The sequence below is a fragment of the Kitasatospora sp. MMS16-BH015 genome (assembly GCF_002943525.1).
Taxonomy (GTDB): domain Bacteria; phylum Actinomycetota; class Actinomycetes; order Streptomycetales; family Streptomycetaceae; genus Kitasatospora.
Window position 1 is genome coordinate 1,204,312 of the sequence record NZ_CP025394.1, and the last position, 461,373, is coordinate 1,665,684.

The 461,373-nt window shown below is 71.9% G+C and carries 370 protein-coding genes, 10 tRNA genes and 9 pseudogenes (2 of these 389 cut by a window edge); 163 read left to right on the forward strand and 226 right to left on the reverse strand.

Going from position 1 to position 461,373, the window contains the following annotated elements; translation table 11 throughout:
- A protein-coding gene (locus CFP65_RS05195; protein ID WP_371682364.1) for a transposase crosses the window boundary here: on the forward strand, positions 1-240 show its 3' portion. It extends 138 nt beyond the left edge of the window; only the last 240 of its 378 coding nucleotides appear in the window; its start codon lies off the left edge, out of view; the stop codon is at positions 238-240.
- 153 nt (positions 241-393) lie between these two features.
- Here CFP65_RS05195 and CFP65_RS05200 read toward each other — a convergent pair whose 3' ends face one another.
- Entirely contained in the window at positions 394-888 is a 495-nt protein-coding gene (locus tag CFP65_RS05200; protein ID WP_104814971.1) for a hypothetical protein, read from the reverse strand.
- Positions 889-1,409: 521 nt separating this feature from the next.
- Between CFP65_RS05200 and CFP65_RS05210 the strand changes: the two are divergent.
- A pseudogene (locus tag CFP65_RS05210) lies at positions 1,410-2,169 on the forward strand (tyrosine-type recombinase/integrase); the annotation flags it as partial.
- 212 nt (positions 2,170-2,381) lie between these two features.
- On the opposite strand, the gene CFP65_RS05215 reads toward CFP65_RS05210, so the two are convergent.
- Together CFP65_RS05215 and CFP65_RS05220 are read right to left on the reverse strand one after the other, a co-directional pair.
- Positions 2,382-2,822 (reverse strand): hypothetical protein, encoded by a 441-nt coding sequence (locus CFP65_RS05215; protein WP_254552241.1) that lies wholly within the window; start codon positions 2,820-2,822, stop codon positions 2,382-2,384.
- A 122-nt stretch (positions 2,823-2,944) separates the two neighbouring features.
- A complete protein-coding gene (locus tag CFP65_RS05220; protein WP_158702044.1) occupies positions 2,945-9,772 on the reverse strand; it encodes a polymorphic toxin-type HINT domain-containing protein in 6,828 nt (2,275 codons plus the stop codon).
- 788 nt (positions 9,773-10,560) lie between these two features.
- Between CFP65_RS05220 and CFP65_RS05225 the strand changes: the two genes are divergently transcribed.
- Entirely contained in the window at positions 10,561-14,667 is a 4,107-nt protein-coding gene (locus CFP65_RS05225) for a LamG-like jellyroll fold domain-containing protein (RefSeq protein ID WP_158702045.1), read from the forward strand.
- A gap of 113 nt (positions 14,668-14,780) precedes the next feature.
- Here the strand turns inward: CFP65_RS05225 and CFP65_RS05230 are convergent, their stop codons facing one another.
- The 3 genes from CFP65_RS05230 to CFP65_RS05240 form a co-directional block, all read right to left on the reverse strand.
- Positions 14,781-15,257, reverse strand: coding sequence for a MarR family winged helix-turn-helix transcriptional regulator (locus CFP65_RS05230; protein ID WP_254552242.1), 477 nt, complete (start codon positions 15,255-15,257; stop codon positions 14,781-14,783).
- Positions 15,254-16,699, reverse strand: a complete 1,446-nt coding sequence (locus CFP65_RS05235; protein ID WP_104814975.1) for an MFS transporter — start codon at positions 16,697-16,699, stop codon at positions 15,254-15,256. Before CFP65_RS05235 ends, CFP65_RS05230 begins: the two co-directional genes overlap by 4 nt.
- A gap of 63 nt (positions 16,700-16,762) precedes the next feature.
- The gene (locus CFP65_RS05240; RefSeq protein ID WP_104814976.1) at positions 16,763-18,964 is read right to left on the reverse strand and encodes an MMPL family transporter; all 2,202 of its coding nucleotides are present in this window, start codon (positions 18,962-18,964) and stop codon (positions 16,763-16,765) included.
- A gap of 266 nt (positions 18,965-19,230) precedes the next feature.
- Here CFP65_RS05240 and CFP65_RS05245 point away from each other — a divergent pair, with 266 nt between their 5' ends.
- Positions 19,231-20,373 carry a sensor histidine kinase gene (locus CFP65_RS05245; protein ID WP_104814977.1) on the forward strand — a complete coding sequence of 381 codons (1,143 nt, stop codon included), beginning with the start codon at positions 19,231-19,233 and terminating at the stop codon, positions 20,371-20,373.
- A gap of 17 nt (positions 20,374-20,390) precedes the next feature.
- Entirely contained in the window at positions 20,391-21,080 is a 690-nt protein-coding gene (locus CFP65_RS05250; protein WP_104814978.1) for a response regulator transcription factor, read from the forward strand.
- On the opposite strand, the gene CFP65_RS05255 is transcribed toward CFP65_RS05250, so the two are convergent.
- The 12 genes from CFP65_RS05255 to CFP65_RS05310 all read right to left on the reverse strand — a co-directional run bounded on the left by CFP65_RS05255 (position 21,077) and on the right by CFP65_RS05310 (position 34,019).
- Positions 21,077-21,925 (reverse strand): AAA family ATPase, encoded by an 849-nt coding sequence (locus CFP65_RS05255; protein ID WP_104814979.1) that lies wholly within the window; start codon positions 21,923-21,925, stop codon positions 21,077-21,079. The genes CFP65_RS05250 and CFP65_RS05255 overlap by 4 nt on opposite strands.
- A gap of 161 nt (positions 21,926-22,086) precedes the next feature.
- Positions 22,087-22,530, reverse strand: a complete 444-nt coding sequence (gene aroQ / locus CFP65_RS05260; protein WP_104814980.1) for a type II 3-dehydroquinate dehydratase — start codon at positions 22,528-22,530, stop codon at positions 22,087-22,089.
- The gene (gene aroB / locus CFP65_RS05265; protein ID WP_104814981.1) at positions 22,527-23,615 is read right to left on the reverse strand and encodes a 3-dehydroquinate synthase; all 1,089 of its coding nucleotides are present in this window, start codon (positions 23,613-23,615) and stop codon (positions 22,527-22,529) included. The genes aroQ and aroB overlap by 4 nt, the downstream gene beginning before the upstream one ends.
- Positions 23,615-24,124: a shikimate kinase gene (locus CFP65_RS05270; protein WP_104814982.1), complete on the reverse strand. Its 510-nt coding sequence runs from the start codon at positions 24,122-24,124 to the stop codon at positions 23,615-23,617. Before CFP65_RS05270 ends, aroB begins: the two co-directional genes overlap by 1 nt.
- On the reverse strand, positions 24,121-25,305 hold the full coding sequence (gene aroC / locus CFP65_RS05275; RefSeq protein WP_104814983.1) for a chorismate synthase: 1,185 nt from the start codon (positions 25,303-25,305) through the stop codon (positions 24,121-24,123). The genes CFP65_RS05270 and aroC overlap by 4 nt, the downstream gene beginning before the upstream one ends.
- 306 nt (positions 25,306-25,611) lie before the next feature.
- Positions 25,612-26,442 carry a shikimate dehydrogenase gene (locus CFP65_RS05280; protein ID WP_104814984.1) on the reverse strand — a complete coding sequence of 277 codons (831 nt, stop codon included), beginning with the start codon at positions 26,440-26,442 and terminating at the stop codon, positions 25,612-25,614.
- 48 nt (positions 26,443-26,490) lie between these two features.
- Positions 26,491-28,563 (reverse strand): endolytic transglycosylase MltG, encoded by a 2,073-nt coding sequence (gene mltG, locus CFP65_RS05285; protein ID WP_104814985.1) that lies wholly within the window; start codon positions 28,561-28,563, stop codon positions 26,491-26,493.
- A gap of 112 nt (positions 28,564-28,675) precedes the next feature.
- On the reverse strand, positions 28,676-29,857 hold the full coding sequence (gene mltG / locus CFP65_RS05290) for an endolytic transglycosylase MltG (RefSeq protein ID WP_254552243.1): 1,182 nt from the start codon (positions 29,855-29,857) through the stop codon (positions 28,676-28,678).
- Between the two features lie 116 nt (positions 29,858-29,973).
- On the reverse strand, positions 29,974-30,465 hold the full coding sequence (gene ruvX / locus CFP65_RS05295) for a Holliday junction resolvase RuvX (RefSeq protein ID WP_104814986.1): 492 nt from the start codon (positions 30,463-30,465) through the stop codon (positions 29,974-29,976).
- The gene (gene alaS, locus CFP65_RS05300) at positions 30,465-33,134 is read right to left on the reverse strand and encodes an alanine--tRNA ligase (RefSeq protein WP_104814987.1); all 2,670 of its coding nucleotides are present in this window, start codon (positions 33,132-33,134) and stop codon (positions 30,465-30,467) included. Before alaS ends, ruvX begins: the two co-directional genes overlap by 1 nt.
- Positions 33,134-33,541, reverse strand: a complete 408-nt coding sequence (locus CFP65_RS05305; protein ID WP_104814988.1) for a DUF6167 family protein — start codon at positions 33,539-33,541, stop codon at positions 33,134-33,136. The genes alaS and CFP65_RS05305 overlap by 1 nt, the downstream gene beginning before the upstream one ends.
- Position 33,542: 1 nt before the next feature.
- On the reverse strand, positions 33,543-34,019 hold the full coding sequence (locus tag CFP65_RS05310) for a DUF948 domain-containing protein (protein ID WP_104814989.1): 477 nt from the start codon (positions 34,017-34,019) through the stop codon (positions 33,543-33,545).
- Between the two features lie 186 nt (positions 34,020-34,205).
- Between CFP65_RS05310 and CFP65_RS38715 the strand changes: the two genes are divergently transcribed.
- Positions 34,206-36,371, forward strand: coding sequence for an AAA family ATPase (locus CFP65_RS38715; RefSeq protein WP_158702046.1), 2,166 nt, complete (start codon positions 34,206-34,208; stop codon positions 36,369-36,371).
- A gap of 78 nt (positions 36,372-36,449) precedes the next feature.
- On the opposite strand, the gene rpsD is transcribed toward CFP65_RS38715, so the two are convergent.
- Both rpsD and CFP65_RS05325 read right to left on the reverse strand, forming a co-directional pair.
- On the reverse strand, positions 36,450-37,064 hold the full coding sequence (gene rpsD / locus CFP65_RS05320) for a 30S ribosomal protein S4 (protein ID WP_104814990.1): 615 nt from the start codon (positions 37,062-37,064) through the stop codon (positions 36,450-36,452).
- Positions 37,065-37,374: 310 nt separating this feature from the next.
- Entirely contained in the window at positions 37,375-38,721 is a 1,347-nt protein-coding gene (locus CFP65_RS05325; RefSeq protein WP_104814991.1) for a replication-associated recombination protein A, read from the reverse strand.
- Between the two features lie 148 nt (positions 38,722-38,869).
- Between CFP65_RS05325 and CFP65_RS05330 the strand changes: the two genes are divergently transcribed.
- Complete coding sequence (locus tag CFP65_RS05330) at positions 38,870-39,370, forward strand: VOC family protein (protein ID WP_104814992.1); 501 nt, start codon at positions 38,870-38,872, stop codon at positions 39,368-39,370.
- Positions 39,371-39,380: 10 nt separating this feature from the next.
- Here the strand turns inward: CFP65_RS05330 and CFP65_RS05335 are convergent, their stop codons facing one another.
- The 6 genes from CFP65_RS05335 to CFP65_RS05360 form a co-directional block, all read right to left on the reverse strand.
- Entirely contained in the window at positions 39,381-39,983 is a 603-nt protein-coding gene (locus tag CFP65_RS05335; protein WP_104814993.1) for an antibiotic biosynthesis monooxygenase, read from the reverse strand.
- Positions 39,984-40,042: 59 nt separating this feature from the next.
- Entirely contained in the window at positions 40,043-40,843 is an 801-nt protein-coding gene (ppk2, locus tag CFP65_RS05340; protein ID WP_104814994.1) for a polyphosphate kinase 2, read from the reverse strand.
- Positions 40,844-40,907: 64 nt separating this feature from the next.
- A complete protein-coding gene (locus CFP65_RS05345; RefSeq protein WP_104814995.1) occupies positions 40,908-41,405 on the reverse strand; it encodes a GNAT family N-acetyltransferase in 498 nt (165 codons plus the stop codon).
- 92 nt (positions 41,406-41,497) lie between these two features.
- The gene (aspS, locus tag CFP65_RS05350; RefSeq protein ID WP_104814996.1) at positions 41,498-43,306 is read right to left on the reverse strand and encodes an aspartate--tRNA ligase; all 1,809 of its coding nucleotides are present in this window, start codon (positions 43,304-43,306) and stop codon (positions 41,498-41,500) included.
- Positions 43,303-44,565, reverse strand: coding sequence for a histidine--tRNA ligase (gene hisS / locus CFP65_RS05355; protein WP_104814997.1), 1,263 nt, complete (start codon positions 44,563-44,565; stop codon positions 43,303-43,305). Before hisS ends, aspS begins: the two co-directional genes overlap by 4 nt.
- 11 nt (positions 44,566-44,576) lie before the next feature.
- Positions 44,577-45,284, reverse strand: coding sequence for an MBL fold metallo-hydrolase (locus CFP65_RS05360; RefSeq protein ID WP_104814998.1), 708 nt, complete (start codon positions 45,282-45,284; stop codon positions 44,577-44,579).
- A gap of 244 nt (positions 45,285-45,528) precedes the next feature.
- Here CFP65_RS05360 and CFP65_RS05365 point away from each other — a divergent pair, with 244 nt between their 5' ends.
- Both CFP65_RS05365 and CFP65_RS05370 read left to right on the forward strand, forming a co-directional pair.
- A complete protein-coding gene (locus CFP65_RS05365; RefSeq protein ID WP_104814999.1) occupies positions 45,529-46,335 on the forward strand; it encodes a peptidylprolyl isomerase in 807 nt (268 codons plus the stop codon).
- A gap of 252 nt (positions 46,336-46,587) precedes the next feature.
- Entirely contained in the window at positions 46,588-47,817 is a 1,230-nt protein-coding gene (locus CFP65_RS05370) for a DUF349 domain-containing protein (protein ID WP_104815000.1), read from the forward strand.
- A gap of 62 nt (positions 47,818-47,879) precedes the next feature.
- Here the strand turns inward: CFP65_RS05370 and CFP65_RS05375 are convergent, their stop codons facing one another.
- The 18 genes and pseudogenes from CFP65_RS05375 to pgsA all read right to left on the reverse strand — a co-directional run bounded on the left by CFP65_RS05375 (position 47,880) and on the right by pgsA (position 65,729).
- Positions 47,880-48,740, reverse strand: coding sequence for a geranyl diphosphate 2-C-methyltransferase (locus tag CFP65_RS05375; protein WP_254552244.1), 861 nt, complete (start codon positions 48,738-48,740; stop codon positions 47,880-47,882).
- 113 nt (positions 48,741-48,853) lie between these two features.
- Positions 48,854-50,266: a family 2B encapsulin nanocompartment shell protein gene (locus tag CFP65_RS05380; protein WP_104815001.1), complete on the reverse strand. Its 1,413-nt coding sequence runs from the start codon at positions 50,264-50,266 to the stop codon at positions 48,854-48,856.
- Positions 50,267-50,508: 242 nt separating this feature from the next.
- A pseudogene (locus tag CFP65_RS05385) lies at positions 50,509-52,809 on the reverse strand (bifunctional (p)ppGpp synthetase/guanosine-3',5'-bis(diphosphate) 3'-pyrophosphohydrolase); the annotation flags it as partial.
- Between the two features lie 127 nt (positions 52,810-52,936).
- On the reverse strand, positions 52,937-53,488 hold the full coding sequence (locus CFP65_RS05390) for an adenine phosphoribosyltransferase (RefSeq protein ID WP_104815003.1): 552 nt from the start codon (positions 53,486-53,488) through the stop codon (positions 52,937-52,939).
- A gap of 20 nt (positions 53,489-53,508) precedes the next feature.
- The gene (gene secF / locus CFP65_RS05395) at positions 53,509-54,534 is read right to left on the reverse strand and encodes a protein translocase subunit SecF (RefSeq protein ID WP_104815004.1); all 1,026 of its coding nucleotides are present in this window, start codon (positions 54,532-54,534) and stop codon (positions 53,509-53,511) included.
- A 4-nt stretch (positions 54,535-54,538) separates the two neighbouring features.
- Positions 54,539-56,332: a protein translocase subunit SecD gene (gene secD, locus CFP65_RS05400; RefSeq protein WP_371682365.1), complete on the reverse strand. Its 1,794-nt coding sequence runs from the start codon at positions 56,330-56,332 to the stop codon at positions 54,539-54,541.
- 149 nt (positions 56,333-56,481) lie between these two features.
- Entirely contained in the window at positions 56,482-56,886 is a 405-nt protein-coding gene (gene yajC / locus CFP65_RS05405) for a preprotein translocase subunit YajC (RefSeq protein WP_104815005.1), read from the reverse strand.
- Positions 56,887-57,008: 122 nt separating this feature from the next.
- Positions 57,009-58,120 (reverse strand): annotated as a pseudogene (ruvB, locus tag CFP65_RS05410) (Holliday junction branch migration DNA helicase RuvB).
- Between the two features lie 26 nt (positions 58,121-58,146).
- Positions 58,147-58,758, reverse strand: coding sequence for a Holliday junction branch migration protein RuvA (gene ruvA, locus CFP65_RS05415; protein WP_104815007.1), 612 nt, complete (start codon positions 58,756-58,758; stop codon positions 58,147-58,149).
- On the reverse strand, positions 58,755-59,312 hold the full coding sequence (gene ruvC, locus CFP65_RS05420) for a crossover junction endodeoxyribonuclease RuvC (protein WP_104815008.1): 558 nt from the start codon (positions 59,310-59,312) through the stop codon (positions 58,755-58,757). Before ruvC ends, ruvA begins: the two co-directional genes overlap by 4 nt.
- Before the next feature lie 166 nt (positions 59,313-59,478).
- Positions 59,479-60,237, reverse strand: coding sequence for a YebC/PmpR family DNA-binding transcriptional regulator (locus CFP65_RS05425; protein WP_104815009.1), 759 nt, complete (start codon positions 60,235-60,237; stop codon positions 59,479-59,481).
- A gap of 85 nt (positions 60,238-60,322) precedes the next feature.
- On the reverse strand, positions 60,323-60,934 hold the full coding sequence (gene pdxT / locus CFP65_RS05430) for a pyridoxal 5'-phosphate synthase glutaminase subunit PdxT (protein WP_104815010.1): 612 nt from the start codon (positions 60,932-60,934) through the stop codon (positions 60,323-60,325).
- A gap of 93 nt (positions 60,935-61,027) precedes the next feature.
- Positions 61,028-61,939 carry a pyridoxal 5'-phosphate synthase lyase subunit PdxS gene (gene pdxS / locus CFP65_RS05435; RefSeq protein ID WP_104815011.1) on the reverse strand — a complete coding sequence of 304 codons (912 nt, stop codon included), beginning with the start codon at positions 61,937-61,939 and terminating at the stop codon, positions 61,028-61,030.
- A gap of 131 nt (positions 61,940-62,070) precedes the next feature.
- Positions 62,071-62,616, reverse strand: a complete 546-nt coding sequence (locus CFP65_RS05440) for a hypothetical protein (protein WP_104815012.1) — start codon at positions 62,614-62,616, stop codon at positions 62,071-62,073.
- A 6-nt stretch (positions 62,617-62,622) separates the two neighbouring features.
- Complete coding sequence (locus CFP65_RS05445; protein WP_104815013.1) at positions 62,623-62,973, reverse strand: 5-carboxymethyl-2-hydroxymuconate Delta-isomerase; 351 nt, start codon at positions 62,971-62,973, stop codon at positions 62,623-62,625.
- Between the two features lie 19 nt (positions 62,974-62,992).
- A complete protein-coding gene (locus CFP65_RS05450) occupies positions 62,993-64,174 on the reverse strand; it encodes a glycosyltransferase family 4 protein (RefSeq protein ID WP_104815014.1) in 1,182 nt (393 codons plus the stop codon).
- Positions 64,171-65,079: a phosphatidylinositol mannoside acyltransferase gene (locus CFP65_RS05455; RefSeq protein WP_104820670.1), complete on the reverse strand. Its 909-nt coding sequence runs from the start codon at positions 65,077-65,079 to the stop codon at positions 64,171-64,173. The genes CFP65_RS05450 and CFP65_RS05455 overlap by 4 nt, the downstream gene beginning before the upstream one ends.
- A gap of 8 nt (positions 65,080-65,087) precedes the next feature.
- On the reverse strand, positions 65,088-65,729 hold the full coding sequence (gene pgsA / locus CFP65_RS05460; protein ID WP_104815015.1) for a phosphatidylinositol phosphate synthase: 642 nt from the start codon (positions 65,727-65,729) through the stop codon (positions 65,088-65,090).
- 255 nt (positions 65,730-65,984) lie between these two features.
- On the opposite strand from pgsA, the gene CFP65_RS05465 reads away from it, so the two are divergent.
- Positions 65,985-67,997: an elongation factor G gene (locus CFP65_RS05465; protein WP_104815016.1), complete on the forward strand. Its 2,013-nt coding sequence runs from the start codon at positions 65,985-65,987 to the stop codon at positions 67,995-67,997.
- On the opposite strand, the gene CFP65_RS05470 is transcribed toward CFP65_RS05465, so the two are convergent.
- Entirely contained in the window at positions 67,936-68,262 is a 327-nt protein-coding gene (locus tag CFP65_RS05470) for a DUF393 domain-containing protein (protein WP_104815017.1), read from the reverse strand. The genes CFP65_RS05465 and CFP65_RS05470 overlap by 62 nt on opposite strands.
- A gap of 175 nt (positions 68,263-68,437) precedes the next feature.
- Here CFP65_RS05470 and CFP65_RS05475 point away from each other — a divergent pair, with 175 nt between their 5' ends.
- Positions 68,438-70,081, forward strand: a complete 1,644-nt coding sequence (locus tag CFP65_RS05475; RefSeq protein ID WP_104815018.1) for a hypothetical protein — start codon at positions 68,438-68,440, stop codon at positions 70,079-70,081.
- 55 nt (positions 70,082-70,136) lie between these two features.
- On the opposite strand, the gene CFP65_RS05480 is transcribed toward CFP65_RS05475, so the two are convergent.
- Both CFP65_RS05480 and thrS read right to left on the reverse strand, forming a co-directional pair.
- The gene (locus CFP65_RS05480; protein WP_104815019.1) at positions 70,137-70,697 is read right to left on the reverse strand and encodes an HIT domain-containing protein; all 561 of its coding nucleotides are present in this window, start codon (positions 70,695-70,697) and stop codon (positions 70,137-70,139) included.
- A gap of 73 nt (positions 70,698-70,770) precedes the next feature.
- Positions 70,771-72,747, reverse strand: coding sequence for a threonine--tRNA ligase (gene thrS / locus CFP65_RS05485; protein WP_104815020.1), 1,977 nt, complete (start codon positions 72,745-72,747; stop codon positions 70,771-70,773).
- Between the two features lie 267 nt (positions 72,748-73,014).
- On the opposite strand from thrS, the gene CFP65_RS05490 reads away from it, so the two are divergent.
- Positions 73,015-73,755, forward strand: coding sequence for an exonuclease domain-containing protein (locus CFP65_RS05490; protein ID WP_104815021.1), 741 nt, complete (start codon positions 73,015-73,017; stop codon positions 73,753-73,755).
- A gap of 64 nt (positions 73,756-73,819) precedes the next feature.
- Here the strand turns inward: CFP65_RS05490 and CFP65_RS05495 are convergent.
- Positions 73,820-73,891, reverse strand: a tRNA-Val gene (locus CFP65_RS05495).
- A 205-nt stretch (positions 73,892-74,096) separates the two neighbouring features.
- A tRNA-Val gene (locus tag CFP65_RS05500) sits at positions 74,097-74,168 on the reverse strand.
- Between the two features lie 348 nt (positions 74,169-74,516).
- Between CFP65_RS05500 and CFP65_RS05505 the strand changes: the two genes are divergently transcribed.
- The 3 genes from CFP65_RS05505 (at position 74,517) to CFP65_RS05515 (ending at position 76,326) form a co-directional block, all read left to right on the forward strand.
- Positions 74,517-74,930 (forward strand): SsgA family sporulation/cell division regulator, encoded by a 414-nt coding sequence (locus tag CFP65_RS05505; protein ID WP_030056266.1) that lies wholly within the window; start codon positions 74,517-74,519, stop codon positions 74,928-74,930.
- A 240-nt stretch (positions 74,931-75,170) separates the two neighbouring features.
- Positions 75,171-75,785, forward strand: a complete 615-nt coding sequence (locus tag CFP65_RS05510; RefSeq protein ID WP_104815022.1) for a CGNR zinc finger domain-containing protein — start codon at positions 75,171-75,173, stop codon at positions 75,783-75,785.
- Positions 75,786-75,840: 55 nt separating this feature from the next.
- Positions 75,841-76,326, forward strand: coding sequence for a DsbA family protein (locus CFP65_RS05515; RefSeq protein WP_104815023.1), 486 nt, complete (start codon positions 75,841-75,843; stop codon positions 76,324-76,326).
- Positions 76,327-76,391: 65 nt separating this feature from the next.
- Here CFP65_RS05515 and CFP65_RS05520 read toward each other — a convergent pair whose 3' ends face one another.
- The 3 genes from CFP65_RS05520 to CFP65_RS05530 form a co-directional block, all read right to left on the reverse strand.
- Positions 76,392-77,231 (reverse strand): GNAT family N-acetyltransferase, encoded by an 840-nt coding sequence (locus tag CFP65_RS05520; protein ID WP_104815024.1) that lies wholly within the window; start codon positions 77,229-77,231, stop codon positions 76,392-76,394.
- 63 nt (positions 77,232-77,294) lie between these two features.
- Positions 77,295-78,110 (reverse strand): aminotransferase class IV, encoded by an 816-nt coding sequence (locus tag CFP65_RS05525; protein WP_104815025.1) that lies wholly within the window; start codon positions 78,108-78,110, stop codon positions 77,295-77,297.
- Between the two features lie 18 nt (positions 78,111-78,128).
- The gene (locus tag CFP65_RS05530; RefSeq protein ID WP_104815026.1) at positions 78,129-79,196 is read right to left on the reverse strand and encodes a chorismate-binding protein; all 1,068 of its coding nucleotides are present in this window, start codon (positions 79,194-79,196) and stop codon (positions 78,129-78,131) included.
- A gap of 344 nt (positions 79,197-79,540) precedes the next feature.
- On the opposite strand from CFP65_RS05530, the gene CFP65_RS05535 reads away from it, so the two are divergent.
- The 6 genes from CFP65_RS05535 (at position 79,541) to CFP65_RS05560 (ending at position 80,185) form a co-directional block, all read left to right on the forward strand.
- Positions 79,541-79,613 (forward strand) — tRNA-Gly (locus CFP65_RS05535).
- A gap of 42 nt (positions 79,614-79,655) precedes the next feature.
- Positions 79,656-79,729, forward strand: a tRNA-Cys gene (locus CFP65_RS05540).
- Between the two features lie 33 nt (positions 79,730-79,762).
- Positions 79,763-79,834, forward strand: a tRNA-Val gene (locus tag CFP65_RS05545).
- A 53-nt stretch (positions 79,835-79,887) separates the two neighbouring features.
- Positions 79,888-79,959 (forward strand) — tRNA-Val (locus CFP65_RS05550).
- A 41-nt stretch (positions 79,960-80,000) separates the two neighbouring features.
- A tRNA-Val gene (locus CFP65_RS05555) sits at positions 80,001-80,072 on the forward strand.
- 41 nt (positions 80,073-80,113) lie between these two features.
- A tRNA-Val gene (locus tag CFP65_RS05560) sits at positions 80,114-80,185 on the forward strand.
- 277 nt (positions 80,186-80,462) lie between these two features.
- Here CFP65_RS05560 and CFP65_RS05565 read toward each other — a convergent pair.
- On the reverse strand, positions 80,463-80,663 hold the full coding sequence (locus CFP65_RS05565; RefSeq protein WP_104815027.1) for a hypothetical protein: 201 nt from the start codon (positions 80,661-80,663) through the stop codon (positions 80,463-80,465).
- A gap of 543 nt (positions 80,664-81,206) precedes the next feature.
- On the opposite strand from CFP65_RS05565, the gene CFP65_RS42410 reads away from it, so the two are divergent.
- Complete coding sequence (locus tag CFP65_RS42410) at positions 81,207-83,393, forward strand: serine/threonine-protein kinase (protein WP_371682366.1); 2,187 nt, start codon at positions 81,207-81,209, stop codon at positions 83,391-83,393.
- 34 nt (positions 83,394-83,427) lie between these two features.
- On the opposite strand, the gene CFP65_RS05575 is transcribed toward CFP65_RS42410, so the two are convergent.
- From CFP65_RS05575 to argC, 23 genes are all read right to left on the reverse strand, one after another.
- Entirely contained in the window at positions 83,428-84,045 is a 618-nt protein-coding gene (locus tag CFP65_RS05575; RefSeq protein ID WP_104815028.1) for a hypothetical protein, read from the reverse strand.
- 479 nt (positions 84,046-84,524) lie between these two features.
- Complete coding sequence (locus CFP65_RS42415) at positions 84,525-85,640, reverse strand: GNAT family N-acetyltransferase (RefSeq protein ID WP_104815029.1); 1,116 nt, start codon at positions 85,638-85,640, stop codon at positions 84,525-84,527.
- A 62-nt stretch (positions 85,641-85,702) separates the two neighbouring features.
- Positions 85,703-86,500 (reverse strand): RNA methyltransferase, encoded by a 798-nt coding sequence (locus tag CFP65_RS05585; protein ID WP_174805503.1) that lies wholly within the window; start codon positions 86,498-86,500, stop codon positions 85,703-85,705.
- 35 nt (positions 86,501-86,535) lie between these two features.
- Positions 86,536-87,015 carry a nuclear transport factor 2 family protein gene (locus CFP65_RS05590; RefSeq protein WP_104815030.1) on the reverse strand — a complete coding sequence of 160 codons (480 nt, stop codon included), beginning with the start codon at positions 87,013-87,015 and terminating at the stop codon, positions 86,536-86,538.
- A gap of 5 nt (positions 87,016-87,020) precedes the next feature.
- Positions 87,021-87,761, reverse strand: coding sequence for a hypothetical protein (locus CFP65_RS05595; protein WP_158702047.1), 741 nt, complete (start codon positions 87,759-87,761; stop codon positions 87,021-87,023).
- Positions 87,695-88,384, reverse strand: coding sequence for an NAD(P)/FAD-dependent oxidoreductase (locus CFP65_RS05600; protein WP_104815032.1), 690 nt, complete (start codon positions 88,382-88,384; stop codon positions 87,695-87,697). Before CFP65_RS05600 ends, CFP65_RS05595 begins: the two co-directional genes overlap by 67 nt.
- A 232-nt stretch (positions 88,385-88,616) precedes the next feature.
- A complete protein-coding gene (gene cobA / locus CFP65_RS05605; protein ID WP_104815033.1) occupies positions 88,617-89,849 on the reverse strand; it encodes a uroporphyrinogen-III C-methyltransferase in 1,233 nt (410 codons plus the stop codon).
- Positions 89,850-89,945: 96 nt separating this feature from the next.
- Complete coding sequence (cobT, locus tag CFP65_RS05610; RefSeq protein WP_104815034.1) at positions 89,946-93,986, reverse strand: nicotinate-nucleotide--dimethylbenzimidazole phosphoribosyltransferase; 4,041 nt, start codon at positions 93,984-93,986, stop codon at positions 89,946-89,948.
- Positions 93,987-94,472: 486 nt separating this feature from the next.
- Positions 94,473-95,723: a precorrin-6y C5,15-methyltransferase (decarboxylating) subunit CbiE gene (cbiE, locus tag CFP65_RS05615; RefSeq protein ID WP_104815035.1), complete on the reverse strand. Its 1,251-nt coding sequence runs from the start codon at positions 95,721-95,723 to the stop codon at positions 94,473-94,475.
- A 142-nt stretch (positions 95,724-95,865) separates the two neighbouring features.
- Positions 95,866-96,474, reverse strand: a complete 609-nt coding sequence (locus CFP65_RS05620; protein ID WP_104815036.1) for a GNAT family N-acetyltransferase — start codon at positions 96,472-96,474, stop codon at positions 95,866-95,868.
- Between the two features lie 126 nt (positions 96,475-96,600).
- The gene (locus CFP65_RS05625; protein WP_104815037.1) at positions 96,601-97,431 is read right to left on the reverse strand and encodes a MetQ/NlpA family ABC transporter substrate-binding protein; all 831 of its coding nucleotides are present in this window, start codon (positions 97,429-97,431) and stop codon (positions 96,601-96,603) included.
- 60 nt (positions 97,432-97,491) lie between these two features.
- Positions 97,492-98,208, reverse strand: a complete 717-nt coding sequence (locus CFP65_RS05630) for a methionine ABC transporter permease (RefSeq protein ID WP_104815038.1) — start codon at positions 98,206-98,208, stop codon at positions 97,492-97,494.
- On the reverse strand, positions 98,205-99,227 hold the full coding sequence (locus CFP65_RS05635; protein ID WP_104815039.1) for a methionine ABC transporter ATP-binding protein: 1,023 nt from the start codon (positions 99,225-99,227) through the stop codon (positions 98,205-98,207). The genes CFP65_RS05630 and CFP65_RS05635 overlap by 4 nt, the downstream gene beginning before the upstream one ends.
- 474 nt (positions 99,228-99,701) lie before the next feature.
- Positions 99,702-100,196, reverse strand: coding sequence for a GNAT family N-acetyltransferase (locus CFP65_RS05640; RefSeq protein ID WP_104815040.1), 495 nt, complete (start codon positions 100,194-100,196; stop codon positions 99,702-99,704).
- A gap of 186 nt (positions 100,197-100,382) precedes the next feature.
- The gene (locus CFP65_RS05645; RefSeq protein WP_104815041.1) at positions 100,383-100,628 is read right to left on the reverse strand and encodes an RNA polymerase sigma factor; all 246 of its coding nucleotides are present in this window, start codon (positions 100,626-100,628) and stop codon (positions 100,383-100,385) included.
- Between the two features lie 93 nt (positions 100,629-100,721).
- Positions 100,722-102,140 (reverse strand): argininosuccinate lyase, encoded by a 1,419-nt coding sequence (argH, locus tag CFP65_RS05650; RefSeq protein ID WP_104815042.1) that lies wholly within the window; start codon positions 102,138-102,140, stop codon positions 100,722-100,724.
- Between the two features lie 45 nt (positions 102,141-102,185).
- A complete protein-coding gene (locus CFP65_RS05655) occupies positions 102,186-103,379 on the reverse strand; it encodes an argininosuccinate synthase (protein WP_104815043.1) in 1,194 nt (397 codons plus the stop codon).
- 162 nt (positions 103,380-103,541) lie between these two features.
- Positions 103,542-104,987, reverse strand: a complete 1,446-nt coding sequence (locus CFP65_RS05660; protein ID WP_371682519.1) for an MFS transporter — start codon at positions 104,985-104,987, stop codon at positions 103,542-103,544.
- 72 nt (positions 104,988-105,059) lie between these two features.
- Positions 105,060-105,623, reverse strand: a complete 564-nt coding sequence (locus tag CFP65_RS05665; protein WP_254552245.1) for an arginine repressor — start codon at positions 105,621-105,623, stop codon at positions 105,060-105,062.
- An 18-nt stretch (positions 105,624-105,641) separates the two neighbouring features.
- Positions 105,642-106,850 carry an acetylornithine transaminase gene (locus CFP65_RS05670; protein ID WP_104815044.1) on the reverse strand — a complete coding sequence of 403 codons (1,209 nt, stop codon included), beginning with the start codon at positions 106,848-106,850 and terminating at the stop codon, positions 105,642-105,644.
- On the reverse strand, positions 106,847-107,722 hold the full coding sequence (gene argB, locus CFP65_RS05675) for an acetylglutamate kinase (RefSeq protein ID WP_104820674.1): 876 nt from the start codon (positions 107,720-107,722) through the stop codon (positions 106,847-106,849). Before argB ends, CFP65_RS05670 begins: the two co-directional genes overlap by 4 nt.
- A 78-nt stretch (positions 107,723-107,800) precedes the next feature.
- Positions 107,801-108,979 carry a bifunctional glutamate N-acetyltransferase/amino-acid acetyltransferase ArgJ gene (gene argJ, locus CFP65_RS05680; RefSeq protein WP_104815045.1) on the reverse strand — a complete coding sequence of 393 codons (1,179 nt, stop codon included), beginning with the start codon at positions 108,977-108,979 and terminating at the stop codon, positions 107,801-107,803.
- On the reverse strand, positions 108,976-110,004 hold the full coding sequence (gene argC, locus CFP65_RS05685; RefSeq protein ID WP_104815046.1) for an N-acetyl-gamma-glutamyl-phosphate reductase: 1,029 nt from the start codon (positions 110,002-110,004) through the stop codon (positions 108,976-108,978). The genes argJ and argC overlap by 4 nt, the downstream gene beginning before the upstream one ends.
- A 378-nt stretch (positions 110,005-110,382) precedes the next feature.
- Here argC and CFP65_RS05690 point away from each other — a divergent pair, with 378 nt between their 5' ends.
- The 4 genes from CFP65_RS05690 (at position 110,383) to CFP65_RS05705 (ending at position 115,115) form a co-directional block, all read left to right on the forward strand.
- The gene (locus CFP65_RS05690; protein ID WP_256387299.1) at positions 110,383-110,721 is read left to right on the forward strand and encodes an MFS transporter; all 339 of its coding nucleotides are present in this window, start codon (positions 110,383-110,385) and stop codon (positions 110,719-110,721) included.
- Between the two features lie 321 nt (positions 110,722-111,042).
- A complete protein-coding gene (locus tag CFP65_RS05695; RefSeq protein WP_104815048.1) occupies positions 111,043-111,243 on the forward strand; it encodes a hypothetical protein in 201 nt (66 codons plus the stop codon).
- Positions 111,244-111,638: 395 nt separating this feature from the next.
- On the forward strand, positions 111,639-112,436 hold the full coding sequence (locus tag CFP65_RS05700) for a maleylpyruvate isomerase family mycothiol-dependent enzyme (RefSeq protein WP_104815049.1): 798 nt from the start codon (positions 111,639-111,641) through the stop codon (positions 112,434-112,436).
- Positions 112,437-113,291: 855 nt separating this feature from the next.
- Positions 113,292-115,115, forward strand: a complete 1,824-nt coding sequence (locus CFP65_RS05705) for a transposase (protein ID WP_104815050.1) — start codon at positions 113,292-113,294, stop codon at positions 115,113-115,115.
- Positions 115,116-115,306: 191 nt separating this feature from the next.
- Here CFP65_RS05705 and CFP65_RS05710 read toward each other — a convergent pair whose 3' ends face one another.
- Entirely contained in the window at positions 115,307-116,227 is a 921-nt protein-coding gene (locus CFP65_RS05710) for an AraC family transcriptional regulator (protein WP_104820675.1), read from the reverse strand.
- Positions 116,228-116,345: 118 nt separating this feature from the next.
- Between CFP65_RS05710 and CFP65_RS05715 the strand changes: the two genes are divergently transcribed.
- From CFP65_RS05715 to CFP65_RS05725, 3 genes are all read left to right on the forward strand, one after another.
- Complete coding sequence (locus tag CFP65_RS05715) at positions 116,346-117,830, forward strand: NAD(P)/FAD-dependent oxidoreductase (protein WP_104815051.1); 1,485 nt, start codon at positions 116,346-116,348, stop codon at positions 117,828-117,830.
- A 157-nt stretch (positions 117,831-117,987) separates the two neighbouring features.
- A complete protein-coding gene (locus tag CFP65_RS05720; RefSeq protein ID WP_158702049.1) occupies positions 117,988-119,721 on the forward strand; it encodes an AMP-binding protein in 1,734 nt (577 codons plus the stop codon).
- A 68-nt stretch (positions 119,722-119,789) separates the two neighbouring features.
- Entirely contained in the window at positions 119,790-120,332 is a 543-nt protein-coding gene (locus CFP65_RS05725; RefSeq protein ID WP_104820676.1) for a GNAT family N-acetyltransferase, read from the forward strand.
- Between the two features lie 153 nt (positions 120,333-120,485).
- Here CFP65_RS05725 and CFP65_RS05730 read toward each other — a convergent pair whose 3' ends face one another.
- On the reverse strand, positions 120,486-121,400 hold the full coding sequence (locus CFP65_RS05730; RefSeq protein ID WP_254552246.1) for a C1 family peptidase: 915 nt from the start codon (positions 121,398-121,400) through the stop codon (positions 120,486-120,488).
- Positions 121,401-121,846: 446 nt separating this feature from the next.
- Between CFP65_RS05730 and CFP65_RS05735 the strand changes: the two genes are divergently transcribed.
- From CFP65_RS05735 to CFP65_RS05745, 3 genes are all read left to right on the forward strand, one after another.
- On the forward strand, positions 121,847-122,428 hold the full coding sequence (locus CFP65_RS05735; RefSeq protein ID WP_104815053.1) for a MarR family winged helix-turn-helix transcriptional regulator: 582 nt from the start codon (positions 121,847-121,849) through the stop codon (positions 122,426-122,428).
- Entirely contained in the window at positions 122,425-122,796 is a 372-nt protein-coding gene (locus CFP65_RS05740) for a hypothetical protein (RefSeq protein ID WP_104815054.1), read from the forward strand. Before CFP65_RS05735 ends, CFP65_RS05740 begins: the two co-directional genes overlap by 4 nt.
- A gap of 206 nt (positions 122,797-123,002) precedes the next feature.
- The gene (locus CFP65_RS05745; protein ID WP_254552247.1) at positions 123,003-124,235 is read left to right on the forward strand and encodes a beta-ketoacyl synthase; all 1,233 of its coding nucleotides are present in this window, start codon (positions 123,003-123,005) and stop codon (positions 124,233-124,235) included.
- A 4-nt stretch (positions 124,236-124,239) separates the two neighbouring features.
- Here the strand turns inward: CFP65_RS05745 and CFP65_RS05750 are convergent, their stop codons facing one another.
- Entirely contained in the window at positions 124,240-124,830 is a 591-nt protein-coding gene (locus CFP65_RS05750; protein WP_104815055.1) for a GNAT family N-acetyltransferase, read from the reverse strand.
- Positions 124,831-124,983: 153 nt separating this feature from the next.
- Between CFP65_RS05750 and CFP65_RS05755 the strand changes: the two genes are divergently transcribed.
- The 3 genes from CFP65_RS05755 to CFP65_RS05765 all read left to right on the forward strand — a co-directional run bounded on the left by CFP65_RS05755 (position 124,984) and on the right by CFP65_RS05765 (position 128,149).
- Positions 124,984-125,607, forward strand: coding sequence for an HAD family hydrolase (locus tag CFP65_RS05755; RefSeq protein WP_371682367.1), 624 nt, complete (start codon positions 124,984-124,986; stop codon positions 125,605-125,607).
- A 215-nt stretch (positions 125,608-125,822) separates the two neighbouring features.
- Entirely contained in the window at positions 125,823-127,508 is a 1,686-nt protein-coding gene (locus CFP65_RS05760; RefSeq protein ID WP_254552248.1) for a sensor histidine kinase, read from the forward strand.
- Positions 127,499-128,149, forward strand: coding sequence for a response regulator transcription factor (locus tag CFP65_RS05765; protein WP_104815057.1), 651 nt, complete (start codon positions 127,499-127,501; stop codon positions 128,147-128,149). Before CFP65_RS05760 ends, CFP65_RS05765 begins: the two co-directional genes overlap by 10 nt.
- A 24-nt stretch (positions 128,150-128,173) precedes the next feature.
- On the opposite strand, the gene CFP65_RS05770 is transcribed toward CFP65_RS05765, so the two are convergent.
- On the reverse strand, positions 128,174-129,319 hold the full coding sequence (locus CFP65_RS05770) for a methyltransferase (RefSeq protein ID WP_104815058.1): 1,146 nt from the start codon (positions 129,317-129,319) through the stop codon (positions 128,174-128,176).
- Positions 129,320-129,527: 208 nt separating this feature from the next.
- On the opposite strand from CFP65_RS05770, the gene CFP65_RS05775 reads away from it, so the two are divergent.
- From CFP65_RS05775 to CFP65_RS05785, 3 genes are all read left to right on the forward strand, one after another.
- Entirely contained in the window at positions 129,528-129,989 is a 462-nt protein-coding gene (locus CFP65_RS05775) for a hypothetical protein (RefSeq protein ID WP_104815059.1), read from the forward strand.
- Between the two features lie 113 nt (positions 129,990-130,102).
- The gene (locus CFP65_RS05780) at positions 130,103-130,387 is read left to right on the forward strand and encodes a hypothetical protein (protein WP_104815060.1); all 285 of its coding nucleotides are present in this window, start codon (positions 130,103-130,105) and stop codon (positions 130,385-130,387) included.
- Positions 130,369-130,782, forward strand: coding sequence for a PIN domain-containing protein (locus CFP65_RS05785; RefSeq protein WP_104815061.1), 414 nt, complete (start codon positions 130,369-130,371; stop codon positions 130,780-130,782). Before CFP65_RS05780 ends, CFP65_RS05785 begins: the two co-directional genes overlap by 19 nt.
- Positions 130,783-130,840: 58 nt before the next feature.
- Here CFP65_RS05785 and CFP65_RS05790 read toward each other — a convergent pair whose 3' ends face one another.
- Positions 130,841-131,452 (reverse strand): LysE/ArgO family amino acid transporter, encoded by a 612-nt coding sequence (locus CFP65_RS05790; RefSeq protein ID WP_104815062.1) that lies wholly within the window; start codon positions 131,450-131,452, stop codon positions 130,841-130,843.
- Positions 131,453-131,519: 67 nt separating this feature from the next.
- Between CFP65_RS05790 and CFP65_RS05795 the strand changes: the two genes are divergently transcribed.
- Positions 131,520-132,431, forward strand: coding sequence for a LysR family transcriptional regulator ArgP (locus CFP65_RS05795; protein WP_104815063.1), 912 nt, complete (start codon positions 131,520-131,522; stop codon positions 132,429-132,431).
- Here CFP65_RS05795 and CFP65_RS05800 read toward each other — a convergent pair.
- Together CFP65_RS05800 and CFP65_RS05805 are read right to left on the reverse strand one after the other, a co-directional pair.
- Positions 132,428-133,657 carry an APC family permease gene (locus CFP65_RS05800; protein ID WP_371682368.1) on the reverse strand — a complete coding sequence of 410 codons (1,230 nt, stop codon included), beginning with the start codon at positions 133,655-133,657 and terminating at the stop codon, positions 132,428-132,430. The two genes, CFP65_RS05795 and CFP65_RS05800, sit on opposite strands and share 4 nt — an antisense overlap.
- Positions 133,658-133,800: 143 nt before the next feature.
- Positions 133,801-134,646 carry a class I SAM-dependent methyltransferase gene (locus CFP65_RS05805; RefSeq protein ID WP_104815064.1) on the reverse strand — a complete coding sequence of 282 codons (846 nt, stop codon included), beginning with the start codon at positions 134,644-134,646 and terminating at the stop codon, positions 133,801-133,803.
- Between the two features lie 169 nt (positions 134,647-134,815).
- Here CFP65_RS05805 and CFP65_RS05810 point away from each other — a divergent pair, with 169 nt between their 5' ends.
- A complete protein-coding gene (locus tag CFP65_RS05810; protein ID WP_104815065.1) occupies positions 134,816-135,328 on the forward strand; it encodes a GNAT family N-acetyltransferase in 513 nt (170 codons plus the stop codon).
- Here the strand turns inward: CFP65_RS05810 and CFP65_RS05815 are convergent.
- On the reverse strand, positions 135,321-135,899 hold the full coding sequence (locus CFP65_RS05815) for a chloramphenicol phosphotransferase CPT family protein (protein WP_104815066.1): 579 nt from the start codon (positions 135,897-135,899) through the stop codon (positions 135,321-135,323). The genes CFP65_RS05810 and CFP65_RS05815 overlap by 8 nt on opposite strands.
- Before the next feature lie 138 nt (positions 135,900-136,037).
- Between CFP65_RS05815 and CFP65_RS05820 the strand changes: the two genes are divergently transcribed.
- From CFP65_RS05820 to CFP65_RS05830, 3 genes are all read left to right on the forward strand, one after another.
- Complete coding sequence (locus CFP65_RS05820; RefSeq protein WP_104815067.1) at positions 136,038-136,940, forward strand: arylamine N-acetyltransferase; 903 nt, start codon at positions 136,038-136,040, stop codon at positions 136,938-136,940.
- 64 nt (positions 136,941-137,004) lie between these two features.
- Entirely contained in the window at positions 137,005-137,865 is an 861-nt protein-coding gene (locus tag CFP65_RS05825) for a polysaccharide deacetylase family protein (protein ID WP_104815068.1), read from the forward strand.
- Positions 137,866-137,916: 51 nt separating this feature from the next.
- The gene (locus CFP65_RS05830; protein WP_104815069.1) at positions 137,917-138,912 is read left to right on the forward strand and encodes a ketopantoate reductase family protein; all 996 of its coding nucleotides are present in this window, start codon (positions 137,917-137,919) and stop codon (positions 138,910-138,912) included.
- 8 nt (positions 138,913-138,920) lie between these two features.
- On the opposite strand, the gene CFP65_RS05835 is transcribed toward CFP65_RS05830, so the two are convergent.
- Entirely contained in the window at positions 138,921-139,739 is an 819-nt protein-coding gene (locus tag CFP65_RS05835) for an SDR family NAD(P)-dependent oxidoreductase (protein WP_104815070.1), read from the reverse strand.
- A 257-nt stretch (positions 139,740-139,996) separates the two neighbouring features.
- Here CFP65_RS05835 and CFP65_RS05840 point away from each other — a divergent pair, with 257 nt between their 5' ends.
- From CFP65_RS05840 to CFP65_RS05860, 5 genes are all read left to right on the forward strand, one after another.
- The gene (locus CFP65_RS05840; protein WP_104815071.1) at positions 139,997-140,866 is read left to right on the forward strand and encodes a 3-hydroxybutyryl-CoA dehydrogenase; all 870 of its coding nucleotides are present in this window, start codon (positions 139,997-139,999) and stop codon (positions 140,864-140,866) included.
- Between the two features lie 11 nt (positions 140,867-140,877).
- Positions 140,878-141,459, forward strand: a complete 582-nt coding sequence (locus CFP65_RS05845; protein ID WP_104815072.1) for a flavodoxin family protein — start codon at positions 140,878-140,880, stop codon at positions 141,457-141,459.
- A gap of 184 nt (positions 141,460-141,643) precedes the next feature.
- On the forward strand, positions 141,644-142,636 hold the full coding sequence (locus CFP65_RS05850) for a phosphatidylserine/phosphatidylglycerophosphate/cardiolipin synthase family protein (RefSeq protein WP_104815073.1): 993 nt from the start codon (positions 141,644-141,646) through the stop codon (positions 142,634-142,636).
- A gap of 75 nt (positions 142,637-142,711) precedes the next feature.
- A complete protein-coding gene (locus tag CFP65_RS05855) occupies positions 142,712-143,254 on the forward strand; it encodes a hypothetical protein (protein WP_158702050.1) in 543 nt (180 codons plus the stop codon).
- Positions 143,255-143,315: 61 nt separating this feature from the next.
- The gene (locus CFP65_RS05860; RefSeq protein ID WP_104815075.1) at positions 143,316-143,861 is read left to right on the forward strand and encodes a hypothetical protein; all 546 of its coding nucleotides are present in this window, start codon (positions 143,316-143,318) and stop codon (positions 143,859-143,861) included.
- A gap of 6 nt (positions 143,862-143,867) precedes the next feature.
- Here the strand turns inward: CFP65_RS05860 and CFP65_RS05865 are convergent, their stop codons facing one another.
- Positions 143,868-145,190, reverse strand: coding sequence for a DUF4419 domain-containing protein (locus tag CFP65_RS05865; protein ID WP_104815076.1), 1,323 nt, complete (start codon positions 145,188-145,190; stop codon positions 143,868-143,870).
- 45 nt (positions 145,191-145,235) lie between these two features.
- Positions 145,236-146,720, reverse strand: coding sequence for an MFS transporter (locus CFP65_RS05870; protein WP_104815077.1), 1,485 nt, complete (start codon positions 146,718-146,720; stop codon positions 145,236-145,238).
- Positions 146,721-146,819: 99 nt separating this feature from the next.
- Between CFP65_RS05870 and CFP65_RS05875 the strand changes: the two genes are divergently transcribed.
- Complete coding sequence (locus tag CFP65_RS05875; protein WP_174805504.1) at positions 146,820-147,653, forward strand: TetR/AcrR family transcriptional regulator; 834 nt, start codon at positions 146,820-146,822, stop codon at positions 147,651-147,653.
- On the opposite strand, the gene CFP65_RS05880 is transcribed toward CFP65_RS05875, so the two are convergent.
- From CFP65_RS05880 to infC, 9 genes and pseudogenes are all read right to left on the reverse strand, one after another.
- Positions 147,647-148,264, reverse strand: a complete 618-nt coding sequence (locus CFP65_RS05880) for a DUF5701 family protein (RefSeq protein ID WP_104820682.1) — start codon at positions 148,262-148,264, stop codon at positions 147,647-147,649. The genes CFP65_RS05875 and CFP65_RS05880 overlap by 7 nt on opposite strands.
- 276 nt (positions 148,265-148,540) lie before the next feature.
- Entirely contained in the window at positions 148,541-149,383 is an 843-nt protein-coding gene (locus CFP65_RS05885; protein ID WP_104815078.1) for a chitosanase, read from the reverse strand.
- Between the two features lie 236 nt (positions 149,384-149,619).
- Positions 149,620-152,133 (reverse strand): phenylalanine--tRNA ligase subunit beta, encoded by a 2,514-nt coding sequence (gene pheT, locus CFP65_RS05890; protein ID WP_104815079.1) that lies wholly within the window; start codon positions 152,131-152,133, stop codon positions 149,620-149,622.
- Entirely contained in the window at positions 152,133-153,254 is a 1,122-nt protein-coding gene (pheS, locus tag CFP65_RS05895; RefSeq protein ID WP_104815080.1) for a phenylalanine--tRNA ligase subunit alpha, read from the reverse strand. The genes pheT and pheS overlap by 1 nt, the downstream gene beginning before the upstream one ends.
- A gap of 163 nt (positions 153,255-153,417) precedes the next feature.
- Positions 153,418-154,520: pseudogene (locus CFP65_RS05900) on the reverse strand (ATP-binding protein).
- A gap of 95 nt (positions 154,521-154,615) precedes the next feature.
- Positions 154,616-155,476, reverse strand: coding sequence for an RNA methyltransferase (locus tag CFP65_RS05905; RefSeq protein WP_104815081.1), 861 nt, complete (start codon positions 155,474-155,476; stop codon positions 154,616-154,618).
- Positions 155,477-155,639: 163 nt separating this feature from the next.
- Positions 155,640-156,032 carry a 50S ribosomal protein L20 gene (gene rplT / locus CFP65_RS05910; RefSeq protein WP_104815082.1) on the reverse strand — a complete coding sequence of 131 codons (393 nt, stop codon included), beginning with the start codon at positions 156,030-156,032 and terminating at the stop codon, positions 155,640-155,642.
- A 109-nt stretch (positions 156,033-156,141) separates the two neighbouring features.
- Positions 156,142-156,336, reverse strand: coding sequence for a 50S ribosomal protein L35 (gene rpmI, locus CFP65_RS05915; protein ID WP_104815083.1), 195 nt, complete (start codon positions 156,334-156,336; stop codon positions 156,142-156,144).
- A 140-nt stretch (positions 156,337-156,476) separates the two neighbouring features.
- Positions 156,477-157,238 carry a translation initiation factor IF-3 gene (infC, locus tag CFP65_RS05920; protein WP_104815084.1) on the reverse strand — a complete coding sequence of 254 codons (762 nt, stop codon included), beginning with the start codon at positions 157,236-157,238 and terminating at the stop codon, positions 156,477-156,479.
- 445 nt (positions 157,239-157,683) lie between these two features.
- Here infC and CFP65_RS05925 point away from each other — a divergent pair, with 445 nt between their 5' ends.
- Entirely contained in the window at positions 157,684-158,061 is a 378-nt protein-coding gene (locus tag CFP65_RS05925) for a DUF1844 domain-containing protein (protein ID WP_174805505.1), read from the forward strand.
- A 116-nt stretch (positions 158,062-158,177) separates the two neighbouring features.
- Here CFP65_RS05925 and CFP65_RS05930 read toward each other — a convergent pair whose 3' ends face one another.
- Positions 158,178-158,891, reverse strand: coding sequence for an SseB family protein (locus CFP65_RS05930; RefSeq protein ID WP_104815085.1), 714 nt, complete (start codon positions 158,889-158,891; stop codon positions 158,178-158,180).
- Positions 158,892-158,992: 101 nt separating this feature from the next.
- On the opposite strand from CFP65_RS05930, the gene CFP65_RS05935 reads away from it, so the two are divergent.
- Both CFP65_RS05935 and CFP65_RS05940 read left to right on the forward strand, forming a co-directional pair.
- Positions 158,993-160,186, forward strand: coding sequence for an amino acid deaminase/aldolase (locus CFP65_RS05935; RefSeq protein WP_104820684.1), 1,194 nt, complete (start codon positions 158,993-158,995; stop codon positions 160,184-160,186).
- A gap of 67 nt (positions 160,187-160,253) precedes the next feature.
- A complete protein-coding gene (locus CFP65_RS05940) occupies positions 160,254-160,628 on the forward strand; it encodes a hypothetical protein (protein WP_104815086.1) in 375 nt (124 codons plus the stop codon).
- Between the two features lie 56 nt (positions 160,629-160,684).
- On the opposite strand, the gene CFP65_RS05945 is transcribed toward CFP65_RS05940, so the two are convergent.
- Entirely contained in the window at positions 160,685-161,854 is a 1,170-nt protein-coding gene (locus CFP65_RS05945) for a DUF2510 domain-containing protein (RefSeq protein WP_104815087.1), read from the reverse strand.
- A 100-nt stretch (positions 161,855-161,954) separates the two neighbouring features.
- Positions 161,955-162,500: an SDR family NAD(P)-dependent oxidoreductase gene (locus CFP65_RS05950; RefSeq protein WP_158702051.1), complete on the reverse strand. Its 546-nt coding sequence runs from the start codon at positions 162,498-162,500 to the stop codon at positions 161,955-161,957.
- Positions 162,501-162,634: 134 nt separating this feature from the next.
- On the opposite strand from CFP65_RS05950, the gene CFP65_RS05955 reads away from it, so the two are divergent.
- The 4 genes from CFP65_RS05955 (at position 162,635) to CFP65_RS05970 (ending at position 166,727) form a co-directional block, all read left to right on the forward strand.
- A complete protein-coding gene (locus tag CFP65_RS05955) occupies positions 162,635-163,432 on the forward strand; it encodes a gamma-glutamyl-gamma-aminobutyrate hydrolase family protein (RefSeq protein ID WP_104815089.1) in 798 nt (265 codons plus the stop codon).
- Positions 163,433-163,457: 25 nt separating this feature from the next.
- Positions 163,458-164,558 (forward strand): cation diffusion facilitator family transporter, encoded by a 1,101-nt coding sequence (locus CFP65_RS05960; protein WP_104815090.1) that lies wholly within the window; start codon positions 163,458-163,460, stop codon positions 164,556-164,558.
- Between the two features lie 89 nt (positions 164,559-164,647).
- A complete protein-coding gene (locus CFP65_RS05965; protein ID WP_104820685.1) occupies positions 164,648-165,619 on the forward strand; it encodes a 5'-3' exonuclease in 972 nt (323 codons plus the stop codon).
- Positions 165,620-165,935: 316 nt separating this feature from the next.
- Positions 165,936-166,727 carry an IS5 family transposase gene (locus CFP65_RS05970; protein WP_104820582.1) on the forward strand — a complete coding sequence of 264 codons (792 nt, stop codon included), beginning with the start codon at positions 165,936-165,938 and terminating at the stop codon, positions 166,725-166,727.
- On the opposite strand, the gene CFP65_RS05975 is transcribed toward CFP65_RS05970, so the two are convergent.
- Positions 166,684-167,229 carry a hypothetical protein gene (locus tag CFP65_RS05975; protein WP_104814471.1) on the reverse strand — a complete coding sequence of 182 codons (546 nt, stop codon included), beginning with the start codon at positions 167,227-167,229 and terminating at the stop codon, positions 166,684-166,686. The genes CFP65_RS05970 and CFP65_RS05975 overlap by 44 nt on opposite strands.
- A gap of 143 nt (positions 167,230-167,372) precedes the next feature.
- On the opposite strand from CFP65_RS05975, the gene CFP65_RS05980 reads away from it, so the two are divergent.
- On the forward strand, positions 167,373-172,484 hold the full coding sequence (locus tag CFP65_RS05980; protein ID WP_104815091.1) for an ATP-binding protein: 5,112 nt from the start codon (positions 167,373-167,375) through the stop codon (positions 172,482-172,484).
- Between the two features lie 259 nt (positions 172,485-172,743).
- Positions 172,744-173,989 (forward strand): annotated as a pseudogene (locus CFP65_RS05985) (IS3 family transposase).
- Positions 173,990-174,257: 268 nt separating this feature from the next.
- Here CFP65_RS05985 and CFP65_RS05990 read toward each other — a convergent pair.
- From CFP65_RS05990 to CFP65_RS39625, 7 genes and pseudogenes are all read right to left on the reverse strand, one after another.
- Positions 174,258-174,989, reverse strand: coding sequence for an IS3 family transposase (locus CFP65_RS05990; RefSeq protein ID WP_158702052.1), 732 nt, complete (start codon positions 174,987-174,989; stop codon positions 174,258-174,260).
- Positions 174,990-175,092: 103 nt separating this feature from the next.
- On the reverse strand, positions 175,093-175,266 hold the full coding sequence (locus CFP65_RS42420; protein ID WP_104815093.1) for a transposase: 174 nt from the start codon (positions 175,264-175,266) through the stop codon (positions 175,093-175,095).
- A gap of 219 nt (positions 175,267-175,485) precedes the next feature.
- A pseudogene (locus CFP65_RS06000) lies at positions 175,486-176,489 on the reverse strand (IS5 family transposase).
- A complete protein-coding gene (locus CFP65_RS06005; protein ID WP_104815094.1) occupies positions 176,486-178,414 on the reverse strand; it encodes a hypothetical protein in 1,929 nt (642 codons plus the stop codon). The pseudogene CFP65_RS06000 and the gene CFP65_RS06005 overlap by 4 nt, the downstream one beginning before the upstream one ends.
- Positions 178,411-178,896: a hypothetical protein gene (locus CFP65_RS06010; protein WP_104815095.1), complete on the reverse strand. Its 486-nt coding sequence runs from the start codon at positions 178,894-178,896 to the stop codon at positions 178,411-178,413. The genes CFP65_RS06005 and CFP65_RS06010 overlap by 4 nt, the downstream gene beginning before the upstream one ends.
- Positions 178,897-178,930: 34 nt before the next feature.
- Positions 178,931-180,109, reverse strand: coding sequence for a dsDNA nuclease domain-containing protein (locus CFP65_RS06015; RefSeq protein WP_104815096.1), 1,179 nt, complete (start codon positions 180,107-180,109; stop codon positions 178,931-178,933).
- Positions 180,110-180,144: 35 nt separating this feature from the next.
- Positions 180,145-180,450 (reverse strand): hypothetical protein, encoded by a 306-nt coding sequence (locus CFP65_RS39625; protein WP_168219558.1) that lies wholly within the window; start codon positions 180,448-180,450, stop codon positions 180,145-180,147.
- A gap of 10 nt (positions 180,451-180,460) precedes the next feature.
- On the opposite strand from CFP65_RS39625, the pseudogene CFP65_RS06020 reads away from it, so the two are divergent.
- The 10 genes and pseudogenes from CFP65_RS06020 to CFP65_RS06065 form a co-directional block, all read left to right on the forward strand.
- Positions 180,461-180,610 (forward strand): annotated as a pseudogene (locus CFP65_RS06020) (transposase); the annotation flags it as partial.
- 124 nt (positions 180,611-180,734) lie between these two features.
- A complete protein-coding gene (locus tag CFP65_RS06025; RefSeq protein ID WP_104815097.1) occupies positions 180,735-183,785 on the forward strand; it encodes a DEAD/DEAH box helicase family protein in 3,051 nt (1,016 codons plus the stop codon).
- Entirely contained in the window at positions 183,782-185,134 is a 1,353-nt protein-coding gene (locus CFP65_RS06030; RefSeq protein ID WP_104815098.1) for a hypothetical protein, read from the forward strand. Before CFP65_RS06025 ends, CFP65_RS06030 begins: the two co-directional genes overlap by 4 nt.
- The gene (locus CFP65_RS06035) at positions 185,131-186,630 is read left to right on the forward strand and encodes a class I SAM-dependent DNA methyltransferase (protein ID WP_104815099.1); all 1,500 of its coding nucleotides are present in this window, start codon (positions 185,131-185,133) and stop codon (positions 186,628-186,630) included. The genes CFP65_RS06030 and CFP65_RS06035 overlap by 4 nt, the downstream gene beginning before the upstream one ends.
- 34 nt (positions 186,631-186,664) lie before the next feature.
- Positions 186,665-188,305: an AAA family ATPase gene (locus CFP65_RS06040; RefSeq protein WP_158702053.1), complete on the forward strand. Its 1,641-nt coding sequence runs from the start codon at positions 186,665-186,667 to the stop codon at positions 188,303-188,305.
- A gap of 20 nt (positions 188,306-188,325) precedes the next feature.
- Positions 188,326-189,435, forward strand: coding sequence for an HNH endonuclease (locus tag CFP65_RS06045; RefSeq protein ID WP_254552249.1), 1,110 nt, complete (start codon positions 188,326-188,328; stop codon positions 189,433-189,435).
- A 136-nt stretch (positions 189,436-189,571) separates the two neighbouring features.
- On the forward strand, positions 189,572-190,042 hold the full coding sequence (locus tag CFP65_RS42425; protein ID WP_371682520.1) for a transposase: 471 nt from the start codon (positions 189,572-189,574) through the stop codon (positions 190,040-190,042).
- A complete protein-coding gene (locus tag CFP65_RS06055) occupies positions 189,982-191,004 on the forward strand; it encodes an IS30 family transposase (protein ID WP_371682521.1) in 1,023 nt (340 codons plus the stop codon). Before CFP65_RS42425 ends, CFP65_RS06055 begins: the two co-directional genes overlap by 61 nt.
- A gap of 4 nt (positions 191,005-191,008) precedes the next feature.
- Entirely contained in the window at positions 191,009-191,986 is a 978-nt protein-coding gene (locus tag CFP65_RS06060) for an IS3 family transposase (RefSeq protein ID WP_158702054.1), read from the forward strand.
- Positions 191,987-192,209: 223 nt separating this feature from the next.
- Complete coding sequence (locus CFP65_RS06065; RefSeq protein ID WP_104815103.1) at positions 192,210-193,049, forward strand: hypothetical protein; 840 nt, start codon at positions 192,210-192,212, stop codon at positions 193,047-193,049.
- Positions 193,050-193,162: 113 nt separating this feature from the next.
- Here CFP65_RS06065 and CFP65_RS06070 read toward each other — a convergent pair whose 3' ends face one another.
- Positions 193,163-193,603 carry a DUF2335 domain-containing protein gene (locus CFP65_RS06070; RefSeq protein WP_158702055.1) on the reverse strand — a complete coding sequence of 147 codons (441 nt, stop codon included), beginning with the start codon at positions 193,601-193,603 and terminating at the stop codon, positions 193,163-193,165.
- Between the two features lie 551 nt (positions 193,604-194,154).
- A complete protein-coding gene (gene mobF / locus CFP65_RS42010) occupies positions 194,155-199,179 on the reverse strand; it encodes a MobF family relaxase (RefSeq protein WP_104815105.1) in 5,025 nt (1,674 codons plus the stop codon).
- Positions 199,180-199,623: 444 nt separating this feature from the next.
- On the opposite strand from mobF, the gene CFP65_RS06080 reads away from it, so the two are divergent.
- Complete coding sequence (locus CFP65_RS06080; protein ID WP_158702056.1) at positions 199,624-200,379, forward strand: hypothetical protein; 756 nt, start codon at positions 199,624-199,626, stop codon at positions 200,377-200,379.
- A gap of 98 nt (positions 200,380-200,477) precedes the next feature.
- Here the strand turns inward: CFP65_RS06080 and CFP65_RS06085 are convergent, their stop codons facing one another.
- Genes CFP65_RS06085 through CFP65_RS06100 form a run of 4 tightly spaced genes read right to left on the reverse strand, consistent with a single transcriptional unit; the run spans position 200,478 to position 203,382 of the window.
- Positions 200,478-200,882 (reverse strand): NUDIX hydrolase, encoded by a 405-nt coding sequence (locus CFP65_RS06085; protein WP_104815107.1) that lies wholly within the window; start codon positions 200,880-200,882, stop codon positions 200,478-200,480.
- Entirely contained in the window at positions 200,875-201,525 is a 651-nt protein-coding gene (locus CFP65_RS06090) for an NUDIX hydrolase (RefSeq protein WP_104815108.1), read from the reverse strand. Before CFP65_RS06090 ends, CFP65_RS06085 begins: the two co-directional genes overlap by 8 nt.
- Before the next feature lie 37 nt (positions 201,526-201,562).
- Positions 201,563-202,105 carry a flavoprotein gene (locus CFP65_RS06095; protein WP_104815109.1) on the reverse strand — a complete coding sequence of 181 codons (543 nt, stop codon included), beginning with the start codon at positions 202,103-202,105 and terminating at the stop codon, positions 201,563-201,565.
- Positions 202,102-203,382, reverse strand: a complete 1,281-nt coding sequence (locus CFP65_RS06100) for a helix-turn-helix domain-containing protein (RefSeq protein WP_104815110.1) — start codon at positions 203,380-203,382, stop codon at positions 202,102-202,104. The genes CFP65_RS06095 and CFP65_RS06100 overlap by 4 nt, the downstream gene beginning before the upstream one ends.
- 506 nt (positions 203,383-203,888) lie before the next feature.
- Between CFP65_RS06100 and CFP65_RS06105 the strand changes: the two genes are divergently transcribed.
- From CFP65_RS06105 to CFP65_RS06135, 7 genes are all read left to right on the forward strand, one after another.
- Positions 203,889-204,398: a nucleoside-diphosphate kinase gene (locus tag CFP65_RS06105; protein WP_104815111.1), complete on the forward strand. Its 510-nt coding sequence runs from the start codon at positions 203,889-203,891 to the stop codon at positions 204,396-204,398.
- 87 nt (positions 204,399-204,485) lie between these two features.
- The gene (locus tag CFP65_RS06110; RefSeq protein WP_104815112.1) at positions 204,486-204,785 is read left to right on the forward strand and encodes a hypothetical protein; all 300 of its coding nucleotides are present in this window, start codon (positions 204,486-204,488) and stop codon (positions 204,783-204,785) included.
- 151 nt (positions 204,786-204,936) lie between these two features.
- Complete coding sequence (locus CFP65_RS06115) at positions 204,937-205,518, forward strand: hypothetical protein (RefSeq protein ID WP_104815113.1); 582 nt, start codon at positions 204,937-204,939, stop codon at positions 205,516-205,518.
- A gap of 41 nt (positions 205,519-205,559) precedes the next feature.
- Positions 205,560-206,321, forward strand: a complete 762-nt coding sequence (locus tag CFP65_RS06120) for a hypothetical protein (RefSeq protein ID WP_104820688.1) — start codon at positions 205,560-205,562, stop codon at positions 206,319-206,321.
- A 2-nt stretch (positions 206,322-206,323) separates the two neighbouring features.
- Complete coding sequence (locus CFP65_RS06125) at positions 206,324-207,706, forward strand: hypothetical protein (protein WP_104815114.1); 1,383 nt, start codon at positions 206,324-206,326, stop codon at positions 207,704-207,706.
- A gap of 72 nt (positions 207,707-207,778) precedes the next feature.
- Positions 207,779-208,519 (forward strand): methyltransferase domain-containing protein, encoded by a 741-nt coding sequence (locus tag CFP65_RS06130; protein ID WP_104815115.1) that lies wholly within the window; start codon positions 207,779-207,781, stop codon positions 208,517-208,519.
- 68 nt (positions 208,520-208,587) lie between these two features.
- Entirely contained in the window at positions 208,588-209,178 is a 591-nt protein-coding gene (locus CFP65_RS06135) for an ATP-binding protein (RefSeq protein ID WP_104815116.1), read from the forward strand.
- Positions 209,179-209,399: 221 nt separating this feature from the next.
- Here the strand turns inward: CFP65_RS06135 and CFP65_RS06140 are convergent, their stop codons facing one another.
- Positions 209,400-210,998, reverse strand: a complete 1,599-nt coding sequence (locus tag CFP65_RS06140) for a recombinase family protein (RefSeq protein WP_104815117.1) — start codon at positions 210,996-210,998, stop codon at positions 209,400-209,402.
- 49 nt (positions 210,999-211,047) lie between these two features.
- On the opposite strand from CFP65_RS06140, the pseudogene CFP65_RS06145 reads away from it, so the two are divergent.
- A pseudogene (locus tag CFP65_RS06145) lies at positions 211,048-211,554 on the forward strand (5'-3' exonuclease H3TH domain-containing protein); the annotation flags it as partial.
- Between the two features lie 635 nt (positions 211,555-212,189).
- Here the strand turns inward: CFP65_RS06145 and CFP65_RS06155 are convergent.
- The 18 genes from CFP65_RS06155 to CFP65_RS06240 form a co-directional block, all read right to left on the reverse strand.
- The gene (locus CFP65_RS06155) at positions 212,190-212,438 is read right to left on the reverse strand and encodes a transposase (RefSeq protein ID WP_104815119.1); all 249 of its coding nucleotides are present in this window, start codon (positions 212,436-212,438) and stop codon (positions 212,190-212,192) included.
- A gap of 116 nt (positions 212,439-212,554) precedes the next feature.
- Positions 212,555-213,748: a hypothetical protein gene (locus CFP65_RS06160; protein WP_104815120.1), complete on the reverse strand. Its 1,194-nt coding sequence runs from the start codon at positions 213,746-213,748 to the stop codon at positions 212,555-212,557.
- Positions 213,749-213,806: 58 nt separating this feature from the next.
- Complete coding sequence (locus CFP65_RS06165) at positions 213,807-214,985, reverse strand: PLP-dependent aspartate aminotransferase family protein (RefSeq protein ID WP_254552251.1); 1,179 nt, start codon at positions 214,983-214,985, stop codon at positions 213,807-213,809.
- Positions 214,986-215,120: 135 nt separating this feature from the next.
- Complete coding sequence (locus CFP65_RS06170) at positions 215,121-216,494, reverse strand: MFS transporter (protein ID WP_104815122.1); 1,374 nt, start codon at positions 216,492-216,494, stop codon at positions 215,121-215,123.
- Positions 216,491-217,588 carry a SagB family peptide dehydrogenase gene (locus CFP65_RS06175; protein WP_158702058.1) on the reverse strand — a complete coding sequence of 366 codons (1,098 nt, stop codon included), beginning with the start codon at positions 217,586-217,588 and terminating at the stop codon, positions 216,491-216,493. The genes CFP65_RS06170 and CFP65_RS06175 overlap by 4 nt, the downstream gene beginning before the upstream one ends.
- Before the next feature lie 149 nt (positions 217,589-217,737).
- Entirely contained in the window at positions 217,738-218,847 is a 1,110-nt protein-coding gene (locus tag CFP65_RS06180) for an alpha-hydroxy acid oxidase (protein WP_174805506.1), read from the reverse strand.
- The gene (locus tag CFP65_RS06185; protein ID WP_158702059.1) at positions 218,844-219,806 is read right to left on the reverse strand and encodes an alanine racemase; all 963 of its coding nucleotides are present in this window, start codon (positions 219,804-219,806) and stop codon (positions 218,844-218,846) included. Before CFP65_RS06185 ends, CFP65_RS06180 begins: the two co-directional genes overlap by 4 nt.
- Entirely contained in the window at positions 219,803-220,885 is a 1,083-nt protein-coding gene (locus CFP65_RS06190) for a histidinol-phosphate transaminase (protein ID WP_104815125.1), read from the reverse strand. Before CFP65_RS06190 ends, CFP65_RS06185 begins: the two co-directional genes overlap by 4 nt.
- Before the next feature lie 33 nt (positions 220,886-220,918).
- Positions 220,919-222,019, reverse strand: a complete 1,101-nt coding sequence (hppD, locus tag CFP65_RS06195) for a 4-hydroxyphenylpyruvate dioxygenase (RefSeq protein WP_104815126.1) — start codon at positions 222,017-222,019, stop codon at positions 220,919-220,921.
- Positions 222,020-222,080: 61 nt separating this feature from the next.
- Positions 222,081-222,308 carry an MbtH family protein gene (locus tag CFP65_RS06200; protein WP_104815127.1) on the reverse strand — a complete coding sequence of 76 codons (228 nt, stop codon included), beginning with the start codon at positions 222,306-222,308 and terminating at the stop codon, positions 222,081-222,083.
- Positions 222,309-222,334: 26 nt separating this feature from the next.
- Positions 222,335-223,147: a thioesterase domain-containing protein gene (locus tag CFP65_RS06205; protein WP_104815128.1), complete on the reverse strand. Its 813-nt coding sequence runs from the start codon at positions 223,145-223,147 to the stop codon at positions 222,335-222,337.
- A 33-nt stretch (positions 223,148-223,180) separates the two neighbouring features.
- Entirely contained in the window at positions 223,181-224,392 is a 1,212-nt protein-coding gene (locus tag CFP65_RS06210) for a cytochrome P450 (protein WP_254552252.1), read from the reverse strand.
- Positions 224,389-225,561, reverse strand: a complete 1,173-nt coding sequence (gene vioD, locus CFP65_RS06215; protein WP_104815130.1) for a capreomycidine synthase — start codon at positions 225,559-225,561, stop codon at positions 224,389-224,391. The genes CFP65_RS06210 and vioD overlap by 4 nt, the downstream gene beginning before the upstream one ends.
- Positions 225,558-226,580, reverse strand: coding sequence for a TauD/TfdA family dioxygenase (locus CFP65_RS06220; RefSeq protein WP_158702060.1), 1,023 nt, complete (start codon positions 226,578-226,580; stop codon positions 225,558-225,560). Before CFP65_RS06220 ends, vioD begins: the two co-directional genes overlap by 4 nt.
- Before the next feature lie 95 nt (positions 226,581-226,675).
- Positions 226,676-227,806, reverse strand: coding sequence for an aromatic ring-hydroxylating dioxygenase subunit alpha (locus tag CFP65_RS06225; RefSeq protein ID WP_104815132.1), 1,131 nt, complete (start codon positions 227,804-227,806; stop codon positions 226,676-226,678).
- Positions 227,807-227,813: 7 nt separating this feature from the next.
- Positions 227,814-234,185, reverse strand: coding sequence for a non-ribosomal peptide synthetase (locus CFP65_RS06230; RefSeq protein ID WP_104815133.1), 6,372 nt, complete (start codon positions 234,183-234,185; stop codon positions 227,814-227,816).
- 8 nt (positions 234,186-234,193) lie between these two features.
- Positions 234,194-240,616: a non-ribosomal peptide synthetase gene (locus CFP65_RS06235; protein ID WP_158702061.1), complete on the reverse strand. Its 6,423-nt coding sequence runs from the start codon at positions 240,614-240,616 to the stop codon at positions 234,194-234,196.
- A gap of 242 nt (positions 240,617-240,858) precedes the next feature.
- Positions 240,859-241,800: an amidohydrolase family protein gene (locus CFP65_RS06240; RefSeq protein WP_104815135.1), complete on the reverse strand. Its 942-nt coding sequence runs from the start codon at positions 241,798-241,800 to the stop codon at positions 240,859-240,861.
- 215 nt (positions 241,801-242,015) lie between these two features.
- Here CFP65_RS06240 and CFP65_RS06245 point away from each other — a divergent pair, with 215 nt between their 5' ends.
- The 9 genes from CFP65_RS06245 (at position 242,016) to CFP65_RS06285 (ending at position 254,061) form a co-directional block, all read left to right on the forward strand.
- On the forward strand, positions 242,016-242,342 hold the full coding sequence (locus tag CFP65_RS06245) for a 2Fe-2S iron-sulfur cluster-binding protein (protein ID WP_104815136.1): 327 nt from the start codon (positions 242,016-242,018) through the stop codon (positions 242,340-242,342).
- A 64-nt stretch (positions 242,343-242,406) separates the two neighbouring features.
- Entirely contained in the window at positions 242,407-243,318 is a 912-nt protein-coding gene (locus CFP65_RS06250; protein WP_104815137.1) for a catechol 2,3-dioxygenase, read from the forward strand.
- Positions 243,319-243,358: 40 nt separating this feature from the next.
- Positions 243,359-248,722: a type I polyketide synthase gene (locus CFP65_RS06255; RefSeq protein WP_254552253.1), complete on the forward strand. Its 5,364-nt coding sequence runs from the start codon at positions 243,359-243,361 to the stop codon at positions 248,720-248,722.
- Complete coding sequence (locus CFP65_RS06260; protein WP_104815138.1) at positions 248,719-249,210, forward strand: flavin reductase family protein; 492 nt, start codon at positions 248,719-248,721, stop codon at positions 249,208-249,210. The genes CFP65_RS06255 and CFP65_RS06260 overlap by 4 nt, the downstream gene beginning before the upstream one ends.
- Positions 249,211-249,260: 50 nt before the next feature.
- On the forward strand, positions 249,261-250,838 hold the full coding sequence (locus CFP65_RS06265) for a 4-hydroxyphenylacetate 3-hydroxylase family protein (protein WP_104815139.1): 1,578 nt from the start codon (positions 249,261-249,263) through the stop codon (positions 250,836-250,838).
- 67 nt (positions 250,839-250,905) lie between these two features.
- Complete coding sequence (locus CFP65_RS06270) at positions 250,906-251,673, forward strand: fumarylacetoacetate hydrolase family protein (RefSeq protein WP_104820691.1); 768 nt, start codon at positions 250,906-250,908, stop codon at positions 251,671-251,673.
- 1 nt (position 251,674) lies between these two features.
- On the forward strand, positions 251,675-251,908 hold the full coding sequence (locus CFP65_RS06275) for a tautomerase family protein (protein WP_104815140.1): 234 nt from the start codon (positions 251,675-251,677) through the stop codon (positions 251,906-251,908).
- Positions 251,908-253,344: an aldehyde dehydrogenase gene (locus CFP65_RS06280; protein WP_104815141.1), complete on the forward strand. Its 1,437-nt coding sequence runs from the start codon at positions 251,908-251,910 to the stop codon at positions 253,342-253,344. Before CFP65_RS06275 ends, CFP65_RS06280 begins: the two co-directional genes overlap by 1 nt.
- A 126-nt stretch (positions 253,345-253,470) precedes the next feature.
- Positions 253,471-254,061: a helix-turn-helix domain-containing protein gene (locus CFP65_RS06285; RefSeq protein ID WP_217368141.1), complete on the forward strand. Its 591-nt coding sequence runs from the start codon at positions 253,471-253,473 to the stop codon at positions 254,059-254,061.
- A 33-nt stretch (positions 254,062-254,094) separates the two neighbouring features.
- On the opposite strand, the gene CFP65_RS06290 is transcribed toward CFP65_RS06285, so the two are convergent.
- Positions 254,095-257,958 carry an amino acid adenylation domain-containing protein gene (locus tag CFP65_RS06290; protein ID WP_104815143.1) on the reverse strand — a complete coding sequence of 1,288 codons (3,864 nt, stop codon included), beginning with the start codon at positions 257,956-257,958 and terminating at the stop codon, positions 254,095-254,097.
- Positions 257,959-258,391: 433 nt separating this feature from the next.
- On the opposite strand from CFP65_RS06290, the gene CFP65_RS06295 reads away from it, so the two are divergent.
- From CFP65_RS06295 to CFP65_RS06315, 5 genes are all read left to right on the forward strand, one after another.
- On the forward strand, positions 258,392-259,042 hold the full coding sequence (locus tag CFP65_RS06295) for an O-methyltransferase (RefSeq protein ID WP_104815144.1): 651 nt from the start codon (positions 258,392-258,394) through the stop codon (positions 259,040-259,042).
- Between the two features lie 10 nt (positions 259,043-259,052).
- Complete coding sequence (locus CFP65_RS06300; protein WP_104815145.1) at positions 259,053-260,369, forward strand: PLP-dependent aminotransferase family protein; 1,317 nt, start codon at positions 259,053-259,055, stop codon at positions 260,367-260,369.
- A gap of 7 nt (positions 260,370-260,376) precedes the next feature.
- Positions 260,377-261,921, forward strand: coding sequence for a 4-hydroxyphenylacetate 3-hydroxylase N-terminal domain-containing protein (locus CFP65_RS06305; RefSeq protein WP_104815146.1), 1,545 nt, complete (start codon positions 260,377-260,379; stop codon positions 261,919-261,921).
- A gap of 131 nt (positions 261,922-262,052) precedes the next feature.
- Positions 262,053-262,985, forward strand: a complete 933-nt coding sequence (locus CFP65_RS06310) for a MarR family winged helix-turn-helix transcriptional regulator (protein ID WP_158702062.1) — start codon at positions 262,053-262,055, stop codon at positions 262,983-262,985.
- A gap of 129 nt (positions 262,986-263,114) precedes the next feature.
- Positions 263,115-264,410 carry an MFS transporter gene (locus CFP65_RS06315; RefSeq protein ID WP_104815148.1) on the forward strand — a complete coding sequence of 432 codons (1,296 nt, stop codon included), beginning with the start codon at positions 263,115-263,117 and terminating at the stop codon, positions 264,408-264,410.
- 778 nt (positions 264,411-265,188) lie between these two features.
- Here CFP65_RS06315 and CFP65_RS06325 read toward each other — a convergent pair.
- From CFP65_RS06325 to CFP65_RS06335, 3 genes are read right to left on the reverse strand one after another with little or no spacing between them, the layout of a single operon-like run.
- The gene (locus tag CFP65_RS06325; RefSeq protein WP_104815149.1) at positions 265,189-266,535 is read right to left on the reverse strand and encodes an ABC transporter permease; all 1,347 of its coding nucleotides are present in this window, start codon (positions 266,533-266,535) and stop codon (positions 265,189-265,191) included.
- Positions 266,532-267,551 (reverse strand): ABC transporter ATP-binding protein, encoded by a 1,020-nt coding sequence (locus CFP65_RS06330; RefSeq protein ID WP_104815150.1) that lies wholly within the window; start codon positions 267,549-267,551, stop codon positions 266,532-266,534. The genes CFP65_RS06325 and CFP65_RS06330 overlap by 4 nt, the downstream gene beginning before the upstream one ends.
- Positions 267,552-267,584: 33 nt before the next feature.
- Positions 267,585-270,338 (reverse strand): PKD domain-containing protein, encoded by a 2,754-nt coding sequence (locus CFP65_RS06335; protein ID WP_104815151.1) that lies wholly within the window; start codon positions 270,336-270,338, stop codon positions 267,585-267,587.
- Positions 270,339-270,901: 563 nt separating this feature from the next.
- Between CFP65_RS06335 and CFP65_RS06340 the strand changes: the two genes are divergently transcribed.
- The gene (locus tag CFP65_RS06340; protein ID WP_254552255.1) at positions 270,902-271,927 is read left to right on the forward strand and encodes a sphingomyelin phosphodiesterase; all 1,026 of its coding nucleotides are present in this window, start codon (positions 270,902-270,904) and stop codon (positions 271,925-271,927) included.
- A gap of 12 nt (positions 271,928-271,939) precedes the next feature.
- On the opposite strand, the gene CFP65_RS06345 is transcribed toward CFP65_RS06340, so the two are convergent.
- The 7 genes from CFP65_RS06345 to CFP65_RS06375 all read right to left on the reverse strand — a co-directional run bounded on the left by CFP65_RS06345 (position 271,940) and on the right by CFP65_RS06375 (position 280,654).
- Positions 271,940-273,139 carry a HAMP domain-containing sensor histidine kinase gene (locus tag CFP65_RS06345; protein ID WP_254552256.1) on the reverse strand — a complete coding sequence of 400 codons (1,200 nt, stop codon included), beginning with the start codon at positions 273,137-273,139 and terminating at the stop codon, positions 271,940-271,942.
- Positions 273,136-273,861 (reverse strand): two-component system response regulator CseB, encoded by a 726-nt coding sequence (gene cseB / locus CFP65_RS06350; RefSeq protein ID WP_104815153.1) that lies wholly within the window; start codon positions 273,859-273,861, stop codon positions 273,136-273,138. Before cseB ends, CFP65_RS06345 begins: the two co-directional genes overlap by 4 nt.
- Positions 273,858-274,649: a hypothetical protein gene (locus tag CFP65_RS06355; protein WP_104815154.1), complete on the reverse strand. Its 792-nt coding sequence runs from the start codon at positions 274,647-274,649 to the stop codon at positions 273,858-273,860. Before CFP65_RS06355 ends, cseB begins: the two co-directional genes overlap by 4 nt.
- 151 nt (positions 274,650-274,800) lie before the next feature.
- Positions 274,801-275,472: a class F sortase gene (locus CFP65_RS06360; protein WP_104815155.1), complete on the reverse strand. Its 672-nt coding sequence runs from the start codon at positions 275,470-275,472 to the stop codon at positions 274,801-274,803.
- 140 nt (positions 275,473-275,612) lie between these two features.
- Positions 275,613-275,990 carry a Tat pathway signal sequence domain protein gene (locus CFP65_RS06365; RefSeq protein ID WP_104815156.1) on the reverse strand — a complete coding sequence of 126 codons (378 nt, stop codon included), beginning with the start codon at positions 275,988-275,990 and terminating at the stop codon, positions 275,613-275,615.
- A 315-nt stretch (positions 275,991-276,305) separates the two neighbouring features.
- Entirely contained in the window at positions 276,306-277,637 is a 1,332-nt protein-coding gene (locus CFP65_RS06370; protein ID WP_254552257.1) for a histidine-type phosphatase, read from the reverse strand.
- 164 nt (positions 277,638-277,801) lie between these two features.
- On the reverse strand, positions 277,802-280,654 hold the full coding sequence (locus CFP65_RS06375; protein WP_104815158.1) for an RNA helicase: 2,853 nt from the start codon (positions 280,652-280,654) through the stop codon (positions 277,802-277,804).
- A 378-nt stretch (positions 280,655-281,032) separates the two neighbouring features.
- On the opposite strand from CFP65_RS06375, the gene CFP65_RS06380 reads away from it, so the two are divergent.
- Positions 281,033-281,407, forward strand: a complete 375-nt coding sequence (locus CFP65_RS06380) for a hypothetical protein (RefSeq protein WP_104815159.1) — start codon at positions 281,033-281,035, stop codon at positions 281,405-281,407.
- 42 nt (positions 281,408-281,449) lie between these two features.
- Positions 281,450-281,764 (forward strand): annotated as a pseudogene (locus tag CFP65_RS39925) (ArsR/SmtB family transcription factor); the annotation flags it as partial.
- Positions 281,765-281,882: 118 nt separating this feature from the next.
- Here the strand turns inward: CFP65_RS39925 and CFP65_RS06390 are convergent.
- Positions 281,883-283,049 carry an aminotransferase class V-fold PLP-dependent enzyme gene (locus tag CFP65_RS06390; protein ID WP_104815160.1) on the reverse strand — a complete coding sequence of 389 codons (1,167 nt, stop codon included), beginning with the start codon at positions 283,047-283,049 and terminating at the stop codon, positions 281,883-281,885.
- Positions 283,050-283,196: 147 nt separating this feature from the next.
- Here CFP65_RS06390 and CFP65_RS06395 point away from each other — a divergent pair, with 147 nt between their 5' ends.
- Complete coding sequence (locus tag CFP65_RS06395; protein WP_104815161.1) at positions 283,197-285,281, forward strand: prolyl oligopeptidase family serine peptidase; 2,085 nt, start codon at positions 283,197-283,199, stop codon at positions 285,279-285,281.
- Between the two features lie 75 nt (positions 285,282-285,356).
- A complete protein-coding gene (locus CFP65_RS06400; protein ID WP_254552258.1) occupies positions 285,357-287,738 on the forward strand; it encodes an immune inhibitor A domain-containing protein in 2,382 nt (793 codons plus the stop codon).
- Positions 287,739-287,801: 63 nt separating this feature from the next.
- Here CFP65_RS06400 and CFP65_RS06405 read toward each other — a convergent pair whose 3' ends face one another.
- Genes CFP65_RS06405 through CFP65_RS06420 form a run of 4 tightly spaced genes read right to left on the reverse strand, consistent with a single transcriptional unit; the run spans position 287,802 to position 289,946 of the window.
- On the reverse strand, positions 287,802-288,416 hold the full coding sequence (locus tag CFP65_RS06405) for an MBL fold metallo-hydrolase (protein ID WP_104815163.1): 615 nt from the start codon (positions 288,414-288,416) through the stop codon (positions 287,802-287,804).
- 43 nt (positions 288,417-288,459) lie between these two features.
- A complete protein-coding gene (locus CFP65_RS06410) occupies positions 288,460-289,149 on the reverse strand; it encodes a glyoxalase (RefSeq protein WP_254552259.1) in 690 nt (229 codons plus the stop codon).
- A 10-nt stretch (positions 289,150-289,159) separates the two neighbouring features.
- Positions 289,160-289,489, reverse strand: coding sequence for an AraC family transcriptional regulator (locus CFP65_RS06415; protein WP_371682369.1), 330 nt, complete (start codon positions 289,487-289,489; stop codon positions 289,160-289,162).
- Positions 289,490-289,535: 46 nt separating this feature from the next.
- Positions 289,536-289,946: a VOC family protein gene (locus tag CFP65_RS06420; RefSeq protein ID WP_104815164.1), complete on the reverse strand. Its 411-nt coding sequence runs from the start codon at positions 289,944-289,946 to the stop codon at positions 289,536-289,538.
- Between the two features lie 211 nt (positions 289,947-290,157).
- Between CFP65_RS06420 and CFP65_RS06425 the strand changes: the two genes are divergently transcribed.
- The 3 genes from CFP65_RS06425 (at position 290,158) to CFP65_RS06435 (ending at position 292,859) form a co-directional block, all read left to right on the forward strand.
- On the forward strand, positions 290,158-291,216 hold the full coding sequence (locus CFP65_RS06425; RefSeq protein ID WP_174805507.1) for a hypothetical protein: 1,059 nt from the start codon (positions 290,158-290,160) through the stop codon (positions 291,214-291,216).
- Positions 291,217-291,300: 84 nt separating this feature from the next.
- The gene (locus CFP65_RS06430; protein WP_104815165.1) at positions 291,301-292,500 is read left to right on the forward strand and encodes an MFS transporter; all 1,200 of its coding nucleotides are present in this window, start codon (positions 291,301-291,303) and stop codon (positions 292,498-292,500) included.
- Between the two features lie 161 nt (positions 292,501-292,661).
- Positions 292,662-292,859 carry a hypothetical protein gene (locus CFP65_RS06435; RefSeq protein WP_104815166.1) on the forward strand — a complete coding sequence of 66 codons (198 nt, stop codon included), beginning with the start codon at positions 292,662-292,664 and terminating at the stop codon, positions 292,857-292,859.
- Between the two features lie 23 nt (positions 292,860-292,882).
- Here the strand turns inward: CFP65_RS06435 and CFP65_RS06440 are convergent, their stop codons facing one another.
- A complete protein-coding gene (locus CFP65_RS06440) occupies positions 292,883-293,434 on the reverse strand; it encodes a putative immunity protein (RefSeq protein ID WP_104815167.1) in 552 nt (183 codons plus the stop codon).
- Positions 293,435-293,463: 29 nt separating this feature from the next.
- On the reverse strand, positions 293,464-294,699 hold the full coding sequence (locus CFP65_RS06445; protein WP_104815168.1) for a serine hydrolase: 1,236 nt from the start codon (positions 294,697-294,699) through the stop codon (positions 293,464-293,466).
- A gap of 488 nt (positions 294,700-295,187) precedes the next feature.
- On the opposite strand from CFP65_RS06445, the gene CFP65_RS06455 reads away from it, so the two are divergent.
- Positions 295,188-297,065 (forward strand): helix-turn-helix domain-containing protein, encoded by a 1,878-nt coding sequence (locus CFP65_RS06455; protein WP_104815170.1) that lies wholly within the window; start codon positions 295,188-295,190, stop codon positions 297,063-297,065.
- Between the two features lie 215 nt (positions 297,066-297,280).
- Here the strand turns inward: CFP65_RS06455 and CFP65_RS06460 are convergent, their stop codons facing one another.
- The 7 genes from CFP65_RS06460 to CFP65_RS06490 form a co-directional block, all read right to left on the reverse strand.
- Positions 297,281-299,086 (reverse strand): glycoside hydrolase family 36 protein, encoded by a 1,806-nt coding sequence (locus CFP65_RS06460; RefSeq protein WP_104815171.1) that lies wholly within the window; start codon positions 299,084-299,086, stop codon positions 297,281-297,283.
- A 209-nt stretch (positions 299,087-299,295) separates the two neighbouring features.
- Positions 299,296-301,653, reverse strand: coding sequence for a collagenase (locus tag CFP65_RS06465; RefSeq protein ID WP_104815172.1), 2,358 nt, complete (start codon positions 301,651-301,653; stop codon positions 299,296-299,298).
- Positions 301,654-301,829: 176 nt separating this feature from the next.
- Complete coding sequence (locus CFP65_RS06470) at positions 301,830-302,804, reverse strand: ABC transporter ATP-binding protein (RefSeq protein ID WP_104815173.1); 975 nt, start codon at positions 302,802-302,804, stop codon at positions 301,830-301,832.
- Positions 302,801-303,787 carry an ABC transporter ATP-binding protein gene (locus CFP65_RS06475; RefSeq protein ID WP_104815174.1) on the reverse strand — a complete coding sequence of 329 codons (987 nt, stop codon included), beginning with the start codon at positions 303,785-303,787 and terminating at the stop codon, positions 302,801-302,803. The genes CFP65_RS06470 and CFP65_RS06475 overlap by 4 nt, the downstream gene beginning before the upstream one ends.
- On the reverse strand, positions 303,784-304,773 hold the full coding sequence (locus tag CFP65_RS06480; protein WP_104815175.1) for an ABC transporter permease: 990 nt from the start codon (positions 304,771-304,773) through the stop codon (positions 303,784-303,786). Before CFP65_RS06480 ends, CFP65_RS06475 begins: the two co-directional genes overlap by 4 nt.
- A complete protein-coding gene (locus CFP65_RS06485; protein ID WP_104815176.1) occupies positions 304,770-305,771 on the reverse strand; it encodes an ABC transporter permease in 1,002 nt (333 codons plus the stop codon). The genes CFP65_RS06480 and CFP65_RS06485 overlap by 4 nt, the downstream gene beginning before the upstream one ends.
- Before the next feature lie 94 nt (positions 305,772-305,865).
- Entirely contained in the window at positions 305,866-307,599 is a 1,734-nt protein-coding gene (locus CFP65_RS06490; protein ID WP_104815177.1) for an ABC transporter substrate-binding protein, read from the reverse strand.
- Between the two features lie 317 nt (positions 307,600-307,916).
- Here CFP65_RS06490 and CFP65_RS06495 point away from each other — a divergent pair, with 317 nt between their 5' ends.
- Entirely contained in the window at positions 307,917-309,383 is a 1,467-nt protein-coding gene (locus tag CFP65_RS06495) for an aminopeptidase P family protein (protein ID WP_254552260.1), read from the forward strand.
- Between the two features lie 100 nt (positions 309,384-309,483).
- Here the strand turns inward: CFP65_RS06495 and CFP65_RS06500 are convergent, their stop codons facing one another.
- Entirely contained in the window at positions 309,484-310,503 is a 1,020-nt protein-coding gene (locus CFP65_RS06500) for a nitronate monooxygenase (RefSeq protein ID WP_104815178.1), read from the reverse strand.
- Positions 310,504-310,758: 255 nt separating this feature from the next.
- On the opposite strand from CFP65_RS06500, the gene CFP65_RS06505 reads away from it, so the two are divergent.
- From CFP65_RS06505 to CFP65_RS06525, 6 genes are all read left to right on the forward strand, one after another.
- A complete protein-coding gene (locus CFP65_RS06505) occupies positions 310,759-311,676 on the forward strand; it encodes a hypothetical protein (RefSeq protein ID WP_104815179.1) in 918 nt (305 codons plus the stop codon).
- Between the two features lie 140 nt (positions 311,677-311,816).
- A complete protein-coding gene (locus tag CFP65_RS06510) occupies positions 311,817-312,281 on the forward strand; it encodes a hypothetical protein (RefSeq protein WP_104815180.1) in 465 nt (154 codons plus the stop codon).
- A 167-nt stretch (positions 312,282-312,448) separates the two neighbouring features.
- The gene (locus CFP65_RS40575) at positions 312,449-314,779 is read left to right on the forward strand and encodes a caspase family protein (protein ID WP_371682370.1); all 2,331 of its coding nucleotides are present in this window, start codon (positions 312,449-312,451) and stop codon (positions 314,777-314,779) included.
- The gene (locus CFP65_RS40580; protein ID WP_254552262.1) at positions 314,776-317,592 is read left to right on the forward strand and encodes a WD40 repeat domain-containing protein; all 2,817 of its coding nucleotides are present in this window, start codon (positions 314,776-314,778) and stop codon (positions 317,590-317,592) included. The genes CFP65_RS40575 and CFP65_RS40580 overlap by 4 nt, the downstream gene beginning before the upstream one ends.
- Before the next feature lie 34 nt (positions 317,593-317,626).
- Positions 317,627-317,878, forward strand: coding sequence for a hypothetical protein (locus tag CFP65_RS06520; RefSeq protein WP_104815181.1), 252 nt, complete (start codon positions 317,627-317,629; stop codon positions 317,876-317,878).
- Entirely contained in the window at positions 317,878-318,270 is a 393-nt protein-coding gene (locus tag CFP65_RS06525) for a type II toxin-antitoxin system VapC family toxin (RefSeq protein ID WP_104815182.1), read from the forward strand. Before CFP65_RS06520 ends, CFP65_RS06525 begins: the two co-directional genes overlap by 1 nt.
- On the opposite strand, the gene CFP65_RS06530 is transcribed toward CFP65_RS06525, so the two are convergent.
- Complete coding sequence (locus tag CFP65_RS06530) at positions 318,247-318,783, reverse strand: ATP-binding protein (RefSeq protein WP_104815183.1); 537 nt, start codon at positions 318,781-318,783, stop codon at positions 318,247-318,249. The two genes, CFP65_RS06525 and CFP65_RS06530, sit on opposite strands and share 24 nt — an antisense overlap.
- 97 nt (positions 318,784-318,880) lie before the next feature.
- On the opposite strand from CFP65_RS06530, the gene CFP65_RS38725 reads away from it, so the two are divergent.
- Complete coding sequence (locus CFP65_RS38725) at positions 318,881-320,686, forward strand: HEAT repeat domain-containing protein (RefSeq protein WP_158702064.1); 1,806 nt, start codon at positions 318,881-318,883, stop codon at positions 320,684-320,686.
- Positions 320,687-320,737: 51 nt separating this feature from the next.
- Here CFP65_RS38725 and CFP65_RS06540 read toward each other — a convergent pair whose 3' ends face one another.
- From CFP65_RS06540 to CFP65_RS06550, 3 genes are all read right to left on the reverse strand, one after another.
- On the reverse strand, positions 320,738-320,920 hold the full coding sequence (locus tag CFP65_RS06540; protein WP_104815184.1) for a hypothetical protein: 183 nt from the start codon (positions 320,918-320,920) through the stop codon (positions 320,738-320,740).
- A gap of 78 nt (positions 320,921-320,998) precedes the next feature.
- On the reverse strand, positions 320,999-321,634 hold the full coding sequence (locus CFP65_RS06545; RefSeq protein ID WP_104815185.1) for a response regulator transcription factor: 636 nt from the start codon (positions 321,632-321,634) through the stop codon (positions 320,999-321,001).
- Positions 321,631-322,818 carry a sensor histidine kinase gene (locus CFP65_RS06550; protein WP_254552263.1) on the reverse strand — a complete coding sequence of 396 codons (1,188 nt, stop codon included), beginning with the start codon at positions 322,816-322,818 and terminating at the stop codon, positions 321,631-321,633. Before CFP65_RS06550 ends, CFP65_RS06545 begins: the two co-directional genes overlap by 4 nt.
- Positions 322,819-322,994: 176 nt before the next feature.
- Here CFP65_RS06550 and CFP65_RS06555 point away from each other — a divergent pair, with 176 nt between their 5' ends.
- Together CFP65_RS06555 and CFP65_RS06560 are read left to right on the forward strand one after the other, a co-directional pair.
- Complete coding sequence (locus CFP65_RS06555) at positions 322,995-324,068, forward strand: FtsX-like permease family protein (RefSeq protein WP_104815186.1); 1,074 nt, start codon at positions 322,995-322,997, stop codon at positions 324,066-324,068.
- Complete coding sequence (locus CFP65_RS06560) at positions 324,065-324,766, forward strand: ABC transporter ATP-binding protein (RefSeq protein WP_104815187.1); 702 nt, start codon at positions 324,065-324,067, stop codon at positions 324,764-324,766. Before CFP65_RS06555 ends, CFP65_RS06560 begins: the two co-directional genes overlap by 4 nt.
- Positions 324,767-324,777: 11 nt before the next feature.
- Here CFP65_RS06560 and CFP65_RS40585 read toward each other — a convergent pair whose 3' ends face one another.
- From CFP65_RS40585 to arc, 25 genes are all read right to left on the reverse strand, one after another.
- The gene (locus tag CFP65_RS40585) at positions 324,778-325,302 is read right to left on the reverse strand and encodes a DUF3761 domain-containing protein (RefSeq protein WP_158702065.1); all 525 of its coding nucleotides are present in this window, start codon (positions 325,300-325,302) and stop codon (positions 324,778-324,780) included.
- Between the two features lie 66 nt (positions 325,303-325,368).
- Positions 325,369-326,079 carry a GntR family transcriptional regulator gene (locus CFP65_RS06570; protein WP_104815189.1) on the reverse strand — a complete coding sequence of 237 codons (711 nt, stop codon included), beginning with the start codon at positions 326,077-326,079 and terminating at the stop codon, positions 325,369-325,371.
- Positions 326,080-326,132: 53 nt separating this feature from the next.
- On the reverse strand, positions 326,133-327,059 hold the full coding sequence (locus tag CFP65_RS06575; RefSeq protein WP_104815190.1) for an ornithine cyclodeaminase family protein: 927 nt from the start codon (positions 327,057-327,059) through the stop codon (positions 326,133-326,135).
- On the reverse strand, positions 327,059-328,084 hold the full coding sequence (locus CFP65_RS06580) for a proline racemase family protein (RefSeq protein WP_104815191.1): 1,026 nt from the start codon (positions 328,082-328,084) through the stop codon (positions 327,059-327,061). Before CFP65_RS06580 ends, CFP65_RS06575 begins: the two co-directional genes overlap by 1 nt.
- Positions 328,081-329,460 (reverse strand): aldehyde dehydrogenase, encoded by a 1,380-nt coding sequence (locus CFP65_RS06585; RefSeq protein ID WP_104815192.1) that lies wholly within the window; start codon positions 329,458-329,460, stop codon positions 328,081-328,083. The genes CFP65_RS06580 and CFP65_RS06585 overlap by 4 nt, the downstream gene beginning before the upstream one ends.
- A gap of 130 nt (positions 329,461-329,590) precedes the next feature.
- Positions 329,591-330,595 (reverse strand): proline racemase family protein, encoded by a 1,005-nt coding sequence (locus CFP65_RS06590; protein ID WP_104815193.1) that lies wholly within the window; start codon positions 330,593-330,595, stop codon positions 329,591-329,593.
- 73 nt (positions 330,596-330,668) lie between these two features.
- Positions 330,669-331,532: a dihydrodipicolinate synthase family protein gene (locus tag CFP65_RS06595; RefSeq protein WP_104815194.1), complete on the reverse strand. Its 864-nt coding sequence runs from the start codon at positions 331,530-331,532 to the stop codon at positions 330,669-330,671.
- Positions 331,533-331,665: 133 nt separating this feature from the next.
- Complete coding sequence (locus tag CFP65_RS42015) at positions 331,666-333,081, reverse strand: NAD(P)/FAD-dependent oxidoreductase (protein WP_104815195.1); 1,416 nt, start codon at positions 333,079-333,081, stop codon at positions 331,666-331,668.
- Positions 333,062-333,385 carry a (2Fe-2S)-binding protein gene (locus CFP65_RS06605; protein ID WP_104815196.1) on the reverse strand — a complete coding sequence of 108 codons (324 nt, stop codon included), beginning with the start codon at positions 333,383-333,385 and terminating at the stop codon, positions 333,062-333,064. Before CFP65_RS06605 ends, CFP65_RS42015 begins: the two co-directional genes overlap by 20 nt.
- Positions 333,382-334,542, reverse strand: a complete 1,161-nt coding sequence (locus CFP65_RS06610; protein WP_104815197.1) for an FAD-binding oxidoreductase — start codon at positions 334,540-334,542, stop codon at positions 333,382-333,384. The genes CFP65_RS06605 and CFP65_RS06610 overlap by 4 nt, the downstream gene beginning before the upstream one ends.
- Before the next feature lie 123 nt (positions 334,543-334,665).
- Positions 334,666-335,598 carry a twin-arginine translocase subunit TatC gene (gene tatC, locus CFP65_RS06615; protein WP_254552264.1) on the reverse strand — a complete coding sequence of 311 codons (933 nt, stop codon included), beginning with the start codon at positions 335,596-335,598 and terminating at the stop codon, positions 334,666-334,668.
- A gap of 57 nt (positions 335,599-335,655) precedes the next feature.
- Positions 335,656-335,922 (reverse strand): Sec-independent protein translocase subunit TatA, encoded by a 267-nt coding sequence (gene tatA / locus CFP65_RS06620; RefSeq protein WP_104815199.1) that lies wholly within the window; start codon positions 335,920-335,922, stop codon positions 335,656-335,658.
- Between the two features lie 121 nt (positions 335,923-336,043).
- Complete coding sequence (locus CFP65_RS38730; protein WP_158702066.1) at positions 336,044-336,211, reverse strand: hypothetical protein; 168 nt, start codon at positions 336,209-336,211, stop codon at positions 336,044-336,046.
- Positions 336,212-336,218: 7 nt separating this feature from the next.
- Positions 336,219-336,449: a hypothetical protein gene (locus CFP65_RS06625; RefSeq protein ID WP_104815200.1), complete on the reverse strand. Its 231-nt coding sequence runs from the start codon at positions 336,447-336,449 to the stop codon at positions 336,219-336,221.
- The gene (locus CFP65_RS06630; protein ID WP_104815201.1) at positions 336,446-337,399 is read right to left on the reverse strand and encodes a YafY family protein; all 954 of its coding nucleotides are present in this window, start codon (positions 337,397-337,399) and stop codon (positions 336,446-336,448) included. Before CFP65_RS06630 ends, CFP65_RS06625 begins: the two co-directional genes overlap by 4 nt.
- 2 nt (positions 337,400-337,401) lie before the next feature.
- Positions 337,402-338,373 (reverse strand): YafY family protein, encoded by a 972-nt coding sequence (locus CFP65_RS06635; RefSeq protein ID WP_104815202.1) that lies wholly within the window; start codon positions 338,371-338,373, stop codon positions 337,402-337,404.
- A 205-nt stretch (positions 338,374-338,578) separates the two neighbouring features.
- Positions 338,579-338,953: an FKBP-type peptidyl-prolyl cis-trans isomerase gene (locus CFP65_RS06640; RefSeq protein WP_104815203.1), complete on the reverse strand. Its 375-nt coding sequence runs from the start codon at positions 338,951-338,953 to the stop codon at positions 338,579-338,581.
- Positions 338,954-339,018: 65 nt separating this feature from the next.
- Positions 339,019-340,308: an FKBP-type peptidyl-prolyl cis-trans isomerase gene (locus CFP65_RS06645; RefSeq protein ID WP_104815204.1), complete on the reverse strand. Its 1,290-nt coding sequence runs from the start codon at positions 340,306-340,308 to the stop codon at positions 339,019-339,021.
- 116 nt (positions 340,309-340,424) lie between these two features.
- The gene (locus CFP65_RS06650; RefSeq protein ID WP_104815205.1) at positions 340,425-341,417 is read right to left on the reverse strand and encodes an FKBP-type peptidyl-prolyl cis-trans isomerase; all 993 of its coding nucleotides are present in this window, start codon (positions 341,415-341,417) and stop codon (positions 340,425-340,427) included.
- A 125-nt stretch (positions 341,418-341,542) separates the two neighbouring features.
- On the reverse strand, positions 341,543-342,904 hold the full coding sequence (pafA, locus tag CFP65_RS06655) for a Pup--protein ligase (protein WP_104815206.1): 1,362 nt from the start codon (positions 342,902-342,904) through the stop codon (positions 341,543-341,545).
- A 79-nt stretch (positions 342,905-342,983) separates the two neighbouring features.
- Positions 342,984-343,736 carry a proteasome subunit alpha gene (prcA, locus tag CFP65_RS06660; RefSeq protein ID WP_104815207.1) on the reverse strand — a complete coding sequence of 251 codons (753 nt, stop codon included), beginning with the start codon at positions 343,734-343,736 and terminating at the stop codon, positions 342,984-342,986.
- 37 nt (positions 343,737-343,773) lie between these two features.
- The gene (prcB, locus tag CFP65_RS06665) at positions 343,774-344,616 is read right to left on the reverse strand and encodes a proteasome subunit beta (RefSeq protein ID WP_104815208.1); all 843 of its coding nucleotides are present in this window, start codon (positions 344,614-344,616) and stop codon (positions 343,774-343,776) included.
- Between the two features lie 182 nt (positions 344,617-344,798).
- Positions 344,799-345,017, reverse strand: a complete 219-nt coding sequence (locus CFP65_RS06670; protein ID WP_104815209.1) for a ubiquitin-like protein Pup — start codon at positions 345,015-345,017, stop codon at positions 344,799-344,801.
- A 156-nt stretch (positions 345,018-345,173) separates the two neighbouring features.
- Positions 345,174-346,688, reverse strand: a complete 1,515-nt coding sequence (gene dop, locus CFP65_RS06675; protein ID WP_104815210.1) for a depupylase/deamidase Dop — start codon at positions 346,686-346,688, stop codon at positions 345,174-345,176.
- A 158-nt stretch (positions 346,689-346,846) separates the two neighbouring features.
- Positions 346,847-348,613, reverse strand: a complete 1,767-nt coding sequence (arc, locus tag CFP65_RS06680; protein ID WP_104815211.1) for a proteasome ATPase — start codon at positions 348,611-348,613, stop codon at positions 346,847-346,849.
- 221 nt (positions 348,614-348,834) lie between these two features.
- Here arc and CFP65_RS06685 point away from each other — a divergent pair, with 221 nt between their 5' ends.
- Positions 348,835-349,116, forward strand: coding sequence for a ferredoxin (locus CFP65_RS06685; protein ID WP_104815212.1), 282 nt, complete (start codon positions 348,835-348,837; stop codon positions 349,114-349,116).
- Position 349,117: 1 nt separating this feature from the next.
- Here CFP65_RS06685 and CFP65_RS38735 read toward each other — a convergent pair whose 3' ends face one another.
- The 3 genes from CFP65_RS38735 to CFP65_RS06705 all read right to left on the reverse strand — a co-directional run bounded on the left by CFP65_RS38735 (position 349,118) and on the right by CFP65_RS06705 (position 352,049).
- The gene (locus CFP65_RS38735) at positions 349,118-349,666 is read right to left on the reverse strand and encodes a hypothetical protein (RefSeq protein WP_158702067.1); all 549 of its coding nucleotides are present in this window, start codon (positions 349,664-349,666) and stop codon (positions 349,118-349,120) included.
- Positions 349,667-349,811: 145 nt separating this feature from the next.
- Positions 349,812-350,762, reverse strand: coding sequence for a tRNA (adenine-N1)-methyltransferase (locus CFP65_RS06700; RefSeq protein ID WP_104815215.1), 951 nt, complete (start codon positions 350,760-350,762; stop codon positions 349,812-349,814).
- Between the two features lie 45 nt (positions 350,763-350,807).
- Positions 350,808-352,049, reverse strand: coding sequence for a site-2 protease family protein (locus CFP65_RS06705; RefSeq protein WP_104815216.1), 1,242 nt, complete (start codon positions 352,047-352,049; stop codon positions 350,808-350,810).
- A gap of 182 nt (positions 352,050-352,231) precedes the next feature.
- Between CFP65_RS06705 and CFP65_RS06710 the strand changes: the two genes are divergently transcribed.
- On the forward strand, positions 352,232-353,116 hold the full coding sequence (locus CFP65_RS06710; protein WP_104815217.1) for a RecB family exonuclease: 885 nt from the start codon (positions 352,232-352,234) through the stop codon (positions 353,114-353,116).
- Positions 353,113-353,784, forward strand: a complete 672-nt coding sequence (locus tag CFP65_RS06715; protein WP_104815218.1) for a response regulator transcription factor — start codon at positions 353,113-353,115, stop codon at positions 353,782-353,784. The genes CFP65_RS06710 and CFP65_RS06715 overlap by 4 nt, the downstream gene beginning before the upstream one ends.
- Before the next feature lie 69 nt (positions 353,785-353,853).
- Here the strand turns inward: CFP65_RS06715 and CFP65_RS06720 are convergent, their stop codons facing one another.
- The 5 genes from CFP65_RS06720 to CFP65_RS06740 all read right to left on the reverse strand — a co-directional run bounded on the left by CFP65_RS06720 (position 353,854) and on the right by CFP65_RS06740 (position 364,004).
- Positions 353,854-355,464 carry an ABC transporter substrate-binding protein gene (locus tag CFP65_RS06720; protein WP_104815219.1) on the reverse strand — a complete coding sequence of 537 codons (1,611 nt, stop codon included), beginning with the start codon at positions 355,462-355,464 and terminating at the stop codon, positions 353,854-353,856.
- A 285-nt stretch (positions 355,465-355,749) separates the two neighbouring features.
- Positions 355,750-356,454 (reverse strand): HAD family phosphatase, encoded by a 705-nt coding sequence (locus tag CFP65_RS06725; protein WP_104815220.1) that lies wholly within the window; start codon positions 356,452-356,454, stop codon positions 355,750-355,752.
- Positions 356,455-356,592: 138 nt separating this feature from the next.
- A complete protein-coding gene (gene metH / locus CFP65_RS06730; RefSeq protein WP_104815221.1) occupies positions 356,593-360,102 on the reverse strand; it encodes a methionine synthase in 3,510 nt (1,169 codons plus the stop codon).
- 513 nt (positions 360,103-360,615) lie between these two features.
- Positions 360,616-361,152: a hypothetical protein gene (locus CFP65_RS06735; RefSeq protein ID WP_104815222.1), complete on the reverse strand. Its 537-nt coding sequence runs from the start codon at positions 361,150-361,152 to the stop codon at positions 360,616-360,618.
- 80 nt (positions 361,153-361,232) lie between these two features.
- Positions 361,233-364,004: a PKD domain-containing protein gene (locus CFP65_RS06740; RefSeq protein WP_158702068.1), complete on the reverse strand. Its 2,772-nt coding sequence runs from the start codon at positions 364,002-364,004 to the stop codon at positions 361,233-361,235.
- Between the two features lie 173 nt (positions 364,005-364,177).
- On the opposite strand from CFP65_RS06740, the gene pip reads away from it, so the two are divergent.
- The gene (pip, locus tag CFP65_RS06745; RefSeq protein ID WP_104815224.1) at positions 364,178-365,140 is read left to right on the forward strand and encodes a prolyl aminopeptidase; all 963 of its coding nucleotides are present in this window, start codon (positions 364,178-364,180) and stop codon (positions 365,138-365,140) included.
- Positions 365,141-365,146: 6 nt separating this feature from the next.
- Here pip and CFP65_RS06750 read toward each other — a convergent pair whose 3' ends face one another.
- Positions 365,147-367,312, reverse strand: coding sequence for a carbohydrate-binding module family 20 domain-containing protein (locus tag CFP65_RS06750; protein ID WP_104815225.1), 2,166 nt, complete (start codon positions 367,310-367,312; stop codon positions 365,147-365,149).
- Positions 367,313-367,528: 216 nt separating this feature from the next.
- On the opposite strand from CFP65_RS06750, the gene CFP65_RS06755 reads away from it, so the two are divergent.
- The gene (locus CFP65_RS06755; protein WP_104815226.1) at positions 367,529-368,320 is read left to right on the forward strand and encodes an SGNH/GDSL hydrolase family protein; all 792 of its coding nucleotides are present in this window, start codon (positions 367,529-367,531) and stop codon (positions 368,318-368,320) included.
- Positions 368,321-368,442: 122 nt separating this feature from the next.
- Positions 368,443-369,435, forward strand: a complete 993-nt coding sequence (locus tag CFP65_RS06760) for a PAC2 family protein (protein ID WP_104815227.1) — start codon at positions 368,443-368,445, stop codon at positions 369,433-369,435.
- Between the two features lie 92 nt (positions 369,436-369,527).
- On the opposite strand, the gene gap is transcribed toward CFP65_RS06760, so the two are convergent.
- Together gap and CFP65_RS06770 are read right to left on the reverse strand one after the other, a co-directional pair.
- On the reverse strand, positions 369,528-370,532 hold the full coding sequence (gap, locus tag CFP65_RS06765) for a type I glyceraldehyde-3-phosphate dehydrogenase (protein ID WP_104815228.1): 1,005 nt from the start codon (positions 370,530-370,532) through the stop codon (positions 369,528-369,530).
- Positions 370,533-370,578: 46 nt separating this feature from the next.
- Positions 370,579-371,436: a DMT family transporter gene (locus CFP65_RS06770; RefSeq protein WP_104815229.1), complete on the reverse strand. Its 858-nt coding sequence runs from the start codon at positions 371,434-371,436 to the stop codon at positions 370,579-370,581.
- Between the two features lie 204 nt (positions 371,437-371,640).
- Between CFP65_RS06770 and CFP65_RS06775 the strand changes: the two genes are divergently transcribed.
- Positions 371,641-372,252: an ABATE domain-containing protein gene (locus CFP65_RS06775; RefSeq protein ID WP_104815230.1), complete on the forward strand. Its 612-nt coding sequence runs from the start codon at positions 371,641-371,643 to the stop codon at positions 372,250-372,252.
- Position 372,253: 1 nt separating this feature from the next.
- Here the strand turns inward: CFP65_RS06775 and CFP65_RS06780 are convergent, their stop codons facing one another.
- The 5 genes from CFP65_RS06780 to CFP65_RS06800 form a co-directional block, all read right to left on the reverse strand.
- Complete coding sequence (locus CFP65_RS06780; RefSeq protein ID WP_104815231.1) at positions 372,254-372,643, reverse strand: cupin domain-containing protein; 390 nt, start codon at positions 372,641-372,643, stop codon at positions 372,254-372,256.
- A 272-nt stretch (positions 372,644-372,915) separates the two neighbouring features.
- Positions 372,916-374,145 carry a cysteine--1-D-myo-inosityl 2-amino-2-deoxy-alpha-D-glucopyranoside ligase gene (gene mshC / locus CFP65_RS06785; protein WP_104815232.1) on the reverse strand — a complete coding sequence of 410 codons (1,230 nt, stop codon included), beginning with the start codon at positions 374,143-374,145 and terminating at the stop codon, positions 372,916-372,918.
- A gap of 129 nt (positions 374,146-374,274) precedes the next feature.
- Positions 374,275-375,120: an SCO1664 family protein gene (locus tag CFP65_RS06790; RefSeq protein WP_104815233.1), complete on the reverse strand. Its 846-nt coding sequence runs from the start codon at positions 375,118-375,120 to the stop codon at positions 374,275-374,277.
- Positions 375,120-375,692, reverse strand: coding sequence for a DUF3090 domain-containing protein (locus CFP65_RS06795; protein WP_104815234.1), 573 nt, complete (start codon positions 375,690-375,692; stop codon positions 375,120-375,122). The genes CFP65_RS06790 and CFP65_RS06795 overlap by 1 nt, the downstream gene beginning before the upstream one ends.
- Before the next feature lie 201 nt (positions 375,693-375,893).
- Positions 375,894-376,589, reverse strand: coding sequence for a histidine phosphatase family protein (locus tag CFP65_RS06800; RefSeq protein WP_104815235.1), 696 nt, complete (start codon positions 376,587-376,589; stop codon positions 375,894-375,896).
- A gap of 84 nt (positions 376,590-376,673) precedes the next feature.
- Between CFP65_RS06800 and corA the strand changes: the two genes are divergently transcribed.
- Both corA and CFP65_RS06810 read left to right on the forward strand, forming a co-directional pair.
- Positions 376,674-377,654 (forward strand): magnesium/cobalt transporter CorA, encoded by a 981-nt coding sequence (gene corA / locus CFP65_RS06805; RefSeq protein WP_371682372.1) that lies wholly within the window; start codon positions 376,674-376,676, stop codon positions 377,652-377,654.
- Between the two features lie 200 nt (positions 377,655-377,854).
- Positions 377,855-379,645 (forward strand): hypothetical protein, encoded by a 1,791-nt coding sequence (locus CFP65_RS06810; protein ID WP_104815237.1) that lies wholly within the window; start codon positions 377,855-377,857, stop codon positions 379,643-379,645.
- A 54-nt stretch (positions 379,646-379,699) separates the two neighbouring features.
- Here the strand turns inward: CFP65_RS06810 and CFP65_RS06815 are convergent, their stop codons facing one another.
- Positions 379,700-380,641 carry an alpha/beta hydrolase gene (locus CFP65_RS06815; RefSeq protein WP_104815238.1) on the reverse strand — a complete coding sequence of 314 codons (942 nt, stop codon included), beginning with the start codon at positions 380,639-380,641 and terminating at the stop codon, positions 379,700-379,702.
- A gap of 42 nt (positions 380,642-380,683) precedes the next feature.
- Here CFP65_RS06815 and CFP65_RS06820 point away from each other — a divergent pair, with 42 nt between their 5' ends.
- Positions 380,684-381,187, forward strand: a complete 504-nt coding sequence (locus CFP65_RS06820; protein ID WP_371682373.1) for a MarR family winged helix-turn-helix transcriptional regulator — start codon at positions 380,684-380,686, stop codon at positions 381,185-381,187.
- A 253-nt stretch (positions 381,188-381,440) separates the two neighbouring features.
- On the opposite strand, the gene CFP65_RS06825 is transcribed toward CFP65_RS06820, so the two are convergent.
- Together CFP65_RS06825 and CFP65_RS42430 are read right to left on the reverse strand one after the other, a co-directional pair.
- A complete protein-coding gene (locus tag CFP65_RS06825; protein ID WP_104815240.1) occupies positions 381,441-383,075 on the reverse strand; it encodes a histidine phosphatase family protein in 1,635 nt (544 codons plus the stop codon).
- Positions 383,076-383,304: 229 nt separating this feature from the next.
- Entirely contained in the window at positions 383,305-383,571 is a 267-nt protein-coding gene (locus CFP65_RS42430; RefSeq protein ID WP_371682374.1) for a hypothetical protein, read from the reverse strand.
- Positions 383,572-383,623: 52 nt separating this feature from the next.
- On the opposite strand from CFP65_RS42430, the gene CFP65_RS42435 reads away from it, so the two are divergent.
- Positions 383,624-383,842 carry a Rieske (2Fe-2S) protein gene (locus tag CFP65_RS42435; RefSeq protein WP_371682375.1) on the forward strand — a complete coding sequence of 73 codons (219 nt, stop codon included), beginning with the start codon at positions 383,624-383,626 and terminating at the stop codon, positions 383,840-383,842.
- A 137-nt stretch (positions 383,843-383,979) separates the two neighbouring features.
- Here CFP65_RS42435 and CFP65_RS39930 read toward each other — a convergent pair whose 3' ends face one another.
- From CFP65_RS39930 to CFP65_RS06845, 3 genes are all read right to left on the reverse strand, one after another.
- Positions 383,980-384,705, reverse strand: a complete 726-nt coding sequence (locus tag CFP65_RS39930; RefSeq protein ID WP_174805509.1) for a toxin-antitoxin system YwqK family antitoxin — start codon at positions 384,703-384,705, stop codon at positions 383,980-383,982.
- Positions 384,706-384,885: 180 nt separating this feature from the next.
- A complete protein-coding gene (locus tag CFP65_RS06840; protein ID WP_104815242.1) occupies positions 384,886-385,833 on the reverse strand; it encodes an aminoglycoside phosphotransferase family protein in 948 nt (315 codons plus the stop codon).
- Between the two features lie 112 nt (positions 385,834-385,945).
- Complete coding sequence (locus tag CFP65_RS06845; protein ID WP_104815243.1) at positions 385,946-386,992, reverse strand: LLM class F420-dependent oxidoreductase; 1,047 nt, start codon at positions 386,990-386,992, stop codon at positions 385,946-385,948.
- A 236-nt stretch (positions 386,993-387,228) separates the two neighbouring features.
- On the opposite strand from CFP65_RS06845, the gene CFP65_RS06850 reads away from it, so the two are divergent.
- Entirely contained in the window at positions 387,229-388,209 is a 981-nt protein-coding gene (locus tag CFP65_RS06850) for an aldo/keto reductase (RefSeq protein ID WP_104815244.1), read from the forward strand.
- 19 nt (positions 388,210-388,228) lie between these two features.
- Positions 388,229-390,571 carry an ATP-binding domain-containing protein gene (locus CFP65_RS06855; RefSeq protein WP_104815245.1) on the forward strand — a complete coding sequence of 781 codons (2,343 nt, stop codon included), beginning with the start codon at positions 388,229-388,231 and terminating at the stop codon, positions 390,569-390,571.
- A gap of 127 nt (positions 390,572-390,698) precedes the next feature.
- Here CFP65_RS06855 and CFP65_RS06860 read toward each other — a convergent pair whose 3' ends face one another.
- Entirely contained in the window at positions 390,699-391,298 is a 600-nt protein-coding gene (locus CFP65_RS06860) for a hypothetical protein (RefSeq protein WP_104815246.1), read from the reverse strand.
- 384 nt (positions 391,299-391,682) lie between these two features.
- On the opposite strand from CFP65_RS06860, the gene CFP65_RS06865 reads away from it, so the two are divergent.
- Positions 391,683-391,892: a DUF5703 family protein gene (locus CFP65_RS06865; RefSeq protein WP_104815247.1), complete on the forward strand. Its 210-nt coding sequence runs from the start codon at positions 391,683-391,685 to the stop codon at positions 391,890-391,892.
- 57 nt (positions 391,893-391,949) lie between these two features.
- Here CFP65_RS06865 and CFP65_RS42020 read toward each other — a convergent pair whose 3' ends face one another.
- From CFP65_RS42020 to CFP65_RS06880, 3 genes are all read right to left on the reverse strand, one after another.
- Positions 391,950-393,032, reverse strand: coding sequence for a chaplin (locus CFP65_RS42020; protein ID WP_104815248.1), 1,083 nt, complete (start codon positions 393,030-393,032; stop codon positions 391,950-391,952).
- A gap of 257 nt (positions 393,033-393,289) precedes the next feature.
- On the reverse strand, positions 393,290-393,529 hold the full coding sequence (locus CFP65_RS06875) for a chaplin (protein ID WP_174805510.1): 240 nt from the start codon (positions 393,527-393,529) through the stop codon (positions 393,290-393,292).
- Between the two features lie 192 nt (positions 393,530-393,721).
- Positions 393,722-395,059: a M20/M25/M40 family metallo-hydrolase gene (locus CFP65_RS06880; RefSeq protein ID WP_104815249.1), complete on the reverse strand. Its 1,338-nt coding sequence runs from the start codon at positions 395,057-395,059 to the stop codon at positions 393,722-393,724.
- Positions 395,060-395,302: 243 nt separating this feature from the next.
- On the opposite strand from CFP65_RS06880, the gene CFP65_RS06885 reads away from it, so the two are divergent.
- Positions 395,303-395,387 (forward strand) — tRNA-Leu (locus tag CFP65_RS06885).
- 148 nt (positions 395,388-395,535) lie between these two features.
- Positions 395,536-395,622: transfer RNA gene (locus CFP65_RS06890), tRNA-Leu, on the forward strand.
- 64 nt (positions 395,623-395,686) lie between these two features.
- Here the strand turns inward: CFP65_RS06890 and CFP65_RS06895 are convergent.
- The 6 genes from CFP65_RS06895 to CFP65_RS06925 all read right to left on the reverse strand — a co-directional run bounded on the left by CFP65_RS06895 (position 395,687) and on the right by CFP65_RS06925 (position 403,692).
- Positions 395,687-398,530 (reverse strand): bifunctional YncE family protein/alkaline phosphatase family protein, encoded by a 2,844-nt coding sequence (locus tag CFP65_RS06895; protein WP_104815250.1) that lies wholly within the window; start codon positions 398,528-398,530, stop codon positions 395,687-395,689.
- An 89-nt stretch (positions 398,531-398,619) separates the two neighbouring features.
- Positions 398,620-400,035 (reverse strand): ABC transporter permease, encoded by a 1,416-nt coding sequence (locus CFP65_RS06900; protein ID WP_254552266.1) that lies wholly within the window; start codon positions 400,033-400,035, stop codon positions 398,620-398,622.
- Positions 400,032-400,997 (reverse strand): ABC transporter ATP-binding protein, encoded by a 966-nt coding sequence (locus CFP65_RS06910; protein WP_217368143.1) that lies wholly within the window; start codon positions 400,995-400,997, stop codon positions 400,032-400,034. The genes CFP65_RS06900 and CFP65_RS06910 overlap by 4 nt, the downstream gene beginning before the upstream one ends.
- A gap of 98 nt (positions 400,998-401,095) precedes the next feature.
- Positions 401,096-401,395, reverse strand: coding sequence for a hypothetical protein (locus tag CFP65_RS06915; RefSeq protein ID WP_104815252.1), 300 nt, complete (start codon positions 401,393-401,395; stop codon positions 401,096-401,098).
- 47 nt (positions 401,396-401,442) lie between these two features.
- Positions 401,443-403,062 carry an amidohydrolase gene (locus CFP65_RS06920; RefSeq protein WP_217368144.1) on the reverse strand — a complete coding sequence of 540 codons (1,620 nt, stop codon included), beginning with the start codon at positions 403,060-403,062 and terminating at the stop codon, positions 401,443-401,445.
- Positions 403,063-403,257: 195 nt separating this feature from the next.
- Positions 403,258-403,692 (reverse strand): RidA family protein, encoded by a 435-nt coding sequence (locus tag CFP65_RS06925; protein ID WP_104815253.1) that lies wholly within the window; start codon positions 403,690-403,692, stop codon positions 403,258-403,260.
- A gap of 125 nt (positions 403,693-403,817) precedes the next feature.
- Between CFP65_RS06925 and CFP65_RS06930 the strand changes: the two genes are divergently transcribed.
- The 6 genes from CFP65_RS06930 (at position 403,818) to CFP65_RS06955 (ending at position 410,972) form a co-directional block, all read left to right on the forward strand.
- A complete protein-coding gene (locus CFP65_RS06930; RefSeq protein WP_104815254.1) occupies positions 403,818-404,624 on the forward strand; it encodes a fumarylacetoacetate hydrolase family protein in 807 nt (268 codons plus the stop codon).
- A gap of 71 nt (positions 404,625-404,695) precedes the next feature.
- Positions 404,696-405,181, forward strand: a complete 486-nt coding sequence (locus CFP65_RS06935; protein ID WP_104815255.1) for a cupin domain-containing protein — start codon at positions 404,696-404,698, stop codon at positions 405,179-405,181.
- Positions 405,181-406,104: an acyl-CoA thioesterase II gene (locus CFP65_RS06940; protein ID WP_104815256.1), complete on the forward strand. Its 924-nt coding sequence runs from the start codon at positions 405,181-405,183 to the stop codon at positions 406,102-406,104. Before CFP65_RS06935 ends, CFP65_RS06940 begins: the two co-directional genes overlap by 1 nt.
- A complete protein-coding gene (locus tag CFP65_RS06945) occupies positions 406,101-407,747 on the forward strand; it encodes an AMP-binding protein (RefSeq protein ID WP_104815257.1) in 1,647 nt (548 codons plus the stop codon). The genes CFP65_RS06940 and CFP65_RS06945 overlap by 4 nt, the downstream gene beginning before the upstream one ends.
- The gene (locus CFP65_RS06950) at positions 407,744-410,134 is read left to right on the forward strand and encodes a bifunctional salicylyl-CoA 5-hydroxylase/oxidoreductase (protein WP_104815258.1); all 2,391 of its coding nucleotides are present in this window, start codon (positions 407,744-407,746) and stop codon (positions 410,132-410,134) included. The genes CFP65_RS06945 and CFP65_RS06950 overlap by 4 nt, the downstream gene beginning before the upstream one ends.
- 4 nt (positions 410,135-410,138) lie before the next feature.
- The gene (locus CFP65_RS06955) at positions 410,139-410,972 is read left to right on the forward strand and encodes a PaaX family transcriptional regulator C-terminal domain-containing protein (protein WP_254552267.1); all 834 of its coding nucleotides are present in this window, start codon (positions 410,139-410,141) and stop codon (positions 410,970-410,972) included.
- Between the two features lie 9 nt (positions 410,973-410,981).
- Here CFP65_RS06955 and CFP65_RS06960 read toward each other — a convergent pair whose 3' ends face one another.
- From CFP65_RS06960 to CFP65_RS06970, 3 genes are all read right to left on the reverse strand, one after another.
- Positions 410,982-411,347, reverse strand: a complete 366-nt coding sequence (locus CFP65_RS06960; protein ID WP_158702069.1) for a hypothetical protein — start codon at positions 411,345-411,347, stop codon at positions 410,982-410,984.
- Between the two features lie 102 nt (positions 411,348-411,449).
- Positions 411,450-412,646 (reverse strand): DUF6745 domain-containing protein, encoded by a 1,197-nt coding sequence (locus tag CFP65_RS06965; protein WP_371682376.1) that lies wholly within the window; start codon positions 412,644-412,646, stop codon positions 411,450-411,452.
- A 62-nt stretch (positions 412,647-412,708) separates the two neighbouring features.
- Positions 412,709-413,035 (reverse strand): hypothetical protein, encoded by a 327-nt coding sequence (locus CFP65_RS06970; RefSeq protein WP_104815260.1) that lies wholly within the window; start codon positions 413,033-413,035, stop codon positions 412,709-412,711.
- Positions 413,036-413,173: 138 nt separating this feature from the next.
- On the opposite strand from CFP65_RS06970, the gene CFP65_RS06975 reads away from it, so the two are divergent.
- From CFP65_RS06975 to CFP65_RS07000, 6 genes are all read left to right on the forward strand, one after another.
- Complete coding sequence (locus CFP65_RS06975) at positions 413,174-414,139, forward strand: STM4015 family protein (RefSeq protein WP_104815261.1); 966 nt, start codon at positions 413,174-413,176, stop codon at positions 414,137-414,139.
- Between the two features lie 130 nt (positions 414,140-414,269).
- Positions 414,270-415,223, forward strand: coding sequence for an STM4015 family protein (locus CFP65_RS06980; protein WP_104815262.1), 954 nt, complete (start codon positions 414,270-414,272; stop codon positions 415,221-415,223).
- Between the two features lie 13 nt (positions 415,224-415,236).
- Entirely contained in the window at positions 415,237-416,367 is a 1,131-nt protein-coding gene (locus CFP65_RS06985) for an STM4014 family protein (RefSeq protein ID WP_104815263.1), read from the forward strand.
- A gap of 35 nt (positions 416,368-416,402) precedes the next feature.
- Positions 416,403-417,257 (forward strand): STM4013/SEN3800 family hydrolase, encoded by an 855-nt coding sequence (locus tag CFP65_RS06990; RefSeq protein WP_104820700.1) that lies wholly within the window; start codon positions 416,403-416,405, stop codon positions 417,255-417,257.
- Positions 417,254-418,597: an STM4012 family radical SAM protein gene (locus tag CFP65_RS06995; protein ID WP_104815264.1), complete on the forward strand. Its 1,344-nt coding sequence runs from the start codon at positions 417,254-417,256 to the stop codon at positions 418,595-418,597. Before CFP65_RS06990 ends, CFP65_RS06995 begins: the two co-directional genes overlap by 4 nt.
- 7 nt (positions 418,598-418,604) lie before the next feature.
- Positions 418,605-419,528 carry an STM4011 family radical SAM protein gene (locus CFP65_RS07000; protein WP_104815265.1) on the forward strand — a complete coding sequence of 308 codons (924 nt, stop codon included), beginning with the start codon at positions 418,605-418,607 and terminating at the stop codon, positions 419,526-419,528.
- Here CFP65_RS07000 and CFP65_RS07005 read toward each other — a convergent pair.
- Positions 419,518-422,211, reverse strand: coding sequence for a hypothetical protein (locus CFP65_RS07005; RefSeq protein ID WP_104815266.1), 2,694 nt, complete (start codon positions 422,209-422,211; stop codon positions 419,518-419,520). The genes CFP65_RS07000 and CFP65_RS07005 overlap by 11 nt on opposite strands.
- 62 nt (positions 422,212-422,273) lie before the next feature.
- On the opposite strand from CFP65_RS07005, the gene CFP65_RS07010 reads away from it, so the two are divergent.
- Entirely contained in the window at positions 422,274-422,732 is a 459-nt protein-coding gene (locus CFP65_RS07010; RefSeq protein WP_104815267.1) for a hypothetical protein, read from the forward strand.
- 13 nt (positions 422,733-422,745) lie between these two features.
- Here the strand turns inward: CFP65_RS07010 and CFP65_RS07015 are convergent, their stop codons facing one another.
- A complete protein-coding gene (locus CFP65_RS07015; RefSeq protein ID WP_104815268.1) occupies positions 422,746-423,435 on the reverse strand; it encodes a Crp/Fnr family transcriptional regulator in 690 nt (229 codons plus the stop codon).
- 245 nt (positions 423,436-423,680) lie between these two features.
- On the opposite strand from CFP65_RS07015, the gene CFP65_RS07020 reads away from it, so the two are divergent.
- The 8 genes from CFP65_RS07020 (at position 423,681) to CFP65_RS07055 (ending at position 434,905) form a co-directional block, all read left to right on the forward strand.
- Positions 423,681-424,535 (forward strand): hypothetical protein, encoded by an 855-nt coding sequence (locus CFP65_RS07020; protein ID WP_104815269.1) that lies wholly within the window; start codon positions 423,681-423,683, stop codon positions 424,533-424,535.
- Positions 424,536-424,809: 274 nt separating this feature from the next.
- The gene (locus tag CFP65_RS07025; RefSeq protein WP_104815270.1) at positions 424,810-425,592 is read left to right on the forward strand and encodes a hypothetical protein; all 783 of its coding nucleotides are present in this window, start codon (positions 424,810-424,812) and stop codon (positions 425,590-425,592) included.
- Positions 425,589-425,909, forward strand: a complete 321-nt coding sequence (locus CFP65_RS07030) for a helix-turn-helix domain-containing protein (RefSeq protein WP_104815271.1) — start codon at positions 425,589-425,591, stop codon at positions 425,907-425,909. The genes CFP65_RS07025 and CFP65_RS07030 overlap by 4 nt, the downstream gene beginning before the upstream one ends.
- Positions 425,906-426,976, forward strand: a complete 1,071-nt coding sequence (locus tag CFP65_RS07035) for a hypothetical protein (RefSeq protein ID WP_104815272.1) — start codon at positions 425,906-425,908, stop codon at positions 426,974-426,976. Before CFP65_RS07030 ends, CFP65_RS07035 begins: the two co-directional genes overlap by 4 nt.
- Before the next feature lie 17 nt (positions 426,977-426,993).
- Positions 426,994-428,499, forward strand: coding sequence for a hypothetical protein (locus tag CFP65_RS07040; RefSeq protein WP_104815273.1), 1,506 nt, complete (start codon positions 426,994-426,996; stop codon positions 428,497-428,499).
- Positions 428,496-429,332, forward strand: coding sequence for a hypothetical protein (locus tag CFP65_RS07045; RefSeq protein WP_254552268.1), 837 nt, complete (start codon positions 428,496-428,498; stop codon positions 429,330-429,332). Before CFP65_RS07040 ends, CFP65_RS07045 begins: the two co-directional genes overlap by 4 nt.
- Complete coding sequence (locus CFP65_RS07050; RefSeq protein ID WP_104815274.1) at positions 429,325-433,773, forward strand: hypothetical protein; 4,449 nt, start codon at positions 429,325-429,327, stop codon at positions 433,771-433,773. Before CFP65_RS07045 ends, CFP65_RS07050 begins: the two co-directional genes overlap by 8 nt.
- Positions 433,760-434,905, forward strand: a complete 1,146-nt coding sequence (locus CFP65_RS07055) for a hypothetical protein (protein ID WP_104815275.1) — start codon at positions 433,760-433,762, stop codon at positions 434,903-434,905. The genes CFP65_RS07050 and CFP65_RS07055 overlap by 14 nt, the downstream gene beginning before the upstream one ends.
- A gap of 66 nt (positions 434,906-434,971) precedes the next feature.
- Here CFP65_RS07055 and CFP65_RS07060 read toward each other — a convergent pair whose 3' ends face one another.
- Positions 434,972-436,687: a DUF885 domain-containing protein gene (locus CFP65_RS07060; RefSeq protein ID WP_104815276.1), complete on the reverse strand. Its 1,716-nt coding sequence runs from the start codon at positions 436,685-436,687 to the stop codon at positions 434,972-434,974.
- A 273-nt stretch (positions 436,688-436,960) separates the two neighbouring features.
- Here CFP65_RS07060 and CFP65_RS07065 point away from each other — a divergent pair, with 273 nt between their 5' ends.
- Entirely contained in the window at positions 436,961-437,482 is a 522-nt protein-coding gene (locus CFP65_RS07065; protein ID WP_158702070.1) for a hypothetical protein, read from the forward strand.
- Positions 437,483-437,486: 4 nt separating this feature from the next.
- Here the strand turns inward: CFP65_RS07065 and CFP65_RS38740 are convergent, their stop codons facing one another.
- Complete coding sequence (locus CFP65_RS38740; protein WP_254552269.1) at positions 437,487-438,953, reverse strand: glycoside hydrolase family 16 protein; 1,467 nt, start codon at positions 438,951-438,953, stop codon at positions 437,487-437,489.
- A gap of 313 nt (positions 438,954-439,266) precedes the next feature.
- On the opposite strand from CFP65_RS38740, the gene CFP65_RS07075 reads away from it, so the two are divergent.
- The 15 genes from CFP65_RS07075 to CFP65_RS07145 all read left to right on the forward strand — a co-directional run.
- On the forward strand, positions 439,267-441,981 hold the full coding sequence (locus CFP65_RS07075) for an AAA family ATPase (RefSeq protein ID WP_104815278.1): 2,715 nt from the start codon (positions 439,267-439,269) through the stop codon (positions 441,979-441,981).
- A 29-nt stretch (positions 441,982-442,010) separates the two neighbouring features.
- Entirely contained in the window at positions 442,011-442,376 is a 366-nt protein-coding gene (locus CFP65_RS07080) for a 6-carboxytetrahydropterin synthase (protein WP_104820703.1), read from the forward strand.
- 202 nt (positions 442,377-442,578) lie between these two features.
- On the forward strand, positions 442,579-446,091 hold the full coding sequence (locus CFP65_RS07085) for a CHAT domain-containing protein (protein WP_104815279.1): 3,513 nt from the start codon (positions 442,579-442,581) through the stop codon (positions 446,089-446,091).
- Positions 446,088-446,792 (forward strand): hypothetical protein, encoded by a 705-nt coding sequence (locus tag CFP65_RS07090; RefSeq protein WP_104815280.1) that lies wholly within the window; start codon positions 446,088-446,090, stop codon positions 446,790-446,792. The genes CFP65_RS07085 and CFP65_RS07090 overlap by 4 nt, the downstream gene beginning before the upstream one ends.
- A gap of 53 nt (positions 446,793-446,845) precedes the next feature.
- The gene (locus tag CFP65_RS07095; RefSeq protein WP_254552270.1) at positions 446,846-447,478 is read left to right on the forward strand and encodes an RES family NAD+ phosphorylase; all 633 of its coding nucleotides are present in this window, start codon (positions 446,846-446,848) and stop codon (positions 447,476-447,478) included.
- A 52-nt stretch (positions 447,479-447,530) separates the two neighbouring features.
- Positions 447,531-448,349 (forward strand): VWA domain-containing protein, encoded by an 819-nt coding sequence (locus CFP65_RS07100; RefSeq protein ID WP_104815282.1) that lies wholly within the window; start codon positions 447,531-447,533, stop codon positions 448,347-448,349.
- Complete coding sequence (locus tag CFP65_RS07105; RefSeq protein ID WP_168219575.1) at positions 448,346-449,257, forward strand: protein phosphatase 2C domain-containing protein; 912 nt, start codon at positions 448,346-448,348, stop codon at positions 449,255-449,257. Before CFP65_RS07100 ends, CFP65_RS07105 begins: the two co-directional genes overlap by 4 nt.
- Positions 449,254-450,387, forward strand: coding sequence for a hypothetical protein (locus tag CFP65_RS07110; protein ID WP_104815283.1), 1,134 nt, complete (start codon positions 449,254-449,256; stop codon positions 450,385-450,387). The genes CFP65_RS07105 and CFP65_RS07110 overlap by 4 nt, the downstream gene beginning before the upstream one ends.
- A complete protein-coding gene (locus CFP65_RS07115; protein ID WP_104815284.1) occupies positions 450,384-451,070 on the forward strand; it encodes a 4Fe-4S single cluster domain-containing protein in 687 nt (228 codons plus the stop codon). The genes CFP65_RS07110 and CFP65_RS07115 overlap by 4 nt, the downstream gene beginning before the upstream one ends.
- On the forward strand, positions 451,067-452,725 hold the full coding sequence (locus tag CFP65_RS38745) for a hypothetical protein (RefSeq protein ID WP_158702071.1): 1,659 nt from the start codon (positions 451,067-451,069) through the stop codon (positions 452,723-452,725). The genes CFP65_RS07115 and CFP65_RS38745 overlap by 4 nt, the downstream gene beginning before the upstream one ends.
- Complete coding sequence (locus tag CFP65_RS42025; RefSeq protein WP_104820705.1) at positions 452,722-454,752, forward strand: AAA family ATPase; 2,031 nt, start codon at positions 452,722-452,724, stop codon at positions 454,750-454,752. Before CFP65_RS38745 ends, CFP65_RS42025 begins: the two co-directional genes overlap by 4 nt.
- Positions 454,752-456,728, forward strand: a complete 1,977-nt coding sequence (locus tag CFP65_RS42030; RefSeq protein ID WP_104815285.1) for a hypothetical protein — start codon at positions 454,752-454,754, stop codon at positions 456,726-456,728. The genes CFP65_RS42025 and CFP65_RS42030 overlap by 1 nt, the downstream gene beginning before the upstream one ends.
- Entirely contained in the window at positions 456,729-457,952 is a 1,224-nt protein-coding gene (locus CFP65_RS07135) for a hypothetical protein (protein WP_104815286.1), read from the forward strand.
- 1 nt (position 457,953) lies between these two features.
- The gene (locus CFP65_RS07140) at positions 457,954-460,377 is read left to right on the forward strand and encodes a GTPase-associated protein 1-related protein (protein ID WP_104815287.1); all 2,424 of its coding nucleotides are present in this window, start codon (positions 457,954-457,956) and stop codon (positions 460,375-460,377) included.
- Positions 460,378-460,381: 4 nt separating this feature from the next.
- On the forward strand, positions 460,382-461,373 hold the 5' portion of the coding sequence (locus CFP65_RS07145) for a hypothetical protein (RefSeq protein WP_104815288.1). The gene runs 691 nt beyond the window's last position; the window shows 992 of its 1,683 coding nt (coding positions 1-992); it begins with the start codon at positions 460,382-460,384; the stop codon falls past the right edge of the window.

The window sequence follows — 461,373 nt, forward strand, 5'->3', positions numbered from 1 at the left end:
TCGGTCCGCGAGTACCGGGGCCGCGAGGGCGAGCCGAAGGGCATCGGCTGGCGCGACCTGCGTGACCTGCTGGTCAGGACGCACATGCAGCTCGGCGGCCCGATCGTGCTGGTATGGGACAACCTGCGTATGCACCTGGTCGAACCGATGCGCGAGTTCATCGCCGACCACGCCCACTGGCTCAGTGTCTTCCAACTTCCGAGCTATCCGCCGGACTTGAACCTACAAGAGGGGTTCTGATCGCTGGTCAAGCGCGACATCGGCAATCTCGCCGCAGCCGACCTCGGTCAGATCACCCGCGCCGTCAAGCGCAGGCTCAAGCAGATCCAGTACCGCTCGGAGTTGGTCGACGGCTACCTCGCCGGCACCGGCCTGTCCCTCGCGACGCAGTCGTCAGAAGCTGCCGAAGAAGCGATGCCACCAGCTGGGCCGCTGGACGTGCCCAGGCAAGCGGCTCGGTCCGTCGTAGTCGCACTCCAGTAGTTCTTCGGGAACGATCGCGTACCCGAGGTGTGCCAACGCCCGGTTCACCCTGCCCAGATCCGCGGCGTCCAGCTCGCCCTCGGCCTGCGCCTCCCCGGCGCCTATGAAGGCACCGGGGTTATCCGCGCAGACCAGGGCCAGCGACCCGAACTTGCTCACGCAGACGACGATCCGAGTCCCGCACACGGTCGCATCTGCCGGTACGGTGACACGCCCGTACTCACTGGAGTCCTGGGTGTCTCGCTCGGTCGCACATCGCGTGGCGAAGTCGTCCTCGAGCCGCGACACCAGGTCTCCGAACAGCGCGCCGGCCGCGCCGCGGTTGTAGTCACGGGGCCACTTCAGCCACTCGGGATCATCGAGCTCGCGCAACAAGGCCACCAGATCCGCTTCACGCTTCGTCACACGCACATCTCAGCGAATTAGCAGCCGACCTCGCCAGCCCGACAACACTCATTCAAGTTCAGTACTGCCGTCAAGACCTCAAAGAGCCCCGCCGGAGCAATCACGGCGGGGCTCTCTCCGTCTACCGAATGATCCTTACACAGTCTGCTTGGTGCTAAATCGCCAACTTGTCGATTACTAGATCACCAGATCCAGTCTCAAGTTCGACCGAGTCCGTTAGATGGATATGACTCCCGGCTGGAACCGCATCCTGCGCAAGCGCAAGACAATGCCTCGCGAGCGAAATTAGGCCAGCGGAATTTGCCCTGATGGTGACTTCGGACCCCGTTCGGTCTACAAGGATTTGAAAACCGTCATCCCACGAGAAGATCAGATGATGATCTGGACCATATGGTGGCACATCAAGGCTTACCTCGGCCATCAGCACGTGCCTCCCTGAAAATAGACGTGGTCATTCTGAACAACCTTCATTCGCCCGGTCTTGGGATTTACTTCCATGCGCTCGAAATTAGTGTGCGGCAAAGTCGGCCCTGGAGCACGCCGTCCGGGAGGAAGAGATCCCGCGCAACGTCGCCCGCAACGTCCGCACCGGCACACCACGACCCCGCCGCTTCGAACCCCTCACCGCCGACGAAGCCCGCACCCTCCTCACCGCCGCCCAGAGCCACCGCCTCCACGCGCTGTTCGAGCTCGCCCTCCGCACCGGACTGCGCAAGGGCGAACTCCTCGGACTGCGCTGGGAAGACCTCGACCACGGCATCGGCACGGCTAGTATCCGCCGCACCCTCCAGCGCACACGCAGCGGCGACCTGACCACCCTCCCCACCAAGACGGTCAGCTCGCCCTCCCGGCCCCCTGCCTGCTTTCACTCCGTGCCCACCGCAAGCAGCAGGCCCAGGAGAAGGAGAAGGCCGGCGCGGGTTGGGTGGACAGCAGCCACGTCTTCACCCGGCCCGACGGCCACCCCATCGAGCCTGCCACGCTCACCCGACACTTCAAGGCACTCCTCCGCCGAGCGGGACTCCTTCAGATCCGATTCCACGACCTCCGCCACTCGACCGCGACGCTCCTCCTGGAACAAGCGTCGAACTCGTCGTCATCAAGGAACTCCTCGGCCACGCCCACATAGGCGTCACCGCCACCGTCTACGCACACGTCCGCCTCCGCCTCCAGCGCGACGCCATCGACCTCCTCGGCCGCACCCTCGGCAGGGCCTCCAGGACCGCCACCAGCCCAGAGGACGGCGACGACCCACCGCTTTGTGCAGTATCTGTCCGCTGACGTTGCCGTCAACCATTGCCGTCAGACCAGACTGAAGCCCCACCAGGCGCCGCCTGGTGGGGCTTCAGATTTGCACACGTAGATTCATGCCTGGTGACGCTTGCGGGGGTACTCTCTCGGATGCGTCACGACGCATCTCGGGCTAGCTTGTCAATCTCCTAGATTCCTAAATCCTGTCTCAAGCTTTGCTCGCACGGGCCGATGGTCCATCCCTACGCAGGACGGAGAACAGGATCAATATCGGCCAAAAGGCCAATCAGCCCACGCGCCCCCAGAGACACGTTCTCGTCAGAATCCCGCGTCAGACCTTCGCATATCTGCATCGCTTCATCTCGGTCGCTGGAAAATACGCCAAAGACATTGACGATTGCGGTATAAATCCACTCGGCATGATCAGCATCAGCAACTGCCAATGCGGAAGCGACTATCGCTAGCCCAATCCGGTCCTTTCGCCGAAGCACAGATTCCACGGTTACCAGGGTGACAAAGGTGTCGCCGGCATCGAGCATGAGATCTAGCAGTATCCCAACAGACTCGTCCAGCTCGGCAAATCCAGCCAGCCCGCGACCTGCATCCGCCCTGTCCCGGTAGTCGTCACTGCGCCCAAGCTCACTGAGCGCCACGATAGAAGCGCGTCGAAGGGCATTGTTCACTGCCCGCTCGTCCCTTCCGTGATCTTTATCTATAGAAGTGTTGATATTCCACTCCGCAGGAGCAGGTACAGATCAATCATACAATGCGGGCTCCACCGTGGCCGTTTCGTCTCCATGTGCCCTTAGAACGGGCACCCGACAGGCGGACCCCCAGCCGGACCAGTCCCAGGAAAGGCGTCAGGGGTCTTATTGACGTACACCTTCCCATTGGGTGCGACATTGGTCTTGTATGGCTGCCAGTGAGGGGTTTCGACACCCTTATGTGCCGCACCAAAAAGATCAACGCGGTATGTTAGATTTCCACTTTCGTCATACACTCCCCAGCCGGTGAGTGCACCACCCGCATCTGGGTATCTTTTGTACAGAATTCCGTTTTTAGGCCCTCCAGTCTCGGGAAGATGCCCCTTCTCCCATTCGATCGCATTATCCCAGGGGTTCTGGTCGGAGTTGTGGACGAGAACCGGAGTCTCACCGGCGAGCACATAGTACGTGTGGACGTCGGCCACCGTGAGGTTGTATGCAACCATCGTCCAGTCATGGTGGACAAGGCTGATCACCTCTGCCGTTGCACCACTGCTAGCCCGAAGTCGCTCCCCCGCCCTTAGGCTGGCCGCGTCGAGCCACATGTGCCGCGTTTCCGACCAGAAGGGGTGGTGGTCGGTCGACGTGAGGGTCTGGTCGGCTCCGTCGAGACCGCGGATGGTCAGAGTGGTGAACCCCTTGTCGTCTGGGGTGCGGATCGTTGCGGTGACCTCGTGGCCGCGGGTGTCCCCTGTCTGAGGGTCGGTCGCCAGGACGACGTCACCGTCCTTCAGGTTCTCAATGGACTTGTAGGTTCCATCGGCAAGAAGTACCTGCGTTCCGGCGGGGAAACTGTTTCTGCATGCTCCTCCCCTGACTGGCATTGAGCCCATTCCAGGCACGCCAGCCAGCTTGCCTTCCGGCGCGCCGGCGCTGAGACGCCCGCGCATCCCGACGGGGCCCTCATTCCCGACGAGCATCCCGTCTGCGAGACCGGCCAGGACCAGAGAGCTGAGGTTGAAGACGTCGCTGGGACAGTTGTCCTTGCCGATGTCGTCGCACGCGCCCATGACGGTGATCTGAAGCGAGTAGCCCTGGACCGGATAGTCCGGGTTTGTATAGGGGCAGCTCTTCTTTCCCCAGTCGCCCTTACAGAAGTCCTGCATTCGGGAGTAGAGGGCGTCGGTGAAATCCGCGCCCTTGTCCCAGTTCTCGGGGATGGCAACGCCGGGGTAAACGAGGACTTTCTGGATACGGCAGCACGTACCGTCACTGCGAGTCCCGCGCGCCTGGTGGCCGGTGCCGTCGGCGTCATGACCGTTGGTGGCCGTCGCGGTGGTCGACAGTCCTTCCCTCGACGGTGTGTTCATTCCGAGCTGGGTACCACCGTCACATTCATCGGACGAGCGGCAGCCCATCAGGCCACTGGGGTCGCTGAGGTTGACCGGGTCGTTGCTGCTGTAGGCGTAGCCGTTCCACTGCTGCGGATCCGCCGTGTCGAGCAGCGGGTCGGGGCTGATGAACCGGCCGTGGATGGTGTCGTAGGCGCGGGCGCCGAGGTTGGTGTAGCCGGCAGTGTCGTCCTTGGTGCCGCCGACGAAGCCCTTGTCACCCGACCAAGTGCCCTGGGCGGGTTGGGTGCCTCGGGGGTTGCCGAACGGGTCGACCGGGCGGCGGGTCTTGGTGTTGGTGCTCAGGTCGATGGAGAGGGTGCCGGTGCCGTGGTGATCGGCGATCTGCGCGACCAGGTCGCCGCCGTCGACGCGGACATCGGTGATGCCGTTGGGCATCGGGTAGTAGCGGGTGGCGGTGATGCCCTTCGGTTTGACGTTGTTGTCGACGGTGATCTCGTCGGCACCGAAGAAGTAGGTGCTCTTGCCGGCGTAGCGGCGGATGAGTTGGGTGCCGTCGGCGTCGTAGACGTAGTGGGTGTTGCCGGGTTGGGTGCGCTTGTCGACGGTTTCGAGCTTGTTCTCGCGGTCCCAGAGAAGGGTGGTGAACTCGCCGGGGTCGGTGACGAAGGCAGTGTTGCCGGCGGTGTCGTACTGGGACTTGCTGACAGCGGGGGTGCCGCTGCCGGTCTGGACGGAGGAGGTGAGGAGGGCGTGCGGTCCTCCGGTGCCGCTGTCCGGGTTGGGACTGCTGGTCTTGGTGTTGGGGCCTTGGCCGAAGGTCTGGGTGGTGGTGATGTCCTTGGTGGTGTCACCGGCCGGGTCGTGCTGGATGAGGGTGGTGCGGTTGCCGGTCAGGTCGTAGCGGTACTCCTGCCAGTAGGGGTTCCCGCCCTTGCTGACGGTGGTCTTGGCGGGCGGGACGGCGCCGCTGGTGGGCGTCGCGTTGGCGCAGGCGCCCTGGGAGAGGACGGAGAACGGGATGGCGGGTGGGTGGGTGATGTCGCCGGTGTCGGTCCAGGCGGTGGTGAGGCGGCCGAGGCGGTCGTAGGTGAAGCACTCCCGGTCGCGGGCGGAGGGTGTGTTGTCGGGGGTGGTGGAGATGGAGGTGATCTGCCCGGCGGTGTTGTAGGTATACCCGGTGATCTGGGTCTGGCCTTGCTGGTTGGTCTGCTGGTCGACGTAGTCGCGCAGGACCTGGCCGGTGTTCTGGTCGTAGTCGGTGCTGACAACGACCTGGGTACCCCACGGGTTCAGCGTCGTGCGGTCCGGGCGGCCGTAGGCGTCGTAGTCCGTGTTGAGGTCGTAGGTGACGACGCCCTTGTAGTCGGTGAGCAGGCCGTAGGAACCGTACTTGTAGCTGAGGGGTTCGTACGGGAGTCCGCCGACGGCGGGCATGATCGTGTAGTTGAGGTTGCCGGTGACCGGATCGAAGCCACTGGTGGTGGAGTAGGTGTACGGGTCGGTCTGGCCGAACTCGCTGCCGGGGAGGGTGTACTTGGTGCCGGTGGCGCGGTAGGCGTCGTCGTAGCCGGTGACGGCCTTGGTGTAGGCCGGGCCGGATGCTCCGGCGGTGTAGCGGGTAGAGCTGGTGGGCTTGCCCTTGGCGATGTCGTCGTAGGTCCAGCCGGCGAGCTGGTTGCCGGCGCTGATGCTGCCGTTGTACTCGCCTGTCTTGCGGCCGAGGAGGTCGTAGGTGTAGGCGAGGGTCTGGTTGCGGGCGTCGGTGGTGGTGGTGACGCGTCCTGCCGCGTCGTAGGTCTGGGTGGTGGTGCCGGTGTCGGGGTCGGTGGAGCTGATCTGGTGGCCGAGTTGGTCGTAGCCGTAGGACCAGGTGTTGCCGGCCGCGTCGGTGCGGGTGGCGGGCTTGCCGTCCGAACGGTAGGTGTAGCGGGTGACGGTCGCGTCGCCCGCGTTCCCGGTCGGGGTCGGCGTGTTGTACTGCCACAGCTCCGTGGTGCGCCCCCGAGCGTCGGTGAACGTGCTGCTGGGGGCTGTGCCGCCCGGCCGGGTGACGTCGGTGCGGTCCACGCCCGGGTAAGCGGTGGTGGTGGTCCACTGGATGCTGTTCTTGGCGCGGAAGCTGGTGGAGACGGTGCGGCCGAGGCCGTCGAAGGTCTTCAGTGTCTGCCCTGGGACCGTCGCGTCGCCTTCCACTGGAGTGGTCTTCGGCACCACCAGGGTTCCGCTCGGGTGGATGAGGTCGTTGTACCAGGGCGTGTTGGTCTTGTAGGCCCGGCCCTGGGAGTCGTAGTAGGTATCGGAGATCAGCCGACCCGTGTAGCCGGAAGCCGACGGGTCGCTCTGTGTCTGCCGAGCCCGCCCGAGACCGTCGTTGATCTGGACGCTCGTCACGTATGTCGGCGCCGAGGAGTCCATCGTGAGGGTCTTCGTCGTGACGTACGGCGGCAGCGCATGGTTGGGGTCGAGTGTGTAGGTGAACGTCTGGTTGGCGTTCGCGCTGGCGGTCCGGCCGGCGGACCAGAGGGCGACGGTGCGACCAAGGGAGTCGGTGACCTGCTTGACGGTCTTGCCGTTCGGATCGGTGCTCGTCAGCATGTCACCGCGCCGCACGTCGAACGTCGTGGTGGTATCCCACGTACCGCTGGACGCCCCGGGGATCGGGGCGGACATCGTCACCGTCGCGGGCTGCTCACCTGTGGCGGCCGGGGTGTAGGTGGTCGTGGCGGTCGCGCCTCCCGGGTGCTGAGAATCGGTGCTGGTCAGCGCAGTTGCGGTGACCGTGCGGCCGTAGCGGTCGAACGTGGTACCCGTCTGCGGCGTGAAGTGGGGGTTGCCCGAGCTGTCGTATGAATCGAGGATCTGGGTGCTGGTGGGGTTCGCCGTCGCTGCGGCTTTCCCGAACGCCAGCCCGTCGAAGAGGATCTTGCTGTCGGAGACAGTATTCGATGCTGCAGGTGTCGCGCTGCAGGCGCCCTGGCCGCTGATGGTGGTTACACGGTCGGTCAGGTCCACGCGCTGCGTGTCGGGTCCGGTGGCGTAGTCAGTACGGGTGCACAGGTCCGGCAGGCCGTCGGCCTGATCGAGGACGGTCTTGGCCCGGTTGCCGTGGGACGGGTCCAAGGTGCTGGTCTTGGTGTTGGTGCGCCAGGTGCCGTCGGTCTTCAGGGCGAGCGCCGTGGCGACCATGGTCGTCCCGGTGTAGCGCGCGACCTGGGGGACGTCGAGGGCGGTGCTGCCGGTTTTGGCGTGTGTTCCGGTGGTGTAGGGGTTGAGGGTGCGGTTGACGGTACTGGCGACGATCTTGAGATCCGTCGGCTTGGCTTCGTCCTGGGCGTAGGTGTCGGTCTGGAGCACCTGGCCGGCTAGCCAGTCGTCGTCGGTGACCTTCTCCTTGAGCGCGTCGGTCAGCTGGACGGACCGGGGTGCCCCCTTGGTCTTGTCCCCGTCGAGACCTTGGAGGTAGGTGGTGGTGGTACGGCCCTTCGGGCCGTCGTTGCCGTTCCCCGTGATGGTGGTGACGGTGCCGTAGCCGCGGAAGTCGCCCCACGTGCGGGCGTTGGTCTCGGTGAACTCGCTGTCGTCACGGTGCCAGCCCGGCTTGCCGTAGCTGTACGCCGTCTTCGACGCCGTGTACTCACCGTCGTTGGCACTGGTGGTGGGGTCGTCGGTGGTGAGCGCGCTGACGGTGTAGTGGTTGAACCAGTCCAGGATCGGATCGGTGCCGGCGACGGCACCAGGCGGTGTCCACTTCACCGGGAAGCAGGACATCGAGTTGTCGTCCTCGCTCGTTGGCATCACATGGTTGAGGCGTGAGCAGCCAGGGAGGTTGTAGTCGACGAGTAGGACGGCGCCGGTTTCGGTCTGGATCTGCTGGATCCGGGGGCGTCTGATGTCGGGGAAGGCTGCGCCGTTGGCGGCGGTGGCGATGCCGTCGACGCGGTTGGGCAGCATCACCGGGGTGAAGTTGATCGACGGGAGGGAGATGTCGGGGCCGGTGGTGTTGCCTTCGCGCTGGATGGAGTTGAGCCAGAGGGTGCGCTGGCTGGTGGTGTCGAGTGGGTCGGGGAAGGTCTGGGTGAGGGTCCAGGTGTCGATGATCCACCAGACGTTGTTCTTGCGGACCTGGGTGGCGATGCTGGCCAGGCGCTTGGTGGTGAAGAACGTCGGGCTGTAGTGCGTGCAGGTGCCGCTGGCCTGGCATTCCTGGTCGACGGGGGTGTCGTACCAGCGGTCCGCGTTGGCCGCGGTGCGCAGGCTCGGGTCGCAGGTGAAACCGGAGTCGGGGAGGCAGCGCTCGGTGTCGGCACGGAAGAGAACGCGGGCGGCGGGCTGCAGGCTGTCGCCGGCGGCGAGTTGCTCGTCCTGGCGCTGGTTGTAGGAGATCTGCGAGAGCAGGTTGGCGCGGGTGTAGGCGGTGGTGGTGCCGTTGCCGTTGTTCTGGCCACCGCCGCGCGCGTAGTAGCCGGTCTCCGGCTTGTACGTGTAGGTGATCAGGTTGCCGTGGGGGTCGATGACGAAGTCGAGCGCCCAGCGGTAGGCCATCTGGCACCAGGACGCCGCCCCCTGGCTGGAGTTGTAGCAGGGGTCGGTGCTGCTCGGCGAGTAGACCGGCACGGTGGAGACGGAGTTGCTGGCCGCCCCCATGGTCTGCATGCCGCCGTCAGCCTTGGGCAGGTAGTTGGCACCGAAGTAGTAGACGGTGCCGGAGGTGTCGGTGAGCTTGACGTAATCACCGTTGTTCGCACCGTTGTTGGCACCGGAGAGGAACTCGACCTTGGTACCGTCGTCGTTCTTGAGGCGCCAGACCCCAGAACTGTCGTCGTGCACCAGCGGGCCCGAGTGGGAGCCGAAGGAGAGCGTGGCGTTGTTGCCGGCCCAGCACTCGTCACCGGATCCGGTGATGCCGTGCTTGTCGCAGGCCCGGTAGGTCCGCTCGATGAAGCCGGGCGTGTAGTCCCAGCCGTCACCGATCCACGAGGACTGCGAGTTGGTCGCAGACGTCTTGCCGTCCACGGAGGAGGAGTTGTACGACAGTGCGACCGATGGGGCTGCGCCGCCGAGCGGTGCGGGCACCTGGATGCCGTAGTTGTAGGTGAGTCCGCCGTTGGAGTTGCCGGCCGCCCAGCCGGCCGACGGGGCGAGGCTGGAGGCCTTGTAGTCGCCGCCACCGCCCGATGCCGTGTTGGTCGCGGCGACGATCATGGGGGCGGACGCCGCGTTGAGCGCCTGCGGCGACGCCATGGCGGAACGCCCCGCAGCAGCGGCGACGGACTTCGCTCCGCTGGGCAGGGTGACGTCGGCGACGACGCGCTTGGTCGCGGCGTCGACGTGGGTGGCGAGCGGGGTCTGCACGGTGCAGGCCGGGACCTGCGGGGTCGTCAGCGCGCAGGCGGGCAGGGTGACGAGTCGGCCGCGCTGGGCGAACGCTCCACCGGCCGCCGCGTCCAGCGCAGCCTGGTCGAGCGTGACCTGGGCGGGGCCGCCGACCGTGGCGGAATCGGGCACCAGCTGAAGGAGGACACCGTCGATGCCGGCAGCCTGCGCTGCCTTGGAATCAGCCTGATGAATCGTCAATCGACCTGCCAGGGATGTCTTTTCTGGGCCGGTCTTTGACGTTTTGGAAATCCATATCGGAAGGCTTCCGGCCCGTGCCGGAGAATCCGTTCCGGCTGCCGACAGGTCGACGGCCCCGGATGCTACGGCGGCCGGCTTACGCGGGGTCGCCGGTGCGGTCGGGGGGACCGGGTAGTGCGGTTTGACGGCGGCGCCGTGGGCCGCGTTGACGACCGCTATGGATGGCGTTTTCGGTAGCGGCGTGTCGGGGGGCGACCAGAGCTTGGGCGGGTGCGTGGCGGCGGCCGCGAACCCGATCGGGCCCACCAGGCTGACGAGTACGGCGAACGCGCTGACGATCGCGGTGCGTGAGCGGGTACTTCGTCGGTGGAATGTGGGATTTGTGCGGAATGTACGCACAGTCAACTCAACCCCCCTGGAGTGAGGAAACGACAGAAACCCGCCGGGCGAAGGCCGGGCGGGCTGCTGGGACTCTAGGCGCCTACGACCCATGCGAAGCAGTTCTTGACCCAGTCTTTACGAGTGACGGGAATCACATCGTGGCCAAAGGATTGGCAACATGAACAACTCGGACATGCCGTCAAGATCGAATTTTCGGGCTGTCCGAGGGTGCTGCCAGCATGCGGCTGATCTCTGTACTCAGGACCGTTCAGTGCCGCGCATCGGAGGAGTCGTTCCGGAGTGCCGTGCCGTCAGGATCGGCCCGCGAAGAAGAAGGCAAGGAAGACATGTCCAGGCGATCCCGCCCGCCCCGTCACCGTCCCCCGCAAGCCCCGCCCCGTCTCGCCTTGGCTGTTGCCGCTCTCAGCCTGGCCACGTCACTGGGCGCGCCTGCGGCTCACGCCGATGACGACGGCCTGCCGAGTGCGGCCGCGATCGCCGCGCTGGACGCCACGCACCTGGGCGAGCGCCCGCCAGGCACCGTGGTGGACGCCGCGCTCGCCCAGGCCAAGGCCGACGGGAAGGACGTCCCGGTCCTCTCGCTCACCACGGAGTACTCGGAGACCGTCGCCACGCCCGACGGGCACCTGCGCGAGAGCCGCCAGGTCGAACCCCAGCGCATGAAGCGCGACGGCACCTGGATACCGCTCGACGCGACCCTCACGGCTGGCCCCGACGGCACCCTGTCACCCACGGCGTCCTCCTCCGTTCTCACCCTCTCCGGTGGCGGAGCCGGCCCGCTGGCCGTGATGACGAACGCCGGCGGCCAGCAGCTCTCCATCACCGCCCCGTTCGCACTGCCCGCGCCGACCACCACCGGTGACAGCGCGCTCTACCCGAACGTCGCGCCCGACACCGACCTCAAGGTCACCGTGACGAAGGAGGGCGGCTTCTCCACCGTCCTCATCGTCAAGACCCCGGCCGCAGCCGCCAATCCGGCGCTCAGGAAGCTCAGTTGGCCCACCGCGGCCAAGGGCGTCAAGGTCAGCGCCGACAGCTCCGGCAATATCAGCGCCCTCGACGACACCACGGGCAAGCCCGTCTTCACCGCCCCGACCCCGATCATGTGGGACTCGCGCACCACCACCGGCAACTCGCCCTCGACCGGCACCGGCGCAAAGGCCATGGCCAGGTCCTTCAAGGCCGCAGCCGCTCCCAGCGATTCCGCGCCGGCTCCCGTGAACCCGGTCACGCCGCCCCCGGGCGCCCCGGCCACCAGCAGCGCCTCGGGCCCGGGTGCCGGCGCTGCCGTGGCCGCGATGCCGGTCGCCGCGAGCAACGGCACGGTCGACCTGACGCCGAGCCAGGACCTCCTGACGGACCCGGGTACCCGGTTCCCGGTGTACATCGACCCGAGCTGGTCCAACAGAGACGCGAACTTCCAGGCCTGGGCCTGGACCGAGAGCGCCGACCCGACCCGGGTCTCGAACGGCAGCACGCCGGGTGTCGACACCAACCACCTCGGCGTCGGCCAGTGCGGCACCCGTTACCCCAACGGCGATCCCTGTACCACCACCACCTACGAGCGCAGCTACTACCAGTTCGACGTCCGGGGATGGCACAACGCCCTCGTCAACAGCGCCACCCTCAAGATCAACGAGTACTCCTCGGCCGACCACAGCTGCACCCAGACCTACCCGGTCAGCGCCTACGCGACCACCGCGATCGACGGCAACACCAGCTGGTCGAACAAGCCCGCTGACGGCACCCTCCAAGAGACCCGGGACGTCGGGGGCTCCGGCGGCGACGGCTGCTACGGCAACGTGCCCGTCTACTTCAACGTCACCCCCGCGATGAGCGACGCCGCGAAGAACTCCCGGGACCTGCTGACCTTCGGCATCTACGGCGACCAGGACAACCCCTTCGCCCTCAAGTACTTCAACGCCAGCCCCGCCCTGACCGTCGTCTACGACCTCTACCCCAACATCCCCACCAACCTGCACACCGCACCCTCCCCGCCCAGGATCTTCGGCACCGGTATCGGCGGCGTCGGCCTGACCACCACCGACGTCGAATCCTGCGCCGATGTCCCCGCCTCCAGCTACGGCTGGATCAACACCGACACCACCGCCCTCCAGTCGACGGTCTCCACCCCGACCCAGCCGGCACCCCTGCTGAACGAGTGGGCGCACATCTGGGACAACACCGTCCCCACCGACCTCAACAACAACGGCTGGGGCAACCCCGTCCCCAACGGCGGCACCACGAGCTACCAACTACCCGCCAACTCCCTCAAGGACGGCCACTACTACGGCTGGTACGCCTTCACCAACGACGGCATCGCCTACAGCCCCACCGCACCCGTCTGCCACTTCGCCGTCGACCTGACGCCGCCGACCCTTACTCTCCCCTCCGAGAACGACTTGGTCGACACCGGCAAGCTGCAGCTCCCCCCGTCCGGCAACGGACAGGACAGCCCCATACACACCGGTGAGACCGGCTACATCAAGTTCCAGGCCAACGACGCCCCCGATCCCCATGGAAACGGAAAGGTTGCCTCCGGTATCGCTGCGCTGCGCTGGAGCTACGACCCGGCCCCCGCTCCGAACTGGGGCTGGGTCTCCCCCACCTGGGTCCCCGGCGGCGCGTCGGCGGGGATCAACGCCACCGGCCTGCCGGTCCGGGCCACGCACTGGGGCACCAACGTCATCTACGTGCAGGTGATGGACAGGGCCGGCAACATCAGCGCGTCCACCGCGTTCTCGTTCTACGTGCCCTGGTCCCCCGTCCCCCTCGCTTACGGGGACTTCTCCGGCGACGCACGCCCCGACGTCCTGGCCCCAGCCCCCAACGGTGACCTCCTCGACTACAGCCAGGCCCTCACCTTCAGCGCCCCCGCCACCGTCCCCGGCATCAGCGGGTTTCCCAACGCGCCAGGGGTGGTCGCCACCAAGGACCAGGCACCCCCCGTCAGCAACACCCCGGACAGTCGCATCGGCTGGAACAAGTTCCGTATCAGCCACCGCGGTTCGAAGGACAACTCGCGGAACGTGGACGATGTCTTCGCCCACCAGGACCCCAACAACGCCAACATGGACAACGGCGGCCCGGATCTCACTTACCTGAAGAACAGCCACACGCTCAACGGAACCTTCACCAAGGACCCCACCACGCTCAACCGCCCACTCTGCCAGACGTCCCAGGCAGTCCAGCCCACTCAGCCGATCCCCGCGCCCAACTGCGGCCCAGACGACTACGGACCCGCCACGAGCTGGGCCACCGTCAGCCAGATCACCCCGATCGGCTCGCCCACCACCACCCTCACCCCGGACGGCAAGTTCACCAACGCGACCGGCCTCCTCGTCATCGAGAAGGGAAACCTCTGGTACTACCCCGCCGGGATCGGCCAGGTGACCAGTCCGACCACGATCGCCGACTTCGCCAGTCCCATCCAGCTCACCACAGACCGGAGCTGGGGCAACTACGACCTCATCGTTCCCGGGGACGCACTGGACACCAAGTCCCCCGCCACGCCGACCCTGTGGGTCCGCGCCCGCAGTGACGCCGGCACCGTCCACGCCGGCGACATTTACCAGTACGCGCTGGAGTTCGGCACCGCCACCGACAAGGCGAACCCCACCGGCTACACCATCGTCACCAAGATCGACCAATACCCCGCCACACCCATCGGCACCGGAGTGACTGTCCAGGACTGGCCCGTCGTCGGCGCCGCGAGCCTCACCAGCGACGACGTCCCCGACCTCTGGGCCCGGGGCAGCACGACCAACCAGATCACCACCTGGGCAGGCGTCACCGACCCGAGCAAGCCCGGCGCCCCGGTCGTCGCCTTCACCCGCCGCGACGACCAGTGGACCCTCTCCCAGACCAGGACCGACGCCAACAACTTCAACAACCTCACCGTCACCGACCCGGTGTCCTGGGGCACGCCGCTGCCGTCCATGCCCGGCTCCACCGGCTCCCTGCGGCTCGACGGCGGAATGGCAACAGCGGCAGGCACCGCCGTCGACACCAAGAGCGCCTACACGGTCAGCGCCTGGGTCAAGCTCGACAACGTCGCCAGTTACCAGACCTTCGTCTCCCAGGCGGGCACGAACACGAGCGCCTTCTACCTCCAGTACAACAAGGCCCTCAACGCCTGGACCTTCCTGACCACGTCCACCGACTCATCCGGAGCTACGCAGTACATCGCCCACAGCAACCCGCAGGCCGTCTCGGGAAACTGGACTCACCTCGTCGGCACCTACACCCCCGGCGACACCAAGGGTCCTGACGGCTCGCTCACGCTCTACGTCAACGGCGAGTACGCCGGCTCCGCCGGCGTCCCCAACACTGACCAGAACTCCTGGTCCGCCTCCGGCCCCCTGACCATCGGCGGCGTCAAGCTCACCGGCGGCGCCACCAGCAACCAGGTGCACGGCAACATCGCCGACGTCCGCACCTACCCCTACGTCCTCACCAAGGAGCAGGTCAAGACCATCTACAACAACCAGTGACCTGACTGCCCCGCACTAAAGGGTGGCTCATCCCTCACCGCACAGAGAGGGATGAGCCACCCTCGTTGTGTCACAGGCACCGCACGGCTGGCCCCGCCGACGGGCACCCGGCCTCAGTCCTCGCCCTCGCGCAGGACCGTCAGCAGGCGTTCCAGGGTGGCCAGGTCCGCCGGGGGGAGGGTCAGCATGGCGGCCGGGGGGCGGGCGAGGATCCGGTCGGCCCGGGCTGCGGCGGCTCGGCCGGGGGCGGTGAGGGTGACCAGTTTGCAGCGGCGGTCCTCGGGGTGGACGGTGCGCTCGACCAGGCCGCGCTCCTCCAGGTCGTCGACGATCAGCGTGGTGTACGCCTTGTCGCTGGTGAGCTTGGCGCCTAGCTCGCGCATGGTCAACGGGCCGGGGACGAGGCGGCGCAGCGCCTTGGCGCGGGCGAAGCTCAGGCCGAGGGCGTCGCTGACCTGCTTGCGGCGGTCGCCGTGCTCCAACACCAGGCCGGACATCGCGGCCCAGATCCGGGTGGCCGCCTGCACCGTGGGGTCCTCGGCCTCAGCCGAGGGCGGGCGAGTCTCGTCGGCCGGGATGTTCACGTTCACGAGGTGGTGACCGCCGTTCTGGTCCGCTCGGGGCTGAGGCCGGCGGCGGTGCGCTCGGCGGTCCGCTGGGCCCACCGGCCGGTGGTGAGGATACCGAGCAGGAAGACCGCCGCCCCGCAACCGGTGGTGATCCACCAGCCGGCGTGACTGGCGGCGGTGAAGCCGGTGCTCAGCGGGCCGTGCACGGCGGAGGTGACCACCGAGCCGACCACGGCCACCCCGAGCGACTGCCCCACCTGGCGGCTGGTGGAGGCCACCGCCGCGGCCACCCCGGCCCGGCTGCGCGGCATCCCCGACACCGCCGTGTTGGTGATCGGCGAGTTCAGCATGCCGAACCCGAGGCCGAACACGGTGTAGGCGGTGAGCAGTCGCCAGGTCGGCGTACCGACGGTGAGCCCGGTCAGCAGGAACCCGCCGCAGGCCATCGAGACCCCGGCCACCAGAAGCGGGAGGCGCGGGCCGCGGCTGCCGACGATCCGGCCGGAGAGCGGCGCGAACGCGACCGTCATCAGGGCCATCGGCAGGGTGTACACCCCGGCGCGCAGCGCGCTGAAGCCGCGGACGTCCTGCAGGTAGAGGATGTTGAGGAAGAGGAAGCCGGCCAGCGAGGCGAAGCCGGAGACCGCGATCACCGTGGCGCCGGAGAACGGCGCGCTGCGGAAGAACTTCAGCTCGATCAGCGGCTCCTCCCGGCGCGACTCGTAGCCCAGCAGGGCGAGCAGCGCGATCAGGGCCAGGCCGAAGCAGGCGAGGGTGCGGGCCGAGGTCCAGCCGGCCTCGGGGGCCTCGATGATCCCGTAGGTGAGCGAGGCGAGCAGCAGGATGACCAGCAGCTGCCCGACCGGGTCGACCCGGCGGGCCCGCTCAGCCCGCGACTCGGGCACGAACCGCCCGGCCAGCACCAGCGCCGCGAGCCCGACCGGGATGTTCACCCAGAAGATCGCCTGCCACCCGAACCACCCGGTCAGCAGCCCGCCGACCACCGGCCCGAGCGCCATGCTCACCCCCACCGTCGCGCCCCAGACCCCGATCGCCCGGGCCCGCTCCCGCGGCTCGGTGAAGGTGTTGGTGATGATCCCCATCGCCACCGGGTTGAGCATCGAGCCGCCGACGGCCTGCACGGTACGGGCCGCCACCAGCCAGCCGAGCCCCGGCGCCAGGCTGCACAGCAGCGAGCCGAGGGTGAAGAGCACCAGACCGGCCCGGAAGGTCCGGCGGCGGCCGATCCGGTCTCCAGTGGAGCCGGACAGCATCAGCAGGCTCGCGAGCACCAGCGTGTACGCGTCGATGGTCCACTGCAGACCGGAGACGGAGGCGTGCAGCTCCCGCTGGATCGACGGCAGCGCCACGTTCACGATCGTGTTGTCCAACCCGACGATGAACAGGCTCATGCAGCAGATGGCCAGCACGGCCGCCCGCCGCCGAGAGCTGAGCTCGACCATGGCACACCCCCAATGGTTGTACTCCTGCAACTGTTGCAAGAGTACAACCATTCCTACCCGGGTTCAGTACCGCGCCGCGTGGGCCGGCTCGCGGGGAGGGGCGGCCGGCTCCGGGGTGGAGCGGGGGCGCAGCGGCCACCAGATGCTGCGGCCCAGCAGGGTGGCCACGGCGGGTACCAGCACCATGGACAGCAGGAAGGCGGAGAGCAGGATGCCCAGGGCGGTGGCGAACCCGACCTGGCGGCTGGCCGGGGTGGCACCGAGGGCGGCGAAGGAACCGGCCAGGACGAGGGCGGCGGTGGCGATGGCCGGGGCGGTGTGGCGCAGGGCGCGGGCCACGGCGGAGCGGGCGGAGCCGGGCCGGGCCATCTCCTCGCGGATCCGGTCGGTGATCAGGATGTTGTAGTCGGTGCCGAGGGCGACGACGAAGAGGAAGAGCACCAGGGGCAGGGTGAAGGCCACCCCGGGGTTGCCGGCGGCATGCTGGAAGACCAGGGTCGAGGCGCCGAGGGTGGCGGCGAAGCAGAGGCCGACCGAGATCAGCAGGACGGCCGGGGCGAGCAGGCTCCGCAGCAGCATGAAGAGGATCAGCGCGATCAGGGCGGCGGCCACCGGGAAGACGATCCGCAGGTCGTGGTCGACGACGGTGGCCACGTCCGTGAAGATCGCGGCCGTGCCGCCCAGGTGGGCGGTGAGCCCGGCCGGGGTGTGGGCCGCGACGGCGGCGCGCAACGGACCGGCCACCAGGTCGCGGGCCTGCTGGGACTGCTGATCGGCCGTCAGGTAGAGGTCGATCCTGGCCGCCCGGTGATCCGGGGAGAGCGTGGTGGCGCCGACCTTGCCGACCCCGGGCACCGCACCGAGCGCCCGCTCCAGCCCGTCGAGCCCGGCCGGCCCGTCGAGGGGCCGCGCGGAGTCCTTGGCCGTCACGTAGACCGTGGTGGGATCGGAGACGCCGGCCGGGAGGGCACGGGAGATCTCGGCGGCGGTCGCGGTGGCGGCGGTCTTCGGGCCGTCCGAACCGAAGCCGTAGTCCATCCGGATGCCGATCACGCCGGCGGCCAGCGCCGCGAGCAGGGCGAGCGAGCCCAGGGCGGCGAGCACGGGACGACGGGTGACCAGGTCGGCGAGGCGGGCGGCCACGCCCGGACGGGGTTCGAGCATCAGAGCCCGCGAGGGCCAGAACATCTTCCGGCCGCAGACGGCCAGCAGGGCCGGCATCAGGGTCAGGCTGCCGAGCAGCATCACCAGGACGGAGACGGCGATCGCCGGGCCGAGCACCCGGAACTGGCCGAAGCTGGCCACCCCGAGGGTGGCGAAGGCGGCGACGATGGTGAGGGCGGCCGAGGTGATCGCGGTGCCGACCCGGCCGGCCGTCTCGCCGGCGAGCTCCTTGCGGTCGGCCTCGGGCCGGGCCCGCAGGCGCTCGCGGAAGCGGAACAGCAGGAAGATCAGGTAGTCGACGCCGATGCCGATCAGCACCACCTGGATGAGCATGGGCGTGCCCGGGTCGAGCTTGACCCCGGTGAGCATCGCGATGCCGATCACCGCCCCGCTGGCGGCGCCACCGATCAGGGTGACGGCGATCAGCGGCAGGATCGCGGCCAGCACGCCCCGGAAGACCAGCACGTTGAGCAGCACGATCAGCGCCATCACCAGCGCCCCCGTGATCTTCCCGGCGACCTCGTCCGCGTCCGCGGCGTCCACCGAGTCGGCGAGCCCGCCGGTGAAGCCGGTGCGCAGGCCCTGGGCGGCGAACTCGGCCCGGGCCGAGTCGCGGAAGGCCTTGAAGGTGCGCTGCAGGGCCGGGTCGAGGGAGTTGCCGACCAGGCCGGCCGAGAGCAGCTGGAACCGGCCGTCGGGGGCGAGCATCAGCGACTGCACCGAGGGCGTCTGCGAGTAGTCCTCGCCCAGGAAGGCCGGGGCGTCGTCCTTCAGCTTCGGGGTGACCACCCGCTGGTGGGCGAGCTTCTCGGCCGAGGCCGCGATCTTGCGCTGGTCGGCCTCGCCGAGCTTGGCGCCGTCGGTGCGGGCGACCAGCACGGTGACGGCGTTCGCGTCGGGCTTGACGCCGAACCGCTCCTCGGCGATCCGCAGCGCGGCGGCCGAGTCGTAGCCGCGGGGCAGGAAGTCGCCGGTCTGGGTCTGCGTGACGCGGTACATCAGCGTCCCGCTCACGCCGGTCAGGGTGATGCCCAGCAGGACCCAGATGAGGATGACCTTCCAGGGGTTCCTGGTCGAGTACCCGGTGAGGGCGCGGATCACGGTGGTTCTCCCATGGCAGGGGGTACGGCGCCGGGTGCTCCCGGGCCTCTTCAAGACCATCAGCCGGGCACCCCCGATCGCGTCCTGGCCAGGGAGGATCCGCCGCCGGGCCCCGGGCACCGGGTCCGGGCCCCGGACCAGGACCGGAGTACTGGTCCAAGGCCCTCCTCACGTCCCGGTCGGGGCCGCCCCGGCCCTGGGAGACTGGACCGACAGCGGAACACGCAGGCCAGAGCGCACGCAGGCCAGAGGGACAGAGGGAACACGTGGACAAGGCACCGTGGACGCGGTCCGACGCCTTGGTGGCCGTCGGCGCTGCGGCGGTCGACCTGCTGGGGTACACCCTCGGCAACTCCGGCGAGGGCCTGCCGGTCAGCGTGCCGGGCTGCCTGCTGCTGGTGCTGGCGGCCCTACCGCTGCTGGTGCGGGGCCGGTGGCCGGCCCCGGTGCTCGGGGCGGTGCTGGCGATCGGGGCGGCCTTCAACCTCTCGGAGCCACAGCTGACCCACTTCGGGGCGGCGCCGGCCGTGGCGCTCTACACCGCCGTCCGGTTCTGCCGCCCGGCCCTCGGGGCGGCGGCCACCGTCGGGGCGGCGCTGGTCGTCCTGCTGACCCAGACCCACGATCGGGCGCTGACCTGGTCGGACGCGCTCAGCAGCACGGTGGCGGCGGCCATGGTGGCCGTCACCGCGGTGGCGGTGCGCCGCTGGCAGCAGCAGGTGTCGGACAACCGCCGGCTTCTCGCCGAGCGCGCGGTGGCCGAGGAGCGGCGCCGGATCGCCCGTGAGCTGCACGACATCGTCGCCCACCACATCACCACCATGCAGCTGATGGCGGGCGGCGCCCGGGCCAACCTCGGCCGCGACCCCGAGGTGGTGCGGGAGGCCCTGGTCACCCTGGAGTCCTCCGGCCGGCTGGCCCTGCGCGAGATGCGCCAGCTGCTCGACGTGCTGCGGGCGGGAGACGAGGCGGGGCCCGGCCGGACGGCTCCCGACGCCCCGCAGCCCGGGGTGGACGAGCTCGGCAAGCTGATCGAGGACTCCGTCCGGGCCGGGCTGCCGACCGAGCTGCGGGTGGTCGGCGAGGCCCGGCCGCTGGAGCCGACCCTGGGTCTGACGGTGTACCGGATCGTCCAGGAGGCCCTGACCAACACCCGCAAGCACGCGGGCCGGGCCCGGGCCGTGGTCGAGCTCACCTACCGGCCGGAGGAGCTGCTGGTGGAGGTCCGGGACGACGGCGCGGGCGGCCCACCCGCTGAACCGACGTCCGGGCGCGCCGGGTACGGTCTGGTCGGGATGAAAGAACGCGTGGCCCTGCACGGCGGCAGCCTGACGGCCGGTCCGCCGGCCGAGGGCGGCTACCTGGTCCTCGGCCGGTTCCCCCTCGCCCCGACCGCAGCCGCCACCTGAACCGGAAGGAACCGGGTATGACCGAGCGGGCGGCCGAGCGGATCACCGTGCTGATCGCGGACGACCAGCCGCTGGTCCGGCGCGGTCTCGCGCTGATCCTTACTCCCGACCCCGGCTTCGCGGTGGTCGGCGAGGCGGAGAACGGCGAGCGGGCCGTCGCGCTGGCGCACGAGCTGCGGCCGGACGTGGTGGTGATGGACATCCGGATGCCGGTCATGGACGGGGTGGCGGCCACCGCCCGGCTGGCCGAGGAGCTGCCGGGCTGCCGGGTGCTCGCGCTCAGCACCTTCGACCTGGACGAGTACGTGGTGGCCGCGCTGCGGGCCGGCGCCTCGGGCTTCCTGCCCAAGGACGTCTCGCCCGAGGAGCTGACGGCCGCGATCCGCACCGTCCACGCGGGCGAGGCTGCCGTCGCCCCGCGGCTGCTCACCGGCCTGATCGCCGCGTACGTGCGGGCCCCGCAGCCCGCCCGGACGGGCGCCCCCACCGCCACCGCCGAGGGCCTGACCCCCCGTGAGCTGGAGATCTGGCGGCTGATCGCCGCCGGCCTGGACAACGCCGCGATCGCCGTCGAGCTGGCGCTGAGCGTCTCCACCGTGAAGAACCACATCACCGCGCTGTTCGCCAAGCTCGGGGTCCGCGACCGCGCCCAGGCGGTGATCGCGGCCTACGAGACCGGCCTGGTCACCGCCCGCAGCACCGACTAACGGGCCGTCAGGCGGGCGGCGATCGCCTGGTCGAGGGCGGCGGCGGTGGTGGGGATGTCCATCGAGGAGTTGTCGATGATCGGCAGCCCGGAGTTGTACCAGCCGGCCATCCGGCCGTGGATCCGGGCCACCTCCTCGTCGCGCAGGCGGCGGTTGCCGGAGCGGCGGGCGTTGCGGGCCAGCACGGCGTCCAGGCCCGGGAGCAGCACCACCGGGATCATGCCGGGGCCGATGTGGCGGTGCCAGCCGCCGAGGCCGACGGCCGGGCGGTCGGGGAAGACGGCGTCGTCGATGATGCAGGAGATGCCGTTGGCCAGGTAGTTGCGGCAGGCGAAGCCGCAGGTGCGGCGGGCCAGCCGGTACTGCGCCTCGGAGGCGTCGTTCCACCCGGACTGCGGGTCGGCGAAGCCGGCCTGCACCCACTCGCGGACGTCGTCCAGGCTCACGTGCGCCGTCGCGGTGGGCTGCCGCTCGGCCCAGTACCGGGCCACGCTGGTCTTGCCCGCCCCGGCGGGCCCGATCAGCAGCACGGCCAGCGGCCCGGCGGCCGAGGGGTACACGGGGTGGGCGGGCGGCATCGGGAAGTGCCCGGTGCCCGGCACCGCACCGGTGGCCGGCCCGGCACCGGCAGTCGGCCCGGCACCCGCGGCCTGGGCCGGCCCCGGCGCCTGCGGGCCACCAGCCGACGGAGCGACCGGCGCAGCGGGCACACCCGGTGCGAGGGCCGACCCGGCGACCGGCGCAGCCGGTCCGGCGGCGGGCACCGGCACGGGCGCGGCGGCCTGGTACGGCGGCGGCGCGAGCGGGCGCGGCGGCAGGTGGCCGCCCTCCGTGTACTGCGTCACTTCACCTCCCGGCGGGCTCGGACGTGCTCCCGATCGGGACACTACACGTCAGCCCGGTGGCGGGCACAGTCCGCCACCGGGCTGACACAGTCGTACCGGCGGCTGGTCACCCTCGCTGACCTGCTGTCAGGCCAACGCGCGCCGCCGCCGACGCGTTCCCCCTACTTCGTCGCCAGCTGCTCCGCGATGGCCCGGAGGGCCAGTTCGTAGCTGCCCAGGCCGAAGCCCGCGATGGTGCCGGAGGCGACGGCGGCGATCACCGAGGTGTGCCGGAATGCCTCCCGGGCGTAGGGGTTGGAGATGTGCACCTCGATCAGCGGGGCGGTCCGCTGGGCGGCGGCGTCCCGCATCGCGTACGAGTAGTGCGTGAACGCGCCCGGGTTGATCACCACGGGGGTGCGCTCGTCGGCCGCGCGGTGCAGCCACTCGACCATCTCCTGCTCGGAGTTGGTCTCGCGGACCTCCACCTCGAAGCCGAACTCCTTGCCGAGCGCGGTGCAGCGCTCGACCAGGCCGGCGTAGGAGGTGGCGCCGTACACGTCGGGCTCCCGGCTGCCGAGGCGGCCGAGGTTGGGCCCGTTCAGCACCACGACGCGAGTGGTCACGCGGAGACCTCCGCGTAGGCGCCGACCAGCAGCGTCGGGTCCGGGCCCTCCAGGACGGAGGTCTTGCCCAGGCCGTCGAGCACGATGAAGCGCAGCAGGTCGCCGCGCGACTTCTTGTCGATCTTCATGGCATCGAGCAGCTTCGGCCAGGCGTCCGCCCGGTAGGTGAGCGGCAGGCCGACCGAGGCGAGCACGGAGCGGTGCCGGTCGGCCGTCTCGTCGTCCAACCGCCCGGCCAGCCGGCCGAGTTCGGCCGCGAAGACCATGCCGATCGAGATCGCCGCGCCGTGCCGCCACTTGTAGCGCTCGTTGCGCTCGATCGCGTGGCCCAGGGTGTGGCCGTAGTTGAGGATCTCCCGGCGGCCGGCCTCCTTGAGGTCGCCCGAGACCACGTCGGCCTTGACCTGGATGGCCCGGCGGATGAGCTCCACCGTGTGCGGGCCGGCCGGGGTCTTGGCGCCCTCCGGGTCGGCCTCGATCAGGTCGAGGATGGCCGGGTCGGCGATGAAGCCGCACTTGATGACCTCGGCCAGGCCGGAGACGTAGTCGTGCTTGGGCACGGTCTCCAGGGTGGCCAGGTCGGCCAGCACGCCCACCGGCGGGTGGAAGGCGCCGACCATGTTCTTGCCCTCGGCGATGTTGATGCCGGTCTTGCCGCCCACGGCGGCGTCGACCATGCCGAGCAGGGTGGTGGGCATCGAGACCCAGCGCACCCCGCGCAGCCAGGTGGCCGCGACGAAGCCCGCGAGGTCGGTGGTGGCGCCGCCGCCGAGGCCGACGATCACGTCGGAGCGGGTGAAGCCGGTCTGCCCGAGCACCGACCAGCAGTAGGCCGCGACCTCGGCGCTCTTGGCCTCCTCGGCGTTCGGCACCTGCAGCAGGATCGCCTCGTAGCCCTCGCCCGCGAGGTCCTCACGGATGGCTTCGGCGGTGGCCTCCAGGGCCTCCGGGTGCACGATCGCCACCCGGCGGGCCTGGGTGCCGATCAGGCCGCCCAGCTCGCCGAGCAGCTGGTGGCCCACCAGCACGTCGTACGGGTCGTGGCCGGCGCTGCCACCGACGTGGATGGTGACGGTGTCAGTCATCAGTTCCTCAAATCCAGTGCGTCCAGGGCGGCCTCGGCCACCTGCTCCGGCTCCCGTCCCTGGGTGTCCACCACCGCGGTGGCGACCTCCAGGTAGAGCGGGCGCCGGGCCTCCATCAGCTCGCGCCAGCGAGCGCGCGGGTTGACGGCGAGCAGCGGGCGCGGCGCGTCCAGGCCGACCCGCTTCACGGCGTCCGCGAGCGCCACCTCAAGGTAGACCACCCGGCAGTCGGCCAGCAGCTTGCGGGTGGCCTCGGCCATCACCGCGCCGCCGCCCAGCGCCAGCACGCCCTCGTGGGTCTCCACGGCCTCGCGGACGGCCCGCACCTCCAGCTCGCGGAAGTACGGCTCGCCCTCGTCGACGAAGATCTCCGCGATCGGCTTCCCGGCGAGCGCCTCGATGTCGGCGTCGGTGTCCCGGAAGCCGACCCCGAGGCGCTCGGCCAGGACCCGCCCGACAGTGGACTTGCCACTGCCGGGCGGGCCGACGAGCACCAGCACGGGGCTCATCGGACGATCAGGTTCTCGAGGTAGCCCTGCACGTTGCGGCGGGTCTCGGAGACGTTGTCGCCGCCGAACTTCTCGCTCACCGCGTCGGCCAGCACCAGCGCGACCATCGCCTCGGCCACGATGCCGGCGGCCGGCACGGCGCAGACGTCGGAGCGCTGGTGGTGCGCGGCGGCGGGCTCGCCGGTGCGGGTGTCGATGGTGCGCAGCGCACGCGGCACGGTGGCGATCGGCTTCATCGCGGCGCGCACCCGCAGCAGCTCACCGGTGGAGAGGCCGCCCTCGGTGCCGCCGGAGCGGCCGGAGGTGCGCTGGACGCCGTTCGGGCCGGGGACGATCTCGTCGTGGGCCTGCGAGCCGGGCACCCGGGCCAGGTCGAAGCCGTCGCCGACCTCGACGCCCTTGATCGCCTGGATGCCCATCAGGGCGGCGGCCAGGCGGGCGTCCAGGCGGCGGTCCCAGTGCACGTGGCTGCCGAGGCCGACCGGCACGCCGTAGGCGAGCACCTCGACCACGCCGCCGAGCGTGTCGCCGTCCTTGTGGGCCTGGTCGATCTCGGCGACCATCGCCTTCGAGGCGTCGGCGTCCAGGCAGCGCACCGGGTCCTCGTCGAGGCGGGCCTCGTCGGAGGGCAGCGGGAGCACGCCGGCCGGGGCCTTGGCGGCGGCCAGCTCGACCACGTGCGAGACCAGCTCGATGCCGCAGGTCTCCTTGAGGTAGGAGCGGGCGACCACGCCGAGCGCGACCCGGGCGGCCGTCTCGCGGGCGCTGGCGCGCTCCAGGATCGGGCGGGCCTCGTCGATCGAGTACTTCTGCATGCCCGCGAGGTCGGCGTGGCCGGGGCGGGGGCGGGTCAGCGCCTCGTTGCGGGCCAGGCCCGCGAGGATCTCGGGGTCGACCGGGTCGGCCGACATGACCTGGTCCCACTTGGGCCACTCGGTGTTGCCGACCATGATCGCGACCGGGCTGCCCATGGTGAGGCCGTGCCGGACGCCACCGAGGAAGGTCACCTCGTCCTGCTCGAACTTCATCCGCGCGCCCCGGCCGTAGCCGAGCCGGCGCCGCGCCAGCGCGTCGGCGACCATCTCGGTGGTCACCGGCACACCTGCGGGCAGACCCTCCAGCGTCGCGACCAGTGCGGGGCCGTGCGACTCCCCCGCCGTCAGCCAGCGCAACGTACCCAACGGAGCTCCTTCGTCAGCGGCCCTGCGCTGCGGCGGGCCGACCAGGCGTTCGTCCGGCGGGCACCGGTGAGCAGGTGCCCGCGCTCTGAACCCGATCCTTTCACGTCCGGCGACCGGGCAGGTGCACGGTCCGTGTGGCGGACAGCAGGGTTCCAGTAGCCGCGCGCACCCCGGCCGACCAGCGGTTTCGGGCTCCGGGGCGAGTGGGCGGTCCAGCCCGGAGTCCACCGGTCGGACGTACGGCTGACCTGTTTACCGTCCATCTCTGTCAGATCCGGACCGCTCTCCGTCACTCCCCGTGCGGATCTAGCACTGCAGCGCTTCCTCGCCCGCCGCGCGCATCGCCGCGAGCGGGCCGGCCGGGACGCCGGTGAACTGCTCGAACTGGAGCACCGCCTGGTGCACCAGCAGGTCGAGACCGCCGAGCACCACGGCCCCGCGCTTCGCGCAGGCGGCCACCAGCTCGGTCGGCCAGGGGTGGTAGAGCACGTCGAAGAGCGCCCCCGGCTGCTCCGGCACGCCGGGCGCGAAGACATCGGTCGCCCCCGCCGGGGTGGTGGAGATGGTCAGCGGCGCGGCCAGCGCGTCCGCCGAGCGCTCCCAGTCGGCGGCCCGGACGGCCAGGCCCAGCTTCTCGCCCAGCTCGCGCATCTCGGCGGCCCGCTCGGGGCTGCGCACGTAGACCGTCACCTCGCCGTCGCAGATCTGCGCCAGCGCGGCCAGCGCGGAGGAGGCGGTGGCCCCGGCGCCGAGCACCGAGGCGGCCTCGACCCGCTCGATGCCCCGCTCGCGCAGCGCGTTGACCAGGCCGGGCACGTCGGTGTTGTCCCCGCGCAGCCGCCCGTCGGCCTGCCGCACCACGGTGTTGACGGCGTCCACCGCGAGCGCGGTGGGGCTGATCTCGTCCAGCAGCGGCATGATCGCCCGCTTGAGCGGCATGGTCAGCGAGAGCCCGGCCCAGCCGGGCTCCGCGAACGGCCCGGCCACGAAGGCCGGCAGCCCCGCCTCGTCCACCTCGTGCCGCCCGTACTCCCAGTCGGCCAGCCCGAGCGCGGCGTAGCCCGCCCGGTGCAGCTCCGGCGAGAGCGAGTGCGCGATCGGCGAGCCGAGGACGGCGGCCCGGTGCTGCGGTGTCACGGTGGATCCCCCTGTGTCAGATCAGGTCGCGCTCAGTTCGCTTGGTGCTTACTTGCACATGCCCTGGGCCTCGTCGAAGCCCTGGTTGTGCGCCGAGCAGTAGTCCTTCACGTCCTTCTTGAACTGGTCGAAGGTCGTGGAGAAGCGGGTCTCGGTCGGCGAGAGCGCCACGAAGTACACCCAGTCACCCGCGGTCGGGTTGAGCACCGCCTGGATCGCCTCGTCACCCGGGTTGGAGATCGGGGTCGGCGGCAGGCCCTTGTTGACGTAGGTGTTGTACGGGCTCTTGTCGCCGTCCTTCTCCGCCTTGGTGAAGTTGGTGCGGCCCAGCTTGTACTGGAGCGTGGTGTCCAGCTGGAGCTTGCCCTGGGTCGCGTTGGTCTTCAGGCGGTTGTACAGCACCCGGGCGATCTTGCCGAAGTCCTGGTCGTTGTTGCCCTCGGCCTGCAGGATGCTCGCCTCGGTGAGCACCTCGTAGCCGTTGTTCAGACCGATCTTCTGGGCGTTGCCGTCCAGGTTGAGGTCCTTGTAGTGCTGGGTGGCGTTGGCCACCATCTGCTTGAGCAGGTCCTCGGGCTTCATGCCCTCGGTGATCGAGTACTTGGCCGGGAAGAGGAAGCCCTCGGGGTTGTTGTTCGCGTACTGCGGCAGGCCCAGCTCGCCCGCGTGGGCCTGGGCGGCCTGGGCGGTGGTGCCCTTGTTGAGCTTCAGCTTGCCGTCGATGATCGTGTAGATGTCGGCGGCCTTCTTCCCCTCGGGGATGACCAGCGCGTTGCCGCCGTTGGAGTCGACCAGCAGCGCGACGGCGGACTCGGCCGACATCTGGTGGTGCATGGTGTAGGCACCGGGCTGGATGGTGGACGCCTTGGGGTTGGCCACGAAGGCGTTGTAGAAGGCCTTGACCGACTTGACCACGCCCGCCTCGAAGAGCGTCTGGCCCATCTGCTCGCCCGCCGCGCCCGGCTTGATCTGGATCGACACCGAGCCGGTGCCCGCCCCGGCGTAGTCGGCCGGCGGGCCGAAGTGCCGCTGGTAGAAGCCGTAGCCCCACCAACCGGCCCCGCCCAGGCCGCCGAGCAGCACCAGCGCGACCACCAGGCAGGCGCCGCTGTTGCGGCGGCCGGCGGCCTTGCCCTTCTCCTTGCGCTTGCGCTCGCCCTCGCGGGAGGTGTCCTGCTCGCCGAGGAAGGAGCCCTGCCCCTCCTCGTGGTACTCGTCCTCGTACTCCTCGCCGTGCTCCTCGGCCCAGACCTCGGGCTCCGGCTCGGTCACGGCGGGCGCACCGGCCCCGGCCGGCCCGCCGTGCTCCAGCGCGGCGGCCTCGGCCTCCCAGTCGATCCCGTCCGGCCCGGGCCCGGCGGGCGCGGGGGCCGATCGCTGCTGCTGCACCGGCGGACGGCCGGCGGCCTGCTGCTGACCGAAACGCCCCGGCTGGCCCGGCTGGCCCTGCTGCCCGAACGGCTGCTGGGCCTGCTGCCCGAGCGGCCCACCCGGCCCGGGCCGACCGGGCTGCCCCGGCTGACCACCCGGCGGGAAGCCCTGCGGCCCGCCCTGCTGCTGGAAGCCCTGCTGCTGCGGCATGCCCTGCTGGAGCCCCTGGGCCGGCATCCCCTGCTGCTGGAGGCCCGTCTGCTGGGCGGCCTGCCGCAGCCCCTGCGTCTGGAGCCCCTGCTGCATGCCCTGCTGCCACTGCTGCTGGCCCTGCTGCGGCATCTGCTGCTGCTGAGCCTGCGGCCGGCCGTACGGGTCCTGGGTGTACTGACCCTGCTGCTGGTGCTGCTGGCCGACCTGCTGCCAGGCACCGGTCTGCTGCTGCGCCTGCTGGGCCTGGGCCTGCTGTTGCTGTTGCTGCTGCTGCCACAACTGCTGCTGCTGAGCCTGCTGCTGGGCGTACAGGTCCTGCGCGTACTGCCCCTGCTGCTGGTGCTGCTGCTGGCCGACCTGCTGCCAGGCACCGGTCTGCTGCTGCTGGCCGTACGGGTCCTGCGCGTACTGGTTCTGCTGCTGCCAGGCCGCCTGCTGCGCGGCGGCCTGCTCCTCGGGCGTACCGCCGTATCCGGGGTCGCCTGGGTGCCACGGCTGCGAGCCCTGGGGGTTGTAGCCCCCACCCAGATCACTCATCGAACCCCTTAAACCGACGGAAGACTGCCGTCTCGAACCAGCGTGCTAGCGACACGCCCGGAGGGAGACGTTACCGTACCGCAGGGGGGTCACCGGCCTGGTCAACTCCTCGTCAATGCCCACTGGCGCTCGGTGAGGACCGGGCCTGCGACTGGACGGCGTTGAACTCGGCGACGTTCTTCTGCTGCTGATCGAAGCTGTCGGTGAAGCGGGTGTCACCGGGTCGTACGGTCACGAAGTACAGCCAGTCGCCGTCCGCCGGGTGGGCCGCGGCCCGCAGCGCGTCCCGGCCCGGGTTGGCGATCGGGGTGGGCGGCAGGCCCGGGTGCAGGTAGGTGTTGAAGGGCGAATCCAGCTTGGTGTCGACGTTGGTCGTGGTGAGGGTGGAACGGCCGAGTGCGTAGTTGATGGCGGAGTCGAACTGCAGCGGCATGCCCTTCGCCAGCCGGTTGTAGACCACCCGCGCCACCTTGGCCATGTCCTCCTCGTTGTCCGCCTCGCCCTGCACCAGGCTGGCGATGACCACCAGCCCGTACGGGGTCTGCCCGTTGCCGGCCGCCAGCGAGTCCACGTCCTCGGCGCCGTACACCTTGCCGCTCTGGCCGACCATCTGCTGGAGCAGCGCGAGCGGGCCGCTGTCCCCCGTCACCGGGTAGGTCGCGGGGAAGAGGTAGCCCTCGGCGTTGCCGTTCGCCTGGTCGGGCAGGCCGAGCTCGGCGAGGTGCTGCTGGGCGGTGGTCTGGGTGGTGCCGGGCGGCAGCTTGAGCTTCTGGTCGATCGCGGCGTAGACCTGGGCGGCGCGCCAGCCCTCGGGGATGGTGAGCGCGTTGGCGTTGGCCGGGTCGAGCAGCACGTTGAGCGCGTTGGCGGCCGACATCTGCTGCTTGAGCTGGTAGACGCCCGGCTGGATCCGGGTGCCGGCCGCGCTGTGCGCCGCCGCCTCGGTGAAGGCCCGGGTGCTGGCCACCACGCCGTTCTTGACCAGGGCCTGCCCGATCTGGGTCAGCGAGGCCCCCTGGGCCACCGAGACCTGCACCGTGCCGCTGCCCCCGCCGGGGTAGTCGGCGGCCGGTGCCTGGCCGCTCGGCCAGAGCAGCACGGCCGCCAGTGCCACCGCGCAGACCACGCCCACCAGCGCGCCGACGCTCAGGCAGCAGGCCAGGCCGCTGCGCAGCCGGCGCGGGTCCGGCAGGTCGAGCGCGGGCGGCGCCCCGGGCGGGGCGGCCTCCGGCTCGGCGGCGGGCGCGCCGAGGTGCCCGGGGGTCAGACCGGGTGCGCTGTACGGGTCGGTCAACGGGCCGCTTCTCCCCCAGGAACGGATCCTCCCGGGAACGGACCCCCGGGAACGAATCGGGGGCCCGTGCGGACGCGTCCGCACGGGCCCCCACCAGGGAAGCTAGCCCAGCACCACTACTCGGTGGGCTCGACGCACTCGCCGGGGGCGCGGCCACTCACCCGTTCGGTCTCAAGCGCGCTCTGCAGGATCACCACGGCGGCCGCCTGGTCGATCACCGAGCGGCCCTTCTTGGACGAACGCCCGGCGGCACGCATGCCCTGGGCGGCCGTCACCGTGGTCATCCGCTCGTCCACCAGGCGCACCTTCACCGGGTAGACCAGCATCGCCAGCCGACCCGCGTACTCACGGATCTTGGCCGCGGCCGGGCCCTCCTTGCCGCTCATCGAGCGGGGCAGGCCGACCACGATCTCGATCGCGTCGTACTCCTCGGCGATCGCCTTGATCCGTGCCTGCGAGCGGCCGCCCGCCGGGACGGTCTCCACCGGCGTGGCGATCAGCCCGTCGGGGTCGCAGGACGCGACCCCGATCCGGGCGTCACCCACGTCGACGGCGATCCGGCGCCCCCGGCGGAAGACCTTCTCCTCCTGGGTGGAGTCGTCGTACATCAGCTGGCGCGCTCCGCGACCAGGCCACGGACGGCGGCGATCGCCTCGTCCACGGCACCCGGGTTGGTGCCACCGCCCTGGGCCACGTCGTCCTTGCCGCCACCGCCGCCGCCGAGGGTCTTGGCCGCGACGCGGACCAGCTCGCCGGCCTTAATGCCGCGCCCGCGCGCGTCCTCGTTGGTGGCGATCACGGTCAGCGGGCGGTCGTTCGCCACGGTGAAGGCGGCGACCACGGCCGGGCGCGAGCCCAGGCGGGCACGGACGTCGAGCACCAGCTTGCGCAGCTCGTCCGCACCGGTGCCGTCGGCGACCCGGGCGGCGACCACGGCCACGCCCTGGACGTCCTCGGCACCGGAGGCGAGCCCGGCGGCGGCCGCGAGGACCTTCTCCGCGCGGAAGCGCTCGATCTCCTTCTCCGCGTCCTTGAGCTTGGCGAGCATGCCGGAGATCTTCTCCGGCAGCTCCTCCGGGCGGCCCTTGACCAGCTCGGTCAGCTGGGCCACCACGGTGTGCTCACGGGCCAGGAACTTGTAGGCGTCGGCGCCGACCAGCGCCTCGACCCGGCGCACGCCGGAGCCGATCGAGGACTCGCCGAGCAGCTTCACCAGGCCCAGCTGGGCGGTGTTGCCCACGTGGGTGCCACCGCACAGCTCCTTGGAGAAGTCGCCGATGGTGACCACGCGGACCGAGTCGCCGTACTTCTCGCCGAACATCGCGATGGCGCCGGCCTTGCGGGCCTGGTCCATCGTCATGACCTCGGCGGTGACCTCCAGCTCGCGGGTCAGCACGTCGTTGATCTTCTGCTCCACGTCGGTCAGCACGCTGCCGGGCACGGCGGCGGGCGAGCCGAAGTCGAAGCGGAAGCGGCCCGGGGCGTTCTCCGAACCGGCCTGGGCGGCGGTGGGGCCGAGCGCGTCGCGCAGCGCCTGGTGGGTCAGGTGGGTGGCCGAGTGGGCGCGGGCGATCGCCCGGCGGCGCTCCACGTCGATGGTGGCGTACGCGGCGGCGCCGAGCACGACCTCACCGAAGAGCACGCCGCCGGAGTGCACCACGACGCCCGGCACCGGCTGCTGCACGTCGCGGATCTCCACGACCGCGCCCGAGTCCAGCCGGATCCGGCCGTGGTCGGCCAGCTGGCCGCCGCCCTCGGCGTAGAACGGGGTGCGGTCGAGCACGATCTCGACCTCGTCGCCCTCGCTCGCGGCCGGGGCCGGCGAGCCGTTGACGAGCAGGCCGACGACGGTGGCCTCGCCCTCGGTGGCGGTGTACCCGGTGAAGACGGAGGCACCGGCCTTGTCCGCCACCTCGCGGTAGGCGGCCACGTCGGCGTGGCCCATCTTCTTCGCCTTGGCGTCGGCCTTGGCGCGGTCCCGCTGCTCCTGCATCAGGCGGCGGAAGCCGGACTCGTCCACCTGGAGGCCCTGCTCCTCGGCCATCTCCAGGGTCAGGTCGATGGGGAAGCCGTAGGTGTCGTGCAGCTTGAACGCCTGCTCGCCCGAGAGCACGGCGCGGCCGGCCTGCTTGGTCTCGGTGACGGCGGTGTCCAGCAGGTTGGTGCCGGCCTTCAGGGTCTGGAGGAAGGCGACCTCCTCCGCGACCACGACGGTCTCGATCCGCTTGCGCTCGGACTCCAGCTCCGGGTACTGCGGGGCCATCGCCTTGATCGCGGTGTCGATCAGCACCTGGGCCACCGGCTCGGTGGCGCCCAGCAGGCGCATGTTGCGGATCGCGCGGCGCAGGATGCGGCGCAGCACGTAGCCGCGGCCCTCGTTGCCGGGGGTGACGCCGTCGCCGACCAGCATCAGCGCGGTGCGGATGTGGTCGGTGACCACGCGCAGCGAGACGTCCGACTTGTGGTCGGCGCCGTAGGTGTGGCCGGTGAGCTCGGCGGCGTGGTCGAGGATCATCCGGCTGGTGTCGATCTCGAAGAGGTTGTCGACGTCCTGCAGGATGCAGGCCAGGCGCTCCAGGCCGAGGCCGGTGTCGATGTTCTTGCTCGGCAGGTCGCCGAGGATCTCGAACCCGTCCTTGCCGTCGCCGTGGCCGCGCTCGTACTGCATGAAGACCAGGTTCCAGATCTCCATGTACCGCTCGCCGTTGACGGCCGGGCCGCCCTCCTCGCCGTAGGCGGGGCCGCGGTCGTAGTTGATCTCCGAGCACGGGCCGCAGGGGCCGGGCACGCCCATCGACCAGAAGTTGTCCTTCATGCCGAGGCGCTGGATGCGCTCGGCCGGCACGCCGATGACGTCGCGCCAGATCTGCTCGGCCTCGTCGTCGTCCTTGTAGACGGTGATCCAGAGCTTCTCGGGCTCAAGGCCGTAGCCACCGTCCGCGACGGAGGTGGTGAGCAGCTCCCACGCGTACTTGATGGCCCCTTCCTTGAAGTAGTCGCCGAAGGAGAAGTTGCCGCACATCTGGAAGAACGAGCCGTGCCGGGTGGTCTTGCCGACCTCCTCGATGTCCAGCGTGCGGACGCACTTCTGGACCGAGGTGGCGCGGGTGAACTGCGGCTTGATCTCGCCGAGGAAGTACGGCTTGAAGGGCACCATGCCGGCGTTGACGAGCAGCAGGGTGGGGTCGTCGGCGACCAGCGAGGCCGACGGTACGACGGTGTGGCCGCGCTCCTCGTAGAAGCGCAGCCAGCGGCGGCGGATCTCTGCCGACTCCATTACAGGTCCTCCTGGTTGGTGGTGCCGCCGGGCAGCTCTCGGGGCTGCCGGGGCGTGGGTGCGATGGCCTTGGTGACGCGCTGAGCGGGGGGCAGGGCGACGGCGGGCGAGCCCGGCGCCGCCGAGATAGCTCGGTACCGGGCGTCGCGCCGGGGTGCCCGGCGCGGCTCGAGGACGGCGGTGCCGTCCAGACCGAGGTCGCTGCGCAGCTGCTCCTCGCGCTCGGTCATCCCGGCGCGCACGTCGGCCGCGAAGCGCTTGGCCGCGTCACCCAGCTGGAGGGCGCCGCGCGCGGCGGTGCCCGAGAGGCTGTCCGGGGTGAGCCGGTGCACCGCCTCGTTCGCCTTGTTCATCGCCCACACGGTGGCCCCGGCGCCGACGGCCATCCAGAAGATCCGGCGTACCATCTCAGCCCCTCACGGCTCGGCGGACGCGGGCCAGCAGCCCGCCGCGCGGCGCGGTGGCCGCGCGCACCTCGGCCCGGATCAGCCGGGCCAGCTCCTCGCGCTCGCTGCCCTGCTGGGGCAGCGTCAGCCCGGCCTGCTGACGGCCGACGGCCTTGCGCACGCCGTAGCTGAACGCGGCCACCTTGACCAGCGGGCCGCCGATGGTCGCAGCGACGGTGGAGGAGAGCGCGTTGGCGTTGGCGGCGGCGTCCTGCACGTTGGCGGTGATCTCGTCCACCCGCTCCAGCTGCTCGTTGGCGCTGCGCACGGCCTGCCCGGCCTCGGTGAGCAGCGGCACGGCCCGCTCGGTCACCTCGGTGACCAGCACGGCGGCCTCCCGCAGCACCTTGGAGAGCCGCACCAGCACCACGGCGAGCAGCGTGACCAGGACCGCCCAGAACACGGCGACCAGCAGGCCGGCCAGCTCTCCCACGGACACCTTGCGCGCTCCCTCGGCTTCTCGTCGCTACTGGAGGGAACCCTACCGTGGCGACGTGGTCATTCCCGACTCGATATCCCCGTCGCGGGCCGGGAAGGCGGGCGAACCTCCGTGCGTAACCTACCGGCGGGTCAGGTCGTTGGACGCCCGGACTCTCCGAGGGTGAGGGCCTCGGGGGGAGAGACCGTGTCCAGCGACCAGGCGACCACCACCGCCACCACCCCGGGCCGGCTGCCCGCCGAGCTCACCACCTTCGTCGGCCGCTCCCCCGAACTCGCCGCCCTCCAGAGCCTGTTGACCCGCACCCGCCTGGTCACCGTGACCGGCCCGGGCGGCGTCGGCAAGACCCGCCTGGCGCTGCGGGCTGCCGCCGCCCTGACCCAACCGGCCGCCCCCGCCGCCCCCGCGTACCCGGCCACCGCGGGCACGTCCGGCCTCCCGGCGGGCCCCTTCACCGACACACCCCCCTCCCCCGTCTCGGACCCCCTCCTGTTCCCCGACGGGGTCCGCGTGGTCGAGGTCTCCGCCGTGCAGCACGACCTGCTCCTCGGCCACGCCGTGCAGGAGGCGCTCCGGCTCACCGACAGCACCACCCGGCCACCGCTGGAGGTGCTGGCCGAGCGGCTGGCCGACCGGCGGCTGCTGATCGTGCTCGACGGGTGCGAGCACCTGGTGGCGGCCTGCGCCGAGCTGGTCGAGGAGCTGCTGCGGGCCGCGCCGGGCGTGCGGGTGCTGGCCACCAGCCGCGAGGCGCTCCAGGCGGCCGGCGAGCACCTGCTGCCGGTCACCCCGCTGCCGCTGCCCGAGGCGGCCCGGCTCTTCACCGACCGGGCCACCGCCGTGCTGCCCGGGTTCACCCCCGACGACGCCGTGGAGCCGCTCTGCCGCCGGCTGGACGGCATCCCGCTGGCCGTGGAGCTGGCCGCCGGCCGGCTGCGCACCCTCTCCGTCGAGCAGATCACCCACCGCCTGGACGACCGCTTCGCCCTGCTCACCGGCGGCGCCCGCACCGCCCCGCTGCGCCACCAGACCCTGCGCACCACGATCGGCTGGAGCCACGAGCTCTGCACCCCGCAGGAGCGGCTGCTCTGGGCCCGGCTGGCGGTCTTCGCCGGCGCCTTCGACCTGGACGCGGCCGAGTACGTCTGCGCGGGCGACGGCCTGGCCACCGAGCAGGTGCTCGACCTGCTGGGCGAGCTGGTGGCCAAGTCCGTGCTGCTGCGCGAGTCGGCCCCGGACGGCGGGGTGCGGTTCCGGCTGCTGGACACCCTGCGCGAGTACGGCGGCCAGTGGCTGCGCGCCACCGGCGAGGAGCGCCGGCTGCGCAGCCGGCACCGCGACTGGTACCTGGGCCTGGCCTCCTGGGGCGAGGCCGAGTGGTTCGGCCCGCACCAGGCCGAGACGGCGGAACGGACCCGCCTGGCCCACCCGAACCTGCGCGCCGCGCTGGAGTTCAGTCTGGCCGAGCCCGGCGAGGAGCAGCAGGCCCTGCTGCTGGCGGGCACCCTCTGGTACTACTGGGTCGGCTCCGGCCACCTCGGCGAGGGCCGGCACTGGCTGGACCGGGCCCTGGCGCTCGCCCCCGAGCCGACCCGGGCCCGCGCCAAGGCGCTCTGGGTCACCGGCTACATGGCCACCCTCCAGGGCGACCTGGCCCGGGCCCGCCCGGCCCTGGCCGAGTGCCGCCGCCAGGCGGTGGACACCGGGGACGACCGGGCGCTGGCCTACGCGGTGCACCGGCAGGGCTGCGCCGCGCTGATCGGCGACGAGCCGGCCCGGGCCGCGGTGCTCTTCGAGGAGGCGCTGACCCTCTACGACCGGATCGGCGAGCTCAACTCCAACGTCCTGATGGCGATGTTCGAGCTCGGCGTGGCCTGCCTCTTCCAGGGCGACGAGGAGGGCGCCCGGCACTGGCTGGACAGGGTGAGGGAGATCTGCGAGCGGCACGGCGAGCAGTGGGCCTACGCGTACGCCCTCTACGCCCTGGCCTACGCCCGCTGGCAGACGGGCGAGCTGCGCCCGGCCCGGGCATACGCGCGCGAGTGCGTCCGGCTCAACCACCTCTTCCGCGATCTGCTCGGGGTGGTGCTCGCCCTGGACGTGCTGGCCCTGCTCCAGACCGAGGGCCCGGAGGCCGATCTGGTCGAGGCCCGGGTGCTCCAGGGCGCGGCGCACCGCCTCTGGCAGGCCGTCGGCACCCCGTTCTTCGGCTCCCGCAGCTTCAACGGCCCCTACCGCGAGTGCGAGTCCCGGGCCCGCACCGGCCTGACCGAGCTGGAGTTCGCCGAGGCCTTCACCCGCGGCGCCGCCCTCGACCTGGACGAGGCCGTCGCCCGCGCGCTCGGCGCCTAGGAACGACTCGGCGCCCGGGAACGACCGAGCCCCCGGTCGCCTTCCGAGGAAGGCGACCGGGGGCTCGGTGCTCGCGGGTCAGCGCGAGTAGTACTCGACGACCAGCTGCTCGTCGCAGATCACGGGGATCTCGCGGCGGAGCGGGGTGCGGTCCAGGCGGAACGCCAGGGCCTTGAGGTTGACCTCGAGGTACTTCGGGGTCTGGCCCTCGCCCGCGTAGCCACCCTCACGGGCGACCTGGAACGGGACCTTCTCCTTGCTACGCTCACGCACGGTGACGACGTAGCCCGGCTTCATCAGGAACGACGGCTTGTTGACCTTGCTGCCGTTGACCTCGATGTGGCCGTGGACGACCATCTGGCGGGCCTGGTAGATGGTGCGGGCGATGCCCGAACGCAGGACCAGGGCGTCGAGACGGGTCTCCAGCAGGGCGACGAGCGCCTCACCGGTCTTGCCCTCGACCTTCTTGGCGGACTCGAAGGCGCGAGCCATCTGCTTCTCGCTCAGGTCGTACTGGGCGCGCAGACGCTGCTTCTCGGTCAGACGGACCTTGTAGTCAGAGTTCTGCTTGCGGCCACGGCCGTGCTGGCCGGGCGGGTACGGGCGCGCCTCGAAGTACTTGACGGACTTCGGGGTCAGCGGAATGCCCAGGGCACGGGCAATCTTGACCTTGGGGCGCTTCTGGTTCGCCATGAACCAAACCTCTCTTGCGTGTGAATACGGCTGTCACCAGGTGTTGACGGAGGTCGCCTCTCGCGACCCGGAGAAACCACCCGTACGAGTGGTCAGCCGCCTCCGGGGCCGGGCACAGAAGTGCTTGTTACACGCGCCGCCCGATGGACGGCCCGCGACACCGGTGAAGGTGCGCGACGCTCCTGGAGACCCCCGCGAAGGGGAGCCTCGGGCCATTGCCCCGCTGGTGCGGACGGTCGACGGGTCACCCCATCGCCGTGCCCGGGACATGGCACTCCGAGCAACTATACCCGCCGGCCACCATCACCCTTCACTGGCCCCTGAGCTTGCCCCTGGTCCACTCCACCACGTCCGCGTACCGGGCCTCGCCGCCGTGCCTGGTCGGCTGGTAGTACTCCTTGCCGTGCACGGAGTCCGGCGCGTACTGCTGGGCGGCGATCCCGCCGGGCAGGTCGTGCGGGTACCGGTAGCCCTTGCCGTGGCCCAGCTTGCCCGCGCCGCCGTAGTGCGCGTCCCGCAGGTGCGGCGGGACGGCCCCGGCCAGGCCCTGGCGGACGTCGGCCAGGGCCGCGTCGATCGCCAGGTAGGCCGCGTTGGACTTGGGCGCGAGCGCCAGCGCGATGGCGGCCTGGGAGAGGATGATCCGGGCCTCGGGGAAGCCGATCAGGGCCACCGCCTGGGCGGCGGCCACCGCCGTCTGCAGGGCCGTCGGGTCGGCCAGGCCGATGTCCTCGCTGGCGGAGATCATCAGGCGGCGGGCGATGAACCGCGGGTCCTCGCCCGCCTCGATCATCCGGGCCAGGTAGTGCAGGGTGGCGTCCACGTCGCTGCCCCGGATCGACTTGATCAGGGCGCTGGCCACGTCGTAGTGCTGGTCGCCGTCCTTGTCGTAGCGCACGGCGGCCTGGTTGACGGCCGTCTCGGTGATCGCCAGGGTGATCTGGGCCGAGCCCTGCTCGATCGCGGCGCCGGCCGCCGCCTCCAGCGTGGTGAGCGAGCGCCGGGCGTCCCCGCCGGCCAGCCGGACCAGGTGGTCCTCGGCCTCCGCGGTCAGCTCCACCGAGCCGCCCAGGCCGCGCTCGTCGGCCACCGCGCGGCGCAGCAGCGTGCGGATGTCCTCGTCGGTGAGCGACTGCAGGGTGAGCAGCAGCGAGCGGGAGAGCAGCGGGGAGATCACCGAGAAGTACGGGTTCTCGGTGGTGGCGGCGATCAGGGTGACCCAGCGGTTCTCCACCGCGGGCAGCAGCGAATCCTGCTGGGCCTTGGAGAAGCGGTGGATCTCGTCCAGGAAGAGGACGGTCTCCTTGCCGCTCATGCCGACGGCCCGGCGGGCGCCGTCGATCACGGCGCGCACCTCCTTGACCCCGGCGGTGATCGCGGAGAGCTCGACGAACCGGCCCTCGACGGCCTGGCTGATCACGTGGGCCAGCGTGGTCTTGCCGGTGCCGGGCGGGCCCCAGAGGATCACCGAGCTGGTCGCGGCCGGGCCGCGGGTGCTCGCCACCAGGCGGCGCAGCGGCGAGCCCTCCTTGAGCAGCTGCCGCTGGCCGGCCACCTCGTCGAGGGTGCGGGGACGCATCCGCACGGCCAGCGGGGCCCGGCCGGGCTCGGCGGCCTGGCGGTCCTCGGCGGCGGCGGTGAAGAGGTCGGGTTCCACGCCTTGAAGCGTATGCGAGTCGACCGACAGGCCGGACCGGTCCGGTCGCTCCGACCGGCCTCCGACCGGTGGTTCAAATTCAAACTTGAGTAGTTCGAATTTGAACCGTACCCTGGAGGAGCACCACCGACCGAGGGAGTTGTCCGCCATGCCCGTCCGCCGTCTCAACCACGCCGTGCTCTGGATCCGCGAGGTCGACCGCTCGGTCGCGTTCTACACCGAGCTGTTCGGCTTCAAGGTGGACCACCTGATCCCCGGCCGGGCCGCCTTCCTGAGCGCCCAGGAGACCCTCAACGACCACGACCTCGGCCTGTTCGCGATCGGCGCCGACGCCCCGGGCCCGGAGCAGGGCCGGGTCGGCCTCTACCACCTGGCCTGGGAGGTCGGCACCCTCGGCGAGCTGGCCGAGATCGGGCAGCAGCTCGCCGAGCGCGGCGCGCTGGTCGGGGCCACCGACCACCTGGTCTCCAAGTCCTTCTACGCCAAGGACCCGGACGGCAACGAGTTCGAGCTGATGTGGCGCGTCCCCCGCGAGGACTGGCCCGCCGAGGGCACCGACGCCCGCCCTGGCGCCCTCGACCTCGCGGCCGCCCTCAGCCGCTGGGGCGCCGACCTGGCCACCGGCGCGGCGGCCGGCTCCGCCACCTGACCGACGGGCCTCAGGCCGGCCGGTCGAGCAGGGCCACGTCGAACTCCTCCAGGGAGCGCACCCTGACCCCGGCGGCGACCGTGGCCTTCGCCCGGATCGCCGCCTGCGGTCCGCGCGAGGCCTCCAGGGCGGCCCGGTCGCGGAAGAGCGCGCCCACGCTGCCCTGACCCCGGGCCCGGTCGATCAGCAGCGCGCCGCCGACGAACCCGTCGAGGGTCTCCAGACCGGGCACCGCCCGGTCCTGGTAGGAGCTCACCAGCCGGTCGGCCCCGGCCGGGTCGAACTCGAGCCGGACCAGCCGGAACGCACCGGCCTGCGCACTGCCCCGCTGGGCCGAGGCGGCCTCCCAGACGTCGACCGTCACCGTCCCCTCGAAGGCGGCGAGCAGTTCGTCGCGCCGGCCCGTGAGCTCGGCGAAGCTCGCCCGCTCGGCCTCCTGGCTCTCCCACCAGGAGCCGAGCATGATCTTGCCGAGCCCACGGTCCGTGAAGACGCTGAACCCCCGGTACCCGGGCCGCGCGGCCAGCAGCCCGACGGCCTCGGCCTTCAGGCCGTCGACCGTCTTGTCGACCAGGCCCGGATCACCGGTCAGATAGATGGTGCGGACGTACATGGCGACGCCTCCGTCCCTCTCCCCTCCATCCGACGCCCGCCCCCGGGTCGCGGCAACCCCTACAGCTGCGCCGCGTGGTCCGGCACGTACTTCTGCAGGTCGCGCGGGGGGCGTTGGTAGCCGGTGGCCGGCGGGCGCGGGGGCAGCGAGACGGGGGGCTTGGACACGTCCTTGTACGGGAGGGTGGAGAGCAGGTGGGCGATCATGTTGATCCGGGCCCGCTTCTTGTCGTCGCTCTCCACCACGTTCCACGGGGACTCGGGCAGGTCGGTGTGGACGAACATCTCGTCCTTGGCCCGGGAGTAGTCCTCCCAGCGGCTGATCGACTCGGTGTCCATCGGCGAGAGCTTCCACCGCCGCATCGGGTCCTCCAAGCGCGAGCGGAAGCGGCGCTCCTGCTCGATGTCGCTCACCGAGAACCAGTACTTGCGGAGCTGGATGCCGGCCTCGATCAGCATCCGCTCGAAGGTCGGGCACTGGTGCAGGAACTGCTGGTACTCGAGCTCGGTGCAGAAGCCCATCACCCGCTCCACCCCGGCCCGGTTGTACCAGGACCGGTCGAACAGCACGATCTCCCCGGCGGCGGGCAGCTGCTCCACGTACCGCTGGAAGTACCACTGCCCGCGCTGGCGCTCGGTCGGCGCCGGCAGCGCCGCGATCCGGGCCACGCGCGGGTTGAGGTACTCGGTGACGCGCTTGATCGCGCCGCCCTTGCCGGCCGCGTCCCGGCCCTCGAAGACCACCACCAGGCGGACTCCCTCGGCCCGGACCCACTCCTGGAGCTTCACCAGCTCGCTCTGCAGCCGCAGCAGCTCCCGCTCGTACACCTTCTTGGACAGCCGCTCCGCGTCCTTGGCCATGCGCCCTCCGCCCACCGTGTGCTGATGATCACTCACGTTAGAGCGGGCCGGGGCGGAGCGCAGGTCAGACCGCGCCGAACGGTTCGGGGTAGCGGCAGTGGCCCTGCGGCAGCTCGCCCTCGACCAGGGCGAGGGCGTGCACGTGCTCGGGCGGGAAGTCGGCGGTGATGCCGCGTTCGAAGGCCGGGGTGAAGCCGAACCGGGTGTAGTAGCGCTGGTCGCCGACCACGACCACCAGGCGCTCGTCGGCCTCGGCGGCGGCGGCCAGCGCGGCCAGCACCAGCTGCCTGCCGACCCCCTTGCGCTGCCACTCGGGGGCCACCGCCACCGGCGCCAGGGCCAGGGCCCAGCCGTCGCCGACCTGGAGCCGGGTGAGCAGCGCGTGGCCGACCACCAGCCCGCCCTCCTCCACCGCCACCACCGAGAGGGCCGGCAGCCAGGCCGGGTCCCGCCGGAGCGCGTCGACCAGATCGGCCTCGTCGGGCCCGGGGAAGGCCGCCATGTGCACCCGTCTGGTGGCGGGGGCGTCCTCGGGCAGCTCGACTCTCGTCGTGACGGTCATCTCCGGGTCCTTCTCGTCGCACGCCGTTGTGGGACGGCCCCGGCCGGTGCTTCGCAGCACCGACCGGGGCCTGGGAGGGCACTGATGTTACGTCAGGCCTGCTTCTCCGTCTGCTTCTCCGTCTGGGTCTCCGACTTCGCCTCATCGCGAGTCCTGGGCTGCGCGTCCACGCCGGCCTCCCGGCGCTGGGCCGGGGTGATCGGGGTCGGGGCGCCGGTGAGCGGGTCACCACCGGTGGAGGTCTTCGGGAAGGCGATGACGTCCCGGATGGTGTCGTACCCGCCGAGCAGGGTCACCACGCGGTCCAGGCCGAGCGCGATCCCGCCGTGCGGCGGCGGGCCGTAGTTGAAGGCGTCCAGCAGGAAGCCGAACTGCGACTGCGCCTCCTCCTCCGACAGGCCGATCGCGTCGAAGGCGCGCTTCTGCACCTCGCGCTGGTGGATACGGATCGAGCCGCCACCGAGCTCGGAGCCGTTGAGCACCAGGTCGTACGCGTTGGAGAGCGCGCTGCCCGGGTCGGTGTCGAAGGTGGCCAGCGACTCGGCGGTCGGCGCGGTGAAGGGGTGGTGCACCGCGTGCCAGCCCTGGAACTCGCCCTTGTCGTCCTCGATCGGCTCGAACATCGGGAAGTCCACGACCCAGAGGAAGGCCCAGGCCGACTCGTCGATCAGCTCGCAGCGCTTGCCGATCTCCAGGCGGGCGGCGCCGAGCAGCTCCTGCGAGGCGGTCTTCTTGCCCGCCGCGAAGAAGATCGCGTCGCCGTTCTTGGCACCCGCGGCGGCCGCCAGGCCGGCCAGGTGCTCCTCGGAGAGGTTCTTGGCCACCGGGCCGCGCAGCTCGCCGGTCTCGGCGTCGATCACGACGTACGCGAGACCGCGGGCACCGCGCGCCTTGGCCCAGTCCTGCCAGGCGTCCAGCGCCTTGCGCGGCTGCGAGGCGCCGCCCGGCATGACCACGGCACCGACGTACGGGGCCTGGAACACGCGGAACTCGGTGCCCTTGAAGTACTCGGTGAGGTCGGTCAGCTCCTGGCCGAAGCGCACGTCCGGCTTGTCCGAGCCGTAGCGGTTCATCGCGTCCGCGTAGGACATGCGCGGCAGCGGGTTCGGGATCTCGTAGCCGTGCACCTCCTTCCAGATCCGGCCGACGATCTTCTCGCCGAGGGCCAGGACGTCCTCCTGGTCGACGAAGGAGGCCTCGATGTCCAGCTGGGTGAACTCCGGCTGCCGGTCGGCGCGGAAGTCCTCGTCGCGGAAGCAGCGGGCGATCTGGTAGTACCGCTCCATGCCGGCCACCATCAGCAGCTGCTTGAACAGCTGCGGCGACTGCGGCAGGGCGTACCAGTGGCCCGGCTGCAGGCGGACGGGCACCAGGAAGTCGCGGGCGCCCTCGGGGGTGGAGCGGGTGAGGTACGGCGTCTCGATGTCGAGGTAGTCGTTCTCCTCCATCACCGTGCGGATGATGTGGTTGACCTTCGAGCGCAGGCGCAGCGCGCGGGCCGGGCCCTCGCGGCGCAGGTCCAGGTAGCGGTAGCGCAGCCGGACCTCCTCGTTGACGGTGCCGGGCTCGTACTCGGCGACCTGGAAGGGCAGCGCGGCGGCCTCGGAGAGCACCTCGAGCTCGGCGACGACGACCTCGACGGCGCCGGTGGCGATCTCGGGGTTCTCGTTGCCCTCGGGGCGGACGCGGACCTCGCCGGTGACCTTGACGCAGTACTCGGAGCGCAGGTCGCCGATGGCCTCCAGGTCGCGGGCCACGATCTGCACGGTGCCGGAGGCGTCGCGCAGGTCGATGAAGGCCACGCCGCCGTGGTCGCGGCGGCGGGCGACCCAGCCGGCCAGGGTGACGGTGGTGCCGGCGTGCTCCGCGCGGAGCGTGCCCGCGTCGTGCGTGCGGATCACAGCTGCTTCTCCTTCAGGGTGGTGACGAGTGCGTCGAGGGCGACGGGGGTCTGCTCGCCGGTGCTCATGTCCTTGAGCTGGACGACGCCCTCGGCGAGGTCCCGGTCGCCCGCGACGAGCGCGAAGCGGGCGCCGGACCGGTCGGCGGACTTCATGGCGTTCTTGATGCTCTTGACGCCGAAGGCGAGGTCGGTGGCGACACCGGCCCGGCGCAGCTCGACGACCTTGGCGAAGAGGACGTTCTTGGCCTCCTCGCCGAGCGCGACGGCGTAGACGGAGGTGGCGGAGGGCAGCTCGAGGGTGATGCCCTCGGCCTCCATCGCCAGGAAGGTGCGGTCGACGCCGAGCGCCCAGCCGACCGAGGGCAGTGCCGGGCCGCCGATCATCTCGGAGAGGCCGTCGTAGCGGCCGCCGCCACCGATCGCGGACTGCGCGCCGAGGCCGTTGTGCACGAACTCGAAGGTGGTGCGGGTGTAGTAGTCGAGGCCGCGCACCAGCTTGGGGTCGTCGACGAAGGCGACCCCGGCCAGGGTGAGCAGCTCGCGCACCTTCTCGTCGTAGGCCTTGCACTCCTCGCAGAGGAAGTCGCGCAGCATCGGGGCGTCCACCAGCTGGGCCTGCACCGACTCGCGCTTGTCGTCGAGCACCCGGAGCGGGTTGATCTCGGCCCGGCGCATCGTCTCCTCGTCCAGGTCGAGACCGGAGAGGAACTCGATCAGCGCGGCGCGGTAGACCGGGCGGCACTGCTTGTCGCCGAGGCTGTTGAGCAGCAGCGAGTAGTTCGCCAGGCCGAGCGCCTTGAAGGCGTCGTCGGCCAGGATGATCAGCTCGGCGTCCAGCGCCGGGTCCTCCGCGCCGATCGCCTCGGCGCCGACCTGGGAGAACTGCCGGTAGCGGCCCTTCTGCGGGCGCTCGTAGCGGTAGTAGGTGCCGGAGTACCAGAGCTTGACCGGCAGGTTGCCCTGCTTGTGCAGGTTGGCCTGGAGGGCGGCGCGCAGCACCGAGGCGGTGCCCTCGGGGCGCAGCGCGAGCTCGTCGCCGCCGCGGGTGGTCAGGCTGTACATCTCCTTGGAGACGATGTCGGTGGACTCGCCGACACCGCGGGAGAAGAGCTTGACGTCCTCGAAGACCGGGGTCTCGATGTAGCCGTAGCCGGCCCGGCGGGCCGGCGCGGCGATGGCCTCGCGGATCGCCAGGAAGGTCGCGGAGCTCGGCGGCAGCAGGTCGTAGGTGCCCTTGGGGGCGGTGAAGGTGCTCAACTTCTCTTCCGTCACATTCCTCGTCGCGGGATGGTCGGGGCGCCGAACGCTCCCGCCGCCTGCTGGAGGTAGGGGTTGGTGGCGCGCTCGCGACCGATGGTGGTCTGGCCGCCGTGTCCGGACAGGACCACGGTGGCGTCGTCGAGGGGCAGGCAGACCCGGGCCAGCGAGGCCATCATGGACTCGCTGGAGCCGCCCGGGAGGTCCGTGCGCCCGATGGAGCCGGCGAACAGCAGGTCGCCCGAGAAGAACACCGGAGGGATGTCCTTCGAAGCGGGCGTCCGGAACGTCACCGACCCCTTGGTATGGCCGGGCGCGTGGTCGACGGTCAGCTCCATCCCGGCGAGCTTCAGCACACTGCCGTCGGTCAGCTCGCGGACGTCGTCCGGCTCGCCGACGGTGATGCTGCCCATCAACTGCTGCCCGAGCGAGCGGCCGAGGCCGCGCTCCGGGTCGGCCAGCATGTACCGGTCCTCGGGGTGGATCCAGGCCGGGACGCCGGTGGCGCCGCAGACCGGCATCACCGAGGCGACGTGGTCGATGTGGCCGTGGGTGAGCAGCACCGCGACGGGCTTGAGCCGGTGCTCGCGGATGAGGTCCTCGACGCCCTGCGCGGCCTCGTGGCCGGGGTCGACGATCACGCACTCCTCACCGGCGGCCGGGGCGACCAGGTAGCAGTTGGTGCCCCAGGCTCCGGCGGGAAATCCGGCGACGAACACGCGAGACCTCGATCGGGTTGAGTGGTGATTAGCTCTGCTAACAGCGCAGCCTACCGGCGGTACGGCACCGGTTGCTAACCGGATACGCACCCGGTCGGGTAGCCCGGTCCGGTGAAATCGTGACCTTCGCTTTTCACGGCTGATCTCGTACTTACACACGAAGTCCCTACACTTGGCCGCCGTGGGGTGCGACGATCCGCATCCACACCCCCCAGAGGTCCAGCGCAACTAGGAGACACGGCCGGTGACCAGCAGCGAACAGCGACGGCGTCAGCTCGCCCGCGAGAAGTACGAGCGGCAGATGAAGAACCGCGCCGAGGCCCAGGCCCGCGCGAAGCGCCGCAACCTGACCGTGGGTGCCGCCGCCCTGGCCGTGGTGGTCCTGGCCGCCGGTGGCGCCTGGGCCGGCGGGGTCTTCTCCTCGGACAAGAAGAAGGACGACGCCGCCGCCGCGCAGCCCTCGGCCGCTCCCTCGGCCGCGGTGACCCCGGTCAAGGGCTGCAACCCGCCGGCCGCCGGCGCGCCGAACGGCAAGCAGTGGCAGGCCGAGCCGGCCATGACGGTCGACACCAAGGCCACCTACACGGCCTCGCTCGACACCTCCTGCGGCAAGGTGACGCTCACCCTGGACGCGGCCAAGGCGCCGCACACGGTGAACTCCTTCGCCTACCTGTCGGACCAGCAGTACTTCGACCACGTCAAGTGCCACCGCCTCACCACCGAGGGCATCTACGTGCTCCAGTGCGGTGACCCGACCGGCACCGGCTCGGGCGGCCCGGGCTACAAGTTCGCCGACGAGAACCTGACCGGCGCGACCTACCCGGCCGGCACCGTGGCCATGGCCAACGCGGGCCCGGGCACCAACGGCAGCCAGTTCTTCCTGGTCTACAAGGACACCCAGCTGCCCCCGAACTACACCCCGTTCGGCAAGATCACCGGTGGCCTGGACGTGCTCCAGAACATCGCCGCCGGCGGCGTGCAGGGCGGCGGCGGGGACGGCGCGCCCAACGCCAACGTGGTGCTGAACTCGGTGAAGACCACCAAGAGTTGATTCCTCGCGGCGGGCCCCGGGCGCGGCTCGGGGCCCGCCGCGCGAACTCACCCGGCCCGGATGCGGACAGCACCGGCGCTGGTCGCCTATGTTGCTGTTGTATAGGGTGCCCTGACCGTCGGCCGTCACCCTCGGCACAGAAGTTCTCGACGGTCCGGACGGCGGACTCGATCGGTCCGCCGCACATCTAACTGTGGACGACGTACCACGCGCCGCCGAGCGGCGGGCGTGACGTCATGTGGAGGAGGCGCTGTGACCAGCGATCCGTGGGGCCGTGTGGACGAGCAGGGGACGGTCTACGTCAGGACGGCGGACGGCGAACGCGTCGTCGGCTCCTGGCAGGCAGGCTCGCCCGAGGAGGCCCTGGCGTACTTCGAGCGCAAGTTCGAGGGTCTGGCGGCCGAGATCGGCCTCCTGGAGCACCGCGTCCGCAAGACCGACCTGGCCGCGAAGGACGCGCAGACCGCGCTGGACCACCTGCGCGCCCAGGTGGCCGAGGGCCACGCCGTGGGCGACCTGGCCTCGCTCGCCAAGCGCCTGGAGACCCTGACCGGGGAGATCGAGTCCCGCCAGGCCGAGCGCAAGGCCGCCCGGGCCAAGGCCCAGGAGGAGACCCGCACCGCCAAGGAGCAGCTGGTCGCCGAGGCCGAGCAGCTGGCCGAGTCCACCCAGTGGCGGGAGGCCGGCGACCGGCTGCGCGCCCTGGTGGACACCTGGAAGGCGCTGCCCCGGCTCGACCGCAAGAGCGACGACGAGTTCTGGCACCGCTTCTCGCACGCCCGCTCGGTGTTCTCCAAGCACCGCAAGGCGCACTTCGCCACCCTGGACTCCGAGCGCGACCAGGCCAAGGCCGCCAAGGAGCGCCTGGTGGCCCAGGCCGAGGCGCTCTCCAGCTCCACCGAGTGGGGCGACACCGCCGCCGCCTACCGCGACCTGATGACGCAGTGGAAGGCCGCCGGCCGCGCCCAGCGGGACGCCGAGGAGGAGCTGTGGGCCCGCTTCCGCGGCGCCCAGGACGTGTTCTTCCAGGCCCGCTCCGCCGTCTTCAGCGAGCGGGACGCCGAGCAGGGCGAGAACCAGAAGCTCAAGGAGGCCCTGCTGGTCGAGGCCGAGGCGATCCTCCCGATCACCGACCTCAAGGCCGCCAAGGCCGCCCTGCGGGACGTGAACGAGCGCTGGGAGGCCATCGGCCACGTCCCGCGCGACGCCCGCCCCCGCCTGGACGCCCGCCTCAACACGGTGGAGCGCGCCATCCGCGAGGCCGAGGACGCCGAGTGGAAGCGCTCCAACCCGGAGGCCAAGGCCCGCGCCAACGGCATGACCGCGCTGCTCCAGGGCGCCGTGGACAAGCTCCAGGGCGAGCTGGAGAAGGCCCGCGCGGCCGGCAACGCGAGCAAGGTCGCCAAGCTGGAGACCGAGCTGGCCGGCCGTCAGGCGCTGCTCGACCAGGCCCTGAAGAGCCTGGAGGAGTTCGGCGGCTGAATCCGCTGACCCACGGCAGGAAGGCCCCCCGGCGTCCCGGGGGGCCTTCCTCGTGCTCGGGGTCAGATCTTGTCGGCCGCGATCATCAGGTAGTGGAAGCTGCCCTCCTTGTACGCCGTCAGGAAGGCGTCCTCGATCCCGCTGGCCACGCTGGACTCCGCCCGCAGCTCCCAGTACGGGATGGTCGCGGCGGTCAGGTCCACCACGCTGATCGGCAGCAGGCCGTTGGCCGACATCGCGGCGAAGTACTCGCTGCGCGGGTGGATGTCGCAGATGTAGTGCGCGTCGATCTGGCTGACCGCCCGCGAGGGCTGGCGGCCGTGCACGTCGTTGTAGCAGCCGGTGATGGTCACGTACCGGCCGCCGGGCTTGAGCACCCGGGCGTGCTCGGCGAAGAGCTGGTACAGGTCGACGTACATGGTGCTCTCGTTGTTCCAGATCGCCTGGAAGGTGTTCGCCGGGAACTGGTTGTCGAGCATGTTCCGGAAGTGGAAGGCCACCTTGTCGTCCACCCCGCGCTCGCGGGCCTGGCCGTTGGCGAAGTCCACCTGCTTCTGCGAGATGGACATGCCGTCGGCCCGGCAGCCGAACCGCAGGTTCGCCAGGAAGCTGGTGCCGCCGCGGCCGGAGCCGGCGTCCAGGATCCGGTCCTGCGGGCCGAGCGGGCCCAGCTGGTCGAGCAGGAACTCGGCCTGGGCGCCCTCCAGCCGGTGCAGCTCCTGGATGATCCGCTCGTCCCGGCCCTCCGCCGGGCCCTCCAGGGCCGCGTGGTCGACCGCACCGATGCCGTAGTGGTGGTGGAAGGTGCCGGAGACCTCGCCGAGGCGGATGTTGACCGGTGCCTCCTCCTCGTTCCAGTACTCGGCCACGGACTTCTGGTAGCGGGTGGCCAGCACGGCGGTCTGGGTGTCGATGTCGATCACGGGGGTCTCCTCAACTGTGGTGGTGACGTGGGTCGCCGGCCGGCTCCGGTCGGGCGGTCGGCAGGGTGTGAGGTCTCTCGGGAGCTCTCTGCGGAGTCCTCTGCGGAGCTCGCTCAGGAGCGCGGAGCGGCGATGTGCACGTTCTCCAGCACCCCGATGGCGTCGGGCACCAGCACGGCCGCCGAGGAGTAGGCCGTCACCAGGTACCTGGTGACCGCGTGCTCGTCGATGCCCATGAAGCGCACGTTCAGCCCGGGCTCGTACTCGTCGGGGATGCCGGTCTGGCGCAGGCCGACCACGCCCTGGCGGTCGGCGCCGGTGCGCATGGCCAGGATCGAGGTCAGCTGGCCGTCACCGACCGGGATCTTGCCGCAGGGGAAGAGCGGCACGCCCCGCCAGGCGGGCAGCCGGTGGCCGTCCACCTCGGTGTGGTCGGGGTAGATGCCACGCTTGCTGCACTCCCGGTAGAAGGCGGCGATCGCCTTGGGGTGGGCCAGCAGCAGGTCGGTGTCGCGGCGCATCGCGAGCAGCTCGTCCAGGTCGTCCGGAGTCGGCGGGCCCGAGTGGGTGTTGATCCGCTGGTCGTAGTCGGCGTTGTGCAGCAGGCCGTAGTCGCGGTTGTTGACCAGCTCCCACTCCTGGCGCTCGCGGATCTCGTGCACGGTGAGCTTGAGCTGCTCCTGGAGCTGGTCCATCGGCCCGTTGTAGAGGTCGGAGACCCGGGAGTGCACCCGCAGGACGGTCTGGGTCGGCGAGAGCTCGTACTCGCGGGGCGCGAGCTCGTAGTCCACGTAGGTGCCCGGCAGCGGGTGCTCGCCCTCGTGTCCGGCCGCCAGTGCGATTTCCGCCTCGCCCTTGGAATTCACGCCGCGGGCGGCGTTGGCGAGGAATGCGGCGACCTGCTCGCGGAGACTCTCGGAACGTTCGAACAATTCCGTGAAATCGGCCCAGGAAAGCGCCATCACGACACCGGCCGTCTCGGCCCGATAAGTCGAGGCCCAGCGCGGATCGGGCCCGTCCAGCGCCTCGTCGCCGAGGTGGTCGCCATCGGCGACCACGCCGTGCGAGGCCGCCTCGCCGTATTTACCGGCGGCAATGCGTTCGATTCGGCCGTGGGCGACCACGAACACCTCGGTGATCGGCTGCCCCTGCTCGACCAGCACCTGGCCGGCCCGGACCTCCCGCACCGCGAACCGGCCGGCCAGCTCCTCCAGCAGGGCCTCGTCCCGGTAGCCGCGCAGCACCGGCAGCTCGGTCAGCGTGCCGGGGATGATCCGCACGTCGTCCGCGCCGGCCTGGGCGAAGCTCACCCGGCCCCGGCCGACCGCCAGCGAGAGGCGCCGGTTGACGCGGTACGCACCACCGGAGACCTCCATCCAGGGAAGTCGCCGCAGCAGCCAGCGCGAACTGATCCCGCGCATCTGCGGAGCGGATTTCGTGGTCGTCGCCAAATTGCGGGCGGCGGCGGTGCCGAGGCTGGAGCGATTCTGCTCTGCCAATGAGCCGATATCGGCTTCGACGGTCATTCTTCTTCTCCGTGGCGTCGTGGGGATGACCCATTAGTACCGACGCCACGGGAAGGCTGACCTCTTTTCAGAAAAGCGGAACGCGGGTTCGAAACGAACCCGCCATTCCCAGGAGCTCCGCCATTCGGGCAGAAGCGGACATATGCCCCCGGGTCGACAGCCGATCAGCCGGGACTCCGGCGATCAAGGTGGCCGGATCCGGACCGTCGCCCGGGGGTGTGTGCTATTTCGGTGCCCGCGCGCTACTTCCGGGCCGAGGTGACCCGGTAGACGTCGTAGACGCCCTCGACCCCGCGCACCGCCTTGAGCACGTGGCCCAGGTGCTTCGGGTCGCCCATCTCGAAGGTGAAGCGGCTCATCGCCACCCTGTCCCGCGAGGTCTGGACGGCCGCCGAGAGGATGTTGACGTGCTGGTCCGAGAGTACCCGGGTGACGTCCGAGAGCAGTCGGGAGCGGTCCAGCGCCTCCACCTGGATGGCCACCAGGAAGACCGAGGACTGGGTCGCGGCCCACTCCACGTCGATCATCCGCTCCGGCTGCTGGGTCAGCGACTCCACGTTGACGCAGTCCGAGCGGTGCACCGAGACGCCGTTGCCCCGGGTGATGAACCCGACGATCGGGTCGCCCGGCACCGGGGTGCAGCAGCGGGAGAGCTTGACCCAGACGTCCTCGACGCCCTTGACGATGATGCCCGGGTCGCCCTTGGCCCGGCGGCGGGCCGCCCGGCCGTCGTGGGTCGGGGTGGCCGTCTCCGCCAGGTCGTCGGTGGCCCCCTCCTCGCCGCCGAGCGCCTGCACCAGCTTCTGCACGATGTTCTGCGCCGCGACGTGGCCCTCGCCGATGGCGGCGTAGAGCGAGGAGATGTCGGGGTAGCGCATCTCGTGGGCGAGGGTGACCAGCGAGTCGCCGGTGAGGATCCGCTGGATCGGCAGGCCCTGCTTGCGCATCGCCCGGGCGATGGCCTCCTTGCCCTGCTCGATCGCCTCCTCGCGGCGCTCCTTGGAGAACCAGGCCTTGATCTTGTTCCGGGCCCTGGGCGACTTGACGAAGCCCAGCCAGTCCCGCGAGGGCCCGGCGTTCTCCGCCTTGGAGGTGAAGACCTCCACGGTGTCGCCGTTCTCCAGCGTCGACTCCAGCGGCACCAGCCGGCCGTTGACCCGCGCTCCTATGCAGCGGTACCCGACCTCGGTGTGCACCGCGAAGGCGAAGTCCACCGGGGTGGCCCCGGCGGGCAGCGCTATGACGTCGCCCTTCGGGGTGAAGACGAAGGTCTCGTTGTTGGAGAGGTCGAAGCGCAGCGACTCGAGGAACTCGCTCGGGTCCTCGGTCTCCTTCTGCCAGTCCAGCAGCTGCCGCAGCCAGGCCATCTCGTTGACGGCGCCGGCCTTGTCGTCCTTGCGGGTCTGGGTGGGCGTATCGGTGCGCACCTTGGAGGCGCCGGCCACCGCCCGCTGCTTGTACTTCCAGTGCGCGGCGATGCCGTACTCGGCGCGGCGGTGCATGTCGAAGGTGCGGATCTGCAGCTCGACCGGCTTGCCGCCGGGCCCGATCACCGTCGTGTGCAGCGACTGGTACATGTTGAACTTGGGCATCGCGATGTAGTCCTTGAACCGCCCCGGCACCGGGTTCCACCGCGCGTGGATGGTGCCCAGCGCCGCGTAGCAGTCGCGGACGGTGTCGACCAGGACCCGGATGCCCACCAGGTCGTAGATCTCGGCGAAGTCGCGCCCTCGCACGATCATCTTCTGGTAGACCGAGTAGTAGTGCTTCGGCCGGCCGGTCACCTGGGCGGTGATCCGGGCCCCGCGCAGGTCGCCCTGGACCTGGTCGATCACGGTGGCCAGGTACTCGTCCCGCTTGGGCGCGCGCTCGGCCACCAGACGCACGATCTCGTCGTACATCTTGGGGTAGAGGATCGCGAAGGCGAGGTCCTCCAGCTCCCACTTGATGGTGTTCATGCCCAGCCGGTGCGCCAGCGGGGCGTAGATCTCCAGCGTCTCGCGGGCCTTCTTCTCCTGCTTCTCCCGCTTGAGGTAGCGCATGGTGCGCATGTTGTGCAGGCGGTCGGCGAGCTTGATCACCAGGACCCGCGGGTCCTTGGCCATCGCCACGACCATCTTGCGCACGGTCTCGGCCTGCGCGGCCTCGCCGAACTTGACCCGGTCCAGCTTGGTGACGCCGTCCACCAGCAGGGCGACCGAGTCGCCGAAGTCCTGCCGAAGCGTCTCCAGGCCGTAGTCGGTGTCCTCCACGGTGTCGTGGAGCAGCCCGGCCATCAGGGTGGGCGCGTCCATCCCCAGCTCGGCCAGGATGGTGGCCACCGCCAGCGGGTGGGTGATGTAGGGGTCGCCGCTCTTGCGCTTCTGCCCCCGGTGCCACTTCTCGGCCACCGCGTACGCGCGCTCGATGTCGCGCAGCAGGGCCGGGTCGGCCTTCGGGTCCTGGGCCTTGATGGTCCTGAAGAGCGGTTCGAGGACCGGGTTGAGCAGTGAACTCCGCTGCCCGCCGAGCCGCGCCAGGCGCGCCCGCATTCCCCCGGAGGAGGACGGACGCACAGCCGCTGTGGGCACAACCTCGTCGGGCAAGGACGCTCCTCGGTGCGGAGAGGGATGAACCTTCATCCTACCGAGAAGCGGAGTTCACATGCTCAGCCACCACCCCCGAAGGGTTTCAGACGCTGATCAGGGTCTCCAGCGGAGCGTCCCCCAGGTGCTCGGCGAGGCGCTCGCGGCCGGGGAGGAAGGTCAGCTCCATCAGGACGACCACGCCCGCCAGCTCGGCGCCGGCCCGCTTGACCAGGTCCAGGGAGGCGCCCAGGGTGCCGCCGGTGGCGAGCACGTCGTCGACCAGCAGGACGCGCTCGCCGGGGGCGAAGGCGTCGCACTGGACCTCGACGGTGGCCGAGCCGTACTCCAGGTCGTAGGACTGCGCGTGCACCTCGCCGGGGAGCTTGCCGGCCTTGCGGATCGGCACGAAGCCGATCCCGGCGGCGAACGCCGCCGGGGCGGCCAGCACGAAGCCCCGTGCCTCCAACCCGACCACCTTGGTGGCTCCGAGGGCCTTGGCCCGCTCGGCGAGCGCCGTGGTGAGGGCCGCGAAGGCCTCGGCGTCGGCGAGCAGCGGGGCGATGTCCTTGAAGAGCACGCCCGGCTTCGGGTAGTCCGGTACGTCCCTGATCTTGCTGTTCAGCAGCTCGGCCAGGGCGGGGTCGGGGGAGGTCACGGGGCTTCCTTTACAACGGGTCAGCGCTGGGCCGGGGCCTCCGTCGGGGCCGCGGCAGCGGCCTTGGCGTCGGCGGCCCGGCGGGCCAGCACCTTCTTGGTCAGCGAACGCATCTCGGGGGTGGCCTCCTTGAGCTGCGCGTAGAGCGGGGTCGCCACGCAGATCGAGGAGTAGGCACCGGCGGCGAGGCCGATGAACAGGGCCAGCGAGATGTCGTTCAGCGTACCGGCACCCAGCAGACCGCCACCGATGAAGAGCAGTGCCGCGACCGGCAGCAGCGCGACGACGGTGGTGTTGATCGAGCGCACCAGGGTCTGGTTGAGGCCCAGGTTCGCGGCCTCGGAGAAGGTGTGCTTGTTCTGCTTGGTGATGTCCTTGGTGTTCTCCCGCACGGTGTCGAAGACGACGACGGTGTCGTAGAGGGAGTAGCCGAGGATGGTGAGGAAGCCGATCACCGTGCCCGGGGTGACCTCGAAGCCGACCAGGGCGTAGACGCCGATGGTGATCAGGAGGTCGTGGACGAGCGAGACCAGGGCGGCCACCGCCATCCGCCACTCGAAGGCGATCGCCAGGTAGATCGTCACCAGCACCATGAAGATGATCAGGCCGGTGAGGGCCTTCTGGGAGATCTCGTGGCCCCAGCTGGGGCCGATCACCTGGGCGGTGATCTGGTCGTTGACCTTGTCGGCCGGGATCTTCAGGTCGGTGGCCAGGGTGCTGATGGCCTCGGACGCCGGGATCTTCTTGTCCGAGCCGATCTGGATCTTGACCGCGCCCTTATCGGTGGTCTGGACCCGGGCGCTGGAGTCGTGGGTCAGCTTGTTCGCCGCGTCCTGGGCCTCGTTGAGGGTGACCCCGGGCTTGGTGACGGTGTAGATCGCACCGCCCTTGAACTCGACGCCCAGGTGCAGGCCCATCGCGAGACCGACCGCGGCCAGCACCACGATCAGGCCGGAGATGCTGTACCAGACCTTGCGGCGGCCGACGAAGTCGAAGCTGACCTCGCCCTGGTAGAGACGGTGGCCGAGATTGGTGAAGCGGGACATGGCCTCAGGCCTCCTTGCTGGCGGAAGCGGTGGCGGCGGTACGGCGCCGGCTGCCCCGGATCGGCGGCTTGGCACCCAGGCGCTTCGGGTCCAGGCCGGACCACGGGTGACCCTCGGAGAAGAACTTCTTCCGGGCCAGCAGGGTGATCAGCGGCTTGGTGAAGAGGAAGATCACCACGATGTCGAGCAGGGTGGTCAGGCCGAGGGTGAAGGCGAAGCCCTGCACCTTGCCGACCGAGACCAGGTAGAGCACCGCGGCACAGAGGAAGGACACGAAGTCCGAGACCAGGATGGTGCGGCGGGCGCGCGGCCAGGCGCGCTGGACGGCCGGGCGCAGCGGGGCGCCGTCGCGGACCTCGTCGCGGATGCGCTCGAAGTACACGATGAAGGAGTCGGCGGTGATGCCGATCGCGACGATCGCACCGCAGACGGCCGGCAGGTTCAGCGCGAAGCCGATCCCGGCACCGAGCAGGCACATGATCGCGTAGGTGAGGATCGCCGAGACGACCAGACCGGCGATCGAGACCAGGCCAAGGCCGCGGTAGTAGACCAGCGAGTAGAGGACCACCAGGGCCAGACCGATGGCACCGGCGATCAGACCGGCGTCGAGCTGGTCACCGCCGAGCTGCGGGGAGACGGTGGTGATGTCGCTCTGCACGAAGGTGAGCGGCAGGGCGCCGTAGCTCAGCACGTTGGCGAGGCCCTTGGCGTCCTCCTGGCTGAAGCTGCCGGAGATCATCGCCGAGCCGCCGGTGATCGACTGGCTCACGTACGGGTGCGAGACGACCTTGCCGTCCAGCACGATGGCGAACTGGTTGGCCGGGGCCTGCTGGGTGGCGAGCTTGCCGGTGGTGGCGGCGAAGGCCTTGGAGCCGGCGTCGTTGAAGGACAGGTCGACCTGCCAGCCGCCGGCCCGCTGGGTGTCGAACCCGGCCTGGGCCTTGGAGACGTCCTGGCCGTTCACGGCCACCGGGCCGAGGGCGAACTTGTACCAGACGTTCTGCTCGGCGTCGTAGCTGCAGGCCACGGCGTTCTTATCCGGGGTGGTCTGGTGGTCCACCCGCTGGGCGGGCACGGAGCAGTCGAGCGCGGCGAACGCGGCGGCCACGTCGGCCGGCGGGGTGCCCTGGGTCATCGCGGCGGCGATGTCGGCGGGGTTCACCGGCGCGCTCGGGGTGGCCGCAGGGGCGCTCGGGGTGGCGGCCGGGGCGGTGGAGGCGCCCGCGGAGGCGGAGGCCGTCGGGTCGGCCTTCAGGGCGTCGGTGACGGCCCGGCCCTGCTTGGTCGCGCTGGCGCTCGGGGCACCGGCGCTGGCACCGGCGGAGGCGCCGGCGCTCGCCGAGGGGGCGGCGCTCGGCGAGCCGGAGGCGCTCGGGGTGGCCGAGGGGGCCGGGATCTTCACACCGGTCGGCGCGAGCGCGAGGACCGGGCGGAAGAAGAGCTTGGCAGTGGCGCCTACCTGGTCGATCGCCTGCTGCTTGTCACCACCGTTCGGGATGTTGACGATGATGGTGTTGTTGCCCTGGGTCTGCACCTCGGCCTCGGAGACGCCCATGCCGTTGACGCGCTTCTGGATGATCGCGACAGCGGTGTCCATGTTCGTCTTGTTGACCGCCGCCGCGTCGTCCGACTTGGCGGTCAGCGTGATGCTGGTGCCACCGGCGAGGTCGATCCCGAGACGCGGCGTGGTGTGGCCCGTCCCGAACATGAGGGCGACCAGCCCGACGGTCACCGCGAGGATCAGGGCCAGCGCCCGTCCCGGGTAGCCGTCGCGCGGGCGCGACTTGGGTGTTGCCACCTTGCTCGTTTCTCCCTGTCCATGCCACCGTCCGCCCGCCGGGACCCACCCGGCTCGTGACTGGATGGGGGGAGGCGGGCGCGGCGGCCCTGAGGTCCTGTGAGGCTTGCGGCTCGGCTGCCGCTCGGCCGGGCGTTCGCCCGACCGTACTACTTACCGGCGGGGGCCTCGTCGCCGGTGCCGCCGTTGTCCGACTCGTCCTTCTTGTCGAGGCTCAGCGGCTTCGACTCGGCCTCGGCGGCGTCCTCGGTGCTCTCCAGCACCGACTCGTCCTCGGCCGGGCGGCCGTTGATGATCGCGTCGTACTCCTGCGGGTCGAGCACCGCGGCGATCGCACCCTTGGTGTAGTGCGCGACCACACCCGGGGCGACCTCCAGCTCGATGGTCTCGTCGTTGACGGCCTTCACCAGGGCGTACATCCCGCCGATGGTGCGGACGCCGGCGCCCGGCTCCAGCGAGGTCTGCATCTGCTGCTGCTGCTGCTGGCGCTTCTTCTGCGACCGGAACATGAGCAGGATCGCGAGGATCGGGAGGAGAAGGATGATGAGATTCACAGCAGCCAGAGTCCTTTACGGACCGCCCGAACGGGCGGCCTGTTGGTCGTCGGCCCGTCGGGTGAGAGGGGCGGTCCGGCGGAGTCTAGGCGACCCGCACTGAACGGACAACGCCAAGCATGTCATCCTGCCGCCGAAAGTGGCGACCCTCCGCCTGCACGGATTCTTCGGATGCCGATCACACCGCCCCTTCCAGCGGTGCCGGTCAGCGGGGCGGCGGCGGGGTCATCCCGAGGTGGGCCCAGGCGGCGGCGGTGGCGACCCGACCCCGGGGGGTGCGGGCCAGCAGGCCCTCGCGGACCAGGAAGGGCTCGGCCACCTCCTCCACCGTCTCCGACTCCTCCCCCACCGCGACGGCCAGCGTGGAGAGGCCGACCGGCCCGCCGCCGAAGAGCTTGAGCAGGGCGGTCAGCACCGCGCGGTCCAGCCGGTCCAGACCACGGCCGTCCACCTCGTACACCTCCAGCGCCTTGGCGGCCACCTCGCGGGTGACCACCCCGTCGTGCCGCACCTGCGCGTAGTCGCGCACCCGGCGCAGCAGCCGGTTGGCGATCCGGGGCGTGCCGCGCGAGCGCCCGGCGATCTCGGCCGCGCCGCGCGGGTCGATCTCCACGTCGAGCAGCCCGGCCGAGCGGTGCACCACGCGCTCCAGCTCGACCGGCGCGTAGAACTCCATGTGGCCGGTGAAGCCGAACCGGTCGCGCAGCGGCGGCGGCAGCAGGCCGGCCCGGGTGGTGGCGCCGACCAGCGTGAACGGCGGCAGCTCCAGCGGGATCGCGGTGGCGCCGGGGCCCTTGCCGACGATCACGTCGACCCGGAAGTCCTCCATCGCCATGTAGAGCATCTCCTCGGCCGGCCGGGACATCCGGTGGATCTCGTCGAGGAAGAGCACCTCCCCCTCGGTGAGCGAGGAGAGGATCGCCGCCAGGTCGCCCGCGTGCTGGATGGCCGGCCCGGACGTGATCCGGATCGGCGCGCCCAGCTCGGCCGCGATGATCATCGACAGCGTGGTCTTGCCGAGCCCGGGCGGGCCGCTCAGCAGCACGTGGTCCGGCGCACTGCCGCGCTGCCGCGCGGCCTGGAGCACCAGCGAGAGCTGCTCGCGGACCCGCTCCTGCCCGATGAACTCGTCCAGCAGCTTGGGCCGCAGCGCCGCCTCGACCGCCTGGTCCTCACCGTCGGCGAACGAGGTGACGATCCGGTCGGCGTGCTCGTCGGCGTCGTACGGGCTCATCGGGGGCTACTCCTGGGGGCGAATGATCAGCGGGTGCGGGCGAGGCTGCGCAGGGCGAGCTTGAGCAGGGCGCCGACATCGGTGATCGACTGCGCCTCGGCCTCCGGGGTCAGCGAGCGCACCGCCTCCTCGGCCTCGCGCGGAGCGTAGCCGAGGCCGGTGAGGGCGGCGTGCAGCTGCTCGTCCCAGGGCGCCGGGCCGCTGGCCACCGGCTGCTGGGCGGGGACGGCGCCGTGCGGGGTGCCGAGCTTGTCCTTGTACTCGAGCAGCAGCTTCTGGGCCAGCTTGGGGCCGATCCGCGGCACGGCGGTGAGCGCCTTGGCGTCGCCCTGGGCCACGGCCCGGCGCAGCTCGTCCGGGGTGAAGACGGCCAGCATGCCGAGCGCCATGGTCGCGGCCACCCCGCTCGCGGTGAGCAGCACCTCGAAGGTGGCCCGCTCGTCTTCGTCGGCGAAGCCGTAGAGGGTGAGCGAATCCTCCTTGACGATCAGCGCGGTGGTCAGCCGGGTGGGCTGACCGATCCTCAGGGTGGCCAGCGTGCGGGGCGTGCACTTGACCAGCATGCCGACCCCGCCGACCTCGACCACCGCGGCTCCCGCCGTGACGGCGGCCACCGGGCCCTGGACGAAAGCGATCATCGGCGGTACTCCTGACGTGCAGTGGGGCGGACGGCGGGGCGGGCGGACTGCTGGGCCAGGGCGGCGGCGATCTTCCCGGCCGCGGAGCCGCGCCAGATGTGACAGATCGCCAGCGCCAGCGCATCGGCCGCGTCGGCGGGCTTGGGCGGGGCGTCGAGCCGGAGCAGCCGGGTGACCATCGCGGTGACCTGGGCCTTGTCGGCCCGGCCGGAGCCGGTGACGGCGGCCTTGACCTCGCTCGGGGTGTGCAGAGTGACGGGGATGCCGCGGCGGGTGGCGCAGAGCATCGCCACCGCACTGGCCTGGGCCGTGCCCATCACCGTCCGGACGTTGTGCTGGGCGAAGACCCGCTCGACGGCGACCAGATCGGGCCGGTGCTCGTCGAGCCAGCGCTCGATCCCCTGCTCCACCAGCAGCAGCCGGGGCCCGATCTCCGCCTCGGCCGGCGTCCGCACCACCCCGACCCCGACCATCTTCAACGGCCGCCCCGGCGCACCGTCCACCACCCCGACCCCACACCTGGTCAGCCCGGGGTCGACTCCCAGTACGCGCACGCCCCTCCGCCTTTCGTCTGACCTGCGGAAGGCTACCCGTCAGCTGTGACAACGGACAGAAACCAGCACAGGGGCGCGGGGAACTGCGCGCGCAACCGTGCACCTTCGTGGGTGCCTGGTCGCGCAGTTCCCCGCGCCCCTGATAGTGCAACTGGCTGGTGCTGCCTTACTCGGCGTCGAGCTCTGCGGCCACGTCGTCCGGGATGTCGAAGTTCGCGAAGACGTTCTGCACGTCGTCGCTGTCCTCGAGGGCGTCGATCAGCTTGAAGATCTTGCGGGCGCCGTCGGCGTCCAGCGGGATCTGCAGGTCGGCGACGAAGTTGGCCTCGGCCGAGTCGTAGTCGATGCCGGCGTCCACGAGGGCGGTGCGGCAGGCGACCAGGTCGGTGGCCTCGCTCATGACCTCGAAGGAGTCACCGAGGTCGGTGACGTCGAGCGCGCCGGCCTCCAGGACGACCTCGGTCACCTTGTCCTCGTCCACCCCGTCAGCCTTGGGGACGACGATGACGCCCTTGCGGTTGAAGAGGTAGGAGACGGAGCCCGGGTCGGCCATGTTGCCGCCGTTGCGGGTCATCGCGACGCGGACGTCGGAGGCCGCGCGGTTGCGGTTGTCGGTGAGGCACTCGATGAGCACCGCGACACCGTTCGGGCCGTAGCCCTCGTACATGATCGTCTGGTAGTCGGCGCCACCGGCCTCGGTGCCGGCGCCGCGGCTGACCGCGCTGTCGATGTTCTTGTTCGGGACCGAGCTCTTCTTGGCCTTCTGGATGGCGTCGAAAAGCGTGGGGTTACCCGCCGGGTCGGCGCCGCCGGTCCGCGCCGCCACCTCGATGTTCTTGATCATCTTGGCGAAGAGCTTGCCGCGCTTGGCGTCGATCACGGCCTTCTTGTGCTTGGTGGTAGCCCACTTAGAGTGGCCGGACATCACCAGCTCCTTTACGTCGCCAAAGGGAAATGAACAGGAGAGATCTTACCGGTGTCACCATGTGCACCGGTCACCGCACCAGCGGTCAGCGCGCGGCGTTCTCGACCATCTGCACGAAGTACGCGTGCACGCGGTGGTCACCCGTCAGCTCCGGGTGGAAGGAGGTGGCCAGCAGGTTGCCCTGGCGGACGGCCACGATCCGGCTCTCCGGGCCGTCGGCGGCCGGGAGTTCGGCGAGGACCTCGACGCCCGCGCCCACGGCCTCGACCCAGGGGGCCCGGATGAAGACGCCGTGCACCGGGTCGCCGGCCAGGCCCTGGAAGGCGATGGCGGACTCGAAGGACTCGTTCTGGCGGCCGAAGGCGTTGCGGCGCACGGTCATGTCGATGCCGCCGACGCTCTCCTGGTCGGCCCGGCCGTCCAGGATCTTGTCGGCCAGCATGATCATGCCGGCGCAGGAGCCGTAGACCGGCATGCCGGCCGCGACGCGGTCCCGCATCGGCTGCATCAGCCCGAAGGTCAGCGCCAGCTTGGACATCGTGGTGGACTCCCCGCCGGGGATCACCAGGGCGTCGACCCCGGCCAGCTCCTCGGCGCGGCGGACCGGCCGGGCCAGCGCGTCGGCCTCGGCCAGCGCGATCATGTGCTCACGGACGTCGCCCTGCAGGGCGAGGACGCCGATCACGGGGGTACTCACGGTTTGTTACCTCTTCAGTGTTGGTTCGCGCACGAGGGCCCGCCGCGGCCTGGAGGGCAGCTGCGGCGGGCCGACGGGACGTTCTCGGAGCGATTACCAGCCGCGGTTGGCGTAGCGCTCGGTCTCCGGCAGGGTGTCGCAGTTGATGCCGACCATGGCCTCGCCCAGGCCGCGGGAGACCTCGGCGATGACCTTCGGGTCGTCGTAGAAGGTGGTGGCCTTGACGACGGCGGCGGCGCGCTTGGCCGGGTCACCGGACTTGAAGATGCCGGAGCCGACGAAGACGCCCTCGGCACCGAGCTGCATCATCAGCGCGGCGTCGGCCGGGGTGGCCACACCACCGGCGGAGAACAGCACGACCGGGAGCTTGCCCAGCTGCGCGACCTCCTTGACCAGCTCGTACGGGGCCTGCAGGTTCTTGGCCGCGACGTAGAGCTCGTTCTCGTCCAGGGTGGCCAGGCGGCGGATGTCGCCGTTGATCTGACGCATGTGGCGGACGGCCTCGACCACGTTGCCGGTGCCGGCCTCGCCCTTGGAGCGGATCATGGCCGCGCCCTCGGCGATGCGGCGCAGGGCCTCGCCCAGGTTGGTGGCGCCGCAGACGAAGGGGGTGGTGAACGCCCACTTGTCGGAGTGGTTGACCTCGTCGGCCGGGGTGAGGACCTCGGACTCGTCGATGTAGTCGACGCCGAGCGCCTGGAGGACCTGGGCCTCGACGAAGTGGCCGATGCGGGACTTGGCCATCACCGGGATGGAGACGGCGTTGATGATGCCGTCGATCATGTCCGGGTCGGACATCCGGGCCACGCCGCCGTCCTTGCGGATGTCGGCGGGGACGCGCTCCAGGGCCATGACGGCCACGGCACCGGCGTCCTCGGCGATCTTCGCCTGCTCGGCGTTGACCACATCCATGATCACACCGCCCTTGAGCTGCTCGGCCATGCCGCGCTTGACGCGCGCGGTGCCGATCTGCGGCTGGTCTGCGGTGATGGGGGTGGTGGACACGTGAGACCTCACTCGAAGATGAACCAGTGCTATCGCCCTATCGTAGGCCCGAAAGGACCCCGACCCATGCGCCACCCAGTCCAGACCGGCCTACGACTTACGACAAAGAGGCTGTAAACCCGGACAACCTGTTATGCCGGTGCGCCGTGGGGCGTCAGGGCCAGGGGCGGTTCGTCGTCCATTTCGAAGGCCAGCGGGAAGGGCGCCCGGCCGGCCAGGCGGAAGTAGCGGACCAGGCGGTGGGTGCGGACGGCGCGGGCCGCGCGGACGGCGTCGTTGTGGAAGCGGCGGGCCATCGGCACCCGGCGGCAGCCCTCGGTGAGCTCCTTGACCGCCTCCTCGCCGCCCGGCACCGCGAGCAGGGCGGTGATCTGCTCCGCCTCGGCGAAGACGGCGCGCAGGGCGATGCTCAGCTCGCTCTCGGCCACCTCGCGGTGCTCGTCCTCGGCCTGCCGGGCGGCGTGCGAGGCCTCGTAGAGCAGGATCGAGGCGGCCGGGTCGAGCATCGAGGAGGTGGCCAGCTCCATCGCCACCGAGGCCCGGCGCAGCAGCTGGGCGTCCAGCGAGGCCCGGGCCGTGTCGATCCGGGTGTGCAGGCGGTCGAGGCGCCCGGCCGTCCAACTCAGGTACACCGCGAACAGCACGACCGCGACGGCGGCCCAGAACCAGGTAGTCACGGGGCGCTACGCTACCGCCCGCCGGTAGAACCGGTCGTCCAGCTCGGTCACGTCCACGGCCAGGTGGAGCTCGCCCTCGGCCACGCTCGCGTGCTCGCGCAGCAGGGCGAGCACGGCCTCGGAGAGCGCGGTGCGGGCCTCCGGGCTGCGGCCGTCGAGGATCTTGATCTCCAGATAGACCATCGCCCGGGAGGGGTCGCCGTCCCCGACGAAGCACTCCTCGATCCGGCGGAACCGGGTCTTGCAGCTCGCCACCTCGGTGTCGATGGTCTTGGCGACCAGGGGGTGCAGCTCGGCGGCGAAGGCCGCCCGGTCGAGGGCGACGCTCCACGAGCGGTCCACGGTGATCTGCGGCACAGCTTCCTCCAGTAAGGGGTCAGTCGCGGGTCAGGCCGAGCCGGTCGCGCCAGCCCGCCCGGCCGTCCTCGGCCACCGGCGGACGGCCGTCGGTCACCGTCTCGTAGACCGAGAGGATCTCCGAGCCCACCGTCTCCCAGTCGAACCGGCGCACGTGCCGCGAGGCCGCCTCGCGCAGCTCGGCGAGCCGCTCGGGGGCCGCCAGCAGCCGCACGGCCGCGTCGGCCAGCGCCGCCGCGTCCTCGACCGGGAACAGCTCGCCGGCCGCGCCGCCGTCCAGCACCTGCTTGAACGCGTCCAGGTCGCTGGCCAGCACCGGCGCACCGGCCGACATGGCCTCGACCAGGATGATGCCGAAGCTCTCGCCGCCGGTGTTGGGCGCCACGTAGAGGTCGACGCTGCGCAGCAGCCGGGCCTTGTCCCGGTCGCTCACCATGCCGAGGAACTCGATCTGGCCGCGCACCTCGGGGGCGAGGCCGGCCACGGCCTCCTCCTCGTCGCCCTTGCCGGCCACCAGCAGTCGCACCCCCGGCCGCTCGGCCAGGATCTTGGGCAGCGCGGCGAGCAGGGTGGGCAGGCCCTTGCGCGGCTCGTTGATCCGGCCGATGAAGCCGATCGTGCCGGGGCGCCCGTCGGCCGCACCGCCCTGCCAGCGCGGCTCGGGCTCGGCCTCGGCGAAGAACTTCACGTCCACGCCGTTGGGGATCACCACGGCGTCGCCGCCCAGGTGCTCGACCAGGGTGCGCCGGGCGTACTCGCTGACCGCGATCCGGGCGCTCATCTTCTCCAGGCTGGGCTGGAGGATCGGTGAGGCCGCGATCATCGCCCGCGAGCGCGGGTTGGAGGTGTGGAAGGTGCCGACCATCGGGCCGTTGACCGCCCAGGCGGCCAGCATCGACAGGCTCGGCGAGGAGGGCTCGTGCACGTGCAGGATGTCGAACCGGCCGTCCGCGAGCCAGCGCCGCACCCGGGCGGCCGAGATGATCCCGAAGCTCAGGCGGGCCACCGAGCCGTTGTACGGCACGGCCACGGCCCGCCCGGCCGAGACCACGTACCGCGGCAGCGCCGACTCGTCCTCGGCGGGGGCCAGCACCGAGACCTCGTGGCCGCGCCCGATCAGGTGCTCGGCCAGGTCGCGGATGTGGAACTGCACCCCGCCGGGCACGTCCCAGTCGTAGGGGCAGACGATGCCGATCCTCACGCGCCCGCCTCCGCCCGCGGCGTCAGGTCCGCCAGCCAGAACTTCTGCAGCATGTGCCAGTCCTCCGGGTGCTCGCGGACGCCCTCGGCCCAGATGTCGGCCATCGCCTGCGTCATGGCGGCGGTCTTCTCCCGCTGGTCGCCCTCGGCGGGCGGCAGGATCTCGGGGTGGATCTCGGCCCGCAGCACCGGGCCGTCGTACCAGAGCGTCACCGGCATCAGCGCGGCGCCGGTGCGCAGCGCGAGCGCGGCGGGCCCGGCGGGCATCCGGGTCTGCTCGCCGAAGAAGTCCACCGGCAGGCCGTTGGCGGAGAGGTCGCGGTCGCCGACCAGGCAGACCAGCCTGCCCTCGCGCAGCCGGCGGGCCAGCGTGCCGGTCACCGAGACCGAGGAGCCGGTCAGCGCCAGCACCTCCATGCCCAGGCTCTCCCGGTAGGCCACGAACCGGTCGAACAGCGACTCGGGCTTGAGCCGCTCGGCGACGGTGGTGAAGTTGTGGCCCTCGCAGGCCGCCACCCAGGCACCGGCCAGGTCCCAGTTGCCCATGTGCGGCAGCGCTATCAGCACGCCCCGGCCGCTCGCCAGCTCGGCGTTCAGCTGCTCGACGCCCTTGACCTGCACGGCCTCGGCCAGCTGGGCGGGGCTGTAGGTCTGGAGCCGGAAGGACTCCTTCCAGTACCGCAGGTAGGAGCGCATCCCGGCCCGGGAGAGCTCGCGGATCGCCGCCTCCCCGGCCTCCGGGCGGACCCGGCGCAGGTTGGCCTCCAGCTGGAGCACCCGCTTGCCGCGCTTGCGCCAGGCCGAGTCCGCGATCCGTTCGAACAGCCGCCGGGCGGCCGGCTCGGGCAGGTGGCGCAGCGCGGCCCAGCCGAGCGCGTACGCCGAATCGGTCAGGCGCTCCTGCATCGAGACCTTCACGCGGCCGCCTCCTCCAGCTCCCGCGCCTCCCGGCGCACCGTGACGATCCGCTGCATCATCGTGACCAGGCTGCCCAGGCCCACCGCCCAGAGCGCGGTCGGCAGCAGCCACTCCACGTAGGGGACGCCGAACTTGTGCAGGCCGGTGACCCCGGCGGCGGTCAGGCTGACCACCAGGCGCTCGGCCCGCTCGACCAGGCCGTTGACCTTGCAGGGCAGGCCCAGCGACTCGGCCCGGGCCTTGGTGTACGAGACCACCTGGCCGCTGGCCAGGCAGAGGATCGCGATGGCGCAGAGCAGGTTGTTGTCGCCCTTGCCCGCGTACCACAGGGCCAGGCCGCCGAAGATCGCCGAGTCGGCGACCCGGTCCAGCGTGGAGTCCAGGAAGGCGCCCCACTTGCTGGAGCTGCCGGCCTGGCGGGCCATGTTGCCGTCCACCAGGTCGGAGAAGATGAAGAGGGTGATCGTGATGGTGCCCCAGAAGAACTCCCCGCGCGGGAAGAACACCAGCGCACCGGCGACGGACCCGGCCGTGCCGATCAGCGTCACCGCGTCCGGGCTGACGCCCATCCGCAGCAGGAACGCCGCGAACGGCGTCAGGACACGTGTGAAGAAGGCACGTGCGTACTTGTTGAGCATGGCCTTCCGGACCGCCCCGATCTTGCCTGCCGCACCCCGCGCCCCGGTGGGCGGGAGCGGCCGAGCGGATCCGCCCGCCCGGCTGGACAATGGTATCCACGCCGCCGGTGCGCTCCGCCGCCCCACGCCAGCGAGCGGCACCCGCCCCCGCCTGGCGTCGACCGGCCGTCACCGAACGCGCGTTCGCACTCACCCTACGTGATTCCGAAGGCGATCCGGTAGTAGGCCGGCAGAGTCCGGCCGGAGGAGGCACCCGTGGCGGCCCAGACATCCCAGCACCCGCCGGCCCCCGTCGTGGAGAGCAGCGCCGCACTGCGCAACGTGGTGCTGCTCGGCCCCGGCGGCGCCGGCAAGACCACCCTGGTCGAGGCCCTCGCTCTCGCCGCCGGGGCGATCCCCCGGGCCGGCGGCGTGCCCGAGGGCACCACCGTCTCCGACCACGAGGAGGTCGAGCACCGCCAGCAGCGCTCGGTGCAGCTCTCCCTCGTCCCGCTTCCCCACCGCGGGCTCAAGCTCAACCTGCTCGACACCCCCGGCTACGCCGACTTCGCCGGCGAGCTCCGGGCCGGGTTGCGGGCCGCCGAGGGCGCCCTGCTGGTGCTCTCAGCCGCCGAACCGATCGGACTGCCCGCCCTCGCCCACTGGCGCGAGTGCCGCGCCGCCGGGCTGCCCACCGCGATCGTGCTCACCCACCTGGGCACCGCCCGGATCCCACTGGAGGAGACCCTGGCCGCCTGCCAGGAGGCCTTCGGCGACCACCCCGACACCGTCCTGCCGCTCCACCTCACCACCCTGCACGAGGGCCGGCCGGTCGGCTCCCTCGACCTGCTCACCGGCCGCCGCTACGGCGAGGCCGGCCCCGAGGAGGGCGCCGACGCGGCCCGGGCCCGGCTGGTCGAGGCCATCGCCGGCGAGGACGACACCCTGCTCGAGCGCTACCTGGCCGGCGAGGAGCTCGACGCCACCGCCCTCACCGAGGCGCTGCGCCGCGAATTCCTCCAGGGCACCGTCCACCCCGTGCTGCTCACCGGCCCGCCCACCGCCGGCGCGCTCGAACTCCTCGACCTGATCGCCGAGATCTTCCCCACTCCCTTGGAGCGCGCCGACGAGCTGCCTCCCTGCGACCCCGAGGCCCCCGTCACCGCCCAGGTGGTGCACACCGGCGAGGACCCGTACGTGGGCCGGCTCAGCCTGACCCGGGTCTTCTCCGGCACCCTGCGCCCCGACACCACCCTGCACACCCCCGCCGGCGCCGAGGAGCGGGTCACCACCCTCACCACCCCCTTCGGCCGGCAGCAGCGCCCGGCCGCCCTGGCCCTGCCCGGCGAGCTGGTCTGCCTGGCCCGCCTGGCCACCGCCCGCACCGGCGACTCGCTCAGCGCCGACGACCGCGCCGTGCCGCCCTGGCCGCAGCCCGAGGCGCTGCTCCCGATCGCCGTCCAGGCCCACAGCAAGACCGACGAGGACCACCTGGCCCAGAGCCTGGCCAAGCTGGCCGCCCAGGACCCGGCGCTGCGGATCGAGCAGAACCCCGACACCCACCAACTCGTCCTCTGGTGCACCGGCGAGGCCCACCAGGCCGTGGTGCTCGACCGGCTGGCCGGCCGCTTCGGCGTCCACCTCGACACCGTGCCCTACCAGGTCGCCCTCCGCGAGACCTTCGCCACCAGCGGCAGCGGCCACGGACGGCACGTCAAACAGTCCGGCGGCCACGGCCAGTTCGCCGTCTGCGACCTCACCGTCGAACCGCTGCCCGGCGGCGGCTTCGAGTTCGTCGACAAGGTGGTCGGCGGCGCCGTCCCGCGCCACTTCGTCCCCTCGGTGGAGAAGGGCGTCCGCGCCCAGCTCGCCCACGGCGTGCTGGCCGGCTACCCGCTCACCGACGTCCGGGTCACCCTCACCGACGGCAAGGCCCACTCCGTGGACTCCTCCGACGCCGCCTTCCAGACCGCCGGCTCCCTCGCCCTCAAGGAGGCCGCCACCCACGCCACCGTCCGCCTGCTCGAACCCGTGGACGAGGTCCGGGTGCTGCTCCCCGACGAGTACCAGGGCGCCGTCCTCACCGACCTCTCCGCCCGCCGCGGCCACGTGCTCGGCACCGAACCCGGCGGCCCGGGCCTGAGCCTGGTCCGCGCCGAGGTGCCCGAACTCGAACTCACCCGCTACCCCGTGGAGCTGCGCTCCCTCTCGCACGGCACCGGCCGGTTCACCCGCTCCTACGTCCGGCACGAACCCATGCCGCAGGCCCTGGCCGCCCAGTACCGGTGACCAGCGCCAGCGCACCGCCGAGGTAGGCCCAGGCCCCGCCGGTGCGCAGCAGCAGCCGGGCCACCGCCCCGGCGCCGAGGTACGTCCGACCCGTCGGGGTGATCCAGCGCAGCCGCTCCCCCGGCCCGCCGCGGACGGCCTGCCAGCCGCCGGAGGCCAGCGTCGCCCGCAGGTACCGCTCGGCGAACCGCACCCAGGCCGTGGCGGCCCGGCTGCCCGCGTCGTAGACCAGCACCGGGTCCGTCGCCACATCCAACTCGGTCATGCCCCTGATCATGCACCGCCGCGCCCCGCGCGCCGAGGATCAAACGGCCGGAAACTGGGCACTCTCCTGGAAAGCCGGACGCCCGGCCGGAAGTGACCGGTCTTCAGACGATCATCGGCGCGGCAGGGTGCCGTCGCGATAGCCTGCCGCTGACAGGGGAGGAGGGGAGACCACCGTGACCAAGCTGGACATGACCCCGGGTGCGCAGATACCCCGCACGGACGTCGGACCACAGACCGCGGTGACGCAACTGCTCTCCTCGGTCGCCTACCGCGACCTGCCGGTGGACGCGATGGAGGCCCTGCCCGGGGTCACGGTCAAGAAGGGCCGCTTCGACCGGCTCTTCAAGCCGAGCATCGGCGAGGCCTACAGCCGCGCCCTGATCGACCGGACGCTGCGCCCCAAGCGCAACCCGCTGGTGCCCTCCTTCGGCACCGACACCCGGATGGTGGTCGAGCACTGCCTGGCCGCCGAGGAGCTGCGCCGCGGCCGCGACCGCCAGCTGATGCTGGTCACCCTGGTCTTCGGCCTGCTCGCGCTGCCCGGCACGCTGGTCTGGCTGCTCGCCTTCCAGTCCCGCACCTACGTCCGCAAGTCCGGCGCCTCCCGGGCGAACGTGCTCAGCACGCTCGTCCTGGTGGTGGCCTTCGGGCTGGGGGTGCTGCTCGCGATCAGGCCGCCCTTCGGCGGGCTGCTCGGGCTCTACTGCCGGATCGTGATGGTGATACCGGTGGTCGGCTGGTCGGTGGCCAAGCAGATCTGCCTGCGCAGCGTCACCGACCTGCGGGCCCGCTGGGGCGGCCTGATCGACGGCAGCGCGCTGGCGGCCACCGTGCCCAAGGCGGTGCCCCGGGACGACATGGACAAGCGGGCCGCCGAGCTGCGCGCCCAGCTGGAGCGGCTGACGGCCGAGCAGGAGACCAACATCCAGCACTACGCCGGCAGCAAGGGCGTGCTGGGGGCCGGGGTGCGCTGGGGCGTCTGGGAGGTGGTCGAGGACCTGCGGCCGGCCGAGGGCCACGACGACTTCCGTGCCTTCCACCCGTGGGACTTGAGCCGCAAGATCAGCAGCCGGCTCGGCGGCCTGAGCCGCAGCGAGGTCGCCGGCGGCGCCATGCCGCACGTGGCCGTGCAGCACTGGGTGGTGGTGGACATCCCGGAGGGCGCCGACGAGATCGGCCGCCCGAGCAACGCCGACATGGACGGCTTCCGGATGCGTGACTTCGGCATCCAGCAGATCGCCAACCGGCAGACCCTCGGCACCGACACCCGCCACCGCCTCTCCACTCAACTCGTCCTGCACAACGGCCAGTTGGTCTCCACGCTGCTGATCGGCGTGACGGTGATGAGCAACACCCTGCGGGTCTCCGTCTCCGGCTACGCACTCGGCCCGCTGGCCGGCTTCTTCAGCGCCAAGCCCAAGCCCAAGGAGATCACCCGACCCAAGACCGGCAAGTTCTGGGAGGAGGAGACGATCCAGCTGCCGCTGGTGGACAACGACGAGGTGGTGCGGCAGGCGCTGCGCGCCCCCTTCGTGAAGCTCCCCGCCCTGCTCAACTGGCTCGGCGGCTCGATCACCCTCCCCGAGCCCTTCTCGCTGCGCGGCGCCTGGGCCGACAAGACCTGGGCCAGCCGCTTCAAGGCCGACGACGTGATCTACGGCGCCACCCCGGTGGTCAACGCCGTGCTGGCCGCCATCGTCGAGTTCCTGGAGGAGCACGACATCAACGTGGAGCGCTTCGCCAACCGGGGCGGCATCCTCAAGGCCGAGATGCAGGGCGTCCGTCCGTTCCGCGCCGACTCTTACGACGCCGGCTGAGGCTTCTGCTCACCACGAAGGCCCGGGCCGGAGCCCGGGCCTTCGTCATCCGCTCTCAGCCCTGCGGCCAGACCTCGGCCAGCATCTTGCGGGTGTCCGCGAGCAGCTGCGGCAGCACCTTGGTGTGGCCCACCACCGGCATGAAGTTGGTGTCCCCGCCCCAGCGCGGCACCACGTGCTGGTGCAGGTGCGCGGCGATCCCCGCCCCGGCGGCGGCCCCCTGGTTCATCCCGATGTTGAACCCGTGCGCCCCCGAAGCGGCCCGCAGCGCCGTCATCGCCCGCTTCGTGTAGTCGGCCAGCTCGACCGTCTCGGCCTCGTCCAACTCGGTGTAGTCGGCCACGTGCCGGTACGGCACCACCATCAAGTGCCCACCGTTGTACGGGTACAGGTTGAGCACCGCGAACACGGCACTCCCCCGCGCCACGATGAGCCCGTCCTCGTCACTGAGCGACGGGATCGAGCAGAACGGACAACCATCGTCCGGAGCCGGGCCGGTGGGCTTGCTCTCGCCCTTGATGTACGCCATCCGATGGGGGGTCCACAGGCGACGGAAGCCGTCCGGCTCCCCCACGCCCTGCTGCACTTCCGGCTCACTCGTCATGCTGATCAGCATATTCGCCATGGGCCGCTTGCAAAGCAGTGTGGGGCAGACTCGTCACCGAGCCCGCCCCACACTCACGCCGTCATCAGACCTGGACGCGACGCTCCACGGCGTCCACGATCTCGGCGATCGCCTCGACCATCGGCACGCCGTTCTTCTGCTCACCGTTGCGGTAGCGGAAGGAGACGGCACCGGCCTCGACGTCGTCGTTGCCCGCGATCAGCATGAACGGGACCTTCGACTTCTGGGCGTTGCGGATCTTCTTCTGCATCCGGTCGTCCGAGGTGTCGACCTCGACCCGGATGCCCTTCTTCTTCAGCTCGGCCGCCACCTCAAGGAGGTACGGCACGTGCTCGTCGGTGATCGGGATACCGGTCACCGTCACCGGGGCCAGCCACGGCGGCATGGCGCCGGCGTAGTGCTCAAGCAGCACCGCGAAGAACCGCTCGATGCTCCCGAACAGCGCCCGGTGGATCATGACCGGCCGCTGCCGCGAGCCGTCCGCCGAGGTGTACTCCAGCTCGAAACGTTCGGGCAGGTTGAAGTCCAGCTGGATGGTGGACATCTGCCAGGTGCGGCCGATCGCGTCCCGCGCCTGCACCGAGATCTTCGGGCCGTAGAAGGCCGCGCCGCCCGGGTCCGGCACCAGCGGCAGCCCCTGCTTCTCCGCCACGGCGGCCAGCACCGCGGTGGCCTCCTCCCAGACCTCGTCCGACCCGACGAACTTCTCCGGATCCTTGGTGGAGAGCTCCAGGTAGAAGTCGGTCAGACCGTAGTCACGGAGCAGGTTGAGCACGAAGGTCAGCGTCGAGTCGAGCTCGTCCGCCATCTGCTCGCGGGTGCAGTAGATGTGCGCGTCGTCCTGGGTGAAGCCGCGCGCCCGGGTCAGACCGTGCACCACGCCGGACTTCTCGTAGCGGTACACCGTCCCGAACTCAAAGAGCCGCAGCGGCAGTTCACGATAGGACCGGCCGCGCGCGTCGAAGATCAGGTTGTGCATCGGGCAGTTCATGGGCTTCAGGTAGTAGTCCACGCCCTCGTCGAGCTGCATGGGGGGGTACATGCCGTCGGCGTACCAGTCCAGGTGGCCGCTCTTCTCGAAGAGCTTCCCCTTGGTGGCGTGCGGGGTGTAGACGAACTCGTAGCCCTCTTCCTCGTGCCGGCGGCGCGAGTAGTCCTCCATGGCGCGGCGGATGATGCCGCCCTTGGGGTGGAAGACGGCGAGGCCGGAGCCGATCTCCTCCGGGATGGAGAAGAGGTCGAGCTCATTGCCGAGCTTGCGGTGGTCGCGCTTGGCGGCCTCCTCCAGGAAGTCCAGGTGCGCCTTGAGCTCGTCCTTGGTCGGCCAGGCGGTGCCGTAGATGCGCTGCAGCATGGGGTTCCGCTCACTGCCGCGCCAGTAGGCGGAAGCGTTGCGCATGAGCTTGAAGGCCGGGATCATCCGGGTGCTCGGCAGGTGCGGGCCACGGCAGAGGTCGCCCCAGCAGAGCTCGCCGCTCTTGGCGTCCAGGTTGTCGTAGATGGTCAGCTCGGCGCCGCCCACCTCGACGTTGGCGCCGTCCTCGCTGGAGGCGTTGCCCTTGAGGCCGATCAGCTCCAGCTTGTACGGCTCCTTGGCCAGCTCCTCGCGGGCGGCCTCGTCGGTGACCACTCGGCGGGCGAACTTCTGCCCGCGCTTGATGATCTCCTGCATCTTCTTCTCGATGGCCTTGAGGTCATCGGGGTGGAAGGGCTTCTCCACGTCGAAGTCGTAGTAGAAGCCGTCCTTGACCGGCGGGCCGATGCCCAGCTTGGCCTCGGGGAAGAGCTGCTGCACGGCCTGCGCCATGACGTGCGCGGTGGAGTGGCGCAGGATGTCGAGGCCGTCCTTGCTGCTGATCTCGACCGGCTCGACCTCGTCGCCGTCCTGCACCTCGTACGCGAGGTCCTTGAGCGCGCCCGCGACCCGCGCGGCGATGATCGAGCGGTCGTCGGCGAACAGATCGGCGGCCGTAGTGCCCGTGGTCACCACGCGCTCTTCCCGATCGGGTTCGCGGCTGATGATTACCCGGACGTCCGTCACCGGTCTCTCCTGACGTGTGGATCAGTGTGGTGCAGCACAGCGCTGCGCTGACGATGGTACCGAGAGCCGCGACCGAGCCGTGCACCCATTACCGCAGTGCCGTCCGTGATCGAGTGGCCACGCTGCGCGACCGGAGCTCTGCGCGGGGGTTGAGGGGGCGTCAACTGCGGTATCAACCAGGCGGAAAGCCGCCGTGCGCGGCGCACCGCTGGTCCTCGGCAGTGCGCCGCGCGCCGCGCTTCGGCAGTCGAGGGTTGGGGGGCGGTCATGACACCCAGGCGCGAATCCCTGGCACGGTACGGATCCCCCCACTGGTACGAGGCCCCGCTCGCCTCCTTCGACACCGAGACCACCGGCGTGGACGTGGAGCACGACCGGATCGTCTCCGCCTCCCTGGTGCTCCAGGCCGCGCCCGGCGCGCCCGCCGAGACGCTGAGCTGGCTGACCGACCCGGGGGTGCCGATCCCGGAGAGCGCCCGGGCGGTGCACGGGATCAGCGACGCGCAGGTGCGGGCGCACGGCCGGCCGCCCCGCACGGTGGTGGCGGAGATCGCCCGTGCGCTGGCCGAGCAGGCCCGGGCCGGGGTGCCGCTGGTGGTGATGAACGCCCCGTACGACCTGACCCTGCTGGACCGTGAGCTGCGCCGGCACCGGGCGGTCTCGCTGGCCGAGCTGTTGGACGGCGCCGAGCTGCTGGTGCTGGACCCGTGGGTGCTGGACCGGCACGTGGACCGGCACCGGCCGGGCCGCCGCACCCTCGGCGACCTCTGCGCGCACTACGGGGTGGAGCTGACCGGCGCGCACGACGCCACCGCCGACGCGGTGGCCGCCCTGGAGCTGACCCGGACGCTGGGCGCCCGCCACCCCGAGCAGCTGGGCCGGCTCTCCCCCACCGAGCTGCAACTGCGGCAGACCGTCTGGCACGCGGCGCAGCGCCGGGCCCCGCTGAGCCGGCCGGACCGCCCGGAGCGGGCGGACTTCGACTGGCCGTTGCGGCACGTGGCCTGAGGGGCACTCCGGAATGCAGTGAGGCCCTGACCGGACTACCGGTCAGGGCCTCACTGTTGCTCGGTGGGCGATACTGGGATCGAACCAGTGACCCCTTCGGTGTGAACGAAGTGCTCTCCCGCTGAGCTAATCGCCCGGGCAACGAGATGAACATTAGCACCACTTGGCAGGTGGTGCGCAACTCGGTTCCGTCCGGCCCGCCGTGGCGGGTGCCCCGAGGGCCTTGCGGGGCAGCACAAGTGATTGCCAATCAACTGTGCGAAGACCCCGGCCGACGGAAGCCCGGAAAAACGACATCGGGCCCCAGCCGTAATTGGCTGGGGCCCGACATTGCATTCCGGTGGGCGATACTGGGATCGAACCAGTGACCCCTTCGGTGTGAACGAAGTGCTCTCCCGCTGAGCTAATCGCCCGGGTGCAGGGAAAACATTACCGCATCCCGAGGGGTGCTCCGACCACCCACTCGGCCCAGTGCCCCACCCCACCCTCACCAGCGGTTCAATCACGCACTGTGACGGTGGTGTCACGCCCGGGGCCGGGCCGAGATTCGTCGCTTCGCACAGGCTTCCGGGGAATGACCCCGAGAACCCGTGCCGAGTACGGGCGAGCGGGGCTCCGGGCGGATTCCGCAATGCGCCGGAAGGGGTACGACTCGCACTCGAATCGGGACAGAAGGGTTTACAGCGGGCTTTCAGGTGGGATGGTCCGTTCGCCGACGTGCGATTCCCCGAGCGCACACTGAGCGAAAGGCCCTGGCGCTTATGAACACCACGGTCAGCTGCGAGCTGCACCTGCGCCTCATCGTGTCCAGCGAGTCGTCCCTGCCCGTCCCCGCGGGCCTGCGCTACGACACCGCCGACCCCTATGCCGTGCACGCCACCTTCCACACCGGTGCCGACGAGACCGTGGAGTGGGTGTTCGCCCGGGATCTCCTCGCGGAGGGGCTGCACCGACCCACCGGGACCGGCGACGTCCGGGTCTGGCCGTCACGCAGCCACGGACAGGGGGTGGTCTGCATCGCTTTGAGCTCTCCGGAAGGAGAAGCCCTGCTGGAAGCCCCGGCCCGGGCGCTCGAGTCATTCCTCAAGCGCACCGACGCCGCCGTGCCACCCGGCACCGAACACCGCCACTTCGACCTCGACCGGGAGCTCTCACACATCCTCGCCGAAAGCTGACCGCAGCGGCGCTGGGCCGATCCAACCGCGTCCGTCCTACTCGGGGGCACGGTCGCACCCCCAGCTGCGCCAGGGCGCCCGGTGCCGGGCCCGATCGACCCCACGAGGGTCCGCTCGGGCCCGGCACCGGGCGCCTACCCGTTCTCCGGCGCTTCTCGGCCCCTGCGGCGCCCGCCCGGTAGAGTCGCCGGTGATGACAGACCCGGGGGCCGGTGCTCCCGCCGCGCGAGGAGCCCTCACGTGCTGATCACCCACGACACCGAGTGCGCGCTGAGCATTCTGGTCGAGCTGCTCAACACCGCCCCCGAGGCGGGCGGCAGCGAACAGCTGGCCGATCTCGACGCGCTCGGCGCCTTCGTGGCGCAACGGGAGATCAGCGAGGTCGACTCGCTCACCGCCGCCGACCTGGCCGCCGTGCACCGGGTGCGCGGTGAGCTGCGCGCGGTCTTCTCCGCCGACACCACGGCCGAGGCCGCCGAGCTGGTCAACTCCCTGGTCGCCGCGGCCGGCACCACGCCCCGGCTGACCAACCACGACCACCACGGCTGGCACATCCACTACTTCGCCCCGCACGCCGCCCTGGGCGACCACCTCGGGGCCGAGCTCGGCATGGCGCTGGCCTTCATCGTGATGGCCGGCGAGCGCGAGCGGCTGCGCCGCTGCGAGGCGCCCAGCTGCGCCCGGGTCTTCGTCGACCTCTCCCGCAACCGCTCGCGCCGCTACTGCGACAGCCGCACCTGCGGCAACCGGCTACACGTGGCCGCGTACCGGGCCCGGCAGCGGTCGGCCGAAAGCGCGGAGAGCGCAGAGAGCACCGAGAGCACCGAGGGCACGCCGGCGGGCGTCGCGGGCTGACCGCGGGCGGTCAGGGGTGGCGGCCGCCCCGGCCGGGGGTGGAAGACTGGGCGGCATGACCGACTCCACGCTCCCCCGTCTCGAATTCTGGTGCGACCACCAGTGCCCGGACTGCCGCACCGCCCTGGCGGACGTCCGTGCGCTGCGCGAGCGCTACGGCGCCGCGCTCACCATCGAGCTGCGCCACTTCCCGCTGGAGAAGAACAAGCACGCCTACCCGGCGGCCGAGGCCGTCGAGGAGGCCTTCGCCCAGGGGCGCGGCTGGGAGTACGCCGAGGCCCTGCTCGAGCGGGTCGAGGAGCTCGGGCAGGGTGGCCAGAAGTTCCTGATCGCCCTGGCCGGCGAGCTCGGCCTGGACGCCGAGGAGGTCGAGCTGGCCCTGATCGACGGCCGCCACATGCTGGTGGTCGACTCCGACCAGGCCGAGGGCAAGGCGATCGGCGTCACCGGCACCCCGACCTACGTGGTGGCCGGGCAGCGCCTGGACGGTGGCAAGTCCCAGGAGGGCCTGCGCGAGCGGATCGTCGAGTTGCTGGGCTGATCCCCCGGGCTCATCCTTGTCCGCCCGCCTTGGGAGCGCTCACAGAGCCCCCGCATTGGGAACGCTCACAGCGCCTTGCCCAGGATCCGGCGAGTGATCGCGTACCCCAGTGACTCGTAGAGGTTGATCGCCACCGCGTTGTCGCTGAAGACGTTCAGCCCCAGCTCGTGGACGCCCGCCGCCAGGCACTCGCGCTCGGCGAGCTGGAGCAGCGCGCGGCCGTAGCCCCGGCCGCGCTGCGCCGGGTCCACGTCCACCGTCATCACCCAGGCCAGCCAGCCGCCCTGCGGCCGGGCCTCCTGGTGCAGGGCGACCCAGAGCGTGCCGACGGGCGCGCCGGCCGGGTCGCTCAGCTCGCGCATGGCCATGTGCGGGGTGTCGGCGCCCTGCGGCAGGAAGCGGGCGTCGTCGGCGTCGGCCTTGGCCCGGGCCTGGTCGGCGGTGAGCCCGGACTTGCGGAGCTCGGCCGCGTAGTCGGCCACGGCGACGGACCGCCAGGCGCGGTAGGCCTCGCCCTCGATCGGACGGGCCGTCAGGCCGGGCGCGAGCTGCGGCGGGTGGGCGAGCGGCTTGGCCATGTTCCGCATCCGCTCGGTGTAGCCGAGCATCTCGGCCAGCCGCAGCGCCGGTTCGGCGCCACCGGGCACGCTCACATCCACCCGGGTGCAGCCCCAGCCGCGCAGCACCTCCTCGGCCGCGAGCGCGCCGACGGTGGCCCGGCCGCGCCGGTGCCCCTCGCTGACGGCCAGTTCGGAGATCTCGCCCCACCACTGCTCGCCGTACCGCTGCGCGGTGGTGCGCAGGCCGCCCACCGGGCGGCCGTTGACGCAGATCTGCCAGCGGCGGGTGCGGCCACCGTCGGGGGTGGGCTCTTCCGGGTGCTCGGGGCGCAGGGTGGTGGTCACGCAGGCTCCCTTCCCACCCGGTGCGGGGTGGTAATCGGCTGGTTCCGGGCCGCTCCGGTCCGCCTAAGGCTCCGAGGTCTCGGCCGACCGCTCGGCGAACAGGGCCATCGCCTTCAGTGTGACCGGCCCGGGCCCGTCGAGCTGCCGGTCGTCGACCCGGGTGACGGCCTGCACGTCCCGCAGGGTGGAGGTGAGGAAGATCTCCTCGGCGCGCTCCAGCACCTCGAAGGGCAGCTCGGCCTCCTCGGCGCCCGTCCAGTCGAGGACCAGCTGCCGGGTGATGCCGGCCAGGCAGCCGGAGGCGAGCGGCGGGGTGAGCAGCCGGCCGTCGAGCACCACGAAGACGTTGGAGCCGGTGCCCTCGCAGAGCTGCCCGGCGGTGTTGGCGAACAGCGACTCGGAGGCCCCGGCCCGGTGGGCGACGGCCAGCGCGACCACGTTCTCCGCGTACGAGGTGGTCTTGAGGCCGGCCACGGCACTGTGCTCGTTGCGGCGCCAGGGCACGGTGACCACGGCGGTAGTGTCGGGGCGGGGCTTGGCGGTGCCGACGGCGACCACCAGGGTGGTCGGGTCGGTGCCGCGCTCGGAGCCGAGCGGGGCGATGCCGCCGGTGTAGGTGATCCGGACCCGGCCGAGCGGCATCGGGTTGGCGGCCAGCACCTCGGCCACGCCCGCGCGGACGGCCTCCTGGTCGGGGTCGGGCAGGCCGAGGCCCCGGGCGGAGCGGGTCAGCCGGTCGAGGTGGCGCCGGACGGCGAAGGGCTGCCCGTCCACCGCCTTGACCGTCTCGAACACGCCGTCGCCGGTGGTGAGGCCGTGGTCCAGGACGGAGACCGTGGCGGCTCCGCTCTCGGCCAGGACGCCGTTGACCCAGATCATGTTTCTCCTTGCAGGTGCTCACACGGGCGTGCGGCCCGACGCTATCGCGACCAGCCGGGCGGCCTTGAGTTCGGTCTCGTCCCACTCGCGCTCGGGGTCGGAGCCCCAGGTGATGCCGGCCCCGGTGCCGAACCACAGCACGGGCTCCCCACTGCTCCGGTCGATCCAGAACGTCCGGATGCCGACGGCGAGTTCGCCCTCGCCGCGGTCGGCGTCCACCCAGCCGACGGCCCCGCAGTACGGGCCGCGCGGGGCGGTCTCCAGCGCCTCGATGATCCGCAGCGCGCTGGCCTTGGGCGCGCCGGTGACCGAGCCGGGCGGGAAGGTGGCGGCGAAGGTCTCGCCCCAGCCGGCCCCTTCGCGCAGCTGGCCCTCGACGGTGGAGACCAGGTGCACCAGGCCGGGGTGCTTCTCCACCACGCAGAGCTCCGGCACCGTGACCGTGCCGGTCGCGCAGACCCGGCCGAGGTCGTTGCGGACCAGGTCGACGATCATCACGTTCTCGGCGTGGTCCTTGTCGAGCAGGTCGTGCTCGGTGCGGCCGGTGCCCTTGATCGGGCCGGAGGAGAGCGTGCGGCCCCGGCGGCGCAGGTAGAGCTCGGGCGAGGCGGTGGCGATCTCCACCCCGTGCTCGGGCAGGCGGATCGTTCCGGCGTACGGGGCCGGGTTGCCGTGGGCGAGCAGTCCGGTGAGCGCGTCGATGTCGCTGCGGTCGGGGTCGGGCAGCGTCGCGGAGAGCACCCGGCAGAGGTTGGCCTGGTAGACCTCGCCCGCCGCGATGTGTTCGCGGATCCGCCGCACCCCGGCCGTGTAGGCGTCCCGGCTCAGCGAGCTGTGCCAGCCGGCGGGGTCGGGCCCGAGCCAGCCCTCGCTGCGCGGCGGCGCGGGGTCGGGGCGCACCTCGGCGAACCGGGCACAGGTGAGCCGGCCCTCGAAGTCGTAGGCCACGGCCCAGTACCCGGCGCTCTCCAGGGCGGCCGGGTCCGAGGTGACCTCGACCAGCCCGGTCGCCAGTCGGCCGCCGAAGCGGGCCATCGGTTCGGTGCGGGCGAGGCCCTGGGCGGGCTGGGGGCTGGGGCCGGACAACGGAGCTCCTGCACGGACGTCGGTGCTGTTCCGCGCGCTGGGGTGGGCGCGGGGCGGGGTGACCGGGGATGACCGCGGTCGCTGAAGTGTAGGTCGGAGGGGGCCCGGAGCGACGGGTGCGACCGCTGTGACGCGCACCCGGGGCGGGGTGCCGCGGGGGCGGGCCCGGGAACCGGTGGGGAGTCGCCGGGGAGCCGGTGGGGAGTCGCCCGGGGGGCGGCTCGGCGGGGGCTCCGGCGCCACGCTGCGAGAACGGAATTTGAGCTGGCCCAGGATTCCGCTAGAGTTCAACACGTCGCCGGGACACGGAGCCGCAGGAAAGCGGGGAAGTGGCCGGGAGACAGGCGGACGTGGCTCAGTTGGTAGAGCATCACCTTGCCAAGGTGAGGGTCGCGAGTTCGAATCTCGTCGTCCGCTCGACGCGAAGGACAGGGTAAGATCGTTCTTCGTAAGTTGCCTGGTGGAGTGGCCGAGAGGCGAGGCAACGGCCTGCAAAGCCGTGTACACGGGTTCAAATCCCGTCTCCACCTCCAAGAGGTGCCCCTGGTTCGCCAGGGGCCCTCCCCGCGCGATTAGCTCAGCGGGAGAGCACTACCTTGACACGGTAGGGGTCACTGGTTCAATCCCAGTATCGCGCACACCCGGCCCCTCAGGGGTCTTGGCACGACCGGCACTTCGGTGGCGGGCACAAGCGCGATTAGCTCAGCGGGAGAGCACTACCTTGACACGGTAGGGGTCACTGGTTCAATCCCAGTATCGCGCACTCGGCTCGAAGAGCCGTGGCAGCACCATGCAGTACCACCCGCGCGATTAGCTCAGCGGGAGAGCACTACCTTGACACGGTAGGGGTCACTGGTTCAATCCCAGTATCGCGCACTCGGCTCGAAGAGTCGTCGCAGCACCATGCAGTACCACCCGCGCGATTAGCTCAGCGGGAGAGCACTACCTTGACACGGTAGGGGTCACTGGTTCAATCCCAGTATCGCGCACCGAGCAGTACCCCGAAGGGCCGCGATCCGATCATGGATCGCGGCCCTTCGGCGTTGTCGCTGCCGTGAGCTCGACGGGCACGGGCGTGGGCATGGGTGTGGGTGTGGGCGGGTGCCGGGTGGAGCCCCTCACCGGACTCCGTACTCCCGACACCCGCCGGCCTGCCGAGGGTGTGCGCGCACCGCTGACGCCCGTCCGCGTCAGTCCAGCCGGTGCCTCGCCCGCCCTCGGCCGACGCCTGCCCTTCCCCAAGGGCGGCGCCAGATCCGTGGCGCGTCAGCGGCCGAGCAGATTGGCCACTGCCGTGGCCTGGGCGGCCAGTTGGTGCCAGCCGCCGAAGAGGACCAGCAGGACGGCCGCACAGGGCAGCGCCATCGCCAGCGCCACGGCGGGGTGCCGCGGACCGGCCTCGGCCGCCGTGGGCCGGCGGGTGCGGCTGCGGCGGCGAAGGGCCTCGGTGAGCTCCGTCGTGGCCATGGTCGTCTCCTGCCCGTCCTGTGCTCGATGGTGACTGTCGTGTCGAATTGGAGCGGTGGGTGGGGAATCTCGGGGGACGAGCTGGTCACCCACCGCTGAACTCCACGCTATTTCCCGGGGCCGCCCCGCACGTCATGCCCTCGTACCGTTCCCCGGGCCTCCGCTGGGATGACACGGACCGGCCCGGCCTACTACCCCAGGGGGAGAAGGATTCGCCCGCATCCCCGAGGCAACCCTGAGAGCACCCCCGAGGGGCCGCTCCGCCGCTGGTCAGCGGCCTGCCCCGAGCAGGCGGAAGGTGTCGCTCCGGTGATCATCGGGTGTACGGTCGGTGCGCGGCCGAGGGCCCGCCGGGCGGCTCCGTCCCTGGTGGGCCGCGGGGTCGGAGGATCCGACCGCCGGTGCGGGTGTTGCGTATCAGCACACCGCAGCACGCAGTCCGTAAGCTGTGCCGGAGCAGGGTTCTGACGACGCCCCACCCGACGGGGCATCACCCCACGGGATGACGGGCACCGGAGTGACGGGAAGCGGACGATGGCGATGATGCGGCTGAGGCGTGAGGACCCCCGCATCGTCGGCCCCTACCGGCTGCACCGGCGGCTCGGTGCCGGCGGCATGGGCGTGGTCTACCTCGGCTCCGACCGCCGGGGTCAGCGGGTGGCGCTCAAGCTGATCCGCGCCGAGCTGGCCGAGGACGCCGAATTCCGCACCCGCTTCGCCCGCGAGATCGCGGCCGCCTCCCGGATCCGGGGCGCCTGCACCGCGCGGGTGGTGGGCTCCGACATCGAGGCCGACCGCCCCTGGCTGGCCACCGCGTACGTGCCCGGCCCCTCGCTCTACAAGCGGGTCGGCGAGGAGGGCCCGCTGCCCTGGCCCGAGGCCGCCCGGATCGGCGCAGCGCTGGCCGACGGGCTGGTGAAGGTGCACGAAGCCGGGGTGGTGCACCGCGACCTCAAGCCCTCCAACATCCTGCTCTCCCCCAAGGGCCCCCGGATCATCGACTTCGGCATCGCCTGGTCGCGCGGGGCGAGCACCCTGACCCACGTCGGCACCGCCGTCGGCTCCCCCGGCTTCCTCGCCCCCGAGCAGGTCCGGGGCGTCGCCGTGACCCCGGCCACCGACGTCTTCGCCTTCGGCGCCACCCTCGCCTACTCGGTGACGGGTGACACCCCGTTCGGATCCGGTGCCTCCTCCGAGGTGATGCTCTACCGCGTGGTGCACGAGGAGCCCGACCTCTCCGCCGTGCCCGCCCCGCTCGCTCCGCTGGTCCGGGCCTGCCTGGCCAAGGAGCCCACCGAGCGGCCCGGCGCGGCCGCCCTGCACGAGCGGCTCAGCGAACTTGCCGCCCGGGGCGCCGCCGGCGCGCCGCGCGGCCGTAGCGCCGCGGCCAACCCCGTTCCCCCGGCCGGTCGGCCGGGGCGGCCCGAGGAGCTCGGCGCAGCCGGCGCAGGCGGTGTCGGTGTTGCGGGCGGTGCGGGCGGCGGCCCGGGCGAGCACGGGCGCGTCGGCGGGCAGGCCGGACGTGGCGGCCACGGCGGGCAGCTGGGTGCGGCCGGTGCCGGCGGGCGCGGTGCGGCGGCCGGGCACCAGGGCCACGGCGGAGCAGCCGGGGCCGGCCTGGCCGGCGGTGGTCACGGCGGCAACGGTCACGGCGGCGGCCTGCCCGGTGCGGCCGGGTACGCCGGGCGCGGGACGAACGACGGTTACGGCGCGGCGGCCGGTCACGGACGTGGTGGGGCACCGGCCGAGCGCGGTGCGGCCGAGGCCTACGGGCGCGGCGGTGGCGGGCACGGGGCGGGCGATGCGTACGGGCGCGGCGGCGGTGCCGGGCAGCACGGTGCGGCCGAGGGCTACGGCGCCGGGGCCGGGCGTGCGGACGGGCCGGGTGCCGGGCGGGGTGGGGTGCCGCCGGTGCCCCGGCGGCCGCACGGGCAGGCGGTCACCGCGCCGATGCCCCGGCCGGACGGGGTCGGTGGGCCCCGCGAGCGGCGGGGCGGGCGGGATCGGCAGCACACGCCGGTGCCCGGGCGGCCCGGTGGGGCGAGCGGGGCCCGGCAGCGGCTGCGCCGGCAGCGGGCGGTGGTCTTCGTGACCGTCACGCTCGGGGTGGCGTTGGCGATCGCGGCGGCCCAGGGGTGCGAGAACCGCAGCAAGCAGGGCCTGGCCCCCGATCCCGCGCCGACCGTCGCCTCGGTGACGGCGCAGCCGCAGCCGCCCGGCGGGCTCTCGGCGGACGGTGCGCAGTCGCCCGTGCCGCCGCTGGCGGCCGTGGCGCACGGGACGGGTGACTCGGTGCTCGGCCCGGCCGTGGGCGCCGTCCCGGCCGTGGACTGGGGCAATCGCAGCTACACCGACCCGGCCGGCGGGCCGGCCATCCGGCTCCGGGACGGGAAGTCGACGGCCGAGGGCGCACAGATCGCGGTGAGCTCGGTGCTCGGCGCGCGCTACCGCGACGCGGCGGCCACCGTGGTGGTGCTGCGGCGCGCCGAGGGCGCGGTGCCGGTCGACCTGGTGGAGCTGTTCGGCTTCAGCGGTGACACCCCCGTGCTGCTCGCCTCCCGCGCCTCGGCGGCCGACGCCACGGCCACCGCCTCCTGGCGGATCGAGGGCGGCGCCCTCATCCGCGACGAACGCACCCCCACCGGCGCCGGTGCCTCCACCCGCTACGCGGTGCGGGGCGACGGCTCCTTCGACGAGTCCTGGCCGGGCGCAGCCGTCCCGACCGGCTGAACCGCCACGGGGCTCGACGGATGGGCCGGGCCCGTCAGTAGGTGTAGCCGGGCCAGTGCGGGTCCGAGTAGCGGGCCGGGCCCGGGAGACCGAACAGCCGTAGGCGCTGCAGCAGGTCGTCCGGGACCTGACGGGCCTTCAGCCGGGCGGGGGCGTGGCGGGTGAACCAGGCAGCGAGCTCGGTGGCCAGGGCCTCCTCGGTGCGCTCGTCGTGGTCGGTCAGCCAGGGGAGCTTGTCGACCAGCAGGTCGTAGTCCCACTGGTCGACGGCCTCCTCCAGGTGCGCGTCGACCACCGGGTGGTCCAGGGCCGCCCAGTCCGCGAGCCAGGGCGCCAGCACGCCGGAGGCCTCGACGCACAGGGCCAGGGCGCCACCGGGGTCGACGGGCTCAGGGCCGAGCAGGGCGTGGATCCAGTACGCGTGCAGGAACTCCCGTACCGCCGCCGCCTGCTGCGCCGGCCACTGCGGCCAATCGGCCCGGGCCAGCGCGGCGCCGATCTCCCGTCCGTACCGGTACGACTCGGAGCCGCGGTCGGTGAGCGCCTCGGCCAGCTGCGGCAGGACGCGGCGGATCACCGCCCCGTGGTCGCGCCAGTCGGCCAGGTACCAGCTCCGCCGGAGCAGGTCGGGGTCGAGCCGGACACCCGGCACCTTGAGCAGCGCGAGCCCCTCGGCGCTGCCCCAGTGGCAGGTGCAGTTCGTCTCGTCGGGCCGCGCGACCGCTCCGGCGAAGGCGTCGACGAGGGCCCGTCTTCAAACCCCCGTCGTCCGCCCGGAGGGCGGGCGGGGCGTCGTTGGGGTGCGTGCATCGGCGGCGCCGAGGAGGGAGTCCATGCGGAGCATCGGCGACCGACGAGAAGCCGTCGAAGGGCCCCTCCTGCCCGATGCCGGGCAAGGAGGGCGCGTGCCCCGGCGGCGCCCCGCAGACGGGGGTTTGAAGACGGGCCCTGGGCCGGTGAGCGCGGCGTCGAGGCGCAGCCGAGCGGCGCGGAGGGTGTCGGGGTGCAGCGCAGGCAGGTGCGGCTCGGGCGGGCGCGGGCCGGACGGGTGCGGGCCGGGCGGGTGCGGCGCAGGCGGGTGCGGGCCGGGGGCTGACGGTCGGTCTGCCGGGGGCGGCGCGTGGGGTGGGCTCATGGCTGGGTGAGGGTGATGTACGGGATGGTGTCGCCGGGGAGGAGGTAGCGCTCGGTCTCCTGGTAGCCGGCGGCGAGGGCGAAGGCCAGGCCGTCCTCGTTGGTGGCCAGGACGCAGGTCTCGACGGTGGGGGCCAGGTCGGCGGCCTCGGTGCGGGCGTGGCGGTGGAGGCGGGTGCCGAGGCCGCGGCGGCGGTGGTCGGGGAGGATGCGGGCGATCACGGTGGCGGCGGGGGTCTCCTCGTCCGGGGGGCGGACGGTGGAGCAGCCGACCAGGGTGTCGCCGAGGTAGGCGGTGAAGAGGCGATTGCGGGCGGCCCGGTCGCGGATCTCCTCGAGGGAGAGCTGGTGGGTCGGGATGATCGTGTTGTGGACGTGCTGCCAGTCCGTCAGCGGGCCCTTCGGGGTGACCCGGACGATCCGGAGCTGCTCGGAGCGGGGCGCGCTGTCCCACTGCCAGCGGGTGCGGCGGGCCCGGCCGGGGAGGCCGCCGCGGCCGGTGGCCCAGCGCAGGGTGGCCCAGGGGTCGGTGCCGATCGGGAACTCCGGGAAGAGCCGGGCCAGCACGCGGGCGCAGACCTCGGCGGGCGGGGTCCAGGCCAGGCCGAGGCCGCGGGCCAGGTCGTCGGCGTGGGCGAAGAGCTCGACCAGGCCCATCGAGGCGGAGCCCTCGGCGTCGGTGGTGCCGAAGATGTGGAAGGCGCGGGCCTGCGGGGCGGCGGTGCGGACCATCGCCACGTGCAGCGCGCCGCAGGCGTCGAGCACCTGGGCCATCGCCTCCGGGCCGCCCGCGCGCTCGGCGAAGATCACGTTCGCGGGCTTGCCCGGTGCCTCCCGGCGCCAGACGAAGGGCACGTGGGAGGGGGCCGGGGGCGCCTGCGGGCCCAGCTGGGCGGCGTAGGAGAAGAGGTCGTCGGCCAGGTGCTCGGCGGTCTCCCAGCAGCTCCACTCCAGCGGCCCGGCCGGGGCATCCCAGTCTGCGGCGAGGGCGGCGGGCGAGCGCAGCAGGTCGACGACCAGCCGGACGCCCTCGGCAAGGTCCTCGGCGGTCACCGGGCCGGGGTCGGCGAAGTCCACCGGGCCGGGCGCAGCTGAGTGATCATGAGCAGGCATGCGCCGAGCGTACGGGCCCCGGTGCCGGTGCCACCAGTGGTTTCCCTCGGCCCGAGGGGCCGTCAGGCGCGGGCGGCGTAGAAGGCGACGGCTGCCGCTGCGCCGACGTTGAGGGAGTCGATGCCGTGGGCCATCGGGATCCGGACCAGGTGGTCGGCGGCGGCCATGGCCTTGGCGGTGAGGCCGTCGCCCTCGGCGCCGAGCATCAGGGCGGTCTTCTCCTGGACGGCGACGGTAGCGAGGTCGACGGCGCCCTCGGCCGGAGTGAGGGCGAGGACGGAGAAGCCGGCCTGCTGCACGGTGGCCAGCGAGCCCGGCCAGGGGTCTAGGCGGGCGTAGGGGACGGCGAAGACGGCGCCCATCGAGACCTTGACGGCGCGTCGGTAGAGCGGGTCGGCGCAGTCCGGGGAGAGCAGCACGGCGTCCATGCCGAGCGCGGCGGCGCTGCGGAAGATGGCGCCGAGGTTGGTGTGGTCGACCAGGCCCTCCAGGACGGCGACCCGGCGGGCGCCGGCGAGCACCTCGGCCACGGCGGGCAGCGGCTTGCGCTCCATCGAGGCGAGGGCGCCGCGGTGCACGTGGTAGCCGGTGACGGCCTCGGCGAGGGCGGGGTCGACCACGTGGACGGGGGCGTCGGTGGCCTCGATGACCTCGCCCATGACCTCCAGCCACTTGGGGGTCAGGAGCATCGAGCGCATCCGGTACCCGGCCGCGACGGCCCGCCGGATCACCTTCTCCCCCTCGGCGATGAACAGCCCCTCGGCGGGCTCGCGCTTGCGGCGCAGCTCCACGTCGGTCAGGCCGGTGTAGTCGGCCAGTCGGGGGTCGGCGGGGTCGGTGACGGTACGCGGTTCGGACACACCCCTGATCCTAAGTGGTGCAGGGGGTGGTGGTCCTAGGTGGTGAACGGGGTGGCCGAGTCGGCCGGCCGGCCGGCGTCGGCCGGGAGCAGGCCGAGCTGCTGGAGCACGGAGGTGCGGTCGTACGCGTCCACGCCCCGGGCGATCCGGCCGTCCGGGGCGAATTCGAGCAGCGCCATCAGGTAGACCGAGAACTGCCTGCCCCGGGCCGACTCCGGCAGGCAGAGGAACGGCTGCCGGATGGTCGCGCCGTACTGGACGTGGGCCACCGCGTGCGCGGGGCCGACCAGCACGCCGGTGCAGACCGAGCGGATGTCGGCGAAGAGCTCGGCGGCCCGGCCGAAGTACTCGCTCAGCTCCTGGTGGCCCCGGTAGGTGTGGCCGAAGGCCTTGTCCTCGATCACGGCGTCCTCGGTGTAGTACGCCATCGCGTCGGTGGGGGCGGTGGGTGACTCCCACATGGCGACCCAGCGCTCCACGAACGCCTTCCGGCTGCTGTCGTCGAACTCCGGCACGGGGATCAGTCCTCTCCTGGGGCGGTGCGGGGCGACCAGTGCCGGAGCACGGCGGCCGTCACGTGCGGACGGGCCAGGCCGGCGGGTGAGCCGGCCAGGCTGACGGCGTCCCAGACGGCGGCGGCCACCCGGGGGTCGGTGGCGGCGGCGCGCATGGTGGCCTGGAAGGAGCGGGCCAGCAGGCGGGCCAGGGCGGGGTGGGTGCCGGGGACTTGAGGCATCGACCGGTCGGCCAGGGTGGCGAACAGCCACGGGAGGCGGACGGCCCGGGCGGCCTCCCGGTGGAAGCGGCGCGGCAGGCCCGTCGGGCCCTCGGCCAGGCACGTGCGCAGGGCCCGCGCCTCCAGGGCGGCGACGGTCATGCCGGCGCCGTAGATCGGGTTGAGGCTGCAGACCGCGTCCCCGATCGAGATCAGGCCCTCGGGCGCGCTGCGCAGCCGGTGGAACTCCCGGCGGAGGGCGGCCGGGTACGCGAAGGAGGAGACGCCGGTGATCGGCTCGGCCTCCCGCAGCGCCCGGCAGGTCTCGGGGGTGAGCAGGCCCTCGGCGAAGCTGAGGAACCGCTCGGGTGCGGTGGGTGGGTGGTGGTCCTTGCCGAAGCCGTAGAGGGAGAGCACCCAGGTCTCGTTCTCCTGGCGGGTGAGGACGGCGCCCCGGGGGCGCCGCTGGGTGGCGCCGATCAGGATGCCCTTGGCCGGGCCGAGCGCGCCCGGGGGCACCTGGTAGCGGCGGCTGGCGTAGGCCACGTCCACGTGCAGGCGCCGGACGGCCGGCTCGGGTAGCCCAGCGCCCGGTACCAGGCGGCGCCCCGGCCGGCCCGGCCCATCGCGTCCACCACCAGGTCGGCGGCCAGCTCCTCGGCGGCGCCGGACTCCCCCGCGCGGGCCAGCCGGACGCCGGCCACCCCGTCGGGGCCGGCGTCGATCGGCGCGGTGGCCTCCAGGCCCGTCCGCAGGGTGACCTCGGGCCGGGCCAGCACCCGCTCGCGCAGCCGGCCTTCCAGGAACGGGCGGCTCACCTGGAGCACCCGGCCGAGCGGCACCTGCCGCAGCCTGGAGCCGAAGAACACGATCTCCAACTCGTCCAGCGCCCCGGCCAGCGTGGCGCCCTCGGCGGCCAGCTCCTCGACCAGGCCGGGGAAGAACCCGTCCAGTGCCCGCTCGCCGCCGGGCGTCAGCGAGTGCACGTGCGCCCCCTGCGGGACGCCGCGCCGGACGCCGGTGCCGGCCGGTAAGACGTCCCGCTCGACCAGGGTGACCCGGTCGTAGACCTCGGCGACCGCCCGGGCCGCGCACAGACCGGCTATGCCCGCCCCCAACACCACCGCGTGCCCGGTGCCCCGCCGCCTCACGCTCGGTGTGCTGCCCACGGTGGCCTCCGATCGTCTGCGCCCTGCCGGGCCATCGAACTGGCGAGGCCACCTTCCCACCGGGAGGCCGCCCGGCGGCACCCCTCGGACGAGTCGACCACTCCTGCGAGTGAGGCTGACACATGGTTACCACTCGAACGGCCCAGTGCGGGAGGGGCCGGTGGCACACGAAAGGCCCCCGGCGGGTGCCGGGGGCCTTGCTGCGGACGGAGTACCGGCCGAGGAGTACGGGCTACCGGCCGAGGACGTTGACCACGTCGCCGATCACGATCACGGCCGGGGGCTTGATGCCCTCCGCGAGGACCGTCTCGCCGATGGTGGCGAGGGTGGCGTCCACCCGGCGCTGGGCGGCGGTGGTGCCCTCCTGGACCACGGCGACCGGGGTGGTGGCCGGGCGGCCGTGCGCGATCAGGGTGGCGGCGATCTTGTCGATCTTGTCCACCGCCATCAGCAGCACCAGGGTGCCGGTCATCTGCGCGGTGGCCGCCCAGTTGGTCAGCGAGCGCTCGTCGGAGCCCACGTGGCCGGAGATGACGGTGAACTCGTGGGTCATGCCCCGGTGGGTGACCGGGATGCCCACGGCGGCCGGCACGCTGATCGAGCTGGAGATGCCGGGCACCACGGTGACCGGGATGCCGGCCTCGACGCAGGCCAGCAGCTCCTCGCCGCCGCGCCCGAACACGTACGGGTCGCCGCCCTTGAGGCGGACCACGAACTTGCCGGCCTTGGCGTGGTCGATCAGCGTCTGGTTGATCGCCTCCTGGGCCATGTACCGCCCGTACGGGATCTTGGAGGCGTCGATCACCTCCACGTGCGGCGGCAGCTCGGCCAGCAGCTCGCGCGGGGCGAGGCGGTCGGCCACCACCACGTCGGCGTCGGCCAGCAGGCGGCGGCCGCGCACGGTGATCAGGTCCGGGTCGCCCGGGCCGCCGCCGACCAGGGCCACGCCCGAGGCGTGGGCGCGGTACTGGCGGGCGGAGATCGAGCCGTCCCGCAGGCCCTCGACGATGGTGTTGCGCAGGGCGGCGGAGTGGCGCGGGTCGCCGGTGAGGACGGCGACGGTGGCACCGGCGTCGTGCCCGGAGGCCGGGGTCCAGGCGGTGGCGGCGGCGGCGTCGTCGCTGCGCGAGCAGAACACCCGCAGGCCCTCGGCCTCGGCGCTGACCTGGCTGTTCACCACCGGGTCGCTGCTGGCCACCAGGACGTACCAGCTGTCGGCGAGGTCGCCCGCCGCGTAACCCCGCTGGTGCCAGGTGACCTCGCCCGCATCGGCCATCGCCTGGACGGCCGGGGTGGTCTCGGGGGATATCAGGTGGATCTCGGCGCCGGCGGCGATCAGCGCCGGGAGGCGCCGCTGGGCCACCTGGCCGCCACCGACCACGACGACGCGGCGGCCGGCCAGCAGCAGGCCGACCGGGTACGGGGTGAGGCCCTCGGTGCTCGGGTGGGGGTTGGGCGCGGTCATCGGCGGGGCTCCTGGGTGATGAAGGGGGCAGGGGCTGCGAAGCCCCCGCATCCGGCGCGCCCTCGGGCTCGGTTGCGGGGGCTCCAGAGAGGAGGATCAGGACTTCTCGGTGACCCCGGCGGAGTCGAAGGTGGCTACATCGTGCATCGCGCGGGCCGCACTCTGCACCAGCGGCAGCGCGAGCAGCGCACCGGTGCCCTCGCCCAGGCGCAGGTCCAGGTCGATCAGCGGACGCAGGCCGAGCCGGGCAAGCGCGGCCTGGTGGCCGGGCTCGGCCGAGCGGTGGCCGGCGATGCAGGCGGCCAGCACCTCGGGGGCGATGGCCCTGGCGACCAGCGCGGCCGAACCGGCGATCACGCCGTCCAGGATGACCGGGGTGCGCAGCGAGGCGGCGCCCAGCAGGAAGCCCGCGATGGCCGCGTGCTCCAGACCGCCGACGGCGGCCAGTACGCCGATCGGGTCGGACGGGTCGGGCTGGTGCAGGGCCAGCGCCCGGCGGATCACCTCGACCTTGTGGGCGTGCATCTCGTCGTCGATGCCGGTGCCGCGCCCGGTCACCTCGGCCGGGTCCAGGCCCGCGAAGACCGAGATCAGCGCGGCGGACGCGGTGGTGTTGGCGATGCCCATGTCGCCGGTGATCAGCACCTTGTTGCCGGCCGCGACCAGGTCGCGGGCGGTCTCGATGCCCACCTCGATGGCCTTCTGGGCCTCCTCGCGGGTCATCGCCGGGCCCTGGGTCATGTCGTCCGTGCCGGGCTTGACCTTGCGCGGCAGCAGGCCGGTGGTGCGGCCCTGCTGGATCGCGTCCGGCAGCTCGCTGGCCACGCCCACGTCGACCACGCAGACCTCGGCGCCGACCTGGGCGGCGAAGGAGTTGACCACCGCTCCCCCGGCCAGGAAGTTGGCCACCATCTGCGCGGTGACCTCCTGCGGCCAGGGGGTGACGCCCTGGGCGTGCACGCCGTGGTCGCCCGCGAAGATCGCGACGCACCCGGGCTCGGGGATCGGCGGCGGGCACTTGCGGCTCAGGCCGCTCAGCTGCGCCGCGATGATCTCCAGCATGCCGAGCGAACCGGCCGGCTTCGTCATCCGCTTCTGGCGGTCCCAGGCGTCGCCGAGCGCCTTGGCGTCCAGCGGGCGGATGCCGCGCAGGGTCTCGGAGAGCAGGTCGTGCGGCTCCTCGCCGGGCAGCGCGCGGTTGCCGTACTGCTCCTCGTGGACGACCCAGGAGAGCGGGCGCTTCTTGGCCCAGCCCTGCTGCTGCAGCTCGGGCTCGTCCGGGAAGGCGTCCACGTACCCGACGCACAGGTACGCGACCACGTCCAGGTGCTCGGGCAGGCCGAGCTCGCGGACCATCTCCTCCTCGTCGAAGAAGCTCACCCAGCCGACGCCCAGGCCCTCGGCGCGGGCGGCCAGCCAGAGGTTCTCGACGGCCAGCGCCGCCGAGTACGGCGCCATCTGCGGCTGGGTGTGCCGGCCCAGGGTGTGGCGGCCGCCGCGGGTGCGGTCGGCGGTGACCACGATGTTGACCGGGGTCTCGAGGATGGCCTCGATCTTGATTTCCTTGAACTGCTTCGCCCGGCCCTTGGGCAGCGAGTCGGCGTAGGCGTCGCGCTGACGCTCCGCCAGCTCGTGCATCCGGCGGCGGGTCTTCGCGGAGCGGATCACCACGAAGTCCCAGGGCTGCGAGTAGCCGACGCTCGGGGCGGTGTGGGCCGCCTCAAGCACCCGGATCAGCACCTCGTGCGGGATCGGGTCCGGCCGGAAGCCGTTGCGGATGTCGCGGCGCTCGCGGATCACCTGGTGCACGGCCTCGCGGCCCGCGTCGTCGTAACCGGGGGCGGCGACACCGGGGTGGTCGGTGACCTCCGCGAACTCGTCCGCCTCGGCCGCCTCCGCCGCTTCGGCGGGCTCGGCTGCTTCGGCCGGCGCGACCGCGTCGGCGGGCTGCTCCGCCGGGGCGGGCTCGCCCTCGGCGGCGGGCTCCGCCTCGGGGGTGCTCGCGACCTCGGGGGTCAGCTCGGCGGCGGGCTCGCCCTCGGGCGTGGTGGTCGGCGCGGCGAGGGCCTCGGCGGCCTGCTCGGCCGACTCGGCCTGGGCGGGCTCGGCGGGCTGCTCGGTGGTGTCGACGGTGCTCAACTGCTCGGCGTTCTCCTGCTGGGCCGGGGCGAGGGCCTCGGCGGTGGTGCTGTCGGTGCTGTCGGTGCTCTCCGCGGCGGTGGCGGCGACCGTCTGCGCAACCTGCTCGGGCTGCTCGACCGGGGTCTCGACGGCGGGGTTCGGGACGGCGGGGTGCGGGACGGCCAGGCTCTGGGCGGCGGGCGCGTCGAGGAAGGCGGAGGTACGGGCCCGGGGCTGAGCCGGGATGGCCACCGGCTCGGCGGGCTGCGCCTCGGCGGCCTCCACCGGGGCGGTCCCGGGCTGGGCCGGCTGCTCGACGACAGCCTGCGCGGCTTCCTCGACCTGCTCGGTCGGCTCGAGCTGCTCGGGCGTGACGACGGTGGCCTCGGGCGTGGCCGGAGCCGACTCCCCGTCAGCGGGGGCCGTCCCGGCGGCCGGGGCGGCCGTCGGCTCGTCCACCGGCGCGGCGGGAGCGGGCACGGTCGGCACCGTGTCCGTGCTGCCCTCGGCGGCCGGAGCCGCCGCCATCTCGTGCAGCGGCACGGCCGGGCCGGGCACGGTCGGCTGGGCGGGGGCGGGCTCGGTGAGCAGCGCGCCCTCGGCCACCACGGGCGAGGTGTCGCCCTGGACAGGGGCCACCGTCGGACCGGCCTGGGCCGGGTCGTGCGCCGGGACGGACTCCGCCGGAAGTGCCTGGGCCTGGTCGGCGACCGGTGCGGCCTCGGGTGCCGGCGGAGCGGCCTGCAGAGTCGGTTCGGCAACCGGCACGGCCTCGGTGGCCGGGTCGGCGACCGCCTCGACGGGCAGGGCCTGGCCGGCCGCGGCCGCCTCGGGCAGCGGAGCGGCCACCGGCTCGGCCGGGACGGCGTGCTGCGGCTCGGCCACCGGGACGGCGGCCGGGGCGACCTCGGCCACCGGCGCAGCGTCAGCGGGCAGCTCGGCCGCGGGGGCGGGCTGCGGCTCGGCGGCGGGCGCCAGGTGTGCCACAGCCTCCGCCGCCGGCTCGGCGGCCGGGGCGGCGTGCAGCGGGGCCTCGGTCAGGACGGCTGCCTCGGCCACCGGCGTGGCGGGCGCGGCCGGGTCGAGGACGGCGGTCTCCTGGGCCGGAGCCGCGTGCGCCGGGACGCCGTGGGCGGCAGCGCCCTGAGCCGGGTGGGCCGGCGGGAGGTCCTGGGCCGGGACGGCGTGGATCGGGGCGGCCTGGATCGGGTCGGCCAGCGGGATGCCGTGCGCCGGGGTGCCATGAGCGGGGAAGCCCTCGACCAAGGTGCCCGGCGCAGCAACGGCCTGGGCCTGCTCAGCGACGACGGCGGCCTGGGCCTGGGCCTGGTCGACGATCACAGCGGCCGGGGTCTGCTCGGCGACCGGGACGCCCTGGAGCGGATCGGCGACCGGGACGGGCTGGGCCGGGACGGGCTGGGGCTGCGGGACGATCGGGGTGCCGTGCGGCGGGGTGCCCTGGTACTGCTGGGAGGGGCCGCGGTCGGCGAGGGAGCGGACCGGGACCTGGCCGGTCATCAGGGACGGGTCCGGGATCGGGGGGCCCGCGTGGAGGGGGCGGCGGAGAGCCGCCTGAGGGGGCGTCACCGGGGCGGGGGCCGGCGGGGCCAGCGGGGGCCAGGAGGGCTCGACCGGGATGCCGGCCTCTTCCACCGTGCGCAGCGTCATGGTGTCGGCGGGCTCGCCGAGCGTCTCGGGGGCGAGCGAATCGCCCCAGGAGCCCTGCGGACCGGGCATCAGGAGCTCGTCCTCCTCCTCGTCCAGGCCGTCCGGCTGGTCGAGGAAGGTGAAGGCCGGACGGGCGCCGGTGGGCCAGCCCTCGGTGACCGGCGGGGCGAGCGGGACGGCGCCGAACGGCTGGGCCGGGTCGACTCCGGGGACGGGCGGCACGGGGGGCAGCAGGCCCTCCTGGCCGACCGAGCCGAGCACCTCGGCGCCGCCGAGGGACGGGGCCGTGGCTCCGCCGAGCTGCTGCTCTGGCTGTCCCTCACCCGGGACGTGGCCGCCATCGGTCATGTCAAAGCTCCTTCCGGGCCGCTCACGCGCCCTTGGCGCCACGGTCACCGACCGCGGCGCCCACTCCGCTCGGGGCGGACCGTGCTCCGGCCCACCCGTCCACCTACCGCTTCCGCCTGCTGGCGTCCGCCGTGCGCACCTCCGGCCGGTGTCACCCACCGGGGTGGCACACCATCAGGGACAACGACCGCCCGGGGGCAACCGGCACGACCGCGCCGGACGCGTGGTGCATTCTTCCGGCCCGACCCGCACCGCGTCGAATGCGCCCACACCCGGTCCAGCCCGGTAGCACCACGTCAAAAAGGTGGTAAACATACCGGATCGGACACGGACACCCACGTCCACGCCACCCTACCGGCCGCCACCGACCGGCTCTCGAATCCGTGTCCGGATGGGACGTGGATCACCGGACCGCGGGCACCGCCTGGCACTCGCCCCGGTCAGGCGTGCTGCAAGCGCTCAGGCGTGCTGCTCGACCAGGAACGGTCAGGCGTGCTGCTCGGCCCAGAAGAGGAGGGTCTGCTCCCCCGCGCCGAGGCTCAGCCCGTCCGGGGCGGACCGCAGCGGGGTGGCCTGGAGCAGGGTGCCGTCCACCCGGTACCCGGCGGTGGTGATCGCGACGCGGACGGCCTCCGCCTCGGCGAGGGAGTGCGCCACGGCGACCAACCGCTCGGGGCGGCGGGCCAGCACCGCGCCGACGGCCGCCGCGCCGCCGGATTCGACCACGACGGCGTCAGGTTCCGGCAGGCCGCCGAGCACCTCGGGGGCCGAGCCGTGCACCGCGTCCACCTCCACCCCGTACCGGCGCGCGTTGACCGCGATCTGCGCGCAGGCCGAGCGGTCCGCCTCCACGGCGACCACGGCCGCGCCGAAGCGCGCCGTCTCCACCGCGAGCGCGCCGGTACCCGCGCCGACCACCCAGACCAGGTCACCCGGCACCGGGCCGAGCCGGGCCACCGCCAGGGCGCGGACGTGCGGCGGGAGCGCGTGTCCGGCTCCGGCCGCCGTGCGGGTGCCGAACTCCGCGCCCGCGTACGCCTCGGCGGGCAGGGCCCAGCCCCGGTCCGGGCCGGGGAAGCCCACCGGGCGTCCGGCCAGCCAGCCGGCCGCCTCGTCCACCGCGTGCTGCTGCCCCGGGCCGCCGATCACCAGCACCACGGCCGGCTCGCGCCAGACCTGGTCCGGCACCCGCTCGGAGGTGAGCACGGTGACGTCCTCCTCCGGGGTGCCCAGCGCCTCGCAGACCACGAAGGTGCGGTGCACCCCACGGAGCATCAGGGCCAGCTCGCTCGGGCCCGCGTCGGGGCTGGTGAGCACGGCGACCTTCGGGTACGCGCGGCAGAGGTTGGCCGCCCGGCGCAGCCTGCCGCCGTGGGTGGAGACCACCTGGGCGTCCTCCCAGGGCATCCCGGCCCGGGCGAAGGCGGCGGCCACCGAGGAGACGGCGGGCAGCACCTCGAGTTCGAGGCCGTACTCGGGGCGGCGCAGGGTGCGGACCACCCCGAAGAAGCCCGGGTCGCCCTCGGCCACCACCACGGCGGTGCCCCGGTGGTCGGCGATCCGACGGGCCGCCAGCTGCACGCTGCCCAGCGCTATCCGCTCGGCGCCCTCGGGCACCGGCAGTGCGGCCAGCTGGTAGGGCGCCCCCGCGACGAGGGTGGCGCTGGCCAGCGCGGAGGCGGCGGCCTCCGTCAGCGGCGTGCCGTCCCACCCGATGACCGTGATCCGGTCCGCCATCTGCCGCTGCTCTCCTCTGCGTCATCTCCCCCGCGCGCCGCGGCGCCAGGGGGAGCCCCCGTGATGGTCTGGTGCAGAGGCTACCGGTTGGGACTCTTCGAACGCCTTAGCCCCGCAGGGGCGCTCCCGGGACAGGCGGGCGTCAACCGCGCAGCACGCCGCCGAGGCGTCCCCAGTCCGACACGGAGGTCTCCAGGTCCTCCGGGAGCAGGCTCCAGAGGATGAGATCGCTGCGGCTCTCGCCGCCGTCCCGCACTATCCAGGCGCTGCGCAGCACGCCCTCGCTGATCGAGCCGATCTTCTGGGTCACCTGCTGGGCGGCGGTGTTGCCGGCGGCGGTGCGCAGCTCCAGCCGCAGGAAGCCGCGGTCCTCGAACAGCCACTGCGCCACGCCGAGCACGGCCTCGGGGGCGTAGCCCTCGCCGCGGGCCCAGGAGGCGGTGATGAAGGTGGCCTCGGTGGAGAGCAGCCGCCAGTCGGTGGAGCGGAGCTCGACCACGCCGACCAGACGCTGGGTCAGGTGCTCGGTGACGGCGAAAACGATTCCGCGCCCGGAGATGCGGCGGGCGGGCGCCAGCGAGCGGGACCACTCCAGCGCGTGCGCCTCGGTGAAGGGCTGCGGGATCGCCGTCCAGGCGTGCACCAGCTCGTCCGCCATCATGGCGGTCAGGCCGGGCGCGTCGTCGTCCGAGAGCGGGCGCAGCAGCAACCTCTCGGTGCTGATGGCGGTCTCGGGGAAGCTCGCAGGCATTGCCGTCTCTCCTCGCCGGGTCCTGGGCACACCGTACGGCCCCACCCGTTACTCGGACGTGTCAGCCTAACCGAACAGGGCCCCCACCGTGATGCGGTGGGGGCCCTGCCGTCAGGTTTCGCGGGATCAGAACGCCGGGATGACGCTGCCCTTGAAGGTGGCGTCGATGTACTGCTTGACCTCGGCGGAGTGCAGCAGGGTGGCCAGCTTCTGGACCCGCGGGTCGTTCTCCTTGCCCTTCTTCACGGCCAGGATGTTGGCGTACGGGTTGCCGGCCGCCTTCTCCAGCAGGATCGCGTCGGTGGCGGGCTTGAGGCCCGAGTCGAGCGCGTAGTTGCCGTTGATCACGGCGGCGTCCAGGTCGGCCACCGAGCGGGGCAGCTGGGCGGCGTCCAGCTCCTTCCACTTCAGGTGCTTCGGGTTGCCGGTGACGTCGCCCGGGGTGGCAGTGGTGCCGACGCCGTCCTTGAGGGTGATGACCTTGTCGTCGGCGAGCAGCTTGAGCGCCCGGCCCTCGTTGGTGGCGTCGTTGGGGATGCCGATGGTGGCGCCGTCGGCCAGCTCCTCCACCTTCTTGACCTTCTTGGAGTAGAGGCCCAGCGGCTCCAGATGCACGGTCTCCACCGAGACGATGTCGGTGCCGTGCTTCTTGTTGAAGTCCTCCAGGTACGGCACGTGCTGGAAGTAGTTCGCGTCCGCCGAACCGTCCTGGACGGCCGTGTTGGGGGTCACGTAGTCGGTGACCACCTTCACGTTCAGCTTGAGGCCCGCCTTGTCGGCCAGGTTCTTCTGGACGTAGTCCAGGATCTGGGCGTGCGGGGTCGGGCTGGCGATCACGGTCAGCGGCGCGTTGGCGTCCGAACCGGAGGAGCCCGAGCCCGAGGAGGAGCAGGCGGTCAGGCCGAGGGCGAGGCCGGCGGTGAGCAGGACGCTGGTGGACTTCAGGATGTTACGCACGAAAAGTGCCTTTCTCCGTTGGAGCGTGGGCCAGGGTGTGGCCCGGGTCTGTGGGTGCGGTCAGGCTTCGGTGGCGGCCGGGCGGCGCGGGCGCAGCAGGCGGGAGCGGCCGCCGCTGCGACCCCGGTCGCCCAGGCGCCGGATGGCGTAGTCGCCGATCAGCTGGATCACGGTGACGATGACGACGAGTTCGGCGACGATGACCCACATGAAGGCGGTCTCGAAGCGCTGGTAGCCGTAGTTGACGGCCAGGGTGCCGAGGCCGCCGCCGCCGACGGTGCCGGCCATCGCGGAGAAGCCGATCAGCGCGATGACCGTGGTGACGACCGAGGAGACCAGCGCGGGCAGCGACTCGGGCAGCATCACCTTGCGGACGGCCGTCCAGGTGGAGCCGCCCATCGACTGCACGGCCTCCAGCAGGCCGGAGTCCACCTCCCGGACCGCCGTCTCGACCAGCCGGGCGAAGAACGGGATGGCGCCGACGGCCAGCGGCACGGTGGCGGCCTGCCAGCCGATGGTGGTGCCGACCACGCTCTTGGTGAAGCCGAAGAGGGCGACCATCAGGATCACGAACGGCAGCGAGCGGCCGATGTTCACCACGGTGCCGACCACCCGGTTGACCGGGAGGTTCTGCAGGGCGCGGCCCTTGTCGGTGAGCACCAGCAGCAGCCCGAGCGGCAGACCGAGCAGGACGGTGACCAGGGTGGCCACACCGACCATCTGGAAGGTCTCGACGGTCGCGGGCTGCATCAGCTCCCACATCTGGTCCCAGGTCATGCCACCGCTCCGTTCCGCTCGAACACGTCCACCTGCAGGCCCTGCTCGCGCAGGAAGCCGATCGGCACCACGTTGTCGTGCTGCGGACCGGGCAGCTCCACCCGCATCCGGCCGACCATCCGGCCGGAGACGGTCTCCACCGCGGCGCCCAGGATGTTGATGTCGATCTGGTAGGTGCGGGCCAGCTGGGAGACGAACGGGCGGGCCGAGGTGTCGCCCTGGAAGGTGATCTCCAGGACGGTGTTGCCGGGGTGGCCCTCGCCGAACTCGCCGAGCGGGAAGAGCTCGCGGGCCAGCAGCGAGCCCTCGGTGGCCAGCAGGTCGGTCAGCTTGCCGGCCTCGACCACCTTGCCGCCGCGCATCAGGGCGGCCGAGTCGCAGACGTTCTTGATCACGTCCATCTCGTGGGTGATCAGCAGCACAGTGAGGCCCAGCTGCTGGTTGAGCTGGCGCAGCAGGGTGAGGATCGAGCGGGTGGTCTCCGGGTCGAGCGCGGAGGTGGCCTCGTCGGAGAGCAGCACCTTCGGGTCGCCGGAGAGCGCCCGGGCGATGCCGACCCGCTGCTTCTGGCCGCCGGAGAGCTGGCTCGGGTAGGCCTTGGCCTTGTCGGCCAGGCCGACCAGGTCGAGCAGCTCTGCGGCCTTGCGGCGGCGCTGGGTGCGGTCGAGTCCGGTGATCTCCAGCGGCAGCTCGACGTTCTCCTGCACGGTGCGCGAGGAGAGCAGGTTGAAGTGCTGGAAGACCATGCCGATCCGCTGCCGCGCCGCGCGCAGCTCGCGCCCGGCGCGCTGCTCGGTGCCGGGCAGCGCGGTGAGCTCGACGCCGTCCACGGTGACCGTGCCGGAGCTGGGGCGCTCCAGCATGTTGACGCAGCGGATGAGGGTGCTCTTGCCCGCGCCGCTGGTGCCGACGACGCCGTAGACCTCGCCCTCGCGGACGTGCAGGTCCACGCCTGCGAGGGCGGTGACCTCCCGGCCTCGGGAGCGGTAGACCTTCGTGAGGTCCTTGGTGGTGATCACAGCTGCTTCCGTTGTTCGTGGGCGTACGGTGACGTACCGTCACACCGGATGGCGGGCGGCGGCGCGCGGGGGCACGCCCGTGAAGGGGGGTCAGCTCCTGCCGTACCTACGATCCTGGCCGCTGCGGGGTGGGCATGCGCGTGGGCATGGCCCTTACGGGTCAGCGGGGGGGGTTCTCGCGGGGCGGGGCCACGGGGCCCGGCGGGAGTTTCGCGGAGGGAGAGCCCGGCTCGGCCTGGACTTCCGGTGCTCTCGTGCTCTCGTTGCCGATCAGGTCAGCAGTGGCACATTCGACAGCGGCACATGCAGAGCCCGACACCCGGCGTGGTGCCGGCGGGGGTGCATTTCGTCGTCGCAGTCATGTCTGCAAGTAAATCAGACAGTTGGTCGACGTCCTAACTTTCGGGACCGCACGTCCGCTATACGGACACGACCCGGGCGGCACAAGGCCACCCGGGTCGTGGGGTACGGGGACTACGCGGCCAGCGCGGTGGCGGCCGGCTTGGAGAGGGTCACGATGCTCAGGCCGCGGCTGACCTCGCGGACGCTCGCCTGGCGGTAGCCGTGGCGGGCGTAGAGGCGGAGGTTGCCGAGGCTGCGGTGGCCGGTGAACAGCTCGAAGGCCGTCACCTCCGTCTCGCCGCGCAGCTGGCGCTCCACCGACTCCAGCAGTCGGCCGCCCAGGCCGTGCCGCTGCATCCGGGGGTGCACCACCAGGCGGCCGATCCGACCCACCCCGCTCTCGTCGACCAGGCCGCGGACGGTGCCCACCACCTCGTCGCCGAGGCGGGCCACCAGCACGTGCCGCTCGGCCAGCTCCGCCCGGAGGCTGTCCAAGCTCTGGGTCAGGGGCTCGATCGCCCAGTCGTCGTAGAGTTCGGCCTCGCTCTGGTACCCGAGGTACTGGAGCTTGAGGATCTGCTCCGCATCGTCCTCGCTCGCCACCGAGATGATCACACTCATACCCATGTACGGGGCCTCCCATCGTCCGGTACCCGGTGCAGCCACGTGCCCCCTGCTGGTCACCGGGGCGGAGGGCGGCGTTCACGCTCAGTATCCGGCCGCTCCGGCCACCGTCAAGGGGACGTTAGCCCGGGCTCTACCCTCGCGCCGCCTGGTCTCAACCCCGACGTGGTGAGGGTCACGCCGGGCGTGTCAGCTCGGGCGGCGGCCGTGCAGCAGGGCCCGGAGGCAGGCCAGGCAGCGGGAGCGGGTGGGGCCGATCGAGCCCGTGGGGATACCGAGATGTTCGGCCAGTTGGCGGTACGTCAGTTCGGGTGATTCGGCGAGGGCGGTCAGGAGTTCGGGGCAGCGGCCGGGGAGGCGGGCGAGGGCTTCGCGGACGGCGCGGCGGAGGTCGTTGGCGAGGGCTTCGTCCTCGGCGGAGGGGGAAGTGGTCACGTTCCGTCAACGAACCACTGAGGCGCGGGGTGCGGCTGCGTTCAGCGTTGCAGGTCTCTGCGTGGCTGGTCGCGCCGTTCCCCGCGCCCCCGACTATTTGACCCAATCCTGCTGGACCGCCAGGTCGGCCTTCACTTCCGCCAGCTGGACGGCGACGGCATCCGGGGCGGTGCCGCCGCGGCCGTGGCGGGAGGCGATGGCACCGTGCACGTTGAGGACGGTGCGGACCTCGGGGGTGAGGTGGGGGGAGATCGCGGCGAACTGGGTGTCGGTCAGGTCGGAGAGCTCGATGCCCTCGGCCTCGCAGACCTTGACGCAGGCGCCCGCGACCTCGTGGGCCACCCGGAAGGGGACGCCCTGCTTGACCAGCCACTCGGCGATGTCGGTGGCGAGGGAGAAGCCGGCCGGGGCGAGCTCCTCGAGGCGCTCGCGGTGCACCGTGAGGGTGGCCATCATGCCGGTGAAGGCGGGCAGCAGGACCTCGAGGGTGTCGCAGGAGTCGAAGACCGGCTCCTTGTCCTCCTGGAGGTCCCGGTTGTAGGCCAGCGGGAGGGCCTTGAGGGTGGCGAGCAGGCCGGTCAGGTTGCCGATCAGGCGGCCGGACTTGCCCCGGGCCAGCTCGGCGATGTCCGGGTTCTTCTTCTGCGGCATGATCGAGGAGCCGGTGGAGAAGGCGTCGTGCAGCGTGATGAAGCCGAACTCCTTGGTGTTCCAGATGATCACCTCCTCCGCGATCCGGGAGAGGTTGATCCCGATCATCGCCGTGACGAAGGCGAACTCCGCGACGAAGTCCCGCGAGGCGGTGCCGTCGATCGAGTTGCCGACCGAGCCGCGCTCGAAGCCGAGCTCGGCGGCCACGGCCTCCGGGTCGAGGCCGAGCGAGGAGCCGGCCAGCGCGCCGGAGCCGTACGGGGAGACGGCCGTGCGGGTGTCCCACTGGCGCAGCCGCTCGGCGTCCCGGCCGAGGGCCTGCACGTGCGCGAGGACGTGGTGGGCGAAGAGCACCGGCTGGGCGTGCTGGAGGTGGGTGCGGCCCGGCATCGCGGTGGTGGGGTGGGCCTCGGCGAGGCCGACCAGGGCGTGCTGGAGGTCGAGCAGCAGACCGCCGATGATCTTCGCGTGGTCCCGCAGGTACATCCGGAACAGGGTGGCGATCTGGTCGTTCCGCGACCGGCCGGCCCGCAGCTTGCCGCCCAGCTCGGCGCCGAGCCGCTCGAGCAGGCCCCGCTCCAGGGCGGTGTGCACGTCCTCGTCGGCGATGGTGCCGGTGAAGGTGCCGGCCTCGACGTCGGCGAGCAGCTGGTCGAGCCCGGCCAGCATGCCGCTCAGCTCCGCCTCGCTCAGCAGGCCCGCCTTGGCCAGCACCCGGGCGTGCGCCTTGGAGCCGGCGATGTCGTACGGCGCGAGCCGCCAGTCGAAGTGCACCGAGGCGGAGAGCTTGGCCAGGGCCTCGGAGGGCCCGTCGGCGAAGCGTGCGCCCCAGAGGCGGACGTCAGTGTTCCGGTCGGACATCTGGGGCGCTCCTTGCTGCGTGTCGGAAGGGGTGCTACTGCGGGATCAGGCGAGGTCGCGCCGGGCGGCGATCTTCGAGGACATCCCGAAGATCTCGATGAAGCCCTTGGACATCGACTGGTCGAAGGTGTCGCCGGTGTCGTAGGTGGCGAGGTTGAAGTCGTACAGCGACTGGTCCGACTTCCGGCCGTTGACGACCGCGCGGCCGCCGTGGAGCACCATCCGGATGTCGCCGCTGACGGCCTGGTTGGCCTCGTTGACGAAGCCGTCCAGCGCCCGCTTGAGCGGGGAGAACCAGAGGCCGTCGTAGACCAGCTCGGCCCAGCGCTGCTCGACCTGCCGCTTGTAGCGGGCCAGCTCGCGCTCGACGGTGACGTTCTCCAGCGCCTGGTGGGCGGTGATCAGCGCGATCGCGCCGGGGGCCTCGTAGATCTCCCGGGACTTGATGCCGACCAGCCGGTCCTCGACCATGTCGAGCCGGCCGATGCCCTGGGCGCCGGCCCGCTTGTTGAGCTCCTCGATGGCCTGGAGCACGGTGACCTTGCGGCCGTCGATCGCGACCGGCACGCCGGCCTCGAAGGTGATGACCACCTCGTCGGCCTCGCGCGGGGTGGCCGGGTTCTGGGTGTACTCGTAGACGTCCTCGATCGGGGCGTTCCAGATGTCCTCCAGGAAGCCCGTCTCGACGGCGCGACCGAAGACGTTCTGGTCGATCGAGTACGGGTTCTTCTTGGTGGTGACGATCGGGAGGTTCTTCGCCTCGGCGAAGGCGATCGCCTTGTCCCGGGTCATCGCGTAGTCGCGGACCGGGGCGATGCACTTGAGCTCGGGGGCCAGCGACTGGATGCCCACCTCGAACCGGACCTGGTCGTTGCCCTTGCCGGTGCAGCCGTGGGCGACGGTGGTGGCGCCGTGCTTCTTGGCGGCGGCGACCAGGTGCTTGACGATCGCGGGGCGGGAGAGCGCCGAGACCAGCGGGTACTGGCCCTGGTACAGCGCGTTGGCCTTGAGCGCCGGGAGGCAGTACTCGTCCGCGAACTCCTCGCGGGCGTCGGCCACCTCGGCCTCGACGGCGCCGCAGTCCAGCGCGCGCTGGCGGATCGCGGACAGGTCCTCGCCGCCCTGGCCGACGTCGACCGCGACGGCGATGACCTCGGCGCCGGTCTCCTCGGCGATCCAACCGATGCAGACGGACGTGTCCAGACCGCCCGAGTAGGCGAGTACGACGCGCTCGGCCACGGCTTTCTCCTTCACTTCGGTCACCACGGGATGCACCGGATGAACAGGCTTACGGCGACAGGCATAAGTATGCATGACCCTGTATGAATCACAAAACCCTTCTCGGGTGGATCCTTCGGCGGGGGTCCGGCCGGCCTGACCCGGGCCGCCCTCGGGCCGCTCTCAGACCGCCTTCGCGCGGCCCGCCAGGGCCGCCACCAGGGCCACCGGCACCAGCAGCAGCGCCACCGCCGCAGCATAGCCCGGCAGGGCCGAACCACCCAGGGCCGCAACGGCGTTGAGCACCAGCGAGGCGAGGGCGAGGAGGGCGGCCTGGCCCAGGTTCTGCGCCGTCTGCATCGCGCCGGTGGCGTAGCCGTGACGGGTGCCGTGCCGCAGCGAGAGCACGGTCAGCGCGGGCGTCAGGAAGCCCATCCCGACCGCCGCCACCGGCAGCGCCGCCACCCCGAGCAGCGGGCTCACCCCCGGCAGGCAGGCCGCCGACGCCAGCCCGACCGCGACGGCCAGCACCCCGGCCCCGGCCACCACCGGCCGGTGCCCGGCGGCCCGCAGCTTGGACTGCGCCCAGGAGGCCACCGTCCACAGCACCGCCGCCCCCGTGAACCCGACCCCCGTCACCAGGGCCGGCACCTGCCGCTCGGTCACCAGCACCAGTGGCACCAGCGCCTCCACCGTGAAGAACGCCCCCGCCGACAGCCCGCGCAGCAGCACCGTCACCGGCAGCCCCCGCACCGCCCGCCCCACGCCACCGGGCAGCACCTTCGGCCCGAACCACCCCAGCAGGCCGCCCCCGACGACCAGCGCCACCAGCTGCCCGGTACTCCACCCGGACGCCCCGTACTGGCACACGGCCGCCCCCGCGCTCAGCCCGGCCGCCGCCCCGACCGGCACCCGGTCGTCCTTCGGCGAGACCTCGGGCTCGGCATCCGCTCGGGGCTCGGCCGGCGGCTCCTGCTCCCCCGTCCGGCGCAGGACGGCGATCAGGGCGAGGGCCGGGAGGGCGGTGAGGGCGGCGAGGCCGAGGAAGACGGTGCGCCAGGAGGACCAGGCGGCGACCAGCGCGGCCAGCGGGGGGCCGATCAGGGAGGGGAGGATCCAGGCGGCGGCGAGGAGGGCGAGCATGCCGGCCCGGAGGCGTTCGGGGTAGCGCCGGCCGATGGCGGTGGTGACGGAGACCGAGACCAGGCCGGCGGCCAGGCCGTCCACTAGGCGGCCGGCGGCGAGCTGCCAGATCGTGCCGCTGGTGCCGGCCACCAGCAGGGCGAGGACGGAGAGCAGCATGCCGACGGCCAGCGGCCGCCCCGCCCCGGCCCGGTCGGCCCAGTGCCCGCCGAGCACGCCGCCGAACAGGTTCGCCGCCACGAAGCACCCCGCGACCACGGGGAACAGCGCCACCCCGTCCAGCTCCCGCGCCGCCGTGGGCAGCGTCGGCACCACGGCCAGCCCGGCGAAGCCGATCAGCAGCATCACGGCCCCGAAGGTCAGGCTCGCCGCCAGGTACGGCCGCCCGAACAGCCCCGGCTCGGCCGGCTCCCCCGCCGGCGCCCCCGCTGTGGCCGGGTCCGCCGCCCAAGAGGACCGCCGCCCGCGCCGACCGCCCGGATGCACCGTCAACTCGCCACTCCCCGTCCTCCGGAATGGTCCAGACCATAGGGAGCGGGTGGCGGGCGGTCAACCCGGCTACTGGGCCTTCGCCTGGGCCAGTTGCATCAGGTGGTCGGCCAGGGCCTGGCCGCCGGCCGGGTCACGGCTGATCAGCAGGACGGTGTCGTCGCCCGCGATGGTGCCGATGATCTCGAACACCTCGGCCTGGTCGATCGCGGAGGCCAGGAACTGGGCGGCCCCCGGCGGGGTGCGCAGGACCACCAGGTTGCCGGAGGCGGTGGCGGAGACCATGAGTTCGCCGGCCAGCCGGGCCATCCGGCCCTCGCTGGCGGACTCGCCCATGGGCGCGCGCGGGGTGCGGTCCCCGCCCTCGGCCGGGACGGCGTAGATGAGGGCGCCGTCCCGGTTGCGGATCTTGACCGCACCCAGCTCGTCCAGGTCCCGGGAGAGGGTGGCCTGGGTGACCACGAGACCGTCGTCGGCGAGCAGCTTGGCCAGCTGGCTCTGCGAGCGCACGGGCTGACGGGTCAACAGGTCCACGATCCGCCGGTGCCGCGCGGTGCGCGTCTGCGGCACCTGCGCGGTCGGCCCGACAGCGGACGGGTCGGCGGCGGACGGATCGGGCTGGGAAGCGGTCATACTGGTGATTCTCCCGGACTAGCCGCGCGGCTTCGCGTCGGGGGCGGCATCCAGCGCAGCCCGCAGGATCCCGGGCAGTGCGGCGAGGAAGCGGTCGGCCTCGGCCTCGGTGAGCACCAGCGGCGGCACCAGCCGCACCGCGTCCGGCACGGCCGCGTTCACCAGGAACCCGGCCTCCTGTGCCGCCGCCTGCACCTGGCCCGCCAGCGGCTGGGTGAGCACGATGCCGAGCAGCAGCCCGGCGCCCCGCACGTGGCTGACCAGCGGGGAGCCGATCGCCTCGATGCCGCTGCGCAGCAGCTCGCCGGTCTTGCGGACCTGGGCCAGCAGGCCCTCGCCCTCGATGGTGTCGAGCACCGCGAGGGCCGCCGCCGCGACCACCGGGTTGCCGCCGAAGGTGGTGCCGTGGTGGCCCGGCTGGAGCAGCTCGGCCGCCGCGCCGTAGGCGATCACGGCGCCGATCGGCAGCCCGCCCCCGAGGCCCTTGGCCAGGGTGATCACATCCGGCTCGACGCCCTCGTACGCCTGGTGGGCGAACCAGTGGCCGGTCCGGCCGATGCCGGTCTGCACCTCGTCGAGCACCAGCAGGGTGCCGGTGGCCCGGGTGATCTCGCGGGCCGCCTTCAAGTAGCCCTCGGGCAGCGGGATCGCGCCGTTCTCGCCCTGGATCGGCTCCAGGAAGACGGCGGCCGTCTCGGTGGTGACGGCGGCCCGCAGCGCCTCGATGTCGCCGAAGGGCACGTGGGTGACCTCGCCGGGCAGCGGGAGGAAGGGGGTCTGCTTGGCGGGCTGGGCGGTGAGCGCGAGGGAGCCCATCGTCCGGCCGTGGAAGGCGCCCTCCAGCGAGACCAGGTGGGTCCGGCCGGTCAGCCGGCTGATCTTGAAGGCGGCCTCGTTGGCCTCGGCGCCCGAGTTGCAGAAGAAGACCCGCGCGGGCCGCTCGTCCAGGGCCAGCAGCCGCTCGGCCAGTCGGACGGTCGGCTCGGCCTGGAAGAGGTTGGAGACGTGGCCCAGCTCGCCGATCTGCCGGCTGACCGCCTCGACCACGGCCGGGTGGGCGTGGCCGAGCGCGTTGACCGCGATGCCGCAGACCAGGTCGAGGTAGGGCTTGCCGTCCTCGTCCCAGACGGTCGAGCCGGCGCCGCGGGCCAGCGGCAGCCGGGGCGTGCCGTAGTTGTTCATCAGCGCGTGCTGCCACCGCTGCGTCGCCTGCTCGTTGGTGGTCATGCCAGCCCCCGGGTCACGATGGTGTCGGTGTCGGGCACGACCATGGTGCCGATGCCCTCGTCGGTGAAGATCTCAAGCAGCAGCGAGTGCGGCACCCGCCCGTCCAGCACGCGCGCCGTGCCCACCCCGGAGCGCACCGCGTTGAGGCAGCCCTCCATCTTGGGCAGCATGCCGCTGGCCAGGGTGGGGAGCAGCTCGTCCAGCTCGTCCGCGCTGAGCTGGCTGATCACGTCGTCGGAGTTCGGCCAGTCCGCGTAGAGGCCCTCCACGTCGGTGAGCACCACCAGCATCTCGGCGCCGAGCGCCACGGCCAGGGCCGAGGCGGCGGTGTCGGCGTTGATGTTGTAGACGTGGCCGTCGCCGCCGCGGGCGATGCTGGAGATGACCGGGATCCGGCCGTCGGCGATCAGCGCCTTCACGGCGCCGGCCTCCACGTTGACGATGTCGCCGACCAGGCCGATGTCCACCTGCTCGCCGTCCACCACGGCGTACCGCTTGACCGCCGTCATGGTGTGCGCGTCCTCGCCGGTCATCCCGACCGCGAACGGGCCGTGTGAGTTGAGCAGCCCGACCAGTTCGCGCTGGACCTGACCGGCCAGCACCATCCGGACCACGTCCATGGTCTCGGGGGTGGTGACGCGCAGGCCGTTGGTGAAGGAGGACTCCAGGCCGAGCTTCTCCAGCTGCTTGCTGATCTGCGGGCCGCCGCCGTGCACGACCACCGGGTGCAGCCCGGCGTAGCGCAGGAAGACCACGTCCTGGGCGAAGGCGGCCTTGAGCTCCTCGTCCACCATGGCGTTGCCGCCGAACTTGATCACCACGGTCTTGCCGTGGAAGCGCTCCAGCCAGGGCAGCGCCTCGATCAGCGTCATCGCCTTGGGCAGCGCGGTGTTGTTCCGGGCCTGTTCGCCCTTGGGTGCGATCTGCACGTCAGTCGTCCTTTTTGCGGATCAGGTGGAGTAGGCGCTGTTCTCGTGCACGTAGTCGGCGGTGAGGTCGTTGGTCCAGACCGTGGCCTCGGCCTGACCGGCCTTCAGGTCGGCGGTGATGACGATCTCCCGGCCCTTCATGTCCACCAGGTCACGGTCCTCGCCGACGCTGCCGTTACGGCAGACCCAGACGCCGTTGATCGCCACGTCCAGCTGGTCCGGGTCGAAGGCGGCCTTGGTGGTGCCGATCGCGGCCAGCACCCGGCCCCAGTTCGGGTCCTCGCCGTGCAGGGCGCACTTGAGCAGGTTGTTCCGGGCGATGGTGCGGCCCACGTCCACGGCCTCGTCCTCGGTGGCCGCGCCGGTCACGTCGATCCGGATGTCCTTGCTGGCGCCCTCGGCGTCGCCGATCAGCTGGCGGGCCAGGTCGGCGCAGACCGTCTCCACGGCGGCGGCGAACTCGGCCGTGTCCGGGACGACGGCGGAGGCGGCGGAGGAGAGCAGCAGCACGGTGTCGTTGGTCGACATGCAGCCGTCGGAGTCGGCCCGGTCGAAGGTGGTCCGGGTGGCGGCGCGCAGCGCGGCGTCCAGGTCCTCGGCGAGCAGAGCGGCGTCGGTGGTGAGCACCACCAGCATGGTGGCCAGGCCCGGGGCGAGCATGCCCGCGCCCTTGGCCATGCCGCCCACCGTCCAGCCGGCCGGGCTGGTGACCTGGGCGGTCTTGTGCACGGTGTCGGTGGTCTTGATGGCGATCGCGGCCTGCTCGCCACCGGTCTCGCTGAGCCCCTGGGCGGCCTGCTCGACGCCGGGCAGCAGCAGGTCCATCGGCAGCCGCACCCCGATCAGGCCGGTGGAGGCCACGGCCACCTCGCCGGCGCTGATCTTGAGCTCCTCGGCCACCTTCTCGGCGGTGGCGTGGGTGTCCTGGAAGCCCAGCGGGCCGGTACAGGCGTTGGCCCCACCGGAGTTGAGCACCACGGCGGCCACCTGACCGCCCTTCAGCACCTGCTCCGACCAGAGCACCGGAGCGGCCTTGACCCGGTTGGAGGTGAAGACGCCGGCGGCGGCGTACGAGGGGCCGTCGTTGACCACCAGGGCCAGGTCGGGCAGGCCGCTCGCCTTGAGACCGGCGGTGACGCCGGCGGCCCGGAAGCCCTTGGCCGCGGTCACTCCTACGTTGCTGCTGGACTCCGTGCTCACGGTGCGACTCCGTTCAGGGGCAGGCCCAGCTCTTCCGGCAGGCCGAGGGCGATGTTCATGCTCTGCACCGCGCCACCGGCGGTGCCCTTCACCAGGTTGTCGATCGCGCTCACCACGATCACCCGCCCGGCGTGCTCGTCGAGGGCGACCTGCACGAGGGCCGCGTTCGACCCGTACACGCTGCTGGTCTGCGGCCACTGGCCCTCGGGCAGCAGCCGGACGAACGGCTCGCCGCTGTAGGCCTTCTCGTAGGCGGCGCGGACGGCCTCGTAGCTGACGCCCGGCTTGGCCTTGGCGCTGCAGGTGGCCAGGATGCCGCGCGGCATCGGGGCGAGGGTGGGGGTGAACGAGACGGTGACCGGCTCGCCCGCGACGGGCAGCAGGTTCTGCGCCATCTCGGGCGTGTGGCGGTGGCCGCCGCCGACCCCGTACGGGCTCATCGAGCCCATCACCTCGCTGCCGAGCAGGTGCGGCTTGGCGGCCTTGCCGGCGCCGCTCGTCCCGGAGGCGGCCACGATCACGGCCTCCGGCTCGACCAGGCGCTCGGCGTAGGCGGGGAAGAGGGCGAGCGTCACGGCCGTCGGGTAGCAGCCGGGGACGGCGATCCGCTTGGTGCCGCGCAGCGCCTCGCGGTGGCCGGGCAGCTCGGGCAGGCCGTAGGGCCACGTCCCGGCGTGCGGCGAACCGTAGAACTTCTCCCAGACCGCGGCGTCCTTCAGCCGGAAGTCCGCGCCGCAGTCCACCACCAGCACGTCCTCGCCGAGCGCCTCGGCGACGGCGGCGGACTGGCCGTGCGGCAGCCCGAGGAACACCACGTCGTGTCCGGCCAGCACCTCGGGCGTGGTCGGCTCGAGCACCCGGTCGGCCAGCGGCAGCAGGTGCGGCTGCAACTCCCCGAACCGCGCCCCGGCGTTCGACCCCCCGGTCAGCACGCCGATCTCCGCCTCGGGGTGCCCGAGCAGCAGGCGCAGCGCCTCACCCCCCGCATAACCACTGGCACCGGCAACCGCGACTCGCAACGCCATGACACTTCCCTCCTTCGATGTGGCATGAATATACGCACCACGGAACATTCATGCAAGGAGCTGCCGATCGGACTGCCCAACACCTGGTGACCACGGCCGGCAGATGGCGGTTTCGATCGCTGACTGGCGAACGAACCCCGGTCGCGTGTCGGCCTGATCACCGCGAGTTGCGATCGGGGTGGGGGTACCTGCCCGTCGAGCACACCGTAGTGCTGTCCCGACGGCGTGGAAGCGCAGGCTGAGGCCGGGGTCCGTCTCGACGTGTGTGGGCTGGATGAGCTGGTAGTGCCATACGACACCGGTGACGACGTACGGGAGCGGTTGTCGTTGGGCGGTGGGTGGCCGCGGCGGTAGCCGGCCACCGGGTCGCCGACTCGGCTGGGCCTGGTGGTCGCCGTGCGCTCGCTCTTCGACGTGGCGTTCGTGCTCTTCGACGTGGCGTTCGTGCTCTTCGGCGGTGTCCTCGCCGGCCGGCTGCCGCGCCGCTTGGTGCCGGTCGGGCCGAGCGTACTCAGCACGGCCGGCCAGGGAGCACCGGCGGCACTCGTCCTCATCCATCACGCGACTATCCCGTGGATCCTGGCGCTGTCGGTCTGCGATGGAACGTTCGCCGCGTTCGCCATGCCCGCCTCCTCTGCGCTGCTGCCGCAGACCGTGCCGGACGAGTTGCGCCTGCAGGCCAACGCGCTCAACAGGACGGCCCGAACCGCGCGATGATCGGTGGGGCCGCGCTCGGGGGCGCCGTGGTGGCCGTCGCCAGTCCGGGGTGGGACCTGACGCTCGGCACGCCACCTTCGCCCTCTCGGGCCTGCTCCTCGCAGGCCTCCGCGTCAGACCGACGACGGCGCTCGCCCAGGAATCCTCGCCCACGTCCGCAGGCATCGGCATGCTGCACGAACTGCGCGTCGGCTGGCAGGAGTTCGTCGCCCGGCGCTGGGTGTGGAACAGGACAGCATCGCCTCGGAGACCTCCCTGCAGCAGGAGATCCCCGAGGACCGGCTGGCGCGCGTCTAGTCCTACGACGCGCTCGGTTCCGTCGTGGCCATCCCACTCTCCCAGGCGACCGTCGGCCCGCTCAGCGCCGCGATCGGCGTGCGTACGACGCTGTTCGGGGCCGCTGTGGTGGTCCTCGGCTGTGTCGGCGCCATGCTCGCGGTGCGCGACGTCCGCGCGCTGCGGATCACGACCGCCAGTCCGGCTGCCCGTCCGGTATCCACCCCGGCGCCTGCCGCAGCCTGAGGTGTCCCGGCGGAACGCCACCCCTGCCGGCGCCGTACCCGGCGGGCGCCGTACCCGCCGGTCCCGGCGCGGCCGGTTCTCCTGGCGCCACATGACCACCCGACCCGGCCGGTCATCCCCACCGCCGCGATCTCCGCGTCCACCGCATCGGGCGGCAGCATGACCGCGCGCACCAGGTGTCCGTGTCCGTCAGATCGCTGAGGCGCCCGGCCGCGCGACGAGGCCAGAGCACCGACAGACACGACGCTGGACGCACCGCCACCACCAGCGTCCTCGCAGCAGCGGGCAGCTTGTCGCCCGAGCGGCGCGTGGCAAGGACCACGCCCGCAACGGCCAGACGCAGCGACTGCCAAAATCGCTGTCCGATGACCGGAGCACGGTGATAGACATCCGAGGTGCAAAAGACTCTTGAGCTCCCTGACCTGCTGCGACTGATCGATGAGCGGTCGACCGCCTTCCGCGCCGCGGTCGCCGCCGCGCCCAGTCTCGACGTACAGGTGCCGACCTGCCCCGAGTGGACACTGTTCGATCTGGCGGAGCACCTGGGTGGGGGAGACCGTTTCTGGGCCGCCATCGTCAGTGCCGGGCCTGCCGACGCTCCCCCGGCCGAGGCCACCGCTGCGCGCGCCGCCCTGGAAGTGCCGCGGGAGCGTGAGGCCCTGCTGGGCTGGCTGGCCACGTCAACGCAGCAGCTGCTGAGCGCCCTGCGCGAGGCAGGGCCGGAGAGCGGTTGCTGGACGTGGTGGCCGGCGTCGCAGTCACCGCAGAACTCCGGCGGGGTCGCCCGGCACCGGGTCCAGGAGACAGCGGTGCACACCTACGACGCCCAGGTCACCGCGGGCACCCCGCAGCCGCTGCCGGCCGAGGTGGCACTCGACGGTGTCGAGGAGTTCCTGTTCACCTGCTGCGCAACGGCGAGTGCCTGGCCGCACAAGCCCACGAGCTTCGACTTCCACGCCGCCGAGGGCCGCTCCTGGCGCCTCACGGTCGACGGCGACGGTGCTCGCTCCACTCGCATCCCCGCGCCCGGCGCCACGACCAGCGAGGGCTCAGACGCAGTCGGCATCTCCATCCACGGCACGGCCAGCGAGTTGGTCCTCTTCTGCTACGACCGTATCCCGACCGACTCCCTGCACGTCGACGGAGACGCAGGGCTGATCGACCTGCTCCGCGCCTGGGAACCGGGGCAATAGGACGTAGCGGCGACAGGCGGCCGCGCCTCGCGCCGCCAGGACACGACTCTCCGCCAGGTCCGTCAGACGCGGCACCGACCCAAGCCCACCAGGCGATCTGAAAGATCGTCACCTGACCGACCGTCCACCCGGTCAGGACTCGGACTCACGACCACCGCACCATCAGAGACGAGTACATCGACAGCCGGCCAACCACCGCCGACTCGCTGTCCACACCCAGCGAGCCGGCGGTCCTACATCGAGGCCCACCCCCTGGCCGCTCTCCCGGCCCTGCCGAGCATCTAGCCCCACGAGCCCGCCTGATGATCCTTTGCCAGGCGGGCCTCTGGCTCTCCTCCCCAACCCGCCCAGCGGCGACCTCCACTTTCGCCGTCGGCGCACCCACCGCCTGTGCCAGCATGGGGAAACCAAGCCAGCATGTCCGGCCAACACCTGAGCGGCCGGCGGGGAAATTCGAGGCTCTGACCGCGATTCCGTGAGAGGCCAGCTCATCGGCATGCATGCAGGATCGTTTCCCTGCGGGATGACCTCCACGTGGTCCTGCGCTCGATCGAGGATGTGCTGTTCCCCGGAGTCGACGTTGCACTGGAGCGACTGACCGCCGGCCCGGAGCTCGTCCTGGTCGAGGTCGTCGCTTGCGGCCCGGTGCCCTGCTGCTCGGGCTGCGGAAGCCGGGGAAGGCGGACCCACTCCACATACCGGCGAACACTGGCCGAACGTCTTCTCATTGGCAGGAAGTTGGCGTTACGACTGCGGGTACGGCAGTTCTTCTGGGACTGCCGCCGCTGTCCGCGCCGGACGTTCGTCGAGCCGGTCCGGGGACTGAGCGAGCGTCACCTGCGGTCCAGCGTCGGCTTGAAGCAGTGGCTTAAGGACGTCGCCGTCGAGCTGGGAGGCCGGGCCGGCGAGCGGATGTGCCGCAAACTCAGCATTCCCGCAGGTCGTACCCGCCTGCTCGGGCTGCTGGAAGCACCCGAGGTGCCGGACCGGGCGCCGCGGGTCCTCGGTGTGGACGAGTTCGCGTTCCGTCGCGGCCGCACCTACGGCACCGTGCTGGTCAACGTCGAGATGGGCCGCGTGGTGGACATACTCCCGGACCGCACCTCGGAGACCTTCGCCACCTGGCTGCGCGAGCACCCCAGCGCGGAGATCATCTGCCGCGGCCGCGCCACCGCCTACACGCGGGGGATCAAGGAGGCCGATCGCTGGCACCTTCTCCAGAACCTGTCTGCCGCAGTCGAGAAGACCTGCCACCAACACCGCCCCTGCCTGCGCAAACATGCCGAACAGGAGGAGACGTCCGCGCTTCCGGTGATCGACCTGCCGATGCCCCATCTGCCGCGCACGCCCATCGTCGAGCGGGCCCGGGACCGGTACACAGACGTGCACCGGCTGCTGGACCGGAAGTGGGCGATCAGCGCCATCGCCCGTCACCTCCGTCTCGATCGCAAGACCGTCCGGGAGTTCAAGACCACCCCACTGGACGAACCCATCGCCTCCGCCATGGACTTCGGAGCCTCCAGACGCGGGCTGATCGATCCGTTCAAGCCGTATCTGAACAGCAGGTTCACCGCCAGCTGCACCAGTGCCCAGCAGCTGTTCCGGTGCCTGCCGCTCGCGGTGGCCTTCGGCCTGCTGGTGCTCTGGGGCGCGGTGCAGGTCGCGCTCGGCAGCGCCACGTACCTGCCGTTCGGCTGGCTGCCGATCTCGCTGGTGGCGGCGCTGGCCCTGGCTGCGGCGGCCGTGTTCGGCATGGGCGTGGCCCGGGTGCTGCCCTCCGTGCTCACCCCGCCGCTGCTCACGATCGCCGTCCTGCTGAGCGTCATGCTGCTCCGCCAGACCACCGACAGCGCCCTGCCCGCGGGCATCGCGCCGAACCGCCTCGCCCTGCTCTCCCCCGTCACCGACATGCCGCGCCAGCTGCTGCTGACCCTCTCCGGTGCCGTCCACCTCGGCCAGTCCCTCTGGCTGCTCGGCCTGCTCGCCACCGGCCTCGCCCTGCTGACCGCCGCCACCCGCCGGGCTCGGCTGCTCGCCCTCGCCCCCGTGCTGGCCGGCGCGGCGCTGGCCCTGCTGGTGCTCCCGGCCTCCGCCCGCGACTCCTTCGTCCTGGACCGGGCCGCCGCCGCGCCGGTCTGCTCCGGCCAGGTCTGCGTCACCGAGGTGCACCGCTCGCGCCTGGCCGAGCTCGCCCCGCGCGGTGCGGAGGCGCTGCGTCTGCTGCACGAGGCGCTCGGCGACCAGGCGCCCACCCGGATCCAGGAGGAGACCGACCTGCGCGCGATCTCCGAGGACCGCCGGCTCTCCCCCGGCCTGGTCCTGGTCGACTTCAACGACCCGCTGCTCGCCCACGCGAGCGGCCCGGACCTCACCCGCCTCCTGGTCGCCCAGGGCCTGACCCCGAACTGCGGCCCGCGCACCATCTGGGAGGGCGCCGGCCTCCTCGACCTCCCCGCCCAGAGCATCGCCGCGAGCTGGGCCCTCGGCGACCACCGGTTCCACCCGCTCGAAGCGGCCGACGCCTACTCCCGCGACACCTGGACCAAGGCCGAGACCGCCTGGACCAGACTGACCGCCCTGCCCCCAGCCGAACAGCGGTCCAGGATCGCCCGCGCCCACACCGCCGCCCTCGACTGCCGCAACAGCCTCCCGGCCCTCACCGGGGAGGCCAGCGCATGAGATGGCTACTGCTGTACGCCCGCTCCCGCCAGGTGCCCGCCTCGGCCACCGCGAACCTGCTGCCCGCCCCGGCCACCTGCACCCTCACCGGGGAGGCGAGCGCATGAGATGGCTACTGCTGTACGCCCGCTCACGCCAGGTGCCCGCCTCGGCCGCCGCGATCCTGTTGCTCGCCTTGGCCACCCGGGCCCTCACGCCGGACGGCGGCGCCGGGAACCCGGCCGTGACCATCGCCGTCCTGCCTGCTGGGCGCGTTCGTGGTCGAGGATCGCGGCGAAGGTGGTGGCCTCCTCGGCGAGGCGGCGCTGCATGGTGCGCGGGTGCAGGCCGAGGTGGCCGGCGATCGCCTCGGCGGAGCAGGTGCCGGTGGGGAGCAGGCGGCGGGTCAACTCGGCCACCAAGGGCGCGAGTTCCTCGCCAGCGCGATGGGTCGTCTCCAGGTAGCGGGCGACGATCCGGCGGGTGGCGGGGTCGGCGTTGTCCACCGGGCGATGGGCGTCGGTGTCGCCGAGCTCGATGCCGCACCAGTCCTGCTCGAACAGCACCGGCGCACCGAAGAGTTCCTCGTACGCGGCGAGCGGCCCGCACCGCCCGTGCCGGAACGCCACCACCCGCGGCCGCATCTCGTGCCCGGCCAGCAGCCGCCCGATCCGGGCGCCGTTCGCCAGGCTGAGCTCGTAGCTCTGCGCCACGTACGGCAGCCCGCGCTCCTCGATCGCGAAGTGGAAGGTGGTCGAACCGGCCCGGTACCCGCTCTCCCCGGGCCCGGCCACCGAGAGCCGCAGGGCCGGCGAGTGGACGTGCAGGTACCGCCCGATCTCGGCGAACGCCCCCAGCACGGTGGCCGAGTTGCGCGCGATCACCGCGACCGGCCCGAGGATGCCCAGCCCCTGCCAGGCCGAGAGCCGCAGGCCGAAGTCGGGGCAGTCGAGCTCCTCGGCCGTGGTCTCCAGCAGCCGCGCGAACGGCCCGTACGACACGAAGGCGTCCTCGACCAGCTCCACCCCCGGCCGGATCCCGTACCGCCGCAGCAGCGGACCCGGATCGCCGCCCAACTCCCGGACCAGAGCGCCGTACCCGTGCAGATTGGTGGCCCGGATCAGGCTCCCCACCGCCCGCACCCCTCCCGCCCGGACAGGGAGCCGCTCGTGGGGCTCCCTGTCGCAGAATGCCAAAAGTCTGTCGGGAAAAGACAATACGTCCGCCCGTTCGACTCAGGACAGTGGTGCCATGACCTCGAACCACACCAACGTCCTCGTCATCGGCGCCGGGATCTCCGGCATCGGCGTCGCCTGCCGCCTGCGCCGCGAGCTGCCGGGCCGCGAGTTCGCGATCCTGGAGCGCCGCGAGGCGATCGGCGGCACCTGGGACCTGTTCCGCTACCCGGGCGTCCGCTCGGACTCGGACATGTTCTCCTTCGGCTACGAGTTCCGGCCGTGGAACGAGCTCAAGGTGCTGGCCGACGGGCGGTCGATCCGCGAGTACGTGGCCGCCACCGCCCGCGAGTACGGTGTCGACAAGTCGATCCACTACGGGCTCAAGGTGGTGGCCGCCGACTGGTCGAGCGAGCGGCAGCGGTGGACGGTGACCGCGCTGCGCGAGGCCACCGGCGAGACCGAGACCTGGACCTGCTCCTTCCTGGTCACCTGCACCGGCTACTACGACTACGACCGGGGCTACCGGCCGGAGTTCCCCGGCGCCGACCGGTTCGAGGGCGAGCTGATCCACCCGCAGCACTGGCCGGCCGGCTTCGACCACGCCGGCAAGCGGGTGGTGGTGATCGGCAGCGGGGCCACCGCCGTCACCCTCGTCCCGGCGATGGCGGAGACGGCCGAGCACGTGACGATGCTCCAGCGCTCACCCTCGTACGTGTTCTCGCTGCCCTCGGTCGACCGGATCACGGCCACCCTGAAGAAGTTCCTGCCCGCCGACCTGGTCCACCGGATGACCCGGCGGCGCAACATCGTGGTGCAGCAGGCCATGTTCAAGGCCGCCCGGCGCTTCCCCGGGCCGGTGCGCAAGCTGCTGCTGGCGGGCGTCCGCCGGGGCGTCGGCCCGGAGTTCGACCTGAGCCACTTCAGCCCCAAGTACGCCCCCTGGGACGAGCGCCTCTGCGCGATACCCGACGGCGACCTCTTCACCGCCCTCCGCACCGGCCGCGCCTCGGTGGTCACCGAGACCATCGACACCTTCACCCCCACCGGCATCCGGCTCGCCTCCGGCCGCGAACTCCCCGCCGACGTGATCGTCACCGCCACCGGCCTCAACCTCCAGGCCCTCGGCGGCGCGGCGGTCAGCGTGGACGGCGTGCCGCGCGACCTGCACGAGGTCTGCACCTACAAGAGCGTGCTGCTCGAAGGACTCCCCAACCTGGCCTGGGTGTTCGGCTACACCAACGCCTCCTGGACGCTCAAGGTCGACCTCGCCGCCGGCTACCTGGTCCGCCTGCTGGGCCACCTGGACCGCACCGGCCAGGCCGTGGCCACCCCCGTCGACCACGCCGCCAACGCCACCACCGAGGGCGTGGTCGACGAGCTCTCCTCCGGCTACATCCAGCGGGCCAAGGGCATCATGCCGCGCCAGGGCCGCGACTTCCCGTGGCGGATGGTGATGGACTACCGGCACGACCGGAAGGCCCTGCTCAGTGACCCGATCGCCGACGGCATCCTCGAATTCACCCCCGCCACCACCCCCTCGCCGGCCACCTCCGCCTGATCCTCCGCCTACCCCTCATCCGGTCGCCCTCAGGCCGTCCGCCGACCGCCCTCCGACCGTCCTCCGACCGCCTCCCGTACGATTCCGGATGATCACCGTCCGGATGATCGCCGCTCGGCTGGGGGCCGGGCGGAACGCAGTCAGGGGGGAACGACCGATGAAGGAACTGGCGGAGCTGCGCCCTGCGCAGGACGCGGTGCGCGAGCACCTGGCCACCGGGGTCTGGCGGACGACCGGGCCGCTCGCGGACCTCCGGCACTGGCGGGACGAAACTCCGGATGCACCGGCCGTGATCGCCCACTCGGCGACCGGGCGACACGAACTGACGTATCGTCAATTTGCTGATCAGGTACAGGGGTTCGCGGCGGCACTGGCCGAGCTAGGCGTCCGGGCGGGCGAGGCGGTGCTGGTCCAGCTGCCGAACGTCTGGCAGGTGGGGGCGTTGATGCTGGCCTGCATGCGGCTCGGCGCCGTGGTGGCGCCGGTGATGATGACCCTCGGGCCGCGCGAACTGGAGCGGGTGCTGGCCCGACTGGGGGCCGGGGTCTGCATTACGACCGGCGAGTGGGCGGGAGCGCGGCACGCCGAGGCGGTAGCCGAAATGACGCCCCGGCTGACGGAGTTGCGGCACCGGGTGGTGCTCGACCCGGCCGGCGCGCCGGCGGGGTCCGTGGACTTCACCGCTTTCTTCGAGGACCCCGACCGCACCTCCGCCCTCGGCGGCACGACCGCCGAGCTGCTCGAGGACGCGCCGGCCGAGGACCCGGACCGGGTGGCCATGGTGCTGTTCACCTCCGGCACCTCGGGCGAGCCCAGGGGCGTGCTGCACACGGCCAACACGCTGTACGCGGGCTGCTCGGTGGTGGCGTCGGCCGAGGGGTTCGGCCCCACCGACCGGTTCTACGCCACCCAGGCGGTGACGCACCTGTTCGGCGGGATGTACAGCATCCTGCTCCCGCTCCTGGTCGGCGGCACCTCGGTGCTGGTCGACCGCTGGGAGCCGGCCGCCGTGCTCGACCTGCTCGGCGAGAGCCGGCCGACCGTGCTCGCGGGCGCACCGCCGTTCGTGGCCGCGCTGCTCGCCGAGGCGGAGCAACGCGGCTCCGCTGCACCGAAGTTGCCGCTGCGGATGGTGCTCAGCGGCGCCACCACGGTACCCGCCCAGCTGGTCGCCGGAGTGCCACACTGCTGGGGCGTGCCGCTGCGCACGGTCTGGGGCATGACCGAGGTGCCCGGGCACACCTGGACCCGGCACGACGACCCGCCGCTCTGGGGTTCGCGGAGTGACGGCCGCCCGGGCGCGGCCCTGGAGCTGGATTTCCGTACCGAGGACGGCGCCGTCCCCACCGCGGAGCAGCCCGCCCGCCTCTTCGTCCGGGGCGGCGGCCTCTGCCTGGCCACCTTCGGGCGGGACGGCGGCGAACTCCGCGTCCTCGCCGACCAGGACGGCGGCTGGTACGACACCGGCGACCTCGCCGTGCCGGACGGGCGGGGCGGTCTGCGGCTGTTCGGCCGGGCGGCGGACCGGATCGGGGGCTCGTTCATGATTCCGGTCGCGGACGTGGAGACGGAGCTGCTCGCTCACCCGGGTGTGGGTGACGTGGCGCTGGTCGGCTACCGGCCGCGCGAGGACGAGGAGCTCGCCTGTGCGGTGGTCGTGCCCAGCCCCGGGGCCGGGGCTGGAGCCGGGTCCGGGGCCGGGGCCGGGGGCGCCCTTACCCTCGCGGAGCTCCGTTCGTTCCTCACCGGCCGGGGCATGACCGACTGGTACCAGCCCAGCCGCCTCGAGCTGGTCAGCGAGCTGCCGCGCAACGCGATCGGCAAGGTCCGCAAGGACCTGCTCCGCGCTCAGCTGGCCGCCGGCGAGGTCGCGAACTCCCTGGCCGAGTAGCACCCCCGGGGCGGGGATTCCCAAGCCGGGAGTCCGGGGTCGGGCCGGTCGGCGGCATCATGGTCACCATGGAACTGGATCTTGCCGCCGCAGCCGGACCGACCCCGGAGGTGATCCGCACCGACCGGCTGGACCTGCTGCCGCTGACGGTCGGTCACGCCGAGGAGATGGCCGCGGTGCTCGACGACCCCTCGTTGCACACTTACATCGGAGGCAAGCCTGCCACCGTGGCAACTTTGCGCTCACGGTACGAACGCATGACGGCCGGATCGGGCGACCCCGCGGTCGGCTGGCTCAACTGGGTGGTCCGACTCCGCGCCGAGCACCGCCTGACCGGCACCGTCCAGGCCACGGTCACCACCACCCCGGCCACCGCGACGGCACCCGTGACCCGCAGCGCCGAACTCGCCTGGGTGGTCGGCACCCCCTGGCAGGGCCGCGGCATCGCCACCGAAGCCGCCCTCGGCCTGGCCGACTGGCTCCGCACCCACGGCGTACCCGACCTCGCGGCCCACATCCACCCCGAACACCGGGCCTCCGCCGCCGTGGCCGCCGCGATCGGTCTGACCCCCACCGACACCTGGCAGGACGGCGAGCGCCGCTGGCACTGACGGCCACGGAGACTGCCCGCCCGCGAAAGCGGTGGTGCGGCAGGCGCCCGCCGCACCACCCCAGCAGCGGCACGACGGACACCCGTCCGACCCGGAGCCGGCCGCCCGGCACGGGCCGAAGCAGGCCGGCACAGGCCGAAGCAGGCCGACGCCTCAGGAGGCCAGCTTGCCCATCGCGTTCACCTCGTCGACCACGCCCGCGTCGAAGAAGCTCCACGGCAGGTTGGCGAAGCCGCCGTTGCCCCAGCTGCTGCCCCAGCTGTTCTCGATGGTCACGCCCTGCTCGTTGTAGGCCACGATGGTGATCTCGTGCCCGCCGACCACCGGGTCGCTGCCGCTGTCACCGGGCGTGTAGCTGTAGTCCGAGGCGGTCTGCGAGTTGAGGTCCATGAAGCTCTGCTGGACCTCGAAGCCGATCGGCACCGGCTCGCCCTGGGAGATGGCGTCCTCGATCGCCGAACGGGCCGAGCCGCCGCTGTTCGGCAGCTGGACGAAGCCGGAGAGCTTGTAGTTGGCGGCGTTGGCGACCTCGTTGGCGTCCGGCTGGGTGGTGTAGTCGCTGGTGCCCTGCCAGTAGTCGGACTGGGTGTCGATGCCCTGCTGCTGCTCCATCGGCAGCGCGACGCTGGCGTAGGTGCCCTGGTCGTTGCCCTGGGCTATCTGCGCGTAGATGTACATCGGGGCCATCGGGGCGCCGCTGATGCCCTGCTCGTTCATCAGGATGCCGTAGCCCGTGTAGCCGGTGGCCCAGGTGACGCAGGCGCCGACCTGGCCCTGGTCGCCGGGCGAGAGGGCGTAGTTGGTCAGGTCCGCGCTGGCGGGAGCGTAGCCGGGGCGGGCGTGCGGGGCGAGCGCGGCCAGCGCCCGCGAGGTGGCGGCCGCGGCGGCCGGACGGACGGCGGCCTTGTGCGACTTCAACGCGGCCAGGTTGAGGCCGGTCGCGTAGTGGTGGTGGCGCACGTGGTGCCCGGCCGGGGCGGCGGTGACAGCGGTGGCCGTGGTGGTGAAGACCAGGCTGCCGGAGAGCGCGAGCGCGGCCGTGAGGCCGAGCGCCATGCGGGAACGCATCGATGAACTCCTTGTGGGGGTCGCCGGTCGTGGGGGCCGGCGCGCCGCGCCGCGCCGCAGATCCGGACGGGACCGGCGCGGAGGGCGGAAACAGTGGGGGATTGCGCCCGGCTGACGGTGCATCGGCTGCCGGGAGCGCTGCTCACCGTAGGGGAGCTGCGGCGTGCATGTCATGGGAAGAACATGACAACGTCGCGAAGTGGACAGCAATCTCTCAGGAATTGACAGGAAACTCCCAGGAAGTCAGACTCGCGGGGCCACCGCGCACTGCCGGGAGCCCTGGGTCACCACCGCTACCCTCGCCCCCGGCTGGCGAGACCACTGCCGCCCCGCCCCTAACGAGTCGACAAATCGACCTGTTCCTCGCCGAGTTCCGCGCCGACTCAGATTCCCTTCCCGACACCCCTACCCCAACGGTGCGCCAGCAAGTAATGTAGCCGTTCATTATGAAGGGCGTACATAAATCTGACGAGGGCCTGGCCACCGACGCCAACGGCCTGCGCTTCGACCCCGGAGTCCGGTCCGCTATGGCCGGCTTCGCGGTCGACGGCGACACCGCCGCCCTGGAGACCGCGGCCGCCGTCCGCGCGGCGGCCCAGTCCATGGACAAGCTGCGCGGCCAGGGCGCCGGCGGGCGCGGCCTCAGCGCCGGCGCCATGGACGTCCTGGTCCGCCTCACCAGTCTCCACCAACCTGAAATCGGCCTGCACATCGGCGAGTTGGCCCGAGCCGGCGGGGTCAGTTCGCGCAATGTCACCGGCCTGGTCGACACCCTGGAGCGGGACGGCCTGGTCCGGCGCGAGCCCGACCCGCACGACCGCCGCTCCGTCCGCGTGGTCGCCACCCCCGCCGGCACGGCCTGGCTGGCCGCCTTCCGCGAGCCCACCCGCCGCGCGATGTCCGCCGTCTTCCGCGGCTTCACCCACGCCGAGCTGGACACCTTTCGCGACTTCTGCCTCCGCCTGGTCGAGAACCAGCGCCGGCTCGATCACCACCTCGCCCACCGCCCCGAGGGGAAAACACCGTGACCACCCGTCAGACCGTCCGGGCCTACCACGAGGCCCGCTTCCGCGGCGACGTCACGGCCGCCGCCGCACTGACCGGCGCGGGCTTCACCTTCCGCAGCCCGTTCGTCACCTCGGACAGCCCGACCGGCCACCTCGACGGCATCGACGGCCTGCTGTCGATCGTCACCGGCGTCGAGCTGCGCAGCGAGCTGTACGGCGAGGACGAGGCCGTCCTCGTCTACGACGTGCACACCGCCTCCCCCGTGGGCACCCAGCGCACCGCCGAGCACTTCCGCCTCCGCGACGGCCGGATCACCGCGATCGAGCTGATCTTCGACGGCGCTCCGTGGCAGGCCCTGATGGCCGCCGCCGGCCCGACCACCACCTGACGCCCGCTCGGCTGCCCGATCCCGACTGTCCGATCCCCACAAAGCCACGCCGACCGACTGCGTACCGATCAACACCTGACCAACTGTCATCACCTGGGCAGGGTGGAGTCCTGCCGATCACTCCCCGGCCGGGCAGTCCGCGCCGGAGTTGTGTCGGCCTGACAAGTTTCCACGAGTGTCTCTCGTCACACCCAGGGGGTAGCGCAGTGCAGATTCAAGAGCAGGCGAAGGTCGTGGTGACCGGTCTCGGGGCGACCACCCCGCTCGGCGGGAACGTGGCCGACACCTGGGCGGGGCTGCTCGCCGGGCGGTCCGGGATCAGCGCGATCGAGGAGGAGTGGGCGGCCGGGCTGCCGGTGCGGATCGCCGGGCAGCTGGCCGTCGAGCCGAGCACGCAGCTGGACCGGGTGCTGGCCCGGCGGTTGGACCGGTGCGAGCAGGTGGCGCTGGTCGCGGCCCGGGAGGCCTGGGCCGACGCGGGTGCGCCGGAGGTGGTGCCCGAGCGGCTGGCCGTGGTGATCGGGACGGGCACCGGCGGCGTGCTGACTCTGCTGGGCCAGGACGACGTGCTGGAGGCCGCCGGCTCCCGGCGGGTCTCGCCGCACACCGTGCCGATGCTGATGGCCAACGGCCCGGCCGCCTGGGTCGCCATCGAACTCGGCGCGCAGGGCGGCGCCCACACCCCCGTGAGCGCCTGCGCCTCCGGCGCCGAGGCGATCGCGCTGGGCCTGGACCTGATACGCCTCGGCCGGGCCGACGTGGTGGTGGCCGGCGGCGCCGAGACCTCCATCTGCCCGATCACCCTGGCCGGGTTCGCCCAGGCGAAGGCGCACTCCACCCGCAACGAGGACCCGACCCGCGCCTCCCGCCCCTTCGACGTGGACCGGGACGGCTTCGTGATCGGCGAGGGCGCGGCCCTGCTGGTGCTCGAACGGGCCGAGCACGCCGCCGCCCGCGGCGCCCGGGCCCACGCCACCCTCGCCGGAGCGGCCGTCACCTCGGACGCCCACCACATCACCGCCCCGCACCCGGACGGCCAGATCCGCGCCATCCGCCGCGCCCTCGCCGAGGCCCGCCTCTCCCCCGCCGAGGTCTCCCTCGTCCAGGCCCACGCCACCTCCACCCCGCCCGGCGACCTCACCGAGGCCCGCTCGATCACCGCCGCCATCGGCACCCACCCGGCTGTCACCGCCACCAAGTCGATGACCGGTCACCTGCTGGGCGCAGCGGGCGCGGTCGGCGCCCTCGCCACCGTGCTGGCCCTGCGCGACGGCGTCATCCCACCCACCGCCAACCTCGACACCCTCGACCCCGAGGTCGACCTCGACATCGTCACCGGCACCGCCCGGCGCGCCCGTCTGACGGCCGCCGTCTCCAACTCCTTCGGCTTCGGCAGCCACAACGCCACCCTCGTCCTCACCCCATCCCCGTCCGTCTGACCACCTACCCGGCGACCGACCGGGTCAGCGGCCGACTGAACCGGCGGCAGACGTGCACCCGCCCGAACTCACCCCGCAGCCGGGCCGCTTCGGCCAGCGGCGCGGAGAGGAAGAGGGTGATGGGCCGCAGCCCCGGGCGGCGCGCGCCGATGGCCCGATCCGGCTCCTCGGGGTGGCTGCGCAGGTCGGCGTAGACGTGCAGGAAGTGCTCGCTCTCGGCGAAGCCGGCCGCGCGGTACCAGTCGAGGGTGCCGGGGTCGTCCCTGGTCCAGGCGTCCAGCGTGTCGACCCCGGCGGGCACCTCGGCCAGCCAGGCGGCCAGCAGGGCGGTCGCCAGCCCCCGCCGCCGGTGCTCCGGCCGCACGGCCACGGATTCGATGGTCGCCAGCGACCCCGTCACGCTCACGTCCAGCAGCGCCAGCACGGCGCCGTCCGGGTCGACGGCGACCAGTCCGCGCCCCGGCGGCACGACGGGCGGCCGCTCCCGGAGGACGTTGTCGAAGTACGCGGTGTCCAGGAAGGAGAGCACCCGGCAGTGCAGCCAGGAACGCTCGTCAGCGGGCCGGTAGGCCCGGATGGTGGTGTGATCGGGCATGGTGATCCTCCGTCGGTCCTACTGCTGGAACGGCCCGTTGGCGGCCAGTCGGGCCCTTGCGGCCGAGGTCCTGCACGAGGGGGATCACGTCCGCCAGCCTGCGCTCCCCGGCCCGCTCGTGGCAACCGGTTTCCGGCCTGGTAGGAAAGGCTGGTGACTGGACAAGGGGCGAGCCGACCGTTCGATGCCGTGCTGTGCGACCTGGACGGGGTGGTGCGGTTCTTCGACCACCGTGAGGTGGCCCGTCTGGAGCGGGCGGCGGGGCTCCCGGCCGGGGCCGCCTTCCGGGCCGCGTTCCGCCCGGGGGTCGGGGACCGGCTGGTGCTCGGCGCACTCGACCGGGTCACCTGGACGGCGGCGCTCGCCGACGGCCTCGCGCCCCTGGACGCCGAGCGCGCCGGGGAGTTGGCCCGGGCGTTCGCCCACAGCCCGGCCTGGGCCGACGAGACGGCGGTGGCCCTGCTCCGGCGGGCCCGGGCCCACGTCCCGGTGCTACTGGTCACCAACGCCACCGTCTGGCTGGAGGAGGACCTGGCGGCCCTCGGCCTGACCGACCTCGCCGACCAGGTGGTCAACAGCGCCCGGGTCGGCCTCGCCAAGCCCGACCCGGCCCTCTACCACCTCGCCGCCGACCGCGTCGGCCTCGCCCCCGACCGCTGCCTCTTCGTCGACGACAGCCCGAAGAACGTCGCGGCGGCCGCCGGCCTGGGCATGCGCGCCGTCCTGCACCGCACCCCAGCCGACCTCGCCACCGCCCTCGCCGACCTCTGGTCCTGAACTCCGCTCACGACGACGACCCGGTGGCCCGATTTCCCTGGTCAGCCCCAGTGCCTGAGCTTCCCTCACCCATCCGGCGGTAGGGGTTTACCCACCCTCAGAAGTAGGCCCTGCACCATGGCGGGCCGGCCTCCCCGAGCGCGAGCATGATCTCGGGCCGCAGGGTGCGGCCGGTTGAAGAGACGGGGGTAGTCATGTGGGCCTTCAGTGATCGGGTGCCCTGGACAGCGGGCGTCCTGGTGGCCCTGACGGCGATCTGCCTGGCGGTGGCGCTCCGCTCGGCGTCGGCCAGGGGCAGACCGGTCGTGTCGGCGGCCTCACCAGGCGCGGCCCCTGCCTCCGCACCGGGCGCGGCTCCTACCGCCGTACCGGGCGCGGCCTCTGCCGACCTACCGGGCCGAGCCGAGCGGCTGGTCCGGCACTGCGCAGCGGCCCTGCTCGGGTTCGCCGCCTTCGGCGAGGTGACGGTGCTCCTCCGTGCACTCCACAACCCCGGCGGCCCGGGCTACGTCGTCACCGTGCCCGGCCTGGCCGCCCTCGACCTGCTGCCGGCCACCCTCCTGCTCCCCGCCCTGCTGCTGGCCATCCTCCCCGCGTACCCACCCGGCCAGGCCCCCGGCCGTCGCACCGTCCCCATCACCGCAGCGGTGGCCGGCTCCGTCCTGGCCTGGCCCTCCTGGCTGACCAGTACCCCGCCCCTCCCACTGATGGACCACCTGGTGGGCGGCCTCGCCATCCCCTTGCTCGCCGCCGCAGCCGCAGCCGCCCTCCCCCGCCTCACCGCTCCACCCGCCGGGTCCGCCGCCCCGGCCTCAGCCTCCGCCACCCCCTGGGCCCTGCTCCTCCCGGGCGTCGCCACCATGGTCGCCGGTCTGCTCGGGTTCCCGCTCTGGGCTCCCGCCGAGCCCGGCACCGGGATCGGGCTCGCCGTCACGTACTGGTCGATCGGCCTGGCCGTGCTGGTGGCCCTCGGCACCGCCGCGCTGCACCGCCCACGGGCGGCGGCCCACCTCGCCACGCTCGGCCTGCTCGCGGTGGGCGCGTACGGCGTGATCCAGGGCGGGTTCAGCGGCTCCCTCCTGGAGATCCGCACCTTCGGCACTCCGGTCGGCCCGCCACCGGGCCTCCCCTCCGAGCTCAGTCACCACATCACCGTGCTGGCCGGCATCCACGGCGCGCTGCTGCTCGCTCTCGGGCTCTGGCTGCTGCCGCGCACTGTGCTGCCCGATCTGCGGCGAATGCTGGGCCGCGAGCCCGATCCGGCGCTCTCCCGTCGGGTGCAGGAGCTGGCCGAGACCCGGGCCGAGGCGGTGAGTTCGGCGGCGGCCGAGCTGCGCCGGATCGAGCGCGACCTGCACGACGGTGCCCAAGGCCGGCTGGTCACCATCGGGATGAACCTGCGGGTCGCCGAGGAGCTGATCCGCACCAGCCCGGCCGAGGCGGCGGCCCTGGTGGTGGAGGCCAGGGTCTCCTCGGCCACCGCCCTGGAGGAGCTGCGCAGCCTGGTCCGCGGCACCTGCCCACCCGTGCTGGCCGACCGAGGCCTCGGCGAGGCCGTCCGCGCGCTCTCCCGGGAGCTGCCGCTGCCCTGCGAGACGGAGATCGACCTCCCCGTCCGGCTCGACCTCCCGCTGGAGTCGGCCTGCTACTTCGCGACGGCCGAGTTGGTGACCAACGCCGTACGCCACTCCTCCGCGAGCACCCTGCGAATACACCTGACCCACACCGACGGCCGGCTGCGCCTGTACGTCGCCGACGACGGCATCGGCGGGGCCGACCCGAGCCGGGGCACCGGCCTGGCGGGGGTGGAGCGCAGGATGGCGGCCTTCGATGGCATCCTGACCGTCAGCAGCCCGCCCGGCGGGCCGACGGTGGTGGCCCTGGAGGTGCCGTGCGGGTAGTGGTGGCGGAGGATCTCTTCCTACTCCGGGAGGGCCTGGTGCGGCTCCTCAAGGCCCGGGGCTTCGAGATCGCGGCGGCCACCGACAGCGCGCCGGGCCTGCTCGACGCACTGCTCGAACACCGGCCGGAGCTCGCCGTCGTCGACATCTGGCTGCCGCCCACCCACACCGACGACGGCCTCCGGGCGGCCCTTGCCGCCCGGTCCCGCCTCCCCGGCCTGCCGATCCTGCTGCTCTCGCAGTACGTGGAGCCGCTGTACGCCGAGGAGTTGCTCGCCGACCAGTCAGGTGGGGTCGGGTACCTGCTCAAGGACCGGGTGTTCAGCGACGACCAGTTCGTGGACGCGATCCGCACCGTCGCCGGGGGCGGCACGGTGATGGACCCTCAGGTGGTCACCAAGCTGCTCGGCCGCCAACACCGCAGCACCCCGCTCTCCCGCCTCTCCGACCGGGAGCGCCAGGTCCTGGAGCTGATGGCCGAGGGCCGGTCCAACAGCGCCATCGCCCAGCGGCTCTTCGTCAGCGAGAAGGCCGTCTCCAAGCACAGCACCAGCATCTTCACCAAGCTGGAGCTCTCACCCTCCGAGGACGACAACCGCCGGGTGCTCGCCGTCCTCGCGTACCTGATGTCCACGCCCTGAACGGGCCGGCCGGCGCGCCCCGGGTCAGCGCTTGACGGCCCGGAGGATGACGAACTTCGGGTTGCCGGCCACGAGTTGGGCGTTGCCGAAGATCCGCCGCAGCGTCACGTGGTACCCGAGGTGCCGGTTCCCGACCACCCACAGCTCGCCGCCCGGCCGCAGCGCGGCCCGCGCGTCGAGGAACATCCGCCGCGCCGTGGCGTCGGTGGTCGCCTGGTGACTGTGGAACGGCGGGTTGTTGAGCACCAGGTCGAGCGAGCCGGCCGGCGTACCGGCGAGCCCGTCCGCCGCCCGGAAGGTGGCCTTGGCCCCGGCCGGCAGGTTGGCCCGGAAGGTCGCCTCGGCCGAGGCCACGGCCTGGTGCGACTCGTCCACGAAGAGCAGCTCCGCCTCGGGGTTGCCGAGCGCGGCGGCCGTCCCCACCACCCCGTTGCCGCACCCGAGGTCGGCCACCAGCTCGGGCCCGCGCCGCACCGGCAGGTGCTGCAGCAGGAACCGGGTCCCGATGTCCAGTCGCTCCGCGCAGAACACCCCCGCATGGTTGACCACGGTCCGCCCCGAGGCCACCCCGATGTCCCCCGGCAGCGCATAGCTGAGCGGCCACGGGTCGGCCCCACGCGCCGGCCCCGGCGCCGGGGTGCTGAAGATCAGCCGGGCCTTCTTCACCGCGAGCGAGGTCTTGGTCGGACCGATCAACCGCTCGAAGAGCTGGAGCGTCGAGGTGTGGATCTCCGTCACCATCCCGGTACCGACCACCACCGTGTCCGCGTGCAGGGCCGGGGCCAGCCGGTGCAGCTGGTCCTCCAGCAGCGCCAGGCTCTTCGGCACCCGCACCAGCAGCACGTCGATCCGCGCGGGCGGAGTGTCCCGGGTGGTGAGCAGCGTGACCCCGTCCGCCCCGCCCCTGTTCCGCCCCAGGTTGGCGAGCGTAGCCTGCTGCCCCAGGTACGAATCACTGATCTGCGTCGGCCCGTGCGCGGCGAGCGCCGTGACCAGCGCCCCCCACCGGTCCCCGAGCGCCACCACCGTGCCGGACAGTTCGACCCCGCTCTCGGCGAGGTGCCGCAGCAGGTACTCGTCGGCGGCGTCCCAGGCCCGCAGCTGCTCGCGCGGGTGCTCGGGAAAACGAGTGAGGGTGAAGTCGCCGGTGGCCGTCGTCAGGATGTTCATCGTGCGCCCAGGCTACCCAAATCTCCCCCACCCCGTCCGACCCCACCCGCAACCCCACTGACCTGCGGACTCTCTCCTCCGCCGCCCGCACCGACCCCCATCGCGGCGCACGCTGCTGGCGGAGCCACCCCGATGGTGCGATCATCCACCGCATCGTTCCCGGTCCGCCGCCACCGACCGGGCTCCACACCGACCAGGGGGATCGGCCGTGCCCAGCACCGAACTGCGCCACACCTACACCGTCGCCGCACCACCCGCCGCCGTCCTCGCCCACCTGGCGACCCCCGAGAACTACATCGGCCTCTCCCCCCTCCTCGTCGCCGTCCGCGACATCCACCAGGAGGCCGGCACCACCCACTACACCGCCGTCGAACGCTTCCGCTTCCTCGGCCTGATCCAGCACGACAACATCATCCGAGTCACCCTCCACACCTCGTCCACGGACCTCCCCACCACCGCCACCGTCAGCGGCAAGGTCACCAGCCCCGGCGCCGTCCGGATGGACTACACCTTCACCATCACCGCCCAGCCCGGCGCCACCTCCCTCGTCACCGACACCCTCCACCTCCACACCCCCTTCGGTCTCCTCCGCTACGCCGCCGGCAAGGCCGCCGCCGTCCAGGCCGAACGCGGCCGAGTCCTGGCCCACCGCCTCGCCAACGCCTCCTGACGACAGTCAGAACGCCTCGGGTGGCTCATCCGACGGCGCCCAGCTCACTCCGCGGGCCCACTGGCACCGATGAACCGGTCACGCTCTTCCTACTCCTTTGATAATCTGGAGCCATGACTGAGATGCCCTACAGCATCGGCGAGGGTCCGGCCACCCGGGTCAGCCTCTCGCTTCCCGAAGGCACGGCCGAGGCGATCCGCCAACGAGTGGGCAAGCGCGAGTTCTCGGCGTTCATCGCCGCAGCTGTCGAACGCGAGCTGCGCGGTCAGATCCTGGACGAGTACCTCGCCGACTACGAGCGCCGGCAGGGGCCGATCTCAGCCGCGGAGCAGGATCGGGCCCGCCAGGTCTTCGACGAGGTGTTCGCCGAGGAGGGCGGATGGCCCGTCACAAGCTGAGCCACGAGGGCACCTTGGTGCTCGACTCCGAAGGCCTCTCCAAGCTGGTCAACGATCACGAGCCCGCCGTGGCGCTGGTCGCAGAGGCCCGGAAGCGGGGCATGGAGGTGGTGATCAGCGCGCTGACCATCATCGAGGCCGTCCACAGCCGCACTGACCAGGCGCGTCTGCGGTGGATCCTGTCCGGCCTGCGGATCGTGCCGATCGGCGACGAGGAGGCACGGGCCGCCTCGGCACTCCTGGTCGGCGCGGGCCTGCACGGCCACAAGTACGCGATCGACGCGGCGGTGGCGGAGATGGCACTCCGTCAGCACCGGCCAGTCGTCCTGCTGACCTCGGACATCGATGACATGACCAAGCTCTGTGGGGATCGCGTGCGGCTCGTGGCCGTCTGACGCCTGCTTCGGCGCCCGCACGGCGACCAAGAAGAGTCAACCTTCAGCCGCAGCCGGCTCAGGCCCCGGCTGCCAGGGACAGGCCGGTGACCAGCATTGTCGTCGCGACCAAGGCGTCCAGCGCGCGCCAGGAGGAGGGGCGGCGGAAGAACCCGGTGAGCAGCCGGGCGCCGAAACCCAGGGCGGCGAACCAGCACAGGCTCGCCAGGGCGGCACCGAGCCCGAACTGCCAGCGCAACGCACCGTGGGTCGCCGCGACGGAGCCGAGCAGCAGCACCGTGTCGAGGTAGACGTGCGGGTTCAGCCAGGTCATCGCGAGACAGCTGAGCACCGCGCGGCGGCCGGAACGGACGGCGGGTCCGCCGCCCTCCAGGCTGGAGGCCCGGAAGACGCGCCGAGCGGCGATCACCGCGTAGCAGAGCAGGAAGGCCGCGCCGACCACGCGCACTGCCGTCAGCGTCGCCGGCCACGCGGTGATCAGCGCGCCGAGGCCGCCCACCCCCAGGGCGATCAGCACGGCGTCGGAAGCCGCGCAGATCGCTATCACCGGCAGGACCGCCTGCCGCCGCACACCTTGGCGCAGCACGAAGGCGTTCTGCGCCCCGATGGCGACGAGCAGTGACATGCCGGTCCCGAATCCGGCCGCGGCGGCGGTGAGCGTGGTTCCCATGAGCGCAACCGTAGGGAGCCCGCACATCACAAGACCAGCTAAAGATTCTTACGTATCATTAGCACTCATGAAGGCCGAGCTCCCCCACGACCTCGTCCGTACCCTGCTGGCCGTGGTCGACGAGGGCACCTTCGACGCAGCGGCGACGGCCCTGCACCTGACGCCCTCGGCGGTGAGCCAGCGGATCAAGGCACTGGAACAGCGGACCGGCCGGGTCCTGCTGACCCGTACCCGACCGGTGCGACCGACCGAGTCGGGCCAGGTCGTGGTGCAGTTCGCCCGTCAGCTCGCCCGCCTGGAGGACGACGCCCGCAATGCGCTGGGGATGCCCGAGGACGGAGAGGACTCCGGCCCGGCGACACCCTCCTGGCTCCCGATCGCGGTCAACGCGGACTCGTTGGCGACCTGGTTCGTCCCCGCGCTGGCCTCGCTCGCCCAGGACGCGCGAGTCCACGTCGACCTGCGACGGGAGGACGAGGCCCACACGACCACCCTGCTGCGGGCCGGCGAGGTGATGGCGGCGGTCACCTCCTCGCCCCAGCCGGTCGCGGGGTGCTCGGTGCAGCGGCTGGGCGCCATGGTCTACCTCCCGGTCGCCGCACCGCAGTTCGCCGCCCGCTGGCTCGACGGCGATCCGGCCCTGCTGCTCCCGGAGGCGCCGGTGGTCTGCTTCGACCGTCGCGACGAACTGCAGGACGCCTTCGTCGGCGACCTCACCCCCGGTCGGCGAGCAAGCGTCCGACGCCACTACGTCCCCTCCAGCGAGGGCTTCGCCGACGCCGTGACGGCCGGCCTCGGCTGGGGTCTCGTCCCAACCGCCCAAGCCGAACCCCGGCTACAGAGCAACACCCTGGTCCGGTTCCTCCCGGACCGCACCGCCGAGGTCCCGCTCTACTGGCAGCAGTGGCGCCTCGACTCCCCCGCCCTCGTAGCCGTCGCCACGGCGGTGAAGGCAGAGGCGAAGCGGGCGCTGCGCTAGGTGAGTCGGCTGCGTACGCCGTAGAGCGCGGCGCCGACCACGAGCACGCCCGCCCCCGTCGCCACGGATGCGATCGGGAGGGCGAAGGCGAGGGCGAGGCAGCCGACCAGGCCGAGCACCGGGACCGGGAGTGGGGGGCGGCCTTCGGTCGGAGGGAGGGTGAGGGCGGCGGTGTTGGCGATGGCGTAGTAGGTGAGGACGCCGAAGGAGGAGAAGCCGATGATGCCGCGGAGGTCGGTGGTGGCGGCCAGGGCGGCGACGGTGAGTCCGATGGTGAGGGCGGCGCGGTGGGGGACGGCGTAGCGGGGGTGGATGGCGGCGAGGGTCGGGGGGAGGTGGTGGTCGCGGGCCATGGCGAGGGTGGTGCGCGAGACGCCGAGGATGAGGGCGAGCAGGGAGCCGAGGGCCGCGAGGGCCGCGCCGACGTTGACCAGCGGGACGAGGCCAGGGGCCCCGGCCGCGCGGACGGCCTCGGCGAGGGGTGCGGTGGCCCCGGCCAGGCGGGTGGGCCCGAGGACGATGAGCAGCGCGAGGGCCACCGCCGCGTACACCGCGAGGGTGATGGCGAGGGCGGTGGAGACGGCGCGCGGGATGGTCCGGGCCGGGTCGCGGACCTCCTCGCCGAGGGTGGCCACCCGGGCGTACCCCGCGAAGGCGAAGAAGAGCAGGCCCGCCGCCCGGAGCACCCCGCCCGGCGTGGTGTCGGTGACCGGCGTGAGGCGGGCCGGGTCGGCCGCGCCGCTGGTCAGGCAGACCAGGACCACCGCGAGCAGCAGCGCGAGGACGGCCGCGACCACCGCCCGGGTGAACCAGGCGGCCTTCTGCACCCCCAGGTAGTCCACCGCCGTCATCGCCAGCACGGCCGCCACCGCCACCGCCCGGGCGTGCCCGGGCCAGGCGTACAGGCCGACGGTCAGGGCCATCGCCGCGCAGGAGGCGGTCTTGCCGACCACGAACCCCCAGCCGGCCAGGTAACCCCAGAACAGCCCGAGGCGTTCGCGGCCGTAGACGTAGGTGCCGCCGGAGGCCGGGTAGCGGGCGGCCAGCCGCGCCGAGGAGGTCGCGTTGCAGTACGCCACCACGGCGGCCAGCCCGAGCCCGAGCGGCAGCCCGGCCCCGGCGGCGGCCGCAGCCGGCCCCCAGGCCGAGAACACCCCCGCCCCGATCATCGCCCCGAGCCCGACCACCACGGCGTCCCCCACCCCGAGCCGCCGTTCCAGCACCACCGCACCCACTCCTCGACAAGGTCGCCCCGGCCCTCGGATCGGGCCGGAAGATCGCCGCGCACCCTATCGGGAGAAAGTGTCCGGCAAGGGCGAGGGCAAAGCGCAAAGGCAAAGCGCAGGGACAGGGGCAGGGACAGAGGGCCTCAGCCGGCACCCGGGCCGGCGGCCCGGAGGAGGTGGGCGCCGCCGCCGGGGTAGGAGCCCGGAGGGCGGTGGAAGAAGCGGGTGGCGATGGCGTCCACGTCCAGGTCCTCGATCTCGGGGAGTCCGAGGTCGGTGAGGGTGGCGGCCAGGTCGGCGGGGGTGAAGTGGGTGAGCCAGGGTTCGCCGAGGGCGGCGACCCGGGCGGCGCTCCGCTCGTAGGCGGCGCGGCCTTCGGGCGAGCGGCTCTCGGGCGGTTCGGAGTAGTCGAAGAGCAGCTGGGCGCCGCCGGGCAGGCCGCCGATCAGTCGCAGGGTGTCGAGCACGGCCTCCCGGGTCAGGTACGGCACCACACCGAGCCAGCTGAACACGGCCGGACGGGACGGTTCGAAGCCCGCCGCCGTCAACTGACCGAGCAGGGAGTCCCGTTCGAAGTCGACGGGCACGTGGTGGAGCGAGTCGGGCACCGCGATCCCGGCCTCGGCCAGGCGCTGCCGCTTCCACTCCTGGGTGGCCGGGTGGTCCACCTCGAAGACGCGCAGGCCCGGGTGGGTCTGCCGGTACCCGAAGGTGTCCAGCCCCGCGCCGAGCACGACCAGTTGCCGAGTGCCGGCGGTGTGGGCAGTGGCCACCGTCTCTTCGGCGAAGCGGGTGCGGGCGGCGATGAACAGCCGCATCGGCCGCCGCCCGGGCTCCGCCTCCGCCTCGGCGACCAGCGCGGCCGGATCGGCACCGAGGATGGCGACGGCCAGCGGATCGGCGAACACCCGCCCGCCCTCCAGGAGTTGGTGCACCGCCCGGTGCCGCGCGGCCGCGTACGCCGTCCGGCTCGGTTCGCCCTGCCTCATCCGCTGCTCCTCCATCCGACCGGGAAGACTGTCCGGGAAGACTGCCGGAGGCGACCCGGGAGGCCACCGCCGCACCCCGCACCCCGTGCTCCGTACCCCGCGCCGTGCACCCCGCACCGCGCGCTCGACCGCGAGCCTACCGAGGCACCCCGCTGGTAGATTCCGGAGGATGGCGACCACCCTGCACGGAGAGTCCGTCACGCTGCGCCCCGCGACCGCCGACGACGTACCGGCCCTGACCGCGATCCGGGCCACGCCCGAGGTCTACGCCCGCTGGCGCGGCGGGCCGGACCTGGCCGCCGAGGTGGCGGCGGACCTCGCGGACGAGCTGAACCCGGTGCTGGCCATCGAGTACGGGGGCCGTACGGTGGGCGCGATCCAGTGGCACGCCGAGCAGACGCCGGACTACCGGCACGCGGGGATGGACATCTTCCTCGACCCCTCGGTGCACGGCCGGGGCCTGGGCGCCGACGCCGTCCGCACGCTGGCCCGGCACCTGATCACCGACCACGGCTTCCACCGCCTGGTGATCGACCCGGCGGCCGACAACGCCGCCGCCATCGCCTGCTACCGCAAGGTGGGCTTCCGCCCGGTGGGCGTGATGCGGCAGTACGAGCGAGGCTCGGACGGCAGTTGGCACGACGGCCTGCTGATGGACCTGCTGGCCGAGGAGCTCAGCTAGCCGCAGCGGCAGAGCGGAGGCGGTCGAAGGCGGTCGGCCCGGCCGGGCGGGCGGCCAGATGGGCGCGGATCGCGCGGGCGCACTCCTCGGTGCCCTCGGCGAAGGTGTCGACCTCCAGGTCGTAGTGGCCGTGGGCGTGCACCACGCCGTACTGGCGCTCGGCGATGCCCAGGCCCCGGTCACCCCGGTCGCGTTCGCGGCGCCGCAGCTCGGGCAGCGGGCAGTGCACCCCGACGAAGAGCACCTCGTACCCGGCCAGCACCTCCAGGCAGTCGGCCAGCCGCCAGGGTTCGCTGAGCACGTGGTCGACCACCACGTTGTTGCCGCCCGCGGCCATCGCGGCGATCGAGCGGTGGAAGCCGCGCCGCATCCGCCGCAGCGCGAGGTCCAGCCGCTCACCCTCCATCAGATCGGCCCGGCGGGCGCCCATCGCGTTGAAACCGTCCACCGCCAGGTGGAAGTACAACTCGTCCAGGGTGCGCAGCAGTTCCACGGCCAGTGTGGACTTGCCCGAACTCGAGGTCCCGTTCAGGAAGATGATCCGCCCCGCCGGGTGCTCCTGCGCCGCCATCCCGCTCCCCCACACACTCGTACGCCGCTCGTCCGTGCGCACATGATCCCATCAGCGCACCGTCCTGAAAAGGATCAACTGACGCGCCGTACAGAAAAGATCATGTACGCGATAGAGACGGAGGGTTACTGTGCAGGCATGCCGATCGCCACCCTTCCCGCACCCCTGACCGACCGCTACCTGCACCGACTCGGCGTGCCCTCCGGGGCCGCCCCCTCGCTGACCACGCTGCGTGCCCTGCACCGGGCCCACGTGCTGCGGGTGCCGTTCGAGAACCTGGCGGTGCAGTTCGGCCGCCCGACCACCGTCGATCCGGTGGAGTCGGCCGAGCGGATCCTGAGCGGGCGCGGCGGGTACTGCTTCCACCTGAACGGCGCCTTCGCCGCACTGTTGGAGACCATCGGCTACCAGGTCGAGTGGCGGGTGGGCGGCATCCACCGGACGGACAACCAGGCCGGGGCGAGCGGCGACCACCTGACCCTCACCGTGCGGTGCGAGGGCGAGACCTGGCTGGTGGACGTGGGCCTCGGGCAGGGCTTCCTGGAGCCGCTGCCGCTGCGCAGCGGCAGCTACCGGCAGGGCCTCTTCGAGTACCGGATCGGGCCCTCGGCGGTGCAGCCCGGCGGCTGGCGGCTCGACGTGGACCCGCAGCTCGGCTACCTCGGGATGGACTTCCGCCGGCAGCCCGCGAGCGGCCCCGCCGACTTCGCCGAGCGGCACGAGTGGCTCTCCACCGCGCCCACCTCGCCGTTCATGCCCTTCCCCTGCGCCTTCCAGCCCGTCGCGGACGGCCAGAAGGCGCTGCGCGGCATCGTGCTGGTGCGGATCGACCCCGAGGGCCGGCACGTCCGCGAACTGGCCGATTCCGCCGAGTGGTTCGACGTCCTGGAGCAGGACTTCGGACTGACCCTGCCCGAGGTCGGCCCGACAGAGCGGCAGGCCTACTGGGACCGGATCAGCGCCGCCCACCAGGCCTGGAAGGCCGCCGTCGCCCAGCCCCGCGCAGAAAGCACGGCCCCGGCCGCCGCGGTGTCAGCCTGACCCGCAGGCCGGTGTCCTGACCCCGAATCGCACAGGTTTTCCGCAGGTTCTAGGCTGTCGGTCGATGACTGTCGACCGCCGCACCGTACTGCGCTCCACGGCCCGCCTGGCCGCCCTGTCCGCCGCCGGGGGGCTCCTCGCCGCGTGCGGCGAGGACGCCACCCCGAAGGCCTCGGGGCCCGCCTCGTTCGCCGCCCGGGTGCAGCCCTCGCACCTCAACACCGTCGGCCCGGCCGCCACCGGCGTGCCCGCCGCCCCCACCGGCACGCCCACGGCCGCCCCGACGCCGAGCGCGCCGCCCGCCGCTCCCCCGCTGGCCGCCAACACCCCCGACGAGGTGGTGAACGGCCCGCGCGACCGCCGCCAGGTCGCCCTCACCTTCCACGGTCAGGGCGATCCGGCGCTGGCCACCGCGATACTCACCACCGCCGAACAGCACGGTGCCCGGCTCACCGTGATGGTGGTGGGCAGCTGGCTCGACCAGCAGCCCGCGATGGCCCGGCGGATATTGGACGGCGGCCACGAGCTGGGCAACCACACCCAGAACCACCTCGACATCTCGACCATGAGCCCGCAGCAGGCCCACGACGAGATCGCCCAGTGCGCCGAACGGCTCCAGCGGCTCACCGGCTCGATCGGCCGCTGGTTCCGCCCCTCGGCGGCCCAGTACGCCAACGCGATGGTCCGCGAGCAGGCCAAGGCCGTCGGCTACCAGCACTGCCTCTCCTTCGACGTGGACCCGCGCGACTACAGCGACCCGGGCGCCGAGGTCGTGCAGCGCCGCCTGCTCAAGGCCGTCCAGGGCGGCTCGGTGGTCGCCCTGCACATGGGCCACAAGGGCACCCTGGACGCCCTGCCCGGCATCCTGGACGGCCTGAAGGGGATGGGCCTGGGCGCGGTGACCGCCAGTCAGCTCTGCGCCTGAGCGCGCCCTCCCCCGACGGGTACGAACCCTTGAGGCCCTAGGCTCCCCCGCATGCGATACATCATCATCGGTGCGGGTGCGGTCGGCGGCGTGATCGGGGGGCGGCTCTTCGAGAGCGGCCATGAGGTGGTGCTCGTCGCGCGCGGCGCGCACCTGGCGGCGCTGCGCGCCGAGGGCCTGGAGCTGACCACGCCCGAGGGCACCCGGCGGCTGCCGGTGCCGGCCGTGGGCGGGCCGGACGAGGTCGAGCTGGGCCCGGAGGACGTGCTGCTGCTCGCCGCCAAGACCCAGCACGCCGAGGCGCTGCTCGCCGAGTGGGCCGCCCGGCCGGTCGCGGGCGGCGGCACCGCCGGGGAGGTGCTGCCGGTGGTCACCGCGCAGAACGGCGTGGAGGGCGAGCGGCTGGCGCTGCGCCGCTTCCGGCGGGTGTACGGGATGTGCGTCTGGCTGCCCGCCACCTTCCTGGAGCCCGGCCGGGTCAGCGCGGCCGGTGCTCCGGTCTCCGGCTTCCTGCACGTCGGCCGCTACCCGGCCGGATGCGACCAGACCGCCGAGCGGATCTGCGCGGACCTCGAGGCCTCGGTCTTCCGGGCGGTGGCCACCGAGGAGGTGATGGCTTGGAAGTACGGCAAGCTGCTCGGCAACGTGGGCAACGCGCTGGAGGCCGTCTCCGGCCCGGCCGTGACCGAGCCCCAGCTCACCCTCTTCCGCCGCCTGGTCGCCGAGTACGAGGCCGCGCTGGCGGCGGCGGGCCTGGCGTACAAGAGCGCCGCGGAGCAGCAGGCCGAGCGCGGCGACCTGATCACCCTCCGGCCGCTGCCCGGCATCGAGCGCGGCGGCGGCTCCTCCTGGCAGAGCCTCAGCCGGGGCACCGGCACCATCGAGGCCGACTACCTGAGCGGCGAGGCCGTGCTGCTCGGCCGCCTGCACGGGGTGCCCACCCCGCTCAACGAGGCCCTGCAGCGGCTGGCCGGCGAGTTCGCCCGCACCGGCCGGGCGGCCGGCAGCCTGACCGAGGCGGAGCTGGACGAGCTGCTCGAGCTCTGAGCGACTGGTCAGGCCAGCGGGTCGGCGGGGCCGTACGGGCGGAGCCGGAGCGTCCGGGCGTCGGCCTCCCGGATCGCCTCGGCCTCGCTGACCAGGCGCTCCAGGTTGTCCCGTCCGGCGTGGATGAAGCGGCCGTGCAGGGCGTCGAACCGGCCCCGGGCGGCGTCCACCGTCACGGCGACCATGTACGGGATGCTGCCCCAGGCCTTCATGTCCTTGAACATCGGCATCCCGGCCGTCATGTCGGTGGCCACCGCGCCGGGGCTGACGTCGAGGATCACCACCCGGTGGGCGGCCAGCGAATCGGCCAGGTTGTCGGAGAGCTGGAGCAGCGCGCCCTTGGAGGTGGCGTACGCGGTGTAGTTGCCGTCCGGGCGCAGCGCGAAGCCGGAGTTGAGGTTGAGCACCCGGCCGGAGCGGCGGCTGACCATGCCGGGCAGCACGTACCGCATCAGGTTGAACGGCCCGCGCAAGTTGGTCTCCACCACCTGCCACCACTGGTTCGGGTCGGCCTCCCAGAGCGGCACCTCGGCCCGGTCGACCTGCCCGGCGTTGTTGACCAGCAGGTCGACCGGGCCGAGGTCGCGCTCCACGGCACGGACGGCCTCCCGGACGGCGCCGGGCCTGGTCACATCCACCGTGACGGCCACCCCGCGGGCGCCGTGCCGCACGCACTCCTTGAGGGTCTCGATCAGCGTGCCGTGGGTGCGGCCCAGCAGGCCGACCGCCATCCCCTCGGCGGCCAGCCCGATCGCGATCTCCCGGCCGATGCCCCGGCCCGCGCCGGTGACCAGCCCGACCTGCCCCGTCAGCGAACCCGTCGGCATCGCGCTCCAACCCCTTCCGACCCGGCCCCACGCAGCTCCGCTCGGCATTGTGGCCCCCGCCCGCCCCGGGCCCGGGCGAGCCTCGCGCCGGAGGTGACGCATCTCATCCGATCGGCCCATCGGCAGGGGAGGTGAACCGTCGTTCGCTCCGGGGTAGTACGGTCGTGCAGGCGACACTCACGGGTACGACCTGTGCCGTGCCGTCCCTCGATCAGCTGCCGGGCCAACCCCGGCGAATCACGGTGAAGGGCAACGGAGTGAGTGACATCGCGCGCGTCGGAGTGGTGGGCTGCGGCCTCATGGGGTCGGGCATCGCGGAGGTCTTCGCCCGCGCCGGGCTCGAAGTACTGGTCTCGGAGGCCACCGGCGAGGCCCTGGAGCTCGGCCGCACCCGGCTGACCAACTCCCTGGACACCGCCGTCAAGCGCGGCAAGCTGACGCAGGAGCTCCGGGACGAGGCGATGTCCCGCCTCTCCTTCACCACCGACCTGGCCGACTTCGCCGACCGCGACCTGGTGGTCGAGGCCGTCGCGGAGCGCGAGGACATCAAGACCCAGATCTTCCAGACCCTGGACCAGGTGGTCGAGCGCCGGGACGCGATCCTCGCCTCCAACACCTCCTCCATCCCGATCGTGAAGCTGGCCTCCGCCACCTCCCGCCCGGAGCAGGTCATCGGCCTGCACTTCTTCAACCCGGCCCCGGTGCAGCGCCTGGTCGAGGTGGTGCCCACCCTGACCACCTCCGCCGAGACCACCGCCCGGGTCGAGGCCTTCGCCGTCCAGGTGCTCGCCAAGGAGCCGATCCGCGCCCGCGACCGGGCCGGCTTCGTGGTCAACGCGCTGCTGGTGCCGTACCTGCTCTCCGCCGTCCGGATGTTCGAGTCTGGCGTGGCCACCGCCTCCGACATCGACAAGGGCATGGAGGCCGGCTGCGCCCACCCGATGGGCCCGCTGCGCCTGTGCGACCTGATCGGCCTGGACACCATCGTCTCGATCGCCGACTCGATGTATGAAGAATTCAAGGAGCCGCTGTACGCCGCTCCCCCGCTGCTCTCCCGGATGGTCGACGCGGGCCTGCTCGGCCGCAAGTCCGGCCGCGGCTTCTACGACTACACCGCCACGGCCTGAGCCACCTGACGATGTCGCGCTCCTTCCTCTTCCTGCTGGGCAGCGCCCGCGCGGACGGCAACACCGAGCTGCTCGCCCGGGCCGCCGCCGAGCAGCTGCCCGCCGGCACCGAGCAGCGCTGGCTGCGGCTGGCCGAGCTCGACCTGCCGGACTTCACGGACGGCCGGCACGCCCCCGCGCACACCCCGCTCGCCGGTGACGAGGGCCTGCTGCACGAGGCCACGCTGGCCGCGACCGACCTGGTGATCGCCTCGCCGCTCTACTGGTACTCGGTCTCGGCGCACACCAAGCGCTACCTGGACTACTGGTCCAAGTGGCTGCGCACGCCCGACCCGGAGTTCAAGGCCAAGATGGGCGGGCACACCCTCTGGGGCGTCACCGCGATGGCCCACGCCGAGCCGGAGGCGGCCCGGCCGCTGGAGCTGACGCTCCTGCAGTCGGCCGCCTACCTCGGCATGCGGTACGGCGGCGTACTGCTCGGCACGGCCAACCGGCCGGGCCAGATCACCGAGGACGAGGCGGCGCTGGCCCGCGCCAAGACCTTCTTCGCGGCCGAGCCGCCCCTGGCCCGCTTCCCCTTCCGGGAGGCGTAAGCGGACCTCTCTCGTCCCCGGACCCCCTTCGCGGGGGTCCGGGGCTCTGTCATCACGCCGTCAGAAATTCACCTCGCGGATCTACCCGCGTATCTCGCGGATATCGCCGCCGGAGCATGCTGGTCGGCCTTCGCGCCCCTGACCTTCCCGGGCTCAACTGCCCGCCCCACAGGTGGAGTTCCGCATGCCCAGCCTCAGCACCGCACGCCGCGCCGCGACCGCCGCCGGCGCCCTGCTCGCCTCGGCCGCCCTGCTCGCCTCCGGCGCCACCGCCCAGGCCGCGAGCGCCTATTCGCTGCTGGTCTACCCGGACCAGAGCCACAGCGCCGTGGTCTCCTTCGTCAACACCGCCACCACCTCGGTGGACATGACGATGTACGAGCTCCGTGACACCAGCGTGGTCAACGCCCTGGTCGCCAAGCAGAAGGCGGGCGTGAAGGTCCGGGTGATCCTGGACGCCCAGCACACCTCGGTCAACGGCTCGGCCTACTCCACCCTCAAGGCCGGCGGGGTCGGGGTCACCTACTCCTCCGCCGCCTACGTCTACACCCACCAGAAGACCGTCACGGTGGACGCCGCCAAGTCCCTGATCCAGACCGGCAACCTGGACTCGGTCTACTACGCCAACGACCGCGACTACGGCGTCTTCGACAGCGACACCGCCGACGTCGCCGCGATCGAGCGGGTCTTCGCCGCCGACTACGCCAAGACCGCCGTCACCCCCGGCGACGGCGACAACCTGGTCTGGTCGCCCACCGACTCCCAGAGCCGCCTGCTCGCCCTGATCAACGGCGCCCAGCACTCCCTCGACCTGGAGCAGCTGGAGTTCGGCGACTCCGCCCTGGTCGACGCGATCGTGGCCGCCGAGCAGCGCGGCGTCACCGTCCGCGTGGTCGGCATGAACCCGAGCAGCTACGGCACCTACTTCGACCAGGTCACCGCCGCCGGCGGTTCGGTGGTCACCTACTCCTCCTCCGGCGGCCTCTACGTGCACGCCAAGGTGATCGTCGCCGACTACGGCACCCCCACCGCCAAGGTCTTCGCGGGCTCGGAGAACTTCTCCGACAACTCCCTCAACCACAACCGCGAACTCGGCCTGATCATCAGCGACTCCGCGGTCCTCAACGGCATCGAATCCACCTTCACCACCGACTTCGCGGGCGGCACCCCGTACTAGGCCGCACCCGGCACCGCGCGCCCCGACCGGCGGAGGCCACCCCTCCGTCGGTCGGCGCGGGTAGCGTGTTGAGGCATGACACTGCTGAATCTTCCTCAGAACTCCGTGCTGCTCGACCTGTTACGGGAGCAGGGTGAGCCGCCGAGGCCCACCGGCCTTGCGTACGAGGGGTGGGAGCTGCACACCCACCCCGATCTGGTCGAGCGACTCGAGGAACTCGCGGGCGACTGGCCCGTCTTGCCGACCTTCGGGGTGCCGGTACTGGCGGCCAAGGGCATCGCCGCAGTCCTTGCCCTGGGCACGAACAGCCTGCTGGTGCGGCTTCCCGAGGCGCCGCCCGAGGCTCTGGCACCGGCAGCGCCGCGGCCGCCGCTGACGGATCCCGGCCAGGACTGGTACGCGGTCTCGGCCTGGCAGAGCGAGCTCCACTCGACGGAGTCCGCGCGGCTGCTGTCGGAGGTGGTCCGGCACGCGCTCTCGTACGCGGCGGGTCTCTCCTCGGACACCACCACCGATTGGCGGGGACGGCCGGTGCAGACACCGCCCACAGCCGGGGGCAAGGCCGGGGCCAAGCGAAAGAAGGGCAAGGCCGAGCAGCGGCGGCCCCGGCACTCCTGAGAGCCTCGGCCGGCATCAGAAGCCCTTTGCGCGATGATCAACTTTGGTGAGAATCTGCGCCGTGCAAAAGAACCAGCTCGGCCGACTCGTCGGCGCCGTCTTCGGTCTCGTCTTCATCCTGCGCAACGTCGGGGCCTACCCCGCCGCCGTGTGCATCCCACTGCGAGCCCTGGCGATCCTCGCCTTCCTGTGGCTCTTCCGCGCCATCCGCCGCACCCCGACCTCTCCCACGACCACCGACGGCGCGGCCCCGGCCCTGTTCGGCAAGGGGTACCGCCTCGTGGTGGCCGCCGAGGTCGTCCTCGGGATGGGCGGTCTGATCGCGCTCAACCCCGTGCTGCACCTCCCGGAGGCCTCCGTCGGCTGGATCAGCCTCGTGGTCGGCCTCCACTTCTTCGGCCTCGCCGCCGTCTGGCGCCGCCCCACCATCCACCGTCTCGCCGCAGCCCTGACCGCCTGCGGCACCCTCGGCCTGACCCTGGGCGTGGCCCAGGTGCCCTACCCCCTCACCGCCACGATCGGCGGCATCCTCCCGGGCGTCCTCCTCCTCGCCTCCGTCGCCCGCGACACCCGCACGCCGGCCGACCGGACCCCCGCCCTCGGCTGAGGGGGCTCAGAGGTGGTGCAGGGCGCGGTCGAGATCGGGGCCGACGTACTCCCAGCACTCGATGTCCCCCGTGGCGGGGGCGTGTTCGCCGAGGTACCAGCCGCCGTCGGTGGCGCGGACGAGGCAGAACGCGCCGACCTCGAGCGCGAGGTCGGCGGCCAGGGGTTCGCCGAGGTGGGTCACGGTGCCGAGGGGGTCGAGCAGGCGGGCCGTCGGGGTGGCGGTGCGGAGCCGGATGGTGTCGATCGTCCACGGCTCCGGGAGGCGGCCGGGCAGTTGGGCCGGGCGGGGCAGGAGGTGGGCCACCGCGTGACCGAGCCGGGGGGTGAGCCAGCCGTCCTCGCGGGTGAGGCCGAGGACGCCGCCGAGGAAGACCATCTCGAAGGTGCCGGCCGGGGTCTCCCACTCGAAGGGCACGGTGGAGACGTGCGAGGGGAAGGTCTCCTCGGCGGCCGTGCCCGGGCCGAACTCCTCCTTCGGCTCCGGGCCCTCGTCCGTGTAGCGGTGGGCGAAGAAGGCGTTGATCCAGCCGGTCACGCTGGGCCCACCGGAGCCGGACCGGTGCTTGTAGAGCGAGCGCCAGAACTCCTCGTCCACTCCCTGCCCGGCCGCCGTCGCCGCCATCTGCTCCAGGACGGGCCCCAGCGCGGCGAGCCAGTCGTGGAGTCCGGTGAAGCGCTCCTGCAACGCGCCGATCCGGTCGGCCAGCACCCGCCAGTCCTCGGCGGTGCCGGTCAGGCGGATCTGCGGAATGCCGCACAGTGTGCGCCACTTGAACCGGTAGTACGGACTGACCACGTCCATCAGGGCGACCAGGGCCGCGCCGGCGTCGGCCGGCGTGGTGGTCGAGAAGGCGGGCAGCAGCAGGGTGGCGGTGTCCTCGCCGATCAGCTCCCTCAGGGGTTGCTCGACGAGCCGGATCGACCGCCCCCAGTCCTCCGGAGCCCGGTCGTCCCGGACGGTCACGGTCTGCCGCTCGCCCGGGGTGTCGGTGAACAGCCCGGCGCAGGCGTCCTGGTTCAGCCGGACGTGGACGGCCACCTCCTGCACGACGGTGCACCAGAGCACGTCGGGCGAGAGACTGAGCGGCAGGTGCGCGGCGAAGGCGAGGTGCATCGCGCGCAGCAGCAGGCTGACCGTCGGCTCGGGGTCCTCCCCCGCGGTGCTCAACAGCGTCTCGACGCTGCGCTGCTGGAACTCCACCGGCCCCGGCAGCAGGGCCCGCAGGAACCGCTCGTTGCCGGTCTCGACGATCTCTCCGGCCAGCCGGGCCGCAGCGGCGTCGGCCGCCGCGTCGGTGCCCAGTGATAGCTCGATCACGTACCCCATGCGTTCCCCCCTGCCGGACGAGGCATCAGCGTAGCCGCACGGACCCTAGTGCTCCTCGGTGCTGCGGGAGTCGGTGAGGGTGAGGGCGCCGGTGGCCGTGACCAGGCCGACCAGGACGGCGAGGACGGCGTAGGTGATGCGTTCGCCGTGGAAGAAGGAGTCGGTCAGGGCGCCGCTCCAGGTGCCGGCGGGGAGTTGGGTGGTGACCAGGGCGGCGATCAGGGTGCCGACCACCGCGGTGCCGATGCTGCTGCCGACCTCCTGGGCGGTGTCGTTGAGGGCGGTGCCGATGGAGGTGCGGTTCTCCGGCATCGCCTCGACCAGGGCGACGGCGCAGATCGTCATCACGGTGCGCAGCCCGATGGTCATCAGCACCATGCAGACCGCGATCACGGCGTAGCCGTGGTAGACGCCCCAGGCGAGGCCGGCCAGCGCGCCGGCCAGGCAGGCCGCGCCGACCAGGCAGGCGATCCGGTGGCCGCACCGCTTGGCGAGCTGCTCGGAGAGCGGGGTGGCCAGCAGCATGGTGGCGATGATCGGCAGGTTGGCCAGGCCGGCCCGGACGGGGCTCCAGCCGTAGGCGTACTGGAAGTGCAGGATCAGGCCGAACATCACGGCGGCCATCGCGATGGCCGTGCCGAGCTGGGCGATGGTGGCGCCCCGGACGGTGCCGCCGCGGAAGAGCTTGAGGTCGAGCATGGGTGCGGCGGTGCGCCGCTCATGCCGGACGAAGGCCGCCCCCGCGACCAGGGCCCCGGCGATCGAGGCGAGGGTGGCGGCGGAGGCCCAGCCGTGGTCGACCCCGCTGGTCAGGGCGTAGCAGGCCAGGCCGATGGCGGCCACGCTCAGCACCGCGCCGGGCAGGTCGAGCCGGTCCTTGGTGAGGTCCTCCGGCCGGTCGGCGGGGACGCCGAGGCGCACGCCGATGGCCGCGATCAGCGCGATCGGGGCGTTGACCAGCAGCAGCCACTGCCACCGGACGTGGGCCAGGGCGGTGCCGCCCAGCAGCGGGCCGAGCACGAAGCCGGACATCCCGACGATGATCATCACGGTCATCGCGCGCATCCGCAGCGCCTGGTCGTCGAAGAGCCGGAAGACCAGCGAGTTGGTGATCGGCGCCATCGCGGCGGCGGCGATGCCGAGCCCAGCCCGCAGCGCGATCAACTCGCCCGTGCCGGAGACCGCGAGCACGGCCAGGCTGATCAGGCCGAACGCGGCGAGGCCGACCAGCAGCACCCGCCGCCGCCCGAGCCGGTCGGCCATCGAACCGGCCGTCAGCAGCAGGCCGCCGAAGGTCAGCGAGTACGCGCCGGTCACCCACTGCAGGGCGGTGGTGCCGCTGCCCAGGTCGCGGCCGATGGTGGGCAGGGCGATCGAGAGGAGGGTGTTGTCCACCATCTCGACGAAGAAGGCCAGGCAGAGCGCGGCCAGCGGTATCCAGGCTGCGCGCAGCGACGGGTAGGTGCGCGGCGCGGCCGTGGGCGCGGCGACGGTGGCGGTGCTGGTGGTACTGGTGCCGGTGCCGGTCATGGCAGCCCCCTCTCGGTGTGGTGGGTCGTCGGATTATCGAACCGTGTTCCACACTAGAACCAGGTTCGATAATCTTGCAACTGTGATTGGATGGGGACCATGACCCGCCCGCGTCCACGCCCCGCCGACCGACCCGCCCGGGAGCCCCGGGAGCGCCGGCGGGCCTCGCACTCGCTGGAGACCGTCCTCGGCGCCGCCGTCGCCCTGCTCGACGAGGCGGGCGAGTCGGCGCTGACCCTGCGCGCCCTGGCCGCCCGGCTCGGCACCGGCGTCGGCAGCATCTACTGGTACGTCTCGGGCAAGGACGACCTGCTGGAGCGCGCGATCGACCACGTGCTCGGCGGGGTACTGGAGACGGTCCGGGGCCGCGCCGACACCGGCGACCCGGTCGAGGACCTGCGGACGACGGCCGTGACGCTCTTCGACGCGATCGTGGACCGCCCCTGGCTGGGCTCCCGCGTGATGCGCAACATCGACGTACCGAGCAACTCGCTGCGGATGTACGAGGAGTTGGGCCGTCAGACGCTGCGCCTGCCGCTCACCCCGCGCCAGCGCTTCCACGCGGTGTCGGCCGTGATCTGCGTGGTGGTCGGCAGCGCCGACGACCTCGGCCAGGATCCGCCCCCGGAGGTGCTCGACGGCACGGTGGGGCGGGCGGAGTTCCTCGGCGAGTACGCCGAGCGCTGGCGGAGCCTGGACGCCGAGCAGTTCCCCTTCCTGCACGACGTGGTCGAGGTCTTCGACGGCCACGACGACAGGGAGCAGTTCCTCTCCGTGCTCGACCTGGCCCTGGCGGGCGTCCGCCGCCAGGCCGAGACCAACGCGGCGAAGGCCGCCGACGCGGGGAGCGCCGGCGGCAAGGCGAGTACTGACGGCAAGACGAGTACCGACGGCACGGGGAACCCCGGCGGCACCAGGGCCGTCGGTCAGTAGGCCCGGCGGCCCGTCGCCGAGGCGAAGCCCAGCCAGGTGTGCCGGTTGCCGGCCCAGCACCAGCCCGCCTTGGGCGCGTCGCGCCGCTCCCGGCCGTCCCGGCCGGTGCCGTTGCTGATCCAGAGCGCGGGGGTGCGGGCGTCCAGGGTGCCGTCGGCCTTGCGCAGCCGGGAGCCGATGGTCATGAAGCAGTGGCCCCGTTCCAGCGCGGCCGGCTGCTGGAGCACCCAGTGGATGCCCTCGGCGAGCAGCAGCGGGCTGCGGCCCTGCGCGGTGAGGGCGGGCAGCGCCTCGTTCGGGCTCCAGTCGGCCATCGCGTCCCCGCGGTCGAGGCCGTCGAGCAGGTAGAGCGGCCCGTCCGGCAGGGCGAGGCCCTCGATCGGGGCGAAGCGGTCCACGTCGGGCATGTCGACCACCACGAAGCCGGACTTGCCGGCGCGGCGCAGCAGCGGCGCGAGCACGGAGGCCGGCACCCGGTCGGGGTGGACCGCGAGCAGCGTGCCCGCCGCCGCCCCGGCGGCGAAGGCCCGTACCTCGGCGGGGGTCAGCCCGGCGAGCTCGGCCACCCCGAGCTCGATCAGGCGCTCGGCCTGGGCGGCCGGGGCGGGCAGGGTGACGGCGGAGAGAGCGGAGGCAGAGGCGGAGGCGGAAGTGGAGGCGGAAGTGGAGGCGGCTACGGACACAGTGCTCCCTGGGTCGGGCGATCGGCGGCATGGTGCGCAACGAAGGACCCGGCCGGAGCATTCCCGCCCGCCCCGAAGAACCGGGAGCGAGCGGCCGCGGCCGAAAAGCCCAAGCAGCCCGAGCAACCCGAGAAGCCCGAGCAGCCCGAAAAACCCCGGAGGGGACGGCCGACGGCCTTCCCCTCCCCCCACCTTGACGGTCAATCAGCTATTGATGCTGTACGGGTCGCCGTAGACCTTCCACTTGAGCGGCGGGTTGAGGTCGAAGTTCTTGGCGTTCAGGAAGACCAGCTGCTCGGTGTCGACCCTGCTGGTGTCGCTGTGCGCCTCCTCCTTCTTCATGACCACCTTCCGGGCGTCCAGGAAGGCCTTGAGGTAGGTGGCCTCGTCGCCGCCCTGGGCGGGGGTCTTGGCCTTCTTCATGGCCGCCGCGCGGATGCCGCCGAAGCTGTCGCCGTCGTTGCCCGGGCCGTGCATCACGATGGCGTCGTAGTAGATGAACTGGCCGAGCGCGCGCAGGCCGTCGGCCTTGCCCTGCTTGACGGCGGGGTTGAAGTAGACCCGGTCGCGCTCGTCGTTCTGGGCCTGCTGGAAGACGGTGTCCTTGGCGGCGGTGGCCCAGTCCTTCACGAACGCGCTGCCGAGGCCGGAGTGCGAGGCGCTGCCGTTGACCTTCTTCAGGGCGGGCAGGTACTTGGCGAGGATGTTGCCGGACTTGAGGTCGGTGTAGTGCTGGACGAGGTCGAGCATGTCGCCGGTGCCGGAGCAGAAGCCGATGATCCCGGCGGTGTAGCCCCGGCCGTCACCGATGTCCTCGATGTACTTGTACTGGGCCTTCCAGTCGAGCGAGGAGTTCTCCGCGCTGGAGACGAGCTCCATCGCGATCTCCTTCTTGTGCGCGTCGTCCAGGCCGACCCCGGCCTGGACGGCGGCGGTGACGCTGGCCGGGGCGGCGGCGTTCGAGACGCCCGCCGCGGCGACGGTGATGGGGGCCGCGGCGAGGACGATCGCCAGGGCGAGACGGGCCGTACGGTGCTGAGCAGGCATGACAGCTCCCCAGGACGTGTTAGGAAAGTTTCCTAACTTGGCGTGGGTCGATTGAAGCGCCCAACCCACTGTCGCCGCAAGAGCCTTGTCACGTCCCGCTCATGCCCGATCAGGCAGCCCTCCCTGCCCGGGGGCTCGATCTCGGACGGAGCAGCGCAGCTCACCCCGTCCGGAGCAGCAGAAGGGCCCTGCCCCGGACGGTGTCCGGGGCAGGGCCCTTCGCGAGCAGAGCCGCGTTACGCGCCGCGCAGCACCGCGCCCGTGCGGGCGTTCGCCTCGGCGACGGCGGCGGCGCGGGCGGCCGACGCCTCCTCGGCGGTCAGGGTGCGGTCGGTGGCGCGGAAGCGCAGGGAGTAGGCCAGCGACTTCTTGCCCTCGCCCGCCTGCTCGCCGGTGAAGACGTCGAACAGGCGGATGGCCTCCAGGAGTTCGCCCGCGCCCGAGCGCAGGGCGGTCTCCACCTCGGCGGCCGGCACAGCGGAGTCGACGATCAGCGCGACGTCCTGGGTGGCCACCGGGTAGCCGGAGACCGTCGGGCCGCTGACCCGCTGCTCGCCGCCGGCGAAGAGCAGGTCGAGGTCGATCTCCATCGCGCTGGTGCGCTCCGGCAGGTTGAGCGCCTTGATCACCCGCGGGTGCAGCTCACCGGCGTGGCCGACCACGGTCTCGCCGACCAGCAGCTCGGCGCAGCGGCCCGGGTGCCACGGGGCGGTGCGGCCCTGGCGGACCGTCAGCTCGACCCCGGCGGCCGAGGCGACGGTACGGGCCGCCTCGATCGCGTCGGCCCAGCCGGCCGGAGCGCCCTTGCCCCACCAGCCGGACGGCAGCCGCTCGCCCGCGAGGGCCACGGCCACCCGGCGCGGCTGGTGCGGCAGCGCCGCGTTGAGCGTGGCCAGCTCCTCCTCGGTCGGACGGCGGTCCACCGGCAGGCGGGGAGCCACGCGCAGCTCCGCCTTGGGGAGGAAGACGGTGCCGGCCTCGAAGATCGCCAGGTCGGTGTTGCCCCGGCCGATGTTGCGCCGCAGCGCACCGAGCAGGCCCGGCAGCAGCGTGGTGCGCAGCGCCGGCTCCTCGTCGTTCAGCGGGTTGACCAGCTTCACCGTGCGGCGGCGCTCGTCGTCCTTCTCCAGGCCGAGCGCGTCGAACGCGGCCTCACCCAGGAAGGGGTAGTTGTTGACCTCGACGTAGCCCGCGCCCGCGAGCGCCACGCCGGTGCGGCGGTGGAAGCGCTGCGCCTCGGTCAGGCCGCGGCCCGGCGGCACGGTGGGCATCCGGGCGGGCACGTTGTCGTAGCCCTCCAGGCGGATGACCTCCTCCGCGAGGTCGTACGGGTCGGTCAGGTCGGGGCGCCAGCTCGGCGGGGTGACCTCGAGGATGTCGGCGCCCGCGACGGTGCAGCCGATCTCCTGCAGGCGCCGGGTGACGGTCTCGCGGCCGTACTCGGTGCCCGCCACGCGATCCGGCAGGTCGGCGTCGATCGCGATGGTCCGCAGCGGGTGCGGGGCCGCGATGTCGGTGACCCCGGCCTCGGCGGTGCCGCCGGCGATCAGGACCAGCAGGTCCACGGCGCGCTGCGCGGCGGCCCGGGCGGCCTCCGGGTCGACCCCGCGCTCGAAGCGCTTGGAGGCCTCGGAGGGCAGCTTGTGCCGCTTGGCGGCGCGCGCGATGGTGACCGGCTCGAAGTGCGCGGCCTCGATGATGATCTCGGTCGAGCCGGTGACCTCGCCGGTCTCCGGGTCGGTGACCGGGTCGAGGATCTCGGTCGAGGCGCCGCCCATGACACCCGCCAGGCCGATCGGCCCGGAGTTGTCGCAGATCAGCAGGTCCTCGGCGGAGAGCTTGCGCTTGGTGCCGTCCAGCGTGGTCAGCACCTCGCCCTCGACGGCGCGGCGGACCTGGATCGGGCCGTCCACCCGCTCGCGGTCGTAGGCGTGCAGCGGCTGGCCGACCTCGAGCATCACGTAGTTGGTGATGTCCACGGTCAGCGAGATCGGGCGGATGCCCGACTTCTGCAGCCGGCGCTGGAGCCAGATCGGCGACTTCGCGGCCGGGTCGACCCCGGTGACGGTGCGCGCCACGAAGCGGTCGCAGCCGGTCGGGTCGGCGACCTTGACCATGTACCCGTAGGAGTTGGCCGGCGGCACGTCCAGCAGCGCCGGGTCGGCCAGCGGCAGCCCGTAGGCGGCGGCGGCCTCGCGGGCCACGCCGCGCATGGAGAGGCAGTAGCCGCGGTCCGGGGTGACGGCGATGTCCAGCACCTCGTCGACCAGCTGGAGCAGCTCGATCGCGTCGGTGCCCACCTCGTACTCCGGCGGGAGCACGATGATGCCGTCGTGGTCGTCGCCCATGCCGAGCTCGCGGGCGGAGCAGATCATGCCGGCCGAGGTCTGGCCGTAGGTCTGCCGCGCGGCGATCGGGAAGGGGCCGGGCAGCACGGCGCCCGGGAGCACCACGACGACCTTGTCGCCCACGGCGAAGTTCCGCGCGCCGCAGACGATCTCCTGCGGCTCGCCGGTGCCGTTGGCGTCGCCGACGTTGACGAAGCAGTGGCGGATCGGCTTCTTGAAGCCGGTCAGCTCCTCGATGGAGAGCACCTGGCCGACCACCAGCGGGCCCTTGAGGTCGGTGCCGATCTGCTCGACCGTCTCGACCTCCAGGCCGGCCCGGACGAGGCGGGCGGCGACGTCGCGGCCGGTCTCGCCCGCCGGCAGGTCGACGTACTCACGCAGCCAGGAAAGCGGGACGCGCATCAGATCTCCATCCCGAACGGGAGGGTGAAGCGGACGTCACCCTCGACCATGTCGCGCATGTCGGCGACGTTGTGTCGGTTCATCAGGATCCGCTCCAGGCCCAGGCCGAAGGCGAACCCGCTGTAGCGGTTGGGGTCCACGCCGCAGGCGACCAGCACCCGGGGGTTGACGACGCCGCAGCCACCGAGCTCGATCCAGCCCTCGGAGGAGCAGGTGCGGCAGGGCTTGTCCGGGTTGCCGATGCTCTCGCCCCGGCAGACGAAGCACTGCAGGTCGATCTCGGCGCTCGGCTCGGTGAACGGGAAGTACGAGGGCCGCCAGCGCAGCTCCAGGCCGTCGCCGATGAGCTTGGAGACCAGCAGCTCGATGGTGCCCTTGAGGTCGGCGAAGGTGATGCCCTCGTCCACCGCGAGGCCCTCGACCTGGCGGAAGACCGGGGTGTGGGTCGCGTCCAGCTCGTCGGTCCGGTAGACCCGGCCGGGGCAGACCACGTAGACCGGCGGCTCGCGGTCGAGCAGGGTGCGGGCCTGGACCGGGGAGGTCTGGGTGCGCAGCACCACACCGGAGTCGGCGGAGCCGTCCGGGGCCTGCACGAAGAAGGTGTCCTGCATCGAGCGGGCCGGGTGGTCCTCACCCAGGTTGAGCGCGTCGAAGTTCAGCCACTCGGCCTCGACCTCGGGGCCCTCGGCCACCTCGTAGCCCATGGCCACGAAGGTGTCCTCGATCCGCTCGGCCAGGGTGGTCAGCGGGTGCCGGGCGCCGCGCGGGGTGCGGTCGTACGGCAGCGTGACGTCCACCGCCTCCTCGACCAGCACTCGGGCGTCCCGCTCCGCCTCCAGCTCGACCTGGCGCTTGGCCAGCGCCTGGTTGACGGCGCCACGGGCCTGGCCGATCAGCTTGCCGGCCGCGGCCTTGGCCTGCGGCGGCAGCGCGCCGATCTCGCGGTTGGCCAGCGACAGCGCCGAGCGGTCGCCGGTGTGGGCGACCTTGGCCGCCTTCAGCTCCTCCAGCGTGGCGGCGGCGGCGAAGGCCGCGACGGCCTCGTCCCGGGCGCGCTCGACCTCTTCGGGCTTCAATGCCTCGACCTCTACCGGGTCGTAGGACTTGTTGGGTGCGGACATCTCTATCTTTCCCGTGCTCCTGCTCGTGTTGTGCCGAGGTATGGGCTCGCGCCTCCCGCGGCCACGCCGCGCCAGGGCGTCGCGCAACGCCAAAGGACGAGTGTAGTCGCAGCCCGCGTAACGCCCGTTCGCCCGATTACTCAGAGCATGCTCTCCGTGCTCGTCAGAGCATGAAGTCGGGGACGCCCGCGGGCAGGATAAATCGGAACTGGGCCCCCCGCCGGGCGCGCGGCTGATCCGGATGGTGCCGCAGTGCGCCTCGACGATGCCCTTCACGATGTAGAGGCCGAGGCCCGTGCCGCCGCGCTTGGAACCGCGCCAGAACCGGGTGAAGACGCGCGGCATCGACTCCTCGGGGATGCCGGTGCCTTCGTCGCTCACGGTGACCGACGTCCCTTCCATGACCTTGGGCGGAGTGCCGGGGCGCTCCCAGACGGCCGCCTCGACCACTTCCTTGGCGGGGGCCACCTCGATGGTGACAGTTCCCTCGCCGTGCCGCACCGCGTTTTCCAGCAGGTTGGCGAGCACCTGGTCGATCTTGTCCGGGTCGGCCCAGAGCTGGGTGAGCGGCTCGGTGATCCGGATGTCGAACCGCTCGGCCGGGCAGCCGGCGGCCACCTTGCCGTCCACGTGCCGGCGCACCGCCGCGGCCAGGTCGACCACCTGCTTGCGCAGCTCCAGCCGGCCGGCGTCGATCCGGGAGATGTCGAGCAGCTCGGCGATCAGCCGGGTCACCCGGTCGGCGTCGGCGTCCACGCTCTCCAGCATCCAGCGCTTCTGCTCGTCGGTGAACCGCTCCCACTTGGCCAGCAGGGTCTTGGTGAAGCCCTTGACGCTGGTGAGCGGCGAGCGCAGCTCGTGCGCGACGGTGGCGATCAGCTCGGCGTGTCCGCGCTCGGTGCGGCGGCGGGCCTCGGTGCCGCGCAGCGCCACCACCACCCGCTCCACCGGCCCCTGCGCCCGCTCCCGGACGTACCGGGCGGAGACCAGCACCTCGCGCCCGCCGGGCAGCAGCAGGTTGCGCTCTGGCTGCCCGGTGCGCACGGCCAGGCCGCCGTACGGGTCGGTCAGGGGCCACCAGCGCCGACCGTCCAGGTCCTCCAGCGGCAGCGCCTGCTCCAGCGGGGTGCCCAGCGCGGTGGCCGCGCGGATGCCGGTGAGCCGGGCGGCGGCGGCGTTGAAGCAGACCACGGTGCCGGTGCGGTCGGCGATCACCAGACCGTCCGGCAGGTCGTCCGGGTGCCACTCGGACCCGCTGCCGACCATGGGCGCCCTCCCCAGTAACCCACTACCCACTGTGTGCGTCCCCCCACTGTCCGAACCCTAGCGCCCCGATCACGTCCAGGCGAGATCCAGCACGGTCACGTCCGGCAGCCGCCCGGGGAGCGCTGGGCGCGCGCCGAGGCGTAGAGGCAGACGGCGGCGGCGGTGGCCAGGTTGAGGCTCTCGGCGTGGCCGTGGATCGGCACCTTCACCACCTCGTCGGCCAGCGCCCTGGTCTCCTCCGGCAGGCCCCAGGCCTCGTTGCCGAAGACCCAGGCGCCGGGCGCGCCGAGGGTGCCCTCGTCCAGCTCCTGGTCCAGGTCGCGCTGCCCCGCACCGTCGGCGGCCAGCACCCGCACCCCGGCCGCGCGCAGCCGCCCGACCGCCTCCTCCACCGGCACCCCCACCGCGAACGGCAGGTGGAACAGGCTGCCCACCGAGGCCCGGACGGCCTTGGGGTTGTACGGGTCCACCGAGGCGTCGGTGAGGATCACGGCGTCGGCCCCGGCGGCGTCGGCGGTGCGCAGCACGGTGCCCGCGTTCCCGGGGTCGCGGACGTGGGCGAGGATCGCCACCAGCTTCGGGCGGGCCGCGAGGACGTCCTCGAACGGCGTGTCCAGGAAGCGGCAGAGCGCCACGATGCCCTGCGGGGTCACCGTGTCGCAGATCTCGGCGATCACCTCGTCGGTGGCGGTGAGCACCGGCAGCCCGGCCGTCAGCGCGGCCTCGACGATGTCGGCGTGCCGCTCGGCCGCCTCGGGGGTGAGGTAGACCTCGACCACCACGTGCTCGCTCGACCCGGCCGGCCGCCCGTACGCGACCGCCTCGCGGACGGCCTGCGGGCCCTCCGCCAGGAAGCGCCGCTCCTTGCTCCGCTGGTTGCGCCGGGCCAGCTTGCGGGCGGCGATGACGCGGGGCGAGCGCAGGGAGGTGAGCAGGGGGGTGTCGGTGCTCTGCATGCTCTCGATCTCTGTGGACGGGCCAGGCGATCTGGGTGGACGGGCCGGGCGGAAATGCACTCGGCCCCGCAGACGGAGCGCCTGCGGGGCCGAGGAAAGCTTGGTGCCTCAGCGGGCACCGAATCCGTGCCGTCCGCCCGTCACCGGGCGGTCAGGGGCGGATTCAGGCGGCGACGGCGGCCTTGGGGGCGTTGACGTCGGCCGGGAGCGCCTTCTGGGCGACCTCGACGAGCGAGGCGAAGGTGGCCGGGTCGTTCACGGCGAGGTCGGCCAGCATCTTGCGGTCGATCTCGACGTTCGCGATCTTCAGACCCTGCACGAAGCGGTTGTAGGTGATGCCGTTGGCACGGGCCGCAGCGTTGATGCGCTGGATCCAGAGCTGGCGGAAGTCACCCTTGCGCTTCTTGCGGTCGTTGTAGTTGTAAACGAGCGAGTGGGTGACCTGCTCCTTGGCCTTGCGGTACAGGCGCGAGCGCTGGCCACGGTAACCGCTGGCGCGCTCGAGGATGACCCGGCGCTTCTTGTGGGCGTTGACTGCCCGCTTGACGCGTGCCACTTCATTACTCCTTGGGTTGGACCACGGACTACTTCACGTGGTCCGTCAATCGAATGGGTCGGGAAGGATCAGCTGCCCCGCGAGCACCTTGCGGGCCGCGGGAGGGCGATCACAGCCCGAGAAGCTTCTTGATCTTCTTGGCGTCGCCGGGGGCCATCTCGGCGTTGCCGGCCAGCTTGCGGGTCAGCGTGGAGGGCTTGTGCTCAAGGTAGTGGCGACGGCCGGCGCGCTCACGCAGCACCTTGCCCGAGCCCGTGATCTTGAAGCGCTTGCTCGAGCCGCTGTGGGTCTTCTGCTTCGGCATATCGCCGTTTCTCCTCGTCGGTCCGTCCCCGCCCCTGCATCGCTGCGGGGGCGGGAACTGGATGGATCCTCGGTGCCCGGGCGGGACGCCCCGGTACCGTCGTGGCCGATCCACCCGGACTGCGCGGAACCCCGGAGGGCTCAGGCGTCCTGAGTGGCCTCGGCCGGCTTCTCGACCTCGGCGGCGTCCTCGGCAGCCTCGGTGACCTCGGCGGTCTCCTCGGCGTCCTCGACGTCGTCGATCTCGTCGGCCTCCGCCTCGGCGGCGGCGTTCTCGGCCTCGAGCGCCGCGTCGTCAGCCGCAGCCTGGTCGTCGGCGCCGCTGTTGCGGCCCTGACGCTCGGCCTTGCGGGCGTCCGCGATCGCACGGGCCTCGGCCATCGCCTCGGTCTTCTTCTTGTGCGGGCCAAGCACCATGATCATGTTACGGCCGTCCTGCTTGGCCGAGGACTCCACGAAGCCCAGGTCCTGGACGTCGTTGGCGAGCCGCTGGAGCAGTCGGAAGCCCAGCTCGGGGCGGGACTGCTCACGACCACGGAACATGATCGTGATCTTGACCTTGTCACCCTGCTTGAGGAACCGGACGACGTGACCCTTCTTGGTGTCATAGTCGTGCGGGTCGATCTTCGGCCGGAGCTTCATCTCCTTGATGACCGTGTGCGCCTGGTTCTTGCGCGCCTCACGGGCCTTCATGGCCGACTCGTACTTGAACTTGCCGTAGTCCATGAGCTTGCACACCGGCGGCCGGGCGGTCGCCGCGACCTCGACCAGGTCGAGGTCGTACTCCTGCGCGAGCTCCAGCGCCTTGGCAAGCGGCACGATGCCGACCTGCTCGCCGCTGGGACCGACGAGTCGCACCTCGGGGACGCGAATCCGGTCGTTGATGCGGGGCTCGGTGCTGATGGGGCCTCCTTGGTTGCACCTTCTGCGCCGCGGCCGTCCGACGGCCGCGGGTAGTGGACTCGACCACTGGGCGGGGCTTCATTCGTGCTGCGCTGCCTTGCGGCTGCATGCACCGCGACACGAAAAAAGCCCCGCTCGGTACAGGCGGGGCTCCACACAACCGGAGGCTGCGCCCCTTGTCTCTGGGACGCTGCTGGCGACTCCCTGCGCCCTTGCGGGCCGGTGTCGCGGACCGGAGACCCGTCGACCGCGAGGTCGATCAGGTGGGAGACTTTCGTGGTTGCCCTCTCGGGCCTCCTGAGTGGAGCCTCCACTTGCTGGCCTGGTGCCCATGAGAGCTCCTGGCCGGTCAGTCTCGAAGCTTACGCTACTGATGCCGGTATTGAAAATGCGGGCTTGTACGCTGGGTGGCGTACTTCTGCCAGCCCCGACGGAGTGAGCCACCTTGAGCGCCCAGCCCACCGACCCGACCGACCTCGCCGAGGACCAGATCGGCTTCGACGACCTCACCCGTGACATCGCGGAGGTCCCGGCCGTCGAGGTGATCACCACCGTCGCGGTGCACCTGATGAGCGCGGCGGCCGTCAAGTGCGGCCTCGCCGAGGGCGGCGAGGCCGACAAGGACCTCGACGAGGCCCGCAAGCTGATCACCGCCCTGGCCGGGCTGGTCACCGCCGGCGCCCCTGAGATCAGCAACTTCCACGCCGCCCCGCTGCGGGACGGCCTGAAGTCCCTCCAGCTCGCCTTCCGCGAGGCTTCGCTGGTGCCGGACGCTCCGGGCGCCGGGCCCGGCGAGAAGTTCACGGGCCCCGTGTACAGCTAGTTGCACCATTCAGGGGCGCGGGGAACTGCGCGGATGCGGAAGGTGGCCGACCTGTTGCCTTCCGGATCCGCGCGGTTCCCCGCGCCCCTTTCTTTTGGCGCGCGCCCCAGTGAGGTTCACGCCCCCAGCAGGGCCAGGTCGAGGCCCCGCGTCAGGCGGACCCGCAGGATCGGGTCGGCGGCGAGGGCAGCGGCCAGGCGGCCGGCCAGGGCGCGGATCTCCTCCTCCGGGAGGTCCTCGGCCAGGGCCAGGGCCAGCACGGCGTCGGTCTCGGTGCCGGGGCGCAGCTCGGCGCGGCGGACGGCCGGCTCGACGGCCAGCACCGCGCGGACGGCGGCCTCCACCTCCGGGTCCTTCAGCGGCGGGAGGTAGGGGCGGTTCTCCGCCACGGCCCGCATCGGGGCGCCGGTCAGCTCGTAGGTGACCGGGCCGGCCGGGTCGATCAGGAGCGAGCCGGCCCGCTCGGAGTAGGCCGTCACGGCGGCCTGCGGGGCGGCCACCGGGGCCGGGCGGGCGTCGGCCCGCCAGCGGGCCAGGGTCTCCAGCGAGGTGAAGGCCGGCAGCGCGCGGCGCCCGTCCGGGGCCTCGATCACCGGTACGGCCATGTCGCTGGTCTTCTCGTGCTTGTGCCCGTTGGCGTCCACCTCGACCTCGCCGAGCAGGGCCACGATCGGGACCATCAGCCGGCTGGGCGTCAATGCGGTGAGCAGCGCCCGCTCGGTCTCGGCCGTACGGTCCGCCGCCCAGGCGGCGAGGGCGGCGGTGAGCCGGGGGTCGGCGGTGCCGTCGTCCTCGGCGAATCCGGGGTTCGGGATGTTCTTGCGGTCCACCCGGTGAGCCTATGCCACCTAGGCCTCTCATCCGGCGGTGCCCGTTCGTGCCGAGCCCTACCCATCAGTACGGGTGGTGTGACAGTCTGCGGGCCATGGCGATGCCGACTGCCTCCGACCGGGCCCGCTACGACCGGGCCACCGCGCACCTCGACGCCCCCCTGGCGATCGTCGACCTGGCGGCCTTCGACGCCAACGCCGCCGATCTGGTCCGCCGGGCGGCGGGCAAGCCCGTCCGGGTGGCCAGCAAGTCCGTCCGCTGCCGGGCCCTGCTGGAGCGGGTGCTGGCGATGGACGGCTTCGCCGGCGTCATGAGCTTCACCCTGGCCGAGTCGCTCTGGCTGGCCAGCGAGGGCTTCGAGGACGTGCTGCTCGCCTACCCCTCGGCGGACCGCACCGCCTTCGCCGAGCTGACGGCGGATCCGAAGCTGGCCGCCGCCGTCACCGTGCTGGTGGACGACCCCCGGCAGCTGGACCTGATCGACGCCGCGCGCGGCGGCAGTGAGGAGGTCCGGGTCTGCCTGGAGCTCGACACCGCGCTGCACCTGCTCGGCGGCCGGGTCCGGATCGGCGCGCGGCGCTCGCCGCTGCGCACCCCGGAGGACCTGGCCGACCTGGCCGAGCTCATCCAGCGCCGGCCGGGCTTCCGGGTGGTCGGGCTGATGGCGTACGAGGGCCATGTCGCCGGGGTCGGTGACCGGTTGGCCGGGCGGCCGGTGCGGTCGCGGATGATCCAGCTGATGCAGGCCAAGGCGCGGGCCGAGCTGGCCGACCGGCGCTCGGCGGTGGTCCGCCGCGTCCGGCAGGTGGCCGACCTGGAGTTCGTCAACGGCGGCGGCACCGGCAGCGTGGAGAGCACCGTCGCCGAGGCGGCCGTCACCGAGGTGGCGGCCGGCTCCGGCCTGTACGTGCCCCGGCTCTTCGACAACTACCGCTCGTTCCAGGGCCGCCCCGCCGCCCTCTTCGCTCAGCCGGTGGTCCGGCGCCCCGGCCTCGGCGTGGTCACCGTGCTCGGCGGCGGCTACCCCGCCTCCGGCGCGGCGGGCCCGGACCGCTCGCCAGTGCCGTACCTGCCCGAGGGCCTGCGGTACGACCCGCAGGAGGGCGCGGGCGAGGTGCAGACCCCGCTGCTCGGCTCCGCCGCCGACGACCTGCTGATCGGCGACCGGGTCTGGTTCCGCCACGCCAAGGCCGGCGAGCTCTGCGAGCGCTTCGCCGAGCTCCACCTGATCGAGGGCGACCGGGTGACGGCCACCGTCCCGACCTACCGCGGCGAGGGCCGCACGTTCCTCTGACGGACCGGCAGGCGCTGCCCTAGGCTGGCGTCCTGCCGCATTCGCACGTGTCGGACTGGGGGACGGTATGGAAGCCGAACTGGTGGCGCTGGCCACCTCGGGCGCGACCACGATGGTGAACCTGATGGCCACCAACCTGTGGACCACGGCCCAGGGGCGGTTCGCCGCGCTCTTCGGCCACCGGGCCGAGGCCGTGGCGGAGGAGCTGGAGGAGGTCCGCGAGGCCGGCGGCGAGGCGGAGGATCTGATCGCCGAGTGGCGGCCCCGGCTCCAGCGCCTGCTGGCGGCCGACCCGGCGGCGGCCGCCGCGCTGCGGGCACTGGTCGAGGAGTACGCCCCGCCCGCCGAGGCGCACGGCGGCGGCGTGCAGAACACCATCTCCGGCGGAGAGTTCCACCAGGCCGTCATCCAGACCGGCCACATCGGCAGCGTCAAGCTCTGAACGCGGCGGTGGCCGCCCACCGAAGTGGGCAGCCACCGACTGTGACTGACTGACCGTCAGGTCTTGGTGGTGCCGTCGGCGCCGCCGAGCGGGCCGCCCGAGTAGTCGGTGATGCTGGTGACGATGGCGTCCATCTGGTCCACCGAGGGGGCCTTGTCGGCGATGTCGAAGCCGAGGTGGATGGAGACCAGCGCCGTGTTGTTGGCGTTGGGGAAGACCACCGTCTGCACGTAGCCGTCGTTGCCCTGGGGGGCGTCGACCTTCCAGCGGATCAGGTAGCCGTCGCGGCCGTCGACCTTCACGGCCTGGTTCTTGAGCTCCTGGTGGCCCTTGATGTCGCCGTAGGAGTCCTTGGCGGCGGCGGCGATGTCCGTCTGGGCGGCCGCCTTGGCGTCGGTGCCCTTGAGGCTCTGGGTGGTCACGCCGCCGAGCGAGCAGGTGCCGGAGCCGCCACCCGGGCACTTGTAGCTGCCGACGCTGAGCGCGGCGAAGCCGGTGGCGGTGGTGCCGCCCGTCCAACCGGTCGGGACGGGGATGGAGATCCCGTTGATCGCGTCGATCGCCGGGCCGTCCGAGGAGCCGCCGCCCCGGCCGAGGCTGCCGCCCCCACCGGAGCCGTTCCCCGAACCGTTCCCGCCCCCGAGGCCACCGCCCCCGCCATTGCCGCCGCCGTTGCCCAGGCCGCCACCGGAGCCGTTACCGCCGCCGAAGCCGAACCCGTTGCCCCCGCCGTTGCCGTTGCCGTTGCCGGAGCCGCCGCCATTGCCCGAGCCGCCGTTGCCGAAGCCCGGGAAGCTGTCGCCCCCGTTGCCGTGGCCACCGCCGTTCCCGTTCCCGTTGCCGTAACCGCCGCCGCCGCCGCCGAAGTGGGAGCCGGACTTGCCGGCCGCCCGGGGTGCCGCCTTGGTGTCGGAGCGGCCGTCCATGGCGAGGAAGGTGATGCCGGAGCCGACCACCAGGCCGGCCAGGGCCGCGACGGTGGCGGCGAGGGCGACCGGGCGGGAGAGCTTGCTCCGCTTGCGGGCCGGCTGCATCGCGAGGACCTCGGGCAGCTCGGGGTAGCGGACCGTCGGTCCGCCGTCGAGCACCTCGCCCTCCAGCGCGATGCTCGGCCCGGGCCGGGTGGTGGCCGTCCAGCCCTGCCCGTCCCACCAGCGCTCGGGCCGGGGGCTGCTGTCGGTGTCCTGGGGGTCCGGGTACCACCCGGCGGGAATCTGCTCGCTCACGCCAGAGAATCTAAACGGATTTGGATAAGCGCGATATCAGCACACCGCCGTATCCGCCCTATTTCGGATGAGATTCCGGTGAGAACCGGGAACCCGCAGGTCAGAGCGGCCCCGCGATGATCTTGCCGGAGGCGTCGTCCGCCACGAACTCGGTCGGCGCGAGGAAGGCCGAGCCCGGCCCGGCCAGGAAGGCGACGGCCGCCACGGCCGGCTCGAGGGCGGCGCCCGGCCGCAGCCCGTACACCCGGATGCCCTCCCGGCCGTAGCTTCGGGCCAGCTCGGCGGAGAGCTCCCGGTCGGCCGGGTCGGCGGTGAGGTTCACGATCACGCCGTGGCCGTGCCGCCGCAGGTAGGGCAGCGCCGCCCGGCTGGCCGGCCCCGGTGCGACCGGGTGGACCGCGAGGTCCACTCCCCCGCAGGTCTCGTACGCCTCGTCGTAGAGCGCCTCGACCATGTCCGCGTCGCGGGGGTCGGTGTGCACGAACAGCCCGCCCACCGACCGGGCCACCGCCCGGCCGGCCGGTTCGTCCGCCTCGGCGCAGACCACCCGCAGGCCGTCCGCCGCGAGCCGCTCGGCCACCGCGCGTCCGAGGCCGCTGCCCGCGCCCGTCACCACCGCCACCCGACCACCCGGCCGCCGCACCACCCGAGACTCCCTCCGCCCGTCCGACCCGGCCGACCGTACGCCGAGCGGCGCCCGACCTGTCGGAGAGACGCGCGGAGTTTCGCAATCGGCCCACATTGACGGCGGCTCAGCTGACGTAGGGGGAGAATCCGGACATGACGACCAGACCGGTGATCGGCATCAGCACGCACCTCACCGACGCGACGTGGGACCACTGGTCCGCGCAGCGCGCCGTCCTGCTCCACGAGCGCTACCCCCGGCAGGTGCAGGCCGCCGGGGGCGTCGCGGTGCTGCTGCCGCCCGACGCCCCCGAGCACGCGCCCGAGGCGGTCGCCCGGTTGGACGCCCTGGTGATCGCGGGCGGCCCGGACGTGAACCCCGCCCTGTACGGCGCCCAGCCGCACCCCAGGACGGTGGCCAACGCCCCCGAGCGCGACCGCTGGGAGGCCGCCCTGCTGCGCGCCGCCCTCGCGGCCGGGCTGCCGCTGCTCGGCATCTGCCGGGGCATGCAGCTGCTCAACGTGGTGCGCGGCGGCTCGCTCATCCAGCATCTGCACGAGCCCGGCCCGCACCTGGGCAGCCCGGAGGGCTACGGGCGGCACGCCGTCCGCCCGGTGGCGGGCACGCTGCTGGCCGGGCTGCTGCCGGAGGACTCGGTCTCGGTGCCCACCTATCACCACCAGGCCGTGGAGCGGCTCGGTGTCGGGCTGAGCGTCTCCGCCCTCGCCGAGGACGGCACCGTCGAGGCGATCGAGGCCGCCGAGGGCTTCACCGTGGGGGTCCAGTGGCACCCCGAACAGGGCGCCGACCTGCGGCTGATGCAGGCCCTGGTGCGGGCCGCCCGCAGGCCCGTACCGGCAACGACAACGGTCACCAGTGCAGCCTTTGGATCTTCGTCCGAATTGGGGTTCACTTCCGGTGCGGGGCGGCTGCGGCCCGCGACGGAACGCTGACGCCCGGTACGAAGAGAGGACGGCGATGTCCGACCACGAGCACGACCACACCGACCACTCCGAGCATGCCCAGCACTCCCAGCACTCCCATGACGAGCACGGTGACCACTCCGGCCACTCGCACGGCGGCCATGGTGGTCACGGCGGTCACGGCGGCCATTCGCACGGGGTCGCGGCCGACGCGGACCGGCGCTGGCTGGTCAGCGCGCTGACGCTGATCGTGGCCTTCATGGCCGGCGAGGTCGTGGTCGGCTTCGCCGCCCGGTCGCTGGCGCTGATCTCCGACGCGGCGCACATGCTGACCGACGCCGCCTCGATCGTGCTCGCGCTGATCGCCATGCGGCTCTCGGCCCGGCCGGCCAAGGGCGGCTACACCTACGGGCTGAAGCGGGCCGAGATCCTCTCGGCCCAGGCCAACGGGGTGACCCTGCTGGTGCTCTCCGCCTGGCTCGGGTACGAGGCGATCACCCGGCTGCTCGACCCGCCGGAGGTCGAGGGCTCGCTGGTGCTGATCACCGCGCTGGTCGGGATCGTGGTCAACATCGGCGCCACCTGGTGCATGTCCAAGGCCAACCGGTCCTCGCTCAACGTCGAGGGCGCCTTCCAGCACGTGCTCACCGACCTCTACGCCTTCATCGCCACCGCCGTCGCCGGCCTGATCGTGGTCCTCACCGGGTTCACCCGGGCGGATGCGATCGCCTCGCTGATCGTGGTCGCGCTGATGCTCAAGGCCGGGATCGGGCTGGTCCGCGACTCGGGCCGGATCTTCCTGGAGGCCGCGCCCGCCGGGATCGACCCGGACGCCCTGGCCGACCGCCTGGTCGCCACCCCCGAGGTGGTCGAGATCCACGACCTGCACGTCTGGGAGATCACCTCCGGCCAGCCCGCCCTCTCCGCGCACATCCTGGTCGCCCCCGGCGGCGACTGCCACGCCGTCCGGCGCGGCCTCCAGCGCCGGCTGGCCACCGACTACCGGATCACCCACGCCACCCTCCAGGTCGACCACGTGGGCGAGGACGAGGACCAGCACCTGCTCCAGATCACCCCGGCCGGCGCCGCCACCGGCCCCGACCACTGCGCCGACTCCCACGGCCCGGTCCACCGGCCGGGCCCGCACGACCACTGAGGGCTCCCGTCGGCCGGTGTCTCCCGGTCGGCGGCGCCCGGTTGTCGGTGCGGTGCGGCATGATCTGAGGGGTGACCGCACCCCGCTTGATGCTCCTCGACTCGGCCAGTCTCTACTTCCGGGCGTACTTCGGTGTGCCGGAGTCCCTGCGGGCTCCGGACGGGCAGCCGGTGAACGCCGTCCGGGGGCTGCTGGACTTCATCTCCCGGCTGGTGGAGGACCACCGGCCGGAGCAGCTGGTGGCCTGCATGGACGCCGACTGGCGCCCGCAGTGGCGGGTCGACCTGATCCCCACCTACAAGACCCACCGGGTGGCCGAGGCCGCCGTCGAGGGCGAGGAGGAGATCCCGGACACGCTCGCCCCGCAGGTGCCGGTGATCGAGCAGGTGCTGGACGCCCTCGGGATCGCCCGTGTCGGCGTGCCCGGCTACGAGGCCGACGACGTGATCGGCACCCTGGCCACCAAGGCCACCGGCCCGGTCCGGATCGTCACCGGCGACCGGGAGACTGCAGATTACCAACCCGCGCGCGTCCTGATCGTGACAGGGGACAGAGACCTCTTCCAGCTCGTCGACGACGCCCGCGGCGTCCAGGTCATCTACCCGGTCAAGGGCGTCGGCAACGCCGAGGTCATCACCGAGGCCGCCCTCCTCGACAAGTACGGCGTCACCGGCGCCGAGTACGCCGACATGGCCGCCCTGCGCGGCGACCCCAGCGACGGCCTGCCCGGCGTCAAGGGCATCGGCGAGAAGACCGCCACCCAACTCATCCGCGAGTACGGCGACCTGGCCGGCATCCGCGCCGCGGCCGCCGACCCGGCCTCCAGGCTCACCCCCGCCCGCCGCAAGAACATCCTCGAAGCCGCCCCCTACCTCGACGTCGCGCCAACGGTCGTCCGCGTCGCCACCAACGTCCCCCTCCCCGCCTTCGACCCCACCCTCCCCCGCGAACCCCTCGACCCCATGGCCTTGGAAGAGCTCTCCGCCCGCTGGGGCCTCGGCACCTCCCTCACCCGCCTCCTCGACACCCTCGCCCACGCAGGGACAGGAGTAGCGTCTTGACATCGAAAACGACGTGCTGCGCGCATGGTTGAAGGAGATCCGGGTGAGTGGCTGTTGTCGTTTCGATCTTGAGGGGCGCGGGTCGAACGGGGGTCTCGATCGGGTGAGCGCAGCGGCCGCCGCGCATGAAAGCAGGGCCTCTTGGTAGCTCGAAGGGTGTCTACGCCAAAGAGCGGTCCAGGAGGCCCTGTTGTCCCACTTCTACGGCATCGCGGGACCGGGGTCCACTTCGGTCACTCTCGCGTGTGACTGCCTGGCACACCGGTTCGGGAACGCCGTCGACCACGGGGTCCGTGTGCGCCGCTACCCCACCGACATGTCCGATGCGGAGTGGGCGGTGGTGCGGCCGCTGCTGCCGGTGCCGGGCTGGCTGCGCGGGCGGGGCGGGCAGCCGGAGGCGTACTGCCACCGCACGATACTGGACGCGATCCGCTACCTCGTCGACAACGGAACGAAGTGGCGGGCCATGCCGGCTGACTTCCCGCCGTGGGACCGGGTCTACGCGTTCTTCCGGCGCTGGCGTGACCACGGTCTGGTCCGGGAGTTGCACGACCGGCTCCGCCGTAAGGCCCGCGAGCAGGCCGGGCGGGACCCGGAGCCGAGCGCGGGCGTGATCGACTCCCAGTCGGTCAAGGCGGACGCCGTCGTCGGCCGTGACAGCCGCGGCTTCGACGGCGGCAAGCTGATCAATGGCCGCAAGCGGCACGCCGTGGTCGACACCCTCGGCCTGCTCCTCGCGGTGATGGTCACCGCAGCGGACATCGGCGACCGCGCCGCCGCGCAGGTTCTGCTCGCCCAGGTGGCCGCCGCACACCACCGGCTGGCGCTGGTCTGGGCCGACGGCGGCTACACGGGCAGCCTCGTCGAGTACGGCTTCACCGTCCTCGCCCTGGTCCTGGCCATCGTCAAACGCAGTGACGACATGCGCGGCTTCGTCGTGCTGCCCAAGCGGTGGATCGTGGAGCGGTTCTTCGCCCACCTGATGCGAAGCCGCCGCCTCGTGCGGGACTTCGAACGGTCCACCGGCAGCGCGGAGGCGATGGTCTACTGGTCGGCGACGATGCTCATGACCCGCCGCCTGGCCCGGCCAAGGCCATCGCGAGCGTGAACCGGCCCGGCTCCGGCTCGACCAGCCACCCGCGCGCTGTCAGCCGCTTCGCCTTCGACCGCAACGCCTCGATCTTCGCGGGCACCGGGTCCAGGCCGAAGCAGGCGGCCATCTCCTGGCAGGTCAGCGGGCCTTGACCGAGACGGCCTCGGTCCGCGAGAGCCTGCACGATGCGCTGGTAGTCCGCCGACAGTGCCGACCGGGCCAGACCCGCACGCCACATCGGCACCACCGACTTCGGCTTCGCCGCTGCCGAAGATGCAGGCAGCGCCGGCGGTTCACCGCGATCCGACGGCTTCTCGACGGCGTCCGGGCCGGCGATGTCTCCTTCGCCCGGGGACAGCACCTCGCCGACGCGTGAACGGGCGATGACCCACTCGCTCCACTCCCGCTCGGCCGCGACCAGCTCGGCCTGGATACGGTCCGCCTCCTCCCGCAGCTCATCCACACGACGGCGAGCGGTCAGCTCACGCTGTTCCAGCAGCCCCACGACCGACGGCATCCTTGACCTCCACCAGAGCGACGACACGACACGTCACCACTCCCCGAGACCACCGCCCCTATGCCTGACCAGCGGAAACACAGCTCTCAAGTCAGGAAAGACAACAGCCACTGAGTTCAGCTGATACCCCAACTCCTACCGGGATGAGCCCGTATGCGACCGGCGGTGGCGGCGTCACCTTCGAGCGCAAGGTCGCCGTCCAGTACCTCGCTCATCTACTCCTCGGGGATGGCGCGGCTGAGCTGGGCGACAGTCGGTCTGTCGTAGGTGTGGACTTCCAGAAAGCGCCGGACCACTCCGCCGACGACCTTGTTATCCACGCGGCCCGCGCTGACGAATCCGGGCCGTCCCTGGTGCTCGCTATCGCCGTACGGCGAGCGCCCGACCTCGTGCAGAGCAACGAGCTGAGCAAGAAGCTCATCTGCACGCTTGTGCAGGAGGTCGTCAACGCGCCCAACGACGGGATTGAATACCGGGCGGCTCTGGTCGTCGCAGGTCGGCAGGACCACGCGGAGCAGCTCGCGGTCCTCGCCGACGAGGCCGTCAAGCAAAGAGACGCACCCAACTTCTTCGGGCTCGTCCGTACCCCCCGGAAGTTCCCCGTCGGCGTTCGAACGCGCCTCACTCACATCGAAGAGCTCGTCAAACACGCACTGACTACGCTCAGGGCCACCGAGCCCAGCCCACAGCTCGTCGAGCAGCACACCTGGGAGCTGCTGTCGCGGCTCACTGTGCTCATGCCGCGACTCGAAACTCCAGACGACTTGGACTGGGCTCCAGTAACGAACTCCTTGATCCCTGTAGCCCGCGGCGCTGACCTCTACGGGGCTACGCGGTTGCTGGAACGGCTCATCGCCCTAGCTGACGAGTACCAGCCGAAGGCGGCCACCGTCGACCTGAGTCTTCTACGTCGCGATGCACACCAGGTCCTCGACTCGACCACGCGTCGCCATCGGCAGGGGTGGGGGGCGCTCGGCCACCTTCATGAGCGTGCGCTTGCGTCCGTGCGCGACGAGATCGCTGCCGAGGACGGCAGTCGCACGGTTCGCCTTGATCGGAGCGATACGGCAGCTCAGCTGCTCCAGCTTGTGACGCCCTCTGCGGCAGTGGTCGCCAGCGGTGAGTCCGGCGTGGGTAAGAGCGCCTTGGTCGTCCGCACTCTGGCCGCTGCCGCACAGGACGCCGACTCCGTGCAGGTGGCGTGCATCAACCTAAGGCATCTCCCCGGCACCACCGTCGAGTTGGAGGCTGTACTCGGCACCTCGCTCACTGCGCTTCTCGGCGAGCTAAGCGCCCCTCAGCGTCTGCTTGTCATCGACGGCGCGGATGCGCTCGCCGAGGGCAAGCAGGAACTCTTCCGCTACCTAATCGACGCGGCTGGTCAGGCCGACGTCAAGGTTGTCGCCATCACGGCGAACGATGCCCGGCAAGTCGTCCATGACACCATCAGTGATCGCCGCGTTGGGGAGGTCGCCGGCTTCGAGGTACCACTACTGACTGACGCCCAGGTGACCGAGGTCGCGTCAGTATTCGACGAGTTGTCGGCTCTCGCAGCGGACCTTCGGTCACGCGAGCTGTTGCGCAGACCCGTGGTGGTAGACCTGCTCGTACGAGGGGGTGTAAAGGCCACACCTCTCAGTGACGCCGACGCCATGCAACATGTGTGGTCGCGGCTGGTGCGGCGCCAGGGCTATCCCGAACGTGGCATCCCTGATGCCCGGGACATTGCGCTCCTCCGCCTGGCCGCCCTCGAACTCGGCCACGGAGACGCTCTGGAGGTCGTGGGAGCGATCGATCCCACCGCGCTCGCCGGCCTGCGCCAGGACGGCCTGCTTCGTACGGACGCGGACGACCCATTCGCCATCGGCCCGCAATTCGCACACGACGAGGTACGCCGGTACGCGATAGCCCGACTCTTCCTCTCGGCGGGCCACCCCACTACGAAATTGGTGGAAGCCGGTGTGCCGCGCTGGGCGCTCGGTGCCGCACGGCTTGCCTGCCAAGCACTACTGGCTGGCCCCGACACCCCGAAGTCCCCTCTGCGCGGCAGGTTCGCCCGCTTGCAGCAGGCATTCGATGACCTGGTCGCGGCAGGCCACGGCGACCGCTGGGGGGACGTACCCGGTGAAGCGCTCCTGACGCTCGGAGCGCCCGACCCGGTACTGCGCGAAGCGTGGCCGATGCTGCGCGCTGAACCTAGCGCTGGCCTGCGGCGACTCATTCGTCTCGTGGACCAGCGGCTGCACGATGAAGCAGGCCTGGTGCGGATCATCGCGGTCGAGCCGCTCATCGCCCTGCTACTCGACGACGAGGAGCCCTGGCGGCAAGGCAAGCACGTGCAGGACATCCTGCGGGACTGGCTCCACGCAGTCATCATCGCGGGCACACCTGCTGGTTATCCGCTGCGGGTGAGGCTGCACGACCGTCTGGTCGCCGCCTGCGCGGCAGCCGATCGCCGGCTCAGCGACGAGCAGGCAGCTACGGCTGCGGCGCAGGCGGCATTGCCGCCGGAGGAACTCGAAGCCGAGCGCCAGTTCCTAGAGAAGCAGATGCTGCGGTTCACGGGAGGCAGCCGTCGGCACACCCAGCGTAGTGCGCGCCATGAGCTTCCCCGTGAGATCACCGACGAGCTCATGGTCGAACTGCTGGCGCTGCTCGGCCCGGATCTCGGCGAGGACGGCGAAGCTGTCCTGCGTCGAGTTGCGCACGATGCGCCGGCATGGGTCGGTCCCGCTGTCGACGAGGTGCTGACTGGCCGGGCGCTCGCGATGTATCGGCGCGGTTTCCTCGCTGAGTTGAGTGTGGCCTACTACCTCAACGAGGACGAAGACGGGACAGGATTCCACCAGGATGGCATCCGACGTCATCACGCTCGCGGGCTCGGCGTGACCCCTCTTGCAGCCTGGTACCGCGGTCCGTTCATGTCGTTGTTCCAGACGGACTTCCGCAACGGCGTCTCGGTGCTGAACCGAATGCTTAACCACGCCGCACTGGCGCGTGCACGCACCCTTGCTGGTCTACAGCGTCAGTACGGCGCCCCGATCGAGGATCACGCCCTCGACGACTACCGCGAAGAGCTCGACGTCGCAGGGGTTCGCCGGACGTACGTCGGGGATGAGCATGTCTGGCTCTGGTACCGCGGGACCGGCGTCGGTCCTCATCCCTGTATGAGCGCGCTGCAAGCGCTGGAGCAGGTGTGCGACCAACTGGTCGAGGCGGACATCCCCCTGGCCACACTGGTCGCCATCTTGCTCGAGGACTGCGCGAACCTCGCGATGGTCGGCTTGGTTGTCGGCCTGCTCGTTCGCCACTTGGAGCGCGCTGACCGTCTGCTGGATCGCTATCTCACCGAGCCGGTGATCTGGCATCTGGAGTTCGGACGTGTCGTCCATGAAGCGAGCGGCTTGGGGGCATCCTCCGATGGCTTGACGGCTCCCGAGCGCCGACGCTGGTCGCTGCGGGAAACGGCCACGATGATGGTGCTCCGCGCTGACGACCAGCGCGCGGACGAGTTGCGACTTCTCGGGAGTGGGCTCATCGCAAACGCCAGGCGACTCTTCGAGGAAGAGTTCGGCGAGAGCGCTGAGAGCACGGTCCAAGAACAGCTTGCCACTGTGCGTGCCTGGGCCAGTGGCCTCGACCGCGGTACCTACCAGGCGCAGCAAGTGGAAGGGGGCCTGGAGATCCAGAGCACGCCCCCCAGTGACGTCGTTGAAGCGTTGCAGGCCAGGAACGTCGAAACGGCACGCGCTCGGGAGGCAATGCGGCTTAACGTCCGCTACTACGTCAATCCCAAAACCGGCAAGGCCGAAGCCATCGACTCGGACGAATTGGTCGCCGACCTGGCTGCGGCCCGCGAACTTCTGGAGAACCCGCCCGACCTAGGCCCCAGCAGCCAGTGGGACGCACCTGCCGCAGTGGCCGCGACGGCGCTCACAGCAAACGTCGTGGATGGCGTCGACCTGCCCGTCGATGCCCTGCGCTTCGCCGTCGACACACTCCTGCGCATCGGGGAGGACGCAACATCACCGCGTCAATTCGACTCCGAGGAAGCTTACTTCGAACAGGGGGCGGACCGCTTTGCTGCACGGACGCTACCACTGCTTCTTACACCCGCCGCTACGCCGCTCCGCGCCCAGATTGACGGCAAGGACGGCTCCACGACGTACCGTCAGGCCGCTGCCGCGGCAAGCAAGCTGGCGCGTTCCCTCCCCAACGAGGTTCGTGTGAACCTGGCTCGCGGCCTGGACCATGTCTGGCAGGCTGCCTGCACAGCCGGAAACCGCAGTTGCCACCACGAAACAGCATTCGAGCTGGCGGTCGAGACGATGCGTGACTGCACCTTCGGTGACTGGGACCCGGACAGCGGCCGGCGAAAGGTCACCGCTCTCGAAGATCCCATCGCGCACTCTCTGGCCAGAGCGGCCGCCGACTGCATCTACGAAGCCCGCCTCGATGGGGCGATCAGGGCCCTCGGCCCGGCAGCGGCAGCGTCGATCTGCGTCTCGGCCTCCGCTCGCGAACTCCTCGCCGTACTCCTCGCAACGCACCGCCGCTCGTTGCTTGCCTCCGAGGACGATATGGACAGTCGCGGCACCCACGCCCTGATCGCGGCGCGGGCACTGCTCGCTCTGGCGAGCACGGGCGAGGACGCACCCGTCTTCGAGCACATCGACGCCTACGCCGACAACCCGACGCTGCTCGGCAGCTTCCTGGGCGCGCTGTCTTCCGCTGCCGAGGAGTCCGCGGACAGGGCGGCCACCGCACGGCGGATGTGGCCGACCGTGGTCGCCCATGTGATCGCCCTGCAGGCCTCCGGACACACGCCCTTCGAAGGGCGGCACGAGTACCGCTCCTCCCTAGCGTCACTCCTGCCCAACCCTGCCGCCGAAGTCGCCTACCTCTACCGGGAAGTTCAGAGCAAGCCCATCGTCTGGTGGGAGCCACTGGCCTGGCAGGACACCGTCGCCCAGTGGTTGCCCATGGCCCGGGGCCACGCCGCATGCGTGGATCAGCTCATCGGCTTCATCAAGCCCCTGCCAGCCGAGAACCAGGTCCACGTCGGGCTTCCGTGGGTGGCGGACCTTGTCCTCGCCGACCCCAGCCGAGTAGCGAAACGTACCTATCTACTCCCGTCATGGCTGATCGAACTACGCCAAGCCGTCGCCGACGCAGGTATGACGGCCGACTGGCAGCGCGTTGTCGATGCGCTCGTAGTTGCTGGGGTCTCCCGGCTCGCGCCGTACTCCGAGTAACCCTGCGGGATTCAACCAAAGTAGGCCTTCACTCGTCTGATACAGCTGTGCTCTGCGGGCATTGTCGCGCCCAAACCCGGACTGCGGGCATCTGGTCGCCCGCAGTGGAGCGAGCGGGCAGCCTCGGGGTGTCGCGCGTCAGACTTTGTGGCAGGGCTCGTTTCTTGCGGGTCCTGCTGCTTGAAGGAGTCTGATCGATCATGATGAGTGAACCGTTCCGGGTTCGGTAGAGGCTCGATTTCGTGTAAGGATTCGAGTCATGGCACGTCCCTCGTCCTACCCGCCTGAGCTGCGCCGTCGTGCGGTGCGCATGGTCGCCGAGGTCCTTGGCGACTACCCGAACGAGTCGGCCGCACTGCGGGCCGTCGCGGAGAAACTCGGCATCGGCTCCGCCGAGACGTTGCGCAACTGGGTTCGGCGCGACCAGGTCGACTCCGGGCAGCGCCCCGGCACGACCACGGAGGAGTCCGCGCAGATCAAGGCGATGAAGAAGGAGATCGCCGAACTCAAGCGCGCCAACGACATCCTGAAGGCCGCGGCGAGTTTCTTCGCGGCCGAGCTCGACCGGCCACATCTTCGCTCGTAGCGTTCGTCGACGAGCACCGGAACCGCTTCGGCGGCGTCGAGCCGATCTGCCGAGTGCTCACCGAGCACGGCTGCAGCATCGCCCCCTCCACCTACTACGCCTTCAACAACCGCACCCCTCGGCCCGTTCGGTCCGAGACACGGCCCTGAAGGAGCTGATCAAGGAAGTCCACGACACCAACTACCGCGTCTACGGCGCCCGGAAGATCTGGCGGGAACTCGGCCGCCAGGGCCACCAAGTCGCCCATTGCACCATCGAGCGCCTGATACGCGAACTCGGCATCACCGGCGCCGTGCGCGGAAGGAAGGTCGTCACCACCATCCCCGACCCCACCGCCGAACGCGCCCCGGACCTGGTGGACCGTCAGTTCGTCGCCGACGCGCCGAACCGCTGCTGGGTCGCCGACTTCACCCACGTGAAGACCTGGTCCGGCGTCGTCTACATCGCCTTCGTCGTGGACACCTTCTCCCGGCGCATCGTCGGCTGGTCCGCCGCGACGACGAAGGAGACCCGGCTCGTCCTGGACGCTCTGGACATGGCCCTTTGGCAACGCGACCGCGACGGATTCCCCCACCGGAAAGGCGAGTTGATACATCACTCGGACGCCGGATCGCAGTACACGAGCTTCCGGCTCGCCGAGCACCTGGACACCGCCGGCATCGCGGCCTCGATCGGATCCGTCGGCGACGCCTACGACAACGCCCTGATGGAATCCACCATCGGCCTCTACAAAACGGAACTGATCAAACCCGGCCCACCCTGGAAGACCCTCGCCCAGGTCGAGCTCGCCACCGCCGAGTGGACCGACTGGTACTGCCACCGCAGACTCCACGGTGAGATAGGCCACGTCCCGCCCACCGAATACGAGACCACCTACTACCACACAACCACAAAACCCCAGCTCACAACCACAACCTGAGCCCTCTACCGAACCCGGAACGGTTCAGTATGCCGTGAAACGGGACTGCAGACGAGCAAGGGCACACTCCGCTGAAGTTCCCCCGTGATCCTGGAAACTCGTTCTCATGCTGCGAGGGTGTGTCGTTGTCGGGTCTCGTGTGGGGTGAGGTAGCTCCAGATGGGGTGTTTGCGTAGTCGTCGGCGGTTGTAGAAGGTCTCGACGAAGGCGAAGACGTCGGCGCGTGCGGTGGCCCTGTCGGGCCAAGTTCGGGTGCCGATCTCGGCTTTCAGTACTGCCCAGAAGCTCTCGGCCGCGGCGTTGTCCTAGCACGAGCCGGTGCGTCCGGTGCTCGCTCTGTCCCCAACTCTGATGCTGTGGTGCGGAATTGGGTGGAGGTATACTCGCTGCCGCGGTCGCTGTGCGCGATGCAGCCCGCCTCCAGGCGGCCTCGCGCGTGGGCCATGCGCAGGGCGTCGACGACCAGGTCGGTGCACTGGTGGCCGGCCATCGCGTAGCCGACTACCTCGCGGGAGGCGAGATCCAGCCAGCAGGCAAGGTAGAGCCGGCCCTCACCGGTGGGCAGGTAGGTGATGTCGCCGACCAGGCGGGTTCCTGGTCGGGTGGCGGTGAAGTCACGGCCGATCAGGTCCGGTGCGGGGCAGGCCTGTTTGTCCGGGCGGGTCAGCGAGCGGCGCCGGCGGCGGATGATTCCCGCGATGCCGCGTTCGCGCATCAGCCGCTCGATCCGCTTGTGGTTCACCACGTGTCCCTGGCGCCGGAGTTCGGCGTGCACGCGCGGCACGCCGTAGGCGCCCTTGGAAGCGAGGTGGACCGCGGTGATCTCGTCGACGAGAGCGTCGTCGGCCCGCACGCGGGCCCGCCGTGCTTCCTGGCCGCCGGCCCAGGCGTAGTACGAGGAGCGGGGGACGCCCAGGACGCGGCAGAGCAGGGTGACCGGGTAGGTGGCCTTCTCCGCCGCGATGAACCGGTAGGCCTCGCTCGCCGGTCGCTCTCTCACGCGAAGAAGGCCGTGGCGCACTCAACCCGTCAGCGCGACAGAGGCTCCAGCCTATCGGCCGGCGTGTCGAAGTCGAGGGTCTTTCGGGGCCGTGTGTTCAACTTCAAGGCGATCTCGTCGAGGTCGACCTGGTCTCGCTTGACCCAGCTCCGCAGGCCCTCGGGGCTGCCCCCAAGTCCCTGGCCACCTCCGTGACCGTCTTACTGGACGAGCGGGCCAGCCTCACGGCGTCCCGCTTGAACTCCTCCGAATACCGCTTGCCCTGTTTGTTGCTCACCTGGCTCTACTTCCTCTGGAACCTCACGTCCCAGTCTCCAGGTATCCAGGTCCACGGGGTAGCTTCAGAGCACCGGTTTCTCCCACGACCCATACAGTCGGCCGCAGGACTGGGGCTCTGAAGGCTTCTTGACATGCAGTCGGTGGGCGCCTCGTACGCCATGCAACTTGCTACGCCTTCGGTCCAGCCTCAGGGACTAGGGCACGTATTCGGTTGTGATCACGGGGCGGTTTTGGTGAGGTCTTTGATCCAGATCATCGCGCCGCGGAGGTGGAGGCCGGCGAGGTAGCTGCCGGGGGTCTTGTCGTATCGCGTGGCGATGCCTCGCCAGGCCTTCAGCTTGTTGATCAGGCGCTCGACGGTGTTCCGCTCCCTGTAGAGGTCGGTGTCGTGGCTGACGGGCCGGCCGCCCTTGCTGCCTTTCTTCTTCCGGTTGGCGGCCTGGTCCTTCTTCTCGGGGATGACCGCCTTGATACGGCGACCGCGCAGGTGGGCGCGGTTGGCGCGGGAGGAGTAGGCCTTGTCCCCGGCGACCGCGTCGGGCCGGGTGCGGGGGCGGCCGACGGGCCCGCGGACCCGCACCTTCTCCAGGACGGGGATGAACTGCGGGCTGTCGGCGGCCTGCCCCTCGGTCAGAATGAACGCCAGCGGGCGGCACCTGCGCTCGCCGGCGACGTGGACCTTGCTGGTCTGTCCGCCTCTGGAGCGTCCGAGCAGGGCGGCCTTCAGGCGGAGCCTTCGCCTGCGTCGGACGCGTCGGAGCTCGTCCCGTTCCGGGTCGTGTGCGGTGTCCTGTCCGTCTTGTCCCTGCGGGCCGCCCCTTTTTGCCGGGCCTTCTCCGCCTCCTCGGCGGCCTTCTCCAGGTCGGCGAGCGTGTCGGGGTCAAGGTGCATCCCGGCGGCGTCGTGGTGGGCCCGGATGGTGGTGGAATCCACGCTGACCAGCGAGAGGTCCACCTCGCCCCGTCTGGCGGCTTCCGTGATCGCGCCCTCCAGCAGGGCCTCGAACACCCTGGCGTCCCTCCACTGCCGGAAGCGGTTGTGGACGGTCGACCAGGCGCCGAACTCGCTCGGCATCTCCCGCCACTGGCCGCCCGTCCGAAACCGCCAGATCACGCCCTCGAACTGGCGGCGCAGCCGCTCGGGGTACGGGCCGTACTCGCCGATCGGCAGGTACGGCTCGATGAACTCCCACTCGGCATCGGTCAGTTGCACACGCGTCACACAACACGATCTACCGGATCAGGCACGAGCGCGAGGGCGAAACCCACAAAGTGATCACAACCCGATACGTGCCCTAGTCGGTCGGTGTCCGACAGGGTGAGTGCGACGTGCACTCCAGGGATGGGTGGCGGGTCGTTGTCGACGACGACGATCTGCAGGTCTTCCCCGCTCTGCTGAGCAGCGGCCAGCAGGGTGGCGTACATCTTCTTCAGCCTTGTGAGATCGATGCCTTCATGGCCGACGTTGCTGCTCACGCCGTCGATGATCAGTAGGTTGGGCAGGATGCTCTCGGGGTGTGCCAGCGCGACGAGTTGGTGTGCCAGGGCATGGGCAACGTTGACCATCACCTCGACGCCTTGTGAGCTGAGTTCGGAGAAGGAGCGTCCGTCGACGATGGGCAGGTAGTTCTTGCGGCTGATGTAGGAGCCGGGGCGGGGCTCGACGCGCGGGGCGTCGAAGGACAGCAATGTGTTCTCGAAGGCGCGGTCAAGGTCGGCCATGCGCCCTTCCGCCACTGGGTTGCGGTGGCGGGCGGCGTCCAGACGGCCGATCAGGTCTTCGCGCTCCCGCTCGAGTTCGGCGACCCGGCTGCCCTGGTTCTGCAGGCGCTGATGAAGCGCGAGGGCTTCCCCGATGCGCAGGAGCTGCTCTTCGAGCCGGGCCTGGTCGGCGCCGAACCGGCGGATGCGATCGACCTGATCGGTCAGGAATCCCTGCGTCAGGCGGTCCAGTTGAGCACCGAGCTCGGCCCGCAGGGCGGCCTTCGCCTCGCGGGTCTGCTGAAGCAGTAGGAGGCGTTCCCGACTGCGGGCGATCAGCTGGTCTGTCTCGGCGACCTGTTCGATCACCCGGTCCTGCTCGGAGACCAGCGCAGTGGTGGGGATCACTGCCGGAGGGTTTTGCAGGCAGAGTCGGCAGGTGTCCTCTCCTCCGCGCTCCGGCACGTCGGATCCGCACCGAGGGCAGGTGTGGAACTCGAAGTCGCTTAGCAGGCGTTCGGCGACGAGCGCCCGGGTGATCCTCCGGCTCTGCGCGACCAGTTGGTCTCGCAGGCCGACGAGACGGGCAACCGTCGCCGTCTCGGAATGCAGAGCGGTGTCGGCCTCCTGAAGGTCAACCTCGGATGCCGCGATCTGAGCGCGCAGGCTGACGGTGGCCGGCTCGTCGAGGGTCCGGTTCAGAGTCTGCTCCGCCTCCCGGGAGCGGGCGAGCTGCTCGATCGCCTGGGACTGCTGCACCTGGAGCTGCGCGGAGGAGGAGAAGGAGCTGGCCTCCAGCACTCTCTCCAGCATCTTCGCGTCAGCGGTCAGTGTTTTCAGCTCGACGGACACCTTCCTCAAGTGCTCGCGCAGTTCGATCGCCTTGGGACTGAAGATGCCGTAGTAGATCTCGAAGACGAACTTCCGCTTGATGTCCTTGTGGTAGTTGTCCGGGGTCCCGAAGACCGACGAGTCGATCTGGTCCTGGCGCAGAACGCAGTACATCAGGTAGTCGTTGATGGTCACAGGGACCAGGGGGCTGGTCTCGTCGGTCGGGGCGCGCGGCACGAGGACCTTGGGCAGCCCGAGCATCTGCAAGTACCAGTCACGGAAGGTCAGGTTGTAGCCGGGTTCCAGGCGTGCGGCCGGCAGACGCCAGGCCTGCTCCGCGCCACCGATCTCAGCGACATCGATCTTCGCGGTGTCGGTGGTGACCAGCGGGCGCACGATGCGAAACCGGCGATTGCCGATCAGCACGGTGCCGGCGGTGGTCCTGCCTTTGAGTTCGGGGACCACGTTCACGTCGCCACCGAGCAGGGCCCGGAGGCAGCTGATGGTCGCGGTCTTGCCTCCGCTCATGGCACCTGTGATGGCATTGAGGCCGGGCGTGAAGTGCACGGTGCGGGTCGTGCCGCTGATCGTCAGCTCTTCGATACGCAGTCTCACAGGTGGGCTCCCCAGCTCGTGTTGACGATGTCGGGGAATGTCTCGTAGATCAGGTCTTTCAAGGATGTTCCCGTGAGGTTGAAGTAACGTCGCAGCAAACGTGCCCGCTCTCGTACGGCTTCCCAGCTGTCGGTTGCCGCCAGTGCGGCGGCGAGCTGGTGTCCGTCGGGGGTCACGGCGTAGGCGGCTACGCTTCCCTGTTGCTGTGTCGTGATAAGCCCCTTGCCGATCAGCGCTCCCAAGAGGCCGTAGTAGGCGGGGTCCCACGGGCCGTAGCGGTAGCGAATCATTCCCTGCTCGATGGCCCCGGTCAGCCAGGGGTTCTCACCCGCGGCGATGCCAGGTGCACGCAGTTCCATCAGCGTGGTGAAGCGGTCGGGGTACCGCAGCAGGAAATCCAACTTGGCCAGCTTCATCCGACCCTCGACCCCAGCCTTGCCAAAAGCATCGATCAAGATCAGCAGGCGGGCCTGCGCGTCCACCGAAGGTGCGCTGCCAGCCGTCGTTGACAGAGTGTCAGCCGTCACTGGTCGCCACCCCCCAGCCGAAGTGGCACTCGTCCGACACCGAGCAGGCCCGGCCCATGAGGAGCAACGGGTCCTTGGCGTAGAGCGGCCGGCGGTCGAGCTCGCTGGCGGTCGAGTTGATCTCCTGCATCAGGTCGTCCCAGATGTGGTCCGCGGGCCGGTGGCCCCGGTCTTGGTGTCGGCGGGCGATACGGGTGGCAGTGATCAACAAGCGGGTGTCCAGATCCTGCTCGACGCGGGGATCCTCCGGCCAAGCGCCAAGGGCCAAGTCGCTCAACCGCCGCCCGTCCGCCTCGGAACGCAGGAACTGCGCCTCGTGGATCATCTCCTCCGAGGCACCGCCACGACGCAATTTCCGGACAAGGTTGGTCTCGACCGCGTCGATACGCTCCGAGTAGGCAGCCAGCAGCACGTGATCCGGGCGCCGCAGGCGCTGTCCAAGGTCGTACACCGAGCTGGGTGCCAGCCGCTTGCGCAGCAGAGCCTCGCTCGGGGGTTCGACTCCCAGCTTCTCCTTCCAGCTGGCGCCAGCCTGTCCCTGCATGGCCTCATGGACCCGATTCAAGACCTCCAGGTATACGGCCCGCTGCTCGCCGACACTCACGGCAGGTGCCAGCTCGGTCAGACTCGCCAGGCTCTGATCGTCGATGTGCTCACGGCGTGGCATCGTTCGCACTCTGACGAACGATAGACATGCGGAAACATCCGCTTCTTGCGCTTTGAGGTGCTTCGAGACGCGAGCCAGGCACTTCGGGTGGTCCGCGCCAGCTCCTCGTGCAAGGGCCGTGAGCGCATCGTCCGCTGGGTCGAGAAACCCCTCGACGGCCACGGTCAGCAGGTACTCAAGCCCACGGGCACGGACTGCCAAGTAGGTCCGCCACAGGCTCTTCAGGGCACCCTTGGCGATGATGTCAGACAGGCCCCAGGGAGTTGGATCGTCCTTCGTCTTCACCTGGAGGAAGTCCCACAGCACATCAGAGCGATTCGCGGGGTGGTCAGTTGCGATGACGACGTCCTCGATGTGCTCGCACGTGACGTGGTGAATGCTGCCCCCGTCGCCCAGCATGGCGATCACGTACCTTGCGGCCACCTTCTCCTGGTAGGTGAACCGGCGCAGGGTGACGGTGCCGGTGTTGTCGGGCGCCGGGATGTCGAGCGGGTCCGTCACGCGCCCCCAATGGGTCTGAAATCAGGAACCTCAGGCTAGAACCGGAGGGGAGGGCCGTCGATGCTTGTGATGAAACCGTAAACGATCAGCGGCACCCAGTCGCCGCCCGAGCCCCGATCGCCGTCACTGTCGGCTCCATCTGGGACAGTCTGCAGCAAGCCTGTGACCGCGACGAAGGCCAGACTGGCTTCAGGTAGCGGCAGCTGGGTTCCGTCCTCTTTGACCGCGATGAGGATCGTCTCCGGACCGTGGGCCGTCGACCAGCTGCACGATCGCCTCTGGGCAGGAGTGGCACTGCCCTGCCCGACATGCTCCTGCACCCCACCCCAGACGAAGGACACGAACCGCACCCGGCCGCAGGGTGGCGGCCGTCGGCGTCACGGGGACCGGGAAGTGCTGGCCGCGATCGTGTTCGTGGCCACCTCGGGGTGCACGTGGGCCCAACTGCCGCCCTGCTGCGGGCCGTCCGGTCCGACCGCGCACCGCCGTTTCACTGAGTGGTTGCGACCGCCGAACGTGCTACAGCGGGATGAAACCCCAGACTCCCGCACAGATGCCTGACGGTAGAGTGAGATCCATTCTGTAGTGGATTCAGCGGCATCGCAGTACAGGTAGGGAGGCTGGCGTGGCTCAGGAGTCGAGCGAGCTCGAAAGCCGGTTCCCGGACCTGGCTCTCGCGTCAGCCAATTTCGGATTCCTGCTTCCCTATGAGCCGCTACTTGTTCTCCACGGTGCTGCATGTGAGGCGCGTGCATCGGCTGCCCCCGCCGACTCAGTGGCGGCGGCACGTCAGTTCGGAGAGGTTCTCGCCGTCAAGCTCGGCCAGTTGACCGGGGTGCGGCTGCCCGTGGGCGACCAGTCGGCCCGCCTGCAGACCCTAGCCCGCGCCGGGGTGCTCACCGCGCAGGTTCTGGCCGCGTTTAAGGATCTTCACGGCTTCGACGGCGGCGAACTCGACGAGGAAGAGACAGCGGCGCACCTACTCGACTGCTGCTTTACGCTGGCCGTCTGGTTCTTCCGTGCCCTGACAGGCGACGCGGAGCCGATGGCCTTCGTCCATACCGAAGCGTCCGATCTGCGCGTTCTGGCGCAGCAGGTCGCAGTGCTGGAAGCGGCCCTGCCCCGTTTGCGCCGCGAGTTCGACCGCGTCGCGCCGGCGTCCCTGTCCGCCGCCGAGCGTGAGCAACTGATCGTCAGCGCGCGCGATGCCTCCTACGAGCCGCTGCGGGAAGCCGACATTGCCTCGGGAGTGCAGCGCAGGCTCGCCAAGGCGGGATGGGACGTCCTGGGCGCAGGTGCGGAAGATGAACTCAACCGCTCCCTCGGCTGCGTCCTGGTAGGACCCCGCCTGGCCGGAGGACACCGCGCCGACATGCTGCTGACGGTCGGCGGCCAGGTGGTCGGGATCATCGAGTGCAAAAGGGACGGCACCGATCTCACCGACGCCATGGAGCAGGCGGGCGCACTGGCCGAGGCCGCCACCGGCTCCTCGCCGTGGCCTGTCTGGCGCTCGCCGCTGCCGTACCGGTATGTGAGCGATGGCCGACGCCTGCTGTTCTGCGACGCCAATGAACCCGAACCCCACCCTCGCCTCGTCAGCGGCTTCCACCAGCCCCGCACGCTGGCCCGCTGGCAGCGCGAAGCGGAGGCGGACGGTGCGGCGCCGACCTACCGGGCCCGCCAGGCCGCCTACCTGCAGCGGCAGGACGAGGGGTTCGACCAACTGCGCATTGCCCAGCGCCGGGCGGTGCGGGCCATCGAGCAGGCCCTCGCGGCCGGTCAGCGGCGCGCACTGGTGCAGATGGCCACCGGCTCCGGGGCGAGCTTCACCGGGGTATTCACCGCCTACCGGCAGCTCCACTACGCGCGCGCGGGCCGGATCCTGTTCGTGACCGACCGCAAGCTCGCCGTGCACCAACTGATCGCTCAGCTAAGCCAGTTCAGCATGCCGGACGGAGGGCGCCCTCTCGATGACGTGTACCACGTCCAGGAACTGACCGCGCACGGCCTGGCCCCGTCGGCTTCGGTGGCCGTGGCCACGGTGCAGCGTCTGTCGGCCATGCTCGCCGACACGCCAGCACCCGAGGACGGATCCGAGAGCGTGGCGGCGTACGAGACCGCCGAACGGCAGGCGCATTCCGATGCCACGCCCCTGGAAGTGTCCTACTGCGAGGCGCTGCCGCCCGACGCGTTCGATCTCATCATCGTCGACGACTGCCACCGCGCGCTGTACGGACAGCGGCGCGCCCTTCTTGAATACTTCGACGCTCCCGTCGTCGGATTCAGCGCGACGCCGACCGCTACCGTGCTGGGATTCTTCAAGGGCAACCTGGTCGAGTCCTACAGCTACGAACAGGCCGTCGCCGACGGCGTCGCCGTGGACTACTCCCTCTACCAGATCCAGGTCGATGGCGACCGGCAGCCGGCGTTTGCCACCCCCGTCGACGCGGTCGGTGTGCAAGCCCGCAGCTCGCGCCGCGCCCGCTACGAGGACCTGGACGACGAGCTGGCCTTCACCGCGGGGCAGGGCCCGGCAAGGGCTGTCCCCTCTGAGCGCCTGGCCAAGGTGGTGACGGCTTTCCGTAACGCGCTGCCGACCCTGTTCCCCGACCGAATGCAGCACGGCAGCGGGCTCCTCGCGGTCCCCAAGACCATGGTGCTGGCGCAGGACGGACTCCATGCGGACGAGGTCGTGGAGCGCGTCCGCGACGTATTCGGCGCCGGGGACGTCTTCTGCCAGCGGATCACGCCGCGCGACGCTTATGCGGCGGAGCTGCTGCGGGAGTTCCGCACGACACCGCAGTTCCGGATCGCGGTCGTGACGGATCTGATCTCTGGGAACAGTGACATGCGGGTGATGGAGTGCCTGCTGATCCTGCGCGAGGTGCGCTCCGCCGCCTACTACGAGCAGCTACTGGCCATGGGAACGCAGACCATCTCGTCCGCGGAGTTGCGCGCCGTCACCCCGGGAGCGGATGCCAAGGCGCAGCTCGTTGTCGTCGACGCGGCGGGCGCTTCGCGTCACCTCCAGCCGCTGGTCAACGTGACGGATGCATCCGGGCAGAGGGGACGGGACGCCTTGGAGCGCCTGCTGCACCGAGCCACTGATGGCCGGGCAACGCCACAGGAGACAGCCGAACTCGCCGTCCGGCTCGCCCGGCTCATCCCCGCGCTCAGTGACGCCGACGGCGCCGAGATCCGCAAGCTGGCGGGCCGGCCTCTGCAGGAGCTGGTGACCCGTCTCCTCGACTCGGTCAACTCGGATCACCTGGCATCGCTGCGCCGGGCGGGAGGCAAGAGAGCCGTCGAGGATGAGCGGCGCGAGGCCCTCAACCCGCTCACCGAGGACCTCCAACTCCAAGAGGTGCTGCTCGACCTGTACGACCGGCCGACCCCTGCTCCGGGAACGACATCCGGCAGCCGGGGTCGCCGTCAAGACACGACGGTGGGCCGGCGCCTGGACGAGTTCGTCGAGCGGTCCGGACCCTTTAACTCCGCCCAGCTGTGGTGGATCGAGAAGATCGCGGATGTGGTGGCCACCGAGACGCGCTTCGACCCGGCGTATCTCGACAGCGTCCCCTTCTCGGCGCGCGGCGGCACGGACGGCTTCCTTGACGCCTTCGGGCCCGACGCCGCTATCTGCCTCCTGGACGAACTGCGCAGGGCCCTGGCGTGATGAATGAGGTGCCTGTCGGCTGGAGGATCGTCCGGCTGGCCGATGTGCTGAGTGAACCGCTGGTCAACGGCCGGTCCCCGCGCCCCGGCGAGGGCGGATTGCCCGTACTGCGTATGCCGGCGCTGCGGGCAGTCACCGTGGACTTCACCCAGTCCAAGAGCAGCGACCGCGTTGACAACGGCCACGCGATACTGCTGGCCGAACACGGGGATGTGCTGGTCGGCCGGGTCAACGGCTCACACTCCCTGGTCGGCGAGGGCGCGCTGGTCGACGGCCCCCCGGCCCCGACGGCCATCCCTGACACCATGATCCGAGTACGGGTACGCCCCGATGTCCTCGATCCGCGCTACCTCGCAAACCTGTGGAAGTCGCCCGTCATGCGGCGCCAGATCGAGGCACGCGCCCGCCAGGGCGCCGCAGCGATCTGGCGGATCAACCAGCGTGATCTGGCCGATGTCCTGCTGCCGCTGCCCCCTGTGGGGGAACAGCGCCGGATTGTCGGCCTGTTGCGGGACCAACTCACCCGCATCGACGCCACCACGATCCGCACCCACAGCGCCCTCGACCAGGCCGACGTCCTTAGCCGCACCCTGACCGCGCGGGCAGTGCGTGGCGGTCTCACCGATACCGCTCGGGTCCCCGCGGACCTGCCCCGGGTTGCCGGTGCAGGGGACGGGGCACTGCCCGACCTGCCTGAACGCTGGCGGTGGACCCGCCTGCACGATGTCGCCGAGGTCACCCGCGGTATCACCCCACCCGGCACGCAGGAGTGGAATCCCGCCGATACGGACGTCTCCTCCCTGCGGGTCGCCAACGTGCAGCGCGGCCACCTCGTCCTAGACGACGTCCGCACGATCCGGCTGCCCCCATCACGGGCCGAGGCAGCCCGACTGCGGGCGGGTGATGTGCTGCTGACCGGCGGCGGATCGATCGACAGCCTGGGCCGCGGCTGGATCTGGGAGGACCAGCTGCCCCACTGCGTCCCCCACAGCCACGTGTTCCGTGCCCGGATCACCACCCATCAGCTCCACCCCGTCCTGCTGGCCTGGCACGCCAACGGCCTCGGCCGCGAGTGGTGCCACCGCAACGCCACCCAGAGCGCGGGGCCAGCATCCATAAGCCTGGCCAGGATCCGGCTCATGCCGGTGCCGGTTGCTCCCGTAGACGAGCAGCACCATCTGGTCGCGGTGGTCCAGGCACACACCGCGGCCCTGAACGCGGCTTGCGCTGCAGCCGAACGCGCTCTCGAGGTGGCCGGACGGCTACGGCGTAACCTCCTGGAACGCGCTTTCACTGGTCATCTGTCCCCTCCGCTCTCCCCGTCCGGGCAACAGGAGTTTGTGCTGTGAACCCCACCGTCTCCTCCCGCCCCGGACACGACCAGGCCCTGGTGGACCGGCTGTGGAACTACGCCAACGTGCTGCGCGACAACGGCACCTCGGGCCTAGAGCTCATCGAGCAGCTCTCCAGCCTGATCGTCCTCAAGCGCGCCAATGAGCAACGCCAACGCCCCCTCAACGGGCGCGACATCCTCGGCTTCGACGCATGGGAGCAGCTCACCTCGACCGAGCGCGACTACCTCATCCCTGCGTACGAGCAGATCCTGAAGCAGCTCGCCGCCCGGCCCGGAACGCTCGGGCTGCTCTTTCGGCGGGCACAAAACCGCATCCCGGACCCTGCCCTCCTACACCGCTTGATCGTCGACGTGGTGGACCGCTACCAGTGGTCCTCAGCCGACATCGGCGCTGTCTTCGAGGCGCTGCTGGCCCGCATGAGCACGGACACGAAGACCGGCGCCGGTCAGTACTTCACACCCCGGCCGCTGATCGAGGCGATCGTGCAGTGCGTGCAACCCGGCATCGACGACACGGTCTCCGACCCGGCCTGCGGCACCGGTGGCTTCCTGATCAAAGCCTTCGACTACCTGGTCGACCACTTTCCTTCAGGTGTCACCGCGGCTCAGCGTAAGCGGCTCGACCAAGGGGCCTTCTTCGGCACCGAACTCGTCGATGCCACCGCGCGGCTGGCCACGACGAACCTCATCCTGCACGGCGTCACCCGGGCCGACGAGATCCACCCGTGCATCACCGTCGGGGACGCGCTGGTCCGCCCACCGGTGCGGCGGGCGACGCTGGTGCTCACCAACCCTCCGTTCGGGCGCCGCTCCACCAGCGAGGAGCCCTACCGGGAGGACTTCTGGACCCTCACCACCAGCCGGCAGCTCAACTTCCTCCAGCACATCCACAGCCTGCTGGAGACCGACGGCCGCGCTGCTGCCGTGGTGCCCGACAGTGTGCTGTTCGAAGGCGGGCCGGGTGAGCTGATCCGGCAGCGCCTGCTGTCCGCGTGCGACGTCCACACCCTGCTGCGGCTTCCCACGGGCGTCTTCTACGCCGGCGGTCTCAAGGCCAGCGTCCTGTTCTTCGACAAGCCCGAACCGCGCCCCGACGGCAGCCCGTCCACGACACGGTTGTGGGTGTACGACCTGCGCTCCCCGCACACGTCGACGGCCAAGTCCATGACACCAGCCGGTCCCGACTACAGCGACTTCGTGTCCGCCTACCGGCCCGGCCGACCCCGCAGCGAACGAGTCGAGACCCCCCTTTTCCGATCCTTCGCCGTCCAGGACCTGCTCGCCCGGCACGGCGTCAACCTGGACCTTCAGGTTGCTGAACCCCCGCCCGGGCCCTTCGCACTGGAAGAGCCCGAGGCCGACCTGCACCGCATGGCCCAGGAGATCACCGCTGCACTGGGCACCGCCCTAGCCGAATTCGCCTCCCTGACTGAAGCACTGCGCCCCTATGGTGTGCACGCGGACGGCCCGGATCGTGAGGCGGAGCGGTGACGGCGACTGGGAACACCTTGACCGGGGGGATGCCGTGCGGCTGCTGCGACTGAGACTTCCCTCCTACCAGGGCCTGCGTCACTTCGAGCTGGACCTCACCGGCGCCCTCGATGGCGGCCATGCCATTGCCACCCTGATCGGCCCCAACGGCGGCGGCAAGTCCCGGGCCCTGCACGCGCTCGCCGAGATCTTCGGCGCCCTACACCGGCCAGGCCGCCGTGCGGCCTTCGCCTTCGAACTCGACTACGAGGTCCACGACAGGACGGTCCGGGTCGTTCAAACCTCCCCCGACACCTCACCCGAGCTAACCGTGGACACCTCCCTGGGCCGACCGATACGCGCGGCCCGCGAAGTGTGGGCGCAGCATCTGCCCGATCACGTCTTCGGCTACCAGGCGCACGCCCAGGCTCCCTGGAGCAGCGAGTTCGACCAGCACCGCCTCTTCGCCGCCCGCCTCGTCGGCCAATGGCGCCGACAGTGGATGACGGACTTCGACCAGTGGCGCGCACACCACGCCCCGAACGAAGGCGAGCTGTGGACAGAGCAGCTCACCCTGCCCATCAACTGCCCCCTGTACACGCCGGTGTTCCTGTGTACGCCCGCGCACCTGCCGCTGCTGCTCCTCGCGCAGACCACCCACTGGTCCGACTCGTTCGGCACCTATCTGCGCCGCCACTCCTACCTCCAGCGTGTGACCTCTGCGGTCCTGCGGATCCGCGCGCCACGCGCCGCACGCGCCCCGCACCTGGCCGCCCTCCCGTACTGGGGCCTGGGCGGGCCCGCCCGCACCCTGTTCGCGGCCGCCGCCGAATCGGGGCGGTTCGGTCTAATCCCCGATGCCGACCCGGTGGACGGAGCCGGCAGCCCCGCCGACGGGTTCCAGATCGTCCTGGGCACCGCAGAAGATGTTCGCGCCTTCCGTAACCTCTTCGACAGCGATCTGTCGATGTTCGGCCTGCTCGCCACCTTGCTGGATGCCGGCTACCTCACCGTCGACGTCCGCCTGGAAAAACCCGGCGCGCTCACCGTCGGCCTGAACGACCTGAGCTCGGGGGAGCAGCAACTCCTGACCATTTTGGGCCTGCTGAGGCTCCAGCGGGCACATGAGTCGCTGTTCCTGCTGGACGAACCCGACTCCCACTTCCACCCCGAGTGGAGTCGGCGCTGGTACTCCTCCGTACGCAGCGTGCTGGGACCGCATCAGCACTCGCAGTTCCTCACCGCCACCCACGAACCGCTCCTGGTGTCCAACATGACCCGCGAGCAGATCCGCGTCGTCACCACCGACGAGGAGGGCTGGGCCACCGCAGTGCTGCCCCGGGCCAACCCGCGGGGACAAGGCGCCGGCGGTCTGCTGACCACCGACCTGTTCGGCCTGCCCACCCAACTGGATGAACACACCCAGGAACTGATCGACCGCCAGTACGCGCTGCTCCCTGAGGCGGACGGCGACCCGGTCAAACAGGCTGCATTGCGCGACGTTACCGCCCAGCTCGACGCCATGGACTTTCCCACCTCCGACCGCGATCCGCTCGTGGCGGCCCTCCTCGCCGAGCTCCACCGCAGACGCCTCGCACTCCTCGAGGCCGCGCAGGGACCCAACCCGCCCTCGCCCGAACAACTGCAGACCCTGGTCGCCGAACTGTTCCACGAGCGTTTCTCGTCGGTGATCTGACGCCGATGAGACACGTCAACATGAAAGGGCTCACCGCCCCGCCGGCCTGGACGGCCAAGGCTAAAGGCACCCTGGACGCGGTCAGGGCCGCGATGGCCGCCAACTCCGAGCGCGTTTTCACCGCGCACTGGACCGAGGACGCCGTACGCGACCTGCTCCTCGAACTTGTCGGCGTCAAGTGCTGGTACTGCGAGACCCTCATCGTGCGCGCGGACGTCAACGTCGACCACTTCCGGCCGAAGTCCGAGGTCCTCGACGTGCCCGGCCACCCGGGCTACTGGTGGCTGGCCTACGACGTGTCGAACTACCGCATCGCCTGCAAGCACTGCAACAGCGGCGGAGCCCGGTACAACGGTGTCCCGGAAGGCCGCGCCAAGGGCAGCCAGTTCCCGCTCCTGGCCGGACCCCGCGCCCGCACATCACTCGACGACCTGGAACGCGAACAGCCGCTGCTCCTCGACCCGGCCCACCACGGCGACCCTGACCTACTCGGCTTCGACACCGCCGGCTACGCCCGACGTAGCAACACCCCCTACTCTTCGGCCGAAGCAGACAGCGGCCTGTGCCGCGCCGACGAAACCATACGGATCCTGGCACTCAACGACTCCCGGATCGTCCCGCTCCGCAGCCGCCTCATGCAGGAGGTCGGCGTACTCGCTCGCTTCGGGGACGCACCCGAAATTCAGGCGTTGATCGACGCGAAGGTAGAGCCCCAAGCTCAATGGAGCGCGGCAGCTGCCACCGCCCTGGCCCTGCAGCGCGCCTGCAATCGGCCCATCGCCGCGCCTGCCCAGCCCGCAACGACGCCCGTCGTTACACCGGTCCTCGATCCGAGGCGTTCGAGGGTCGACCTGCGAGACCTCCTGGAATATCTAGATCCGGACGACCTGAAGGCCGGGATCACGCTGACTGGCCGGTACAACAGGACGGTGTACCAGGCGACCCTGAAAAGCGACGGTGAACTCGATGTCTTGGGCCGTCTGTGGCGTACTCCGACCACCGCAGCCAGGGTTGCGACGGGCAGCCGCCAGATCGACGGTTGGGATTTCTGGCGGCTGACCATCGCCGGGGTGGAGCAGACCCTCGCCGAGTTCCGCGCCAAGCACTTCCCGCCTGCCACTCGACCCTGAAACGGCTGAGGTAGGGCCTCCGGTCCGGACGGAGTGAACCGTTCCGGGTTCGGTAGAGGCTCGATTTCGTGTAAGGATTCGAGTCATGGCACGTCCCTCGTCCTACCCGCCTGAGCTGCGCCGTCGTGCGGTGCGCATGGTCGCCGAGGTCCTTGGCGACTACCCGAACGAGTCGGCCGCACTGCGGGCCGTCGCGGAGAAACTCGGCATCGGCTCCGCCGAGACGTTGCGCAACTGGGTTCGGCGCGACCAGGTCGACTCCGGGCAGCGCCCCGGCACGACCACGGAGGAGTCCGCGCAGATCAAGGCGATGAAGAAGGAGATCGCCGAACTCAAGCGCGCCAACGACATCCTGAAGGCCGCGGCGGTGAACTCAACCGGTCAGCGCAACACCCGAGGTGGTGAAGGGTGTGGTGTATGGCGAGAATGGGTCGTCCGGGCATGTCGGACGCGCAGAAGCGGGAGTTGTGGGACCGCTGGAAGGCCGGCGAGTCGATCAGTGAGATCTCCCGTGCCCTCGGCAGGCCACCGGGGTCAATCTTCACGATCGTCAAGGCCAACGGCGGATACGTTCCACCTGTCCGACGCCGTCGGCCTGGCTCGCTGACCTTCGCCGAACGGGAGTCGATCTCCCGTGGTCTGGCCCGGGGCGACTCGATCCGCAAGATAGCCCGCACCCTGGAACGTGCCGTCTCGACCGTCAGCAGGGAGGTCGCCCGCAACAAGGGAGCCAAGCACTACCGGGCTGTGGATGCGGAGGACCGCGCCTGGGATCGCACCCGACGCCCCAAGCCATGCCTCCTTGCCACCAATGAGCCCCTGCGCGCACTGGTCGCCGAGAAACTGACCGAGGACTGGTCGTCCCAGCAGATAGCCGGCCACCTGGCCAAGACCCAGGCGGTCGGCACGGGCATACGGATCAGCCACGAGACGATCTACAAATCGTTGTTCATCCAGGCCCGGGGAGTGTTGGCCAAGGCCCTGCAGAAGCACCTCAGATCGGGACGACCGACCCGACGCAATATCCACAACACCGTTACTGGTCAATGGCGTTCACAGATCAAGGACACGATCCCCATCCACGAACGCCCCGCCGAGGCGGACGACCGCGCAGTGCCCGGACATTGGGAAGGAGATCTCATCATGGGCAGCGGCGTCACCCAGGTCGCGACCCTCGTCGAGCGCACCACCCGCTTCACCATGCTGGTCCAGCTCGACGCACGCGACACAGCCACCGTCACGGCCAGAGTCTCGACTCAGATGCTCCAACTTCCCGACCAGCTTAGGAAGTCACTGACCTGGGACCGCGGAATGGAGCTGGCCGCCCACAAGAGCGTCACCGCCGCGACCGGCATGGCCGTCTACTTCGCCGACCCCCAGAGCCCATGGCAGCGCGGCACCAATGAGAACACCAACCGCCTCCTGCGCCAGTACCTACCCAAGCGCACTGGACTGGGTCACCTCACCCAAGCCGACCTGGACACCATCGCCCGGCGGTTGAATACGCGCCCCCGGCAGACCCTCGACTTCGACACCCCAGCCGATAGGCTGGAGGCCCTGTTGCGCTGACCGATTGAGTCCACCGCGAGTTTCTTCGCGGCCGAGCTCGACCGGCCACATCTTCGCTCGTAGCGTTCGTCGACGAGCACCGGGACCGCTTCGGCGGCGTCGAGCCGATCTGCCGAGTGCTCACCGAGCACGGCTGCAGCATCGCCCCCTCCACCTACTACACCTTCAACAACCGCACCCCTCGGCCCGTTCGGTCCGCGACACGGAGCTGAAGGAACTGATCACCGCAGCCTACGAGGACAACTTCCGGGTCTACGGGGCCCGCAAGATCTGGCGCGAGCTGAACCGCCGCGGCCACGCGGTGGCCCGCTGCACCATCGAGCGGCTGATGCGCGACCTGGGCATCACCGGAGCCGTCCGCGGCAAGCGCGTGGTCACCACAGTCCCCGACCCGTCCGCCGAACGGGCCCCCGACCTGGTCGACCGCGACTTCGTCGCGTCGGCACCGAACCGGTGCTGGGTCGCGGACTTCACACACGTGGCAGCATTCGCCGGCGTCGTCTACGTCGCGTTCGTCGTGGACACCTTCTCCCGCCGCATCGTCGGCTGGTCCGCCGCGACCACGAAGCAGACCAGGATCGTCCTGGACGCCCTGGAGATGGCCTTGTGGCAGCGTGACCGCGACGGATACCCGCCCAGACGGGGAGAGTTGATACATCACAGCGACGCAGGCAGTCAGCACACGTCTTTCCGCCTGGCCGAGCACCTCGACGCCGCCGGCATCGCCGCCTCCATCGGATCCGTCGGCGACGCCCACGACAACGCCCTCGTGGAGAGCACGATCGGGCTGTTCAAGACCGAGCTGATCAAACCCCGGCGGCCCTGGCCGACCCTCTCGCAAGTCGAGCTCGCCACCGCCGAGTGGGTCGATTGGTACAACCACCGCCGACTCCACGGTGAGATAGGCCACGTCCCACCCACCGAATACGAGACCACCTACCACCTCACAACCGCAAAACCACAGGTCACAACCACAAGCTGAGGTCTCTATCCAACCCGGTGCGGTTCACTTTGCCGACTCGGAATGGGGCGGCACGTACGGTGGGTCATGACGGTCTCCGATCAAGGGACGAGTCCGCCGCCCCTGCACCGCTGTTCTTGGCCGGACACGGTGCAGGGCACGGCTGGTGATGACCACCACCCTCCCGGCTGAGAGCTGCCGAGTGCAGCTCACCAGCCCCGGATCTGGATGTAAGTTCGGTGCCATGGACGAGGACCGGACCGCCACCTGGGCTGAAGGCACGTCGGCCGATTTGGTCGCCGACGCGCATGCCCTCGGGGTGAGCTCGGTCAGCACCCGTATGGTGACCGCCTGGGTGGAGGAGGGGCTGCTCGCCAGCCCCGAGCCGCGCAAGACCACCGCGCACGGTAGCGACCCGCGCGTCTTCCCGCCCGAGCAGCGCGAGCTGTTCACCAAGCTGCTAGAGGCTCGGGAACGGTCCCCGCTGGGGCGCGTTCCCCAGCGCTCGATCGTCCGCGTTGTGCTGTACCTGTGGCTGATCGACGACAGCGTGGTGCTCACCCCGCAGGCGCGCCGTGCTTGGCGCACTCACGCTCGGGCCACTGGTAAGCAGACCGCCGCCAGGCGCAGCGAAACCGCCCGTGCGATCGTCGCGTCGCTCGCTCATCCGTCAGCGACCATCCCACAGCGGCGCGCAGCCCAGCTCGTAATCGAGGAGGGCGAGCGGACGGGCCGGATCGACCTGCCGCGGCTGACATCCGTTCTGACCGAGCTGTGCTCGCCGTGGCCGGCCCAGCCGGGCGCACCGCGAATCGAGCGTGCCATCCCGGGACCGTTCGGACCGGTCACGGTCCAGCACCACATCGCCATGTGGTACGCCAGGCACCAGGCGGTCCGGCAGCTCCGCAACGAGGAAGTCAACGAGGCTGCCTTGATCGGGTGCGCGCCATCCACCGCCCCGAATGGGCCGACTACCAAGCCCGTCGGTCGGCTCTGGCTGCCCAGGCCGGAGCGTTCCCCACGGCTTTCGCCGAGCCCGAGACTCTGGAGGGCCGCGCGATCGAGGCGGTCGACGCCTTCGTAGGCACGCTGGCCGGCGAGCTCGGGCTCATCGAGGCCGCGTTCAACACCGCCGAGACGCTCCGCAACAGGGCGCGTTGGCCGTGATACCAGGACGCCAGCCGCACAGAGAGTCGCTCACTCCTGGTTGACTTCAGAAGGCTCCTCCGTGGCCTCGGAGTCGTCCTCATCCGAGCGTCGCGCTGCGGCCTGGCCGGTGACGAACACGGTGACAATGGCAGCAATGTCTAGCGCTGCCACGACTGCCGCCAGTCCGCCTTCGCCCAGATATGCCAGGTAGGCGGCCAGTGCTCCCAGGAGGAGTACTGCGGCGAGACCACAACCCTGACCGATCCTCGCAAGCCGGAACGGCTGCGTGACGATGCGCTCTTCCATGTCATGTCGATGACGCTGCTCGCGCTCCGCCATGCTGAGGATTCGGTTGGCGGCGCCGGGATGCACCTGCTCGTAGCTCTGGAGCTCCCTTGCATCAGGTAACGGGCCGGAACGGCTCACCGTGACTTGGCGGATCTCATGAAGCTCAGTCTTCATCCCCTGGAGGATCGCCTCGATGATCAAGGCATGTTCCTCTGTGGGTTTAGCCCCGTCACGTTTCAAGCTCACTGGCATTTGCTGCGCTGGAGGCTTGTCTACTTCGCGGCTTTGCTCCGGTCGGTCTCTTCCAAGGCCATCGCCGTGCGAAGGTCCCTGGCCACTGCCTGCCAATCCGACCCCCGGTAAACCCGGGCAGGACTCGGCTGGGCCCTGCGCATGGCTCGATAGGTCCCAAGCCCCGCAACGTCGATAGTCGAGCTGAGGCCCACGACCGTAGGCGAGAGAGCCCGTTTGCGCGGCGATCTCATCGTCGTCTCCTTGTTGGTGGTGCGGCCCACCACCGTAACCTCTGCGGTGTTTGACCGGAATAAGTCCGGTATTCCCGTCCTCTGATCGTATAGCCCTGATACGAGGGCAGCCTGTCGGTCAGGACTCCTCGCCCTATCCACCGTTGCCGTGCCGGAACCGGGACCGAGTCCTCTTGGAGCTTGGCGATCTTACGGATCGACTCAGCCGCAACGTCCTCGGCGAGCACGGTTGGCGACCGCTCAAGATCCTCGGGCCTGGTGCTCGGCTCAGCGCAAGTGGGGGCCCGGCTGGTCTTGCTGCACCTGCTGCGGGCGCAGTTGAAGCGGCTGTCGCTGCTCGGCTGGGCGCTGGGCCGAAGCCTGGACTTGCCGCTGATCGGCGGGCTCGACACGACGGTTCGACGCGCGCCGGGCGGTCCGCGTTGGCTGGCCACTCCCCTGCTGGAGCTGGTCGCGGTGGGCTTGGCGCTCGGCCTGGCGGCCGGCGCGGCGGCGTTCGGCGAGGGTCGGCTGGTGGTGTTCCTCGGTCTGCCGCTGCTCGGGCCGGGCGGCCTCGGCCGTCAGTTGGCCGCGCTCGGCGAGCACCGCGCCGACGGTCTCGGCGACGTGCTGCTGGGCCAGGGCTGCGTCGTCCAGGCGGGGGCGGCCGGTGAGCCAGGTGGCGCCAGTGCGGGCGGCGACGGTGCGCAGGATCTCGGTCTGGTCGGCGTCGGGCAGGGTGCGGTAGACGTCGGCGGCGAGTCGGCGCAGGGCCTGCTGGTCGCTGTCCGCGGTGGCGGGCGCCGGGGTGTTCGGGGTGGTGGCGATGCGGCGGGCGGTGATGGCGGCTTCGGTGGCCGTCCAGTAGGTGTGGTGGCCGGTGCGGCCTTCCTCGATGTAGGGGCCGGCGGGCTGGGCGGCGGTGTCGTCGGTGACGCGGTACTGGTCGCGGTAGGCGGCGACGAAGGCGAGCTGCTGCTGCCAGCGGGCGCGCTGGGTGGGGTCGGTGGGGGCTTCGCCGAGGGTGCGGCTCCACTCCGGGCGCATCTCCGCGGTGCGGTCGCCAAGGGCCGAGACGCGACCCGCGATCAGGGCGGTGCTCTCGGTGAGGTAGTCGTGGTGGCGCTCGTTGGCCGCGGTGGAGTGCGGCACGCCGCTGATCCAGGCGGGGAGGTCGGCGCGGCCGGAGGCGGCGCGGGTGTGGGCGAGGGCTTGCTGCTGGGCGTGCTGGAGGAGTTCGGGCAGCGCGGTGCGGCCGGTCGCCCCGGTGAGGGCGGTCTCGGCGGGGGTGCCGGTGTTCTCGATGGTCTTGAGGGTCCAGGCGAGGGTGCGCCACAGCTCCGCCTCGGCGCCATCGCCCTGCTGGGCGGCGGCGGCCGGGGCGTCGGCGGCGAGGTGGCGGCCGATGCGCCAGGCCAGGACCTGGCTGAGGCTGTCGGTGCCGGTAAGCGGGTACTGCTCGGCGACCTGCCGCAGCAGGGTGGCGGGTTCGTGGCCGGCGGTCTCGGCGCGGCGAAGGGCGGCGGTGAGGGCGGGCCAGGTGCTCTCGCCCAGCGCGCGGGTGGCGTGCTGGGCGCCGAGGACGTCGGCGGTGAGGGCCTGGTGGCGGAGGGTTTCGGGGGTCTGCTGGTGGTGTTCGGGGATGCCGTCGGTGGCCAGGGTGGTGCGGGCGGCGCGGGTCAGGGCGGTGACCGGGTCGCTCGCGCCGGTGGTCTGGGTGGCGGCGGTAGTGAGCAGGGTGGTGGTGTCGCGGCCGGTGCACTCGGCGGCGGCCAGGGCACCGGCGAGGTGGGGCCACTGCGGGTGGGCGGTGACCGTGTCGGTGGTGGTGTTGAGCGCGGTGGCGGCGGTGGCGTAGCGGGTCAGGGTGTCGGCGGGAACGTGCGGGTGCGCGTCGGGGGCCTGGGCGGCGGCGGGCGCGATGTGCAGGGCGACCGGCTGTTCGGTGGCGGTCTCGGGGTCGAGGCGGTGGGCGGGCAGGCCGGTGAGCTGCGCGACGAGGGTGGCGTAGCGGGTGGTGTCGGCGGTGGTGGGGGCGTTGAGGTGGGCGGGGGCGGGGCGGTCGTCGGTGATGGTGTTCAGGCGCCAGGCGAGGGCCTGGGCCGGGGAGTCGGCGGGGTTGAGGTCGCCGCGCCAGGTGGCGGCGGCGAGCAGTCGCTCGGGCTGCCAGCCGACCGTTTCGGCGGCGCGCAGGGCGCGGGTGACGGCGGTCATCGCGTCGTCGGTGGTGATCTGCTCGGCGAGGGCGGGGCCGAACAGGCGGTGGATCAGCTGGTGGTAGTAGGGGGTGGTCAGGGTTTCGACGGCGTGCTGGTGGCGGGGCGCGAGGGTGGCCAGGGAGGCGGCGTCCTCCTGGGCGCCGCGGATGGTCTCGGTGGCGGAGAGCTGGGCGCCTTCGCGGGCAAGGACGCGCTCCAGCACCTCGCGGGCGGCGAAGGAGTCGGGGTCGTTCTTGGGCTTGTCGAGCTGCTCGTCGGTGTCGAACGGCAGCAGCTCGTGGGTGGCGGTGTAGAGGGTGGTGGTGTGGCGGGCGCGGGTGAGCTGGACGTACAGCTCCTCGCGGGTGGTGTCGTCGGTGACCAGGGGGTGGGCGGTGTCGACGGTGCCGCCCTGGGAGCGGGTGATGGTGGAGGCGTAGAGCAGCTGGACGTGGGCGGCGACGTACTCGGCGGGCAGGGTGAGGCGTCCGCGGTGCTCCAGGTGGCGGACCTTGAGCGAGCCGTCGTCGTAGCGCTTGAGGACCTGCCAGGCGTCGCCGTTCTTGACGAAGTCCGCGCCCCGGTTGGTGGTGATCTTGCGGTTGTTGTCGCGGGTGACGATCCAGTCGCCGCGGCCCGCGCGGTTGCCGTCGCGCAGCAGCACGCCGTCGGTCTCGACCTGGCCGGCGGCCACACGCTCGTCGCGGGCCCGGGCGGACAGGGCGGTGACGTCGGTGCCGGTGCGGGCGCTGATCAGGGTGGTGCGGCCGGCGAGCATGTCGGCCTTCCAGCCCTCGTACGCGGCCTCGACCATGGCGGTGCGCGAGCCGCCGACCACCCGCTGGTTGGCGAAGTAGAAGTCCAGACCGGAGCTGTTGCCGGTGCGGATCTTGAGGGTGGCGGCGGCCTCGTCCTTGTTGCTGAACCGGTGGAGCGTGGTGAGTTCGACTGCGCCGGCTTCGGCGGCGATCAGCCGCAGCGCGCCGCCCGCCTCGACGGAGCCGAGCTGGCGGTAGTCGCCGAGCAGGCGCACGCTCGCGCCGCGCTCGGCGGCGATGCGGGTGAGGCGGTCCAGGTTGAAGGTGCCGGCCATACCGGCCTCGTCCACCAGGACCACGTCGCCCGGGTTCAGCACGAAGCCGGCCCGGTTCGACGGCACGTTCTGGCCGCTGCCGAGCTGGGCGGCGTAGGTGCCGCCGGTGTGCTCCCAGAGGAACTTGTGGAGGTTCTCGGCGGGCTGCTTGAGGTCCTTGGCGAGGACGGCCGCGGAGGCCGCGGAGGTGGCGAGCGGGACGACGCGCTGGCCGGCCTGGTTGGCGACCTGGACGTACGCCTGCATCGCGGTGGTCTTGCCCGAGCTGGCCGGGCCGAGGCCGAGGGAGACCAGCCGGGTGTCGGTGGCGAACGCGGTGACGAGGACGCGCTGGCCCTCGTCCAGGGCGCGGTGGCGGGCCTCGAAGCCGTCGATCGCGGCGCCGACGAAGGCCGGGTTCAGGCCCTCGTTGACGGGGGTGAGGGCGGCGGCGACCAGGCGGCGCTCGGCGTCCAGGATGGCGGTGCTGGTGTAGCGGTCGGAGGCGTGCTGGACGAACACGGAGTCGCCGTTGGCGCGGCGCAGTTCCTCGGGCTCGTCAAGCAGGGCGGGGGCGTCGACACGGACGCTGTGGGCCGGTGAGACGGCCTCGGTGACGATCGCCTCGACCAGTTGCCGGTGCTCGGTGGTGCTGGTGGTGGAGTGCTCCGAGCGGGCCAGGCGCTCGGCGTGAGCGCGCAGGTTCCACACCGTCCACACCGCGCGCTCCTCACCGACGGCGGTGATCACGGCGGCGGCCAGGGTGGGGATCTCGACCGGCTTCGGCTCCTCCTGCCGGGCAGTGGCCGGGATGCTTTCGGGCGCGGGGACGGCCGCCATCACGCGCTGGACGACGTCCTGGCCGTGAGCGGTGGTGACGGTGCTGGTCCAGTCGGCGCGCATCTCCTCCAGGGAGCGGGCGGCCTTCTTGCCCTCGCGGGTGTCGAGGTTGGCCTGGCGGGCGAGCTGGTGGGTCATGCCGCGGGAGGGGTCGTGCCCGTGGTCGCGCCGGTACTCCCGAAGCAGCTGCTCGTAGCGGGCCTCGATCTCGGTCCGGCGGGAGGAGAAGTGGGTGATCGCCTCCAGCGGGACGCCGACGATCTCGCGCACCGGCTGGCGCTTGGCCACCGCGTCCTCGCGAGCCTCGAAGGTCACACCGAGCCGGGCGGTCAGCTCGGTCTCGAACCGCGAGTTGTAGAACTCGGAGGTCGCCACGGTCATCGCCAGCAGGCCCCGGGCGTCCAGCGAACGCCACTTCCCGTCGACGCCCTGGATCTTGTTGGCGACGACGACGTGGGTGTGCAGGTTGGGGTCGCCGGCCCGGCTGTCGTAGTGGTCGAACGCCACGGCGACCAGGCCCTTGGTGTCGATCTGGGCCTGACCAGTGCTGCCGGTGCGGGTGTGCGCGGCATGCTCCTCCAACAGCTCCAGCGCGGCGTCGCGGGCGGCCTCGTGGGCCTCGCGGACAGCGGCGCGGACCCCCGGGCGCTCGTCCAGCGCCCACAGCACCGCAGCCGACTTCACCGGGGCGAAGACCAGGTCGAAGCCCGCGACGGCGGCGCGCTGACGGCGAGACTCCTCCTGCTGGACCTTCTTGACCTCGGCGCTGGTGGGGGTGCGCCGGGTCTCCTTCCGGATGACGGCCAGGCGCCGCTGAACACGCTTGGCGAACGGATCGAGAGGCTCGTACTCGGGGTACTTGCGGCCGAGGGTGGCGGCCTTGATCGCGGCGGCCTGGACCGCCTTGAGCTGGTCCCCGTCCATGTCGGCACGCACGCCTGCGGCCAGGTGCTCGGCGATGATCCGTTCGGCGTCCGGGTGCTGCCCCAGGCCGAACAGGTGCTTCATCTGCTGCTCGGTGACGCTGGTCCCGTCGAGTCCAAGCAGGGGCGCGCCGCGGCCGAGCCAGACGCCGGCCGGGTTGCCCTTCTGGGTGTAGTACTCCTCGGCGGACTGACCCCGCTGACGCTGTACATCGCCGCCCGCGACCTGGCGCGTCAGGTAGGTGTAGCCGTTGCCGGCGGTGAGCTTGTGGATGGTCATCAACGCGACCACCCCCAGCTTTCCGAAACCCGGGCGAGGGTAGGCGCGGCAGCTATTCGAGCCGCCGTTCCACCTGCCTCACCAATTGCCATACGGGTACTTTAGCCCCGCACAGCGGACCATGCTCAGAATATCTGCAAGAGGTGTCTGGATGGCTTACGAGCGAAGCAGAAGGTGATGCCAGGCGGTCTCGACTCATTGCTCCTGAACTGCAGAGTTGATGAATCGAGACCGCGAGGTGACGATTTTCCCGTCATTTATCTATCAATATTTATCGTCGCTTCTTAGGGCTTCTCAGCCGCCAAAACAAGGGGTTTCCGAGCTGGGCTTTTGTAGTTAGAGTCACGATCAGAAAGGGCCACTCGCTCCTTCTGATCCGATTTGCCTCCGGCCACTGCGGAGCAACGGATCCGATCCCCATCGACTCCCTGGGATGCCGCCCCTGTGACGAACCGTGAACCTCGTACTGCTCACGCCGACGCGCCGCTCGCGCAACTGCTCCGCTCGCGCCCCGGATATGTGCCGCCGACGGTCGGCGAGCGGGTGGTTGTCGTCGCAGACCTGCTGGCACCCAGCCGCCATCCGCGCGCCGTGATGAACCTGCTCCGGTTCGTTGGCGACTGGCAGCCGGACCGTGTAGTTGTCATGAGCGCCCGCCAACACGGTTCGACTCACAAGGGCTCCGAATGCGCCACGAGCACCCTCGGTCGCCTGCGCGCTATCTACTCAGGAGACATCGTCATCCAAGCCGGGGTTGGGGCTGGCAGAGACGCCCTGACTGTCGGCTCGTGTTCGTGCTGGCACCCGGTCATCTCTGATCTAGGTCTTGCGGTCACCGCCGGAATCCAACCGGTCGCACCGGGGTGGCTGAGCCTCAGCGCGACCGGCCCCGGTGCCAGCCGCTATCCGGGCGCGCTCGCCATCCTGCTCGCTCGCGGGTTCGGACACTCCATCATCTGCAGCGGAACCAGCGGCCTCGCACTGATCGGAGAGATCCCGACCGACGACCCGACGGCCGACACTCTCTGGGGCTTCGAGATCGGAACGCTTCGCCGCACTGCACCGTCGACAGCCTCGTCATTCCGTCCGGCAATGGGCTTCGGAGTGGTCGACTCAACGACCGGCATCGCCGAGCCCACCGCCGTCGCAATCTCGCGCAGTGGGGCATTCACGTTCGACGGGGTCACCTACGCCGCATAGCGGCTTTCCCGCACAGCGGCGAGCGGGGCACGGCAGCATGCGACGTACGCTCGCAGGCCGTCGGTACCAGCTCAACAGTTCCCTGTGGCGGCGTCTGACTACATGGCTGCATCTAGATACACCTGCACCGGCTCGAACAGACCGTACGGAACGAACTCGGGGATCTGCTCGCGGGTGATCCACGCCAGCGCACCCAGCTCCTCGGTGTCGACCACCGTGGCCGTGCCGCTCACCACCTCGCAGGCGGTGTACGACATCTGCCGACCGGTCTTCGGGTGAACGCGCTCGCCGAGCGGGTGGACGGCCTTGACCATCAGGCCGACCTCCTCGGCGGTCTCGCGGACAGCAGCTGCTTCCGGCGATTCGCCGACCTCGACCTCACCGGCCGGGAACTGCCACGACAGCTCACCCTCCTTGACCCGCCGCTGGACCATCAGGACGCGGCCGTCCTGGACCACGATGGCAGCGGCGATACCCGGCTTGGTGCTGGTCGGCTCAGTCATTCTGGGACTCCTCCAGGGCAGCCAGGATGGGCGGGAAGATCGTATCGACGGGGATGAACCGGGGCACCGCGTTTCGCGGAACCCACATCACGTCGGCGTTCTCGATCTTGTCCTGGTTCTGAGCCTCGCCCACCAGGTACTCGGCGAGGAAGTACTCGCACCACACACCGGTGGACGGGTGGAGCCGGCCGCCGAGGTCTTGGCGCACGGCGCAGTGGACGCCGGTCTCGGCCAGCGTCTCGCGGACGGCAGCTGAGGCTGGACTGCCACCCGGCTTGATCACCCCGGCTGGGAACTGCCAGCGGATGCCGGCGGACTCGTCGTCCCGGCGGCAGACGAGCAGCACGTCCGTACCGCGGACCACCACCGCGACGGCCACCCGCAAGGCTTGGGCGGCCTGGCTGCCGGTGGACTCGGTGAGCAGCAGCGCAAACCGCTTCTGCGCGGCGGGCGCCGCTGCTTCCAGTGCTTGGTCGAGGAGCTGGTGCATCTCGGTGCGCGGGACGAGTTCCGGGCTCTTGTGCCAGCTGGCCACCGTGCGGACCGCGATGCCGAGCCGGGCGGCGAACGCCTCGTTGGTGTCGCGCAGCGCCTCCTGGAGCCAGCAGGCGGATCTGCCTGTCCAGCTGACCACCACGTCCACCTGCTGCCCCTCCCCGAGCTTCGAGCTGACTGGTTGGCTACGCCTTGCTCTTGGCTTCGAGCACCGGGCGCAGCAGCCGCAGCGGGGTAATCCAGTCGTACTGGTCACGGCCACCGCCGGCCTTCGGCTTGTGCGGCACGTAGTCGCCGAACAGCACGCCCATGGCCTTCAGCCGCTCGACGTTGGCCGCGTAGGCCGGGTGGGCGGCCTGGGCAGAGTTGACGTACGGCTGGGCGACCACGGGGATACCCAGGCCATACGACTCGGTGAGTATGCCGAGCAGCAGGGTGTCCGCGTGGCCGTCGGCCCACTTGTTGATCGTGTTGAAGGTGGCGGGCGCGACGGCGATGGCGTCGGCCGGCGGCAGTGAGGCCGGTACGTCAGGCGTGCGCCAGGCCGAGCGGATCGGGTAGCCGGTCTGCTGCTCGATGGCGGCCTGGTCGATGAACCCCATGGCGTTCGGGGTGGCCACCACGCCGACTCGCCACCCTTCCTCTTGAGCCGCGGTGATCAGCTGGCTCACGTCGTCGGCGATGCCGGAGGCGCAGACGGCGACGTACAGAAAGGGCTGGTTGCTCAAGGTCGGACTCCCAACTCGCGGCTGAACTGACGTAGCTCCGGCAAGGCACCGCGACGGTCGCGTGCCGTCATGTCGGCCACCAGCTCCCGGATGTCCGGGCGACGCCTGATGTCCTCAGCAGCGTGCCGTTCGGCGATGCGCAAGGCGCGGTAGCCCTCGGACAGTTTGCCCTGCTGGTTGAACGCCCTGGCAAGGTCCACCCACAAGGCGGCTTGTCGTTCCGGGGCTGGGATGCGACGGCGCAGTAGTGGCCTGGCCGCCTCGACGGCGGCACCGGCGTCGCCCAAGGCCACCGCGGCCGACACCCGATGCAGCGCCACGTTGGTTGGACTGAAGTTCGCCCAGGCGTCCGGGTGATCGCGGTCGACGTACCGGGCCACTTCGTCTGCCTGGTCCAGCAGCTCCGTGGTGGTGGAGCGGTCGCCGCCGGTGCTTGCAGCGGTCACCCCACGCAGCAGCATCAGGCCGAACGCGGCGAGGTCTCCGGGTTCGCGCTGGTCGTAGTGGCTGCCGAGCTGGTCGGCGGTGTGCTGGACCATCGTGACGGCCGGTGCGGTGTGGCGTTCGCGGGCCATCAGGTGGGTCTGGACCCGGACACTGGAGGCCAGGACTATCGGGTTGCCGCTGCGCTCGGCCTCGCTCATCGCCCGCCCCACCGCGAGCCAGGCGTTGCCGGTGTCGCCGAGCTTGATCAACATGCTGACGGTGGTCTGGTAGGCGGTGGCGGCCATGCTGGCCAGCATCAGGCTGTCGGGCGCGTCGTGCTGAGCACGGCGAAGGGCGGTGAGCAGTGCGGGCAGCAGGGCTTCGAGTTCGGTGTAGCGGCAGCCGTAGAGCAGCCGGCGAGCCTTCGACAGCTCCTGACGAAGAGTGGCCTCGGCGAGCAGCTGCCGGTCGGCGAGGCCACTCGCCGTGGGCAGGAGGGCTTGGACCAGCTCCAGGCTGGCGGTGTGAGGGCGGGCAGCTGGGACCGCGAGAGCTACCACGCTGGCTGCCAGGAAGCCTCGACGCTGCATGTCGTCGGTCCTGAGATCCGTGCTGCTGGGGGAGGCGGTCAGGCCCAGGCTTTCCAAGGGAATATCGAGTTCCGCCGCGACGGCTCGCAAGATCCGTACGTCGTCGGTGCCGGCGCCCTTCTCCAGCCGACTCAGCTTCGACTGGTGGTAGCCCAGCTTGGAAGCCACATCGTGTTGCGACCGGGCAGCGATCACCCGGGCGCGACGGATCACCGATCCGATCTGGCGTGCGTCGATGGCCGCGGGGACCGCCTCCGACATGACTCCTCCTGCCACCCTCAGCCTGCCTGGCGAAGGCCGCGCCGGCCGATCTGGATCAAGATGCTATGCACGATCTGCATAGCTCATGCAGAACATGCGACAAGGCGGACCAGCCTGCTACCTCGTGGAGTTGACTTGGCCTCAGCCACGCCAGCCCTGAGAGGAGCAGCTCATGCCACCGAACCGTCGCCCGCCGCCCGCCGGTCGGCTTGCTGCACCGCGAGTGCACCGTCGCCGCACTGTGACGGCATGGTGCGAAGTGGGTGGCAGTTCCAGACTTAGGGCCGAAGCAAGACCCGCACCTGCACGGACAGTTGCAAGGCCAGTACTGGCTGAAGTCTAGGTCAGCACCGGTCTTCATAGTGAGTGATCAGCAGGAACGCTGTTCGACTCCTCTGCGGGTCTGCCCGGCGTACCGAAAACCGCTTCACTCTCGCAGGTAATCTCGGTGCCAGACGTGTTTGATGCACCGTCAAATCGCCACTCTGGCAAGGGAAAGGGAACAAATGACCGAGGAGACCCAGGGCCAGGTCGAGCGCACGCTTGTCCTGCTCAAGCCCGACGCGGTGGCCCGTGGTCTGTCCGGCCGGGTTCTGCAGCGGTTCGAGGACGCCGCGCTCAAGATCGTCGGCACGAAGATGAAGTGGATGGACGCCGAGTTCACCCGCAGGCACTACGCGGACCTGGAGGAGCGTCTCGGCTCCGAGGTCTACAACCTGACCGCGACGTTCATGCAGCAGGGCCCGGTGATCGCCCTGGTGCTGGAGGGCTACGACGCCATCGCCACGGTGCGCAAGATCGTTGGCAGCACCTACCCGGACCAGGCGCCGGCGGGCACCATCCGCGGCGACTTCTCGCACATGAGCCGGGGCGCCAGCGTGGCCGTCGGCAAGGCGGTCGCCAACCTGATCCACGCCTCCGGCAACCGCGAGGAGGCCGCTCAGGAAGTCGACCTCTGGTTCGCCAAGGACGAGCTGTTCGACTACAAGACGCTGGCCGAGACGTACATCTACTGATTCGGCGGCCTCCTGGGCGTCACCCCGGTGACGTCAGCCAAGTTCACCACCACGAGAACGACTGGCACGACACGAGGAGAAGAGCCGATGACGAGCACGACCCGTCTGGCCTCGCCGGCCGAGCTGGAGGCCGCCTTCCAGCAAGAGCTGGCGACGGACCGCTGGGCCGCCGCCGAGACGGCGTACGCCCTGGCGCTGCGCCTGCGCGACGCCGGTGAGTGGGACACCTCTCGCGAGTGGGTGAAGCAGTGCCTCCAGCTGCTGGAGGGCTTCCCCACCGAGACGGAGGACCAGGTGGCCACCAAGCGCACCGCCGTCGGCGGCGTGCCGCTGCCGAACTACCTGCACGCGGGCGTCGTCCGTGAGCGGTTCGGCGAGCTGGCCTGACGTAGGAACGGCCGGTGGTGCGGTCAGAGGAGCAGTAGCCAGCCGCACCACCGGCGACCAACCGAATACAAGATCATCTGTACCGGCCAGGGGTACCTCGGCGCCGGTGCGGCCCCATCCGCCACGCCCAAATCAGGAGAGGACGACCGCGATGGCCGTCGAGATCGAGATGCGCGCCCGGTTCGACAAGGACACCCACGACGCCCTGGTGGAGCGCCTGGTCCGTGACGGCGAGGACCTGGGCCAGGATAACAAGCTGATCCACTTCTTCGTCCTGCCGGACCAACTGCTCAAGGTCACCGACAACCAGTCCGCCGGCACTGCCAAGATCACGCTCAAGGACAGCCGGATCGGCCAGGGCGCCGCCTTCGGCGAGACCGAGTTCGCCATCGCCAAGGAGGACGTCGCCAAGGCCGTCCAGCTCTTCGGCGCGCTCGGCTTCGAGGACACCCGGCACGAGGCGTTCAACTTCCGCCGCAACTTCCGCTTCGCCGGCGTGGAGATCGCCGTCAAGTGGAGCGAGGCGTGGAGCTACCACGCCGAGTTCGAGGTGCTGCTGCCCGACGACGCCACGGACACCGCCCGCGATGAAGCCGCCGCCCAGATCCTCGACGCCGCCGCCGAACTGGGCATCGCCGTCATGACCGAGCAGGAGTTGGCCGAGTTCACCGCCGAGTTCGAGGCCAAGGAGGCCGCGCGCAAGGCTGCTGCCCGGAACGCCGAGATCCGGTAGGGCCTCCAACCCTCAAGACCACCGAGGGGGTGGGCCGCACCATGAGCACAACCCGCACGGACAGCCTGGTCGAGTTGGCTGCCCGCAAGGAACTGCCGCTCCACCAGTTCACCGACGCCGCCACCGTCGAATGGATCAAGGCCAACCGACCGGACTTCCCGCCGGCCTGGCCGCCGCCGCTGCGCCCCACCACGCAGACCCTCATCGAGCAGGCCGCCGTCCCCACCCGGTGGCTCGCCGAACCCCAGCTCGCCGACTCCATCCACGGCCACCGGCACGGCCTGCGCACGGCGGTCCTCGCCGCGCTGCTGGCCGACTGGTACGGCTTGAACGAGTCCGACACGGCCACCGCGGTCATCGCGGCGGCCGTCCACGACTCCCAGCGCCACCACGACAAGGACGACCAAGGCCACGGCAACCGCGCCGCGATCTGGCTGGCCGCCAACGCCGAGCTGGTCTGGACGCACTTCCGCCGCACGCCCCGCCCGAGCGAGGTCATCCGGGCCGCCACCGCCGTCCGGCTGCACGAGCTGCCGTACGAGACGTTCACGGCCGACGACCGTGCCGACCACGCTCGGGCCGAGCAGATCTGCGACCTGGTGAAGGTCGCCGACGCCCTCGACCGCTACCGGCTGCCGAAGCGCTCCTGGTGGCCCAACGCCAAGTTCGTCCGTGAGCCGGCCTTCGACCAGCTGCTGCCGCTGGCCTACGACCTGGTGGTCACCTCCGAAGAGGCCTTCCTCTCCAGCGCGTCCAGCGTGGCCGCCGTCCGCTACGCCCTCGCCGAGAAGGGGTTGGTGTAGCCGTGGACTTCCTCGACGCCTACGAGAGCTGGGCCGACGCGCACGCCTTCTTCGGCGCCAGCCTGGTGCCCACGATGCCCAACGCCGACGACCCGCTCGGCGTGCAGAAGGCCGCCTGGGTCGACCGGCTGTCCCTCGGCACGCCCAACGGCCAGCTGCTCCGCCGCAACGCGCTGTTCGACTCGCTGGCCAGCGGCGGCAAGCTCCACCTGCTGCACGTCACCCACGCCCTGGAGAAGATCAACCAGGACGGCGTGCTCTACCCCTCCGGCGGCTGCCTGGTCGGCAGCATCTACTGCGCGCCGCTCACCGCGACGGGCAGCGGCTTCCGCCCGCACAACCTCGGCTCCTACGTGCTCACCCGCGAAGCACCGGCCTTCCTGGCGAAGATCGGGCGAGCAGATCACCAGCCCACCCCGCTGATCTTCGAGCTGGACCTGCCGTCGCAGGCGTACCAGGGGCTGGCCGGCGTCGACTACCTCCGCCTCGGCGCGATTCACCTGGCCATCTACACCCAGCTCGAATACCTGCTGTCGAAGGCCGAGCGGCACCAGCTGCGCGAGACGGTGGTCAGCCGGGTGAAGAACTCGACCGCCTTCCTGGCGCTGGCCGCCGCCATCGCCTACCAGGGCGCCATCGTCGCGCCCACGGACTTCCTGCGGCAGCTCGACGCCACGATCCCGCGGCTGCCGATCCTCGGCTACCTGTTCTTTGAGGCGCTGTCCGAGTACGTCATGCTGCACTCGACCAGTTCACGTACGCGCCGACTCGCCGAGCTGGGGGAGCTGAACAACTGGCTCTACAAGGAGCTGCTGTTCGCCGTGCCGGGGATGATCGGCCGATTCGACCTCGCCAAGTTCCACGTGCCCGACCTCGCCGCCACCTTGGCCAAGGTCGACCGCACGCTCGACCCAGGCGCCGCTGCCGTGTTCCTCACCGACCGCATCAGCCACTTGGTCGCCGCGCGCCTGTTCACCCCGGGGCAGGCGCCGGACCGCTGGCGCCACACCAAGTGGGAGTTCGACAGCCTGGCCGCCCAGCTCGGTCCGCTGCTCGGCCACCTGATCCACCGCGAGCTACGGACGTTCGGCCGGTCGCCGGACTTCTACTTCTACTTCGACCAGGTGAAGGCGCTCCAGGCCTGGAACTACTGGAACCACCTCGACATCCCGGTGCCCTTCAACGGCACCATCCCCAAGGGCGAGATCGGCATCAACCCGGCCTACCCGGATCTCCAGTACCGGGTCTGGCGCGCCGACGCCGACGAGGCCGGCAACCTCCACCCGACCGAGCAGCTGGACCTCACCCTCACCCCGCGCCTGGTCGACCTCCGCTCCACTCTGATGCGCAACAACCAGTGGGCCACGGCCCCCGCGGTCGCCTGACCACTCGGCACCGCCCAGCTGGCCAACGCCAGCCCCTCCACCTCTCACCACGCCTACGAGGAGACGCCTGCCATGCCCACGGACATTTCTGGCAATCCGCCCATCGACCTACTCGGCAAGCAGATCACCGAGCTGCTGGCCCACCCGAACATCGGCCACGGCCTCGCTCGCACGCTGCGCGCCGCCGCCAAGGAGATCGAGGTCGGCCGATACCACCGAGCCACCCAGCGCGCCTTTCCCAACGGCCCCGACGAGCAGCCGACCAAGGTCCAGATCGGCGGCGGCAACCACCAGCTCGACGGCTTCTTCAACATCGACCTGGTGCCGCCGGCCGACTTCCTCTGGGACGTGCGCGAGGGCATCCCACTGGAGACCGGCACCGTCGAGCTGCTGTTCACCGAACACTTCCTGGAGCACATCGACTACCCGCGCTCCGCCAAGGGCTTCGCCCGCGAGGCCTTCCGCGTGCTCAGCCCCGGCGGACAGATCATCACCGGCGTGCCCGACGCCGCCCACGTGCTCAGCCGCTACCCGGCGGCACCCGTCGAAGCCGAAGAGATGATCGGACGCTGGTACGCCAAGCGCACCTGCCGCGAGGACATCAACACCTACCTCGACCTGATCAACTACGTCTTCCGTGACCAGGACGACGACCCGAGCTACACCCCGCACCTCTGGGCCTACGACGCCGAGAAGCTGAGCCAGCTGTTCACCGAAGCCGGGTTCACCACCGTCGAGCCCTGGACCTTCGACGCCACCCTGGCCAACCCGAAGCGCGAGTGGGCCAGCGTCTACGTCATCGCCACCAAGTAGGAGTTCGGCCCAACCAGAGCGGTGGCCCAGCTCCAACCGGGTCACCGCCTCGCCGGGAGGCGTCCGCAATGTCGCAAGTCCCCACCGCGCACAACCACCTGCTGCTGGCCGACACCCCCAACGCGGCCAGCTGGGCAAGGCGTCACACCCGTGACGTGCTGGGCCGCTGGCAGATGCCTCCCGACCTGATCGACACCGCGCTGCTGATCGTCTCGGAGCTGATCGGCAACGCCGTCCAGCACCCGGGCGACGCCAAGCAGCCCGAGTGGCTGACCTCCGCCGAGCTGGCCAAGGTGAAGGTGATCGGCCTCGACCTCCAGCTGCGCGGCCAGGCCGTGCTGGTGCAGGTCGCCGACCACGACAAGCGACCGCCCGTGCCGCAGAACGTCGACACCGACGCCGAGGGCGGACGAGGCCTGTTCCTGGTCGAGCACATGAGCAGCCAGTGGGGCTACTACCACCCGCCGACCGGCGGCAAGATCGTCTGGGCCGAAGTGCGCCCGAGCAGCCCGCGGAAGCCGCAGCCGGCGACCGCAGAGCCGCCGCCATCCAACCGCGCAGCCCGTTCCCGGCCGTTCAAGCCCATGACCAACGAACAACTCCCCGTTAGCGACCCGAACTTGATGGGTCGAGTGTTGGTGGGGCTCCGCAGGATCTGATGGGCAGTCGGCGTCGGCCCTGTACGAGTCCTGGGTCTACGAGGCCATCCACAGTCAGCAACCTTCACTCGACTCGCCCCGGCTCACTGCCATGATCCGCCCATTCGCCCGCCCGACCCTGATGAGGACTACCCGAAACTCTGCACTCCGCGGTCCTGGAGGGACCGGAACCGCTCCGGTCCCTCCAACGGCAAGAGCGCAGAGGCACGAGCTCAGCGCTCTCAGCCGGACGTGTCGACCCTCTCAGCTCGGGAGGAAGGCAGTCCGCCGTCCTCATACGGAATCAATCCACTCCGAGTAACCGCATCCCTGAGGAGTGCTGCCAGATCCTCCGGAACCTCGACCCGGGCTTGGAGGGCAGGTCCGGGCTTGACTATCAGCCTGATTCCGCTGTCCAGGAGAAGCTGCCGACGCCCTGCGGTGTCCCGGGCCTGCCAAGCCGTCGCGTACGTTTCGTCGGAGTCCTCCAGAATCCACTGCGCCGGCCGCTGCGGCAGGGCTTCGAGCTCCTCTCGCCGGTGGAGCAGCGCCCGCATGCGTTCCTTCCACTCGTCCTCGTCCTCGCGACCGACGATCAGGCCTTCGTCCTTCTCCTCGCGAAGGCCCTTGATCGCCCGCTTGACCACAGCCAGATCCTCCGAGTGGTCCTCCCCCGGGATGTACCGGCGCACTGGAACGTACTTGTCGCCGACCTTCGCGATGAAGGTCTCCTCGATCAGGTCCTCCAGCTGCTGGGAGGGCTGAGACGTTCCGCAGTTCGCCCTCCCCTTCGCGCTCCCGCTCGGGCAGTGGTAGTAGCTGTAGACCTTGCCGCTCGACTTCTTCGGAGCGTTCTTCTGATAGAGCGGTCCGTTGCACGCGTCGCAGAATGCGACACCGAGCAATGCGGACGTGGAGAAGGTCCGCGTCTTCTTCGTGGATCTGGCCGCGAGCGCGGGCTCCAGTCTGGCCCACAGCTCTCGGTCGAAGACCGGGTCGGCGATCCTGATCGGCAGCCCGTCGGCGCCGCGGGTCTCCTTGCCACGGTGGAGTTTGTACCCGCGCAGCGACGGGGTCCTGAGCAGGTCGGCGACGACGCTGGTGGCCCACTCGATCCCGTCGACACTCTTCCCCTTCGAGGTCTCGGTCTTCCCCTGGGCCCTCAGATGGCGCACCAGGTTCGTCGGCTCGTTGCGGCGATTCAGCTCCCCGGCGATTTCACGGAACGACCAGCCAGCGATGTACCACTCGGCCATCTCGCGCGCCACCCCCGCCGTGTGCGGCTCCAGGCTCAGGGTCTTTCCGCCTTCCGGGTGATCCACCACCTCATAGCCGTACGGTGCATACCCGCCTGGCCAGCGCACCGTCTTCCGCAGGAATCGGTGCGCACCGAGGACTCGGTCCCTCGTCCGCTTGAGTTCCATCTCCGCGAAGAGCGAGGCGAGCATCAGGAAGACCTTGCTCATCATTGCCGACATCGAGTCCTTGCCCTCGTCCCGGAAGTTCAGGACGATGCCGTCGTCCGAGAAGACGAGGATCTTGCGGTTGGCCTCCGCCCAGTGCGCCACGTCCGCGCAGTCCTTCGCCGAGCGGAAGACGCGGTCCACCTTCGAGAAGATCATCGCGTCCCACAGGCTTGCCTTCTCCCCCAGCCACGGGCCGAGGTCGGGGCGGTCGAACGGACGGACCTCGGCCGACACGTCCAGGTCCTGGAAGTAGCCGACGACTTCCCAGCCCGACCGGTCGGCGTAGCGTTGGCCGGCTTCCTTCTGCACCAAGTGCGAGACCTTCTCGGCCCCTTTGACCACGCTGACGCGTGCACCGACAACGGCTCTGAGCATGTCCGAATCCTCGCAGGTCAGACCCGGTTTCGCGTGTTGGGAAACTTCTGTCTCCCGCGACCGGGACCTTTTCCAGCTGGTGGACGACACGCGTGGTGTCCAGGTGATCTACCCGGTCAAGGGCGTCGGCAACGCCGAGGTCGTCAACGAGGTCTTCCTGCGCGAGAAGTACGGCGTCACCGGAGCCGAGTACGCCGACATGGCCGCCCTGCGCGGCGACCCGAGCGACGGCCTCCCGGGGGTGAAGGGCATCGGCGAGAAAACCGCCACCCAGCTCATCCGCGAGTACGGCGACCTCGCCGGCATCCGCGCAGCCGCAGCCGACCCGCTCTCCAAGCTCACCCCGGCCCGCCGCAAGAACATCCTCGAAGGCGCCGCCTACCTCGACGTCGCCCCCACCGTCGTCCGCGTCGCCACCGACATCCCCCTCCCGGCCTTCGACCCCACCCTCCCCCGCGAGCCCCTCGACCCGATGACCCTCGAAGCCCTGTCGGAGCGCTGGGGCCTCGGCACCTCCCTCACCCGCCTGCTGGAGACCCTCGCAGTCACCCGCTGAGAACGGAGGCGGTGACTGTCAATCCCCTGGTTTCGGTTACGTAGAGGCTTTCTTTGAGAGGCCAGGTCCTCCTGGTGGTGGCTGGCGCGCGCCTCGCTGATGATCCGTTCGAACTCCACCGGCGGCAGCCCGCCGGCCACGCTGTGGCTACGGCGTGGGTCTATGACCGCCGCCAGGTACAACTTTCCTTCCCCTATGCTGACTTCGGTCATATCGCCGACCCAGATCACGTTCGGCGAGACCGCGTCGAAGTGCCCGACCAGGTCGCGGGCGGCCCTGAGCTTGCCCTGCCGGGTCAGCGAGCGGCTCCGACGCGGCAGCTTGCGGCCCTGGGCCCGAGCTCGGCTATGATCTCGGCGACCGTGTTCACCGAGACGTTCCAGCCCTCGGCCCACAGGTAGAGCGTGATCCTCTGCGAGCCGTAGGTTCGCCCGACCGGCGGAAGAATTATGTGATCCGGTCCGCCGGCCGCGACCGCCTGGCCTCACGGTTCGTCGGCGCGGACAGACGATGGCGCCACTTGTAGTACCGCGCCTCGGAAACACCGAGCGCGCGGAACGAAACGGTGTGCGGGATGCCGTGCTCGGTCCTCTGGTCGCTGATCACCCCGACGAGCGCCGCCGGGTCCGCCACGGCTACTTCGCCCAAAGGACCATGCGGCGCTTGAGGACAGCGCGCTCCATCTCCAACTCCCTTACACACCTGGCCTGTTCATTGGCCAGCTGCCGCAGCCGGGCCAGCTTCTCACACTCGGATTCGCCCAGCGTGCCGTCACCGCCGGCCTTCCGCGCCCGGGAGACCCAGGTCGCCAGGGTGACCTCGTTGATCCCAAGTTCTCGCGCGAACTCCGCCGCCGGCTTCCCGGTCTCAGCAACGATCCGCACAGCCCCTCGCGGAATTCCGCGTCGAACTTCCACCTCTTCTCCGTCATGACTCCCGCCCCCTCAGTCATAGCCTCTACGGCACGAGGGGAAGGTCAGACAGGGCTGCGAGGCTGACATCACGAGTTCGAGTTCAGTATCTGCTGGCGACGGGTAATCTCGTCACGCAAGGCCTCGGTGTCAGGCAGGGAACTGCTGGTGGCCACCAGCTGATCACCATTCCGGCACAGCTGGATGTCCACGGTGAGTGGGTGAAGCAGCGTCGCCGGGATCACCGCGCTGCAGAGTGCAGCGCCAAGTAGCTCGGCCGCCTCCGCCACCGGGAATCCCTCGGTAACTGCCAGGTCCAAGGTCAGCGCGTGGAACCTGCTGGGCACCTCGCGAAGCACATTCATCATGCCACGCGTGTCGAGGCGACCCGAGGCGGTAAGGTGGCCACTCAGCACGGTCCCGCACCGCGCCGCCTCCACTTCCAGGAGCTCGGCCACCTCGGCGCACAGGGCCGCGAGCAGGATCTCCTGCGAGTTGGGGGCCTTGTCGATCCCGAGCATCTGCTTGGCCTGGTCCACTGTCCACGGGCCGGTCGAACGGGACTGGTCCGCTGTAGCAAGCGAGGTGCGGTAGACCGCCTCGGAGCCATACTCCCAGACTGCGTCGGCCTCCACCGTGCAGTGGTCAGTCCCGGCGCCCGCCCCGGCCCCAGCGGCCGGGGCCCAGTCGACCCGGGTCCACTCGGACGGGCCCGTCGGGCCGGCGGCGTGCACCGAGACCAGAACTGGCGTGGTGTCCAGAAGTGCCTGGTGATTGGGGCTGAACGCCGCGACCAGCCTGTTGACGGACTCCAGCAGCTCCGTGGGCGCCTCGCAGTCGATAGTGCAGCCCCACTCCAAGCCCGCCAGAGGCACGGCCGACTGCGGTCGGCCGTCGGCACCCAGCGCGAGCCGCCCACGGGCCCGCACCCGTAGCCCACCCAGGTTCACGCCGCGAGCCGTGTAACCGTTGACCTGGGTGACCAGCACGCAGGCGGCCACAGCGGCGAGAGTGGACTCGTAGGCCGTGGGCAGTACCGGGACAGAGCCGGCCGACGGCTTGCCCAAGGCGCCGAACGGGCGGTGGCGGAGTGTGAAATCACGGGCTACCCGCAGCGTCCCGGTCCGCAGCGTGCGAGTCCGGCATTCGAGGTGGCCGGCCGGCCCGCCCGCTGCCCGGCCCAGCGGCAGGGTGACACTGAAGTCTGCGATCGCCTCCTGCGGGTTGTCCCGGAACTCGTGCACGCTCTCCGAAACCCCAGTGATGTTCAGCCCGTTGCGCATGGTGTCCCCCTTCTGTGGTCGTTCTCGCCCCGGCGGCGAGCAGGTGCTTGACAGCCACTCACAGGGACGAGAGCGCCTGTTCCAGATCGGACAGCAGGTCCTCGGGGTCCTCGATACCGGCCGAGAACCGCACCAGGCCCGGCTCGATGCCGACTTCGCGCCGCTGACGCTCGGTCAGGAAGCTGTGCGAGGTGTTGAACGGGAGACTCACCAGCGTCTCCACTCCGCCCAGGCTGGTGGCCACCAGTGGCAGGCGCAGCGCGCCGAGCAACTTCAGCGCGGCCTCGTCCCCGTCGGCCAGCTCGAAGGCGACCATGCCCCCGTAGCCGCCGGTGCACAGGTTCCGGATCCAGGGGTACGGGTAGTCCGGGAGGGACGGGTGGTGGACGCGGCGGACCGCGGGGTGTTCGGCGAGGAACGCCGCGACCGCTGTGGCGTTCTCGCTCTGCCGCCGCATCCGCAGGGCCAGAGTCTTCAGACCGCGCTCAAGCAGGAAGCAGGTCGTGGCGTCCAGTGAGCCGCCCAGCTTCAGCATCTGCGCCCAGATCCGGTCCACGTACTTGCGCGAACCGGAGACGGCACCGGCTGTGACGTCGCTGTGCCCGTTGAGGTACTTGGTGGCACTGTGTACGACCAAATGGGCCCCGTGCTCCAACGGCCGCAGGTGAACAGGGCTGAGGAAGGTGTTGTCCACCACCAGGAAAAGGGCCAACTCGGCAGCCAGGTCACCGAGTTCCCGCAAAGGCAGCGCCTTCAGAAGGGGATTGGTGAGCGTCTCGAAGAACAGCACCTGCGTCTCGTCACGCACCGCGGCACGGATGGCGTCCAGATCCGTCGGGTCGGCGAAGGTCACGGACCGGCCGAGTTGGTGCATGTCCTCGCGCAACAGGTTGAAGGTGCCGCCGTACACATCACGCGAACTGATGATGTGGCCGCCGCGGTTCGTGAGTGCGAGAAGGGTGGTGGTGATGGCTGCCATGCCAGAGGAGAACACCAGACCGCTCTCGGCCGACTCGAGGGAGGCGATCTTCTCCTGCACCGCCCACTGGTTCGGGCTACCGTAGCGGCCGTAGATCGCGACGTCACGTATGTGGCCTTGGTCGAAGGCCGCATAACTGTCCTCCGTGAACGCGAACGTGGTGGTCTGGAAGATCGGGGTGCCCACCGCCCCGGTGACCGGGTCCTCGTACGTCCCGGCGTGCACGCTGCGGGTGCTCAGCCCGGTGCCGTCCACCACCCGTTGCTGGGGTAGCCGGGGGCCGGGAACCCGGCCGCGCTTCAGGCTGTCGACCCACGGCCGCCCGGGACCGGGCTGCGGGGCAGTACCTTCAGAGGTGGCCATTGAACCTTCTCCTCTCCTTGGAGGTCTGACTCAGACGAGACTGTCGGGCAACGCCGGCCCTGCGGCCGCCGACTCCAGTCGGCGCACCTCGCCTACTGCGAGCGGGCTGAGACTGATCACAAGATGGAGCAGACCGCACAGCAGCAGGGTGTGCCGCAGCCCCAGTCGCTCGCTCAAGGGGCCGGCCAGCAGCAGGCCCAGCGGCTGGCTCGCATATGAGCCGCACCACTCGTAGGCGCTGACCTTGGAGAGCGCGGTCGAGGGGATCTGCTGCTGCAGGACCGTCTCCCAGAGCGGGTTGAACACCATCAGGCCGAATCCGCCGACGAAGCCCGCCACGGCGAGTGGTACAGGCGAGCTGAAGACCGACAGACCCAGCGCGGGTGCTGCGAAACCCGCCACCAGGCAGACCCCGAACCGCAGCGCGCGCCGAGGGCGCACGTACACGGCAACCGCTCCGCCGCACACGGCCCCGACCCCGGACGCCGTGAGCACCAAGCCCCACATCTTGGGGCCACCCAAGTCCTGTTCGCTCAGCACCGGCCCCAGCACGGTGAAGACCGCGAACAGCCCGTTGGTCAGGGAGGCCGCGGAGATCACGCTCCACACCCAGGCCCGGCCGCTGAACTCCCGCCATCCTTCTCGGAGATCGCCCAGGACATCGCGGACCTGGACCTGTCCGCCGCTCCCGGCTGTGCCGAGCCGCAACCGGCCCAGGCAGCAGGCGCTCACCGCGAAGGTGGCGGCGTCGCAGCCGAGGGCCCACCCCGGGCTCGCCAACATCACCAGGGCCGTCGCAGCGGCGGGGCCGAGGATCATCATCCCCGAGTAGGACATGGACCGCAGGGCGTTGGCGGACTGGAGCTCGTCGGCCGCCACCACCTGGCTCACCAGACCCGTCACAGTAGGTGTGAACATGGCACTTGCCGTCCCGTACACCCCCTGCAGCACGGCGAGTTGCCAGATGCTCGCGGTACCGGTCAGCAGCAGCGCCGCGCAGGCTCCCTGGCACAGCAGACGTACCAGGTCAGCGGCGATCATGACCCGCTGCCTGGGTAGCCGGTCACCGAGCACACCGCCTATCAGCATGAAGAGCACGATGGGCAGGGAACGCGCGAGCATCACCAAGCCGATGTCACCCGCCGAACCCGTCAGGTCCAGGATGGCGAACGCCATGGCCGGACCCACCAGGAAGTCTCCGAAGGAAGAGGTGAGTTGGCCCAGGAAGAACCACCGGTAGGCGGGCCTCCGCAGGACCGCGAACCGGCCCCCGGCCGAGGCGGACGGCACCTCGGCCGACTGTGCGCTGTCTGCCGCGTCGATCTCTGCCTCCCCCTTCGCGGACCGGCCGGTCGCGGTGGCGCCGGCCGTCCTGCGACGATCAGTTCGAACTGGCGCCATCATGCCCCGCGGCCGTCCCAGGCGTCCTGGGCAAAGGAGAAATCGGCCGGGCCACCGTGCAGCATGCGGTCCTGGCGCTCACGTTCGTCCACCGCCGGAACACCGACACCGTTGAGGCCGACGAGGATCTCCGAGGTCCAGTCCAGCCCCAACGCCTCCTCCACGGCGGCGTCCCGGGTCGCGGCGGTGAAGAACACCCCGAGGTTCAGGGCGGTGCCCACCAGGTAGGCGGTCTGGCTGAAGTGCCCGAGCTCCATGAACAGCGTCCGGTACGTCCGGCCGGTCCGGTACTTCCAGGCGGTCCGCTCCAGCATCGCGGTGTAGAACAGCACGACGCCGGCCTGGCCGACATAGGTCTGTCCGCCGCACCAGTGGACCAGCTCCTCGCGGTCGACCTCCCGGCCCGGAGCGACGGCCTCCAGGGCGTGCGCAGTCGGGTGATAGTGGTAGATCCCCGGTGCCACGCCCTCGACTCCGAGCACGACCGGATAGACCTCCAGGGTGTGCAGCGCGCCCGCCGAAGGGCTGGCCTTCAGCAACTGCTGCTGCAGGCCCTTCGGTTCCACCGTGTGCAGGGGGCCTGCGACCCAGCGCAGCAGGGTGGCCAGCTCCTGTCGCGACACCAGCGCCCCCGGCTCGAACCTCCTGGTGGTACGCCGGCGGCGCAGCACCGCCTCCAGCCCGAGCGCGGCCGGATCCGCACCGGTCGCGGGGGGCAGCTGGGTCCGGGGAACAGCTGGGTACTCCTTGAACGGCGCGGGCTGGGGTCGGTCGGGCAGAGTCTGCAAGAGCCAGGCCGTGTCCTCGGCCGCGCTGGCGAACTCGGCGCCGGAGTGGGTGCGCGACGCGAGGTGGAAGTACCTGGACGCCGTGCCCCAATCACCCCAAGGACCCAGTCGCTCCTCGAACTCGTGCTCGCGTGACCCTTCCTCCACCAGGACGTTGGCCGCCAGCAGCTGGGCGACCAACCGGGCGTCCGGGGCCCCGGCGCTGTCACGGTCTGCCGAGGGCTCGGACCAGTCGGCGAAGCGGGGCAGCAGCGCGTGCGCGGCCTCGCTCAGCGCGAACTGCCGGTGCCGTACCGGGTCATCACACACCAGTCTTCCGTCGCGCCACACGAAGACGCAGAGCCGCGAGACTCGTAGACGCACAGTGATCATCCCCCTCAGTAACTCGGAAATCGGAGTAGTGGCGATCGCGGCGGGTCCGTGCTGGCAGCGCTCCGGGCAGCCACCAGCGCCCGACGTCAGCCCGCCAGCAGCGTGGTCCGCAGGGCGGCGGCCTCGGCCGGCCGGGAGCAGCCGGACAGCGCCAGCCCGTCCTCCAGCTCCCGGGCGAGCAGCGCCAGCACCCGCCGCACCCCGGCTGCGCCGCCGACCGCGAGGCCCCATAGCGCCGGCCGGCCGATCAGGACCGCCGATGCCCCCAGGGCCAGGGCGCGCAGTACGTCCACCCCGCTGCGGATACCGCCGTCCACCAAGACCGGCACATGGTCAGGCAGAGCTTCATACACTGCCGGCAGCGCCGTGGCGGAGACCACCGCCCCGTCGAGTTGGCGGCCCCCGTGGTTGGAGACCACCACCGCGTCCGCACCGACACCGACGGCCCGGACCGCGTCGTCCGGATCGAGGATCCCCTTCACCACCAGGGGCAGCCTGGTACGTCCGCGCAACCACTCCAGGTCGCGCCAGCTCAGGCAGGGATCGAAGGTCGCCGTGGTGTGCACCATGAGTGAGCTGGCGCCCGCGCGCCCGTGGTGGGCCGGGGAGAGCTGCTCCCCGGTCGGCAGGTTCGCCGCCCGGATGTGCGGCGGCACGGTGAAACCACTCCGTACGTCCCGCAGTCGACGCCCCATTCGGGGCACGTCCACCGTGATGACGACCGCCCGGCAGCCCGCCGCTTCGGCCCGCTCCAGGAGAGCCTCCGTCAGTCGGCGGTCACGGAGCCAGTACAGCTGGAACCAAGTGATGGCGCCGACCGCCGCGATCTCCTCGACGGCACAGCTGTTGAGGAGACCCGCGACGTACACCGCCCCCGTGTCACGCGCGGCCTCGGCCGCGGCGAGTTCGCCCTCCGGATGCAGCAACCGCTGGTAGGCCATGGGCGCGATACCAAGAGGCAGGCCGAGCTCACTGCCGAGGAGGGCTGTCCGGGTGGTGCAGCGGGACACGTCGTTGAGCACCCGCGGTACGACTCCGACCCGCCGCCAGGCGGACAGGTTGGCGGCGACCGTCTGCTCGGTGCCCGCGCCACCGCTGACGAAGTCCCAGAGGGCCGGCTCCACGCGTTCTGCGGCGGCCCGCTCGAAATCCGTCAGGTCCAGAAACTCGGTGAGCCGTTCTACCGAGACCGTCACGCGTCCACATCCGTCTCCTGATCGCCCGAGGCCATGACCGCCCACTCCTCGGACTCGCCAGGTCGGGCGGCGGTGGGCCGCAGGGCTCTCACCCGCTGTACCACGGGGCAGACATGGCCGGGCAGGCACCGCTCCCCGGACCAGCGGGCGCGGTCGTCGGCTGCCTGCCACGGATAGCCGCACTCGGCCACCAGGGCTGCCGCCTGCGCCGCGTCGGCCACCGAGACCGCAACCTGCTCCTCGGTGCACACGCCGATGGCGGCCAGCCCAGCGTCCTGGAGCGCGTACGCCCCGGCGCAGACCTCGGTGACCCCGGCCACTACGAGTGCTCCCCCCGCCGTCGGAGTCCCGCCCGCACACACCGTGGCCACCGGCAGCCCGTGCGACCTGAGCAACTCGGCGGCAGCGACCAGTCCGGTCGCGTGATCCACTCCGACGGTGTGTCTCGCCGCAGCCTCCGCCGCCGAGTTGATTCTCGCGTAGCCGGTGATCCCGCGCAGCCGCAGCCACGGCTGGTCGACGACCTCGCGTGCCAGGGCCGGCAGATCCGCCGGCCCGTCCCCGACTGCCGGAAGCTCCAGCAGGACGCCGATGGGGACCGAACGACGCGCCGCCGCCCGCCCGAACCCGAGGGCGCTCGCACGGGAGGCCACCTGAACGGTCAGCTCGCACCTGTCCGCGAGCCGCGCGAACAGCTCCCACCTCCACGGGTCCTCCCAGGAGTGGGCCACCACGATGTCCCGCACACCCGCGTCGGCGTACCGCTCGACCTCGCGCGCGTGGTGCACCGCGATGCCCCGCGCCCCGGCCGCGATCTGCCGCCGGGCGATCTCCACCGTGCGGTGGCCCTTGACGTGCGCCCTGACCTGAACCCCTGCGGCGGCGGCCGGACGGTGGAAGCGCCTCAGGTTGTCGTCGAGCCGCTCCAGGTCCACGTACGCAACCGCTCCGGCCGTCACGACGCCATCCCCGGCAGTTCGAACTCCCTTACGGCAGACAGGAACCGATCGTTCTCGGTCGCGTTTCCGACGGTGACCCGCACCCCCTCGCCAGGGAAGGACTTGACCAGGACCCGGCGCTCCAGGCAGTGCTGACGGAACAGATCGGCGTGCCTGCCCAGCCCCAGCCAGAGGAAGTTCGCCCCACTCTCCGGCACCCGGTACCCGAGCCCGACCAGCTCCCCGCGGAGCAGCTCACGCTGCTCGACCACCTCGTCACAGCGCTGCCTCAGCTCCTGATCGGCCTCCAGCGAGGCGACCGCCGCAGCCTGGGCGACCGTACCCACCGAGTACGGCAGGGCGAGCCTGCGCAGCCTCTCCGCGATGTCCTCGGAGGACAGGCTGTACCCGATCCGCATCCCGGCCAGTCCGAACGCCTTGGAGAAGGTGCGCAGCGCCACGAGGTTGTCCCGCCCGGCAGCGGCCTGGTCGCGGACGTACGCCATGCCGTCCAGGGCGTCCGGGTAGCGGACGAACTCCCAGTAGGCCTCGTCGAGCACGATCAGCACGTCCTCGGGGACGGCGTCGAAGAACTTCTCCAGCTCGGCTCGGCCGAGCACCCCGCCGGTCGGGTTGTTCGGCGTACACACGAAGACCAGCCGGGTGCGGTCGTTGACGGCTGCCGCCAGAGCGACCAGGTCCACCCGCCCGTCGGGGCGCAGTGGCACCGGGCGCGCGGTGGCGCCCACTGTCCTGGCTATCAGCGAGTACGCCTCGAACGACGGCCGGGGGAAGAGGATCTCGTCCCCCGGCGCGCTGGTGAGTTGGGCGAGTTGGAGGCACAGGGCGATCGATCCCGCTCCCAGGGAGACCTGGGTCACCGGGGCTCCGAAGCGGTCGGCCAGACACTCGCGCAGCAGCCGACCGCTGTTGTCGGGGTACCGGTGCACCCCTCCTGCCGCCCGGGCGACCGCCGCCCGGACCGAGCCGAGCGGGCCGAACGGCAGCTCGTTGGAGGCCAGTTCGGTCGTTCCGGCCGGAATCGGCACGGTCTTGAATCCGGCGAGGCCGTACAGATCCGGACGGGTTCTGACTGGCATGATCTCCCTCTTCCTCACGCGGGGATACCGGTGCTACACAGCGTCGCGGTGCCGGAGCCGTTCCTGCTCCACCGCCGCGTAGAGCGACTTGATGTTGGCGCTGCCGAAGGTGTTCGCCCCGGCCCGCTCGATGACCTCGAAGAAGAACGTCTTCCTCGGATGCGTCGAACGGCAGAAGATCTGGAAGAGCTGACCGTTGTGGTCCTCGTCCACCAGCAGGTCCAGCTCCCGCAGTTCGGCGATCGTGTGCCGGGCGAGCGTCAGTCGCTTCGCCAAGGCGTCGTAGTATGCACCGGGGGTGCCGAGGAACTCCGCTCCTCGCCGGCGCATCGAGCGGACCGAGGTCACGACGTCGTCGGTGGCGAGCGCGATGTGCTGGACGCCCGCACCGTTGTGGTTCTTGAGGAACTGGTCGAGCTGTCCCGGCTCGCCGGCCGGATCGGGCTCCAACAGGGTGAGCACGACCTCACCGGAAAAGCTGGCGACCACCTTGGAGTTCATGGCCTGCGCCCCGACCGCGATGTGTTCCTCGAACATCACCGTGAACCCCAGCACGTCCTGGTAGAACTCGACCGTCCGGTCGAGCTGGCCGGCCTCCAGACAGACCGCGAGATGGTCGACGGAGTGCAGCCCTGCCACCTGGACCGGCCGCGGCAGGACCTCGGGGAGGGGCACCAGACCAGGCAGGGCTCGCGGATCGGTGCCGGGCGGCCGCTCGACGAAGGTGTGCAGCACATCGCCGAAGGCCACCACCGAGGCGGTCACGACTCCGTCGTGGTCGACCGGCGCGGCAACCGGACGGGCGCCGCGCGAAGTCGCGGTCGCGAACGCTGCCCTGGCGTCGCGGACCCGTAACCCGATGACGGCCACGCCGTCACCGTGCGCCGCCACGTAGGAGCCGGCCGACTCGTCCTGCTGGACGGCCTCGGTAAGGACCAGCCGAATCGATCCGTCGCCCACCGCGACCGACCGGGTGGCCTGCTCCGGCCCGGCTCCGGTCCCCGCGTAGGGTGTGAGCCCCAGCCCGTCGACCAGGGCGGGAAGCGCGGTAATCACATCGGCCACGTGGAACTCGATGTGGTCGAGACCGAGTCCGTGGAACACGTCGTCCTCAGGTCCGGCTTTCTTCGTCATGAGAGTGTCGTCCTTTCCTCACACCGGGCCGGCCGGCCCGAGAGTCGGGTGGTTACCCGGGTCAGGCACCGGGCCGGGCAGCGGCGTTCATGGCCTCGACGAGGCTCCGGGGGCGCAGATCGGTCCAGGTCGCCTCGACGTAGTCGAGGCAGGACTGCCGGGTGTCCTCACCGTGAACCTGCTCCCACCCCTCGGGCACGGCGAGCAGGACGGGCCACAGCGAGTACTGGTGCTCGTCGTTGCGCAGCACGACGTAGCGGGCGTCCTCGTCCTCGAACGGATTGATCATCATGGGTTCCTTTCGTCGGTTGTGATTCAGCTCGGGCGAGCCAGGTGCCGGTTGACGGCCTGCGCGATCTCTCCCGCATGCTCGGGGTCGAGAACGGCACGGTGCTCGCAAGGCAATTCGTGAATGTCGAGGTCGCCGCCGACATGCCGACGCCACTGGTCCGCGTCGGTACTCGAACGGCCCGGTTCCTTCGCCGCGCTGACCAGCAGCACATCGCCGTCGTAGTGGCCGGGCACGTGACCGGCGATGATCTCGCAGCTATTGGCGAACACGGCGAACAACCGGGCCAGCTCGGGCTCCGGCCAGTTCGCGACCGCGCTGCCGGTCGCCCGGAGGGCCGCCCAGAGTTCGGCTGGACATGCCCGTTCGACGTCGAGATCCCCGCTGCCGGCGCGCAACTCGTGTAGGAAGGCGGACCGGACGGCGGCGGGGCCGTCGGTGGTGAACCTCGAACTGTCGCCGGGAAAGCTGTCGAGGACGGCCACCAGCCCGACCTCCTCCCCCGCCGCATGAAGGATGCGCGCCATCTCGTGTACGGCGAAGCCACCCAGCGACCAGCCGATCAGGTGGTAGGGCCCGGTCGGCCGGACCGCCCGGATCAGGCGGAGGTAGCTCACCGCCATCTCGTGCACCGAGCGCGGCAGAGCAGCGCCGGGCAGCAGCCCGGGAGACTGGATCGCGTACAGCGGCCGTCCCGGATCGAGCTCCGCGCACAGCGTGGCATAGGCCCACCCCATGCCGATGCCCGGATGGACGCAGAACACCGGGTCACCCGTGCCACGCGGACGCAGGGCCAACAAGGTGTCGAGCCCCTCGCCGGAGCCGTCCAGGTCGTCCACCGCCAATTCTCCTGTCGTCTGAATGAGTCGGGACTAGTTCCAGGTCAGGTCCACGGCGAGGCCGCGGTAGCCCTGGATGATGTTGGAGCTCAGCCACAGCGGCTCGTCCACGAGCGCAACCCCGCTGATCCGCTCACCCATCGCGCGGTACAGCGCCTGGAGTTCGATCCGGGTCATCGCCGCACCCAGGCAGTGGTGCGGGCCGTGTCCGAACCCGAGGTGTCCACCGTTCGCGCGGTCAAGGCGGAACTCCCCGGGGTCTTCGAACACGGTCGGGTCACGGTTGCAGGACGCCAGCCACACCGCGACCGCGTCCCCCTTGCGGATCCGTGCACCGCCGACCTCGGTGTCCTGCTCCGCGACCCGCAGCACGTGCATCGCGGGCGAGGTCCACCGCACCGTCTCCTCGACCGCCGCAGCGATCCGGGTGCCGTCCGCGACCAGCGCCGGCAGCAGCCCCTGAGTGACGGCGACGGCGTGGAAAGCACCGGTGATCGCATGCCGGGTGGTCTCGTTGCCACCGACGAGGACGTTGTCACAGTTCATCACCGTGTCCTCGACCGACATCGAGCTGTCCGCCAGGAGTGCGCTGGGCAGATCGTTGCCGGGGTGTTCACGGCGGAAGTCCACGAGTTCCTGGAAGTACATCAGGATCTCGGTGTGCGCCTCCCCCGGGGACATCTGGTTGCCACCTGCCCCAGCCTCGCCGAAGGCGTCCCGGGTGAGAGCGATCAGCCACTCCCGGTCCGACTCAGGGATGCCCAGGACCTCGCAGACCACGGCCGCCGGTAACCGCGGACCGATGTCTCTCGCGACCTGGACGGCCGAACCCCCGGCCAGGCGGTCCAGGAGATCGTGCGCCTCCCGGAGGACGAACCCGGCCATCTCCTCGGCCCTCAGCCGCGAGAGGAAGGGCCCGATCAGCTTCCGCAGTACCCGGTGCCGAGCGCCGTCGGTGACCACGATCATGCGTCCGCCGGCGTGGTCAGGATGCTCCGCGTCGAAGCCGAGCATCATGCCGCACTCCGAGGTGAACGGAGCGGTCGGGCCGAGCACCTGGTTGCCGAGCCGGTGCGAGAACACCGACCAGAACCCGCCGGGCGTGGTGCCCGGTCCGGTCCACGGCACGGCCTGCGCCAGCGCCATCTCACCCCACCACCGGAACCGGTCCCCACTGGTGTACAGCCAGGGGTCTGCGAGGTCCGCGCCCTCAGCAAATGCCTGTGCACGGGTGCCGGCGTTCACAGTCTGCCTTCCTTCTGCGGCCGGACTCCGGGGTGCGCGGCCACGTTCCGGAAGGCGTGCGCCACCAGTTCGAGGCCCTGGGCCAGGACACCGGCGTCGCAACCGAAGCCGATCCGCATCCGGCCCGGGTGATCGAAGCAGTTCCCGGGCACCACGAGGACGCCGTGTTCCGCGAGCAGTTCCTCACAGTGCGGTTCAACGTCGGCCACCCCACGGACCCGGGGCAGGGCGACCACACCACCTGCGGGAAGCCGGCAGTCGAAGACATCGGCGTTGTCCGCCAGCCAGGTCTCGAACAGCGCACGGCCTGCGGTGGCGCGCCGCACTTGCGGGGCCAGCACGGCGTCGGCGTGCTCCAGGACCGCGGTGGCGATGGCCTCGCTCAACGGCGAGGTGGACAGCGTGAGGTAATCGCGCAGCCGGACCATCCCGTCGATCAGTGCGGACGGCGCGACGGTCCAGCCCAGCCGCAACCCTGGCAGCCCGTACGCCTTCGACAGCGTTCCGAAGGACACGCAGCGCTCGATCAGCGTCGTCGGATCGGGCAGCGGCCCGGCCGTGTACGTGAGCTTGCTGAAAGCGCCGTCCCAGAACAGGTGGCAGCCGCGCCGGTCCACGAGTTCGAGCAACCGGCGGAACCCGGTGTCGTCAAGGGTGACGCCCGTCGGATTGTGTGGGAAGTTGACGATCACGGCGCGGGTGCGGTCCGTGATCAGCTCCGCCAACCGGCCCAGGTCGGGAGCGAACCCGGCGTCCGCGTCAAGCCTCCACTCGACCAGTCGCGCGCCCAGCGCCTCGGCGACGCTCCACAGCGACTGGTAGCCCGGACGGACCGTCACCACCTCGTCCCCTGGCTCGATCAGCGCGGCCAGGGCCAGGAAGATCGCCTCCGAGGAGCCGTGCCCGATGGCTATCCGGCCGGGGTCGGGCACACCGATGTGGCGGGCGATGGCCTCCCGAAGTGGCTCGGCGCCAGTGGAGGGACTGTCCCGGAAGGGCAGCCCGGCCAGCTTCTCCAGATCAACCCCGGCCAGCTCACGCAGGTCACGGAGGGTGTAGTTCTCCATGCCAGAACTCGAGATGTCGATGCGGGCGTCGAAGTACCGCGCACGCAGCCAGTCTTCGAGCCGGGCGGGTGCGATGTCCGCCAGGCGCGGCAGGCCGGTCATCCGATGATCCGGGCGGAGCCGTCCACCCAATCCGGCCGGGTGCGGCGCAGATCCTCGACGATGTTGACCCGCTTGAGCCACCGGTCGCTTCCCCGGAACGTGGCCTGGAAGGCACGTCGACCGTGCACCGCGGTCCGATTGTCGATGAACCCCATGTCCCCCGCCTGCAGAGTCAGGTCGTACAGGTTGTCGTCGATGTGCGCGACCACGGTCCGCAGGGCTCGCTGGGCCTCCTCGTCACCGTCCGCAGCCACCGTGAAATCCCGGTCGATGCGCAAGACGGGTGCGTCCGGACAGCCCTCCAGCACGGCCACTGGCAGTACCGGCCGGCCGCCGGAGTGCTCGTGGGCGGAGTCCGGGTAGGTGCGGAACCGGCGCTGCCGCAGGACCTCGACGGTCTCCTCCGGGAGACGCGCCACATCCACGTACCCGACCGTGGTGGGCGTCAGGTCCGGGCTCCGTAAGCACAGCAAACCGACGTAGTCGGCGCGCGCGGGCGAGAAGGCGTCCTCGGTGTGCCAGCCGAGCTCCTTGCTGCTGCTCGCGCTGACAAGGCTGTACTCGTATCCGCTGGTCGGGACCACGTCCGTGACGAGCCGCCCGGCCTGCTGGTCCGCCCAGCCGATCGAGTCGCCGAGCAGGGCCCCATACAACATCGCCAGGAACGCGTACGGCATGCAGTCCGCCCGGTCGGCCTCGCGCCAGCTGGCCGGGGTCAGGCCGAGGCTTCGCTCGTCGACCAGGTTGCCGCTCACCACCAAGACGTGCTTCCGCTCCTCCAACCGCCCCGAGTTGAGCAGCCGCCGGGCACGCTCGGGCAGCTCGTGCGCGATCACCCTGGCGTCCCGCAGGAAGGCCGGGGCATCGACTCGCCGGTACTCCTCGGCGCACTGGCGAGCCACCTCGACTGCGAGGGAAGCCTCTTCGGCGGTGAGCTCGCAGCGGAACACCGGGCCGGGACCGGCCCGGTCCACGTTCTCGTCGGACGGACGTACTGGTTGGTATGCCGTGCTGGTCATGTCTGTTCCTCTCAGACGTCCCGCCGCACTGGATTCGGGCAGGGGTCGCCGCCGCAGCGGCTCAGCAACCGCTGGTGAGCCTGCGCCGCAGCGGATCAGAAACTGCTGACGAGCCTGCGCAGCAGCCACTCGTGCAACTGGTTTACCGGGCGATCGAATTCGGTCAGCCGGGCCGGCGCGGCAAGCCCGCCTGACAACCCGCGCTGGACCAGGGCACACGCCTCCATGTCCTCACGGTGGATCGCCTGGAGGCCATCCATCGTGGCGGCCAGCCGCTCCTCGAAGTACGGGGTGCCCAGCTCCTCGGGAGGCAGCAGGAACTCCCAGGAGACCCGGTGCCTGGTGGCCGTCTCCGGGATGATCCGCAGCCAGAACGCCGACCCGGGCTGCACCCCGGCACAGAGCAGCGGGAACACCGAGAACAGGTGCATGTCCGTGGACGGGCAGCTCGACAGGTCAACGAACGGCTGCATGGACAGGTAGTCCTCGCCACAGGTCATCGACGCACAGCTCCACGGCTCGCCGTTGTTGTCGAGAGTACGTGCGGTCCTGGCGGGCAGGAGTGGGTCGAGGGTGTCGGCATGCGTGCCGAGGTGGTGGTAGTACTCGTTGAAGTTCTCCCACATCACTTTCCAGTTCCACTCCGAGTCGAACTCCACGGCGGCCACGGTGACCATGTCGGCCAGCCCCCAGCCCGCGAGAGCCGCGTCCAGGCCGACCAGTGACGGGCCCAGCGGCTCCGCGCCGCCCCCCGGATTGACGAACAGCCAGCCTTGCCAGAGCTCATGGGGGATCTCCGTGAGCGAGCAGGCCTCCCGGTCGATCCGCGGGCCGACCAGCGGCGCCGACTGGAGACCACCGTCGAGCCCGAACGTCCAACGGTGGTACGGACAGGTCATCCGTGAGCCTGCACCCGGCCCGTCCACCAGGCGCATGGAGCGGTGGGCGCACGCGTTGGGGAAGACTCGCAACCGGCCGTCGGCGTCGTTGGTGAGCAGGATGCTGAACCCGGCGGCGTCGGCCGGCCGGTACGCCTTCGGCGCGGGCAGTTGATCCGCTCGACAGACCGGCACCCAGCCTCGGGCGAACAGCTCGCGCTGCTCCGTCGCGTACAGCACCGGATCGGTGTAGAAATCCGCCGGCAGCCCCCGCCCCAGGGCGTTCTGTTCCTGCGCTGTGCGCAAGTACTTCGGCAGCCCGCCGTTGTCCTGTTGGTCGGTCAGCATGGCGTCCTCACTCCTCACCCACGGGCCGGATGGCCGGTCGGGCGGGGGCGGCGTCGTCGAGGCGGGTGGCCAGACCCGCCACCGTCGGCTCCGCGAACAGCGCCTGGATCCGCAGTTCGACCCCCAACACCGAACGAACCCGGGCAATCAGACGCGTCGCGAGCAGTGAGTGGCCGCCCAGCTCGAAGAAACTGTCGTCCACCCCCACCTCAGGCAGACCCAGCACCTCCGCGAACAGACCACAGAGGATCTCCTCCCGCACCGACCTCGGCCGCCCACCACCGGAAACCACCACCTCCGGCACCGACAACGCCCGACGATCCAACTTCCCGTTCACCGTCAACGGCAGACCATCCAGCACCACCACAGCCGAAGGCACCATGTACTCCGGCAACACACCCGCCACCACCGAACGCACACCCGCACCATCGACCACCCCACCCGGCACCGGCACCACATACCCCACCAACCGGCGATCCCCCGGCACGTCCTCACGCACCACAACCGCCACCTGACCCACACCCTCAACCGCCGAAAGCGCCGCCTCGACCTCACCCAGCTCGATCCGGAAACCCCGAACCTTCACCTGGTCATCCACCCGACCCACGAACTCAAGAACCCCACCCACACCCCACCGCACCAAATCACCGGTCCGATACATCCGCTCACCCACCCCGAACGGACACGCCACAAACCGCCCAGCCGTCAAACCCGAACGCCCCAAATACCCCCGCGCCAAACCAACCCCAGCCACATACAACTCACCCACCACACCCACCGGCACCGGACCCAACCCACCATCCAGCACAAACACCCGCACATTCCCCACCGGACCACCAATGGGGATCTCTCGGTGGTGGCAGTCCTCGCCCGGCTGCAAGTGCCAGACGGTGGAGGTGACGGTCGCCTCAGTCAGACCGTAGACATGGATGAACTCGATGCCCAACTCGCCGAAGCGACGCAGCAGTTCCGGTTGGATGCGCTCGCCGCCCACCGCGACGAACCGCAAGGAAGCGGGCACTTCGAGCTGCTGTCCGGTGGTCTCGTGCACCCACTCGTGCCAGAACGCGGTGGTCAGCTCCACCCCGGTGACGCCGAACTCGGCGAGGCAGCGGTTGAGGCTGGCCACAGTCGACAGCACCCCCGGCTCGGGGACCACCAGCGCGGCACCTGCCGCGAGGGTGGGCAGGACCTCCTCCAGCAGGACGTCGAAGCCCGGGGAGGCCACCTGGAGGATCCGGTCGGTGGGCGTAAGGGCGAACTCACCGACCATGGTCTCGGTGTACTCCGTGACCGCACGGCGGGTAAACATCACCCCCTTGGGCTGCCCGGTCGATCCGGAGGTGTAAAAGACGCAGGCGGGACCGTCGCTGTGCACCGCCCGGCCCACCGGTGCCGTGCCGGGCAGACCAGCCACCGCAGCGGCCAGCTTGTCGGTGTCCAGGGCCACGCAGTCCGAGTGACTGTCGAGCAACTGGTCGAGCAACTCAGTCTCGCCGACTGCCAGTTGTGCCTTCGAATCCCGGATGATCCGGCGGAGCCGACTCGACGGCAGCTTCGGGTCGAGCGGCAGGAACGCGCAGCCGGCCTTGAGCACTGCCAGCAGGGCGACCACCAGTTCAGGGCTCGGCGGGAGTGTGAGTGCCACGATGCTGCCCATATCCGGCAGCAGGTCCACCAGGTGGTGGGCGAGGCGGTTGGCCCTGCTGTTCAGCTCGGCGTAGCTCAGCACCGTCGCCCCGGCCAGCACGGCGGGCGCCTCGGGAGTGTGGAGGGCCTGCTCCTCGAAGCAGGTCAGCACGTCGGCCTCGGGGGCAAGAATGCTCGCTCGGCTCGGCCCGGTCAGCAGCCGGCGTTCCTCGGCCCCGAGGATGTCCACTGCGTTCAGGCGGCGGCCGTCGTCCTCGACGATCGCCCGGAGCACCCGGACCAGGCGGTCGACCAGTTGCCGGGCCCCCTCCGCCGTGTACAGGTCCGTCGCGTACTCGAGTTCCGCGGTCATGCCGGCCGGTTGCCCGTCGGCGCCGGTACGTGGCGAGAAGGCGAACAGCAGGTCGAAGTTGGCGCCGACCGGCACCGTCGCCGCCTCCGTTCGGAGACCGTCCAGCGTGAACTGGCCGTCCACGTCGTCCGCGAAGGAGAGCATGACCTGGAAGACGGGGTTGTGGGCGAGACTGCGGACCGGGTTGAGGTGCTCCACCAACCGGTCGAACGGCAGATCCTGATGAGCGAAAGCCGCCAGATCCGCCTCCCGCACCCGCTCCACCAACTCCGCGAACGTCGGATCACCCGACGTGTCCGTCCGCAGCACCACCGTGTTCACGAAGAAACCCACCAACTCGTCCAGACCCTCGTCCGAACGACCCGCCACCGGCGTACCCAACACGATGTCCGTACCGCCGCTCAACCGGGTCAGCAGCACCGCCAACGCAGCCTGGACCACCATGAACACCGTCGCATGACCACCCCGAGCCACCCCCGACAGCCCCGCATGCAACTCCGCATCCACCACAAAATCCACCGACCCACCAGCGAAACTCGACACCGCCGGCCGAGGCAGATCCGTCGGCAGCTCCAACCGCTCCGGAACACCCGCCAACACCCCGCCCCAGAACTCCAACTGCCCCGAAACCAGACTCCCCGGATCATCCGCCGACCCCAACAACTCCCGCTGCCACAACGCATAATCCGCATACTGAACCGCCAACTCACCCCAACCGGGCACACCACCCGCCCGACGAGCCGAATACGCCACCCCCAGATCACGACCCAACGGCCCCATCGACCAACCATCACCAGCAATGTGATGAATCAACAGAACCAACACCGAGGAATCAGCACCCGTACGCAGCAAATGCGCCCGAACCGGCACCTCCTCCGCCAACTCGAAGCAGTGACCGGCAACCCCCGCCACCGCCTCGTCCACATCCCCCGGGGCGACCTCCCGCACCTCGAAGCCGAACTCCACCTCCTCCACCGGCACCACACGCTGCACCGGCTCACCGTCCACCTCCGGAAACACCGTCCGCAGACTCTCGTGCCGACCCACCACATCCCGCAGCGCCAACCCCAACGCCGCCACATCCACCACACCCGACAACCGCAGCACCAACGGCATGTTGTACGTCGAAGACGCACCCTCCAACCGATACAGGAACCACAACCGACGCTGCGCGAACGACAACGGCAGCAACTCCGGCCGCACCACACGACGACCCAAAACCACCCGACCCGCCGACGACTCCAACCGCGACACCAGACCCGCCACCGTCGGCTCAGCAAAAACCGCCTGAATCCCCAACTCCGCACCCAACACCGAACGAACCCGGGCAATCAGACGCGTCGCGAGCAGTGAGTGGCCGCCCAGCTCGAAGAAACTGTCGTCCACCCCCACCTCAGGCAGACCCAGCACCTCCGCGAACAGACCACAGAGGATCTCCTCCCGCACCGACCTCGGCCGCCCACCACCGGAAACCACCACCTCCGGCACCGGCAACGCCCGACGATCCAACTTCCCGTTCACCGTCAACGGCAGACCATCCAGCACCACCACAGCCGAAGGCACCATGTACTCCGGCAACACACCCGCCACCACCGAACGCACACCCGCACCATCGACCACCCCACCCGGCACCGGCACCACATACCCCACCAACCGGCGATCCCCCGGCACGTCCTCACGCACCACAACCGCCACCTGACCCACACCCTCAACCGCCGAAAGCGCCGCCTCGACCTCACCCAGCTCGATCCGGAAACCCCGAACCTTCACCTGGTCATCCACCCGACCCACGAACTCAAGAACCCCACCCACACCCCACCGCACCAAATCACCGGTCCGATACATCCGCTCACCCACCCCGAACGGACACGCCACAAACCGCCCAGCCGTCAAACCCGAACGCCCCAAATACCCCCGCGCCAAACCAACCCCAGCCACATACAACTCACCCACCACACCCACCGGCACCGGACCCAACCCACCATCCAGCACAAACACCCGCACATTCCCCACCGGACCACCAATGGGAACCGCCGCAGGCACACCACCAGCCACACCGAACAGACTGGACGTGGCGGCGAAAGTGATCTCGGTCGGTCCGTAGCCGTGCCGGACGACCGTGTCGGGGCAGCTCTCCAGGACTCGGCGGGCCGAGCTGGCAGAGATAGAATCCCCTCCGGTGAAGACCTCCCGCGCCCCGGCGAAGCACTCGGGAGTCTCCTCGCCGAGCACCCGGAAGAGGCCGGCGGTCAGGTGCACGTGCGTGATCGCACGGGTACTGACGAGCTCGGCGATCAGGGCCGCATCGACCCGGTCCGCCGCAGGCGCGACCACGACTGCGGCGCCGGCCAGCAGTGGCACCCAGATCTCGTAGGTCGCGGCGTCGAAGGCGTGCGGGGAATGGAACAGGACCCGGTCCGCCGGAGCGATCCCCCAGGTGTCGACCATGCCGAGGTCGACCACACCACGGTGCGGAGTCGCCACCCCCTTGGGTGTTCCGGTGGAGCCCGAGGTGTACATCACGTAGGCGAGCCGGGCCGGGTGACGCGGAACCACCGGGGCGGCTGCCGGAAGGAGGTCGACCGCCGGATCGTCCACCCGGACGAGACGCGCACCGGACAGGTCGCCGGAAGTCAGCAGGGCGTGTTCCGCGGTGCCGGCGTGGATCAGCAGGAGTCCGGCGGCTGTGTCACGGAGCACGAAGAGCATACGGTCCACCGGGTCGGACAGGTGCAGCGGTACGTAGTACCCACCGGCCTTGAGGATCGCGAGTTGAGTGACTATCAGCTCGGCCGAACGCTCCATCAGCAGCGCGACCCCGCTCTCCTGGGACACGCCCTGTGCGATGAGGTGGTGGGCGAGGCGGTTGGCCCGGCTGTTCAGCTCGGCGTAGGTCAGCTCGGCGTCGTCGGCGAGCACGGCAAGCGCGTCCGGGGAGCTCTCGGCCAGCTGCTCGGCCAGCGTGGCGAGGTCCGTGTCGGGCACCTCGCAGGCAGTCTCGTTGAAGGTCTCCAGCAGCTCCGTCCGCTCGGCGGCGCCCAGGAGGTCCAGCTCGGACAGTCGCCGCTGCGGATCCGCCACCACCGCGGTGAGCACCCGGACCAGGCGGTCGGCCAGCCGCCGGGCCCCCTCCGCCGTGTACAGGTCCGTCGCGTACTCCAGATTGGCCCGGATGCCGGCCGGGCGGCCGTCGGCCTGGCGCTCGAAGATGCCGAAGGAGAGATCGGTGCGGGCCACGCCCGGGTTGGTGAAGTCGCCCTCCACCTGGACCCCGTCGAAGGAGAAGGTCCCCTCGATGTCCCCGAGCGTCGTCAGCATGACCTGGAAGACGGGGTTGTGGGCGAGACTGCGGACCGGGTTGAGGTGCTCCACCAACCGGTCGAACGGCAGATCCTGATGAGCGAAAGCCGCCAGATCCGCCTCCCGCACCCGCTCCACCAACTCCGCGAACGTCGGATCACCCGACGTGTCCGTCCGCAGCACCACCGTGTTCACGAAGAAACCCACCAACTCGTCCAGACCCTCGTCCGAACGACCCGCCACCGGCGTACCCAACACGATGTCCGTACCGCCGCTCAACCGGGTCAGCAGCACCGCCAACGCAGCCTGGACCACCATGAACACCGTCGCATGACCACCCCGAGCCACCCCCGACAGCCCCGCATGCAACTCCGCATCCACCACAAAATCCACCGACCCACCAGCGAAACTCGACACCGCCGGCCGAGGCAGATCCGTCGGCAGCTCCAACCGCTCCGGAACACCCGCCAACACCCCGCCCCAGAACTCCAACTGCCCCGAAACCAGACTCCCCGGATCATCCGCCGACCCCAACAACTCCCGCTGCCACAACGCATAATCCGCATACTGAACCGCCAACTCACCCCAACCGGGCACACCACCCGCCCGACGAGCCGAATACGCCACCCCCAGATCACGACCCAACGGCCCCATCGACCAACCATCACCAGCAATGTGATGAATCAACAGAACCAACACCGAGGAATCAGCACCCGTACGCAGCAAATGCGCCCGAACCGGCACCTCCTCCGCCAACTCGAAGCAGTGACCGGCAACCCCCGCCACCGCCTCGTCCACATCCCCCGGGGCGACCTCCCGCACCTCGAAGCCGAACTCCACCTCCTCCACCGGCACCACACGCTGCACCGGCTCACCGTCCACCTCCGGAAACACCGTCCGCAGACTCTCGTGCCGACCCACCACATCCCGCAGCGCCAACCCCAACGCCGCCACATCCACCACACCCGACAACCGCAGCACCAACGGCATGTTGTACGTCGAAGACGCACCCTCCAACCGATACAGGAACCACAACCGACGCTGCGCGAACGACAACGGATACATGTTCGTGGTCATGACTTCCCTCACATCTCGCGCATGGATCGGAACGACGGTCGGGCGGGGGCGGCGTCGTCGAGGCGGGTGGCCAGACCCGCCACCGTCGGCTCCGCGAACAGCGCCTGGATCCGCAGTTCGACCCCCAACACCGAACGAACCCGGGCAATCAGACGCGTCGCGAGCAGTGAGTGGCCGCCCAGCTCGAAGAAACTGTCGTCCACCCCCACCTCAGGCAGACCCAGCACCTCCGCGAACAGACCACAGAGGATCTCCTCCCGCACCGACCTCGGCCGCCCACCACCGGAAACCACCACCTCCGGCACCGGCAACGCCCGACGATCCAACTTCCCGTTCACCGTCAACGGCAGACCATCCAGCACCACCACAGCCGAAGGCACCATGTACTCCGGCAACACACCCGCCACCACCGAACGCACACCCGCACCATCGACCACCCCACCCGGCACCGGCACCGGCACCACATACCCCACCAACCGGCGATCCCCCGGCACGTCCTCACGCACCACAACCGCCACCTGACCCACACCCTCAACCGCCGAAAGCGCCGCCTCGACCTCACCCAGCTCGATCCGGAAACCCCGAACCTTCACCTGGTCATCCACCCGACCCACGAACTCAAGAACCCCACCCACACCCCACCGCACCAAATCACCGGTCCGATACATCCGCTCACCCACCCCGAACGGACACGCCACAAACCGCCCAGCCGTCAAACCCGAACGCCCCAAATACCCCCGCGCCAAACCAACCCCAGCCACATACAACTCACCCACCACACCCACCGGCACCGGACCCAACCCACCATCCAGCACAAACACCCGCACATTCCCCACCGGACCACCGACCGGGACAGGGGATTCGCTCCCGGTCAGTGGGGTGCTGAGAGTGGCGCAGATGGTCACCTCGGTGGGCCCGTATCCGTTGACGAAGTGCCGCCCCGGGGCCCAGCGCTGATTGATGTGAGCCCCGCAGTTCTCGCCGACCACCGTGATGGACAGCCCGTCGAGCCGCCGGTCGTCGACGGGCAGCACGTCAAGGGCGCTGGGTGGCATCGTCACGTGGGTCGCCCCGGTCCGTGCCACGAGGTCCGTGAAGGCGGTGGCGAAGTCCTCGGTGGCCGGCGGCGGCAGGACTAGCGCCGCCCCGCTGAAGAACGCGCTGCACATGTCCCACACTGCGACGTCGAAGCTGAGCGAGGCCAGTTGCACGACCCGGCTCTGCGCGGAGATCCGCAGGGCCCGAATCACGGAGTCGATGACGCTGAAGACACCGGTGTGGCTGATGACCACGCCCTTGGGCTGCCCGGTCGACCCGGAGGTGTAGATCAGGTAGACCGGATTGGCCAGCCGCAGCGGCGCCACGCGCGTCTCGTCGGTCGGGTCGGACTCGGGTAGTCCGGCCAAGTCGTCCAGAAGCACGGGATCTGCCAGGTCGATCCGCCTGACGGCAGAGCCCCTGAACACTTCCGGCTCCGGTGAACGGACCAGGAGCACGCTGGGGGCGGCGTCGGCCAGGATGTAGGCGATCCGAACGGCCGGGTAGTCCAGGTCGATCGGCAGGAAGGCGGCTCCCGCCTTGGACACCGCCAACGCGGCGATCACGTTCTCGGCTGACTTGGGCATGCCCAGGGCAACCACGTCCTCAGGGCCGATCCCGCACCGGATCAAGTGGTGGGCGAGGCGGTTGGCCCGGCTGTTCAGCTCGGCGTAGGTCAGCTCGGCGTCGTCGGCGAGCACCGCAAGGGCGTCCGGGGTGCGAGCGGCTTGCCGTTCGAACAGCGCGGGCAGTGGCAGGTAAGGGTCGAGTCGTTCGGTGTTGTTGAAGGTCTCCAGCAACTCCGTCCGCTCGGCGGCGCCTAGGAGGTCCAGCTCGGACAGTCGCCGCTGCGGATCCGCCACCACCGCGGTGAGCACCCGGACCAGGCGGTCGGCCAGCCGCCGGGCCCCCTCCGCCGTGTACAGGTCCGTCGCGTACTCCAGCCGCCCGGCGAGTCCGGCCGACGCTCCTTCGAGGCCTGCCGCCTCCTCCAGACCGAACCAGAGGTCGCAGCGGGCGACTCCACCGCTGACGAACCCACCGACGGCCTGGACGTCGTCGAAGCCGAACTCTCCGGAAGCGTAGTTCTGGAAGGCGAGGACGACCTGCATGAACGGGCTCCGACCGGCTCCACGGGCCGGGTTGAGGTGCTCCACCAACCGGTCGAACGGCAGATCCTGATGAGCGAAAGCCGCCAGATCCGCCTCCCGCACCCGCTCCACCAACTCCGCGAACGTCGGATCACCCGACGTGTCCGTCCGCAGCACCACCGTGTTCACGAACGAACCCACCAACTCGTCCAGGCCCTCGTCCGAACGACCCGCCACCGGCGAGCTGATCGGCACGTCGGTGCCGGCACCGATCCGGGTCAGCAGCAGCGCCAACGCAGCCTGGACCACCATGAACACCGTCGCATGACCACCCCGAGCCACCCCCGACAGCCCCGCATGCAACTCCGCATCCACCACAAAATCCACCGACCCACCAGCGAAACTCGACACCGCCGGCCGAGGCAGATCCGTCGGCAGCTCCAACCGCTCCGGAACACCCGCCAACACCCCGCCCCAGAACTCCAACTGCCCCGAAACCAGACTCCCCGGATCATCCGCCGACCCCAACAACTCCCGCTGCCACAACGCATAATCCGCATACTGAACCGCCAACTCACCCCAACCGGGCACACCACCCGCCCGACGAGCCGAATACGCCACCCCCAGATCACGACCCAACGGCCCCATCGACCAACCATCACCAGCAATGTGATGAATCAACAGAACCAACACCGAGGAATCAGCACCCGTACGCAGCAAATGCGCCCGAACCGGCACCTCCTCCGCCAACTCGAAGCAGTGACCGGCAACCCCCGCCACCGCCTCGTCCACATCCCCCGGGGCGACCTCCCGCACCTCGAAGCCGAACTCCACCTCCTCCACCGGCACCACACGCTGCACCGGCTCACCGTCCACCTCCGGAAACACCGTCCGCAGACTCTCGTGCCGACCCACCACATCCCGCAGCGCCAACCCCAACGCCGCCACATCCACCACACCCGACAACCGCAGCACCAACGGCATGTTGTACGTCGAAGACGCACCCTCCAACCGATACAGGAACCACAACCGACGCTGCGCGAACGACAACGGCAGCAACTCCGGCCGCACCACACGACGACCCAAAACCACCCGACCCGCCGACGACTCCAACCGCGACACCAGACCCGCCACCGTCGGCTCAGCAAAAACCGCCTGAATCCCCAACTCCGCACCCAACACCGAACGAACCCGGGCAATCAGACGCGTCGCGAGCAGTGAGTGGCCGCCCAGCTCGAAGAAACTGTCGTCCACCCCCACCTCAGGCAGACCCAGCACCTCCGCGAACAGACCACAGAGGATCTCCTCCCGCACCGACCTCGGCCGCCCACCACCGGAAACCACCACCTCCGGCACCGGCAACGCCCGACGATCCAACTTCCCGTTCACCGTCAACGGCAGACCATCCAGCACCACCACAGCCGAAGGCACCATGTACTCCGGCAACACACCCGCCACCACCGAACGCACACCCGCACCATCGACCACCCCACCCGGCACCGGCACCACATACCCCACCAACCGGCGATCCCCCGGCACGTCCTCACGCACCACAACCGCCACCTGACCCACACCCTCAACCGCCGAAAGCGCCGCCTCGACCTCACCCAGCTCGATCCGGAAACCCCGAACCTTCACCTGGTCATCCACCCGACCCACGAACTCAAGAACCCCACCCACACCCCACCGCACCAAATCACCGGTCCGATACATCCGCTCACCCACCCCGAACGGACACGCCACAAACCGCCCAGCCGTCAAACCCGAACGCCCCAAATACCCCCGCGCCAAACCAACCCCAGCCACATACAACTCACCCACCACACCCACCGGCACCGGACCCAACCCACCATCCAGCACAAACACCCGCACATTCCCCACCGGACCACCAATGGGAACCGCCGCAGGCACACCACCAGCCACACCGAACAGACTGGACGTGGCGGAGTGACAGTCGGGCAGAAGAGCTGTGGCATAGACGGTGGCCTCGGTCGGCCCGTAGATGTTCGCGAACTCGGTTCCGGGCGAGACGCGTTGCAGGCTGCCGACGAGCGTTGCGGTGAGGGCTTCGCCGGCGATCGCCAGGAAGGGCACGTGAAGCGGCCGTCCCTCGGCGAGCAGCGCGGCGAGGGCGGAAGGAACAAAGCAAGCCATGGTCGCCTCGCCGTCGGCCGGCCGCCCGGCCAGCGCCAGGGCGTTCTCGACGAGTTCGACCCGCCCGCCGTGGAGCAGTGGCACGACGGTCTCGAAGACGGAGACGTCGAAGGTCATCGCTGTCCCGGCCACCACCCGCCGCAACCGCTCCACGCCCAGGGTGTCCGCCGCCCAGGCGGCCAGGTTGACCACACCGCTGTGGGCGACGACGACACCCTTGGGCTCGCCGGTGGAGCCCGACGTGTAGATCACGTAGGCGGGGTGGTCCGGTCGGAGCGGTCCGCTCAGCTCCGCGTCGGCCACCTCGGTGCCGGGCAGGGTGGCCGTCCGGGCAGCGGACAGGCCGTCCAGGTCCACACGCCGCAGATCCTGGGGCAGACCGGCCACCGACGTGTGGGTGAGGACCAGCCGGGGCCGGCTGTCCGAGGCGACCCGAGCGATCCGCTCCGCCGGGTAGGCCAGGTCGACGGGCACGTACGCGGCACCCGACTTCAGCACCGCCCACAGGGCGACGAGCAGGTCGGCGGTGCGCGGGAGGGCGAGCATCACCCGGTCCTCCGGGCCGACCCCCTCCGCGATGAGCAGCCGGGCGAGGCGGTTGGCCCGGTCGTCCAGCTCGGCGTAGGTCAACACCGTGTCCCCGGCCAGCACGGCGGGCGCCCCGGGAGTGGCGAGCACCTGCCGTGCGAAGGCTGCCGGAAGGGTGTCGGCGGGGACGGGCGAACCGGTGGCGTTCCAGGCCTCCAGCTGCTTCCGCTCGGTCGCGCCGAGGAGGTCGAACTCGCCGATCCGGCGGTCCGGCGCGTCGCAGGCACCGGTCAGCAGCCGAAGGTATAGCCCGACCAGGCGCTCGGCGGTGGTGTGGTGGAAGTGGTCGAGCGCGAACTCCAGCTCGCCCTGGAGACCGCCGGCTACGTCCTCGGTGTCCTCGCACAGTCGCAAGCACAGGTCGAGCTCGCTCTGCCCGGGACGGACCGCCTCCACCGGTACCTGGGTACCGGTGAGGTCGGCGGTAGGCCTGGGCCCTTCGACCACCTCGATGCCCACCTGGAACAACGGATGGTGCGTCAGTGACCGCTGAGGGGCGATGAGTTCGGCGATGTCCTCGAACGGCAGGCCGGCGTGCTCGGCCGCGGCCGCGGCGACCGCCGCCACCTGCCGCACGAGCTCGGCGAACCGGGGGTTGCCGGCACTGTCCGTGCGCAGCACCGTCGTGCGCCGGACGGGGCCGACCAGCTCTCGCTCCGCGCCGGTGCGGCCGGAATCCCAGCTGCCGACCAGGATGTCGGCGTGGCCGCCGATCCGCGTGAGCAGGACTACCAAGGCAGCGTGGGCGACCGTCCGGACGTCGGTGGCGAGCTGTCCGGCGAGTGCGCGAAGCCGCTCGGCCTCGGCACCGCTCAGTGCGAAGGCGACGCTGCCGCTGCGGTAGCTCGGGGCGGCGGTGAGGGTCTTGTCCCGGGGAAGGTCCGCCAGCGCCGGCGCGCCCGCCAGAGTGCGAGTCCAGTGGTCCCGGTCGTGTGCGGCGCCCGGCTCGGACGAGCCGAGCCGGGCCAAGTGCTGGGTGAACTGCGCGGGTGGTGCGCCGAATTCAGGGGCCCGGCCGCTGTGCCGGGCCCGGTAGGCGGTACCGAGGTCGGCGGCCACCGTCTCCAGGGAGCGGGCATCGCACATGATGCCGGGAGTCGTGATCAGGACCGGCTGCCCGTCGGCGGCGCACGGGAACAGAGTGACCGCGAGTGGGTGGTCCTGGGTCAGGTCGAAGCGGCGGCGGGCGGCGGTGTCGACCGTCTCTTGGGTGCCGGCAGGACCGGCCGTCCCCGCTGCCCCGACCTGTTCGGAGGTCGCGTCGGTGAAGGTGGGCCGGGCCACCGCGTCGACGCACTGCCGCAATCCGTCCGCGGTCTCCACGATCCTGGTGCGGAGGGCCTCATGCCGCAGGGCGACGTCCGTCACCGCCGCGTGGAGGGCCACCGGATCCACTGGGCCGGGGACGCGCAGCACCGCGGCGGTGTTGGCCACCGGCAGTGCTCCTTCGAACTGCCCGAGCACATGCAGGCGGTACTGCGCGGCCGTGAGCGGGAGGCCCGGCGCGGGGCTCTTCTCCGCCGGGCCCGACGCGGTCGCTCGGGCGGGGGACGTCGACACGTGGCACTCCCTTGGCGAGACTGGCAGGGACGTGGGGAACGAGGCGCGCGGGAGGATTCCGGGGAATTGATCCACCGTCCCGGAACAATCACACCGAGAATGGCTGAGGAATGCCACGGGCGACTCGATCGTCAGCTTGATACTTCGTACCGGACCGCGTCAGGTCCACGCCTGGGCTGTCCGCTGTGGAGTCTTGCAGAGCCCTCTCCGACTGGCAATGCATTTGATAAGGATCGAAACCTTCACATCAGCTGCTCCCGCAGTCGGGGCAGAATCGCCTCGGCATTCCCGCGCTCAACCGCAGCACGCTCCCCGGGGTCGATGTCCGACCAGGCGGACCAGGCCCCGGCGAAATGGCGGACCGTGTGCTCCGGCGCGTACGGCCAGTCGGTGCCGAACAGGATCCGGTCGGGCCGGGCGAACGTCCGAAGGCTCGGCAGCGCGACCGGGCTGGTGGACAGCGCGGTGTCGAACCAGAAGCTCCGCAGCCCCTCCAGCACCCGCTCCGGCGTCGGCTTCGCGGCCGTCCTGGTCCAGGCGATGCGGTGGGCGGCATAGGGCACGAACCCTCCGCCGTGCGAGAGGACGATCTTCAGCTCCGGCCAGCGCCAGGGGGCCTCAGCGTGGACCAGGTTGACCGCCGCCCTGGTGGTGTCGAGCAGAAAGTCCGTGAGGAACGGCGGGATGCCCTCGACCGGCGGGGCGCCGAGCTGCGACGGATGGACGAAGACCACGGCGGCCCGGCGGTTCAGCTCGTCCATCAGGGGATCGAAGCGACGGTCGCCCAGGTAGTGACCGGCGGAGTTCGCGAGCAGCACCACGCCGTCCGCGCCCAGCACGTCGAACGCGTACGCCGCCTCGGCCAGCGCGCCGTCCACATCCGGAAGGGTGAGCGTGGCGAACAGGCCGAAGCGGTCGGGCCGGTCCTTGACCTGCTCCGCGGCGTACTCGTTCACCTCGCGGGCCATCCGGCGAGCCTCGTCGTCGTCACCTAGGTGGACCCCGGGCATGGAGACGGAGAGCACCGCCGTACGCACCGCGAGCTCGTCCATGGCCGCCAGCGCGCCGGCCTGGCTCCAGGCGGGAAGCGGCATGCCACCGGCGGTGATACCACGGGCCGCCAGCCACTTCGCGTAGGCCGGGGGGACGATGTGGTGGTGCGTGTCGATCCGGTAGCCGGACATGTCTCCTCCTGATTTTAAAGAATTTCGAATTAACCGCGACGAATCTGCCGACGTTCATACCCGAAGAGCTCCTGAAAACACAGACTGGACACTGTCGCAGGTCGTTAAGTAGAGTCCCCAGGAATTCCCGGGCGTGGCGCCTGACTGCTCCGTGCTCCCGCCGGGCGGGGCTTTTTGAAATTGCCCGAAATGCTACCCACCTTGCGAGGTCCGGCATGAACGCCGAGGATGCTTCACTCGTCACGGTCCTGCCCGACGGTGTCGCCGTCCGCGCCAACGCCGGGCAGACGATCATGAGTGCCCTCTGCGCGGCCGGATTCGGCTACCGGATCGGGTGCCGTCGGGGCGGCTGCGGTGTCTGCAAGGTGGATCTGGTGGCCGGGCTGGTCGAGTACCAGGTGCCCGTGGCAGCGAGCGTGCTGGACGACGCCGAGGCCGCCGCAGGTACCTGTCTGAGCTGTCGTGCCGTCCCGGTCGGCGATGTGGTCGTCCGCCTCCGGGGCCACCGGTTGCGCCGTCTCCACCGGCTCTTCCACCCCTGAGGCCCCGATGCCCTGACAACCCCTGACCATCACGCGGCGACGCCGCAAGATCGAGGAGAGATCCATGGCCGTCATGCGGCTGGGCTACGTGCACGCCCGTGTCACCGATCTGGAGGCCTCCCGGGCGCATTACGCGCGAACCCTCGGGATGAACGTGGTGCACGACGGCGGTGACTGTCTCTACCTCAAGTCGTGGGACGAGTGGGACCACCACTCGGTCGTCCTGGAGGAGGGCGGTGTCGGCCTGGTGAAGCTCGGCTACAAGGTGGAGCGGCCGACTGACCTGGAACGGTACGAGCGACGCGCCGAGCGGTTCGGCTGCGCCGTCTCCCGAATGAGCCGCGGCGACAACCGGGCCGTGGGTGACGGCCTGCGGATCGTCCTCCCCTCGGACCACGTGGTGGAGCTCTACCACGAGATCGAGTACACCGGGACCGGCACGGGCTCGTTGAACCCCGCGCCCTTTCCCCGGGACCTCGTCGGTGTCGGCGTCCCGCGCATCGACCACGCGTTGATCACCGCGGAGGACCCGGCGCTGCTGGAGCGGTTCTTCGCCGAGTGCCTGGACTTCCGTCCCGCCGAACGGCTCATCACCGATCACGACAGCGGGGAACTGCTCGGCTCCTGGATGTTCTGCGGCAACTCACCCCACGACATCGCCTTCATCAAGGGCCCGAACGCCAAACTGCACCACTTCGCCTATCAGTTGGAGGACTGGAACGCGATCCGGCACGCCGGCGACCTGTTCGCCATGGACGACGTGCCGGTGGACATCGGTCCCACCCGGCACGGCATCACGCGGGGCCAGACCATCTACTTCTTCGACCCGTCGGGGAACCGCAACGAGGTCTTCTCCGGGGGCTACACGACCTTCCCGGACTTCCCGACGATCACCTGGACGGCCGACCAGCTCGCCACCGGGATCTTCTACATCGGGCGTGAGGTCAACGAGCGCTTCACCTCGGTCCTCACGTGAGCCGACTCACCCATTACTTGCACGCGGAGAGGAGAGAGCAGTGACGGACACTGACGGAGCGGGCCACCAGGGCGCCATCCTCCGGACTTCCCCGGAGCCGATCGCCATCGTCGGGATGAGCTGCCGGTTCGCTGGGGAGGTGAACTCGCCGGAGGAGTTCTGGCAGTTCCTCACGACCGGCCGCACCGCGGTCGGCGACCTGCCGGCGGACCGCTGGACAGAGTACGAGACCGCCGGGGCGGAGACCCGCCGGGTCCTCGCGGGCGCCACCCGCCGGGGCTCGTTCCGTGCCGACATCAAGGGCTTCGACGCCGCGTTCTTCGGGATCACCCCGCGTGAGGCCGAACTCATGGACCCACAGCAGCGGATGATCCTGGAGCTCTCCTGGGAGGCCCTGGAGCACGCGGGCATCCCTCCGCACACCCTGGCCGGCACGGATGCCGGCGTGTACGTCGGGGTGGGCGCGGACGACTACGGCCGTCTGATGCTGGAGGACCTCCCCGGCATCGAGGCGCGGAGCGGCATCGGCGGGGCGTTCTGCGCGGTCGCGAACCGGGTGTCGTACACCCTCGACCTGCGCGGGCCGAGCCTGGCCGTGGACACCGCCTGCTCGTCCTCGCTGGTCGCCCTGCACAACGCGTGCCAGGCGCTGCGGCTCGGCGAGATCCCGCTGGCCCTGGTCGGCGGCGTGTTGCTGGTGGCCGCCCCCGGACTGACCCTGGTGCTGGACGCGGCCGGCGCCACCTCACCCGACGGAAGCTCCAAGTCCTTCGACGCCGCCGCCGACGGGTACGGGCGCGGCGAGGGCGGCGGAGTCCTGGTGCTGAAGCGCCTCGCCGACGCACAACGGGACGGGGACCGCGTGCTCGCCCTGATCCGCGGGTCGGCCGTCCACCAGGACGGCCGGACCGAGGGCATCATGGCCCCCAGCGAGGAGGCGCAGCGTCATCTGCTGCGCCAGACCTACGCCCTGAACGGGATCGCCCCCGGCTCCGTCGACTACGTGGAGGCGCACGGTACCGGCACCCGGGTCGGCGACCCGATCGAAGCCGGCGCGATGATCAGCGTGTTCGGTCCGGGGCGGGAGCCTGGGCGGCCGTGCCTGATCGGCTCGGTCAAGGCGAACATAGGCCACCTGGAAGCCGGTGCGGGCGTGGCCGGAGTCATCAAGACAGTGCTCTCGCTCACCCGCGCCCAGCTCCCGCCGAGCGTGAACCTGACCACCCCCAACCCGGCTGTCCCGTGGGAGGGCTCAGGTGTCGAGCTGGTCACCGGGCCACGCCCCTGGCCGGCCGGAGAGCGGCCCCGCCGGGCGGGAGTCTCCGGCTACGGCTACGGCGGCACGCTCGCGCACGTCATCCTGGAGGAGGCGCCGGCCGGCACCGAGGCTGTCTACCCGGGGGCCGTCGCGCTGAGCGGATCGGCCGAGCAGCCGACCACCACCCTGCTGCCGCTGTCCGCCCGCAGCTCATCGGGGCTGGCGGCGGCTGCGGCCCGGCTGGCGCAGTGGCTCCGGCAGGACGGCGCCGCCGTCCCGTTGGCGGCCGTGGGTCACACGCTCGCCCAGCGGCGCTCCCACCTCACCCACCGCGCGGTCGTGGCGGGCGCCAGCCGGGAGGAACTGGCGGCCCGGCTGCAGGACCTGGCGGCCGGTACGGCGACGGACGGAGTCGTCACCGGGACCGCCGGGCCGGCCACTGCCCAGCCTCCGGTCTGGATCTTCTCCGGTCACGGTTCGCAGTGGGCCGGCATGGGGCAGATCCTGCTGCGCACCGAGCCGGTCTTCGGCAAGGTGCTCGACGAACTGCACGACACGTTCTCCACCGAGCTGGGTGTGTCCCCGCGCGAGGCCCTCCAAGCGGGCGAACTGGGCGGTGTCGACACCATCCAGCCGCTGATCTTCGCCGTACAGGTGGCGCTCGCCGAGGTCTGGCGCTCGTACGGCGTCGAGCCCGCCGCGGTGATCGGACACTCGGTGGGCGAGATCGCCGCGAACGTCACGGCCGGCTCGCTCACCCTGGAGGAGGGCGCCCGGCTGGTGTGCCGCCGCTCCCGGCTGCTCCGCCGGGTCGCCGGGGCCGGTGCCATGGCCATGGTCGGACTTCCGTTCACGGAGGCCGAGGCACGGCTTGGCGAGCGGCCCGACCTGGCCGCCGCCATCTGCGCCTCACCCGGCAGCTCGGTGGTCGCCGGCACCCCGGCCGCGATCGAGGCCCTGGCCGCCGACTGGCAGGCCGAGGGGATCATGGTGCGCCGGGTCGACAGCGATGTCGCGTTCCACAGCCCGCAGATGGACCCGCTCCTGGACGAGCTGCAGGCCGCCGCCGCCGAGCTGCGCCCCCGGCCGCCCCGCATCCCGGTCTACTCCACGGCACTGACCGACCCACGCTCCGGCGCTCTCCGTGACGGCGCGTACTGGGCCGCCAACCTGCGCAACCCGGTACGCCTGACGGCTGCCGTCGACGCCGCGCTGGCAGACGGCCACCGGCTGTTCACGGAGATCTCCGCCCACCCGGTGGTGGTCCACTCGGTGAACGAGACCGTGGCAGCCGCTGAGGTCCGCGGCTGTGCGGTCACCGCCACACTGCGCCGGGGGCGGCCCGAGCAGCAGGTGCTGCTGGAGAACCTCGCCGCCGTGCACTGTGCCGGTGCCAGGGTGGACTGGCGTGCCCTGCAGCCGCTCGGCGAACTGGCCGACGTGCCGGCCATGGCCTGGCAGCACGTCCCGTACTGGCTGGACGCGCCGCGGCGCTCCGGCGACGCCGTGGTACCGCACGACCCTCGGACGCACAACCTGCTCGGCGGTCAGTCCATCGTCGCCGCGGACACGGAAATCGAGCTGTGGCACACCACGCTCGACGAGGAGAGTCGCCCGTACCCGGGTCGGCACCCGGTCCGCGGGGTGGAGATCGTGCCGGCTGCCGTGCTGCTCAACACCTTCCTGACCGCCGGGCACGGCGACCCCACCGTTGGCGGACCGCACGTACTGACCGACGTCGGCCTGCGGACCCCGGTCCCGGTCTCCGGACCGAGCGAGCTCCAGGTGCTCCGGCAGGCCGGCACCGTGCGCCTCAGCTCCCGGCCGTCGCGCGGGCCCGAGGGCGGCCCGGGCCGCTTCTGGCTCACCCACACCACGGCCCGGTTCCCGGTCGGCGAGCCCTCGGTCGTCACCCGGCGCGACCCGCAGCAGCTCCGGACCGCCCATCCGCAGGAGCTCGCGGCCGGCTTCCCGATCGATCGGCTGGCCGAGCTCGGGGTGGCCGCCATGGGCTTCCCCTGGACCGTCGAGCGGCTCTCGGGTGGTGAGGGCTCCCTGCTCGCGGAGGTCACGGTGGCGCCGGACCCGGACACGGCCGGCAGCTGGGCCGCGCTGCTGGACGCGGCGCTGTCCATCGCCTCGGTGGTCTTCCCCGGTGATCCGGTGCTGCGGATGCCCGCCGACATCCGCCGAGTCGCGGTGGCGGGCTCGCCGCCCGGCACCGCACTGATCAGCACCCGAACGGCGCCGGGGCCGGCCGGGGCCGACACGGTGGACGTCGAGGTCCTCGACCCCGACGGCACCGTCCTGGCCCAACTCACCGGGCTGCGCTACGGCCGGCTGGACGGCGACCCCGGGGCGGCGAGCAATCCACGGCGCCTCGTGCACCAGCTCTCCTGGCGCCCGGCGGCCCCGGTGCCCGCCGGCACCGAGGTTGACGGCGTGGCCGTCCTGGGCGACCCGCAGCTGGCCGCCGATCTCGCCGCGGCCTGGCTGCCGGCGGGAGTCCGGGTGCTCCCGGTTGCCAAGTTCGATGAACTCGAGTGCGTCCTGGATGAGTTGGGAGCAGGTGCGGCCGTCCTGGTGTCACCGGCCCTGCCCGCCGACGGGCGCCCGGACCCCGCCTCCGCAGCCTGGCTGCTCACTGCGGCAGCCGGCCGACTGGCCTCCTGGACCGGCTACACGCCGCCGCCCCGGCTGTGGGCCCTGACCCGCGGGGTCCGGGAAGCGCGTGGCGCGACCGCGCTGCACCACGCGCCCCTGTGGGGCCTGGGCCGGGTGTTCGCCACCGAGTACACCGAGGAGTTCGCAGGGGTGCTCGATCTGCCGGCCGAACAGCCGTGCTCGGTCGCGACCGAACTGCTGACGGCGCTGCGCGGGCGGCGCGACGAGAACATCCTGTCCCTCCGGCCGGCCGGTGCGGAGGTCGCCCGGCTCGCGCTTGTCGAGGGTCCGGGCGGCGACAGCCTGCGGTGCCGTCCCGACGGCACCTACCTGGTGACCGGTGGGCACGGCGTCCTCGGCCTGCGGACCGCCGAGTGGCTGGTCGGCCGGGGCGCCCGGCGCATCCTGCTGGCCGGCCGCCGAGCTCTGCCGCAGCGCGGCTCCTGGCTCTCCGTCACCGATCCGGCCCAGCAGGAGCGGATCGAGGCGGTGCGGCGCATGGAGGAGGGCGGTGCGACGGTGTGGTCGATCGGCCTGGACATCGCCGACCCCGCCGAGGCCCGTCGGCTGCTGGACGTCGAAGCCCTGGGGCTGCCGCCGATCCGTGGCGTCGTGCACGCCGCCGGCCTGGTGGAGAGTCGGCTGGCCCGGGACACCAACGAGGAGTCCCTGCGCCGGGTGATGCGGCCCAAGGCCGACGGCGCCCTGGTCCTGCACGAGCTGTTTCCTCCCGGTTCCCTCGACTTCCTGGCGTTCTTCTCCTCTGCGGGCCACCTCTTCGGGCTGCCGGGGCAGACCAGTTACGCGGCCGGCAACTCCTTCCTCGACACCCTGGCCGGGCACCGCAGGGCCGAGGGCCACCAGGACACCATCAGCCTGGCCTGGACCTCCTGGCGCGGCCTCGGCATGTCCACCTCCTCCGAAGTGATCGACGCCGAGCTGGCCGCCCGCGGTACCGGGGACATCACGGCCGCCGAGGCGTTCGGCGCCTGGGACGTCGCCGCCGGGCACGGGCTCGCCCACGTGGCGGTGTTCCGCACCCTGCCGCCCGCCCCGGGGGTCGTCCGTCCGCAGCTGCTGGCAGAGCTGAGCGCGTCGGAGCCGAACGCCCCGGCCGCCGAGGTCGGCGAACAGGCACAGCCCTGGGTGCAGCTGGACCCGGACGAGCGGCTCGCCTACTTCGTCGATCAGGTGCGGGAGCAGGCCGCCCAGGAGATGCGCCTACCGGTGGACCTGCTGGACACCGAACGGCCGCTGGTCGAACTCGGGCTCGATTCGATCATGACGGTGGCGATCCGGCTCCGACTTCAGAAGCAGCTCGGGGTGGTGCTGCCCTCCACCCTGCTGTGGAAGCACCCGACCGTGCGCGCGATCGGCGGCCACCTGGTCGAACTGACGGCGACGGCCGGTGCTCCGGAACCCGAGGACCAGCCCCCCTCCGCCGTCCCGGCCGAGCTGCGACCCGTGGTGGTCATGGCATGAGCGTGGACGGATCCGCACTGCGCGAATGCCTGGCGCGCTTCACCAGCGGAGTCACGGTCGTCACCACCCGCACGCCCGAAGGGCCGCACGGGCTCACGGTCAGTGCCTTCACTTCGGTGTCGCTGGAGCCGCCGCTCGTCCTGATCTCGGTCAACCGGACCAGCCGCGCGGCCGACTTCCTCCGTAACAACTCCTTCTGCGTCAACATCCTGAGCGCTTCCCAGCTCGACCTCGCCCTGCACTTCGCCGGCCAGCGCCCCGATCCGACCGCCGCACTGTGCTGGGAGGAGCCGGGCGACGGGCCGCCACGCCTCCGCGACAGCTTGGCGCAGCTGTCCTGCACGCCGTGGGCCCGCCACGACGGCGGTGACCACCTGCTCTATCTCGGGGAGGTCCGAAGGCTGGACTTCCGCGACGAGGAGCCGCTGGTCGTCCACCGCCGGCAGTTCCACCAGCTCGACGACCTCTCATCGGTGGCCCGGGCCTGACCGGCGGGCCTTGCCATCGCCCCATTCCCTCGTACGGACGGACCACGCACATGACCATCGACCGGAAAACCGCCCCGCCCGGGGCCGGCCCCGCCACCCGCCCCCTGACCGGCGACGAGTACCTGGAGAGCCTCCGGGACGGACGCCGGATCTACCTCTACGGCGAGCGCGTCGAGGACGTCACCCGCCATCCCGCTTTCGCCAACGCCGCACGCATGGTGGCGCGGCTCTACGACGCCCTGCACGATCCCGCGAAGCAGGCGGTCCTGACCGCACCCACCGACTCGGGCAACGGCTTCACCCACAAGTTCTTCCGCACCCCCCGATCGGTCGAGGACCTGGTCGGCGACCGCGAGGCGATCGCCGAATGGGCCCGCACCACCTACGGGTGGATGGGGCGCAGCCCCGACTACAAGGCCGCGTTCCTCGGCACGCTCGGCGCCAATTCGGACTTCTACGCCCCGTTCCAGGACAACGCCAAGCGCTGGTACCGGGAGTCGCAGGAGAAGGTCCTCTACTGGAACCACGCGATCGTCCACCCACCGGTGGACCGTCACCGGCCCTCCGACGAGGTCGAGGACGTGTTCGTCCACGTCGAGAAGGAGACCGACGCCGGTCTGGTGGTGAGCGGAGCCAAGGTGGTGGCGACCGGATCCGCGCTGACCCACTTCAACTTCGTCTCGCACTACGGGCTCCCGCTCCGCAGGAAGGAGTTCGCCCTGGTCGCGACCGTGCCGATGAACTCGCCGGGGCTGAGGCTGATCTGTCGACCGTCCTACTCCGCATCGGCCACCGCGATGGGTTCCCCGTTCGACTACCCGCTCTCCAGCCGGCTCGACGAGAACGACACCATGTTCGTGATGGACAAGGTGTTCATCCCGTGGGAGAACGTCTTCCTCTACGGCGATCCGGACCGGGTGAGTAACTTCGTCCCCCAGTCCGGGTTCCTGGAGCGGCTCACCTTCCAGGGGTCCATCCGGCTCGCCGTGAAGATCGACTTCATCGCCGGCCTGCTGCTGAAGGCGCTGGAGATGACCGGCAGCAAGGACTTCCGCGGCGTTCAGGCCCGGGTCGGGGAGGTGCTGGCCTGGCGCAACATGTTCTGGGCCCTCAGCGACGCCGCAGCCCGCAACCCCCAGCCGTGGTACAACGGTTCGCTGCTGCCCCGGCTCGACTACGGCCTGGCCTACCGCTGGTTCATGACCATCGGCTACCCGAGGATCCAGGAGATCATCGAGCAGGACGTGGCCAGCGGTCTGATCTACGTCAACTCCAGCACCGCTGATTTCGCCAACCCCGAGATCCGCCCCTACTTGGACAAGTACGTGCGCGGCTCCAACGGCCACCAGGCCGTCGACCGGGTCAAGCTGATGAAGCTGCTGTGGGACGCCGTGGGCACCGAGTTCGCCGGGCGGCACCGGCTCTACGAGCGCAACTACGCCGGCAACCACGAGTCGGTGCGCAGCGAGATCCTCATGATCCAGGAGGCCTCCGGACAGCTGGACGAGTACAAGGGATTCGCGGAGCGCTGCCTCGCCGAGTACGACCTGGACGGCTGGCGGGCCCCCGACATGCTGTCCTTCGAGCCACTGCGCCGGAGCACCGAGGAGTGGACCCGCCGTGGCTGAGCCGCACCCCGCCCGCCGGGGAGCCGCCGCCCCGCCCCCGCCGGACGGGCCCGCAGGGGCCGGCCGGATCCGCGCGGCAGCGCGGACTCTGCTCGACGCGGAGCGGCGTCGGACGGCGGTGCCTCAGCTCACCGAGGACTGGTCGGACCTCGACCTGGCCACCGCCTACGCCGTGCAGGACGCGGCCCTGGAGGACCGGACGGCCGCCGGCGCGCGACTCGTCGGCGTCAAACTCGGACTGACCTCGGCGGCGAAGCAGCGCAGTGTCGGCATCGACGCGCCGATCACGGCCTGGCTCACCGACACGATGCTGCTGCCCGCCGACCGCCCGGTTCCGTTCGACCGGCTGATCCAGCCACGTGCCGAGCCGGAGCTGGTACTCATCCTGGGCGAACCGCTGGCCGGGCCCGGTGTGACGGCCGCCGGAGCGTTGGCCGCGGTCCGTGGCGTCCGGGCCGGAATCGAAGTGATCGACAGCCGCTACGCCGGTTTCCGGTTCTCGCTGCCTGACGTGGTCGCCGACAACGCCTCCGCCGCGTTCTTCGTGCTCGGCGAGCGCGAGCTCCGGCCCGAGGAGGTGGACCTGGTCACCGAGCACTGCCGGTTCGAGGTCGACGGCGAGCTGGTCGCCACCGCCACCGGGGCGGATGTCCTGGGTTCGCCGGCCGAAGCGCTGGCCCGGGCGGCGAACGAGCTGGCCACCCGGGGCAGGTACCTGGAAGCCGGCTCGACCGTGCTCACCGGCGGGATGACCACAGCTGTGCCGCTGGTCCCGGGCCGCCCGGTGACGGCACGGTTCGGCCGGCTCGGCACGGTGACGGTCGGGGGGGCCTGAGATGCCGCTGGTCGAGATCACCTTGGTGGAGGGCCGCCCACCGCACCTGCTGCGCGGCCTCATCCACGAGCTCCACATCGCGGTGGTACGCGCGCTGGCGGCGCCGGCCGAGGCTGTCCGGGTGGTGGTGCGCGAGGTCCCGCCGTCGCTGTGGGCAGCCGGCGACGTGACGATCGCGGAACGCGAGGCCGCCCGGGCGGCGGGATCCGCCGCCGACCTCGAGGAGGTGTCCTGATGAACTTCTACGGTCATGTCATCGACGGACGGGAGGCGGTGGCGGAGGACTGCGAGGTCGTGGTCGATTCCGTGGACCCGTGGACCCGCCGCCCGTGGGCCCGCTTCCCGCTCGGCGGGGCGGCCGAGGCCGGGCTGGCGGTGGCCGCGGCCCGCCGGGCGTTCGACACCGGCCCGTGGCCACGGATGGGCTTCGCCGAGCGCGGCGCGGCACTGCACCGGCTGGCCGACCTGATCGAAGCGCACGGAGCCGAGCTCGGCCTGGCGGACACCCGCGACATGGGCAAGCCGCTGGAGCAGAGCCGGGGTGCGGACGTGCCTAGGGCCGCGGCCAACTTCCGGTTCTTCGCCGACCACGCCCGGCTGGCGACCGCTGAGGTGCTGCCGATGGACTCCGGGCACCACTGCTACGGCCGGTTCGAGGCCGCCGGCGTGGTGGCCGCGATAGCTCCGTGGAACTTCCCACTGATGCTGGCCAGTTGGAAGATCGCTCCGGCCTTGGCCTGGGGGAACACGGTGGTGCTGAAACCGGCGGAGGGTTCGCCTGTCTCGGCCACCCTGCTGGCCCGGCTGGCGCTGGAGGCCGGTCTGCCTCCGGGTGTGCTCAACGTCCTGCACGGGACCGGCCCCCAGGCCGGCGACGCACTGGTCCGGGACCCGCGGGTGGACCGGGTCACCTTCACCGGCTCCTCGGCGACCGGCCGCTCGGTCGCCGCCGCGGCGGCATCCCATCTCGCTCCGGTCAGCTTGGAGCTGGGCGGAAAGGGAGCCAATCTCGTCTTCGCAGACGCCGACCTCGACCAGGCCGTCGACTGGGCGGTCAAGGCGGCGTTCACCAACTCCGGGCAGATCTGCCTGGCCGGCAGCCGGATCCTGGTCCAGCGCCCGTTCTACCAGCGGTTCACCGAGCGCCTCGCAGCAGCCGCTGCGGCGATGACGGTCGGCAATCCGCTCACCGCGGGAACCAGGATCGGGCCGCTTGCCTCCGCACAGCACTTCCGCAAGGTCTCGGCGTACCTCGCCGAGGCCGCGCGCGGCCCGGCGACCTTGCTCACCGGTGGCACCGGCGACGGCTGGACGGTCCGGCCCTCCGTCCTCACCGACGTGCCGGCCGACTCCCCGCTGTGGCGGGAGGAGGTCTTCGGCCCCGTGGTGGCCGTGGCCCCGTTCGACCACGAGAAACAGGCTGTCGAGGCGGCCAACGACACCCCGTACGGGCTCAACGCGATGCTCTTCACCAACGACCTGGCGCGTGCTCACCGGGTCTCGGCGGAGCTGAAGGCAGGGACAGTCTGGGTGAACTGCTTCTTCGTACGCGACCTGCGCGCACCGTTCGGCGGCGTCGGCGAGTCCGGTGTCGGCCGGGAGGGCGGGGCGTTCAGCCGGGAGTTCTTCACCGAACCGAAGGCCGTGGTGATGCGGATCGGCGCCGCGTGACGGGCCGCGACCGGAATACCCTGACGACTTGACGACCACTGTGCGACGCCGTGGGCGGGCCTGATCCAGAGCCCGCCCACGGCGTTCCGCTTTACGAAGGCATCTTCGGAAAGGTAGCGTCCTGCCATGGAGGAAAGACCGGCCGAGGCCATGATGCGACTCGACGCCCACTCGCTGCGCGGACTCGCCCACCCCCTGCGGGTCCGCATCCTCGAGCTGCTGCGCCTGGACGGACCGGCCACCGCGACCATGCTCGGGAACCGCCTGGGCGAGGACAGCGGGAACATGAGCTGGCACCTGCGGCAGCTGGCGTCACACGGCTTCATCGCAGAGGACACGGAGCGGGGCACCAAGCGCGAGCGCTGGTGGTACGCGCTGCACAAGTACATCGGTGTCGAGCAGGCGGACTTTCTGGCCGAGCGCGAGCTGAGCGGGCTGCTCTCCACCCTCCAGAAGGCCGTGATCACCGAACAGTTCCGCCGAGCCGAGGAGTTCACCGACCAGAACTGGCCCACCCAGTGGCAGGAGGCCGCGTCGGTCGGGTACTGGCGGCTGCGCCTGACGCCCGCCGAACTCGGTGATCTCCGGGCGGACTTGACCGCACTCTTCGAACGCTGGGAAGAGCGGCAGCGGCCGGAGTCGGATGCGGACGCAGGCACGGAGGCCCAGGACGTCGTGCTCCAGTTCCAGGGGTTCCCCTACCGTCCGCTCACCTGAGTCGGCCCGGTCGTCACCACCGGGCCGTCCCGGTCAGCTGTCGGTGCTCCGGCCCAGCCACCGGTCCACCAACGGCACGAGCAGGGGCGCCGTCCGCGCCGACACCACACCGGCGTGGTCGGTGGCGACGGTGTGCGTCTCCACCGGCCCGGTCAACCACGGAGCCCAGGCGGTCGCCAGGCCCACCGGCTCCTGCCCCGGCGGAACGGCCTCCACGATCAGCGTCGGCGCTGTGACCCGGGCGGGGACGGCCGGGCCGCCCAGGCGCAGCGCGGACCGGGTCGCCGCCACCACCCGCTCCCGTTCCGGCCCGTCGAGGGCCGGGCCCGGCTGGCCGGCCAGCGCCAGCTCCAGGACTTCCTCCGGCAACGCGGTCCCGTCCTCGGCCGGCACCCCGGGCAAGGAGTCCAGCAACACCAGGGCGCTCACCTCCTCGCCCGCGGCCTCCAGTTGCGCCGCCACGGCATGGGCGAGCGTGCCGCCGAGGGACCAACCGAGCAGCGCGTAGGGACCGCTCGGCCGGATCCGGCGGATACGGTCCGTGTGGACCGCGGCCAGCCCGCCGACGGTACCGGGCCCCACCCCGTCCAGCAGTGCCGGGGACTGTAGGCCGTGCACCGCGGTGCCCGGCGCCAGGCGGTGAGCCAGCGGGGCGTAGCACCAGCTCAGGCCACTGACCGGGTGGATGCAGAACAGGTCGGCGGCGCCGGGCACGGCCGGTCGCAGCGTCAGCACCGGGTCCAGGTCCCGGCCTGGCTGCTCACCCGCCGCAGCCACCGCCGCCAGGCCGGCCGGGGTGGGGTGGGAGAGCACCTGCCGGATGCCCAGTGCCGGGAACAGCTCCCGGGTCCGGCTGATCACCCGGGCGGCGAGCAGCGAGTGGCCGCCCAGCAGAAAGAAGTCGTCGTCCGGCCCGACCTCGGGCAGTCCGAGCACCTCTGCGAACACCTCGCACAACCGGGCCTCGGCGGAGCCGTCCACTGGCCTGCGCGGCACCGCGCCGGTGGCGTGCCGGTCCGGGGCGGGCAGGGCCGCGCGGTCGGTCTTCCCGTTCCCGGTCAACGGCAGGCGGTCCAGCACGACGAACGCGGACGGCACCATGTAGCCGGGCAGGAACTCCTGCGCGGACTCCCGCAGCGCCACCACGTCCAGCAGCCCGGCCGCGCCGACGTAGGCCACCAGCCGCTGGTCCCCCGGGTGGTCCTCACGGACCAGTACGGCCGCCTCGGTCACCCCTTCCTGCGCCGAGAGGACCGCCTCGATCTCTCCGGTCTCGATGCGCAGCCCGCGGAGCTTCACCTGGGTGTCGGCCCGCCCCACGAACTGGAGCTGCCCGTCCGGTCGCAGGCGCACCAGGTCACCGGTGCGGTACATCCGGCGCCCGGGCTCGAACGGCGAGGCGACGAAACGCTGCGAGGTCAGCCCGGGACGCCGCAGGTACCCGCGGGCGAGACCGACGCCCGTGATGTACAGCTCTCCCGTGACACCCGTCGGCAGCGGACGGAGTGCCTCGTCCAGGACGTGCACGCCCACATGGTCGAGGGACCGGCCGATGGGCGGGCGCTCGGCCGAAGCATGCAGCCGGTCGGTGCGGGTCGTGGTCACGGTGGCCTCGGTGGGGCCGTAGCAGTTGACGAGCTCCACCCGGCCTGCCCAGTCGGCCACGAAGTCGGACGCACACTCCTCGCCCCCGAAGATCATGCGCCGCAGGTCGGGGAGCGGGCCCTCCGGCATGGTCCGGTACACCGCGGGCGGGCCTGACACGTCCGTGATCCGCTCAACGCGAAGCAACTCGTGGAGCGCGTCGGAGATCAGCGGCCCTTCCGGCGGCATGACGAGCGTGGCCCCGGAGAGCAGTGCCATGCACAGCTCGGAGACGAACACGTCGAAGCTCGGCGACACGAGCTGGAGCACCCGCCGGCCCGGCCCAGCCGCCAGCAGCTCGGCCAGGTTCCGCACGCCGACATGGGTGACCACCACGCCCTTGGGCGTGCCGGTCGACCCGGAGGTGTAGATGACGTAGGAGGGATGACCGGGGGTCAGCGGCCGCAGCCGGTCCGCGTCGGTGAGCGCGTCGTCGTCCGGGCTCCCGAGCCACTCTCGGGGGCCCGCCTGCTCCGGTACGCCGGACAGGTTGCCGGTCCGCAGCACGGTGGGGACGAGGCCGACGATCCCGTCGACTTGCTCGTCCGCAGCCAGCGCCACCCGCACCCCGGCGTCTTCGATCATGTACCGGATCCGCTCCGGCGGAAGCGTCAGATCGATCACCAGGTGCGCGGCCCCGGCCTTCTGCACCGCGAGCACGGCGACGACCAGTGCCGGGGAGCGGGGCAGCGCCAAGGCCACGACATCCTCCGGACCGACGCCCGCCGCGACGATCCGCCGGGCCAGCCGGTTCGCGAGCCGGTCGAGCTCCGCGTACTCCAAGGACACGGTGCCGCCGGTCAGGGCGACGGCGTCGGGGGTGCGGCCGACCTGGGCTTCGAAGAGCTCCGGCAGAGTCCGAGGTTCGTAGCCCGCACCGGCGGACTTGCGCGCTTCGAGCGCAAGGCGCGCGCGCTCCTCCTCGGTAAGGATCCCGACCTGGCTCACCCGCAGTTCCGGCGCCTCGGCCAGTGCGGTGAGCACCCGCACGAAACGCTCGCCCAGGGCCGCGCCGGCGTCCTGGTCGAACAGCCCGGCGGAGAACTCGAGTTCACCGCTCATCCCCGCCGGACCGTTTCCGTCAGCGTGTTCCGAGAGGCTGAAAGACAGGTCGAACTTAGCGGTGGTGGCCCGGGGCGCCTCCAGGGCGGCGCCGAACTCCGCGAACGGATCCTGCTCGCTCTGGTCGGGCTCGACCGACAGCGCGACTCGGAACAGCGGCGAGCGGTTCGGCTCCCTGCGTGGGTTGAGTGCACTGACGACGTGGTCGAACGGGATGTCACAGTGCTCGAGTGCGCCGAGGTTGTTCCCGCGTACCCGGACGACGAGCTCCTCCAGGGTGGGATCACCGGAGGTGTCGGCCCGAAGGACGATCGTGTTGACAAAGAGCCCGATCACCGCGTCGAGCGCCTCGTCGTCCCGTCCGGACACCGCCGTGCCGATGGGGATGTCCGTCCCGGAGCCGAGCCTGGTCAGCAGGGCCGCCAGGGCCGCCTGCGCCACCATGGAGACCGAGGCCCGGTGGCGGCGGGCCAGCGCCGTCAAGCCGGCGTGCACGTCCCGGGGCACCACGAGCGGGACCGAACCGCCTGAGCGGACGAACCTGCCGGAGCCCGAACGGTCGGACGGCAGCGGCAACGGATCGGGGATTCCGGCCAGAGCCTTCCGCCAGTAGTCTTCCTGGCGCCTCATCGGACTCTGCGGGTCCTCCCGGCTCCCCAGCACCTTGCGCTGCCATGCCGCATAGTCGGTGTACTGCAGGGGCAGGGGCTGCCAGGCCGGTGCCCGCCCGGCACACCGGGCCCGGTAGGCCTCCACCAGATCCCGGGCGAGCAGGCCGGTCGACCAGGCGTCCGTGGAGATGTGGTGCAGCATCAGCAGCAGGGTGTCATCGCTCTCGTCCACCCGGAGCAGCTCCGCCCGTAGCGGCACCTCCTGGGTGAGGTCGAAGCCCCGTGCCAGCATGACCTCCAGTGCCGTGCCCCGGCCGCCGGCCGACACCTCGTGGACGGCGAGCAGCGCACCGACCTCACCCGGCGCCAACACCTGCGCGCACGGCTCCCCATCTCGCTCCGGGTACACCGTGCGGAGCACCTCGTGCCGGCCGACCAGGTCGGACAGCGCCGCCGCCAGGGCCGCCTTGTCCAGGCAACGGGAGAGCCTGAGCACAATCGGAACGTTGTATGCCGAATCGGCGACATCCAGCCGGTTCAGAAACCACAACCCGAGCTGAGCGAAAGACAGAGACTGCATGTACCGAAACCTCCACACGGACAAGCAGACCGCCCTGCCGGACGGCCGCACAATCCAATCAGCCACATCCGAGCCGATTGTCTAGATTGCCCCGCCGGCCAGCACCGGACAACGTTTTTGATGCCTTTCGAAGACCCTCCCTCGGGCGCGCGGGAGGAAGCCACTCCTTCCTCCCCAAAAGGGACAGGAGAGTACGGTGGTCGAGCAGTCGACCAGGAAGCTCGACCACCGCCAAACCCTGCCGATTGTCCACGGACAACCGGCCGCCGACACGGACATGACTACCAGTCATGGACCTTGACTGGAGGCGCCGCCCGAGGCTAGGCTCGGCGAAAATTGATCAGTCAATTTACCTTTTGGCAAATTCCCAACGCAATCCTCATTGCCGAAAACCCCTTCCCGTGACACTCGACGAACGAAAAGTGAATCATTCATGCCCGCTCCCGTGCGACTCACCTTACCCGGAATTGAAGAATACACCACAAAGCACACGACGCTGGATTCAGCCGACCTCTGCGAACTCGCTGCGGAGACACTTCGCAGATCCGATCGCCCCCACATGATGATCGGACCAGTAGAAGCCCGATTCCTTCAGTTCCTGCTCTTCGCCCACCAGCCGAAGCGGGTGCTGGAGATCGGCACCTTCACCGGCTACTCGGCCCTGTCGATGGCCGAGGTACTGCCGCCCGACGCGCACATCGTCACCTGTGAGCTCGATGAGGAATACGCGCAGATCGCGCGCCGGTTCATCGGGGCCAGCCAGTGGCGCGACCGCATCGAGGTGCGCACCGGCCCGGCACTGGCAACCATCCGGGACCTGTCCGGAACTTACGATTTCATCCTCCTCGACGCCGACCAGCCGCATTTCCCGGACTATCTCGACCCGCTGGTGGACCTGCTGTCCGAGCGTGGGATCCTCGCGGCCGACAACACCCTCTGGAGCGGTTCGGTACTTGACGAGACCGACGACCGGGCCGGCGCGGAGGGCATCCGCCGCTTCAACGACCTGGTGACCGCACGCGAGGACCTCACGTCGGTGCTGCTCTCCGTCCGGGACGGCCTGCGCCTCATCCGGAAGAGGTAACGGGCCGGACATGCATCTCACCCATGACCAACTGAGCCCCGCGCTCGCGCGCCCCGTCATGCGCTCCGCCGTCTTCCTCAACGAAGCGGCCGCCCAGCACCCCGAGGCACTCAGCCTCGCCGCCGGACGGCCCTTCGACGACTTCTTCGACCCCGCCGACCTCGTCGACCACCTGAACGCCTTCGAGCAGCACCTCGTCGACTCGGGCCTGGGCCGAAGCGAGATCACCCGCCTGCTCTTCCAGTACGGGCGCACCGCCGGCCACATTCAGGACTTGATTGCCAGCCAACTCGCCAATGACGAAGGGATGCACATCGATCCGGCGGCCCTGGTGGTGACCGTAGGCGCCCAGGAAGGCATGTTCATCACCCTGCAGGCCCTCTGCCACCGACCCCAGGACGTCCTGCTCGTCGCGTCACCCTGCTACATCGGCATGCTCGGTGTGGCGGAGCTGCTCGGCGTGCCGGTGGTCCCGGTCCCCGAGGGCGAGCACGGGCTCGACCCGACCGAGGTGGCCCGGGTGGCTGCCGAGGTCCGGGCCGACGGGCGGACCCCCCGCGCCTTCTACCTCGTCCCCACCGGGTCCAATCCCTCCGGGCGCACCATGCCGCTGCCCCAGCGCCACCGACTGCTCGCCGTCGCCGAGGAGGCCGATCTGCTGCTGCTCGAGGACGACCCGTACGGGTTCCTGACCGACGGCCCGGAGTGGGTCCCCACCCTCAAGGCGCTCGACACCGCCCAACGCGTCATCCACATCGGCACGTTCGCCAAGACGTGCTACCCCGGCGCGCGCGTGGGTTATGTCGTCGCCGACCAGCGGGTCCATCACGCCGACGGGCGGATCAGCCTGCTCTCGGACGAACTGGCCCTGATCCGCAGCATGGTCACGGTGAACACCTCCGCCGTGTCCCAGGCCGTGATCGGCGGCATGCTGGTGCGCGCCGACTGCTCGTTGCGGAAGATCAACACGGAGCGGGTCGCGCACTACCGCAGCAACCTGGCACTGCTTCTGGACTGCCTCGACCAAGGCCTTCCCGAAGCCCGCCGCTTGGACCTCGGCATCTCCTGGACCGCTCCGGACACCGGCTTCTTCGTCGTCATCCGGGTGCCGTTCTCCGTGGACGAAGCGCTCCTGATCCGCTCAGCCGAGGAGTACGGCGTGCTGTGGACCCCGATGTCCTACTTCTACCCCGGCGAGGGCGGCACCGAGGAGCTGCGGGTGAGCTGCAGTGCGCTGTCACCGACCGATCTGGCGGAGGCGGTGCGCCGACTCACGCGCTTCCTTGACGACACCGCTTCCGCCGTACGCACGACGACGAGGGGATGACCCGACCATGCCCACCCAAGACAGCGCTGCCGTCCGGCCGTTCACCGGGGCCGAGTACCTGGCGAGCCTCCAGGACGGCCGGTCCATCTGGATCTACGGCGAGCAGGTCAAGGACGTCACCGAACATCCGGCCTTCCGCAACGGAGCCCGATCGATCGCAGGGCTCTACGACGCCCTGTGGGACTCCCCGGAGCGCTCCCAGCTGATCACCGAGACGGACACCGGCAGCGGTGGCTTCACGCACCGCTTCTTCCGCGCCCCCCGGAACCGGGAGGAACTGGCCGCCTCCCGGGACGCCATCGCGAGCTGGCAACGGCGCTGCTACGGATGGCTGGGCCGCTCCCCCGACTACAAGGCCTCCTTCACCGCCACCCTGGGAGCCAACGCCGAGTTCTACGCGCCCTTCGCGGACAATGCGCGCACCTGGTACCGCCGTACCCAGGAGCGTGTGCTACACGTCAACCACGCCCTGGTGCACCCTCCGGTCGACCGCCAACGCCCGATCGAGGACTCCGCGGACGTCTTCGTGCACGTCGAGCGCGAAACGGACGCCGGCATCGTGGTCAGCGGCGCCAAGATGGTCGCCACCGGCTCCGCCCTGACGCACTACAACTTCATCGCCCATCACGGGGTCCCGGTGAAGGACCGGCGGTTCGGTGTGGTCTTCATGGCCCCCATGGACACCCCCGGGGTCAAGCTCTTCTGCCGGACCTCCTACGAGCTGGCCGCGACCCGGCTCGGCACCCCGTTCGACTATCCGCTCAGCAGCCGCTTCGACGAGAACGATGCGGTGATCGTCTTCGACAAGGCGTTCATCCCCTGGGAGAACGTCCTCGTCTACGGCGACACGGAGAAGGCGAACACCTTCTTCCACAACTCCGGCTTCCTCCCCCGGTTCGCCTTCCACGGGGTCACCCGGCTGGCCGTGAAGATCGACTTCATCTGCGGCCTGATGCTGAAGGCGACCGAGATCAGCGGCACCGTTGACTTCCGCAACGTCCAGGCGAACGTCGGCGAACTCATGGTCTGGCGGCACCTGCTGTGGGCGCTGTCGGACGGGATGATCCAGTCCGCCCGACCGTGGCAATCGGACTACGTCCAGCCGTGCGAGGACTACGCGCTCGCGTACCGGGTCATCGCCCCGATGATCTACGGGAAGATGAAGGAACTGGTCCAGCACACCGCCGGCGGCAGCCTGATCTACCTCAACTCCGGCGCGGCCGACTGGCAGAACCAGGAGGTCCGCCCCTACCTGGAGCGCTACCTGCGCGGCTCGAACGGCCACTCGGCCGAGCAGCGGGTGAAGGTCATGAAGCTGCTGTGGGACGCCGTGGGAACGGAGTTCGGCGGTCGGCACGAGCTGTACGAGCGGAGCTACGCCGGAAACGCGGAGGAGAACCGGGTGCAGACGCTCAGGAAGGCCCAGGCGAACGGCACCGCAACCTCGATGCTCGATCTGGTCGACAGCTGCCTGGCGGAGTACGACCTCGACGGTTGGCTCGCACCGAATCTGGTGAACCCCGAGGAGAAGAAACCATTCAACACCCACTGAGGATCACGCACCAAGGCCGCCGGGGGGCAGCTGCTGCGGATTCTCAGGAACAAGTTCATAAAACCGGGGAGTTCAACTTGGAATCATACTCAGACGTGGAGCTCGGAAGACTGGGGGGGCTCCATATCCGCGTGCTCAAGAATCCTGGCGCGACCGTCCTGTCCCTCGTCGCCGACGCCCTTGGCGGACGATTCCAGGGGGTCCCGGAGGCCACGCGCACCCTGATACAGACGGCAGCCCCCCCGAACTGCACCGCCCTTCTGCGACCGCTTTTCAACCACCCGTACGCTCTCGTGCCGGACTGCCTGACACCTGTGGTGGAGTCCGATTCCTCGGCTGATGCCTTCATCGAGCAGCTGGGCGACACCAAAGCCGATGATCTACTCACCGAACTTGAATCGGAGTTCCCGGACCGCATCCCCCTGGGATGGGAGCCGGTGGTCCGGAATCCGCACGCCTGGCTGCACGCATACACCGACGTGATCCGGCACGCCTGGGAGACCATCCGTCCCACCTGGCACCGAAACGACGCACTGTTCGAGCGCGAGTACGAGCACATCGGCGCCTCCGCGGTGAGCGGGACGCTCGACCTGGCCCTCGCCCAGCTCAGCCCACGCTTTCAGCTGTCCGGCAACTCCCTGCGGATCCCCGATCCGAGGCCCGGCCGATTCCGGCTCGACCAGGACCGCGCGCTCACCCTCATCCCGGTGGCCTCCGGCAGTGGGGCCTCGATGTTCTCGGTCCAAGCGGACACGGTGGACTGGATCGCCTATCCGCTGCCCGGCCTGGCCGCTCCATCGGAACAGCCCGGCCACCCCCAGCACAAGGATCAGGACCCGCTCGTCCTGGTGCTGGGCCAGCCGCGGGCAGCGGTACTACGAGCACTAAAGCACCCGCTCACCATGGGCGAGCTCTCCAGTCTGCTCCAGTGCTCTCCGGGTACCACGACCCACCACTGCACCCGGCTGGAGGCGGCCGGCCTGCTCAACCGGCGCCGAAACGGGCAGCACGTCCGCATCGCACTGACCCATCGGGGGACCGAGTTGGTCGACCTTCTGCTGTGAACCGTAGTCCGCTCCGCGGCACCCCGCAACTTCCGAAGAGTTCTTCGGGAAGAAGTCTTCCCGAAGAACTCTTCGGAAGTTAGCCTTGTCGGGCGACATCGTCCAACCGCCACCACCAATGAGGTGAGGATGAGCACCGACAGAGACACCGCATCCATGAGCCTGCCTTCACAACAGAAGGACAGGCTGTTACGCCATCGCGGCTTCCAGTTGTTCTGGATCGGCGAGAGTGCCAGCAAGCTGGGCACCGCCGTGACCACCGTCGCGATGCCGATGGTGGCGGTCAACGCCCTGCACGCCGGGAGCTTCGCGGTCTCGGCGCTCTCCGCCGCCGTCTGGCTGCCGTGGCTCGTACTCGGCCTGCCGGCCGGGGCCTGGGTGGACCGACTCCCGCACCGACCACTCATGATCATCTGTGACCTGGTCTCCGCCGGACTGCTCCTGAGCGTCCCGGTCGCCTACGCGCTGCACCTGCTGACCATCCAGTACCTGCTGATCGCCGCAGCAGGCATCGGGGCGGTCAGTGTCTTCTTCAGCACCGCCTGCCAGGTCCTGATCCCAGCCGTGGTAGCGCGTGAGGACATCCCCGAGGCCAACGCCAAGTTCCAGGGCGCCGAATCCACCGCGCAACTGGCCGGCCCAAGCCTCGGCGGCCTGCTGACCCAGTGGCTCGGGGCGGTATCCGGCCTCCTGCTCAACGGCCTCACCTTCCTGGTGTCGGCCGTGTGCCTGGCCCGCCTGCGCCCCGAGGAGACCCAGAGGAGCACAGCCGGGCCGAGGCCGCGGCACAACCTGACCAAGGAGATCGGGGCCGGCCTGCGCTTTCTCTTCACCAACCCCTACCTGAGGCCGCTGACCATCTACACCGCCGTGGCCAACCTGGCGGCCGGCGGGTTCGAAGCGATCGTGATCCTCTTCCTTCTCCGCGACGTGGGCGCCGCCCCCGGAGCCGTCGGAGTCATGATCGGCATCACCAGTGCCGGCGGCCTGGTCGGCGCGCTCGTCACAACGCGGCTCGCCCGCCGGTTCGGCACCGCTCGCGGCACCCTGCTGTCCGAGTTCGTGGCCATGCCCTTCGCTCTCATCATCCCGCTGACCACCCACGGCTACGGCCTGACCTTCTTCCTGGTCGGTGGCCTCGTAATCAATGCCGGGACGGTGGTGTCCAGCATCCTGACCATGGGGTTCCGACAGACCTACTGTCCGCCCGAACTGCTCGGCCGGGTCACTTCCGCCTCGCGCTTCCTGGCGTTTGGCACACTACCGATCGGGGCCTTCCTGGCCGGTGCCATCGCCAGCTCATGGACGATCCACGCGGCCGTCTGGATCTCCTGCATCACACTTTCTCTGTCAGGGCTGATCCTGCTCGCCAGCCCACTGCGGAGCCACCGGGACTTCCCCACAGAAACCGCACCGGCCACCTGAACAGCCCGCACCAACAACTTCGAGAGATATCGAAATATCCCCACCCCATTGCCATGGAGGGCGATATCCACATACTCTTAAATCATGCCGCCTTCGGAGAATTGTCATGGCGGCCAAGAATTCGAGAAAGGATGACTATTATGCAGTCCCCCGCCGAGGAAATGATAGCCTTCGAAGAGCTGGAGCAGGACGAATACGCCACTGTCCAGGCGTGCCAGATCCCACCCTGCTGAATGCCGCGATCCTGAACGACAGCGACCCCGGCCGCGCGCGGCCGGGGTCGCTGTCAGTGGTTTATCGACGTGGAGTCAGGTCGGTGGCATCGGTGAGGGGAGAGCTCTTTCGGGGGCGTTGCCATGCCCGTGCGCATACCGTGTCCACCGGCTCCCGGGCCTCTCGAGGGATACCCGGCCAGGTTCGACGACCTCTTCGGTTCCTCAGCCCAGCGGCGGGGTTTCCGCGAGTACCTGACCGATCTGTTGCTGCCGAGGGACCGGACCAAGACGCTGACCGCGCTGGCCGGGGCCCAGCATCCGGCGGTGCGGCGGCTGCAGTTCTTCCCGTCCGAGGCATCCGTGCGGCCAACGGCGCACTCCGTCCAAGTGGCCCGAACGGGCTCATCCGAAAGCCCCGATAGAAGGATGCACCCTGGCAGCATCTTCACCTCACCAACGGCCCAGGAGAGCTCCACGTCCACGTGGGAAGCCACAGCTGGGAAGCGCTGGAGAAGCTCATCCCGCGAGCCCAGCACGGCGAGCCTGACCAGACCCGGCGCCCGTCAGCCTCCGAGCAGGTCGACGTCGGCGTCGAACTGCCAGAGGGGGTTGGGCGTCGGGGCGCCGTCGATGACGAGGAGGAAGTAGCCGTTCAGTTGGACGGGGCCGTCGCCGTCGGCGGTGTAGTGGCCGTCGGGGGCGACGTCGAGTTGGTAGACGGCCTGGGCGGTGGCGGTGGTGCCGGGGACGGTCCAGGAGACGGTGCAGCGCCAGTCGTTGCCGGGGCCTTCCTGGCGGCCGAGGCCCTCGGTGCGGTCGCAGGCGGCCGTGGTGTGCAACTGGGGCTCGGTGACCGGGGGTTGGCGGAGCTCGGCCTGTTGGTAGCGGTAGAGGTGGGCGAAGGCGGTGGCCAGGGAGCGCTGGAGCTTGGGCTGGGTGATGCCGGGGCCGGTCGCGCCGGGGGCTGCGGTGAGGGCGACGGCGGTCAGGGCGAGCAGGGCGGCCAGTGGGAGGAGGCCGAGGGTCAGGGCGCGGCGGCCGGCGCCGTCCTGGCCGGGGTTGGTGAAGTCGCGGCGGAGGAAGAGCCGGTAGGCCAGCGTGGTGGCGAGGGCGGCCCAGGCCAGGCTGACGGCGAGGCCGATCAGGAGCGGGCCGGGCTGGCGGGGGGCGGTGAAGAGGCCGTTCCAGGAGGTGAAGGCGTAGCCGGGCAGGGCCAGCCGTACGGCGACCGGCAGCGGGAGGAGCTGGGCCAGCTGCATGCCGAGGGCGGCGAGCACCGGCAGCAGCAGGCCCATCGGGGACCGGCCGAGGGCGACCGAGCCGAGCAGGCCGATGGCTGCCAGGGCGAGGGTGGGTGCGAGGGCGCAGAGCCAGGCCAGCAGGACGCCGCCGGCCGCGTCGGCGCCGGTGAGCAGGTGGCCGTCGAGGCCGACCAGGGGTTGGCTGCCCTCGGCGAGGAGGCCGCCGAAGGTGCCGGAGAGGGCCAGGCCGGCGACCAGCAGGAGGGTCACGGTGAGGGCGGCGAGGGCCTTGGCGGCGAAGATCCGCCGGTGCGAGCGGACCGTGACCAGCAGGTGCCGCCAGGTGCCGAGCCGGTCCTCGGCGGCGAAGACGTCGCCGGCGGCCAGCGAGGCGACCAGCGGCAGCACCCAGCTGCCGGCCACGCCGAGCACCACCAGTGGGCCGGCCCAGCCGGTGGCGTGCATCCAGCGGCCGAAGGGGGTGTCCGAGGGCAGGGTGCTCTGCTGGTCGATCGCGAAGACCAGCACCCCCGGGCCGAGCCAGCAGAGCAGGAGCAGCACCCGCACCCGCCAGGCGGAGAACTGCTTGACCAGCTCCATCCGGAGGATCCGGCGGACCGGGATCGGACGCCGGACACGTACGGCGGGCACTACGGTCACCGTGGTCATCGGTCGGCCTCCTGCTCGGCGCCACTGAAGTGCTCGGTGCGACCGGACTGCTCGGTGCGACCGGACTGGTCGGTGTGGCCCGACTGCTCGGTGCCGGTGGACTGGTCGGTGAGGGCCAGGAAGGCGGCCTCCAACGGGGAGACCACGGGGGTCAGTTCGCGGACCGGGTTGTCGGCGAGGGCCAGTCGGGTGACCAGGGCGTCCAGGGCGGCCGTCCGGGCCCGGAGCAGGAGGAGTTCGGGGTCGGCGTGGCCGGCCAGGAGGGTGATGCCGGGGGTGGTGGCGGCGAGTGCGCGGGCGGCGGGCGGGTCGGCGGCCCGGAGGCGGTGGTCGAGTGCGCGGTCCTCGGCGGCTAGCTTCTGCACCGGGCCGGAGAAGACCACCCGGCCGGTGGCCAGGATGGTGACCTCGGCGCAGAGCGCCTCCAGGTCGTCCATCCGGTGGCTGGAGAGCACCACCGTGACGCCCTCGGCCGCGAGCCGCCGCAGCACGCCGTGCACGTGGTGCTTGCCGGCCGGGTCCAGGCCATTGGAGGGCTCGTCCAGCACCAGCAGCCGGGGCCTGGTCAGCAAGGCGGCAGCCAGGCCGAGGCGTTGGCGCATGCCGAGCGAGAAGCCGCGGACCTTCCGGTCGGCGGCCTCGGTGAGTCCGACCTCCGCCAGCACCTGGTCGACCCGCGCGGGCGGCACCTCCTCGGGGGTCAGGGCGGCCACCGTGGCGAGGTTCTGCCGGGCGGTCAGGGTCGGGTAGAGGCCGGGGCCGTCCACGAAACCGGCGACGCCCTCGGGGGCGGCCGTGCCGTGGCCGGCCGGGGCGCCGAACAGCTCCAGGGTGCCCCGGTCGGCGGCGGCCAGGCCGAGAAGCAGGCCGAGGAGGGTGGTCTTGCCCGCGCCGTTCGGGCCGACCAGGCCGTGGATCCGGCCCTGAGCGATGCTCAGGTCGACCCGGTCGAGGGCCAGGACCTCACCGAAGGTCTTGGTGAGGCCGCGACCGCGCACCGCGACGAGCTCAGACATGTGCTGCCCTTCCCTCCTCGGCCCGCTGCGGGCTCAACTCACGTTCACCGCGGTGTCGTCCAGCACGAACGAGGTCTGCTTCTGGTAGTCCTCGGCCCCGGTGAACTTCAGCGTCACCTGCTGCCCCGCGAAGGCGCTCAGGTTGAAGGTGTGCTGCGAGAAGCCCGAGTTGTGGTTGAGGTTGGAGTAGGTGTACAGGTTGCGCAGCACGGTGCCGGAGCTGTTGAGCACCTGCAGCTTGAGGGTGTCGTAGGCCGTGGTGGTCGTGGTCTCGGCCGTGTCGACGTGCATCCAGAAGGTGAAGTTGTAGTTGGTGCAGCCGGCGGGCAGCGTCACGGTCTGGGCCAGCGTGTCGGTGGTGGCCGCGCCCCAGCCGTCGAGCCAGGCGTCGTAGCTGCCGCTGCGCGCCGGTTCGGAGCTGCTGCTGCTGATCACGTCGACTGGGCTGTGCGTCGAAGTCACGCTCCAGGGTGCCGGGTTGGCGGTGCCGTTCTCGAAGCCCGGGTTGCCGAGCAGCTGCCCGCCGGGGCAGCCGGAGCCGGTCGGGGTGGCGGACGCCTCGGTGCTCTGCGCCCCCTCGCCCACGCCGTTGACCGCGCTGACCTTGTAGTAGTAGGCCTGACCGGCGGTCAGACCGGTGTCGGTGCAGGAGGTCACCGCGCCCAGGCCGCTGCAGCCGCCGCTGGTCAGCAGCGTCTCGCCGCCGCTCGCGGTGCCCCGGTAGACCTTGTACGAGGTGACGTTCTCGCCGCCGGTGTTGGCGGGGGCCGTCCAGTTCAGCGCGACCTGCCCGGTGCCGGCGGTACCGGTCAGCCCGGTGGGCGCGCCCGGCGGTGTCGCGGCGATCGGCGAGGCCGTGACGGACACCGTCGAGGTCGCGCTGTTGGCCGGCGTGGCGCTGTCGGTGACGGTCAGCGTCGCGGTGTAGGTGCCCGCCGTGCCATAGGAGTGGGTCGGGTTCTGGGCGGTGCTGGTGGCCGTCCCGTCACCGAAGTCCCAGCTGTAGTGGTACGCCGGGGTGCCGCCGGTGCCGGTGCCGGTGAAGGCGACGTTCAACGGCACCTGGCCGGAGGTCGGGGTGCCAGACGCACTGGCGGCCAGCGGGTTGCCGACGGCACTGACCGTGGTGGTCACCTGCGAGGTCGCGGTGTGCGCCGGCGAGGCGCTGTCGGTGACGGTCAGCGTCGCGGTGTAGGTACCCGCGGCGGTGTAGGTGTGGCTCGGGTTCTGGGCGGTGCCGGCGGCCGTCCCGTCACCGAAGTTCCAGCTGTAGTGGTACGCCGGGGTGCCGCCAGTGGCCGAGCCGGTGAAGGTCTCCGTCAGCGGCGCGTTGCCGTTGGCCGGGGAGCCGGTGGCGCTCGCGGACAGCGGGGTCTGGCCCTGCACCCAGAAGTCCTCCAGCGGATCACCGAGGGCGGACTGGTCGGCGGTGGTCATCGGGAAGGTGGACGCGCCCAGGTTGTCGTTGGGGTCGATGACACCGGCGTGCACGTTCTCCATCGTGCGCTCCATCGCCGCGAGCACGTTGCCCGTGTTGTACGCGACGTGCGAGAGGTAGTGCTGCTTGACGTACGCCGGGTTCCCGATCACCAGCAGCGGCACGCGGTAGGTGTTGGACACGTGGTCCGAACCGTTGCTGCCGTTCTGGGTGTCGTCCTCGGTGACGACGATCAGGGTGTTGTCCTTGTACGTCGGGTTGGTCATGATCGAGTTGACGATGGTGTTCGTCGCCGTGTCGTTGCCCGGGATGTCCTGGTAGGTGCCCGGGTGGTCGTTGAACAGCTCGACGTAGTTGTACGACGGCATGCCGTTGGTGTTGATGAAGTTCAGGTAGTCGTTCGAGATCGTGCTGTCGGGCAGGCTCTGGTTCAGGCAGGTGTACTCGTTGGTGTGCAACTCCTCGGGGATGTTGGTCCCCGGGCGGTTCGGCGGGAGGACCTCGGCCTTGCCGGTGGCCGGGTTCTTCCAGTAGCCGCTACCGCTGTTGAGCATCCAGTAGATGTCACCGTTCATGATCATCGTGTACGGGCTGGTGCCGCTGCTGGTGCCGGACGGAGTCGTGCAGGCGTTGGTGCCCTCGTCCGTGGGGCCCTTGTCGCTCTGCAGGAAGCGGTCGAACTGGGTGCCGTTCGCGGGGTACGACTGCTGCTGACTGCTGGAGGCGGACTGCCCCGAGAACAGGAACCAGTGGTTGGGGCCCGAGGGCGGCTGGACGCCGGTGCTGTAAGAGTCGGACAGCGAGTACGTCTTGGCCAGGTTGTGCAGGTTCGGCACCGAGCCGATGTGGTTGGTGCTCTGCACCTGGCCGTTGCAGCCCGCGGCGATGGTGGTCGCGCAGTCACCGAGGTAGTCGTCGAACGTGTGGTTCTCGCGGTAGATGATCACGAAGTGCTGGAACGGCGGGAAGTACGGCGCCGTCGGGTTCACCGCCGCTTCGGGCTGCGCCGTGATCGACTGCTGGCCGTTGGCGGCCGTCTTCATGACGGTCTTGTTGGTGATGGCGAAGTTCTTGGGCTGCGGGAACTTCGAGAACTCCACGCCGGGGGCGGCGAACACCGCGCCGGAGCAGTCGAAGTCGTCCGGCTTGTAGTTCATCGGCCGCTTGCCGACCGGCAGGTTCTTCGCGCCCGCCGGGCTCGTCCCCGGGTCCCACCCCTTCAGCGTGCACGAGCCGACGCCGGTCTTGGGGTGTCCCACCACCCCCTCCGCCGTGGCCAGCGAAGCCCCACCCAGCGAGATCACGGCGAGCGCGGCCACGCCCACCGATCTCTTCTTCCACTTCCTCATCCTGACGCCTCCGCTCGATGACGGTGCATTCCTGAGATGACTGCGGCCGGACAACTGCCGTCCGTATGGTCACCGCGTGGCGGAGGGCGGGCAAGTAGATGCGCGTAGATTTTGCGCAATCAAGGCCGTCCACACGGCAGTTCGCCGGCCGCTGCCCACAGAGCGGTCCGCTCTGTGCGCCGCCGGTGAAGGAGTCTTCATCGCGGATCGAAACCGCCGTCCAATCCCGGCTTCCGGCGAATTCGCGGCCACGGAACGGCGTCGACGGCAGTGCGCGGCGAGGGCCGGCTCGCCGGCTCGCCGGATCGAGGGGCTGGGGCGGGAGCCGGGTCGCGGGAGCGGACGGGCCGGGTCGTGCGGGCCGGGCGGGCCGTGGGTGCACCGACTTGTCCAGCCAACACTGGCGCGGTTGTTCAGCCAACACCGGTCCGTCGGTGGCAATGCTGTCTGGCCATCTTTCCGCCATGAACCGTTCTTCCGCGCGTACTCCCGAGTAGACCCACGAGTAGCTAGCCTCTCCGCTGTCATGTCCGGGGCCACTCACCCTCCCAGGAGACCGCACCGTGCTTTCCCGTCGTACCGCCACCGCCTTCGCCGCCGCCCTGTTGCTCGGCGGCACGCTCCAGACCGCTTCGGCCCAGGCCGCCGCCGCCCCGAACACCCTCTCGGTGTTCGCCTTCAACGTGGACCTCGGCACCTCGGTGGTCGACTGGTCGCAGAACGAGCAGGCCTCCCGGCGGACGCCGATCGTCGAGCAGATCGTCCGTCAGCACAGCGCCGACGTGGTGATCCTGGACGAGCTGTTCAACAACTCCTCGGTCAGCGACATCAACAGCAAGCTGGCCGACCTCTACCCGTACCGCACCCCCGTGGTCGGCGGCACCTGCTCGGGCGGCGGCTGGAACGGCGTCAGCGGCAACTGCTCCAGCTCGCCGTTCGTGATCAACGGCGGCACGATGATCCTCTCCAAGTACCCGATCGCCGCCCAGTACGCGCACGTCTTCTCCAACTCCACCTACGGCACCTGGGACTACCACGCCGACAAGGGCGCCGCGCTGGTGCAGGTGAACAAGGGCGGCGTGAAGACCTGGGTGGTCGGCACCCACCTGCAGGCCGACGAGTCCGACAAGTCCACCGACACCACCCAGGCCACCCGCCTCGGCCAGCTCGGCGAGATCAAGGACTGGGTGAACGGCATCGTCGGCTCCTCCGCCCCGGTGCTGATCGGCGGCGACCTCAACGTGGAGTACTTCCACGGCGCCTCGCGCAACGACTACGCCAACGCGCAGAACGCGGTGAACGGCGTGCTCGGCACCCCCGCCACCGACCCGGGCCAGAACCGCACCACCATGGACTGCCCGGTCGCCTCCTGGTGCCAGTACATGGCCGGCGTCGAGACCTTCCCGGTCGACTACCGCGACGACCTGGACTACCTCGGCTACCTCAACGCCCCGGGCCGCCCGGTGCCGGTCACGCTGCCGACCGTGAACATCGACTTCGACCCGCAGGCGGGCTGGACCCAGGGCCAGCTGGACACCAACGCCCCGAGCGACCACTACCCGGTCGAGGCCACCTTCCAGCTCAACTGACACCCCGTCCGGTCAGCCGACCGGTAGCTCCAGCTCGGCGACGGCCCCGGGGTCGTTGCCGAGCCGCAGGGTGATGCCGAGGGCCTCGGCGTGGCCCTTGGCGATGGTCAGGCCCAGCCCGTGGCCGTGGCCGCGCTCCCGGGCCCCGGTGCGGAAGCGCTGCGGGCCCTCCCGCAGGATCGCCTCCGGGTAGCCGGGCCCGTGGTCGCGGACGGTCACGGTGGCCCCGGCCACCTCGACCAGCACCGGGGCCCGGCCGTGCCGGTGCGCGTTGGCCAGCAGGTTGGCCAGGATCCGGTCCAGCCGCCGTACGTCGGTGGAGACCGTCGCCTCCTGGGAGACCACCACCTCCGCCTCCCCCGGCGCCGCCGCGACCGCCCGGCGGACCACCTGGCCGAGCGGCACCGGCGCGAGCTCGGGCCGCTCGGCCCCCGCGTCCAGCCGGGAGACCTCGAGCAGGTCCTCGGTCAGGCTGCACAGCACCCGGACCCGCCCCTGCACCAACTCGGTGGGCCGCCCGGGCGGGAGCAGTTCGGCGGCGGTGAGCAGGCCGGTCAGCGGGGTGCGCAGCTCGTGCGCCACGTCGGCGGTGAACCGCTGCTCGCTGGCCAGCTTGGCGCTGAGCACCGCCGACATCGAGTCCACGGCCGCCGCGAGTTCGGCCACCTCGTCCCGGGGTCGGCCGAGCGGACCGATCCGGGCCGCCAGGTCGCCCTTGGCGATCCGGCGGGCCGTCCGGGCGGCCGTCCGCAGCCGGCTGCTGATCCGGTCGGCGGCCAGCACCCCGGCCAGCACCGTGACGGCCACCGAGAGCGCGGCCGAGACGGTGAAGGTGCGGTCGAGTTGGGCGATCGCCTTCGCGTCCTCGGCGTAGTCCACCCGGACCGAGACCACCCGGTCACCGGCCGGCGCTGCCGCCCACATCGCCGGGCCGTCCGGGCCCGGTCCGAGCAGCGAGCCGTGCCGGCCCTCCTGCGCCAACTGGCGCAGCTTCGGCGGCAGGGCCGGGTCGTCCGGCGTCGCGCCCCAGCCGACCAGTTCGCCGGTCCGCTCGTACCCGGTGAGCACCGAGTCGAGCGCGTTCTCCGCCGAGCGGCGGGCCTGGGCCACGTGCTGGCCCACCGAGGCGCGGTGCACCAGCAGGCCGAGGGTGACGGCCACCAGGAAGGAGACCAGCGCGACGGTCGCGGCGATCTGGCGGCGCAGGTTCACCCGGCCCTCCGCAGCCGGTAGCCGAAGCCCCGGACGGTCTCGATCCTGGCCGCCCCGATCTTGGCCCGCAGCCGCTGCACGTGCACGTCCACCACCCGGCTGTCGGCGCCCCAGGAGTAGTCCCAGACCCGTTCGAGCAGCGTCTGCCGCTCCAGCGCCACGCCCGGCGCGGCAGTGAACTCCAGCAGCAGCCGCAGCTCGGTCGGGGTGAGCGGCACCGGCCGCCCGGCCACCCTGACCTCCAGTGCCTCGGTGTCCAGCTCCAGGTCCTCGATCACCCGCACCGCTCGCGGAGCCGGCTCGGCCGACTGCTCCGGGGTGGCCGCCGGGCGGCTGGTGCGGCGCAGCACGGTGCGGATCCGCGCCACCAGGACGGCGCTCTCGAACGGCTTGGTGATGTAGTCGTCGGCCCCCGCCTCCAGGCCGGAGACCACGTCGATCGCCTCGGTGCGGGCCGACATCATCAGGATCGGCAGCTGGCTCTCCTCTCGGACGCGGCGGCAGAGCCCGACCCCGTCCAGCAGCGGCAGCATCACGTCCAGCAGCAGGATGTCGGGCCGCCGGGCCCGGAACGCCTCCAGCCCTTCCAGCCCGTCGGCGGCGGTCTCCACCGGGAAGCCGTAGCGCTCCAGGGCCATCCTGGTCGCCTCGCGGATCACCTCGTCGTCCTCGACCAGCAGGATCCGGGGGACGGCGACGGGGGCGGGCGCGGAGTCGGTCATCGGGTGGGCCTCGGTTGCGGGACGGGGACGGCGGAGACCAGCGGCTCGGGGTGGCCGGTCGCGGGGGCGGCGGCAGCAGAGGGTGCAGCGGGGGCGGCGGTGGGCGCGACGGACGGCTCCACGGAGACGGAGGCCATCGGGGCCGGGCAGTAGGTGGCGCCGTCGGGCAGGCCGCTGCCGGTGATCCGGCGGTCGGTACGGACCAGCCGGCCGTCCTGCCAGTGGTAGGTGGTGTCGGTGCCGGTCTTGGACTGCGGGCCGTCGGGCTCGTGCAGCAGCAGGTCGGGGCCGACGGTGCCGGCGCTGAAGCCCGGCTGGGCGCGCTGGGCGAGCACCGGGAAGAGCCGGCCCTCGCGCAGTTGGTAGACGTGCAGGTAGCCGCCGTCGGTACCGGTGAGCACGGCGGTGATCAGCTCCGGCTCGCCGTCGCCGGAGAGGTCCCGCAGCTGGGCCGGCTGCACCTGGCAGCCCGCGCAGCCGCCGGTCAGCGCCTTCCGCTCCTCCGGCTGGAGCGCAGGGTCCGCCGCCAGCACGGTCCTGGCCTCGACGGCACCGAGGCCGCCGGCCGGGACGGTCAGGCCCGGCACCGGGCTGGGCGGCGGCAGCGAACCGGAGGCCTCCGGCGAGGGGGCGGCGGCCGGTTGGACGGCCGGCCAGAGCGGCACCTGGCTCGGTCGGGGGGTCAGGGAGCGGGCGGGGCCGGCGTCGTGCAGCGCGCCGGCCCCGGCGCACCCGCCGAGCAACGGGATCGCCGCCAGCGCGAGGGCGGTCCAGCGGGGGGTCCTCACGGTGGCGGCCTCTCGGGGACGGGACGGGCGTTGATGGTGCAGCTCGATGCGGGTGGGACGTGCACAGGAGACGCTACTTCCGGTACGCGCAGTTCCCCGCGCCCTTGGGGGATGCCGTAACCAGTTCCTGTCCTCCCTGGTGGGCGCCGGGTCATCTCACCAGATCGGCGAGGGCGATGATGTTGTCGGTGTAGTGGCCGTTGCCGCCCAGGGTGCCGCCGCAGGTGATGAGGCGGAGCTGGGGCGTGTCGGTGTTGCCGTAGACCAGGTCGGTCGGGAACTCCGCCTTCGGGTACTGCTTGAGCTCGCGGACGCGGTAGCCGACCGTGCTGCCGTCCTGGCGGCGGATGTCGATCCGGTCGCCGGGCCGGAGCTCGCGCAGCCGACTGAAGACGGCCGGCCCCTTGTGGGTGTCCAGATGACCGAGCAGGACGGCCGGCCCGATCTGACCCGGGGTCGGGCCCTCGCGGTACCAGCTCACCTGCTCGGGGTGGTCGAGCGGCGGCACCTCGACGGTGCCGTCGGGGTTGAGCCCGGTGGACGTGACGGGGGCGTCGACGCCGATCCGGGCGATGGTCAGGTGCACCGGCGGCGAGGCCGGAACCGGGGCGACCGGCGGCGCCTTGGCCGTGGACGCCTGGGTGCTGGGTTCCTGGGTGGCCGGGGGCAGCGGCTGCGAGGTGGCGATCCGCACCGGCGCGGGGGCCGGCGAGCCGCCGAGCAGCACGATCCCGCCGGCCAGGGCGAGCGCCCCCGCCGTCGCCGCCGGCGCCCAACGGGGGCGCCGGCGACGGCGGCTGCCAGGGCGTGACTCTCGGGTCACGTCGGATCAGCGGGCGTCGTTGGGGTGCGTGCATCGGCGGCGCCGAGGAGGGAGCCCATGCGGAGCATCGGCGACTGACGAGAAGTCGTCGAGGTGCGTGCCCCGGCGGCGGCCGCCTGGCGTGATCCGAGAGTCACGCCCTAGCCCTGAGCGCCGGCACGGCGACGGACGACGGCGAAGCCGAGGGCGGTGGCGCCGACCGCGGCCAGGCCCGAGCCGGCGACCAGGGTGACGGTGGACGGGCCGGTCTCGCCCTCACCGGTCTGGGCGCCGCCCTTGGGGACGGTCTTCACCTGCGGGGCGCCGGCCGGGGCCGGGGTCACCGCGGTCTTGCCGCCCGAGGCCGGGGCGGGCGAGACGCTGGCGGACGGGGCGGCCGAGACGCTCGCGGTCGGCGCGGCCGGGGCCGGGGTGCCGTCGGCGAAGGCCGAGGCGCCGGAGAGCGCGACGGCGCCTGCGGCCCCGGCCGCGACCAGGGCGAACCGGACGGCGTGACGGATCTGACGAGGAGCTGCCATGGGGGTTCCTTCACAGGCTCACCGCTCCCGGCCGGGCGGCCGGGTCTGTCGGTGAGTCAGACATTAGGAACCGCACCTCACAGTGCCCGCCCGGCCGCGTAACGGCCACCGGCCGACTCTGTAACAGTCGGCCGGTGGTAATCGTCGGCCGGTGGTAATCGTCGGTTGGCGGTAGTCGTCGGTTGGCGGTAACAGTAGGCCGATGGCAACAATCGCCCTGAGGTAACGATCGGCAGAGCGTAAAGGTCGGACGGACGCAAAGGTAGGCCGAGCGCAAAGGTCAGCCGGGTGCAAAGGTCGGCCGACGGCAAGCTGTCAGCGGCCGAAGCAGCGCTTCAGCTCGTCCAGCTCGTAGAAGTAGCCGCCCTTGGTGTAGGGCGTGCAGGCGGCCGGGAAGTACGTCTCCTTCTCGTTGTAGAGCATCCGCACCAGGTGCTTCGTGCTGCCGTCCGCCGCCTTGCCCGCGTACACGTCCCACTGGATGTTGGCCGCCATCGGGGCCACCCGGCTCCCGCGCCACGGGTTGTCCGCATAGCTGTACGGCACGGCCGGGTCGGCCGGCCGGGTGCTGCCGGGCAGGCTGAGCAGTACGGCCAGCGGCTCGATCTCCTCGGCGTGGGTGAAACGCAGCACGGCGCCGTTCGCGCTGCTGCCCGCCGCCTTCGCCTCGGCCTGGGCGAACAGGTCGTCCAGCAGCGGGGTGGCCATCTTGTACGTGATGGACCGTCCGCTGAAGGCCGGGCCCTTCTGGTAGAACTCCTCGGCGTCGTCCTGGTACTGGAGCCACCGCGCATCCGCCGGGGTCAGGAACGGGCCGAGGTCGACCCCGGGGGCCTCCACCCGCAGGTCGGGGGCGGCGCCGTAGAGCTGGTAGAGCGAGGTGGCGAAGGCCGCCTGGTCGGCGGGGGTCAGCGTCTTCACGAAGGCCGGCCGCAGCAGGCGGGTCACCACGTGCCGGGCCACCGAAGCGGTCCGGGGCTGGGCCTGGATGCCGGCCAGGGTGGCGGCCAGCTGCGGGTCCTTGGCCAGGTAGGCCTGGTAGTCGGCGTTCTGCGGCTGCTTGTGGAAGTACAGCGTGTCCTTGTCGGTGACCGGCGCCTGCACCAGCCCGGCCAGCGCCGGGTCACCCGCCGTCAGGCCGCCGGTGAACGCGTTGGCGCTGGCCACCGCCCGGGCCACCCCGGAGGTCTTCACCACCACCGGCGCGTGCTGGGCCGTGATCGCCTGGAACAGGCCGGGCAGCCGCTGCTCCATCCGCAGCGCCGTCTCCCGCTGCTCCTGCACACCCCGCCCGGACAGGTTCCCGTACCCGATCCCGGCCGCCGCCGCGAGCAACGTCCTTACCTGCGGGGCCAGTTGAGCCCCGAGCTCGGTGAGGCCGCCGGCCGCCTGCGCCCGGTCGAGCACCGCGAGCACGGCGTCGCCGTCCTTGCTGTCCGTCATGGCCCGGGAGCCGTGCCGGGCGACGTTCTCGGTGAAGACCGGCGCGAAGCCCTTGGGCGCCCGGTGGTACGTGGCGAGCGGCTGCTGCGGCGCGTACGGGGTCTTGGTCCCGTAGTACCCCCCGTCGGCCGGAGCGGCCTGCGCCGTGCCGATAGTGAGCAGCGTGCAGGTGGCCAAGGCAGCGAAGGTGGCGGCGAGCTTCAAGACGGGCCTCTCGATCGGGGGTCGAGAGCGCACTGTCACACCGTCAGATGAACTGTACGAGAACCACAGCAGGGGCGCGGGGAACTGCGCGCGCAACCGTCCACGTACGTAGAGGGCTGAGCGCGCAGTTCCCCGCGCCCCCGGGCGTACTGCCCCAGCGAGGGCTACCCCACCGAGGAGTAGGCGATGATCCCGCGCCGCAGGCCGTCGACGGCCTTGCGCGCCGTACTCCTCAAGGCGACATCGTCGCCCGCCGCGTCCTGGATCTGGCCCAGCACGTCGATCAGCTGCTTCGTCCAGCGGACGAAGTCGCCGGCCGGCATGTCGGCGTCGCGCAGGACGGAGTCCAGGTTGTGGCCGAGGGCCCAGCGGTAGGCCGTCCAGGCGAAGCCGAGGTCGGGCTCGCGCTGGCCGACGCCCTCGGCGGTGGAGATGCGGTGCTGCTCCTCCAGGGCGTCCAGGTGGCCCCAGATCCGGACCATGTGGCCGAGTGCCTCCTTCGCGCCGCCCTCCGGGACGCGGGGGGCCGCGGCGTCGTCGGCCTGGCGGGCCTCGTAGACCAAGGCCGAGGCGCAGGCGGCGAGTTCGGCGGCGGCCAGGCCGCTCCAGACGCCCTCGCGGATGCACTCGGAGGCGAGCAGGTCGAGCTCGCCGTAGAGCCGGCCGAGCCGCTTGCCGTCGGGGGTGACGGTGTCGCCCTCCAGGTAGCCGAGGTCGGTGAGCAGGCCGCAGACCCGGTCGAAGGTGCGGGCGATGGTGTTGGTGCGGGACTTGACCTTGCGCTCGAGCAGCTCGGTGTCGCGGGTGAGGCGGTGGTACCGCTCGGCCCAGCGGGCGTGGTCCTCGCGCTCGTCGCACCCGTGACAGGGGTGCTGCCGCAGGGTGGTGCGCAGCCGTGCGATCTCGGGGTCGTCGGCGGCGGCCGCCCGGCCCCGGCGGTACCGCTCCGGCTCCAGGTGGCCGGCCTTGGTCCGCAGGGCGGAGGCCAGGTCGCGGCGGGACTGCGGGCTGCGCGGGTTGAAGGACTTGGGGATCTTCATCCGGTCCACGGCCGTCACCGGGTACGGGAAGTCGATCATCGCGAGCCGCTTGACCTGCCGCTCGGCGGTGAGCACCACCGGGCGCGGGCCGTCCTGGTAATCCGGGTGGCGGTGGCTGCGCGGCGAGCGGCTGACCGGCGGCAGGCCCGGGTCGAGCACCAGAGCCAGGCCGGCGAACTTGCCGGTGGGCACGTGGATCACGTCGCCCGGCTTGAGCTGCTCGATCGCGTCCACGGCGGCGGCCCGGCGCTGGCCGGTGCCCTCGCGGGCCAACTCGTTCTCCCGCTCCTTGAGCTCGCGGCGCAGGCGCATGTACTCCTGGAAGTCGCCCAGGTGACAGGTCATCGACTCGCGGTAGCCCTCCAGGCCCTCCTCGTTCCGCTGCACCTGGCGGGCGATGCCGACCACCGAGCGGTCGGCCTGGAACTGCGCGAAGGAGGTCTCGAGCAGCTCGCGGGAGCGACGGCGGCCGAACTGGGCCACCAGGTTGACCGCCATGTTGTACGAGGGGCGGAAGGAGGACTTCAGCGGGTAGGTGCGGGTGCCCGCGAGGCCGGCCAGGGCCTCCGGGTCGAGGCCGCGCTGCCAGAGCACCACGGCGTGGCCCTCGACGTCGATGCCGCGGCGGCCGGCCCGGCCGGTGAGCTGGGTGTACTCGCCGGGGGTGATGTCGGCGTGGGTCTCGCCGTTCCACTTGACCAGCTTCTCCAGGACGACCGAGCGGGCGGGCATGTTGATGCCCAGCGCCAGCGTCTCGGTGGCGAAGACGGCCTTGACCAGGCCCTTCACGAAGAGCTCCTCGACCACCTCCTTGAACCGGGGCAGCATGCCGGCGTGGTGGGCGGCGATGCCGCGCTCCAGGCCGTCCAGCCACTCGAAGTAGCCCAGGACGTGCAGGTCCTCGTCGGGGATGTCGGCGCAGCGCTCCTCGACGATCTCGCGCACCAGCGCCCGGTCGGCCTCCCGGTTGAGCCGCAGGCCGGAGCTCAGGCACTGTTGGACGGCGGCCTCGCAGGCCGCACGGCTGAAGATGAAGGTGATCGCGGGCAGCAGGCCCTCGGAGTCGAGCCGGTCGATCACGTCCACCCGGCCGGGCGTCCAGACCCGGGTGGGGCGGCCGGTGGGCATCGAGCGGCCGCGGCCCCGCTGGAAGCGGTCGCCGCCGCGCGGGTTGCCCGCCTGCTCGGAACGGGAGAGCCGGACCAGCTCGGGGTTGACCGCCTTGGCCGGGTTGCGCGGGGCGTCCTTGGGGCGGCCGTCCCGGTCCGGGTTGGCAAACAGGTCGTACATCCGGTTGCCCGCCATGACGTGCTGCCAGAGCGGCACCGGGCGGTGCTCGGAGACGATCACCTTGGTGCCGCCGCGCACGGTGTGCAGCCAGTCGCCGAACTCCTCGGCGTTGGAGACGGTGGCCGAGAGCGAGGCCAGCACCACCGACTCGGGCAGGTGGATGATGACCTCCTCCCAGACGGCGCCGCGGAACCGGTCGGCGAGGTAGTGCACCTCGTCCATCACCACGTAACCCAGGCCGTCGAGCGCGCTGGAGCCGGCGTAGAGCATGTTGCGCAGCACCTCGGTGGTCATCACGACCACGGGCGCGTCGCCGTTGACGCTGTTGTCACCGGTGAGCAGGCCGACCTTGTCGGCGCCGTAGCGCTTGACCAGGTCGCCGAACTTCTGGTTCGACAGGGCCTTGATGGGGGTGGTGTAGAAGCACTTGCGGCCCTGGGTCAGCGCCAGGTGGACGGCGAACTCGCCGACGATGGTCTTGCCGGAGCCGGTGGGTGCGGCCACCAGCACGCCGGTGCCTTCTTCGAGCGCCTGGCAGGCCTCGATCTGGAACGGGTCTAGCGGGAAGTCGTAGAGCTCCTTGAAGCCGTACAGGGCGGTCTTCTGCTCCTTCGCGCGGCGGCGGAAGGCGGCGTAGGCCTCGGCCGGGCTGAGCTCGCCCTGGTCGTCGGGCACGGCGCCGGTCATCGGCGTCACCTCTGCTTCCCTGGGGCGGCGCGGGGGCTGGGTCTGGTGCTGGTGATCGAACATCTCGGCTTGAGGTTACCCGGCGACACCGACATCGAATGCACCCTTTTCTCCGGCGCTTCTCCGGCGCTTCTCCGGCGCTTCTCCAGGGCTTCTCCGGTGCCGCGGGCGGTGCGCGATCTGCGGTCCGCCGGTGCTCCGCCCGTGCTCATCCGGCACTCCGCCCGGTGCCGAAGAGATCAGATCCGCAGTTGCAAATGTCTTCAGATTGCCGCAGATCGATCAGTTTCCGGTCGGTTCCGGTCAACCGGCGTGCCCGAGTGGGCGGTTCCCTACAGTCGGACGGACCCAGGGACCTACGGACCAAGGAGGGCCACCATGGCCAATCTGGAGACCTCGCTCAAGGAAGCCATGGCGATCGAGGGGGCGATCGGCGTCGCACTGGTCGACTACGGGAGCGGCATGGCGCTCGGCACCCTCGGCGACAGCAACGAGATCGACCTCAACACCGCCGCCGCCGGCAACACCGACCTCGTCCGGGCCAAGATGCGGACGATGGAGATGCTCGGCCAGCACGACAGCGAGATCGAGGACATCCTGGTCAGCCTCACCACGCAGTACCACCTGATCCGCCCGCTCACCACGCAGAGCGGCCGGGGGCTCTTCCTCTACCTCGCGCTCAACCGCACCCGGGCCAACCTGGCGATGGCCCGACACCAGCTGAAGCGGATCGAGGGCACCCTTGAAATCTGACCGGACTGAACACGGGGCGGCGGGAGGAAGGGGGCGAGAGAGGTGCCGGTACCGCTTTACCAGGCGAAGGCCGAGTTCTTCCGGATGCTCGGGCACCCGGTGCGGATCCGGGTGCTGGAGCTGCTCCAGGAGGGGCCGACCCCGGTCCGCGACCTGGTCACCGCCCTCGGGGTGGAGCCCTCCAGCCTCTCCCAGCAGCTCGCCCAGCTCCGCCGCTACGGCCTGGTGACCGCCACCCGGGAGGGCACCACCGTGGTCTACGCCCTGGCCGGCGGCGACGTGGCCGACCTGCTGCGGACGGCCCGGCGGATCCTCTCCGAGCTGCTCACCGACCAGGGCCTGCTGCTGGCGGAGCTGGGCGCACCGCCGGCCGGGCGCCCGGGCCCGGCGACGACGTCCGGGCGCCCCGACCCGGCGGCATCCGGGCGTCCGGGCCCGCTGACCCCCGCGGCCGGTGCGGCGCCGGCCGCGGGGGTCAGCGAGCGATCAGCTCCGCGATCCCCGAGGCCAGCTTCTGGTACTCCTCCGGCCGGTTGTAGACCTGGGCACTGATCCGCAGCACGCCGCCGCCGGTCCAGGGGCGGACGGCGATCCGGGTGCCGAGCCGGCGGTGGGCGGCCACCATCAGGGCCTTGGCGGTGTGCTCGCTCTCCGCGCAGCCGGGCGGCAGCCGGACGGCCCGCATGGCGAGGCCGGGCATCGCGGGCAGCGGGCGCAGGCCGGCCCGCTCGATCAGCAGGCGCTGGCCGTACTCGGCGAGGGCCGCGTTGTGGGTGCGGACCCGTTCGGCGCCGAGCTGGTCGAGCAGGGCGAAGCCGGTCGGGGCGGAGAGCCAGGGGGTGTAGTCGGCGGTGCCGCGCCACTCGACCCGGCCGGGGAAGCCCCGGTCGTGCTCCCAGGAGTACATCAGCGGGCGGATCAGCGGGCGCCAAGTGCCGGCCACCGCGAGCACGGCGGTGGCGCGCGGGGCGAAGGCCCACTTGTGCAGGTTGCCGATCCAGAAGTCGGCGCCGCCGGCCCGCTCGCCGAGGTTGACCGGCAGCATGCCGGGCGCGTGGGCGGCGTCCACCACCGTGATCACCCCGCGCTCGGCGAGGTCGGCCAGCAGCTGCGGGCTCGCGATCTCGCGGGCGCTGGGCGAGGTGATCAGGTCGAGCACGGCCACCTTGGTGCGCGGGCCGACGGCGGCGAGCACCTGCTCGCGGACGGCCTCCGCGTCCGGGGTGTGCAGCGAGAGCCGGACGCAGCGCACGCTCGCCCCGCTCTCGGCGGCCTTGCGCTCGGCGGCCTTGTTGACCACGCCGTAGCCGTGGTCGGTCACCAGGATCTCGTCGCCCTCGGCCAGCGGCAGCGAGTCGAGCACGATCGCGATGCCCTCGGTGACGTTGGTGACCATGGCAAGCCGGTCCGGCCGGGCGCCGAGCGCGGTGGCCACCCGGGCCCGGGCGTGCGCCACCCGGTCGGGGGCGTCGAGGAAGAAGCCGTCCGGGTCCTGCTCCAGCTCGGCCCGGAGCCGGGCCTGCACCCGCTGGACGGGCAGCGGCACCGTGCCGTACGAGCCGTGGTTGAGGTGAGCGACGGCCGGGTCCAGGCCGAACAGCCCGTTGGTGCCCGCCAGCGGGCGGGGCGGTGCCTCGGTCATTCCTGACTCCTTCACTCGTGCTCCTTCGACTCCGGGTCGCACCGGATCCACCGGCCTGCCGTTGGCCTACCCTACCTGCAATGATGTGTGACATTTCACACTGCATACTTCTAGCCGACACCCGTCGCCCGGGGCAACCATCGGGCGGTGACTTCTACCGACTCCTTCCTCGCCCTCAGCGCCCGCACCGGCCGCTTCACCTACGGGGCCCCGCGCGCCGTGACCATCTCCGCCGACGGCGGACGGCTGCTCTTCCTCCGCTCCACCGGCTCCGAGGACCCGGTGGAGCGGCTCTGGCTGCTCGACCTGGACACCCGTCAGGAGACCCTGGTCGCCGACCCGGTGGTGCTCGCCCCGCAGCGCAGCGGCGACCGGGCCGATCTGCCCGCCCTGGAGCGACGGCTGCGCGAGCGGGTGCGGATCTCCGCCCGCGGCATCGGCTCCTACGCCGCCACCGCCGACTGCTCGGTGGCCGTCTTCGCGCTCGACGGCCGGGTCTTCCGGACCGACACCACCACCGGTGCCAGCACCGAACTCCCCACCGCCGGGCCGGCGTTCGACCCGCGCCCGGCGCCGGACGGCTCCCGGGTGGCCTACGTCACCGATGGCGCACTGTACCTGACTGATCGTCAGGAGCGGCTCAGCCCGGCCGACGGCGGCATCTGGGGCGTGGCCGAGTTCGCCGCCGCCGAGGAGCTCGGCCGCGCGCGCGGCCACTGGTTCTCCCCCGACGGCGGCGCCGTGCTGGCCACCCGGATCGACGAATCCGCCCTGCCGCTGCGGCACTTCGCCGACCCGGCGCACCCCGAGCTGGCCCCGGAGAGCTTCGCCTACCCGCAGGCCGGCGGCCCCAACGTGGACCTCCAGCTCTGGGTGCTCGGCCTGGACGGCACCCGGCGTCGACTCCACTGGGACACCGACACCTACCCCTACCTCTGCGCGGCCGGCTGGGAGAGCGACGGCGAGCTGCTGCTCACCATCGCCGACCGGCTGCAGCAGACCGTGCTACTGCTCAGCGCCGACCCGGCCACCGGCCGGACCCGCGAACTCTCCCGCACCGTGGACGAGTTCTGGGTGGACGACCTGCCCGGCACCCCGGCCCGGCTGGCCGACGGCCGGCTGCTCACCGCCGCCGACACCCCGGACGGCTCGGCCCGCGGCGTGGCCCTGGACGGCAAGATCCTCGAGCTGGAGCGGCTCCAGGTGCGCCGGGTGGTCGGCCGGCTGCGCGGACGGCTCTTGATCGAGGCGGGCGAGGGCGACCCGGCCGACCAGCACGTCTACCTGCTCGACCCGGACAGCGGCGCCACCGAGCGGCTCAGCGAGGGCCCCGGACTGCACTCGGCGCTGGCCGCCGGCGAGACCCTGCTGCTCACCTCGGCCTCCCAGGACGGCATCCGCCGCCGGATCCACCGGGCCGGCCAGGAGTACTCGCTCACCGATCACGCCGCGCCGCTGCCCTTCCGGGTCACCCCCAAGCTCGCCCGGGTCACCGAACTCGGCCTGCCCACCGCCCTGGTGTACCCGCGCGGGCACGTGGCCGGCCGCAAGCTCCCGGTGCTGCTGGACGTGTACGGCGGCCCCGGCTTCCAGGCCGTGGCCAACGAGCCGCGCCGCTGGCAGTTGCGCCAGTGGTGGGCCGACCAGGGCTACGCCGTGGTCACCACCGACAACCGGGGCACCCCGTTCGTCTCCCCCGAGTTCACCCGGGCCATCTTCCGCCGGTTCTCCCAGGTCGCGATCGACGACCAGGTGGCCGCGCTGTATGCCCTCGCCGAGACCGAGCCGGACCTCGACCTCGGCCGGGTGGGCGTGCGCGGCTGGTCCTACGGCGGGTACTTCGCGGCGCTGGCCGTGCTGCGCCGCCCGGACGTGTTCCACGCGGGCTGCGCGGGCGCCGCGCCCACCGACTTCCGGCTGTACGACACCGCCTACACCGAGCGCTACCTCGGCCTGCCGCAGGACAACCCCGAGGGCTACCAGGCCGACTGCCTGATCGAGGACGCGCCGAAGCTGACCCGGCCGCTGCTGATCGTGCACGGTCTGGCCGACGACAACGTGCACCCCTCGCACAGCCTGCTGCTCTCCGAGGCGCTCACCAAGGCCGGCCGCCCGCACAGCATGCTGCCGCTGCCCGGCGTCACCCACATGACCCCGGACGGCGTCCACGAGCAGGTCGTCGAGGCCGAACTCGCCTTCCTGAACCAGGCCTTGCGCGGGTCTTCCCTGTAGTGGATGACATGTGAAATATTACCCACCGCATCACCACCCCCAGCCCACCCTCCCGATCCGAAAGGACCGGTCAAGTTGCGCAGACTGTCCGCAGCCCTCGCTGCCGCGCTGACCACCAGTGCGATAGCGGCGACCATGCTCGGCGCCACCGCCGAGGCCGCGCCCGTCAAGCCCGAGACCGTCTCCGGAGCCCAGGCGCTCGCCGCCCAGAACGGCTCCGAAGGCCGTGAAGGCCCGCAGCAGAAGACGCTGCCCCAGCAGGAGGTGCTGCGCCAGTCCCTCCAGTCCAAGGCCCTCGAGCTGGTCAACAAGGGCGCCGTGGCCAAGACCGCCGACGGCACCGTCCCGCCGGTCGCCAAGATCGGCAAGGACTACGTCCAGCTGGCCAAGAAGCGCACCGACAAGGTGTTCGTCATCCTCGCCCAGTTCGGCAACGAGGTCGACAACTCCACGCTGTACAACGGAGTCCCGCGCTACGGCGGCACCCCGGGCCCGCAGCACAACACCATCCCGCAGCCGGGCAAGGACGACACCCACACCTTCTGGCAGAGCGACTTCAGCCGCGACTACTACCAGAAGATGTTCTTCGACGGCACGCCCGGCGCCAACTCGCTGCGCAACTACTACCGCACCCAGTCCTCGGGCCGGTACGACGTGGACGGCACCGTCAGCGACTGGGTCACCGTGCCGTACAACGAGGCCCGCTACGGCTCCAACAAGGGCCCCGAGGGCAGCGGCGCCTGGACCCAGGCGCAGGAGTTCATCCGCGACGCCTTCGACGCCTGGTACAAGGGCGAGATCGCCAAGGGCCGCTCCGCGGCAGACATCAAGGCGCAGCTGGCCCAGTACGACGTCGAGGACCGCTACGACCACCTCCACGACGGCAACTTCAACCAGCCCGACGGCTACCTCGACAACGTGATCGTGGTGCACGCGGGCGTGGACGAGACCTGGGGCGGCGGCGCCCAGGGCGCGGACGCCCTCTGGGCGCACCGCAGTTGGGACTTCCCGGACCCGACCGGTCAGACCGGCCCGGCCGGCAACAAGATCGGTGGCACCGAGATCGGTGACACCGGCTACTACGTCTACGACTACCTGCAGGCGGGCGAGAACAGCGGCGTCGGCCTCTTCTCGCACGAGTTCGGCCACAACCTCGGCCTGCCGGACCTCTACCCGCTGACGGGCGGTGACAACGGCGTCAGCTTCTGGTCGTTGATGTCCTCCGCCTCGTACCTGGGCAAGGGGCGGAACACCACGGGCGAGTTCCCGGGTGACCTGGACGCGTGGAGCAAGCTGCAACTGGGCTGGCTCAACTACGACGAGGGCCAGGCCGCCACCACCTCCAGCCATACGCTCGGGGTGAGCTCGTACAACACCGACCAGGCCCAGGGCGTGCTGGTCCACCTGCCACCGGGCACCACCACGACCGTGCTGGCCGATCCGGCCGAGGGGCAGTCGCAGTGGTGGAGCAACACCGGTGACAACCTGGACAACGCGCTGACCCGCACGGTGGACCTCACCGGCAAGTCGGCCTCGGCCGCACTGGACACCGCCGCCTGGTGGGACGTGGAGCAGGGCTACGACTTCCTGACCTTCGAGGCCTCCACCGACAACGGCAAGAGCTGGACGGCCCTGCCGGGCACCGCGAACGGCGTGCCGTACGGCAAGACCTCCGCCAACATCCCCGGCCTGACCGGCACTTCGGGCGCCTACGAGCAGGTGCACGTGCCGCTGGACGCGTACCTGGGCAAGCAGGTCCAGGTGCGGATCCACGTCACCTCGGACAGCAACACCCACGGCAAGGGCGTCCTGATCGACGCGCTGAAGATCTCGGCCGACGGTGCCACCGTCTTCGCCGACGGCGCGGAGAACGGCAACCAGGGCTGGGACACCCGCGGCTTCCTGATCGTCAACGGCAAGAACGCGGTGCAGCAGCACCCGCGCGCCTACCTGGTCGAGAACCGCCGCTACGTCGGCTACGGCGCCTACCTCAAGACCGGCCCGTACAACTTCGGTTACTGGGGCGTCAAGGGCAAGTCCAACGTGATCGACAACTACCCGTACCAGGAGGGCGTCCTGGTCTGGCTCTGGGACACCGACTACCTGGACAACAACACCAAGGACCACCTCGGCGGCGGCCTGATCCTCCCGGTCGACGCCCACCCGACGGTGACCCGCTTCGGTGACGGCACCATGGTGGGCGGTCGCGCGCAGACCTACGACGCGCCGTTCTCCCTGAAGCCCACCACCGGCTTCAACCTGCACAGCGCCGGTGTCACCACGACGATCGGCACCGAGCCGGCCGTCCCGGTCTTCAACGACCACACCGGCAAGTACCTGGACCCCGCCTTCCCGCAGGTCGGCGTGAACGTCCCGGACACCAACACCAAGATCGAGGTCGTCCGCGAGACCCAGGCCGGCAAGCTGACCACCATCAAGGTCGGCCCCGCCTCCTGATCCGCTGATCCCACCGGAGCCCCGGCCCGCCACTCCCCTGGCGGGCCGGGGCTTCCGGCTTCCTCAGGCCAGCTCCACCGGCACGCCGAGCTCCGGGCGGGCGTAGGCCGTGCCACCCTTCCAGTCCAGCCAGGCGTCGAAGTTCTCCAGGCCGATCTCGCTCAGGTGCGCGTCGTGCACCGGGAAGGCCCGCGCCGGGCCGATCGCCCGGGTGAACTCCACCGCCTCGGAGAGCTTGACCCACGGCCCCGAGGCCGGCACCAGCAGCGTCTCCACCGGCTCCTCGGGCACGAAGAAGGAATCCCCCGGGTGGTAGAGCCCCTCCACCAGGTACCCGAGGTTCGGACACCCCGGCAGCCCGTCCACCGTCTCCGCGTGCTCCCCGCCGACCGCCCGCACCGCGAACCCCGCCGCCTCGAAGCTCTCCCCCACCGCCACGGCCCGGCCGCCGAGTTCGGCCGCCAGCGCCGGGTGCGTGTGGACCACCAGCCCCGGGTTCACCGCCCGCGCCGCCGCCAGCCGCTCCAGGTCGACGTGGTCCTGGTGCTCGTGCGTGAGCAGCACCGCGTCCGCCCCCGCCCACGCCTCGTCCCCCGAGTACTCCCCCGGGTCGAGCACCAGCACCCGCCCGTCCCGCTCCAACCGCACACACGCATGGCCGTACTTGGTCATCAGCATCCGGCCAACCTATCGTCGGGGGTCCGGAGCCCGGACCCCCGGATCAGGCGGCGGTGGCGGCGAGCGCGGTGGCGGCCTCCCAGGCGAACCCGTCCGGGTCGGTGAAGGCGCCGGTGGAGCCGCCGAGGACGATCCGGTGCGAGCCGCCGCCCTCGACGGGGACACCGAGGTCCTTGGCCAGCGCGCGACGCTTGTACAGCGCCAGCTTGACGGCGCCGGGCCGGCCCGGGGCGAACTCGGTGTACTTGCCGCCGAAGCTCTTGGCCACGGTCAGCCCCCGGTCCACGTAGAACTGCTTGGTGGCCTTCACGTCCTCGACGCCGATCAGCAGGACCACCTCGTCGATCTCCCGGGTGGCCGGGCCGGTGTCCTTCTTCGCCGAGGTCGCGATCTTCCAGATCGTCCCGTCCGGGGCCCGGACCACGCCGCCGTAGCCCCAGAGCGACTTCGTGGCCGGCTTCAGCACCGTGGCCCCGGCCGCCACCGCGGCGCCCACGAACCCGTCCACGGTGGCCGGCCCGGCCACCGTCAGCGCCAGCGTGAAGCCGCGGAAGCCGGTGGTCTCCGCCTCCGAGACCCGCAGCCGGACGTGGCCGTCCACGCCGAAGGCCCGGTAGAAGCGGCGAGCCCCTTCGAGATCGGCCACCTCGATCAGGACGGCGGCGAGGCCGGCGGTGTCCGAACCGGTGCGCTGAGGAGAAGTGATGTCTGCGGAAGAAGTGTTGTCTGCCATGCCCACCACGCTACGAGCCGGGCACCGGCCGGGGCTTCTCGAATCCTGACCGGTCCTGGCCGGCCGGGAGCGAGGCCGAGACCGAAGCCGCCGCGGAAGCCGAGGCCGCCGCCCGTTCGGCGCGACGCCTCGTCAGGTACCCGTACGGCGAGTCACCGTACGCGGCCCGGAACTGCCGGCTCAGGTACCCGGCGGCCAGGCCCGCGTCCCGGGCCAGCGCCACCACGTCCAACGGCTGCGCGTACTCCCGGTCGATCCGGTCGCGGACGCGGCGCAGCCGCGCGAGCTCGGCCAGCCGGTACGCCTCCTCGCGCGCCTGCCGCCATCCAGGTCTGCACATGAGAACCCTCCCCCTCCTCGCTGGTCCGCTGCGGCCCGTGGCCGGTTCAGCGCAGTTCCTGGATCCGGATCAGATTGCCCGCCGGGTCGCGGAACGCGCAGTCGCGGATGCCGTACGGCTGCTCGGTCGGCTCCTGGACGACCTCGGCGTCGCCGGCCTGCACCTTCTCGAAGACGGCGTCGAGGTGCAGGGTGGCCAGCAGGATCCACCCGTAGGTGCCCTTGGCCATCATCTCGGTGATGGTGCGGCGCTCCTGCTCGGTGATGCCGGGATCGGCGGCGGGCGGCGCCAGCAGGATCGAGGTGCCCGGCTGCCCGAGCGGGCCGACCGTGATCCACCGCATCCGGCCCTGCCCGACATCGCCGCGGACCTCGAAGCCGAGCACGTCGCGGTAGAAGGCGAGCGAGGCGTCCGGGTCCTCGTGCGGGAGGGCGGTGGTGTGAATGGTGATGTCCATGCTGGGCAGGGTAACGGCCTTGCCGGGCCAGGCGTTTATCGAAACCTGACCGATTCACCCCGGGGGCCGAAGGCGACGCGCCCGTGCGCGGGCAGGGTGGGCGGGGCGGGCGGCCCGGTGACGGATCGGGACGGCGGTCCCTTCCGGGTGGGACCTCGGGACCGGGATGGTGAGTGGCGTCCGATCAGTGGGGGACGAGCTAGGAGCATTGATGGCCACCACGCTGGGCAGCACGCCGGGCACGACGCCGGGCACCACCGAGCCGAACGACCATGCGAAGGACATCGACCCGCACGACGAGGAGATGGTCGCGTACTGGTCCGACCCGACCAAGCGCACCCGCAACGCGATCTTCGCCGTCAATGTCGACATGCGGCGCAACTACGCCGCCCTCAAGGCCGAGTTGATCAATCACCTCACCCCGGTCATCGTCGTGCAGAACGACTCCCAGGGCGGCCTCTACACCCTCGTCCACAACGGGGAGCGCGAAGCCGTGCACCCCGTCTCCGAACTCTTCGAGCTCGCGAAGTCGATCGCCCACGTGCCGCTCGGCACCTTCGCGATCCTCGCGCCCTACCTCAAGGGCCCGGACGCCAACGGCTGGTCCCGCCCGCTCAAGCACTGGGCGCACACCCTCCGCACCGCCCACGCCGAACTGGCCGGCGCCGACCTGCCGCCGGCCCTGCTCGCCTCCTCCACCCGGATCCTCGACGGGGCACTCGGCTTCATCGGGGGCGCGCTGGAGCGGGGCAGCTTCAGCATCGAGGAGTTCACCGACTTCACCGGGGACGTGTACGAGTCCATCCGGACCAACATGTACTTCGCCGCCAAGGCGCAGATCGCCGGGGTGGAGTCGATCATGCGGCGGTGGCGGCAGAAGGTCGGCGAGGAGCAGTGGAAGGGGCTCTACGTCGTCGTCCTGTCGATCTGGACCACCTCCGTGCTCAACCAGAACTCGATCATCATCAAGCAGTTCCTCGACCCGGCCACAGCGGATTCGCACCTGATCGACCTCCCGACCGGCGAGACCCCGGCCGATCCGGTCTTCACCGCGCTCGACAACCTCGCCCGGATCGTCCAGGACAACGTCGCCGCCGAGCTGGTCTTCCCCGTCGACCAGGTCATCGCCGACGCCCTCAAGGGCAAGCAGGACCTGCTCTCCGAGGAGATCCAGACCCAACTCGCCTGCCCCTTCCAGTCCAAGCGGGCCGCCCGCGACGCGGCCCAGGGTGCCGCCGCCACCGAAGACGACCGCCCGCAGGCGGCCTGATCCGATCCCTCGGCAGGGCACCGGCCCACCGCGCCGGTGCCCGCCCTCCTCCCCTGCCCCCTTTCGCTCCGACGGATCCGCCCCATGCCCAGCACTGCCCCGGCCCCCGTCCTGACCCCGGCCCCGGCCGCACCGGCCCGGCCCCTCCTCGGGCTGCTCCTGCTGACCGCCAACCTCCGGGCCGCGATCACCTGCGTCGCCCCGCTGCTCGACCGGGTCCGCGCGGCCCACGGCCTGAACGGCGCCGCGCTGAGCCTGCTGACCACCCTCCCGGTGCTCTGCCTCGGCCTCTTCGCCCCGCTCGCCCCGGCTCTCGCCCGCCGCTACGGCACCGAAGTCACCGTCGCCGGTGCCCTGTTCGTCCTCGCCGCGGGCATCCTGCTGCGCAGCGCTCCGTCCACGGCTGCGCTCTACGCGGGCACGGTGCTGATCGGCGCCGGGATCGCCACCGGCAACGTCCTCGTCCCGGCCATCGTCAAGCACCAGCACCCCGACCGCATCGGCCACCGCACCGGCCTCGCCATGACCGTGATGTCCACGACCGCCGCCCTCGCCGCGGCCCTGGCCGTGCCCCTCGCCGAGGCCACCACCTGGCAGGCCGCCCTCGCCCTCTGGTCCGTCCCCGCCCTCCTCGCCGCCACCGCTTGGGCGCACCTCGCCCGCCGCACCCCGCCCAGGCCGGCGCCCCCTGTGGACCGCTGCCCGGAACCTCTTTCGCTGCCCCGGTCGCCGACGGCCTGGGCGGTGGGGGCCTTCCTGGGGCTGGTCTCGCTGATGTTCTACGTGCTCGCGGCCTGGCTGCCCGAACTCATGCAGGGCTACGGCTACTCCCCCGCGGAGACCGGGCTGATGGTCTCCGTCCTGATGACCATCGGGATCCCGCTCGGGTTCCTGACCCCGGTGCTCGCGGGCCGCCTGCGCGACCAGCGGCCGCTGGTGGCCGCCGTGGCCGCCGCCCTGGCGCTCGGCCTGGGCGGCCTGCTGCTCGCACCGGGCGCCGGTTGGCTCTGGGTCGTCGTCCTCGGCTTGGCCAACGGCGGTGCCTTCCCACTCGCGATCACCCTGATCGGCCTCCGCTCCCCCACCCCGGCCGTGGCCGCCCGCCTCTCCGGCCTCGCCCAGACCGGCGGCTACCTGCTGGCCGGCCTCGGCCCGCTCGCGGTCGGCCTGGTCCACACCGCCACCGGGACGTGGACAGCGGCCCTGCTCCTCCTGCTCGCCCTCGTCCTCCCCGAGGCCGCCGCCGGCCTGCTGGCCGCCCGGCCCGGCACCCTGCGGGGCTGACCCCGGGACCTCCCCCGGCGACAGGGGTGCTCGGTGGATGCCGCCGCCGATCGCCGGACGGTTCCATGGAGGTACGAAGACCTGCCCCGGTGAGGAGGACGACATGACCGCCACCACCGAAAGCACCACCGCGCCACGACTCCGCCGCGCCAGGGCGGCCGGTGCCGCCCTGGCGGCGGGACTCCTGCTCGCCGTGGCCACCGGCCCTGCCCCGGCCGCCGCCGAGGGGTGCCGATGCGGGCGGCTACACCACCCACCTGCACGACAACGGTGACTACTGCGTCTGGCTCGACGTGTTCTACGTCCAGAACGGGCACGGGGACTGGCCCGCGACACCCTGGGTCAAGTACTCCGGCTGAGCTCCGAACGACGTGGGCGAGGGTCAGGCCCGCAGTGCCGCCGCGAAGCGATGTCGCAAGGCGTCCAGCCGAGTGCGCCCCGCCCCGCCCGGCGGCGGCAGGCGACGGACGAGCGCCCGGACCGCCGCCGGGGCGAGCTCGACCGCCCGGTCGAGTTCGGCCTCGGCGGCACCGGGCCTCGCCGCCTCCGCCGCCCGCGCCGCGTACAGGCCGGGCGAGAGCACGTGGTTGACCTGGTGCGGGGTGGCCAGCGGGTGGATGTACGGCGCGGCCGCCGCGCAGCCCGCCGCCCGGGCGGCGGCGGAGGCCGCCGGGGCGTCGGTCTCCTTCGCGGCGGCGAGGGCCGCCCACCCGGCGGCGCGGAGCTGCCCCGTCCGGCGGCCGTCTCGCGCATAGGCCCGGGCCGCCGCGATCGCCGCCCGGGGGCGGGCGTCACCGGGGACGGCCGACTCGTACCGGGCCAGGGCCCGTTCGGCGCAGTCGGCCGCCCAGGCGGCGAGCAGCCGCCGGTCCTCCTCGCTGATCGGCACCTCGGCGGGGACGGCAGGCTGTTCCCCGGTACTCGTGTCGTCCATGCCCCCATCCTGCCGGACGGTCAGGAACGCTACCGGCCCGAGCCGGTGGTGCTGCCCGCGCCCGGTCCGCAGAAGGCCCGGTCGAGGAGCGCGATCACGGTCGGCGTCAGCTGGTCCGACTTCGCCGGGTCGTACGGGGTCACCGAGATCACCATCTGCCGGGTGCCGGTGCGGTTGCCGAACTCGTAGGTCAGGTAGTTGTTGATGCCGCCCGGGTGGCCCCAGACCTCGGTGCAGGAAAGGGAGGTCTGCATCAGGCCGAGACCGTACCGGGACGGCGGGTAGTCGTTGGCGGGCACGGTGGTGGTCATCGCGGCGAGCTGGGCCGGGGCGAGGAGCCGGCCGCCGAGGAGGGCGGCGTTGAAGCGGGTCAGATCCTCGGTGGTGGAGATCATCTCGCCGGCGGCGCCGCCCTGGGAGGGGTTGAGTTCGGTGACGTCGGCTGGGCCGGTGCTCAGCGAGAAGTAGGCGTGGCTGTGCGGGCCGGGGACGGTGGTGTCGGTACCGGGGAGGGTGGAGTGGTGCAGGCCGAGCGGGCAGAGGATGCGCTGCTGGACCTCGGTGCGCCAGGAGCGGCCCGTCACCTTCTCGATGAGCTCGCCCATCAGCTGGTAGTCGGTGTTGGAGTAGTGCCAGCCCTGGCCGGGGGCGAAGTACGGCGGGTGCGCCACCGCGAGGGCGATCAGCTGCTGCGGGGTGTAGGTCTGCCAGCGGCCGGTGGCGAGGAACTCCTGCTGCTGGGCCTCGGTGTCGGTGGCGAAGCTCGGGTCCTCCAGGTAGTCGAAGAGGCCGGCGGTGTGGCCGAGGATCTGCCGCACGGTGATCGCCCCGCCGTTCGGCACCACGCCCGGCAGGTGACGCTCGATCGGGTCGTCCAGGCCGAGCCTGCCCTCGGCCGAGAGCTGGAGCACCACCGTCGCCACGAAGGTCTTGGTCACGCTGCCGGCCCGGAATCGGCCGTCCACCGGCGCCGGGGCCTTGGTGGTCAGGTCCCGCACGCCCGAGCTGCCGCGCCAGACGGCCTTGCCGTGGTCCCGCAGTTCGGCGATCGCGCCGAGGGCGCCGGCCTGACCGGTGATCGCGTCCAGCCCCTGCCGGAGCCCGGCGGTGCCTTGGCCCGGCCGGCCGTCCGCCACCGAGAGGGTGAGGCCGGGCTGCGGGGTGGCCGCGCCCGCCGTCGGGGCGAGGGCGAGCACGGTGGCGCCCGCGAGCAGCCCGGCGGCGAGGCGGAAGCCGCGTCGCGTGCTGGTCCTGTGGTTCGTCATGCCTGTTCTCCGTCCGACCTGCGCCGCGGGGCACCCGGCGGGGGCCCACTCACGGCTCACCCACCCCACCGGGAGCAGCCCCGGGCGGTGGGTGATCAGGACGTTCTCACGCTTCCACGCCCGGGTGACGCGGCTTCAGGCCCCTTCTCCGGGCACCCTCTGCTGCCCGTCGAGCCGAGGTGCACCGGAATCGGGGCAGCGGGTTGGGTTGCGTCCGAAGCCCGCCTTTTTCAGATGCCGAACGGCGGGGCGTAGCGGACGGTGCCGCCCGGGAGCGGCTCGTGCCCCGGGTCGAGGGCCGCCCGGACGGCGGCGCCGCCCGCGCCGGTCCGCTGGTGGGCGGGGAGCACCGCGACCGGGGCCAGGCAGAGCGCCGGGGGCTCGTCGAGGTGACAGCACCATCCGACGGTTCGCCTACCCCCCGTCCGAGCCGCCGTCGAACCGGATCTACGGTGGAGCTTGCGGACGGACGGTACAGGGAGGTCCAAATGCCCACGCTGGGATGGTTGGTGACGACGGTGCCCGAGCTCCGGGTGGAGGCCGGCCCGGTCGGCTGGCAGACCCGGCCGGTGCTCGGCGTGGTGGACCACGGAGAAGAGGGCAGCGTGCCGGCCGGGCACCTGATGCTGCTGTCCGGGGAGCCGGTGGCCGCCGGGTCGGCGGCGAGGGTGCGGCAGGCGGCAGCGGTGGTGGCCCCGGCGGGGACCGCCCCCGGGCGGCTCGGGGTGCCGGTGTTGCGGGCGACGCCGGAGCTGTCCTGGCTGCGGGTGGCCCGGGTGATAGCCGAGGAACGGCTCCGGGAAGCACGGGAACGGACCGCCCTGCTGGAGCAGTTGCTGGCGCAGGCCCGGGAGCCCGCCGCCCAGGGAGTCGAGCGGGTGGTGGAGTGGCTGGGCCGCACCCTCGGCGCCCACGTCCTGCTCGACGGGGCCGGCCTCGGCAACGCCGACGGCGGCAGCCCACCCGACGGCCTCGGCACCCCGGTCGCCTCCTCACCCCGCGCCGAAGCGGCGCTCGCCGCTGCCGGCCGGGCCACCGTCGCCGACCCGGTCGCGGCCGGGCGGCTGCGGACGGCCGTATTGGCGGGCGGCGGGCTGCACCTGCGGCTGGCGGCCGTCGGCCGGGCCGGGGCGTACCTGACAGTGGGTCGGGTCAAACCGTTCGGGCCGTCGGCCGGGGGGCTGGTGGCGCAGGCCGCCGGGCTGCTCGACCCGCTGCTGCGGCTCCGCGCGGCGGAGGGCGAGCGGGAGCGGGCGGCCGAGTTGGCCTCGGGGCTGCGGGTGGCGGTCTTCCAGCTGCTGATGGGTGGTGAGGTGACGCTCGCTCAGCGGGCGGCGGAGGGACTGGTGCCGGGCCTGCTCGCGGCGGAGTCCGTCCGGGTGCAGGTGCTGGAGTGCCCGGCCGAGGAGCGGAACGCCCTGGCCGACGCCTGCGCCGAGGCCACGGCCGGCCGGGCCCTGGTGGTCCGCTGCCCGGCCACCGAGCAGCACCTGATCGTGGTCAGCCCGGTGGAGGGCCCCGAACCGGCGGCGGACGCCGGCTGGGGCACTGCCGGGCGGGTGCTGCGCGGGTTCCTGGCCGGGCATCCGGAGCGGCGGCTCGGCGGGAGTGGGGTGCATCCGCTGGAGAAGGTGGCGGCGGCGTACGGGGACGCCATCCGGGCGTTGGCGGCGGCGCGGCTGCGGCCGGGGCGGGCGGCGCTGTACGCGGTGGAGGACCGGTTGGTGCGGGTGCTCGACCGGGCGGTGGCGCGGGAGTGGGCGGCGGGGGTGCTGGCGCCGCTGCACGCCGTGCCGCTGGCCGGGCGGGACCAGCTGTACGGGACGCTGGGCCTGGGGCTGGAGTTCCCGGCCACCAGTGCCGGGCGGATCCTCGGGGTGAGCCGCAACACCGTACGGGCCCGGATGGACCGGGCGGCCGCACTGCTGGGCCTCGACCTGTCGCGGGTGGCAGCGCGAGCCGTGCTGCACCTGGCCCTGCGGGTCGGCGAGTCGGAGAGCGGCACCGGGGCCAGTGCGGTCCGGCTGGCCGAGGTGCTGGGGGCGGAGGCCGCCCGGGCCTGGGCCGAGGGGTTGGCGGAGCGGCTCGCGGAGGACGGACGGGACCTGCGCGGCACCCTGCGGGCCTGGCTCGGCGCGGACGCGAACGTGGAGCGCGCGGCCCGGCGGCTGGGGCTGCACCCGCAGACCGTCCGCGAGCACCTGCGCAGCGCCGAGCAGCTGCTCCAGCGTCAGCTGCTCTCCGGCGGCAGCGGGGTGTACGAGACGGCCCTCGCCTTCGCCGCCCTCGGCGAGCTGGAACTGCACCTGGAGCCGGGCCGGGCCGGCCGGGCACCCGAAGGGGCAGCCGGGACCGTGCACTCGTGACAGTGCCGCTGCCCGACCGTGCACCGGTGCAGTACCGGGTGGTCCGATCGGGCACCTAGAGTCGTGGTGAGCGGTCGGACGGGGGACCCGGACAACGGGGGACGGGACGGCCGGCCGCTCGGTGCTGTCGCCCGGGCCGAGGGAGCTTGAGTCTCCTCGGCCCGGGCGTTCTGCGTCGGTGGGCACCCCCGACGGTGCCCACCGCGTTCCAGGGCTCAGCGCCGCAGCGTGAGCAGCCCGCCGAGCGGGACGTGCAGGGCGAGTTCGGTGCCGTCCACGGTGGGCGCGGCCTCGGCGAGGGTGCCGCCCTGGCAGTCCTGGATCAGGACGGAGACCCGGCCCGGGGGCTGGTCGAAGGTGAGGCGGACCAGGGTGTCGGGGTCGGCGTTGGCCAGCAGCAGCAGGTCCCACGGGCCGCCCACCGGGATCGGGACGGGGGCGTAGCGGCCGAAGGCGAGGGCGGTGCCGTTGCGGGCCTCGATCAGCGGGTAGGCGAGTTCGGGGCGGTGCGGGCGCAGGTCACCGCGCTGGAGCAGGCCGACGTGCTCGCTCATGACGGAGAGCCAGAACCTGAGGGTGGCCAGCTGGGCCGGGCTCTGGGCGGCGAGTTCGACCGAGACCTGCGGGGTGGCGAAGAGCACCGAGAGCAGCAGCACGGCGATCTGCTCGGGGCTCTCGCTCGGGTGCCAGGTGATCGGGTCGGCGTGTACGGCCAGCGGTCCAGCGGTGAGCCGCAGGTCGGCGGTGCGGGTACGGTTCTCGGCGGTGTTGTGCGGGCAGTCGGTGGCACGCACCATCGTGGCGTACGGCCACAGGCCGGGGCCCATGTAGTCCTGGCGGTGCTCGATCAGCACCTCGGGCCGGGTGGCCCGCAGCCGTGCGTCCAGCGCGGTGAGCAGCTTCTGCACGCCCTCGGCCACCGTCTCGCAGTCGGCCTCGGGTGAGGCAGCGGTGGCGCCGGCCCGGGCGAAGGTGTCGATGAAGTCCACCTTGAGGCCGTCGGCGCCGTAGGTCTCGACGGCGGAGGCGAGCCGCTCGACCTGGTGCGCGCGCACGGTGGCGCTGCGCGGGTCCAGGACGTGGGTCTCCAACTGCGGCAGGTGGGCCAGGGTGTGCTCGGCCAGGCCCTTGAGGGCCGAGGAGCGCTCGCCGACGAAGGGCAGCGAGTGCCAGACCAGGTAGTTGAGGCCGAGCGCCTGCACCCGGGCGATGTGCGCGGCGAAGTCGGGGAAGCCGAGCGGGGCCGGCTGCCAGTCGCCGGTGGTGGCGTAGGAGCGGCCCTCCTCGTCGGTCTGCCAGCCGTCGTCCACGATGACGGCCTTGAAGCCGAGCGGGGCGGCCAGCGCCGCGAGCCGCTCCACGTCGGCGGAGGTCATCGCCAGGTGCAGGGCGTACCAGGTGCAGAAGGTGGGCTCGAAGGCGGCGGGCGGCACGGTGACCGGCGGCAGCAAGGTGGCCCACCAGGAGGCGGCGCCCCGGATGGTGTCGGCGAAGTGCCGGCCGCTCAGGTCGAGCAGCAGGGCGAGCCGGTCGCCCTCGTGCTCCACCCACCAGCTGAACTCGCCGGTCTCCTCGACCGCGCCCTCGCCGATCGAGACGGGCAGCACGAGCTCGCCGACGGCGAAGGTGCAGAGGGCGGCGTCGCCGGTGCCGACCAGCGAGCCGACCGGGGCGCCCTTGGGGAGGGAGGCGATCCGCGGCGCGAGCCAGGAGGGCGGCAGCCAGCGGGTGCCGGTGTTCGGGGTCCAGTGCGCGGTGGCCCCGGTGCAGGGCAGGCGCCACTCGACCCGGGCGCGCGGCGGCTGCCCGTCCAGCGTGGGGCCGGTGGTCACCTCGAGCAGCACCACGCCGGGCTGCGCCTGCGGGGTCACGGTGAGGCCGGTGAGCTCCGCGCCGACCGCCGTGGCCTGCACTCTCAGCCCGGGCAGCCCGAGGCCGGTCTCGACGGCACGGCGGTCCTCCGGCCGGCCGGAGGGGTGGGCACTGCCGTCCCAGCTGAGCGGGGGCGGGGTCTGGGTCACGAGTGAGCCTTCCGTTGGCATCTGACGGGTGGAAGGCCGTCGTCGGACGGGACGTCGGCCGGTGGGCCCGCACGGGCGGCCGCGGAAGCGGAAGGGACGGCCGCCCGTGCGGGAGTCGGTGGGATGGGGAGGTGGGCTGGGGAAGGGGTGGGCCCGGTCGGGTGCGGCCCGCGTGCGACGGTTCCCCGCCGCACCCGACCGGGGGCTCGTCAGCGGCGCAGCGGCCCCTCACAGGTGTAGCTGGAGGTGCCCGCCTTGCCGTTGGTCCAGATCTCGACCGGGCCGAAGGAGCAGTTCATGTCGTCGAGGTTGTTCGCGACGCCCTTCGTCCGCTGCAGGATGAAGTAGTCGACGGTGCCGGACATGTCCTTGAAGACCTGGTCGGGGTTGGTCGGGTCGGCGAGGTTGGCGGTGATCTTCCCGGTGCAGACGAAGCGCATCGGCTTGTTGTCCCAGTCGCCGTTGTCCACGCAGTCCGGGGTGTTGGAGGTGGCCTTGGCGAAGGCCGCCCGCACCTCGGCGGGGTACGCGTACTGCAGGTACCCGTTGGGCGTGAAGCCGGTGCTGGGCACGTACAGGCTGTCCACCCGGGCGATCTGGGCGTCCAGGAAGGCGTCGTACTCGGTCTGGAGGGCGGCGTCGGCGCCCACCCGGGTGCGCCAGGCGTCGAAGCCGGCCGGGTCGTCGGCCCGCTGGTAGCCGTACATCTCGCGCAGCAGCGAGGGGTGGCTCTGCCAGAGGAACTCGAAGAAGGTGCCCGCGTAGTTGTAGAAGTGGAAGGCCGGGGTGTCGTCGTAGCTTGCGTGGATCAGCTGCCGGACGGTCAGCCGGGGGATGCCGGCCGCCTCGTCCTGGGCGAGCTTCTGCACCAGGGACTTGCGGACCAGGATGCCCTGGTCGCGGGTGGCGCCGTCGAAGAACTCGGCGGTGCCCTCGTCCATCGCGGTGGTCAGGTCGTTCGCGTACCAGCGCGCGTTGCCGAAGTAACCCGGCACGGCCCAGCGGCCGTTGAGGTAGTGGGTGTACTCGTGCCGGAAGAGCTCCTCCAGCGTCAGGGTGGAGTCCTGCGGCACCCGGCGCTGGTAGGTGTAGAAGGTGGCGCCGTTCTCGATGTAGATGCCGCCGTTGTTGGTGTTCATCCCGGTGAGCAGCGGGTGGTAGACCTCGTAGTCGGAGCGCGAGGCGTAGAGGTGGATGTGCAGGATGGAGTTGACGTCGCCCGCGAGCGGCACGTCGGTGCCGAGCACCCGGAAGAACTGGGTCTTCACCTGCTTGCTCGCGTAGTACATCTGGTCGACCGTCGGCTTGTCGAGGGCGGTGTGCACCTCGATCGCGCCGTTGTCGTACCTGTAGGTGTTGGGGAAGAGCGCGGCCTCGATCTTGTCGGCGCAGACGTCGTACTGGGCGCAGACCCCGTAGGTGTTGGCCCAGCCGACCAGCTTGATCCACGGGTCGGAGTTCGCGCCAAAGGTGGCCCGGGTGAGGGTCAGCAGCGGGCCGAGGTCGGCCACCACCGCGTCGCGCAGGGCGGCGATCTGGCCGAACCGGCCGTACTCGGCCATCGCGTCGCGGGCCATCCAGGCGTTGGCGGTGCCCTTGAGGTGGCCGTAGCCGGCGAAGGCGCGGAAGGCGGCGCGGTAGTCGGCGTCGGCGGCCACGGCGGCGGTGAAGGCCGGGTCGTTGTTGGCGATGCCGAGGTAGTCGATGTTGAGGGCGGCGAGACCGGTGGTGCCCCAGACCCAGCTGTCGGCCACGGTGGTGCCGGGGGCGAACTTCGCGAGGATCTTCTTCACCAGACCGAGGTTGTGCCGGCCGAGCCCGGTGCTGCCGGCGGTGATGGCCAGCTCGCGCAGGGTGGCGGCGGCCGTGTCGGTGGTGTCGAAGGCGTGCGGGCTCGCCTGGTACGCGTCGATCGCGCGCTGGAGGGCGGTGGCCGTGGGCGCGTCGGTGACGTCGATCTCGCTGTGGTTGAAGTCGAAGTAGACCGTGGCGTGCAGGAAGGTCCACAGCGCGTAGAGGCGGCCGGTGCCGTCGTCGGTGGCGGAGAGCTTGGTGATCCGGTCGGCGACGGCCTGGACGTGGGCGTCGTCCATGGTGGCGGCGTACCGGGCGCCCCAGGTCCACAGGAAGGCGCGCAGGCAGCCGTCGGGGCTGACGGCGGGGTCGGCGAGGAAGTCGGCGAGCTGCTGCGGGCCGAGGCCGGTCATGCCGTCAAGGGTGCAGGGCACCCCGGCGGCCGTGGTGGCGGCGACGGCCTGCCGCACCGTGGCGGAGGCCGTCGGGGCGGGGGCGCCGACGCGGTCGGGCAGCAGGCCGGGGATGTGCGAGTCGCCGAGCGAGCCGCCGCCGGGGGCGGGGGCCGCGGTGCCGGGCTTGGCGGCGGCGGTGCCGAGGTGGTCGACCTCGTCGTAGCCGGTGGGGCCGGGAACGGTCGGGGTGGAGCTGCTCGGGGCGGTGACGGCCGGGGGCGGGGTGAGGGCCTGGGCGGTCTGCAGGGCCGGCAGTGTGAGGGAGGCTGCGAGTGCGGTGGCGATGAGGACCCTGCGCGCAGTGCGGGGAGTGGTCATCCAGTGGCTCCATGGAACGTGGGGGGAGGTGGCACCGGGCTCCGCCGGGGTGGGGGTGGCGGGGCCGGGTGCTGACGCCGTGTCGGGCGCACCCGGAGCCGTACCGTCGCCGGGGAAGGGGAGGGCGGCGGCGGTACGGCACCGGGCAGGACCGCGGACAGCGGTCCGGGGGCCGGTCAGGCCTCGGGGAAGTGGCAGGCGGCCTGCCGGCCGCCGCCGACGGTGGTGATCTGCAGCAGCGGGGCCTCGATGCGGCAGACGTCCTGCGCCTTGGGGCAGCGCGGGTGGAAGGTGCAGCCGCTGGGCGGGTTGGCCGGGCTCGGCGGGTCGCCCAGCAGGACGATCCGCTCGCGGGCGCGTTCGGCCGCCGGGTCGGGCAGCGGGACGGCGGAGAGCAGCGCCTTGGTGTACGGGTGGGCGGGGTTGTCGTACACCTGCTGCTTGTCGCCGATCTCGACGATCCGGCCGAGGTACATCACGGCCACCCGGTGGCTGATGTGCTTGACCACGGCGAGGTCGTGCGCGATGAAGACGTACGCGACGCCGAGTTCGCGCTGCAGGCGCTCCATCAGGCCGACGATCTGGGCCTGGATGGAGACGTCCAGGGCCGAGACCGGCTCGTCGGCGACGACCAGCTCGGGCCGGGTGGCCAGCGCCCGGGCGATGCCGATGCGCTGGGCCTGGCCGCCGGAGAACTGGTGCGGGTAGCGGTCCAGGTGCTCGGGGGCGAGGCCGACCAGGGCGGCCAGGTCGCGGACCTCCTTGCGCATCGCCTCGACGGTGGCGCCCTGGGCGCGCAGCGGGGCGGAGATGATCTGCTGGACGGTCTGCCGCGGGTTGAGCGAGGCGAACGGGTCCTGGAAGATCATCTGGAACCTGCTGCGCAGCGGCCGGAGTTCGCGCTGGCCGGTGGTGGTGATGTCCTTGCCCTGGAAGCTGACCCGGCCGGCGGTCGGGTCGAGCAGGCGCACCAGCATCCGGCCGGTGGTGGACTTGCCGCAGCCGGATTCGCCGACCAGGCCGAGCGTCTCGCCGGGGGCCACGTCGAAGGTGACGCCGTCCACGGCCTTGATGCCGGCCTGGCGGCGCAGGGTGCCGCGCGGACCGGGGAAGGTCATCCCCAGGTCCTTGACGGAGAGCAGGGCTGTCATGCGGTCACCCCATCGAGCTGGCAGGCGTTGCGGTGCCCCTCGGCGACCAGCCGCAGGAGCGGCCGCTCACCGGTGCAGAGCGGGTTGGGATCGGCCGCGTAGACCGGGCAGCGCGGGTGGAAGGCGCAGCCGGGCGGCGGGTTGAGCAGCGAGGGCGGGGTGCCGGGGATGGAGGTGAGCGCCTCCCCCTCGGCCGCGTCCAGGCGGGGCAGCGAATCCAGCAGGCCCCTGGTGTAGGGGTGCCGGGGGGCGGCGAACAGGGTGTCCACGGAGGCCTGTTCGGCGGCCGAGCCGCCGTACATGACCAGCACCTCGTCGGCGACCCGGGCGATCACGCCCAGGTCGTGGGTGATCATGATGACGCCGAGCCCGCGCTCCTGCTGGAGCTTCTTGAGCAGCTCGAGCACCTGGGCCTGGACGGTGACGTCCAGGGCCGTGGTGGGCTCGTCGGCGATGATCAGGTCGGGCTCGCAGGAGAGCGCGAGCGCGATCATCGCGCGCTGGCGCATGCCGCCGGAGAACTGGTGCGGGTGCTCGTGCACCCGGCGCCGCGGCTCCGGGATGCCCACGTCGCCGAGCACCTCCACCGCGCGCTCGATGGCGGCCTTGCGGCTGCCGCCGTGGTGCTCGCGGTACGCCTCGGCGATCTGGTCGCCGATGGTGAAGTAGGGGTGCAGCGAGGTGAGCGCGTCCTGGAAGATCATCGCCATCCGGCGGCCGCGCAGCTTGCGCACGGTCTCGGGCTGGGCGCCGATCAGCTCGGTGCCGTCGAACCTCACCGAGCCGGTGACGGTGGTGCTGGCCGCCCGGTGCAGGCCCATGACGGCCAGCGAGGTGACGGACTTGCCGGAGCCGGATTCGCCGACGATGCCGAGCGTCTGCCCGCGCTCGACGGTGAAGTCCACCCCCTTGACGGCCTTGATGACGCCCTCGGCGGTGCGGAACTCCACCTCCAGGCCCGAGACTTCGAGCAGTGCGGTCATGTGAGCCTCGCGCGGGGGTCGATCCAGGCGTAGACCAGGTCCACGATCAGGTTGGAGGTGACGATGAAGAAGGCGGCGAGCATGGTGATCCCCATGACCACCGGCTGGTCGGCCTTGTTGAGCGAGTCGGCGAAGAGCTTGCCGACCCCGGGGAGGCTGAACAGCGACTCGGTGATCAGGGCGCCGGCCAGCAGGCCGCCGAGGTCCATGCCGAGCATGGTGGCGACGGGGGTCAGGGCCGGGCGCAGCCCGTGCTTGGCGACCACCCGGCGCTCGCGCATGCCCTTGGCCCGGGCGGTGCGCACGTACGGCTCCTCCATCGTCTCGATGACGGAGTTGCGGGTCATCCGGGCGTAGATCGCGGCGTACATCAGCGCCAGGGTGATCCAGGGCAGGATCAGGTTGCGGATCCAGGCCACCGGGTCCTGGGTGAAGGCGATGTAGCGCGGGTAGGGCATCCAGCCGAGCACCGAGACGACCAGGTAGAGCAGCACCATCGCGGTGAAGTAGACCGGCAGCGCGGCGATGCCGATGGTGCCGACCATCACGGTGCGGTCCACCCAGGTGTTGCGGCGCAGCGCGGAGAGCACGCCGGCCGAGAGGCCGATCAGCAGCCAGAGCACGGAGGCGCCGAGCGCGAGCGAGGCGCTGGCGGGCAGCCGGTCCATCATCAGCGACCAGACCGGCTGGGCGCTCTGGAAGGAGTACCCGAAGCAGGGGAAGCCGCAGTGCACGGCGTACTGGCCGCTGCCCATGGTCTGGCCGGCGAAGATGCCGAGCACGTACCGGCCGAACTGGATGTAGAGCGGGTCGGCCAACCCCATCTGCTGGCGGACCAGTTCGATCCGGTCGGTGGTGCAGTCCTTGCCGCAGAACTGCACGGCCGGGTCGTTGGGCAGCAGGTAGAAGATGGTGAACGTCAGGGCGCAGATCACCAGGAGGGTGACGGCGATGCCGAGCAGCCGCCGGATCAGGAAGCCGATCATGCCGTCCTGCCCTTCGGGTCCAGGGCGTCGCGCAGCGCGTCACCGAGCAGGGTGAAGGCCAGCACGATCAGGAACAGGCAGAGGCTGGGCAGCATGAAGAACATCGGGTCGACCTTGTAGTAGAGCACCGAGTCCGAGATCATCTGACCCCAGGAGGGCGTCGGCGGACGCACGCCGACCCCGAGGAAGGAGAGCGCGGCCTCGGCGCCGATCAGGCCGGGGATGGCCAGCGTGACGTACACGATGATGGTGCCGGTGAGGTTGGGCAGGATCTCGGTGAAGAGGATCCGGGCGCTGGAGGTGCCGCTGGCGCGGGCCGCCTCGACGTACTCGCGGTGCTTGAGCGACATGGTCTGACCGCGGATCACCCGGGCGATGTACGGCCAGCTGAAGACGCCCATCACGACGATCAGCAGCAGGATGCGGTTGGCGTTCTGGGCCACCGAGAGCAGCGCGATGATGAAGATCAGACTGGGGAAGGACATCATCACGTCCATGAACCGGCTGATCACGGCGTCGATCCGGCCGCCGAAGTAGCCGGAGGTGATGCCGAGCAGCACACCGATCACGGTGATCATGATGGCGGCGCTGAAGGCGACCAGGAGGCTGACCTGGGCGCCGTAGAGCAGCCGGGCGAAGACGTCGCGCCCGAGCATCGGCTCGACCCCGAGCCAGTGCTTGGGGCTCATGCCGCCGAAGCTGCCCTTGGGCAGGCCGCCCAGGTAGGGGTTGATGGCCTTCTTGTCCAGCTCGGAGGGGCCCTGGCCGCTGATCGCGGTGAGCACCGGGGCCAGCGCGGCGGCCAGCACGAAGAAGACGATGATGCCGAGGCCCACCATGGCGGCCCGCTGGCGGCGCAGGCGGTGCCAGGCGAGGCGCCAGGGGGAGGCCGGCGGTTGGGTGGCGGTCGGCTGGACGGGCTCGGCGAGGGCGGAGGCGGCGGGGCCGGCCTCGGCCCCCGCTCCCCCGGAGCCGGCCGGGAGGGGCGGGGCGGTCATGGGCGTCGGTTCCTTCACGCTCGACGGTGGTCGTGCACGCGCGGCGGGCCGGGCCCGCCTGACACCCGGTCAGGCGGGCCCGGGAGCCGGGCGGTTACTTGACCGACTTCAGGCCGATGACGGCGTAGTCGATCTGACCGGCCCACACGGGGTGGGCGAAGGCACCGGCGATGTTGGAGCCGACCAGCAGCGGCTTCTTCTGCCAGAGCAGCGGCACGGCGGGCGCCTCGTCCATGATCTTGGCGTCGAGCGCGGTCCACGCCTTGTTGGCCTCGGTGAGGTCGGTCAGCGAGGCGATCCGGTCGAGCTCGGCGTTGACGGCCGGGTCGTTGAACCGGTCGAGGTTGCCGTTGTTGCCCTTGTCCTTGATGGCCCGGCCGTCGAAGATCATCGGCAGGAAGGTGGCGGCCGAGGGGTAGTCGGGGCACCAGCCGCCGACCGAGAGGCCCGGCTGCTTCGCCTTGTCGCCGACGACGCCGCCCAGCGCGGTCGGGTCGACGGTGTTGATCTGGACGGTGACGCCGGCGTTCTTCAGCGCGGCCTGGATCGCCTCGGCCTCCTGCTTGCCACCGGTGGAGGTGGCCAGCTCGGTGGAGAAGCCGTTCGGGAAGCCCGCCTCGGCCAGCAACTGCTTGGCCTTGGCCTGGTCACCGGCCGGCTTGATGCCGAAGTGGTCGACCGCCTTGCCGTCGGTGAGCACCGGCGGCAGGTAGGTGGTGGCGATGTCGTTCAGCGCGGGGCCGCCGAGCGCGTTCTGCACGGCCTCCTTGTCCACCGCGTACTGGATCGCCAGGCGCACCTTGGGGTTGTCGAACGGCGCCTTGGTGTTGTTCATGTCGAGCTTGCTGGTACAGCCGGCGTTCTCGCTGATCAGACGGGCCTTGACGGCCGGGTTGGTCAGCACGTCGCTCAGCTTGGCGGGCAGCAGGTCGGCGTAGGCGATCGCGTTCTTGTCGTCGCCCTGGTCGGCGATCAGCCGGTCGCTGATGCCGGTGTTCTTGAGGGTCTGGTCGACCACGATCTTGTCCGGGTACGCCTTGCGCACCGAGTCGGAGGCCGGGTCCCAGTTGGTGTTGCGGACGAGCACCATCTGCTTGCCGCGGTCGTAGGTCTCGATCTTGTACGGGCCGGAGGAGACCACGTGGTTGCCGTAGTTGACGCCGGTGTCCTTGGCCTTGGGCACCGGGGCGAAGGTCGGCAGGGTCGCGGTGTAGCCGAACTCGGCCACCGGGCGCTTGAGGTGGAAGACGATGGTCTTCGCGTCGGGCACCTCGATCGCCTCCTTGCCGAGGCGCTCGCCCTTGAGCGGGCCCTGGTAGGCGGCCGGGGCGTTCAGGTAGCGCACGGCGTAGTCCGGGCCGCCGGGCAGGTCCGGGGAGAAGGAGCGCTCGACGTTGTACTTGATGTCGTCGGCGACGATCGGCGTGCCGTCCTCGTACTTCAGGCCGTCCTTCAGGTGGAAGGTCCAGGTCTTGGCCCCGTCGCTGGGGGTGCCGAGGTCGGTGGCCAGGTCGGGCTCGATCTTGAGGCCCTCGGCGCCGGGGGCGGCCTTGAAGGTGGTGAGGGTGCGGTAGAGCATCCGGACGCCCACGTCCATGACCGGCATGGTCCAGTTGCGGGCCGGGTCGAGCTGGTCGAAGTCCTGGTTGGACAGGATGGTGAGGGTGCCGCCCTTGACCGGCGTACCGCCGATGATGCCGTTGCCCTCGGTGGTCACCGGCTTGTCCGTGCCGTCACTGCTGCTTCCGGTGCTGGAGCACGCCCCGAGGCCGAGGGTCAGTGCTGCCGCGATCGCCGCCGCGAGGGCAGCGTGGGTACGCCTGGTCATGTGCAACTCCGCGGTGTGGGGCCAGCTTCGGCCCGGTTCGCCCCGGGGCTGATCCGGGGCCACCCGGGGGGCGGGTCTCCTGGCCGACGGTGGTCGTAACCTGAGGTCTAGCCGCTCCTGGGGTGTGACCCGTAACATAGTAATGTGAAATTGCACTGGCAAGAGGTGGAGCGCTCCGTTACCGAGCTGTGTCCGGCGTGCCCCTCAACTCCCTTGCGGCCCGGCCCCATCAGCGCAGCTGATCACCTGGTGTCCGGTGGTGCAGCTCAACACCCCTGTCCCTACGCGTCCGGCCGACGGCCTAGGAGCTCCCCACAGTGACCGAGACCCCGAAGACCCCCACCCTCAACACCGGCAGCCACGACCTGCCCGTCTCCGAGGCGCTCGACGCCTTCATGGGCACCGCCTGGGCCGCCAGCCCGCTGCCCGCCGACGAGCGGGTCAACGGGTACGCCGTCATGCCCGCCCGCCGCGCCAAGCTGGCCGCCCGCTTCCCCGGCGAGCGCCTGGTGGTACCGGCCGGTCAGCTCAAGGTGCGCAGCAACGACTGCGACTACCGCTTCCGCCCGCACAGCGCCTACGCCTGGCTCACCGGCCTCACCGGCGAGGAGCAGGTCGGCCACGTCCTGGTGGTCGAGCCCACCGGCGAGCCCGTCCTCTACCTGCGCCCGCGCTCCCCGCGCGGCGGCGGCAGCCCCTACGGCTCCGAGTTCTACCGCGACCGCCGCTACGGCGAGTTCTGGGTCGGCCGCCGCGCCGACCTCGCCGAGGCCGAGCAGCTCACCGGCATCCGCACCGCCCACCTGGACGACCTGGAGAAGCTCTTCACCGGCCCCCAGCCCACCACCCGGGTGCTGGCCGGCGTCGACCCGGTGCTCGACGCACTGGCCGGCCGCTCCGCCCTCGTCCCCGCCACCGGTGACGGCGAGCTGGCCACCGCGCTCTCCGAGCTGCGCCTGATCAAGGACGCCTGGGAGGTCGAGCAGCTCCAGCTCTCGGTGGACCTCACCGTCACCGGCTTCGAGGACGTGGTCCGCGCCCTGCCCGCCGCCCTGCGCCACCACCGCGGCGAGCGCTGGCTGGAAGGCGCCTTCAACGCGCGCGCCCGCGCCGAGGGCAACGGCGTCGGCTACGACACCATCGTCGCCTCCGGTGCCCACGCCACCGTGCTGCACTGGATCCGCAACGACGGCAGGCTCGACCCCTCGGACCTGCTGCTGCTGGACGCCGGCGTGGAGACCGACTCCCTCTACACCGCCGACATCACCCGCACCCTCCCGCTCAGCGGCACCTTCTCCCCCGTCCAGCGCCAGGCGTACGAGCTGGTGCTCGCCGCCCAGGACGCCGGCATCGCGGCGCTGCGCCCCGGCGCCTCCTTCCGCGACTTCCACAAGGCCGCCATGCGGGTCATCGCCCACGGCCTGGCCGACTGGGGCGTCCTCCCGGTCTCCGCCGAGGAGGCCCTCCGGGAGGACAGCGGCCTCTTCCGCCGCTACACCCTCTGCTCCACCGGCCACATGCTCGGCCTCGACGTGCACGACTGCGCCAAGGCCCGCGCCGAGACGTACCTGGACGGCGTCCTGGAGGAGGGCCAGGTGCTGACCGTCGAGCCCGGCCTCTACCTCCAGGCCGACGACGAGACCCTCCCGGCCGAGCTGCGCGGCCTCGGCATCCGGATCGAGGACGACCTCATCATCACCGCCGACGGCGCCCGGATGATGTCCGGCGCCCTCCCGCGCACCCCGGACGCGATCGAGTCCTGGATGGGCAACCTTCTGGGCTGACCAGGAGTCTCATGCGTATCGGGCGGGGTGTTTCGGCGGACTCACCCCGCCCGGTAGGACTGCTTCGCAGACCTGCGGTTGCACTTTCCAGGGGCCCTCGTCAGAGCGCAGCCTCGCGCCACAGCTCCCGGGTGAGCTCCGCCGCCGGCCCCGTCCGGGTCAGCGCGTGGGCCGTGCCCGCCCACAGGTGCATGGTGCCCGAGTCGCCGGCCTTGGCCGCCGCGCCCCGGATCGGGGCCGTCAGGTGGTGCACCGCCGGGTACGCCTTCGGCGCCGCCGGCCCGTACCGGTCGATGAACGCGTTCCGCAGCCCGCGCGCCGCCCGCCCGGTGTAGGCCCGCGTCACCACCGTCTCGCTGCCGGCCGCCACCAGCGCCGCCCGGTGCACCGCCGAGGCCCCCGACTCGTCCGAGGACAGGTACGCCGTGCCCAGCTGCACGGCCACCGCCCCCGCCCGCAGCGCCGCCGCGATCGCCGCCCCGCTGCCGATCCCGCCCGCAGCGAGCAGCGGCAGCCGCGTGACGGCCGCCACCTCCCCGAGCAGTGCGAGCAGCGGCGTCCGGCCCGGCTCCTGCTCCACCCGGTGCGTGCCGCGGTGCCCGCCGGCCTCGGGGCCCTGCACGCAGAGCGCGTCCATCCCCACCGCCTCGGCCGCCCGCGCCTCCGCCGCACTGGTCACCGTGCCGATCTGCACCGTGCCCACCGCGCGCAGCGCGGCGGCCTCCGCCGCCGTCGGCAGCCCGAAGGTGTAGGACACGTACGGCACCGGATCGGCCGTCAGCAGCGCGAGCTTGGCCTCCCAGTCGTCCCGGTCCGCCCTGGGCACGGCCGGCAGCTCGACGCCCCAGCGCTCGGCCTCCGGCCCCAGCAGCTCCCGGTACGCCGCGTACCCGGCGCCCTCCTGCTCCCCTTCCGCCGGCACGAAGAGGTTCATCCCGAACGGACGGTCAGTCAGTTTCCTGGTCTCCGAGATCTGTTCGGCCGTCGCCGCCGCCGACTTGTACCCGGCGGCCAGGAACCCGAGGCCGCCGGCGCCGCTCACCGCCGCCACCAACTCGGGGGTGGACGGCCCGCCGGCCATCGGCGCCGCCACCACCGGAACCGTCAACTCCAGCACCACGTCTGCGCTCCCCTTCCACCGCCGGTCGCTTCCTGGGCCCAGCCTATGAGTCCGCTGACAGCCACCGCAGAATCTCAAGATCCATGTCAGGTCGACCGACGAGTTTTCGCCCTTCTGGCATAGACACAGCAAAATCTTCGGCGGATCACGGCCGTACCCCTGGACGCCCCGCACCCCGCCCTGGTTGGGTAACTCGCGCTCCACCGCGTGCAGTTCGCCCCCACACCACACCCTCACCCTCATTCGGAGGAATCGGTGCGTATCCGCCCCCTCGCCGCGCTCGCCGCCGTCGCCGTGGCCGGCCTCTCGCTGACCGTCGGTGCCCAGGCCGACGCCACCACGGCCCCGGCCCACCACGGCGTCAAGCCGCTGCACGCCGCCCCCCTGCAGGCCGCCGCCCGCTCGACCAGCACCCTGAAGATCGGCTCCAGCGCCACCCAGGGCGTGGTCTCCCCCACCCCGAAGGTCTACCTGGTCTTCTGGGGCTCGCAGTGGTCCTCCGATCCGGCGGGCGTGGCGACCGACATGCAGAACATGTTCAAGGGCCTCTACGGCAGCCAGGACACCTGGGGCACCATCCTCAGCCAGTACTGCGAGGGCGTCGCCAAGGGCACCGTCACCTGCGGCACCAGCGGCATCCACATCAACCACCCGGCCAGCACCCCGCTGGCCGGCGTCTGGTTCGACAACGCCGCCGCCAGCCCGGCCGGCTCCACCGCCGCCCAGCTCGGCAGTGAGGCCGCCAAGGCCGCCGCCCACTTCGGCAACACCACCCAGACGCCGAACCTCAACGCCCAGTACGTGATCCTCTCCCCGACCGGCACCCACCCGGACGGCTTCCCCAACTCGGGCTTCTGCGCCTGGCACGACAAGACCAGCTCCTCGTACGGCACCCTCGCCTACACCAACATGCCGTACATCCCGGACAGCGGCGCCGGTGCCTGCACCACCTTCACCGACGGCCGCCTGCTCTCCGGCATCGAGTCCACCGAGACGCACGAGTACGCCGAGACCGTCACCGACTTCTGGCCCTCCATCGGCTGGAACGGCGGCGCCGGCGAGATCGGCGACGCCTGCCAGAACATGGACGCCTACGTCACCCTCTCCACCGGCACCTTCGACCTCCAGGGGCTCTGGTCCAACTCCGCCAACAAGTGCGTGACCAAGGGCTGACGCCCCACCGCCCCGGGCCGGTGGACCCCCACCGGCCCGGGCCTTTCTCCCCACCACCACAGGCCCTTCGCCGAGCCCTTCCCCGCGCGCTCCACACCTAGGCTGGATTGACCCCCGCCCCCGTCTGGAGCCGCTCAGCCATGCCCATATCCCGTCCCCGCCGCCGCACCGTCCTGCTGGCCGGCACCGCCGGCTTCGCCGCCGTCCTCGCCCTCGGCGCCTGCAACGCCCCCGACACCCCCACCCCGAAGCCCACCCCCTCCGCCTCGGCCACCCCCTCCCCCAGCCCCACCCACTCGGCAAGCCCGACGCCATCTCCGTCCCCCACCCCCACCACGGCCGCCCCGACCCCGAAGCCCACCCCGACCCACACACCGCCCCCGTCCCTACCCCCGGCCCCGACCGCCCCGCCGGCCGCTCCCCGGACCCCGGCTCAGGCCCCGGCCGCCGCCGACCCCACCTGCTCCATCCGCACCGGCTCCGGCAACTGCTACCACGCAGGCGAGTTCTGCCGTAAGGGCGACCTCGGCAAGTCCACCACCGACGCGGCAGGCCGCGAGATCACCTGCGGCATCGAGAGCGGCAAGCCCCACTGGCACTACTGAGCCAGCGGACCGTTCCCGTCCCCTCACGCCACGGCCCGCCCCGCCGCTAGAGTTCACCGCGAGACTGACTTCTGGTCACGGTGGGGTGGTCGGTGGGGCGGCATTTCTTCCTGGCACTAGGCAGCGGACGGTACCGTCACCTGCCGTCGGACGAACAGCTCCCGGCCGTGCCCGGTGATCTCCGGGCGATGACCGAACTGTTCACCGGGTTCGGCTACCGACCGGTGCTCCAAGGTCTCGGCGATTACGCGAGCGCGGAGGACATCCGGCAGAAGTTACGTCACTGGTCGACCGATGCCGCGCTCCGTGCCGAGGACGTGCTGGTGGTCTACTTCGCGGGCCACGGCCGCGTCACGGAACAGGACCAGCACCACCTGCTCTGCTGGGACTCCCGGCCGGAGGATCCGGCCGCGACCGCACTCGCCACCGAGGACCTGGTCCGGATCCTCTGTCAGGGCGAGCTTCGCCAAATGCTGGTCGTGCTCGACACCTGCGCGACGGGCGCGGCCGGCAGCGCAGCCGCACGCCTCGCCCTCCGCTCCGTCGCCTACCGTCGCACCGACGCCGCCTCCGCCGGCCTCCGGTTCCTCTCGGCCACCCGGCACCAAGCGGCGGCCGCCGACCGCACCTTCGTGGCGGCATTCGCCGAGGCCGCCGCCGTCACCGCCGCCCGGACCGGTCAGCGCCAGCAGTACCTCGACCTCACCGAACTGGTGGAGGCCGTCAACCAGCGCTTCGACCAGGACGACCTGGGTCGCCGGGCCGAACTGGCCAGCGGGCTGGTCACCGGGTTGGCCCCGTTCCTCCCCAATTCCGGATACCGCGAGGAACTACCGCCCGTCGGAACCGACTTGGAGGTGCAGCGCCGGGCCGCCGGGCGGGACCTCACCGAACACTTCGGCCCCCGCGCCCGGGGCGTCGAGTTCGAATCTGAGCAGGGCCTCTACTTCAGTGGGCGGATCCGGGTGCTCACCGAGCTGTCCGCATGGCTCACCGCTCCCGAGGACGACGGCCAGGGCCGGGTCGTCACGGGCAGCCCCGGCTGTGGCAAGTCGGCGGTCCTGGGCCGGATCGTGGCGCTCTCCGACGGCCGCTACCGCACCCGCCTCGCGGCCGCCGGCGAGGCCCTGGACTCCCTCGTGCCGGCGGGCTGCGTCACCGCCGCCGTGCACGCCCGCCACAAACGCCTGGAGGAGTTGGTCGAGCGGATCGCCGACGCCCTTGAGGTGACGGTGGACGGCACCGCCGCGCTGCTCCAGGAGCTGACCCGCCGGGGACGCCGGGGGCAGCCCGTCATCGTGGTGGTCGACGCGGTGGACGAGGCCGGTTCGGACACCGCCGCCGACGCCGGGGGCCACGGCGAACCCCGCCGGATCACCCGGGAGTTGCTCCGCCCGATGGCCGAGATCCCTGGCGTACGCCTCCTGGTGGGCACCCGGCAGGAACTGGTCGCGCCCCTCGGCCCCACCTTCCACTGCCTCGACCTGGACCGGCCGGGCTACCGGGCCGAGGACCAGGACGTGGCCGACTACGTCACCCGGGTACTGCTGGCCGCCGAGGAGCCCGAGGTCCGCACGCCGTACCGGGACCGGCCCGGACTCACCCGGCTGGTCGCCCACGAGGTCGCCCACCGGGCCTCCGGGGTCTACCTCTACGCCCGGACCACGGCCCGCACCCTGCGCTCGGACCGCACCGCCGTGGACGTGAGCCGCCCGGACTGGGCCGACCGCCTGCCGAGCGAGATCGGCGAAGCCTTCGACGACTACCTCTCCCGGTTCGGCCCGGACGAGCCGCGGGTGCGCCGGATGCTGCTCGCCCTCGCCTTCTCCGAGGGCAAGGGCCTGCCGCGCGGCGTGGTGTGGACCCGGCTGAGCTCGGAGCTCTCCGGCCTCGCCTGCACCGAGGAGGACGTCTCCTGGGTGCTGGACGTGGCCGAGGCGTACATCGCCGAGGTCGTCGACGACGACCGCCGCTCCGCCTACCGGCTATACCACAAGGCCCTCGCCGAGCACCTGCGCGGCACCGCCAAGCAGGGCGCCGAGGAGATCCAGCAGTCGGTGGTCGAGGCCCTGTGCTCCCTGGTGCCCCGTCCCGCCGACCGTCCCGACTGGTTCGGCGCCCCGCCGTACGTGCGCCAGCACCTCGCCACCCACGCCGGCGCGGCCGGCACCCTGGCCGAACTCGTCGAGGACCCGGGCTTCCTGCTCGCGAGCGAGCCGCTCACCCTGCTACGAGCCTTCGGCTCGCTGGACGGGGACGAGGCCAGAAGAATCCGGACGGCCTACGAGCAGGTCGCCCACCGCCTCACCCCGGACCGCCCGCTCGGCGACCGCGCCGCCGACCTCCAACTCTCCGCCCGCCGCTGCGAGCCGACCAGCTCGCCGAGCGGGTCGACCGGCTCGGTGTTCCATTGCCCTGGACCGCCTGCTGGGCCTGGTGGTCGGCCGGCGGGGCACACCGCGTCCTCAGTGGCCACACGAAAGCCCTGCTGTGCGTGACCGTCGGCGACCTCGACGGCCGCCCGATCGCCGTCACCGGCAGCCATGACACCACCGCCCGGGTCTGGGACCTGACCACCCAGCAGCAGATCGGCGAGCCACTTCAGGTGGGCAGACCGGTGAGCGCGGTGGCCATCGGTGAACTCGGCGACTACACCGTCGCCCTGACCGGCGCCGTGGACGGCACGGTACGGGTCTGGGACCTCTCGACCGGCCAGGAGTACGGCCCGCCACTCACCGGCCACACCAACCGGATCGAGGCCATCGTGATCGGCGAGGTCGGTGGCGGGCCCGTGGTGCTCACCGCCGGCGGCGACGGCACGGCCCGCCTCTGGGACCTCGTCGAGCGGACCCAGCTGGGCGAGAGCCTCACCGCCCACCGCCGGACCGTCCGAGACGCGGCCCTGGGTGAGCTGGACGGCCGCCCGGTCGCCGTCACCGGCGGCGACGACAAGGCCGTCCACGTCTGGGACCTCACCCGCCTTCGCACCGGGGGCGGAGCCGCCCTCTTCGGCAGCCCCCTCATCGGCCCGGCCGACGCGGTGACCGCCGTCTGCCTTGGCACCCTGGACGGCCGGACGGTGGCCCTGGTCGGCGACGGCGCCGGCAAACTCAGCCGATGGGACCTCGCCGAACGCCGCCAGCTCGGCGAGCCGGTCGCGGCCCACGTCTACTTCGAGCGGAGCGGAGTGCTCTCGGCCCGGATCGGCGAGTTCGAGGGCCGTCCCGTCGCCCTGACCACCGGACTGCACGAAGCCAGGCTGTGGGATCTGCGGACCCTCCGTCAGCTCGGCGAGCCGCTCCGCGGCCACGTGAACCACCTCGCCTACGCCGCCCCGGCGACCAGGGGCACGAGCGCTCTCGCCGTCACAGTCAGCCAAGACCGGACGGCCCGGGTCTGGGATCTGACGGCAGACCAACCCCGGGAAGGGCACAGCCGCTCGGTACGGGCGATCGCGACCCACCAGATCGGCGCATGCCCGATGGCCGTGACCGGGGGCGAGGACGGGACGGCCCGGTTGTGGGATCTCCGGACCCGCACCCAACTGGGCGCGGCGCTCGAAGGACACTCGGGGGAGGTACTCGCCGTGGCGTTCGACACGGTCTGTGGCCGCTCTTACGTCGTGACGGCAGGAACGGACACGACCGTCCGCCTATGGGATCCGCTGCGCGGCGTACAGCTCGGCGAGCCGCTCAACGGACACACCAATGCCGTGCAGTGCCTCGCCTTGGGTGAACTCGCGGGCCGGGCCGTCGTGGCCAGTGGGAGCGAGGACGGCACAATCCGACTGTGGGACGTCGCGACCGGCGAGTCCCTGGGACAGCCGCTGGCCGGCCACGTCGGGGGCATCCACCGACTCGCGACGCACTGGGACGGCCGTGCTCTGCAGGTGGCCGCGGCCACCGCTCTCGGGCACTCCTATCTCTGGCGGATCGACGGCGGCCAGTCGGCACCTCCCACGTCACCCATCGCGCACTTCCCGGTCGAGAGCATCAGCCTGAGTGCCCACCCGATCGGTGTGGCCTTCCACACCGGGCGGGCCGTCGTCCTGTCCTCCCAGGAGGACAACGGCGTCCACGTGCACGACATCGAGACCGGTCACGCCGTGGGCCAGCCACTCCTCGGGCACACGAGCTTCGTGGGCGCCGCCACCCTCAGCACCGATGGTGGCAGGTCGCTGGTGGCCTCGATCGCCTTCGACGACACCGTCCGGTTCTGGGACCTGCTTCAGGGGAGAGCACTCGGATCACCGCTCGAGGGATTCACCCGATCCGCCCCCCAGCCCGCCTTGACCGCACCGGTGACGGCCCGCGTGGACGGCGCCCTGACCATGCTCACCGCGTTCACCCGGCAGCTCCGCCTCTGGGACCTCGCCGACTCGGCACCGATCGACGAACCGTTGTCCGGCACGGAACGGTCGCTGCTCTCGGTGGACATCGCGCGCGGCCCGGACGGACGGCCTGTCGTGATCACCGGTGCCGAGGACGGGACCGTCCGCACCCACGGTCTCGCCGACGGGAGACAGCTCGCAGCGCATTTCGCCACCAGTTCCCAGTTCATCTTCGGCACAGCCACCTCACCGCTCGGCGGAGAGAACCTGATGATCCGCCACAACTGGCTCGAGACCGAACTCTGGGACTTGAGCACTCGCCAGCGCCTCTGGCGACGCTCCGGCACCTGCCATCGCGCCTGCCTGCACGGGCTGGACGGCGCACTGGCCGCAGTATCCGTCGACGACCAGTACACCCTGCACGCCTGGGACCTCCGGACCCAAGCCCCGCTCTGCCCGCCGATGACAGGCCACACCTCACTCGTCGTCGGGCTCCGGGCCGGGCGCCTGACCGGGACCGACCTCGTCGCCAGCGCCTCGTTGGACCGGACCGTCCGACTCTGGAACCTGCGCACCGGCGAGTCGCAGACCGACCCGTTGGACGACCACCCGAGCGGAGCGTTCAGTGTGGAGTTCGCCCGCCTTCGTCGCCGGGACATGGTCGTCACCGGGGCCGGTGACGGGGCGCTCCGCTTCTGGCACCTCTCCGGCCACCGTGACCACAGCATCGTCCTGGAGCCCTTCGACTCCCCGGTCCAGGCCATCCGGTTCGCGGTCTTCGAGGACGGTCCGGTGCTGGTCGCTGCCGACCGTTACGGGCAGCTCCGCTGCTGGGACACCCGGTCAGCGGGTTGGACCACCCAGCTCGACATCGGCAGCGGGATCAAGGCCATCGCGGTGCACAACGCCGGCCAGATCTGCGTGGCCACCGAGATGGGCGTGGTTGCCCTCCGGATGAACCACCACCAGCCGCTCCGCTGACTCCACCGATGCTACCGCTGGTAGGATCAGGGCCATGAGCGGTAGCAAGAAGTACTCGATCAGCCTGCCCGAGGACCTCGCCGAGACCATCCGCTCCCAGGTCGGCCCCGGCGGTTTCTCCGCGTACATCGCCGAAGCCCTGGAGCAGCGCGTCGCGATGGACAAGCTCCGCGAGATCGTCACCGACTTCGAGACCGACAACGACGAGCTCACCCGCGCCGAGATCGAAGCGGCCCGCGCCCTGCTGCGCCACGATCACCGCCGGGCCGACGGTGCCGCCGCCTGATGCCCGGCACACTGCTCCTGGACAGCGAAGGTCTTTCGAAGCTCTACCTGAAGGACCGCACCGTCACGGCACTCGTCCAGGCCGCCGCCGAGGAGGGTGTGCGTGTGGCCACCACCGCGATGACGACTCTCGAGGCCGACTACGAACGCATCCACCGCGCCCGCATCGCGTGGGTGCTCTCGCGCATCGACGTCCACGACGTCACCCAGGAGATCGCCGACCGCGCCGCCGTCCTGCTCCGCACTCACCACTTGCACGGCCACAAGTACGCGATCGACGCAGTCCTGGCGGCCATCGCCCGAGGCGCGCTCGCCCCGGTCACCGTTCTCACTTCCGACCCGGAAGACCTGATCCTGCTCTGTGGACCTTCAGTCGAGGTGATCAAGGTCTGAACCCGCCGAGCCGAACGGTGGCTGGTGGAGCACCTCCTCCCCCTCCCCAGCCGGCTCCTCGAAGCCGGCGAGGTAGCGGGTGAGGAGGGGCTCGGGGACGGTGACGGAGTTGGGGCCGCGGGTGCGGCTGCGGTGGTGGAGGCGGTGTTCGAGGGTGGGGCGGTCGGCCTTGAGGTGGAGGAGTCGCCAGCGGGCGCCGTGGTGGGTGATCAGGGTCTTGTAGTCCTCGCGGGCGGCGCGGCTCCAGAAGCTGTAGTCGACCACCACGTCACGGCCGGCCCGGATCAACTCGACCAGCTGGAGGCGCTGTTCGGCGCGGACGGTCTCCTTGAGGGCGTCGTAGGCCGCCGGTTCGAGCACCAGCCCGGCGTCCTGCCCGCCCAGCCGGCGCCAGACCTCCTCGTCGATCGAGAGCCGGACGTACCCTTGGCGCTCCAGGCCCAGCGCGTGCGTGGTCTTCCCCGCCCCCGGCAGGCCACACATCAACACGACCGTGCTCCCCGACTCCGCCATGGCGCCACTCTAGGATGCCGCGCAAGCCCGCCCGCGCGAGAACTCCCGCGCGATAACTCCCGCGCGCCCGGGCGGGGCCTGCGGCAGGATGGGCCCGGTGAACCACCACCACCCTCAGCAGCCCACTTCCGCACCGACCGAGGACGCCCTGCAACGGGTGCGCAGCGCGATCGCCCGGGCCCGGGCCCGGGAGGGCGGGGCCGTCGAGGAGGTGATCGCCGCGCTGGCGGCGGTCGGTGCGGCGGGGCAGGCGGCGGAGTCGCTGGCGGCGCTGCGGCTGCTGACGGCGCATCCGGCGCTGCTGCTGCAGGTGGACGTCGGATACCGTCGCCCGCCGTGGAACGGCGGGGTCCTCCGGCCCGACCTGGCGGCCGGGGAGACGGACCCGGCGGCGCTCGTGCTGGCGGCCTCGCACCCGAGCGGCCGTACCCGCGAGCAGGCCGTCCGGCGGATGCTCGACCGGCCGCTGCCCGAGCTGCTGCCGTTCCTGGTGCTGCGCACCAGCGACTGGGCCCGCCCGATCCAGCGGCTGACCTGCATGGAGCTTGCCCTGCTGCTGCACGAGAACCCCCTGCTGGCCACCCCGGCGACGGTCAGGACGGCCCTGCTGGTCGGCCGGCGCCGGCGCGGCACCTTCGCGAAGGACCAGCTGTTCGCCGCGCTGGCGGCCCCGGACGGGGAGGTGCAGGCGAGCAGGAGCCAGGTCTGGGACGGCGGGGCGAACCGGAAGCGGGACCAGGCCCGCGCCACCCTCGCCGAGCGCCTCCTCGCCGCTCCCGAACCGGCCGTCCGCCGCTTCGCCCTCACCGCCGCCGTGCACCGCCTGCGGCTGCGCGAGCTCGCCGCCCTGGCCGAGACCGACCGCGACCGGCGGATCCGGGCCCAGGCGGCCGAGGCCGCCGCCCGGCAGGCGGTCTGGACGGACCAGGGCGAGCTGCTGCGCCGCCTGGCCCGCAGCCGGTACCCGGAGGTGCGGATCGCCGCGCTGATCGGCCTGCTGCGCACGGGCGCCGCCGCCGACGCGGTGCCGCACCTCGACGACTCCTCGGCCACCATCCGCGCCCTGGCCCGGACAGCCGCCCGCCGCACCGGCACCGACGCCCTGGCGTACTACCGATCAGCCGTCCGGGCCGGCGCCCCGCAGGACGGCCCGCCTGACGGACCGTACGATTCCGCGACCGGTTCGGCCGGCGCCACCGATGCAGCGACCGGGCCCGCCGAGGCGCCGCACCCCGCATCGCCCGCCCACCCCGCTCCCCCGCAGACCGCCGCCCCCACGCCCGTCCCCACCCCGCCGGCCGACCGGGCCGCGCTCGCCAAGCTGGTCGGGGCGATCGAGGGCCTGGCCGAGACCGGCGGGCAGGGCGACGCCCCGGCGTTCCTCGCGCTGCTGGCGCACCCGGCCGCGCCGGTCCGCGTCCACGCGCTGCGCGCGCTGCGCGGCCTCGGCCCGGTGCCGGTGAGCCCGGTGGTGGAGCTGCTGCGGGACGGTTCGGCCGCCGTGGTCAGGGAGGCGGCCATCGCGCTCGCGCCCCACGCGGAGCAGCTGCCCGCCGCGCTGCTGTGGGAGCTGCTCGGTGATCCGCTGCGGCCGGCCGTCCGCCGGGCCGGGTACCGGCTGCTGTACCGGCGCGACCGGCCCGCCGCGCTGCGGGCGGCCCTGCTGCTCTGCGCCGACCCGCACCCGCGCCTCGCCGCCCGGGCCACCACGGACGCCGTCACCCAGATCCGGCTGATGGCCCCGCACGCCTGGCGCGCCCGCCAGACCGTCCCGCTCGACGCCGACCCCGCCCAGGCCGCCGAGCTGCTCGCCCTCGCGGAGCAGCGCAGCGCCGAACTCACCGAGCCCGTGGTCCGGTTGCTCAGCAGCGTGCTCCACGCTGCGGGCGACGGGCCGCGCTGAGCAGCTCGGCAGCCTGAGCGCGGCTCGGCGGCCCGGCGACCTGAGCGGGCCTCAGCAGCCCAGCTCCTCCCCGCGCTCGCACATCGCGTCCACCGCGTCCCGCAGCAACGGCTTCGGCCCGGGATGGGCCTCCAGGATGAGCTTCACCGCGTACAGCCGCCGACTGCTCCGGATCAGCTCGTCCACCTCGGCCCGGCTCGCCGGGGCCAACTCCGCCCAGATCGGGTTCCTCATGGCACCGATCCAAGCAGAAGAAGGTCCAGAAGAAGGTCCAGAAGATCCAGAAGGAGATCCGGGCGGAAGGAGCGGGCTTCAGGAGGGCCGGATCAGCCCGCTGGTCAGGCCGGCCGCGATGGCGGCGGTGCGGGAGTCGACGCCGAGCTTGTCGTAGATGTGGACGAGGTGGGTCTTGACGGTGGCCTCGCTGATGAAGAGGCGCTTGGAGATCTGGCGGTTGGCCAGGCCCTCGGCGAGGAGCCGGAGGATCTCGGTCTCGCGCGGGGAGAGGGTGGGGCGGCCGGCCCGGACGCGGCCGAGCAGGCGGGCGGCGACCGGTGGGGCGAGGACGGTCTCGCCGCGGGAGGCGGCCCGGACGGCGGCGGCCACCTCCTCGGGCGGGGCGTCCTTGAGCAGGTAGCCGGTGGCGCCGGCCTCGACGGCGGCGAGGATGTCGGCGTCGGTGGAGTACGTGGTGAGGATGAGGACGGCCGGCGGGTCGGGCAGGGCGGTGATCCGGCGGGTGGCCTCGACGCCGTGCATGCCGGTGCCCATCTGGAGGTCCATCAGGACCACGTCGGGGCGGTCGGCCAAGGAGTCGAGGACGCGCAGCGCCTCGGCGCCGTCGGCGGCCTCGCCGACGGCCTCGAGCTCGGGCAGGTCGTCGACCATGGCGCGCAGCCCGCGCCGCACCACGGGGTGGTCGTCCACCAGCAGCACGCGGATGCTCATCGGGCCACCACCGCCCGGGTGGCCAGCGAGGCGGCCACGGCCGTGCCCTCGCCGGGGGCGGACTCCACCGTCAGCCGGCCTCCGAGTGCGGCGATCCGCTCCCGCATGCCGTGCAGGCCGAAGGAGCCCGCGCCCACCGCGGCGGGGTCGAAGCCCGATCCGTCGTCGTACACGTCCAGCGTCACCTCGTCGTCCAGGTACCCGAGCGTCACGGCGATCCGCGCGGCCCGGGCGTGCCGCACCGCGTTGGCCAGTGCCTCCTGGGTGAGCCGCAGCAGCGCCACCTCGGCCTCCACCGGCAGCGGGTAGGGCTCGCCCTCCAGGTGGAAGTCGGCCCCGGCGCCGCCCGCGAGCCGGCGCAGCGCCTCGGTCAGGGTGGCGTCCTCCAGTGCGGGCGGGGTGAGGGCGGCGACGAAGCGGCGGGCCTCGGCGAGGTTCTCGGCGGCGGTGCGGCCGACCTCGCGGATGCGTTCCGAGGCGACCGAGGGTTCGGCAGGCAGCGCCGCATCGGCCGAGCGGGCCAGCAGCACGATGCTGGACAGGCCCTGGGCCAGGGTGTCATGGATCTCCCGGGCCAGGCGCTGGCGCTCGGCGAGCACCCCGGCCTCGCGCTGGCTGGCGGCGAGCTCGCCGCGGGTGCGGACCAGGTCGTCGATCAGCTGCTGGCGCTCGCGGCTCTCCCGGTACAGGGCGGCATAGCCGTACGCGGTGAGCAGCGCGACCGCCGCGCCGGCGACCGGGCCGAGCACCTTGGGGCCGGTGAGCCCGCCCTCGGTGCCGGCCTGGGCGGCGACCACCACCCCGGTCAGCGCGAGCACGGCGGGCACCGCCCAGCGGGCGGGCATCAGGTGCAGGCAGACGAAGTAGAGCGGGAAGGCGAGGTAGCAGAACTCGGGGTGCAGCAGGGTGAGCCCGATCCAGAGCAGCACCACGGCGGCAAACCAGGCCCCGGCCCAGAGCCGCTCGGTGCGCACCCGCTCGACCACCCCGCCGGCCGCGTAGACGGCGGCGAGCAGCACCGCGGTGGTCAGCCCGGGCGCGCCGAGGTCGCCGCCGAGCACGCCGCGCACCAGCAGCACCGCGAGCAGGGCGAAGAACAGCCCGTGCAGGGCCAGGTTCATCAGCCTCAGGGCCGGCGTGCCGGCGCCGGGGGCGGGGTGCGGGGGTGGAGCGGTGGCGGTCACGCCTTCCGAGGGTACGGGCTCCGGACCAGGCCACCGCGCGGCACGGCATCAACCGTTCGATTGATTCTCGGGTGCATCCCCCGCACGGGTCGAACCCCCGTCCTCTCCCTGATGGAAAGGGCCCCGCGCGCCGACAAGGTTGGTGGCAGCATCCGCTCACGTCCGGAAGGACTCCCGTGTTCGTCGCGCTGCGTGACATCCGGTTCGCCCGAGGGCGCTTCGCCCTGATGGGCGCGGTCGTCACCCTGATAACCACTCTGGTCGTGTTCCTGTACGGGCTGACCGGCGGCCTGGCCTCGGCGGCCTCCTCCACGGTGGCCGAGCTGCCGGCCGACCGGATCGTCTTCGGTGCCACGGCGGGCGCGGCGCCCACGGTGAACTTCGCCAACTCGACCGTCTCCCCCGCCCAGGCCGCCGCCTTCGCCGCCGCCCCCGGGGTGAGCTCGGCCCAGCCGCTGGGCATCTCGATGAGCCGGCTGACGGCGAGCGAGGGGGCGGCCTCGGTGAGCGTGGTGGGCACCGGCGCCGCGCTGCTGCCGCCGATCGGCTCGGGCGCCGCCCCGGGCGAGGGGCAGCTGGCCGTGGGCGCCGACACCGCGAAGACGTACCACCTGGGCGTCGGCAGCACGGTCAAGGTGGGCCCGAGCACGCTGACCGTCTCCGGCCTGACGGCCGAGCGCTCCCTCTCGCACGCGCCCACCGTCTGGACCACCCCGGCCACCTGGGAGAAGCTCAGCGGCCAGACCCAGCCCACCGCGCTGGCCCTCAGCACCAGCGGCGGAGCGGACCTCGAGGCGGTGGACGCCGCCCAGGGCACCGAGACGGTGGCGCTGGCCGACTCGCTCGGCGGGATCAACGGGTACGACGCCGAGCAGGGCAGCCTGCAGATGATCCAGGGCTTCCTGTTCGCGGTCAGCGCGCTGGTGGTCGGGGCCTTCTTCACCGTCTGGACGGTGCAGCGCAAGCCCGACATCGCGGTGCTCAAGGCGGTCGGCGCGAGCAGCGCCTACCTGGTGCGGGACGCCCTCGCGCAGGCCGCGGCCGTGCTGCTGGGCGGGGCGCTGCTGGGCGGGCTGGTCGGCGCGGTGGGCGGGGTGTTCGCCAGTGCCACGGTGCCCTTCGACGTGAGCGCGGCCAGCGTGGCCGTGCCGGTCACCGTGATGGTGCTGCTCGGTCTGCTCGGGGCGGCGCTGGCCGTCCGCCGGATCACCTCTGTCGACCCCCTCGCCGCGCTCGGAGCCAACCGATGACCACCACCGACACCCCCCTGAAGACCCGCACCGGCCTGGCCCTGCGCGGGGTGACCCTGACCTACCCGGACGGCGAGCAGCGCCTGACCGCCCTGGACGGGGTGGACCTCGCGGTGGCACCCGGCGAGTTCGTGGCGGTGGCCGGGCCCTCCGGCTCGGGCAAGTCGAGCCTGCTGGCGGTGGCGGCCACCCTGCTGCGGCCGGACGGCGGCGAGGTGCTGATAGACGGCCAGGAGGTCGGCGCGCTGAGCGCCGCGGCCCGGGCGGCGCTGCGCCGGGCGAAGCTCGGCATCGTCTTCCAGCAGTCCAACCTGCTCGGCTCGCTGACGGCGGTGGAGCAGCTGCTGGTGCTGGAGTCGGTGCGCGGCGGCAAGGTCCGCGAGGCCCGGGCCCGGGCCGAGGAGCTGCTGGCCTCGGTGGGCCTGGACGCGGCCAAGCAGCGCCGCCGGCCGCACCAGCTCTCCGGCGGCGAGCGCCAGCGGGTCAACATCGCCCGCGCGCTGTTCGGCAGCCCCTCGGTGCTGCTGGTGGACGAGCCGACCTCGGCCCTGGACCACGAGCGCGGCGAGCAGATCGTCGCCCTGCTGGCCGAGGTGACCCGCACCCACGGCACGGCCACGGTGATGGTCACCCACGACCGCGACCTGCTGGGGCGGGTCGACCGCGTCCTGGAGATGCAGGACGGCCGGCTGCACTGAGCCCCGGCGGCTCACTTGAACCAGTACAGGACCCCGCCGTGGTGGGAGCAGGTGCCGGACGGGGTGGCCGAGGTCGAGGGCGTGCCGTCCTTGCACTCGGCCATCTCGTTCGGCACCGTCGGCGTCTGCCCGACGTCCCAGCCGCAGACGGCCACCGTGTGGTGCCCGCAGCTGCCGCCGGCCGCCTTGGTGGCCGGGGGCTCCGCCGTGATGACCGGCGGCGGCACTGCGGCGGGCCGGGTGGCGGTGGGCGAGGCGTGGTGGGTGGGTGTCGGCGCGGGCGCGGGCGCCTGGGCGGGCGGGGTCGACACCACCGGGGTCGGCGTGGGTGTGGGCGTCACCACGGGGGCCGGGGTCGGCGTCACCACGGGCGTCGGGGAGGCCGAGGGCGAGGCCGGGGTGGTGACCGCCGCCTCGACGTGGTTCTGCGTGTTCGGCGGGGCGACGGGGTCACAGGCCGTCAGGAAAGCCGCCACGGACACCGCGGCTATCGCGAGTGCCCGTGGGAGCGTGCTCAGGTGCGGGGTTCTGGTCATGACCCGGGAAGGTACCGGGGACCGGGCCCGCGTAAGGGGCGAACGGGCAAACCCGCTCGCCCGGTCTCAGCGGGCGCCGAGCCGCAGGGCGGTGCGCTCCTCGACCACGGTGTCCTCGCCGGCCGCCCAGAGCGAGCGGATGTGGCCGAGGTGGCGGGTCATGCAGGCCTCGGCGGCGGCGGCGTCGCCGGAGATCATCACGTCCAGCAGCTCCAGGTGCTCCTCGGCCGAGGAGACCAGCTCGCCGCGCTGGTCGAGCCGGTTGAGGCCGTAGAGGCGGGAGCGCTTGCGCAGGTCGCCGACCGTCTCGACCAGGCGGGAGTTGCCGGCCAGCGCGAGCAGGTCGAGGTGGAACTGGCGGTCGGACTCCAGGTACGCGATCAGGTCGTGCTTGCGGGCCGCCGTGACGATGGCCTGGGCCTGCGGACGCAGGGCCTCCAGCTGCTCGGCGGTGGCGGTGCGGGTGACCCGGCCGACGGTGGGGATCTCGATCAGCGCGCGGATCTCGGTGTAGTCGTCCAGATCCCGCTCGGTCAGCTCGGTGACGCGGAAGCCCTTGTTGCGGACGGCCTCGACCAGGCCCTCCCGGGCCAGGTCGAGCATCGCCTCGCGGACGGGCGTGGCGGACACGCCGAAGTCGGCGGCCAGCGCGGGGGCCGAGTAGACGACCCCCGGGCGCAGCTCGCCGGAGATCAGCGCGGCTCGCAGAGCGTGGGCGACCTGGTCGCGCAGCCGCTCCTGGACGGAAATGAGGGCGCGAGGCTTGAGGTCGGCCATGGTGTTCCTCCGGGGTCTTTAGGACACCATTGTACAATGTCACGTTTCGCTAATTATGAAACATTTCCAGGCATTGTGTAAAGCTCTTGCTGAGCCGCCGCCACAGCCAGATCCTCCCAGGCCATCCCGACGCTCTTGAAGAACCTCGGCCGGTCGGTGGGGACAACTGCCTTGCCGTTGACGAGTTCTGACAGATTAGCAAGGGAATCCGATTCCCGGATCGCCCCCTCCGCGATCGGCATCAGCAGATCACCCGCCTCCCGGAGGGCGCAGGACCGGGCCTCCACGTACCGGGCGGATCGTACGACGAGGGCGGTGTCCACCTCGCGGGCGGCCGGCTCGTGCGAGCCGACGGCCGCGACGGCGGCGTGGTCCGGCACCAGGCGGCCGTCGAAGAGCGGGGTGCGGGCGGTGGTGCAGCAGACCACCAGATCGGCCCGGGCCACGTCGGCCGCGGTGCCCGCCTCGGCGGCCAGGCCCAGGGTGCGGGCGTGGGCGACCAGGGCGGCGGTGGGCTCGGCGCTGCGGCCCACCACGGTGACCCGGGTCAGCGGGCGCACCGCGCGCAGCGCGTCCAGGTGCGCGTACGCCTGCGGGCCCGCGCCGAACAGCACCAGGTGCTCGGCCTCCGGCACCGCCAGCTCGCGCAGCGCCAGCGCGGTGACCGCCGGGGTGCGCAGCGAGGTGAGCGCGATGCCGTCGTAGAGGGCCACCGGCTGCAGGGTCGGGCCGTCGAGCAGCAGGTAGCTGCCGGTGATCCGGGGCAGGCCGCGGGCGGTGTTGCCGTGCGCGACACCGGCGATCTTCACCCCGGTGTAGCGGGCCGAGGCGGCCGGCATCAGCAGCAGCTCCCCGGCGGGCACCGGGATGTTGCTGCGCTGCGGGCACTCCTCGGGGTCGAGCCCCTCGCGCAGCACGCGCGCGAGGGACTCGACGGCCTGGGCCGGAGTGAGGGTCAGGGGCAGGGTGGTGACGGACATCAGAGCAGGAATCCCGTTCCCAGCGAGTCGTGCGGATCGAGGACGAAGCGGTGCTCGCCGGTGCGGTGCGCGGAGCCGGTCACCTCGGTGACGACGCCGTCCCGGTGCTCCCCGGCGAGCCTGCCGGTGAAGACCGTACCGATGACCGACTCGTGCCGCAGCACGTCACCGGGGGCGATCCGCCCCTCGGCGCCGAGCAGGGCGAGCCGGGCGGAGGTGCCGGAGCCGCAGGGCGAGCGGTCGATCTGGCCGTCGGCGAAGACGGTGACGTTGCGCTGGTTGGGCCCGGCCAGGGTGTCCGGCAGCTCCTCGTGCAGGATCACCCCGTAGACCCCGGAGAGCCGGGGGTCGGTGGCGTGCCGGGTGGCCGGCTCCCCGGCGAGGGCGGCGCGGATCTCGCGGCCGATCGCGGTGAGCTCGGGCAGATCCTCGGTGGTGACGGTGAGGCCGAGCTCGGTGGCGCTCACCGAGGCGTAGCAGGCGCCGGAGTGCGCGAGGTCCACGCTCACCTTGCCGCGCGAGGTCTCCACCAGCAGGCCCCGGGCGCTGACGGCGGTGGGCACGTTGCGGAAGGTCACATCGGTGGTGCGGCCGCCGGAGCGGTGCACGGCGGCGCTGACCCGCCCGGACGGGACGTCGATCCGCACCCAGGCCACGCCGTCCTCGGGGGCGGCGACCAGGCCCGCGTCCACGGCCCAGGCGCCGAGCGCGATGGTGCCGTGGCCGCAGGCGGTGGAGTAGCCGTCCTTGTGCCAGAACAGCACCCCGAAGTGGGCCTCGGAGTCGTCCGGGGCCACCACGAACCCGCCGTACATCCCGGCGTGCCCGCGCGGTTCGCGGGTGAGCAGCTTGCGCACGTCGTCCAGGGCGCTGGGGCGCGGCGCGGTGGCCGTGCCGCCGGCACCGAGCGCGATGGCCCGGCGCTCGGCGACGGTGTCGCCCACGATCGGCGGCAGCCCGGAGGTGACGATCCGGAACGGCTCGCCGGCCGTGTGGTAGTCGACCGTGGCGATGTTGAGCGTCATCGCGGCGTCCCGGCGGGGAGCACGGTGACGGTGCGGCTGGCGGTGTAGAAGTCCAGCACGGCCTGGCCCTGCTCGCGCGGGCCGTAGCCGGCCGAGTTGGAGCCGCCGAAGGGCAGGTGGAAGTCCACGCCGCTGGAGGGGGCGTTGACCCGGATCATGCCGGCGTCCAGGCGGTCGGCGGCGGCCAGCGCGGTGTCCAGCTCGCGGGTGTGCACCGAGGTGGCCAGCGAGTGGCGGGTGGAGTTGGCGATCGCGATCGCCTCGTCCAGGTCGGCGGCGCGCAGCAGCACGGCCACCGGCCCGAAGAACTCCTCCTCGAGCAGCGGGTGCCCGGCCGGGACGTCCTCGAGCAGGGCCGGCTCGAAGTACCAGCCCGCGCGCTCGGCGCGGGCGCCGCCGGTGAGCACGGTGGCCCCGGCCGCGCGGGCCGAAGCCACGGCCCCGGTCAGGCGGTTCAGCGCGCCCTCGTTGATCACCGGGCCGCAGGCGGTGCCGGCCTCGGCCGGATCGGCGGCGGGGGTGCCGGCCAGCGCCTTGGTGAGGGCCTCGGCCAGCGGCTCGTACGCGTCGCCGACGGCGATCACCCTGCTGGTCGCGGTGCACTTCTGCCCCGCGTACCCGGCGATCGCGGCGGCCAGGTGGGCCGCGGCCTGGGCGATGTCGGCGTCGGGCAGCACCAGCGCGGCGTTCAGGCCGCCCATCTCGGCCTGCACCGGGATGCCGCGCGCGGTGGTGGCCGCGACCACCGCCTGCCCCACGGCGGTCGACCCGGTGAACGAGACCACGTCGGCGGCCGAGACCAGGGCGCCGCCCTCCTCCGCACCACCGGGCACCACCGTGAACACGCCCTCCGGCAGACCCGCCAGCTCGGCGATCCGCAGCGCACAGGCCGTCCCCTCCGGGGCCGGCTTGAGCACCACGGTGTTGCCCACGGCCAGCGCCGGGGCGGCCTTCCAGACCGGGATGGCCAGCGGGAAGTTCCACGGCGTGATCAGCCCCGCCACCCCGTGCGGGCGCCGACGCGTCATCAGCAGCCCCTCCCCGGCGGCCGGCTCGTGCACCTCGCCGGTCGCGGCGAACGGCGCCTGGCTGTAGTACCGCCAGATCGCCGCCGTCCGCGCCACCTCGCCCCGAGCCTCGGCCAGCGGCTTGCCCACCTCACGGACCGTCAGCTGCGCCAGCTCCTCGGCGTGGGCCTCCACGGCCTCGGCGGCCTTCGCCAGGGCCGCCGCCCGCCCGGCCGCACCGAGCTTGAGCCAGCCGGCCTGGGCCGTACGGGCCCGCTCCACGGCGGCCTCGACGCCGAACGCACCGGGCGTCTCGACGGTGACCACCAGGTCGGACGGGTCGGCGGGGTTGTACGAGCTGACGGTCATTTCGCGAGCCTTTCTGGGGGGGTTTACCACCGGGGGCGCGGGGAAATGCGCGCCCAGCCCTCTACGAAGGTGCACGGTTGCGCGCGCAGTTCCCCGCGCCCCTGCTGTGGTTTCTGTAAGCGGTCAAGCTCTACAGCAAGAATCCAGCCGGGAAGGGATCAGCCGGATCGAGGAAGTACTGCGCCGTCCCGGTCACCCAGGCTCGACCGGTCACGGTCGGGATCACGGCCGGGTGGCCCGCCACGGTGGTCTCCTCGACCAGGCGGCCGGTGAAGGAGGTGCCGATGAACGAGTCGTTGACGAAATCACGCCCGATCGGCAGCTCGCCGCGGGCGTGCAGCTGGGCCATCCGGGCCGAGGTGCCGGTGCCGCAGGGCGAGCGGTCGAACCAGCCGGGGTGGATGGCCATCGCGTGGCGGGAGTGCTCGGCGGTGGAGCCGGGGGCGGCGAGGTAGACGTGGTGGACGCTGTGGATGGACGGGTCCTCCGGGTGGACGGGCCGCGCCGCCGTCGCGTTGATCGCGTCCATCATGGCCAGCCCGGCGTCCAGGATGTCCTGCTTGCGCTCGCGCTCGAACGGCAGGCCGAACTCGGCCAGCGGCAGGATCGCGTAGAAGTTGCCGCCGTACGCGAGGTCGTAGCCGACCGTCCCGTACCCGGGCACCTCGATCTTCTGGTCCAGGGCCACCGCGTAGGAGGCCACGTTGCGGATGGTCACGGCCTTGGCCGCGCCGCCCTCCACGTGCACGTCGGCGATCACCAGACCGGCCGGCGTGTCCAGGCGGACGGTGGTGACGGGCTCGACCACCTCGACCATGCCGGTCTCCACCAGCACGGTGGCCACCCCGATGGTGCCGTGGCCGCACATCGGCAGCAGGCCGGAGACCTCGATGTAGAGCACGCCGAAGTCGGCGTCCGGCCGGGTGGGCGGCTGGAGGATCGCGCCACTCATCGCGGCGTGGCCGCGGGGCTCGTACATCAGCAGGGTGCGGAAGTGGTCCAGGTGCTCCTGGAAGTGCACCCGGCGCTCGGCCATGGTGGCGCCGGGGATGACGCCGAACCCGCCCGTGATCACCCGGGTCGGCATGCCCTCGGTGTGCGAGTCGACGGCGTGGAAGACATGACGGCTGCGCATCGGTTCTCTCCCGGTTGAGTCAGATGGGGGACGGGAGGGCCGGCTGCCCCCGCAGCCGGCCTCTTCACGAGCGTCAGACCAGACCGTTGGCGATGGCCTGCTCCGTGGCGGCGCGCACGGCCTTCTCGATCTCCGGGGAGAGCGCGAAGCGCGGGGCGCGGACGGGGCCGCCCGGGCGACCGGCGATGTCCATCGAGAGCTTGATGGCCTGGACGAACTCGGTCTTGGAGTCCCAGCGCAGCAGCGAGTGCAGGGACTTGTAGAGCGGCAGGGCCGTGGTCAGGTCGCCGGCCACGGCGGCCTGGTAGAGCTTGACGGTGGCCTTGGGCAGCGCGTTCGGGTAGCCCGCGATCCAGCCGACGGCACCGGCCAGCGCGAGCTCCAGGAGCACGTCGTCGGCACCGATCAGCAGGTCCAGGCCGGGGGCCAGCTCGGCGATCTCGTAGGCCCGGCGGACGTCGCCGCTGAACTCCTTGACCGCGACGATCGAGCCCTCGCCGTGCAGCTGGGCGAGCAGCTCGGGGACGAGGTCGACCTTGGTGTCGATCGGGTTGTTGTACGCCACGATCGGCAGGCCGGCCTGGGCCACCTCGGCGTAGTGGGCGCGGACGGCGGCGTGGTCGGCGCGGTACGCGTTCGGCGGCAGCAGCAGGACGGAGCCGGCGCCGGCCTCGGCGGCCTGCTCGGCCCAGCGGCGGGACTCGGCGCTGCCGTAGGCGGCGACGCCGGGCATCACGCGGGAGCCGTCGCCGGCCGCCTCGACGGCGGTGGTGACGACGCGGGCGCGCTCCTCGGCGGTGAGGGTCTGGTACTCGCCCAGGGAGCCGTTGGGCACCACACCGTCGCAGCCCGACTCGATCAGCCAGCGGACGTGCTCGGCGTAGGCGTCGTAGTCGACGGAGAGGTCGTCACGCAGCGGCAGCGTGGTGGCGACCATGATGCCGCGCCAGGGGCGAGCGGGCTCGTGCGAAGCGAGAGACACGGGGACAACTCCCTAGGTGGTGAGGTGTGACATTTTATTGTAGTGGACAGTGCAGCCACAAGAGGGCTGCACCCGTCCGAATGATCGGTCAGTATGTCGGATCATCGGCCGGAACGGCGGCCAGATCTCCGAGCCGCACCGGGCCGGCGAGCGGACGGCTGTCGGCGCGGGGTGCGCCACCGCCCGCCAGGCAGGCCACGGCCGCGCCGCACATGCGGCCCTGGCACCAGCCCATCCCGGCCCGGGTGAGCAGTTTGACGGTGCGCGCGTCGCCCGCACCCAGGTCGTCCACGGCCTCGCGGATCTTCGCGACCGAGACCTCCTCGCAGCGGCAGACGTCCGTCTCCGGGGTCAGCCACTCCGGCCAGCCGGGGCCGGGCCGGTGCGCCGCGGCCATCAGGCCGGCGAAGGCCCGCCGGCGGCGCTGCCGGGCCCGCAGGCCGCCCGGCACCTCCCGGCCGGCGATCACCCGGGCCGCCAGCTCGCCCTCGGCCACCGCCAAGTCGGCGCCGCCGACCCCGCAGGTCTCTCCCGCCGCCCAGAGCCCGGGCAGACTGGTGCGCAGCTCGGCGTCGACCCGCAGGCCCACCGTGCCGTCGCCCAGCTCCACCGTCTCGGCGCCCAGCTCGGTGGCGAGCTCGATCTGCGGCACCAGGCCGTGCCCGATCGCCACCGCGTCGCAGGCCAGGTACCGCTCGGTGCCGGGCACCGGGCGCCACTGGCGGTCCAGCTTGGCGATCGTCACCCCGGTCACCCGGTCGGTGCCGTGCGCCTGCACCACGGCGCTGGAGCGACGCAGCCGCACCCCGTGCCGCAGCAGCTTGGCGCCGTGCTCGGCGCCCTCCACCAGCTTGGCGGGGTTGGCCGCCAGCGTGGTGACCCCCCGGGCGTAGCCCAGGTAGTCGGTGGCCTCCACCACGGCCGGCACGCTCGCCCCGGCCGAGACCAGCGAGGAGGCGGCGGCCAGCAGCAGCGGGCCGGAGCCCGCCACCACGATCCGCTTGCCCGGCAGCACCAGGCCGGCCTTGAGCATGGCCTGGGCGCCGCCGGCCGTGACCACCCCGGGCAGCGTCCAGCCGGGGAAGGGCAGCTGGCGCTCGTAGGCGCCGGTGGCCAGCAGCACGGCCGCGGCCGGCACGACGGCCGTGCCGCCGGAGCCGCCGGGGCCGGTGGTGGCGTGCAGCCGCCAGCCCTCGCCGGTCTCGGCCGTCCACACCTGGTGCTCGGTCAGGTAGGTCAGCCGGCCGAGGTCGGTCTGCCGCTTGAGCCGGGCGGAGAGGCCGGTGAAGATGCCCCAGCCGTGGTGCAGCTTCTCCGGGTGGGCGGCCTTCAGACCGGGGGCCGGGTGGCGGTAGTACTGCCCGCCGGGGCGCGGGCCCGCGTCGAGCAGCGCGCAGCGCAGGCCGAGCTCGGCGGCCGTGACGGCGGCCGCGAGCCCGGCCGGGCCCGCGCCGATGACGGCGAGGTCGAAGGACTCCTGGGGCTCAGATGGCGAGGTCGGCACGGCCGTGGCCCTCCTGGGTGGTGACGGTGTCGCCGGGCTGGGCGGGCAGCAGGCAGGTCCGCTGGTTGGGGCGGCCGTTGACGGTGGCCAGGCAGTCGTAGCAGGCGCCGATCCCGCAGAAGGCGCCGCGCGGGCGGCCCTCCACCCGGGTGGTGCGCCAGGCCAGGATGTCGGCGGCCCAGAGCGCGGCGGCGATCGACTGGCCGGGCAGCGCCGGGATCTCGCGGCCGTCGAACTCGATGATGTGCGCGGCCTCGGGCCGGGCGCCGACCAGCGAGGCGGGGGTCTGCCGGGCGCCGCTCATGACTCCTCCTCGATGAACCGGTCGGGACGGAAGGGGGTGAGGTCCAGGGCGGGCGGCTGCCCGGTCAGCTGGTCGGCGATCAGCCGGCCGGTGGCGGGGGCCAATCCGATGCCCGCGCCCTCATGGCCGCAGGCGTGGTACAGGCCGGCCACCCGGGCGTCGGCCCCCACGGCCGGCAGGTGATCCGGCAGGTACGGGCGGAAGCCCCGGTAGGCGCGCTGCACGGTGACCTCGGCCAGCACCGGGAAGAGCTTGACCGCGTTGGCCGCCAGCCGGTGCAGCACCTCCACCGACAGCGTCCGGTCGAAGCCCACCCGCTCGCGGCTGGCGCCGATCAGCACCGGCCCGGCCGGGGTGCCCTCGACCACGGCCGAGGTCTGCAGGGCGGCGGAGCCGCTGGCCACGTCGGCCACGTAGTCGGCCGCGTAGACCTTGTGCCGCACCACCCGGGGCAGCGGCTCGGTGACCAGCACGAAGCCCCGGCGGGGCATCACCGGCAGGCGCACCCCCGCCAGCTCGGCCAGCTCGCCGCCCCAGGTGCCGGCCGCGTTGACCACGGCGGGGGCCTCGATGGTGCGGCGCTCGGTGACCACGCCGGTCACGGCGCCGTCGGCCCCGGTGCGCACCGCCGTGACGGCCTCGCCGAGGTACAGCGCGGCCCCGGCCGCCCGGGCGGCGCGCAGCAGGTGGGCGGCGGCCAGGGCCGGCTGCACCTGCGCGTCCTGCGGGTAGTGGAAGCCCCCGGCCAACCCCTCGGCCAGGTGCGGCTCCAGCTCGCGCAGGCGCTCGCCCGCGATCTCCGCCGACTCGACGCCGACCTCGGCCTGGTGCGCGGCGAACTTGCGCAGCGCGGCCATCCCGGCCTCGCCGGAGGCCACCACGAGCCCGCCCTTGGGCTCGTACTCGACGGCCTCCCCGAGCTCTGCGGCCAGCTCCCGCCACAGCCCGGTGGAGTACAGCGCGAGGTCGAGCTCGGGGCCCGGCTCCTTGTCGGAGACCAGCAGGTTGCCCTCGCCGGCCCCGGTGGTGCCGCCCGCGACGGGGCCGCGGTCGACGACGGCCACGGCCAGGCCGGCCCGGGCGGCGTAGTAGGCGCAGGCGGCACCGACGACTCCGGCGCCGATCACCACGACATCGTGGAGGGATCTCTTGAGCACGTCAGTAATATGTCACACTGCAGTGTGGCTTGCCAAGAGCACGTAAACAGCCGGGGAAGCAGCGCCGACGACGAAGGGCGTGGGGGAAGCCTCCCCCACGCCCTCTCACTCACCCGGCAGTGCTCAGGTGATGTCGTCCATCTGCTCGCCCCGGGCCGCCGGGATCGGCGCCGGTGCGGCCGGCGCCCCCGAGGCCTCCACCGGCTCGGCGGCGGCCACGTCCTCCACCGAGAGGTCGAGGTGCGAGGCCTCCTCGTCGTCCAGGCCGGCGTCCGGGTTGCGCTTGGCCCGGCGGCGGTCGTTGACCATCGCGATCGCCACGGCGATGAAGTACAGGCCCCAGATCGGCGCCGCCAGCGCGAGCATGCTGAGCGGGTCGGTGGAGGGGGTGGCGAAGGCCGCGAAGACCGTGATTCCCATGATCATGCCGCGCCACCAGCCGAGCAGCCGCTTGCCGGTCACCATGCCCGCGAAGTTGAGCATCACCAGCAGCAGCGGGAACTCGAAGGCGCAGCCGAAGACCAGCAGCAGCCGGGTGGCGATGTCGAAGTAGTCCTCGGGCGGCAGGATCGGCGTCGTCCCGGAGGGGCTGAACGAGATCAGCACCTGCACGGTGGTCGGCAGCAGCAGGTACGCGCAGGTCACACCGGCCAGGAAGAGCGGCACGCCGGCGCCCAGGAAGCTCAGCGCGTAGCGGCGCTCGTGCTTGTGCAGACCGGGCGAGACGAAGGCCCACAGCTGGTACAGCCAGACCGGCACGGTGGCCACCACGGCCGCCGTCAGGGCGACCTTGAGCGTCCAGGTGAACGGCGTGGTCAGGCCGATGTTCGAGATCTGCGCGCACTTGCCCTTGAAGTTGTGCGCCGACTCGGCGTCGCACTGCGGCAGCGGCTTCAGCAGGAAGGTCTCGATCTGCTTGTGGAAGTACAGCGCCACGATCGTGAGCAGCACGATCGCGAGGACCGACTTGACCAACCGGCTCCGGAGCTCGCGGAGGTGGTCGGCCAGGGCCATCCGGCCCTCAGGGTCCTTGGGCGTTTTCGACGACTTGCTCAACCCCGGTCCTCAACAACTCGTGCGGTGGTGCCGGCCGGGCGGCGGGCACCGGTACTGCTAATCCTGGCGTGGCGCTTCTTCCGGCTGGGCCACCGGGCGGGAGTCCGCGCCGGGGGCTCCGGGGGCCGGCTTGACCGCCTTGGGGGCCGGAGCCGCCTGTGGCTGCTCCTCCTCCGTGCCGTCCTCGCGCAGCGCCTTGGCCTCACTCTTCAGGATGCGCGCGGACTTGCCGAGGTTGCGGGCGAGCTCCGGCAGCTTCTTCGCGCCGAACAGCAGCAGCGCGAGGACCACGATCACCAGGATCGCGATGGGCGAGACCCTCATGGGTGACCACCTTCCCGTCGCGTGGGAGGCATTCCCCCACGCGGGCGATGGTAGCCCGTGCCGGTGACGCGGCGGCAACCGCCGCCCGCCACTTCGTCGGCTACCACCCCTCCCTCCAGTGTCAGCCCCGCAGCGGGATCTCCCCGCCTGCCTCGGCCAACGCCCGCGAGGCGCCGTCCACCGCCCGGGCCAGCCGCGCGGCGTCCAGCCAGAGCCGGGCCCCGAGCGCCCCGAGCACCAGCAGCCCCGCAGTGGAGAGCAGCACGGCCGCGATCACGTACCAGGTCACAGTGGGCTCACCCTTCGGCCGGGACGAGCCGCATGGTGCTGACCCCGGCTCCGGTCAGGGCGGCGACGATCTTCTCCCCGGCCGGCTTGCGGACGGCTGCGCCGCAGGCCGGGCAGGTGAAACTGTAGAAGGTCCGCTCCCGGGTGGCGCCGAGGGCCAGCCGGAAGGCGGCGGCCGGGAGCTCCACCTTCTCCCGGCAGTCCGAGCAGTAGACCTTGAATCTGGCGGAGTCGCTCACCGCTCGGACCCGTAGTGCTCGAGCGCCGCGCGGGCGGCGGAGCCGGCCTGCTCGGCGAGCTCGGCGGGGGCGACGATCCGGCCGTCCCGGCCCAGCCGCAGGGCGAGCGGGCGCAGCCCGGCCGGGTCGGCCGAGCGCAGGGTGATCCGCAGGCCGCCGTCGGGCAGCTCCTCGGCGCGGTCGTGGGTGTAGTACTCGGCGACCCAGCGCCCGCCGGGGCCGACCTCCACGATCACCTCGGGGTCGTCGGCGGCGGGGTTGACCAGGCCGGCCGAGAGGTCCCGCGGCTCCAGCCGCGGCGGGTCGGCCGGCTCGTCCAGCACCTTGATCTCGGCCACCCGGTCGAGGCGGAAGAGCCGGCGGTCCTCGGAGACCCGGCACCACCCCTCCAGGTAGGTGTGGCCCTCGGTGACCAGGCGGATCGGGTCCACCTCGCGCTCGGTCATGCCGCCGCGCCCGTGCGAGTAGTAGCGCAGCCAGATCAGCCGGCCCTCGCTGAGCGCGCGGTCGATGTCGGCGAAGACCTGGCCCTCGGCCTCGAAGTGCACGCCGACCCGGGCGGAGGCGTCGGCGCTCTCGCCGGCCGCGTTCTCGATCTTGGTGACGGCCCGGGTGAGCGCCTCGCGGTCGCGCTGGCGCAGACCCGGCAGGCCGGCCACCGCGCGGGCGGCCACCAGGAGGGCGGTGGCCTCGTCGGCGGCCAGGCGCAGCGGCTGCGCCACGTCGTCCACGTTGTGCCACCAGATCCGCTCGCCGTCGGTGTCGATGTCGAGCAGGTCGCCGCCGCGGAAGCTGGTGCCGCACATCGGCAGCACGTTCAGGTCGGCGATCAGCTCGCGCTCACTGATGCCGAAGGCGCGGGCCACCTCGGCCACCTCGGCCCCGGGGCGCTCGCGCAGGTAGGTGACCAGCGAGAGCATCCGCCGGGTCTGGTCGATCGCGTTGCTCATGGTCACTCCCCCACGCCGAGGCCGGCGACAGCGCGCAGCCGGTCGATGACATCCGCCCGCAGCTCCTCGGGTGCGAGCACCACGAGGTCGGGCCCGAACTCGGCCAGGTCGGCCCCGAGCCCGTTGCCGTACGGGATCTCCAGCTCGTCCCAGTCGCCCTCGGCCGGGGCGACAGTGAGCGCCTTGGTGCGCAGCGGGAAGCCCGCCCCCCGGCGCAGCCGGATGGTGGCGGTGGCGGTGGCGCCCTCGCCGGCGAAGGCGGCGACCACGGCCCGGACGTCCACATGACCCGGCACCTCGCCGAGGAACCTGCCGGCCCGGGAGCGGACCTTGCCGGTGATCCGGCTGAGCCTGAAGACCCGGGCCGCCTCGCGGTCCCGGTCCCAGCCGGCCAGGTACCAGTGGCCGCGCCAGCACTCCAGCGCCCAGGGCTCCACCTGGCGCTGCTCGGGGGCGGCGGCCCCGGCCTTGCGGTAGTCGAAGGTCACCGGGCGGCGGTCGCGGGCGGCCACCAGCAGCGGCTCGAAGGCGGCCTCGCGGGCCGGGATGAGCGGCTGCAGCGCGCTGTGCTCGGCGTCCTCGGTGAACGGCACCCCGGCGGCGCGCAGCTTCTGCAGGGCGCCGCTGGCCGCGCCGGACATCTTGGCCTGCTGCCAGACCCGGGCGGCCAGGGTCAGCGCGGCGGCCTCCTCGGCGTCCAGGGCGATCTCGGGCAGCCGGTTGCGGTCGCGCCGGGCCAGGTAGCCGACCTCGCCGTCCAGGGCGTTCTCGTCCACGTCGATGATCAGGCCGAGCTCGCGCAGGTCGTCCTTGTCGCGCTCGAACATCCGGTTGAAGGCGTCCTCGCTGCCCTGCTGCCAGGCCTCGCGGTACGCCTCGACGGACTCCCGCAGCTCCTTCTTGGAGAGCGGCCGTCTGGTGTTCATCAGGCACAGGGCGAGGTTCATCAGCCGCTCCGCCTTGGCGATCGCCATCGCTGACCTTTCCGTACGGCGCGCCGGGCGCACCGGGGTTACCCGGGGTGATCGCCCGGCCGACCCGACCGTACCGGTAGCGGGCGCGCCGAGAAAAGCCGAGGGCCTTGCCCGGGAACCGCCGAGGGCGAAGCCCGGGAAACGCAACAGGCCGCACCCCGCCGGAGCGGGGTGCGGCCCTGGAGCCGGATCAGCTGATCGGGTCTCAGACGCCGAGCAGGTCGACGACGAAGATCAGCGTCGAGCCGGCCGGGATGAGCGGGCTCGGCGACTGGTTGCCGTAGGCCTTGTTCGCCGGGATGACCAGCTCGCGACGGCCGCCGACCTTCATGCCGACGACGCCCTCGTCCCAGCCCTTGATGACGCGGCCCTTGCCCAGCGGGAAGCGGAAGGTCTGGCCGCGGTTCCAGGACGCGTCGAACTCCTCGCCGGAGGCGAAGGTGACGCCCACGTAGTGGACCTCGACGTTCGCACCGACGGTGGCCTCGGCGCCGTCACCCACGACGATGTCGCGGATCTGGAGCTCGGTCGGAGCCTCGCCGCCCGGGAAATCGATCTCGGGCTTGGTCTTCTGAGTCACGGAACTCTTCTCTCGGTTGGCTGTACTGCAGGCCCCAGCCTAGCCGTCGGCGGAGCCGCAGCGATCTAGCTGTCGGCGGAGCCCACGCCCGCGTCCAGGATGTCCACCACGAAGACCAGCGTCGAGTTGGCCGGGATCGGGCCGGAGGCCTGGTCCTTGTAGCCGAGCGAGGAGGGGATGACCAGCTCGATCCGGCTGCCGACGGTCTGGCCGACGATGCCCTTGTCCCAGCCCTCGATGACGCTGCCGCCACCGGTGACGAAGCTGAAGGCCTGGCCGCGGTCGAGCGAGGAGTCGAACTTCTTGCCGTCCTTGTACAGCACGCCGGTGTACTGGACGACGACCTTCTCGCCGGACTCGACCTTCTTGCCCTTGCCCTGGATCAGGACGGCGGTCTTGAGCTCCTTGGGGTCGGCCGCGCCGGGCACCGGGGTGATCTCGGCGGCCTTCTTGCCGTTGTCCTTGACCTTGGGGAAGTCGGACGGCGGGTCGGTCATCTCGCCCTGGACGGTGGCGTCCGGGGCGGTGGCCTGCTTGATGTCGATCACGAAGACCAGGTTGTCGGTCGCGCCGACGCCCATCGCGCTGTTGCCCTGGGCACCGAAGGCGGCGGCCGGGGGCGCCACCACGAGCAGGCGGCTGCCGGCCTTGTGGCCGGTCACCACGCTGTCGAGGGCGGGGATGAGCTTGCCCGAGCCGGCCTGGTAGAGCTGCGGCTTGCCCTGGTCGTAGCTGCCGGCGATGTCCTTGCCGTTGGCCCAGTCCTTGGCCGAGAAGTCGACCGAGACCCAGTCGTTCTTGTTGACCTTGGGGCCGTCGCCCTCGCTCAGCTGCTTGACCACGAAGGTGCCTTCGGCAGCCTCCTTGGGCACCTCGATGGTGGGCTTCTTGCCGAAGTCGCCGGTCACCGTCGGGAGCACCTTGGCGGTGTCCTTGATCGGGGGCACCGGGTCGGCCGTCGGCGCGGCCGAGGTGGGCGCCGAGTCGGCGGCCTTCGCCTTGGCGCTCGAGTCGGGCCGGTTGACCATGTACAGGGTCACGCCGCTGCCGACCAGCAGCAGCGCGAGCACCGTGCCGAGGATCACGCCGAGCTTGCCCGCCCCGGGCGGGTTCTCGTCGTAGCCGGCCTCGGAGAGCTCCTGGCGGCGCACCGTGGAGGCGAAGACCTGGGGCTCCTCGTCCTTGACCGGCTCACGCGGCTCGACCGGGGCGGCGATCTGGCTGAGCACCTCCGGCGACACGATGATCGACTCGCCCTCGCCCGGCAGCGGGCCGCCGGGCCGCGCGGCAGCCGGGTCAGCGGCCCCGCCGTTGACGGCTCCGGCCTCGCCCGGGCTCGACGTTTTATCAGACATGACTCCCCATCCATCCGGCCGTTCGAAGCCCTGACCCGGGCCGCGACGACTCATACCACAGTGCTGAGCGGCGCCAGTATGTCAGGTACGCATGAGAGCAGTGGTCGGCCACCCTCTCAGACTGCCGCCAGGATGTCGATCACGAAGACCAGGGTGGAGTTCGCCGGCACCGAGCTCTGGGCCTTGTCCCCGTAGCCCAGGGCGGGCGGGACGACGAGCTCCACCCGGCTGCCGACGGTCTGGCCGACCAGGCCCTCGTCCCAGCCCTTGATCAGCTGGCCGGTGCCGACCTGGAGGGCCTGGGCACCGCCGTGGCTCCAGGAGGAGTCGAACTGCTGGCTGTTGGCCCAGAGCACGCCGGTGTACTGGACGACCAGCTGCTGGCCGGAGGCCACCGGCTTGCCGTCGCCCTTGACCAGGACGTACTTCTGCAACTCGGTGGGCGGGGCCGGCGGGCCGGCCGGGACGGTGATGGTGGGGGCGGCCTTGCCGTTGTCCTTGATCTGGGGGGCGGTGGCCGGGGGCTGGGTGAGGGCGCCGGGGATGGTGCCGTCCTGGGGCACCGCCTCCATCACGTCGAGCACGAAGACCACCGTGTCGGTGGCGCCGACCCCGAGGCTGGAGTTGCCCTGGCCGCCGAAGGCCGCGGCCGGGGGCGCCACCACCAGGAGCCGGCTGCCGACCTTCTTGCCGAGCACGCTCTGGTCGAAGGCCGGCACCAGCTGCCCGCCGCCCGCCTGGTAGAGCTGGGGCTTCTGGCCGCTCGCGAAGGAGTCGGAGACGTCCTTGCCGGTGGTCCAGTCCTTGGCGGTGTAGTTGACCGTCACCCAGTCGTTCTTGGCCACCGCCGGGCCGTCGCCCTCGCTCACCGTGTTCACCACGAACTGGCCGCTGGGCTGCCCGCCCGGCAGGGTGATGGTCGCCTTGGTGCCGAAGTCCCCGGCCACCGTGGGCATCGGCGAGGCGGAGGCCACCGGGCTGGGCACCGCGGGGGCGGTGGCCGGGGCGGTGCCCGAGGGCGAGGCACCGGCGGAGCCGCCGGAGCCGCTGCTGCAGGCGGGGAGCAGGACGAGTGGCAGGACGGCGAGCAGCCCGGCAAGGCGACGCACGGTGGGTGGTCCTAACTGTCGGTCGGCGCTTGACCGTCAGCCTATGACCCGGTTCGTCCCCTTCCCGGGGCCCGACACGCCGATGGGGTGGGCCGGAGCCCACCCCATCGGCGCGATACGGACCGTCACATTCCGGCGATCAGCTTCTCCACCCGCTCGTCCACCGAGCGGAACGGGTCCTTGCAGAGCACCGTCCGCTGGGCCTGGTCGTTCAGCTTCAGGTGCACCCAGTCGACGGTGAAGTCGCGCCGCTGCTCCTGGGCCCGCCGGATGAAGTCGCCGCGCAGCCGGGCCCGGGTGGTCTGCGGGGGCACCGACTTGGCCTCGAAGGTCTTGAGGTCGGTGGTGACCCGCTGGGCCTGGCCCTTGTTCTGCATCAGGTAGAACAGGCCGCGACGGCGGTGGATGTCGTGGTACGCGAGGTCGATCTGGGCGATCCGGGGGTTCGACATCGTCATGTCGTGCTTGGCCCGGTACCGCTCGATCAGCTTGTACTTCATGATCCAGTCGATCTCGCCGGAGACCTTGGCCAGGTCCTCCGTCCGGACGGCCTCCAGGGTGCGGCCCCAGAGGTCGAGCACCCGGGCGATGGTGCCCTCGTTGATGCCCTTGCGGTCGGCGAACTCGAGGGCCTTGCTGTAGTACTCCTCCTGGATGTCCAGCGCGCTGGCCTCGCGGCCGTTGGCGAGGCGCACCTGGTGGGTGCCGGTGAGGTCGTGGCTGACCTCGCGGATGGCCCGGATCGGGTTCTCCAGCGTCAGGTCGCGCATCACCACGCCGGCCTCGATCAGCCGGAGCACCAGGTCGGTGGCGCCGACCTTGAGCAGGGTGGTGGTCTCCGACATGTTGGAGTCGCCGACGATGACGTGCAGGCGGCGGTACCGCTCGGCGTCGGCGTGCGGCTCGTCCCGGGTGTTGATGATCGGACGGGAGCGGGTGGTGGCGGAGCTGACGCCCTCCCAGATGTGCTCGGCGCGCTGGCTGACGCAGAACACCGCACCGCGCGGGGTCTGCAGCACCTTGCCGGCCCCGCAGATCAGCTGACGGGTCACCAGGAAGGGGATCAGCACGTCGGCCAGCCGGGAGAACTCGCCGTGCCGGGCCACCAGGTAGTTCTCGTGGCAGCCGTAGGAGTTCCCGGCGGAGTCGGTGTTGTTCTTGAACAGGTAGACGTCACCGGCGATGCCCTCCTCGTGCAGGCGCCGCTCGGCGTCCACCAGGAGGCCTTCGAGGATGCGCTCGCCGGCCTTGTCGTGCGTCACCAGCTCCGTCACGTCATCGCACTCGGGCGTGGCGTACTCGGGGTGGGAGCCGACGTCGAGGTACAGGCGGGCGCCGTTCTTCAGGAACACATTGCTGCTGCGTCCCCAGGAGACAACGCGGCGGAAGAGGTACCGGGCGACCTCGTCCGGGGACAGCCGACGCTGCCCCCGGAACGTACAGGTGACTCCGTACTCGTTCTCCAGCCCGAAAATTCGGCGGTCCATATGGCATCTTTTCTCTTCTGGGGGCTGGCTGAAACGCGCCGTCAGCCGAAACCCCGTCCGATACCAGTCACGGGACGCGCTATTCCGGCAACTCCCCCACGTCCGGGTCGTCGGAATCCGCGGCGGCGGGCTCGCCTTCGAGGAGGCGGGTCAGCTGGGCGCCCAGCACGCGCTTGAACTTCCGCTTCTGGGGCCGGGTGCGGTCGAGCACCGCGACCTCCAGCTGATCGGTGGTCAGCGTCCGGGCGGTGCCGCCGTTGGGGTCGCGGGCGAGCCCGTCGACGGCCACCTTGAGGGCCTCGGCGAGCGTCATTCCGACCCGGTGGCGCTGCCCGAGGTAGGAGCCGATGGAATCGGCGTTGCCGCCGACCACGACGGTGTTCTTCTCGTCGACGACCGAACCGTCCGGGGTGAGCCGGTAGATCTGGTCGTCCTCGGGGGTGCGGCCGGTCTCGGCGACGACCAGTTCGACCTCGTACGGCTTCTCGCCGACCGAGGAGAAGATGGTGCCGAGGGTCTGGGCGTAGACGTTGGCCAGGCCGCGGGCCGTCACGTCGGCGCGGTCGTAGGAGTAACCGCGCAGGTCGGCGTAGCGGACGCCGCCGATCCGCAGGTTCTCGAACTCGTTGTAGCGGCCGACCGCCGCGAAGGCGATCTGGTCGTAGATCTCGGAGACCTTGTGCAGGGCGCGCGAGGTGTTCTCCGCGACGAAGACGATGCCGTCGGCGTAGGTGAGCACGACCACGCTGCGGCCGCGGGCGATGCCCTTGCGGGCGTACTCCGCGCGGTCCGCCATGGCCTGCTGGGGCGAGACGTAGAACGGTGTGGACACCGGCGGTCATCTCCCTTGTCTGGAGGAGGGGGCGGACTTAGAGGAGGGGGGCCTGGGGGCCGTTGGGGCGCTCCAGGCGCTGGTCGGTGATCGAGACGGCGATCGCGGCCACCTCGTCCGTCTCCAACTGCCGGAAGCCGTCCTCGGTGATCACCGAGACGATCGGGAAGATCTTGCGGGCCAGGTCGGGCCCGCCGGTGGCCGAGTCGTCGTCGGCGGCGTCGTAGAGCGCCTGGACCACCAGGGTGGCGGCCTGCTCGGGGCTGAGCCCCTCGCGGTAGAGCTTCTTCATCGAGCCCCGGGCGAAGACCGAGCCGGAGCCGGTGGCGGCGAAGCCCCGCTCCTCGGACCGGCCGCCGGTGACGTCGTAGGTGAAGATCCGGCCTCGGCCGAGGTCGAGGTCGTAGCCCGCGAACATCGGGACCACGGCCAGGCCCTGCATGGCCATCCCGAGGTTGCCGCGGATCATCGTGGTGAGCCGGTTGGCCTTGCCCTCCAGGGAGAGCACGGTGCCCTCGATCTTCTCGTAGTGCTCCAGCTCCAGCTGGAACAGGCGCACCATCTCGACGGCGAGGCCGGCGGTGCCGGCGATGCCGACCGCGCTGTACTCGTCGGCCGGGAAGACCTTCTCGATGTCGCGCTGGGCGATCACGTTGCCCATGGTGGCGCGGCGGTCACCGGCCAGCACCACGCCGCCGTCGAAGACCGCCGAGACGATCGTGGTGCCGTGCGGCGCCTCGATGGTCAGGCCCTCGGGCAGGCCGCGGCGGCCGGGGATCAGCTCGGGCTGGTGCTGGGCCAGGAAGTCGATGAACGACGAGGACCCGGGGGTCAGGAAGGCAGCCGGTAGACGCCCGGTGCCACCAGTCATGGCTTCCACTCGATTCCCTCCAGGTGGATCTGCTGCGTAGATCAACTACGGATGCCCCGGACCTTACCCGGTCGGCGCGGCCCGCCAACCCTCCCGGACCGTCCGGATGTGTGCGTTCGCGCGCGGCACAATGCCGCGCGCGAACGAAAGACCCAGCCCTCGACCCGATTACTGAAAATCGGGCAATCAGGCTACTGGCCGCCCTTCTGGACAAACTGCCGCACGAAGTCCTCGGCATTCGTCTCCAGGACGTCGTCGATTTCATCCAGGACCGCGTCGACGTCGTCGCTCAGCTTTTCCTGGCGCTCCTTGAGGTCCTCGGACTGCTGCGCTTCAGCAGCCTGCTCCTCGACCTCCTCGGAGGAGCGGTTCGCCCGCTGCTGGCCGCCACCGGTGTCCTTGCTCGCCATTTCCCTCACCCCGCTCGACTGTCTCGGCACTGCCTCAGACCCTATACACCGCGAGCGCGGATCGCCCGTAGTTCTGGTAGAACGCTCCGCACTCCCCTAATTGATTCCCACCTCGGAAGCATTCACCCCTGAGTGACCCGAAGGTTACCCGGCGATTCAACTTCCGCCCGAGAGCACCCGCACCAAGTCCTCCGCCGTACGACAGCGGTCGAGCAACTCCTTGACGTGGTTGCGGGTGCCGCGCAGCGGCTCCAGGGTGGGCACCCGCTGGAGCGAGTCGCGGCCCGGCAGGTCGAAGATCACCGAGTCCCAGGAGGCCGCCGCGACGTGCTCGGCGTACTGCTCCAGGCAGCGGCCGCGGAAGTAGGCCCGGGTGTCCTCCGGCGGCTTGGAGACCGCCCGGGTGACCTCCTCCTCGGTGACCAGCCGCTCGAACCGGCCGCGCGCCACCAGGCGGTTGTAGAGGCCCTTGTCGGCCCGCACGTCGCTGTACTGGAGGTCGACCAGGTGCAGCCGGGAGTTGTCCCAGTCCAGGCCGTCGCGCTGGCGGTACCCCTCGAGCAGCTCCTTCTTGGCCACCCAGTCCAGCTGCCTGGACAGGCTCATCGGGTCGCGCTCCAGCCGGCCGAGCACGTCCTCCCAGCGGGCCAGCACGTCCAGGGTCTGCTCGTCGGCGTCCTGGCCCCAGCGGTCCTCGACGTACTTGCGGGCCAGCTCGCAGTACTCCATCTGGAGCTGGACGGCGGTGAGCTTGCGGCCGCTGCGCAGGGTGATCAGGTGGGTCAGCGTGGAGTCGTGGGAGACCCGGTGCAGGGTGCGCACCGGCTGGTCCACCGCGAGGTCCACCGCGATGAAGGCCTCCTCGATCATGGCCAGCACGAGCGAGGTGGTGCCCAGCTTGAGGTAGGTGGAGATCTCCGAGAGGTTGGCGTCCCCGATGATCACGTGCAGCCGGCGGTACTTCTCGGCGTCGGCGTGCGGCTCGTCCCGGGTGTTGATGATCGGGCGCTTGAGGGTGGTCTCCAGACCGACCTCGACCTCGAAGAAGTCGGCCCGCTGGCTCAGCTGGAAGCCGTCGGCCGAGCCGTCCTGGCCCAGGCCCACCCGGCCGGCGCCGGTGACCACCTGGCGGGAGACGAAGAACGGGGTCAGGTGGCGCACGATGTCGGCGAACGGGGTGGCCCGCTGCATCAGGTAGTTCTCGTGGGTGCCGTAGGAGGCGCCCTTGTTGTCCGTGTTGTTCTTGTACAGGTTGATCTTCTGGCCGTTCGGCAGCTCCAGGGCCCGGGCCGCCGCCTCGGCCATGATCCGCTCGCCGGCCTTGTCCCAGAGCACCGCGTCCCGGGGGTTGGTGATCTCCGGCGAGGAGTACTCGGGGTGGGCGTGGTCCACGTAGAACCGGGCGCCGTTGGTGAGGATCACGTTGGCCAGGCCGATGTCCTCGTCGGTCAGCTGGCTGGCGTCGGCCACGTCCCGCGCGAGGTCGAAGCCCCGCGCGTCCCGCAGCGGGTTCTCCTCCTCGAAGTCCCAGCGAGCCCGCCGCGCCCGGTGCATCGCCGCCGCGTACGCGTTGACGATCTGGGACGAGGTGAGCATCGCGTTGGCGTTCGGGTGCCCGGGCACGGAGATCCCGTACTCCGTCTCGATCCCCATCACGCGCCGTACGGTCATGCGGCCCTCCTTGCCCTGCGCCGGGCCCCCGCCGGGCCTGGCGCTGACGTTGCGATGGTGCGTCTGCCCGCCGGCAGCCCCCAGACGCGCCGTCCGGCTGCGGAGCCCGTGGGCTCCGCAGCCGGACGGCGGGTGGGGACTGCTCGTGGCCTGCTGCCTTACAGGTACTGACCCGTGTTGGCGACAGTGTCGATGGAGCGGCCGGACTCGGCGCCCTGCTTGCCGGTGACGAGCGTGCGGATGAAGACGATCCGCTCGCCCTTCTTGCCGGAGATGCGGGCCCAGTCGTCCGGGTTGGTCGTGTTGGGCAGGTCCTCGTTCTCCTTGAACTCGTCCACGCAGGCGGCGAGCAGGTGGGAGACGCGCAGACCGCGCTGGCCGTGGTCGAGGAAGTCCTTGATCGCCATCTTCTTGGCCCGGTCCACGATGTTCTGGATCATGGCGCCGGAGTTGAAGTCCTTGAAGTACAGGACCTCCTTGTCACCGTTGGCGTAGGTGACCTCCAGGAAGCGGTTCTCCTCGGTCTCGGTGTACATCCGCTCCACGACGGCCTGGATCATGGCGAGCACCGTCGTCTCGACGGACCCGTCGTGCTCCTTGAGGTCGTCCGGGTGGAAGGGCAGCGAGCCCTTGAGGTACTTGGAGAAGATGTCCTTCGCGGCCTCGGCGTCCGGGCGCTCGATCTTGATCTTCACGTCGAGGCGGCCGGGCCGCAGGATCGCCGGGTCGATCATGTCCTCGCGGTTCGAGGCGCCGATCACGATGACGTTCTCCAGGCCCTCCACGCCGTCGATCTCGGCGAGCAGCTGGGGGACGATGGTGTTCTCCACGTCCGAGCTGACGCCGGAGCCACGGGTGCGGAAGAGCGACTCCATCTCGTCGAAGAAGACGATGACGGGCGTGCCCTCGCTCGCCTTCTCCCGGGCCCGCTGGAAGACCAGCCGGATCTGCCGCTCCGTCTCGCCGACGTACTTGTTGAGCAGCTCGGGGCCCTTGATGTTCAGGAAGTAGCTCTTGCCCTGCGGCCGGCCGGTCACCTCGGCGACCTTCTTCGCGAGCGAGTTGGCCACCGCCTTGGCGATCAGCGTCTTGCCGCAGCCGGGCGGGCCGTAGAGCAGGACACCCTTGGGCGGGCGCAGCTCGTACTCCTTGAACAGGTCGGCGTGCAGGTACGGGAGCTCGACCGCGTCGCGGATCTGCTCGATCTGGTTGGCCAGACCGCCGATCTGCCGGTAGTCGATGTCCGGCACCTCCTCGAGGACCAGGTCCTCGACCTCCGACTTCGGCACCACCTCGTACACGTACCCCGAGCGGGGTTCGAGGAGGAGGGCGTCGCCGGGGCGCAGGGTCAGCTCGCGCAGCGGCTCGGCGAGCCGGACGACCCGCTCCTCGTCGGTGTGCCCGGTGACGAGAGCGCGCTCGCCGTCCTCCAGGACCTCCTTGAGGGTGACGATGTCGCCGATGCTCTCGAAGGCCATTGCGTCCACGATGTTGAGGGCCTCGTTGAGCATCACCTCCTGCCCGCGGCTGAGGTCGTCGAGATCGACACTGGGGCTGACGTTGACGCGGAGCTTGCGACCGCCGGTGAAGATGTCGGCGGTGCCGTCCTCGTTGGAGCTGAGGAAGGTGCCGAACCCCGCCGGGGGCTGGGCCAGCCGGTCCACCTCTTCCTTGAGGGCCACGATCTGGTCGCGGGCCTCGCGCAGGGTGGCGACGAGCCGTTCGTTCTGGGCCGTCACGCCGGCCAGGTTCGTCTGCAGCTCGGCGACACGCTCCTCAAGAACCCTTGAGCTGCGCGGCGAGTCGGCGAGCTTGCGGCGCAGGACGGCGATCTCCTGCTCGAGGTACGAGAGCTGTGCTGCCTCGTCGGAACCACGAGCGGGCTTACCGGTGCTGCGGGTGTAGTCGTCATCGTGGGCTGCCACGGTCCTCACCTCCTCCTGGGGAGCTGGACGCTTCCAGACCCTACCTGGACCCAGCCGCCGGTAAACGCGACTTGATCAGAAAGGTGGAACGGCGTGTCCGAATCTCCGCCCTGCGTGCCTCCCCTGCGCCAGTTCATACCCACCGTTCACCGCCTAAAGCAGGCCAGGGGTAGGGTCGTACCGGTGAATATCCGAATCGTGACCGAGGAACGGCAGGCGACATGAGCAGCGAGGCGCTGGAGGTCTGGATCGACCAGGACCTCTGCACGGGCGACGGCATTTGCGTGCAGTACGCGCCCGAGGTGTTCGAGCTCGACATCGACGGCCTGGCGTACGTGAAGGGCGAGGACGACGAGCTGCGGCAGAAGCCGGGCGAGACGGTCCTGGTGCCGCTGACGATCCTTCAGGACGTCGTGGACTCGGTGAAGGACTGCCCCGGCGAGTGCATCCACGTGCGCCGTGCCGCGGATGGCGTCGAGGTCTACGGGCCCGACGCGGACTGACCTACTGACGGATGTTCGACGGACTCTTCGTCAGGTGCCAGCCGGCGGCGTCTTTGCGCCACTCCAGGGTCAGGATCAGGTCCGGGGCGAAGCGCGGGACGTCGTCGCTGGAGTAGCCGCGGGCGGTGCCGGTCACGGTGCCGTCGGAGCGGAGCTTGAGGGCGGTGACGGTGAGGCCGTCGGCCTCGTGGAGCAGGGTGGCCCGGACGGTGGGGCCGGGGGCGAGCAGGAAGACGCCGTCGGTGGGGGTGCCGTTGGGGGCCGCGCAGTGGGCGGCGGCCACGGTGCTGGGTATGCCGTCCAGCAGGGCGTTGAAGCTCAGCGTGACGGTCACCGGGAACGGGCCGCAGTCAAGGGGAAGTTGAGCCTTCGCCGGGTCGGGGGCGGCCGCGGTGGGCAGCGCCCGGGGGGCGGCTCCGGCGGGCGCGGTGGTGCCGGAGGCCGGGGAGGCCACCACGGCGGCGGCGACCAGGGCGGCGCAGGCCGCCGCGACCAGGGCCCAGTGCTTCGGCCGGGGCCGGGCGTGCGCGGGCAGGGTCGAGTCTTCCACCAGGTGATCCCTCCACCATGGGTGCGGCGTGAGCGAGCATCGTCCCACATCGGAGCGGGCCCGGCGTACCCGGGTTGACGTGGAGACATGGCGAAGGGCCGGGCGCATTCGGCGCCCGGCCCCTCCTCTTGTGATGACGCGGTGACTATTCGGCGGTCTCGGTGTCGGCCGCGGCGCGGCGGGCGGCGGCCCGCTCGGCCAGGCTCGGCTCCGGGGTGGCGCCGTTGTCGTAGTCCTCGCCGTAGGCGCCCTTGGCGGGGCGGCGCCGGCGCAGCGGCGGCTCGACGCCGTCGGCCAGGCGACGGGAGGTCAGCAGGAAGCCGGTGTGCCCGATCATGCGGTGGTCCGGGCGGACGGCCAGGCCCTCCACGTGCCAGGTGCGGACCATCGTCTCCCAGGACTGCGGCTCGGTGAACGTGCCGTGCTCGCGCAGCGCCTCGACGGTGCGCGACAGCTGTGTGGTGGTGGCCACGTAGCAGCAGATCAGGCCGCCGGGGACGAGCGCCTTGGAGGCGACGTCCAGGCACTCCCAGGGGGCCAGCATGTCGAGGATGATCCGGTCGACCTCGGTCTCCACCAGGTTGTCCTGGAGGTCGCCCACGGTGAGCTTCCAGGCCGGGTGCGGGCCGCCGAAGTACCGCTCGACGTTCGCCTGGGCGATGTCGGCGAAGTCCTGGCGGCGCTCGTACGAGGCCAGCAGGCCCGTGTCGCCGACGGCGCGCAGCAGGTAGGTGCTCAGCGCGCCGGAGCCGACGCCGGCCTCCACCACGCGGGCACCCGCGAAGATGTCGGCCATCGCCAGGATCTGCCCCGCGTCCTTGGGGTAGATCACGGCGGCGCCGCGCGGCATGGACAGGACGTAGTCGGGGAGCAGGGGGCGCAGCGCGAGGTACGGGACGTTGCCCGTGGTGCGCACGACAGTGCCCTCAGGAGCGCCGATCAGCTCGTCGTGCGGGAACGCACCCTTGTGGGTGTGGAACTGGTTCCCGGCCTGGAGCGTGAACGTGTAGTGGCGGCCCTTGGGGTCGGTCAGCTGGACCTGGTCCCCGACCTGGAAGGGCCCGCGTCGGCGGGTGGCACCGGTCGGTTCGGACATGCGGACAATCCTAAGGGACCGCGCGCACTCCGCTGACCAGCGGCCCTAGGGCTGGGCTGCGGGCCCCTGGGCGGCGGAGCCCGGCGGCTTGGGCTGCGGGCGGCCGGAGACGGCCGCGTTGAGGCGGCGCTCCAGGTCGGCCAGGGCCAGGACGCCGTAGACCGAGCCGTCCGGCCGGACCACCAGGTACTCGCTGGCCGGGGTGGTGCGCAGGGCGGTCAGCAGTTGCTCGCCGGTCAGCTCCAGGTCGAGCCGCAGGCCCGGCTCCAGGCCGCGGGCCAGGGCGCCGACGGCCACCCAGGGGCGGCGGTGCTGCGGGACGGCGGTGACCGAGGCCTCCTTGACCAGGGCGGTGGGCTCCCCCGCGCCGTCCACCACCACCAGGGCGCCGGCCTCGGCCTCCTGGGCCCGGCGCAGCGCCTCGCCGAGGGGGGTGTCGGCGGGCACCTCGACGGCCCGGCGGGCCAGCTCGCGCAGCTGCAGGGCGGGCAGCGCCTCGCGCAGCCGCGCGTTGCGCAGGCTGCCGGAGGCGCCGTTCCAGATGATCACGGCCAGCACGGCGGAGAGCACCCCGTCGATCAGGCTGTCGGTGGTGGAGCGGTCGACCCCGCCGCGGGCCGCCGAGACCATCGGCAGGCCGAACAGCACCACCAGGGCCAGCACCCGGCCGGCCCAGGCGGCGGCCACCGTGCCGGCCATCGGACGGCCGGTCAGGCCCCAGACCACCGCGCGCAGCATCCGGCCGCCGTCCAGCGGCATGCCGGGCAGCAGGTTGAAGGCGGCCACCACGAGGTTGGAGACCATCAGCCCGGCCAGCAGCACCCCGGGCACGGTGGCGGGCTCCACCGCGAGCAGGGCGAGGTAGAAGACCCCGCCGAGCAGCAGCGAGAGCAGCGGCCCGACGAAGGCCAGCCAGAACTCCCGGGCCGGGGTCTCGGCCTCCTTCTCGATCTCGGAGACGCCGCCGAAGAACTGGAGCTGGATCCGCCGCACCCCCAGTCGGTAGCGCAGCGCCACCACGGTGTGCGCCAGCTCGTGCACCAGCACGGAGGCGTAGAAGGCGATCGCGAAGGAGAGCGACACCAGGTACCGGGTGCCACCGAGCTCGGGCAGCACGTCGGCCAGCTGGCCGCCGAACAGCCAGGTGATCAGGGCGGCGATCACGAACCAGGACGGCGTGACGTACACCGGCACCCCGAAGGGCCGGCCCATCAGGATCCCGCTCGGCCGCTCGGCCCCGCCACCGCCGGGCTCGGCCTTGGCCCGCTGCCCCCTGGTCTCGCTCACCGTGGCCCCTGTCTCCTGGTCGGACGCCCCCGCACTGCCGCCCACGCTAATTGATCGGGGCGGCCGTACGGGGCTCGCCCTACCGGAGTCTTACCCGGATGCACCGAGCATGCCCCACCGGCCCTGTGGTCTCTGTAAGGCATCGTTACCGGGAGCGCCCGCCGGTCCCATAGGGTCGGGGTATGCAGAACCAGCCCCTCACCGCGGCCCCGACCGGCCTCTCGCCCTCCCGGGCGGGTGACTTCATGACCTGCCCACTGCTCTACCGGCTGCGGGTGATCGACCGGCTGCCCGAGCCGCCGAGCGCGGCGGCCACCCGGGGCACCCTGGTGCACGCGGTGCTGGAACGGCTCTTCGACCACGAACCCGGCGAGCGCACCCCCGAGCGGGCCTTGGAGCTGCTGCGCCCGCAGTGGGAGCGGATGCTCGCCGAGAAGCCCGTCCTGGCCGAGCTGTTCCCCGGGAACGATGAGCAGAGCCCCGGGGACGAGGACGGCACGGCGGTGGCCAAGTGGCTGCGCGACGCCGAGAAGCTGGTCGGCCAGTGGTTCAAGCTGGAGGACCCGACCCGGCTGCACCCGGTGGAGCGCGAGCTCTACGTGGAGACGGTGCTGGACTCCGGCCTGCTGCTGCGCGGCTACATCGACCGGGTCGACGTCGCCCCGACCGGCGAGGTGCGCCTGGTCGACTACAAGACCGGCCGGGCACCCTCGCGGGACTTCGAGGGCAAGGCGATGTTCCAGATGAAGTTCTACGCCCTGGTGGTGTGGCGACTCAAGGGCGTCATCCCCAGGCGGCTCCAGCTGGTCTACCTGGGCGGCGGCGGTGACGTGGTCACCTACGACCCGGACGAGGCCGATCTGCTGGCCACCGAGCGCAAGCTCAAGGCGCTCTGGGAGACCATCACCAAGGCGGTCGCCACCGGTGACTTCCCCGCGACGAAGAACCGGCTCTGCGACTGGTGCGACCACCAGTCCAGCTGCCCGGAGTTCGGCGGCACCCCGCCGCCGTACCCCCTGCCCCTGCCGGGGCAGCAGACTGCAGATGACGAAGGAGTCGTAGGTTGACGATCCGAGTGCTGCTGGTCGACGACCAGCCACTGCTGCGCACCGGCTTCCGGATGATCCTGGAGGCCGAGCACGACCTGGTGGTGGTCGGCGAGGCCGGGGACGGCCAGCAGGCGCTGGAGCAGGTCCGGGCGCTCCAGCCGGACGTGGTGCTGATGGACATCCGGATGCCCCGGATGGACGGCGTCGAGGCCACCCGCCGGATCGCCGGCCCGGGCCGGGACGGCCCGGCCAAGGTGCTGGTGCTGACCACCTTCGACCTGGACGAGTACGTGGTCGAGGCGCTGCGCGCCGGGGCCAGCGGCTTCCTGCTCAAGGACGTGCCGGCCGACGAGCTGGTGCAGGCGATCCGGGTGGTGGCCGACGGCGCCGCGATGCTCGCCCCGAGCATCACCCGCCGCCTGCTCGACATGTACGCCACCAAGCTCCCCTCCGGCGAGGAGGCCCCGCCGCAGGCGCTCACCTCGCTCACCGAGCGCGAGGTGGAGGTGCTCAAGCTGGTGGCCCGCGGCCTGTCCAACGCGGAGATCGCCGCCGAGCTCTTCGTCAGCGAGACCACGGTCAAGACCCACGTGGGCCACGTGCTCACCAAGCTCGAACTCCGCGACAGGGTGCAGGCCGCCGTCTACGCCTACGAGAGCGGCCTGGTGCGGCCGGGCGCGCTGTAGGACACGCGAGAGGGGCCCCACCGGACGGTGGGGCCCCTCTCGCGCGCTCAGGTCACTTCTTGGTGCGCGTCACTTCTTGGTGCGACCGATCTCCCAGAAGCGGAAGATGCCCGAGGTGTCGACGGTGTTGGTGACACCGGTGATCTCGGCCTTCGAGGCGTAGAACGCCTTGTTCTGGTAGAGCGGGAGCAGCGGCACGGCGTCCGCCAGGATGTTCTGGATCTGGGCGTAGACGCCACCGGCGGTGCGGTCGGTCTGCTTGATGCCGTCCGGCACCAGCTGCTGGCTGATCCGCGGGTCGTCGTAGCCGTTGTGGTACGCGCCGCCGCCGACCGCCAGCGGGGTGATGTAGTCGTCCGCGTCCACGTAGTCGGGCACCCAGCGGGCCGCGTACATCTGGTACTTGCCGTCCTGCCAGCCCTTCTGGAAGGCGGACCAGTCCGACTCCTTCTGGATGTCGACCTGGAACAGGCCGCTGGCCTCCAGCTGCTTCTTGATCTCGGCCATCTGCTGATCGCCGGCCCGGGCGCGCGACCAGGTGAGGCTGAGCTTCACCGGCAGCGAGACGTGGGCGCTGGTGAGGATCTTCTTGGCCTTGTTGACGTCCGGCTCGCCGTACTTGTCGAAGAAGGCCGTGTTGTGGCCCGCGATGCCGGCCGGGACGACGGAGTAGAGCGGCTGGACGGAGTGCTCGAACACGTTCCGCACCAGGGCCTGGCGGTCCAGCACCTGGGCTATCGCCTGACGGACCGCCGGGTTGCCGGTGACGCTGTCCTTGGTGTTGAACACCAGGAAGCTGACCTCGGCGCTGTCGCCCTCGGAGACCTTGGTGGTGCTCTTGCCGGCGGCCTCGTCGTCGCGCAGCTTGGTGGCCACGGCCGGGTCCAGGCTGTTGTTGTCGGTGAGGTCGATCTCGCCGCTGTCCAGGGCCGACTTCAGCTTCTCGCCGTCGTCGTAGAAGCGGAGCACGAACTTGTTGTTCTGCATCTTCTCGTCGCCGGTGTACTGCGAGTTGGCCGAGAAGGTGATCTTGCCGGGGACACCCGCCTTGGCGCCCGCCATGTCGTCGATCGAGTCGATCTTGTACAGGCCGGAGCCGACCACCTTGTCGTTCGGCAGCAGCTTGTCGGCCGGGAAGACGGCGTGGTCGACGATCGAGCCGGCCGCCGAGGCCAGCTTGGCCGGGAGCACCGCGTCCGGGGTCTTGAGGTGGAAGGTCACCTCGGCGTCGCCCTTGGCCTGCACCGACTTGATGGTGGAGAGCAGGGCCGCCGGGCCGCTCGGGTCGTTGATCTTCAGCATCCGGTCGATCGAGAAGACCACGTCCTCGGCGGTCATCGGGTGACCGTTGGAGAACTTCTGCCCGCTCTTCAGGGTGCAGGTGTAGGTCAGCGTGTCCGCGCCGGTGAACGCGCAGCCCTGGGCGGCGTCCGGCTGCGGCACGGTGGCGCCGGAGGGGAACTTCAGCAGCGACTGGAAGGTGTTGTTGAGGACCATCCAGGAACCGGCGTCATAGGTGCCCGCCGGGTCGAGCACCTTGGTGACGTTGGTGGTGCCCATGGTGATCGCGCTGTCGGAGCCGCCACCGGTGACGACCTTGGTGGCCGAGGCGCAGCCCGCGGCCGTGGAGGCGACCAGGGCGGCACAGCTGAGCACGGCCAGACGGTTGGCTGAAGTCATGCGGAATACGTTCCTTCTCCGTGCGGACCGGGGGTGCCGGTGGCTGCCGCCGGGACTCCGCCTGGGGTGGGGCGGCGTCGTAGGGGGACTGATCGGATGTAGCGTGCCACATCGAACACGTACGAAAATCCCTCGTTCGTACGCTCCGTGATGATCCGACGATCCCTCGGTCAGAACAGCCCGACGACTTGTCAGCCGATGTCCGGTTTCTCCCCTATCGCGAGTACAGCCCGTCGCCGTCGGGCCGCAGTCCGGCAGCATCCGGACCGGAGAAGGAGACCAACATCACACTCGGACCGTTACCAGTGACCTGAGCAAGTCAAGATCGACCAGCTCCAGCGAGGACAGCACCAGCCGCCCGGGGCCCGGCTCGATCCTCGCCACCGAGGGCACCGCGATCACCGGGCAGCCCGCCGCCTCGGCCGCCCGCACACCGGTCGGGGCGTCCTCCACCACCACGCAGCGGGCCGGCTCGGCGCCCAGCCGGGCGGCGGCCAGCAGGTACGGGTCCGGGTGCGGCTTGGTGCGGGCCACCTCGTCGCCGGCCACCGTGAAGGCGAAGTGCTCGGCCCCCAGGCTGCGCAGCACCAGGTCGATGATGTGCCGGTGCGAGGCCGAGACCAGCGCGGCCGGGATGCCGTGGGCGTCCAGCGTGTTCAGCAGCCGCTCGGCCCCCGGCATCAGCGGCACCCCGTCCGCCAGCAGGTCCACGAACCGCTGGTTGATCAGCACCGTCAGCTCGGCCTGGCTCAGCTCCACCCCGGTCCGCTCCACCAGGTAGTCGATCACCCGGGTCATCGGCCCGCCCACCACGTGGGCCCGGTCCGCCTCGTCCAGCGGGTGCCCCAGCTCGGCGAAGAGCGTGGCCTCCGCCCGCCACCAGAAGTCCTCGGTGTCGACCAGCGTGCCGTCCATGTCGAGCAGCACCGCCTGGAGTCCGCCGCCGTCCGCCCGGTCGAGGCTGCCGGAGGGGGTCGAGATGGTCGTCATACTGCTGGGTCCTTCCCGTTCGGGCCGTCCCCGGAGATGGCACAGGCCGGTCCGCTGGTCTGCGGACCGGCCCGATTGGGGATCATCAAGGATACGCCCGAATCACCCGAAAATGCCGAACGTGACGCAACCGCCCAGTTACCTCGCGTTGAAGTACTTCGCCTCGGGGTGGTGGATCACGATCGCGTCCGTGGACTGCTCCGGGTGCAACTGGAACTCCTCCGACAGCACCACCCCGATCCGCTCCGGCCGCAGCAACTCCGCGATCTTCGCCCGGTCCTCCAGCTCCGGGCAGGCCCCGTACCCGAGCGAGAACCGCGCACCCCGGTACTTCAGCTGGAACATGTCCCGCACGTCCTGCGGGTCCTCGCCCCCGAAGCCCAGCTCGTAGCGGACCCGCGCGTGCCAGAACTCCGCCAGCGCCTCGGCCAGTTGGACCGACAGGCCGTGCAGCTCGAGGTAGTCCCGGTAGGCGTTGGCGGCGAACAGCTCGTTGGCGGCCTCCGAGATCCGGTTGCCCATCGTGACCACCTGGAGCCCGAGGACGTCCTTCTGCCCCGACTCCTCCGGCCGGAAGAAGTCCGCCAGACAGAGCCGACGCCCACGCCGCTGACGCGGGAAGGTGAACCGGGTGCGCTCCGCACCGTCCTGCGCGTAGACGATCAGATCGTCGCCCTTGGACGCCGCCGGGAAGTACCCGTAGACCACCGCCGCCTCGAGCCAGCCCTCGGTCTGCAACCGGTCCAGCCACATCCGCAGCCGAGGCCGCCCCTCCGTCTCCACCAGCTCCTCGTACGAGGGCCCGTCGCCGGCCCGGGACGCCTTCAGACCCCACTGCCCCTTGAACAGCGCGTCCTCGTCCAGCCAGGACGCGTAATCCGCGAACGGCACACCCTTGACGATCCGGTCCCCCCAGAACGGCGGCTCCGGCACCCGGTTGTCCACAGACACATCCGACCGGATCTGACCGAGGTTCACCTCCGGCTCCGGCTCCACCACCTCGGTACGGGCGTGCCGCCGCTGGCGCAGCTCCGGCAGGGTCGCGCCCGGGACACCGCGCTTGACCGCGATCAGCGCGTCCATCAGGCGCAGGCCCTCGAACGCGTCGCGGGCGTAGCGAACCTCGCCCTCGTAGATCTCGTGCAGGTCCTGCTCCACGTAGGCGCGGGTGAGGGCGGCGCCGCCCAGGATGACCGGGTAGTCGGCGGCCATCTGGCGCTGGTTCAGCTCCTGGAGGTTCTCCTTCATGATGACGGTCGACTTCACGAGGAGGCCGGACATGCCGATCACGTCGGCGTTGTGCTCCACGGCGGCGTCCAGGATCGCGGAGACGGGCTGCTTGATGCCGAGGTTGACGACGGTGTAGCCGTTGTTGGAGAGGATGATGTCGACCAGGTTCTTGCCGATGTCGTGCACGTCACCCTTGACGGTGGCCAGCACGATCGTGCCCTTGCCCTCGTCGTCGGACTTCTCCATGTGCGGTTCGAGGTAGGCGACGGCGGTCTTCATGACCTCGGCGGACTGCAGCACGAACGGCAGCTGCATCTGGCCGGAGCCGAACAGCTCACCGACCACCTTCATGCCCGCCAGCAGCGTGGTGTTGACGATGTCCAGCGCCGGACGAGTCGCCAGCGCCTCGTCGAGGTCCGGCTCCAGGCCGCCCCGCTCACCGTCGATGATCCGCCGCTGCAGACGCTCCTCCAGCGGCAGCGCCGCCAACTCCTGCGCCTTCGACGCCGCCGAGGACGCCATGCTCACACCCTCGAACAACTGCAGCAGCCTCTGCAACGGGTCATAACCCTCACGACGCCGGTCATACACCAGATCCAGCGCCACCTCCCGCTGCTCCTCCGGAATGCGGTTCATCGGCAGGATCTTCGCCGCGTGCACGATCGCCGAATCCAGCCCGGCCTCGACACACTCGTTCAGGAACACCGAGTTGATGACCTGACGGGCCGCCGGCGAGAGACCGAACGAGATGTTCGACAGACCCAGCGTCGTCTGCACCCGCGGGTGACGGCGCTTCAGCTCGCGGATCGCCTCGATCGTCTCGATGCCGTCCCGGCGGGACTCCTCCTGCCCGGTGCCGAGGGTGAAGGCCAGGCAGTCGACCAGGATCGAGCCCTCGTCGATGCCGTAGTCCTCGGTCAGCTCGGTGATCAGCCGCTCGGCGATCTCCACCTTCTTCTCGGCGGTGCGGGCCTGGCCCTCCTCGTCGATGGTCAGCGCGATCAGCCCGGCACCGTGCTCCCGCGCCAGACCGGCGATCACCGCGAACCGCGAACCCGGCTCGTTGCCGTCCTCGTAGTTCACCGAGTTCAGCACCGCACGCCCGCCGAGCTTCTCCAACCCGGCCCGCAGCACCGCGGGCTCGGTCGAGTCCAGCACGATCGGCAGCGTGGAGGCGGTGGCCAGCCGGCCGGCCACCTCCCGCATATCCTCGACACCGTCGCGACCGACGTAGTCCACACAGAGGTCCAACAGGTGCGCGCCCTCGCGGATCTGGTCGCGGGCGATCTCCACACACGCCTGCCAGTCACCCGCCAGCATCGACTCACGGAACTTCTTCGACCCGTTCGCGTTCGTCCGCTCACCGATCGCCAGGTACGAGGTGTCCTGCCGGAACGGCACCGACTGGTACAGCGAGGAGGCCGCCGACTCCGGACGCGGGTCGCGGACCGTGACCGGACGGCCCTGGACACGATCGACCACCGCGCGCAGGTGCTCCGGCGTCGTACCGCAGCATCCGCCGACCAGGTTGAGGCCGTACTCGCGGGTGAAGGTGTCGTGGGCCTCGGCCAGCTCGGCCGGGCTGAGGGGGTAGTGAGCGCCGTTCTTGCCCAGCACCGGGAGACCGGCGTTGGGCATGCAGGAGAGGCCGACCTTGGCGTTCTTGGCGAGGTAGCGCAGGTGCTCGCTCATCTCGGCCGGACCGGTCGCGCAGTTCAGCCCGATGAAGTCCACGCCCAGCGGCTCCAGCGCCGTCAGCGCCGCACCGATCTCCGAACCCAGCAGCATCGTGCCGGTCGTCTCCACCGTCACCTGGACCAGCACCGGCAGGTCCAGGCCGGCCTCCGCGAGCGCGGCCTTCGAGCCGAGCACGGCGGCCTTGGTCTGCAGCAGGTCCTGGCTGGTCTCCACCAGCAGCGCGTCGGCGCCACCGGCGATCAGGCCGGCCGCGTTCTGCTGGAAGCCGTCCCGGAGCACCTCGTACGGGGCGTGGCCCAGGGTCGGCAGCTTGGTGCCGGGGCCGATCGAGCCGAGCACCCAGCGGGTCCGGCCGTCGGTGGCGGTGAAGGCGTCGGCGGCCTCGCGGGCGATCCGAGCTCCCGCCTCGGAGAGCTCGACGATCCGGCCCGGAATGTCGTACTCACCCAACGCCGCGAAATTCGCGCCGAAGGTATTGGTCTCCACACAGTCCACGCCCACCGCGAAATACGCGTCGTGGACGGAGCGCACGATGTCGGGCCGGGTCACGTTCAGGATCTCGTTGCAGCCCTCCAGCTGCTGGAAGTCCTCCATCGACGGATCCTGCGCCTGGAGCATGGTGCCCATCGCACCGTCGGCCACCACCACCCGGGTGGCGAGGGCTTCGCGCAGAGCGTTCGCGCGGTCCTGCTGAGCGGACGAGGGGACAAGTGTGGCCATGAGGCGCTCCCTGTGTGCGACGGCTGTCGGCTATGCGGCCTCCCATTGCGGAGGCGCACCAGGTCAGCGTATCCGTTTCGACCCGCCGGATCCGAGCGTGTTCCGTATCCTGGGCGTTTTCCTCCATGGATGAGCGCGCGGAATGCGGAAAGCACTGGCGCGAATGCGCCGCTGCTTGGCCGACCGGTGGCAACGCCGCAGGTGGCGGTGCTGGTGGTGTCGCCCGTGTGCGCATTGGCTTTGCTCATGCTGGACCGCTCTCGACGGCCCTCGTACTGCGCCTCGCGTACCCGGGCACGCCCTCAGCGGAGGTCGGGGCCCGGGGTCGGGATGCTGTCCGGCTGGGCCACGCCCGGGCCGCCAGGCGCAGGGGGGAGGCCGACCTCACCGCGTTGACGCAGCGGCTCGCCCGGACGGGCGGGTGCACGACCTCCAGGGGCACGACGGGCGCAGACCTGGCTGAGCGACCAGGTCGCCCCGAGGAGTTGCACCTCGAGACCGGAAGTACCGACCTCAACGGTCGAAGTACCGGAGCGGGATCGGACCTCGGTGGAGGATGTGGGGGACGTCGCCCCAGGGGCGGGCGGGTTCGGCCGGGGTGAGGGTGCGGAGGCGGTCGAGGGCGCGGGCAGTGGGTTCGGCCACGGCGCGAAGGGTTGCGGTCGTGAGCGGGAGGTAGTCGTCGGGGCCGCCGGGGTCGGCGGTCTGGGCGCCGCGGGTCATCCGCATCAGGCGGACGCAGCAGCGGGCCGGGTCCAACAGGCCGGCGTCCAGGGTCCACTGTTGCGGGGTGGCAGCCGGGCGGCCGGCCTCGCGCAGGGCGGCGAAGAGCGGTGCGGCGTCGAGCGGGGAGAGGAAGACCACCTCGGACCAGGTGCAGTCGAGCGGAAGGACTCGTTCGGCGAGGCGGTGCTCGCGGCCCCGGTACTTGACCAGGTGGCGCTCGTAGAGGTCGGGGTGAAGCTCGCGCAGACCGGCGAGCGGGAGCAACTGGTCGCCGCGCGGGGCGGCGACGGCGGTGTGGAAGAGGGTGCCGCGGACGGTGGACATGGGAGGTGGGTGGCTCCGGCTTCGCACGGGAGCGGCGCCCCTCCTGGTCGGGAGGGGCGCCGGGGTGGGCGGGGTGGTGGTTACTTCAGGAAGTAGCCGAAGAGGTCGGCTACCACCTGGGTGCTGCCGTTGAAGTTGTAGATCTCGAAGGCGCCGCTGCTGTCGAGCGGGGTGGTGACGTGGTTCGGGACGGTCTGGCCGGCCAGGAAGTTGAGGTTGCTGGTCCCGGGGCGGGGCTGGCCGGCCGCCCAGACGGTCAGGTAGCCGGGGGTGGTCGGGGCGGTGGCGGTGACGTTCAGGACGGCACCGGTGCTGCCGGCCGGGGCGCCGGTGGCCACGGTGGTGGTGGCGCCGGGGCCGAGGGCCAGGCTCCGACGGGTGGCGGCTATGCGGGTGTCGAGCAGTCGGCGCGGGGTGGTGGGCTGGAGCAGCGATTCACCGCCCGGGCCGTAGTAGCCGAACAGGTCGACCACCGCGTGGGCGTGGCCGGTGAAGTTGTAGAGCCGGACGCTGCCGTCGCCACCGATCGGCACGATCACCTGGTTGGCCACGGTCTGCCCGACCGTGAAGTTGAGGTTGGAGGTACCGGGCCGGGTGCCCCCGGAGGGGTAGACGGTGAAGTACCCGGCGGCGTCCGGCTGGGTGGCGGTCACGTTGAGCACCACGGCCGTGGCGTCGCTCGGCACGCCGTTGCGCCCCCGGATCGGGATCGAGGTCTCCCCACCGGGGCCGAGGGAGTCGGACGGCCGCGTGTCGAGCAGACGGGCGGGCGCCTCGGCGGTGAACCGCTTGCCGAGTTCGAGGTGCGGGGTGTAGAGCCCTTCCAGGTCCACCACCACGTCGGTGTCGCCGAAGGCGTTGTACACCTGGACGGTGCCGTCGGCCCCGATCGGGACCGTCACCAGGTTCGGCACGGCCTGCCCCGTCGTGAAGTTGACGTTCGAGGTGGTCGGCCGGTCGGTCTTGCCCGGGTAGACCGTGAGATAGCCCGAAGCGGTCCTCGAGACCGCGGTCACGTTGAGCACCGCCGCCTCGGCCGTGTAGGTGGGCGGCATCTTCGGAGCCTGACCCGGCCCGGTGTAGATGCCCGGCAGCTGGAGGCTGAGGGTGCCGCCGGCGTGCAGGGTGGTGTGGTCCAGCCGGGTGTCCAGCACGCGGGTGGGCGTCAGCGGCCGGTACGCCGCCGGCTGGTAGCTGACGTGCAGTTGCTGCTGCACGGTGCCGGAGCGGCCGCCCGCGTCGCGGATCCTCGCCGTCACGGTGTAGTCGCCCTCCTGGTGGAAGGCGTGGTCGCACCAGTGCTGGCAGCCCGGGGTGCCGTCTCCGAAGTCGATCGCGGCGTCCGTGACCGTCCACGGCGTGTCCCCGCCTGCCTGCGCCGAGTAGACGAGCCCGTGGTCGCCCGGGGTGACGCTGAGGTAGGGGTTCAGCGGACGGAGCTGGGTGACGTACACCGAGGTGTCGCCCTCGCCGCTGGAATCGCCGTTGGACATCCTGAGACTGACCGAGGCCGTGTAGTTGCCGATGGTGGCGTAGGTGTGCGACGCCGACTCCTCGGAGGTGTCCGTCGAGCCGCCGTCGCCGAACACGTAGTGGTAACTCACCTGGCTGCCCCAGCCCTTGAGCGCTCCACCGGCGATCGACAGGCTGGACGTCTCGCCGGCCGGCACCGCGTTGGGCGTCGCCTGGAGGCCGAGGCGCTGATCGGCCGGGGTGACCTCGTAGGCGCCACGGTCGTGACTGCCGTTGCCGGTCCCGGTGTCGGCCACCAGCGGATCGTTCACCCGGTGGTAGCCCAGGACGTCGGTGTCCACCTCGCCCGGCGCGGCGGCATCCGCCGAGTCGATCACCGGCGAGCCCTCCGAGGGCGTGTTGACCCACTGCTGGGCCAGCGGGTCGGCCGTCAGCTCGTGGGCGGCCTGGCCCGGCACGCCTTGGGCGAACGCCCCGGCGGTGGCGTAGGCCCGGCCGGCCCAGAGGTAGGACGGTTCACCCTTCGGCGGGAACGTGAGGTTGTAGTCGGCCTTGGTCCCTGGGGCCGAGGCCGTCGAGACCGCCAACTCGGTGGAGAGGGTGGCGCAGCTGGGCTGGCTCTGCCGCTGGTTGCCGTCCGCGGCGAGGACGTTGTTCTCCACCACGGAGTTCGCGGAGGCGCCGAAGAGGCCGACGGCCACCGCGCACCCGGTGTTGACGGTGTTGCCGGTCACCACGGTGCCGGGCGCATCGGTGACCTGCAGCCCACCGCCGGTCTGGTTGACGAGCGCGTTGGTGCTCACCACCGTCCCGGTGGCACCCGCGTCCACCGTCACCGCGTAGGAGTCGGTGTTGACCGAGCTACGGTTCCGGCTGATCGTGGTGGTCTTGGCCGTGCCGCCGACCTCGACGGTCGAGACGGTGAGGTCGTTGCGGTCCAGGGTGACGCGGGTGGTGCCGTTCACCACCACGCCGAGGTAGGCCGAGATCTGGAATCCGGCGATCCGCACGTCCTGCACGCCGTCGAGCGTCAAGCGGTCCGCGTCGATGCGAGCCAGGTCGGAGGACCCCGGGCTCAGCGTGCTGCCCTGGAAGACGATCGGCTTGTCCGGCGTACCCGAATGGCTGATCCGGAGGCCGTACCCGCTGTAGCCCCCGGGCGCCACCTGGACGGTCTGGCCCGGCTGGACCGCGTCGGCGGCGGACTGGAGGGTGCAGTACGGCTGGCTCTGGGTGCCGGCCCCGGAGTCGCTGCAGTGGGCGGCGCTGTCGTTGTTCACGTAGATCGTGGTGGCCTCCGCCACCGCCGGGCCCGGCAGTTGGACGGTGAGCGCGAGGCTCCCGACCGCGGCGAGGCAGGCTAACCGTCTGAGACGCACGATGACCCCCGTTATCGGTCTCGATCGTTCCGGCGGCTCCGTGCGCCGGAAGCGGGGGCAATTCTCCAACGGGCTTGGGGCGCATGTCAGTTCATCCACCCACGTTCACCGGGAAACGACCCGATCGTTATTCTTTCGACGCCGCGTCAACTGCCGCCATAGGATCGCCGGTCATGGCTGAATATCCTCCGACGTACCCCTACGACAGTGGCTACCTCGAGACCGGCGACGGCAACCGGGTCTACTACGAGCAGTTGGGCAACCCCGAGGGGCAGCCGGCCCTGAGTGTGCACGGCGGGCCGGGCAGCGGGGGCTCGCGGGGGCCGATGCGGGTCTGGGATCCGGCGTACTACCGGCTGATCCGGTTCGACCAGCGCAACTGCGGGCGGAGCACGCCGCACGCGAGCGATCCGGCGGCCGACATGAGCCTCAACACCACGCAGCACCTGATCGACGACATGGAGCGGCTGCGCGAGCACCTGGGGGTGGAGCGCTGGGTGCTGGCCGGCGGGTCCTGGGGGACGACGCTGATCCTGGCCTACGCGCAGCAGCACCCGGAGCGGGTGTCGGCGATCCTGGTCCAGGCGCTGATGCTGACCAGGCCCTCTGAGCTGTACTGGCTGTACGAAGGCGCCGGGCGGTTCCAGCCGGAGGCCTGGGACCGGTTCCGGGAGGGGGTGCCGGAGGCCGAGCGGGACGGCGACCTGCTGAAGGCGTACGCGCGGCTGATGGAGCACCCGGACCGGGCGGTGCGGGTGAAGGCGGCGGCCGACTGGCTGGCCTGGGAGGACGCCGTCATCTCGAACGAGCCGAACGGCAAGCCCGGGGTGTACAGCGACCGGGAGGTGGACGACCGGATCGCCTTCGTCCGGATCTGCGCCCACATCTTCAGCAACGGCGCCTGGCTGGAGCCGGACCAACTCCTGCGCGATGCCCACAAGCTGGCCGGGATCCCGGCGGTGCTGAGCCACGGTCGGCACGACCTGGGCTGCCCGGTGCAGAACGCCTGGGAGCTGGCCAAGCGCTGGCCGGACGCCCGGCTCAACATCGTCGAGGACTCCGGGCACGTCGGCAGCGAGGCCATGCGGCGGATCACTGCCGACGCGGTCGAGGAGTTCAAGCACCGGTTGGGCTGAGCCGGGCTACTTCCAGCTGTCGTTCAGCGCGAGGGTGCCCGAACTCGGGGTGCTCGCCGTGCGATTGGCGCCGGACTCCCAAGTGACGTTGCCCGCCGAGTCCTTGAGGACGTACTTGTACTCGAAGACCGTACCCGCCGGCAGACTCACCGTGCCCGACCAGACCGGGTAGCCGGCCGAGGAGAGCGGGATCGCCTTGCCGGTGTCCCAGGTGCCCAGGGCCGGAAGTGAACCGGTGAGGTAGACGTTCTGGCCCCAGGCCGTGGTGCGGGTCTCGTTGAAGGTGGCCGCCACGGTCTGGGCCCAGGTGTCGGTGAGGGTCGCGTCCGTGCTGCCGGTGGTGGCGGTGTGGTTGCCGCCGGGCTCCCAGGTGACGTTGCCCGCCGAGTCCTTGAGGACGTACTTGTACTCGAAGGCCGTACCCGCCGGCAGGCTCACCGTGCCCGACCAGACCGGGTAGCCGGCCGAGGAGAGCGGGATCGCCTTGCCGGTGTCCCAGCCGCCGAGGGCCGGGAGCGAGCCGGTCAGGTAGACGGACTGGCCGGAGGTGGTGGTGCGGGTCTCGTGGAAGGTCTCGTTCACCTGCCCGGTGGAGGGAGAAGTGGAGGGAGAGGAGGAGGGCGAAGAGGAAGGGGACGGGGAAGGGGAAGAGGAGGAGGAAGGCGAGGGGGATGGGGACGGCGGCGGCGCGCCGGTGGCGTAGAGGGCCACGGCGTCGCCGGGGTTGACGGTGACGGTGGCCTGGCCCGTCGGGTCGACGGTGACGGTGGGGCCGGTGCAGGTGCCGGCCGTGGTGCGGTCGCCGTGGATGATGTCGCAGTAGGTGCCGGCGGTGAGGCCGGTGGTGAAGGTCGAGGTGACGGCGGTGGTGCCGTTGTTCAGGGCGACCCAGGCGGCGCTGCCGCGGCTGAAGGCGATGGCGTTGGTGCCGTTGTCCCACCAGTTGGCCACGGCCTGGCCCTTGGCCGCGTTGTGCCAGCCGACCATGTTGGCCACGCCGTGGTCGCGGTCGGTGCAGACCCAGCCGCTGCTGCAGTCGGTGGCGGTGACGTAGCCGTTGGCGTCGGCCGGGGGCGAGTCGTCGGAGCCGTTGAAGGCGAAGCCGGCGTAGACCTGCGGGGTGCCGTAGCCCCAGGCGAGTTGGAAGAGGGTGGCCAGGGTGTACTTGCTACCGCTCTTGTAGTTGAGGGTCGAGCCGTTGCGCTCCAGGTCGTGGTTGGTCACCATCACGGCGGACTTGTCGCTCGGCTCCAGGCCCCAACTCTGGCCGAAGGACTTGAGGCCCGCGATCGAGCCGTTGAACTGGTCCTTGAGCTTGTAGGCGTAGGTGAATTCGAGCACGCTGCCGTTGCCCTCGAAGGCGCTCGGCGCCAACTGGCCGCCGCTGCCCGGGAAGACCTCCTGGTAGACGTACGGCCGCGAGCCCCAGGCGGTGTTCGAGACCCGGGAGAGGATGTTCGCCAGGTCGGCCTGGGCGATGTGCTTGGCGGCGTCCACCCGGAAGCCGTCCACACCGTAGCCGACCAGCCTGTCGAGGTAGCCGGCCAGCTTCGCCCGGACCTCGTCCTTCTCGGTGTAGAGGTCGGAGAGCGAGACCAGCTGGCACTCCTGGACCTGCTGGACGCTGTTCCAGTCGTTGATGGCGTTGCCCGCGTTGGGGCAGTTCGCCGGGTAGTCGTGGAAGCTGGAGCGGTCGTACCCGGCGGACCCGTAGCTGTAGGTGGCCGGATCGAAGCTCGCGCCGCCGTAGGAGTCGGTGCTGGTCTGGTTGGCGCCGGCGGCGTGGTTGATCACCGTGTCGGCGTAGACCTTGACCCCGGCGGCGTGGCAGGCGGTGACCATCGCGGCGAACTGCGCCTCGGTGCCCATCCGGCTGTTCAGGTCGTAGCCGACCGGCTGGTAGACCTCCCACCAGGGGTGGGCCCCGGCCAGCCGGATCGAGTCCTCCGGGGGCGCCACCTGCACGGCGCCGTAGCCCTTGGGGCCGAGCACGGTGGTGCACTCGTTCGCCACCGAGGGCCAGTTCCACTCGAAGAGGTTCGCGATCACGTCGCCGCCGTTGGGGGTGGCGGCGGCGTGCGCGGCGGGTTGCAGGGTCAGCGGCAGCAGGGTGCCGCCGATCAGGGCGGCAGCGGCGAGCAGCGCTCTTCGGGCATGCCGGGGCAGGGTCATGTGTCGTCAACTCCAGGGGTGGGTGGGGGCCGTGACGGCGGTGTAGACGATGGCCCGGGGTCCGGGCACCGTCAAGGGATCACGCAAGTTTCTTCGGAAAATTGCTGCAAGCCATTGCACTCTCCGTCAACATCGGGCGCCGCAATGAGCCACACTCCGTCGTCGAGCTACTACCATGCGTAGTCGTTCCGGTCCGTACCGTCCTCGGAGACCCCCGTGCGCCACCGCCTGCTCGCCGCCACCGCCGCGCTCGCCCTGACCCTCGGCGCGGCCGCCCCGGCCGCCGCCACCGCGCCGGCCCGCTACGCCGCGCTCGGCGACTCCTACGCCGCCGGGACGGGCGGCGGGGCCTACGACCCGGCCAGCGGGGACTGCCACCGGGGGCGGCACTCCTACCCGGCGCTGGAGGCGGACGGGGCCGGGGACTTCCGGTTCGCGGCCTGCTACGGGGCCACCACCCAGGAGGTCCGGGAGGGCCAACTCGCGGGCCTGCCGGGCGATTCGACGGCGGTCTCAGTGACCGTCGGCGGCAACGACCTCGGCTTCGGCGACATGGTGGTGGACTGCCTCCAGCCGTTCACCACCGACGCCAAGTGCGACCGGACGCTGGACGAGGGCGCCCGGCGGCTGACCGAGGAGCTGCCCGACCGGCTGGACCGGACGCTGACCGCGATCGGCCGCGCCGCGCCGAACGCCGTAGTCGCCGTGACCGGGTACCCGCACGTACTGGAGACCGGCACCGACTGCGCCGTCGGCACCCCGAAGCGCCGCAGCCGGATCGCCGAACTGACGGACCAACTGGACGAGCTGCTCGCACACCAGGCCGAGCAGCACGGCTTCCGGTTCGCCGACCCCCGGCCGGCCTTCGCCGGGCACGGGGTCTGCGCGGTCGGCGGCCAGGAGTGGATCAACCGGTTCGTGCTGCTGACGCTCTGGGAGTCCTTCCACCCCACCGCCGAGGGCTACCGGCTCGGGTACCTGCCCTCGGTCGCCGCCGCACTCGGCTGAAGCCGACCCCTGAGGTCGCGTAACCCCTTGGCTGCCCAGGCATCAAAGCCCGTAGGCTGGGCAGGTAGGAGCCATGGTTCAGAGGTTCGGCAGTTGGTCGGCCGACCGGAGGGAGACGCTGGGTGATCGAGCTGGAAGATGTTCCCGAGTTGATCGACCCGGTGATGGTCTGTGCCTTCGAGGGGTGGAACGACGCGGGCGACGCCGCCTCGACGGCGGTCAGCCATCTGGACGACACCTGGGGTGGCAAGGTCTTCGCCGCGCTGGACGCGGAGGACTACTACGACTTCCAGGTCAACCGCCCGACCGTGTGGCTGGACGGCGGCGTCCGCCGGATCACCTGGCCGACCACCCGGCTGTCGGTGGTGCGGGTGACCGAGCCCAAGCCGCGTGACCTGGTGATCGTCCGGGGCATCGAGCCGAGCATGCGCTGGCGCTCGTTCTGCAACGAGCTGCTGGGCTTCGCGCACGAGCTGGGCGTGGAGCTGGTGGTGATCCTGGGCGCGCTGCTCGGGGATACCCCGCACACCCGGCCGGTGCCGGTCAGCGGGGTCACCTCGGACGCCGCGCTGGCCCGGACGCTGGATCTGGAGGAGAGCCGCTACGAGGGGCCGACCGGCATCGTCGGGGTGCTCCAGGAGGCCTGCGCGCACGCGGGCGTGCCGGCCGTGACGCTCTGGGCGGCCGTGCCGCACTACGTGGCCCAGCCGCCGAACCCGAAGGCCACCCTGGCCCTGCTCAACAAGCTGGAGGACCTGCTCGACCTGCGCATCCCGCCGGGCGACCTCACCGAGGACTCCCGGGCCTGGCAGCTCGGGGTCGACCAGCTGGCCGCCGAGGACAGCGAAGTCGCCGAGTACGTCCAGCAGTTGGAGGAGGCCCAGGACACCGCCGAGCTGCCCGAGGCCTCCGGCGACGCGATCGCCCGCGAGTTCGAGCGGTACCTGCGCCGGCGGGACAACCTCGGCCCGACCGGCGAGAAGCCCTACGCGGGCCACGCCACGGCCGAACGCCCCGAGCCCGCCCGGGAGGACGAGGCCAAGGACGCCGGGGCACCGGAGGACGCCGGCTCCGACGACACCGAGGGCGACTCCCCGGCGGACGAGGAGAAGTAGGCGCACCGAGCAAGACGCACCGCGCAGACACACCCGAGGGGTGCGGGCCGGAGCCCGCACCCCTCGGCGCGTCCGCGACCGCGGCGCGATGCCTACTGCGCGATGTGCTTGACGATGTCCACCACGCGGTGCGAGAAGCCCGACTCGTTGTCGTACCAGCCGAACACCTTCACGTGCTTGCCGCCGCCGGAGACGGTGGTCAGCTGCGCGTCGAAGACGCAGGAGGCCGAGTCGCCGACGATGTCGCTGGAGACCAGCGGCGCCTCGACGTACTTGAGCACGCCGGCCAGCTCGCCCTTGGCCGCCGCCGCGAAGGCGGCGTTGATCTCGGCCACCGTCACCTCGCGGCTGAGGTTGACCGAGAGGTCGGTGATCGAGCCCACCGGCACCGGCACCCGCAGGGCCAGGCCCGCGAGCTTGCCCTGGAGCTCGGGGAGCACCAGGCCGATCGCCTTGGCGGCACCGGTGGAGGTCGGCACCACGTTGGTGGCCGCCGCACGGGCCCGGCGGAGGTCCTTGTGCGGGCCGTCCTGGAGGTTCTGGTCCTGGGTGTACGCGTGGACGGTGGTCATCAGACCGTCCTCGATGCCGAAGGAGTCGTGCAGCACCTTCGCCAGCGGGGCCAGGCAGTTGGTGGTGCAGGAGGCGTTGGAGACGACGTGGTGGACGTCGGGGTCGTAGGCCTCGTGGTTGACGCCCCAGGCGAGGGTGATGTCCTCGTTGCTGGCCGGCGCGGAGATCAGCACCTTGCGGGCGCCCGCCGCCAGGTGGGCCTTGGCCTTGTTGGCGTCGGTGAAGATGCCGGTCGACTCGACCACCACCTCCACGCCCAGCTCGCCCCAGGGCAGCTTGGCCGGGTCGCGCTCGGCCAGCACCTTGATCTGCCGGTCGCCCACGTGGATCACGTCGCCGACCGCGTGCACCTCGACGTCGAGGCGGCCCATGGTGGTGTCGTAAGCGAGCAGGTGGGCCAGGGTGGCCGCATCCGTGAGGTCGTTGACGGCCACGATCTCGAGGTCGGTGTCACGCTGGAGTACCGCGCGCAGGAAGCCCCGGCCGATCCGGCCGAATCCGTTGACGCCTACCTTGACTGTCACGTCGTTTCCTTCGTTTCGTGTGCGTACGCGGGAAGACGGCCCTGACTCAGCGTCGGACGGCGAGGATCACGCCGACTCCACCGAGCGCCAGGCCGGTGATCACGAGAGGGTTCAGGGTCTGGCCGTTGATGAGCCATCCGAGCACCGCGGTGCACGAAGGCGTCAGGAAGAACAGCGTCCCCACCCGGCTTGCGGCCTGCTTGCGCAGCATCCAGTTCAGCATCAGGAAGGTGCCGACCGAGTTGATCAGCACGATCCAGGCGAGTGCCGCACCGAACGGGCCCCAGGCGGTGACGCGCTGGTCCTCCAGCAGGGTCGAGAGCAGCCCCACCACCGGTGCGCTCACCAGGAAGTGCACCGCGGTGCTGCTGCGGACGTCGGTGGTCGGAGTGAACCGCTTCTGGTAGATCGTGCCGATGCTCAGGCCCAACAGGCCCACGAAGCAGAGCAGCACGGCCGAGACCGAGACACTGAGCTCCCCCACCACCGCCAGGCCGACGCCGACCGCACCGACGCCGAACCCGAGCCACTGGCGACGAGAGATCCGCTCACCCAGCACCCCACCCGCCATCAGCGCGATCAACACCGGGTTGAAGCCCTGCACCAGGGCGACCACTCCGCCGGGAAGACCCTGGCCGATGGCGGTGTAGAACGAGCCGAACTGGACAGCCTGCATGAGCAGACCGACCACGGCGACATGGAGCAGCATCCGGCCGCGAGGCCAGGGCGAGCGGGAGACCAGGGCGATGCCCGTCAACAGCACACCGGCCACACCGAAGCGGGCGAAGGTGAGCAGCAGTGGCGGCGCCGCCCCGGTGCCGAAGACCGCCGCGACGAAGGCGCTGCTCCACAGCACCACGAAGACGGCGGGGACGGCGGAGGTGACCCATTTGGGAGCGTTCACACCCAACGGGGTCGTGGCAGAGGGCTCACCCGTCGGCGCGGCTGCCACCGCTGTATCGGGCCTTGCGGCCGCTTTCACATCCTGGACTGACACGGAGGGAATCCTCACGTTCGGCGTAACCGTCCAACGGGGTTACGTAAAGGCTAGGGACTGCACGGCGACGACGCAACCGGTCAATGCGGTTATGTCGACTATGCTGGAAAGATGGAGTTCGTCTTCGTCAGCGGCCACCCCGCTCTGGACTTCGCCGGCACCATCCAGCACCGGCGCACCGATGCCACCGATCTGCTCACCACCCCGGAGGCACTGACCGCCTGGGTGGCGGCCGCCGGCCTGGTCGACTCGCCCACCCGCGCGAGCGCCGCCGACCTGGCCGAGGCCGTCCGCCTGCGCGAGGCCGTCTACCGGCTCGGGCACGCGGCCGCCGCCGGCGAGCCGTACCCGGCCGCCGACCGCGAGCTGCTCAACACCGCGACCGACGGTCCGGCCGTGCGGGTCGAGCTGCTCGCGGACGGGACCCTCCACCGCACGGGGACCGTCCCGGCGGTGCTGGCCTGGCTGGCCCGCTCGGCCGTGGAGCTGCTGGCCGAGCCGGCCGCTGCCGGGGGCGCCCCCGGCAGCCGGGCGGTCAAGGAGTGCGCGGGGCCGCGGTGCACCCGGCTCTACCTGGACCGCTCGCGGCGGGGCTCACGGCGCTGGTGCGACATGGCCGCCTGCGGGAACCGGGCCAAGGCCGCGGCCTACCGCGAGCGCCACCCGGTGCACGACCCGGCCCACGACGCACCGCAGGCCGGTCGGCCCGGGGCCGCCGGGTGACTCAGACCAGCTCGACGGGCTGCTCCCAGACCACCAGCAGCAGGCAGCCCTCGACGGTGCCCAGACCGTGCACGCTCTCCGGCGGCATGACGATCATGCTGTTGGTCGGGTAGACCCCGTCGTCCGTCACCAGCACTCCGCTGAGGACGTGGATCAGCTCGAACCCGGGGTGCCGGTGCGGGGCGACGGTCGCCCCCGGGGCGTACCGGACCAGCGCGGCGGCCGGGCCGTTCGGGCCGGTCTGGTCGGCGGAGTAGAGCACATGCATGTCGATCCCGACCCGCCCGTTGCTGGTGACGGGAGTGAATTCCAGCTCCTGGTGGTCGATCGTGCCACCGGTGACGCCGGAGAACAGTACGGGCTGCAGTTCGGCGAGCAGTTGCGCGGTCATGCGTTCCCTCCGCTGTCTCGGTACTCCAGTACAAATCTGTACTCGAGTACTACATGCCTGTGCGCCAAGTGTCCGCCCGGACCCCCGAACTGGGCAGCCTGCCAGGATGGAGCGGGGGCGAAGCTGTCAGGTCGTCACCTCACCAGCCCCGTGGATCACTTGAGTCACACCAGTCACTCGGGAAGAGCGGATTCACTCGGGCGGAGCCGCATCACACCCGGGAACGGCGAAGGGGCGCGGTCGCCCGCGCCCCTTCGCCGTCTCGATCGGTCCTACAGCGCGACACCCAGCAGGGCGTCCACCGCGCGGGAGACCAGGCCCGGCGCGCCGGTGTCCTCGCCGCCGGTCTCGGCCTGGCGGGCCGCCCAGGCATCCACGGCGGCCAGCGCCGCCGGAGCGTCCAGGTCGTCGGCCATCGCGGTGCGGATCCGGGCCAGCAGCTCCTCCGCCGCCGGGCCGTCCGGCCGGGAGACGGCGGCGCGCCAGCGGGCCAGCCGCTCCAGGGCCGCGTCCAGATCGGCCTGCTGCCACTCCCAGTCGCTGCGGTAGTGGTGGGCCAGCAGGGCCAGCCGGATCGCCGCCGGGTCGACGCCCTCGCGGCGCAGCGCCGAGACGAAGACCAGGTTGCCGCGGGACTTGGACATCTTGTGCCCGTCCAGGGCCACCATGCCGGCGTGCACGTAGGCCCGGGCGTACGGGTGGTCGCCGGTGGCGGCCTGGGCGTGCGAGGCGCCCATCTCGTGGTGCGGGAAGGAGAGGTCGCTGCCGCCGCCCTGGATGTCGAAGGACATGCCCAGGTACTTCAGCGCGATCGCCACGCACTCGATGTGCCAGCCGGGCCGGCCGTGGCCGAGCTCGGTGTCCCAGGCGGGCTCGCCGGGGCGGGCCGCGAGCCAGAGCAGCGCGTCCAGCGGGTGCTTCTTGCCCGGCCGCTCCGGGTCGCCGCCGCGCTCGGCGAAGATGCCGGCCATCGCCTCGCGGCTCAGCCCGGAGACCTCGCCGAACCGGGGCTCGGCGTCGACCGAGAAGTAGATGTCGCCGTCCAGCTCGTACGCCGCGCCGCTCGCCAGCAGCTTCTTCACCAGCGGCACGATCCACGGGATCGACTCGACGGCCCCGATGTAGTGGGCCGGCGGCAGGATCCGCAGCGCGGTCATGTCCTCGCGGAAGAGCGCCGTCTCACGCTCGGCCAGCGCCGTCCAGTCCTGCCCGGTGGCGACGGCGCGCTCGAGCAGCGGGTCGTCCACGTCCGTCACGTTCTGGACGTAGAGCACCTCGTGCCCGGCGTCCTTCCAGACCCGCTGGACGAGGTCGAACGCATTGTAGGTGGCGGCGTGGCCCAGGTGGGTCGCGTCGTAGGGGGTGATGCCGCAGACGTAGAGCCGGGCGGTGCCGCCCTGCGGCACGACCTCCCGGACCTCGCCGGTGGCGCTGTCGTGGATGCGGAGGGGAAACCCCTGACCAGGCAGGGTGGGGACCTCGGAGGCGGGCCAGGAATGCATGGAAATGACTCTAACCTTGCGTTGAGTTGAAAGGCCAACTACTAAGCTGGGTCGGCTTGAAATCGGTTTTCGACTACGTCAGGTCGGTTTCGGTCGCGTTTATTCCCACGGTCCGTCACCCCGCGTGTCTCACACCGGCGGCCACGGGATGGACGGCCAGTCAGCCGCCGGCAGCGGGTGCCGCCCGCTCTCCCGGAGCCGGGCCACCCGGGCCGCGGCGGCCTCGATCTCGGCGGCGGTCAGGTGCGGGGCCAGCGCGGCCCCGAGCGGCCCGGCCAGTGCCTCGGCCAGCCCGGCCAGCACCGCCAGCGCCTCCTCGGTGAGCGGCCGGCCGGCCCAGCCCCAGAGCAGGGTGCGCAGCTTGCCGGGCACCGCGAAGGTCACCCCGTGGTCGATCCCGTACAACCGCCCGTCGGCGGCGCTGATCCAGTGGCCGCCCTTGCGGTCGGCGTTGTTGAGCACCGCGTCCAGCACCGCGAGCCGGCGCAGCCGCTCGTCGTCCCGGTGCACCAGCAGGGCGGTGCGGCCCTCCTCCACCTCGGCCCGGACGATCGGCAGCCAGCCCGGCTCCGGCTCGGGCTCCGGCTGCAGCGCCAGCAGCTCGGGCGCCTCCTCGGGCTGCTCCACCCAGAGCTGCACCGAGCCGGGCCCGTGCGGCCCCTCCCGCAGCAGGGTGGGCGGCACCAGGCCCCAGCCGGTGGCGGCGGCCAGCTCGTACGCGGCCACCTCCCGCCCGGCCAGCGTGCCGTCCGGGAAGTCCCAGAGCGGGCGCTCGCCGGCCACCGGCTTGTAGACGCAGGGGGCGGTGAGGCCGTCCAGGGCCACCGTGCAGTAGAGCACCGCGTTGGAGGCGTCGGTGAGGCGGCCGTGCACGGTCAGCTCACCCGCGCCGAGCAGGGCGAGGGCGGCGGCCGGGTCGGCGGCGAGGGCGGCGCTGGCCGCCGGGTCGACCTGCGGCGGGGCCTGGGCCTCCATCAACGCCGGTAGCCGTTGGCCCGGGGGCAGAGGTGGCCCTCCGGGTCGAGCGGCAGGTTGCAGAACGGGCAGGGCTTGCGGCCGGCGGCCACCAGGTCGAGGGCGCGCTTGGCGAAGACCCGGGCCATCGCCCCGGAGAGCCGCACCCGGAGCATGTCCGGGCCGTTCTCCTCGTCGGCGAAGACGTCCTCGGCGGCCTCCGCCTCGTCCTCCTCGCTCTCCACCACCGCCTGGGCCTCGACCACCAGGCACTCGTCCACGCTGTCCCAGGCCAGGGCCATGGTGCCGACCCGGAACTCCTCGTCCAGCGGCAGGTCGAGCGGGGCGGTGTCGATCAGCTCCGGCGGGGCGCTGACCGGGATGGTGGCGGTGCCGTCACTGCGGCGCAGCGCCTCGTCCAGCACCTCCTCGACCCGCTCGGCGAGGGCCGCCACCTGGGCCTTCTCGAGCAGCACGCTGGTGATCCGGCCCCGCGAGCTGGCCTGGAGGAAGAACGCCCGCGCACCGGGCTGGCCGACGGTACCGGCCACGAACCGCTCGGGCTGGTCGTAGAAGTGGACCTGACGGGGCACGCTCTCGCTCCGGGTTCTGATCGATCGTGGGCTCACCTGCCACCCTACGGCCTGGGCCGGGGCCCGGGGGCCTCAGGTGCGGGCACTCCCCTGGGGTGTCAACTAGACGGGCCGGGTTTTCGATTCCCGCCGGCCCGCCGTCTGCTGCGGTATCGCGGCTCGGGGCGGTGCGGTATCGCGGCTCGGGGCGCTGCGCCGGGTTCAGGGCGCGCCGGTGTCGCCGCCGACCACGGCGTCCCCGCCGCCGGCCGGGGCACCCTGGCGCGGGGCGAGCGAGGCCAGGCTGCCGGTGTCGCCGACCCGCAGCACGAAGGGGCGCAGCGGGGTGTACCGGATCGCGGTGACCGAGCAGGGCTCGACGTTGATCCGCTGGAAGTGGTCCAGGTGCAGGCCGAGCGCGTCGGCCACCACCGCCTTGATCACGTCCCCGTGCGAGCAGGCCACCCAGACCGCGTCCGGGCCGTGCTCGGCGCCGATCTTCTCGTCCCACTCCCGGACGGCGGAGACCGTGCGGTGGCTCAGCGCGCGCAGCGACTCCCCGCCGGGGAAGGCGGCCGCCGCCGCGTGGTCCTGCACGGTGCGCCAGAGCGGCTCCTCCGCCAGGTCGGCCAGCTTGCGGCCGGTCCAGTCCCCGTAGTGGCACTCGCCCAGCCGCTCGTCCACGGCCGGCTCGCCCAGCTCCGGCCGGACAGCCAGCAGCGGCTCCAGGGTCTGGCGGCAGCGCTCCAGCGGGCTGCTCACCGCCGCCGCGAGCGGCACCCCGGCCAGGCGCTCGGCCAGCGCCCCGGCCTGGGCCCGGCCGGTGTCGTCCAGCTCCACCCCGGGAGTCCAACCGGCGAGCACCCCGGCCGTGTTCGCGGTGGAGCGGCCATGGCGTACGAGCAGCAGAGTCGGCATGCGGCCCAGCCTAACCGCACATGATCGGCGGGCCCAGGGCCACCGGGGGTTGGGGTGCGGGCGGTTTCGGGGACAATGTCCGGCATGATCGTGGACACCGCCACCTACCGGGACGGCAAGCGGGCCGAGGCCCCCGAGGACCTCTCCGACGCCCTGGCCGCCGCCCGGGCCACCCCGGGGGCCTTCGTCTGGCTCGGCCTGTACGAGCCGACGGCGGCGGAGCTCGACCTGGTCAGCGAGGAGTTCGGCCTGCACCCGCTGGCGGTGGAGGACGCCGTCAGCGCGCACCAGCGGCCCAAGCTGGAGGAGTACCGGGATTCGGTGTTCATGGTGCTCAAGACCGTCGGGTACCACCCCGACGGCCACAGCGTGAGCACCGGCGAGGTGATGCTCTTCGTCGGCGACAGCTACGTGATCACCATCCGGCACGGCGCCGACAGCCCGCTGCGCGGCATCCGGGCCGAGCTGGAGAAGCAGCCCGAGCTGCTCGCGCACGGGCCGTTCGCCGTGCTCTACGCCGTCGCGGACCTGATCGTGGACAGCTACCTCGACGTGCAGACCGCCCTCCAGGGCGACCTGGACGAGCTGGAGGCCGAGGTCTTCGCCCCCGGCCGGCCGCAGGCCAACATCGCCGAGCGGATCTACGAGTTCAAGCGCCAGCTGCTCGTCTTCCGCCGGGCCGGCGCCCCGCTCCAGGAGCCGGTGCTCCGGCTCACCAAGGGCTCCGGCTCCTTCCCGCCCGAGCCGCTGCGCCCGTACCTGCGCGACGTGGCCGACCACCTGGTCCGGGTCAACGAGCAGGTCGACGGCCTGGACCGGCTGCTCTCCGACATCCTCAACGCCAACCTGGCCCAGGTCAGCGTGCAGCAGAACAACGACATGCGGAAGATCTCCGCCTGGGCCGCCCTGGCCGCCGTCCCCACCATGATCGCCGGCATCTACGGCATGAACTTCGAGGACATGCCGGAGCTGCACCAGCCCTGGGGCTACCCGGCCGCCGTGCTGCTGATGATCGCCGTCTGCGTCGTGCTGCACCGGGTCTTCAAGCGCAGCGGCTGGCTCTGAGCCCGCTCCTGTCCCGTCCTCTCCCCCGCCCTCGCTTCCGGCCTTTCCCTCGTCCTCGCTTCCGGCCAGTGTGGCGAAGGTTCGGGCCAGATCGATCGGTTCGCGGCAGCTGACCGAGCGTCACTGCTTAGCCTCGGAGCGTGTTCTGACGCCTTGTCAGCGTCATATCCGCACGCACGCCGAGGTAGGGAGTCCGCACCGTGCCGTCTCTGCTGCACTACGAGATCCTCGCCGACCCCAGCACCCTCCAGGCCTCCGCCGACGGCATGCCGTCCGTGGCGACCCTGTACCTGATCGCCTCCAACAGTCACCAGGCGCCCGTCCAGTGGGAGTCCATCGACGTGGACGTCCGGGCCGACTCCGGCGCGTCCGGTCTCACCGACGACCGGCCCCAGGTGGTGGCGAGCATCGAGCCCACCTACCTGCGCTCCTTCGACGAGCGCCCCGAATTCGACTGGGACAAGACCCTCCAGGCGTACCGGGCCCAGTCCCCCGCCCCCGCCGGGCGGCCGATGACCCTGCTCGGCGGCGAGGCACTGATCCTCAAGCTGGAGAACGTCCCCGTCTCCCGGGGCGCCGGCCTGGTCCAGATCCGGATCGAGGAGACCAGCTGGGGCGGGGACGGGAGCCTGGCCTACCGTTCGGCGCCGTACCGGAGCGTGCTCGGGGTGGTGAAGCAGATCCCCAAGGTGCCGGCCAACTTCCGCGCCGAGCGCTCCCTGCTGGACGTCGACGCCGGCCAGAAGGTCCTGCTCAAGTGGGACGGGCCGAGCAACCTCGCGTACTGGATCCGCCACCCCGACGGCACCGAGGAGTTCATCACCGGCCCCGGCACCGGCCCGGTCACCCTCGACTCGTACTCCTGGAGCACCGACGCCCCCAAGCGCGGCACCACCTACACCCTGATCGCCGGCACCCGGGACGGCGCCACCGCGCAGCACGGCTACTTCCTCACCACCACCGTGCACGCCCTGATCCCCGCATTCGACCACGGCACCCGCTCCCCCTGGGTCGAGGGCACCACCGACCGGGGCCGCGTCACCTTCACCCCGGACGGCCTCCGGGTCGACGACACCCAGCACGCCCTCGGCACTGTCACCGCGAAGGCGGCCGTCCTGCGCGAGGTGAGCGCTCACACGGGGGCCATCGACACCCTCACGGCGAAGAGCGTGACCGCCGAGGCGGTGACGGCGGACACCGTGACCGCCAAGGGCGTGACGGCCGACAGCGCGGCCATCGACACCGTGACTGCCAAGAGCGTGTCCGCGGACACCGTGACGACGGACGCCCTGGCCGCGAAGACCGTGACCGCCGACAGCGCGACCATCGACCGGGTGGCCGCCGACGCCGCGACCATCGGTACCGCGACCATCGACACGGTGATCGCCAAGGACGTGTCCAGCGACACCGTGACCACCGGGGCCGTCAGGGGCCGCGCTGCTGACGCCGGCCGGATCGAGTTCCCCGCGTCCGGCGTCAACGTGTACAAGAACGGCTCCCAGGAGTGGGGCACCCTCGCCGCTGACAAGGCCGACCTCAACGGGATCAACACCAAGTGGGTCCAGGGGCGCAGCAGTTCGGACGGCTGGATCGAGTTCCCGCCCGCCGGCCTGCGGGTGCTCCGCGACGGCGGCCAGGAGCCGGGCATCATCGGCGCGCACCAGGCCGACCTGGACATCCTGCGCACCGGCGAGGCCCGCGTCACCGGCGAGGCCCGGATCAAGGGACTGCTCACCGCCGGCGGCGGCATGAAGCTCTACCACGAGGGCGAGCGGCTGCTGGTGACCATGCCCGACCGGATCGTCTTCACCGCCGTCAACGAATTCCGGCGCTGGGTCACCTTCGACCGCGGCATCTCCGTCGCCTTCGGCTCCGGCACCGCCTCGATCACCCAGGAGGGCGGCATGATCGTCCGGGGCGGCAACCTCCAGGTCCAGCAGGGCACCCTCTCCGTCTCCACCGGCAACCCGCCGAACGTCCGCCAGCTCTGAGGATCACCCACTCGATCGGGGTGGCGAGGCCCGGCGCCCCGCCACCCCGATCCGCTACTCCTTCACTCCCTGCTTCCGGACTCGCTGCTTGAGGAACAGTGCGGCACGGTCCAGCGCCTCGTCCGCCTCGTCGAGCACCCCGGCGAAGCACTGGAAGACGTGCGGCACGCCCGCCGTGACGTCCAGGATCACGTCCACGCCCGCGGCGGCGGCCCGCGCGGCCAGCCGGGTCGAGTCGTCGAGCAGCAGCTCGTTGGCCCCGACCTGGATCAGCATCGGGGGCAGGCCGCGGAGGTCGGCGTGCACCGCCGGGCTGAGCAGCGGATCGCGCGGGTCCGCCCCCGCGAGGTACATCGCCCCGGTGTGGTCCAGGTCCGCCCGGGTGAAGATCGGGTCGATCCCCTCCTTGGTCACCATGCTCTCGCCCGACCGGGTCGCGTCCACGCTCGGCGAGAGGGCCAGCACGGCGGCCGGCTGCGGCAGCCCGGCGTCCCGGGCGGCGAGGCAGGTGGTGACGGCGAGTCCGCCGCCCGCCGAATCCCCCGCGAAGACGACGTCCGCCGGGTCCGTGCCGCGGTCGAGCAGGGCCCGGTACGCGCTCAGGGTGTCCTCGATCGCGGCCGGGAAGGGGTGCTCGGGGGCCAGCCGGTAGTCGACGGAGTACGCCCCGAGGCCGGTCCGGGCCACCAGGTGGCCGGTGAGCGAGAGGGCGGTCTCCGGCGAGCCGAACACCCAGCCGCCGCCGTGGAAGTACAGGATCGTCCCGGTCTCCGCAGCCGCAGCCGCAGCCGTAGCCGGGGCCGGGGTCGTCGGCTCGACGCGCAGCGCGGGGCGGTCACCGAGGGTGGCGGGGGTGGTGCGGATGCGGTCGTGCGGCACCAGCATCCCGGCCATCAGCTTCCGGAACCCGGCGCGCAGCTCCTCGACCGTCGGGGGCCGTTCGGGGCGCGGGTGCCGCAACAGTGCGTCGATCCGGTCTCGCTGATGCCTGCTCATGGTCGATCCCCACCCGAAGTAGATTCCAGTACATTATATGCCGTGGAATATACATCAGACGCGAACGCCGGTCCGGGCCATGCCCCGGCCGACACCCCGCTGCTCTCCGCGCTCTTCTCCGACCTGGTGCGGTGCGAGACGCGGCTGTACAACGTGCTCAACGACCGGCTCCGCGAGCGGCACGGCATCGTCACCTCGCAGTACGAGTTCCTCGCCTACCTGCGCGCCCACCCCGGGTGCCGGGTGGCCGATCTCGCCGCCGAGTTCGCCATCGGGGTCGGCGCGACCAGCAAGGGCGTCGACCGGCTGGCCCTGCAGGGCTGGGTCCTGCGCCGCCCCAACCCCGGCGACCGCCGCTCCTCCCTGCTCGACCTCACCCCGGCCGGCACCCGCCTCACCGAGGAGGCGGCCCTGACCTTCACGGCCACCCTCACCCCCCTGCTCCTCCCCACCCTCGACCCCGCCGCCCTCACCGCCACCGCCCGCGCCCTCGCCACCCTCCGCGCCGCCCTCGAACAGACCCAGACCGGCACCCCCGCCGGCTGAGGCCACCCGAGAACCTTCGTGCCGCAGAACGGGCCCCGCCCACACCGATAGGACGACGCCTGGTGCACCACGCCGCAGCTGCGGCTCCCGGACCCCGGCTCCCGAGCCGGAGGCGCTGATCGACAGCGCCTCCGCATCCGGAGCCGAGACCGAGGCCGCGGCAGAAGTGCTCGTCTCGGCCGAGCAGCGTGAGCACAAGTCGCACGGCCACCTCGTCTTCGTCGGCGACTGAAGATCACTTCTGAGACACCACCTACTGGGGCATGAGCACCGGTGACCGGGCAAGCCGCACGGCGGCTCGCAGGTCCTGGGAGTGGCCGTACCGGAAGACGTGCTCGTCGCCGTAGACCGCGAGGAAGAAGACCAGCGCGACACCCAGGCCGATCACGGACGGGTGCGAGCCGGCGGCGGGTGCCAGGACGGCGGCCATGGCCAGCCAGAGGAAGACGTTCGGGGTGTTCTGAGTGATGATCAGATCGCGGCCGAGCCCGGCGGTCTTCGGGTGCAGCAGCCGCAGGAACGCCACGGTCAGCAGCCGCAGGGCGGCGAGCAGAGCACCGGTGGCGGCCATGACCAGCACCAGTTGCCAGGCCAGGCCGGGGAGGTCGCGGGCCTCCGCAGGGGTGAGCGAGAAGGTGGCGAGTCCGGCGAGTGGCACCAGGGCGAGGCCGCCGAGCCAGTTCCAGTTGGTGCTGAGGGCGCCGGCGCGGATGGGGTCACGGTGGCGCAGCACCTGGGCCCCGATGCCGGGCAGGAGCAGGGCGACCAGCAGCACGGCGCCGTAGGTGAGCAGCGCCGCACCGAGGCCACCGCCCGGCCGGGCCTCCGGGGGCGGGGCGATGGCGAGGGCGCCGAGCAGGGCCACCGGCATGACGACCGAGGCGGCGATGGTGTGCCGTACCGCGAAGAAGTAGTCGCCTCCCCAGAGCAGGGAGAGCGTCGGGGCGATCAGGGCGGGCGGCAGCAGGAGGAACAGCCCGGCGAGTTCGAGGGGCAGGCTGCCGCTCCCGCCCCACAGCAGGGCGAGTCCGAGGGCGGACCGGGCCAGCAGCAGCGGCAGGGCGGGACGGATGCTGCCCGGCGTGGTGCGCAGGGTGTGCGGGTCGACGCGCAGCAAGGTGAAGAAGGTCCCCACCCCGAGCAGCAGGGTCATCGAGGCGGCGAACGCCCAGGGCGGCACGTGGATCCCGGCGAGCAGTTGGACGGCGACGCCGGCGGCGGCCGCGAGGGCGACCAACAGGGGCAGCCGGATCTCGACGATCTCGCCGAGGTCGTTGAGCAGTCCGGCCGCAGCCGGCGCGTGGGCGGCGCGCCGCAGGTCGTCCTCGGTCAGGGGGCGGGCGTTGGGGATCTTCAGATCGCGGTACCGCTCGGGCGGCAGGCCGGCGGCGGCGATCGCGAACATCTCCACGATGTACTTGTGGGCGACCACGACCACGGTGCGCCCGGCCTCGGAGGCGGGCAGCAGGACCTCGCGGTGGTAGGCGGCGACCCGGTCGTACATCTCGCGCCAGCTCTCCCCGCCGGGCGGGCGGCCGGTGTGCGAGTGGAACGCCTCGGAGTAGCCGGCGAAGCCGATGCTCTTCTTGACCAGGCTCTTGTTCCGGCCGCTGTAGATCCCGAAGTCGCGTTCGATCAGGGACTCGCTGACGACCAGTCGGCCGGGGCGACGCTGCTGGCCGGCGATGACGATCTCGGCGGTCCGGCGGGCCCGGCCGAGGGTTGACACGTGCACCTCGTCGATCGTCAGACCGAGCGCGGCGACCCGCTGAGCGGCCTGCTCGGCCTGGCGGATGCCGAGGTCGGTGAGCGGGGTGTCCAGTTGCCCGGCGAAACGGTTCTGCTCGTTGGCCTGGGATTCGCCATGACGGATGAAGTACAGGGGCATGGGTGTCCTCTGCGCTCGGGAGCGATGGGTGCGCGGACTTGAGGTGTGCCAGTCAACCCGGGTCGTAGTTGAACCGTCAAGCAAAAGTTAGCGTTAACAGTCAGCGCTCACATTTCTCCCGTCGCGTTGAACACCGAGCCGCCGACGCACGTATGGACGGTAGGACGCGGGCCCCGCGCTCCCCGGTCGACCACGAACCTCTGGCGCCGGCGCTCTTCACCGAACAGGACTACACAGTGGCTGACAGCTCCAGCTCGACAGGACTCCCCACCCGCCGCACGGTGGTGGCGGCCGCGGGCGGCACCGGCCTGGTGGCCGCCCTGGCCGCCTGCTCGAGCAGTGCCGGACCGACGGCGGCGGCCGGCACCACGCCCCCGGCGTCCGGCCGGCCTGCCCCGACGAAGAGCACCCCGCCGACCGCGAGCGACTCACCGGCGGCGAGCCGGCCTCCGGCGGCGAGCCAGTCACCGGACGGCGGCGGAGCTCCCCTGGCCAAGGCCTCGGACATCCCCGTGGGCGGCGGCATAGTCCTCAAGGAGCGGAAAGTCGTGGTGACGCAGCCCGCCCCGGGCGAGTTCAAGGCATTCTCGGCGATCTGCCCCCATCGAGGCTGCTCGGTCCAGGAGGTGACCGGCGGGACGATCAACTGCCCGTGCCACGGGAGCAAGTTCAAGATCAGCGACGGCAGCGTGGCGAAGGGCCCGGCCACCGAGCCGCTGGCGGAGGCCAAGGTGACGGTCTCCGGCGACTCGATCGCTCTCGGCTGACCACCAGGGCAGGCCCGAGTCCGCCGGTCGGGAGGCGCGAGTCCGCCGGTCGGGAGGCGCGCCGCCGGGTTCGGGCGCCCCCGGGCGTCCGGTCTGCCCGCTCCCCGGGGGAGCGCTTCGGTGATCCTGGTGCAGGATCAGGCCCGGCGGCGGGTCGCCTGATCCAGGATCACCTCACCTGCGGCATTCCAACGCTTTCTAGTCATCTCCCAGCCGTTCTCGTCGAAAACGACCACCTCCGACAGCCGGCCGTTGGCATGCCAGTACCGCCACTCACCCACTGCGGCACCCATGTTGGCCACGCCCTCGGCCCGCTTGGTCCCGTCCGGCCACCACTCCTGCTGCCGCCCGTGCTCGATGCCCCAGAAGTAGGTGCCGAGCAGCTCGGTGCGCCCGTTGTCCGCGTGTTCCTCGACTTCGCCGGTGAAGGGTTCCCCTTCGTGGCAGGTGCGTCCGTACTCGTCCAAGTAGGTCTGATCGCCGTTGATCCGTATCGCCCGCTCCGAGGTCGGCGTCGCCGTGGGCAGTTCCACCGGCGGCTCGGCACCACCACGAGCCTCGGTGGCCCTGGGCTCCGACTCGTGCTCGGCGGCGCGCCGCTTGCGGGCTTCGATCTTACGCGCGAGCTCTGCGTGCCAGCGCGCGGCGTTGCTGCCGTCCAGTTGCCCGGCGAAGGCGGCACGGGCGGCATCGACGAGTTCGGGAGGGGCCGCCGGACCGTACTCGGCGATCTCCCACAGCGCGTTGTCCGTCGCCATGTCCAGTCCGGTACAGGTCCGCACACCCTGGCCGCTCAGCGCCTCTTCCAGCACGGCGTTGAACGTCCTCGTCAACTGCTCCTCGGTCGGCCGACCACCGCGCATGGATGCAACCCCTCCCTGAAACGAACGAACCGTCCCATCCCGGTACGACGTCCGGCACGATCCGGCGGGTTCCCGCCGCCGGGCAACCGCAGCGGCCCCGCGTCTGCCGGGTTCACGGCCGACTTGGTAGGCCGGGTGTCCTTCAGTCTTGTTGGAGGTCGTCCGACTCGTACTCGATCGTCAGCGGATGTCGAGCAGGGCACGGGCGATTTCCGCCGGCTCCGGCTGGAGCGTGCCGGCGCCGTCCTCGATGTCCCACAGAGCGTTCTGCAGGACGCGCCCGAGCGTCCACGCGGTGGCCTGCCGGCGGTCCAGCCCGATGACCTCGGTCATGAGATGGAACCGGTAGCCGACGGCGCGGGGGACATTGCCGGTGGCCACGACGTCGTCCCATCGGTTGCGCAGGGCGGGTAGCAACTCGAAGCCGGGGTGTCCGGCGAGCGGCTTCGGGTCGATGGCGAGCCACCGCGTCCGTCCCGCGGGCTGGGACGAGGGGTGCTGGGCGAGGACGTTGTCGTAGTGGAGGTCCCAGTGCAGGAGCCGGTCGCCGGATTCCGGGAGCACCTCCCGCACCGCGGCCGCGCAGGAGGCCAGGAGTTGGCGGTCGGCCGGGGCGTCCAGCAGTCGAAGCGCGTGGGGCAGGCGGTCGAGCATCGCCGTGGCGGTGTCGGCCAGGAGCGACAGGCCGGCGGGGGCCGGGGAGGCGACCAGGCGGGCCAGGAGCTCGCTGAGGATCTGCAGTGCGGCGGTGTCGTCTGCCACGCCGGCGAGTGAGCGGCTCGCGTCCAGGCGTTCGAGGAGCATCGTCCCGGTGTCGGGGTCGCTGTCCAGGAGGCGGACCGCGTCGCGGCCGGACCACACGCGCAGGGCGAGCGGTTCGCCTCGGGTCTCCTCGTCCACTGGCTGTAGCTTGAGCATCGCCAGGCTGCCGTCGGCCCGGATGACCGGAAGGACCAACGCGACGACCCCATGCGCCGGCGGACCGTCCAGGCGCAGGTCCCAGCGGTCCAGGAAGCTCTCCGCCAGGACGGGCAGGGCGGTGACCCAGGCCTGCCCGAGGTCACCGCGGTAGGAGGCGGCCAACGCCTCTGGGACACGGATTCGATGGTGCGATGAGCCGACGGTCATGGCGCTCCACTCCTGCTTTCGACACCCGGCGGATGTCCCGGAAATGCCTGGCACGAGAGCACGGTCGGGTGTCAGGCCGGGCCGGCCGGTCGCCCCGTAGGGATGCCGGCTGTCAGGCGAGGCCGGCGAGTTCGAGGGCCTCGACGCCGGTGCGGAGGGCGGTGATGCGTTCTTCGAGGGTGAAGCCGGCCGGGGCGAGGGTGAGGGTGGTGACGCCCGCGTCGGCGTAGGCGTGCATGCGGTCGGCGATGCGCTCCTTGGTGCCGAGGAGGGAGGTGGCGTCGATCAGGTCGTGCGGGACGGCCGCGGCTGCGCCCGCGTAGTCCTTGGCGAGGTACTTCTCCTGGATCTCGTCGGCGGCCTGCTCGTAGCCCATGCGGCGGGTGAGCTGGTTGTAGAAGTTCTTGTCCTTGCTGCCCATGCCGCCGATGTAGAGGGCGGCGTAGGAGCGCTGGGTATCGGCCGCCGCCTTGACGTCCTCGCCGACCGAGATGGTGACGGTGGGGCAGAGGTCGAAGCCGTCCAGGGTGAGGCCGGCCTTGGCGCGGCCGGCGATCAGGGGGTCGACGGAGAGGGCGGCGTGCTCCGGGGCGAAGAAGATGCCGAGCCAGCCGTCGGCGATCTCGCCGGTCTGCTCCAGGTTCTTCGGCCCGATCGCGGCGATGTAGAGCGGGATGTGCTCGCGCACCGGGTGCACGGTCAGCTTGAGCGGCTTGCCCGGGCCGCCCGGCAGCGGGAGGGTCCACTGCGAGCCCTCGTGGACCAGCCGCTCGCGGGACATCGCCTTGCGGATGATCTCCACGTACTCGCGGGTGCGGGCCAGCGGCTTGTCGAACTTGACGCCGTACCAGCCCTCGGAGACCTGCGGCCCCGACACGCCGAGCCCGAGGCGGAACCGGCCGCCGGAGAGGGTGTCCAGGGTGGCCGCCGTCATGGCGGTCATCGCGGGGGTGCGGGCCGGGATCTGGAAGATGGCCGAACCGACGTCGATCCGCTCGGTCTTGGCGGCCACGTAGCTGAGCACGGTGGCCGCGTCCGACCCGTACGCCTCCGCGGCCCAGCAGACCGAGTAGCCGAGGCGGTCCGCCTCCTGGGCAACGGCGATGTTGTCGGCGTCCATGCCGAGTCCCCAGTAGCCGAGGTTGATGCCGAGTCGCATGTGGATGCCGAGCCTTCCGGGAGACGGGCGGGTTGCCGAGCCCGAGCCTAACCGGGCCGCCGAGGGACAGGCTACCGACGGGTAGGTGTGGGCTGCGTCACGCCGCGCGCGGGGCGGCGGGCGCCGGATGCGTCGCGCTCCGGGTCCGGACCGCTACGCTCTGCCGTCATGGGGGAACGGCACCTCCTGCGCGCGACCGCCGTGTCGCCCGATCAGCTGACGGAGGGTCTGCCCCGGTGGAAAAACGTCAACTCGGCCGCACCGGGCTGCGGGTCTCCCGCCTGGGCCTCGGCACCATGACCTGGGGCCGGGACACCGACGAGCACGAGGCCGCCGAACAGCTCAAGGCCTTCGTGGAGGCCGGCGGCACGCTGGTCGACACCGCCGACGTGTACGCCGACGGCGGCGCCGAGTACCTGCTCTCCCGGCTCACCGACAGCCTGATCCCCCGCGCCGAGCTGGTCATCGCCACCAAGGCCGGCAGCGTGCCCGACACCGACCGGCGGTTCGACACCTCGCGGGGCCGGATGCTCACCGCCCTGGACGCCTCGCTGCGCCGGCTCGGCACCGACCACGTGGACCTCTGGCAGGTCCACGCGTACGACCCCGGCACGCCCACCGAGGAGACCCTGCACGCGCTCGATCTCGCGGTCAGCTCCGGCCGGGCCCGCTACGCCGGGCTCTCCAACCACAGCGGCTGGCAGACCGCGAAGGCCGCCACCTGGCAGCGGGCCCAGCCCGGGCGGGTGCCGCTGGCTTCGACGCAGATGGAGTACTCGCTGCTCCAGCGCGGGGTGGAGCGGGAGGTGCTGCCCGCGGCTGCGGACGCCGGGCTGGGGCTGCTCGCCTCCTCCCCGCTCGGGCGGGGCGTGCTCACCGGCAAGTACCGGCACGGCGTACCGCCCGAATCGCGCGGCGCCTCCCCGTACCTGGGCGGCTTCGTCCAGCCCTACCTCGGCGAGCGCTCCCGCCACATCGTGGACGCCCTGGCCACCGCCGCCGACGGGCTCGCCTCCAGCCCGCTCGCGGTCGCGCTGGCCTGGGTCCGGGACCGTCCCGGGGTGAGCAGCGCACTGGTCGGTGCCCGCACCGCCACCCAGCTGCAGTCCTGCCTGTCGGCGGAGACCCTTACGCTTCCGGAGGAGATCCGCGCTGCGTTGGACGATGTCTCGGCCCCGACGCACCGGTATCCGGACCAGGGCTGGACGGAACTGTAGGACTTGTGGGAGCGGACTGATGAGTGACACGGATGCCAAGGCGGCGAAGGCGGCGGCCCTCGCCGAGCTGACCAAGGCGGTCCGCAAGGTGGAGCAGGCCCCGCGGCCCGGATCCGAGACGCGCGTCCAGCGCAAGGTCGACCGGATCGCCGAGCAGGAGGCGGAGGCCGCAGCGGCGGCCGAGGCCGAGGCAGTTGCGGCGGCGAAGGCCGCAGAGGAGGCGGCAGCCGCTGCCGAGGCCGGGGAGGCGCCGGACACCGAGCGGACGGCGGACGGCCGGGAGACCGTGGACGGCGGGGAGGCTCCTGCTGACGACGCTTCGGAGGACGCGGGGGCGGAGACGGACGGGACCGAGGACTCGGCGGAGGCTGCGGCGGAGGTTGGCGAGGGACCCGACGCCGAGGCCGAGTTGGACGACCTGCCCGAGGCGGAGGCGGAGGCGGAGGTTACGGTCGCCGTCGCCGATTCAGTAGAGCCGGTGGAGCCGGTAGAGCCCTCGGAGCCGGAGACCGAGCCCGGGTCGGAAGTTGACGGGCCCGAGGCTGACGAGGCTGAGCTTGAGGTTGACGAGCCGGCCGTGGTGGCGGCGGCTGCGCCGGTGCGGGTGGCTCGGGTGGTGCGGGCTGCTGCGGTGGCGGTGGTTTCGGACGAGCAGCGGGTGGCTGCGCTGCGGGCCGTGGCCGAGGTGTTGAAGGCGGGTGGGGCGCCGGTCGAGCTGGCCGAGGCGGCGGTGGCCGGGCTCGGGGAGGCTGCGGCCGAGGAGTTGCGGGCGGATCCGTGGGCCGTGCTGGGGCTGCCGGGGGTGCGGCCGGAGCATGCGGACGGGTTCGCCCGGGGGTTGTTGGGGGCGGAGGCCGGGCCGGGGGATCCGCGGCGGGCCGGGGCGCTGGCCTGCTGGGTGCTGGAGCAGGCCGCGCTGCGCGGGCACTCGGCCTTGGAGAGCGGCGAACTGGTCGAGAAGTTGGCCGAGTTGAACCTGCCGGAGGCGGCGGAGGCGCTGCAGACGGTGGTCGCGGACGGCCGGGTGATGGCCTTCCAGGAGGAGCTGCCGGGCTTCCAGCCGCGGAGCGAGTCGGCCGAGGACGAGGATGAGGTGCCGACCCGGACGCTGCTCGCGCTGGAGCGCCTCGCGCTCGCGGAGGAGAGCCTGGCGGACGGGCTGGTGCGACTGGCCTCGACCGTGGTGCCGGCGGAGGGGGCCTGGGCCGGTGCGGTCGAGGCGGCGCCGTCGGCTTCGGCGAAGGCGCTGATCGAGGCGGTGGCCGGGCACGGGCTGGTCACCCACACGGGTGGCGAGGAGGCGAAGGCCGAGCCGGCCGCGCTGCTGCGCGCCGCGCACCGGCTGGGGCTGCGGGCCTGGGCGGCGACCTGGACGGACCAGGGCCGGGCGGCGCTCACCGAGCGGCTGGGCGGCGGCTCGGCGCCGGTCGCGGTGCTGGCCGATCTGCTGGCGGGCACGGCCGGGCCGGGGCTGGCCGAGGACACCTCGCTCGCGCTGGACCTGCTGATCGTGCTGGACGCGCCGCAGCTGGACGTGGAGCTGGCCGCCACCCTGGTGGAGTCGCTCGCGGACGGCACCCGGCTGGTGCTCAGCGGTGACCCGGGGCAGCTCTGGTCGGCCGGGCCGGGGCGGTTCTTCGCCGATCTGCTCGCGGCCAAGGCCTGCCCGGTGGTCGCCTCCCGGACGCCCGACCTCGGGCCGATCGGGGAGCTGGTCTCGGGCATCGGCATCGGCGAGCTGCTACCGGTGGACGCGCCCGGCAAGGAGGTGGTGATCCTCCCCGCCAAGGACGGCGGCGAGGCCGTGCACCGCGCGCTCCAGCTGCTCACCGACTCGATCCCGCGCGCCCTGGGCATCCCGGTCGAGGAGGTGACCCTGCTGACTCCCGGCCACGGCGGCAGCGCGGGCACCCGGGCGCTCAACGCGGCGGCCAAGGCCCGGCTCAACCCCGGCCCCGGCCGGTTCGGCGGCTTCGACCCGGGCGACCGGGTGGTGCACTCCCCCACCCCCGGCGTCAGCCACCCCGGGCGGGTGGTGGACGGCGACGCCGCCGGGCTGCACGTGCTGCTCTCCGACGGCACCCGGCTGACGCTCAGCCCCGCCGAGGCGGGGAAGCTGCGGCACGGCTGGGCGCTGACGGTGCACCAGGCCGTCGGGCGGCGCTGGCCGGGCGTGGTGGTCGTGCTGCCGGAGGACGCGGCGGCCGGGCTCACCCGGCAGCTGGTGTACACCGCGTTCGGCCGGGCCGAGCGGCACCTGTCCGTGGTGCACGGCGCCGGGGCGGCGCTGGGGCAGGCGGTGGCGGGGCGGGAGGCGGCGCCGCGGACGACGCGGCTGCGGGCGGTGCTTGCGGAGGGCTGAACGCGGAGGGAGCCACTTGCGCCCGTACGTTGACGGTGCAAGTGGCTCCCAGTGGGAGATGGCAGGTCAGCCTCTTCCGATTCGCGCGCGCGGTTGATCCAGCAGAGCCCCGCGCCCCTGGCGGTGCTTACTCCACCTCGTCGTCGTAGACCTCGCTGACGTCGAAGCGGCAGATCAGCAGCTGCGGGTCGGCGCCCTCGAAGGGCTCGGGCAGCCACTCGCCGGGTTCGGTGGGCTCGGTGGCGGCGACCCAGAGGGTGGAGTCGCCCTCCTCGAGGCCGAACTCCTCGCAGCGGGCGGCGATCTCGTCGGGCTCGTACTCGCCGAAGAGGACGCCCAGGGCGGCCGTGATGCCGCCCTCGGGGTCGGCGCCCGGGGTGAGGGAGCTCTCGACCCGTTCGGCCTGGGTGCGCAGCCGCTTGGGGTCGGTGATCAGGTAGTCGCGGCGGATCAACACGCTGATCGCCTCGGGGTGTTCGGGGCCGGTGTACGCGCCGGGGCCCTCGTCCCCCGGCACCTCGAAGGGGGTGACCTCGTCGTAGACCTCGTAGAGGATCTGGTCGTACGCGATTGCCGCCGCGGCAAGCTCCTCGTAGGCGGTGACGACGTCGGCGTCGTCGGCTTCGGCAGGGGCGGAGACCGCGGCCAGGTGGCGGTCGATGGCGGCCTTGACCGCCTCGGCGGCGGCGCGTACCTCGGAGATGGTGAGCTGCGCGGCATCAGACATGGTGCTGACGCTATCTCCCTTGACCCGGGGAACGCACAGGGGTTGTCCCCTACACCCGTGAATTCACCGCAACTTGCGCCCGGATGTCCGGTCCGCGTGGTTCTGTTCCCCCGGTCGGGGGACTGCCGCGGGGGGCGTCCGAGGGGTGGACGACCTGACGCTGTGCCCCGGGTCACTCTGTCCATGGCGTCCGGGCGGGCATCCCGGCGGGGCCTCCGGGGTATCCCTGGGGGTAGCGGGAAATTTGATTGACTGTCAGCTCCGGCGGCGCGACTCTCGCTGCCGGGGACGGAGCACGAGGCGCCGGCGCACCCCGTCCGACCAGGTCCAGTAGTCCCAGGCAGGCCGTACCCTTGCCTGCACGGCGCACCCAGGAGGAGAGTCTTGACCCCACCGAAGCTGGTCCGGCAACCGGAGTACGAGTACCAGTCGCTGCGGATGCCGCGCGGCACCAGCCGGAACGCCGCCCGGCAGCTGCTGACCGAGCACGCCGAGTACGGCCACTGGGAGCTGGACCGGCTGAAACTCTTCCCGGACGGCAGCCGGACGGTGCTGCTGCGCCGCCGGATCATCCGGCAGGTCCGCAGCTGGTAGGCCACGGCCGGTGGGGCACGGCGGGTGTGCCGTGCCCCCGGAGGTGTGGCGGCGGGGTCAGCGGGCCCCGGCGCGGGAGCGGCGGTAGAGCACGCCGCCGCCGATCATGAGCGCCAGGCCGGCGGTGGAGGCCAGCTCCAGGCCGAGCGCGTTGGTGCCGGTGGAGGCGAGCTGGGCGCGGGCCGGGGCGGTGTCCAGGCTGCGGGCGCCCTGACGCGGGGTGCGGGTCTCCCCCGTGCCTTTGGAACCGCCGGTGGAGGAGCTGACCGGGGTGGCCTGGGTCGGGCCGCCGTTGCGGTCGCTGCCGGGCGTACCCGCGGGCGGCGTGTCGCTCACGGGGGTCTGCGCCGGAGGCGCCTGGACCGGCGGGGTCTGCGCGGGGGGTGCCTGGACCGGCGGGGTGTTGACCGGGGGCGTCTGAACCGGCGGGCCCTGCGGCGGCGGGGGCTGGTTCACCGGGGGCTGACCGCCGGTGCCGGGCGAGGTCTGGCCGGGCGGGGGCGGGTTGTGGGTGCCGCCGGGCTGGCAGTCGTCACCGCCGGCGGGCGGCGGCGGGGTGGTGGGGTGCGAGGGCGGCGGGGTGGAGTGCGTCGGCGCGGGGCCCGCGTTGCCGCAGTCGTTGCCGAAGGCCGGGTTGGCCAGGCCGACCACGTCCACCGTGTTGCCGCAGGCGTTCACCGGGATGCTCACCGGGGCCTGCACCTGGTTGCCGGAGGCCACGCCGGGCGAGCTGTGCGCCACGCCGGCCGCCGAGGAGCCGTAGGAGGCCGCGCCGGGGTGCAGGTGGCCCTGGCCGGGCTGCCACTGGTCGGCGTTGCCCGCGCGGGTGGGCTGCATCGGGCTGGAGTGGTGCGGGGGCGGCAGGTGGCCCGCGTGGTGGTGGCCGGGCATGCTCCGGGTCGAGCTGGCGCAGTCGTTGCCGAAGGCCGGGTTCAGCAGACCGACCACGTCGACGGTGTTGCCGCAGGCGTTCACGGGGATGTCCACGGGGGCCTGCACGGCGTTGCCCGAGCCGACCCCGGGCGAGTTGACCGCGGCCCCCTGGGCCTCGGTGCTCGCGTAGGCATAGCCCGCGGTGGAGGCCAGCACACTGCCGGTGGCAACGGCCGTGAGGATGCCCCTCTTGGCGACCTGTCGCATTACTCCCCTTACTGTGATTGTCGGAATTTGGCGGAACTCCTGACGAGGCTCCTCGTGCAGCACACAACGAGGCGCGCCGGTAAAAGGTTGAGCCACCGGTTTTCGTTCATCCGATCGGGTGATCGATATCCCGGACGGGAACCGGAAAGGGACGTACGGGAACCGGACCGGAAAAGGAACGTGCCCCCGGGCGGCGGTGGACCTGCCGCCCGGGGGCACGGGAGCTCACGACGCCGGCGTCAATCGCCGACCGTGGTTCAGACGTTCTCGCAGTGGTCGCCGAAGGCCGGGTTCAGCAGGCCGATGACACTGACGGTGTTGCCGCAGACGTTCACCGGCACGTGCACCGGGATCTGCACCAGGTTGCCCGACAGCACGCCCGGGGACTCGACGGCGGCACCCTCGGCCTGCGCACCGTGCGCCGAGGCGACACCGGCACCGGCCAGGGCCAGACCACCGGTGGCGGCGACGACGGCGGCAATCTTCTTGATCTTCACGGGGTTCCTCCTGAGAACCGAAAAGGTGTGGCTGTGTGGCACATCCGCAGCCGGGAATCACGACTGCAAATGGGTGAACGACGCTGGGCCGAACGGGGTACGGGACCCCGTTCCGGTTCACCCGCCACGGTGACGGTTCGTACGCACGGCCGACACCTGGTCGAAAAGGCCCTCAGGAGGGGACCGCGGATCTCAGCAGGCGTCGATGAAACGATCCAGCACCCGGACGCCGAACTTCAGGCCCTCCACCGGCACCCGCTCGTCCACGCCGTGGAACATCCCGGCGAAGTCCAGCTCCGGCGGCAGCTGGAGCGGCGCGAAGCCGAAGCAGCGGATGCCGAGGTCGGTGAAGGACTTGGCGTCGGTGCCGCCGGAGAGGCAGTACGGGACGGCCCGGGCGATCGGGTCCTCGGCGCGCAGCGCGGTCTGCATCGCCTCGACCAGGGCGCCGTCGAAGCCGGTCTCGATCGCCTTGTCGCTGTGCAGGCTCTCCCGCTTGACCCGGGGGCCGAGGATGCGGTCGAGGTCGGCCAGGAACTCCTCCTCGTAGCCGGGCAGGAAGCGCCCGTCCACGTGGGCGGTGGCCTGGCCGGGGATGACGTTGACCTTGTAGCCGGCGCCGAGCATGGTCGGGGCGGCGGTGTTGCGCAGCGTGGTGCCGATCATCTTGGCGATGCCGCCGAGCACCCTGAGCGTCTCGTCCATGTCCTCCGGGTCGAGCTCGACGCCGAGCGCGTCCGAGAGCTCGTCCAGGAAGGCCCGGACGGTCTTGGTGATCCGCAGCGGGAACTTGTGCCGGCCGAGCCGGGCCACCGCCTCGCAGAGCTCGGTGATCGCGTTGTCGTCGTTCTCCATCGAGCCGTGGCCGGCCCGGCCCTCGACGGTCAGGCGCATCCAGTGCATGCCCTTCTCCGCCGTCTCGATCAGGTAGAGCCGGTTGCGCTCGTTGACGGTGAAGGAGAAGCCGCCGACCTCGCCGATCGCCTCGGTGACGCCCTCGAAGAGGCCCGGGTGCTTGTCGACCAGGTACCGGGCGCCGTAGGTGCCGCCGGCCTCCTCGTCGGCCAGGAAGGCCAGGACGATGTCACGTGGGGGCTTCCGGTTGGTGCGCAGGCGGTCGCGGATCACCGCGAGCGTCATGGCGTCCATGTCCTTCATGTCCACCGCGCCGCGGCCCCAGACGCAGCCGTCGGCGATCTCGCCACCGAACGGGTCGTAGGTCCAGTCGGCCGCGTTGGCCGGCACCACGTCGGTGTGGCCGTGGATCAGCAGGCCCGGGCGGGACCGGTCCTCTCCCTCGATCCGCACCACGGTGGAGGCCCGGCCCTTGGCCGACTCGATCACCTGGGGCTCCAGTCCGAACTCGGCCAGCTGCGCCGCCACGTACTCGGCGGCGGCCCGCTCGCCCGGGCCCGAGCCGTCCCCGTAGTTGCTGGTGTCGATCCGGATCAGATCCCGGCAGATGTCGGCGACCTCGGACTCCCCCGTCACCTTCGGGGCCCCCTGCCGATCGGCCTGCGAATCGCTCACGATCACTCCTCGTCCCTGGTCGTCTGACCCGTCACCGTTTGCCGTGCGGGTACGGTGCGCCAATCCTCCCCCAGCCACCCCGCCACCCCAAGTGCCATTTCCCGCCGCCGCCCCGCCGTTTCCCCTCGGATCGAAGCCCCGGGGCGGCTCCGGGGAAAGGCTTTTGGGACTACCAGCCGATCTTTGCTACAGTTGTCCATGTCAGCGCGGCACGGAAGCGTGCGCGGCGTGGGCAGACACCCGGTCCGGGTGGCGGAATGGCAGACGCGCTAGCTTGAGGTGCTAGTGCCCTTTATCGGGCGTGGGGGTTCAAGTCCCCCCTCGGACACAGCAAGAAGGCCCCGGCTCTCAGTCGGGGCCTTCCGCGTTTCCCCTCCGATTCGGCGGATAACCGCTGGTCAGAGGTGGTCCGGAAGACTGGTAGTGTTCTCTCTGTCGCCGAGGAGGGCAGCAGGATCCTCCGGAGCACACACCCTGTCCGGGTGGCGGAATGGCAGACGCGCTAGCTTGAGGTGCTAGTGCCCTTTATCGGGCGTGGGGGTTCAAGTCCCCCTCGGACACCACAGTGGAAGGCCCCGGCTCTCGCCGGGGCCTTCCGCGTTTCCCCCGCGCGTCGGCGGGTGCGGGTCAGCCGTCGTTCTCGGCGGTGGGGAGGTAGGCGCCGGGTACCTCGTCCGGGGCGTGCAGCGTGGTCTCGCCCGGGTAGGGGGTGGTCCAGTTGTGGGTCTGGTACCAGACCAGGTGGTCCAGCTGGGCCGGGTTCGCGTAGTCAGGCCGGGCGTCCGGGCCGGTGAGGTGCTGCCGGCCCTTCCAGGCCTCCCACTGGGCGACCAGGGCCGTGTCGGCGGCGGGCGGGGCGACGGTCTTGGGTGCCAGGGCCGTGCCGGGGGCGGTCGGGGTGTCGGCGCCGCAGGCCGGGAGGGTCTTGAGGCCGTCGGTCAGCGAGGTGCGGTTGGGGACGGCCGTGAACGGGGTGTAGTCCGGCGTGGTGGTGAAGGCCGTGGCCATCGGGCTGGCCGCGCTGTCCTTCTGGTTCATCGGGTGGATCCCGAGGATCTGCTCGATGGTGCGGACCATGGTGATCTGCGAGTAGTAGCGGCTGTCCACCGCGCCGTGCTGGGCCCATGGGCTGATCACCTGGATCGGCGCGCGGTGGCCGTCCACGTGGTCCAGGCCGGCCTGGGAGTCGTCCTCGACCACGAAGATCGCCGAGTCCTTCCAGTACGGGCTGTGCGAGATCTCGTCCACGATCTTGCCGGTGGCCAGGTCGTTGTCGGCCACCTGCGCGGCCGGGCTCGCCGGGCCGCCGGTGTGGTCGCTGGAGAGCCAGAGCATGTTGAGCGCGGCCGGGCCGTGCTGCTCGAAGTCCTGCTTCCAGACCTGGTAGCGGTACTGGTCCGGCACGTCGAGGTCGAACTTGGGGAAGCCGGGCACCGACACGGAGTTGAGCGAGGGGATCGGCGAGGAGGAGTCCAGCGGGTAGGCGGTGGGCTTGCCGGTGGCGGCCATGGTCTTGGCGTCGCAGTACAGGGCCTGCCAGTCGGCCCCGGCGGGCTTGCTGAGGAACTGCTGGAACTCGCCGAAGTCGCGCACGCTCTTGCCCGCCGCCTGGGCGCCGGTCCACAGGAAGCCCGAACGCTGGTGGCCGAGGGCGTCGTCCTCGGTGTCGTAGCTGCGCAGGTACTCGCCGGCCGAGGACTCGGTGTACTCCGGATTGTCGGCCTGCATCAGCCAGTTGTGGCCCTCGGCGGAGTTGGTGCCGATGTCGTAGGTGTTGTCGTAGAGCCCGAACTGCTGGGCCAGCGCGTGCTGGTTGGGCGTCACGGCGGCGCCGAACTGGGCCAGCGCCGGGCTGCCGTTGCCCTGGGCGAGATCGCCGAACAGCTGGTCGTAGGTGCGGTTCTCCTTGACGATCAGGAAGACGTGCTTGATCGTCGACGGGTCGCCGAGCCGGGCCGGCACCGGCACCGGCCGGGCCCCGCGCCGGTCGGCCTCGCGGTCGGCGGTGCGGTCGGCCGTGCGGACGGCGCCGGCGGTCCAGCCGTTCTGCCGGAAGACCTTGGCCGTCTGCTCCCGGATCACCCGGTCGCTCGGCAGGGTGAAGCGGGTCAGGCTGGAGGTGGTGTCGTGGGTGTTGTGCGCGCCGGTGGAGTTCGGCCGCCGGGCGTCGACGCCCCGGGTGTTGGAGACCACCACCTGCGAGCCGACGGTGGCGATCTCGGTCGGGAAGTAGTCGGTGGGCAGCAGGCCCACGTAGCCGACCGGCTCCTGCGCACTGGTGAAGCGGTAGACCGCCACCGCGTTCGCCCGGCCGAGGGTGACCAGCAGGCGGCCGTCCCCGGTGAGCGTGACGGCGGTGGGCTCGTAGCCCACCGAGGCCTCCGGCCAGGGCTTGGTGGAGATGGTCTGCACGACCTTGTCGCGCTGGGTGTCGATCACCGACACCTCGTCCGTGCCGGTGTCGGCCACGAACACCACGCCGTCCTTGGCGTACAGGGTGGTCGGGTGCAGGCCCACGGTGAGGGTGCGGACGGCGGCGCTCGGGCGGGCCAGGTCGATCACGCTCACCGTGCCGGTGGTGACGGCGCCCGTGCGCTGGTCGGCGGGCACCTGGGTGCCGTACGAGTTGAGCGTGGCGTCCCCGGCGGTGGCCGGGCGGCCGCCCTCGTTGCCCACGTACAGCTTCTGGCCGACCCGGACCAGGCCGCGCGGGGCGTTGCCCACCGTCCAACTCCGGCCGAGCGCGCCGGTGGTGGTGTCGATCGCCACCACCCGGTTCTGGCCGTTGACCGCCGCGTAGAGCGTGCCGCCATCGGCGGAGAAGGCCGCGCCGGAGGCCAGCGCGTGCCTGCTGCCGTCGGCCGGGACGGCCACCGCCACCGGGTTGCTCAACGAACCGTCAGGGTTGACGGTGAAACGGGTGTAGCCGTCGGGCTGGCCGAGCCAGAGCTGCTTGCCGTCCGGCGAGTAGACCGGGGCCTCCTGGCCGACCGCACCCGTGGGGATCCGCAGGTCGTCGGCCTTGGCGGTGCCGATCCGCTGCTGCACCCGGCCGGTCTTCAGGTCGATGACGACCAGCGAGGCGTCGCCGTCGGCGACCGTGGCGGCCAGGTGGCCGCCGTCCGGGCTCAGCCGGGAGGCCATGATCTTGCCGTCGTTGACGAGCAGTCGGGTGCCGTAGGGCGCGAGGTACTGGTCGCTGGAGATCACCTGGCCGTCGGCGGTGACCTGGCCGACCTGCTCGGTGCCGAACCGATCGGTGGCGGCCAGGGCCGTGCCGGTGGCCACGGCCACCGCCGTGACGCAGGCGGTGGCGAGGGTGGCCCGGCGGCCCAGGCGGCGGCCCAGGCGGCCGTCGAGCCGGCCGTCGAGCCGACTGCCGAGCCGACTGCCGAGCCGACTGCCGAGCCGACTGTCGAGCAGGGCGGAGTGCGGACGGGGGCGGGGTACGCGGCGGCGGATCACCTGCATGGTGCTGTCCCTTCGTGCGGTCGAAGTGGTACGCGTGCAGTGGTGTGGGAGGTCAGAGCAGCGGGAGGTCGGAGCAGGGCCTCGGGGTTTCAGAGCAGGGGGAGCTCGGCGTCGAACTGCCAGAGCGGGTTGGGGGCGTCGCCGGTCGGGGTGCGGACCAGGAAGTAGCCGTTGACCTCCTTGGGGCCGTCGCCGTCGGCCACCAGCTGGCCGTTCGGCGCGAGGTCGAGCTGGTAGACCGCCTGGCCGGCGGCGGCCACGCCCGGGAGGTGCCAGGAGACGACGCAGCGCCAGTCGTTGCCCGCGCCCTGCGGGTCGACCTGACCGTCGCCGCGCTCGCAGGCGGCGGTGGCGGCGAGCTGGTCCTCGGTGACGGCGGGGCGGTGCAGCTGCTCGGTCTGCAGCCGGTAGAGGTGGGCGAAGGCCGTGGCCACCGCGCGCTGCACCTTGGCCTGGGTGAGGCCGGTGCCGCTCGCGGGCTCGGCCGCGGCCACCGCCGCGACGGTCAGCGCGAGCAGACCGGCCAGCGGCAGCACCCCGAGGGTGAGCGCTCGGCGGCCCGCGCCGTCCTCGCTGCCGGTGGTGAAATCGCGCCGGACGAACAGCCTGCGGGCCGCCATGGTGGCCACGGCCGCCCAGGCCAGGCTGACCACCACCGAGATCAGCAGCTCCTCGGGCCGGGCCGGGGCGGTGAACAGCCCGTGCCAGGAGACGTACGCGTAGCCGGGCAGGGCCAGCCGCAACTCCACCGGCAGCGGCAGCAGTTGGGCCACCTGCACCGCGACGGCCACCAGCGCGGGCAGCAGCAGGCCCATCGGCGAGCGTCCGAGCAGCACGGAGCCGAGCAGCCCGATCGCGGCCAGCGCCAGGGTGGGCGCGAGCGCGCAGAGCCAGGCGAGCAGCACGGCGCCGGCCGCCTCGCCGGGCGCGAGCTGGTGCCCGTCCAGGCCGGGCAGCGGCCGGTTGCCGACGGCGAGCAGGCCGCCGAGGATGCCGGAGGCTGCCAGCCCGGCCACCAGCACCGCCAGCACGGTGGCGGTGGCCAGCGCCTTGGCGGCGAAGATCCGCTGCGGCGAACGGACCGTCACCAGCAGGTGCCGCCAGGTGCCGAGCCGGTCCTCGGCCGCGAACACGTCGCCCGCGACCACCGAGACCAGCAGCGGCAGCGCCCAGGACCCGGCGAAGCCCAGCACCACCAGCGGGCCGGCCCAGCCGGTGGCGTGCATCCAGCGGCCGAACAGGGTGTCGGAGGGCAGCGTGCCCTGCTGCGCCACGGCCGCCACGAAAAGCCCCGGCAGCAGCCAGCAGGCCAGCACCAGCAGGCGGACCCGCCACTGCGCGACCAGCTTGACCGCCTCGAAGCGGTACACCCGGGCGAGGGGGATGCGCTCCGCGGCGAGGATCGTCAGCTCGGCCGTGCGGGGCGGGGTGATGGTGGTGGGGATTGGGTCGGCAGTGCGGACCGGGTCGGCGGTGGGGATTGGGTCGGTCGTGGGTGTGGTCATCGCTGCTCCCCCGGTCGGTCGGCCGGCCGGGCGGCCGACTGGGTGGTTTCCGGCTCGGTCAGGGCGAGGAAGGCGGCCTCCAATGGCGGTACCACGGGCGCGAGTTCGCGGAGGCGGATCCCCGCATGGACCAGGGCGCCGACCAGGTGCTCGACGGCCGGGGCCGAGGCGCGGACGACCAGCGGGCCCTCGCCCTCGACCACCCGGACGCCCGGGGTGGCCGCCGCGACGGTACGGGCGGCCGGCGGGTCGGAGGTGAGCAGGCGGTGGTCGAGTTCGGGGCTGTCGGCGGCCAGCTTCTCCAGCGGGCCGGCGAAGCGGACCCGGCCGGCGGCGAGGATGGTCACCTCGGAGCAGAGGGCCGCCAGGTCGTCCATCCGGTGGCTAGAGAGCACCACCGTGACGCCCTCGGCCGCGAGCCGGCGGAGGGCGGCGTGCACGTGCTGCTTGCCGGCCGGGTCCAGGCCGTTGGCCGGCTCGTCCAGTACCAGCAGGCGCGGCTCGGTGAGCAGCGCGGCGGCCAGGCCGAGGCGCTGCCGCATGCCGAGCGAGAAGCCCCGCACCCGGTCTTCGGCCACCGCCGTCAGCCCGACCTCGGCCAGCACCTCGTCGATCCGGGCCGGGCGGGTGCGGCGGCCGCCGTGCAGAGCCGCGAAGGCGGCCAGGTTCTTCCGCGCGGTGAGCGAGGGGTACAGCCCGGGCCCGTCCACGAATCCGGCCACCTGCGGCGGCCCCGCCAGGGCCCGCCCGACCGGCCGGCCCAGCACCGCCAACTCCCCCGCATCGGGCACCACCAGCCCGAGCAGCAGCCCGAGCAGCGTCGTCTTCCCCGCCCCGTTCGGCCCGGCCAGCCCGTGGATCCGCCCGGGCGCCAGGTCAAGGCTCACCCCGTCCAGCGCCAGGACGTCACCGAAGCTCTTGGTCAAGTCACGTGCGCGTACGGCGGGTTGACTCTCCTGCATGGCCCCTCCTTACGTTCCCCGGGGAACGTAAGGCTTGACGGGGCACGCTCAGAGTCTCACGACTGAACGGTGGCGAAACATCAGTCGGCCGAGGGTCCTCATGCGCGGCGCAGCCGAATCCTGGTCTGGGGCCAGCCACTGAACTCGACGCGGGAGTCGAAGCCGACCACCGCGCCCTCCGTCACCGCGACCCCGTAGGTCTCACTGTCCCTCTTGCCGCGGTTGACCCAGCGCAGACCCGACCAGCGCAGTTGCACCCGATGGTGGCCCGGCCGGACGGGGACGGCGATCTCTCCGCCGGGGTAGAGGCGACCCACCTGGGCTCCGTCGACCCACACCTCGAAGAACGGGAACTTCGGGTCATGATCCCGGCTGATCCGGATGGTCCCGTCCTGCACGATCGGCTCCCCCCGTCGACGATCAACTCCGACCCACGATAGGCGGATCAGGCCTGCGGGGCATGGACCGGGGTGCCGCCGAGGAAGGTGTGGGTGGGGAGGAGGGTGGCGAGGGCCTCGGTGGGGGTGGTGGTGGGGTCGGCGGGCCAGATGGTGAGGTCGGCGAGGCGGCCGGGGGTGAGGGTGCCGCGCAGGTGGGTCTCGTGGGTGAGGCGGGTGGCGGCGGTGGTGTGGAGGGCGAGGGCCTCGGCGCGGGTGATGGTCTGGGCCGGGCCGAGGACGCCGGCCACGGTGGTGCGGGTGGTCAGGCCGTGCAGGGAGTGGGCGGCTCCGAAGGCGCCGACGGGGTAGTCGGAGCCGGCCGAGAGGTCGGCGCCCGCGTCCAGCCAGGCACGGGCCGGGAAGAGCGCGGCCACCCGGTCCTCGCCCCAGTACTCGGTCTGGATGGCGGCGGCGTCGTGCAGCAGGGGCTGCTGGATGGTGATCGGGATGCCGAGGGCGACGGCGCGGCGGCGCTGGATCTCGTCGGCCAGGCCGCCGTGTTCCATCACCAGCGTGCCGTACGGCAGCCCGGGCAGCCGCCCCTGCACCCGCTCGTACAGGTCGAGCAGGGTGCGCACCCCCCGGTCACCGTACGCGTGGATGCCGACCCGCCAGCCGCGCCGGGCGACCAGCTCGACCGCCGACTGCAACTCGGCTTCTTCCCAGGCCAGTTGACCGGTGTACCCCGGGGTCGGGCAGTGCGCCGGGCAGTACGGGGTCTCCAGCGCCCCGGCCTCGATGCCGCCGTCCATCCAGAACTTGACGCCCCAGACCCCCAGCCAGGGGTCGCCGAGGTGACGCCAGGGCTCCATGCCGTCCAGCAACTCCTCGACCTGGTGGCGGGAGCTGAAGCCGAGCGTGGAGAGCAGCACCCGGACCCGGCAGCCGAGGCCGCCCTCCTCGCGGAGCTGCCGGAGGGCCGCCAGGTCGGCGAGGGAGGAGTTGGTGTCGCGGACCGTGCCGATGCCGGTGGCCGCGTAAGCGTGGGAGGCCAGCCGCAGGCCATCCAGCTTGGCGCGCTGGTCGGGCACCGGCAGGTGCGGGCGGATCAGGGCCAGGCCGCCGCGCAGGTGGCCGGTGGGCTGCCCGGCGGGGTCGCGGGTGACGGCGCCGCCGGCCGGGTCCGGGGTGGTGGCATCGATGCCGCAGCGGCGTAGGGCGACGCCGTTGAGCACCTGGTTGTGCACGCCGCGCAGCACGAGCACGGGGTGCTGATCGGTGGCGGTGTCCAGCTCGGCGGCGGTGGGGAAGCGGCGTTCGGCCAGGTTGAGCTCCTGCCAGTGGCCGGCCGTGCGGATCCACTCGCCGGGCGGGGTGCGGTCGGCCCGGGCCCGGATCAGGTCGAGCAGCTCGGCGATCGAGCGGGCCCCGTCCACCGACACGTCCTGGGCGCTGTCCCCCGCCGCGATCAGGTGGGTGTGGGTGTCGTCGAAGGCCGGCAGCACGGTGGCCCCGGGCAGGTCGAGCACCGTGGTGGCCGGCCCGATCAGGTGGTCGAGCCCCTCCGGCGCGGCCGCCACCGCGTACACCCGGTCGCCCCGGACGGCCAGCGCGCGCTGCGGCGGCTCGCCGGGGACGAGGGTGTGGATGCGGCCGGCTCGGAGCAGCAGGTCGGCGGAGGACACGGGCGTCTCCAAGGGGGCGCGGAGGGGGTGGGCGGGGGCCCGGCGGCAGCGGGCGAGGGATGTCGGGCGGCAGCGGTCCGGGTCAGGCGGTAGCGGGCTGGATCAGGCGGCGGCAGCAGGTCCGGTCGCGCCGGGCCGGGCAGCAGCAGGCCCGGTCAGGCCGAGGTGGGCCGGGTCAGGCCGAGGTGGGCCCGGTCAAGCCGAGGTGGGCCGGATCAGGCGGTCGTCCGGGATGACGGCCACGCCGAGGATCTCGATCAGGGCCTCGGGCTGCCAGAGGGCGGTGGTGCCGATGCCGGCCATCGCCGGGTAGACCGGGCCGGCGAGTTCGCGCCAGACCCGGCCGATCTCGCGGCCGTGGGCCTGGTAGTCGGGGATGTCGGTGAGGTAGAGGGTGATGCTCACCAGGTCCTCGGGGCGGCCGCCCGCGGCGGCGAGGGTGGTGAGCACGTTGCCGAAGGCCTGCCGGAACTGTTCGACGATGCCGCCCGGGACGATCTTCATGTCCCGGTCCAGGGCCGTCTGCCCGCCCAGGTGGAGGGTGTTGCCGCTGAGGGTGCCGTGCGAGTAGCCGCTGGGCTTGGGCAGGTTCGGGGGGTTGACCGGAACGGGCGTCAGATCGGTTGCCATGGCGAGCTCCTGGGGACGGGAACTTGGGCGCCGTCACCGTAACATCTATTGACAGTCTTGTGACGGCCGTAGAAATAATGAAATACGGACGCCGAATCCGGCACGGACGAAGGGGAGCAAGGCTGATGCACCTCGCGACGGTGGCCCACGCGGCCGGTACCAGCGCCGCAGTCCTCGACGGGGGTGAGTGGCGGGCGCTGCCGGCCGCCGACCTCTCGGCCTTCCTGGCCTCGGGCGCGGTGGCCGACACCACCGGCGAGGTGATCGCGGGGGCCGTGCCGGTGCTGCCGCTGCCCGCGCCGGGCAAGGTGATCTGCTGCGGCCTCAACTACGCCGACCACATCCGGGAGACCGGGCGGGAGCTGCCCGCCCACCCCACCCTCTTCACCAAGTACGCGGACACCCTGCTCGGCCCCACCGCCGACCTGGTGCTGCCCAAGGGCCTGGAGGTGGACTGGGAGGCCGAGCTCGCCGTGGTGGTCGGCACCACGCTGCGGCGGGCCGACCGCGCCACCGCCCTGGCCGGGATCGCCGGGTACACGGTGGCCAACGACATCTCCGTGCGCGACTGGCAGTACCGGACGCTGGAGTGGTTCCAGGGCAAGGCCTGGGACGCCTCCACCCCGCTCGGCCCGGTGGTGGTCACCCCGGACGAGCTCGACCCGGCCGCCGGGGTCGAGGTGATCTGCCGGGTCAACGGCGAGCAGGTGCAGCGGGACAGCACCCGGACGCTGGTCTTCGACGCGGCCGACCTGCTCGCCTACATCTCCACCTTCACCGTGCTGCGCCCCGGCGACCTGGTGCTGACCGGCACGCCCGGCGGCGTCGGGGTGGCCCGGGAGCCCAAGCGCTTCCTCGCCCACGGGGACGTGGTGGAGACCGAGATCCCCGGCATCGGCACCCTGCGCACCACCGTCCGGTTCGACGGCTGACCAGCCGCCGGGCCCGCACCACCGTCCGCTTCGACGGCTGAACACCACGGCACCTCTGACTAGGAGCTTCGATGGACCCCACGCCCAGCGACTACATCCTCGACGGTGACAACTCGATGTACGCCACGGCGAGCGGCCTGGTGGTGCCGGTGGTGACCAGGGCCGGCACCGAGCCCGGGGACACCGGGCAGTCGGACGGCGCCACCCGGATCTCGGGGATCAGCATCCAGCACACCCCGGCCACCAAGCTCTGGTTCGGCAAGGTGCACAACGAGGCCGGGTACCGCTCCGTGCCGCACCACCACGGCGAGGCCGAGACCGGCGGGTACGTGCTCTCCGGCCGGGGCCGGATCTACTTCGGCGCGAAGTTCGAGGACTACCTCGACCTGACCGAGGGCGACTGGGTCTTCGTGCCGCCCTTCCTGCCGCACGTGGAGTGCAACCTCGACCGGAACAACCCGCTGACCTGGATGACCACCCGCACCCCCGAGAACATCGTGGTCAACCTCCCCCAGGTGCCCGACGCCGAGCTGCCGGACTGGCTGGAGCGCCCCTGATGGCCGACACCACCTCGGAGGCCTTCACCGCCGCCGTCACGCTGACCCCGGCGGAGCCCGAGCACTTCGACCTCGCCTTCACCGCCGTCACCCAGCCCTGCCCCTGGCCGAAGGCGTACGGCGGCGACCTGGTCGCCCAGGCCACCGCGGCGGCCATGCGCTCGGTGACGGACGGGAAGGCGCTGCACTCGATGCACTCCTACTTCATGCGCCCGGCCGAGATCGGCAAGCAGGTGCGGTACGAGGTGGAGCTGCTGCGCGACGGCCGGGGGTACGCGACCCGGCAGGTGCGCGGGTACCAGAACGGCAAGGCGCTCTACGTCTGCCTGGCCAACTTCGCGGCCGGCGAGCCCGGCGGCAGCCACCAGCCCGAACTCCCCGCCGTGCCAGGCCCCGAGGAGCTGCCCAGCTCGGCCGAGTACCTGGCCGACCGGAGCGGCGGCACGATGACGGCGGGCTCGAAGGCCTACTGGTCCGGCGGCCGCAGCTTCGACATGCGGCACGTGCCGGGCCCGGTCTACCTCTCGGTGGAGGGCGCCCGGGTCCCCCACCAGGCCGTCTGGGTCAGGCCGTTCGACGCGCTGCGGCCGGTGGAGGGGCTGACCGACGCGCAGCGGGACGCGGCGGCGCTGGCCTACGTCTGCGACTACACGATCCTGGAGCCGGTGCTGCGGGTGCTCGGCCTGCACTGGGCGCAGGAGGGCCTGGTCACCGCCAGCCTGGACCACGCGATGTGGTTCCACCGTCCGCTCCGGCCGGGGGTGGCGGACGGCTGGCTGCTCTACGCCCAGCAGGCGGAGGCGGCCGAGGCCGGGCGGGGTCTGGGCTCCGGCCGGTTCTTCGGCCCCGACGGCGCGCAGCTGGCCACCGTGCTGCAGGAGGGGATGATCCGCGCGGGCGGGCCGGAGGTGGGGCGGTCATGACCGGCCCGGCCACGGCCCACCTGGACACCTTCGCCCGGGACCACCTGCCGCCGGCCGGGCAGTGGCCGGTGCTGGAGTTCACCACCGAGCTGCTCCGCTACCCCGAACGCCTCAACGCAGCCGTGGAGTTGATCGACCGGCCGACCGAGGAGCACGGCCCGGACCGGCCCGCGCTGCGCACCCCCGAGGGCGAGGTGTGGAGCTACGGCGAGCTGCGGCTGCGCTCCGACCAGGTGGCCCAGGTGCTCACCGAGGACCTCGGCCTGGTGCCGGGCAACCGGGTGCTGCTCCGCTCCCCCAACAACCCCTGGGCGGTGGCCGCTTGGCTCGGGGTGCTGAAGGCGGGCGGGATCGTGGTCTCCACCATGGCCGCGCTGCGGGCCCGCGAGCTGGGGCCGATCGTGGCCAAGACCCGGCCGGTGGTGGCCCTGGTCGACCACCGGTACCTGGACGAGGTGCTGGCCCTGCGGGCCTCCGCCGCACCGGAGTTGATCGTGCTGGCGCACGGCGGCGACGGCGCCGACGACCTGAGCCGGCGGGCCGGGGCGAAGTCCGGGCGGTACACGGCCGTGGACACCGCCGCCGAGGACGTGGCGCTGTTCGGGCCGACCTCGGGCACCACCGGCGTGCCCAAGGTGACCGTGCACTTCCACCGCGACCTGCTCTCGATCGACAACACCTTCGGCCGGTGCACGCTGCGGCTGCGCCCGGACGACCTGGTCTCCTGCACCGCGCCGTTCGCCTTCACCTTCGGCCTGGGCATGCTGGTGGTCTTCACCCTCCGGGCCGGCGCCTGCGCCTTCCTCACCGAGGCCACCACCCCGGTGCAGCTGGCCGGGCTGGTCGCCGAGCACGGGGTGACGGTGCTGGCCACCGCACCCACCGCGTACCAGCAGATCGTCAAGTCAGGTGGCGTGCAGCAGCTTTCGGGCCTGCGCCGGGCGGTCAGCGCGGGCGAGCACATCCCGCAGGGGCTCTGGGAGCAGCTGCGCGCCGAGCTCGGCATCGAGGTGATCGACGGGATCGGCGCCACCGAGCTGCTGCACATCTTCATCTCGGCCGCGGGTGCGGAGATCCGCCCGGGCTCGACCGGCCGGCCGGTGCCCGGGTACCGGGCCACCGTGCTCGGCCCGGACGGCACCGAGGCCGGGCCCGGGGTGCCGGGGCGGCTCGGGGTGATCGGCCCGGTCGGCTGCCGGTACCTGGACGACGAACGGCAGGCCGACTACGTGGTGAACGGCTGGAACGTCACCGGTGACACCTTCCTGCGCGACGAGGACGGCTACTTCTGGTACCAGGCGCGCAGCGACGACATGATCGTCTCCTCCGGCTACAACATCGCCGGCCCCGAGGTGGAGGCCGCCATCGCCACCCACCCGGACGTGACCGAGACGGCCGTGGTGGCCGCGCCGGATGCCGAACGCGGCTCGGTGGTCTGCGCGTTCGTGGTGCTGCGCGAGGGCGTGGCCGGGGACGCGGCCAAGGTCAAGGAGCTCCAGGACCACGTCAAGGGGCTGCTCGCGCCGTACAAGTACCCGCGCGAGGTGCGGTTCACCGACGCGCTGCCGCGCAATCCCAGCGGCAAGCTCCAGCACTTCAAGCTCCGGCAGCTCGTGGCGGACCGGACGGGGGACGAGGCATGAGGATCGCGATCGCGGGCGGCGGCCCGGGCGGGCTCTACTTCGCCGCCCTGATGAAGCAGTTGGACCCGGCGCACGAGGTGACCGTCTGGGAGCGCAACGCGCCGGACGACACCTTCGGCTTCGGCGTGGTCTTCTCCGACGAGACGCTCAGCGGGATCGGCAACGCCGACGAGGTGGTGCACGCCGCGATGGAGCGGCGGTTCGCCCGCTGGACGGACATCGACATCGAGGTGGCGGGCAGTCGCTTCACCGTGGGCGGCCAGGGCTTCGCCGCGATGGGCCGCAAGGAGCTGCTGGGCATCCTCCAGCGCCGGGCCGCCGAGCTCGGCGTCACCGTCCACTACTGCACCCCGGTGCCGGACGCGGCCGAACTCCGGCTCTCCCACGACCTGGTGGTGGCCGCCGACGGCCTCAACTCGGCGATCCGGGCCAAGTACGCGGAGTCCTTCGGCCCGGCGCTGGACCGACGGCGCAACAAGTACATCTGGCTCGGCACCGACCTGGTCTTCGAGGCGTTCCAGTTCTTCGTCAAGCAGACGGAGTGGGGCACCATGCAGATCCACGGCTACCCGTACTCCGGATCCGGCTCCACCTTCATCGTCGAGATGCACGAGGAGGTCTGGCGCCGGGCCGGCTTCGACCGCACCGAGGGCCGGGAGCTGCCACCGGGCGAATCGGACGAGTACGCCGTGGAGCGGATCCGCCAGCTGTTCGCCGAAGAGCTGCGCGGCCACCGGGTCTTGACCAACAACTCGAAGTGGCTGAGCTTCACCACCGTGCGCAACGAGCGCTGGTACGAGGGCAATCTGGTGCTGCTCGGCGACGCCGCGCACACCGCGCACTTCTCGATCGGCTCGGGCACCAAGCTGGCCATGGAGGACGCCCTGGCATTGGCCGCCTGCCTGCACGAACACCCCGCGGTGGAGCCGGCGTTGGCGGCGTACCAGGCCGAGCGCAAGCCGGTGGTCGAGTCCACCCAGCGGGCCGCGCAGGCCTCGCTGGAGTGGTTCGAGAACATCGGCATGTACGCGGGCCAGGCGCCGGCCCAGTTCGCGTTCAACCTGCTGACCAGGTCGCGGCGGATCACCTTCGAGAACCTGCGGGAGCGGGACGCGGGGTTCGCGGCGCTGATGGAACGGGAGTTCGCGCGGCACGAGCAGGCGCCGGCGGTCGCGCCGGCGATGTTCCAGCCGGTCTCGATCGGGCCGCTGGAGCTCAAGAACCGGATCGTCGTCTCCCCGATGGACATGTACTCCTCGGTGGACGGCGTACCCGGCGACTTCCACCTGGTGCACCTCGGGTCCAAGGCGCTGGGCGGTGCGGGGCTGGTGATGAGCGAGATGGTCTGCGTCTCGCCGGAGGGCCGGATCACCCCGGGCTGCCCGGGCCTGTGGACCGAGGAGCAGGGCCAAGCCTGGCGCCGGGTCACCGAGTTCGTGCACGCCAACACCACCGGCCGGATCGGCCTGCAGCTGGGCCACTCCGGCCGCAAGGGCTCGACCAGGCTGATGTGGGAGGGCATCGACCAGCCGCTGCCCGAGGGCAACTGGGAGGTGATCGGCCCCTCCGCCCTCCCGTACGGCCCCGGCAGCCACCTGCCGCGCGCCGCCACCCGGGCCGATCTCGACCGGGTGGTGACTGAGTTCGCCGCCGCCGCCGAGCGCGGGGTGCGGGCCGGGTTCGACCTGATCGAGGTGCACGCGGCCCATGGCTACCTGCTCTCCTCCTTCCTCTCCCCCGTGGCCAACCACCGCACCGACGAGTACGGCGGCCCGCTGGCGAACCGGCTGCGCTTCCCTCTGGAGGTCTTCGACGCCGTGCGGCAGGCCGTGCCCGCCGCGATCCCGGTCACCGTCCGGATCTCGGCCACCGACTGGGTGCCGGACGGCAACACCGAGGAGGACGCGGTGGAGATCGCCCGGGCCTTCATCGCGCACGGCGCCGCCGCGATCGACGTCTCCTCGGGGCAGGTCACCCAGGACGAGAAGCCGGCCTACGGCCGCTCGTACCAGACCCCGTTCGCCGACAAGATCCGCCACCGGGTGGCCGAGCCGGCCGGGGTCAAGGTGATCGCGGTGGGCGCGATCTCCTCCTACGACGACGTCAACTCCATCCTGCTGGCCGGCCGGGCCGACCTCTGCGCGCTCGGCCGCACCCACCTCTACAACCCGCAGTGGACCCTGCAGGCCGCCGCCGAACAGGAGTACGCCGGCCCCGCCGCCGCCTGGCCGCTCCCCTGGGAGGCCGGCCGCCGCAAGCCGCCCACCGCCCGCACCGACCGCGTGCCGCCCCGGCTCGAACTGCTCCGCACCGGCGGCGCCGACCAGGTCCACCTGCGGTGGACGCCGGGCGCGGCCGCCGAGCCTTCCGGTCCGATGAGATCATGACCGGATGAGCGAGACGAAGAGTGCCGGGGCGCCGGCCACCGCCGCCCGCCGGTCGCGGACCCTGCTGGTCAGCTTCCTCGGCGCAGTGGTGCGGCCGCTGGGCGACTGGATGCCGATCGCCGGCGCCGTGGAGCTGCTCGGGCAGGCCGGGCTGGACGCGGCGAGCGTGCGGACCGCCGTCTTCCGGCTCAAGAAGCGCGGCTGGCTGGAGTCGCAGACCCGCTCCGGCCAGCGCGGCTACGCCCTGACCCCGGCCGCCCTGGAATCCCTGGCGGCCGGCGACGAGGTCATCTGGCACGCCCGCCAGCCCGCCGACCTCGGCGACGGCTGGTGCCTGGTCAACTTCTCCGTCCCCGAATCCGCCCGCGCCGTCCGCCACCAGCTGACCGCCCACCTCAGCTCCCTCGGCTTCGGCAACATCGGCTCCGCCGTCTGGATCGCCCCGGCCCGGATGCTCCCGGCCGCCCGCCGCGCCATAGCCGAACTCGACCTCACCGAACACTGCGCCGTCTTCGTCGGCGACTACGTCGGCGGCCAGCAGCTCACCACCACCGTCCGCAACGGCTGGGACCTCGCCGAAATCGACCGCCGCTACCGCGAGTTCATCACCGAGCACGGCGGTGCGACGCCCTCCGCCTCCGGCGACCCGGATTCCTTCGTCCGCTACCTCTCGGTGGTCGACCACTGGCGCAAACTGCCCTTCCGCGACCCCGGACTCCCGCCCGAAGTCCTCACCGCGGACTGGAACGGCCCCGCCGCCGTCCGCCTCTTCGAGCACCTGGTCGCCACCCTGGAGCCCGGCGCCCTCGCCCACGCGGCCCAGTACTGGCCCCGGTGAGCTCGAGGGCTACCGGATGGGCGGGTGGGTCCTGACCGGCGGGACGTCGACGCAGCTGGTGCCGCCGTTGTAGTGGAAGCAGTACTGGCGCGAGACGGTGGAGAGCCGGCCCTCCTCGTCGGTCTGGGCGGCGGCCTCGCGCTCGGGGCCGTGGGTGACGGTGACGCCGAAGCCGGCCAGGCGTTCCTGGAGTTGGGGGAAGGTCAAGGCGCTGCCGCCGTGGGAGGCGGCGAGCTGGCTGGCGAGGGCGGCCGCGGCCAGGACGGCGGGCTCGGCCACCTCGGGGGACGGGTCTCCGCCGTGGATCGCCTTCCAGAGGGCGAGGATCCAGGCGACGTCGAGCTCGTGCAGGGACAACTCTCTGTTCAGTGCCATGGGCCAGGTATAGGACCTCCGGGCCGACGGGCGATGGCGACGCACACGAACCATCGGCCCGCACAGCCCGTTCGGCCGAACGCCGCCGGCCCTCGGCGGGGATCAGGTCTCGCGCCGCGGGTGGTACTGGTCGGCCGGGAGGCCGAAGGTCCAGGCCACGCCCTCGCGGGCGGTGCGGGTCTGCGGGGGCACCCGGAGCCAGTAGGTGCGGGAGGTGCCGTCGGGCTCGGGGGTGGAGTTGAGCACCTCGACCATCACCACGGGCTCGTCGTCGGGGAGTTGGATCCGCCAGAGGGTGCCGGTCTCGTCCCGGTGGAGCGGTTCGGCGGCGGAGTCGGCGAGGTAGCGCTCGTAGCCGTAGTGCTCCAGCATCACGCGGCGCAGCTCGGCGTTCTCCTCGGCCCGGATCCGCTCCGGGGTGAGGCCGCCGAGGGTGGCGAGGAAATCGGCGGGCACCGGCATGCCGTGCCAGGCGTGCAGCGCGAAGCCGTCCGGGTAGGCCAGGGCCGGGCCGTCGGCGCGGTCGAGCCGGCCGGCCTCGTCGCGGTGCAGTTCGGTGGGCCGTTCGGTGAGCAGCACGACCCGCTCGTACGGCCACCACCAGCCGACCGACCGAGCGAGCTCGGCGAGCGGTTCGAGTCCGGCGTCCAGCTCCTCGGCGGCGTCGAAGGCCGCCAGCCAGGGCGCGTCGTGCTGCCCCAACACCGCTTCGAGCAGCGCGAGTTGGATGACGCCGACCGCCGCTGCCGTCCGCTCGCGCAGCTCGGGCTCGGCGCCGGCGCCCAACTCGCCCGCCCCGTGCAGCTCTTCGGCGACGGCGCCCCGGATGCGGCCGGCCAACGCCTGGCTGGAGGGCCAGAGTTCGCCACCGGTCAGCGACCAGAGCTCGGCCCAGCCGAGGGCGCCGAGCCGGCCGTGGGTCCGCGTCCGGGCCCGTTCCCAGGGCCGGGTGCGGACCGCTTCGCGGACACCGACCCCGGGGTCCGCGGCGGCTGCGTGCTCGGCGAGGCGGGCGGCGACCCGGGCCAGCTGCGGCTCGACCCGCGCCCAGGGGAGGCAGTCGCGCAGCCGCTCGGCGCAGCCGGTGAGCAGCAGCGCGGCGAGCGCGCCCTGGAGCGGCGAGTCCAGCCAGACCACGGCCGCGGGCTCGGCCAGTCCGGCGGCCCGGTAGGCGGCGCGGACGGCCTGTTCGGCGGTGGCGCGGTCGGCGGGCCCGGTCTGGACGGCGACCTGGCGCCAGTGGCCGATCACCTCGCCCGGGGGTCGGGGGGCCAGGGGGCGGGCGCCGAGCTGGGTCACTTGGGGTTCCTCTCAAGGGAGCTGGATCATCGGGAGGGGTACGGCAGGGGCGCGACAGGCCGTCAGTCGGAGACGACGCGCACCGCGCCCGGCAGGTACTCGCGCTGGCGGACCACGCGGTACCAGCCCTTGGGGAGCGGGATCGCCGCGTGCTCCTCGTGCACCACCCTGCCGCCCTCGGGGAGGTGGAGCCAGGCGGTGGCGAACGGGCCCGGCTCGCGCAGGAGTTCACCGGGGCCGACCACCGCGTGGGCGTGGCCGGTGACCTCGCCGAGGGCCAGCACCAGCCGGCCGCGCGGGTCGCGGGGCCGGCGGGTGAGGCCGTGGTCCGAGGCCGGGGCGGCCTCCTTCGGGACCGGCACGATCAGGACGTCTCCCTGGCGGTACACCTGGGTCCTCCTCCACTGCGCGGGCGGGCTCTCCGCCTGCATCGGGAAACCTAGGGTCCGGGTCAGACAATCAGGCCGTCAGCTGATAGACATGGCCGCCACGATCAGGCGTGAGAAGGAGACGAGGGGCATCGAGGCATGAGCGTCGAGGAGCATCTGAAGGAATTCCACGGGCTGCCCGTGGTCGGCTTCCCGAGCCCCAAGGAGGACCGCCCGCTGCCGGATGCCGCCGAGGCGGCCTGGCGGATCGCGGTGGACGAGGAGTGGGGGCCGGGCTACCAGCGCCTCCTCCTGGAGAGCTTCGAGCAGAAGTGGCAGCGGTTCCTGGCCACCGTCGACACCGGCCGGGTGCGCGCCCTGGTCGTGGGCGAGTGGTCGGAGTACTTCGCCGTCCCCGCCGAGAAGATCGTGCGCCTGCTGGTCGACTCGGCCGAGCGACTGCCCGCGCTGCGCGCGGTCTTCTTCGGCGACCTGATCCGCGAGGAGTCCGACCTCGCGTACATCGAGCTCTGCGACCTCGCCCCGCTCGCCGAGGCGTACCCGCTGCTGGAGGAGCTCGGCGGACGCGGCGTCGACGTCTTCACCCCGGTCAGGCACTCGGCGCTGCGCACCCTGCGCTTCGAGTCGGGCGGGCTGCCGCGCGCCGTGCTGACCGGCGTGCTGACCAGCGAACTCCCCGCCCTGGAGAGCCTCAACCTCTGGCTGGGCGTCGACGAGTACGGCGGCGACATCACCCTGCCCGACCTCGCCCCACTGCTGGCCGGCGGGCTCTTCCCGAAGCTGCGCCACCTCGGCCTGGAGGACAGCGAACTCCAGGACGAGATCGCCACCGCCATCGCCGCCGCCCCCGTGGTGGCCCGGCTGGAGAGCCTCAGCCTCGCCCTGGGCACCCTCACCGACGAGGGCGCGGCAGCCCTGCTGGCCGGCCAGCCGCTCACCCACCTCACCTCGCTCGACCTGCACCACCACTACCTCACCGAGGCGACGAGCGAGCGGCTCCGGGCCGCCCTGCCGGGGGTGGCAGTGCGGCTGGACGAGCCCCAGGAGGCCGAGGAGGACGAGGACGACGGCGAGATCTGGCGGTACGTCGCCTTCTCCGAGTAGTCGACGAGCAGCCGCCGAGCGGCGGACGGCCGAGGCCGCAGCCCGCTGTCCGTATTGTCGGTCCGGACTGATACACCAGTACTCTCCGCACCGCCGCAGGTGCGGGCGAAAATCCACCAGGAGAGGCGCCATGGCGATCAGCCAGCATCTGACGGAGTTCCACCGGCTCCCGGTCTTCGACCTGTTCCCCGAGGACGGGGAGGCCGGGGAGCACCCGGCGGCCGAGGCGGTGGCCTGGCGGGTCGGGCTGCACTACGACGCCGAGGGCAGCTTCGCCGAGCGCTGGGCCGAGTTCCTGGAGCTGGTGGACACCGAGCGGGTGAAGGCGGTGGTGATCGGGCCGTGGTTCAGTGAGGACTACGTCCCGCTGACCGAGTCGCTGGCCGTCGTGGTGGCGAGCGCGCACCGGCTGCCCCGGCTCGAGGCGCTGTTCATCGGGGACGTGACCTTCGAGCAGTGCGAGCTCTCCTGGCTCCAGATGTGCGACGTGACACCGGTGCTGCAGCAGTTCCCGCAGCTCACCGAGCTGGTGGTGCGCGGTGCCTCCGGCGACTACGACGGCAAGGAGGGGCTGGCGCTCAGCCCGGTGCGGCACCAGAAGCTGAAGGCGCTGCGCTTCGAGGCGGGCGGGCTGCCCGCCGAGGTGGTGCGGGCGGTCGGCGGCAGCGACTTCCCGGCGCTGGAGCGGCTCGAGCTCTGGCTCGGCACCTCCGACTACGGCGGCGACTCCACGGTGGCCGATCTGGCGCCGTTCCTGGACGGGTCGCGGCTGCCCGCGCTGCGCCACCTCGGGCTGGAGAACAGCGAGTTGGAGGACGAGATCGCCGCCGCCGTGGCCTCCGCCCCGGTGGTGGCCCGGCTGGAGAGCCTCAGCCTGGCCATGGGCGTGCTCACCGACCAGGGCGCCGAGGCGCTGCTGGCCGGCCAGCCGCTCACCCACCTCACCTCGCTCGACCTGCACCACCACTTCCTCACCGACCCGATGATCGACCGGCTCCGCGCCGCCCTGCCCGGTGTCACCGTCGACCTCACCGAGCGCGAGGACCCGAGCGACGACTGGCGCTACATCGCCAACGGCGAGTGAGGATCCCGCCCCGATGACCCGACTCCCCTCCCCGCCGCCCCACTTCACGGTGGTCGGCCATGCCGGCCACCGCCGGGTGGCGCTGTTCGCCGAGGCGGCCCGGGCGGCCGGGCTGGCCGAGCCCACCGTGCTGCCCTGGCTGGACGTGCTGCGCGGCACGTACCGGCTCACGCCCGGCACGTGGGTGCGGCTGGACTCGCCCGGGGAGGACGAGACGGTCGACCGGCTGCTGCGCGGGCCCGCGCTGGGCGCGGGGTACGCGCCGACCAGGGTCGAGGGCGGGGCGGCCTGGTACGCGGGGCTGCGGGCCGCGCTGGAGGGGCTCGCGGCGGCCGTCCGGGCCACGCCGGGGGCGGTGCTGCTCGGCGATCCGGGCGAGATCGCCACCATGTTCGACAAGCGCGCCACCCACCGGCTGCTCGACGCGGCCGGGGTGCCGGTGCCCGCCGCGCTCGACCAGTCGGCCGGGCCGGTGCTCGGCTGGGCCGACCTCCGGGAGCGGCTGGCGGCGGCCGGGCTGCCCCGGGTCTTCGTCAAACCGGCGCACGGCTCCTCGGCCAGCGGGGTGCTGGCCCTGGAGTTCGGCCCGCGCGGGCAGGTCCAGGCCACCACCTCGGCCGAGCTGGTCGGCGGCGAGCTGCACAACTCGCTCCGCGTGCGCCGCCACCGAGCCGAGCCGGAGATCGCCGCGATCGTCGACCGGCTGGCGCCGGACGGCGTGCAGGTCGAGCGCTGGATCCCCAAGGCCTCCCAGGGCGGCCGGGCGGCCGACCTGCGGGTGGTGGTGGTCGCCGGCCGGGCCACCCATGCCGTGGTGCGCACCAGCCGCAGCCCGATGACCAACCTCCACCTGGGCGGCGCCCGGGGCGATCTCGCCCTCGCCGTCGAGACGGCCGGCGCGCACTGGCCCGAGCTGCTCGTCGTCTGCGAGCGGGCCGCCGCCTGCTTCCCCCGCTCCCCCATGGTCGGTGTCGACCTGCTGCCGGCCACCGGCTGGCGCCGCTCGCACATCGGCGAGGTCAACGCCTTCGGCGACCTGCTGCCCCGGCTGACCGGCCTGCCCGGCTCGCCCGCCGAGGGCCTGGACACCCACCGGGCGCAGCTCGCCGCCCTTCTCCACCCACCGAGGACCCCAGCACCGTGACAGACCAGCACCACGACACGTCCGAGATACCCGACATGAACGCGGTGGTCGGCAGCCACCACCTGCTCCTGCTGACCCTGGACACGCTCCGCTACGACGTGGCCCAGGAGCTGGCCGAGGCCGGCCGGATCCCGCACCTCGCGGCCCTGCTGCCCGGTGGGCGCTGGGAGCGCCGGCACACCCCGGGCAGCTTCACCTACGCCGCGCACCAGGCGATGCTGGCCGGCTTCCTGCCCACCCCGGCCGACCCGGGCGGCCCGCACCCGCGGCTGTTCGCGGCCCGGTTCGCCGGTTCGGAGACCACCGAGCCGCGCACCTGGGTCTTCGACACGCCCGACCTGCCCTCGGCGCTGGCCGCCGCCGGGTACCGGACGGTCTGCATCGGCGGGGTCGGCTTCTTCAACAAGCAGGGGCCGCTCGGCTCGGTGCTGCCGGGGATGTTCCAGGAGAGCCACTGGGAGCCCGAGTTCGGCGTCCCCTCGCCCACCTCCTTCGAGGCCCAGGTGGCCCGGGCCGAACAGGTGGCGGCCGAGCACGCCGCCACCCGGCCGCTCTTCCTGCTGCTCAACGTCTCCGCCCTGCACCAGCCCAACTGGTTCCACCTGCCCGGCGCCACCCGCGCGGACGGCGACTCCCGGGCCAGCCACGCGGCGGCCCTGGAGTACGTGGACCGGCACATCCCCCGGCTGCTCGCCGCGATGAGCCGGCGCCTGCCGTGCTTCGCCGTCATCTGCTCCGACCACGGCACGGCCTACGGGGAGGACGGCTACACCGGCCACCGGATCGGCCACGAGGTGGTCTGGACCGTCCCGTACGCCCAGGTCACCGTCCCGGCCGCCGGCGAGACCGCCGGGGCCACCGCTCCGGCCGGCGAGGAGAGCGCCCGATGACCAGCCTGCTGCCCCTCACCACCGCCGTCCCGGCCGCCGGTTCGCCGTACCAGTCGTACGTCTACGCCTACCCGCACAAGACGGCCTACCGCCCGCTGCGCCCGCGCCCCGAGCTGCGCGAGCTCTGGGCGGGCGAGCCGCAGCACGCGCTCTCGCTCTACCTGCACATCCCGTTCTGCGAGGTGCGCTGCGGGTTCTGCAACCTTTTCACCCGGATCGGCAGCCCCGAGGGCCTGACCACCGCCTACCTGGACGCCCTCGACCGGCAGGCCGCCACCGTCCGGGAGGCGCTGGACGGCGGGGCCCGGTTCGCGCTGGCGGCCTTCGGCGGCGGCACCCCGACCTACCTGACGGCCGGTGAGCTGGAGCGGCTCTGCGACATCGCCGAGCACCGGCTGGGCGCCGACCTGCGGGCCGTCCCGCTCTCGGTGGAGGCCTCGCCGGACACCGCCACGGCCGACCGGCTGCGGGTGCTGGCCGAGCGCGGCACCACCCGGCTGAGCCTGGGCGTGCAGTCCTTCCTCGACGAGGAGGCCCGCTCGGCCGTCCGCCCGCAGAAGCGGGCCGCGGTGGAGGCGGCGCTCGGCCGGGTCCGCGAGGCCGGGTTCCCGGTGCTCAACATCGACCTGATCTACGGCATCGACGGGCAGACCGAGGCCAGTTGGCTCCGCTCGCTGGACGCGGCGCTGGCCTGGCAGCCCGAGGAGCTCTACCTCTACCCGCTGTACGTCCGCCCGCTCACCGGCCTGGCCCGCCGGGCCGCCGAGGCCACCCCGGCCGGCTGGGACGAGCAGCGGCTGCGGCTCTACCGGGCCGGGCGGGACCACCTGCTCGGGCAGGGGTACCAGCAGGTCTCGATGCGGATGTTCCGCCGGGCCGGTTCGCCCGAGGCCGGCAGCAGCGAGTACAGCTGCCAGACCGACGGCATGGTCGGGCTCGGCTGCGGCGCGCGCTCGTACACCTCGCGGCTGCACTACTCCTTCGACTACGCGGTGGACGCCCGGGAGGTGCGCGGCATCATCGACGCGTACGTGGCCACCACCGACTTCTCCCGGGCCGAGGTGGGCCGGGCGATGACCCCGGACGAATCCCGGCGGCGGCACCTGATCCAGTCGCTGCTCCAGGCCGAGGGGCTCGACCTGGCCGACTACCGGCGCCGCTTCGGCACCGAGGCGGTCGCGGACTTCGCGGCCGAGCTGGCCCCGCTGAGCGACCGACTGGCCTTCACCGAAGACCGGCTGACCCTCACCCCCGAGGGCCTGGCGCACTCCGACGCGATCGGCCCCGCCCTCTTCTCCGACTCCGTCCGGGCCGACATGGCCTCCTACCAGCTCCGCTGAGGCCGCGATGACCGTCCAGCACCTGGGCCTGCCCGCCTTCCGCCCGCCGGCCGCCGCACCGCTCGACCTCACCTTCCTCTACCGCGGCCCGCTCTCCTCCTGCGACTACGACTGCCCCTACTGCCCGTTCGCCAAGCGGCGCGACGCCCCGGAGCAACTCCGGGGCGATCGGGCGGCGTTGGCGCGGTTCACGGACTGGGTGGCGGGCACCGGGGACACCGTCTCGGTGCTGTTCACGCCCTGGGGCGAGGGGTTGGTGCGGTCCTGGTACCGGGAGGCCATGGTGCGGCTGAGCCGGCTGCCGCAGGTGCGGCGGGTGGCCATCCAGACCAACCTCAGCTGCCGCACCGACTGGCTGGCCGAGGCCGACCTCAACGCCCTGGCCCTCTGGGTCACCTACCACCCCGGCCAGGTCGGCCACGAGCGCTTCCTGGCCAAGTGCCGCGAGCTCACCGCCCTCGGTGTCCGCCACAGCGTCGGCGTGGTCGGCCAGCCCGAACACCTCGACGCCGCCCGGCAGTTGCGCGCCGACCTGCCCTCCTCCACCTACCTCTGGATCAACGCCGCCGAGGGCCTCACCTACACCGACGCCGAGGCCGCCGACTGGTCCGCCCTCGACCCCCTCTTCTCCTACAGCCGCCACCCCCACCCCAGCGCCGGCCACCCCTGCCGCACCGGCGACTCCGTCCTCTCCGTGGACGGCGACGGCACCGTCCGCCGCTGCCACTTCGTCAAGGCCCCCCTGGGCAACCTCTACGACGATTCCTTCCGCGCCGCCCTCACCCCCCGCCCCTGCCCCCTCGGCGTCTGCGACTGCCACATCGGCTACGTCCACCTGGAGACCCTCCCGCTCTACGAGACCTTCGGGGCAGGGGTGTTGGAGCGTGTCCCGGCCGACTGGCCGAACCGGGAACAGGCCCTCAAGGCTTGACGGCCATGGATTCGACCAGCCGACGCTGTGCCTGGAGGTCCAAGGCTTGGTCGGCGGTGAGCTCGTACTGCTCCAGCACCTCCAGCTCGGCAAGGGCAGCTTCCGGCTCCCCTCGGTACGCGACGATCACGGCTCGTTGAGACCGCAGTCCGATGACCTGTTCAAGAAGGGCCAGCTGGGTGGTGAGTGGCAACAAGTCCCTGTCGATCAGTTGCAACGCCTCGTCGACCGCACCGATCTCCAGCAAGTTGTCCACCGCGTCCTGACCGGCAGCGACCATCGATCGCCACGCCCCGGAGAGGTAGTAGAACTTCATGGCATGCATCGCCGCCAAGCCATAGGAGGCATTCAGGTGCCGACAGCAGACCACGTACAGGAACAGGCAGTCGGCGAGGTGCTTGCAGTCTTCCACCCAGCTGCCCACCGACTCCACCAGCGCTCGGGTCTCCTCGGCACTCGCACCCACCACATCCTCGACGTCCAACCCGAAGTGTTCGTAGTAGTCCGCAGCCACCTCCAGCGCTTCGCGACCGGCCTCCGCATACCGGCCCGCGTACAGCAAGCCCGTCGCATAGGTGTAGCGAACGATGCGTTCGACCTGTTTCGAACTCGTGCGTGAAAGTGCGTCACCGTACCTGCACCGCAGTTCCTCCACATCCCCTTCTTCACCGGCCGCGGTCAGCAGGCGTAGTGCGAGCGTCCCACTCTCCCATTCGTCGAGGTCGGCTCCGTCCGCCAACTCCCTAAGCAGGCCGACCGCGGCGGCGTGGCCGGCCCGGTCCTTGATGCCGTGGCACCAAGTCGCAAGAGCATTGGCTGCCCGGAATCGGTGACTGGTGCCCTCCTGCTCGTCAGCTGCGATCGCTCCGAGGATCCCTCGTAGCTCGTCCGGCAGACCGATCTCCTGGAAATGCTCCTCCCCGGCGATCTCCACCAAGACGTCCACCTTGCCCAGCTGAGCCTGCAGCCGGAGCCAGCGCCCGAAGCGCCGGATGTCCCGGGTCGCACTCAGCCCCTCCTCCAACAGCTCGGCGAGCTTGCACCGCACGGCAGCCGACTGCTCAGGCAGCAGCTGCTCGAACTCCTCAGCCGCCACCGTGCCCGCCGAGTCGTGGAGCTTCACCCGGCCGTCACCGAAGGTCTGTGCGAGGCCGCTGCCGACCAGCTCCCGCACGGCTCGGGCCAAGATCGTAGGTGTGCCCTTAACCAACGCGGCCGCGAGCTGCTGCGCCTCCACCATCGTGAGCGGCACGGCAGCATCCGCCAGCACTGCCGCCACTTGGCGGGCAGCGCCGCTGAGACCGGCAAAGGCGTACCCGATCAGGATGTCCTGCGCCGTCGTCGTGAGGTGCAAGCGCTCCCGCAGCGCAGCGCAGAATGCCCGGGCGTCCCTCCCGTACGAATCCCGCGTCAGCTGAGCCGCTCCCGCGACGAACAGTGGGAGGCCGCCGGTGAGCTCCACCACCAGGCGGGCCGTCGGATGATCGAGAGCGCACCCGGCTCCGGCAAACACCGCGGCCACGGTGTCCTCGTCCCACCCCTCCAGGGTCTCGGCGGGTCTCCCCAGGTACGCCTCCAACGGGCGCTGGCCCTCCCAGGGCCGGGCCAGCAGGACGAAGCGAAGGCAGGACGCGGTGTCCACCAAGGCCCTGAGGTCCGCGTGGTCCAGGCGGTGCACGTTGTCCAGGACCACCGTCACCCGCGCTGCGGGATCCACCCTCCGATTGACCGCGGCCAGCAGCTCCAACGCGGTGCCGCTCGGCAGCATCGCCGCCTCGACCGGGCGTCCGGGACTCGACAGGAGCCGCGCGGACAGCTCACGCGCCAGCGAGGAGGGCACCGCGGCGGGCGGTAGATCGCCCACGTCGAAGTACACCGGAGTACCGCCGCAGTGCGCTGCCGCCCGGCCCGCCCAGGTGCTCTTGCCGGCGCCGGCGAGACCGACGATCAGTCGGACGCGGCCCTCGCCGTCGGCGGGCGGTTCCGACCGGTGGGGATGGCAGATCCCGGGGACCGCAGGAAACGCCTGCAGCTGCTCGACGAACTGTTCGAACAGATCAGGAAGTTCGTCAACCGTGATCTGATGCTCGCCCGCCCCGGCCGCCAGGTGCTGGATGTGCGCGGCCAGCTTCGCGACGAGCGTCTGCGGCGCGAGCGAGCCGAAGGGCACACTCGCGGCCCGCGCCGTGCACCAGCGCAACGCCTCGGCCAAGTCGACCCAGGCCGGCGGCAGCCCGAGCACCGGCCGAGGGCCGCCCGGCCAGTGGATCGCCACGTCCTGCGGCCAGTCCGGCCGCTTGGCCATCGCGGCAAGCTTCCGACCCGGTTCGACGTTGGCGACCAGCACGAGGAACGGCTCCCCGGCCCGGCGTCCTGCGGCATGCTCAGCCCGGACGGCTGCGAAGCCTTCGACCGCCGTCCTGACATCCGCCCACTGCAGCGGGTGGGCCCTGGTCTTGATCTGGAGATAGCCGCGGCGCTCCGGCCAGGCGACCTCGATGTCCTCGTCCCGCTCGCAGGCGAGCACCCGGGCTCCCGTGTCCACCATGGCGAGCAGACAGGCTACGGCGTACAGGTGCTGGTAGAGGAACCCTCGGTGCACCGCCTCGATCCGGTTCAGCTGCAGCGGGTCGAGCACCGGTCCCAGTCGGCTTTCCATGCCCTTGTTCTGATCAATCGTCACCAACTGACCTCCTCTGTTGGATCATCAGTCTTCCAATCCCTTCCCATCTCCTGGAGCACTCGTTGAACACGAGCACCATCAACCGCGCCACCCGCTTCGCCGCCGTCTACGCCCTGCTCAGGGCCTCGGCGGACGTCGCCGACCACTGGATCCAGACCGACCACCAAGCCGCCACCAAGGGACAGCAGGACGGCGTGCCCGGGCAGTCGACAGCAGCCGGCCGGCGGAGCTGCGCCGCCCACGTGGCCACCTACACCGCCGCTCAGGCGGCCACCGTCCTGGTCGCCGACCGCGTGCTCGGTCTCGGTCTGCGCCCCTCCCGGGTGGCGGCTGCGCTGCTGCTCTCCGCCGCCAGCCACTACGTGGCCGACCGCCGGGTACCGCTGCGGCGTCTGGCCAAGGCCACCAAGGGCGGCCGCTTCGTCGAGCTCGCCGACCACGGCATGAACGGCGCCTACCTGCTGGACCAGGCTTGGCACCACGCGTTCGAGACCTGTGCGGCGGTGATAGCGTCCGGCTGACCGGCCACGGGACTCAACAGCCGAGCCGGGCCACGCACGCCTCCCACTGCCGCAGGTCGATCTCCAACTCCCCCTTGCTGCAGAACTGACCGATCGAGAGGGCGTTCAGGAGCTTGCGCGCCCGGTGGTGTCCCAGGTACAGCCCTTGGGCCAGGTGGTCCCGGTTGACCCGCAAGGTCACCAATCCGTCGTGGCTGCCACCGGCCTGCCAGGCATTCCGGACCAGCGGCCGGATCAGGACGGCCAGACGAAGCTCGGGGTCGCTCGCCCCGCGGAGCTCGTCCATCTCCTGACCCCTGCAGTAAAGGTACTGGTTCAACAGGAAGCCGACGCGCGACCCGAGCAGGACCTGGCGGAACCGATCCGCCGAACCGACCACCAGTTCGCAATCGGTATGCGCGACCACCTGGGCCATCCGGCGGGCTTTCGGATTCAGTGCCGGCCCCTCGCCGACCAGGTCGCCGGACGATCTGAACGCCACCACGGAAGACGCGCCGTCCGTCATCCTCTCCACCCGCAGCGCACCCTTCAGGATGCCGAACACCTCGGTCCCGGGGTGGCCCTGGAGGATAAGACGCTCGCCGGCAGGGACCCAGCGCCTTCTCCAATCCGCAGTAATCGAATCCCAGAGCGATTGCTGAAGGATCTCCTGGAGGGTCGGACCCGGGACAGCGAGCGATCGGCCATTGGCACTCTCGTACATGCGATGGAAGGTAGAGCATCAATGCCCATCTTCCGTTGATTTCACCGATGTTGTCGCGTTTTCAGCCCTTTCGGACATCAATTTCGAAAAACTTTTCCCAACGGGATTCCCCTATTCCGCGCGCGTAGCACGTCCTGCGGTCTGCTGTACCTACCAATCGTAGGTACAGCAGACCGCCGTCGGTCGAAACTCATAGAGAACGCAGCGACCGCCCGACCCCGGGCGACACGCCTCCAGGAGGTTCGATGACCGGCTCCATCCCCGACACCTTCACCAGCGGGCTGCGGCCCGAAGAACTCGCCGTCGTGGTCTTCGACCAGGTCGACTACTCCAAGCTGCCAGCCGCCGATCACACCGAGGCCAGCGCCGTCACCGGACCGCTGATCGAGCAGGCACTCCGCCGAGCGAGCCTCACAGCTGTCCTGGAGAGTTGGCGGATCTTCCGTGAGACCGGCGACGGTCTGGTCTTCGGCTGTGCCCCGGCCTACCTGCCCCAGCTGCTGGACCGCTTCCTCCCCGCACTCGAAGAGGTGCTCGCCGACCACCGTTCTCGCGCCGGGCGCATTCCGGTACGCATGCGAGTCGCCGTCACCTGCGGCCCGGTCTCGATCGACGGCGGGCCCGTGGACGGAAACGGGGCCGCCCGGGTCGAAGCCCACCGACTGGTCGACGCCTCCGTGTTGAAGGCCGTCATGACCGTCGCCAACCCGGAGGCCACCCACGTGGGGGCAATCGTCTCCGACCGGGTGTACCAGGACGTCGTCCTCGGCCGCTACTGCAAGCTGCACCCCGACCGGTTCCTCCGCGTCACCGCCACCGTCACGGGCAAGAAGGACTTCCGTGCTGCGGCCTGGATCCACGTGCCGGCACCGTCGGCCGGACTGCTCGCGTTCCCCCCGGCCCCGCCGACCACCGACACACCGCCGGAGGCCGTGGCGCTCCCCCTGCCCGAGCCCGACGAACTCCCCGTCCGCCCGGTGGAGTCGACGATCATCACAACGGACCAGCGGGTGAACCAGGGCATGGCCGTCAACCACGGCATCACCGGTGGCGTGAGCCTCTCCTTCGGCAAGCCGGACCGTCCGGTCCGCTGGCGGTGACCATCCCGCCCGGGCACCCTCCGGCTCTCCCCCCGCTCCATCACCTCAAAGTGAGCCAGACCGTCGGCCAAGGCGTGATCGTGCACGGCCAGGTCAACCAGCTCACCGTCATCTACCAGGACACCAGAACTCATTCACGTCCCATCGCCCGCGCGGCCCAGGGGCTCTCGCAGTTCATCAGCGAGTTCAGCCCCATCGTGGACCGGATCCGAGCCTGGTGCACCACCCCGCACCGTCCCACTGTCCCGCATGAGGTACGAGGAGGTACCGACCCATGGCAACTGCCCCCCTCTTCCCCACCCCCACCGGTGTGTTCGCCGTCATCCACCGACAGGTGACCGGGGCCTTGCAGCCCCGCCCGACCCACCTGGTACTGCCGGGCACGGACCCGGCGGAGCAGCTCCGGCTCTCCCCGGCCGACGTGTGGCAGCGGCTCTACGGCGCCGATCGTGACACTGCCCTGAACGACCTGATCTGGCAGCGGGTCGTCCGGCTCGCCCAACGGGAGATCAAGGGGACGAACAGCGCCGACAGCGTCACGGTGTCCGGCTGGAGCCAGGTCTTGCTCTGGTTGGCCATGCCGAGGCTGCGCTCCACGGTCCGCCGACTCGGCTGGGAATTCGGCTTGGAGCGGGCCGAGTTGGAGTCAGCGGCGGTGCTCGGTCTGCTCGAGGGGCTCGACGATCTCGACCCGGATCAGCCGAAGGCCGACGGCCGTCTGGTGCGGTCCGCACTGCGGCAGTGCTGGGCGCTCGTCGAGCCGGCCCACCGTGAGCGGGCGGTCGAGGACATCGGCAGGCTGGCGGGAGCGCAGGACCCCTGCCCCGATCCGGCGGAGGAGTTGGCCTGGGAGCTGTCCATCACCCCTCCGGCTCGGCCGGAGGGCTTGGCGGCCCAACTCCGCTTCACCGCCTCCCCGGAGAGCGTCGAGGGCTTCCGGCTCGGGGCGCTGGCCGAACGCTTCGGGTTGCGGGAGGTGGTCCACCGAGCCCGGCGTCCCAAGCCAGGGGACCGGATCGGCACGCTGTCGCTGCGACCTGCGCAGGCTCATCGGTGACCGCCGGCCGCGTTTCGGCCCTGACCTTTCCCGAGATCTTCAACCTGCCCGTGTCCGTCGACATGCGCACCGCGGCCGGCGCCCTCGGCGTCTGCTTGAACACCGCCTACCGCTGGGCCGCCGAAGGCACCTTCCCGTGCCGTGTCCTGCGCCCCGGCTGGCGCTACCTGGTGCCGACCGCCGGCCTGATGCGCGCTCTGGAGATCGAGTCCCGGCCGGTCCAAGCGGTCGACCTCATGGCGGGCAGCGAATACGCCGCCCGCTGGGACCAGGAACCGCTCGCCCAGGACCTGTTGGGACCGGAGGACTTCACATGAGCACGACCACGTCACAGACCGGGCCCCCGCCCGGGCGCGCACAACTGCTGGAGCTGCGGAACTGTTTCGTCATCGGCCCGGTCGGCAGCCGGTACGCCGACGCCGGCTCCGCCGCCCGGCAGGTCCACGAACGCACGATCCAACTCTTCGAAGCGGTCATCCGACCGGTCTGCGAGACGTTCGGCGCCGTTCCCGTCCGCGCCGACCAGCTCACCCGGGACGGCGAGGTCACCGACCAGATCCAGCACCACCTCCAGACGGCGGACCTGCTCATCGCCGACGTGAGCGACGGAGACCCCACCGTTCTCTACGAGTTGGGCATCAGGCGTGGCGCCGGAAAGCCGGTCGTCCTGCTCGGAGAGTTCGGCCGACTGCCGGCCGGACTCCCCGAGCACCAGACCATCAGGTTCGAGCGATCGCGGGACGGGCTGGCCACGGCCAGGGAAACGCTCATGGAAACGGTCGTCCGGGCCCTTCGGGGCCCGGACGGGTCCGGCAGCTGTGAGTCTCCGGAGGAGGACCCGGGCCTGCTGGAGCAGTTCGTCGACCTCGAAACCGACCTCGAAGCACTGTCCGAGGGCATGGCCACCATGACCGGGCTGCTCCTCACCATCGCCGAGCACCTCGAGTACCACGGGCCCCGTCTGCAACGCGTGGCTCGGGACGGCAGCCCGATGAGCACCCAACTCGCCGTCAGCCGACAGCTGGCCGCTGCGCTGGCCGCTCCGGCCGCCGGCCTCAAGGTCTCCGCCGCCGGCTTCGCGGCCCGCCTGGCACACGTCGATCCCACCGTCCACGCCGCGCTGGATCTCTTCCGAAGCGTTCCGCCGGTCCGCTGGAACGGCGACGACCGGGGGTTCCTCGCCCAGTTGGTCGATCTCTCCGCTGCTGCCAGGAACGAGGCGGCGAACCTCGCGGCATTCCGGTTCATCCTCTCGACGCTGACCGCCATGCACAGCGAACTCGCCATCCCGGCCGGGGACATCGGCACCGCGGTCGACCAACTCGGTGCCGCCATGACCAGGGTGGGTGCCTGGGACGACCGTGCCCGGCTCCTCTCCGGCTGAGACAGGAGAGACCGGCCATGACATCCCAAGAAGACGAGCTCCCGGCCGGCGACCTGTCCGACGAGGGCATGGTCCGCCGAGCCAAGGCCCTGGCCTGCGCCGCTCCGCTGCACGCGCTCGAGACGTACAAGGGCTCGCTGGAAGGGATCGACGCCCGCGGCTACCGGATGACCCAGCTGGCGCTGCACGCGATCGACCAGATCACCATCGCGATGGACTTCGACCACGGCGCGGACCCAGACCGGGTCATCGACCAACTCGCCAAGTACGCGGCGCTCCAGCAGCCGCACCATCGGGAGGAGGACCACCGGCGGATCGCCGAATGGGTGGTCGACAAGCTGATCAACGTCGGAACGGTGAACCGGGCCTTCGAGCAGGAGTACGGGCAGGTCGACCAGGACGGCACCTACCGGACCCACTGCTACCGGTTCAAGCTCGTCGTGGAGGCCTCCGCCGAGGGGAAGCTGCACCTGCGGACCACCGACCAGGCGATCAACGTGCTGGTCGGGGCGCTCGACACCGACGTGGAGTCCTCCCAGGTGGCCGCCGAGCACAAGCTCAGGAACCTGATCGAGCGCGGTCGGCTGGACGACGCCAAGGTGGCCGCCGAACAGGCCCGGCACCGCACGGTGCAGTACGCCGAGCAGCTGCGCCGACAGCTCGACGCGACCCGGCGCAACGTACGGACGGTGGACTGGGAGGAGGAGGTCCCAGAGTTGCTCGAAGCGGCGCTGGCCCACATCGAGAGCCGCTACGCGATGGAGAACCAGATCCTGGCGCACATCACCCAGCGCCGCGACGAGGCGGACAATCCGAGCTACAAGCAGCGTGCGACCGAACTGGTCGTCATCGTCCGCGAGTGCATCAGCCGGCACATGCGGCTCCAGCAGCACGTGCAGAGCGCCGGCGCGGTCTTCCGTCGCGAGCAGGACCGGCAGGAGTTCTCCGGCCCGCCGCAGCGCGCCGCGCTCGACCTGTACGGCCAGTTGCTGCTGCCGGCGCTGGAGCTTCAGGTGCGGTCCGCCCTGCCCGTCCTCGCCGGCTACTTCCGCACCTCCGTGGCACCCGTGCCGCCGGACGCCGTCGCCCTGTCCTCGATCGTCACCCGCCTCTGCCGCTCGGGACCGCCCGAACCGCCCGTCGGGGCGGTGGTGCCCGAGCCCCGGCTCTGTACCACCGCCGATGCTCCCGACTTCACCACCGAACAGCACGAACTGGCCGACCGGCTGCTCGTCCTCGGGGACGGACCCGAGTTGCTCAGCCGGCTGCTGACGCGCGCCCGCAGGTCGGGCGATCCCCAAGTCCCCAAGCTCGTCCTCCACAAGGCCGGGCACGCCTTCGGCGCACCGATCGGCAGTGCCGTGTCGAAGGGCGCCACCTCTCTGCTGCTCGCCTTCCGTACCGGTGACGAGCTGACGGACGCCGAGTACGGCGGCGACGACCTGCTGCTGACCCGGCTGCCCGTCGACCGCGCGGCCGCCACCGCACCACCCCGTCCGACCACACCCGAGGAGCAACCGTGACTCCCGAGACCTCGACCGCCGACGCCGAGGCAGCGGCCCGCCTGATCGCGTACGGCATGCGGACCAGGCAGCTGCCGGCCCGCGACCTCGACTACCTCCGGCTCACCCGGCTCTACCGGCACGACCTCGCCTTCCGGACGCTCACCGACCAGGTGGGGCGGGGGCTCGGGCTGTCGGTCCTGGGCACCGACAGCGCCACCGAGGCGCTCGTGCTGGCAGCCCTCGACGGCTCCCTGTTCGAGACCCGGATCGAGGACTACGCCAGGCTGGCCAAGCACCGGGGCAGCTTCGCCGCCCACGAGAAGGTGCTGCACGGCCTGATCCACCTGGCCGTCGCGGCCCTGGCCTTCCCCCGCCCCGACGATCTGGCGCAGGACGACTTCGTCGGCCGGGTGAACGTCGACATCGTCGAATCGACCCTCCGCGACGCCTGCCGGAAGCTCGAACTGAAGGCCGCCGAAGCCGCCGGTGAGGACGAATCTCCCAGTGAGACACCGGAGTTGGAGGAGGTGTGGCGGGTGTACGCCCGACGCCCAGAGACCGCTCGGACCAAGGGCAACGGCACGCCGGTGAACTCCACCCGCGCCATGATCGGGCGGGCACTCAACTTCCTGACCGAGAGCGGCTTCCTCAACCCGGTCGGGGAGCCCAAGGAGGGCAACTACCGGACCACTCCGCGTTACCAGCTCCAGGTGCGCGAGCTCGCGGCGACGCGGGCCTTCCAGGAGCTGCTCACCCTCGGCGCCGTCCCGATGACCGGCGCTGACGGGACCCTGCGCGTCCTGCCCGAGGACCACCGTGTCGAACTCACCTTGGAGACGGCCGATGTATGAACTCTCCCGCGTCCTGCTGCGCTCGGTCGGACCGACCGCGGCCCGCTACGAGGACGTGCTGCTCGACCTCAGCGCCGCCGGCGCTCCCGTGGCCACCACCTCCGCCACGCTGTTCGGTGAGGACGAGCCGGTGCTCCGGCCCTCCCCGGCGAGCGTCCTGCACTTGGAGAACGGCGGCGGGAAGTCGGTCCTGATCAAGCTGATCTTCTCCGTCGTCCTGCCCGGCCACCGGCAGGCGGTCGGCGCCACCGGTGCTCACACGCTCAGCAGCTTCGTGTTGGAGAACGACGTCTCCCACATCGTCCTGGAGTGGGTGCACGCCAAGAGCGGACGGCACCTGGTCACCGGCAAAGTGTCCGCCTGGCGCAACGGCCGTCCGTCCAAGGACCTCAAGCAACTCACCGAGTGGTGGTACCACTTCCGCCCGACCGAGACCCTCGGGCTGCGGAGCCTGCCGATCGAGGAGAACGGCCGCTACCGTCCGCTGAGCGACTACTGCGCGCAGCTCTCGGCGGCGGCGGACGCCGACTCGGCCCTGGAGTACTCCTGCCTCCGCGTCCAGCGAGAGTGGACCGAACGCCTGGCGGACCTCGGGCTCGACCCCGAGCTCTTCCGGTACCAGCGGGCCATGAACGCCGAGGAGGGTGAGGCCGCCGACGCGTTCTCCTTCGGCGAGCACAACGCTTTCGTCAACTCGCTGCTCCGCGCGGTGCTGCCGCCCGAGCCGGCCGAGGAGCTCACCGGCGTGGTGGGCGCCTACGCCGACAAGCTGGCGGCACGGGGGACACTCGAACTGGAACGGGACTTCGTCTCGGGCGCGTTGGAACATCTCGTACCGCTCGCGGAGGCCCGCCGGCACTGTCTGACCGAGGCCACACGCCGGGACGAGTCACTGGCTCGGCTGGACGAGCTCCTCCGGCTGATCCAGGTCCGCGCCCACCGGGAGAACATCCACTCCGCGACCCGCCGTGCCGAGAGCCGGAGCCTGGCGGAGGCCGCGAAGCAGGAGACGGCACGCCATGCCCACCTGACGGCGGTGACCACCGAGTTGCACCGCCAGGTGGCCGACCTGCGGCTGGCCGGGGCACAGACCGAGGAGCAGAAGTACCGGGCCGAGCTGGCCCGGGTCAAGCTGGTCGAGAACGGCTGGCAAGCCGTGCCGGTGGCGCTGCGACACCGTGAGGCCGTGGCGGAGGACCTGCGGCTCCGGGAGATCGTCGCGGCCACCCACGAGGCAGCCCGGCCCGCCCTCCTCGCCAGGGACACCTCGGCCCTGCACTTCCGCACGGCCCTGACGCGGCTGCACGACCGGACCGAGCAGCAGGCGGCCGAGGCCGAGGCGGCGGCCGCGGAGCAGGACGGTGAGGCACAGCAGACGCAGACTCGGTACAACGCGGCCGTGGGCCGGGCGGCACAGCGGACCGCCGAGGCTGCCGTCCAGCGGGCCGAGATCGACTCCGTCCGCCGGGAACTCGCGGCTGCGGTCACGGAAGGCCGCCTGGGCGAGGACATCACCGCCGCCGAGGCCGCCAACGCCGCCCAGGCGCAGGCGGCCCTGGCCGAGGGGCAGGTCGCCCGGTTGGAGGTCACACTCGCCGATCTCGACGAGGCCCACGAGGCCGCCGGCCGGACGAGCGCACTGGCCGCCGCGGCGGCTGCCACGGCCGACGAGGCGTACCGCACGGCCGAGCGTGAGTTCGCCGACGCCACCACCCGTACGGCGGCGCTGGCCGCGGATCCCGATCTCGGCGGGCCGACCGACCCCGGACAGTCCGTGGTGGACCTCGACCGGGACGCCGGCCCACTGCTCGACCGCCTGGCCGGGCAGCGCCGGGGCGTGGCGGCGTCCCAGGCCGCCCTCCAGGTCGGGATGGCCGCCGACGAGCGTGCCCGGACGGCATTGGAGACCACCGAACTGCTCCCGCCCTCGCTCGCCGCCGTGCGGGTGCAGGAGACGCTCAAGGAACACGGGATCGATGCCTGGACGGGCTGGGAGTACCTGGCCTCGCTCGGCATCGAACGCCGGCGCCGACTCGTCCTGCAGGAGCCCGGGCTGGCCTCCGGCGTGATCGTGAACGAGCGGTTCGACGAGGCCCGCGAGCTCCTCCGGGAGAGCGGCCTGTGGCCCACCGAGCACCTGGCCGTCGGTACTGCGGCGCAGCTGCTGACCGAGTCGGCGGAGCCGACGGAGGACGCCACCTATGTGGTGCCCGTCCACCCCGCGCTGTACGACGAGCGGGCAGCCGACGAGGAACGGGCCAGGCTGACCGAACGGCACCACGCGCACCTGCGGGAGCAGGCCGAGCTCCATGACCTGGCCGAGCGGTACGCCACGCTCCACACCAGGCTCACCGACTGGCGCCGGGACTTCCCACCCGGGCGGCTCGGCCTCCTCGACGCCACGGCGCAGCAGCGGGCGGCCGAGGCCGCCGAGGCCGCCCGGATCCTGGCCGAGCGGGTGGCCGAGGTCGAGCAGCTCGCCGAGGAGCGCCGTGTGGCCACTGCGGCGCTCCCCCCGGCCCGGCTGGCCCACCGTGCGGCAGAGCGCAACGCCGAGGCGCTGGAGCGGCTGGCCGAGCAAGAAGCCCGGATCCCGGGGTGCGAGCGTGCCGAGCGGACGGCCTTGGAGACGGCCGAGGCAGAGCGGCAGATCGCGGCCGAAGCCGCTGAACTCGGCGAGAGCCACCGCGCCCTGGCCGCCGAACACCGGCGCGCCGCCGACGCACTGCGCGGCACCGCCCAGCGGATGTCGGCGGAGCTGGACACGATCCCGATGGTCGAAGCCCTCCCGGTCGGCGTCGAGCCGAGCTCGGATCAGCCGGTCGAGGTGCTGCGCCGCGCCTTCGCCTCGGCCCAGGAGGAGCTCCGCCGCGTCGAGGTCGGTGAGGACTTGAAGGCGAAGGCCGCGCTGGCCGACGACCGGCTCAAGGCCGCCGAGCAGGACCTCGGTGACCTGGCCCAGGAAGTCCGGCGGCAGGCGGAGGAGTTGCTCGCCGGGCCCGAGACGGCGGATGCGGTCTCCCGGGCACTGGCTCGCGAGGCGGCCACCCGGGCCGTCGCCAACGCGGAGGAACGGCTCGCCGAGTCCGCTGCGGTGGCCTCGCGGCGCAAGGCCGAGTTCCAGGCCTTCCCCGTTCCGGAGGAGCCGGTCGACCTTACGCCCTTCACCTTCCCCAGGCACCTCGTCGAGGGGTTGTCGCTGCTCGCCGAGGCCGAGGCCGCCCGGGACGACTCCGACCGGCTCCGGCTGGATCTAAAGCATCGCAGCGAGGTGGCCGACCGCCGTAAGAAGGAAGCGGCCGACGCGGCCCGGCTCTTCTCGGACCTGTCGACCATCCTCGGTGCGGGCGCCGGCGCCGAGCCGACCGCGGCGGACCCCGCCTTCGAGGGCGACGCGGCTGCCGCCCGCGAACGCCACGACCTCGTGAGGTCGCGGTTCGACGAGGCGGCGCAGGCCCTGTCCGACGCCCAGCGCGCCGAACGCACCCTGACCGACCAGCTGGTGCGGCATGCCGTCGACGACCGCTTCCTCGAACTCAAGCTCCCGAACCGCGCGATCATCATGGCGACCGAGCCGGCCGACCTGCCCGCCCACGCCGCTCAGTGGACCGGGATGTTGCGCCAGCGCCTGCGCTCGCTGGAGACCGACCTGGATTCGATTGGCCGTCATCGCAGCGCCATCATCGGGCAGTTGGGCCAGCAGGTGCGCGAAGCGCTCCGCCTGGTCAAGCGTGCCGAATCGCTTTCCACGCTGCCGGCCGGGATGGGCGACTGGTCCGGGAAGCCGTTCCTGCGCATTGCCTTCACCCGAGCCGAGGACGAGGCCCTGACCGACCGACTCGGCTCGGTCGTGGACGAGGCGTCCGCCGAAGCGGCCACCGGCAGGGCGGCCAGGCGGGACGGCCTCTCCCTCGTGCTGCGCGGAGTCGCGGCCGCCGTGGGCACCAAGGGCTTCGACGTCCAAGTCCTCAAGCCCGACTCCACTCTGCGGGACGAGCGCGTCCCGGTCTCGGAGATCAAGCAGATCTTCTCGGGCGGCCAGGTGCTGACCGCCGCGATCGTCCTCTACTGCACCTTGGCGGCACTCCGGTCCAGCGAACAGGGCCGCACCAGGCACCGGCACTCCGGGGTGCTGTTCCTCGACAATCCGATCGGACGGGCCTCCGCCGGCTACCTGCTGCAGCTGCAGCAGCTCGTGGCCTCCACCCTCGGGGTCCAACTCGTCTACACCACAGGCCTGTACGACCTGACGGTACTGGAGAACTTCCCCTTGGTGGTCCGGCTGCGCAACAGCGCCGACCTGGGCGCCAATCGCAAGTACCTGACCGTCGAGGAGACCATCCGGCCCCGCCTTGACAACATCCTGCCGGAGCAGGGCGGCACCATCGACTCGGCCCGGTACTACCGGCGACCCGTGGAGGACCTCCGTGACGACGTCTGAGCCCCTGCGGCTGACCCCCGCCGAGCGACGCTTCCTGGCCGCGCTCCGCGAACGGGCGTCCCACGGCAAGCGGACAGGTGCGCGCTGGCGCAAACTGGCCGTCCGGGTGGTACGCGAGCTTCACCACGAGCACGCCGGCCGGGCCGGGGACCACGAACTGCCTCCCCGACTGCTTCTGCGTACCCTGAAGCGGCTCCAAGCCGCCGAGGAGATCAGCTTCGTGGCAGGCAGCGACCAGGAGAAGGTCGAACTGCCCCAGCATATCCGGGTGTTCGTTCCGCCTGTCACCCCTCTCGACCGGCCGGCCATGCCACCGCTGCACGCGCGGATGAGCCGGGTCGCGGCGGAGTGGAACCAGAAGGGCCGCAAGCCCCACCAGCTCGCCGCGTACATCGCGGTGAACGACTGGCTGCTGCGGGGCCCCGACCCGACACCGCTGCCCATGTGCGAGCGGTCGCTCGAAGTGTTCGGTCACCCGGCCCACCTGGGCCACTTCCCGGAGCCGGAGAAGGCCCTGCGGGACCTCAACTTCGGCTGGCTGTTCCGCGACCGCGGGCAGCTGCGCGACTTCCTGCACCTGGTGCGGGCGGAGCCGCCGTTGCTGAACGAGTGGTACCCGGCCAAACCCCAGGAACGGGGGTACACCGCGATGCGGCGGGGCGACATCCTCCTCGTGGTCGAGAACTACACCACCTGCTGGTCACTAACCAAGGCGCTGACCTCGGTGGACCATCGGCTCGGATACCTTGCCTGGGGCATCGGGAAGTCCTTCGCCTCCTCGGTCCGGAGCATCCGTCCCGACCACGGGATCGGCGCGATCAGGTACTTCGGCGACCTGGACGTCAGCGGGCTCACCATCCCCGTCCGCGCGGGTGACCAGGCCCGCGCCGCCGGCCTGCCGCCGATCGTGCCGGTTACCGAGCTGTACGACGCGCTGTTCCGGCTCGGCACTCCGCTGCCCGGCAAGGAGGCCGTCTCACCGGCCAAGGCCGAGGAGTTGGCAGCCTGGCTCCCGGAGCGGCACCGCGCCCGGGCCGTCGGACTCCTAGTCCGTGGCGAACGGCTCGCCCAGGAGTGGGTGAACCTGCGGTACCTGGAGTCGGCCACGGGCTGGCACACCGACGTCCGGTGACAGCGCGATCGCAGGAGGGGCCGGGCCGCGAGCTGCGGCTCGGCCCTCTCCGCCGGGCCGGTGGGGTCAGAGCGAGGCCAGGTTGGCGGTGAGGTCGTCGAGGCCGTAGGAGCCCTGGGAGATGGCCTTCATGTGCCAGGTCTTGAGGTCGAAGGCCGGGCCGAGGCGGTGGCGGGCGGCCTCGCGGCCCTGGAGCCAGGCGCGTTCGCCGAGCTTGTAGCCGATGGCCTGGCCGGGCCAGCCGAGGTAGCGGTTGACCTCGCTGGCGCGGCGGGCGGCGGGGCTGCCCTGGTAGGTGGCGAGGAAGAGGTCGGCGAGCTCCGGGGTCCAGGTCCGGCCGGGGTGGAAGGGGGAGTCGGCGGGGATGGCCAGGCGCATGTGCATGCCGATGTCGACGATCACCCGGATCACCCGGAGCATCTGCTTGGTGAGGTAGCCGAGCCGGTCGGCCGGGTCAGCCAGGAAGCCGAGGTCGTCCATCAGCCGCTCGGCGTACAGCGCCCAGCCCTCGACGTTGGCGCTGACCTTGCCGAGGGTCACCTGGTAGCGGCTCAGCTGGTCGGCGACGGCCGTCCAGCGGGCGAGCTGGAGGTGGTGGCCGGGCACGCCCTCGTGGTACCAGGTGCTGACCAGCTGCCAGGTCGGGAAGGTGTCCCGGCCGAGGGTGGGCAGGTAGGTGCGGCCGGGGCGGCTGAAGTCGAGGCTCGGGCCCTGGTAGAACGGCGCCGCCGCGCTGCCCGCCGGGGCGATCCTGGACTCGACCCGGCGCAGCGGCCCGGTGATGTCGAAGTGGGTGCCGTCCAGGGCGGCGATCGCCTCGTCCATGACGCCCTGGAGCCAGTCGCGGACGGCCTCCTCGCCCTTGATCGCGTGGCCGTGCTCGTTGAGGTGGTCCATCGCCGCCGTGACACCGGCCCCCGGCAGCACCTGCTCGGCCGCCGTCACCATCTCGGCACGGGTGCGGTGGAACTCCGTCCAGGCCCAGTCGTACGCCTCGGCCACGTCCACGTCCGAGCCGGTGGCCAGCCGGGCCGAGCGCAGGTAGCGCTCCAGGCCGACCGCGTCCGGCGTGCCCGCCGCCTTGGGAAGGTAACTCTCGGTCAGCCAGTCGCGCAGCTCGCCGACGGCGGCGGTGGCGGCCAGCGCGGCGGCGTCGAGCTCGCCACGCAGCCGCTCGGGCCCGTCGGCGACGAACCCGGCGAACCAGCCGGCCCCGCCGTCGGCCCGGCCGGTCCAGGCGTCCAGCTGGGCGAGCACGGTCTCGACCTGCCGCGGCGCCGAGAGCAGCCCGCGCTCGATGCCCTGCCCGAGGGTGGCCCGGTAGCCGGCCACCGCCCCCGGCACGGCCCGGAGCCGGCCCGCCACCGCCGCCCACTCCTCCTCGGTGCCGGTCGGCATCAGGGTGAAGATCGAACGGACGTAGTGGATCGGCGAGTTGGTGTTGCGCAGGGCCCGGACGTGGTCGCCGGCCTCGTGCACGGCGAGCTGGGCGGTCAGCCGCTCGCGGAGCAGCCGGGCGCAGGCGGCCTCCGTCGGATCGGTGGCGGTGGCGGTGGCGGGGAGGCGGTCGAGGGCGGCGAGGGTCTCGCGGGCCAGGTCGGCCAGCGCCTCGAAGCCCTCGGGCGAGAGGTCGACCTGGCGGGTGTCGCCGGCGTGCAGGCCGAGTACGGCCGCCGTCATCGGGTCCTGGGCGGCGGAGCGGTCGACGAACGCGTCCGCGAGGCGCCGAGGGGTGTCGGCCGCACCTGACCGCTGCTGATCTGAGGTCTGCTCATTCGACATCCCCCCATCCTGGCAGCCCGTCCGGAGCCGGGTCGGGGAAGGAGGAGGGGAAGGAGGCACCGGGTCGGACACACGGGGGCGGGGCCCGGCTTGAGTTGGCCGGACGACAGGCGGGGGGTCGGGCAGGCGGAGGCCCGGGGGGACGCAGCCGCTCATCGGGTGAGCGGGCCGGTGTGGCGGGCGGAGCGTGCGGCGGGTCGGGGCGCGAGGCCGCCTAACGTGGCAGCGCGGCCGTGCACCCGGTGCGGCCGACAGGCTGGAGGTGGCGGGTTGATGGTGCGTGGACTGGCGAGAGCAGCGGCCGTCTGCTGTGCGGTGACGGCGTTGGTGGCGGCACCGGCGGCGGTATCGGCGGCGGCGGTACCGCCGGCCGGAGCCGAGGGGCTGACAGCCGGACAGCTCCGGGTCGGAGCCGGCGGACTCAAGGTGCTGCCCGAGGACCCCGACCCGGCACCGGCCGGCGGGGTGGTCACCGTGCACGCGCTGGTGGCCAACGAGGGATCGGCCCGGAGCGCCGCCTTCACGGTGACAGTGGTGCTTCCTGAGGGAGCGACGCCCGAGGAACAGCCGGACCAGTCGTACTTCCCGCAGAACTGCGCGGCCGTCGACCGCACGGTGACCTGCCACTACCCGAAGGGGCTGCCCGTGGACCACACGGCCACCGCGATCATCCCGGCCCGGCTGAGCGCGGACGCCACGGGCGTGCTGGAGGGCGGCACGGTGTCGGTGGCCGAGGACAGCAACCCCTCGGACACCGACACCGCGAGCTACGTCATCCAGGTCTCGACCGGCTGACCGGTCAGCGGTAGACCCGGACGTAGTCGGCGGCGAAGCTGATCGGGCCGCTGCCACTGGGCGCCGGGTGGAAGTCGCCGGAGCAGAGCGAGAGGTTGAGGATCAGGTACGCGGTCCAGTTGGCACCGACGCCCTTCTTGTCCTCGAAGACCCGCACCCCGTTGACGTACCAGTCCACCGAGTCCGCGAGGTAGTGGGTGCCGATGGTCACCCACTCCCCCGGCTTCACCGCCGTCAGGTCCGGCCAGTACTTCTGCGCGGGACGGACGTGGTTGGTCAGCTCCAGCAGGTGCGGGTTGTCGGGGTGGTACTCGAAGGAGTCGATCTCGTTGGCGCCCTTGTGCCAGGTCCACAGCGCCGGCCAGGCACCCAGCTCCTTGGGCATCCGCACCCGCGTCTCGGCGTAGTCACCCGTCTTCACCATGAACTTCTCCACCGTGTTCTCGGTGGTGATCAGCCCGGTGTCCCAGGCCTTGCGGCCACTGGGCAGCGTGAAGTCACTGCGCCGCGCGGTGAAGGTGGCCACCCCGTCGGCCACCGAGACGCCGTTCGGGTCGATCCGGTCCAGCTTGTCGTCGTCGGGGTTGTAGTTGCCGTACCGGTAGGCGCTGCTGATGCTCTGGTTCCACTTGACCGCGGTGATCGGACCGTCGAACTCGTCCCGCCAGACCAGCTTCTTGCCGGGCACCGGCGCGGTGGGGTCGGGCGCGGAGGCCGGGGTGACGGTGAAGGTCCGCTCGGGCAGGTTGTGCCAGGTGCCGGCCTGGTCCTGGTAGAACCCGAACATCCGGTACGTGCCCGCCGGGAAGCTCCGGGCGCCGGTCTTGACCGTCACCTCCTGCGGGCAGATCTGCTGGCTGGCCGCGCCGCCGGGGAAGTCCAGGTTGTTGTCGGCCGCGTCCCGGACGCCGACCCCGACCACGGCCGCGGTGAAGCAGGAGGAGGCGTGCAGGGTGAGCTGCGCCGCGACGGGGGTGTCGGCGGCCGCGTCGGCGGGCGACACCTGGTCCAGGGTCACCACCGGGACGGGCGGCGGGGGCGGCGGGGCGACGGTGAAGGTCTGCTCGGGCAGGTTGCGCCAGGCGCCGGCCTGGTCCTGGTAGAACCCGAACATCCGGTAGGTGCCCGCCTTGAACGAGCGGGTGCCGGTCGTGAGCGTCACGCCCTGCGGGCAGATCTGCTGGTTCGTCAGGCTGCCGGGGAAGTCGAGGTTGGCGCCGGCCGCGTCGCGGATGCCGACACCGAGCACGGCGGCCGTGAAGCAGGCCGAGGACTTGACCACCAGCTGGGCCGCGACCGGGGTGTCGGGCAGCGCGGTGGTGGGGGTGAGCGATTGCTGCGTCACGGTGGGCGGAGCCGCCGGGGCGGCGGGGGCGGCGGCCGGGGCCGCGTGGGCCGCCGGGGCGGCCACCAGGAGGAGCGCGGCGGCGAGAGCGCCGGCGCGGGCGGTGCGGGGGAGGATTCTGACCACGTTTCGAACGCTAGGCAGCGTCCGGGCGCGCCACCGCCCGGACGGGCCGTTCGGGTGCCCCGGAGCTGACGGGCCGTCGGGCCGGACGCCCCGGACAGGCCTTTCCCGTGGCTTTCTCGGCGACGCTTCCGCCGGAGGGGGGAAATGTCGATTTCCCGACCTCGGTCGTACCGCTCCCGCCCTGGAGTGTTCGCGGGCCAAGGAAGCGGTGGATTGGCGCGTTGGGGCACGGATCCGGGGCTCGCTGGCGTAGGGTCTGCTCGGCACGTGCGCGGCCGAACGCGCCTGCCGGAGTCCGAATCCTGGGGGATCAATGGTGCCGACGAACTTCGTCGACCGGGTCGAGCCGATGGCTCAGCTGAGCAGTCTGGCAGGCGGTCTGGCGGGCGGTCACGGGCGGGCCTTCGTGGTCGAGGGTCGGTCCGGCATGGGGAAGACGGCCCTGCTGGCGAAGTTCGCGCAGAACCTGGCGGCCGGGGAGGCGCAGCCAAGCTCCTGCGTGGTCGTCTCCACCCGCTGCCACCCCGAGATCGGCGCCGGGCTGACCTACGCGCCCGCGCTCGACCTGCTGGTCCAGCTGCACGAGCAGACCGAGCAGCCCGGCTGGCTCCGCCGTGTGCTCAAGGCCGCCGGTCTGGGCGTGGTGAAGTCGGCCCCCGCGATGCTCTCCGCCCTCGTGCCCGGGCTGGGCGCGGTCTGGACGGCCGGGCGGGAGGCCGCCGAGACGGCGCTCAAATCGGGCTCCGCGCCGCTCGACAGCGTGATGCCGATCCAGCTCGGCGCCGCCCTCCAGATCTCCGAGGCCCTGCTCGCCGGGGCCACCCCGGAGCGGCCGGTGGTGCTGCTGGTCGACGACGTCCAGTTCATCGACCCGAGCAGCCTGCTGGTGCTCGACCGCGTGGTGCGCAAGCTCGCCACCAAGCCGGTGGCCCTGGTCCTGAGCCACACCCGCCCCGACACGGACACCGCCGTGAGCGCGACCCTGGACCTCTGGGAGCGGGACGGCCTCGCCACCCGCTGCCCGCTGGACGGCCTCCCCGAGGACGCCGTCCAGGAACTCGTGGCCCTGAAGTTCGACCAGCACCCCGCCACTCTCCCCGGCGAGGTCTTCCGGCTCACCGGCGGCCACTCGCTGCTGGTCTCGCTCTGCCTGGAGGAGTGGCAGCGGGACAGCGACCACACCGGACCGCTCCCGGCGAGCGTCGCCCGGGTGGTGGAGGCCCGGCTGCGCGCGCTCGACGAGCAGGACCGCCGGATCGTCGCCGTCGCCGCCGTCCAGGGCCCGGTCTTCCTCTCCCGCCTGGTGGCCGAGACCGTGGCGCTCCCGCACGAGGAGGTGATCGAGCGGCTCAGCCGGATCGCCCGGCACCGCCTGATCACCCTTCACCAGCCTCCGGCCTGGGCCGAGGCGGAGAGAACGGACTGCTACGCCTTCGAGCACGCCGCGCTCTGGCGGGTGGTGTACGAGCAGCAGACCCCGGAGCAGCGCCGCTCCCGGCACGAGCGGATCGCGCAGGCGCTGCTGGCCGTGGACACCGAGCCCGCCGACCTGCCGCTCGGCCGCCGGCTGGAGATCGCCCACCACCTGGACCGGGGCGGCGCCCCGTGCCTGGAGGATTCGGCCGACGCGCACTACGCACTGGCCCGCTCGGCCGCGTTGGACGGGCTCTCCTTCACCGAGGCCGAGTCGCACTGCGAGGTGGCGATCAAGGCCGCCCGTGCCCTCCCCCGCACCACCCCGGGCCGCGACCGCCGCCTGGTGAGCGCGATCGAGCTGCTGCTCTCGCTGACCGAGGTCCGCTGGCAGGGCCAGGCGATGCCGGCCCGCGGGCTGGACGTGGACGCGCTGGCCGCCGAGGCCGAGCAAGCCGCCCTCCGCTGCGGCGATGCCCGGCTGGTCGCCCGCACCACCCTGCTGCGCGGCAAGTCGCTGCTGGTCACCCGCGGCCTGGGACCGTCCCTGGTCAAGCTCCGTGAGGCGATCGAGAAGGCGGCCCGGGCCGAGGACCCGGTGGCGCTGTTCGTCGCGAAGGTCGAGTACGGCCGCCAGGTCTCCAAGCACCGCCTCGCCGACGGCCTGGCCCAGCTGTACGAGGTCGAGCGGATGTACGCGAGCGACCCGGCCCTCGGCGCCACCGGTGACCCGGTGCTCCAGCACGCGCGCAACCTGGCCGAGATGCAGCTCGCCGTCAACCTCTTCGACAGCGGCCGGCTCGGCGAGGCGCTCGGCCGGCTGCTGCGCTGCGTCGATCGGCTACGGCAGGAGCCGCTCGGGGCCGAGCTGCCGATAGCGCTCAACTACCTGGCCCAGGTGCACACGGCCGTCGGCCGGCCGGACCAGGCCGAGCAGGCCCTCCTGGAGGCCCTCGCCTTCGAGGACCGGCGTGGCGGCGACAGCGGCTGGCACGCCTACAACACCGCCCTGTACGCCCGCCTGCTGGCCGCGGACCCGGACCCGACCCGCCGCGCGGAGGCCTCGGCCGCGATCGAGCGGGCCTGGCTGGAGACCGAACGCACCTGGCTGGCCAACCTGGTGCCGATCGTCCGCAACCTCTACGCGGACATCCTGCTCGACCTCGCTGTCCGCCCGGACGAGCAGGCGGGCGCCCGCGCGGAGGAGTCGTACCGGGAGCAGCTGCGCCGGGCCGACAAGCTCGCCCTCGACACCCACGTGGAGACCGAGCAGACCGGGATGGTGCGCAGCCGGATCGCCGCCCTGACCCTGCGTGGCCGGGCCCACCTGGCCCTGGGCGAGCCGGCCGCGGCGGCCCGGTACGCCGGGGAGGCGGTGCGGATCCTGGACGAGGTCGGCGACATGCCGGCGCTGCGCACCGAGGAGGTGCTCTACCACGCGGCCCTGGCCCAGGACGGCGCGGGCGATCCGGCCGCGGCCAAGGAGCTGCTAGGCCGGGCCCGGGCCGTGGTGCTCGACAAGGCCGCACACATCGAGGACCCCGAGCTGCGCGGGCGCTTCCTGGCCGACGTGGCGCTCAACCGGCGGATCCTGGCCGACGGGGGCTCGGAGTGAGCCGCCGGGGCTCGCAGCGCGGGACGGGGCTGCTGAGCATCACCAAGGAGTTCCACTTCTCCGCGAGCCACATCCTGGACGTGCTGCCGTCCTGGCACCAGTGCGCCCGGTTCCACGGCCACAACTACATCGTCGAACTCGAACTCTCCGCCACCCCGGACCAGTTGACCGAGGCCGGGTTCGTGCGTGACTACCGGGAGCTCGACCCGTTCAAGAAGTGGCTGGACGAGACGCTCGACCACCGCCACCTCAACGAGGTCGTCCCGCCGGGGCTCTCCCCGTCCTCGGAGAACCTCGCCCTCTGGATCTTCGAGACCTGGCAGGGCCGATTCCCCGAGCTCAGCGCCGTCAGCATCTCCGAGACCCCGAAGACCTGGGCCACCTACCGTCCCTGACGGGTCGTCAGGTGACCTGGGTGATTCCTGGTCGGTTCCGGGTCGTTCTCGGGTGACTCGGCAGTACGAGGGGTTCGCCGGGGGAGCACCGAGGCATGATGAGGGTCGCGGCTCAGCGCTTCACATGACGGGGTGTGGGATGACGACCGGCCAGCAGGATTCCGCTTCAGACCGATCAGGCCTTCCGGCACCGGATGCCCTCATGGACCGCCCCGGCGAGGACGGGGGTCTCGCCGGGGTGCGGTTGTGGGCAGCGGCGGTGCTCGAACGGGCCGAACCGCTGCTCCCGGCCGACGCCTCCGCACCGCCCCGGGCCCAGCTGAACGACCCGGCCGCCCGGGACGCGATGATCGCCGAACTGGCCGAGCTGGAAGCCCTGTTGCCGACCGGCGAACCGCTGCGCCCGCTGCTCGCCGCCCGCCTGGGCGGCCTGCTCGGCTGGCGCCATCTGGAGCGGAACGGCGCCGGCGCCGGCGGTTGGGGGTCGGGCGACCACCTCGGCCCCGACCGCGAGCGGGCGATCGTGCTGCTCCGCGAGGCCAGGTCCGCCCGGCCGGCGCTGTCGGGAGGGAAGGCGCTGTCGGGGTGGGAGGCGCAGCGGGCCGGGCTGGCCCTCGCCGTCCTGCTGGTGCCGCCGCAGCTGACCACGGCCCGGCCCACCGACTTCGCCTCGTACTTCGGGTACCGGGACGTGCTGGCCTCGGCCACCGCCGAGCTCACCGAAGTCCGTTCGGTGCTCGAGGAGTTGGGCGAGCTGCCCTGGCCGCCGGAGCAGCGGAGGATGGTGGAGTCGCTGCGCACCGTCCTCGGGCTGATGACCGGTGGGCCGTCGCTCGGCCTGGACGACCTCAGCGGGTTCGTCGACGCCCTGCCCCCGGAGTTCCCGCACCGGGCTCAGCTGCAGGCGCTGCTCGGCCTGCTGCCGCCCGGCCTGGTGGAGTCGGCCACCCCGGCCACCGTGCTCGGCACGGCCGAAGACCGCGCCGCCACGGCGGAGGCCGACGACCGGACCACCGCCCTGCTGCTCGGCCTGACCAACCTGGCCGCCCCGGGCGTGCTCAGCCCCGAACAGGCCGAGGCGCTGGCCTCCTCCGTGCAGGGCGACCGCATCCACCAGCCGGCCGACCCGTACGCCGTGGCAACGGACGCGATGGCCTACGCGGTACTCCGGGTCAAGGACGCCTTCCTCGCCCAGGACCCGGAGCGGCTGGCCGACGCGATCGGCCAACTCGCCCGCAGCGGGGAGCGGGTGAGCCCCACCGACCACGTGTACCCGTACCTCGCCCTGATCGGCCCGAGCCTGCTCTCCTTCTCCCCCATGCTCCGCGGCAACCTCCGGGACCAGCGCGAGGCGGAACGTCAACTCGAGGACTTGAAAGCCCACGTGGCGGAACGTGCGGGAGGGGCGGACGGACCGTTCCGCGACCTGGTCCAGCTGGCCGCCATCCTGGTCCAGGCCCAGCGGCTGGAGCAGGAGGAGGACGCCACCGGCCTGGAGCGCTGCATAGCCGATCTGCTCGTGCTGCGCGAGCGCGGCCTGCCGGACGAGGCCCGTTCGACCTCCGCCCTGGTGCTCGGCCAGCTGTACCAGGCGCTCGGCCGGCTCCGGCGCGACGCCATGCTGACGGAGACGGGGATGAACCTGATCATGTCCGCCCTGGATGGCATGGCGCCCTTCGCCGAGGCGCTCGGCCTGCGCGAGGCGCTGGACACGAGCGCCACCGCCATCCGGGCCGGCCTGGCCGAGGATCCCGAGCTGCTCCGGCCACTGCTCGGCAGACCGCCCGCCGAGGAGTCGGCCGAGGCTTCCTCGCACACCGCCAGGCTCCGTGCCCTGGCCCGCGCGCTCCAGTCGGCCATGACCGGCGAGTCGGCTGAACTCGACGCCGCGATAGCCGAGTTCGGCCCGATCAGGGAGCAGATGCGGCGGGACGGGCCGGGGTTCGGGGACGCCGATCTGCTCTGGCAGCTGGCCGATCTGCACCGGCGGCGCGGCCGACCCGAGTTGGACGACCACGCGCTGGCCGCGCAGGCCATGGTGGAGTCCTTCGAGGCGCTGGCCACCGGTGTGCTGCTGGAGGCGGAGGCCGAGCACCGACTGCTGGTCGCCCGGGAGGGAGCCTCCCGGGCGCTCCAGGCGGCCTGGTGGGCCGGCTCGCAGGACCAGACCGAACGAGCGATCACCATGTTGGAGCTCGGCCGGTCGATGGTGCTCCAAGCCACCGCCGCCACCGCCGAGTTACCCGAGCTGCTTGACCGGCGTGGCCACCCCGAGCTGGCCGCGGCCCTGCGCCGGGCGGGCGAGGCGCAGGCCGAGCCGGGCCCGGTGCCCAGCCGGCTGCGCCGACAGGTGCTGGCGGCCCTCGGCTACGGCGCGGGCCTGGGCCCGTTCGCCCCCGCCGGGCTGGCCGAGCTCAACGCGGGCCTGCGGCCCTCGGAGGCCGACGCCCTCGTCTACCTGCTGCCGGGCCCGGGCTCCAGCCCGGGGCTGGCCCTGGTGCTCGGCCCCGACCTCGAACCGGGTGTGCTGGCGCTGCCGCTGCTCGCCGCCGACCGGCGCGAGCCGTTGGAGCGCTACCTGACCGTCTCCGCCGAGCGCTCCACACTGCTGGCCGGCGCGGACCAGGCCGGCCTGCCCGCCGTCCAGGAAGCCTGGGAACAGGCGCTCACCGACCTCACCGACTGGGCCTACCCCGCCGTGGTCGGCCCGGTGCTGCACGGCCTGGCCGAGCGCCTGGCCGCCAACCCTTCCCGGCACCGCGACCGCCCCGGCGGCCCCCGGCTGGTGCTGGTGCCTTGCGGCCACCTCGGCGTGGTCCCCTGGCACGCCGCCCGGCTGCCCGCCGCCGCGCCGCACCGGTACGTCTGCGAGATCGCCGTACTCTCGTACGCCGCCTCCGGCCGCGAGTTCCTCCGAGCCGCCGCCCGTGAACGCCCCGCCCCGGGCGCCCGCACCGTGCTGGTCGCCGACCCGGGCCAGTCCCTGCTGCACGCCGAGCACGAGGTGCTGGCGCTCCGCGCGGCCTGCTACCCGGCGGCCGAACTGTACGGCACGTACTTCGAGTTGCCCGACCCACCGGTGGGCCTCGGCACCCCCGAGGAGCTGCTCGCCCTGCTGCCCGGAGCCCCGGCCGAGCCCGCAGTGGTGCCGGGAGCAGGATCGGCATCGGCGCCGGTCGGCGTGCTGCACATCGCCTCGCACGGCACGGCCGCCACCCAGCCGACCGTCTCGGCCCTGCACCTGGCGCCGCCGCCGGGCGGGCCGCCGGAGGCCGGGCGGCTGACGGTGAGCCGGCTGCTGGACCGGCCGACCGGGCCGGGTGCGGCGGCGGGGCCGCTGGTGGTGCTGAGTGCCTGTGAGACGGACCTGAGCACCCGTGACCACGACGAGGCGCTGACCCTGGCCACGGCCTTCCTGGCGGCCGGGGCCAAGGACGTGGTCGGTTCGCGCTGGACCACCCGGGATTCGGCCTCGGCACTGATGATGGCCGTCTTCCACCACCACCTGACGGCCCACGGGCGCAGCCCCGCTGACGCCCTGCAGGCCGCGCAGCGCTGGATGCTCGACCCGGCTCGTACCGCACCACCCGGCCTCGACCCGCAGCTGCTGCGCGAGGTCGGCCGACCGCACTTGGACCGGCTGCCGCTCTGGGCGGCCTTCGTGCACCACGGACACCCCGGGGCCACCCCCGGGCCCGAGAAGGAGGGGGCATGACTCCGGAAGCACTGCTGAGGCTGCTCCGGCAGCACTGGGACGAGACTGAGGCCGCCCTGGACCCGCCCGGCCGCGAGCTGCTGCGCGCCCGCCTGCGCGCCCTCGCCGAGGCGACCGGCGACGACCGCGCCACCGCCCGGGCCCTGCACGGGGTGAAGCTCGCCCTGCTGCCCCTGCCCTTCGACCACCCGGTCCGCCAGGCCCTGGACGGCCAGCGCGGCGCCGTCCTCGACCACCGCCCGGCGGCCGACGCGGCCCGCGAACTCCTCGCCTGGCTGGAGCCGGCCACGGACACCCAGCCGGAAGCCGGGCCGCAGGGCGCTCACGGGGCGGCGCAGGCCGACGCCGAGGACTCCACCGCCGCGCTGATCGCCGACGCGCAGCGGCGGCTGCTCGCCGCGCCCCGGCTCAGCGGCGCGGAGCTCGCCACGTTGAGCGTGCCCGCCACCGGCCTGATCCGGCTGGTCGACGCCGGGGGCCACGAGGGCTTCCCCGCCTTCCAGTTCGCCACCGACGGCAGCCCGCTGCCGGTGGTGACCAGGATCAACGCGCTGCTGCTGGCCGAGCAGGACCCGTGGGGTGCCGCCGACTGGTGGCTGGCCGGCAACAGCTGGCTGGGCGGCACGCCGGCCGAGCTGCTCGGCCGGATCTCCGACGAACTGCTGGCCGCCGCCGCGCTGGCCCTGACCGAGGGGGACTGATGACCGCTCAGCTGCCCCCCGCGGACTCGGAGACCTTTCGGCTGGAGCCCGTGATGGAGACCCTGCCCGCCGGCACCGAGCTGTGGCGCTGCCACGCCACCAAGTACGCCGGGGCCGAGTTCAACCCCGTCCGGGCCGACCTGCACTTCGGCGGCAGCCGTTTCGACGGCACCAGCCTTGACCCGTACCCGTACCTGTACGCGGCGCCCGACCGCGTCACCGCGCTGGCCGAGGTGCTGCTCCGCTCGATCCCGTTCGACGGCCGCACCGGCACCCGGCTGATCCCGTACGCCCGGGTGGCCGGCCGCTCGCTGAGCGCGCTGCGCACCACCAGGGACCTGTGCCTGGTGCGGTTGGTCAGCGAGGAGGACCTGGCCCGGGTCTGCCAGGACTCCTGGCTGCTGGAGACCGAGGGCCCCGGCTACGCGCAGACCCGCCGCTGGGCCGGCGAGCTGCGGGCCCGGGTGGCCGAGGCGGACGGCCTGCTCTGGCAGTCGCGGCGGCACCGGCCGCGCACGGCGCTGGTGCTGTTCGGCGACCGGTGCGGCCGGGAGGCCGTGACGGACGACCCCGGCAGCTCCCTCGCGCTGGACTCCCCGGAGGGCACCGCCGAGGCCAACCGCCTGCTCGCCCCGCTGCGCGCGGCACTGGTGCCGCCGCTCGGTGCGGAGGTGGCCGCGCCGTGACCGCCTCCCTCTCGCTCGGGATACGCCCTGGACACGTGGAGGTGGCCGCGCCGTGACCGCCTCCCTCTCGCTCGGCTTCGGCCAGGGGTACGACGAGCGCCAGCCGGTGATCGTGCTGCTGGACACCTCCGCCTCGATGGGCCGCCCCGCCGACCGGCCCCGGATCGCCGAGCTCAACCGGGCACTTGCCGACTGGTTCGACTCCGTCCGGGCCCAGCCCCGGCTGCGCGCCCGGGTGGAGGTCTGCCTGGTCACCTTCGACTCCGAGGTCCGGGTCTTCGATCCGGCCACCCGGGCCCTGGTGCCCCGGGACCGGGCCGCCGCCGCCACCGCCACCAGCACCGGCACCGGCACCGGCACCGGCACCGCCGGGGAGCTGTTCGCCCCGATCGACGGCCTGCAGCCACCCGAGCTCGCCGCCGGCGGCTGCACCAACCTGCTGCCCGCCATCCGGCTGGCCCTCGACCTGGCCGCCGACCGCCACCGGGCGCTCACCGCCCAGGGGGTGCCCGTGCAGCGGCCGGTGATCTGGCTGCTCACCGACGGGGCGCCCACCGACGGGGCGGGCACCGCCCTGAGCCCGGCCGACCTGGCCGCCGACGCCGCGCTCCTGCGGCGGGCCGAGGAGGAACGCGGCTGCGTCTTCTTCGTGGTCGGCGTCCAAGGGGCCGACCAGGCCCTGCTCGAGGTGCTCGCCCCGGAGGCCACGTACCTGCTGGACACCCTGGACTTCACCCGGATCCTCGACTTCCTCTTCCAGAGCGTCGACCGGATCGACCCGCGCGACTCGGCCGGGCAGACCCACCGGCGGGTGGCCGCCTTCGCCCGAGTCCAGGCCACCCTCGCCTCGCTCGTCGAGGAGGAGCTGTGACCCCCCGCCCTGGCCGGATCGTGGCCGGCGTGGTGGTCCAGGGCGCAGCCCACCTCGCCGGTGCCCAGGGCTGCCAGGACGCCTTCCGGGCGGCCGCCTCCCCCGACGGCGCCACCCTGGTGCTGGCCGTCGCCGACGGCGCGGGAAGCCGCGAACGCGGCGCGCTCGGTGCCCACTTGGCCGTGGACACGGCCTGCCGCCTGCTCGCGGCCGACCCGCCACCGCCCGGCGCGGAGGCCGCCGAGTGGACGGCCTGGCTCGACGGGCGGACCGACGCCGTACTGGCCGCCCACCAGCGGGCCGTGCAGGCGCTGCTGGCCGCCGAGCGGGGGGACGGCGGGACGGCAGGCGGCGAGCCGGGCGACGGCGGGGAGCGGGACGGCAAGCAGGGGGACGGCAAGGCGGGGGCGCGCGGCGGCGCGGACGCGCTGGCCACCACGCTGGCCGCCGCCGTGATCCGGCCGCCCTGGGTCGGGTTCCTCCAGGTGGGCGACTGCTTCGGCACGGTGCTGACCTGCCCGCAGGGCAAGGAAGGCAAGGAAGGCGAGGAGGGCGACCAGGCGCGGCTCGCGCTGCCGCCGCAGCCGACCGCCTTCCTCTCCACGCCCGGGGTCCGGGAGCGCGCCGTCACCCTGGTGCTGTGCGAACCGCGGCTGACCGGCGTGGTGCTGGCCACCGACGGGTGTGCGCCGCTGGTCCTCGACGCCCCGTCCGTCCACGGGCGGCCCGGTGCGGACGGACCGCAGCCCTCACCCCGGTTCTTCGGGCCACTGGCCGCCCGGCTGCGGGCCGGCCGGGGGGACGCCACCCCGCTCCAGGCGCTGCTGCTGGCTCCGGGCGCGGCCCGCAGCGGGGACGACCTCACCGTGCTCTGCGCGCTCTCCCCCGGCGGTGCGCCGTGGCGATGACCGTACTGGCCGAGGACGGGCGCTGCTGGCGGCTGACCGAGGAGGTCGGCCGAGGCGGCGAGGGGCAGGTCTACGCGGTGGCCGGACAGCCCGAGTTGGTGGCCAAGATCGTGCCCCACCCGATCGACGGGCCGCAGCACCGGCGGCGGATCGAGCGGCTGGTCGGCCACCGCCGACAGCCGCGCACCACCCGGTTGCTGGACGGTTCGCTCGGCACGGTGGCCTGGCCGCTGCTCGCCGTCCGGACCAGGCGCGGCGAGCTGGGCGGGTACCTGATGACCAATCTCCGCCCCCGGTACCGGCCGCTTGACCACCTGTTGGACGCCGGGGCCCGCGCGGAGCACTTCCCGGCGGCCGACTGGGCCACCGCGCTCCGGGCGGCGGCCCGACTGGCCGCCCTGCTGGCCCTCGCCCACGAGGCCGAATACCTGCTGGGCGACCTGAAGCCGGACAACGTCTGGGTGGACGCCGAGGGCTACGTCGCCCTCTCCGACCTGGACTCCTGGCAGTTCACCGACCGCGAGGAGCTGTTCGCGAGCCGGATGCGCAGCCCCGGCTACACCGCTCCCGAGCGGATCACCGACCCCGAGGGTCCGCTCACGGCCGCCGCCGACGACTTCGTGCTCGCGGTGCTGGTGCACCAGCTGCTGCTGGCCGATCTGCACCCCTTCCACGGCACGCCGGCCGACGGCGGGCCCTACCACTCCAAGGACGACAACCTGCTGCACGGCCGGTGCCACCTGACCGACCCGCGCAGCCTCCTGCGGCCCGCCCAGCTCCCCCCGGCCGACCTGCTGCCGGGCGCGGTGCGCGACCGGCTGCGCGCCGCCTTCGGACCCACCGGGCGCGCCGATCCGCAGAGCCGTCCGACGGCGGCCGACTGGGCCGGGGCGCTGGCGGCCGAACTCGCTCCGGAGCGGCTCTGGCGCTGCCCCGCGAACCGTCGGCACGTGTACACCGCGGAGCGCGCCTGGTGCCCCTGGTGCGACCTGGCCCGCGCGGGCCGCCCCCAGTACCGCGAGGACACCCCGGCCCCGGACCACCCGGCCGGTCCCCTGGCTGACTCGGCTGCGGCTCCGACGCCCGTATTGGCTCCGGGACCGGGACCGGCATCGAGGAGGATGCGATGACGACGGAACTCACCTCGGAGGGACGGCTGTTGGCCGTCGCCCGGACGCTGGACCGGTGTGCGGTGCTCGGCCCCGGGCAGCGGGCGGTGATCTGGGTGCAGGGGTGCCCGCTGCGCTGCGGCGGGTGCGTGGCGGCCGAGACGCTGCCCTTCGCCGAGCCGGGGACGGGGCGGCCGGTCGCCGAACTGGTGGACTGGCTGGCCGGGTTGCCCGGGATCGACGGGGTGACGCTCTCCGGCGGGGAGCCGTTCGCCCAGGCCGAGGCGCTCACCGAACTGCTCGACCGGCTCGCCGAACGGCGGCCCGGACTCTCCACCATGGCGTACTCCGGCTTCCCACTGGCGGCGCTGCGCCGCGGCAGCCCGGCCCAACTGGCCCTGCTGGAGCGGCTCGACCTCCTGGTGGACGGTCCCTACCAGGCCGCCCGGCACGCCGACCTGCGCTGGCGCGGCTCCTCCAACCAACGGATCCACGCCCTGACCCCGCGGCACGCCGAGGTGCTGACCGAGCCGGACACCAGCGCCGGGCTGCAGCTCTCCGTCGGGCTCGACGGCTCCGTCTCCTGGGCCGGCGTACCGGCCGTACCCGGCTTCCGGGCCGAACTGGAACGCCGGCTGGCCGCCGGCGGCTTCGAACTCCGTCCTGCGGACCCAGCGCCGCACCCCTCGGGAGGTACCCCTTGAGCGGCTCGCCCATGTACAGCGCGGTCACCGTGAGCCCCGCCCTGGCGGCCGCCCAGGCCGCCCGGCGGCGGGCCCACCGCGAGGAGTTGCGCCGCCGCGAGCAGGCCCGGGCCCGGGAGCGGGCCCGGCTGGCGGCCCTGCGCGCCGCCGAGCAGGCCCGGCGCGAGCGGCTGGACCGGGAGCGGATGGCCAAGGCCCGCGAGCGGGCCCGGCAGCGCACCGAACGGGTCGGCGAACGGCGGGCCGTCGAACGGGACGGACGGATCGCCGCCCACACCGAGCTGCGGCGCGCGGCCGTCGGCCGCAGCCTCCAGGAGGTGGCCGGCCTGATCACCGAGGTGCGCGGCCGGACGGACCCGGACACCATGTTCGACCTGGACGCCCGGCTCTCCGAGCTCCGCACCCGGCTCCGGCTCAGCCCCGACGCCGCCCTCGGGGCCGCCGTCGAGGAGCTGCGCGGCCGGGTGATCACCCTGCGCCACGCGGCCGCCCCGGGGGTCACCGCCGAGGATCGGCCCTCCCAACTCGCCGAGCTGGAGCAGCGGCTGACCACCATCGGCCCAGCGGACCCGGCCGGCCGGGTCCGCTGTGAGGAGCAGCTGGGCCGTCTGCGCACGGCCCTCGCCGAGGGCCAGGACCTCCGCTTCGACGCCCTGCTCGGCTCCGCCGAGCACGAACTCGCCCGCCACGCAGGCGCGGTGGCCCGGGAGGAGGACCGCCAGGCCCGCGCCCTGGCCGCCGAAGCAGCGGCCGCCGAGCGGGCCGAGGCGGCCGCAGCAGCGGCGCGGGCGGGGGCAGCACCGGCGGGCGGCCGAAGCGTAGCCGGTCGGTCGACGGGCGGCAGCGGAACCGGCCCCGCCGACCCCGCCGATCCCATCGATCCCATCGATCCCGTCGATCCTGTGGACCCCACCGGCCCCTCGGGCCCGGCGGCGGCCGAGGAGGCCGGGGACGCCGAAAGTACCGAAGGCACCGAAGACGTTGAGCTCGCAGCCGAGTTGGCGCGGCTGCGGGCCGAGGCGGAGGCCGCGCGGCTGGCGGCCGGCCTGGCCGAGGCGCGGGAGCGCTTCGAGCTGGTGGCTCCGTGGGCCCGGGACGCGGCCCAGGACGCCGCCGACTTCGCCGAGGCCGGGCTGCGCGGGCAGTTGACCGGGGCGCTGGAGCGGGTGGAGGGGGCGCTCGCGGCCGGGCAGGCAGCGAGCGCGCTCGCTGCGGTACAGGCCTTGGAGCTACTGCTGCCCGCCGCCGAGGAGCGGCTGGACACGGTGCTTGCCGCGTACGAGCGCCGGGCCGAGCTGGCCAGGTCGCTCAAGGAGGCGATGGCGGCGGAGGGCCTGGGCTTCCTGAGCGGCGAGACCGAAGGGCAGGACTTCGTGCTGGTCTTCGGTCGGGCCAACGGCGCCACCTACCAGGCCACCCTGCGCGAGGACCCGAACGGCGTGCCGGTGCTCAGCTACGTGGTGGAGGGCGAGAGCGACCGCCGGTTCCTGCCCGAGCGCAACGAGGTGGTCTGCGAGAGCACCGAGGCACTGCTCGACCACGTGCACGGCCTGATGGCCCCGGACGGCTACCAGCCGGCCGAGCTCGACTGGGACGGCAAGCCGCCGCCCGGCCAGGCCGGTTCGACCCGGCGGCAGCCGGGGCGGACGGCATGACGGGCCAGACCCCGGAGCCCACCGAGGAGCGGACCGTCGCCCGGCCGGGGGCGCCGCGCTGGGTGATCTCGCTCTCGATGGAGCTGCGCCGGGGCCGCCAGGTGGTGCTCACCGGACGGGTGCGTGACCGCTGGTGGTGGGACGGGCGCCCGGCGCCGTTCCGCACCGTGCTGGCCTCCTCGCTCTACGCCAGCGGCTTCGAGGTGGTGGCCTGGTGGAGCCCGGTGGACGGACTGACCTTCCCGCTGGAGGACCAACTCGACTGGCAGCACGAGCGGTTCGAGGAGCTGCACCGGCAGACCCCGGAGCGCTCGGCCCGCCCCCGGCCGGCCCCCACCGCACCACCGGCCACCGCCGCTCCACCGGGCGCGGCCCCACCGCCGGGCGCGGCCGCACCGCCGGACTCCGCCGGGGCCCGGGGGCCGTCGGTCACCAGCCGGGGCGCCCGCGCCCTGGCGGCCACCGGGCAGGTCTTCCGGCCCGGCCCGGTACGGCAGTTGAACTCGGTGGACGACGCGCTCGCCGAGGCGCACCGGATGGCCGCCCACCCGGGCAACGCGATCGCCTTCGTCTTCGAGGACCTGGACCACGTGCTGCCGCTGGGCGACCCGAAGAGCGCGGTGGGCTACCTGCGGCTGCGCGCGGCGATGGCCGACGCGGTGACCCCGGCGCCGGATCCGCGGATCGCCGCCCCGGAGCAGCGCCCGCGCAATCCGGTGCTGGCCGTCACCGGTGACCTGGCCCGGCTGCCGGGTTGGCTGCACCGGGAGGAGCCGCGCACCGTGGTGCTGCAGGTGGAGGCACCCGACCAGGCCGAGCGGCGGCGCTGGTTCCGGATGATCGGCCCGGAGTTCAACGGCGGCGCGCTGGCCAAGGCGGCCGAGTTCGAGCCGCTGGTGGCCGCCACCGACGGGCTGACCGGCTGGGAGCTGGACGCGCTGGCGCGGACCTCGCACCTGCGCAAGGCCCCGCTGCGCGAGCCCGGCAAACTGCTCGAACGGTACCGGCTGAACGTCACCACCGACCCGTGGACCCAGCTCGACCACCGCACCATCGCGGCGGCGGCCGAGAAGCTCGGCGCTCGGGTGATCGGCCAACGGCCCGCCGTGGACGCGGTGGTGGGCGCGCTCCAGGCGGCGTACATCGGGATCGGCTTCGGCAGCTCGGGGGCCTCCCGGCCGCGCGGCGCGTTCTTCTTCGTCGGCCCGACCGGGGTGGGCAAGACCGAACTCGCCAAGTCCGTGGCCGAGTTGATCTTCGGCGACCCGAGCGCCTACGCCCGCTTCGACATGAGCGAGTACCAGCAGGAGCACGCCGCCGAACGGCTGGCCGGCGCCCCGCCGGGCTACCTCGGCCACGAGCGCGGCGGCGAACTGACCCGGCGGGTGCAGGAACGCCCGTTCAGCGTGCTGCTCTTCGACGAGATCGAGAAAGCCCACCCGGCCGTGCTGGACAAATTTCTCCAGATCCTGGAGGACGGCCGGCTCACCGACGGCCAGGGGCAGACCGCGCACTTCTCGCAGAGCCTGATCATCTTCACCTCCAACACCGGTGCCGACGGCCTGCACGAGCTGCTCGCCGAGTACGGCGACGACCTGCCCTACGAGGTGATCCAGGAGCACTTCACCGAGGCGGTGGAGCGCAGGTTCCGGGCGATCGGCCGGCCGGAGATCTACGGCCGGCTCCGGCCCGGTGTGGTGGTCTTCGACATGCTGCGCACCGAGCACGTGGTCGGCATCGCCGAGCGGCTGATCGCCCAACTCGCCGATTCCGTCCGCGAACGGCACCGGGTCGGGCTGCTCGCCGACCGGCCGGCCCTGCACCGGTGGATCACCGAGCGGATGTCCGATCCGGAGCAGCGGGCGTACGGCGGGCGGCAGATCCGCAACGAGTTCGAGGCCGTCCTGCACACCGTGGTGCAGCACCTGATGGACCACCGGCCGCAGCCCGGGAGCCGACTGCTGCTGGACATCGACGAGCAGGGCACGGCCCGGGTCCGCCCGGCGCCGGCCGAGGGCGGGGAGTGATGGACGGACTGGACTTCGGCGACAGCTTCGCCCGGCTCGCCTGGGCCGATCCGGGCGGCCGCCCGGCGGCGGTCGGGCCCGCGCAGCCGGCCACCGTGCGGCGCACCCCCGGCGGCGGCCTGCGGGCCGAACGGGCCGAGGGCGCGTTCTCCGCCCGGGCCCGGCTGCTCGGCCGGCCGGGCCCGGAGGGCGAGGCGGCGGTCGGCTGCGTGCTCGCGGAGCTCGTCCGGCAGACGGTCGAGGCCGGCCGGCCGCACCCCGGGGAGGTGCTGCTGGGCGTACCGGCGTACGGGACGGGCGAGGCGACGCTGGTCCGGGCGGTGGAGGCCGCCAACCTGCGGGTGGCGCAGACCCTGCCGGAGCCGGTGGCCGTCCTGCTGCACTACGCGGGCGTCCGGGACGGCGTCCGCAGCACCGTCCTGGTGCACGACCAGGGCGCGACCGGGCTGCGCCTGACCCTGCTGGAGGTCGCGGGCGACGACCGCACCGTCACCGTGGTCGACTCCGCCCGGGCCCCGATCGGCGGCGACCAGTGGGACGGCCTGCTCGCCGCCGAGCTGCGGCTCCGGTACGGCCTCCCGGCCACCGCCGTCCCGGAGAGCGCGCTGCGGCGGGCCGCCGAGCAGCTGCGGCTCGCCCTCGGCTCCGCCGATCAGGCCGAACTCCAGCTGGGCGAGCAGTTGTTGTTCCTCGACCGGGCGACCCTGGCCGCCGTCACCCGCCCACTGCGGGAGCAGGCCGCCGCAGCCGCCGACGCCCTGCTGCTGCGGACCGGCGAGCGCGGCTGGGAGCCGCCGAGCAGCGTCCTGCTGGCCGGCGGCCTGGGCGCCGCCCCGGAGGCGGGCGAACTCCTCGGCCCGCTGGGCCTGCTCGTCCGCCAGGAGCAGCCCGAACTCGCCGTCGCCCGCGGCCTGGCCCTGGCCACGGCCTTCGGCATGCTCTGGATCGAGCACGCCCCGGCCGGCCCCGCCCCGAGGAGGCGCAGCGCCTGGACCCCGGAGCCCCCACCGCTCCCCTTCGAGGACCCGGAGCCACACCAACTCCTCGTCGAGGAAACGAAGCTGAACCAACCGCCCGTCGAGGACCCGGAGCCGCACCGGCCGCCCGTCGACGACCCGGAGCCGCTCGAGGCCCTGCTGAAGGCTCCCGTTCCACCGCCGTCTCCCGTCCGGGAAGCACCGACCGTCCGGCCCGAGAGCGTCGAGGAGCCACCGTTCGCCCCGCCCACACCGGTCGAGGAGCCACCCAGCCCTGCCGAGGAGGATCCGCCCCTCCCCCCGAAGGCCCCGCCGCCCTCCCCCGCCGTCGAGGAGGAGCCGAGCACCGCCCTCTACCCCGTCCCCGTCACCCATCTCGACGCCCTGCGCCGGGGTGACCGGCTGCTGGTCCGCTGGGCCTGGCCGGCGCAGAGCCGGGAGGCCCGGGTCGGCTGGCAGGTGGACGGGCCGACGCCCGCCGGGGTGGCCGGCAGCGGGGAGTTGCGCTGCTCGCGGCGCGGGTACGAGCACGACGGTGGCCTGACCCTCCCGGTCGGGCGCGGCGCGGTGGACCTCACGGTCTGGGCGTACGCCCCGGCGCCGGCCGAGCCGGCGGCACAGTCCGCCCTCCGGGTGGAGGCCGAGCCGCCCGAGGTGCGGTACGAGGTGGTGCTGCCGAAGGGCCCGCGCGCCTGGACCTCGCGGGCCGGGCTGCACGGGTGGACGGCCCGGGTGGTCTTCACCGCCGAGGCCGACTGCCGGCTGCCGCCGCTGCGCGTGGTGCACGGGCTCGGCCGCGACCGGCCCACCCGGGCCGGCGAGGGCACCGTGCTGCACGAACTGCCGGCCCAGGAGCTCACCGCCGGCACCCCGTTCACCCTCCGCCTCGCCGTCCCGGCGACCCGCGGCCCCTCGTGGCTGGTCTGCCTGCCGGTGGCACCCGAGGACCGGTCCGTGGTGCTCCGCCCGCTGGCCCTGCATCGACTGAGAGTGACCTGAATGGCCGCCGAACTCGCCTGCCCGTACTGCTACGAGACCTTCACCGTCCGCCGGATCATGTTCCGGTGCAGCAGCCAGACCGGCCCCACCGGCAAGCGCTGCCGCCGCGAGCGCGACCCCGTCCTGGTCCAGCGCCGGGGCATCAGGGGCGAGCTCGGCCCGGTCTTCGCCGACGACGGACGCAAGCAGCTCACCCCGCACGCGGGGGCCTGCGAGGCCGTCACCACCTTCCGGGTCTGCCCGGTCTGCCACTCCACCCTGCCCGCGCAGTTCGGCCTGCTCGGCAACCGGCTGATCGCCATGGTCGGGGCCAAGGCCTCCGGCAAGACGGTCTACATGACCGTGCTGCTGCACGAGTTGATGAACAGGGTGGGCGCGCTCGGCGGCTTCGCGCTGATGGCGGCCGACGACGAGACGATGAACCGGTTCGACACCCACTACCAGGACCCGCTCTACCAGGGCGGGGCGATGTTCCAGGCCACCCCTCCCGCGCTGGTCAACGACAACCGGGTGGACCCGATGGTCTTCCGGTTCGGCCTGACCCGGCGGGGGCTGCTCGGCGACCGGCCGGAGCACACCCTGCTCTCCTTCTTCGACACCGCCGGCGAGGACTTCAACTCGCAGGAGAAGATCCAGGTCAACACCCGCTACCTGGCCAACTCCGACGGCATCATCCTGATCCTGGACCCGCTCCAGCTGCCCGGCGCCCGCCAACTGGCCCGTCCGGGCGCCGCGTTGCCGGAGACCGAGGGTCAGGACTCGCCGATCAACGTGCTCTCCCGGGTGACCAGCATGCTGCTGCCGCACCGGGCGGCCGGCCCGCGCGGGGGCCGGCTGCGCCCGGGGGCCGCCCGGGTGGGACGGATCAGCACCCCGATCGCGGTGGTCTTCGCCAAGCTGGACGCCTTCTGGGACGGGCTCGCCCCGGGCAGCCCGCTGCTGACCCAGCCGCCCGCCGACGGGCGCTTCCACACGGCCGACAGCCTGGACGTGCACGAGGAGGTCCGGCACCTGCTGCGCGAGTGGCGCGGCGGCCAGCTCGACCAGATCCTGGAGACCAACTACCGGCACTACCGCTACTTCGGGATGTCGGCGCTCGGCAACAGCCCCACCACCGACGGCCGGGTGGCCCCCACCGGCATCCAGCCCTACCGGGTGACCGACCCCCTGCTCTGGCTGCTGAGCGAGTTCGGCTCGGTGGCAACGACCAAGCGGCAGGCCTGAGATGGCCTTCCAACAGCTGTACTACACCTCCTGCGAACACGGCCTGAGCGGCTTCGCCGGCTACCAGTTCAACGCCGTCAGCCCGGAGACCTCCGCCGAGACCATGCGGCTGGTCGAGGCGCTCACCGCGTACGAGCCGCCCCGCTCACTGCTCGGCGCCCAGACGCCCGAGGAGCTGGCCCGCTGCCCGGTCAACCTGGTGCACGTCCCGGGCAGCCCGGCGCTCTCGGCGCAGGTCCGGTACGTGGGCCGGGACTCCTCCCGGCGGGTCGGCAACTACTTCGCGCACGCGCTCGGCAGCCCGGACTTCGCCCGGGACGCCGGCGGCCTGCTGGGCATCGAGCTCTGGGGCTCGGCCGCCTGGTCGAGCACCCCCGCCACCGGCACCCGACTGCCCGAGCTCGGGGCCGTCCCGGCCGGTCCGCTCTCCCCGTCGGTCGTCGGCCTGTTCCTCCGCCAGCACCCGCACGCCGAGCTGCTGGGCGCCCTGCTGGCCGCCACCCTGGACGCGCTGGCGCACGAGCGGACGGTGCTACTGGTGGAGCGGGACTCGGCCAGCGTGGCGCACTGGGTGGCCGCCGTCTGCTACCTGCTGCCGCCGCCGCTGGCCCGGCGGCTCTCCTTCGCCACCTACCAGCACCGGCCCGAGCGCGCCCGGCTGCACCTGGTCGGCACCGTGCCGGAGATCCGGCTCGACCTGGGCGCGGAGCACCAGGACGCCTTCCACCTGCTGGACTTCGTCCAGGGCCGGGTGCCTCCGTTGCCCGACCACCCACTGGTCGGGCTGCTCACCCGGATCGGTCTGCGGGCCGCCTCGGCCTTCTGGGCCCGCACCGGCGTGCACCTGCGGGGCGACGAGCAGACGGCGCAGGACTGGCACGGCCCGGCGGCGGCCACCGCCGCCGCGGCCGCCATCCGGCTGACCGAGGCGGACGTGGCGGCGGTGACCGACTGGCTGCGGCAGAGCCCCGGGCCACCGTCCGGGGCGGTCACCACCGTGCTGCAGGACCTGTACCGGCACCAGCGGCTCACCCGCCCGCAGCTGACCGAACTGATCCCGCTGGCCCGGGCCCACGGGCAGACGGAGCTGGCCGCCCTGATGACCGGCCAGGTGGTGGAGCACGACCTGCTGGCGATCCGGGACGACACCGCCCGGCACCCGGCCCCCGTCCGGATCACCGACCCCGAGGAGCGGGTGCGGACCACCGCCCGCTGGCTGGCCACCTTCGAGACCGCCCACGGGGCCGCCGCGCTGCGCCTGCTGGCCTGGGCCGCCGGAGCCGGTCTTGAGCCCTCCGAGCGGCAACTCGCCCCGCACAGCACCCGGATCGCCGAGCAGCTGCTCGCCACGGCGGTCACCGACAGCAGCCTCACCGCCCTGGCGGCCGAGCTGACCGCCGCCGCACAGCGCTGGCCGGGCTTCCGGGCCGGGGTGGTGGAGGCCGTGCTCCGCCTCGAGGGCGACCGCCCCGGCCAGTTCCGGGCGGTACTCGCCGAGCTGCCGGCCGGCCTGATCGACGCCGATGACCTGACGGGCCGTCCGGAGCTCCTGGAGGACTTCCTGGCCGTCCAGGTCGAGCGCCACCGGACCACCGCCCACGGCGCCCTGGTGCGGATCCTGGAGGCGAACGGCACCGGCGTGCTCGACGGCCGGCTGCTGCGCGTCCTGTGGCCGCACGGGCCGGGCCGCTGGACGCTCACCGAGGCGCGCCTCCTGCTGCCCGAGCTGCTGCCGGCGAAGCTGCCCGGCCTGCACTGGACCGACGGCGCCCTCGGCTGGCTCGCCGCCACCGTCTGCCAGGAGATCCCGGACAAGTACCAGTGGGAGGAGTACACCCGCGTGGCCTCGCTGCTGCGCAGGCTGCCGACGGCCGACCGGCTCCCCGCGGACGCCCGGAGCTGCCTCGCCCGCACCCTGGAACTGGCCGAGCTGGTCCAGAACGCGGTCGACGCCGATTCGCTCGCCCTGCTGCTGGACGACCCGCCGCCCGAACACTGGCACTCCGCCCGGTCGGTGCTGAACGCCCAGCTGCCGCGCCTGCTGATCGAACGCCCGGTCCGGGACCCGGCGGCGACCGGTCCTCGGCTGAGCAAGCTGGAGGAGCCGACGGCCCTCGCCTACCTCGACCGGCTCGACCGGGAGGCCAAGCGGGTCGGCCGCCACCACCCCGCCAACCGGTACCTGATCGAACACCTGGTGACCCTCACCCGCACCCGGCTGCCCAAGCGCGAGCTGCTCGCCGGCATCGCGGAGCACTGGCCCGAGGCCGACCTGGACCGCCTGCGGCGCGCGCTGGAGCCGGTGGACCCGGCCTGGGCCGAACGGATCGCGTACCTGCTCGCCCAACGCCCGGTGCCGCTGCGCCGCCGCGTCGCGGGCCGGCTGAAGCTGCGGCGCGGCGGCGCCGAGAAGACCGAGGAGTGAATCCGTGGGAGAACTCGCCGGCGAGGCCCTGCTGTTCCTCGGCTACCTCGCCCTGCTCACCCTCTTCGTCCTGTTCGTCGCCCCGGTGCTCGCCCTCGGGCAGGCGCTGCGGTTCGCCGGCACCCTGCTGCCCGCGTACGCCCGGCTGGTGCACTCGGTGCTGCGCCGGCTCGACCCGCAGTACCAGACCAGGCCGCTGCCCCTCCCCGAAGAGGAGGACCAACCCGCCCACCGGAACTACTGGTTCGGCCCCGCGCAGCGGGATCTGCGGCTGATCGGCGAGCACGGCTTCCGGCTGTACCGGCAGCGGGCGGTGGACGCCTTCCGGGCGGTCAACGACCGGATCGAGCAGAGCCCGGCCCGGCAGCGGCCGTTCTCCGTGCCGGTGGGGCTGGCCCTGCACGTGGGGCTGCTGGCCGGGCTGGCCGTGGGCGGGGCGGCGCTGCTGCTGCTCCAGCTCGGGCAGGGGGCGCTGGCCGGGCTGGCCCAGACCGGGGCCCGGGCCACCGCCGGGGTGCTGCGCGGGCTCGACCTGGCGGCGCTGCGGCTGCGCGGGCTTCAGGACGGGGTGCTCTGCCCGCACTGCTTCGAACGGGTGCCGCTGCCCGAGCACGAGTGCGCCGAGCCGGAGTGCCGGCGGCGGCACTCCCGGCTGCTGCCGGGGCGGTACGGGATCCTGCGCCGCCGCTGCGCCTGCGGACAGCGGTTGCCCACCACGCTGCTCGGCGGCCGGTACCGGCTGCCCGGCTACTGCACCCACGCCCACTGCTCACGCCAACTCAGCACCGAGACCGGACGGTTGGCCGAGTTCGCGCTGCCCTTGATCGGCGGCCGGGCGGCCGGCAAAACCCTGCTGATGGCCGCCGTGCTGGCCCAGCTGCAGCGGCCCGGCCCGGGCGGGCGCACCCGCGGCCGGTTCGCCGACCAGGAGACCGAGGAGCGCTACCGGCTGCTGCGCGAGGTGCTGGAGATCAGCGGGCACCCGCGGGCCACCCC

Bases quoted from the DNA above. Each gene is read 5' to 3' on its own strand.
- CFP65_RS05235 (WP_104814975.1), bottom strand. From the start codon at position 16,699: ATGGTCGAGCTCAGCTCTCGGCGGCGGGCGGCCGTGCTGGCCATCTGC.
- CFP65_RS05250 (WP_104814978.1), top strand. From the start codon at position 20,391: ATGACCGAGCGGGCGGCCGAGCGGATCACCGTGCTGATCGCGGACGAC.
- aroB (WP_104814981.1), bottom strand. From the start codon at position 23,615: ATGACTGACACCGTCACCATCCACGTCGGTGGCAGCGCCGGCCACGAC.
- CFP65_RS05270 (WP_104814982.1), bottom strand. From the start codon at position 24,124: ATGAGCCCCGTGCTGGTGCTCGTCGGCCCGCCCGGCAGTGGCAAGTCC.
- mltG (WP_104814985.1), bottom strand. From the start codon at position 28,563: ATGAGTGATCTGGGTGGGGGCTACAACCCCCAGGGCTCGCAGCCGTGG.
- ruvX (WP_104814986.1), bottom strand. From the start codon at position 30,465: ATGTACGACGACTCCACCCAGGAGGAGAAGGTCTTCCGCCGGGGGCGC.
- alaS (WP_104814987.1), bottom strand. From the start codon at position 33,134: ATGGAGTCGGCAGAGATCCGCCGCCGCTGGCTGCGCTTCTACGAGGAG.
- CFP65_RS05305 (WP_104814988.1), bottom strand. From the start codon at position 33,541: ATGGTACGCCGGATCTTCTGGATGGCCGTCGGCGCCGGGGCCACCGTG.
- rpsD (WP_104814990.1), bottom strand. From the start codon at position 37,064: ATGGCGAACCAGAAGCGCCCCAAGGTCAAGATTGCCCGTGCCCTGGGC.
- CFP65_RS05330 (WP_104814992.1), top strand. From the start codon at position 38,870: ATGCCCGTCCGCCGTCTCAACCACGCCGTGCTCTGGATCCGCGAGGTC.
- CFP65_RS05335 (WP_104814993.1), bottom strand. From the start codon at position 39,983: ATGTACGTCCGCACCATCTATCTGACCGGTGATCCGGGCCTGGTCGAC.
- ppk2 (WP_104814994.1), bottom strand. From the start codon at position 40,843: ATGGCCAAGGACGCGGAGCGGCTGTCCAAGAAGGTGTACGAGCGGGAG.
- CFP65_RS05345 (WP_104814995.1), bottom strand. From the start codon at position 41,405: ATGACCGTCACGACGAGAGTCGAGCTGCCCGAGGACGCCCCCGCCACC.
- CFP65_RS05380 (WP_104815001.1), bottom strand. From the start codon at position 50,266: ATGACCGTCGAAGCCGATATCGGCTCATTGGCAGAGCAGAATCGCTCC.
- secF (WP_104815004.1), bottom strand. From the start codon at position 54,534: ATGTCCCGCTTCACCAATCTCGGCCACCGTCTCTACCAGGGCGAGGTC.
- ruvA (WP_104815007.1), bottom strand. From the start codon at position 58,758: ATGATCGCTTTCGTCCAGGGCCCGGTGGCCGCCGTCACGGCGGGAGCC.
- CFP65_RS05425 (WP_104815009.1), bottom strand. From the start codon at position 60,237: ATGTCCGGCCACTCTAAGTGGGCTACCACCAAGCACAAGAAGGCCGTG.
- CFP65_RS05455 (WP_104820670.1), bottom strand. From the start codon at position 65,079: ATGCAGGAGCGCCTGACCGATTCGGCGTACGCGCTCGGCTGGGCCGCG.
- pgsA (WP_104815015.1), bottom strand. From the start codon at position 65,729: ATGCTCAACAAGTACGCACGTGCCTTCTTCACACGTGTCCTGACGCCG.
- CFP65_RS05470 (WP_104815017.1), bottom strand. From the start codon at position 68,262: ATGACCGAGTTGGATGTGGCGACGGACCCGGTGCTGGTCTACGACGCG.
- CFP65_RS05480 (WP_104815019.1), bottom strand. From the start codon at position 70,697: ATGCTGATCAGCATGACGAGTGAGCCGGAAGTGCAGCAGGGCGTGGGG.
- CFP65_RS05490 (WP_104815021.1), top strand. From the start codon at position 73,015: ATGACACCCAGGCGCGAATCCCTGGCACGGTACGGATCCCCCCACTGG.
- CFP65_RS05505 (WP_030056266.1), top strand. From the start codon at position 74,517: ATGAACACCACGGTCAGCTGCGAGCTGCACCTGCGCCTCATCGTGTCC.
- CFP65_RS05515 (WP_104815023.1), top strand. From the start codon at position 75,841: ATGACCGACTCCACGCTCCCCCGTCTCGAATTCTGGTGCGACCACCAG.
- CFP65_RS05525 (WP_104815025.1), bottom strand. From the start codon at position 78,110: ATGATCTGGGTCAACGGCGTCCTGGCCGAGAGCGGAGCCGCCACGGTC.
- CFP65_RS05565 (WP_104815027.1), bottom strand. From the start codon at position 80,663: ATGGCCACGACGGAGCTCACCGAGGCCCTTCGCCGCCGCAGCCGCACC.
- CFP65_RS42410 (WP_371682366.1), top strand. From the start codon at position 81,207: ATGCGGCTGAGGCGTGAGGACCCCCGCATCGTCGGCCCCTACCGGCTG.
- CFP65_RS42415 (WP_104815029.1), bottom strand. From the start codon at position 85,640: ATGCCTGCTCATGATCACTCAGCTGCGCCCGGCCCGGTGGACTTCGCC.
- cobA (WP_104815033.1), bottom strand. From the start codon at position 89,849: ATGACCGCGCCCAACCCCCACCCGAGCACCGAGGGCCTCACCCCGTAC.
- cobT (WP_104815034.1), bottom strand. From the start codon at position 93,986: ATGACCGATGGCGGCCACGTCCCGGGTGAGGGACAGCCAGAGCAGCAG.
- cbiE (WP_104815035.1), bottom strand. From the start codon at position 95,723: ATGGCGGACCGGATCACGGTCATCGGGTGGGACGGCACGCCGCTGACG.
- CFP65_RS05620 (WP_104815036.1), bottom strand. From the start codon at position 96,474: ATGCCTGCGAGCTTCCCCGAGACCGCCATCAGCACCGAGAGGTTGCTG.
- CFP65_RS05630 (WP_104815038.1), bottom strand. From the start codon at position 98,208: ATGACCTGGGACCAGATGTGGGAGCTGATGCAGCCCGCGACCGTCGAG.
- CFP65_RS05640 (WP_104815040.1), bottom strand. From the start codon at position 100,196: ATGGGTATGAGTGTGATCATCTCGGTGGCGAGCGAGGACGATGCGGAG.
- argH (WP_104815042.1), bottom strand. From the start codon at position 102,140: ATGTCCGACCGGAACACTGACGTCCGCCTCTGGGGCGCACGCTTCGCC.
- CFP65_RS05665 (WP_254552245.1), bottom strand. From the start codon at position 105,623: ATGACCGCTTCCCAGCCCGATCCGTCCGCCGCCGACCCGTCCGCTGTC.
- CFP65_RS05670 (WP_104815044.1), bottom strand. From the start codon at position 106,850: ATGACCACCAACGAGCAGGCGACGCAGCGGTGGCAGCACGCGCTGATG.
- argB (WP_104820674.1), bottom strand. From the start codon at position 107,722: ATGACGCTGATCGAGGCGCTGCCCTGGCTGGAGCGCTTCCACGGCAAG.
- argC (WP_104815046.1), bottom strand. From the start codon at position 110,004: ATGGCGTTGCGAGTCGCGGTTGCCGGTGCCAGTGGTTATGCGGGGGGT.
- CFP65_RS05715 (WP_104815051.1), top strand. From the start codon at position 116,346: ATGACCTCGAACCACACCAACGTCCTCGTCATCGGCGCCGGGATCTCC.
- CFP65_RS05720 (WP_158702049.1), top strand. From the start codon at position 117,988: ATGAAGGAACTGGCGGAGCTGCGCCCTGCGCAGGACGCGGTGCGCGAG.
- CFP65_RS05725 (WP_104820676.1), top strand. From the start codon at position 119,790: ATGGAACTGGATCTTGCCGCCGCAGCCGGACCGACCCCGGAGGTGATC.
- CFP65_RS05730 (WP_254552246.1), bottom strand. From the start codon at position 121,400: ATGCGTTCCCGCATGGCGCTCGGCCTCACGGCCGCGCTCGCGCTCTCC.
- CFP65_RS05735 (WP_104815053.1), top strand. From the start codon at position 121,847: ATGAAGGGCGTACATAAATCTGACGAGGGCCTGGCCACCGACGCCAAC.
- CFP65_RS05750 (WP_104815055.1), bottom strand. From the start codon at position 124,830: ATGCCCGATCACACCACCATCCGGGCCTACCGGCCCGCTGACGAGCGT.
- CFP65_RS05770 (WP_104815058.1), bottom strand. From the start codon at position 129,319: ATGAACATCCTGACGACGGCCACCGGCGACTTCACCCTCACTCGTTTT.
- CFP65_RS05780 (WP_104815060.1), top strand. From the start codon at position 130,103: ATGACTGAGATGCCCTACAGCATCGGCGAGGGTCCGGCCACCCGGGTC.
- CFP65_RS05785 (WP_104815061.1), top strand. From the start codon at position 130,369: ATGGCCCGTCACAAGCTGAGCCACGAGGGCACCTTGGTGCTCGACTCC.
- CFP65_RS05790 (WP_104815062.1), bottom strand. From the start codon at position 131,452: ATGGGAACCACGCTCACCGCCGCCGCGGCCGGATTCGGGACCGGCATG.
- CFP65_RS05795 (WP_104815063.1), top strand. From the start codon at position 131,520: ATGAAGGCCGAGCTCCCCCACGACCTCGTCCGTACCCTGCTGGCCGTG.
- CFP65_RS05805 (WP_104815064.1), bottom strand. From the start codon at position 134,646: ATGAGGCAGGGCGAACCGAGCCGGACGGCGTACGCGGCCGCGCGGCAC.
- CFP65_RS05810 (WP_104815065.1), top strand. From the start codon at position 134,816: ATGGCGACCACCCTGCACGGAGAGTCCGTCACGCTGCGCCCCGCGACC.
- CFP65_RS05815 (WP_104815066.1), bottom strand. From the start codon at position 135,899: ATGGCGGCGCAGGAGCACCCGGCGGGGCGGATCATCTTCCTGAACGGG.
- CFP65_RS05820 (WP_104815067.1), top strand. From the start codon at position 136,038: ATGCCGATCGCCACCCTTCCCGCACCCCTGACCGACCGCTACCTGCAC.
- CFP65_RS05825 (WP_104815068.1), top strand. From the start codon at position 137,005: ATGACTGTCGACCGCCGCACCGTACTGCGCTCCACGGCCCGCCTGGCC.
- CFP65_RS05830 (WP_104815069.1), top strand. From the start codon at position 137,917: ATGCGATACATCATCATCGGTGCGGGTGCGGTCGGCGGCGTGATCGGG.
- CFP65_RS05835 (WP_104815070.1), bottom strand. From the start codon at position 139,739: ATGCCGACGGGTTCGCTGACGGGGCAGGTCGGGCTGGTCACCGGCGCG.
- CFP65_RS05845 (WP_104815072.1), top strand. From the start codon at position 140,878: ATGTCGCGCTCCTTCCTCTTCCTGCTGGGCAGCGCCCGCGCGGACGGC.
- CFP65_RS05850 (WP_104815073.1), top strand. From the start codon at position 141,644: ATGCCCAGCCTCAGCACCGCACGCCGCGCCGCGACCGCCGCCGGCGCC.
- CFP65_RS05855 (WP_158702050.1), top strand. From the start codon at position 142,712: ATGACACTGCTGAATCTTCCTCAGAACTCCGTGCTGCTCGACCTGTTA.
- CFP65_RS05865 (WP_104815076.1), bottom strand. From the start codon at position 145,190: ATGGGGTACGTGATCGAGCTATCACTGGGCACCGACGCGGCGGCCGAC.
- CFP65_RS05870 (WP_104815077.1), bottom strand. From the start codon at position 146,720: ATGACCGGCACCGGCACCAGTACCACCAGCACCGCCACCGTCGCCGCG.
- CFP65_RS05875 (WP_174805504.1), top strand. From the start codon at position 146,820: ATGACCCGCCCGCGTCCACGCCCCGCCGACCGACCCGCCCGGGAGCCC.
- CFP65_RS05885 (WP_104815078.1), bottom strand. From the start codon at position 149,383: ATGCCTGCTCAGCACCGTACGGCCCGTCTCGCCCTGGCGATCGTCCTC.
- pheT (WP_104815079.1), bottom strand. From the start codon at position 152,133: ATGCGCGTCCCGCTTTCCTGGCTGCGTGAGTACGTCGACCTGCCGGCG.
- pheS (WP_104815080.1), bottom strand. From the start codon at position 153,254: ATGTCCGCACCCAACAAGTCCTACGACCCGGTAGAGGTCGAGGCATTG.
- CFP65_RS05905 (WP_104815081.1), bottom strand. From the start codon at position 155,476: ATGCAGAGCACCGACACCCCCCTGCTCACCTCCCTGCGCTCGCCCCGC.
- rpmI (WP_104815083.1), bottom strand. From the start codon at position 156,336: ATGCCGAAGCAGAAGACCCACAGCGGCTCGAGCAAGCGCTTCAAGATC.
- CFP65_RS05935 (WP_104820684.1), top strand. From the start codon at position 158,993: ATGCCGACTGCCTCCGACCGGGCCCGCTACGACCGGGCCACCGCGCAC.
- CFP65_RS05940 (WP_104815086.1), top strand. From the start codon at position 160,254: ATGGAAGCCGAACTGGTGGCGCTGGCCACCTCGGGCGCGACCACGATG.
- CFP65_RS05955 (WP_104815089.1), top strand. From the start codon at position 162,635: ATGACGACCAGACCGGTGATCGGCATCAGCACGCACCTCACCGACGCG.
- CFP65_RS05960 (WP_104815090.1), top strand. From the start codon at position 163,458: ATGTCCGACCACGAGCACGACCACACCGACCACTCCGAGCATGCCCAG.
- CFP65_RS05965 (WP_104820685.1), top strand. From the start codon at position 164,648: ATGCTCCTCGACTCGGCCAGTCTCTACTTCCGGGCGTACTTCGGTGTG.
- CFP65_RS05970 (WP_104820582.1), top strand. From the start codon at position 165,936: ATGTCCGATGCGGAGTGGGCGGTGGTGCGGCCGCTGCTGCCGGTGCCG.
- CFP65_RS05975 (WP_104814471.1), bottom strand. From the start codon at position 167,229: ATGCCGTCGGTCGTGGGGCTGCTGGAACAGCGTGAGCTGACCGCTCGC.
- CFP65_RS05980 (WP_104815091.1), top strand. From the start codon at position 167,373: ATGAGCCCGTATGCGACCGGCGGTGGCGGCGTCACCTTCGAGCGCAAG.
- CFP65_RS06045 (WP_254552249.1), top strand. From the start codon at position 188,326: ATGAAAGGGCTCACCGCCCCGCCGGCCTGGACGGCCAAGGCTAAAGGC.
- CFP65_RS42425 (WP_371682520.1), top strand. From the start codon at position 189,572: ATGGTCGCCGAGGTCCTTGGCGACTACCCGAACGAGTCGGCCGCACTG.
- CFP65_RS06065 (WP_104815103.1), top strand. From the start codon at position 192,210: ATGGACGAGGACCGGACCGCCACCTGGGCTGAAGGCACGTCGGCCGAT.
- mobF (WP_104815105.1), bottom strand. From the start codon at position 199,179: ATGACCATCCACAAGCTCACCGCCGGCAACGGCTACACCTACCTGACG.
- CFP65_RS06085 (WP_104815107.1), bottom strand. From the start codon at position 200,882: ATGACTGAGCCGACCAGCACCAAGCCGGGTATCGCCGCTGCCATCGTG.
- CFP65_RS06100 (WP_104815110.1), bottom strand. From the start codon at position 203,382: ATGTCGGAGGCGGTCCCCGCGGCCATCGACGCACGCCAGATCGGATCG.
- CFP65_RS06105 (WP_104815111.1), top strand. From the start codon at position 203,889: ATGACCGAGGAGACCCAGGGCCAGGTCGAGCGCACGCTTGTCCTGCTC.
- CFP65_RS06110 (WP_104815112.1), top strand. From the start codon at position 204,486: ATGACGAGCACGACCCGTCTGGCCTCGCCGGCCGAGCTGGAGGCCGCC.
- CFP65_RS06115 (WP_104815113.1), top strand. From the start codon at position 204,937: ATGGCCGTCGAGATCGAGATGCGCGCCCGGTTCGACAAGGACACCCAC.
- CFP65_RS06120 (WP_104820688.1), top strand. From the start codon at position 205,560: ATGAGCACAACCCGCACGGACAGCCTGGTCGAGTTGGCTGCCCGCAAG.
- CFP65_RS06130 (WP_104815115.1), top strand. From the start codon at position 207,779: ATGCCCACGGACATTTCTGGCAATCCGCCCATCGACCTACTCGGCAAG.
- CFP65_RS06135 (WP_104815116.1), top strand. From the start codon at position 208,588: ATGTCGCAAGTCCCCACCGCGCACAACCACCTGCTGCTGGCCGACACC.
- CFP65_RS06140 (WP_104815117.1), bottom strand. From the start codon at position 210,998: ATGCTCAGAGCCGTTGTCGGTGCACGCGTCAGCGTGGTCAAAGGGGCC.
- CFP65_RS06160 (WP_104815120.1), bottom strand. From the start codon at position 213,748: ATGCGCAACGGGCTGAACATCACTGGGGTTTCGGAGAGCGTGCACGAG.
- CFP65_RS06170 (WP_104815122.1), bottom strand. From the start codon at position 216,494: ATGATGGCGCCAGTTCGAACTGATCGTCGCAGGACGGCCGGCGCCACC.
- CFP65_RS06190 (WP_104815125.1), bottom strand. From the start codon at position 220,885: ATGCCAGTCAGAACCCGTCCGGATCTGTACGGCCTCGCCGGATTCAAG.
- hppD (WP_104815126.1), bottom strand. From the start codon at position 222,019: ATGACGAAGAAAGCCGGACCTGAGGACGACGTGTTCCACGGACTCGGT.
- CFP65_RS06200 (WP_104815127.1), bottom strand. From the start codon at position 222,308: ATGATCAATCCGTTCGAGGACGAGGACGCCCGCTACGTCGTGCTGCGC.
- vioD (WP_104815130.1), bottom strand. From the start codon at position 225,561: ATGACCGGCCTGCCGCGCCTGGCGGACATCGCACCCGCCCGGCTCGAA.
- CFP65_RS06220 (WP_158702060.1), bottom strand. From the start codon at position 226,580: ATGACCAGCACGGCATACCAACCAGTACGTCCGTCCGACGAGAACGTG.
- CFP65_RS06225 (WP_104815132.1), bottom strand. From the start codon at position 227,806: ATGCTGACCGACCAACAGGACAACGGCGGGCTGCCGAAGTACTTGCGC.
- CFP65_RS06230 (WP_104815133.1), bottom strand. From the start codon at position 234,185: ATGACCACGAACATGTATCCGTTGTCGTTCGCGCAGCGTCGGTTGTGG.
- CFP65_RS06240 (WP_104815135.1), bottom strand. From the start codon at position 241,800: ATGTCCGGCTACCGGATCGACACGCACCACCACATCGTCCCCCCGGCC.
- CFP65_RS06245 (WP_104815136.1), top strand. From the start codon at position 242,016: ATGAACGCCGAGGATGCTTCACTCGTCACGGTCCTGCCCGACGGTGTC.
- CFP65_RS06250 (WP_104815137.1), top strand. From the start codon at position 242,407: ATGGCCGTCATGCGGCTGGGCTACGTGCACGCCCGTGTCACCGATCTG.
- CFP65_RS06260 (WP_104815138.1), top strand. From the start codon at position 248,719: ATGAGCGTGGACGGATCCGCACTGCGCGAATGCCTGGCGCGCTTCACC.
- CFP65_RS06265 (WP_104815139.1), top strand. From the start codon at position 249,261: ATGACCATCGACCGGAAAACCGCCCCGCCCGGGGCCGGCCCCGCCACC.
- CFP65_RS06275 (WP_104815140.1), top strand. From the start codon at position 251,675: ATGCCGCTGGTCGAGATCACCTTGGTGGAGGGCCGCCCACCGCACCTG.
- CFP65_RS06280 (WP_104815141.1), top strand. From the start codon at position 251,908: ATGAACTTCTACGGTCATGTCATCGACGGACGGGAGGCGGTGGCGGAG.
- CFP65_RS06285 (WP_217368141.1), top strand. From the start codon at position 253,471: ATGGAGGAAAGACCGGCCGAGGCCATGATGCGACTCGACGCCCACTCG.
- CFP65_RS06290 (WP_104815143.1), bottom strand. From the start codon at position 257,958: ATGCAGTCTCTGTCTTTCGCTCAGCTCGGGTTGTGGTTTCTGAACCGG.
- CFP65_RS06295 (WP_104815144.1), top strand. From the start codon at position 258,392: ATGCCCGCTCCCGTGCGACTCACCTTACCCGGAATTGAAGAATACACC.
- CFP65_RS06300 (WP_104815145.1), top strand. From the start codon at position 259,053: ATGCATCTCACCCATGACCAACTGAGCCCCGCGCTCGCGCGCCCCGTC.
- CFP65_RS06305 (WP_104815146.1), top strand. From the start codon at position 260,377: ATGCCCACCCAAGACAGCGCTGCCGTCCGGCCGTTCACCGGGGCCGAG.
- CFP65_RS06315 (WP_104815148.1), top strand. From the start codon at position 263,115: ATGAGCACCGACAGAGACACCGCATCCATGAGCCTGCCTTCACAACAG.
- CFP65_RS06325 (WP_104815149.1), bottom strand. From the start codon at position 266,535: ATGACCACGGTGACCGTAGTGCCCGCCGTACGTGTCCGGCGTCCGATC.
- CFP65_RS06330 (WP_104815150.1), bottom strand. From the start codon at position 267,551: ATGTCTGAGCTCGTCGCGGTGCGCGGTCGCGGCCTCACCAAGACCTTC.
- CFP65_RS06335 (WP_104815151.1), bottom strand. From the start codon at position 270,338: ATGAGGAAGTGGAAGAAGAGATCGGTGGGCGTGGCCGCGCTCGCCGTG.
- cseB (WP_104815153.1), bottom strand. From the start codon at position 273,861: ATGACCGACTCCGCGCCCGCCCCCGTCGCCGTCCCCCGGATCCTGCTG.
- CFP65_RS06365 (WP_104815156.1), bottom strand. From the start codon at position 275,990: ATGGCAGCTCCTCGTCAGATCCGTCACGCCGTCCGGTTCGCCCTGGTC.
- CFP65_RS06375 (WP_104815158.1), bottom strand. From the start codon at position 280,654: ATGACCGGCGCCGTGCCCGACGACCAGGGCGAGCTCAGCCCGGCCGAG.
- CFP65_RS06380 (WP_104815159.1), top strand. From the start codon at position 281,033: ATGGCCAATCTGGAGACCTCGCTCAAGGAAGCCATGGCGATCGAGGGG.
- CFP65_RS06390 (WP_104815160.1), bottom strand. From the start codon at position 283,049: ATGACCGAGGCACCGCCCCGCCCGCTGGCGGGCACCAACGGGCTGTTC.
- CFP65_RS06405 (WP_104815163.1), bottom strand. From the start codon at position 288,416: ATGCTGATGACCAAGTACGGCCATGCGTGTGTGCGGTTGGAGCGGGAC.
- CFP65_RS06410 (WP_254552259.1), bottom strand. From the start codon at position 289,149: ATGGCAGACAACACTTCTTCCGCAGACATCACTTCTCCTCAGCGCACC.
- CFP65_RS06415 (WP_371682369.1), bottom strand. From the start codon at position 289,489: ATGTGCAGACCTGGATGGCGGCAGGCGCGCGAGGAGGCGTACCGGCTG.
- CFP65_RS06420 (WP_104815164.1), bottom strand. From the start codon at position 289,946: ATGGACATCACCATTCACACCACCGCCCTCCCGCACGAGGACCCGGAC.
- CFP65_RS06425 (WP_174805507.1), top strand. From the start codon at position 290,158: ATGGCCACCACGCTGGGCAGCACGCCGGGCACGACGCCGGGCACCACC.
- CFP65_RS06430 (WP_104815165.1), top strand. From the start codon at position 291,301: ATGCCCAGCACTGCCCCGGCCCCCGTCCTGACCCCGGCCCCGGCCGCA.
- CFP65_RS06440 (WP_104815167.1), bottom strand. From the start codon at position 293,434: ATGGACGACACGAGTACCGGGGAACAGCCTGCCGTCCCCGCCGAGGTG.
- CFP65_RS06445 (WP_104815168.1), bottom strand. From the start codon at position 294,699: ATGACGAACCACAGGACCAGCACGCGACGCGGCTTCCGCCTCGCCGCC.
- CFP65_RS06455 (WP_104815170.1), top strand. From the start codon at position 295,188: ATGCCCACGCTGGGATGGTTGGTGACGACGGTGCCCGAGCTCCGGGTG.
- CFP65_RS06465 (WP_104815172.1), bottom strand. From the start codon at position 301,653: ATGACCACTCCCCGCACTGCGCGCAGGGTCCTCATCGCCACCGCACTC.
- CFP65_RS06470 (WP_104815173.1), bottom strand. From the start codon at position 302,804: ATGACAGCCCTGCTCTCCGTCAAGGACCTGGGGATGACCTTCCCCGGT.
- CFP65_RS06475 (WP_104815174.1), bottom strand. From the start codon at position 303,787: ATGACCGCACTGCTCGAAGTCTCGGGCCTGGAGGTGGAGTTCCGCACC.
- CFP65_RS06480 (WP_104815175.1), bottom strand. From the start codon at position 304,773: ATGATCGGCTTCCTGATCCGGCGGCTGCTCGGCATCGCCGTCACCCTC.
- CFP65_RS06485 (WP_104815176.1), bottom strand. From the start codon at position 305,771: ATGACCGCCCCGCCCCTCCCGGCCGGCTCCGGGGGAGCGGGGGCCGAG.
- CFP65_RS06490 (WP_104815177.1), bottom strand. From the start codon at position 307,599: ATGACCAGGCGTACCCACGCTGCCCTCGCGGCGGCGATCGCGGCAGCA.
- CFP65_RS06510 (WP_104815180.1), top strand. From the start codon at position 311,817: ATGCCCATATCCCGTCCCCGCCGCCGCACCGTCCTGCTGGCCGGCACC.
- CFP65_RS06520 (WP_104815181.1), top strand. From the start codon at position 317,627: ATGAGCGGTAGCAAGAAGTACTCGATCAGCCTGCCCGAGGACCTCGCC.
- CFP65_RS06525 (WP_104815182.1), top strand. From the start codon at position 317,878: ATGCCCGGCACACTGCTCCTGGACAGCGAAGGTCTTTCGAAGCTCTAC.
- CFP65_RS06530 (WP_104815183.1), bottom strand. From the start codon at position 318,783: ATGGCGGAGTCGGGGAGCACGGTCGTGTTGATGTGTGGCCTGCCGGGG.
- CFP65_RS06540 (WP_104815184.1), bottom strand. From the start codon at position 320,920: ATGAGGAACCCGATCTGGGCGGAGTTGGCCCCGGCGAGCCGGGCCGAG.
- CFP65_RS06545 (WP_104815185.1), bottom strand. From the start codon at position 321,634: ATGAGCATCCGCGTGCTGCTGGTGGACGACCACCCCGTGGTGCGGCGC.
- CFP65_RS06560 (WP_104815187.1), top strand. From the start codon at position 324,065: ATGACCACCACCGACACCCCCCTGAAGACCCGCACCGGCCTGGCCCTG.
- CFP65_RS40585 (WP_158702065.1), bottom strand. From the start codon at position 325,302: ATGACCAGAACCCCGCACCTGAGCACGCTCCCACGGGCACTCGCGATA.
- CFP65_RS06570 (WP_104815189.1), bottom strand. From the start codon at position 326,079: ATGGCCGACCTCAAGCCTCGCGCCCTCATTTCCGTCCAGGAGCGGCTG.
- CFP65_RS06575 (WP_104815190.1), bottom strand. From the start codon at position 327,059: ATGTCCGTCACCACCCTGCCCCTGACCCTCACTCCGGCCCAGGCCGTC.
- CFP65_RS06580 (WP_104815191.1), bottom strand. From the start codon at position 328,084: ATGACGCTCAACATCGCCACGGTCGACTACCACACGGCCGGCGAGCCG.
- CFP65_RS06585 (WP_104815192.1), bottom strand. From the start codon at position 329,460: ATGACCGTCAGCTCGTACAACCCCGCCGACCCGTCCGACCTGGTGGTC.
- CFP65_RS06590 (WP_104815193.1), bottom strand. From the start codon at position 330,595: ATGCGCAGCCGTCATGTCTTCCACGCCGTCGACTCGCACACCGAGGGC.
- CFP65_RS06595 (WP_104815194.1), bottom strand. From the start codon at position 331,532: ATGGTCGCCACCACGCTGCCGCTGCGTGACGACCTCTCCGTCGACTAC.
- CFP65_RS06605 (WP_104815196.1), bottom strand. From the start codon at position 333,385: ATGAGCGGCGCCCGGCAGACCCCCGCCTCGCTGGTCGGCGCCCGGCCC.
- tatA (WP_104815199.1), bottom strand. From the start codon at position 335,922: ATGAGGGTCTCGCCCATCGCGATCCTGGTGATCGTGGTCCTCGCGCTG.
- CFP65_RS06630 (WP_104815201.1), bottom strand. From the start codon at position 337,399: ATGAGCAACGCGATCGACCAGACCCGGCGGATGCTCTCGCTGGTCACC.
- CFP65_RS06635 (WP_104815202.1), bottom strand. From the start codon at position 338,373: ATGGCGATCGCCAAGGCGGAGCGGCTGATGAACCTCGCCCTGTGCCTG.
- CFP65_RS06645 (WP_104815204.1), bottom strand. From the start codon at position 340,308: ATGTCTGATAAAACGTCGAGCCCGGGCGAGGCCGGAGCCGTCAACGGC.
- pafA (WP_104815206.1), bottom strand. From the start codon at position 342,904: ATGGACCGCCGAATTTTCGGGCTGGAGAACGAGTACGGAGTCACCTGT.
- CFP65_RS06670 (WP_104815209.1), bottom strand. From the start codon at position 345,017: ATGGCGAGCAAGGACACCGGTGGCGGCCAGCAGCGGGCGAACCGCTCC.
- dop (WP_104815210.1), bottom strand. From the start codon at position 346,688: ATGACCGTACGGCGCGTGATGGGGATCGAGACGGAGTACGGGATCTCC.
- CFP65_RS06685 (WP_104815212.1), top strand. From the start codon at position 348,835: ATGAGCAGCGAGGCGCTGGAGGTCTGGATCGACCAGGACCTCTGCACG.
- CFP65_RS06700 (WP_104815215.1), bottom strand. From the start codon at position 350,762: ATGTCCGAACCGACCGGTGCCACCCGCCGACGCGGGCCCTTCCAGGTC.
- CFP65_RS06710 (WP_104815217.1), top strand. From the start codon at position 352,232: ATGCAGAACCAGCCCCTCACCGCGGCCCCGACCGGCCTCTCGCCCTCC.
- CFP65_RS06720 (WP_104815219.1), bottom strand. From the start codon at position 355,464: ATGACTTCAGCCAACCGTCTGGCCGTGCTCAGCTGTGCCGCCCTGGTC.
- CFP65_RS06725 (WP_104815220.1), bottom strand. From the start codon at position 356,454: ATGACGACCATCTCGACCCCCTCCGGCAGCCTCGACCGGGCGGACGGC.
- metH (WP_104815221.1), bottom strand. From the start codon at position 360,102: ATGGCCACACTTGTCCCCTCGTCCGCTCAGCAGGACCGCGCGAACGCT.
- CFP65_RS06735 (WP_104815222.1), bottom strand. From the start codon at position 361,152: ATGTCCACCGTCCGCGGCACCCTCTTCCACACCGCCGTCGCCGCCCCG.
- pip (WP_104815224.1), top strand. From the start codon at position 364,178: ATGGCTGAATATCCTCCGACGTACCCCTACGACAGTGGCTACCTCGAG.
- CFP65_RS06750 (WP_104815225.1), bottom strand. From the start codon at position 367,312: ATGACCCTGCCCCGGCATGCCCGAAGAGCGCTGCTCGCCGCTGCCGCC.
- CFP65_RS06775 (WP_104815230.1), top strand. From the start codon at position 371,641: ATGGAGTTCGTCTTCGTCAGCGGCCACCCCGCTCTGGACTTCGCCGGC.
- CFP65_RS06780 (WP_104815231.1), bottom strand. From the start codon at position 372,643: ATGACCGCGCAACTGCTCGCCGAACTGCAGCCCGTACTGTTCTCCGGC.
- mshC (WP_104815232.1), bottom strand. From the start codon at position 374,145: ATGCATTCCTGGCCCGCCTCCGAGGTCCCCACCCTGCCTGGTCAGGGG.
- CFP65_RS06790 (WP_104815233.1), bottom strand. From the start codon at position 375,120: ATGGAGGCCCAGGCCCCGCCGCAGGTCGACCCGGCGGCCAGCGCCGCC.
- CFP65_RS06800 (WP_104815235.1), bottom strand. From the start codon at position 376,589: ATGCCGACTCTGCTGCTCGTACGCCATGGCCGCTCCACCGCGAACACG.
- corA (WP_371682372.1), top strand. From the start codon at position 376,674: ATGATCGTGGACACCGCCACCTACCGGGACGGCAAGCGGGCCGAGGCC.
- CFP65_RS06815 (WP_104815238.1), bottom strand. From the start codon at position 380,641: ATGAGCAGGCATCAGCGAGACCGGATCGACGCACTGTTGCGGCACCCG.
- CFP65_RS06825 (WP_104815240.1), bottom strand. From the start codon at position 383,075: ATGCCCCTGTACTTCATCCGTCATGGCGAATCCCAGGCCAACGAGCAG.
- CFP65_RS39930 (WP_174805509.1), bottom strand. From the start codon at position 384,705: ATGCGCGGTGGTCGGCCGACCGAGGAGCAGTTGACGAGGACGTTCAAC.
- CFP65_RS06840 (WP_104815242.1), bottom strand. From the start codon at position 385,833: ATGACCGTCGGCTCATCGCACCATCGAATCCGTGTCCCAGAGGCGTTG.
- CFP65_RS06845 (WP_104815243.1), bottom strand. From the start codon at position 386,992: ATGCGACTCGGCATCAACCTCGGCTACTGGGGACTCGGCATGGACGCC.
- CFP65_RS06855 (WP_104815245.1), top strand. From the start codon at position 388,229: ATGAGTGACACGGATGCCAAGGCGGCGAAGGCGGCGGCCCTCGCCGAG.
- CFP65_RS06860 (WP_104815246.1), bottom strand. From the start codon at position 391,298: ATGTCTGATGCCGCGCAGCTCACCATCTCCGAGGTACGCGCCGCCGCC.
- CFP65_RS42020 (WP_104815248.1), bottom strand. From the start codon at position 393,032: ATGCGACAGGTCGCCAAGAGGGGCATCCTCACGGCCGTTGCCACCGGC.
- CFP65_RS06895 (WP_104815250.1), bottom strand. From the start codon at position 398,530: ATGCAGGTGATCCGCCGCCGCGTACCCCGCCCCCGTCCGCACTCCGCC.
- CFP65_RS06900 (WP_254552266.1), bottom strand. From the start codon at position 400,035: ATGACCACACCCACGACCGACCCAATCCCCACCGCCGACCCGGTCCGC.
- CFP65_RS06910 (WP_217368143.1), bottom strand. From the start codon at position 400,997: ATGCAGGAGAGTCAACCCGCCGTACGCGCACGTGACTTGACCAAGAGC.
- CFP65_RS06925 (WP_104815253.1), bottom strand. From the start codon at position 403,692: ATGGCAACCGATCTGACGCCCGTTCCGGTCAACCCCCCGAACCTGCCC.
- CFP65_RS06930 (WP_104815254.1), top strand. From the start codon at position 403,818: ATGCACCTCGCGACGGTGGCCCACGCGGCCGGTACCAGCGCCGCAGTC.
- CFP65_RS06935 (WP_104815255.1), top strand. From the start codon at position 404,696: ATGGACCCCACGCCCAGCGACTACATCCTCGACGGTGACAACTCGATG.
- CFP65_RS06940 (WP_104815256.1), top strand. From the start codon at position 405,181: ATGGCCGACACCACCTCGGAGGCCTTCACCGCCGCCGTCACGCTGACC.
- CFP65_RS06945 (WP_104815257.1), top strand. From the start codon at position 406,101: ATGACCGGCCCGGCCACGGCCCACCTGGACACCTTCGCCCGGGACCAC.
- CFP65_RS06950 (WP_104815258.1), top strand. From the start codon at position 407,744: ATGAGGATCGCGATCGCGGGCGGCGGCCCGGGCGGGCTCTACTTCGCC.
- CFP65_RS06955 (WP_254552267.1), top strand. From the start codon at position 410,139: ATGAGCGAGACGAAGAGTGCCGGGGCGCCGGCCACCGCCGCCCGCCGG.
- CFP65_RS06960 (WP_158702069.1), bottom strand. From the start codon at position 411,347: ATGGCACTGAACAGAGAGTTGTCCCTGCACGAGCTCGACGTCGCCTGG.
- CFP65_RS06975 (WP_104815261.1), top strand. From the start codon at position 413,174: ATGAGCGTCGAGGAGCATCTGAAGGAATTCCACGGGCTGCCCGTGGTC.
- CFP65_RS06980 (WP_104815262.1), top strand. From the start codon at position 414,270: ATGGCGATCAGCCAGCATCTGACGGAGTTCCACCGGCTCCCGGTCTTC.
- CFP65_RS06985 (WP_104815263.1), top strand. From the start codon at position 415,237: ATGACCCGACTCCCCTCCCCGCCGCCCCACTTCACGGTGGTCGGCCAT.
- CFP65_RS06990 (WP_104820700.1), top strand. From the start codon at position 416,403: ATGAACGCGGTGGTCGGCAGCCACCACCTGCTCCTGCTGACCCTGGAC.
- CFP65_RS06995 (WP_104815264.1), top strand. From the start codon at position 417,254: ATGACCAGCCTGCTGCCCCTCACCACCGCCGTCCCGGCCGCCGGTTCG.
- CFP65_RS07000 (WP_104815265.1), top strand. From the start codon at position 418,605: ATGACCGTCCAGCACCTGGGCCTGCCCGCCTTCCGCCCGCCGGCCGCC.
- CFP65_RS07015 (WP_104815268.1), bottom strand. From the start codon at position 423,435: ATGTACGAGAGTGCCAATGGCCGATCGCTCGCTGTCCCGGGTCCGACC.
- CFP65_RS07020 (WP_104815269.1), top strand. From the start codon at position 423,681: ATGACCGGCTCCATCCCCGACACCTTCACCAGCGGGCTGCGGCCCGAA.
- CFP65_RS07025 (WP_104815270.1), top strand. From the start codon at position 424,810: ATGGCAACTGCCCCCCTCTTCCCCACCCCCACCGGTGTGTTCGCCGTC.
- CFP65_RS07035 (WP_104815272.1), top strand. From the start codon at position 425,906: ATGAGCACGACCACGTCACAGACCGGGCCCCCGCCCGGGCGCGCACAA.
- CFP65_RS07040 (WP_104815273.1), top strand. From the start codon at position 426,994: ATGACATCCCAAGAAGACGAGCTCCCGGCCGGCGACCTGTCCGACGAG.
- CFP65_RS07050 (WP_104815274.1), top strand. From the start codon at position 429,325: ATGTATGAACTCTCCCGCGTCCTGCTGCGCTCGGTCGGACCGACCGCG.
- CFP65_RS07060 (WP_104815276.1), bottom strand. From the start codon at position 436,687: ATGTCGAATGAGCAGACCTCAGATCAGCAGCGGTCAGGTGCGGCCGAC.
- CFP65_RS07065 (WP_158702070.1), top strand. From the start codon at position 436,961: ATGGTGCGTGGACTGGCGAGAGCAGCGGCCGTCTGCTGTGCGGTGACG.
- CFP65_RS07075 (WP_104815278.1), top strand. From the start codon at position 439,267: ATGGTGCCGACGAACTTCGTCGACCGGGTCGAGCCGATGGCTCAGCTG.
- CFP65_RS07085 (WP_104815279.1), top strand. From the start codon at position 442,579: ATGGACCGCCCCGGCGAGGACGGGGGTCTCGCCGGGGTGCGGTTGTGG.
- CFP65_RS07090 (WP_104815280.1), top strand. From the start codon at position 446,088: ATGACTCCGGAAGCACTGCTGAGGCTGCTCCGGCAGCACTGGGACGAG.
- CFP65_RS07095 (WP_254552270.1), top strand. From the start codon at position 446,846: ATGGAGACCCTGCCCGCCGGCACCGAGCTGTGGCGCTGCCACGCCACC.
- CFP65_RS07110 (WP_104815283.1), top strand. From the start codon at position 449,254: ATGACCGTACTGGCCGAGGACGGGCGCTGCTGGCGGCTGACCGAGGAG.
- CFP65_RS07115 (WP_104815284.1), top strand. From the start codon at position 450,384: ATGACGACGGAACTCACCTCGGAGGGACGGCTGTTGGCCGTCGCCCGG.
- CFP65_RS42025 (WP_104820705.1), top strand. From the start codon at position 452,722: ATGACGGGCCAGACCCCGGAGCCCACCGAGGAGCGGACCGTCGCCCGG.
- CFP65_RS42030 (WP_104815285.1), top strand. From the start codon at position 454,752: ATGGACGGACTGGACTTCGGCGACAGCTTCGCCCGGCTCGCCTGGGCC.
- CFP65_RS07135 (WP_104815286.1), top strand. From the start codon at position 456,729: ATGGCCGCCGAACTCGCCTGCCCGTACTGCTACGAGACCTTCACCGTC.
- CFP65_RS07140 (WP_104815287.1), top strand. From the start codon at position 457,954: ATGGCCTTCCAACAGCTGTACTACACCTCCTGCGAACACGGCCTGAGC.